Raw genomic sequence first — 352,373 nt, forward strand, 5'->3', positions numbered from 1 at the left:
CTGCTGCCGGTAGGCGGCCAGCCCCCGGTAGGGGCAGACGCCGCCCGCGGCCCGGTCGGGTGCGGCACCCTCCTCGTCGCCCGTGGCCGGCGCCGGGCGCTCACCGGTCGGGTCGGTCACCGCCCGCTCCCACAGCCGCTGCCACTGGGCCAGGTCGTACAGGCCCGCGGCGACCGGCTCGGGCCGCGCGCGCCGTGCCTGGGGGATGAGGACGTGCAGTACCGCGGCGAGGGCGGGGAACTGGGCGGGGACGTTCTTGGCCCGCCGCCAGTCGCTGATCCGCTGGGCGGAGACCCGTACGGGCCGCCCCCGTTCGTCGACGCGCTGGAGCCGGACGACCGCTTCGGAGACGCGTTTGAGAGGAGGGTTGCCGGCCTCCCGGTACAGCAGTGCGAGACGTTCGGCGAAGGCCGTGCGTGCCCCTGAGTCGAAACTCAAGGCCTCCACTCCTTACTTCCCCCGCACCTGGACGTCCGGACCGGAAAACTCACTCTATACGCCTGACCTGCGGCTACGTCAGTGTTATGACGCCGTGGCCTCCTCGCGGGCGACCGCAGCTGGCAGGATCGCGTCGCGGTGCCGAGTCGGCCGGCCGGCACCCGGACAGGTCAGCGGCCCGGTGTCCCCGAAAGCCGCCCCGTGAGGCCGCACGTTCTCGGTCAGCTTTCGACGACCCAGCCCTTCCCGTTCCGGTACGGCGCGTCCAGCACGCCGCCGGCATGGTTGGGCACCGGTCCCCACGAGGGGAGGGACCGGTGCCGAAGCATGCCGGTGGTGGCGGAGTCCCGGGGCGGCGGTCGGTCCTCGGCGGACGCCTCGTACCCGGTCCGCCGCCAAGTCATGGCGCAGCCCGGTTCCTGCTCCGCCCATCAGGTGGTTCCTGAGGTAGTGGTCAGCGCGCCGGGGGCGGATTCAGCGGGCCGGTCCGCGGGCAGGGACGTCGTGTTGGCCGCGACCGCCGGTCGCGCTTCCGACTGCCGCTGGAGGGCGTATGAGGATTTCCGTCGATCCCGAGCAGTGCTACGGCTCCGGCGACTGCGTCCACCGGGCCCCGTCCGTGTTCACGCGGGTGGACGGCCTGGGCGCCGTGATACCCGGGCGGGAGCACGCCCTGGACGTGCCACGGGTGCGGGAGGCGGTCGAGGGGTGCCCGGCCGCCGCGATCACCGTCACGCGGGAGCAGTGATCATCCGCGGCGGACCGGACGGCGTCGTCCCGCGGACGCTGGTCACCCTCGGCAGCCGCTACGTGCGCGGCGCCCCCGGCACGGTCGGGAAGGCGGCGCTCGCCGTGCGTCTGCTCGATCCGCACCTGCGCGAGCACCCGCGCCGCAGAGTCGTCCAGGTGCGTTCCGGCGACCGGTTCGCCGTGGACACGCGGGACCTGATCCAGCGGTACCTCTACCTCTTCGGTGTCTGGGAGCCGCACCTGACGGCCTGGCTGCGGCGCCGGCTGCGGCCCGGGGACGGCTTCGTCGACGTCGGGGCCAACATCGGCGTCTTCAGCGTCCTCGCGTCGCGGCTCGTCGGCGACACGGGCCGGGTCGTCGCGATCGAGGCCTCCCCCCGCTTCCACCGGCGGCTGGTGCAGCACGCCCGGCTGAACGCCTGCCAGAACCTCCGGGCGGTCAACGCCGCCGTCTCCGACGGCCACAAGACGCTCACCTTCGTCCTCGCCAGTTCGCGCAACATGGGCGCGAACAGCATCGTCCCGTACGACGGCCCGGCGGAGTCCACGTTCGAGACCGAGGCCCGCCCGCTGCCGGAGCTGCTCGATCCGGCGGAGATCGCGAGCGCCCGGGTGATCAAGATCGACGTCGAGGGAGCGGAGGGCGGTGTCGTGCGCGGGCTGGCGCCGATGCTGGGGGCCCTGCGGCCCGACGCGGAGATCAGTGTCGAGGTGGCCCCCGAGCGCATGGCCCGCCTCGGCGACTCCATCGGTGAACTGATGGCGGTGATGAGCGACGCCGGCTTCCACGCCTACCGGCTGGCCAACGACTACACGCCCGGGAGCTACCCCGCTGCGCGCGGCGACGCGCTGGGCGTCCCGGTGCGTCTGCGGGGGCCCGTGACCGAGGAGAGCGACCTGATCTTCTCCCGGGTCGACGCGGAGACGCTCCGCTGATTCAGGGCCGCCCCCCTGCCGCCCACGGGCGGTCGTCGGCCGGGGAACGCCACCCCAGGGACGCCAGTGCCCGCGCCCTGGCCTCGACCACCGCCATCCGGGCGTCCCGCTCGCCGGGGTCCACATGGGCCGCCTGGCCGGTGACCTGCCCCGGCCACTTGCGGTAGAGGAGCCCCACCTCCTGGGAGAACCACCCCCGGCTCACGCAGTTGAGGGCCAGCAGCAGGCCGGTGTCCTCGGAGGCCGGCAGGGCCATCCAGCCGCCGAGCGCGAGCAGCAGGTCCCGCCGCACCAGGAGCGTCGCCGGGTGGACCTGGGCGCGGTAGCCGTTCGCCTTCCAGAAGTCGAGCACCTGGCCGCGCTCGATCGGCCCGTGCGCCGGATCGCCCGGGAAGCCGGCCGTCGACCCGTCGGGCAGCAGGTCCAGCGCCCGCGACGTGGCCCACCCGAGCGCCGGGTCGGCCTCCAGGGCGGCCACGTCGCGGGCCAGGGCACCCGGCGGGAGCTGGTCGTCGGCGTCCAGGGTCTTCACGTACTCGCCGTCCGCGTGGGACAGGGCGAGGGTGCGGGTCACGCCGGGGCCGCCCTGCACGCCGGTCCTGCCCTGCCGGAAGACGACGCGCGGGTCGTCGGGCACGTGGGGGCGTACGTTGTCGGTCCGCCCGTCCTCCTGGATCACCCAGCGCCACTCCCACCCCTCGGGCAACTCCTGTGCGCACAGGGAACGGTGGGCCTCGGGCAGAAAGGGCGCCGAGGGCCCGTGGACGGCGGTGACGATGATGACGCGCCGGTCCACGGCGGCACTCACCACCTTTCCAGACGAGTGGTGAACAGCAGTTCCGCGCGGTCGCCGGGCAGGGGGGCGTCGGAGACGTCCACCACGCGGCCGCCGGTGTCGTACGAGGTCTTGTGGAGCGGGATCACCGAGCTGCCCGGCGGCAGGTCCGGGGCCGTGGCCTCAGGTGGAACGGGGCGGACTCGGCCGAGCGGCGCGTGCGGTAGCCGCACCGCAGCAGCACGGTGCCCTCGGGAACCCCGAAGGCCCCGGCCGGCTCGGCGCTCGCCGCGGCCTCCTGGTACTCCGCGTGGAAGACGAGGCCGCCGGGGTGCAGGGCGGTGGCGCGCTCGGTGGCGCCGGTGGCGGCCCGGTTGGCGCGGGGTGTGCGGGGGCGGCGCGCGAAGGTGCCGCGGCCGTGGTGCTTGTCGATCAGGCCCTCGTCGTTCAGCAGCCGCTGAGCGTTCTGCACGGTGGGCGCGCTGCGTCCGTGGTGCCGGGCGAGGTCCGCCGCCGACGGCGGGCGGTCGCCGGGTTCGCGCTCCCCCTCGAGGATGGAGCGGCGGAGGTCGTCCGCGATGACTTCGTACGCCTTGGGCACTGGCACTCACCGGTTCCGGGTGCGGGGTCGTGACGGTGTCCGTGATCCTGGTCGCGGTCCCGATGGGCACAGCGTACGACTCCTCAAGAGGTCTTGATGACCTGGTCCCCGGGGACGTGCGACATGGCGGCGGCCCGGCTGCTCTTTCGAGCGGCCGGGCCGTTTCTGGCGTGTGGTGCGGTACGCAGATCGCCGGTTGTGTCTGATGGGGTACGACGGGTCCGGCTCAGCGCTGCAGCGGCGCGGTGTGCTGGGCGGCCGGGTGCTGGGTCTGGGACTCGGCGGTGTCGTCGCACAGGAGGTCGGTGGCGGTGGCGACGGTTCCGGTGGCCGGGCGGTGCCGGCAGTTGGGGGCCTTGCCGTGGGCCTCGGCGCGGATGCGCTGTTTCATCGTGGGGGGCAGGGAGCCGGTGCGGGCCCGGGGCCGTGGGATCGCCACCGTGGGTGCCGTCTCGGGGGAGGCGCTCTCCGTGTTGCTGTGCGTGCCGCCCTGCGGTACGGCGGCCGAGGCGGTCGTCGTGATCAGTCCGAGCGCCGTGCACAGCGCGAGGAAGGCGGTGACGATGGTGGTCCACAGCGTCATGACCTTGTTCCGGGCCATAACCCCTCACTTTCGGGTTGGGCGATTTGCGTACTTTCCTCATGATGTGTATGAGCGTCGCGAAGTGGTGGACCGACGCCCGTGGCGCGGCGATGTTCAGATGAACACCACCCGGATGGACGCAAGTAGCCAGAAAACGTGCGGAGACGGGAGGGAACCGGGCGAAATGACGCACCGTGAGGGCGTGATCACCCTCCGGCCGGGCCGGCCCCGGCCTCTTCTACGAGGCTCCGACGCCCGGAAGTTGGCCGCCGACGCAGGTAACCGATCGGTATCGGCCGGTGTGTATAGTCGGGCGCCAGAAGTCCCCTACGTCAAGGAAAGACGAGGTCGCGCGGTGAAGAAGCTTCTCCTGGTCGCACTGGCCGCCATCGGCGGGCTCCTCGTGTACCGCCAGATCCAGGCGGATCGCGCCGAGCAGGATCTGTGGACGGAGGCGACTGACTCCGTGCCCACGGGTTCGTGAGTACGAGCGACATCCGGTTCTGAAACCCGGTTCCGAGCAGAGCCCGGCCGTCTTGCGGTCGGGGTTTTGTGTTGCCCGGATTCCCGGTGAATTCCCGCCGGGGGCGCGGGAGTACGGGTTCGCGCGGCAGGATGGGCCACGGTCCGGTCCGGAACGGCGGCGACAACGCCGGTGAGCGCGGGGGTGGCGGGTGAGGGGACGGCGATGCGGTGAACGGCGGCGCGCCGGGGCGGGACGTGCGCGGCCGGCGGGGCTGACCGCCGTACGTACCGCGACCGCCTCCCTCACCACGGCCGCCGCACTGGTCACGACTGCCGCACTGATCACGGTCGCCGCGCTCCCCGGCGGCGCGGCTCTCGCGGCCGGTGCGCCCGCCGGCTACGCCTTCGCCGACGACGCCCGGCGGATCGACGGCGCGACCAGCACCTCGGGCGCCGCACCGCTGGAACCCGGAGCCACCTACCGCAGCTCCCTCCCGAGGAACGGCACCCTCTACTACCGGCTGGAACTCGACGCCGCCTCCGACGCCCACGTCGCCGTCACCGCCGTACCCGGCGCGGCCGGCAAGGTCACCGCCGTCGACGGTGTCCGGGTCTCCGTGCAGGACGCCGACGGCGCCGCCTGCTCCTCGGACAGCGCGACCTTCGGCGCGGCCCGCAGCCCCCGGCCGGTCACCGCCTGGGGACTGCGCGAGATCGGCCCCGGCGGGTCCCGGTGCCAGGACCCGGGCACGTACTACGTCACGGTCGAGCGGACCCGGCCCGAGGACTCCCCGCCGGGCGCCTGGGACCTGGAACTCACGGCCGTCACCGAACCCCGCCCGGAGCAGACCGGCGAGACCACCGCACCCGAGTCCTGGGACTCGGCCTCACCCGAGCCCCCCACCGGCGCACCGGAGCGCCGTCCGGGCGGCAGCGGCTTCGCCCACGCCACCCCGGTCGGACAGGGAACCTGGCGCGACGACATCCGCCCCGGACAGACCCTCTTCTACAAGGTGCCCCTCGACTGGGGCCGCCAGGTGTACGCCACCGCCGAACTCGGCGGCTCCGGCGACCGCTCCGGCTACGCCACCAGCGCCCTGCGCCTGGCCCTGCACAACCCGGTGCGCGGTGAGGTCGACGACGCCGCCAAGGGCTACACCGGCCGGCAGACCACGGTCGGTCTGTCCCCCTTGCCGCCGGTCGACTACGCCAACCGGTACGACACCGACGGCCAGGTCGCCGCGATGCGATTCGCCGGCGACTACTACCTCGTGGTGCACCTGGCCGCCCAGGCCACCGGCGACTTCGGCGAGGGCCCCTTCGGACTGACGCTGCGCGTACGGCTCGGAGGAGCGTCGCAGGCCGGTCCCGACTACGCCGGGGAGTCCAGGCCGGAGGGCGTCTTCGAGGTCTCGGCGGCGGACCGGGCGGCCGTACCGGAGGCGTCCGGGGACACGGACGGCCTCGCCCTGAAGGCGGTCGCCGTGGGCGGCATCGGCACGGGCAGCGTGCTGCTCCTCGGCCTGGGCGTGTGGACGGCGGCGGCCCGCCGGTCCCGCGGAGCCTAGGCGGCCGGGTCAGAGCCGGGCCAGGGCCCAGAAGCCCACGGCATAGCAGACCAGCGCCAGCAGCACGACCGGAACCGCCACGCGGGCCGGCGGCCCGGGACGGCGCCGCCGCCGGGACACCCGCCGCCGCGACGGTGCGGGGACAGGGGCGGTCACCGGTGCGGCCAGCGGTGGTGGTGCCGCCGGCCCTGGTCCCTGCGGGCTCCGCGCGGTGTACGCGGCGGTGGCGGTGTCCGCGTCCTGCTGCCGCGCGGACGGGGACGGGGACGGGGACGGCAGGGGCCGGGCGGCGAGCGGCGGCCCGTAGTACGGGGACTGGCCCTCCGGGCTGCCCGAGTGGGCGCCGGGCGCGGACGCGGACGTGTCGGGCGGCTGCGGGGGCGGCAGACGGAAACTGCCCGTCTCCGACATGGCGGCCGGAGGATTCGCCTCAGTGCCCGGCGCCACGGCCGAAACGGGCGCCGACGGTGGGGGGTTGCCCGGATGCGACCGCGGACCGTTCGAGGACTCGGGCGCCCGGTCCGTGGACGGTGGGGTGGTGTCGGCAGGGGCCGGGGCACCGTTCGGGGCCGGGTGCGGGCCGGCGGGGAACGCCGGTACGGACGGGGGCGCCGGTGCGGGGCTCGCGGCGAGCCGGGTGCCCCGGCTGCCGGGAGGTGTCGGCGTGGGATCCAGGCCCGATGCCCGTTCGAGGGGACCGTCGGGCGTGAACCCCTCGGGCAGCGGGCCGACTTGGTCGAATATCTCGATCAGCTCGTCGTCGGGGCCGGGCTCCGGCAGCAGCTCCGTCGCCGCGGCCAGCGCCTTGCGCGCCCCCGTAGCCGTACGGAACCGCGCCGCCGGATCGGGCTGCACCAGCGCCGCCACGACCTGCCACAGCGGCTCGGGCACCCCCTGCGGCGCGGGCGGCGTTCCGTGCTCGGCGAAGTACCGCACCAGCGCCTTGGCGTCCGGCTTGGCCCCCTCCAGCAGATACAGCGCGACCAGGCCCACGGCGAACAGGTCCGCCGGGAAGTCCGGTTCCGCGCCCATCATCTGCTCCGGCGCGAGGTAACCCGGCGTCCCCACCACGAGGTTGGTCTCCGTCAGCCGCGGCTCGCCCAGCCGCATCGCGATGCCGAAGTCGGACAGCCGCAGCCGCGGCCGGCCCGTCCCGGTCGCCTCCATCAGCAGGTTGGCGGGCTTGATGTCCCGGTGCACCACGCCCTCCGCGTGCACCGCGGCCAGACCCGACAAGAGCTGGTCGAGCAGGGTGCACACATAGGCCGGTGGCAGGGGACCGTAGTCCCCGACCAGATGGACCAGCGAACCACCCGCCACCAGATCCATGGTGAACAGGACCTGGTCGTCGTCGGCGGCCCAGCTCGCGGGCGCGAGCACGTGGGGATGATCGATCCGCAGCGCCTGCTCGCGCACGAACCGCAGCAGCGCGTGCGCGTCCCGCTGCTGGAGCACCTTGGCGGCGACATAGCGCCGGCGCCGGTGGTCCCAGGCGCGCCAGACCGCGCCCACCCCGCCCCGGCCGACCGGATCGACCAGCTCGTAGCGCCCCGCGAAGACCTCACCCATGGCCGTGCGCCCGCTCCTCACCTGGACCTGTCGCGCCCCACCTCCCGCGGTCCGGCCGCCGCACCCCCCGGCGGCGGCCGGAGCGGGATCAGTTCTGGTGGGACTGGTAGTGCGCGACCGCGTCCGAGGTGCGGCCGGCGCCGTACACCCGCAGGAACTCCGCCAGCTCCGGGTGGGTCGGGGAAAGCGCGTCCGCCGCCTCGATGATGTCCCCGGCCGCCGACACCGAGCGCAGCAGCGACTGGATCTCCCGGACCACCCGCTTGACCGTCGGCGCCCCCGAACCGCTGGTCGTCTGCGTGGTGTTGCTGAGCACCGAGCCCCCCTGCGACTTCTTGATCTCGTCCATGCGCTCCGTCGCCTCGGCCGCGCTCACGCTGCCGTCCGCGACCTGCCCCGCCAGATCCTGCAGCAGCTGCACCCGCTGGACCACCGCCGGATTGCCGATCTTCGCCCGCTGGCCGCTCATCAGCTGCGACAGCATCGGCGCGGACAGTCCCAGCACCCCCGCGAGACGTGCCTGGTTGAGACCAAGATCGTCGATGAGCCTACGGAAGAGCGCCCCCAACGGCTCCCCGTACCAGTTCCGCTGCAGTTCCCGCGCTCTTGCGGTGGCTTCCTGCTGTGCGGCGTCCATTGCGTCTCCCCATCGCTTCCCCAAAAACCGCAGTTCGCTCCAGCGAACCACGCCGAGCATCTTACGGAGCGTGGTCGTTCCCCGGGAGTCCCAATCATTTGTGAGATACGGGGGACGACCCGGTACTCTTGTCCACGGCACCCGCCGGTACGCGATCCACCCGGCCAAGCCGCTTCAGGGGCCTTAGCTCAGTTGGTAGAGCGCTGTCTTTGCATGGCAGATGTCAGGGGTTCGACTCCCCTAGGCTCCACACGTGAGAGAGGCCCCCCGGCCTGCGAGAACGCCAGACCGGGGGGCCTCTTCGTATGCCACGGGACCCGGCGGCACCACGACCCGCCCCCCGCAGAACGCCGCCCGCGCCCTCACAACACCGGCCCACGAACGGCGCCAGACCCCCGACAGCAGGCCCGCCGAGCACAACGGCCGCGCTGTCTGCTCTTGATATCGTCACCCCACAGGGCACCAGCGCCACACCCCTGCGGGGCGGTGCCACGTGACTCATCGCCGTCGCAGCCGTCCGGTCGCTGCCGACGATGTGGAAGGGGTAGACCATGCGGGCGAAGGTACGGGCCGCTCTCGACGCGCTCTATATGAAGCGGCTGGTCAAAGAACTGGAGGGACGCCCACGCCCCCAGCACATCGGCATCATGCTCGACGGCAACCGCCGGTGGGCCAAGATGTCGGGCATCGACGACCCGCGAGAGGGCTACCGCGCCGGCGGCGCCAAGGTGCTGGACTTCCTGCGCTGGTGCGACTCCGCCAAGATCGAGCACGTCACCCTGTTCATGCTCTCCGACGACAACCTCCACCGGCCCGAGGAGCAGCTGACCCCGCTCATCGACATCATCGCCGAGGTCGTCGAACGGCTCGCCGCACCCGGCAACCCCTGGCCCGTCGAAGCGGTCGGCGCCCTCGACCTGCTGCCCGCCGAATCCGCCAGCCGCCTCAAGACCGCCACCGCCGCCACCCAGGGCCGCAAGGGCGGCACCAAGGTCGACGTCGCCGTCGGCTACGGAGGCCGCCGGGAGATCGTCGACGCCGTACGATCCGCACTGACCGAGCACAGCTCACAGGGCGGGGACATCGACGAGTTCATCGAGACCTTCACCATGGAGCACATCTCCAAGCACCTGTACTCCAAGACACGGTCCGAGTCCGACCTCATCATCCGCACCTCCGGCGAGCAGCGCCTGTCCGGCTTCCTGCTCTGGCAGTCCGCCTACGCCGAAGTCCACTTCTGCGAGACCTACTGGCCGGACTTCCGCGAGATCGACTTCCTGCGCGCCCTGCGCTCCTACTCCCTGCGCGAACGCCGCTACGGCCGCTGAGCCGCCGTTTCACGTGAAACACCGCCGCGGGGCGGGAGACCCAGAAGCCTCCCGCCCCGCGGCGATGCCGATCCAGCCCAGAACCGCCCGGCGAACGTCAGCGGGGCTCCTCGCCCTCCGCCGCATCGTCCTGCGCCTGCTTGGCCTGCACCTCGGGATCGAGAACCGCCCCACCGGTGCCGTCCACGGACGTCAGACGCCCGGACTCGGCCACCTCCGTCGCCTCCGGCGGCTCCACAAGCCAGTCCGGATTCGCCTGCTTGTCCCACCACTTCCACGCGGCGAAGGCCCCGCCGGCGACGACACCCGCCACCGCCAGCACCTTGGCGATACGCCCGGCCCGAGCCCGGCGCTGATGCCTGCGCGTCAGCTTCCGGATCTCCTTCGCCGTCACCTGACCCCGCAGCGCGGCCAACGCGGCAGCACCCCGCGCGGCGGCCTCCTCCCGCACGGGCACGGCCGCGGCCACCGCCTGATCGATCATGGGCTTGGAGTACTCGGCCGCCTGCCGGGCGGCCAGGCGTGTACGGACAGCGGCCTCCTGAGCGGCCGCGTCCACCTTCGGCGGCACATGCGTACGCGCCTGATCCAGCCGCGGCGCGACATGCACGCCGTACTGAAGACGCGCCTGGCACGCGGCCTGCGACACCTTGGGCGCCAGCCGTACGCGCGCCTCCTGTGCATAGTGAGCGGCCCTGTCCTTGGCCGTGTCGGCGTAGGGCGCCACCACTTCCGCGGCGTGCAGCACGCTGTCCTTCGCCGAACCGGTCGCGGCGCGCACGCTGTCGATGCGGGTCACGGGTTCCTCCTCCTCGGTGGCGTACGGTAATTCGACTTTCCACCCTTTTACGGATCATGCCTGCGGACGCACCGCCGGGCATGTGAGGGCGGGCATCCGGGTCACGGGCGGTGTCTTCGTGATGTCCGGGGCACGTGGTGAGGAAGTTGCCGACAAACGCCGATCAACCTCAATAACGGATGAATACCGGGCAACGAGAGCCCGCCGACGACAATGCCACGAATCGGCGCCCCGCGCTCGTGACCCAGGAGTTCCGATCGGAGTACCCGACCGGATTCCCGCAACCCCCATCGCCGAATCGGAGCAGGAAACCTCGGCCCGACGCCGTACCCACCCCCGACCGTGCAAGGATCGGCGGGCACCAGAACACGACGGAAGGCACATCGTGGCCGAGCAGCTCTACGCCACCCTGAAGACCAACCACGGCGACATCGAGATCCGGCTCCTGCCGAACCATGCCCCCAAGACGGTCCGGAACTTCGTCGAACTCGCCAAGGGTGAACGGGAGTGGACCCACCCCGAAACCGGCGAGAAGACCACGGCCAGGCTCTACGACGGCACGGTCTTCCACCGGGTCATCAGCGGCTTCATGATCCAGGGCGGCGACCCCCTCGGCAACGGCACCGGCGACCCGGGCTACCAGTTCGAGGACGAGTTCCACCCCGACCTCGCCTTCAACAAGCCCTACCTGCTGGCCATGGCCAACGCCGGCCCCGGCACCAACGGCTCGCAGTTCTTCGTCACCGTCGCCCCGACCACCTGGCTCAACCGCAAGCACACGATCTTCGGCGAGGTGACGGACCCGGCCGGCCAGAAGGTCGTCGACACCATCGCCGCCCTCCCGACCAACCCCCGTACCGACCGCCCCGTCAACGACGCCGTCATCGAGTCGGTCGTCGTCGAGACCCGCCAGGACTGACGCCGGCCACGCCGGGAAGGAACCTGACGCCCCGCTCATCCGTATAGATGGGCGGGGCGGTGCGTCGCAGAACACCGAGGGACACCGCCCGCAGGACGACTGAGGGGAAGCCATGGACCACGCGGCAGCCGGCCCACCGGACGCACAGAGCCTGCCGGGCTGCTACCGCCACCCGGACCGCGAGACCGGCATCCGCTGCACCCGCTGCGAACGCCCCATCTGCACCGACTGCATGGTCAACGCCTCCGTCGGCTTCCACTGCCCCGACTGCGCGAGCGGCCGCACCGGCGGCGGACCGGCCCCGGCCGCGTCCCGGCCGCGCACCCTCGCCGGAGGCACCGTCGCCGCCGACCCCCACCTCCTCACCAAGATCCTCATCGGGATCAACGTCGCGGTCTTCATCGCCGTACACGCCCTGTCGGAATCCCTCCTGGGCGGCATGGTCCTGGTCGGCCAATGGCCCCCCGCCCCGTACTACATCCCGAACGAGGGCGTCGCGGAGGGCGAGTGGTACCGCCTGGTGACGACCATGTTCACCCACGAGGAAATCTGGCACCTCGGCTTCAACATGCTCAGCCTCTGGTTCCTCGGCGGCCCCCTGGAAGCGGCCCTCGGCAGAGCCCGCTATCTCACCCTTTACCTCGTCTCCGGCCTGGCCGGCAGCGCCCTCACCTACCTCCTGGCCTCACCCACCCAGGCCACCCTCGGCGCCTCCGGCGCGATCTTCGGCCTCTTCGGCGCCACCGCCGCACTCGTACGCCGCCTCAACGCCGACATGCGGCCGATCGTCATCCTCCTGGTGATCAACCTGGTCTTCACCTTCACATGGGCCAACATCGCCTGGCAGGCCCACGTCGGCGGCCTCGTCGCCGGCGCCGCGATCGGCTACGCCATGCTCCACGCCCCGCGCGAGCGCCGGACGCTCGTGCAGTACGGCACTTGCGCGCTGGTCCTGGTGGCCGTCATAGGACTGACCCTGTTGAGAACCGCACAGCTCACCTGAGCGCAAGTTGTCCACAGACGGTGGCCGATCTTGTGCACAGTGTGCGGGAACAGGTGTGCCCCCTGTCGCTGACCCGTGTTCCCGCAGGTCAGGCAGGGGGCGAACGTGTTTTCGGTTGCCGGTACTTCCGTCACACCGGCGTCAATGCCCGGTGGGTTATCCACAGATCGTCTTTCTTTTTCCCCACCGTGTGGACAGGGCCTGTGGATAACTCAGTGGATAGCCCTGGGGAGAGCTGTTCCGCGGTGTTCCGCGGCCTGCCGCCGGGCTACTTCCACTGCGTCGAGACACCGAATCCGGCGGCGATGAAACCGAAGCCCACCACGATGTTCCAGTTGCCCAGGGAGTCAATGGGCAGTGAACCGTCGGTGACGTAGAAGACGACGATCCAGGCGAGACCGATGACGAACATGGCCAGCATGACCGGAGCCACCCAGCTGCGGCTCGTCAGCTTGATGCTGGCCGCCTGCTTCGACGGCGGCGGCGTGTAATCGGCCTTCTTGCGGATACGTGACTTCGGCACGAGGGTCTCTCCTGTCGATGCGCTGCGTGGCCGCGCAGGGAACGGGGTCGGGGACTTGGAGCGCTCCCCCGGGCGTCCGTTAGCGTAGTGCTTCCGTGGCGCCGAAGGAGATAAGGGTACGTTGAGCAATTCTGCCGACTCCCCCCAGGCGGGATCCAGCCCCGCCCGCGGTCGCCGTTTCCGGCCCGTGCGGGTCCTGACGGCGGCCGTCTTCGCGCTCGCGGGCCTCATTTTCTTCACCAGCTTCGACACCGCGAAGGGCACCAACATCCGTACGGATGCCTCTTTGCTCAAGTTGTCCGATCTCATCCACGAGCGCAGCCGGGACAACGGTGAGCTGGAGGAGTCCAACGCGGCCCTGCGCGAGGAGATCGAATCGCTCGCCGAGCGCGACGACGGGCGTACGGAGGCGGAGGACGAGAAGCTCGCGGCGCTCGAGGAGAAGGCGGGCACCCAGGAGCTGAAGGGCGAGGCGATATCCGTCACGCTCGACGACGCCCCGCCGGACGCCACCGCGAAGCTCCCCGGTTATCCGGAGCCGCAGCCCGACTACCTGGTGATCCACCAGCAGGACCTCCAGGCGGTCGTGAACGCGCTGTGGAAGGGCGGCGCGGAGGGGATCAAGGTCATGGACCAGCGGCTGATCTCCACCAGCGCGGTGCGCTGCGTGGGCAACACCCTGATTCTCCAGGGCCGTGTCTACTCGCCGCCGTACAAGATCCAGGCGGTCGGCGACCCGGAGAAGCTGAAGAAGGCGCTGGCGGCGTCCCCGGCGATCCAGAACTACATGGTGTACGTCAATGTCTACGGGCTCGGCTGGAAGGTCGAGGACGACGGGGCGGTGACGTTGCCGGGCTACTCGGGCGCGGCGGACCTGCACTATGCCCAGCCTGTGGATTGACGCCTTTCCGGAGGGCCCCGCGCCGTTAGTCTGGTGCGGTGCGGCGTGAGTGCGGCGCCGTGGTGCGACGGAAGGGACGGCATGTACGGCTGGATCTGGCGGCATCTGCCGGGGAACGCGTGGGTGAGGGCGCTGCTCTCGCTGGTGCTGGTCGTGGCCGTGGTCTACGTCCTCTTCCAGTACGTCTTCCCGTGGGCCGAACCGCTGCTTCCCTTCAACGATGTGACGGTGGACAACCAGTGAGCGCGCGCATCCTCGTCGTCGACAACTACGACAGCTTCGTCTTCAACCTGGTCCAGTACCTGTATCAGCTCGGTGCCGAGTGCGAGGTGCTGCGCAACGACGAGGTGTCGACGGCGCACGCCCAGGACGGTTTCGACGGTGTGCTGCTGTCCCCCGGTCCGGGCGCGCCCGAGCAGGCGGGGGTCTGCGTCGACATGGTCCGGCACTGCGCGGCGACCGGTGTCCCCGTCTTCGGGGTCTGTCTGGGCATGCAGTCGATGCAGGTGGCGTACGGCGGTGTGGTGGACCGGGCGCCGGAGCTGCTGCACGGCAAGACCTCGTCGGTCGAGCACGCGGGCAAGGGTGTGTTCGCCGGCCTGCCCTCGCCCTTCACGGCGACGCGGTACCACTCGCTGGCGGCGGAGCCGGACACGGTACCGGCGGAGCTGGAGGTGACGGCCCGTACGCAGGACGGGATCGTGATGGGTCTGCGTCACCGGGAGCTTCCCGTGGAGGGTGTGCAGTTCCATCCGGAGTCGGTGCTGACCGAGCACGGGCACCGGATGCTGGCCAACTGGCTGGCGGAGTGCGGGGACCAGGGCGCGGTGGCGAGGTCGGCGGGGCTCGCCCCGGTGGTGGGCAGGGCTACGGCGTGACCGCGCTGCGCCCCGAGCGCGACTCCGGCACGGCCGGTGACCAGGGATCCTCGTACGGGCGGCCGTACGGGGATTCCGGTGCGTTCGGGGGCGGCTGGGACGGGTGGCACGAGGATTTCGCTGCCGGGGAGAGGTCCGGGGCGCCTCTCGACGACGAGACGGTGGCGCTGCGGGTCCCGGACCCGCCGCCGGAGCGGTCGGCCACCGCCCCTCCCGCGGCGGGAGGGCGCGCGGCCCGCAGGAAGGCCGCGAAACGGCGACACGGGCGCCGTGGGGCCTCCCGGGGCCCTTCCCGGGCCCCCGGGGCGGACGAGGCACCGAAAGCCCCTCTGTCGCGCGTGGAGGCCCGTCGGCAGGCCCGCGCCCGCAAGCCGGGTGCGGCGGTGATCGCCAGCCGGGTGATGGGTGAGCTGTTCATCACGACGGGCGTGCTGATGCTGCTGTTCGTGACGTACCAGCTGTGGTGGACGAATGTCCGCGCCCAGGCGCAGGCGGACAAGGCGGCCAGCAATCTCCAGGAGGACTGGGCGAACGGCAAGCGCAACCCGGGTACCTTCGAGCCGGGTCAGGGCTTCGCGCTGCTGCACATCCCGAAGCTGGACGTCGTGGTGCCGATCGCGGAGGGCATCGACGACGAGAAGGTCCTGGACCGGGGGATGGTGGGGCACTATGCGGAGGGCGCGCTGAAGACGGCGATGCCGGACGCGAAGACGGGCAACTTCGGTCTGGCCGGGCACCGCAACACCCATGGTGAGCCTTTCCGGTACATCAACAAGCTGGAGCCGGGTGACCCGATCGTCGTGGAGACGCAGGACGAGTACTACGTCTACAAGATGGCGTCGATCCTGCCGGTGACGTCGCCGAGCAACGTCAGTGTGCTGGACCCGGTTCCGAAGCAGTCCGGTTTCAAGGAGCCCGGCCGTTACATCACCCTCACCACGTGCACGCCGGAGTTCACGAGCAAGTACCGGATGATCGTCTGGGGCAAGATGGTCGAGGAACGGCCGCGCAGCAAGGGCAAGCCGGATGCGCTCGTCAGTTAAGGGCGGATGACCAGTGGCAGCGACCACCGACACCGAGCACGAAGAGCAGTCCGGCACGGACGGCCGACCGGAGCCCGCGGCACGCCGCCGCGGCGGCGCCGGGCGGATCGTCGCCCGGACGGTGAGTGTCTTCGGTGAACTCCTCATCACGGCGGGCCTGGTGCTGGGCCTGTTCGTCGTCTACTCCCTGTGGTGGACGAACGTGGTCGCGGACCGCGCGGCGGACAAGCAGGCGGACAAGGTCCGTGACAACTGGGCGCAGGACCGGCTGGGCCCGGACGGCCCGGGGGCGCTGGACACCAAGGCGGGCATCGGCTTCCTGCACGTGCCGGCGATGGGCGACGGCGACATCCTGGTGGAGAAGGGCACGTCGATGAAGGTCCTCAACGACGGCGTGGCCGGCTACTACACCGACCCGGTGAAGTCCGCGCTCCCCACCTCCGGCGAGGAGGGCAACTTCTCGCTGGCGGCGCACCGGGACGGGCACGGGGCGAAGTTCCACAACATCGACAAGATCGAGAAGGGTGACCCGATCGTCTTCGAGACGAAGGACACCTGGTACGTGTACAAGACCTACGCGGTCCTGCCCGAGACCTCGAAGTACAACGTGAGGGTCCTCGACCCGGTCCCGAAGGAGTCCGGCAAGAAGAAGGCCGGCCACTACATCACGCTGACGACCTGCACGCCGGTGTACACGAGCCGGTACCGGTACGTGGTGTGGGGTGAGCTGGTGCGTACGGAGAAGGTGGACGGGGAGCGGACTCCGCCGGAGGAGCTGCGGTGACGTGACCCTAAAATGACGGAGGCCCGAAGCCGCAACTTCCTCTTGCGGCTTCGGGCCTTGCCGTTCACGTCATTGCAGGACGGTCAGTGGTGCCCCGGCACTCCATTCCTCCAGGAGTCCGCGGTGTACGACGGTGATGCCGCTTTCGGCGGCGATGTTCTGGGCGTCTCGTGTGAAGGGGCACGTCGCTACGAACAGGGCGACCTCGGAGCTGTGCAGGACTTTGGCGGCCCCCATGAATTTCCGGACCTCGGGGCTGGTGATGGAGAGGTGGGGCACGAACCTCTTGCACCGGACGGCGAGAGTCCGTCCGTCGGCTGTGTTCGCGGTGATGTCGATGCCCCGGTCCTTGCCGCGCCCGCGCACGATGACGTCGGTGCAGCCGTCGCGGCGGAGCAGTGTGGCGACGTGCTCCTCGAACTCACGGCCGTTCATGGCGTCCATGGAAGCCATGACGCCCGGGAGTGGACGGCCCTCCAGTGGGCTTTCCATCCGTTGCAGTCGGGCGTGGTGCTGGCGGAGGCGCTTCTCGATGCGCTGGACGCCTGTGCGGAGGGCGATGAGCTCTCGTTGGTGATCGCTCGACGTCTCGATCAGGGCGTTGAACATCGGCACGACGGTCTTGCCGAGGATGTGAGTGATGCGTTGGTCGATGCGGGCGTCGAGTGCAGCGGAGGTGGGAGCCGGGTTGTCCACAGGCTGTGTGCGGGCCAGGTGCTCCATGTCCAGGAGGTACGTGCGTACCTGGCGGGCGATGGGGCTGTCGCGCAGGAGCATGGCCATGTTGAGTACGGCTCGCCTGGAGTAGACGGTGAGGCTTCGGCGGGCCTGTGGATAACTTCCGAGCGAGAGTGACATGTTGTCACGCTCGAATTCTCGCAGGTCAGCGCCTCGGAGCACGATCATTCCGTTGGTCGCGAGTTCCGCACGGTGGCGCTTGGCCAGCTGCCGGATGGCTTCGGCGGCGACCTCGAAGTACGCCGCCACCATCGCCGTAGTCACATGCATGCCGTCCGGCAGCAGGGACAGCGCTTTGACGCGGTCGAGTACGTCGGTGCGTTCGAGGACGCTGCTGCGCAGGGCCGCTGATTCCAGCAGGGCCGTTTCGCTGATCATGGTCGTCCCTCTCTCGGATGTATGGTCACCCTGAGTAAACGAGTCATGACATATGAAGACACGACAGAGCCCCGGTCCCTCCGTCGAGGGGCCCGGGGCTCTTGCCGTTGGTGTTCTCGCGGGCGGGTCAGTCGTCGCCGCGGAGGCCGCCGATGATGCCGCCGTTGTCACCGCCGCCGTTGCCGTTGCCGCCGCCGTTGCCGCCGATGGTGGTGAGGACGACCGGCGTGGCGCCCGGGTCGTCGACCTCGCTGCCGGGCTGCGGGTTCATGGCGACGACCATCGCGTTGTCGTCACCGGGCGCGCCCGGCTGGACCTGGACGTTCGTGAAGCCGTTCTGCTGCAGGATCTGCCGCGCCTCGGCGAGGGTTTTGCCGCGGACCTCCGGCACCTTCGTCTTCTCGACGGCCTTGCCGACGAAGATCGTCACCTTGGAGCCCTTGTCGACCGGCTGGCCGCTCGACGGCGTGGTGGAGATGACCTTGCCGACCTGGTTCGGGTCGTTGGTCGGCTGGTCGGTGCACTCACCGTCCAGGTCGCTGTTCTCCATCTGGCTCTTGGCCTCGTCGCAGGTGCGGCCCACGACGTCCGGCACCGTCGCCTTCTCCACGGGCTTGGCGACCTCCAGGGTCACCGTGGAGCCCTTCTCGAGCTCCTTGCCCGGGTCGGGGTCCTGGCTGAGGACCGTGCCCTCGTCCTGGGAGGACTCGGTCTGCTTGGTGTCGACGATGAAGCCCTTGTCCTCGAGCTGCTGCTTGGCCTCGTCGATGTTCTTGTCGATGACGTTGGGCACGGCGATCTTCGGCGCGCCCGTCGAGACCACGAGTTCGACGCTGGACTTCTTCTTGACCTCGGTGCCCTGCTGCGGGTTCTGCGAGCAGACGTTGCCCTTGGGCTGGTCCTCGCAGGGCTGTTGCTTGAAGGTCAGTTCCAGGTCGGCGTTGGTCGCCAGTTGTTGGGCGTCTTCCTTGGTCGTGCCGACGAAGGCGGGGACGTCGACCTTGTCGTTGCCCGGTCCCGCGTCGTTGCCGAAGAGCTGCATGCCGATGAGGATCGCGCCGACCAGGACCAGGACGCCGGCCAGGACCAGGAAGATCGTGGAGGCGTTGGACTTGCGGGGCTGCTGGCGGCGCCGGTCGGGGCGCTCGTCGTAGCCGTAGCCGCCGTCGTCCGGGTTCATGGGCGGCAGCATGGTGGTGGCGCCCGCGCCGGCGTCGGAGCGCAGGGCGGTCGTCGGCTGGTCGTCGGGGTAGGCGCCGTAGCCGCCGGCGGCCATGGCGCCCATCGCGGCGGTGGCGCCGACGGGCTGGCCGTCGAGGCAGGCCTCGATGTCGGCGCGCATCTCGTCGGCCGACTGGTAGCGGTAGTCGGGGTCCTTGACCAGGGCCTTGAGGACGATCGCGTCCATCTCGGGCGTGATCTCGGGGTCGAAGACGCTGGGTGCCTGCGGTTCCTCGCGCACGTGCTGGTAGGCGACCGCGACCGGGGAGTCGCCGACGAAGGGCGGGCGGACCGTGAGCAGCTCGTAGAGGAGGCAGCCCGTGGAGTACAGGTCGGAGCGGGCGTCGACCTGCTCGCCCTTGGCCTGCTCCGGGGAGAGGTACTGGGCGGTGCCGATGACCGCGGCCGTCTGGGTCATGGTCATGCCAGAGTCGCCCATGGCGCGGGCGATGCCGAAGTCCATGACCTTGACCTGGCCGTTGCGCGTGAGCATCACGTTGGCCGGCTTGATGTCGCGGTGGACGATGCCGGCCCGGTGCGAGTACTCCAGTGCCTGGAGGATGCCGATGGTCATCTCCAGCGTCCGCTCCGGCAGCAGCTTGCGGCCGGAGTGGAGCAGCTCGCGGAGTGTGGAGCCGTCGACGTACTCCATGACGATGTACGGGATCGACACGTTGTCGATGTAGTCCTCGCCCGTGTCGTAGACCGCCACGATCGCGGGATGGTTGAGCGAGGCGGCCGACTGGGCCTCCCGGCGGAAGCGGGCCTGGAAGGACGGGTCGCGCGCGAGGTCGGCGCGCAGCGTCTTCACCGCCACGGTGCGGCCGAGCCGGGTGTCGTGCGCGAGGTATACCTCCGCCATGCCACCACGGCCGAGCACCTGGCCCAGCTCGTACCGGCCGCCGAGGCGACGCGGCTCTTCCATGGTTCCTACCAGCCCTCTCCGTCGGTCCCGACCGGCATGCTTGTACGGTCGGTGGCTGCCGTCCGGCCTACCGTACCCGGCGCGCTCCGGGTGACCTGGCCAAGCCCGATACCCGATACAGGACCGGTATCGCAACGTGCGCCTATGTGAAGGGAACGTGACGGGAGTCACGTCCTGTTCAGTGTGTGGTCACTTCTTGCTCTCCAGAACGGCCTCCATCACGTTTTTGGCGATCGGAGCCGCGAGGCCGCCGCCGGAGATGTCGTCGCGGTTGGCGTTCTCGTCCTCGACCACCACGGCGACGGCGACGGGCGAGCTGCCGTCCTCGGCCTTGGCGTAGGAGATGAACCAGGCGTAGGGGTTCTCGCTGTTGTCGACGCCGTGCTGTGCGGTGCCGGTCTTTCCGCCCACGGTGACGCCGTCGATCTTGGCGTTGGTTCCCGTGCCGTCCTCGACGACGGTCTCCATCATGGACTGGAGGATCTGGGCGTTGTCCGTGGACAGCGGCTCGCTCATCTCCTCGGGGTCGGTCTTCTCGATGGTGTCGAGGTTGGGCGCCTGGAGCTCGTCGGCCATGTACGGCTTCATCAGGGTGCCGTTGTTGGCGATGGCCGAGGTGACCATGGCCATCTGCAGCGGGGTCGCGGCGGTGTTGTACTGGCCGATGGCGGAGAGCGCGGTCTGCGACTTGTTCATGTCGTCGGAGAAGACGGAGGCGCTGGAGCGGACGGGGACGAACTGCTCCTTGTTGAAGCCGAACTTCTCGGCCGTCTCCAGCATCCGGTCGTTGCCGAGGTCGGCGCCGATCTTGCCGAAGACGGTGTTGCAGGAGACCCGCAGCGCTTCGCGGAGGGTGGCGTCCTCGCAGGGGAGGTCGCCCTCGTTGGGCAGTTCGGTGGTGGTGCCGGGCATGGCCCAGGGCAGCGGGGAGTCGGTCTTCTCGTCGGCGGAGTCGTACAGCCCGTTCTCCAGGGCGGCGGCCGCGGTGAGCACCTTGAAGGTGGAGCCGGGCGGGTAGACCTCGCGCAGGGCCCGGTTGAGCATCGGGTCGTCGGGGTTGTTCTTCTTCTGGAGCCTGTTCCAGGCCTCGCCGGCCGCCCCGTCGCTGCCCGCGATGGCGGTGGGGTCGTACGAGGGGTAGGAGGCCATCGAGAGGATCTTGCCGGTGGACGGTTCGATCGCGACGACGGCTCCCTTGCCGCCCTGTTTCTTCAGACCGTCGTAGGCGGCTTTCTGGGCGGCGCTGTTGAGGGTGGTGACGACGTTGCCGCCCTCGCGCTTCTTGCCGGTGATCATGTCGAGGGTGTTGCGGAAGAAGAGCCGGTCGTCGTTGCCGGTGAGGATGCCGTCGTTGATGGCCTCGAGCTGGGTGGCGCCGTAGGCCTGGGAGACGTATCCGGTGACGGGCGCCCACATGGCGCCGTCCTTGTAGGTGCGCTTGTACTTGAAGTCGCCCTCGGTGGTGGCGTGGCCGGTGATGGCCTTGCCGTCGACGATGATGTCGCCGCGGGGGCTGGCGTACCGCTCGATGGCGACGCGGCGGTTGTGCTCGTCCTCCTTGAGCTCGTCGGCCTGGACGTACTGGAGCCAGTTGTCGCGGATGAGCAGGGTGAGGACGAGGAGGCCGCAGAAGAGCGCGATGCGGCGCAGTGGCTTGTTCACGGGCGGACCACCTGGGTCATCTCGGCGTCAGGGTTCGCGGGTGCCGAGGGTGCGGGTCTGCGGGCCGTGTCGCTGATGCGCAGCAGGATGCCGATCAGGGCCCAGTTGGCGATGACGGAGGAACCTCCGTACGCCAGGAAGGGCATCGTCATGCCGGTGAGCGGGATGAGGCCCATGACGCCGCCGGCGACGACGAAGACCTGAAGCGCGAAGGCGCCGGAGAGGCCGATGGCGAGGAGCTTGCCGAAGGGGTCGCGGGCGGCGAGGGCGGTGCGCACGCCGCGCTCGACGATCAGTGCGTAGAGCAGGAGCAGCGCCATGAGGCCGGCCAGGCCGAGTTCCTCGCCGAAGGTGGCGAGAATGTAGTCGGAGTTGGCGGCGAACCGGATCAGTTCGGAGTGGCCCTGGCCCCAGCCGGTGCCGAGGGTGCCGCCGGAGCCGAACGCCCACAGGGCCTGCATGGCCTGCTCGGAGTGGCCTTCCTGGCCCGCCCGGGAGAGCATGTACTCCTTCATCGGGTCGAGCCAGGCGTCGACGCGCTGCTTGATGTGCGGTTCGAAGCTGGCGACGCCGACGGCGCCGGCGGCGGACATCAGCAGGCCGAAGACGATCCAGCTGGTGCGCTCGGTGGCGACGTACAGCATGATCACGAACATGCCGAAGAACAGCAGTGAGGTGCCGAGGTCGGTCTCGAAGACCAGGATGAGGATCGAGACCATCCAGACGACCAGGATCGGGCCGAGGTCGCGGCCGCGGGGCAGGTAGAGGCCCATGAAGCGGCGGCTGGCGAGGGCGAGCGCGTCGCGCTTCACCATCAGGTAGCCGGCGAAGAAGATCGCCAGGACGATCTTGGCGAACTCTCCGGGCTGGATGGAGAAGGAGCCGACCTGGATCCAGATCTTGGCGCCGTAGATGTTCTTGCCGAGGCCGGGGACCAGCGGCAGGAGCAGCAGGAACAGCGCGGTGACCATGGAGATGTAGGTGTAGCGCTGCAGGACGCGGTGGTCCTTGAGGAAGACCATCACGCCGACGAACAGGGCGATGCCCATGGCCGTGTACATCAGCTGGCGCGGCGCGGCGTTGCCTGCCTGGTGGATGTCCTGGAGGAGTTCGGACTGGTCCAGGCGCCAGATGGCGACGAGTCCGAGCCCGTTGAGGAGGGTGGCCAGGGGCAGCAGCAGCGGGTCCGCGTAGGGCGCGAACTTGCGTACGACGAGGTGGCCGACGCCGGCGAGGAGGCCGAGGCCGAGGCCGTAGCTCAGCAGTCCGGCGGGCACCTCGTCGTTGATGGCCAGTCCCACGTTGGCGTACGCGAAGACCGGGATGAGGACGGCGAACACGAGCAGCGCCAGCTCGGTGTTGCGCCGGCTCGGCGCGCCGATGGCGCCGATCGTGGACGTGTGGTGCGTCGGCGAGTTGGAAGTACTGCTCATCGGGTGACGGTGCCTCTCACGGCTTGCCTACTGCTTACCGCACAGCGAGACGACCTTCTGCTCTTCCTCCGAGAGGGTCGGGCCGGGGCCAGGAGTGGGTGCGGTCGTGGACGGGGGCTCGGACGATTCGGGTGCCTTCGGCGTTCCCGACGTGCTCGGGCTCGGTGTGGCCTTGGACGTGAAGGCGGCGGGAGTGGTTCCCGTGGTGCCTCCGGCCTGGCCCTCGCCCGTCTTCGCGTTCTGTTCGTTCTTCGCGTTCTGCTCGGTCTGCGCGGCGCGGCGCTCGGCCTGCTTCTTGCAGGCGGAGGCCTGGACCGCCAGTTCCTCGATCTTGGCCCGCGCGTCGGCGAGGTCGCCTTCGGGCATGGTGGCCTCGACCAGTTTCTGCTGGTAGGGCGGCAGGTACTTGAGTTCGATCTCGGGGTGGTCCTTCTGGACCTTGGAGAGCGAGACCCAGGCGAGGTCCTGGCTGATGCCCCGGTACAGCGCGAGGTGGTCGTCCTTGGTGCCGACGTAGTACTGGGTCTGTGTCCAGCGCCAGCCGCCGTACATGCCGCCGCCGATGACGGCGAGGGCGAGCACCGTGTAGAGCGATCTCTTGAGCCACTTGCGGTTCTTGCGGGGTTTGACGAAGTCGTCGGGGCCGTAGTCGTCGAAGTCGCCGGCGGGGATGTAGCCGGTGGTGTCGCCGCTGCCGGGCGGGCCGAACTCGCCGCCCCCGCCGTGCCGGCCGCCGCCCTGGCGGCCGAGGCCGGCGGCGCGGCCGGCCGGGGTCTGCATGATGCCGTTGTCGCCGAACTGGGCCTGGTTCTCGGCGACGGCGCCGACCACGACCGGGGTGTCGGACAGCTGTCCGGCGAGGGTGTCGCCGGTGTCGAGGTCGAGGACGTCGGCGACGATGACGGTGATGTTGTCGGGGCCGCCGCCGCGCAGGGCGAGCTGGATCAGCTCCTGCACGGTCTCCTGGGGGCCCTGGTAGCTGGCGAGGGTGTCCTCCATCGTCTGGTGGGAGACGACGCCGGACAGTCCGTCGGAGCAGATGAGGTAGCGGTCGCCGGCCCTCACCTCGCGGATGGACAGGTCGGGTTCGACGTGGTCGCCGCTGCCGAGCGCCCGCATGAGCAGGGAGCGCTGGGGGTGGGTGCCCGCCTCCTCCTCGGTGATGCGGCCCTCGTCGACCAGGCGCTGCACCCAGGTGTGGTCCTGCGTGATCTGGGTGAGGACGCCGTCGCGCAGCAGGTAGGCGCGGGAGTCGCCGACGTGGACGAGGCCGAGGCGCTGGCCGGTCCACAGCAGGGCGGTGAGGGTGGTGCCCATGCCCTCCAGGGCGGGGTCCTCCTCGACCATCTGCCGCAGCTGGTCGTTGGCGCGCTGGACGGCGTGGCCGAGGGAGGTGAGGAGGTCGGAGCCGGGCACGTCGTCGTCGAGGGCGACGATGGTGGAGATCACCTCGGAGGAGGCGACCTCGCCGGCGGCCTGGCCGCCCATGCCGTCGGCGATGGCGAGCAGGCGGGGGCCGGCGTAGCCGGAGTCCTCGTTGCCCTCCCGGATCATGCCCTTGTGGGAACCGGCGGCGAAGCGCAGTGACAGACTCATGCCCACCTCGCCCGTCGGCTGCTCCGGGTACAGCCGGTCGTGTCGAGCCACACTGCCCACCCTCCGGTCGGGAGCGCGCCGAGGCCCGGGGTGCAGGCCGCCGGTGCGTGCTCGCTCCGCTCGCGCTCAATCATTGGTGTAGCACTACTTCCGCAGCTCGATGACGGTCTTGCCGATGCGGATCGGCGCACCCGGGCCAATCGCTGTGGGGGTCGTCAGCCGGGACCGGTCCAGGTAGGTGCCGTTGGTGGAGCCCAGGTCCTCGACGATCCACTGGCCGTTCTGGTCCGGGTAGATCCTGGCATGGCGGCTGGAGGCGTAGTCGTCGTCCAGCACGATCGTCGAGTCGTGTGCCCGGCCGAGCGTGATGGTCTGGCCCTGGAGGGCAACGGTGGTGCCGGTGAGGGTGCCCTCCGTCACGACCAGTTTGGTGGGGGCGCCCCGGCGTCCCCGGCCGCCGCCCTGCTGCTGGCGCTGCGGCGGTGGCGCCTGGCCCTGGCGCGCGGCGGCCTGCTGCGGCCGGTCGGCGCCGCGCCGCGCTCCGCGCTGGGTGACCCGCGTGCCGAACAGGTCGCTGCGGATGACCTGCACGGCCACGATCACGAACAGCCACAGTACGGCCAGGAAACCCAGCCGCATGACCGTGAGGGTCAGCTCTGACATTGCCCCCGGATCACCCTTCGGCTTGCCTATAGATAACGGTGGTGCTGCCCACGACGATCCGCGAGCCGTCGCGGAGCGTAGCGCGGGTGGTGTGCTGCCCGTCCACCACGATGCCGTTGGTGGACCCGAGATCCTGGATCGTCGAGGGCGTTCCGGTCCGGATCTCGCAGTGCCGGCGGGAGACGCCGGGGTCGTCGATCCGCACGTCGGCCTCGGTACTGCGTCCGAGCACGAGGGTCGCGCGGGAGATCTGATGGCGGGTGCCGTTGATCTCGATCCAGTGGCGGGTGCGTCCGCCGGCCGCGGGTGCGGCCGGGGGCTGCTGGCCGCCCGCGGGCTGCGGGTAGCCGTATCCGCCGGGGCGGCCGCCGGGCGGCGGCGTGGACGGCATGGGCGGGGCGCCCGCGGGGGCGGCCGGCGGGTAGCCGTAGCCGCCGCCGGGGCCGCCGGGTCCGCCGGGGCGTCCGGCCGGGGCGGGGGGCGCGGCGGGGGCCGGGCCGCCCTGGTGGCTGCTGGAGGAGGCGAGCGTACGGCTGCGCACCCGGTACAGGCCGGTGTCGAGGTCGTCCGCCTTCTCCAGGTGGACCTTGATCGGTCCCATGAAGGTGTAGCGCTGCTGCTTGGCGTAGTCGCGGACCATTCCGGCCAGCTCGTCGCCGAGCTGGCCGGAGTAGGGGCTCAGGCGCTCGAAGTCGGGCGTGCTCAGCTCCACGATGAAGTCATTGGGTACGACGGTGCGGTCCCGGTTCCAGATGGTCGCGTTGTTGTCGCATTCGCGCTGGAGCGCTCCCGCGATCTCCACGGGCTGCACCTCGGACTTGAACACCTTCGCGAAGGTGCCGTTGACCAGACCTTCGAGACGCTGCTCGAACTTCTTCAGGACTCCCATGGGGCACCTCCTCCGTCGCTGCCGTCCTGTCCGCTGCCTTGCGTACTGCTGTTCCGCGTACTGCTTTCCTGCGTACTTCCCGCGTGCGTACCGCTCACGCGCGCACTGTCCACCTGGTACTGCTTACTGATCGTATCCACGCGCCGGTCGATCGGCTGGTTCCCCCTGTCGGCCCGGTCGACGGTGTCGACGCCTCCCGGTAGTCATGCCCAGGATCGTAGAGGCGGCCGCGGACCAGTGTCCCGCACCTGACCGTGGACCCCCACCGGCTCCTGGGAGGATGCGCCGGACCGGTACGAGGTTGATACGTGAACGGCCGGCGGCCGGGACGAGTGCCCGAAGGAGGGCGGGCGTCCCGGTTCCCCCGCTCTTCCCCGCGGGGAAAGGGATGTGAATCCACCCCGTACAGCGTGCTAATGTTCTCGTGTCGGAAGGCGCCGGACCGCAAGGAAAGGCCCGGAAGACACACCCAATGCGCGGGTGGCGGAATAGGCAGACGCGCTGGATTCAGGTTCCAGTGCCCGCAAGGGCGTGGGGGTTCAACTCCCCCCTCGCGCACCAGCCGGAAGCCCCCCAGGTCTCGGACCTGGGGGGCTTCCGCATGTTCGGACGCCGGGCCGCGGGGTGCCGGATGCTGTGAGGAAGGTCTCAGGGCTCGCGGCGCCACAGGGCGGGCACGTTGGGCGGCTCCCAGCCGGTCATCGAGGTGTGCGCCTGGAGACAGCGGTAGGCGCCCCCGCCGTACGCCACCCGGTCCCCGGCCGCGTAGGAACGGCCGGCCGCCCAGGTGCCGCCCGGGGGGTCGGTGGGCGGGTCGGTGGGGTCCGGGCCCGGGCCGCCGTCCACGTTCAGGACGAAGTCGAAGGTGGCCTCCTTGCCGCCGCCGGCGTCGCGGACGTTCATCAGCAGCGCCGGGTCGAAGATCGCGTCCGTGCTGTTGCGGGGCTCACCGGGGAAGTAGAGCTGGGTGGTCAGCACGGGCTGGCCGGGCGCCTGCGCCTTGACGTGGATGTGCCGGGTGCGGCCCGGGTAGAGGCCGGGGACGATCGTGCGCAGGGTGAACGCGCCGGAGGCGTCGGTGAACTGGTGGCCCCGGAAGCGGTACCCGGCCATGTCGTAGGCGCCCGCGTTGTCGGCCTGCCAGAAGTCCAGGAGCACGCCGGGCAGCGGGACGCAGTTGCGGCCGAAGACGTAACCACTGACGGTCAGCCGGGTGCCCGGGGTGCCGGATGTCACCAGGTCGGTGCGGAGCGGCGAGTTCGGTTTGAAGTAGGGGCCCTCCATCTGGTCGGGCGTCGGGTCGTCCCCGTCGTCGCAGTAGGGGGTCGGCGGCAGGGCCCGGCCGGTGGAGCCGCGGGCGGCGTCCCGGGCCAGCGCGATCGAGCCGGTGGCGAGCAGCGGGACGGCGGCGCCGGCGGCCACGGCCGCCCTGAGCAGCGTCTTGCGGCTGACACCGCGGTCGGCGACGGGGCCGGGACCGGGCTCGTCGGGGCCGGTGGGGGAGGTGGGGGCGTCGGGGGTCATGGCGGTTCCTCGGTCTCCTCGGTGGGGTGGTCCCTGGGGAAGCTGGGCGGGACGTGCGGCATCCGGGACGTCGGGGACAGGGAGCGCGCCCGCCGGCGCGGGGCAGGCTGCTGTCGTTGCTTCGACGGGCGCGCTCCATGGTGATCGCTGGCAACCGTAGGCGCGGCGGCTGGGGCCCGGGCACCTCCTGTTTCGCCCTCTGCCCGGTGTTATGCGGGGGTGGCGGGGCGCGTTCGCGGAGCGGGGCGGGAGGCGGCGTGTACGGACGGTTCGTGCGGCGGTACGGTCGTGGCGCGTTGACGCCGGGCCGATGAGGCCGGGTGCGGCCGGGACAGGGCGGGCTCGGGGGCCGCCGGGGTCCGGGGGTGGCTCCGGGCGGGGCGGCGGTCCGGGTTCGGGCGCGGCACCGGTTCGGATGTGGCTCCGGTCCGGGCGGCGGTTCGGCTTCAGGTGGCAGCCCCTTTCGGGCGCGGCACCGGGCCCGGCCCGGCTCGGGCGGTGGCTCAGGTGCCGGTGTGGCTCAGGCGGGCGGGACGGCTCAGGTACGAGGACGGGGAGGGCGGCCGGGATGGCCGAGGCGATGACGGGGACGCGCGGCGCGGTGGACGAGGCCGGTGCGGTTGACGTGGGGGATGTGGTGGACGTGACGGACACGGTGAACTCGGCGGTTTCGGCGGGCGGCGCTGAGGAGGGCGGCGGCCGGGTGCCGGACGTGCCCGGGTTCGCGCGGTGGCCCGCCGGGGGGTCGCCGAAGGCGGAGGGCAAGGCGTTGCGCACGCGCGTCCCGCGGTCCGCGCACGCCGCGCTCGCCCTGGACGGCTCCCGCCCGGACGCGGTGAGCGCGGTCGAGGAGTCCAACCGCGGCCGGATACCCGGGCTCACTCCCATACGCGCGGGCCGGATGGCGGCCACGCCTTTCGCCTTCCTGCGCGGGTCGGCGGGTCTGATGGCGTACGACCTGGCGCGCACCCCGGTGACCGGGATCGGCGCGCAGATCTGCGGCGACGCGCACGCCGCCAACTTCGGCCTCTACGGCGACGCCCGCGGCGGCCTCGTCATCGACCTGAACGACTTCGACGAGACCGTGCACGGCCCCTGGGAGTGGGACCTCAAGCGGCTCGCCACCTCGATCGTCCTCGCGGGCCGGGAGGCCGGCGCCGACGAGGACACCTGCCGCGAGGCCGCCCACGACGCGGCCGGCGCCTACCGGCGCACCATGCGGCTGCTGGCGAAGCTCCCCGCGCTGGACGCCTGGAACGCCATCGCGGACGAGGAACTGGTCTCCCACACCGACGCCCACGACCTGCTCGGCACCCTGGAAAGGGTCTCCGAGAAGGCCCGCGCCAACACCAGCGGACGCTTCGCCGCCAAGTCGACCGAGGCCACCGAGGACGGCGGGCGGCGCTTCGTGGACGCCCCGCCGGTGCTGCGGCGCGTCCCGGCCGCCGAGGCGGCGTCGGTCGCGGCGGCCCTGGAGCCGTACCTGGCGACCCTCTCCGAGGACCGGCTTCCGCTGCTGGCCCGGTACGCGGTGCACGACGTCGCCTTCCGGGTCGTCGGCACCGGCAGCGTCGGTACGCGGTCGTACGTCGTACTGCTCCTGGACCACCGCGGTGAACCGCTCGTGCTCCAGGTGAAGGAGGCCCGGCCCTCCGCGCTGCTGCCCCACCTGGCGACCGCCGGGTTCGACGCCCCCGAGGCCGGGCACGAGGGACGCCGGGTGGTCATGGGGCAGAAGCGGATGCAGGTGGTCAGCGACATCCTGCTGGGCTGGACCACGGTCGACGGGCGGCCCTTCCAGGTACGGCAGTTCCGCAACCGCAAGGGCAGCGTCGACGCCACCGCCCTGGCCGCCGACCAGATGGACGACTACGCCCGGATGACCGGCGCCCTGCTGGCCCGCGCCCACGCGCACAGCGCCGACCCGCGGCTGATCGCCGGCTACTGCGGCAGGAACGGCGAGCTGGACGAGGCGGTGGCCGCCTTCGCCGTGGCCTACGCCGACCGCACGGAGGCCGACCACGCCGTGCTGCTCGCCGGCGTGCGGACCGGACGGGTCGCGGCGGAGCTGGGGGTGTGAGGCGGGCGCCGGGGACCGCGCGGGCGGCCTCTCACCGGCCCGCGGCGTTGTCGTCGGCCGCCGGCACCCCCACGCGCGGCTTGGCTCGCGCGCGGGGGTGTCCCCATCGCGTCGACTCCCTCCCGCGCCTTGCAGCCGGACGCCCGGCCCCCGCTCACCCGCGCTGACGAGGCGCCGCACCCGTCCGGCGACCTGATCCGCCGGACAGGCCCTAGGCTGGTCGGGTGACGACGCCCGAAGCTGAGCCCGAGCAAGGGGGTGCGCCGCGTCCCGAGGAACGGCTGGAGAAGGCCGTACGGGCCGCCGAGCAGGCACTCATCGAGTACGAGATCGCGCTGGAGACCTTCCGCGTGGAGGTGGAGAACTTCTCCCGCCTGCACGAGCAGCGGCTCGGACCGGTGTACGCGCGCCTGGAGGAGCTGGAGGCGCAGATCCTGGAAGCCCGGGCCGCCCGAACCGGTGCCGCCGAGGACCGGCGCCGGGCCGACGAGGCGCGGGCCCGGCTGATGCCCATCCCCGGGGTCGAGGAGCTGCTGCACGGCTGGATGGACGGGGACGGGCTGTTCCCGGAGGCCACGGCGATGCTCACGGACCAGGCGGTACGCCCCCCGCAGCGGGTGCGGCCGAGCGAGGAGGCCCGCAAGCTCTACCGCGAGCTGGCCCGCAAGGCCCACCCCGACCTGGCGCAGGAGGAGGACGAGCGGGCCCGGCGCGAGGAGTTCATCACCCGGGTCAACGCCGCCTACGCCCGCGGTGACGAGGACGGGCTGCGGGAGCTGGCCGAGGAGTGGGCCGCGGGGCCGGTGCCCGAACGGCGCCCGAGCCGGGGCGAGGAGCTGTACGCCCGCCTCGAATGGCTCGACCGGCGCAAGGAGATGCTCACGCTGCTCGCCAAGGAGCTGGAGGAGAGCGCGATCGGCGGCATGCTCCGGCTGGCCCCGGACGATCCCGACCGGCTGCTGGAGGAGATCGCCGAACAGCTCGCGACCCAGGTGCGGGAGCGCGAGGCGGAGCTGGCCGCGGCGCTCGGGCAGGGCTGAGCCGGGCGGTGGCTCCGGTAGCGTCTGGGGCATGAGTTTCGGAGCTGGTGTGCCCACGGTCGAGGTCACGGACCTCAAGGACGGCGACTTCCTGCTGGACGTCCGCGAGGACGACGAGTGGCAGGCGGGTCACGCCGCCGGGGCGCTGCACATTCCCATCAGCGAGTTCGTCGCCCGGTACGGTGAGCTGACCGACGCCGTGCCGCAGGACGGCCGCGTCCACGTGATCTGCCGCTCCGGCGGCCGTTCGGCCCAGGTCACCATGTACCTGGTGCAGCAGGGCATCGACGCCGTGAACGTCGACGGCGGCATGCAGGTGTGGGCGGCGGCCGGGCGGCCCGTGGTGGACGGCGAGGGCGAGCCGGGGCACGTCGTCTAGGACAGGCCCTTACCCTTCCCGCCGGTGTGGTGTCGCCCACGGTGCGGTCGGTCCGCCGGGGGCTGTGCGGGCGGCCGGTCCTGAGTACCGTTCCCGTTCGAACGTCGCCGAGCAGCCGCACCAGTGGTGCGCGGACGCCTCGTGGTGGGGCGGGCGGGACGAGGACCAGGACCGGAACGGGGCGGAATGGACGCGTACGACACAGGCTCGGACGCCCGGCAGGGGCGGGACGACGATCAGGGAGTCCCGGCCGGACCGGGCGGCGACACCGGGGAGGCCGGGAGCACCGGGGAGGCCGCCGATCCCGCCGAGCCCCGCACCGGTGTAGCCGCGCTCTCCCCGCGCTACCAGGCCGGTGCCGTGATCGCCCTCGCGGTCGTCGCCGTCGCCGTCTGCGCCCACCTGGGGCTGGTCTTCCTGCACGTGGCCCCGTCGAACACCCTCACCAAGCAGCACGGCGCCGCGGTGGACGACTGGGTCTTCCCGGAGTTCGAACAGAACTGGAAGCTCTTCGCCCCCAATCCTCTCCAGCAGAACATCTCCGTGCAGGTCCGCGCCGAGGTGAGCACGGCGGACGGCGGTATACGCACCACCGGCTGGTACGACCTGTCCGCCGAGGACGGCCGGGCCATCGACGGCAACCCGGTGCCGAGCCACACCCAGCAGAACGAGCTCCGGCGTGCCTGGGACTTCTTCGTCGCCACCCACGACTCCGACGACCGCCCGGTGGGTCTGCGCGGCACGCTCTCCGAGTCCTACCTGCGGCGCATCGCGGTCCTGCGGCTGGAACGCAACGACGCCGCCGGACCGGGCGGCGTGGTCGAGCGCGTCCAGTACCGCTCCCGGACCACCACCGTGGAGCCGCCCCCGTGGAGCGGGGTGAAGGTCTCCGACCGGCCGACCGTTCGCCAGCTGCCCTGGTGGCCGGTGTCCGGCGAGGGTGAGAAGAAGGAGGGCGGCGCGTGAACCGCATCGTCGTCTCCGTCTCCCGAGGCATCGCCCGCGTCACCGGTGCCGCGCTCGGCCCGTACCAGACGGCCGTGATCCGTATCGGCTTCAGCGCCACCTGGCTGCTGTTCCTGCTGCGCGAGCTGCCCCACCGCCAGGAGCTGTACGGCCCCGACAGCCCCTGGGGCCACGACCTCGCCGAGCAGCTGATCGCGGACAACGGTGCCTTCACGGCGCTGATGTGGTCCGACGGGCGGGCCTGGTTCGAGATCGTCTACGCGCTGGCCGTCCTGAGCAGCGTGCTGCTCCTGCTGGGGTGGCGCACCCGGACCGTGTCCGTCCTCTTCATGGTCGGCGTGCTCTCCCTCCAGAACCGCAGCGTGTTCATGGGGGACGGCGGCGACAACGTCCTGCATCTGATGAGCATCTACCTGGTCCTCACCCGCTGCGGCCAGGTGTGGTCGCTGGACGCCCGCCGGGCGCGGCGCGCGGAGGGGGCACGGGCGCGCGGCGAGCGGGTGGCGGACCGGGTAGGGCCGGTGCTGTGGTGCGTGTTCGGGTTCGTGCTGCTCACGGTGACGCTGGCGGGCGGGCTGGAGGGCGACTGGTTCGTCCCGGCGCTGCTGTGGGCGGTGTGGGTGGCGCAGGGTCTGTGGTGGGCCGTGGGGCGCGGCGCGGGGAGCGGCCAGCCGCGCATCCTGCTCGACGTGGTCACCAACGTCGTGCACAACGGCGCCCTGGTCGTGATCATGGCCGAGGCCTGTCTGATCTACGCCACGGCTGGCTGGTACAAGATCCAGGGCTCGCGCTGGCAGGACGGCACCGCGGTCTTCTACCCGCTGCACCTGGACTACTTCTCGCCGTGGCCCGCGCTCTCCGACGCCCTGTCGTCCAGCGGCACGATGGTCATGCTCATCACCTACGGCACGGTCGCCGTGCAGGTCGCCTTCCCGTTCACGCTGTTCAACCGGCGGGTCAAGAACGTGTTGCTGGCCGCCATGATGACCGAGCACGCGGTGATCGCCGTGGTGCTGGGGCTGCCGTTCTTCTCGCTGGCGATGATCGCCGCCGACGCGGTCTTCCTGCCGACCTCGTTCCTGCGCCGGATGGGCGGCTGGGCGGTACGCGGGCGGGACCGGCTGCTGCTCCTGCTCCCGGGCTCGCCGGCGGGCGGGCTGCGGGCCGGGGGCGGGGACGGCGGCGGTACGGCGTCGGTGCCCGGGCCGCGAGCCCACCCCGGCGGGACCGGCGCGCGGGAGACCGGCGCGCAGGCGGCCGGTGTCCAGGGGACCGGTGCCGGGGACAAAGGGGGCCCCGATCACACGCACGTAGGCTTCGGGGCATGACCGACCTCGACCCGCTCGCCGACTGGCGCCGGTACGCCGGTGCCTGCGTGCTGCTCGACGGCTTCCACGCCCTCAAGCACGCGCTGCGCTTCGGCGCCGAGGTCCCCGTGGCCGTCACCGCCGACCGCACGGCGGCCCTGGCCCTCGCCGACGAGCTGGCACCCGACGTACGGCCCGCCCTGGACGGGCTGCTGACCGAGGTGGCGCGGGAGACGTATGCCTCCCTCGTGCCGCGCCCGCATCCGACCGCGGTGGCCGCCCTCGCCGTACGCCCCTCCCGCGAGGCCGGACTGCGGGCGCTGGCGCACACGCCCCGCCGGACGCCCGTGGTCGTCCTCGACCAGCCGCGCAACCTCGGCAACGCGGGGGCGGTGATCCGGCTGGCCGCCGGTTTCGGGGCGACCGGTGTCGTGACCACCGGCACCCTCGACCCGTGGCACCCCACGGTGGTGCGGGGCGGGGCGGGGCTGCACTTCGCGACCGCCGTGGAGCGGCTGGAGGTGGATCGGCTGCCGTCCGGGCCGCTGTTCGCGCTGGACCCGGAGGGCGAGGACATCCGCGGGCTGAAGCTGCCGGACGACGCGCTGCTCGCCTTCGGCTCCGAGCGCGGTGGCCTGTCGCGGGAGCTGCGCGCGCGGGCCGACCACCTGGTGGCGCTGCCGATGCGCCCCCAGGTCTCCAGCTACAACCTCGCGACCAGTGTGGCCATGACGCTTTACCACTGGAGCGCGGGCGGGGGCGCACCGCGGGTGGCCTGACCAGCCGTCCTAGGCGGGCCGGCGGACCTCCACCACCCGGAAGCGGTTGGCGACGAACGCGCCGTCGCACAGGGCCGCGTTGGCCGCCGGGTTGCCGCCCGAGCCGTGGAAGTCGGAGAAGGCGGCTGTCTGGTTGACGTACACCCCGCCGGTGAGGTTGAGGGAGAGCTGGGCGGCCTCCTCCAGGCAGGCCTCCTGCACGGACTGCTCGACCTCCGGGTCGGTCGTGTACGCGCCCACCGTCATCGCGCCCTTCTCGCGGACGCTGTGGCGCAGCAGCTGAACGGCGTGGTCGGCGGAGTCGACGGCGACGGCGAAGGAGACGGGGCCGAAGCACTCGCTGGTCCAGGCCGCCTCGTCGTCGGGCTTGGCACCGTCCAGCTTGACGATCACCGGGGTGCGCACGACCGCGTCCGGGTACTCCGGGTTGGCCACCTCGCGGGAGGCGAGGGCGACCTCGCCGAGTCCGGCGGCGGCATCCAGGCGGGCCTTGACGTCCGGGTTGACGATGGCGCCGAGCAGGGCGTTCGCGCGGGCGTCGTCGCCGAGGAGGCCCTCCACGGCCCGCGCGAGGTCGGCGGTCACCTCGTCGTAGGTCTTGGCGCCCTGGTCGGTGCGGATGCCGTCGCGGGGGATCAGCAGGTTCTGCGGGGTGGTGCACATCTGGCCGCTGTAGAGGGACAGCGAGAACGCCAGGTTGCCGAGCATGCCCTTGTAGTCGTCGGTCGACTCGACGATCACCGTGTTGACGCCGGCCTTCTCGGTGAAGACCTGGGCCTGGCGGGCGTTGGCCTCCAGCCAGTCGCCGAAGGAGGTGGAGCCGGTGTAGTCGATGATCCGGATCTCGGGCCGGGTGGCCAGGGCCTTGGCGATGCCCTCGCCGGGGCGCTCGGCGGCCAGCGCGACCAGGTTCGGGTCGAAGCCGGCCTCGGTGAGGACGTCGCGGGCGACCTGCACGGTCATCGCGAGCGGCAGCACCGCGCGGGGATGGGGCTTGACCAGGACCGCGTTGCCGGTGGCGAGGGAGGCGAACAGGCCCGGGTAGCCGTTCCACGTCGGGAAGGTGTTGCAGCCGATGACGAGGCCGATGCCGCGCGGGACCGGCGTGAACGCCTTGGTCAGCGCGAGCGGGTCGCGCTTGCCCTGCGGTTTGGTCCACTCGGCCGTCTCGGGCGTGCGGGACTGCTCCACGTACGCGTAAGCCACCGCCTCCATGCCGCGGTCCTGCGCGTGCGGGCCGCCCGCCTGGAAGGCCATCATGAAGGCCTGCCCGGAGGTGTGCATGACCGCCTGCGCGAACTCCATCGTGCGGTCCGCGATCCGCTTGAGGATCTCCAGGCAGACCATCGCCCGCAGCTCCGGGCCCGCGTCCCGCCACGCCCTCTGCCCCGCCTTCATGGCGGGCAGCAGCACGTCGAGGTCCGCGTGCGGGTACTCCACGCCCAGCTCGATCCCGTACGGGGAGACCTCGCCGCCGACCCAGTCGTCGGTGCCGGGCTGGCCGAGGTCGAGGCGGGTGCCGAGCAGGGCGTCGAAGGCGGCCTTGCCCGCGGCCGTGTCCAGGCTGCCGTTCTCCCCGTAGGCCTTGGGGTGCTCGGGGTGGGGGGACCAGTACGCGCGCGTGCGGATCGTCTCCAGCGCCTGGTCCAGGGTCGGCCGGTGCCGGTCGATCAGCTGGTGCGCGGTGAGTTCGGCGGCCATGCGGGACCAACTCCTCGTCTCTCCCGGACGCGCCGTCGACTCTTCGTCGAGTCTCTTCGCCGAGTCCGGGACCTGGGGGAAACCTGGGCAGGAATATCAAAAGGTGCGGCGCGCAGCGCCTCGGGCAGGGTGGTGGTGGGAGACGGGTGGGCGGACACGGCTAGAGTAACCGAACGATCGGTCGGGACAAGGGGGACCGCCGCATCTGTGGAAAACCCCGTGCGGGAGGATCGCGCACATGACAGCACTCGACCTCAGCAGCCCCGTAGCCGTCGTCGGCACCGGCACCATGGGGCAGGGCATCGCCCAGGTGGCGCTGGTCGCGGGCCACCCCGTGCGGCTGTACGACGCCGTCCCCGGCCGGGCCCGGGAAGCGGCAGACGCGATCGGCGCCCGGCTCGACCGGCTCGTCGAGAAGGAACGCCTCACCGGCGCCGAGCGGGACGCCGCCCGCGCCCGGCTCCGGCCCGCCGAGACCCTCGCCGAGCTGGCCGACTGCGCCCTGGTCGTCGAGGCGGTCCTGGAACGGCTGGACGTCAAGCAGGAACTGTTCCGCGCGCTGGAGGACGTCGTCGGCGACGACTGCCTGCTCGCCACCAACACCTCCTCCCTCTCCGTCACCGCCGTCGGCGGCGTGCTCCGCCACCCCGGCCGCTTCGTCGGCCTGCACTTCTTCAACCCCGCGCCGCTGCTGCCGCTGGTGGAGGTGGTCTCCGGGTTCGCCACCGACGCCGCGTCGGCCACGCGCGCGTACGAGACGGCCCGCGTCTGGGGCAAGACCCCGGTCGCCTGCGCCGACACCCCCGGCTTCATCGTCAACCGTGTCGCCCGCCCCTTCTACGCCGAGGCCTTCGCGGTGTACGAGGACCAGGGCGCCGACCCGGCCACCATCGACGCCGTGCTGCGCGAGTCGGGCGGCTTCCGCATGGGCGCCTTCGAGCTGACCGACCTCATCGGGCAGGACGTCAACGAGTCCGTCACGCACTCCGTGTGGCAGGCGTTCTTCCAGGACGCGCGCTTCACGCCGTCGCTCGCCCAGCGCCGCCTGGTCGAGTCCGGCAGGCTCGGCCGCAAGAGCGGGCAGGGCTGGTACGACTACCGCGACGGCGCCGAGCGCCCCGGGCCGCACACCGCCGAGCCGGCCGGCCCGCCCGCGTACGTCGTCGTGGCGGGTGACCTGGGGCCGGCCGCCGAGCTGGCCGCGCTGGTCCGCGAGGCGGGGATCGAGGTCCGGGAGGAGGGGAGCGGTAACGGGCGGTTCGTCCTGCCCGACGGCGGAACGCTGTGCCTCGCCGACGGCCTGACATCCGTGGAACACCAGGACGTCGTCCACTTCGATCTCGCCTTCGACTACCGCAGGGCCACCCGTATCGCCCTGTCCGCGTCCGAGGACGTCTCCCCGCGCACCCTCGCCCAGGCCACCGGCCTGTTCCAGGCGCTGGGCAAGAAGGTCAGTGTGATCGGCGACGTCCCGGGCATGATCGTCGCCCGGACGGTCGCGCGGATCATCGACCTGGGGGTCGACGCCGTGGCCAAGGGTGTGGCCACGCCCGGGGACATCGACACGGCCATGCGCCTGGGCGTGAACTATCCCCTCGGGCCCCTGGAGTGGAGCCGCCGGCTCGGTGACACCTGGGCCTGCTCCCTGTTGGAATGCCTGCACGGGCGCGACCGGTCCGGGCGCTACGCGCCGTCTCTCGCGCTGCACCGCCACGCCCGGGCTTCAGAGAAGCGGGGAGGCACTCCCTCATGACCATCGCCAAGCGCGACACGTACACGCCCGAGACACTGCTCTCCGTCGCCGTGCAGGTGTTCATCGAGCGCGGTTACGACGGCACCTCCATGGAGCACCTCTCCAAGGCGGCGGGCATCTCCAAGTCGTCGATCTACCACCACGTCACCGGCAAGGAGGAGCTCCTGCGCCGGGCCGTGAGCCGGGCCCTGGACGAGCTGTTCGGAATCCTCGACGAGGAGCACGCGCGCGTGGGCTCCGCCGCCGAGCGGCTGGAGTACGTCGTGCGGCGCATGGTCGAGGTGCTGATGGCCGAACTGCCGTACGTGACGCTGCTGCTGCGGGTGCGCGGCAACACGGACACCGAGCGCTGGGCGCTGGAACGGCGGCGCGAGTTCGACCACCGGGTGGCCGCCCTGCTGAAGGCGGCGGCCGCCGAGGGGGACGTGCGCGCGGACGTGGAGGTGCGGCTGGCGACCCGGCTGGTCTTCGGCATGATCAACTCGATCGTCGAGTGGTACCGCCCGGACGGGCCCGACGGCCGGGGCGGCGCGGGCGGCGCGGGCGAGCGCGAGGTGGTCGACGCGGTGGCGCGGCTGGTGTTCGGGGGGCTGCGCAAGGCGTCCTGAGCGGGCGCTCGCCGGTGGCCCCGGCGGTCAGCTCTGCGGCTCCAGGTCCTCGGTCTCGAAGACGAGCAGGGTGCGGGTGCTGAGCACCTCGGGGATGGCCTGGAGACGGGTGAGCACCAGCTCGCGCAGGGCCCGGTTGTCGGGGGTGTGCACCAGGAGCAGGACGTCGAAGTCGCCGCCCACCAGGGCGATGTGGGAGGCGCCGGGGAGCTGCCGCAGCTGGGCGCGGACGGTGCGCCAGGAGTTCTGGACGATCTTCAGGGTGATGTACGCCGACGTGCCGTGCCCCGCGCGTTCGTGGTCGACGCGGGCGCCGAAGCCGCGGATGACGCCGTCCTCGACGAGCCGGTTGATGCGGGCGTAGGCGTTGGCGCGGGAGACGTGGACCCGCTCGGCGACCGAGCGTATCGAGGCGCGGCCGTCCGCCTGGAGCATGCGCAGGATGTCCTGATCGATCGCGTCCAGCGGACGCGGGGGCGGCGGGGCTCCGGAGTCCTCGGGGCCGCCGTCGTCGTCCGGGCGTTCGGCCATTTGTTCAGATGCCATGTCCCCCCGCCTTCTTACGATGGACGTACTGCGTCCATCTCAGGCTGTGGAGAACCGTTTGTCCACAGCCTGGGGCCGCCTGTAGCCAAAATGTGCCGACGACCGAACAATCGGTAGGTGAGGCCCGTCACACCCGTGGCGAGCCCGAAGCCGCTCCCACGAGGAGGTGCCGTCATGACGGTCATGGAGCAGCGGGGCGCGTACCGGCCCACACCGCCGCCCGCCTGGCAGCCCCGTACCGACCCCGCGCCGCTGCTGCCCGACGCGGAGCCGTACCGCGTCCTCGGCACGAAGGCCGCCGGGCAGGCCGACCCCGACCTGCTGCGCACGCTGTACGCCCGGCTGGTCCACGGCCGCCGCTACAACGCGCAGGCCACGGCGCTGACCAAGCAGGGCCGGCTGGCCGTCTACCCCTCCAGCACCGGACAGGAGGCCTGCGAGGTCGCCGCCGCGCTGGCCCTCGAGGAGCGCGACTGGCTCTTCCCCAGCTACCGCGACACCCTCGCCGTCGTCGCCCGCGGCGTCGACCCCGTCGAGGCCCTCACCCTGCTGCGCGGCGACTGGCACACCGGCTACGACCCCTGTGAGCACCGGGTCGCCCCCCTGTCCACGCCGCTCGCCACCCAGCTCCCGCACGCGGTGGGCCTCGCGCACGCCGCCCGGCTCAAGGGGGACGACGTGGTCGCCCTTGCCATGGTCGGCGACGGCGGCACCAGCGAGGGCGACTTCCACGAGGCGCTGAACTTCGCCGCCGTCTGGCAGGCGCCGGTCGTCTTCCTCGTGCAGAACAACGGCTTCGCGATCTCCGTGCCGCTCGCCAAGCAGACCGCGGCCCCGTCGCTGGCCCACAAGGCCGTCGGCTACGGGATGCCCGGCCGCCTGGTCGACGGCAACGACGCCGCCGCCGTGCACGAGGTCCTGTCCGACGCCGTACGGCACGCCCGCGCGGGCGGCGGCCCCACGCTGGTCGAGGCGATCACCTACCGCGTGGAGGCCCACACCAACGCCGACGACGCGACGCGCTACCGGGGCGACGCCGAGGTCGAGACCTGGCGCCGGCACGACCCGGTCGCACTGCTGGAGCGGGAGCTGACCGAGCGCGGCCTGCTGGACGAGGACGGCGTCGCGGCCGTCCGCGAGGACGCCGAGACCATGGCCGCCGATCTGCGCGCCCGCATGAACCAGGACCCGGCGCTCGACCCGATGGACCTGTTCGCCCACGTCTACGCCGAGCCCACGCCGCAGCTGCGCGAGCAGCGGGACCTGCTGCGCGCCGAGCTGGCGGCGGAGGCCGAGGCGGAGACCGCGTCCGGCTCCGCGTCCGCGGCGACCGAAGGGGGCCGGCGATGACCACGGTCGCCGTCAAGCCGGCCACCATGGCGCAGGCCCTCACCCGCGCGTTGCGCGACGCCATGGCCGCCGACCCGAGCGTGCACGTCATGGGCGAGGACGTGGGCACCCTCGGCGGCGTCTTCCGGGTCACCGACGGGCTCGCGAAGGAGTTCGGCGAGGACCGCTGCACCGACACCCCGCTCGCCGAGGCCGGCATCCTCGGCACCGCCGTCGGCATGGCGATGTACGGGCTGCGCCCGGTCGTGGAGATGCAGTTCGACGCCTTCGCCTACCCGGCGTTCGAACAGGTCGTCAGCCACGTCACCAAGATGCGCAACCGTACGCGCGGGAAGATGCCCCTGCCGCTGACCATCCGCGTCCCCTACGGCGGCGGCATCGGCGGCGTCGAGCACCACAGCGACTCGTCCGAGGCTTACTACATGGCGACTCCGGGGCTCCATGTCGTCACGCCCGCGACCGTCGCCGACGCCTACGGGCTGCTGCGCCAGTCCATCGCCTCCGACGACCCGGTCGTCTTCCTCGAACCGAAGCGGCTGTACTGGTCGAAGGACGCCTGGAACCCCGAGGAGCCGTCGCCCGTTGAACCGACAGGCCGCGCGGTGGTGCGTCGCTCCGGCCGGAGCGCCACACTCATCACGTACGGGCCGTCGCTGGCCGTCTGCATGGAGGCGGCGGAGGCGGCCCGGGCCGAGGGCTGGGACCTCGAAGTCGTCGATCTGCGCTCCCTGGTGCCTTTCGACGACGAGACGGTGTGCGCTTCGGTGCGGCGGACGGGACGCGCGGTCGTCGTCCACGAGTCGGGTTCCTTCGGGGGGCCGGGCGGGGAGATCGCGGCCCGGGTCACGGAGCGCTGCTTCCACCACCTGGAGGCGCCGGTGCTGCGTGTGGCCGGGTTCGACATCCCGTACCCGCCGCCGATGCTGGAGCGGCACCACCTGCCCGGTGTGGACCGGATCCTGGACGCCGTGGGGCGCCTGCAGTGGGAGGCCGAAAGCTGATGGCACAGGTGCTGGAGTTCAAGCTCCCCGACCTCGGTGAGGGCCTCACCGAGGCGGAGATCGTGCGCTGGATGGTCGAGGTCGGCGACGTCGTCGCCGTCGACCAGCCGGTCGTCGAGGTCGAGACGGCGAAGGCGATGGTCGAGGTGCCCTGCCCGTACGGCGGCGTGGTCACCGCCCGCTTCGGCGAGGAGGGCGCGGAGCTGCCCGTCGGTGCGCCGCTGATCACGGTGGCGGTGGGCGAGGGGGCCGACGGCCACCGTCCGGCGGAGGACTCGGGCACCGGCGGCGGTGCCGCGCGGGCGCCGCGGGCCGAGGAGCCCGGCGCGGGGCGGGAGAAGTCCGGGGGCTCGGGCAACGTCCTGGTCGGGTACGGCACCTCGGAGGCTCCCGCCCGCCGGCGCCGGGTGCGGCCGCAGCGGCGGGTGTCCGGCGCAGCGACCGGCGCGGAGGCGACCGGCGCTGTGCCGTCCGGTGCGGAGGTGGTCGGGCGGGCCAACGGCCGGGCCCGGGCCGCCGAGCCGGTGGACGGGCCGGTCCCCGTCATCTCCCCGCTGGTGCGCCGGCTCGCCCGGCAGAACGACCTGGATCTGCGCGAGCTGACCGGCTCCGGACCGGACGGCCTGATCCTGCGGGCGGACGTGGAGTACGCCCTGCGGGCCGCCGCGGCCCAGGGCGGCGGCCGTGCGGCGACCCAGGAGACCGGCCCGCACGCGGCGGCGGAGACGGCCCGGGAACAGGCCACCACGGCTCCCGCGGCCACCGCGTCCCACGCCTCCTCCGCGGTGCCGCCGGTCGCCACCCGTACGCCGCTCAAGGGCGTCCGCGGCGCCGTCGCCGACAAGCTCTCCCGCAGCCGGCGCGAGATCCCGGACGCGACCTGCTGGGTGGACGCCGACGCGACCGAGCTGATGCGTGCGCGCACAGCGATGAACGCGGCGGGCGGACCGAAGATCTCCCTGGTCGCCCTGCTGGCCCGGATCTGCACGGCCGCCCTGGTCCGCTTCCCCGAGCTGAACTCCACGGTCGACACGGAGGCCAGGGAAGTCGTCCAGCTCGACCACGTCCACCTCGGTTTCGCCGCGCAGACGGACCGGGGGCTGGTCGTGCCGGTCGTCCGCGACGCGCACGCGCGGGACGCCGAAGGGCTCACCGCCGAGTTCGCCCGGCTCACCGAGACGGCCCGCGAGGGACGGCTGACGCCCGGTGAACTGACCGGCTCCACCTTCACGCTGAACAACTACGGAGTCTTCGGCGTCGACGGCTCCACGCCGATCATCAACCACCCCGAGGCCGCCATGCTCGGCGTCGGCCGCATCGTCCCCAAGCCGTGGGTGCACGAGGGCGAGCTGGCGGTGCGTCAGGTCGTGCAGCTGTCGCTGACCTTCGACCACCGGGTGTGCGACGGCGGCACGGCGGGCGGTTTCCTGCGGTACGTGGCGGACTGCGTGGAACAACCGGCGGTGCTGCTGCGGACGTTGTGACGGAGTGATTGATGGGACGGAGGCAACGAAAGCGACCGAGGTGACTCACGTGACGGCGCCGGTGCCGGTGCGCCGACTCTGACGCGCGGGCTCCCCCCACGTTCCCTGTGATCGCGCAGGGACGCATACTCGGGGGGTGACCGCGTACGAGCCCTTCGGTGCCCCCGGCGCCGGCGCCGATCCCGCGCCGGGCGCGGACCCCGTCGGGTACGACGCCGTCGTGCTCGCCGGCGGGGCCGCCCGGCGCCTCGGCGGTGCCGACAAGCCCGGCCTGCGCGTGGGCGGACGGGCGCTGCTGGACCGGGTGCTCGCCGCCTGCGCCGGAGCGCGGAGCACCGTCGTCGTGGCCGCCCCGCGGCCCACCCCGCGCCCGGTGACCTGGGCGCGCGAGGACCCGCCGGGCGGTGGACCCCTGGCCGCCCTCGCCGCCGGCCTCGGGCACACCACGGCCGAGCACGTCGTGGTCCTCTCCGCCGACCTGCCGTTCCTGTCCGGCTCCACCGTCGGACGCCTGCTGTCGGCCCTCGCCGCGAGCGAAGCCGACGGTGTCCTGCTCACCGACGCCGACGGCCGCGACCAGCCGCTCGTCGCCGCCTACCGCGCGTCCGCGCTGCGCCGCGAACTGGCCGCGCTCACCGGGAGCCAGGGAGGCGGGACGCGCCGGGCGGACCTCACCGGGCTGCCCCTGCGCCGGCTGACCGGCGCTCTCCACCTCACCCGTGTCCCCGACGCCGTCGCCTCCTTCGACTGCGACACCTGGGACGACCTCGCCACCGCAAGGGCACGCATCAGGGAGCATGGTCACGTGTTGGATGAATGGATCTCCGCAGCCAAGGACGAGTTGGGCATCGACCTCGACGTCGACACCGGCCTCCTGCTCGACCTCGCCCGGGACGCCGCCCACGGGGTGGCCAGGCCCGCAGCGCCGCTGACCACCTTCCTCGTCGGCTACGCGGCCGGGCGGGCCGGGGGCGGCCCCGAGGCCGTCGCCGAGACCGCCCGCAAGGCGGCCGCCCTCGCCCGGCGCTGGGCGGAGGAGGCCGCGGCCGCCGAGGAACCGCCCGCGTCGACCACGGCGGGCAAGCCCGACGTGGCCCCCGACGCCACCCCCGACACCCGCCCGGACGCCCGATGACCTCCCCCGGCACCCGGACCGGCGAGGAAGCCGACGACCTCGACGTCGAGGAGGCGCTCGCCCTCGTGAAGGAGAACCCCGGCCCTCCCGGCGGCACCCCCGACGGACCGGCCGTCCACCCGCACGCCTCGCACCACGGCGACCCGCACCGCCACGACGGTCCTCACCACCACGGCGACCGCCACCGCGCGACCCCCTGGCCCGAGGCCCGGACGAGCGCCGAACGCGCGGCCCGCTCCGCCGTCCGCGCCGCCCGCCGAGCCCCCGTCCCGGCGCCCCTCGACGCGGCCCTCGGTCTCACCCTGGCCTCCCCGCTCACCGCCCTCACCGACCTGCCCTCCTTCGACACCTCCGCGATGGACGGCTGGGCCGTCTCCGGCCCCGCGCCCTGGACGGTGCGTGACGAAGGCGTCCTGGCCGGACACGCGGAACCCGCGCCCCTGACCGACGGAGAAGCCGTCCGCATCGCCACCGGCGCCCGCGTCCCCGCGGACACCACCGCCGTCCTGCGCACCGAGCACGGCCGCACCGACGAACGGGGCCGCCTGCACCCCACCCGCGAGGTCGTCCACGGCCAGGACATCCGGCCGCGCGCCCAGGAGTGCCGCGGCGGCGACCAGCTGCTGCCCGTCGGCACCGTGGTCACCCCGGCCGTGCTGGGCCTCGCGGCGGCCGCCGGGTACGACACGCTCACCGCGGTCCCCCGCCCCCGCGTCGACGTCCTCGTCCTCGGCGACGAGCTGCTCACCGGGGGGCTGCCGCACGACGGCCTCATCCGGGACGCACTCGGCCCGATGCTGCCGCCCTGGCTGCGTGCCCTGGGCGCCGAGGTCCGCACGGTCTGCCGGATCGGCGACGACGCCGAGGCCCTGCACCGCGCCGTCACGGCCTCCGACGCCGACCTGATCGTCACGACCGGCGGTACCGCCGCGGGCCCCGTCGACCACGTGCACCCCGTCCTGACCCGCATCGGCGCCGAACTCATCGTGGACGGCGTCAAGGTGCGCCCCGGCCACCCCATGCTGCTGGCCCGCCTGGGGGACGACCAGCACCTCGTGGGCCTGCCCGGAAACCCCCTCGCCGCCGTCTCCGGACTGCTCACGCTCGCCGAGCCGCTGCTGCGCGTCCTCGCCGCCCGCCCGGCGCCCGAGCCCTACACGCTGCCTCTGCGGGACGCGGTGCACGGGCACCCGTACGACACCCGGCTGGTCCCCGTCGCCCTGCGCGGCGACCGTGCCGTGCCCCTGCACTACAACGGTCCGGCCATGTTGCGCGGCATCGCCGCCGCCGACGCCCTGGCCGTCGTACCGCCGGGCGGTGCGCTCAGTGGCCAGGAGGCCGAACTGCTCGACCTTCCCTGGGCCACCGGCGGAATCGGAGTGTGTTTCACGTGAAACTTCCGGGCCAGGACGCGATCGCCCGCCAGGCGGACGAACACCTCGTGACCCATCGGGTGAAACTTCCCAGGAAGCTGGTCGAGCATCCGATCCGCCAGGTCGGCAAGCGGCTGTCCCTGGCCCTGGTGGTCCTGCTGGTGACGGCCTTCATCGTCTACGCCGACGCCGACGGCTACAACGACAACTCCGACGGTTCCGTCGACCTCCTCGACGCCTTCTACTACGCCACCGTCACCCTTTCCACCACGGGCTACGGCGACATCACTCCCGTCAGCGACGCCGCCCGGCTGACCAACATCTTCGTCATCACGCCTCTGCGCGTGCTGTTCCTGATCATCCTGGTCGGCACCACGCTGGAAGCCCTCACCGAGCGCACTCGGGAGGAGTGGCGCCTGAACCGCTGGAGGACCACCTTGCGCGATCACACCGTCGTCGTCGGTTTCGGCACCAAGGGGCGGTCGGCGATCCAGACCGTCTGCGCGACCGGGCTGCGCAAGGAGCAGGTCGTCGTGGTCGACCCCAGCGGCAAGGCCATCGAGGCCGCCACGGCCCACGGCTACGCGGGCGTGATAGGCGACGCGACACGCAGCGATGTGCTCAACCGCGCCGAGCTGTTCCGGGCGAAGCAGATCATCATCGCCACCCAGCGCGACGACACGGCCGTACTGGTCACGCTCACCGCCCGGCAGCTCAACCGCGGCGCGAAGATCGTGGTCGCGGTCCGCGAGGAGGAGAACGCACCGCTGCTGAAGCAGTCCGGCGCCGACGCGGTGATCACCAGCGCCAGCGCCGCGGGCCGCCTGCTCGGCCTCTCGGTGCTCAGCCCCGCCGCCGGCATGGTCATGGAGGATCTGATCAGCCAGGGCAGCGGACTCGACCTCGTCGAGCGGCCGGTCATAAAGTCCGAGGTCGGCAGGGGCCCGCGGGAGGTGGACGACCTGGTGGTCAGCGTCCTGCGCGGGCACCGGGTGCTCGGCTACGACGATCCGGCCGTCGGTGAACTCCAGCTGACGGACCGCCTGATCACGATCGTGCGGGCGACTCCGGCCACGCATGTGGCCCCGGACGCCCGCCCGCTGCCCCGCGACTGACGGCGCCGACCGCAAGCGGTCGAGGCCCGGCGCCGTACCCGCCGGGTCACTTGCGGTTGTACAGCCGCATGGTGATCGGGCCGAAGACCAGCAGCAGCGCGCCGGCCCAGCCCAGCGTCCAGGCGATCTCCGTGCCGGGCCACTCGCCCGCCATCAGCCCGCGCACCGCGGACGCCAGGTGGGTGATCGGGCTGTTGTTGACGAACGCCTGCAGCCAGCCCGGCATCGTCTTCGGGTCGACGAAGACGTTGGACAGGAAGGTGAGGGGGAAGATCACCATCATGCTGACGCTCATCACCGACTTCTCGGTGCGCAGCATCAGCCCGAACATCGTCCAGATCCACGAGAACGCGAACGAGAACAGCAGCAGCAGCGCGATCCCGGCGACCACACCGCCGAACCCGCCGTCGGGCCGGTAGCCGAGGAGCAGGCCCACGACGAGCATGATCACCGACGCGATCGTGTAGCGCAGCGCGTCGCCGAGCAGATAGCCGACCATCGCCGAGGGCCGCCAGATGGGCAGCGAGCGGAACCGGTCGAAGACGCCCTTCTCGATGTCGATGTTGACCGAGACCCCGGTGTACATCGTGATCATCACGACCGACATCACGAGGATGCCCGGCAGCACGAACTGGATGTAGTCACTGGGCGAGCCCGCCAGCGCACCGCCGAAGAGGTACGTGAACATCAGCAGGTTCATGATCGGGAAGGCGGTGACGTCGAAGAGCTGCTCCGGCACGTGCTTGATCTTGAGGATCGCGCGCCAGCCGAAGGTCAGCGAGGTCGACAGGGCGCTGGGCCGCGGGGGCCGCTCCCTGGCGACCAGCAGGGCCGCCAGCGACTCGGTGCTGACCGCGGAGAGCTGCTTGCTCTCGGTGCTCGTGGCCGTGCTCATGCCGCCACCTCGTCCTTCGTGTCGGTGTCGGTGTCGGGGCCGGTACCGGGGGCACCGTCGCCTTGGCCGGTGTCGTGCCCGGTCAGCGCCAGGAAGACCTCGTCGAGGCTGGGCTGGCCCAGGGAGAAGTTGTCCACGGTGATACCGGCCCGCGTCAGTTCGCCGAGCGCCTTGGCGGCCTGGTCGGCGGCCGCGTCGCCGCCGGACACCGCGAGCCGCGCGGTCAGGGCCACCGGGTCGGGCTCCAGCTGCACCTCGGCGACCAGCAGGTCCCGCAGCAGCCGCTCGGCCTCCGGCCGCTGGTCCGCGTCCCGCAGCCGCAGGTGCACCGAACCGGCGCCGACCGACGCCTTCAGCTCGCCCTTGGTGCCCTCGGCGATCACCCGCCCCTTGTCGATGACGGCGATCCGGGAGGCCAGCTGGTCGGCCTCGTCCAGGTACTGCGTGGTCAGCAGGACGGTCGTGCCCTGGGCGACGACCGCGCGCACGATGTCCCACACCTGGTTGCGACTGCGCGGGTCGAGGCCGGTGGTCGGCTCGTCGAGGAAGAGCAGGTCGGGGGTGTTGAGGATGGAGGCGGCGATGTCGATGCGCCGCCGCATGCCACCCGAGTAGTGCTTGACCTGCTTGGCCGCCGCGTCCGTCAGCCCGAAGGCCTCCAGCAGCTGCTCGCCGCGCTGCCGCGCGGCCGCCTTGCCGTGCCCGAGGAGCCGGCCCAGCAGGACCAGGTTCTCGGTGCCGGTGAGGTCCTCGTCGACGGACGCGTACTGCCCGGTCAGGCTCACCCGGCTGCGCACCTCGTCCGCCTCGCGCACGACGTCGCGGCCGAAAACGTGGGCCTGGCCCCCGTCCGGCCGCAGCAGGGTGGCGAGCATCTTCACCGTGGTGGTCTTGCCGGCGCCGTTCGGCCCGAGGACGCCGTAGACCGTGCCGGCGGGCACGGCGAGGTCGACGCCGTCCACGGCCCGGGTCTCGCCGAACGTCTTCACCAGGCCCGCGGTCTCGATCGCGAGTCCGGACGTGTGCGTGCTCATCGATGGTCCTTCCGCGTTCTTGGACTACGCATGGGAAGACCTTTACCGTCGCGCAAACTCATCGGTCGCGCACAGGCTTTTTCCCACGGATGGTCCCAAAGTCGCAGGGCGCTCCGACCACGGACCCGGGCGCGGGGGCCCGGCCAGGGACGGAGGAGTAGCGTCGCCCCCATGCATGCGATCACGATTTCCGAACCCGGTGGCCCCGAGGCGCTGGCCTGGGCAGAGGTCCCCGACCCGGTGCCCGGCGAGGGCGAGGTCCTGGTCGAGGTGGTGGCCAGTGCCGTCAACCGCGCCGACATCATGCAGCGCCAGGGCTTCTACGACCCCCCGCCGGGATCCTCCCCCTACCCGGGCCTGGAGTGCTCCGGGCGTATCGCCGCGCTCGGCCCCGGCGTGTCCGGCTGGTCCGTCGGCGACGAGGTGTGCGCGCTGCTCGCGGGCGGCGGTTACGCCGAGAAGGTCGCCGTTCCGGCCGGCCAGCTGCTGCCGGTGCCGGAGGGCGTCGGCCTCAAGGAGGCGGCCGCGCTGCCCGAGGTGGTCTGCACCGTCTGGTCGAACGTCTTCATGGTGGCCCACCTCCGCCCCGGCGAGACGCTCCTCGTGCACGGCGGCTCCAGCGGCATCGGCACCATGGCGATCCAGCTGGCCAAGGCCGTCGGCGCGAAGGTCGCCGTGACGGCGGGCACCAAGGAGAAGCTGGAGCGCTGCGCCGAACTGGGCGCCGACATCCTGATCAACTACCGGGAGCAGGACTTCGTCGCCGAGGTGGAGGACGCCACCGGCGGCGCGGGCGCGGACGTCATCCTGGACAACATGGGCGCCAAGTACCTGGACCGCAACGTCCAGGCGCTCGCCGTCAACGGCCGCCTCGCGATCATCGGCATGCAGGGCGGCCGGAAGGGCGAGCTCAACATCGGCGCGCTCCTCGCCAAGCGCGCCGCCGTCAGCGCGACCTCGCTGCGCGCCCGGCCCCTGGAGGAGAAGGCGGCGATCGTGGCGGCCGTCCGCGAGCACGTCTGGCCGCTGCTGGCCGGGGGGCACGTCCGCCCGATCGTGGACCGTGAGCTCCCGATGAGCGACGCACCCGGCGCCCACCGGGTCGTGGAGGAGAGCGGGCACGTCGGCAAGGTGCTGCTGGTCACCTCGTAGCGGCGGCGGTTCAGCCGCGCCGCAGGCGGAGGCCGACGAAGGCGAGGGCCAGCCCCAGGCCGACCAGGACCAGGCCGGTGCCCAGCGGCAGGACCTGCGGTACCTCCCCGGCGGCCTGGTCGGCGTGCGTGCCGGCCCGCGGGACGGACGGGGACGCGGAGGGAGCCGGGGCGGTTTCCCGGGACGGCACGGCACCGGCCACGTCGTCGGCCGGACCCCCGCCCTCGTCCTCCGCCCGCAGGCCGCCGCCGTCGTCCGCGGCGTCCTGCTCCCGCCCGGGCCCCTCGGAACGCCCGGGGCGCTGCCGCCCCTCACCCGGACGGCTCCCCGCCCGGGAGGGCTCCGGGCCGGCCGTGGCGGCGGACGCCGAGGACGAGGGAGAGGACGAAGCGGTACCGCGTCCCGCGCCGCCCGAGGGACGGGAGGCCGGCCCGTCATCGGGCCGGGCCTCCTCGGCGTCGTCGGCGGCGGGACCGGCGCCCGGACCACCGGGGCCGTCGTGACCGTTCTGCCCCTGGGGGCGCTCGTCCCGCTCGAAGGAGCCGTCCCCCCTGGAGCCGTCCCCCTCGGACCCGCTCTCCCCGGACCCGTCCTCCCCGGGACCGCCGTCCTCGGAGCCGTCCGGCCCGGAAGACCTGCCCGGGGCGGCAGCCTTGCCCGGGGCGGCGGCCGGCGCCGAGGGGGAGGGCGCCACGGCGGCCCCCGTCCCCGCGAACCCGGTGCCGTACGCCGGTCCCGTCCCGCACGGCGACACCAGCGCACCCACTCCCAGTACCCCCGCCAGCCCTGTCGCTCGCAGCGTGCGCAGCCATGGATTCACGCCCGTGACCCCCTCCCGGTGATGAGATCGACGGAACAAGCCTCACACCGCGCAGCCTTTCCGGCATTCCGGACGCCCCCGAATGCGGGGGCACCGCCCTGTCGGGGCGTACGGGTGCGAGAGAATGGCGGCATGGAGATGCCGAGGAACGACAGGTCGCCGGAGAACCCTCAGATCCTGGTCGTCGGCCAGGACGGAATGGCGCTCAGCGGCGGCGGGGGAGACGACGACTCCCGGGAGATTCCGGTGACCGAGCAGGTGGAGCAGCCTGCCAAGGTGATGCGGATCGGCAGCATGATCAAGCAGCTGCTGGAGGAGGTGCGTGTCGCGCCCCTGGACGAGGCGAGCCGGGCCCGGCTCAAGGAGATCCACGCCAGTTCGGTGAAGGAGCTGGAGGACGGACTGGCGCCCGAACTGGTCGAGGAGCTGGAGCGGCTGTCCCTGCCGTTCACGGACGACGCGACCCCGACCGACGCGGAGCTGCGGATCGCCCAGGCGCAGCTGGTCGGCTGGCTGGAGGGCCTCTTCCACGGCATCCAGACCACGCTGTTCGCCCAGCAGATGGCCGCGCGGGCCCAGCTGGAGCAGATGCGCCGGGCGCTGCCGCCGGGCGTCGGGCAGGAGGGCGAGGAGCCGCACCCCGGCGGCCGTTCCGGCGGACCCTACCTGTAGGACCCGCGACTCCCCCCACGTCCCGAACGACAGGAAGGGCCCGGCGGCACCGGCCGCCGGGCCCTTCGTCGTCCGCGCGGGTGTCAGCGTCTGATCAGGCGGACGGCGGGTTGCCCGTCGACACCTTGAGCTGGATCGTCGGCATCTTGTCCGGGTCGACGTCCGTGCCGGCCACGGGGAACTGGTCGCGGACCGAGCCCTCGCCGTAGGTGTTCTCGTCGACCTCGACGACCTCCATCGACCAGCCGGCGGCCTGGAAGCACTCCTTGACCGAGCCGATGTACTTGAAGGTGAAGTCCGGCACCTTGATCTTGTCGGGGTCGTTGTACGACTCCTGAGGCTCCGTGCACTCGTCCTTCTCGATCGTCTTCGTCGTGTCCGGCCCGCGGTAGCCCGCCGCCCTCGACGGTGACGCGGACCCGCTGGCGGTGGTGTCCCCGCCCTTCGGGTCCTCCCCGCCGTCGTTCATGGTCAGCGCGCCGATCAGGCCGCCGACGACCAGGACGGCGACCGCGATCGCGCCGACGACCAACATCTTGTTGGTCTTGCGGCCGCCCCCGGAGCCGGAGGCCGGCGCGGAGGGCGTGAGGTTGTACGGCGGCGGGGTGTGCGCGCCCTGCGGGTGCTGCTGCTGCGCGTACGGTGACGCGGCCGGGGTCTGGTAGCCGCCCTGCTGCGGGTAGCCGTACGCCGGCGAGGGCGTGGGGGCAGGCGTGCCGTACGGGTTCGGCGTCGGCTGGTACGGCGTCTGGACCGGGCCCGTCGGGGCCGGGGTGCTCTGGTCGACCGGCGGGAACACCGCGGAGCCGACGCCCGCGCCGCTGGAGGTCTGCGCGCCGGGCACGATGTTCGGCGGGGCCGCCTGGAAGGAGGCCGCCACCCGCAGGCACTCGTCGCGCATGGCCTCGGCGCTGGGGAAGCGCTCGTTGGGGTTCTTCTTCAGCGCGCGGGCCACCAGGGCGTCCACGGCCGGGGGCAGCGCGCGGTTGACCGACGAAGGAGCGACCGGCTCCTCCTGCACGTGCGCGTACGCGATGGCCAGTGGCGAGTCCGCGTCGAACGGGAGGCGCCCGGTGACCAGCTGGAAGAGCATGATGCCGACCGAGTAGAGGTCGGAGCGGGCGTCCACGCCGCGGCCGAGGGCCTGTTCCGGCGAGAGGTACTGCGGTGTGCCGACGACCATGCCGGTCTGTGTCATCGACGTCACGCCGGACTGCATGGCGCGGGCGATGCCGAAGTCCATGACCTTGACCACGCCGCGCTTGGTCATCATCACGTTGCCCGGCTTGATGTCGCGGTGGACCAGGCCCATCTCGTGGCTGATCTCCAGCGCCGCCAGCACGTCCGCGGTGATCTTCAGCGCCTTGTCGGCGGGCATCGCGCCCTGCTGCCGGACGTCCTCGTCGAGCACCGAGCCGAGCGGTCGGCCCTCGACGTACTCCATGACGATGTACGGCGTCGCCATGCCGCCCAGGTCGTCCTCGCCGGTGTCGAAGACGGAGACGATGTTGGTGTGCGTGAGCTTGGCCACTGCCTGGGCCTCGCGGCGGAAGCGCTCGCGGAAGGCCTGCTCCCGGCCCAGCTCGGTGTGGAGTGTCTTGACCGCGACCTGCCGGTCCAGCACCGAGTCGTACGCCAGGTGCACCGAGGCCATGCCGCCCTCGCCGAGCAAGTCGCGCAGCTGGTAGCGGCCGCCGGCGAGCGCGCGCCCCGCGTACCGGCCCTGTCCGGCGTCCTGGCTCATGTGTCTGCGTCCCCCATAGGCGTCGGCGCCGTTGGCGGCGGCACGCACGCTCGTGATCGAAAGTGCTATTCCCGGCCAAGTCTGCCCGAGGGCACTGACACGTCAAGCGCGGTGCCCGTTCCGTGACCGTACGCGAAAGAAGCGTCGCGGAAGCGTTACAGCCGGCGTACCGCCGGTACACGGAATTTGCACGGCAGCGCGGGGCCAGGGTTTCATGACCGGTCCGTCTCGATGCCGGTCCCGGCAGCCCGTCTCGGACCAGAGGCTTGCGCGGAGGCTGTAGCGTGGCCGACGGAGACCGTAACAACACCGCGCGTACCGCGGGCAGAAACGACGGCGAGGACTGATGGCACAGCAGCAGCGCGCCCAGGGCCCGTCCGAACCCGAGGCATCTGGCGGCGGTATGTCTGACGCGCCGGAGAACTGGGGCAACGGCGGCCTGGTCGGCGACGGCCGGTACCGGCTGACCCGCAGACTCGGGCGGGGCGGCATGGCCGAGGTGTTCGCCGCCGAGGACGTCCGCCTCGGGCGCACCGTGGCGGTCAAGCTGCTGCGCGCCGACCTCGCCGAGGACCCGGTCTCCAAGGCCCGCTTCACGCGCGAGGCACAGTCGGTGGCCGGGCTCAACCACCACGCCATCGTGGCCGTCTACGACTCCGGCGAGGACTTCGTCGGCGGCCAGTCCGTGCCGTACATCGTGATGGAGATCGTCGAGGGCCGCACCATCCGCGACCTCCTCCTCAACGCCGAGGCGCCCGGCCCCGAGCAGGCGCTGATCATCGTCTCCGGCGTCCTGGAGGCGCTGGCCTACTCGCACCAGCACGGCATCGTGCACCGCGACATCAAGCCCGCCAACGTCATCATCACCAACAACGGCGCCGTGAAGGTGATGGACTTCGGCATCGCCCGCGCCCTGCACGGCGCGTCCACGACGATGACGCAGACCGGCATGGTCATGGGCACCCCGCAGTACCTCTCCCCGGAGCAGGCCCTCGGCAAGGCCGTCGACCACCGCTCCGACCTGTACGCGACGGGCTGCCTGCTCTACGAACTCCTCGCACTGCGCCCGCCCTTCACCGGCGAGACCCCGCTGTCGGTGGTCTACCAGCACGTCCAGGACATCCCGACGCCGCCGTCCGAGGCATCCGACGCCTGCCCGCCCGAGCTGGACGGCCTGGTGATGCGCTCGCTGGCCAAGGAGCCCGACGACCGCTTCCAGACCGCCGAGGAGATGCGCGGCCTGGTCCAGTACGGGCTGCAGATGCTGTACGAGCAGGGCGGTCACACCGGCACCTGGAACACCGGCCCGGTCGCCGCGCACGACGGCCGGCACACCCCGGCGGCCGGTCTCGCGGGCACGACGGTGCTGCCGCATCCCGACCACGGCGCCTCCGGCACCCAGCAGATCCCCCAGCAGATCCTGCCGAACGGCTACGGCGGGGGCGACGACGGCGGTTTCGAGGGCCACGGCAACAGGGGCAGCGGCCGGGGCAAGCTGTGGATCCTGGCCGTCCTGGCGGTGATCGCCATCGCCGCGGGCGTCGCGCTGGCCATGAACAACGGTGAGGGCGGCAAGGGCGGCACGGAGACGGACAAGAGCCCGACGGCGTCCACCTCGCAGAGCACCGGCAACGAGTCGTCCAGCCCCTCGCCGAGCGACGAGGAGACGCAGGAGAACACCGACCCGGAGACGGACCGGAACAACGGCGGCGGGGGCACCGGCGGGGGCTGGGGCGACCAGCCCTACACGCCGTCGTACACGCCGTCCGAGAGCGCGTCGGGGGAGCCGTCCGGGGAGCCGTCCGACGGTCAGACGGGCCCGTCCACGCCGGCGGACGGTGGCGAGCCGACGGACGGCGGTGGCGAGCCGACGGACGGTGGTGGTGAGCCGACCGGTGGGACCGGTGGTGAGCCGACGGGCGGCAGTGGTGGTGAGCCCACCGGCGGCGCCACCCCTCCGGGTGGCGACGGCGGCAACTGACCGAAACGATCCCCACGCGCGCGTGCGGCCCGATCAGGGCGCCACGCGCGCGTCGCGTTTCCCCGGCCGCCCCACCGGCCGTCACAGCACGCCGGCGGGTCCCTCCGTCACGTGCACCGAGCCGAACCGCGGTTCGATCCGCAGATAGACCGGCTCGAACGGCTCACCGTCCACCCGGCCCGGTGCCGGACCGAACCGGTCGATCTCGGCGGCGCTCGGTTCGTGGGTCTCGCACCGGCCCACGACCTGCACGGTCCACACGCTCTCACCGGGCGCGGCCGAACCGAGGTTGTCCGCGCCGTACGCCACGACGCTCCCGGCGCACACCTGGTGGTACCCGCAGCTCCTCGGCATGCGCAGCAGGACCCGGCCGTCGGTCACGATGTGCCGCGCGGTGGCGAGGAAGGGCAGGGCGCGCATGGTGGTGGCCGCCCGGCCGTAGGCGGTGCGGCCGAGCAGGCCGACGGCGAGCTGTGCGTCGGAGGGCATAGGTCCACTGTGCGCGGGCGGAGGAAAGGGAAACAGAGTCGCCCGCCCCGGCAGGAAGGGACGTAGGTCCCGAATAAAGGCCTGCCGCGGTGCTCAGCGGTTCTCGGCCTGCAGCCGGGCCACGAAAGCCGCCGCCTGGGAACGCCGCTGCATTCCGAGTTTGGCCAGCAGGCTCGACACGTAATTCTTGATCGTCTTTTCCGCGAGGTGCAGCCGCTCGCCGATCGCGCGGTTGGTCATCCCCTCGCCGATCAGGTCCAGGATGCGCCGCTCCTGCTCGGTGAGGCGGGCGAGCCGGTCGTCGGTCCGGGTGCCGCCGTCGCGCAGCCGCTCCAGCACCCGCGCGGTGGCCGCCGGGTCGAGCAGCGACTTGCCCGCGGCCACCTCCCGGACGGCACCCAGCAGCTCGGCGCCGCGGATGTCCTTGAGCACGTATCCGGAGGCGCCCGCCATGATCGCGTCGAAGAGGGCCTCGTCGTCCGCGAAGGAGGTCAGCATGAGGCACCTGACGGACTCGTCCCGGGAGCGGATCTCGCGGCAGACCTCCACGCCGCTGCCGTCGGGCAGCCGGACGTCCAGCACCGCGACGTCGGGCCGGGCGGCCGGGACCCGGGCCAGCGCGTCGGTCGCCGTACCGGCCTCCCCCACCACCTCGATGTCGGGCTCGCCCGAGAGCAGATCGTGCACCCCGCGGCGCACGACCTCGTGGTCGTCGAGGAGGAATACCCGGATTTTTCCGTCTTCGCGCACGCGGTCAGTCTCACACACCGACTCTTCCCGTGCCCGGGGTGGCCGGGATAACGTGCCGTTGTTCCGGCCCCCTGCGAGGCTGTGACCAGTAAAACTTCCGCACTTCGCCGATTTACTTGGAAATCCGAGTAAAAACGCAGGTCAGGAGGGGTTTCACAGAAATGTGGAGCACTGGGTAACGTGCTGTTCGCAGGGCGCTCGCCGGGGCACCTGTCACGCCTGTTCCCGAACGGGCCGCACCCACCCTTGTGCGTCCGCCGGGCCGCAGGTGAGCCGCACTGGCTTCCGGCGAACCCGGGGGCCGGACCGACGGAGGAGCACACGTGACCGAGAGCACTGCCGCGCGCAAGCCGCGACGCAGCGCCGGAAGCAAGGCGGCCGGTACGACCGGCGGCAAGGCCGGCACCACCGGCGCCAAGCGCACCACTCGCAAGACCAGCACCACTGCCGCGAAGGGCTCCGAGACGGAGCTGGTGCAGCTGCTGACGCCCGAGGGCGAACGGATCGAGACGGCCGACAACTCCGCGTACGCCGAGTACGCCCAGTACGTCGCCGACATCACCCCCGACGAGCTGCGCGGCCTGTACCGCGACATGGTGCTCACCCGGCGCTTCGACGCCGAGGCCACCGCCCTGCAGCGCCAGGGCGAGCTGGGCCTGTGGGCCTCCCTGCTGGGCCAGGAGGCCGCCCAGATCGGCTCCGGCCGGGCCACCCGGGACGACGACTACGTCTTCCCGACCTACCGCGAGCACGGTGTCGCCTGGTGCCGGGGCGTCGACCCGACCAACCTCCTCGGCATGTTCCGCGGCGTGAACAACGGCGGCTGGGACCCCAACAGCAACAACTTCCACCTCTACACCATCGTCATCGGCTCGCAGGCGCTGCACGCCACCGGCTACGCCATGGGCGTCGCCAAGGACGGCGCGGACTTCGGCGTGATCGCGTACTTCGGCGACGGCGCCTCCAGCCAGGGCGACGTCAGCGAGGCGTTCAACTTCGCCGCCGTCTACAACGCCCCCGTGGTGTTCTTCTGCCAGAACAACCAGTGGGCGATCTCCGAGTCCAACGAGAAGCAGACCCGGGTGCCGCTCTACCAGCGCGCCCAGGGCTTCGGCTTCCCCGGCGTCCGCGTCGACGGCAACGACGTCCTCGCCTCCCTCGCGGTCACCCGCTGGGCCCTGGACCGCGCCCGGCGCGGCGAGGGACCGGCGCTGATCGAGGCGTACACCTACCGCATGGGCGCCCACACCACCTCGGACGACCCTTCCCGCTACCGGCACGACGACGAGCGCGCCGCCTGGGAGGCCAAGGACCCGATCCTGCGCCTTCGCCGCTTCCTGGAGTCCGCAAACCACGCGGACGAGGGATTCTTCGGGGAACTGGAGGCGGAGAGCGAGGCGTTGGGCAAACGAGTGCGCGAGGTGGTCCGTGCCATGCCGGACCCGGACCGGTTCGCCATCTTCGAGAACGTGTACGCGGACGGGCACGCGCTCGTCGACGAGGAGCGGGCCCAGTTCGCCGCCTACCAGGCGTCGTTCGCAGAGGCCGAGGGGGTCTGACATGGCAGCCGAAAAGATGGCGCTGGCCAAGGCGATCAACGAGTCGCTGCGCCGCGCGCTGGAGTCGGACCCCAAGGTCCTGATCATGGGGGAGGACGTCGGCAAGCTCGGCGGCGTCTTCCGGGTCACCGACGGCCTGCAGAAGGACTTCGGCGAGGACCGGGTCATCGACACCCCGCTCGCCGAGTCCGGCATCGTCGGCACGGCCATCGGTCTGGCCCTGCGCGGGTACCGCCCGGTGGTGGAGATCCAGTTCGACGGCTTCGTCTTCCCGGCCTACGACCAGATCGTCACCCAGCTGGCCAAGATGCACGCCCGCTCGCTGGGCAAGGTCAAGCTGCCCGTCGTCATCCGCATCCCCTACGGGGGCGGCATCGGCGCGGTCGAGCACCACTCCGAGTCCCCGGAGGCGCTGTTCGCGCACGTCGCCGGCCTCAAGGTGGTCTCCCCGTCGAACGCGGCGGACGCCTACTGGATGATGCAGCAGGCCATCCAGAGCGACGACCCGGTGATCTACTTCGAGCCCAAGCGCCGGTACTGGGACAAGGCCGAGGTCGACGCCGAGGCGATCCCGGACCCGCTGCACGCCGCGCGGGTGGTGCGCGAGGGCACCGACCTCACGCTGGCCGCGTACGGCCCGATGGTGAAGCTCTGCCAGGAGGTCGCGGACGCGGCGGCCGAGGAGGGGCGGTCCCTGGAGGTCGTGGACCTGCGGTCCATCTCCCCGGTCGACTTCGACACGGTCCAGGCCTCGGTGGAGAAGACCCGCCGCCTGGTCGTGGTCCACGAGGCGCCGGTGTTCCTGGGCTCGGGCGCGGAGATCGCGGCCCGGATCACGGAGCGCTGCTTCTACCACCTGGAGGCCCCGGTCCTGAGGGTCGGCGGCTACCACGCGCCGTATCCGCCGGCGCGTCTGGAGGAGGAGTACCTGCCCGACCTGGACCGGGTGCTGGACGCCGTCGACCGCTCGCTGGCGTACTGAGGAGAGGGTCGTGACGACGATGACTGAAGGGTCCGTGCGCGAGTTCAAGATGCCCGACGTGGGCGAGGGACTCACCGAGGCGGAGATCCTCAAGTGGTACGTACAGCCCGGTGACACGGTCACCGACGGCCAGGTGGTGTGCGAGGTCGAGACGGCGAAGGCAGCCGTCGAGCTGCCCATTCCGTACGACGGTGTGGTGCGCGAGCTGCACTTCCCCGAGGGCACCACGGTCGACGTGGGGACGTCGATCATCGCGGTGGCGGTCGGCGGCGGAGCCGCGGCCCAACCGGCACAGGAGGCCGGCGAGGAGACGGCCGCCGCTCCGGCCGCGACGACCGGCGCCGAGGGGGAGAAGAAGCCCGAGGCCCGCCAGCCGGTCCTGGTCGGGTACGGAGTGTCCACCTCCTCGACCCGTCGCCGCCCCCGCAAGGGCGCCCAGGTCCCGGCCCAGGAGGCACCGGCGGCGTCCGCCGCCATCCAGGCCGAGATGAACGGCCACGGACCGGCCGCGCCGGCCACCCGCGAGCGCCCGCTCGCCAAGCCCCCGGTGCGCAAGCTGGCCAAGGATCTCGGCGTCGATCTGGCCACGGTCACCCCGACCGGCCCGGACGGCGTCATCACCCGCGAGGACGTGCACGCGGCGGTCGCCGCCACGCAGGCCGCCGAACCGCAGGCGGCCCCGGCCGACCGGGCCATCGCGCCCGCCCCCTCCGCGGCCGCCTCCCCGGCCCCGGCGGTGGTGTCGTACGACACGGCGCGCGAGACCCGTGTCCCGGTCAAGGGCGTGCGCAAGGCGACGGCGGCGGCGATGGTCGGCTCGGCGTTCACGGCGCCGCACGTCACCGAGTTCGTGACGGTCGACGTGACGCGCACGATGAAGCTGGTCGAGGAGCTGAAGCAGGACAGGGAGTTCGCGGGCCTGCGGGTGAACCCGCTCCTGCTCATCGCCAAGGCCCTGCTGGTGGCGATCCGGCGCAACCCGGACGTCAACGCCTCCTGGGACGAGGCGGCGCAGGAGATCGTGGTCAAGCACTACGTCAACCTGGGCATCGCGGCCGCGACCCCGCGCGGCCTGATCGTCCCGAACATCAAGGACGCCCACGCCAAGACGCTCCCGCAACTGGCCGAGTCCCTGGGCGAGCTGGTCTCGACGGCCCGGGAGGGCAAGACCTCCCCGGCCGCCATGCAGGGCGGCACGGTGACCATCACCAACGTCGGCGTCTTCGGCGTCGACACCGGCACGCCGATTCTCAACCCGGGCGAGTCCGCGATCCTCGCGGTCGGCGCCATCAAGCTCCAGCCGTGGGTGCACAAGGGCAAGGTGAAGCCGCGTCAGGTGACCACGCTGGCGCTGAGCTTCGACCACCGCCTGGTCGACGGCGAGCTGGGTTCCAAGGTGCTCGCCGACGTCGCGGCGATCCTGGAGCAGCCGAAGCGCCTGCTCACCTGGGCCTGACCCACCGGGACCACCCGAGAACACGAGAGACGGAGCCGCGTGTCCCGCCCGGGCGCGCGGCTCCGCCGCTCCCGGCCCTTCGATGACGTATGTCACTGGTCGCGGTGGCCCCGACGGCCGAAGCTGGGCCAAGGGGCCGGTCGGCTCCCCTCCACCCGCCGGTCAGGAGGTCGGAGAGCTGTGCCCGAGGTGACCTTGAAGCCGCCCGTGCGCCACCGGGCGCACATCCTGTACCGGTCCCTCCTCGCCGCCGTCACCCGCCGCCCGCCGGCCCGCGGTGAGCCGGGAACGACGACGATGCACCACTCCTCCGAACTGCGCGCCACGGTCCTGGCCCTGACGCTCACCGAGATCCCGGTGGCCTTCCTGCTGTCCGGCATCCTGCCGCCGACGGCCCGGCCGTTCCACGCGCTCCTGGAAGCCGCCCTCGTACTCACCGGCTTAGGCGTCCTGGCGGCCCTCGCCCGGCATCCGCACACGGTCACCGCGTCCCGGGTCGTCCTGCACACCGGCTTCATGGGCAGCCTCGACCTGCCGCGTACGGCGGTGCGCTCAGCGGCCCTCACCCTGCGGACGATCCCCGGCCGCGGCCTGCGCCGGGTGCCGGCCGAGCCGGCCGCCGTCGCCTGCTCACTCGGCGGCACGACCAGTGTCCGGCTGCACCTCGACCCGCCGGTGCCGATGGATCTCGGCACCGGTGACGCCGTCACCGTCGACACCGTCTACGTGTCCGCCGACCGGCCGGACGCGTTCGTGCGGGCGCTCAGGGAGCGGGCGGAGTCCCTGTGACCGGCCGGCCCGGCCCCGTCGTCCCGCGTCACCGGCTGACCGCCGGTCTCAGGAAGCCCGGCCCGCGCGCACCGCGTTGAGCAGGGCCGCGCCCCGCTCCGCGTCGTCGACGCTCACCGCGAAGTCCGTGCGGCGCCCCCGGGGCCGTATCACCAGGCACTCACCGGCGCGCAGCATCACCGTGGTGCCCAGACCGCTGACGCGGTAGCCCCAGCCGCCCACCTGGGCGGGAGAGCGGACCTCGGCGCGGGCCGCCTCGATGTCGCCGGGCGCCCAGCGCCGCGCGGGCCAGCCGAGCGGGCCGAAGGACACCTCCAGGCCCCGCTCCGAGACCCGCGCCTGCACCGAGGAGAACAGGGCGCAGGACAGGGACGCGACGGCGCAGCCGGCGAACGCCGCCCACAGACCGCCGGGGTCCGCGAGGCCGCCGACGACGCCGACGAGCACTCCCACGGCCACGAGGCCGGTCACGGCCGCCACCAGCCGGAGCCAGGGGTTGGCGGTCCGGGAGAACCAGGCCACCCGTCGGCCGCCGGGGATGTCCAGGGCCGGGACACCGGAGGCGTGCGCACCCGCGGCGCCGGTGTCCGCCGTGCGCCGGGTGGCGACGAACCAGGCGCCCACTCCCGCGACGACGGCCGCGACGAGGATCGCGACGATCCACGCGGTCGGCTGCCGGGCCTCGTGCCAGTGGGCGCGGTCCAGGTTGGCCCGGACGAGGGCGGCCTGAGAGCCGGCCAGCACGATGCCGGTGGGCAGCAGGGTCGCGGCGGTCCACGGGTGGTGCGGCGTGTTGCGGCCGCGCAGCAGCACGCCGAGCGTCACCCCCGCCATGAGCAGCCAGATCAGCGCCGGGAAGAGGGACGCCGCCCACAGGGGCATCGACCCGTCGGGCACGCCTCCGCCCAGCCCCCAGTGGGTCGCCAGCGGGTCGGGCAGCCGCCCCCGCACCGTGAGCGGCATCCCGGCCAGCACGGCCGTGACACCGACCGTCCAGACCACCGCCGTCGTCCGCACCGCCACCGTCGTGTCCCTCACGGCATCCCCCTGATCATGTCGATGAGATCGGTCCTGCTGTAGCCCAGCCGGGCCGCCTCGGCGACCAGCTCCCGCACGCGGATCTGCAGGCCCGAGTGCGGCCGGGCCCCCTCGGCGACGGTCACCCCCCGGCCCCGGCGGAACTCCAGCAGGCCCTCGTCCCGCAGTCCGCGCAGGGCGCGCAGCACGGTGTTGACGTTGACGTCCAGCGCGGCCGAGAGGTCGCGCGCGGAGGGCAGGCGGTCCCCGGGAGCGCACTCGCCCTCGGCGATGGCGCGCCGGACGGCGCCCGCGACCTGTTCGTGCAGCGGGCGGGTGTCGGTTGTGTCCAGACTCAGCAGCATGGTGCTAATGACACTATCACCATCAGCTCCAAACGGACAGGCGCGCCGGAACGGGAAAGGGGCCCGTCGCGGTCGCGGCGGGCCCCTCGTGCGGTCGGACCGGCTCAGCTCAGCCTGGCGAAGCCGTAGTCCATCAGCTTCGTGGCGTCCTTGGCGCGCTGTGCCGACGACGAGGAGGTCAGCACCGTGCCGATGACGGTCTTCCCCTTCCGGGTCGCGGCGAAGACCAGGCAGTACTTGGCCTCGGGCCCCGAGCCGGTCTTCACGCCGATCGCGCCGCTGTAACTGCCCAGCAGCGTGTTGGTGTTGACCCAGGGCGCCATCGTGCGGGTGCCGCCCTTCCTGGTGACCGTCCTGGCGGTGTACTTCTTCGTCTTCACGATCGTGCGGAAGGTGGAGTTCTTCAGTGCGCTGCTCGCCAGTTTCGTCAGGTCGCGCGGCGTGGAGTAGTTGCCGCCGTTGCCGATGCCGTCGAACGAGTCGAAGCGGGTGTTCTTCAGGCCCAGCTTCTTCGCCTCCGCGTTCATCTTGTTGATGAACGACTTCACGCGGGCCGCGCGCGTCTTCCCCGAGCCGAACCGGTCGGCGAGGGCGTACGCCGCGTCGCAGCCCGACGGCAGCATCAGCCCGTACAGCAGCTGCCGGACCGTCACCTTGTCGCCGACGATGAGGCGGGCGGAGGACGCGTTCTTCGAGACGATGTAGTCGCTGTACGCCATCTGGATCGTGACCTTGGCGTCCAGGTTCAGCCTGGGCTGCGCGAGCACCACCTTGGCGGTCATGATCTTGGTCGTGGAGCCGGTGGCGCGCTTGGTGTCCGCGGCCTTGGTGTAGAGCGCCCTGCCGCTCGCGTCGTTCATCACGAAGCCGCCCTTGGCGACGATCGACGGTGTGGCGGCGGCGGGCGCGAGCGGCGCCCGCGCGGACGTCTCCCGGACGGGTGCGGCCTGCGCGGGCGTGGTGGCGAGGGCGCCGGTCGCGAGCAGGGCGCCGCTGGTCAGGGCGACGGCCGTGGCTCTGCGCAGGCGAGCGCCCGGAATGACGTTTATCAAGTCGAGTACCCCGATTGTCATGAATGCTTGAACGCAATTCCCCTGGAGCGCCGCCGAGTTGTGGGCGGTACGGGTCCGGCCGCGCCCGTGTGACATGTGAATAGCACGGACGGCCGTGCCGCGGCAGGGCGTGGCCGCCGGGTCCCTCCTGCGGGTGGCCGGGCGTCCGCATGGTGGACGGGGTCCTTCTTGTGTCCCTGTTGTATCTATCCTGTCGGCATGACCACGGCAGTGAAGCAGCCCCCAGCGGCGGACCGCGTCTACACCCACGTCAAGCAGGGCGTCCTGGAGCGCCGCTACGAGGGCGGAACCCTGCTCACCGAGGGCGAGCTCGCCGAAGCGGTGGGCGTGTCCCGCACGCCGGTGCGCGAGGCGCTGCTGCGGCTGGAGGTCGAGGGGCTGATCCGGCTCTACCCGAAGAAGGGCGCGCTGGTGCTGCCCGTCTCCGCCCAGGAGATCGCCGACGTGGTGGAGACCCGGCTGCTGGTCGAGGAGCACGCGGCGCGCAAGGCCGTACCCGCCCCGCCCGGCCTGGTGGAGCGCCTGGAGGAACTGCTCGCCCGGCAGAAGGAGCAGGCCGCCGCCGGTGACTTCGCCGCCGCCTCCGTCACCGACCGCTGCTTCCACGCCGAGATCGTCCGCAGCGGCGGCAACGAGATCCTCTCCCGCCTCTACGACCAGCTCCGCGACCGCCAGCTGCGCATGGGCGTCGCCGTCATGCACTCCCATCCCGACCGGATCGCCAAGACCCTCGCCGAGCACGAGGAGATCCTCGACGCGCTGCGCTCCGGGGACGCGGACGCGGCGGTCGGCGTGGTCCACCGGCACGTGGGCTGGTTCTCGCACCTGGCCCGGGGGGAGGTCCGATGAGTTCGGCCACGTCGGCCGGCAAGGCCCTGCCCGGGGATCCTCCGGGCGGCCGGCGCGCGATCGCCGTCTGGGGCATCGGCGTCGCCGTCTACTTCGTCGCCGTCATCTTCCGCACGTCCCTGGGCGTGGCCGGCCTCGACGCCGCAGACCGCTTCCACGTCAACGCCTCGGCGCTGTCCACCTTCTCCATCCTCCAGCTGCTGGTCTACGCCGGCATGCAGATACCCGTCGGCCTGCTCGTCGACCGGCTGGGCACCAAGAAGGTGCTCGGCCTCGGCGTGGTGCTGTTCACGGTCGGGCAGCTGGGCTTCGCCTTCTCCCCGTCGTACGGGATGGCGCTCGCCTCGCGGGCGCTGCTGGGCTGCGGGGACGCGATGACCTTCATCAGCGTGCTGCGGCTGGGCAGCCGCTGGTTCCCGGCCCGGCGCGGGCCGATGGTCGCCCAGCTCGCCGGACTGGTCGGCATGGCGGGCAACCTGGTCTCCACCCTCGTCCTGGCCCGGCTGCTGCACGGCATCGGATGGACGGCCGCGTTCGCGGGCAGCGCGCTTGCCGGTGTCGTGGTACTGGTCCTGCTCCTGCTCTTCCTCAAGGACCACCCCGACGGGCACGAGCCGGAGCCTATGCCGCACCAGGGCGCCGCGTACGTACGACGCCAGATCGCCACGTCCTGGCGCGAACCCGGGACGCGGCTCGGGCTGTGGGTGCACTTCACCACCCAGTTCCCGGCGATGGTGTTCCTGCTGCTGTGGGGCATGCCCTTCCTGGTGGAGGCGCAGGGGCTGACGAGGGAAACGGCGAGCGGACTGCTCACCCTCGTCGTCCTGTCCAACATGGCGGTCGGCCTGGTCTACGGCCAGGTCATCGCCCGGCACCACGCGGCGCGGCTGCCGCTGGCGCTCGGCACGGTGGGCGCGACGGCGGCCCTGTGGGCGGCGACGCTCGCCTACCCGGCCGACCGGGCGCCGATGTGGCTGCTGGTCGTGCTGTGCACGGTGCTGGGGGCGTGCGGGCCGGCGTCGATGATCGGCTTCGACTTCGCCCGGCCGGCGAACCCGCCGGAGCGGCAGGGGACGGCGTCCGGGATCACGAACATGGGCGGCTTCGTGGCGTCGATGACGACGCTGTTCGCGGTGGGCGTGCTGCTGGACGCGACCGGGGACGACTACGCCGTCGCGTTCTCGTCGGTGTTCGTGCTGCAGGCGGTGGGCCTGTCGCAGATCCTGCGGTTGCGGAAGCGGGCGGCGCGCAGGGAGCGGGAGCGGCTGGTCGCGAGCCGGGTGGAGACGGTGCACGTTCCCGTGTAGGTGCCCGGGGTGGGTGCGGGCCGGGGGTGGGAGCTGGCTGCCGCCCCCGGGCCCCCGCTTCGGCCTGGACGGCCTCGTCCTCAAGCTCCCCCGGAGGGGGCGCCCCCGAGCGGGCCGGAATCACTCACCAGCGTCACGGCGTGACCGTGAAGTTCCGCAGGATCGCCGCCGTCAGATCGGGGTCGCCCTCCGTCTTGACGCGGTCCGCCGCCGCTTCCGGCGTCACGCGGCCGCAGGCCAGGCGGACGTACGTCTCCCAGTCGAGGGTGAGGCTCGCGGCGGGGCCGAGGGCGGGGGACGATTCCAGGGTGCCGCGGCCCTGGATGTCGACGCGGATGGTGCGCAGGAACTCGACCGGCCCGTGGACGTCGAAGACGACGGCGGAGCTGCGCGGCGCGTCCGCGCGCTCGGCGACGACGGCCGGCAGTTCGGCGAGCAGCACGTCACGGGTGACGTGCGCGCCCGGGGAGTCCAGGTTGCCGGGGCGGCCGAGGGCCGTACGCAGGTCCTGCTCGTGCACCCACACGTCGAAGGCGTGCCGGCGCATGGCCTCCTCGAGGGTCAGCTCGGTGCCGAGGGGGCCCCGCACCTTCGTGCCGGGGTCCCGCGACTCGTTCCGCAGCTGGCGGTTGCGCCGGATGATCATGTACTCGAGCTCGGACGTCATCTCCGGCGCCGTGTGGTGACGGCGGACGTCGACCTGCATCTCCATGTAGCGCTGGTGGTCGTTGGTGACGTGGAAGAGGTCGCGCGGGAGGGTGTGGATGGGGCGCGGGTCGCCCAGCATCTCGGAGTCCAGGCCCATCACGTGGGAGACGACATCGCGCACCGACCAGGCCGGGCAGGGCGTGCGACGGTTCCACTCTGCTTCCACAAGCGGCTGGACCAGCTCGGATATCGCCTCGATGGAGTGAGTCCAGGCGTCGGCGTAGGGCTGGAGGGTGGGATGCAGACTCACGGAACGGGACCCCTCGGCGGTCGGTACACGGGCAGGTGGTGGCGTCGGTGCCAGTGGGAGGTGGCTGCGGTCGGCGGGCGTCTTGAGACGCTAAGTTACGCTGCTGTGCGGCACCCCGGCAGTGCTTTCGTGTGACGATCGTAGGCCCGTGTGGACGGCTCGAATGCCAGGACGGTGGTAGTGTGCGCGCCTCTTTGATCCAAATCGCCGTGAACGAGGGCGAATCGGTGGAAGCGCGTCGACGGCGCGCGGCGTCTCTGGTACGGGATCGGGCGGGCGCCGCCGACCTGGTCGTGCTGCCGGAGCTGTGGACCACGGGGGCCTTCGCCTTCGAGGAGTTCGGCACGGCGGCCGAGCCGCTCCAGGGCCCGACGTACGAGGCGATGGCGAAGGCGGCGAGCGACGCGGGCGTGTGGCTGCACGCGGGCTCCGTGCCGGAACGGGACCCGGACGGGACGCTCTACAACACCTCCCTCGTCTTCTCCCCCGCCGGCGACCTGGCCGCCGCCTACCGCAAGATCCACCGCTTCGGCTTCGACAAGGGCGAGGCCGTGCTGATGGGGGCGGGGCGCGAGCTGGTGACGGTCCGTCTGCCGGAGACGACCCTCGGCGTGGCCACCTGCTACGACCTCCGTTTCCCCGAACTCTTCCGCGGCCTGGTCGACGCCGGTGCCGAGACCCTCGTCGTCCCGGCGGGCTGGCCGGAGCGCCGCCGGTCCCACTGGACGCTGCTGGCGCAGGCGCGCGCGGTGGAGAACCAGGCCTTCGTCCTCGCCTGCGGAACGGCCGGGGCGCACGCCGGGGTCCCGCAGGCCGGTCACTCGGTCGTGGTCGATCCCTGGGGCGAGGTGCTGGCGCGGGCCGGCGCGGAGGAGGAGGTCCTCACGGTGGAGTTCGACCCGGCGAAGGTGGCGCGGACCCGGGAGCAGTTCCCGGCGCTGAAGGACCGGGTGCTGGGGCTGGAGGCTCCGAGCCGTTAGCGGGCACCGAGCACGCTGGGGATAACGCACTGTGGCCGTGCGGTCACCCGTTCCGCCTAGAATGCCGCGCATGGCACCGACCTGTACCCCTGCCGTGCGCCGTGTCCGGGTGGACCCCGACGGCTTCCCCTTCGCGACGGCGTTCGAGCTCCCGGCCGCCGGACTGCCCCGGCTGACGCCGGAGGAGTGGGTGCGCGCCAGCTTCGAGGACGTCCCGGTGGCGCTGCGCGAGCTGTTCCGGACGGGCTGGGCGGGCGTGCTGGGTCTGCGGCTGGGACCGCGCTCCTCGGCGCGGCACGTGGTGGGGTGGCGCAGGGTGGAGGCCGGGCCGGACCGGATCGCCCTGGAGGCCCGCGCGCCCTCCCTGACCGTCCGCAACGTCGTCACCCTCGACGACACGCGGCTGCTCTGGGCGACGTACGCGCGCTACGAGCGCCGGGCCGGCCGGGCGCTGTGGTCCCTGGCCGCGCCTGTGCACCACCTGGCCGTGCCCCTGCTTCTCACCCGCGCCGTGCGCCGCCTGGGGTGAGCCCCCACCGGGCCGTCGCTCCGGGGGGCGCTCCACACTCCGGACCGTCAGTCCTCCTCCCGCTCCTTCTCCGCGAGGTGGATCACGCACACCGTCAGCGCGATCAGCAGCGCCGGGTCGGCGTCGTCCCGTACGACGTCCACACCGTAGGTGTCCCGGAGGGTGAGCCACCGCCGGGAGACGACGGCCAGCAGCTCACCGTCGTACTCGACGGCGAACTCCCGGTCGAGGATCTTGCCGCTGACGTCCAGCTCGTTGCCGTCGGCCAGGGAGACCCGGTAGTGGTTGCGCAGGAGCGACAGCCGTTTGCGCTTGATGCGCGCCAGCGGCTCGCCGTCCCGCTCGATCACCATCGTGTCCCGCAGGGCGAGCATCTTCTGGTGGATGTCGACGAGGACCCGCCCCTGGGCGTCCTTCAGCTCCCAGGTGTCCCGCAGCCGCATGGCCTTGCCGTCGACCAGGAACACCTTGTTGCCGCTGTCGTCCTCGATCCAGTAGTCGTCACCGAAGCCGAGGAGCCGGTCGTACACGAGGAATCTCATGGCGTGATCGCTTCCCCGCCGGGCGTCCGCGGACGCGGCCGATAGGCCGATAGGCCGACAGGACGACCCGGCGGCCCGGACACGCCCCCGGAAGGGCTCAGGCGCCGTAACCGTCGCTGTACCCGTCCCGCGTGTGGTGGTGGGGCCGGTCCTCGACGACCGGGGTCGTCGGCGGCATCACGACGCGGCGGCGTCGGGCGATGCTGCTGAACGTCGCTACCCCGATCAGGCCGACGGCCATGAGGATGACACCGACCAGGTCGAGGTTGACACCCTGCATGTCCCAGTCGGTCGCGAACGTGAGGATGGCTCCCACGGCGATGAGGATGATGCACCCGCCGAGGCCCATGAGTGTTGCCTCCCTGTCAGATCCGGTCGGTTCCGGGTTTCCGGTCGATCCGGTTCCGTTCGGGTACCCCGGGTCTCAACCACCATGCCGTGGGCCGTCGTTCCCCGTCGGACCTACGGCCTCAGGAACGCCACCAGCGCGTTGGCCAGCAGGTACGGGTCCTCGGCGCCGCACAACTCCCGTGCGCTGTGCATCGAGAGGATCGCCGCGCCGATGTCGACGGTGCTGATGCCGTGCCGGGCCGCGGTGATCGGGCCGATGGTGGTGCCGCAGGGCATGGCGTTGTTGGAGACGAAGGTCTGGAAGGGCACGTCCGCCTTCTCGCAGGCGGCGGCGAACACCGCGCGTCCCGAACCGTCGGTGGCGTAGCGGTTGTTGACGTTGACCTTGAGGATGGGGCCGCCGTTGACGCGCGGGTGGTGCGTCGGGTCGTGCCGTTCCGCGTAGTTGGGGTGGACGGCGTGGCCCGTGTCGGAGGACAGGCAGACCGTCCCGGCGAAGGCGCGGGCGCGGTCCTCGTACGTGCCGCCGCGCGCGAACACCGAGCGCTCCAGGACGCTGCCGAGCAGCGGGCCGTCGGCGCCCGTGTCCGACTGGGAGCCGGTCTCCTCGTGGTCGAAGGCGGCCAGCACGGGGATGTACGACAGATCCGCGCCGGAGGACGCGACCGCGGCCAGGGCGGCCGTACCGGCGTGCACGGACAGGAGGTTGTCCATGCGCGGGCCGGCCACCAGCTCCTTGTCACGGCCCAGGTACGCCGGGGGCTCCACGGAGTGGGTCATCAGGTCCCAGCCGGTGACCTCGCCGCGGGCGAGACCGGTCTCCTCCTCCAGGAAGGCGATCAGGTCGCCGTCGCCGACCGGGTCGCCGAGGCCCCAGACCGGCTGGAGGTGGCGCTGCTTGTCGAGCTTGAGTCCCTCCGCGGAGACGTTGCGGTCCATGTGGATGGCGAGTTGGGGGACGCGGAGCAGCGGGCGGTCGACGTTCACCAGGCGGGTCGAGCCGTCGCGCAGGGTGAGGCGGCCGGCCAGGCCCAGGTCGCGGTCGAGCCAGGAGTTCATCAGCGGTCCGCCGTAGATCTCCACGGCGACCTGGCGCCAGCCGTGCGCACCGGTGTCGGGGCGGGGCTTCACACGCAGGTTGGGGGAGTCGGTGTGGGCGCCGACGATGCGGAAGGGGGTGTGCGGCTCGGCGCCCTCGGGGACGTACCAGGCCACGATCGCGCCGCCGCGCAGCACGTACTTGCCGCCCGCGGTGCCCTCCCAGGCGTCCGTCTCCGCGACCTGCCGGAAGCCGGCCTTCTCCAGCCGCTCGGCGGCGTTCGCCACGGCGTGGTACGGCGTGGGGCTCGCCGCCAGGAAGGACATCAGGTCGTCGGTGTGGCCGCGGTCGAAGCGGGCTGCTGCGCTCATGGGTTCACCTTAACGACGTGTGAGGGCCCGCTTCCCGTGGAGCGGGAGCGGGCCCTCGTACCGGTGTGTGGAGTCCGTGGAGGGCGGGGCCTAGAACGCGGCCTCGTCCAGCTCCATCAGGTCCAGCTCGACGCCCTGGGCGACCTTGCGGGCCAGGGTGAGGCCGGGCAGCACGTTGGCCGCGAAGAACTTCGCCGCGGCGATCTTGCCGGTGTAGAAGGCCTTGTCCTTGGCGGACGCGGTCGGCAGCTTCTCGGCGGCGACGGCGGCGCCCTTGAGGAGCAGGTAGCCGACGATCACGTCACCGGAGGCCAGGAGGAGGCGCGTGGTGTTCAGCCCGACCTTGTAGATGTTCTTGACGTCCTGCTCGGTGGCCGCGAGGTCGGTCAGCATCAGGCCGACGATGGCCTCCAGCTCGACGGCGGCCTTGGCCAGGTGCTCACGGGCGCCGGACAGCTCCTCGCCGCCGGTGCCGAGGGCGAGGAACTTCTTGATGTCCTCGGCGAGCGAGTTCAGCGCGGCGCCCTGGTTGCGGACGATCTTCCGGAAGAAGTAGTCCTGGCCCTGGATCGCGGTCGTGCCCTCGTAGAGGGTGTCGATCTTGGCGTCGCGGATGTACTGCTCGATCGGGTACTCCTGGAGGAACCCGGAGCCGCCGAAGGTCTGCAGCGACTGGGCGAGCTGCTCGTAGGCCTTCTCCGAACCGTAGCCCTTGACGATCGGCAGGAGCAGGTCGTTGAGGGCGTGCTCGGTGGCGGCGTCCTCGCCGTTGGCCTCCTTGATCTGGATCTCGTCCTGGACCGAGGCGGTGTACATCACCAGCGCACGCATGCCCTCGGCGTACGCCTTCTGCGTCATGAGCGAGCGGCGGACGTCCGGGTGGTGCGTGATGGTGACCTTGGGGGCCGACTTGTCCATGAAGTTGGCCAGGTCGGGGCCCTGGACGCGCTCCTTGGCGTACTCCAGGGCGTTGAGGTAGCCCGTGGAGAGGGTGGAGATCGCCTTCGTGCCGACCATCATCCGGGCGAACTCGATGATGCGGAACATCTGGCGGATGCCGTCGTGCTTGTCGCCGATCAGCCAGCCCTTGGCGGGGTGGCGGTCGCCGAACGTCATCTCGCAGGTGTTGGAGGCCTTCAGGCCCATCTTGTGCTCGACGTTGGTGGCGTAGACGCCGTTGCGCTCGCCCAGCTCGCCGGTCTCGAAGTCGAACTCGTACTTCGGGACGAGGAAGAGCGACAGGCCCTTGGTGCCGGGACCGGCGCCCTCGGGGCGGGCGAGGACGTAGTGGAGGATGTTCTCCGACATGTCGTGCTCGCCGGACGTGATGAAGCGCTTCACGCCCTCGATGTGCCAGGAGCCGTCCTCCTGCTGGACCGCCTTGGTGCGGCCGGCGCCCACGTCCGAGCCGGCGTCCGGCTCGGTGAGGACCATGGTGGAGCCCCACTGCTTCTCGACGGCGATCGAGGCGATGTGCTTCTGGACCTCGTTGCCCTCCTCGAAGAGGATGCCGGCGAACGCCGGGCCGGAGGAGTACATCCACACGGCCGGGTTGGCGCCGAGGATCAGCTCCGCGTAGGCCCAGATGAGGGAGCGGGGCGAGGTGGTGCCGCCGATCTCCTCGGGCAGGCCCAGGCGCCAGTACTCGGAGTCCATGAAGGCCTGGTAGCTCTTCTTGAAGGACGCCGGGACCGGCGCGGTGTTCGTCTCGGGGTCGAAGACCGGCGGGTTGCGGTCGGCGTCGGCGAAGGACTCGGCCAGCTCGTTCTCCGAGAGGCGGGTCAGCTCCTCCAGGACGCTCTTGGCGGTGTCCGTGTCCATCTCCGCGAACGGGCCGCTGCCGTAGACCTTGTCGCGGCCGAGCACCTCGAAGAGGTTGAACTCGATGTCCCGGAGATTCGGCTTGTAGTGCCCCATGGCGACGGCTCCGTTGAGAGATCGGCGAGGCACTGAATCCTCGCATCTGTACACATACCGACTGCGCGTACCAAGCAGTGGCTACGATGATGCTACCCGTCGGTAATAAGAAGCAACCCCGAGCCGGTCATCTGTGACGCGGCACTCGCTACTCTTTGCGGCATGTACGGCTACGACCAGACCGCCGGCCAACAGCAGCAGTACGCCCCGCCGCAGCAGCCGATGTCCGGTGGCTACGGGCAGCAGCCGCCGCTGTACCCCGAGCCGTCCCCGCCCTCGCTCGCGGACGCGGTGCGCGCCTTCACCACCGGTCAGATGTCCGCCGAGGACTTCCAGCAGATCTTCGCCACCTCGAAGGTCTACTGCCCGCGCGGCGACAACCCCGGCTTCCTCGCGCTGCACAACACCCAGCAGCCGGTGATCCCGATGTTCACCGGCCTCAAGGAGCTGCGCCGGTACGCGGGCAAGGAGTCCAAGTACTTCGTGATCACGGGTGCCGAGGTGATCGACCTCCTGCCGACCGGCTACGGCTTCGTGCTGGACATGGAGGGCGAGCACCGGATGGTGTTCGACGCGAAGGCTGTGGAGCAGATGGTGGACTTCGCGATGCGCCGGATGTACGGCTAGGCGTCGTCAATGACGCTGTGCGAGCCCGGAGGGAATGCCCTCCGGGCTTTCTCGGTTCTGGGTGGCAAGAAGTTCAATGCTCAACTAAAGTGGGGCGCACGCCGCCCGAGGAGGTCGACATGCCTGCCGTGACCGTCGAGAACCCGTTGACGCTGCCCCGCGTAACCGCGTCCGCCGACGCCGTCGCGCGTCCCGTGCTCACCGTCACGACCGCGCCCAGCGGTTTCGAGGGCGAGGGCTTCCCGGTTCGCCGCGCGTTCGCCGGAATCAACTACCGCCACCTCGACCCGTTCATCATGATGGACCAGATGGGTGAGGTGGAGTACGCGCCCGGGGAGCCGAAGGGCACCCCCTGGCACCCGCACCGCGGCTTCGAGACCGTCACCTACATCATCGACGGCATCTTCGACCACCAGGACTCCAACGGCGGTGGCGGCACCATCACCAACGGCGACACCCAGTGGATGACGGCGGGCTCCGGCCTGCTGCACATCGAGGCGCCGCCGGAGCAGCTGGTCATGTCCGGCGGGCTCTTCCACGGGCTCCAGCTGTGGGTGAACCTGCCGGCCAAGGACAAGATGATGGCCCCCCGCTACCAGGACATCCGCAGCGGCAGCGTCCAGCTGCTCACCTCCCCCGACGGCGGCGCGCTGCTGCGGGTCATCGCCGGTGAGCTGGACGGCCACGAGGGCCCCGGCATCACGCACACCCCGATCACGATGGTCCACGCGACGCTCGCGCCGGGCGCCGAGGTCACCCTGCCGTGGCGGGAGGACTTCAACGGCCTCGCGTACGTGATGGCCGGGCGCGGGTCGGTGGGCGCCGAGCGGCGTCCGATCCACCTGGGGCAGACGGCGGTCTTCGGCTCCGGAGGCTCGCTGACCGTCCGCGCGGACGACAAGCAGGACTCGCACACGCCGGACCTGGAGGTCGTGCTGCTGGGCGGGCGTCCGATCCGGGAGCCCATGGCCCACTACGGCCCGTTCGTCATGAACACCAAGGACGAGCTGATGCAGGCCTTCGAGGACTTCCAGAAGGGCCGCCTCGGCACCGTCCCGGCCGTGCACGGCATGTCGGAGGCGGGCCCGGAGGCCTGACGCCGACCGAGGGGCAGGCTCCTACGGAGCCGGTGATCCGTCACCCGGGCGGGCCGTCCGCGCAGGACAGCCCGTCCGGTGCGTGATCGGCTGGGAGCGTGCACTCGCTTCCCGCCCCGGTGCGTCGATTCGCCGCCTGGTGCGCCGTCATCCTCCTCGCCAGCGGTGTCGTCTACGTCGCGATCCGGCTCTGCGTCGAGTTCCGCACCGCGGTGACGCCAGCGCTGCTCGCGCTGCTCGGCACCGCACTGCTCCGGCCGCTGCACCGGTGGCTGGTCAAGGCGCACGTGCAGCGGTCGCTGGCGGCCGGGCTCACCTGCGTCGCCGTCGTGGCCGTGGTCGGCGGGGCCGTGTACATCGTGGTGTCCGCGCTCATCGAGACCGGCGACCAGATCATCGCCTCGCTGCGGAACGCGGCGCGGGACATCGCCGACCACTTCGGGGCGGCCGGGACCTCGCTGGAGGACATGGCGTCCAACGCGCGCGAGCTGCTGGGTAAGTTCGGCGGCACCGCCGCCTCCGGGGTGGTCACCGGGATCAGCGTCGTCGGCGAGATGCTGGCCATGGCCGTGCTCGCCCTGCTGCTCGTCTTCTTCTTCCTGCGCGACTCCGACCGCGCCGTCTCCACGGTGCGCCACCTCGCCCCGCGCGCCGGGGCCGACATGGCCGAGGCGATGGCCCGGCGGGCCTTCGGGGCGGTCGAGGGCTTCATGCGCGGCACCACCCTCATCGCCCTGATCGACGCCTTCTGCATCACGGTGGGCCTGCTGATCCTGCGGGTGCCCGGCGCGGTCGGGCTCGGGGCGCTGGTCTTCGTCGGCGCCTACATCCCCTACCTGGGCGCCTTCATCTCCGGTGCGGTGGCGGTGCTGGTCGCGCTGGCCGACCGGGGATTCGCCATCGCGCTGTGGGCCCTCGGGGTGGTGCTGGCCGTGCAGGTGCTGGAGGGACACGTGCTCCAGCCGATGATCCAGAGCCGGACCGTGCAGATGCATCCGGCGATCGTGCTGCTGGCGCTCACGGCGGGGGCGTCGGTGGCGGGCATCCTGGGGATGCTGCTCGCCGTTCCCCTGACCGCGGCGGCGTTCGGGATCGTGCATGAGCTCCAGGGGCGTTACGCGGCGTCCGGGCCTCCGTCGGGGCCGCCGCCGCCGAGGCCGGCTTCCGGGGCCGTGGACTCGTAGACCTCGTACCAGATGCTCTTGCCGTCGCCGCGCGGGGCGACACCCCACTCGTCGGCGAGCATCTCGACCAGCATCAGGCCGCGCCCCGAGGAGGCCATCTCCCCCGGGCGGCGCTTGTGCGGCAGGTCGTCGCCGCTGTCGGTGACCTCGACCCGGATGCGGCGCTCGCCCGGCTCCCCGGTGACCTCTGCGACCAGCAGGGCGTCGGCGTCGGTGTGCACCAGGACGTTCGTCAGCATCTCGGAGAGCAGCAGCACCGAGGCGTCGAGCTGGTCCTCGCTGGGCCAGTCGTGCAGGAGGTCGCGCAGGTGCTCCCGGGCGGTGGCGATCCGCTCCGGCTCGGCCTGGGCGACCGTCAGCATCGTGCGGCGCACCGGCGTCCGGATGACCGGACTGTCGCCGCAGCCGCATCCCTTGCCCTGCCGGCACAGCAGGAGCAGGGCGATGTCGTCCTCCCGCCGGTCGGCGAGCGGGCCGGTGGTGTGGTGCGAGGAGGGCCCGTGCACGGCCTGGACCAGCGCGTCGGCCAGCTCCTCGAGGTCGCCGTCGTGCTGCTCCAGGATGACGCGGAGGCGGTCCCAGCCGGAGTGCAGGTCGTGGCCGCCGGTCTCGACCAGGCCGTCCGTGCACAGCATCAGGGTGTCCCCGGGCTCCAGGGCCAGCCGGGTGGTCGGATAGTCGGAGTCCGGGTCGATGCCCAGCGGCAGCCCACCCGCGGTGGCGCGGATCAGTGCCGTTCCGTCGGCCATCCGGACGACGGGGTCGAGATGGCCGGCGCGGGCGCTCTCCACGGTGCCGGTCGCCGGGTCGACCTCGGCGTAGTAGCAGGTCGCGAAGCGCGTGTCGCCGGGGTCCTCGTCGGACGAGGTGAGGCCGTGCAGGAAGTGGGAGGCGCGGGCGAGCACCGCGTCGGGACGGTGCCCCTCGGCGGCGTAGGCGCGCAGCGCGATCCGCAGTTGGCCCATGAGGCCGGCCGCGCGTACGTCGTGTCCCTGGACGTCGCCGATGACCAGGGCGAAGCGCCCCGCGGGCAGCGGGATCATGTCGTACCAGTCGCCGCCGACCTGGAGGCCGCCGCCGGTGGGGACGTAGCGGGCGGCGAGGCCCATGCCGGGGATCTCCGGGCCGAGCACGGGCAGCATGCTGCGCTGCAGTCCGTCGGTCAGTTCGCGCTGGGTCTCGGCGGCACTCGCCCGGGACAGGGCCTGCGCCAGCATCCGCGCCACGGTCGTCAGCACCGAGCGCTCGTCCGGCGTGAACGCCACCGGGTAGGCGAAGGCGGCCATCCACGCGCCCATCGGGCGGCCCGCCACCGTCAGCGGCAGGAAGGCCCAGGAGCGGCGGCCGTAGCGCTCGGCGAGCGGCCAGGTGAGGGGGTAGCGGGTCCGGTACTGCTCGGGCGAGGACAGGTAGACGGCACGGCCGGTGCGGACCACCTCGGCGGCCGGGTAGTCCGTGTCCAGCGGCATGTTCACGAACGGGTTCATGTCGTTCTGCGGCTGTCCGTGGTGGCCGATGACCGTCAGACGGTCGCCCGAGACGCCGAAGACCGCGAGGCCGTCCGGGGAGAACCCCGGCATCGACAGGCCCGCCGCGACCCGCAGTACCTCGGTGGTGGACCGGGCCTCGGCCAGTGCCCGGCCCGCGTCCAGCAGGAACGCCTCACGCGAGCGGCGCCACTCGCCGGTCACCGCGCTGCGTCCGGCGGGCGTGCCCGGTGTGGGCTCGGCGACCTCCTGGAGGGTGCCGGTCAGCTCGTACGTCTTGTGCACGGGGTCGAACGTCGGCTTGGAGCGGCTGCGCACGACCCGGACCATGTGGCCCTGCTCGTCCATGATCCTGATGCGGACCTCGGCGAGGGTGCCCTCGGCGACGGCGAGCTGGACCACTCCGGTGATCTCGTTCCAGTCCACGGGGTGCAGCCGGGACCGTACCTGGGCCTCGGTGAGCCGGGCGCGCTCGGCGGGCAGCCCGAGCAGCCGGGCCGCCTCCGCGTCGACCGTGACCTCGCCGGTGGCCGTGTTCCAGTGCCACAGACCGGTCGCGAGAGCGGCAAGGACGTCCCCCACCTCGGGCAGGGGCTCATCAGTGCGCATTGCCCCACTTTAAGAAGATGTGTTCGCACGCTGCCACCGCTCGCCCGGAGCCAATGGGGAGGATGGCAGGGGCGGCCGCCCGGTACGCTGGGGTTGTTTCAACGCTGGGGTCGTTTCACGTGAAACACCACTCCCGATCCGCGAAGGCTGGATGAACGACGATGCATCGGTACAGGTCCCACACCTGCGGCGAGCTCCGCTCCTCTGACGTCGGCACCGACGTCCGGCTGAGTGGCTGGCTGCACAATCGGCGCGACCTGGGCGGCATCCTCTTCATCGATCTGCGCGATCACTACGGCATCACGCAGCTGGTCGCCCGGCCGGGCACGGCGGCGTACGAGGCGCTCGACAAGCTGACCAAGGAGTCGACCGTTCGGGTCGACGGCAAGGTCGTCTCCCGCGGCGCCGACAACATCAACCCCGACCTGCCGACCGGCGAGGTCGAGGTCGAGGTGGGCGAGGTCGAGCTGCTCGGCGCCGCCCAGCCGCTGCCCTTCACCATCAACACCGAGGACGGGGTCAACGAGGAGCGGCGCCTGGAGTACCGCTTCCTGGACCTGCGCCGCGAGCGCATGCACCGCAACATCATGCTGCGCACGGCGGTCATCTCCGCCATCCGGCACAAGATGGTGACCCTGGGCTTCAACGAGATGGCGACGCCCATCCTCACCGCCACCTCCCCCGAGGGCGCCCGCGACTTCGTGGTCCCCTCCCGCCTGCACGCGGGCCGCTTCTACGCCCTGCCGCAGGCGCCGCAGCAGTTCAAGCAGCTGCTGATGATCTCCGGCTTCGACCGGTACTTCCAGATCGCGCCCTGCTTCCGCGACGAGGACGCCCGCGCCGACCGCTCGCCGGGCGAGTTCTACCAGCTCGACGTCGAGATGAGCTTCGTGGAGCAGGAGGACGTCTTCCGCCCGATCGAGCAGCTGATGACCGAGCTGTTCACGGAGTTCGGCGGCGGCCGTGAGGTCACCTCCCCCTTCCCGCGCATCCCGTTCCGCGAGGCGATGCTGAAGTACGGCTCCGACAAGCCGGACCTGCGCGCCAAGCTGGAGCTCGTCGACATCACCGACATCTTCGAGGGCTCGGAGTTCAAGGCCTTCGCCGGCAAGCACGTGCGCGCGCTGCCCGTGCCGGACGTCTCCTCCCAGCCCCGCAAGTTCTTCGACCAGCTCGGCGACTACGCCGTCTCGCAGGGCGCGAAGGGCCTGGCCTGGGTCCGCGTGGGCGAGGACGGCACGCTGTCCGGCCCGATCGCGAAGTTCCTGACGGAGGAGAACGTCGCGGAGCTGACCAAGCGGCTCTCCCTGGCCCCCGGCCACGCGGTGTTCTTCGGCGCGGGCGAGTTCGACGAGGTCTCGAAGATCATGGGCGCGGTGCGGGTCGAGGCCGCCCGGCGCGCCGGGCACTTCGAGGAGAACGTCTTCCGGTTCTGCTGGATCGTCGACTTCCCGATGTACGAGAAGGACGAGGAGACGGGGAAGATCGACTTCTCCCACAACCCCTTCTCGATGCCCCAGGGCGGCATGGACGCCCTGGAGAACCAGGACCCGCTGGACATCCTCGCCTGGCAGTACGACATCGTCTGCAACGGCGTCGAGCTGTCCTCCGGCGCCATCCGGAACCACGAGCCGGACATCATGCTCAAGGCCTTCGAGATCGCGGGCTACGACGCGGAAACCGTCGAGAGCGAGTTCGCCGGCATGCTGCGCGCGCTCCGCTTCGGCGCCCCGCCGCACGGTGGCATCGCCCCGGGCGTCGACCGCATCGTCATGCTGCTGGCCGACGAGCCCAACATCCGCGAGACCATCGCCTTCCCGCTCAACGGCAACGCCCAGGACCTGATGATGGGCGCACCGACCGAGCTGGACGAGTCCCGGCTGAGGGAACTGCACCTGACGGTGCGCAAGCCGCAGCCGAAGTAGTCCGCCCACGGCACGCGCAGGGGCCCGGCACCGGATCGATCTCCGGTGCCGGGCCCTTCGTCGAGGCCGGCCGAGAGCGTTCCCGGCTGTGCGGCCCTCCGAAGTCCTACCGCGCCACGAACTGGGTCAGGATCGCCTGGACCTCGTAGATGTCGACGCCCTTGGTGAAGGTCTTCTCGATCGGGGCCGGGGTGCCGGAGAGCCAGATCTTCAGCTCGGCGTCGAGGTCGAAGTGGCCGGCCGTCTCGACCGAGAAGTGCGTGATGCTGCGGTACGGGACGGAGTGGTACTCGGTCTTCTTGCCGGTGATGCCCTGCTTGTCGACCAGGATGAGGCGCCGGTCGGTGAACAGGATGGTGTCGCGGATCAGCAGGTAGGCGGCGTGGATCTGCTCGCCGTGGCCCAGGAGCCGGGCGTAGTCCTGCTGGGCCTTGGCCGGATTGACGGTGTGCGCGTTGCCGAAGAGTGCCATGGACGATCCCCCCACGTGTGCCGGTTCTGCGTCCGATCCTCGCAAACGCGGAAGGCCCGGGAGAAGCTCCGCCTCTCCCGGGCCCCGTGCTGTAGCGAGCGTGTTACGCGGTCGGCTTCTCCTCGAGACGGGGGAACAGCACCGCGCCCTTGGTGACCGTCGAGCCGGCCGGCAGCCGGCCCCAGTCCGCCGCGTCCTGGACCCGCTGCTCCGCGAGGGCGCCCAGGGAGGCCTCCGCACCGAGGGAGTCCCAGAGCTTCTGGGAGGTGTCGGGCATGATCGGGTTGAGGAGGACCGCCACCGCGCGGAGGGACTCCGCTGCCGTGTAGAGGATCGTCGCCAGGCGGGCCCTGCCCTCCGGCGAGTCCTCCTTGGCGACCTTCCAGGGCTCCTGCTCGGTGATGTAGCCGTTGACCTGCTTGACGAAGTCGAAGACCGCCAGGATGCCGCCCTGGAAGTCCAGCTCCTCGCCGATCTTGCGGTCGGCCTCCGTGACGGCCCTGGTCAGGCCGGAGTGGATGGCCTTCTCCGCGTCGCCGTCGGCCGCCGAGGCCGGCAGTTCGCCGCCGAAGTACTTGTTGACCATGGCCGCCACGCGGGAGGCGAGGTTGCCGTAGTCGTTGGCCAGCTCGCTGGTGTAGCGGGCGGAGAAGTCCTCCCAGGAGAAGCTGCCGTCCTGGCCGAAGGCGATCGCGCGCAGGAAGTACCAGCGGTACGCGTCCACGCCGAAGTGCGAGGTCAGGTCCTGCGGCTTGATGCCGGTCAGATTGGACTTGCTCATCTTCTCGCCGCCGACCATCAGCCACCCGTTCGCGGCGATCTTCCCCGGCAGCGGCAGGCCCTGGGCCATCAGCATCGCCGGCCAGATGATCGCGTGGAATCGGAGGATGTCCTTACCGACCAGGTGCACGTCGGCCGGGAACGTCGACTCGAACTTCTCCGGGTTCTCGTTGTAGCCGACCGCCGTGGCGTAGTTCAGCAGGGCGTCGATCCACACGTAGATGACGTGCTTGTCGTCCCAGGGGACCGGTACGCCCCAGTCGAAGGTCGAGCGGGAGATGGAGAGGTCCTGCAGGCCCTGGCGGACGAAGTTCACGACCTCGTTGCGCGCGGACTCCGGCTGGATGAAGCCCGGGTTGGCCTCGTAGTGCGCGAGCAGCTTCTCGCTGTACTCGCTGAGCTTGAAGAAGTAGTTCTCCTCGCTGAGGATCTCCACCGGCTTCTTGTGGATGGGGCACAGCTTCTGGCCCGCGTACTCGCCCTCGCCGTCGAGCAGCTCGCCGGGGAGCTTGTACTCCTCGCAGCCCACGCAGTACGGGCCCTCGTAGCCGCCCTTGTAGATCTCGCCCTTGTCGTACAGGTCCTGCACGAACTCCTGGACGCGGTCGGTGTGCCGCTTCTGCGTGGTGCGGATGAAGTCGTCGTTCGCGACGTCGAGGTGCTCCCACAGGGGCTTCCAGGCCTCGGTGACGAGCTTGTCGGCCCAGGCCTGCGGGGTGACCCCGTTCGCCTCGGCCGTGCGCATGATCTTCTGACCGTGCTCGTCCGTGCCGGTGAGGTACCACACCTTCTCGCCACGCTGGCGGTGCCAGCGGGTGAGCACGTCGCCTGCGACGGTCGTATAGGCGTGGCCCAGGTGAGGAGCGTCGTTCACGTAGTAGATGGGGGTCGAGACGTAGTACGCCTTCGCCCCCTGCTTCTCGGTTCCAGTGGCCGCCATGGGCGAAATCCTACTGGTCCGGTGGAGATCGGCTCACACGCGTTTCGGGGGGCGGACAGGGGGTGGCGGGGCGGGCCTCCCTGTCCGCCGTCTGCCCCTACGGGCGCCAGGTGGCCAGTACGCCCTCGTAGAGCTCCTTGTCGGTGAGCTCCTTGGGGGTCTCGCCGGCCAGGAAGTAGGAGGTGTTGCCCGTCTTGAGCTTGCGGAGGTAGTCGAAGGCCTTGTTCTCCGGGTCACCGAAGGCGACGAAGGCGAAGTGGACGTTCGGGTGGTTCGCGGCCGCGTCGGTGAGGGACTGGGTGGCGGGGGTCTTGGCGTCCGGGGCGCCGTCGGTCTGGAAGACCACCAGGGCCGGGGTGCCGGGGGCCTCCTCCTCGGCGTGGTGGGCGAGGACGGCCTCGACGGCGGCGTGGTAGCTGGTACGGCCCATGCGGCCGAGCGCCGCGTGCAGCTCGTCGATCTTGTTCTCGTGGCCGGTGAGGGTGAGGTCGCCGGTGCCGTCCACTTCCGTGGAGAAGAACGTGACGTGGACGGTGGCCTCGGGGTCGAGGTGGGCGGCGAGGGCGAGGGTCTGCTCGGCGAGGGCCTGGGCGGAGCCGTCCTTGTAGTACGGGCGCATGGAGGCGGAGCGGTCCAGGACGAGGTGGACCTTGGCTCGGGTGCCGGTGAGGTGGTGCTTCTTGAGGGTGGTGGCGGCGGCCTTGTAGGCGCTGGTGAGGCGGGGGGCGCGGCTGCGGATTCGCGCCGCGGGGGTTGCGGGTTTGGGGGCCTCGGCTGCGCCTTCGGCCCTCGTGTTCCCGACCGCACCGCCCGTGCTGCTTTCGTTGTCGGGTGCGGGTGACCCCTGCGGGGGCTGCTCGCCGTCGGCGGCTGCGGGCTCGGGGGCCGGGGTGGCTGCGGGGGCCGGTGCCGGTGCGGGTGCGGGTTCGGGCCCGGGTTCGGTGGCGGTGGCGACCTCCGGCTTGGCCTCGGCCTCCGATTCCGGCTTGGGTTCCGGCTCGGGCTCCCGCTTCCCTTCGGCTTCCGGCCTCGCCTTGGCTTCCGGGGCCGGCTCCGCTTCGGCTTCCGGCTCCGCCTTGGGCTCCTGCTTTGCCTCGGGCGCCGGATCGCTTTCGGGCTGCGCCTTGGTCTCCGGGGCGGTCGTCGGCGTGGTGTCCCGGGGCGCTTCCGGCGTCGCTTCCGGCTCCGGGGCCGGCTTTGCCCCGGCTTCCGGGGCCGGGGACGCGGTCGGACCCGGGTCCGGGGACTCCGTCGGTTTCGGGACCGCGATGTTGGCGAAGGCGGCCTTGACGAGTTCGTGCTCGTCGGCGGCGGCCGGTTCCGGGCGGGGCTCGGGGAGCTGGACGGTCTCCGGTGCAGCGGCCGGTTCCGCGGGCGCGGTGGGCTGGGACGGGAGCTGCGGCTCCGGCGCGGTGGCCGGCGGTGCCGTCTCCTGCACCGCACCCTCCGCCTGGGCGGCCCGTTCTTTGCGTGACCGGCCGAACGCGTTCCGCAGGAGAGTGAGAATGCCCATGTGCGCAACCCTTCGCGTGAGTTGATGCCCGTAGATCCCTGGCCAGGACGGACACGTAAGGTTAGCGGCCCCGGTTTGTGATCTTGTGCAGGGTCTGCCACGAAAGGGCGGGCGCGTCAAGGAGGGATCGAGACGCCGCGGCAATTCCTTCCCGGCTTCCACGGGTTCACCCGTCGTTCACCGCGGCGCCCGTCTCCCGCACGTATGTACCCCTACGGTCGCGCTGACACCAAGGGCATCCAAGGGCTTCTCAAGGGAGAACACGTGCGCAAGCTGCTGCCGTTGATCGGAACGCCGTCCGGTTCGCACCCTGGCGGCCGGTCCGCCATGACCTGCCGTTTCCGGTGTGGTGACGCCTGCTTCCACGAGGTGCCCAACACCAGTTCCAACGAGTATGCCGGCGACGTCATCGCCGGCGCCCTCAGCCGCCGTTCCATGATGCGCGCCGCCGCGGTCGTCACCGTCGCCGCGGCGGGTGCCGGCGCCGTGGGCGTGGCCGGGGCGCCGTCGGCGCAGGCCGCTGTGGCGGCCGGAAAGGGCCACGGGCACGGGAAACCGTCGAGGACGGACGGTGCGCGCGGGCTGCGGTTCGCGCCCGTCGCGCCCAACACCGACGACACCGTGACCGTCCCGGAGGGGTACCGGCAGGACGTCGTGATCCGCTGGGGCGAGCCGATCCTGCGCGGGGCGCCCGCCTTCGACCCGGAGAAGCAGAGCGCGAAGGCGCAGGCCGGGCAGTTCGGGTACAACAACGACTTCCTCGCGCTGCTGCCGCTGCGCGGTGAGCACGGCCGCCAGGTCCTCGTCGCCAACCACGAGTACACCGACGAGGTGCTCATGTTCCGCGACTACGACCCCGAGAACCCGACCCGCGAGCAGGTCGAGATCGCCTGGGCCGCGCACGGCCTGTCGGCCGTGGTCGTGGAGGAGGAGCGCCGGAGCGGGAAGCTGACGCCCGTCACGCGGCACCGGCTCAACCGGCGGGTCACCGCCACGACCGAGTTCCGGCTGACCGGCCCGGCCGCCGGGTCCGACCTGGTGAAGACCTCCGCCGACCGCACCGGCCGCAAGGTCCTCGGCACCCTCAACAACTGCTCCGGCGGCACCACCCCGTGGGGCACCACGCTGCACGGCGAGGAGAACTTCAACCAGTACTTCGCCAACGGCGGCAGTGCGACGGACAAGCGGTACGGGATCGGGACCGGGGCCACCGAGCGCAAGTGGGAGCGGTTCGACAAGCGGTTCGACGTCGCCCAGGAGCCCAACGAGCCGCACCGCTTCGGGTACGTCGTCGAGCTGGACCCGTACGACCCCGACTCCACCCCGCGCAAGCACACGCTGCTCGGCCGCTTCAAGCACGAGGCGGCGACCGTGCGGCTGACCTGGGACGGGCGTCCGGTCGTCTACACGGGCGACGACGAGCGGTTCGACTACTTCTACAAGTTCGTCGGCAGCAAGCGGATGCGGCAGGGGAGCTCCCGGTGGGCGCGCGAGCACAACCTCTCGCTGCTCGACGAGGGCACGCTGTACGTCGCCAAGCTCTCCGGTGACTCGCCGCAGATGGAGATCGACGGCACGGGGACGCTGCCGCGCGACGGTGAGTTCGACGGCAGCGGCACGTGGATCCCGCTGGTCACCGCCACCGAGGACGGTGCCGTCTCGCACGTCGAGGGGATGACCGCCGAAGAGGTGTGCGTCTTCACGCGGCTCGCCGGTGACAAGGTCGGGGCCACGAAGATGGACCGGCCCGAGGACATCGAGCCGTCGCCGAAGACCGGCAAGGTCTACGTCGCCCTGACCAACAACACCAACCGGGGCAAGACCGGTCACGCCGGCCCCGACGAGGCCAACCCGCGCAACGGCAACAAGCACGGCCACGTGCTGGAGCTGACCGAGCGCTGGAACCGGGCCGACGCCACCCGCTTCGCCTGGTCGCTGTTCCTCGTCGCCGGCGACCCGGAGGACCCGGCGACCTACTTCGCGGGCTTCCCCAAGGACCGGGTCAGCCCGATCTCCTGCCCCGACAACGTCGCCTTCGACGACCACGGCAACCTGTGGCTGTCCACCGACGGCAACGCGCTCGGCAGCCACGACGGCCTCTTCGGCGTGGCCACCAGGGGCGACCGGCGCGGTGAGCTGAAGCAGTTCCTGACCGTGCCGACCGGCGCCGAGACCTGCGGCCCGCTGATCCAGGACCGGCGCGTGCTGGTCGCCGTACAGCACCCGGGCGAGGTCGACGGAGCCTCCGTGGCGGAGCCGGCCAGCACCTGGCCCGACGGGCCCGGCACCTACGTGCGCCCGGCGGTCGTGGCCGTGTGGCGCGAGGACGGCCGCGACATCGGCGTCTGAGTCCGACCGGGCGCACGGGGCCGGTACGGGTCAGCCGGCCCCGTGCAGCGTCAGGTCGACGACCAGCGCCCGGTGGTCGGTGTCGGCCAGGTCCAGGAACCGGGCGCGGTGCGCGGCGAACTCCTCCGAGACCAGGACGTGGTCGATCTGCACGCCGAACGCCGGCGCGGTCCGGGCCGGCCAGGTGACCGTACGGTCGGCCCCGGCCAGCCGGGCCGCGTCGCTCAGCCCCGTGTCGAGGATGCGGCGGAAGGCGGCGTGGTCCTGGGAGGCGTTGAAGTCCCCGGCGAGGACGGTGGGGGTGCCGCCGTCCCCGGCGACGGCGTCGCGCAGCGCGTCCAGCTCCTCGCGCCACAGCCCGACCTGGTCCGGCAGCGGCGGCATCGGGTGGGCGAGCTGGAGCCGTACCGGGTGGCCGCGCACGTCGGCGACGGCGCCGGGCATGCCCATGGTGGCGGGGACGCCGGGCGTGGGCTCGAGCGGGAAGGCGCTCAGGATGACCGAGCCCTCGGAGCCGCCGCCCTGCACGGCCTGCCGGTGGGGGTAGTCGGCGGCGAGTTCGCGCCGTAGCGCCGCGTCGCACGTGTACTCGCACTCCTGGACGAACACGAGGTCGGGCTTCTCGCGCCGTACGGCGGAGATCAGCGCGTCGGTGCCCTGGCCGAACTCGACGTTGGAGGTCAGCACCCGCACCTCGGCGACCGGTGGCCCGGCGGGCTCGGCACTCTTGCCGTACGGCTCGATGAACCACGCCAGCAGCCCGAGCAGCGCCACTCCCCACACCGCGCCGGTCCACCACCGGGCGAGCAGCGTCAGCAGCAGTCCGGCGCCGGCCGGCACGAGCAGCCAGGGCAGGAAGGCGAGCAGCTGAGGTACGGGGGTGACGCCGTCGGTGTCGGCGACGCGACAGCCGACGATCACGCTCACGGCGGCGAACAGCAGCCCCGCGCACCAGGCCCCGAACCGCCGCCCCCCGGTGCGGCGGGCCGCCGGCCCCTCGCGTGCGTCCGTCCACTCGCCGGTCGCCGTGTCGGTGTCCAAGTCCCGGCCCTTCACTCGCGGGTGCGGTGCCTGCCCGTGCGCTTCGTGCGATGCCCGAATCCTCCCCCAAAGACGGGAACCGCGGGCGGGAAGTTGCGCACTCCGCGGTCTCAGAGCCGGGCGCGGGGCGGCCGGGTCGGTGCGGGATCGACGGGGGTGCCCGCGGGCGCGCGGTGGCGGCGCAGCAGGTGTCCGTACCGGCCGGTGAGCCAGGAGGCGAGGGCGACCGTCAGGCCGAGGCCGACCAGCAGCCAGGCGGCGGTGCGCAGGGTCTCGGTGAGGGCGTCGTAGATCACGCCCGCGGCCGGGCCGTCCACCGCGCCGGGCAGTCCGGCGAGGGTGACCCGGCGGCCGATCACGACGGCGAGGGCGAGCAGCGCACCGCCGAGCGCGGTGCCGATCCCGGCGGCCGTCACCGCGCGGCGGCGGCAGGCGGCGACGGCGATGCCGGTGAGCGCGAAGACGACGGCCGCCAGCGGCAGCCAGAAGGCTGCGACGTCGAGCACGTGGTAGCCCTTCCTGAGCCGGTCCGCCTCGTGGGCCGGGAGCACGGTGACCTCGGTGTGCCGGACCGGGATGCGCCGCGCGAAGGGCACGTTGTCCTCGGTGAGCCGGTCCTTGACGCGGGCGGTGACGGGGGCCAGGTCGACGGTGACCGGCCGTCCCGCCGTCCGGTCGTCCCGCAGGGCGCGCAGGACGGCCGCGTGCACGGTCCGGTTGGCCTCGTTCCAGCCCTCGCGGAAGGCGTCGGTCACCGTGAACGACCGTGCCGCGTCCTGCACGAAGTCCCGCACGGTGCCGTGCAGCGGTCCGGCCGCCGCGACCTGACCCGCGACGCCGTCCCCCACGGCGTCGGCGACCGCGTCCCGCACGTCCGGGTCACCGGCGAGCGGCGCCATGACGGCGACGTACCGCCCGGTGTCGGCCAGCCCGTACACCGCCCAGCCGGCCAGTGTGCCGCACGGTGCGAGCAGGCAGGCGAGGGCGATCAGGGCGGCCGACAGGAGGTTGCGAGGACGTGGGGACACCCTTCCAGGCAAGGCCCCGCGGGCGGCGGGGGCGACCGGCGTGACTGCATATGGCCCCGGCAGAACCCCGATCGGGGCCCTGCGCGCCCGGCCGGGCCTGCGGTAGGCCTCCGGCGGGGCTTCGATCGGTTCCGCATACGCTCGGGCGGTCCGGCCCCGTCACGCGATGCGATGGCCCTCCGCGTCCTCGCAGGTGTAGTAGCGGTAGAACAACGCGCCGGTGACCGCGGCCGCCACCAGCAGGGACACCAGGACGCAGGTGAACATGGCCACGCCGCTCCTGGAGTACAGGAACCCCACCGCGCTGCCCGCGAACGCGCCCCACAGCACCGCGTGACCCTCGCGGGGCAGCCGCTCGGCGAGGGCGCGGACCACGGCGTACAGGACGACGAACGCGAGCGCGGTCATGAAGCCGAACAGCAGATTCCAGCCCGTGATGGGGCCGCCGCGGCGGCTGATGGACGCGGCCCAGTAGCCGTAGACCAGCCCGGCCAGGACGGGCAGCGCCCACTTCGCCACCAGGTGGGTCCGCTCGCTGAAGACGTCGGGCAGGGCGTTGGGCGCACGGCCGCGTGCGCCCCTTCCGGTGGAGGTGCCGGTCGTCGGTACCGCGTGAGCCATGAGAGCACTCCTCTCGCTCGCCCCCGCCTACCAGGGCACACCTGTCCGCGCCGGCCGGCAAGTCAGGATGCGGGCCGCAGGGGGGCGTGCTTCGCTGGGGCCCGTGAGGGGTCGCGTCCGCAAGCCGGTGCGCGGCCGGTGGCGGCCGCTCGGCCGGCTCGTCCAGGCCGCCGGCCGGGGCGACGCCGTGTCGCGGCACGAGCTGCTCAGCGTGCGCGGTCACAGCGTGGCCTGGCTGATGCCGCTGCTGATGCTCGCCGCCATCACGCTGATCGACAACGCCACCGGCGCGTTCCACATCATCTCCTGGACCGTCCTCGTCCCCGGTGTCGCCGCGGCGATCTGCGGGGTGCGGGCCACGGCCTTGTTCGCCGTGGCCGCCGTCGCGGTCTACGTCCTCGCCGACACCACCTGGCAGCACCGCGACGAGACCGGGCTGCCCGGCCTGATCCTGGTCAGCCTCGGCGGGTCCATCGCCGTGCTGGCCGCCGCGCTCCGGGTCGGCGGCGAGCAGCGCATGCTGCACATGCGGGACATCGCGGAGACCACCCGCCGCACCGTGCTGCGCCCCATTCCGGCCGGTTTCGGCGGCCTCGACCACGCCGCCGTCTACCTCTCCGCGGACACCGAGGCCCGGGTCGGCGGCGACTTCTACGACGTCCAGCCCGGCCCGCACGGCACCCGGGTCCTCGTCGGCGACGTGCAGGGCAAGGGGCTGGGGGCGGTGGAGACGGCCGCCGCGCTGCTCGGCACGTTCCGTGAGGCCGCCTACCACGAACCGGACCTCGCCACGGTCGCCGAACGCCTGGAGATCCGCATGCGGCGCCACCGCGAGCACACCGCGGCCCTCGGCCGCTCCGACGGCGACCGCTTCGCCACCGCCGTGCTGGTGGGGTTCCGCCCGGACCTGCCGGACGCCGTGGAAGCCGTGGTCTTCGGCCACGAGTCGCCGCTGGCGGCCGGGCCGGGCGGCGTGCGGTACCTGCCGGCCGCCGGCGGGCTGCCGCTGGGCATGAGCGACCTCCTGCCCGGCCCGGTGGCGCCGCCGGTCTCCCGGCCGGACCTCGCCGTGGACGAGACGCTGCTGGTGGTCACCGACGGGGTGACCGAGGCACGCGACGCCGAGGGCTGCTTCTACCCGCACGCCGACCAGGTCTCCCGCGCCGTCGCCGCCGACCCCTCGAACGCCGCGCCGTCCCGGCTGGTGGCGCTCGTGCGGGACGGCACGCTGCGGCACTGCCGGGGGCGGCTGTCGGACGACACCACGGTCTTCGCGGTACGGCGGCGGGGCGGGCCGGCCCTCGACTGAGTGCCGCGCTTCGCAGCCGCAGCGGTTACCGTGCTGCCGTACGTGATCGACAGGGGGAGGGGACATGCCCGGAACCGTGCTGCTGCTCGCGGCGTCGCCCGTGGGCAAGGGGTGCCTGGTGGACGCCGCCTCCGTGCTTCCGGTACTTGCGGCCGTGGAGCCCGCCGTGCTCTCCGGCACCGACACCGCGAACGTCGTAGAGCTCGCCGACCCGCTGGAGCCGCAGGCCGTCCTGACCCGGCTGCGCGCCGCCGCGGCGGCCCCCGGACCGCTGACCGTCTACGTCGCCGGGCAGCTCCAGCTCGACCGGCGCCAGCGCCTGCCGCACCTCGCGCTGGCCCGCACCACCCCGGCGACCGTCCGCTACACCGCGCTGCCCTGGCACTGGATCAAGGAGGAGCTGCGGCTGCGGCCGAGCGGCGCGACGACGCTGCTGCTCGACCTGCACGCCGACCACGAGACCTGGCAGTGGCTGCGGACCAACCCGCTGGACTGCGGTCGCAACAACGCCGTGCACGGGCGCATCGCGCCGCCGCCCTCGCGTCGGACGGTGGCCGCCCCGGCGTACATGCGCGCGGTGGCGACGATCCTGCGCAGCGGGCACCGGCCGCCGGTCGACCAGCTGCACGAGCAGGCGCTGGCCCGCGTCGCGGCCGACGCCGCGGCGAGCGGCGCGCCGGCCGGGGCGGACCTGGTGCTGAGGGCGCCGGGGCCCGCCGCGGGCGACCCGCACGCCCTCATCGCCGCCGCCGTGGAGTCCGGGCGGCACGCGGACGCCGACGCGCTCGCCGCCCGCCACGAACTGGCCGCCGCCCAAGCGCGCGGCCCCGCCTCGGAGGACGCGCTGCACTGGGCGGAGGTCCGGGCCGACCTGGCGATGTTCGCGGGCGACCCGGCGCGCAGCTGCCGGGCCTGGCTGACGGTGGCCCAGACCCGCCTGGCCGCCGGCCAGCCGCCGGGGGCGCCCGCCGTGGAGGCGGCGGTCGACCGGGCCCACCACCAGTGGGGCCGGGTCCGCGACGCCGAGGCCGCCCGGGAACTGGGCACGGCACTGGCCGCGCTGCGGGGCCGGGTGCCGGGCCGGCGCGAGGGGGCACTGGATCATGTGCAGCGGGAGCTGAACCGGTTGCAGACCCAGAGCTGAGCGCGGCGGGCGGCCGCAGGCGGCGCCACGGGTGCCACGGGCCGGGACGTGGGCGGCGTCGGTGACCGCGGCGGTCGGTGCGGGCGGGGCCGACCGGGCTGGTGCGGGCCGTCGTCGCGGGGCGGGACCGGTGGCCGGCGCTCGGCGGTCCCGGGCGCCCTCCCGTTCGGCCCGTGCGCCCGCGTGCGCGTCACGAGAGCGGCGTACAGACCCTCCCCTACGCGCAACAGCGGTGCCATGATGTCGAGTTATGGCTGAGGGGGATGGAGTGGTGACGCGCGGTATCCGCATCCGGCTGGACGGGACCGCGAGCGAGAGTGACATCGGCGCGCTGCACAAATGGCTCGAACGGGAGAAACCGCTTGCCGATCTGGCCCGGACCGACCAGCTGCGGATCGACGAACGGAGCCGGACGGACGAGGCCGGAGCCCCGATGGGCATCGGCATGGACATCGTGGTGGCGGTGATCGGGGGCGCGGCGGGCGCGATGTTCCAGACGGTGGTGGACCAGGTCACCCGTTCCGTGGAGGCCTGGCGGGCCAACCGCCGCGCGGTGGAGGACGGCGAGCCTCCCGAGGCCAGCGTCGAGCCGGTGCGTCCCGACGACAGGTAGGCGGCCGGTGACCGGTCACGACTCGCGGGGGAAGGCGAACACCGGTTACGACCCGCGTGGAAAGGCGAACCGGGCCCTGCTGGTCGGGGTGTCCGAGTACGACAACACAGCGCCGCCGGACGGTGTGCCCGGCGACCTCCCCGCGGTCAAGCACAACCTGAACCGGCTGGCGGAGGCACTGCGGCACGGCAACGTGTTCGGCGAGCGGGAGATCACGGTGTGCCGCTCTCCCGACCAGGTCACCTTCGACCGGGAGCTGTGGACGGCCGCCAAGGAGGCGCAGGGCGTCCTGCTGCTGTACTTCGCCGGCCACGGGGCGATCCCCAACGCGGGCGACGAACTGTTCCTGCAACTGCGCAACGCCCGCGTGGTCGCCGGCGGGCACGCGGTCTTCCCGGGCGCGCAGATGTTCAGCACGGTGCAGGCGGTGCTGGCCTCCAGTCCCGCCCGCCGGATCGTGATCGTCCTCGACTGCTGCTTCGCGGGCAACGCCGCCTGGATCCGTCCCGACCCCCGGGACAAGCGGCGCGTGCTGCTGCTGATGAGCGTGCAGGCCAACCACCGCATCGACGCGGGCGACCCCGACACACCGACGCCGTTCACCGCCGAGCTCGCGGCGCTGCTGAAGGAGGGCGGCGACGTCTCGTTCCGCGACCTCGCGGACGGCCTGCGGGCGCGGATGGCCGCCGCCGGTCACCGGACGGTGCGGGGTGACGCATGGGAGCCGGAGAGCCGCGTCGAGCCGGGGGCGGACGTGCTCCTCGCCGCCCGGGCGGGGGCGTTCGGCGGTTCGCCCGGCGGCGGGGCCGGGCAGGTGCCTGGGCCTGGGCCCGGCCTTGGGGCGGGGGGCGGTCCCGGGGCCGGCCGTGAGTCCGGCCCTGGCCCTGGGGCTGGTTCTGCGTCTGGCCTCCGGGCCGGGCCTGGGGCTGAGGGCCTGCCCGGTTCCGGTCCCGGTCCCGGCCCCGGTCCGAGTGCCGCGCCCGGCCCCGGCCCCGGCCCCGGTCCGGTGCCCGGCCATGGGGCTGGTCCTGGTCCCGGCCATGCGCCTGGTCCTGTGCCCGGCCCTGTGGCCGGCGAGGGGGCTGTCCCCGGGGCGGATTCCGCGACCGGTCCGGTTCATGGTTCCGGTTCCGCACCTGGGCCTGTCCCCGGACCTGGTTTTGTCCCCGGACCTGGTTTTGTCCCCGGGACCGATCACGCGCACGGCCCCGGCCTCCGCCCCGATTCCGGCCGCGATCCCGATCCCGGCCGAAGCCCCGTTCCCGGCAGCCGCCGCCCTGTTCCCGGCCGCGATCCCGGCCCCGCGCCCGGCCCGGGGAGCGCCCGCCGGCTCCTGGCGCGCCTGGCCGCGCTGCTCGGTGCCGTCGGCGGGGCCGGACGGGTGCCGGTGCGCGGTGTCCTTCGTCCCGGTGACTCCTCGGCGCCCGGTCCGGGCCCGGGCCGACGGGCCCGGCGCCTGGTCGCCGGGGCCGCGGCGCTGCTCGTCCTGGCCGCCGGCGGCTTCGGCGTCCACCAGCTCACGGGCCGCGGCGACGGCCCGTCCTCCTGTGCCCCGCCCCTGGAGCTGCGCGTCCTGACCGACCCCGACCTGGAACCGACCGTACGGGCCGCCGCCGACGCCTACCTGACGTCCGCGGAGAACACCACCGGCGAGGACTGCCGGCTCAGCGGCATCACCGTCTACAGCGCGGGCGCCGCCGACGCGGTCACCGCCCTGCGCAAGCAGACCCGGGCCTGGCAGGAGCCCCCCGACGACGACACCAACCCGCAGCGCGACGTCGGCCCGCAGCCCGACGTGTGGATACCCGGCTCCCCCGCCGACGCCGCCCGGGTCACCGCGGGCCAGGACACCGACGCCGTGGCCGAACTGGACGCCGACGAGGATCCCTTCGCGTACTCGCCGGTCGTGCTCGCCGTCCCCCAGGAGCTCGCCGCCGACGCCCGCGACGAGCGCGCCGGCCCCCCGCTCACCCGCATGATCGACGCCCTGCGCGCCCGGCACCCGGCCGCCGCGGTGCGCCGCCCCGACCCCGAGCACACCGCCACGGGACTGCTCGCGACGATCGGCCTGTACCGCGGCACCGGCGAAGCGTCCGCCCCGGATCCGCGCCGCGCCGAGGACCGGGTCGCCCAGTCCGGCCCGCCCGCGCCGACCGCCGCCGAGCTGCTGTGCGCGCTGCCCGACGACGACGCGGTCGACAACCGCACCGCGGCCCTCGTCCCCGAGTTCCTGCTGAAGAGCGGCGTGGACTGCGACAGCGCCCGCCGCACCCCGCGGATGGCGCAGTACCCCGGCGACGTACCGGGGCTGGAGCCCCTGTTCGTCCGGGTCCGCTGGCAGGGCGCCGAGCGCGACGGGGCGGACCGGGACCGCGCGGCGGACGGTTTCCGGCGGTGGCTCGGCGGCGAAGGCGGCCGGGCGGCGTTCGCCCGGGACGGCTTCCGGGCGGCCGGCGGCGACCGCGCCCTGCTCGACACGGACGTGGTCGGGGACGGGGTGCTGCGCGCGCCGTCCCCGCTGACCGAGTCCGCCGGACGGGACGCGATGGAGGCGTCCCTGGAGGGCTACAAGAACGCCAACGGGCCCGGCCGGGTGCTGTTCCTGCTGGACGCCTCGGGGTCGATGGCCGGCCAGTGGGAGGGACCCAGCGGTGGCCCCGGCCTGCTGAAGCAGTCCCTGGGCGGCCTCGGCGACCGGGACGAGTACGCCGTGTGGGAGGTGGCGGACAGCGACGGCGACACGTACGACACCGTCCTGCCCTTCGGCCCGCACACCCGCGCGGAGGCGGAACGCGCCATCGACCGCAAGGTCCGCGTCCGGGACGCCGAGGCCGACCCGCTCGGCGCGCTGCGGTCCGCGCTCGACGCCATGGAGCAGCGGGGCGCCGGGGACGAGCGGCCGGGGCTGATCGTCTTCGTCACCGACGACGAGGACGTGGGCGCGCTGGGCGGCGACCGCTTCGGCGACCTGCTGGCCCTCGCCCGCGCGGTGGACGTGCCCGTCGCGATGGTCTCCCTCAAGGGCGGTGCCTGTGACGAGGGGAAGCCGGACGCCCGGGTCTCCGAGGCGAGCGGCGGCCGCTGCGTCGACGCCGACGACGACCTCGGCGCCGCCCTGCACGACGAGGTTGCACGCATCGGTACGGGGGAGGCCTGATGGTCCGGCGGCAGCGAGCGGAGCGACTCCGGCGGACACGGCGGCCACGGCGCCGGTGGCTCGCCGTGCTGCCGGCCGCGCTGCTCCCGGTCCTGCCGGTCGCGTGCAGCGGCGGCGGCGACGGTCACGGTGAGGGTCCCGCCGCCACCTCCTCCACCGGCGTCCCCGGTGACATCGTGGTCGCCAGCGGCCGGGACGTCACCGGCAAGAACGGCATTCGCCAGCGGCTCATCGACGCCTGGAACACCGAGCAGGAGAAGGCGGGCACCGGCTACCGCGCCCGGCTGGTCGAACTGCCCGGAAACGCCGACGAACAGCGCAGCCAGCTGCTCGGGGCGCTCCAGTCCGGCAGCGCCGCCTACGACGTGGTCAACCTCGACGTCACCTGGGTCCCGGAGTTCGCCGCCGCGGGCCTGATCAGGCCGCTGCCCGAGTCGCTGCTCGACGAGGACGTCATCCCGGCCGTCGCGAGCACGGCCCGCTGGGAGGGCGAGGTGTACGCCGCGCCGTTCAACAGCGACGTCGGCCTGCTCTACTACCGGCGCGACCACCTGCGGCAGGCGGGTGTCGAGCGCCCCGACCTGACGGGCGGCCTGGACTGGCCGCAGCTGAGGCGGCTGATCTCCACCCTCGACGACCACCGGCCCGAGGGCTACGAGGAGGGGTGGACGACCCAGCTCGCCGGCTACGAGGGACGCACGGTCAACGCCGTGGAGGCGTTCGCGTCCGCCGCGGGGGACGACTTCGCGCTCACCGACGAGGACGGCCACTACGTCGCCACCGTCGAGGAGCTGACGGAGGGCATCACGGAACTGCGCCGCCGCACCGAGGAAGGGGCCGTCCTGCCGGACGCGTTCATGTCCGACGAGGCGGCCTCCCTCGGTGACTTCGCGGCCGGCCGCACCACCTTCCTGCGCCACTGGCCGTACGTGTACCCCGCCCTGCACCAGTCGTTCCCCGGCGACGACCGGCTCGGTGTGGCCGCGCTGCCGGGCCGGGCCGTGCTCGGCGGCCAGAACCTGGCCGTGGCCGCCGGGTCGCCGCGGGGGACGAAGGCGGCCGAGCTGATCAGGTACCTGACCGGCAGGGAGAGCGAGCGGTGTCTGCTCGACGCCGGTTTCGCGGCGACGCGCACCTCCGCGTACACGGACGACGCGGTGACGTGCGCGGTGGCCGCCGCGACGCCCTCGGCGGCCCCGACCGGCGAGGGCGCCGACACCGTGCCGCGCGACGCCGCCGGGCGGCCGGAGTACGCCCGCGACGTCCTGCTGCCCGCCCTGAGGGACGCGGTCCACCGTCCGCGCACGCCGCTGTACGGCGCGTTCACCCAGACCTTCACCACCGAGCTGGGAGCCCTGTTCGCCGACGACCCGCCGGGCGACGCGGAACTGGCGCGGCGCCTGGACGAGGCGCTGCGGCGCGCCCTGCCGGACTGAACCGGCCGGCGGCCCACGGCGGCCGGGGATCAGCGGCCCACGGTGACCACCGAGTCGGTGACGGAGTCGGTGACCGGGGCGGTGTCCTGCTCGGTGGCGGGGACGGGGGCGTGCGCCGTGTCCGCCGGCCCGGCGTTCGCGGCCAGCAGCAGGCAGGCCACGGCGGTCACGGCGGCGGCGACGGCCCTGGCGTACCTTTCGGTGGTGCGTGTGCGTACGAGCACGGTGTCCTCTGCGGATCGTGTCAAGTGCTGTTAAGCGCGCTTAATCCGCGGTTTAACCTAGAGCCGCCGGGGCAGAACGGCAAGGGCCACAGGGGGAGTTGGCAGTGGGCGACCGCGACGACCGGGGGACCATCGGGCGCAGGGTGCAACGGCTGCGGGCGGAGCGCGGGATGACCCAGCGCCAGCTCGCGGAACCGGCGTACACCCCCGCGTACATATCCACCCTGGAGGCCGGCCGGGTCCGCCCCTCCGAGGAAGCGCTGCGCCACCTCGCCGAACGGCTCGGCGTCGGTTACGAGGAGCTGGCCACCGGGCGCCCGGCACGGCTCGCCACCGACCTGCGGCTGCGGCTCACCGAGGCGCAGCGCACGCTGGCCACCGGGGGCGCCGAGGAGGCGGCCGGGCAGTACGCCGCGCTGCTGGCCGAGGCCGAGGCCCACGAGCTGCCCGAGGAACGGGCCGCCGCGCTCCTCGGGCTCGGCGAGTGCGCCGTGGAGACCGGTGAACTCACCGGCGGACGCCAGTACTTCGAACAGGCCGAACAGTGCCTCACCGACGCCGGCGCCCCCCTGCCGGCCCGCGTCCCCGCCCTGCGCGGACGCGCCCTCGCCCACTACCTCGCCGGTGAGCTCCGCTACGCCGTCTACCTCCTCGAAACCACCCTCGACGAGCTGAACCGGGGCGGCCTGCACGACCCCGACGCGCTGCTGCTGCTCTACGCCAGCGCCATCGGCCCCTACATGGACATGGGAGCCCACGCCCGCGCCGCCCAGGCCGCCGAACTCGCCCTCTCCCTGGCCCCCAGCGCCGGGGACCCGGCCCTGGTCGCCCGCATGCACCGCTCCGTCGCCCGCACCCTGCTCGCCGAGGGCCGCCTCGCCGAGGCCGACGCGTCGCTGGCGAAGGCGGCCGAGCTGTACCGCACGCTGCAACTGCGGACGGAACTGGCCAACTGCCACTGGATGCGCGGCTACGTCTGCGCCCAGAACGGCGAGCTGCCGCGAGCCGAGGCGGAGATGCGGGAGGCCCTCGGGATGCTCTCCGCCAGCCGCGCCACCCTCTACAGCAGCCAGGTCGCCGTCGAGCTGGCCGACGTACTGCACCGGCGCGGCAAGTCCGCCGAGGCGGCCGAACTGCTGCACGGAGTACTGGACGACCTGTCCTCCGAGCGCGGTGCCGTGCACTCGGCGGGCGCGCACCGGCTGCTCGGCATCATCGCCGAGGACGCCCGGGACACCGAGGCGGCCGAGGAGCACTACGTCCGCGCGCTCAGCCTGCTGGAGCGGGCGGGCGCCGTCGGCGACCTGGCCGACCTGTGCCGGCTCCTCGGCGACCTGCTGCGCCGCACCGGCCGGGTGGAGGCGGCGCTGGACGCCTACCGCACCGGCCTCGGGCACCGTACGGCCCCGGGCACGACGACCCTGGGGCCGGCCCCCGCGCAGCCGCCGCTGTAGGCGGTCCCGCCACCGTGTTTCCGCCGTTCGGGCACGGGTAGTCGAGCCTGCGGCCGCGTCGGAGAAGGAGGCGGTGCGCGTGCGGCCCAGTGAGGATCCCGCGTGGCCCCCGTACGGGACACGCGCCGCCGAGGAGATCGCCGCCCAGGTGCGCGGCGCCCCGCCCGGCGAGGTGCCGGGCCGCCTGTGCCGGATGGCGGTGCGGCTGCTGCCGGTGACCGGCGCGAGCGCGTCGCTGCGCGGCGAGGGCGTTCCGGTACGGCTGTGCGCCAGCGGGGACCGGGCCTCGTACCTGGCGGAGATCCAGGCCACTCTGGGTGACGGCCCCTGTGTGAGCGCTGCCGAGGCGGGCGCCCCGGTGCTCGCCCGCGATCTGACGTCCGGCGCGGACGCCGGGCGGTGGCCCGTCTACGCGCAGCAGGCGACGGCGGTCGGCGTACGGGCGGTGTACGCGCTGCCGCTGGGCAGCGACGCGGTGTGCCTGGGCACCCTCGACCTCTACCGGGACACCCCCGGCCCGCTGACCGGCCCCCAGCTGAGCACGGCACGGCTCGTGGCCGGCGTGATGACGGTGGCGCTGATGGCGCTGCCGCGCGGGGAGGACGCCTGGCTGGACGAGCTGGCCGGCGACCACGACGAGGTGTACCGGGCCGTCGGCATGATCATGGCCCAACTGGGCGTCGGCGCCGACGAGGCCCTGGCCCGCCTGCGCGCCGACGCCTTCGCCCGCGGCCGCAGCGCCTACGCCGTGGCCCGCGACGTACTCGCCCTCCGCCAACGCTTCGACCGCGACGACTAGGGGGCCGGCCGAGCCTGGCACCGGCCCTACACCTGCACCCGCCCCTGCCGCCGTACCTCCGCCAGGCGTGCCGCCCCCGTCTCCACGGCCGTCCGGGTCGCGTCGTCGGCCGGTTCGGCGAGGGTGCCGTTGGTGAAGGAGATCGCGTCGTCGCCGAGGCGTACGGCGACCAGGGCCACCGTGAGGACGGTGTCCTCGGCGCGCACCGTCACCCGCAGGCCCTGCCGGGCGTCCCCCGCCTCGGGCAGGGCGACGTCGGTGACCCGGACCTGCCGGGCGGCGCCGCGCCCGCCGCGGGCCGTGAAGCTCCCGCAGGTGTCCGGCAGCGTGCCGAGCCAGGTCAGCGCGGTGTCGATGTCGGCGGCGCGGTGGGAGGTGATCCGGTAGTGGAGCTGGGCCCCGCCCGTCACCTCGTCCAGGGCGGTGGCGGCCCGCGGGGCGGTGGCGGCGCCGAAGAGGTCCTCGGTGTAGAGGACGTCCAGCAGCCGCCCGCAGTCGGGCCGCTCGGCGGTCGCCTTGAGCACCTGGTCCCGCCAGGTCGCGGCGCCCCGCGTCGGCTCCCACGTCCCCGCCAGGTCGGCCTCCGTGATCAGGGCCGCCCGCGCCTGCCCCCGGGTGAGCACGGGCGGCACGGCGGCCGACGGGAGCGCGGCCGGGGACTGAGCGGTCGCCGGCGCGGTGCCGGCCGGGCGGTCCGCCTCCCGTCCGCCGGCCGAGCAGGCGGCCACCGTCCACACCAGCAGCGCCGAGAGCGCGGCGGCGTGCAGGGGGCGGACGGCGGGCGCGGCGTACTGCATCGGGGTGCCTCCTGGGGGCCGGGGCGACCGGCACCGCTCAGGTCCGGTCGCACCCTCCACGGCACCACCGCCCCCGCCCCGCCACCAGCGTGCGGGGCCGTCCGGGTGAGGGGGCGGGGTGCCGGGCAGGGCTCCGTGGTCCTACAGCGCCAGCCACACCGTCGTGTCGGGGCCCAGACGGCCGTCCTCCAGCGGCGCGCTGCTCAGCAGCACCTCTCCGGCCGGCCGGTCCACCGCCCGGCCGGAGAGGTTGGTGACGCAGCGCCAGACGGGCGAGCGGTCGAACTGGAGGACCCCGTCCGGGACGTCGTCCGCCCAGGTCAGCGACTCCCCGTCGAGCAGCTTGCGGCGCAGGCGCAGGGCCGTGCGGTACAGCTCCAGGGTCGAGCCCGCCACCCCGTCCTGCGCCTCGACGGCGTACGCCCCGAAACCGGGCGGCTGCGGCAGCCACGCCGCACCCGCGCCGAAGCCGTACGACGGGCCGTCCGTCGTCCACGGCAGCGGCACCCGGCACCCGTCGCGGCCCTTGCGGACGTGCCCGGTCTGCTCCCAGATCGGGTCCTGGAGCACCTCGGTGGGCAGGTCGGCCACCTCGGGCAGCCCCAGTTCCTCGCCCTGGTACACGTACGCCGAGCCGGGCAGCGCCAGCATCAGCAGCGTCGCCGCGCGGGCCCGGCGCAGCCCGGCCGCCTCGTCGAGGGCCGGTGCCTTGCCCCCGGACAGCAGCCAGGCGTCGGTGTCGGTGCCCGGCGGCAGAATCAGGCGGGAGGCGTGGCGGACCACATCGTGGTTGGAGAGCACCCAGGTCGCCGAGGCCCCTGCGGCGCGGGCGTCGGCCAGCGAGCCGGTGATGATCTCGCGCAGCTCCGCGGCGTCCCAGCCGCCCTGGAGGTACTCGAAGTTGAACGCCTGGCCCAGTTCGTCCGGCCGGGCGTACAGGGCGCGCCGGGCTCCCGGCACCCAGGCCTCGGCGACCGCCATCCGGGGCGGGGTGTAGGTGTCGAAGATCTTCCGCCAGTCGCGGTAGACCTCGTGGACGTCGTCCCGGTCGTAGAAGGGGTGGGTGCCGGGGGCGAACTGCGTGAGGGCGGCCTCGCTGCTCAGCTCGGGGGCGCCGAGGTCGCGCAGCGGCTCGGTGAGGTCCTTGGCCAGCGCGTGCGCCACGTCGATGCGGAAGCCGTCGACGCCCCGGTCGCACCAGAACTTCAGCGTGGTGCGGAAGTCGGCGCGGACCTGCTCGTTCTCCCAGTTCAGGTCGGGCTGCTGGGGCGCGAAGAGGTGCAGGTACCACTGTCCGTCCGGCACCCGCTTCCAGGCGCTGCCGCCGAACACGGACTGCCAGTCGGTGGGCGGCAGTTCGCCCTGCTCACCGCGCCCGTCGCGGAAGACGTAGCGGTCGCGGGCGGCCGAGCCGGGGCCGGCCGCCAGGGCTTCGCGGAACCACGCGTGGCGGTGCGAGGTGTGGTTGGGGACCAGGTCGACGATCACCTTCAGGCCCAGGCGGTGGGCCTCGGCGGCCATGGCGTCGAAGTCGTCCAGGGTGCCGAGGCGCGGGTCGACGTCGCGGTAGTCCTCGACGTCGTAGCCGCCGTCGGCGAGTTCGGAGGGGTAGAACGGACTGAGCCACAGGGCGTCCACGCCCAGGGCGGCCAGGTGGGTCAGGCGCTGGGTGATGCCGCGCAGGTCACCGAGCCCGTCGCCGTCGGCGTCGGCGAAGCTGCGGGGGTAGACCTGGTAGATGACGGCCTGCCGCCACCAGTTGGGGTCCTTGGACGACAGGTCGGGCGTGCTGGTGGTGCTGCGTACGGACACGCGGTCTCCTTCGCGGTGCGTGCGGGCGACACGAATAGATCTGTCCACATCACCCGAAAAGCGAACCCGCGCGCCCGCGACGCGCCGAGGCTACGAACCCGTGCGCTCGACCGTGCTCAGGTACAGCTCCACGTACCGCGCCGCGTCCACGTCCACGCCGACGTCCACCAGCGGCTGTTCGCGCGTGTCCCCGTGGAGTTCGGCCTCGCCGACGCGGGCCCGGCGGTCGACGAGGGTCTGGCCGCGGGCCGGCCCGGGGGCGAGGCACACCTCGACGGGCAGCCGGTGCGTGGTCAGGCCCGCGGGGTCGATCACCGCGCAGACCGCGCCCGCGTCGCCGAGGCCGCCGCCGGGGTCGGTCTCGTCGGTGGCCGGGCCGCGGTGGGCGAGCAGCTCACCGGCGAGCCGGGTGCCGGGCTCGCGGCTCGCGCGCAGCCGGCGTACGTCCGCGCCCGGCACGATCACCCGCTGGAACACGTCCAGCCCGTACATCGTGACCGGCACCCCGGCGCCGAGCAGGATCGCGGCGGCCTCCGGGTCGTGCCAGACGTTGAACTCGGCGACCGGCGTCGCGTTGCCGGTGGCCACCGCGCCGCCCATGAAGACGATCCGCTCGATGTTGCGCGTGACCTCGGGGTGGGTGCGCAGCAGCAGCGCGATGTTGGTCGCCGGGGCGGTGGGGATCAGGGTGACCGGGCGCGGGGAGGCGAGGATCTCGCGGCGCAGCAGGGTCACGGCGTCCACGTCGACGGGGGTGCGGGAGGGCGCGGGCAGGCCCAGGTCGCCCATGCCGTCGTGGCCGTGCACGTGCCGGGCGGTGCGCACCGCCTCGATCAGCGGCCGCTCGGCGCCCCGGGCGACGGGGACGTCCGGGGCGCCGGCCTGCTCCAGCACGGTCAGGGTGTTGCGTACGACCCCCGCCACGTCGGTGTTGCCGGCCACGCAGGTGACCGCGCGCAGGTCGAGCCCCGGGTGGCGGACCGCCAGCAGCAGGGCCAGGGCGTCGTCGACGCCGGTGTCGCAGTCGATGATCACCGGGATGGGCTGCCGCGGTGCGGAGGGCGTCGTCACGGCGGGACTCCTAGGTGTGCGAGGGGGGGGCGCCGGTGGCGGTGACCCTACGCGGGCCGAGGGGCCCGGCCGCAATCCCCGGCCGGCCTTGTCCGCGATCCCGGCCCGCGCCACGGTGCCCGTCCGGCCGGGAGGACGAGGGCGCCGGTCAGACGGCTCCCCGAGCGGATTCCCACAGCTCCGGACCGCGCGCCCGGACCCGGTCCGCGATCCGCCGCAGCAGTTCGGTGCCGGACATCGCCCCGGGCCGGCGTCCGTCCCGCAGGCGTACGTCCGCCAGGTCGCCGCCCGCCGCCTCCCGGGCGCCGATCACCGCCCGGTACGGCACCTTCCGCGCCGCCCGGACCCGGGCGCCGAGGGTGCCGTGCTCCGGTCCGGCGACCTCGGCCCGCAGCCCCCGCCCGGCGGCCCGGCGCACCAGGCCGTCGGCCTGCTCCCGCTGCTCCTCCCCGACCGGGAGCACGACCAGCTGCACGGGCGCCAGCCACGCGGGGAACGCCCCGCCGTGCACCTCGGTCAGGTGCGCGACCACCCGCTCCACACTGCCGATGACGCTGCGGTGCACCATGACCGGGCGGTGTCCGGTGCCGTCCGGGCCGGTGTAGCGCAGGCCGAAGCGCTCGGGCTGGTGGAAGTCGATCTGGACGGTCGACAGGGTGGACTCGCGCCCGGCGGCGTCCGCGATCTGCACGTCGATCTTGGGGCCGTAGAAGGCGGCCTCGCCCTCCACCGCCTCGTACGGCAGTCCCTCCAGCGCCTCCCGGAGCAGTGCGGCGGCCCGCCGCCACAGCGCCGGGCCGACGACGTACTTGCCGCCGGCGCCGGGCAGGGAGAGGCGGTACCGGGCGGCCTCGATGCCGAGGTCGGCGTGGGCGCGGCGGATGAGACCGAGGGCGGCGCGGGCCTCGGCGGCGGCCTGGTCCGGGGCGCAGAAGACGTGTGCGTCGTTGAGGTGGATGGCCCGGACGCGGGTCAGGCCGCCGAGCACGCCGGACGGCTCGGAGCGGTACATGGCGCCCAGCTCGGCGATGCGCAGGGGCAGTTCGCGGTGGCTGCGGGCGCGGGAGCGGTAGACGAGCGCGTGGTGGGGGCACAGGCTCGGGCGGAGCACGACCTCCTGACCGCCGAGCTCCATCGGCGGGAACATGTCGTCGCGGTAGTGCTCCCAGTGGCCCGAGATCTCGTACAGCTCGCGTTTGCCGAGGACCGGCGAGTACACGTGCCGGTAGCCGGCCCGCAGCTCGGCCTCGCGGACGTACTCCTCCAGGGTGTGCCGCACGGTCGCCCCGTCGGGCAGCCAGTACGGCAGGCCCGCGCCGATCAGGGGGTCGGTGCCGAACAGGCCGAGCTCGCGGCCGAGCCGCCGGTGGTCGTGGTCGTGGTGCACGGTGGTCTCCTCGGGAACGGGGACGAGCACCACGCGAAGAAGCCCCGGGCGCTCGCCCCGGGGCTTCGGACTCTGGTCAGCAGTCAGCGCGCCGGGACACTTCCCGGCGTCGTCATCAGGAAAGGGCGGGCGCGCTTCATGCACGGGACGGTACCGGGGGCCCGGCGCGGGCGCGAGGGATTTCCGCCGGTCCGGCCGCGCGGTCAGGCCACGATCGCCAGATCGTGCGAGGCGGCGTTGAGCCGTCGGCCCCCGGCCTCGGTGCAGGTCACGACGTCCTCGATGCGGACGCCGAAGCGGCCCGGCAGGTAGATGCCGGGCTCGATGGAGAAGCACATGCCCGCCACGAGCCGCTGCTCCTCGCCCTCCACCAGGTAGGGCGGTTCGTGGGTGGTGACGCCGACGCCGTGGCCGGTGCGGTGGGCGAAGTGCTCGGCGTGGCCGGCCTCCTCGATCACGGCCCGGGCCGCCCGGTCGACGTCCTGGCAGGACACCCCGGGCCGCACCGCCTCGAAGGCCGCCTGCTGGGCGCCGCGGACGGCTTCGTGCACCCGGCGTTCCTCGTCGGTGGGGGCGCCGACGTGAACGGTGCGGGTGGTGTCGGAGCCGTAGCCGTTCCTCAGGCCGCCGAAGTCCAGGACGACCATGTCACCGTCTTCGATGATCCGGTCTCCGGCCCGGTGGTGCGGGTCGGCGCCGCGCGGTCCGGAGCCGACCACCGTGAAGTCGACCCGGTGGTGGCCGTGCTCGCGCAGCAGCCGGGCCAGGTCGGCGGCCAGGTCGCGTTCGCGCCGCCCGCCGAAGCGCAGCCCGAGGACCTCCTCGTACGCAGCGTCCGCCGCCGCGGCCGCGTCCGCCAGCCGGGCCACCTCCTGCTCGTCCTTGACCGCGCGCAGCATCGGCAGTACGGCGGACAGCGGCCGGTAGGTGGCCAGCGGCAACTGCTCCTGGAGGCAGAGCAGGTGCAGCGCCCAGGTCCCGTCGGACACGGCGTAGCGGCCGTGGGGGCGCAGCAGCCCGGCCGCCGCTGCGTGCGGGTTCTGGCCGTCCCACCACTCGAAGACCCGCACCGCGCCGGCGCCCGGTGCCGCCTCGGCCTGGGGGCGTTCCAGCCCGGGGACGAGCAGCCGGGGCTGGGAGCCGGCGGTGAGGACGAGGAGGGTGAGGCGTTCGGTGGGTTCGGTGGGCCGGTAGCCGCACAGCCACACCAGGTCGGGGCCCGGGGTGACCAGCACGCCGGCGAGCCCGAGGGTGGCGGCCTCGTACGCCGCCCGCTCCATGCGGGCCGCGTACTCCTGTTCCGTGAAGGCGGCGGCCGGTGTCGTGCCCTCCGTGGCCTCGCTCGGATCGCCCGGGGCGCCCATGGCGTCAGTAACGCACGGCCCGGGCCACCACCGCGCGCACCTCGCCCGACAGGTCGTGGCTGCTGCGTGCGGTGGCGCGGGCGGACTCGCCGGCGGGGACGTCGGGGACGGTGACGACGACCGTGTCGCGCAGGCTGCCGCCGGCGTCGGTGAGGTTCACCTGCACCGCGAAGGACTTGGCCGAGTCGGCGGTGTTGCGGACGGTGACCTCCACGGTGGTGCGCCCGTCGGCGTCCGTCTCCGGTTCGCCCAGCCGCACGTCCGCCTTGACGTCGGCGCCCTCCTGGATCTCCGCCAGCCACCGCCCGGCCTCCGCCGTCGCCGACGCCACCGCGTCCGCGCCCTCGGAGGCCAGCGAGGAGGCGGCCGACGCGGCCCGGCTGGCCGCCGCGCTGCCCGCGTCCGAGGGCGCGTCGCCGTCGGAGCCGCCGGAGCAGCCGGCCAGTACGGCGCCCGCCAGGACCACCGCGCCGACGGCGCCGAGCGCCCGGTGCCAACCGGCCATGTGTCGCCTCCAGTGACCTGGTGGGTACCCGCCCGCGCGAGCACGCGGGTCTCCTTCAGTGAAGGCCTGCGGACACCGCCGCGCACGCCGGCGCTGGGCCGGACGGGGGACGCCCGGCGCGTGCCCGCTCAGCGGTGTCAGACGTGGCCCGGCCCGCCGCCGCCGAAGGACCCGCTCGACCCCGGCAGCCAGCGGCGGCGGTTCTGGTCGGTGCCCCGGCGGCTGCCGGAGTGGTGGAGCTCGTACGGCATGAGCCGTGGGCTGCCGTCCGCCGCCAGCGGGATCTCGTCGGGCTCCCGCATCTCCCGCTCCTCGTGGACGGGTCCGGTGGCGGGGAGCTTGCCGTGCTCGTCGGCGTGGGGGCGATCGGATTCCCGTTCCATGACCCTCAGGCCCATGCGTACGGCCCAGATCAGCGCGCCGGCGATCACCAGCCCGCCGATGAAGGCGATGGTCACGTTGAGCGCGTGCGAGGACGCGGCCAGCAGTTCATACGTTGCCGTACTCATGTTCTGATTATGTACCCCCAAATGAGATAAAGCGCCAGGAATGTCCGGCTGGTGCCCCGGGGGTACTCCGGGTGCGCCCGCCGTGATTGAGGACCGCCCCCGGCTGGTACCCGGCCGACGGCGCGGCGGCGTCGGAGCCGGAGGCGCCGTGCCGCGCCGCCGGCGGAAGGAGCGCCCGTATGACCGCGCCATTGACGGCCGACGCCCACGAGTACGGCCTGGTCGGGGACGGTACCGCCGACGACCGGCCGGCACTGCAGAAACTGGTGGACGCGCTCGGCGACGCCACCGCAGCGGACGGGCTGCCGCGCACCGTCCGCGTGCCCGCCGGGCGGTACGTGATCCGGGACCGCCCGGTGCTCTGGCGCAGCGGCGTCTCGCTGATCGGCGCCGGACGCGGCGCCACCTGCTTCGCCCTCGCCAACCCGGGCGCCCCCACGCAGCCGGTGCCGCTGGCCTGGTTCACCACCGCCCAGCACGGTGCCGGGCCGGACAACCACATCGCCGACGTCACCTTCGCCCACTTCGAGATCGACGGCTGTGGGGTGGAGACCGAGGAGTACGAGGTGCTGGCCAAGGGGCTCGGCCTCCAGTACGTGCTGCGCGGGCGCTTCAGCGACCTGTACATCCACGACACGGCCGCCACCGGCTTCGGCTGCGACTTCCTCCAGGACACCGTCGTCGAGGGCGTGCTCGCCGAACGGTGCGGGCGGCAGGACCCCGGCGAGAAGATGGGCGGCGCGGGCATCGGCATCGGGGTGGGCGGCTGGGGGCCCGTCGAACGGCTGGCGGTGACCGACTGCACGGCCAACGGCAACGGCACCAACGGCATCTTCCTCGAACTCCAGCAGGACCACTGGACCCCGCCGCGCGGCATCCGCGTCACCGCCTGCCACACCGAGGGCAACCGCTACGGCATCTCCGACTGGGGCGCCGAGGGCCTCCTGGTCACCGGGTGCGCGATGCTCGGCAACCACGTCGCCGGGTTCGACGTGTCGGCGCAGGGCACCACCAGCGTCGGCGGGCGCGGCGGCATCGTCACCGGGTGCCTGATCGACCAGAACGTGCGGGACGGGATCGCGCTCGGCAACACGCCGGGGCCCTACGCCTTCCACGGCAACCGGATCGGCGCCAACGGGCGGTACGGCTACTGGCAGCACAACCTGGCCGGCGGCGACCAGGAGCCCGCCCGGGACATCGTCCTGGAGTCCAACGACATCCACGACAACGGCCTGGACGGCATCCGTCTCGACGCCCCGCTGCACGAACCGGCGCTCTTCGGCAACCGCGTCCGCGGCAACGGCCGGCGCGCCGCCCCGGCGACGGAGGGCGGCGGCGAGGGCGTGACCTGCGGCCCGCTGTCCCTGACCGACCCGCACGCCGACTGGCTCCCCGACGGCCACCGCGGCAAGACGCTGACGGTGGGTACCGGCGACGCGGAGGTCACCGCCGTGGTCACCGGCAACACCGCGACCGGGCTCACCCTCGCCCCGCGGCGCCCCGGAGCCCGGACCGCCTGGCCGTCCGGCGCCACCCCCGCTCCCGGCACCGCCTACCGCCTCCCGGACACCCCGTCGCCGCGCACCGGCCTCACCGCCGCCGCGGCCGTCACCCACCCGTACGTCCACGGCAACCGGTTCCGGGACGACGGGCACCCGCGCACCCAGACCCACGCCCTGTGGATCGCGTCCGAGGCCACCTGGACCGCCGGCCGGGTCTCCGGCAACGACTTCAGCGGCAACGCCTCGGCGGCCACCCGCTTCGACTCCGCCCCGAGCGGCGGGCGCTGGCGGGACAACGACGGCTGAGGGCCGCCCGGCGGCAGGGGAGCGCGGCCGTCCGGATCAGCAGAACGTGCCCCTGAGGGCGTCCAGGACCTGCGCACTCTGCTCCCAGGTCACCCGGAACCGCTGGGCCGCCGCCTCCCGCACCTCGTCCTCGGGGCGTCCCTGCCGGATGTCGACGCACAGCCACCGGGCGTTCTCGACGGCCGCGTCCTCGTCGGCGGCGACGGTCGGGTCGAGGGCCGCCAGGTCGCTCAGCAGCAGCTCCCGCTGACCGGCCTCGGGTGAGGGGATCACGTGCCGCTCCCCGCCGCCGACCGTCCGGGACTCCACGCTCTGAGCGCCGTCCCCGTCGCCCTCGCCGCCGTACACCGCGGCCGTGACCACCCCGGCCACCGCCACCAGCCCCGCCACGGCGACCGCCGCCCGCTTCCCCATGCCGTGCCCCTCCCCGTGGATCGCCCGCCGAGACTACGCCGTCCCGCCCTGCGCCTCACGGCGCCCGCAGCGCGTCCACCGCGATCCGCGCCGCCGTGCCGATCACCGCGTCCGCCGCCGGGAGGGTCGCCGCGGGGTTGGCGGTGCGGGTGAAGACGGCGACGGCGTAGCGGCCGCCGTCGGGGTATTCGACGACACCGACCTCGTTGCGCAGGGTCGGCAGGGTGCCGGTCTTGCCGGCCACGTGGACGTCGTCGAAGGGGAAGCCCGAGGCCAGGCGGTGCGGCCAGACCTGGAGGCCCATGAAGCGGCGCATGGCGGCGCCGTACTCCGGGGGGCACGCCTCGTCCCGCCACAGGGCGCCGAGCAGGCGGGTCATGTCCCGGGGGGTGCTGCGGTTGGTGCGGGCCGGGTCCAGGGCGCGCAGCCGGGTGATGACGTGCGGGTCGGTCAGCGCCCGGGTGCCGGCCGGCCCGGCGTCCTCGCGCATGGTGCCGAGCATCTCGCCGAAGCCGTACACCGCCCGCGTGCGGGTGAGGCCCAGCCGGGCCGTGGTGCGGTTGACGGCGTCCAGTCCGACCCGGCGCAGCAGCAGGTCGGCGGCGGTGTTGTCGCTGACGGACATCATCAGCAGCGCCGCGTCGCGCAGCGACAGCCGGACCGGGTCCAGCATCGCCGCGAGCCCCGTCGGTCCCGGGGTGCGCCCGGCCGGCGGGCACTCCACCTGCTCGGTCAGGTCGACCTCCCCGGCCGCCGCCAGCTCGTGCAGGGTCGCCAGGACGCACACCTTGTGGACACTGGCCGTGCACACCGGCTGGTCCGCCCCGGCCTCGACCTGCGCACCGGAGTCGATGTCCACGGCGTGCAGCCATCCGGTGACCCCGGCGTCGGCGAAGGCGGCCTGCAGCCGGGCGGCGGTGGTGTCGTTCATAGCCAGAACTCCGATGCCGGGCGAAGGTGCAGGGGCCGGGCGGGTGCCTCGGAGTGGGCGCCGGCCGTGGTCCGCAGGGCGTGGGTGGCCGCGTCCGCGAAAGCGCCGACGGCGGCGTCCCCGCGTCCCCTCGGCCAGGCGACGGAGTGCCGCCAGGCCAGCGGGGTCCCGGCCAGCGGACGCCAGACCAGTTCCTGGTCGCCGGGGGCCACCAGCCGGGTGTCGCGGGGGCCGAGGGTGACGGCCCCGGACGACAGGACCAGACCGCGGACGAAGCCGGCGCCTTGGCCGTGCCGTACGGCGGTGGGCGTGTAGCCGCCCCGGGCGCAGGCGGTGAGCAGGTCGTCGTAGACCGCCGGGGCGTCCGCGCGCGGGAAGAGGACCAGGTCGTAGCCGCCGAGGGCGGCGAGCGGCACCTCGTCCAGCTCCGTCTGGGGCGCGCCGCGCGGCAGCAGTACGCCGAGGTCGCGGCGGAGCACCGGGCCCAGCTCCAGGCCGGTGACGTCGCAGGGGTGGTGGATGAGGCCGACGTCCAGTTCACGGGCGGCGAAGGCGGCGAGCTGCTGGGCGGTGGTCAGCTCGTGCAGCTCCAGTTCGAGCCCCGCGTGCCGGCGCCGGAAGCCGGCCAGCAGCGCGGCGACGGTCTCACCGGAGATGTCGGGGGACAGGGCGGCGCGCAGCAGGCCGCTCTCGCCGTCCCGGATGCGGCGCGCGGCGGTCCGCAGGGACTCGGCGCGGGCGAGCAGTTCGCGGGCCTCGGCCAGCAGCAGCGTGCCCGCCTCGGTGATCGTCACCCGGCGGCTGGAGCGCTCGAAGAGCCGGACGCCCAGCTCCTTCTCCAGCCGTTGGATGCGCTGCGACAGGGGCGGCTGGGCCATGCCGAGACGGGCCGCGGCACGCCCGAAGTGTGACTCTTCTGCAACAGCCACGAAGCACTCCAGGTGCCGCACCAGGTCCACGACCAGTAATCATATCGGGGATTGATCGAACCGACATTGATATGAATCTTGGACAGAGGGCCTGCGGGGTTGCTCTCCTCGGGGCATGCGCTCCCTCCGTGACCTCTCGTCCCGCCCCCGCCGGTGGCCCGGCGCGCTCGCCCTCGCCCTCGTCCTCCCGCTGGCCGGCTGCGCCACCGAAGCGGAGCGACCGGACGCCTCACCGTCGGCGAGCGCCCCGGCCCGGACCGGCGGTACGGCCTCCGCGGCGCCGGACGGCCGCGCCGAGCTGCGCGTGGACGGCCGCACCCGCGAGTACCTCCTGCACCGGCCCGCCCCCGCCGACGGCCCCAGGCCTCTCGTCATCGCCTTCCACGGCCGCGGCTCCGACGCCGCCGAGCTGCGCGAACAGAGCCGGCTGGAGCGGGCCGCCGGGGCGCGCGGCATGCTCGTCGCCTACCCCGAGGGCATCGACAGCGGCTGGGGCGCCGGTACGCGGAAGACCCCGCAGCGCCCGGACCCGGGCCTCGACGTGCGGTTCACCGAGGCGCTGATCGAGCACCTGGTGCGCACCGAGCACGCCGACCCCGAGCGGGTCTACGTCGCCGGGTTCTCCAACGGCGGCTCCATGGCGCTGCGCATGGCCGCCGAGCGGCCCGGTCTGCTGGCGGGAGCGGCCTCGGTCGCCGGCCAGCTGCCCGCGGGAGCGGCGGCGGTGGAGCCCACCGGCGGCATCCCGGTCATGGTCGTCTACGGCGCCGACGACCCCGTGCGCCCGATCGGGGGCTGGCCGTCCCCGCCGCCGGACCCGAAGGAGCCGATCCTCCCGAGCCGGTCGGCCCGGGACACGGCGGAGGCGTTCGCCGAGGCGGGTGGCGCGGGGGAGCCGGTCACGGAGAAGGAGGAGGGGTACGACCGCACGGTCTGGCACCTGAAGGGCACGTCCGGTCGTGGCCCAGCCGCCGGCGACGTCCGGCTCCTCGTCGTCCACGGCGGTGGCCACACCTGGCCGGGCTCGTCCTTCGTCCCCGACGCGCGGCTCGGTCCCACCAGTGACGCCCTGGACGCCACCGGCACGATCCTCGGCTTCTTCGACGCCGGCTGACCGGTCCCGGCGGCCGGCCGGCCCGACCCGACCCGACCCACGGACAGGAAAAGACGCTGATGCAGGACATGCCTCACCTCGCACCTCCCTCCCGTCGCAGGCCCCGCAACGGCGTGCGAGCCGTCGCCGCCGTGGGGGTCGTGCTCGCGATCGCCGCGGGCGGCTCGTACGCCGCCGGGGTCGGCCCCTTCGCGCGCGGCGACGACGGTCCCGACCCCGCCGCGCTGAGACAGGCGCGCGCCTTCCTCGCCGACTGGTCCGCCGGGCGCCTGCCGAGCGCGGCCGGCCGCACCACCAGCCCCGGTACGGCCGAGGAGGTGCTGCAGAGCTTCACCGCGGGCCTCGACATCGACAAGCCCGGGCTGACGGCGGCCGAGGAGGCGAAGGAGGCCGAGGACGGCACCCTCACCGTCCCCTTCACCGCGAAGATGCCGATCACGGGCCTGGGCACCTGGACGTACGAGTCCGAACTGCCGCTGCGCGAGCAGAAGGACGGCGTCTGGAAGGTGGACTGGCGGCTGTCGCTGGTCCATCCGCGGCTGAGCGACGCCGAGAAGTTCCGCCTGGAGCGCGAGGAGACGGCCCCGCCGAAGGTCACCGACCGCCACGGCGTCTCCGTCGCGGACGGCTCGTACCCGTCCCTGACCCCGCTCCTGGGCAGGCTCGCCGGGAAGTCCGGCGGCGGACCGCGCGGCGCGGTGGAACTCGTCGACCGGGCCACCGGCGAGACCGTGCGCACCGAGGCGTCCTTCGGCGAGGAGCCCGACCCGGCGACCGCCGACGAGCCGGTGCGCACCACCCTGGACGCCACCTGGCAGGCGGCGGCCGAGGAGGCGCTGGCGGAGGCCGACGGCAAGAACGCCGCACTCGTCGCCCTGCGCGTCGACAACGGCGAGGTCCTCGCCCTCGCCAACTCCCCCTCCTCCGGTTTCAACCGGGCCGCCTCCGGCACCTACGCACCCGGCTCCACCTGGAAGATCGTCACCAGCAGCGCCCTGCTGCTCAAGGGCGCGGTGAAACCCGACGACGTCGTGGACTGCCCCAAGTACCTGACGGTCGGCAAGGAGTTCCACAACGTGGAGATGTCCGAGTTCCCCGGCGCCACCTTCCGCAAGGACTTCACGGAGTCCTGCAACACCGCCTTCATCAGCCTGCGCGGCAAGCTCGACGAGGGGGAGCTGGGCGAGGTCGCCCGCACCTACTTCGGGGTCGGCCAGGAGTGGCACATCGGCATCCCGACGTATGACGGGTCGGTGCCGGTGCCCAAGGACGAGACGGAGAAGGCGGCGTCGATGATCGGGCAGGGCCGCATCCAGGCCAACCCGCTGATCATGGCGTCGGTGACGGCCACGGCGGTCTCCGGCGAGTTCCACCAGCCGTCGGTCACCGCCGGGAACGAGGACGGGACCCGTACCGAGCCGCTGCCCGACGAGGTCGTCACCCGGCTGCGCGAGCTGATGCGGGCCACCGTCACCGACGGCACCGCGCACGTCCTGGCCGGCCTGCCCGGCGAGATCGGCGCCAAGACCGGCACCGCCGAGGTCTCCGACGACCAGGACAACAACGGCTGGATGGTCGCCCACCGCGGCAACGTGGCCGTCGCCGTGGTCGTCGAGGAGGGCGTCACCGGCGGCGGCTCGGCGGGGCCGATCGTGCACAGCCTGCTGTCCGCCGTGCCCGAGGACCCGTCGTCCTGAGCCTCCCGCCGGTGCGCGGGGGCGTGCGGTCAGCCCCGGGCGCCCCCGCCACCGGTGGTGCCGTCGCTCTCCCCGCGTTCGACCGTCTCGCCGCGGATCACGCGCGGCTCCCCGCGGTCCTCGGCCGGTGTCCGCTCCTCGTCCTTCATCGCACGGGCCTCGGCCTTGAGGATGCGCGCCGACTTGCCCGCCGAGCGGGTCAGCTCGGGGAGCTTCTTGGCGGCGAGGACGGCTATGACGACGATGAGAATGATCGCGAGTTCGCTCAGTCCGAACACGGCGCTCCCTGGTGGCGTACGGCGGTGCGGGCCCGTGGCAGGGCCCGCACGGAATCTACGGCATGGCGGGGCGCGGCGGGGTCGGTCCCGGGAAAAGTTTCTACATCCGTGTAGAAGTCGTCAGCCTTCCTCACCCTCGTCTTCATCCTCGTCGCCGCCCTCGAAGAAGTCCCCCACCTCGTCGACGACCTCGGCCGCCACCATGCCGCCGGCGGCCCCCACCGCGAGCCCGGCCGCGCCCGCCGCCACCGCGGCGCCGGTGCCCAGGGCGCCGCCCGCGAGCCCGGACTCGTGCCCGTACACGGCGTGGGAGCCGTACGACGCCCGGTGCTCCACCAGCTCCTGGACCCAGCCCTCGACGAGGGCGTTCCAGTCCTGCGGCCCGGCCGGCCCCTCGTGCGGGACGGTGAAGCGGCTGAGGGCGTCGTGGCCGTCGGCGAACGGGCCGCCGCGCTTGTCCGCCTCCAGCACCACCTCCAGGGCGCCGGGCACGGCCAGGAAGGTCAGCTCGATCTCGTTGACCTGGTGGGCGTACCGCTCGGGCGGGGTGAGCTCGATCTCCTGGTAGAAGGGCAGCTGCTGCCCGGTGCCGCCGATGCGGCCGTACTCCAGGTCGGCGGAGCGGAAGCCGAAGCCGAGCTGCCCGAAGGCCTTCAGCACCGCCTCCTGGGCGGGCAGCGGCGCCACGGTCAGCGGGTCCAGGTCGCCCTTGTCCCGGGCGCCGGCCACCGCCAGCTCGGTGCGCACCCCGAGCACGATGCCCAGCGGCTGCCCGTGCAGCTCGGTCACCGGGGTCTCCCAGGGCAGCGGCACCGAGAACGGCACCTCGTGCCGCGCGCCCGCGGCCGGCCGGAAGGGGCCGGCGACGGTGTGCCGGCCGAAGGCGACGACGCCCTCGCCCTCCCCGTGCTCGCCGTGCTCGGTCTCGACGCGGGCCACCAGCTCCAGCGCGATGTGCTCGACGTCGTGGTCGGCGGTGCCGCCGACGAGCACGACCCGGCCGGACAGCGCGCCCCCGGGCCGGGCGGCGCCCGGGTCGAGGACCGTGTCCACCGTGGGTCCGCCCACACCGAGGGAACCGGGCAGCCGCTTGAACACCATCGAGGCGTTCACTCCTAACGTTCGTGCGGGAAACGAGTCCGTGCAGGAAACAAGTCCGTGCGGGAACAGGACCGTACGGGAACAACCGGAACCGTCCGGCCGTTCTCTACAGGCGGGTAGAAGCATAGGGGCCGAAGGACTCCCCTCGTTTTTGCTCGTCCTTTACCATGAGGGTGACCCCTCGGGCGGCCGGCTGGCACCGGCCCCCACCGACCCCGTTAAGGAGTCCCGTTCCGTAATGGAGCCTCCCAGTACCGGCCGTGCCATGGCCGTCCCGCCAGTTCCCCCGTATGCGCGTGAGGGAAGCGGGGTGGCACGGTGACCGAGGTCCTGCTGCTTCTGCTGGCCCTCCTCCTCACCCTGGCCTGCGCCCTCTTCGTCGCGGCCGAGTTCTCCCTCACCACCGTCGAGCGCTCCGACCTGGAGCGTGCCGCCGAGTCCGGTGAGCGCGGAGCCGACGGTGCCCTGAAGGCCGTACGGTCCCTGACCCTCCAGCTCTCCGGCGCCCAGCTCGGCATCACCGTGACCTCCCTGGTCATCGGCATGCTGGCCGAGCCGTCGGTCGCCGTGCTGCTGCGCGGCCCGCTGACGGCGATCGGCCTGGGCGGTGCCGCCTCCACGGTGGCGACCGTGCTCGGCGTGGTCGTCTCCACCGTCGTCCTGATGGTCGTCGGCGAGCTGGTCCCCAAGAACTGGGCGATCTCCCGCCCGCTGGCCGTCGCCAAGGTCGTCGCCGCCCCGCAGCGCGGTTTCACCACCGCCTTCGGCCCCTTCATCCGGCACCTGAACAACACGGCCAACCGCTTCGTGCGCCGCTTCGGCCTGGAACCGGCCGAGGAGCTGGCGTCCGCCCGCAGCGCCGAGGAACTGGTCGCCCTCGCCCAGCACTCGGCCGCCGAGGGCGCCCTGGAGGCGGACTCGGCCGAGCTGTTCGTGCGCACCCTGCACCTGAGCGAGCTGACCGCGGAGAACGTCATGACCCCGCGCGTGGACGTCAAGGCCCTGGAGGCCCACGCCACCGCCGCCGACGCCGCGAACCTCTCGCACGCCACCGGCCTGTCCCGCTTCCCGGTCTACCGGGACAGCCTGGACGAGGTCATCGGCACCGTGCACATCCGCGACGTGCTGGCCCTGGAGCCGGACAGGCGCCGGGGCACCCCCGTCACCGAGCTGGCCACCGCGCCGCTGCTGGTGCCGGACAGCCTGCCCGCCGACCGGCTCCTGGAGCGCATGCGAGAGACCCGCACCATGGCCGTCGTCATCGACGAGTACGGCGGCACGGCGGGCGTGGCCACGGTCGAGGACATCGTGGAGGAGGTCGTCGGCGAGGTCCGCGACGAGCACGACCCGGTCGAGATACCGGATCTGCTCCCCGCCCCCGCCGAAACCGACGGCCGCGCCGCCTGGGAGGCCGACGGCTCGCTGCGCCTGGACCACCTGGAGCGCATCGGCCTGACCGCGCCGGAGGGACCGTACGAGACCCTGGCCGGCCTGGTCGCCACCCAGCTGGCCCGCATCCCCGCCAAGGGGGACGTCATCGACCTGGACGGCTGGCGCCTGGACGTCCTCGACGTCGACCACCACCGCGCCGACCGCCTGCGGATCACCGCGCCCGCGCCGCTCCCGTCGGCCGACCGGGAGCCGGAGGCCGCCCGATGACCGTCGTACAGCTCTTCATCGGCGCACTGACGCTGCTGACCAACGCCTTCTTCGTCGGCGCCGAGTTCGCCCTGATCTCGGTGCGCCGCAGCCAGATCGAGCCCCGCGCGAAGACGGGCGACAAGCGTGCCCGGATGACCCTGTGGGGCCTGGAACACATCTCCCAGATGATGGCCACCGCCCAGCTCGGCATCACGGTCTCCTCGCTGGTGCTCGGCGCCGTCGCGGAGCCGGCCATCGCCCACCTGATGGAGCCGGTGTTCGAGGCGGTCCACATGCCGCACGCGCTGGTCCACCCGGTCGCCTTCGCGATCGCCCTGGCCCTCGCCACGTATCTGCACATGCTGATCGGCGAGATGATCCCGAAGAACATCGCGCTGGCCGCCCCGGCGACCACCGCGCTGCTCCTCGGCCCGCCGCTGGTCGCCCTCACCCGGGCCCTGAAGCCGGTCGTCTTCGGCATCAACGCCTTCGCCAACACCCTGCTCAAGCTGCTGCGGGTGGAGCCGAAGGACGAGGTCGAGGCCGTCTTCACGGACGACCAGCTGGCCCGCATGGTGGTGGACGCCAGCGAGGCCGGACTGCTCACCCCGGCCGACGGCGAGCGCCTGCGCGACGCGCTGGAGCTGGGCACCCGCCCGGTCGGCGAGATCCTGGTCCCGGCCCAGAAGATGCGCACGGTCGGCCACACGGTCACCCCGGCGCAGCTGGAGCGCATGGCCGCCGAGGCGGGCTACTCCCGCTTCCCGGTCACCGGCCCCGGCGGCACGGTCCTCGGCTACCTGCACATCAAGGACACCCTGGGCCTGACCGAGCGCGACGCCCCCTTCCCGCGCTCGGCCCTGCACCGGGTGACCCGGGTCCGCATCGACACCCCGCTGGACGACACCCTCACCGCCCTGCGCACCGAGGACAGCCACCTGGCCGCCGTCACCGGCGAGACGGGCGCCGTCCTGGGCTTCGTGACGATGGAGGACGTCCTGACGGAACTGGTGGGACCGGCGCCGGTGTAGTGAAGCCGGGGGCAGCCTGTCCCGCGGCCCGCCCCGCCCGCGGGGCGGGCCGCGGCCACGGGGCCGGGACTGGGATCGGGGCCCTAGGTCTTTCGTGCCGGTCGGGTACCGGCCCGGGACCGATCCGCCGCGCCCGGCCCCGCGGATAGCGTCCTCGCCATGCGTATAGGACTCCTTGGTACGGGTAACGTCGGCCGGGCACTGGCCCGCGGCTGGAGCACGGCGGGTCACGACGTACTCCTCGGTTCCCGCCGCCCCGAAGAGCGAACGGATCTCGGCCTCCCCGTGGCCGGCCTGCGCGAGACGGCCGAGCACGCGGAGGTACTGGTCAACGCGACGCCCGGGAACGTCTCCGTGGAACTGCTGCGTTCCATCGGGGCACCGGCACTGTCCGGCCGCGTCGTGATCGACGTCGGAGTGGGCCTCACCGACGACTACACCGAGCTCTCCCACCCCAACAGCAGCCTGGCGGAGCAGATCCAGGCGGCCTTCCCCGCGACGCCCGTCGTCAAGACCCTGTGCACGATGGATTCCACCGCGATGACCGACCCGCAGGGCCTCGCCGGCCCCTCCACGGTCTTTCTCTCCGGCGACGACGCCGAGGCCAAACGGACCACCGGTCGCCTGCTCACCGACCTCGGCTGGCCCCCGTCCGCGCAGCTCGACATCGGCGGCATCACCACCGCGCGCGGGCAGGAGCACTTCGCCCTGCTCTTCATGGGCATCGCGGGTGGTCTGGGCTCCCACACCTTCAACATCAAGGTGGTCCCGCGAGCCGCCGCCTGAGGCCCGGCCGCCCCCTCACGCCGCCCGCAGCGCGTCCGCGGGCGGTGTGCGCAGGGCGTGCCGGGTCGGCAGCTCGACGGTGAGGAAGGACGTCAGGACCACCGTCGCCGCCACCGCCGGGAGCAGCCAGGCGGGACCCGCCGGCCAGGGGCGGCCCAAAAAACCCTGTCCCAGCAGGGCGAGCGGGAGGGCGGACAGCAGCAGGCCGCAGGCGAGGGCCGCGGCGGCGACCACGGCGGCCTCGCGGCGCATCATCGCGCGGATCTGCCGCGGCGTCGTGCCGACCAGGCGCAGCGCGGCGATCTCGGCGCGGCGCTGGGCGGTGGCGGCGACCAGCTTGTTGGCGATGCTCAGCAGCAGGTAGCCCAGCAGTACGACGATGGTCGCCAGGTTGACCCACACCTCCGGTGGCGTGTCCCCGCCCTCGGCGCCCGCGTCCGGGGCGGTGCTCGCGACGGTGAGGCCCGTGCGGTCGGCGGCCAGCGCGGTGAGGCCGCGCGCGGCCTCGTCGGTGCCGTCGGTGCGGACCAGGAGGCTCTGGTCGAGGGCCGTCGTGGTGTGCCCCGCGGCCAGCTGGCGGGAGAGGACGACCGGGCCGAAGCCCAGCCCCCGGTCGTACACGGCGACGACCCGGGCGTCGACCCGCGCCCCGTCGCCCAGCACCAGCCGCACCCGCTCCCCGAGACCCGCCCCGCGGCTCCGCGCGGCCTCGCCGCTGACCGCGACCGTGGCGCCGGTGAGCCGGTCGAGTCCGCCCTCTCTCACGCCGGGGTCGACGACGCCCCGGGAATCCGGGCCGAGGACCATCGCCGAGGCGGCCTCGGCCACGGGCTCGCCGAACTCCTCGTACTCCCACACCACCGTGGTCGTGCCGGCGGGCGCCGCCGCCCGCACGCCCGGCACCTGCCGCACGGCGGGCAGCGCGTCGGCGGGCAGCCCGCCCAGGGCCGGCGCGGTCACCTCGTACTGGGCGAGCGTGCCGGTGCGGGTGTCCTGCGCGGTGGCGGCGAGCACCGTCGTCTGCGCGAACGTGTACGTCAGCACGAAGACGACCGCCATGGCCAGCGGGCTGACCACGCCCGCCACGCGCAGCGCGTAACCGCGCACGTTGGCCAGCGCCAGCCACGTGGGGGCCGCGGCCGAGGGCCGCAGCCGCCGTACGACCGCCTCCCCCGCGCCCTTCACCAGCGCCGGGCCGGACAGGGCGAGGCCGATGGCGGCGAGGACGCCCGCGATGGAGGTGGCCGAGGCCCCGATGACCGTCCGGGACAGCAGCGGCGCCGCCGCGAGCACGCACGCGCCCAGCATCAGCAGCAGCCCGGCGCTGGTCCGCACCCGCGAGGGCCGGCGGGGCTCGCTGCGTGACTCGGCGACCGCCTCCGTGGCCGGCATGCGGGAGGTGCGCCAGGCCGCGCAGCGGGCGGAGAGCTGCACCGCGGCCGCCACCAGCAGCAGCGTGGCGAGCGCGGGCAGCGGACCGATCGTGAGCGGGAGTTCACCAGGCAGGACGCCCCGGTCGGCCAGCAGCTCCCGGAACCGGCCCGCCAGCAGGTAACCGGCCGCGACACCCGGCACCAGGGCCACCGCCGCGACGACCGAGGACTGCGCGGCGGCCAGTCGGCGGATCTGCTTCGGCGTCGCCCCGACGGCCCGCATCAGCGCCAGATCGCGGCGCTGCCCGGCGACCGCCACGCCCAGCGCCCCCGCGACGACGAACCCGGTGATCAGCAGCACGATCCCGGCGAGCGAACCGGCCAGCAGGACCAGCAGCGAGCGCGCCGAGCCCACACCGGGCTCCACGGCCTCGCCCCGGTCCGCGCCGGTGACCACCTCCAGCCCCATGCCCGCCACCCGCTCGCGCACCGCCGTGGCGACACGCTCCTCGGCGCCCGCTTCGACCCGCAGGCCGATCAGGTCGACGGTCCCGGCCCGCGGGGCGCCGCCCGGTCCTTCGCCATGGTCCGTGTCTGCGCCTGCGCTTGTGCCGTTGCCCTCGCCTCGGCCCGTGTTCGCACCTGCGCCCGTGTCCGCGTCTTCGTCCGCGCTTCCTCCGTCTTCCCCCGCGCGGTTTCCGTCCCGTCCGGCCAGCCGCAGCGCCGTGCCGTCCGCGAAGTAGATGCCGGCGCCCGGTGCGTCGACGACGGCGGTGACCCGGTAGGGGGCGGCGGGGCGGCCGTTCGCCACGACGCGGACCGGCTCGCCCACCGCGACGCCCGCCCCCGCCGGGACGGCGACCTCGCCCGCGCCCGACGGTGCCCGGCCCGCCACGCGCGGGTCGGCCAGCAGCTGCGTGGACGACCAGCCGTGGCCCGCCGTCCTCGGGTCGTCGGCGGAGGCGAGGAGCTGTCCGCGCGCGTCGGTCAGCGCGGCCGGGAAGCCGATGTCGCCGACCGCCGCGGTCACCCCGGGCAGGGCGGCCAGCCGGTCCACGAGCCGGTCCGGGACCGTGGCGCGCTCGGGCAGCGCGATCGGCAGGTCCCCGCTCGGGTGGAACTCCTGGTCGGCCGCGACCACGACGTCCGCGCCGCCGAGCCGGCCGGGCGGCAGCTGGGAGCGCAGCCCCGACTCCGCCAGCACGCCGGTGGTGGTGATCAGCGCCGCACCGCCGAGGACCGCGCACGCCACCGCGAGCAGTGCGGTGATCCGGTGAGTGGCCATGCGCCAGGCGAGGTGCAGCACGGCTACCGCTCCCCCAAGGCCACGAGGCGGTCGGCCAGTTGCGGAGCGCTCGGCCGCTCCAGCGCCTCGACCACCCGCCCGTCGGCCATCACCAGGGCCCGGTGCGCGCGGGCCGCGGCGGCCGGATCGTGGGTGACCATCACCACCGTCTGACCCAGGTCGTCGACGAGGCCGCGCAGCAGGTCCAGCACCTGGTGGGCGCTGCGCAGGTCCAGCGCGCCGGTCGGCTCGTCGGCGAAGACGACGGCGGGCTTGGCCGCCAGCGCCCGGACGACGGCGGCCCGTTGCTGCTGCCCGCCGGACAGCTCGGCCGGGCGGTGCGCGAGCCGGTCCGCCAGCCCCACCCGTTCGGTCAGCGTGCGCAGCCAGTCCCGGTCCGGGCGCCGGCCGGCCAGGCGCAGCGGCAGCGTGATGTTGTCCTCCACACTGAGGGAGGGGATCAGGTTGTACGCCTGGAAGACGAAGCCGACGCGTTCGCGGCGCAGTTCGGTGCGGCGGGTCTCGTCGAGCCCGAAGATCTCCTGCCCATCGATGCGGACACTGCCCGACGTGGGGGAGTCCAGCCCGGCGGCGCAGTGCATCAGCGTGCTCTTGCCGGACCCCGAGGGCCCCATCACGGCGAGGAACGTGCCGTGCTCCACGGTGAGCGACACGTCGTCCAGGGCCCGTACGTTCCCCGGGTAGGTCCGGGCCACGTGGGCCAGCGCGATGGCGGGGGCCCGGCGTGCGGTGGCGGTCCTGACCGCGGTGCTCATCGACGCCCCCGCAGGGCGCGCACGGCGAGGGTCCCGGCGGCGAGCACGGTGACCGCACCGCTGGCCAGGTGCACCCAGGTGGGGGCGCCGCCGAAGGAGGCGGTCATGTTGGCGACCGCGCTGACCACCACGAGCGCCCACAGCAGCGTACGGAGGACGTCCCCGCGGGAGACGGCGTCGGGGCCCTCGTGCGCGGCGCTCGCGGAGGTGCCCGCGGCCGGTGTGGTCAGACGGTACGGGTCCTGGTGCGTCATGGCGGCGTCCTCCGTGGGCTGCGCTCTCGGTCCGTCGCCGACGCTATGGATTCCGTCCCCCTCCGGCCGATCCCGTGGGCCGCCCGACCGGGGGTACAGCAGGCTGTACCTCCCCGGCTCCGCCCCCGCCCGCCGACGGCTTCGCCCTCTCGGCTTTGCCTTCTCTTTACAACCCCTCCCGCCCCCGCCTCGTCTCTCCGTCCGACCCGCACCCACGCGACACACGCGCCGACCGACGAGAGAGAGCGACCCGATGCGCCGCACCATCCTCAGTGCCGTGGCCCTGGCCTGCACCGCCGTACTGGCGGGCACCGCGCCCGCGTTCGCCGACGACCCCACTCCGGCCCCCTCCGCCCCGGCCACCGCCACCCCGGGCCCCACCAGCGCACCGTCCGAGGCGCCGACGCCCTCCGCCAGCGTCCCGGCCCCCGCGGCCGAGCCGTCCGAGGCGCCGGCCGACGGCCAGGTGTCCGTCGTGCCCGAGGGCGGGGCCGACACCGGGACGGCGGTCCCGTCGTCCTCCGGGAGCGACGCCGGGCTGATCGGCGCGGGCGCCGGTGCCGGGCTCCTCGCGGGCGGCACGGCCCTCTTCGTCGTGCGCCGCCGGCGGGCGGCGACCGGGGCATGACCCAGCGCCGCTCCGGGCGCGCCCTCGCCGCCGCCGTACTGGCCGTGGTCCTCGCGGGCTGCGGCGGACAGGGGAGTGACGCGGGCGGTCCGGGGCCCGGCGACGGGAACGACGCGACCGCCCGGTCCGCCATCACGACCCCTGCTCCGGCCGGGAAGCAGGTGCGGCCGCTGGCACGTTCGGTGCCGGTCGGCCTGCGCATCCCGGCCCTCGGCGTGGACACCCCGGTGATGCGGCTGGGGCTGGCGGCCGACGGCGCGGTGGAGGTCCCGCCGGTCACGGACGACGACGTCGCGGGCTGGTACCGGCACTCGCCGACCCCGGGCCAGGTCGGACCGTCCGTCGTCCTCGGCCATGTCACCGTCGGCACCCACGGGGACGGTGTCTTCCGCCGGCTCGGGCAACTGCGCCGGGGCGACCGGGTCGAGGCACGCCGGGCGGACGGCACGGCGGCTCAGTTCACGGTCACCGAGGTACGGACGGTGGCGAAGGCGGACTTCCCGACCGACGACGTCTACGGAGACGTCGACCGCCCGGAGCTGCGGCTCATCACCTGCGGCGGGCCGCGCAGCGGCGACGAGTACCGGGACAACGTCATCGTCTTCGCCGAGTTGAGCGCGACCACGAGTGGAGAGCGTTGAAACGGTCCCGTGACAGGGCGGCGTCCGAGCTGTTCGCCGCCCTGTACCCGCGCCTCGCCGGCTGGTGCCGCCGTCTCGTCGACGACGACGAGACGGCCCACGAGATCGCCTCGGAGGCGTTCACCCGGCTCTGGGCCCGCTGGACGTCCGTCGACGAACCCCGGGGCTTCCTCTACGTCACCGCCGCCAACCTCGTCCGCGACCACTGGCGCAAGCTGGAGCGCGAGCGCCGGGCGGTGCGCCGGGTCACGGCCGAGGTCGCCGTGCGCCCGCACCCGGAGCAGGCCGACCCCTCGGTGCGGCTGCTCGTACAGTCCTTGCCGGAGCGGCTGCGCGTGCCGATCCTGCTGCACTACTACGCCGACATGCCGATCCGGGAGGTGTCCGTGCTGACCGGGCGCAAGGAGGGGACCGTCAAGGCCGACCTGCACGCGGCCCGTGAACTGCTCCGCGTCCACCTGAGGAGAAGCGTTGACCACACGCCTTGAGGACGGGCCGGACGACCCGGGGTCCGAGCCGGACGGCGACGATCCGCTGCTGGTCGTGCTGCGCCCGGGAGCCGACTTCCTCGGCCCGCCGCCGGGCCGTTACGAGGCGATCCGCCGGGCGGCGTCCCGCCGGCGGCTGCTGCGCGCCGCGGCCGGCGCCGCGGCGACCGCTGCCGCCGCCGCGCTGATCGCGCTGCCGCTGAACTGGGCGGCCCCGGCACCCCCCGCCCGTCCGACGGCTCCGCTGGCCCCCGCTCCCGCGCCGTCCCAGGAGCCCTCGCCCGCTCCGACGGACACCCCCGGCCCCGAGGCGACCCGGACGCCGCCGTCGGCCGTACCGAGCGCGCCGCCCACGGGATTCCCGGTGCCGTCGAGCACGCCCGGAACGGAGCCGTCGGCCAGTCCGAGCACGGTGACCGTCCCGTCGGAGGACGGCGGACCGAGCGCCGCCCCCGTCCGCTGAACCGTCAGCGGCCGACCACCGAACCGCGAATGAGCGGCACCGGACGCCAGCCCGGAGTGTGACCCCGTCCGGGCGCCGGCCGCCGGGCGGAACCGCGCGTGCCAGGACCCCCGACGGCGCGCCCGTGTCCGCCGTGACCGGCACCGGCCGTCAGCCGCTCACTGTGACCGGACACGGAACCGCCGGCGGGAGACCGCGGCGGGTCACCGGCCGTCGGCGGGTCGCACCGTCCGGGCGCCGACCCGGCAGGGGCGGCCCCGCCTGTGCCAGGACGCCCCGCCGGGCCGTGTCCGCCCTTGCTCAGCCGTCCAGCGGCGTGGTGCCGCCGAGCAGCGCCGAGGCGGTCTCGACCGGCGTGGCGGTGGGCGCCGGCGCGGGCGTGGCACCGGGGGCGGCGTGGCAGGTGAAGCCCAGGCGGGTCATGGCCCGGGTGACCTCACCGGCGGAGAAGTCGCGGCGGTCCTGCCGGGTGACGACCTCACCCACCTGCTTGACGGGGTACCGGCGGCGGCCGACGGTCACCGACTCACCCGTGATGGGTTCCGGCGTGACGCCCTTCATCGACTCCACCACCCCGCCCTTGGTGAGGTCGAACGGGTACCGGGCGATGACACAGCGCATGATGCCTCCACGTAGGGGACGGGGCGGATGGGATTTGCCGGTCGTTGTCTCTAGGCCGACGCGCCACCGGAGGACCGGCGCCGCGGGCCGCGACGCGGGGCGTCACCGGCGGGCCGGCCCTGGGCGCCCGGGGCGCCACGCCGTCGACCGGGGCCTTCCTGACGGGTGCGGCCCTGACCGGCGTTCTCCTGGCGGGTACGGCTCTGCCCCGTGCCCGACTGGCCGGCGCCCGACTGGCCGGTGCGGCCCTGCCCGCCGCCGCCACCGCCGCCGCCTCGGCGCCGGCGGGAGGAGGAGCCCCCGCCGGCCGCCGCACGACGCGGGCGCTCCACGACGGGCGCGGTGATGACGACCGGTACCCCGGACGGCGTCTGCGCGCCGGTGATGCGGGTCAGCTCCGCCTCACCCGAACGCACCGGTGTGACCAGGGGGGTGATGCCGGCCAGGGACATGAGCCGGGTCATCTCGCGCCGCTGGTCCGGCGTCACCAGGGTGACGACGCTGCCGGACTCGCCGGCCCGGGCCGTACGGCCGCCGCGGTGCAGGTAGTCCTTGTGGTCGCCGGGCGGGTCGACGTTGACGACCAGGTCGAGGTTGTCGACGTGGATGCCGCGGGCCGCGACGTTGGTCGCCACCAGCGCGGTCACGTGTCCGTCCTTGAACTGGGCGAGGGTCCGGGTGCGCTGCGGCTGGGACTTGCCGCCGTGCAGGCCCGCCGCGCGGACGCCGCTCTTCAGCAGCTGCTTCACCAGCCGGTCCACCCGGTGCTTGGTGTCCAGGAACATGATCACCCGGCCGTCGCGCGCCGCGATCTCGACGGTCGCGCGCTGCTTGTCCTCCTCGTGCACGTGCAGCACGTGGTGCTCCATCGTGGTCACGGCACCGGCCGACGGGTCCACGGAGTGGACCACCGGGTCCGTCAGGTAGCGGCGGACCAGCCGGTCGACGTTGCGGTCCAGGGTGGCCGAGAACAGCATCCGCTGCCCGTCCGGCCGCACCTGGTCGAGCAGGGCGGTGACCTGCGGCATGAAGCCCATGTCGGTCATCTGGTCGGCCTCGTCGAGGACGGTGATCGTGACGTCGTCCAGCCGGCAGTCGCCCCGGTCGATGAGGTCCTTGAGCCGTCCGGGTGTCGCGACGACGACCTCCGCGCCGGCCCGCAGCGCGCCGGCCTGCCGGCCGATCGACATGCCGCCGACGACGGTCGCCGAGCGCAGGCCCACGGCACGGGCGTACGGCGCCAGCGCGTCGGTGACCTGCTGGGCGAGCTCCCGGGTGGGGACGAGGACGAGCGCGAGCGGCCGCTTGGACTCGGCGCGCCGGCCCGCCGTGCGGGCCAGCATGGCGAGGCCGAAGGCGAGCGTCTTGCCGGAACCCGTGCGGCCACGGCCCAGCACGTCACGCCCGGCCAGGGAGTTCGGCAGGGTCGCCGCCTGGATCGGGAAGGGCACGGTCACGCCCTCGTCGCCGAGCGCGGCCAGCAGCCGGGCAGGCATGTCGAGTTCGGCGAACGCCTCGACGGCGGGCAGTGCCGGGGTGACCGTCTTCGGCAGGGCGAACTCCCCCTGCGGGGCGGCCGGCCTGCGACCGGGGGCCTGGGAGCGGCGGGGACCGCCGCCGCCGGAGCGTCGGCGGTCATTGGTGCGTACACGGTTCATGGGGAACCTTCCTTGATACGGCACGTATCAAGGGAGTCCCGCAGCGAGGGAACCGCGCGGTGAATCGCAAGAACGAGCCGGCTCGGCCGCTGTCGGCGCATTGCTTTGCGCGGACGCGGACCGGGAAACGAAAGAAAGAGAATCGAAACGCAACGAATCGGAACGTGGCGAATCGGAATGCTACGAAGCGTAGCGAAACGAAGAGAAGTGAAACGAAACGCGAGCGAGGGCCCGCACCCCACGGTGCGGGCCCTGGCTGCGAAGTGATGCGAGCGCGTCAGGCGACGACGATGTTCTCGGCGGTCGGGCCCTTCTGGCCCTGCGCGATGTCGAACGTCACCTTCTGGCCCTCGAGCAGCTCACGGAAGCCCTGGGCGGCGATGTTCGAGTAGTGGGCGAAGACGTCGGGGCCGCCGCCGTCCTGCTCGATGAAGCCGAAGCCCTTTTCCGAGTTGAACCACTTAACGGTACCGGAAGCCATGTTTTTCTCCTTCGGGACGGTGCTCGGAGTCCGCCCTGTGCGAACTCCGGTCGCCGTGATGATCACCCCGTCGGAAAAAACCTTCAGGCAACCACAACTGCAACTTCCTACGACAGTAGCACGCCAGGTTCGCCGGAGGGCCGGAAAAAAACCGCTCCGACCGGGCCTGCCAGGGAATATTCGCACCCGCCCCCGGGCCGGCCTGCGGGGACGGCACGCTGCCTCCGGACCTGGACGGTGACGTCCTTCACGCCTTCGGGGCAAGGTCCGGCCGGTCGACGTGGCTCTCGTGCCGGGGGGACGCCCTTCGGCGGGGCCGGCGGGCCCGTCAGTTTTCGAGAAGCACCGGCCGCCCGGCCGCCCATACCGTCGACGACATGAACGCCATCGACTCCATCACCCTGGAAGTGGCCGACCCCGAGGCCGCCGCCCGCTTCTACTCCGCCGCCTTCGGCCTGGACTCGTCGCGGCTGCGCCTGCGCGCCTCCGAGGCCCCCACGACCGGCTTCCGCGGTTTCACCCTCTCCCTCGTGGTCTCCCAGCCGGGCAATGTCGACGCGCTCTTCACCGCCGCCGTCGACGCCGGCGCCACCGTCCTCAAGTCCGCCGCCAAGTCGCTGTGGGGCTACGGCGGCGTGGTGCAGGCGCCCGACGGCACGGTGTGGCAGCTCGCGACGTCCAAGAAGAAGGACACCGGCCCCGTCACCAGGGACTTCGACGAACTGGTGCTCCTGCTGGGCGTCGAGGACGTGAAGGCCAGCAAGCGGTTCTACGCCGAGCAGGGCCTCACCGTCGCCAAGAGCTTCGGCGGCAAGTACGTCGAGTTCGACACCGGCTCCGGCGCCGTCAAGCTGTCCCTGTACAAGCGCCGCGGCCTCGCCAAGGTCGCCGGTGTCGCTCCCGACGGCACCGGGTCGCACCGGCTCGTGCTGTGTGGCGCCTCCCGCCCGTTCAGCGACCCCGACGGGTTCGTCTGGGAGGCGGCCGAGCCCTCCAAGGCCTGACCCGCACCGGAATCCGCACCGGAACGCCGTCCGGAACCCGCGCCGGAACCCGTTCCGTCATCCCCCCGTCTTCTCCTGTCGACGGGCCCGTACATTTCCCTTCGACAGGAAGACGACCAGCCCCAGCTCACCGCCCGTCGTTTTCGCCGGATTCCTTGCTGTTGAGGCCATTTCGGGCTATCTCATAGCAAACAGAATAAAGATTGAGACACATGCCACCGCGGGTGTTTTCACGAATATGCCGCCAACCACGGGCGAGACTCTGGGCCGTGGCGGGTGTGGCGGCCCTCGCATTCCTCGTCGTGCTGGAGATCGCCGCGCGTCGCTACGGCGAGCGCGGTCCGCTCACCAATCAGGCGAGAGAGGCCGTATTCGCCCCCGCGTCGGGGCCGCTGCTGTACGCCGGCCTGGCGTTGACGATGGTGGTGCTCACCTGGCGGCAGCGGTTCGTAGCGGCCGGCGCCGCGGTCGGCATCGACCTCGTCTTCGCGCTGGTGCGGTGGGCGGCCGGGGCGACGGTGACCGAGGGGCACTCGTTCGGCAACGGCGCGCTGTGGGCGATCCTCGGCTGCGCGGCCGTCGCCGTCACGCGCCGCACCGGCCCGGACCGTGTCCTGCTGCTGAAGGGCGTCGGGCTGGGCCTGCTGCTGGTGGCCGGGCGCAAGACGGGCGACGCCTGGCTGCTGATCACCTCCAAGACCCGCCCGGACGTCCTCGACCAGTACGTGGCGACCGCCGACCGTGCGCTCGGCGACCCGTCGTGGGTGATGGGCCGCCTGGTCGAGGCCACCGAACCGGTCGGGCCGCACATCCTCGACTGGGTCTACGCCCAGCTCGCGGTGGCCGCGGCCGTGGCCGCGCTCTACCAGCTGCGCAACGTGGCCGCCGAGCGCCGCTTCCCCCGGCACCACCTGGTGCGCACCTTCCTGCTGATCGGTCTGCTCGGGCCGGCCGTCTACATGATCTTCCCGGTGGTCGGGCCGGTCTTCCTCTACGGCACGGGCGCCTTCGGCACCGGCGGCGAGGAATGGGCCGTAGCCAACATCTGGCCGGACGCCCTGCCCCCGCTCGCCCCGCCCCACCCGGTGACGTACGACGGGGTCACCCCACGCAACTGCATGCCCAGCCTGCACACGGCCTGGGCCGTCACGATCTTCATCCACACCCGCCGCAGCCCGCGCTTCCTGCGCTACGCAGGAACGTTTTGGCTGGTCGCCACGCTCACCGCCACCCTCGGCTTCGGCTACCACTACGGTATCGACCTCCTCGCCGGCGTGGTGTTCGCGGTCACGATCGAGGCGGCGCTGCGCTCGTACGACCGCGGCTGGGACCGGTCGGGGATCTGGCTGGTCGCTCACGGCACGGTGGTCTTCGCGGCGGTCCTGGCGTCGTCCCGCTACCTGTCCCTGGAAATGGCCCGCAACCCGTGGATGTTCGGACCGCTCCTCCTGCTCGCCACGGCCTCGGTGGTCCACGGCTACGTGCGGGCCTCCAGGAAGTGGGAGCCGCAGCCGGTGACCGTTCCCCGGCAGGCGGAAGCACAGCTCGAACCGGCCTGAGCCGGCTCGCTCAGCCGGCCGTGCGTGCGAAGTCGTACACGGACCATTCGGCGACCGGGCGGTAACCGAGGCGCTGGTACAGGGCGTTGCTGGTCGGGTTGGCCGCGTTCGTGTACAGCACGACCTCCCGGGCGCCGGCGGCCCGCGCTGCCCGGCTCACCTCGGCGGTCACGGCACCCGCGTAGCCGTGGCCGCGCAGGCGGGCCGGGGTGTGGACGGGGTCCACCTGGATCACCCCGGCGACCATCGGGTTGGCGCCGGCCATGGAGACGGGCGTGCCGTCCGGCCGCTCCCAGTAGGTGTAGCGCTTGTCGGCGAACCGGGTGCCGGCCCAGGAGCCGGCGTCGATCGTGACGGCCTCCCCCACGTCCGCCGCGAACTCGGCGCACCAGCGCATGAGGTGCTCCCGGTCCTCCTCGCCCACGGCCCGGCCCCGGCCCGCCGGGAGCGGGTCCGGCGGGGTGAGCGTGCCGAGGCGGTGCAGGCGGAGCCGTACGCGGGGCGTGGGCGTCGCCCCCGTGCGGCGCTGCCACGCCTCGACGAAGGCGGTGGCGGTGCGGTCCTCGGCGCTGACGTAGGGGAGTCGGTGACCGAGGTCCGCCAGGTGCGCGGCGAGGGCGTCGGCCTGGCCCGGGGTGAGGGGGGTCGGGGCCAGCCCGAGGGCCGGGAGGCGGTGGAAGGCGGCGCGGACCTCACCCCCTTCCACCAGCCGGCCGAAGAGGGTGCCCCGGGCCCGTACGCGGCCGCCCCGCGCGCCCGCAGCCGCGCGATCGCCGTCAGCGCCGCGATGTGCAGGCCGGGGCGCGAGCGCAGGAAGTCCCCGGCGCGGTCCATGAAGTCGTCGACGTCCTCGGTGAGCCGCCAGTCGTCCGATCGCATGCCGCATGATCCCCGGCGGACCCGGCCGCCGGGAAGGGCGCCTGCCCCCGCCGCCCGGACGCGCCGGCTACTTGCTGACCGCGAACCGCATCAGGGCGTGCTCGTCGCCCTGCTTGACCTTCCCCGTCTCGTTGACGACCTCCAGCTTCCAGGCGCCGTCCACCCGCACGGCCTTGGCCACGGCGCAGGCGTTGTCCTGGCTGAGCAGGCTGGGCCAGATGTCGGCGACCTGCTGGGTGCTGCCGCCGGTCGCGTCGTAGACCTTGAAGCTGATGTTGCGCGCCTTCTGGAAGGAGCTGCCCTTCTTGTAGGCGGCGGCGACGAACACGACGGAGGTGATGGGAGCGGGGAGGCGGGCGAACTCGACGGTCACCGTCTCGTCGTCACCGTCCCCGTGCCCGGTCTGGTTGTCGCCGCTGTGCAGGAGCGAGCCGTTGCCCATGGGGTCGAGGGAGTCGAGGCCGGCCAGGCGTACCGGGTCGCCGCCCTGCATGGCGACGGCGATCAGGTCGAGGTCGGTGCCGGTCTTGCGGCGGAGCTTGCCGAGCACTCCGCCGCTGCTGCCGGCGGTCGGGTCCCAGGAGACGCCGATGGACAGGTGGGTCACCCCGTCCAGGTCCGCGGGGCCGTCTTCCTTCGTCAGCGTGATCATGTGGCGTTCTTCCTTGGATGTCGTGTCAGACGTTGACGCCGAAGTCGGCGGCGATACCGGCCAGCCCGGAGGCGTACCCCTGCCCGACCGCCCGGAACTTCCACTCCGCGCCGTGCCGGTACAGCTCGCCGAAGACCATCGCGGTCTCGGTCGAGGCGTCCTCGGACAGGTCGTAGCGGGCGATCTCCCGGCCGTCGGCCTGGTTGACGACGCGGATGAAGGCGTTGCGGACCTGGCCGAAGCTCTGGCCGCGGTTGTTCGCGTCGTGGATGGAGACCGGGAAGACGATCCGGTCGACCTCGGCGGGTACGGCGGTCAGGTTCACCTTGACGGCCTCGTCGTCGCCCTCGCCCTCACCGGTGAGGTTGTCGCCGGTGTGCTCGACCGAACCGTCCGGGCTGGTGAGGTTGTTGTAGAAGACGAAGTGACCGTCCGACAGGACCTTGCCGGTGGCGTCGAGGAGCAGCGCCGAGGCGTCCAGGTCGTAGTCGGTACCGGTCGTGGTGCGCACGTCCCAGCCCAGGCCGACCAGTACGGCGGTCAGGCCCGGGGCCTCCTTGCTCAGCGAGACGTTGCCGCCCTTGGCCAGGGACACTCCCATTGCGTACTCCTTCTCGATGTCTGCGACGCGACGTGACAGAGGGCTCGGCGGACGGCCCGGTCAGCGCCGGGAGTTGCCGAACAGCAGGCGGTAGCCGACCAGCAGCACGAGGGCGCCGACGACGGCGGACCCCCATGTCGCGGCGTCGAAGAACTCCCGCTGCACCGGTCGGTCGAGGAACTCGGCCGACAGCCAGCCGCCGAGGAAGGCACCGGCGATGCCGATCACCGTCGTGCCGACGCAACCGCCGGGATCCCGTCCGGGCAGGATCGCCTTGGCGATCGCTCCGGCGAGCAGTCCCAGCACCAGCCAGGCGATGACACCCATCGTTCTGCGCTCCTTCCCACTGCTGTCCGGACAGCTTAGCTTCTACAAATATGTAGAAGTCTGGGTGGTGGCGGTGGCGGGCCGTCGGCACGGGGAGACTGCGGCCCATGAACACACCAGCACCTCACCCCGGAGCGCGGCGCTCCACCGGTTCCGCCGTCCGGATCGGCGCCCTCGTACCGCTGACCCGGCCCGGCTGGACCGAGGCGGGCCGGCACCTGCTGGCCGGACTCGAACTCGCCGTCACCGAGACCAACGGAACCGGCGGGATCGGCGGGCGGCCGCTCGAACTGGTGGTCCGGGACACCGCCGCCGATCCGCGGCGGGCGACCGCGGCCGTGGACGAGCTGGCCGGCCTCGGCGTGGCCGCCCTGGCCGGGGAGTACCACAGCGTCGTCGCCCGTGCCGCCGCCACCAGGGCCGACGCGACAGGCCTGCCGTTCCTCTGCTCGTCGGCCGTGCTCGACGCGCTCACCGACCGGCCGGCCGAATCGGTCGCGCGGCTCCCCCCGCCGCAGTCGCACGGCTGGCGGACCTACGCGGACTTCGTCCTCGGCGCGGGCCACACCCGTATCGCCGTGGCGGCCGAACCGAGCGCGTACTGGGAGTCGGGGACCCGCATCCTCCGCGAACACCTCGCGCCGCACGGCACCACCGTCACCCGGCTCGACGCCCGCGCGCTCACGCCCGCCGCCGTGTGCGACGAACTGGCCGCCGACGGCGCCACCGCCCTGCTCCTGCTGACCGGCTTCCCGGACCCGGCCGTGCCGCTCGTCAGGTCGGTCCGCCGCGACCGGCGCCTCGCCGGGCTCCTGATCGGCGCCCCGGCCGGGCAACCGGAGTTCACCGAGTGGGCGGCGCTGCTGGGCGACGACGGTGCCGGCGTCCCCTTCCTGCGGTACCTGCCCGAGCGGTTCGGGCCGCTGGGAGCACGCGTCGGGGCGGCCCTGCGGGAGCGGCTGGCCGAGCCGCCCTCCTTCGTCGCCTTCGAGGGCTACGACACCGTCACGGTCCTCGCCGCCATGCTGCGCGCCCACGGCCCGGACCGGGCGCGCCTCGCCGCGTCCTGGCCGCACACCGCGGTCGACGGCACCCGCGGCCGGATCCGGTTCAGCCGCACGCCCGGCACCGGTGTGTGGCAGTGGACCCGGCCCCCGGTCCAGGTCGTCGACCGGGACCCGGCGGCACCCGGCCGCTTCCGGGTGCTGCACGCGGCCGGCTGACCGGCCCCCCGTCCGCGAGGCCCTCCGGGCCGCGACGCCCATGGCGGCCGGTTTCGGCCGGCCGCCCGCGCAGCGGCTCACCGGTCGCCAGGATCTCGTCGATCAGCGCTCTGAGCGCACCGCCTTAGCAACGGGGAGCGCGTGACCTTCTGTTCGGCGTCGAAGACCCCGCTCACCACGCCTCCGTGTCGTCCGCCGTCCCCCGCGCGCGCCGGGAGGGGCGGCCCTCGCCCCCTCCCGCCCCGCCGGGCGCCGACCGGGCCCGCGCCCGCGCCGCCAGCAGCGGGAGGACGAGGACCGAGATCATCGCGGCGCCGACCAGGGCCGCCGCCCGGCCCGTGCCCAGCAGCTCCTGGTCCACGCCGATGGTCGTGATCGCCACGACGAGGGGAAGGCACGTCGAGGCGAACAGCGCCAGCGCCGTCCGGTCGGCGCGGTGCAGGTCCTTCGGGGCGAGGACGTACACGGGCCCGCCGCGCACCAGGACGAACAGCACCAGGAAGGCCGGCACCAGCAGCAGGGCGACCGGGTCGTGCAGCAGGGCGTCGAGGTCGAACTCGATCCCGGTGACCACGTAGAACAGCGGCACCAGGAACCCGAACCCCATCGCCTCCACCTTGCCGAGGACCTCCTCGCCGGCCTCCGGCACGGCCCGCCGCAGCACGAGCCGGGTCAGCACCCCGGCGGCGAAGGCGCCCAGCAGCACGTCCAGGCCGAACACCTCGGCGAGGCCCAGCATGCAGGCCAGCAGCAGCATGACGAACCGGACCGCGAACTGCCCGCTGCTGTGCAGGGTCCGCTCGGTCAGCTCGCCGAACCACCGGGGGCGCGGACGCAGTGCCCAGAACACGGCACCGGCGGTGACCACCCCGAACGCGAGGAGCAGGGCCGCCGACTCGGCCGGCCGGCGCCCGCTGAGCAGCAGCGCCATCGCCACGACGGGGCCGAACTCACCGACCGCGCCGAACGCCGACACCACCGTCCCGAAGCGGCCCCGCAGCTCCCCGCGGTCCCGCAGCATCGGCAGTACGGTCCCCAGCGCCGTGCTGGTCAGGGCGGTACCGACGACGAACGCCTCGAACACCTCGCCGCCGCTGAACAGGAAGCCCGCCCCGATACCGAGCACGAGCGAGACCGGCCACGCCCACAGCGCCCGGAGCAGGGTGTCGCCCCGGACCGCGGCGAACTCGATCTCGTAACCGGCCAGGAAGATCAGCATCGACAGCCCGAGGTCGGCGAGCGTGTCGACGACCTGGTCGGGACGCGCCCAGCCCAGCACCTGCGGGCCGATGACGATGCCGAGGGCGATCTCGAAGATGACCAGCGGGACCCGGACCCGGCGCCCCGTGAGGTGCACGAGCAGGGGAGCCAGTACGGCGGCCGCCATGATCAGGATCAGGGTGCCGGGGTGGGTCATCGGCGTCCTTCTGGCAGGCGGCGAGCGCGGGCCGTCGTCGTACCCGGCCGCTGCCACTCTCACCCGCCGGCCCGCGCCGGACCACCCGGGGTACGCCGGCGGTGCGAAGACCCTGTCTGCCCGGCGTTCCAGAAGGTACTTTGGAGGGGAAGGCCCCAAAAGGAGGGCGATTCGATGCCGTGGTTCGTGTGGCTGCTCGCCGCCGCGGCACTGGGTGCCGCGGAGTTCTTCACCCTGACGCTGGTCCTCGGTCTGCTGGCCGGTGCCGCACTGGTCGCCGCCGTGGTCGCCGGGGTGGGGATCGGCCTGCTCGGGCAGCTGGTGGCGCTCGCCGTGGCGGCGGCGGCAGGGCTGATCCTCGTCCGGCCCGTCGCGCTGCGGCACATGGCCCAGCAACCCCTCAGCCGCGAGGGCAGCGACGCGCTGATAGGCAAGCGGGCAGAGGTCGTGCAGGAGGTCACCGGGACCCACGGCCTGATCAAGCTCTCCGGCGAGGAATGGTCCGCCCGTGCCCTCGACGAGACCCTGGTGATCCCGGTGGGCGCGCTGGTGGACGTCATGGAGATCGAAGGCGCCACGGCCGTGGTCTACCCCCGTGAACTCCTGCCGTGAAGCCATGACCGTGGACGGCTGAACGCCGACACACAGCAAGCAATGGAGGCACTGTGGACCCAGTCGTCATCCCCATCCTCGTGGCGGCCCTCGTCGTCGTCTTCCTCGTGGCCTCCACGGTGCGGATCGTCCCGCAGGCGCGCCGCTACAACGTCGAGCGGTTCGGCCGCTACAGGCGGACGCTGCAGCCCGGCCTGAACCTGGTCGTGCCGGTGGCGGACCGCATCAACACCAAGCTCGACGTGCGCGAGCAGGTCTATTCGTCCGACCCCCGGCCGGTGATCACCGAGGACAACCTCGTGGTGAACATCGACACGGTGCTCTACTACCAGATCACCGACCCGCGCGCGGCGGCCTACGAGGTCGCCGACTACCTCCAGGCGATCGACCAGCTCACCGTCACGACACTGCGCAACGTCATCGGCAGCATGGACCTGGAGGAGACCCTGACCTCCCGCGAGGAGATCAACTCCCGGCTGCGCGCCGTCCTCGACGACGCCACCGGCAAGTGGGGCATCCGCGTCAACCGCGTCGAGATCAAGGCCATCGACCCGCCGCACACCATCAAGGAGGCGATGGAGAAGCAGATGCGGGCCGAACGCGACAAGCGCGCGGCCATCCTGCACGCCGAAGGCGAGCGGCAGGCCAAGATCCTCACCGCCGAGGGCACGAGGCAGAAGGACATCCTGGAGGCACAGGGCACGCAGCAGGCCATGATCCTGCGGGCGGACGGCGAGGCGAAGGCGGTGGAGCTGGTCTTCCAGGCCGTCCACCGCAACAACGCCGACCCGAAGGTGCTGGCCTACAAGTACCTGGAGACGCTCCCGCACCTGGCGAGCAGCGACAACAACACGTTCTGGGTGATCCCGGGCGAGCTGACCGAGGCGGTCCGGACCGTCACCCACGCCTTCGGCGACCAGTCGGCGGCGGGCCCCGCGAAGCCGGTGCCGGCCGAGGAGGAGGCCACCGCCGACGCCACCGACAGCGCCGGCACGGCGGCCGGAACGGGGACCCCCGAGCTCGGCGCGGCGGGCCGGTCGGTCTCCCTCGACGCCGCCACGGCCGCCGACGAGGCCGGGAAGCAGGCCGCCGCCGCGGTCAACGACGCCAGGGCGGAAGCGGAGGCGGCACAGTCGCCCCAGGCCCACCGGGGGCGGGCGTCCGGCGACTGAGCCGGCAGGGCCGCGTTCGGCGGCCCTGCCGGGCTAGCGGGCCGAGCCGCGACACCCCCGCGACCCGCGTCAGGCGGCGTCGGCCGCCGACGCCAGTACCCGGCGGAACCCAGTCTGCGGGCCCCAGTCCGTCGAGACTCGGTCCGTCGAGACTCAGTCCGAGACGACGTCGACCACGACCGAGCCGTAGGCGTACGCGTGCCGCGTGTCGCCGTAGTACTGGACGGTGTACTGGACCTGGCCCTTGGCCCTCGGCACGTCGGTGTAGCTGAACGTGCCGTCCGCGGCGACGTTCGCCGAGCCGATGAGCGTGCCCTCACCCGCCATGGGGTCGTCGATCCGCCAGATGTCGACGGTGTTGCCGGCGCCGAAGCCCACGGGAGCCTCCAGCTTTCCGGTCAGGGTGAGGTCCTGGTTGCGCGGCGACGAGGCCGGTGCCCGCACCGTGACGGTGGTGGCGACCTGCGGGTGGTCCAGGACGTGCAGCGACAGGGAGGAGGTACCGCTGGTCTCGGTGACCGCGAAGATCCGACTGCCGTCCGGCGCCCAGGCCAGACCGCCGGGCACGAGGGTGGTGTCGGCGTAGTCGGAGGGTTCCGGGAAGTCCCAGGCCGTGTAGGCCGTGGGGTTGCCCTGCGCGAACAGCCGCACGTCGGGCCCGGACGGCCCGTAGACGCCCGCCGCCGTGGTGCCGGAGGGGTCGACGGCCACCGCGGTCGGGGACCAACCGGTGGTGTAGGTACCGCTGTCCGCCAGGTCCGCCGTGCGCAGCACCTGGTGGTAGTGGGCCGCGGCGCACGCGATGACGACCTGTCGGCCGTCCGGGGTCAGGGCGGCGTCCTGGAGGCTCGCGCATCCGTCCGGCCCCGGATCGACGCGCGTCGCCCGGTTGTCGGCCCGGCCGTCGCCCACGTCGTACACCGCCACGGCGGCCGTGTTGCCGTCGGACTCGGCTGCCACCAGGGTGTTCGGCGCCTGCGGCGTGGCGGCCAGGCGGGGGGAGCCGCGGAAGGTGTCGAGGCCCTGGTCCCTCGTGACGACCGGCTGCGCGCCGCTCAGGTCCAGGGAGCCGAGGGCGCCCCTCCAGGTGTCGAGGCTGTAGCCGAACCAGATCCTGTCCCCGGCCAGCGCGAGCGAGGTCGGACCGGCGTAGGCGCCGGCACCGGTCCCGGTGTCGTACCGGGCGGTTTCCTGCAGGGTGACGGTGTCGATCGCGGCGATGGCGCCGGCGTCGCGGAGCGCCACGTACAGCGTCCTGGAGTCGCCGGACAGCGCGAATCCCCAGGCTCCGTCCGCACCGCCGATCTGCTTCACCACGCGGCCCGCGTAGTCCGTCACCAGCACGCTGTCACCGAACGGGTCGCTGAGGAAGACCTGTTGGTGAGCGGCGTCGACGGCGATGTCCCGGTACGAGCTGATCGGCAGGGGGTTGCTGGTGTCCGCGGCGGCCGTGCTCGTTCCGAGGCCGAGGAGGGAGAGGCTGAGAGCAGCAAAGAGCGCCGCTCCTCGTACGAACTGTCTTATGCGCACGTAGTCGTTCGCTTCCTTCGTCAAGGACGTCGTCCGGCGGTGAGCTCCGCCGGAGGCGCGGCGGGCACAACGGTCAGGCGTTGTGCCCGCCACTGCCACCGTCGTGATCAACAGGCGGCACTTACCCAGCGCAGACGCCCGCCCGGACGTCACCTGACGGCACCCGGGCGTGCGCCGGGTGCGCCCCGCCACGATCAGTGCGTACACCTCGTGGAGGGGCGGTGCGGCTGCTTCGGAGAGAGCGAAGGGCGCGATCAGTCCCCGCCGCCTCGTGGTCGACGCGCCTTCCCGGCCGGTCCTACGGGCGGATCAGCGCAGTCCGGCGAAGAGATCGTTCTCGGGCAGGGCCGCGCCGGTGGCGTCCTGGACACGTACGAAGGTCTCCATGCCCATCAACTCGCCGAACCTCTCCTTCCCCATCTTGAGGAAGAAGATGTTCTCGCCCTGACTGGCGTGCGCGGCCAACGCGTCGAACTTCTGACCGCTGAACGCGGTGGTGTCCACCCACGTGGTGATCTCGTCGTCAGGCAGGCCGATCTCGGCCATCGCGGCGGCCTCGGCGGGGTCCGGCTCCGGCATGTCCGGATGAAACTCGCGCATGATCTCGCCGAACCGCTGCATCCCCGAGCGGGGCATCGTGGTCCAGTACACCTTCGGAGTCAGCGCGGTCATCTCCAGCGCCGCCATCGTGATGCGGTGGGCCTGGATGTGGTCGGGGTGGCCGTAGAAGCCGTTCTCGTCGTAGGTGACGACCACATCAGGCCGGTAGTGCCGCATGAGTTCCGCGAGTCGGGCCGCGCCTTCCTCGACGGGGGTCTGCCAGAAGGATCCGGGTGCGTCGTTGCTCGGCCAGCCCGCCATCCCGGAATCGGGATAGTCCAGCATCTCCAGGTCGCTGACCTTCAGGACGCCACAGCTCGCTTCGAGTTCCTGCCGCCGCGACAGGGCCACCGCCGCCGGATCGTGCCCGGGCTCGCCCGGTTTGACACCCCCCGGTCCGTCACCGCAACCGCCGTCGGTACACGTCACGAGAACCGTGCGGATGCCTTCCGCCGCGTACCGCGCGAGGACACCTCCGGTTCCGGTGGCCTCGTCGTCGGGGTGGGCGTGTACCGCCATGAGCGTCAAGGGCCGGTCGGTCATGAAACAGTCCTCCTGCAGAGATACGTCCTGGTCCAAGTGGAGCGGTGGGCGCACCGCGATTCCGCGGCCCGGATCCCCGAGGCTGGACGGCTGTGGTCTCCACGTCCCCCCACGGGCGGCGCCGGCGCCTCGGTCGATGCAACAGCACCGGCCGGGCGGGCTGTTCCCGGCACGGCCGCTCGGCTCACACGTCGGCGTCCCAACGCCCACGAGGCACGGCCGCGGCCTGGTTGTCCGCTCTGAAAGGCACGCGGTGGGCACGGCACGGTATTGCGCCCCCGGGCTCTGCTCGCCCGAGGCGGCCTCGGTTGCCTTCGCAGCTCCGCAGGAGCCTGCCGGGTGCACCACCGCAGGCTGAGCAGCCCTTCTGGCTGCCCTGCGGGCGGTTCAGATCTGGCCGAGGTCGATCTCCGCTGCGAAGGGGGCGGTGATCTTCAGGGTGCCGGCGAACACGTCCCCTTCGCGGTACGTCCTCGTCGCGGGGTCGAGCAGGTACGTATACACCAGCGGCGTGCCCGTCGCGGCCTGCTCGATCCGCCAGTAGAAGCCGATGCCCGCCTTGGCGTACTGGTCGACCTTCACGATCCGGTCGGTGGTCTCCGAGCCCGGCGACACCACCTCGGCCACCAGCAGTACGTGCTCGGGCCGGGTGGGCGTGATGTCGATCGTGTCGGCGCGGTAGACGATGACGTCGGGGCGGCGGTTGGTCAGCGGGACGTCCTGTAGCCGGACGTCGAAGTCCGTGTCGGCGTTCCAGTCGGGGCCTGCGGCGGCGTCGAGGGCGTTCGCCAGTAGTCGGGCCAGCCGGTTGTGCCGCTTGGAGGCGCTAGGGCTCACGACGACCATTCCGTCCACGATCTCGATGCCGGCGCACTGCTCCTCGGACCACGACTCGTACTCCTCCGCCGTGATCTGCTCGTGCATCCACGCCGGGGCCACCATCTCGGCAGTCATGACACGCCTCCCGGACACTGTGCGGCGGGCCCGATCCCGCTGCACTCAGCGTACTGACTACCACGTGCCGGGGCGGCACGGAGACCTTGGTCGCCTTGATGCTGTGGGGGGGGCCACGGCACTGCGCACATCGCGCAGGTCCAGGTCGATGACCTGGGCCTTCTTCGTGGAGCGGGTGACGAGAATCGAACGCGCGCTCTCAGCGGGGGGAGCGACGGCGCTCGGGGCGGCCTACCAGTGCTGGCCTGCGCAGGCTTGTCGCGCGGCGATGGGCGTGTGCGCTGGGCGGTACCTCTGCCGTGTTCGATGCGTCGGCAGAGGGATTCGCGATCGCCCGGTGCGCGGCCGGTGCTGTCGGTCGGCGATCAGCGCTCGCCGGGGGCCCCGGGCGGGGGTCCGTCCGTGTGCTGTTGGTGGACATCGGGGATGCCGTCGGCGTCCTCGTCGCGGTTCTCCGCCTCCCAGAGCCTGCGGTAGACGCGGTCACGACGTTTGACCAGCAGCGACGCCACGCCCGCAGCGAGCACCGAGGCCAGCAGGACCGCGGCCTTGATCTGCCCGGCGGCTGCCGGGTCGGGGAAGGACACCTCGGTGATCAGGAGGGCGACCGTGAAGCCGATACCGGACAGCACCGCGAGGGCGAAGACGTCGGCCCAGGTCAGGTGAGGGTTGAGCCGGGCACGCGTGAACCGGGCGGCGAGGTAGGTTCCGATGAAGATCCCCACCGACTTGCCGACGACCAGCCCCAGCACCACGCCCAGTGGCTCCGGGCGGGTGAACGCCCCGCCCAGCACAGGGAGCGAGATGCTCACCCCGGCGGCGAACAGGGCGAACAGCGGCACGGCGAAGCCGGCGGACACCGGTCGCAAGAGGTACTCGGTGCGTTCCCCGGGCGAGGAGTCCTCCCCCGCTTCCCGGTCCCGGACGCAGCGCAGGACCAGGCCCATGGCTACCCCGGACACCGTGGCATGCACCCCGCCGTTGTAGGTCAGCGCCCAGATGGCCACGCCCAGCGGCACGTACCACCACCAGCCGCGCACCCGGAACCGCTGCAACAGGTAGAACACCACCAGCCCGGCGAAGGCCCCTGCGAGCGCGGCCGGTTGCAGACCACTGGAGAAGAACACCGCCACGACGAGGATCGCGCCCAGGTCGTCGACGACCGCGAGGGTCAGCAGGAAGGCCCGCAGAGCGGTGGGCAGGTGGGTACTGAGCACGGCGAGCACCGCCAGGGCGAAGGCGATGTCGGTGGCCATCGGCACCGCCCAGCCGCCCGCCCGCCCGCCGCCGGCCGTGACCGCGGCCAGGTAGATCGCCGCGGGTACCACCATGCCGCAGACCGCGGCGACGACCGGCAGGACCGCCATGGCCGGGGTACTCAGCCCGCCGGCCACGAGTTCGCGCTTGAGCTCGATCCCGGCGACCAGGAAGAAGAGGGTGAGCAGCCCGTCGGCGGTCCAGTGCTGCACCGAAAGATCCAGCCCCAGCGCGGGTACGCCGAAGTGGATGTCACGCAGCGACTCGTAGCTTCCGCTCCACGGAGTGTTCGCCCACACCAGCGCCACCACCGCGGCGCCCAGAAGCACCAGGCCGCCGACCGTCTCCGTCCGCAGCGCCCGGGCCACCTGCACCCGTTCGGACCAGGGCGGCAGCCCGAGGAAGACCGACCGCGTACGCGGGGCAGCGCACAAGGAGGAACCTCCGGGTATCACCACGTGACCATGAAGGAATGCCGCTTTTACCCACTTATACCGTCCCGTACCTCGGCGCGCCGTGGGGCCTGCGACCGTCGTCGGCCGGGGAGTACCGTGAAGCGAGGAGATTCTTCGTTTGTGCCGTCCCCGGTAGGCAGGCGAGTGCGATGTCCGACGCCGATTCCCCGCGGGTGACCAGGCTCCTGCCCGATGCCGTCCACCAGGCCGTTCCACGACCGGGAACCGCTGTGGTGCGGCTCGAGACGACCCATGACCGGCAGGGCGTGCTGGACGGGGCGTGGTGGCCCCGGTCCCGCGACCTCGCCGGTGAACTCCCCGGCCTCGTCTCCGCGCTGACCGAGTACCTCGGGCCCATCACTCGTGTGGGCCTGGACAGCGACGCCTGGGAGGAACTGCCGACGCGGATGACGGTCGACGGCCGTGTCGTCCACATCGACTCCTTCCCGGTCGGCGACGACACCGTCCTGATCACCCGGGGCGGCAACGACCTCTTCTCGCTCCTCGTGGTTCCACCGCACACCGTGCCCGACGCGGCGCGCGCCGCCATGGCCGCGGCCGTTCGCCCCGGCAGTCAGACGCGGGCGGAACAGATCCTCATCGACACCGGCGCGGAACGTGCCGGCCCGGGGCACTCGGCCTGATCACTGCCTCCGCCGCCGGACTGAGCCCACTGGGCGGGGTGCGGGCACCTCGCGCTGCTCCACGTCCACGCTGCTGTACGCCGCCGCGGCCATGAGCCGGGTGGCTGACGACGAGCTGGTCAGGGGCGGCACCACGAGGAGATCCCAATGGCCCGCGGTATAGGACTGCAGCAGGATCCGGTGCGGGTCGAGGGCCTCGGTGAAACGGTCGACCGTCACCTCGTGCTCGTTGACGACGACCACACCGCGCGGCGGGAGCCGCCAGTGGCGGGGATTGACGGCGACGTGGGTGAGCCGCCCCCACAACGGATCGATCACGTCGGCCAGCTCGCCGAGTTCGCGCCCCAGGTCGCGGGTCCGTGGCCACCAGGCGCCGTCGGGCCGGCCGAAACGGCTGGCGGATCCCAGGACGAGGCGCGCGGCACGTGGCCGGAAGGGTGCCGTGTGCGGGCGGAGCCGGGTGGTCTTCAAGGTCATGATGACAAGCCTGACTGTGGGCCTCCGCCGATCTGCGGACGGAGCGCCCTGTGGTGTCGCACCGAAGACGGGACCGGCGGCTGCGCAGGCCCGCGAAAGCCCTCGATACCCTCAGGCTACTCCTCGTTGCTCCCTGGCAAGAGGCACCGCCTCAGCGGCTGGCATCCAGCCACGACCGGGCCGGTTCCCCCACACGGGTCGTGTCCACCATGAGTTCGAGTCGGTGCCGCCTTCGCCGCCCGCGGGGAAGCTGCGCTGCTCCGTCGAGGCGAAGCTGTGGCGGAGGACCTCCGCCACCCGCCGGGCGACCTCGGGTGACGCTGCGAAGAGTAGGCTGGAGGAACCGGGGACACTCCGCGCACGGACATTCGCGCCTGTGCCGTCCCTCGGTGATCCAATACGCCGGGCCGGGCTCCGGCCCGCCCGGGGCAGGGTTCGCGACATGACTGCGACCGTCTTCCACCCGATGACATCCGAGGACCGGCGTCCCACGCCCCCCGTACGTCTCTCGCTCGCCCCCGCCGGTTCGGCACCGCTCCTGCTCGACGGAGCCTGGTGGCCGCGCTCGCGCGATCTCGCCGCCGAACTGCCCGCTCTGGCGTCCGTTCTGGATCCGCTGTGGGGACGGATCACCCGGGTCACGGTGAATCCCGCCCAGTGGCCGGCCGTCCCGCGCAAGGTGCCTGTCGCCGGTCATGTGGTGAAGACGGGCTGGTTCCGCTTCGAGCAGGACGAGCACGAGCTGCTGCTGCTCTCCTACCACGTGGGTCGCTGGAACCTGCTGGTCGTTCCCCCGCAGACGCCTCCGGCCGCGGCCGCCTGGCTGATGGCCGCCGCGAGCGATCCGCGCCGGGCGGCGACCGCGAGCAGCCTGTTGGCGGATGCCGCGCGTCTGACGGTGACCGCCGAGGCCGACCGCACCGGGGAAGCGGTGTGGGAGTCCGAAGGAGGACACGGAGCCGGTGCTTCCGTCACTTCTCGGTGGCATCGAGTGGCCATCGCCGCGCCGAAGGACCAGCCGGAGAGGGTGTGAGGGCGGTGGACATAGTCGTGACGGTGATCGTGCTGCTGGCCGTGGTCGCGGCAGGCGCGTTCCTCATCCGCCGGCTGAACGCTCAGCACGGGGACAGGAGCGCCGCCTTCCACTACGGCCGCGGCGGTGTGGTCGCACCGGACCGGAAGACCACCGACGGGCCGACCGCACGCCGCCGGGCCGCCGGGGCGGACGAAGCCGGCGAGCGCCGGGACCACCGTGACGGCGGACGCGGACGGCTGCGCACTCCACGCCGCCCCCACAAGAAGTCCGCCGGCAAGAAGCCCGCCTAGGCCCGGACGCGGGCCCGCCGGAGCGGTGCGCCGGCGTCGTGGAGGCTGGAGAGCGCCAGCCGGTACGAGGCGACCAGCCCGGTCTCCGCGTAGTCCACGTCCAGTTCCCGGCAGTACCGCCGGACGATGGCGCGGGCCTTGCGCAGGTTGGGGCTGGGCATGCTCGGGAACAAGTGGTGCTCGATCTGGTGGTTCAGGCCGCCTAGCGCCAGGTCGGTGAACCAGCCGCCGTTGACGTTGCGCGAGGTGAGCACCTGGCGGCGGAGGAAGTCGGGGCGGTCGTCGGCCGAGAGGATCGGCATGCCCTTGTGGTTGGGGGCGAAGGCGGAACCGAGGTAGACGCCGAACAGGCACTGGTGGACGGCGAGGAAGGCGATCGCCATGCCGGGCGGCAGGACCCAGAACAGGGCGGTCAGGTAGACGGCGCAGTGCGCGAACAGCAGGGAGCCGTCGAGCTTCCGGTGCCTCAGCCGGCGATTGGCCACCGCCCTGCCGCTCGACACGTGCAGGTTGAAGCCCTCGAGCGTGAGCAGCGGAAAGAACAGGAACGCCTGCCAGCGGCCGAGCAGACGGGGCAGTCCGGTGGCGGCGCGAGCTTGGTCCGGGGACCAGACGAGCAGGTCGGGACCGATGTCGGGGTCGAGGTCCTCGGTGTTCGGATTGGCGTGGTGACGGGTGTGCTTGTCCTGCCACCAGCCGTAACTCATGCCGATCGACGCGCCGGCGATCCGCCCGGACAGCTCACTGGCCCGGCGGCGGCGGAAGGCCTGCCGGTGGGCCATGTCATGTGCGACCAGGGCGACTTGCCCGTACATGACGGCCATGAAGGCGGCGATCGCCAGTGTCCACCACGAGGGGCCGACGAGGACGAAGGCGGCCCATCCGGTGGCGTAGAGCCCGGTCACCGCGGTGATCCGTAACGTGTAGTAGCCGGGGCGGCGCCCCAGCAGTCCGGCATCCGCGATCCTCTTCGACAGCCGGGCGAAGTCGCTGCCCGGAGTGCCGGAACGCGCGGCGGAGGTGGTGGCCGTGGTCATGAGGTCGAAACTCCCTGAAAAGCGGTCGGATGACACGGAGCGTCAGTGCGAGACGGGCGCAGGGACCGGGCACGTGCATGGAGGTGCCTGCGGCGCGTCCAGCGTGGTGGCCATGAGGAGAGCGGCGGCTTCCTCCGTGGCGTCCGGCGGGACCACCAGCAGGTCCCAACGGCCGAGCCCGCCGGAGAGCAGGACGACCCGGTCCTGGGCGTGAGACGAGGCGGGGGTCTTGTGCAGGCGTACGACCTGGTTGGCGACGAACATGCGCCCCGGTGCCGCCGACCAGGCCGCGGCGTCCACGGTGACGCCGGCGATGTCGCCCCACGCGCTCGGCAGCGCGGCGAGCATCTTCGGAAGCTGCGTCAGAAGGTCGAGGGAGTGCGGCCACCATGCTCCGTCGAACCGGCGCGGCGTCGCGCCGCGTGGCGCGAGACGCAGGCGGACGAGAGGAAGGGGCAAGGTGGAGGATACGGGTGGAGCTGTGCTGATCACGTGAGTTCTCTCTGACGAGATGGGTTGGCGGACAGCGCCGGACGTGGCCAGCGGGGGCTGGGTTCTGGACGTCGTGCCTGAGCGCTCTTGCCGGAGGAAAGCGCCGACGACCACCGCGAGTTCGGGGAAAGGGAGTCGGCGGGCGGACGCGGAGTGAAGGGGAGTCCCTCCCGCTCGACGAACGCCGGTGGATACCAGGGTGGAGCCGGTCCGCCACCGGCGCGCCTGATGCCCTCGGTCTCCTCAGCCTACTCCTCAGTCCGTAAAGGCGGCGTGACGGACCGTCATCGGTGCCGTAGAAGCGGTGGGAGGCCGCCACCGCCGTCTCACGGCGGCGGCACGCGCAGGGCGAGCAGGGCCACGTCGTCGGTGCTGCCGGGCGGCAGGTGGGCGAGTATGTCTCCGCACAACGTGTCCAGCGGTTCGTGGGCGAGCGCGAGGGCGTGCCGACGCAGCCGCTCCAGGCCCGTGTCGAGGTCGCTGCCCGGCGTCTCGACGAGCCCGTCGGTGTACAGCAGCAGGGTGGAGCCTGGCTCCAGGGGATGTGTGGCGTCGGGCCGGCCCGCGCCGGTGACCGGGCCGGTGCCGAGGAGCAGTCCTTGGCCGGCTTCCAGGTAGCACGCGGTGCCGTCCGGCGAGAGGAGCAGTGGAGGCGGGTGTCCCGCACTGGTCCAGCGGAGTCTCCACGGCCCCGTGCCGGGGTCGCCCTCGACGCGGGCGAGGATCAGGGTGGCCAGCGGGACGGTGGTGATGACCGGCATGGCGGCGTCGAGGCGGTCGACGACGGCACCGGGCGGTCCGGTGTGGTCCCAGGCCAGTGAACGCAGGATGCCGTGCAGTTGGGCCATGCCGGCCGCCGCGGTCAGGTCGTGGCCCACGACGTCACCGATGACCAGGGCGAGCGCGCCGTCCTTCAGCGTGAAGGCGTCGTACCAGTCTCCGCCGACCTGCGAGCCCGCCGGTGCGGGCTGGTAGCGGGCGGCCAGCCGGAGGCGTCCGGGCCGGGGCAGCGGGGCGAGCAGGTTGCGCTGCATGGCCTCGGCGATGGCGCGCTGACGCCCGTAGCGGCGGGTGTTGTCGATGACCACGCCGACCCGGCGGCCGACGTCACCCACCGCCTTCAGGTCGCCTTCGTCGAAGGGATGTGCCGGGTCGGTGCGCACCACCGTCAGCGCCCCGGTGATCCGGCCCTCGGTGCCCAGCGGCACCGTGACGGCGGAGCTCGCGCCCACCGCTGCCAGGAAGCCCCTGTGGAGGGCGGCCAGAGGAGAGTGTGCGGCGGCCGGGGTGACGGCTCCCACCCGCTCCTGGAGTACGGATTCACCACCGGTCAGCGCCCGGCCCAGCGGGGAGTGCTCCACCTCACCGGCCTCCTCGGCAACGGGTGCGCGCCGGCCCTGGAATCCGGCGTCCCGTCCTCCGGGGCCGGTCACCGCCACCCGGTGGACCTCGCCGGAACCGGTCCGGAGGTCCACCGCCGCCCAGTCGGCGAGGCGGGGCACCAGCAGGCGCACCAGGCGGGCCAGTGCCTCGTCGGTCTCCAGGGTCTGCCCCAGGACGTCCGTGATCTCGGCGACCAGGGACAGTCGCTCGTTGAGGTCCTCCAGCGCGCGCGTGCGTGCCGTTCGCTCCCGGTGGACGCGGCGGTCCCCGGTGGCATCCGTGAACAGCAGCGCCATGCCCCGGACGGAGCCGTCCTCCGTCAAGGGGGACGCGGACCAGGAGACCGCCAGCAGGCGACCGTCGCCCCGCAGATATGTGCCCCCCTCCCCGCGCGCCCCCTTCCCCTCGGCCAGCGCGTGGAGGAGTGGGCACCGGTCGCGCGGCACCTTGTTGCCGTCCGCGTCCCGGTGCAGCAGATCGTGCGCGTCGGCGCCCCGCATCGCCGCGGTGGTGCGACCCAGCAGCCGCTCGGCCGCCGGGTTCGCGGCGACCGCCCGTCCGGCTGTGTCCAGCACCAGCAGCGCCGTGCCCAGCCGCTCGACGACCTGCCGCCAGAAATCCGGCTCGCCCGCCGGCCACCGCCCCACGTCATCACCCAGCGCATCCTGCACGGACCCTCCAGAGGCTGCCTTCCCGTCGATGGTGCTCCGCTGCGGTACTGCTCGCAGGGTGGACGAGGCACTCGGCGCACACCGCGGGCACGGCCCGTAGCACCGACCGAGCCCGACGAGCTCAGGCGGTCGTGTCGGACCGGGCAACAAGAAACCCCCGGGCCGATGCCTGGGGGTTCACATGGAGCGGGTGACGAGAATCGAACTCGCGCTCTCAGCTTGGGAAGCTGATGTTCTACCATTAAACTACACCCGCGTAAGACGCCGACCGAGGTCGGTGCCTGGACGCTCCGTCACTCTACCTCATCGCTGGCCCCCGGTGCTCGTGCCGTGGGGCCAGTGGTCGTTCCGGTGCGGTGATGCGGCTGCGGGGGTGCGGAGTTGGGGCGTACCGTTGGGGCCCCGCAGAGGGTGTGCGTGGGGCCCGGAGTGCCGCCTGGAGAGTCGTCTCTTTGATCCCGTACTGTGGCTTTTGTCGTCAGGGTAGTAGCAAGCCAGACGCGGCTCTTGGGGAAGGGACTTGAAGGACTTGATGGATCGCACCGTCCTCCGCTGTGCCGATGGGCACGTGTTCACCGCCGCCTCGTTCCCGATGCAGCAGGCCGAGCGGCTCGGCCCCGGCCGGCTCGTCCGATGTCCGCGCTGTGCGCGGCTGCGGAGTGCCGTGCCCGTGGGTTCGCAGAAGCGGTAGCAGCGGTAGCAGCGGTAGCCGCAGCAGTAACAAGCAGTAGTAGCGGTAGCACAGACGCAGAGTGGGTTCGGGCGCGCGGCGCGGCGGCGGTTGTCGCTGCTCCGCGCGCCTTGCGTATCCTCGGTGCGTGCTTCTCTCAGACAAGGACATCCGGGCCGAGATCGACGCCGGGCGGGTCCGCATCGAACCCTTCGACGACTCCATGGTGCAGCCGTCGAGTATCGACGTGCGCCTCGACCGCTACTTCCGGGTGTTCGAGAATCACCGGTACCCGCACATCGACCCCTCCGTCGAGCAGGTGGATCTGACCCGGCTCGTGGAGCCGGAGGGGGACGAGCCGTTCATCCTGCACCCCGGCGAGTTCGTGCTGGCCAGTACGTACGAGGTCGTCACGTTGCCCGACGACCTCGCCTCGCGGCTGGAGGGGAAGAGCTCGCTCGGGCGGCTCGGGCTCGTCACGCACTCCACCGCCGGGTTCATCGACCCGGGTTTCTCCGGACACGTGACGCTCGAACTCAGCAACCTCGCGACACTGCCCATCAAGCTGTGGCCGGGGATGAAGATCGGGCAGCTGTGCATGTTCCGGCTCACCTCGCCCGCCGAGCACCCCTACGGGAGCGAGCGGTACGGGTCCCGTTACCAGGGACAGCGGGGGCCGACCGCCTCCCGGTCCTTCCTCAACTTCCATCGGACCCAGGTATGAGCAGGACGCGCGCATGAGTGATGTTCGGGAGAATCTGACCTACGAGCAGTTCGGGGTCGCCGTGCGCGAGCTCGCGCAGGCCGTCGCCGACGACGGGTACGAGCCGGACATAGTGCTGTCCATCGCGCGCGGCGGGGTCTTCGTGGCGGGCGGGCTGGCGTACGCGCTGGACTGCAAGAACATCCACCTCGTGAACGTGGAGTTCTACACCGGCGTCGGCACCACGCTCGAGATGCCGGTCATGCTCGCGCCCGTGCCCAACGTCATCGACTTCTCCGAGAAGAAGGTCCTCATCACCGACGACGTCGCCGACACCGGCAAGACGCTCAAGCTGGTGCGGGACTTCTGCCTCGACACGGTCGCCGAGGTCCGCAGCGCCGTGATCTATGAGAAGTCCCACTCGCTCGTCCAGTGCGAGTACGTGTGGAAGCGGACCGATCAGTGGATCAACTTCCCGTGGTCCGTGCAGGAGCCCGTCGTGCGGCGGGCCGGGCAGGTGCTCGACGCCTGAGCGTCTAGAAGGACACATGGTGTGTGAAGGGCCCCCGGCGCGACGCCGGGGGCCCTTCACACACCATGTGTCCCCGTCAGAACGTACCGAGCTTCACGATCGACAGCAGCGCGATCAGCTGGATCGCGGACGCGCCGAGCGCCTTCGGCCAGGGCAGGTCGTGGGAGCGGCTGACCATGAGGGTCAGCAGGGCGCCCCCAGCGATCCAGGTGGCCCAGCCGAGGATCTGGACGAAGGGCGCGTCACCGCCGGCGAACATCGCGACGACCAGGCGCGGGGCGTCGGTGAGCGACATGATCAGCATCGAGAGGCCGACCGTCGGCTGCCACGCGCCGTCGCCGCCGAGCTGGCGGGCCAGGGTGTGGGTGACCACGCCCAGCACGAAGGCGCTCAGCACCATCGCGACGGCCGTCGTCAGCACGATCGGGATCGCGTTCGAGAGGGTGGCGTTGATCGCCTCCTCGCGGGCGTTGTCGAAGCCGAAGACGGCCAGCAGCCCGTAGAGGAACGTCACGATGAGCGCGGGCGCCCACATCGCGTAGTCCCGCATCTGGAGGTAGGTCTGGTTGGGGGCGAGGATCACGCCCTTCAGCAGGGCCTTCCAGTGCAGGCGCGGGCCGACCGGGCCGGGCGGCGGGGCGGAGCCGGCGCGGTAGGTCTCGCCCTGGTTGTACGGGTCGTCGCCGACCGTGAACGCCTGGGTGTGGCCCGGGTTGTTGGCCGCGTAGGGGTCGTGCGGGGCAGGGCCGCCGTGCGGGCCGCCCTGGCCGTAGCCGCCGTCGCCGAAGTACTCCGGTTCGCCATGACCGCCGCCATGACCGCCGCCGTGGCCGCCTCCGTGCCCGCCGTGGTGCGGCTGTGGCCACGGTGAGCCGCCGGGGCCGGGGGCGCCACCTCCGTACGGCTGCTGCGGGTACGGCGGCTGAGGCGTCGCGGGACCGCCGTACGACGGTCCCTGGGGCGCCTGCTGTCCGTACGGTGGGTTTTGCGGTCGCGCGTGCGGAGCGCCGTTGTCCCGGCCGCGTCCGATCCTGAATCCAGCCACGCCTTCGAACGTACCTGGTCCCGCAGAGTGACGTGCGGGGCCCGGCCGTTCGGGGGGTCCTTTGCGGCCGACCTGTGACATCCCCTACGGGAGGTCCCGGAGGTCCCGGAGGTTCCTGAGGGCTCCCTCATACGGCGGCACCCCCAGGTCCGGGCGGGACCTGGGGGTGCCGGGTGTCGGTGGCGGACCGAGGGGCGCGGTTACTTCACCGGCTCCGGAGTCGGCTCGTTCTCGGTCTCCTCCTCGCCGGCCGGGTCGGCCCGGGTCTTCACGGAGTCCAGCAGGAGCTGGGCGACGTCGACGACCTGGATGGATTCCTTGGCCTTGCCGTCGTTCTTCTTGCCGTTGACCGAGTCGGTGAGCATGACGAGGCAGAAGGGGCAGGCCGTCGAGACGATGTCGGGGTTGACCGACAGGGCCTCGTCCACGCGCTCGTTGTTGATGCGCTTGCCGATCCGCTCCTCCATCCACATCCGCGCGCCGCCGGCGCCGCAGCAGAAGCCGCGCTCCTTGTGGCGGTGCATCTCCTCGTTGCGGACGCCGGGGACGGAGGCGATGATCTCGCGCGGGGGCGTGTAGATCTTGTTGTGGCGGCCCAGGTAGCACGGGTCGTGGTACGTGATGATGCCCTCGACCGGGGTGACCGGGGTGAGCCTGCCCTCGTCCACCAGGTGCTGGAGCAGCTGGGTGTGGTGGATGACCTCGTAGTCGCCGCCGAGCTGTGGGTACTCGTTGCCGAGGGTGTTGAGGCAGTGCGGGCAGGTGGCGACGATCTTCTTCGCCGACCTGGGCTTCGCCGACTCGGGCAGGACCTTGCCGTCGTCGTCCATCTCCTCGCCGAAGGCGGCGTTGAGGGACATGACGTTCTCCATGCCGAGCTCCTGGAACAGGGGCTCGTTGCCGAGGCGGCGGGCGGAGTCACCGGTGCACTTCTCGTCGCCGCCCATGATGGCGAACTTGACGCCCGCCATGTGCAGGAGCTCCGCGAAGGCCTTGGTGGTCTTCTTGGCGCGGTCCTCCAGGGCGCCGGCGCAGCCGACCCAGTACAGGTACTCGACCTCGGTGAGGTCCTCGATGTCCTTGCCGACGACCGGGACCTCGAAGTCGACCTCCTTGAGCCACTCCAGGCGCTGCTTCTTCGCCAGGCCCCAGGGGTTGCCCTTCTTCTCCAGGTTCTTGAGCATCGTGCCCGCCTCGGACGGGAACGCCGACTCGATCATGACCTGGTAGCGGCGCATGTCGACGATGTGGTCGACGTGCTCGATGTCGACGGGGCACTGCTCGACGCAGGCGCCGCAGGTGGTGCAGGACCACAGGACGTCCGGGTCGATGACGCCGTTCTCCTCGGCGGTGCCGATCAGCGGGCGCTCGGCCTCCGCGAGGGCGGCCGCGGGGACGTTCTTCAGCTGCTCCTCGGACGCCTTCTCCTCGCCCTCCATGGTCTTGCCGCCGCCGGCCAGCAGGTAGGGGGCCTTGGCGTGCGCGTGGTCGCGCAGGGACATGATCAGGAGCTTGGGGGAGAGCGGCTTGCCGGTGTTCCACGCGGGGCACTGCGACTGGCAGCGGCCGCACTCGGTGCAGGTGGAGAAGTCGAGCAGGCCCTTCCAGGAGAAGTGCTCGACCTGCGAGACGCCGAAGACGTCGTCCTCGCCGGGGTCGGTGAAGTCGATCGGCTTGCCGCCCGACGTCATCGGCAGCAGCGCGCCGAGGGAGACGTCGCCGTCGGCGTTGCGCTTGAACCAGATGTTCGGGAAGGCCAGGAAGCGGTGCCAGGCCACGCCCATGTCGGTCTTCAGGGCGACCGTGATCATCCAGATGAAGGAGGTCGCGATCTTCAGGCCGGCGAAGAAGTAGACCAGGTTCTGGAGGGTCGACAGGTCCAGGTCCTGGAGGGCGGAGACGACCGGGTACGAGATGAAGAACGAAGCCTCGTAGCCGTCCACGTGGTGCAGCGCGCCTTCGAGGGCGTGCAGCATGAAGATGCAGACGCCGACGATGAGGATGACGGCCTCGACGAAGTACGCCTGGCCGAAGTTGGAGCCCCCGAAGCGGGACTTGCGGCCCGGCTTGCGCGGGTGGCTGAGCTGCCGGATGACGATCAGCGCGAGGATGCCGAGCACCGTCATCGTGCCGATGAACTCGACGAAGACGTTGTACGGCGCCCAGTCGCCGATGACCGGCAGGATCCAGTCGGCCTGGAAGAGCTGGCCGACGGCGTTGACGATCGTCAGCAGCAGGGAGAAGAAGCCCACCGCCACGAACCAGTGCGCCACCCCGACGACGCCCCAGCGGTTCATCCGGGTGTGGCCGAGGAACTCCCGGACCACGGTGAGGGTGCGCTGCACGGGTTCGTCGGTCCGCGTTCCGGCCGGTACGGGCTGGCCCAGCCGCATGGAGTTGTAGATCTGCAGGACGGCGCGGCCGAACAGTGCCACGCCGACCACGATCAGGACCAGCGACACAATGATCGCGGCGAGTTGCATTTGGGGGCTCCTCGGGCCTGCGAGGTTGCGAAGGGGCGGTATTGCGCTCAGTACCGCTCGGTATCGGTATTACTAAGCGGTAACTTAATCAGTCTGTCTGAGACTACCCCCATCCTCCGCCGCACTGTAGTCGGACGTGCGGTGATCTGCGTCGCTGAGGCAACCCTGACCGGCCCGGTCGCGTCCGGGGCGACGGGCTCGCCGTCCGTGCGGGTCGGGCCGGTCGTCCGCGCCGGCCGTCCGGGCGCCACGCCGGTCCCGGGTGCCATTCATAGCAATTCGTGATATTCGGCATAGTTTATTCCCCGTGCTCTACGGGATCGCCGCCGCCACCGCCTCCTTCCTCCTCGCCGCCCTGCTCGCGGGGCTGCTGAGGGCGCCCGCCCTGCGCCTCGCCCTCGTCGACCGGCGCCGCCGACGGCCCGTCCCCCTGCTCGGCGGGGCGGCCGTCGTCCTCGTGACCGGGCTGGTCGCGTGGACGGGGGAGTGGACCGGCGTCGTGCCGCTCGGCCCGGCGGTCGGCCGGCTGCTGACGGCGGCCGTCGCCGTCGGCGCGCTCGGCCTCGCCGCCGACGTGTGGCGGCTGCGGCGGCGGTGGGTGGTCGCCGGCAGCGCCGTGGCGGCGGCGTGCGTGGTGCCGTACGCCGTGACCGGGCCGGTGGCCGGAGGGCTCGCCGTGGCCTGGATCGCGCTGGTCGCCGCCGCCTTCCAGGGGCTCGACCACGCCGACGGGGTGGTCGGCACGGTGGGGGTCGTGACGGCCTTCGGGGTCGCCGCCTGTGCCGCCGCCGAGGTGATGGACGCGCTCGCGGTGCTGCTGAGCGTGCTGGCCGCCGCGCTGACCGGGTTCCTGCTGCACAACTGGCACCCCGCGCGGGTGGCGCTCGGGGCGTGCGGTTCGCTCTTCGCGGGCTTCCTGCTGGCGGGGGCGGCCGTCTTCACCCGTGCGGGGCACGAGCCCGGTACGGGCGCGGGGGTGCTGTTCGCGCTGACCGCGGTGGCGGGCGCCGACGCCGTCCTCGTGCTCCTCTCCCGCCGGCTGGCCGGGCGGCCCCTGCTGCGGGGCGGGCCCGACCATCTCGCCCACCGGCTGCGCCGGCTCGGGCTGACCCCGCAGGGCGCGGTGGCCGTACTCGGCGTGGCCTCGTTCTCGGGGGTACTCGTGGGCGTGCTCGTGCACACCGGATGGGCCGGCCGGGTGGCGGTGCTGTGGGTGGCGGGCGGTGCGGTCGTCGCGGTGGCGGCGCTGTCGCGCGTACGGGTGTACGGGCCGGTGCGCCGGGCGCGTGCCGTTTCCCGGGGCCCGGCAGGGGCAACCGCGGTGCCGTGCGTCGCGTCCCCTCAGAGAGCCCCGCAGCGGTCGATTTTTCCGGTTCGTCAGACCCGAGGTGCCGAAAAACCGCAGGTCAGTGCGCCATTGCGTGTAAGCAATGGATAAGAGTTGAGTCCAGCTGACTCACCTCTGTTGACCCAGCCAGCGGGGTCGTGCACACTTGAGCCTGTTCCACTCAAGTCAGCTGGAGGTTATTCACCATGGCACGTGCGGTCGGCATCGACCTGGGCACGACTAACTCCGTCGTCAGCGTTCTGGAGGGCGGCGAGCCCACCGTCATCACCAACGCCGAGGGCGCCAGGACCACGCCGTCCGTCGTCGCCTTCGCCAAGAACGGCGAGGTGCTGGTCGGCGAGGTGGCCAAGCGCCAGGCGGTCACGAACGTCGACAGGACCATCCGGTCGGTCAAGCGCCACATGGGCACCGACTGGAAGATCAACCTGGACGGCAAGGACTTCAACCCGCAGCAGATCAGCGCCTTCGTGCTGCAGAAGCTGAAGCGGGACGCCGAGTCCTACCTGGGCGAGAAGGTGACCGACGCGGTCATCACCGTCCCGGCGTACTTCAACGACGCCGAGCGCCAGGCCACCAAGGAGGCCGGCGAGATCGCGGGCCTGAACGTCCTGCGCATCGTCAACGAGCCGACCGCCGCCGCGCTGGCGTACGGCCTCGACAAGGACGAGCAGATCATCCTCGTCTTCGACCTCGGTGGCGGTACCTTCGACGTCTCGCTGCTGGAGATCGGCGACGGCGTCGTCGAGGTGAAGGCCACCAACGGTGACAACCACCTCGGTGGCGACGACTGGGACCAGCGCGTCGTCGACTACCTGGTCAAGCAGTTCCAGTCCGGCCACGGCGTGGACCTCTCCAAGGACAAGATGGCGCTCCAGCGCCTGCGCGAGGCCGCCGAGAAGGCGAAGATCGAGCTGTCCTCGTCCACCGAGACCTCGATCAACCTGCCCTACATCACGGCCTCCGCCGAGGGCCCGCTGCACCTGGACGAGAAGCTCACCCGCGCCCAGTTCCAGCAGCTGACCGCCGACCTGCTGGAGCGCTGCAAGACGCCGTTCCACAACGTCATCAAGGACGCCGGCATCCAGCTGTCCGAGATCGACCACGTCGTCCTCGTCGGCGGCTCCACCCGCATGCCCGCCGTCGCGGAGCTCGTCAAGGAGCTGACCGGCGGCAAGGACGCCAACAAGGGCGTCAACCCGGACGAGGTCGTCGCCATCGGCGCCGCCCTGCAGGCCGGTGTCCTCAAGGGCGAGGTCAAGGACGTCCTGCTCCTCGACGTCACCCCGCTGTCCCTCGGCATCGAGACCAAGGGCGGCATCATGACCAAGCTGATCGAGCGGAACACGACGATCCCGACGAAGCGTTCGGAGATCTTCACCACCGCCGAGGACAACCAGCCCTCCGTGCAGATCCAGGTCTACCAGGGCGAGCGCGAGATCGCGGCGTACAACAAGAAGCTCGGCATGTTCGAGCTGACCGGTCTGCCGCCGGCGCCGCGCGGCGTCCCGCAGATCGAGGTCGCCTTCGACATCGACGCCAACGGCATCATGCACGTCACGGCGAAGGACCTGGGCACCGGCAAGGAGCAGAAGATGACCGTCACCGGCGGCTCCTCGCTGCCGAAGGACGAGGTCGACCGGATGCGCCAGGAGGCCGAGAAGTACGCGGAGGAGGACCACGCCCGCCGCGAGGCCGCCGAGTCCCGCAACCAGGGCGAGCAGCTCGTCTACCAGACGGAGAAGTTCCTCAAGGACAACGAGGAAAAGGTCCCCGGTGAGGTGAAGACCGAGGTCGAGTCCGCCGTCGCCGAGCTGAAGGAGAAGCTCAAGGGCGAGGACACGGCCGAGATCCGCACCGCCACCGAGAAGGTCGCCGCCGTCTCGCAGAAGCTGGGCCAGGCGATGTACGCCGACGCCCAGGGCGCGCAGGCCGCCGGCGGCGAGGCCCCCGGCGCGGGCGCCCAGGCCGGTGACAAGGGTGCCGACGACGACGTCGTCGACGCCGAGATCGTGGACGACGAGCGCAAGGACGGTGCCGCGTGACGGAGGAGACCCCGGGTTTCGACGAGAAGCCCGACGTCCCCTCCGGCGCCGCCCCTGAAGACGCCGAGCCGCAGGCCGCCTCCGAAGAGGGGGCGGCCCCGGCCGGGGACGCGAGCGAGAACGCGGGCCTGGTGGCCCAGCTGGACCAGACGCGCACGGCGCTCAACGAGCGCACGGCCGACCTCCAGCGCCTCCAGGCCGAGTACCAGAACTACCGCCGCCGGGTGGAGCGGGACCGCGTCGCGGTCAAGGAGATCGCCGTGGCGAACCTCCTGTCCGAGCTGCTTCCCGTGCTCGACGACATCGGCCGCGCCCGGGAGCACGGCGAGGTCGTCGGCGGCTTCAAGTCGGTCGCGGAGTCGCTGGAGTCGGTCATCGCCAAGATGGGCCTCCAGCAGTTCGGCAAGGAGGGCGAGCCCTTCGACCCGACGATCCACGAGGCCCTGATGCACTCCTACGCACCGGACGTCACGGAGACGACCTGCGTGGCGATCCTGCAGCCCGGGTACCGGATCGGCGAGCGCACCATCCGCCCCGCACGGGTGGCGGTGGCGGAGCCGCAGCCCGGCGCCCAGACGGTCAAGCCGGCCGAGGAGGGCACCGAGGCCAAGGACGGCTCCGGCTCCGCGGAGAACACCGGTGACCCCGGGGCCAAGGAGAGCGGTGGCCCGGACGAGGGCTGAGCTCGAAGTGACGGATAAGGCCCGAGAGGAGGGACGTCGGGGATGAGTACCAAGGACTTCATCGAGAAGGACTACTACAAGGTTCTCGGCGTCCCCAAGGACGCCACCGAGGCCGAGATCAAGAAGGCGTACCGGAAGCTCGCCCGCGAGAACCACCCGGACGCCAACAAGGGAAACGTCAAGGCGGAGGAGCGCTTCAAGGAGATCTCCGAGGCCAACGACATCCTCGGTGATCCCAAGAAGCGCAAGGAGTACGACGAGGCCCGCGCCCTCTTCGGCAACGGCGGTTTCCGCCCGGGGCCGGGCGCGGGCGGCGGCACCTTCAACTTCGACCTGGGCGACCTCTTCGGAGGCGGCGCCCAGGGCGGAGGCGGCCAGGGCGGCGCCGGCGGCTTCGGCGGCGGCCTCGGGGACGTCTTCGGCGGCCTGTTCAACCGCACCGGCGGCGGACCCGGCACCGGCACGCGCACCCAGCCGCGCCGGGGCCAGGACATCGAGTCCGAGGTCACCCTCAGCTTCACCGAGGCCATCGAGGGCGCCACGGTCCCGCTCAGGATGTCCTCGCAGGCCCCCTGCAAGGCCTGTTCGGGCACCGGCGACAAGAACGGCACGCCGCGCGTGTGCCCGACCTGCGTCGGCACCGGGCAGGTCGCCCGGGGTTCGGGCGGCGGCTTCTCGCTCACCGACCCGTGCCCCGACTGCAAGGGCCGCGGCCTGATCGCCGAGGACCCCTGCGACGTCTGCAAGGGCTCCGGACGCGCCAAGTCCTCCCGGACGATGCAGGTCCGCATCCCGGCCGGGGTGTCGGACGGGCAGCGCATCCGGCTGCGCGGCAAGGGCACGCCGGGCGAGCGGGGCGGCCCGGCGGGCGACCTGTACGTGGTCGTGCACGTCAAGGAGCACCCCGTCTTCGGACGCCGGGGCGACAACCTCACGGTCACCGTCCCGGTGACGTACGCGGAGGCGGCCCTCGGCGGCGAGGTCCGGGTCCCGACCCTCGGCGGCCCGCCGGTCACGCTGAAGCTGCCGGCGGGCACGCCCAACGGCCGCACCATGCGCGCCCGGGGCAAGGGCGCGGTCCGCAAGGACGGCACCCGCGGCGACCTTCTGGTCACCGTCGAGGTGAGTGTTCCGAAGGACCTGACGGGGAAGGCTCGTGACGCGCTCGAGGCGTATCGCGAGGCGACCGCGGACGAGGATCCGCGGGCGGAGCTGTTCCAGGCCGCGAAGGGAGCTTGACGGGAATGGACGGTCGTCGACGCAACCCGTACGAACTGACCGAGGACACCCCGGTCTACGTCATCTCGGTGGCTGCCCAGCTCTCCGGTCTGCACCCGCAGACCCTGCGCCAGTACGACCGCCTCGGCCTGGTCTCCCCGGACCGCACGGCCGGGCGCGGCCGGCGCTACTCGGCCCGCGACATCGAACTGCTCCGCCAGGTGCAGCAGTTGTCGCAGGACGAGGGCATCAACCTGGCCGGAATCAAGCGCATCATCGAACTGGAGAACCAGGTCGCCGCCCTTCAGGCGCGCCTGGCCGAGATGCAGGACGCCCTCGACGGCGCCGCCACGGCGATGCGCCAGCGCGAGGCGGCGGTGCACGCCTCGTACCGCCGGGACCTGGTCCCGTACCAGGAGGTCCAGCAGACCAGCGCGCTGGTGGTGTGGCGTCCCAAGCGGCAGCAGTCGGACTGACGGCGACTCGTCGGCGGGGCCCGGGAGTCCTTACGGGACTCCCGGGCCCCGCGCGTGCGCGGACCCGGCTGACAGCAAGTGCCCCGCCGCCTGCAGCATCCTGACAGCGAGCCGTCTTCAGGGGGCGTCCGTGCGCTGGCAGAGTCGGGGGCATGGACGACAGGGGGAGAACACGGATGGGCAAGATCTTCGGTACCGGGTTCACGGCGCTCGTGCTGGCGCTGCTCGTGGCACTGCCGCTGGGCGCGGCGGTGGGCGCGGGCGGCGGACCGTCGGTCAAAGCCTCGGTCAACGGCTGGCAGTGAGACGGAAGAGATGACGGAGACGGAGTTCCAGGACCTGGTGCTGGTGTGCGGGCAGCCGGGCACCGCGCCCGCCGCGACCGCCGTGGTCAGACTCCTGGGCAAGTTGCCCGGGGAGTGGGAGCGTTCCTGGCGACTCGACGAGACGGGGGGCCGGATCCAGTTGCGGATCCGGCCCCCCGCCGGTTCACCCGTCGCCGCCGTACGGGCGTGGCTGGCCGGTGCCCTGGAGGACCCGGCGCTGCGCGCCTGGCGGCCCGAGGCCGGGGAGGAGGCCGGGTGACGTGACGGTCACACCCAGCCCCGCTCCCGGGCCAGCAGCGCCGCGTGCGGGCGGTTGCTGGCGTCCAGGACGCGCAGGACGTCGGCCACGTGCCGGCGGTAGGTGCGCAGGGAGACGCCCAGCTCGCGCGCGCCGATCTCGTCCTTGGCGACGCGGCACATGGACCTGAGGACGTCCAGTTCCACCGGCGAGAGGCTGACGTCGTCCGCGGGCGGGTCCCCGAGCACCCGGTCCAGGTCCGTGGCCTGGTCCCAGATCTTCTCGAAGAGGGACAACAGCCCGGCGACCAGCCCCGGTTCCTGGGCGATCAGGGCACCGCGCGAGGTGTCCCCGGGGTCGGTCGGCACCAGGGCGGTGTGCCGGTCGTAGACGAGGACGCGTTCGGCTATGTCCGGCGCGACCCGTATCTCCGCGCCGAGCGAGCCGAGTTCGCGCAGGTACGCCGCCGTCCCGGGGTCGTCGAGCGCCTCTCGCAGGACCACGTTGCGTATGCGCACCCCCCGGCGCAGACAGCGGGCGTCCAGGGGACGCGCGTGCTCGATGTTCTCGGGGGTGAGCGCCTGGTACGGCTCGACCGAGAGGATCTCGCGGCGGGCGAAGAAGGCGAGGTCGTCGATCCGGTGCCGGATCTGCGCCAGGTCCGTCATCCGTTCCACGCCGCCGCCCGCGGGCGGGTGCGCGCCCTGTTCCGCGCGCAGTTCGGCGACCAGGTGGCGGGGTCTGGTCACCTGCTGCAACTCGTGGTGCAGCTCGCTCAGCCGGCGGTCGGTGAGCAGGCCGACCGCGATCTCGGGGTCCGCCGCCGTCAGGGTGTCCTCCCGCGCGCCGGGCCTCAGGAGGCCGAGTCCGGCCAGGCGGTCCAGTACGGCGCGCACGTCCTGCTGCGGTGCGTCGAAGAGCAGGTGAATGTCCTCGGCCGTGGTCCCCGGGTACCTCAGGAAGTGGCGATAGACCCGCTCCTCCATGGCGTTGAGCCCCAGCAGGCCCATGCTGCCCTCATTCTTCATCCTTCCCCCGTGATCGTCGCGTACCGGCCGGTCCGGTGGAGGCGTCGCCGGGTGCGGATGGTCAGGCCCGCGGCGAAGCGGAATCCACCGAAATGATCGCCACCCAGGGTAATGCGTTGGTCAAGACCCGGTGCCGGGGTCGGCAGGATGGTGTCGCGCCGGTGCAGCAAGCTGCTGTGTCCGGGGCGTGCCCAGGACCCCGCCTCTTGGCAGGCTGAGAGCCGTCGGACACCAACCGACGTACGCCGGTCAAGAGCCGACGGAATGCGACACGTCCGAACACAACCAGGGGGAACGACATGGCTGTTGCCGTACAGGACAAGGCGCACGACATCTCCACGAGCGGAACCTCCGCCCGCCCCGCCGCGCCCGACCTCTCCGGGCTGGACTTCTCCGCGCTCACCGGGCGGGAGCTGGAGGTACTCCTGCTGCTCGCCACGGGGGAGCAGAACCGCCGGCTGGCCCGGCGGCTGGGGATCGCGGAGCGCACGGTGCGGGCCCACACCGCGAGCATCGTGCGCAAGCTGGGCCTCACCACGCGGTTCGAGGCGGCGATCGTGGCGCACCTGTACGCGGACGACATTCGCCAGGTACGCGGCTGACCTCCGCGACCACGACGAAGCGGAGCCCCTCCGGCAGGAAACCGGAGGGGCTCCGCGCGGTGCGGTGGGGCCGGTGTCAGCCGGGGATCATGTCGCCGACCGCCTCCATGGCCAGCATCCACATCGGCTGGGCGCCGGTGCCGAACGCGGCGGCCAGCGCGTAGCCGAGGGCCGCGTCCAGCGCCTCGGGTTCGGCGTCCTCGCGCCACTCGGCCAGCACCCGGCCGTCACCGTCGGAGGAGAAGTCCCCGAGGTGGTCCTGACCGCGCAGCAGGCGGCTGCCGGGGATCGAGTCGGGCACCAGGCGCCAGGTGCGGCCCGCGTGGCGCACGTCCACGGCGAACGAACGCCGGGTCAGGCGCCCCTTGGCGGGGCTGATCACGGCGGGCTCCCCGCCGACGGTCAGCGTCAGCCGGTCCCCGTCCCGGGTGCCGACGGGGGTGTGGTCGTCGGTCTCCGTCCCCTCCTCGCGGTACAGCTCGACGCGGGGCACCGCGTCCCCTTCGACGGTGACCTCGCCACGCCCGGTGTCCAGGCGGACGGTTATGGTCCCGAAGCGGTCGTCCTCGGCGACGGTCTCCAGGACGGGCTTGTCCTCCGTGTCCTCGCCGTCCTCGCCGTCCCCGCCGTCGTAGATGTCGTGGTCGTCGTACGCGGATGCCGGGTCCTGCCCCATGCGGTCTTCCTTTGCTGTGCGGTTCTGACGGTTGGTCAGTACGTCAGTACGGGGTCCTCTCAGGCGCCCGCGGCCGTCAGTTGGGTGGCCGCGAGGTCCCGGTACAGCTCGTCCCTGCCCAGGAGTTCCCCGTGCCGTCCATGGTCGCGCACCCGGCCGCCGGCGAGCAGCACCATGTGGTCGGCGGAGGTCACCGTGGACAGGCGGTGGGCGATGAGGAGCACCGTGCAGTGCTCGGCGGCCCGTTCGACGGTGTGGCGCAGCGCGGTCTCGCTCAGGCCGTCCAGGTGTGCGGTCGCCTCGTCGAGCAGCAGCACCTGCGGGCGGCGCAGCAGTGCGCGGGCGATCGCCAGGCGCTGGCGTTCCCCGCCGGACAGGGCGAGGCCGCGGGCGCCGACGTGGGTGTCCAGGCCCTGGGGGAGCCGGGCGGCGAGCGAGTCCAGCAGGGTGTCCCGCAGTACCCGTTCGACCTCCTCGTCGCTCGCGTCGGGCGCGGCGTACAGGAGGTTCTCCCGCAGGGTGCCCGCCAGCATGGGGGTGTCCTGTTCCACGTAGGCGATCCGGCGGCGCACCTCGGCACGGCTGAGGGTGGAGACGTCGGTGTCGTCGAGCAGGACGCGGCCGGAGCCGACGTCGTAGAACCGCTGGAGGAGGGAGAAGACGGTGGTCTTGCCGCTGCCGGACGGGCCGACCAGTGCGGTGACGCGGCCGGCCGGGGCGGTCAGGCTGACGTCGTCCAGGGTGGTGGCGCGGTCCGGGTAGGCGAAGGTGACGTTCTCCAGGGTGACCCGGGGCGGCGGGCCGGCGGGGCGGGCGGGGGTCTCGTCGACGTCGTTCTCGATCTCCATCCGCTCGACCTCCTCGATCCGGGTGAGCGCGCCCAGGCCCTGCTGGAGGGAGGTCGTGCCGCCGACCAGGGAGAGCACCGGGCCGCCGAGGTTGAACAGGTAGAGCAGGAAGGCGATGAGCGCCGCCAGGTCCAGGGCGCCGGTGGCGACCAGGGCGCCGCCGAAACCGATGACGGCCAGGAAGGACGCCTGCACCACCAGCGCGGAGAGCACCGCGATGGTGGCGTGGTAGCGGGCGCCGGCCAGGCCCGCCCGGTAGGCGTCCTCGGCGGCGGCCACCGCCCGCGCGGTCTCCGTCGCCTCGCCCCCGTTCGCCTTCACGGTGCGCGCGGCGCCGAGCGAGCGGTCCAGGGCGGCGCCGATCTCGCCGACCGAGGTCTGCGCCCGCGTGGTGACCTTGCGGATGCGCGGCATCACCACGCCCATCGCGACGCCGACCGTCACCAGGACGCCCGAGGTGATGCCGAGCAGCGGCAGGCTCGTGATGCCCATCATCACGATGGTGGCCAGCAGGTGGATCGCGCCGTCGACGAGCTGGATGACACCGCTGGTGGCAGCGTGCTGCACCAGCGTGCTGTCCGAGGTCACCCGGGTGGTCAGTCCGCCGGGCTCGGTCTTGTCCAGTTCGCCGGTGCGCAGCCGGATCAGACGGTGGATCAGTCCCCGGCGCACGTCCAGGACGACCTTCTCGGCGGTGCGCTCGCTGACCAGGGCCTGGGACCAGGTGAGCAGGATCGAGCCGGCCAGCAGGGCCAGCATCAGCAGGATCTCGTCGCGCAGGCCCGTGCCGGTCATGAGCGCGGTGAGCGCCGACTCGACGACCATCGGCTGGGCCAGCCCCGCCGCGCTGCCCGCGAGGGTCAGCACCAGGACCAGCAGGAGAACGCGCCGGTGCGGGCGCGCGTGGGCGAGCAGGGCCCGCAGCGGCGGCCGGGGCGCGGGCCGCGGGGCCTGGGTGGTTGATGAGTCAGGTGTCTTCACCCTGTTCTTTCTACGCGGGCGGACGGGCCCGCGGTATTGACGCTTGCGGCAACGCCGGAATGGCAATGCCGGTCGCGGGCATGCCGGATTCGGTCATGCCGGAGTCGGTCATGCCGAAACTGCCAATGGCGGGCGCCTTTTCCGGTGCGCCATATTTCTCTCGTCCGCAGCGAACGCCGACGGACAACACCTTTCACAAGGGAGAGAGAAATGCAGACCACGCAGAACGAGAAGGACCTGTTCGAGGGTTACACCGCCTACACCTCCGCCGAGGAGCTGGGCCTGTACGACGGCAAGGACGCCGCTCCGGCGTTCAGCCCGACCATCCCGTGGGCGATCCGCGCGACCATCATCACGGCCCGCTCCTCGCAGCAGTGCGCCGCGGCCCTGGGCTCGCTGACCGCCAAGACCATCGAGAAGAAGTGCTGACCGGACACCCCGTTCAGTGACCCGCGGGGAGGGGCCGGTGCCGGTCACCGGTCCCTCCCCGGGCAGCACACCATTCCATTCCCCTTGCTTCCAGGAGGACAGTGTCATGGAGGTCCCGGACCCCACGGGCGTCGCGGACCCCGGATTCCGGCGGGTTCTGCTCGTCGGTACCGGAGCGCTCGGCGTGGCATTCCTGCCCTTCTGGACCAACTGGCTGGGAAACACCTTTCCGGAAATGGAGAAGCGGGTCGTGCTGACCCGCTCAGCCCGTCGCTTCGTCTCGGCGGACGCGATATCCGCGCTGTGCGGGAAGGACGTTCTCACCGACGACTGGAACGAGGCCGGCCCCGGTGCCGCCCCGCACGTGGAACTGGCCCGCTGGCCCGACCTCGTTCTCGTCCACCCGGCCACCATGCACTTCGTCGCCCGTTACGCGCTGGGTCTGACCGACACCCCGCTGCTGTGCGCCCTGCAGTCCACCTCCGCGCTGGTCGGCGTGGCCCCCTCGCTGCCGCCCGGCGCCCAGCTCAGCCCCGTGGTCCAGGGGCACCTGGAGACCCTGCGGGCCCGCCCCGGCGTGGTCGTCGCGCCGACCGTGCCCGCGGTCAGCGCCAGCACGGGCGAGACCGAGGACGGGGGCGCGGCCCCGCTGTCCGAACTGATGGGCCTGTGCGTGGGGGCGTACGCGCGGGCGCGGCGGGACGAGGAGGAGGAGTGACGGCGGCCCCCGTGAGTCCGGTCGAGGAGTTCGCGACCGGGCTGCGCACCACGCGCGTACGGCGGACCCCCGAAGGGCGTCACGAGTGGTGGCACGGGCCGGGCACGGACCAGGCCGGTCCGCCGGCCGCGCCGCTCGCGAAGGCCGTTCCCGCGCGCACCGCGGGCGCCCGCCTGGTGGTGCCGCGCGCCTCGGAGGGCGGCCTCTCGTACCTCGCCGACGGCCCGTACTCCGCCGCCGCCTGGCTGCGCGACCCCCGACCCGCCGTCCGGCTGCTGCTGGCGCACGCGCTGGCCGGCGCGGGGCGGGCGCTGCGCGACCTGCACGCGGGCGCCGTACCGGACGGAGCGGACGTGCCCCCGGCCCTCGCCCGGCTGCGGGCGTTCCTCGACCGGTCGGCCGAGGGCGCCGCGGACGGTCCGCGGACGCCCGCCACGGCCCGCAACGCGCCCGCCACGGCCCCGCACCCGCCCGCTGTCGCCCGGCTGCGCGAGCACGCCGTACGTGCCTGGGGAGCGGCCCGCCTCGGCCGGCTGCGCTCCTGGTGCGCCGAGCTGACGGAACCCGGCGGCGCGGTCCTCGTCCACGGCTTCGCCTCCCTCGGCGCGCTGGTCCCGCCCCTGCGGCGGGGCCCGGTGGCGCTGCTGACCGGCGAGGACCTGGGGGCCGCCCGGCCCGAGCTGGACCTGGGCTGGCTGCTGGGGGACCTGGCCGAACTGGACTGGGCGCTGCCGGTGCCGGCGCACCCGGACGGACCGGAGCTGCCGCGGGTGCTGCTCGACGCCTACGGCGCCGGTGCCGACCGGGAACTGACCGGCCGGGCGGCCGTCGTGCGCGTCGCCGCGCACATGCGGGACTTCGCCGCGTACTGCGGCTGGAGCGACGAACTCGCCGACTACACCGCCTTCATCGCTGACCTGATCGACGAGGAGGGCCGCCGCGCGGTCCTCGGGGGAGCCACACCATGACCACCACCACGGCCGAACGGCCGCGCACGCGGCAGCGCTACCGGCCCACCGAACTGGACACCGTCCCGGCCGTGAACGCCCTGCTGGAGCGGCTCCGCCTCGGCCGGCTCGACGCGGGGGCGGTCACCGCGTTCGGCGGGCGCAACGACAACTGGGCGGGACCCACCACCACCGGCGAGCAGGTCTTCGTCAAGACGGTCGCCCCGCTGCCGGAAGGCACCGGCTGCCCCGAACTCGACCGGTCGCTGAGCTTCGAGGAACTGGCCGCGCGCCTGCCCCCCGCCTCGCCGCTGCGCTCACCCGGGCTGCTCGGCGCCGATGCGGAGGCCGGCGTGATGGTCCACCGGCTGGTGCCGGGCGCCCGCTCGGGGGCCGAGCTGGCGCTGGACGGCGACTTCGACGAGGACCTGTGCCGGAGCGCCGGCCGGGCCGTCGGCACCCTGCACGGCCTGGGGCCGGTCGACGGCCTCGACACCGGCGAGGCGCCGCTGCCGCCGCTGTCCTGGCTGAAGGCCCTGCCGTGGAGCGCCGTCCAGGAGCGGAGCATGGCCCAGATCGCGGCGTGGCAGCTCGTCCAGGACGACACCGAGGTGGTCGACGCCCTGCACCGGCTGCGCGACCTGGAGCGGACCGTGCCGCTCGCCCCGGCCCACTGCGACCTGCGCTTCGACCAGTTCATCCGGGCCGAGGAGGGCGCCGGGGAGCTGTACCTGGTCGACTGGGAGGAGTTCCGGCTCGCCGATCCGGCGCGGGACGTGGGCGCCTTCGCCGGGGAGTGGCTCTTCCACGCCACGTACTCGGTCTTCGCGCCGACGGAGGCGGACCCCGGCCGGCCCGCGGAGAGCGCCGCCGGGTTCGGTCTGACACACGAGGAGATCGTCGCGCGCGGCTCGGCGAGCCTGCGCCGCCACCTGCCCCGGATCGCCGCGTTCTGGCAGGGCTACCTGGAATGCCGCCCGCAGGCGACCGCCCTCGACGCCGGGCTGCCCGAGCGGGCCGCCGCGTACGCCGGGTGGCACATGTACGACCGGCTGATCGCCACCGCCGAGTCGCACGCCACCCTCAACCCGGTCGCCCGCGCCGCCGCCGGCATCGGCCGCACCGTCCTGCTCGGCCCGTCCGCCGCCGCGCGCACGCTCGGCCTGGCCGTGGACCCACTGCACACTCCGTACGTCCCGCACGCCTCGAACGGGAGCGACCTCCGATGACCACCCCCCTGCTGAACCCCCGGGTGCCGGGCGCGTCCCCCACCGCCTCGCACCGGGGACTCGCCCCACGCCTGGCCGCCGCCCTCGACGCGGTCTCCGTCGCGCCGGGCGCCCGCCGGGCCGTGGTGGCCGGCCGTACGGTCACCGCCGACAGCCCGCGCGACCTGCGCGGCCGTCTCACCAACGCGCTGTACGAGGAGCTCCACGCGGGCCGCCACCGCGGCGGTGCCGTCCCCGACGGCCCGCCGCCCCGCCGCACCCTGCGCGACCCGGACCTGGAACGCCGGCTCTCGGCCGCCGTACCGCACACCACCACCCCCACCCGGGGACGCCTCGTCGAAGTGCTCCGGCGCCCCGACGGCGACCAGCTCGTCGTCCGCCTCCCGGAGGTCACCGCCCGCGTCCCCGCCGACCGCCTGCTGAGCCCGGCCTCCCCGCCCGTGCCCGGCGAGCCGGTCGAAGTCGCCCTGGAGGCCGCCCGGCCCGCGCTGTCGCCCGGCTTCTTCTACGTCATGGGCTCGCGCCCGCTGCCCCGCCCCGCCGGCGCCGTACGCCGGATCTTCCTGCACGCGCGGGACGCCGACGCGGCGGTCGTGCTGTGGGGCGCGACGCTCGGCGCGCTGGAGGAGGCGGCGGCCCTCTACCACGCCAAGGTGCTCTCCGACCCGCAGGACTTCCCGCGCCGGGACGCCGTCGTCGTCTACCTGCACGGCGACCACCGCCCGGGCGAACGCGCCGTCACCGAGGCGGTGTCCCGGTACGCGGGGACGCTCACCGGACCCGACACCTCGGTGTTCACGGAGGAGCTCGCGCCGGGCGTCGCCGCCGCCTGGGACCCGCAGGACCCGCGTCCCGGGCAGAGCGGCATGAGCTTCGGCCAGCACCGCGCGTTCGCGCTGGCGTCCGGACTGATCGGCCGCGCCCTGGCCGACGACCCCGGCATCCCCGACGCCCCTGACGGACGCGGGCGTGAGGAGCACGTCGTACGGGCCCTCCGCGAGGCGGGCATCGACCCGCTGCATCCCCAGAACAACCTCGACACCAGCCCGGGAGGAGCACGATGACGACCACGGCCCCCGCCACCGAGACCACCACCACCGAGACGCCCGCCACCGAGACCACCGAGGCCCCGGCAGGCGGCCTCGGCACCGCGCTGACCACCGCCTACAGCGACGCGCTCGCCGAGGTGTACGACGAGATCTACCCCGCCACCCCGGACCTCGAGGACGTCGCCGACTTCCTGCTCACCCTCACCGCGTCCGGCGCGAGCGTGCTCGAACTGGGGGTCGGCACCGGCCGGGTGGCGCTGCCGCTCGCCGACAAGGGGTTCCGCGTGCACGGCGTCGACTCCTCCGAGGGCATGCTCGCCCGCCTCGCGGAGAAGGACCCCGAGGGCCGGATCACCCCCGTGCACGCCGACTTCGCCGCCCTGGACCTCGGCCGCACCTTCGACGTGGTCCTCGCGCCCTTCAACTCCCTGTGCTGCGCGGTCGCCCCGGACGAGCAGATCGCCCTGATGCACGCGGTGGCCCGGCACACGGCCCCCGACGGCCACGTCGTCGTCGAGACCTTCGACCCCAGCGACTATCACGTCCAGAAGAAGAACGAGATCAGCACCTACCCCGTGCCGGGGCGCGGAGCCATGATCGAGTCCATCGGCGTGCTGCCCGCCTCGCAGAACATGATGGTCCACAACACCCTGTTCCTGGACGGGGAGCCGCCGAGGTCCGCGACCACGGTGATGCGGTACCTGTGGCCCAGCGAACTCGACCTGCTCGCCGGCATCGCCCGCCTGGAGCTGTCCGCCCGCTACTCCGGCTGGCGCGAGCAGCCCTTCGACGGCGGCGACAGCCGCAAGATGTGCGTCTCCGTGTACCGGCCGCTGTCGTGACCGTCCCGCTGACCGTCGAGGAGGTGCCCGGACGGGGGCTCGTGGCCGTGGCCCTCACGGTGCGGGCGGGCGGCGACGACGATCCGCCGGGCCGGCACGGGACGGCCCACCTCGTGGAGCACCTGATGTTCCCGCGGGGCGCCGGGGACGACTCGGGCCACGTCGCCCTGGTCGAGGAGGCGGGCGGCATGTGCAACGCGGAGACCCACCGCGACCACACGGTCTTCCACACCGTCGCCCCCGCCGACGCGCTCCCCGGGATCCTGGCCCTGGAGGCCCGGCGGCTGCGCCGGTTCGCCCCGGCGCCCGCGACCGTACGCTCCGAGAACGCGGTCGTCGCCGAGGAGATCCGCGCCGCGGACGCCGGGACCCGGCTGTGGGACACCGTCCTCGCCGCCGTCCACCCCGGTGCCCGCGACGCCTACGGCACGGTGGCGGAGCTGCGCGAGGTGACGGCGGCGCAGGCGGCGGCGTTCTTCCGGCGCCACTACCGGCCCGAGCGGGCGGTCCTGACGGTGGTCGGGGACGTGGACGCGGGGCGGACGGCGGAACTGGTGGCGCGGGAGTTCGACGGCTGGGCGCCGCCGCCCGACGCGGCACCGGACCCGGCCGGGCACCCGGCCCCGGTCCCGTCCGCCCGGGGTGACGGCGCGACGGCCCGGCCCGAGGCACCCGTGCCCTACCACCGCGACGGTGTGGCCATCGGGCACGCCCTCGCCGACCCCCGCCGCGACCAGGGCACGTACTTCGCCCAGGCCGTCCTCTGCGAGGTCCTGCGCCGCTCCCGGCTCCCCGGGCTGCTCACCCGGTCGGCGGGAGTGGACGCGGCGACCGTGCGCTGCGGCTACCAGGGCCAGTGGCTCGCCTCCGCCGCCCCCGACCTCGCGCTCGTCCTGCTCGGCCGGGCGCCGGGCACCGGCACCGACGAGGCGGTCGCCCTGTGGCGGGACACCCTCGGCGAACTGGCCGCCGCCCCGCCCGCGGAAGAGGAGCTGCGTCCCGCGGTGGCCGTGCTCCGGGCCGCCTGCCACCGTCAGGCCGACTCGCTCGCCGCCCGCGCCGTCACCCACGGCCGCGGCGCCCTGCTCTTCCCGGGCGTGGACGGCACCGGCCCCGACACGATCCCCGGGCGCCTGGCCGCCGTGACCGCCACCGAGGTGTCGGCCGCCGCGCGCGCCCTGCTCACCGCACCCAGCACCGTCCGGACCCTGGAGAGGGCCACGGAGCGGGCCACGGAGAGTGCCACAGAGAGGGCCACCCCATGAAGGCCACGTCCGCCCCGCGCCGCCCGGCCCCGACCGGCCGGGAGACCCTGCGCACCGTCCTCCCGAACGGCCTGGACACCGTCGTCGTCACCGTGCCGGACGCCCCCCTGGCCGAGCTGCGCCTGGTCCTGCCCTACGCCCGCACCGAACCCGGCCTCGCCGTCGCCCAGGAGCTGCTCGCGGCCGGTCTCGGCACCGCCACGACGACCCGGGACCGGCGGTCCGTGGCCGGTCTGGCGGCCGGGCTCGGCGCCGAGTTCAGCACGGTGGTGACCGCCGAGCAGCTGGTCCTGTCGGCCAGCGTGCTCTCGGAAGGGCTGCCGACCGCGCTGGACCTCCTGGCCGACCTGCTGCTGCACCCGGCGTACGACCCGCCCGCCGCCTCCGGCACCCGGCTGCCCCCGCCCCCGCCCGGCCCCGGCACCCGGCTGCGCCGGGCCCAGCTCCGCCACGCCTTCGGCGGCCCCCACCCGCTGTCCGACGACCCGCCCGGCGGCACCGTCCCCGCCGCCGCCGACCTGCTCGCCCTCCACCGCCGGGCGGTCGTCCCGCACGGTGCCGTACTGCTGCTGATGACGGGTGAGGAGCCGGACCGCGTCCTGGAGCGCGTACGCACCCGATTGGCACCCTGGACGGGCGGTCCCTCCGGCCTGTCCCTGCCCCCCTTCCCCCGCGGTACCCCCACCCCCGGACGCCTCGCCCTGCACGACCCCGCGGCCGGACAGGCGCTGCTGCTCACCGCGGGCCCCGCCGTCCCCGCCCCGGGCCCCGGCCACCCCGCGCTGCACCTGGCCCAGCTGGTGGTGGGCGGCCACGCCTCCTCCCGGCTCACCCGGCGGATCAGGGAGCGCCACGGACTGGCGTACACCGTGGACGCCCGCATCCGGCAGAACCGCGCCGGCTGCTGGCTGGAGGTCGACTGCGCCGGCGCCCCCGGCACCGGCGACCGGCTGGCCGAGGAGGTCACCGCCTGCCTCGCGGAACTGGCCGCCACCGGCCCCACCCCCGAGGAGACCCGGCGGGTCCGGCGCTACGCCGCCGGCTTCACCCGCTTCGCCCTCGCCACGCGCGCGGAGGAGGCGAGCGCGCTGGCCGGCTTCGCGGCGGCCGGACTGGATCCGCACTGGCTGGCCGAGTACCCGCACGCCCTCGCCGAGGTGACGCACCGGCAGGTCACCGAGGCCGCCGCCCGGTTCCTGGACCCGGACCGCGTCCTCGTGGCGACCCTGGACCGCGCCGGCCCCGCACCCACAGGAGCCCGACCGTGACCGCACCCGCCCACGAGCAGCCGCCCGGCACCGACCTGCCGGCGGTCCTCTACCCCCTCCAGCCCGACCACCCCGGACTCGTCGCCCCGTTCGCCGCGCTGGTGGCCCGCACCGGCGCCCGGCGACTGTGGCTGTGCCAGTCCTTCCGGGCGGAACCGCACCAGGTGCTGGCCCACCTGGCGGGCATGGGCCACACCGTCCCCGTGGGCACGGCGGTCACCCTCCTCCCGCTGCGCCACCCGTACGAGGCGGCGCTCCAGGCCCGTTCCCTCGCCCTGCTCACCGACCGGCCGGTGGTCGCCGGGTACGGCATCGGCACACCCGAGTTCGCCGAAGGGCTCGCACCCGAGCCCTACCGGAGCCCCCGCACGGCGGTCGGGGAGTACGTCACGTCGGTACGCGCCCTGCTGGACGGCCGAAGCGTCGCGCACGACGGCGCGTACCACCGGTTGCACGCCGCGCTGCCACCGGTCGGACCGCACGCGCCGGTGGAGGTCGGTGCCGGGGTGCTGCGGCCGGGCATGGCCCGCACGGCCGGCGCGACCGCGGACGTCGCCATCACCTGGATGACCCCGCCGCCCTACGTACGCGACGTCCTCGTCCCGCGACTGGCCGCGGGCGCCGCCGAGGCGGGCCGCGCCGTGCGCCCGCGCGTCGCGACGGCCGTCCACGTGGCGGTGCGCCGACCCGGCCGCGACCCGCGCCGCCTGGCCGAGACCGCCGCGGTCACCCACCTGCGCGTGCCGCACTACGCGGACATGCTGCGCCGCGCGGGCGTGGACCCCGACGCCGCCGACCCGGCGGCCGAACTGCTGCGCGCCGACGTCGTCGTCACCGGCACGCCCGACGAGATCGCCGCCGCCCTCGCCCGCTACCGCTCGGCGGGCGTCGACGAGATCCTCCTCAACCCGACCGCGACCCTCCTGACCGAGGGGGTGCACGCGGCGGTCGACGACCTGGAGGAGATCCTGGCGGCCGTCCGCTCGCTCGCCGGCTGACGGGCCATCACGTCCGTGACCGATCCGTGTGCACGCCTCCGCGAGATCTCCGCAGCAGCTCCGTAGTACTTTCGCGGCACTCTCGCACTGCTCCGGCGGTGCTTCCGCACGGTGGGCGGAGCGTACTGTTCCCATCTCGTTAAGTGGTTTCCCTTGACGCCGATGGTGGGGGAAGCGTTGGCTTTTCAGTCACATGGGCCGCACTGCTGTGCCCACGTCCCGATTCGCACATGAAGTGAGCCCTCGCATGCGTCGTCGTACCGCCATATCCGTGGCCGCCGCCTCCATGTCCCTGATGCTCGCCGGCTGCGGCACGCTCGGTGCCTCGGAGAGCAGTGACGAGGCGAGCCCGACCAAGGGCAACGACATCACGGTGGGCCTCCTCCTCCCGGAGAAGGCGAACACCCGCTACGAGCAGTTCGACTACCCCTTCTTCAAGGCGAAGGTCGCCGACCTCACGCGGGACCAGGGCAACGTCAAGTACGCCAACGCCGAGGCGAGCTCGTCCAAGCAGGCGGACCAGATGCAGCAGATGATCGACGACAAGGTCGACGTCATCGTCCTGGACGCGGTCGACGCCAAGTCCATCGGGGACAGCGTGCAGAAGGCCAAGGACGCCGGCATCCCGGTCATCGCCTACGACCGGCTGGCCGAGGGCCCGATCGACGCCTACATCTCCTTCGACAACGAACTGGTCGGCGAGGTCCAGGGCCGCTCCCTCCTCGAGGCGCTCGGTGAGGACGCCGACAGCTCCGACAAGATCGTCATGATGAACGGCTCGCCCACGGACCCCAACGCCAAGCAGTTCAAGGCCGGCGCGATGTCCGAGCTGAACGGCAAGGTGACGATCGCCCAGTCCTTCGACACCGAGGACTGGAAGCCGCAGAACGCCGAGGCGAACATGGCCGAGGCGATCGAGAAGATCGGCAAGAACAACATCGCGGGCGTCTACTCCGCCAACGACGGCATGGCCGGCGGGATCATCGACGCCCTGGAGGACGCGGGCGTCACCGACCTGCCGCCCATCACCGGCCAGGACGCGGAACTGTCGGCGGTGCAGCGGATCGTCACCGGCGAGCAGTACATGAGCGTGTACAAGTCCTACCCGCAGGAGGCGGAGCACGCCGCGGAGATGGCCGTGGCCCGCGTCCAGGGCCGGGACATCCAGTTCGACGCCCTCGCCCGCGAGAGGGTCGACAGCCCCACCCACAAGGGCATCCCCGCCCAGCTGGTCCCCGTCGTCGCCCTGACCCAGGACAACATCAAGGAGACGGTCATCGCGGACGGCTTCTACAAGGTCTCCGACATCTGCACGGCCAAGTTCGAGGCGGCGTGCGCGGAGATCGGGCTGAAGTAGCCCCGGTCCGAGTCCGAGTCGAAGTCCGGACCCACCCTCGGTGTACCGGCCGTAACAGGCGTTTCCGGCCGCCGACCCGCCCCGAGCCGTGTTGCGGACCCGGTCCCGGCCGCGCATAGTTGCGCTGCGGAAGAGCCGAAACCGGGGGTGGGATGGGCGATGGCCGGGCACGGGGCTCAGGAGCATCCACACGGTGCCGACCGGCTGTGCGCGGCCGGGGACCGGGTGTACTCCAGAGCCGTACGACGCGGCCGGGTGCCGCGCCGGGACGCCGAACCGGTCCCCTGCCTCCTCGAACTGGCCCTGCTGCACCCGGACCCCGACGACATGGACTGGCTGGTGCCGACCGCTCCGCAGGAGGTCATGACCAGGCTGCTGCGCGGGCTCTACGACGAGGTCAGCGCGAGCCAGCGGCGGGTGGGTTCGGCGGTGGAGGCCTTCGAGTGGTACGCGGGCCTGGACGGGCGGACCCGGCCCGCCGCCGGCACGGAGGGTACGGCGATCCGGGTCCTCGACGGCCTGTCCCGCATCCAGGCGGCGATGGACGAGGCGACGCAGGCCTGCACGACGGAGGTCCTGACCGTGCAGCCCGGCGGCATCCGGCGCGAGGCGGAGCTCTCCGAAGGGCTGCACCGGGCTCTCGCACTGCGCGGTCGCGGAGTACGGATGCGGGACCTGTACACGCACGTCGCGCGGCACGGCCAAGGCCTGCTCAACTACCTGGAGCTGATGGGCGACGCGGTCGAGGCCCGCACGCTGGACGAGGTGATCGACCGCCTCATCCTCTTCGACCGCACCGTCGCCTTCATCCCCGCCAACACCGACCGCACGATGGCCCTGGAACTGCGCCACCCCGCCCTGATCGCCTACCTGGTCACGGTCTTCGAACGCCTGTGGCGCCTGGCGATCCCGCTGACCGCCCCCCTCCCCGACACCGGCATCGAGGGCATCTCCCACCGCGAGCAGTCCATCGCGGCGCTGCTGGCGGAGGGCCACCAGGACGCGGTCATCGCGGAACGCCTCGGCATAAGCGTCCGCACGGCCCGCGCGCACATCGCCCGCCTCTCGGAGACCCTGGGCGCGGCGAGCCGGACGCAGCTGGGCGTACGCATCGCCCAGGCGGGCCTGGACGGCGCACCCCGCGCGGTGACCTCCCCCGTCACCCTTCCGAGTCAAGAATCCCCGACTGCCCGATGAGGTAGCCGAGCTGGGCGCGGCTTTCGCTGCCGAGGGTGGCGGCGAGTTTGGCGATGTGGACGCGGGCGGTGCGGACGTTCATGCCGAGGCGTTCGGCTATGTCGGCGTCGGTGTGGCCTTCGATGAGGAGGGCGGCTATGGCTCGTTGGCGGGGGGTGATGCCGTTGAGGGTGGGTGGCTGGACGGCTTGGGGGTGCATGGGGGTGGCGAGGTGCCAGAAGCGGTCGAAGGTGTTGACGAAGTAGGCGACCAGGGCGGGGTGGCGGACTTCGAGGGCGAGGGAGCGGTCGGCGCTGGCGGGGATGAAGGCGACGGTGCGGTCGACGATGATGAGGCGCTCGGTGACTTCGTCGAGGGTCCGGGCCTCCACGTCGCCGGTCAGTTGCTCGTAGCGGGCGCGTGAATACGCGGCGTGGCGTGCTGTGTGCTGGTAGAGCGCGCGGATGCGAGCGCCACGGTCGAGGAAGGCCTGGTCCCGCAGGATGGCCCCTTCGAGGATGTCAGGGCGTTTGGTGACCTTCGAGTCGTGGGGCTGGATCGCCAGCAACTCGTGCCTGGCTTCAGCCATGGCTTCCTCGATGGCCTGCCCGGTCCGCTCCTTGCCACTGAGGATTCTGAGGGCCGGAGTGTCCTCGCTCGCCGCAGCACGCGTGCCGAGGCGCATGAGAGGTTCGAAGGCATCCGCAAGGCGTTCACCACGCCGCCGTTCGCGGGCTATGCGGACCTCCGACGCGCGCAGCAGCCGTTGCAGGGCGACGGTCGGTGCGGTCGGCTCCAGCCGGTCGAGGTCGTCGATGGCCGGATGCAGGAGGCCGTTGTCGATCAGGCAAGGCGCCGTCGTGACCGCGGCGCTGTCCAGGTGGCCCTCGCGCAGAGCACGGGAGTAGAGAGTGAGCCCCGCCTCGCACAGTTCCTCCGTTCCGTGGGGGTGCGGCTCGGCAGTCACGACTGGGTCTCCCCTCCCAGGCTCCCGCGGTTCTGTTCAAGGATCCCGGACTGGGCGATGAGATAGCCGAGTTGTGCGCGGCTTCCACTGCCCAGGGCGGATGCCAGCTTGGCTATGTGCGCGCGGCAGGTGCGCACGTTCATGCCCAGGCGCCGGGCGATGGCCTCGTCGACGTGTCCCTCGACCAAGAGCTTGGCGATGGAGTGCTGGATATCGGTGATGCCGCCGGGGGCAGGCTCGTACGGGGCGCCGGCACTCAACGGCACGGACCGGCTCCACATGAACTCGAAGACCTTGATCAGGTACCGGACCAGCCCGGGGTTGCGCAGTTCCAGCGCGACTTGTTGGTCATCCCGGGTGGGAATGAACGCGACGGTCTCGTCGCAGACGATGAGGCGTTCCACGACCTCGTCGATCGTGCGGTACTCGGCCTTGCCCACGGCCAATTGGGCGACGTAGGCGAGCTTCTGGGGACTGTACCGGGCGGTGTGTTGGTAGAGCGTTCGGATGCGTACGCCGCGTTCCAGCAGCGGTTTGTCCCTCTCCAGTCCCTGGGTGAGGCTGCGCTCGGAAAAGCGGTCGTCACTCGGTTGTATGGTGAGCATCTCCGAGCGGCACTGGGCTGTGGCCAGGTTGAGAGCCGTGTTGATGCGGTCGCTCCCCTCCAGCACCGTGATCGAGTGCTCGCTCGTCACTGCCTGGGTGCCGAGGGTCATGAACGGATCGAAGGCATCCGCCAGTGCGACGGAGAGCCGACGCCGTTCCGCGATATCCCGTTCGATGGGTTGCAGACGCTGGGCCAGGGCGACGGAAGGCTGAACCGGTCGCAACCAGTCGACGTCGTCCGGGTCGGGGTGCAGAAGGGCGAACTCCATCAGGCATGGTGCGGACTCCACGTGCGCTCGGGCGATCCTGCCCATGCGCAGGGCGTCCGCATAAAGGCGGGTGCCTTCGTCGCACAGTTCGGTCACCCCATGGGGATGCGTCTCATTAGACCGGTTTGCCACGGAATCTCCACCCCCCAGGGTCCTGAACATGCAGGAACATGATGCACCGATTGTGTGGCCATGACGTGTTGGAATGAGCCATCGTCTTATCTGACGGGGGAAGAGGAGACTTACGAGTGAGGACGAAGCCGACCATGCGCAAGAGACTGGTTCGCTCGGTGCTTGCTGCCGCCCTCTCCGCCGTCGCGGTCTTTGGAGCGCTGAGTGGTTACTCGGACGCGAAGAGCGACGTCCGGGCGGACAGTCACTGGCCGTCGATCGTTGTGAACTCGGAGGGTTGATGTGACCACTCCACCGGACGACCGCTCCTTCCGCCGCGAAATGGCCACCGCCTACCGCTCCGGCTGGCACTTCATCGACCTGGTCACCGCGATCCCCCACCCCGGTGACTCCCTGATGGTGACCGTCTTCGGTGAGCCGGTCGTCGTCACTCTGGACGAGGACGGTGACGTGCGGGCGTACCGGTGTCTGCGGCGGCCTCGGGGGGCGCCGCAGCCCGTGCGGTGTGCCATCCGTTACGGAATGATCTTTGTGAACCTGGACCAGAGGGACCACCGGCTCGCGCAGCCGGAGGACCCCGGAGTGAGGACCATCTCGGCCACCCCCCGCAGCGCCTGACGCGATTCCCCCGTCGTAACAAATCGCTCAGGTGCTTCCCCCCGGCAGCGGCGTCACCGTGACCTGAACACGGTGACGCCGCTGTCGTATGCGGCGACATTTCGGGGTACCGACCCGTATCGCCTTCTTGCCGACGTGGCCGAAAAGGCCCTCGCCTGACGGTGTTCGCCGCGCGAGGAGGTCGGCGGACCAGGAACCTGGTGCCACCCGGAGACTCATTGCGCCTCCCTTGAGTGGAATAGGCTCAACTTTGTGTACGTTGGATGAGTCAGCACTGGGAGACACGGCCGCCCGCCACGGCCGACGCTAGGAGGAGAGCCAGAACGTGGACGCCGAGCTGACCAACCGGAGCCGGGACGCGATCAACGCGGCCAGCAACCGCGCCGTGACCGAGGGGCATGCCGACCTCACCCCCGCCCACCTGCTCCTGGCCCTGCTCCAGGGGCAGGACAACGAGAACATCACCGACCTGCTCGCCGCCGTCGAGGCCGACCTCGCCGCCGTGCGTTCCGGCGCCGAGCGGATCCTCGCCGGGCTGCCCAGCGTCACCGGTGCCACGGTCGCACCCCCGCAGCCCAACCGTGAGATGCTCGCCGTGGTCGCCGACGCCCAGGCCCGCGCCAAGGAACTCGGGGACGAGTACCTCTCCACCGAGCACCTGCTCCTCGGCATCGCCGCGAAGGGCGGCGCGGCCGGTGAGGTACTGGAGGGGCAGGGAGCCAGTGCGAAGAAGCTGCAGGAGGCCTTCCGCAAGGCGAGGGGAGGGCGCCGCGTGACCACCGCGGACCCCGAGGGCCAGTACAAGGCGCTGGAGAAGTTCGGCACCGACCTCACCGCCTCCGCCCGGGAGGGCAGGCTCGACCCGGTCATCGGGCGGGACCAGGAGATCCGGCGGGTCGTGCAGGTGCTGAGCCGGCGTACCAAGAACAATCCCGTCCTCATCGGTGAGCCGGGTGTCGGCAAGACCGCCGTCGTGGAAGGGCTCGCCCAGCGGATCGTCAAGGGGGACGTGCCCGAGTCGCTCAAGAACAAGCGGCTGGTGGCGCTGGACCTGGGGGCGATGGTCGCGGGGGCCAAGTACCGGGGTGAGTTCGAGGAGCGGCTGAAGACCGTCCTCGCCGAGATCAAGGACTCCGACGGGCAGATCATCACCTTCATCGACGAGCTGCACACCGTGGTGGGGGCAGGTGCCGGCGGGGACTCCGCCATGGACGCCGGGAACATGCTGAAGCCCATGCTCGCCCGTGGTGAGCTGCGCATGGTGGGCGCGACCACGCTGGACGAGTACCGGGAGCGGATCGAGAAGGACCCGGCGCTGGAGCGGCGCTTCCAGCAGGTGCTGGTCGCCGAGCCGACCGTCGAGGACTCGATCGCCATTCTGCGCGGGCTCAAGGGGCGCTACGAGGCACACCACAAGGTGCAGATCGCGGACAGCGCGCTGGTGGCCGCCGCCGGTCTGTCCGACCGGTACATCACCTCCCGGTTCCTGCCCGACAAGGCCATCGACCTCGTCGACGAGGCCGCGTCCCGGCTGCGCATGGAGATCGACTCCTCGCCCGTCGAGATCGACGAGCTGCAGCGTGCCGTCGACCGGCTGAAGATGGAGGAGCTGGCGATCGGGAAGGAGACCGACGCCGCCTCCCTCGAACGCCTGGAGCGGCTGCGGCGCGACCTCGCGGACAAGGAGGAGGAACTGCGCGGCCTCACCGCCCGCTGGGAGAAGGAGAAGCAGTCCCTCAACCGGGTCGGTGAGCTGAAGGAGAAGCTCGACGAACTGCGCGGCCAGGCCGAGCGCGCTCAGCGCGACGGCGACTTCGACACCGCCAGCAAGCTGCTGTACGGGGAGATCCCGGCCCTGGAGCGGGACCTGGAGGCCGCCTCCGAGGCCGAGGAGGAGGTGGCCAGGGACACCATGGTCAAGGAGGAGGTCGGCGCCGACGACATCGCCGACGTCGTCGCCTCCTGGACCGGCATCCCCGCCGGGCGGCTGATGGAGGGCGAGACGCAGAAGCTGCTGCGGATGGAGGACGAGCTCGGCAGGCGGCTGATCGGGCAGACCGAGGCCGTGCGGGCCGTGTCCGACGCCGTACGGCGGAGCCGGGCCGGGATCGCCGATCCCGATCGGCCGACCGGGTCGTTCCTCTTCCTCGGGCCGACCGGTGTCGGCAAGACCGAGCTGGCCAAGGCGCTCGCCGACTTCCTCTTCGACGACGAGCGGGCGATGGTCCGCATCGACATGAGTGAGTACAGCGAGAAGCACAGCGTCGCCCGGCTGGTCGGCGCCCCGCCCGGGTACGTGGGATACGAGGAGGGCGGTCAGCTCACCGAGGCGGTGCGGCGGCGGCCGTACAGCGTCGTGCTGCTGGACGAGGTGGAGAAGGCGCACCCCGAGGTCTTCGACATCCTGCTCCAGGTGCTGGACGACGGGCGGCTGACCGACGGGCAGGGCCGCACGGTCGACTTCCGCAACACCATCCTGGTCCTGACCTCCAACCTCGGCAGCCAGTACCTGGTCGACCCGGTGACCACCGAGGCCGAGAAGAAGGAGCAGGTCCTGGAGGTGGTCCGGGCATCGTTCAAGCCGGAGTTCCTCAACCGGCTCGACGACCTCGTGGTCTTCTCGGCGCTGAGCAAGGAGGAGCTGAGCCGGATCGCGCGGCTCCAGATCGACGCGCTCGCCCGGCGGCTCGCCGAGCGCCGCCTCACCCTGGAGGTCACCGACGACGCCCTGGCCTGGCTGGCCGACGAGGGCAACGATCCGGCCTACGGCGCCCGGCCGCTGCGCCGCCTGGTGCAGACCGCCATCGGCGACCGGCTCGCCCGGGAGATCCTCTCCGGCGAGATCAAGGACGGCGACACGGTCCGCGTGGACCGCTTCGGCGACGACCTGATCGTGGGCCCGGCGGGCGGCAAGACGCTGTAGCCCCGGACGCGCGGCCCCTCACACCCGGGGGCCGCGCGCACGTCACAGGGTGAACGCGGAGAACCGCACCAAGGCGGTGCCGGCGTCCAGGTACTCGACGCTCACCTGGACGGCGTGGGCGTCCACACCGTCCGGCAGGCCCTGCGCGTAGCCCAGATCCAGACACAGGTCCACGGCGGCGCCCCCGCAGTACTCCGTCTCGGGCGCGGGGGCGTCCGGGTAGGTGTGCGCGAGCCACTCGGCGACCCCGGCGCGCGGCACCGGAAGACCGCGCTGTAGTGGATGTCCTGCCATCCCTGCCTCGTGCAGGCCCCCGCCGGCTGGGCGCCGTCCGGCAGCGCCGCCCCGCCGAAGCCCAGCGCCTCCGGGCAAGGGCGCTGCTCGGGGCCGCCGCCGAGCGGATACTCGGAATCGGACGCCACGAGGCCCACGACGGCCACGAGGACGGTGAGGACGGGGAGCAGCACCAGCGCGGCCAGGGCCACGAGGGCCGCGGCCGGCCACCACCTGGTCCGCCCGCGCGGCATCTCCTCGCCGCCGTCCGCGTTCCCCGCCACCCCGCCCCGTGCCCGTCTCATGGCCCCGCCTCCGTCCGCCGCACGTCCCACCCGTCCACCCGACCGGCCGGATCATGTCAGCCGACGGCTGACAGGCCCCCGGCGGGCTTGCCACCCCCCTCCCCGCATGGGGGAGGATGGCCAGATCCGTACGAAGGGAAAATCACGGTGAGCATCGACCCGTCCTCGATTCCGAACTTCGGGGGCAAGCAGCCCGAGCCGCAGCCCCAAGGACCGGCGGGCCCCGTCGTCCCGGATCAGGATCTTGTGAAGCAGCTCCTCGAACAGATGGAGCTCAAGTACGTCGTCGACGACGAGGGCGACCTCGCGGCGCCGTGGGAGCAGTTCCGTACGTACTTCATGTTCCGCGGCGAGGGTGACCAGCAGGTCTTCTCGGTGCGGACGTTCTACGACCGGCCCCACCAGATCGACGAGAAGCCGCAGCTGCTCGAGTCGATCGACGACTGGAACCGGCGCACCCTGTGGCCGAAGGTGTACTCCCACACCCACGACGACGGCACCGTCCGCCTGATCGGCGAGGCGCAGATGCTGATCGGCATGGGCGTCAGCCTGGAGCACTTCGTCTCCTCGACGGTCAGCTGGGTGCGCGCCGCCATCGAGTTCGACCGGTGGCTCGTGGAGCAGCTCGGCCTGGAGCAGGAGGTCAACGAGGCGGAGAAGCCCAAGGAGGAGGGCGAGGAGTAGTCTCCCTCCCCCGCCGGCAGGGGAGCCCGGTCCGGACGGTGACGTCCGGGCCGGGCTCCTCCCCGTTCCGGGACGTTCAGGTCTTCCGGTCCGCCGCCCCCAGCGCCTTCAGGCGGCCGACCGCCTCCTCCAGCACCCGGGTCCGCTTGCAGAACGCGAACCGGACGAAGGGGGCGCCCGCCTCCCGGTGGTCGTAGAAGACCGCGTTGGGTACGGCGACGACGCCCGCGCGCTCGGGCAGGGCGCGGCAGAAGGAGAAACCGTCCTCCTCGCCGAGGGGGCGGATGTCGGTGGTGACGAAGTACGTGCCGGAGGGGCGGTAGACGCCGAAACCCGCCTCCTGAAGCCCCGTCGCCAGCAGGTCCCGCTTGGCGCGCATGTCCTCCCGGTAGGCCGTGAAGTACGACTCGGGAAGGGCGAGGGCCTCGGCGACCGCGTACTGGAAGGGTCCGGCCGACACGTACGTCAGGTACTGCTTCGCCGCGCGGACCGCCGTGAGCAGGGCGGGCGCGGCGGTGATCCAGCCGACCTTCCAGCCGGTGAAGGAGAACGTCTTGCCGGCCGATCCGATCGTCACCGTGCGCTCGCGCATGCCCGGGAAGGAGGCGAGCGGGATGTGCTCGGCCTCGTCGAAGACCAGGTGCTCGTAGACCTCGTCGGTCACCACCAGCAGGTCCCGTTCGACGGCCAGCTCGGCGATCGCCGCCAGTTCGGCGCGGGTCAGGACCGTGCCCGTCGGGTTGTGCGGGGTGTTCAGCAGCAGCAGGCGGGTGCGGTCGGTGACCGCGTCGCGCAGCTCGTCGAGGTCCAGGCGGAAGGCGCCCTCGTGCGGACGCAGGGTCACCGGTACGCGGGTGCCGCCCGCCATGGCGACGCAGGCCGCGTAGGAGTCGTAGTACGGCTCCAGCGCGATGACCTCGTCGCCGGGTTCCAGCAGGGCCAGCAGGGAGGCGGCGATGGCCTCCGTGGCGCCCGCGGTGACCAGGACCTCGGTGTCGGGGTCGTAGGACAGGCCGTAGCGGCGGTGCTGGTGGGCGGTGACGGCGCCGCGCAGCTCGGGTACGCCCGGGCCGGGCGGGTACTGGTTGCCGCGTCCGTCGCGCAGCGCCCGTACGGCGGCCTCCCGGACCTCCTCGGGGCCGTCGGTGTCGGGGAAGCCCTGGCCCAGGTTGATCGCGCCGGTCCGCACGGCCAGGGCGGACATCTCGGCGAAGATCGTCGTCCCGAACTCGGCGAGCCGGCGATTGAGGAAGGGGCGGGCGCTGGAGCCCACGGGCGGCGTGGAGGTCATGGCGGCCATCCTGCGCCGAAGCTCTGAGCTTCCTCAACTCTGCTTTGGGGCGTGGCGGCGAGGGGCATCTCCCGAGCACGCGACGAGAGCTTCACGCCGAGGACGTCGAGACGCCGAGCGCACGGCGCACGCCGGCCACGTCCGCGGCGCAGACAGCGAGGCACCCACGGGGGGTTGCTTCGGGGGACCTTCCGGGCACGGGCCCGGACAGCGGAAGGAGGGTGACGCCATGGTCATCGGCCTCATCCTGATCGTGTTCGCCGCCCTGCTGCTCGCCGGGCTCACGGCCGGGGCGCGCAGCGGCTCGTCCGCCGGACGCGCCCGGCGACGGAGCACGGGGTCGTCCGGCGGGGGCGGCGGCAGCTGGTGGGCCGGGGACGGCGGATCGTCCCCGGGCGGACACGACTCGAGCCACTCCTGCGGTGGCGGCTCGTCCTGCGGAGGCGGGTCGTCCTGCGGGGGCGGGGGAGGGGGCGGCGGCGGATGCGGTGGAGGCAGCGGCTGACACGGGGCAGCCGAGCTCCAGCAGGGGGAGCCGCATCCGCGCCTCGGGGCCCGCGCCTGGGACCGGGCCCCGCCCCCACCACAGCGCCCGCCGGGACTCGCACCCGGCGGGCGCTCCCACGCACCGGCGCGCGCCGCGCGGGCGGGGTGTACGCCCTGGTTGAACAGTTGAGCTGAGGAGCCCCCTGAGGGATGGAAAGCCCACGAAGTTGGGTAAAAACGCTGTGGCGGCGCCACAGTTCATGATTCGCTCTCCCTCACCAACGCAGCTCCTCGGACGACCTGTTGACCCCCCTCCTGACCGGCCGACTGGGCTGAGCGGGCCGCATCTTCGGCGACGACCGGGGTGCGCAGGCCCCACACCTTCCCTTCCTTGTGTGCTTGCGGAGCCGATCCATGCTCACGACCCTGACAACCGCCTACACCGACACGCGCGCCGCCGACCTGGCCTGGGCCCTGGGGCGCGAGCCGCTGCCCGCGCTCGCCAGCCTCGATGTCGAACTGACGGGAGCGAAACTGCAGTTGAGGCTCCTGGGGGCCTCCCACCAAGTGCTGCTCGAGGAGGAGCGGGGCACCTGCTCGGAGACGGTGGCGTGCATCCCGGGCAGCAGCACCCCCCTGCCCCTCGGCGTCGCCAAGCGGGTGGGCGACTGGGAGTACGAGTTCGCCGCCCGCGTGGAACGGCTGACGCCGGGCTCCTTCGCGGGGCGGGCGCAGGAGCTGCTGGCCCTGGTCTCCGACCACCCGCACGGCCTGGCCGGTGTCTTTCCCGGCAGCCCGCACGCCTTCACGGCGCTGCTGGCCCAGCGGTGCGAGGGGCAGGTGCACTGGCGGACCTGGCACGCCTATCCGCAGGACGGCCAACTGGTGGCGACCCGGACCCGGGTGGGCGTGCGGGTGCCGGCGCCGCGGCTCGCCCCGGCCGTGGGGTGAGCCGCCGCGGTCCGGTGGGACGGCGGGATAAACCTGCGGTGCCCAACGGAACGCCGGTTTCACACGTGTGGGTGACGAAGCGGAGTGAGGGAGTGACGTAACGTCACCCCGTGATCGAACCGCACGCGCCCGCCCCACCCGGCTCTCCGCCGTCCTGGGGCGGCTCCGGCGGCTCCGGCACGCCGCCCCTGCCGCCCGCCCGGGGCGCGCCGGCGCGGCTGCCCGTCCGGCCGGCCACCGGGCGGTTCCTGGTACTGGCGGGTGTGTTCGTCTGCGCGGCCTGCGGGCTCGTGTACGAACTCGAACTCGTCGCCCTCGCCTCGTACCTGATCGGCGACTCGGTCACCCAGGCGTCCGTCGTGCTGTCCGTCATGGTCTTCGCCATGGGCCTCGGTTCGCTCGCCGCCAAGCGGCTGCGCCGGTTCGCGGCGGCGGGCTTCGGCGCGGTCGAGGCCGTCCTCGCCCTCGTCGGCGGCTCCAGCGCGATGGTGCTCTACGCCGTCTTCGCCTGGACCGGCGGCTGGGGCGGACTGTGGGCCGACGGCCCGCGCTTCCTCCTGGTCGGCTTCTCGCTCGTCATCGGCGTGCTGATCGGCGCCGAGGTGCCGTTGCTGATGGAGCTGATCCAGCGGGTGCGCCGCCAGGACGCGGGCGGTGCCGTCGCCGACCTGTTCGCCGCGGACTACGTCGGCGCGCTCGTCGGCGGCCTCGCCTTCCCCTTCGTACTGCTGCCGTTCCTCGGCCAGCTGACCGGCGCGCTGCTCACCGGAACCGTCAACGCGGTCGTCGGTGCCGCCCTGGTCCTCGGCCTGTTCCGCCGGGACATGTCCCGCAGGGCCCGCTGGCTGCTGCTGACCGCCAACGCCGTCGTCCTCGCCCTCCTCGCCACCGCGACCGTCCTCGCCGACGACTTCGAGCGCGCCGCCCGGCACGCCGTCTACGGCCAGGACGTCCGCGTGGCCCTCCGGACCGACGTGCAGGAGGTGGTCCTCACCGGCGACACCGACGGCCGGCCCCTCGCCCTGTTCCTGGACGGCCGGCTGCGGTTCGGCGCCGACGACGAGCGGCGCTACCACGAGGCGCTGGTGCACCCCGCCATGAGCGGCGCGCACGCCAGCGTGCTGGTCCTGGGCGGCGACGGCCTCGCAGTGCGGGAGGTGCTGCGCCACCGCGACGTGCGCCGCGTGGACGTCATCGAGTCCGACCCCGAGCTGACCCGGCTGGCCCGCCACGACCCCGGTCTGTCCGCGCTGAACGAGCACGCCTACGGCGACGCCCGGGTCCGCGTCGTCGCGGCCGACGCCTTCCGCCGGCTGCGCACGACACCCACCGGGACCTACGACGTGGTGATCTCGGACCTGCCCGACCCGGGCATCACGGCGGGGACCAAGCTGTACTCGCAGGAGTTCTACGGCCTGCTGCGCCGGGTGCTCACCCCCGACGGGCGGCTCGCCGTGCACGCCGGCCCCCTGACCGATCGTCCCCGGACCTTCTGGACGGTGGACGCGACCCTGCGGGCGGCCGGCCTGCGGACCGCCCCCTACCGCGTCGACGCCACGGGCACCGGCGACGCGTCCGGCCCGGACCGCACGACCGCCGCCGGCGGGCACGCCCCTCGCGACTGGGGCTTCCTCCTGGCCGCCCGCACACCCCCCGGGCCGCGCCTCGACCCGGCGGCTCCCCGCCCGCGCACCCTCACGGCCGAGTCCCTGGCCCGGGGCGCCCACGCCGCCTCCCGCACCCGGATCGCGGACCTGCCGCCGTCGACGCTGGTGCACCCCCGCTACTGACCCCGCCCCCGTTCCGGTGCGAACACCGCTCGTGCGACGGCCCGTCCCTCCCCCGGGCACGGGACGGACCGCCACACCCCCCTGCGGATCGTTCGCACCGAGAACCTACGGCCGCCCCGTCCGTCCCCGAATCCCGCAGGGGGTGGACATGGGGGTCGTTCCAGCGCGGTAGGCCGCCGGTTCCTGCAACTCCCGCGGTACGGCGGAAGGATGACGCCGCCGCCGGGCCGGCGGACCTACGCTGCGGCAATGCGCCTGCACCCCCTGGCGGCCGACGGCCTGATCGCCGCGGCGCTCACGACCGTGGCCGTACTGCTCGGCACCGAGGCCGTCGCCCAGGGGTGGCCCGCGCTCGACCCGCTCGCCTGGACCCTCGCCGCCCTGGTCACCCTTCCGCTCGCCCTGCGCACCCGCGCCCCCGTCACCGTCTGCCTCGCCGCGCACGCCTGCTGGGCGGTCTACGTCACCCTCGGCTACTGGCCCGTGGTCGGCTCCTTCGGCCCCATGCTCGCCGTCTACACCGTCGCCTCCCTCCGCCCCACCCGCACCGCGGCCGCCTGCGCCGTGCTCCTCGCCGGCGTCTGGGTCTATGCCGGGGTGGTCAGCGACGCCGAGGCGATGGCGTCGGTCGTGGGGCAGGCCGTGGGCTTCCCGCTGGTGCTGTGGCGGTTCGGGTACGTCGCCCGGCGCACCGCCGAACTCACCCGGCAGCTGCGGGCCGAACAGTCCGACCGGGCCCGGCGCGAGGTGGCCGGGGAACGCGTGCGCATCGCCCGGGAACTGCACGACGTGGTCGCCCACCACATCGCCGTCATCAACGTCCAGGCCGGCCTCGCCCGCTTCGTCTTCCACACCGACGCCCGCACCGCCCGCGACGCCCTCGACACCATCGAGGGGGCCAGCGGCGAGGCCCTCGCCGAACTGCGCCGCATGCTGGGCCTGTTGCGGGCCGACGGCGTCCAGGGCGCGGACGGCGCCCCCGCTCCCGGCCTCGACCAGCTCGACGAGATGGTCACCCGGGTGCGCACCGGCGGCGTCGGCGTCGACCTGCGCGTCACGGGCACCCCGCGACCCCTGCCGCCCGGCGTCCAGCTGTGCGTCTACCGGGTGGTGCAGGAGGCCCTCACCAATGTGCTCAAGCACGCGCCCGGCGCGCACGCCGCCGTCGAACTCGCCTACCGCGCGGGCGAGGTGGCGGTGTCGGTGACCGACGACGGGCATGCCGGGGCGGGCCGGGAGGGGGTGGATTCGGACACAATCCCCGAGCGCGGCGGCCACGGCTTGATCGGGATGCGGGAGCGGGCCAAGCTCTACGGCGGGACGATCGCCGTCGGCCCGCGCAGTGAGGGGGGATTCGGCGTGCGCCTGACCCTGCCGACGCCGGTACAGACCGCACGCCGGGGAGACGCCGTCCACGAATGACCGAACCGGACTCCGCCGCCGACCGCGCGACAGCCACGCCGGGCCGGCCGGTCAGGCTGCTCGTCGTCGACGACCAGTTCCTCGTCCGCAGCGGACTCGCCGCGCTGCTGCGCGCGGCCCCCGGCATGGAGGTCGTCGGCGAGGCCTGCGACGGGGCCGAGGCGGTGGCGCTGGCCGCGCGGACCCGGCCGGACGTCGTCCTCATGGACATCCGCATGCCCGGTATGACCGGCATCCAGGCCACCGAGCGCATCCTCGCCGAGGCGGTGGACCCCGCCCCCCGTGTCCTGGTCCTGACCACCTTCGACCTCGACGAGTACGTGTACGGTGCCCTGCGCGCCGGTGCCTCCGGCTTCCTGCTCAAGGACGCCGGCCCCGAACGGCTGCTCGCGGCCGTCACCGCGGTGCACGGCGGTGACGCGCTGTTCGCGCCCGCGGTCACCCGGCGCCTGGTGGAGGCGTTCACGCGGATGTCGGACACCGGACCGCGGGGTGCGCCGGACGCCGGACCGCCCCCCGGGCTGGCGGCGCTGACCGGCCGCGAGGCCGAGGTCCTGAAGCTGGTCGCCCGCGGCATGAGCAACGCCGAGGCCGCCGACCGGCTCTTCATCAGCGAGGCCACGGTGAAGACCCACCTCAACCGCACGATGACCAAGCTCGGCCTGACCAGCAGGGCCCAGGCGGTGGTGGTGGCGTACGAGACGGGACTGGTGACGCCCGGGGGTACGGGAGGTACGTGAGGCGGCGGACGACTTCGTGCCGACGGGGGGTGCGCCGGGCGCCCGCTGGGTAGGGTGGCGTGACATGGAGCATGAGGTGTTCGTTCCGGTTCCGGCCGAGCGGCTCGGGGACGTGCTGGCCGACCCCGCCCGGGTGGCGCGGGCCCTTCCGGGGCTCCAGCAGGACGCCGGCGCCGAGCCCGTCACGGGACGGCTGAAGGTGCGCGTCGGCAGCCACTCCATCACCTACCGGGGCGCGCTGCGCCTGACCGCCCGGGGCGACGGCACGTACGCCGTCGAGGGCGACGCCACCGAGTCGCGCGGCACCGGCACGGTCGCGCTCGCCCTCACGCTCCGGGTGGCGGACGCCGACGGCGGGTGCACCCTGGTGATCGCCGGGACGGCCACGGCGGACGGTCGGGTCACGGAGCTCCCGGCGGACGCGGTGACGTCGGCGACGACCCGGCTGCTGACCCGCTTCGCGGAGAACCTGGGCAGGGCGGCGGAGCAGGAGGCGAGGCCCGGGCAGGAGCCCGAGCCCGAGTCCAAGCCCGAGCCCGAGCCCGACCTCGAGCCCGAGTCCAAGCCCGAGCCCGAGTCCCGGCCGGGGCAGGAGTCCGAACCCGAGCACGTCTCCGTCTTCGACACCGAGGTCCCTCCGCCCTCCCTCGCGGACGAGGCCGACGGCGGGACCGAGGCCGCCGCCGGCGCCGTGGGCGGGCCGCAGGCGCCCGACACCCCGGGCGCACCCGAGCCGCCCCCCGCCGAGGCCGCGCACGCGCGCCGCACGATGATCGGCCGCAGCGCCGAGGAGGTGGACCACGCCCCGCCGCGCGGCCGGTACGCGCCCGTCCCCGCGCCCCAGGCGGGCATGGCCGGCACTTCCCTGCGCTGGGCCGCACCGGCGGCGGCGCTGGTGGTGGCGTCGGCGATCGTGGTGGGCCGCGCGCTGCGCAGGCGCCGCTGAACGGGCGCCGACCGGGTGGGGCGCCCTTGATCGCCCCAGTAGGGTCGTGGCGTGAGCAACGAACCCATCACGCTGACCGCGGGTGACGCGGAGGCGACCGTGCTGCCGGGCAACGGCGGCCGGATCGGCGGGCTGCGCGTCGGCGGCACGGAGCTGCTCCGCCAGGGCGAGCGCTACGGCTGCTTCCCGATGGTCCCCTGGTGCGGCCGCATCCGCGAGGGCCGTTTCCGGGACGGCGCCGTCGTCCACCAGATGCCGCTGAACTCTCCGCCGCACGCCATCCACGGCACCGCCCGCGACGCCGCCTGGCGCACCGCCCGCGTCACCGCCGGCGAGGCGGTCCTCACGTACGACCTCACCGACCCCTGGCCCTACCCCGGCCGCGTCACCCAGGTGATCGCCCTCACCGGGGACGCGCTGACGCTGACGATGTCGGTCGAGACCTACGAGTCGTCCTTCCCGGCGCAGCTCGGCTGGCACCCCTGGTTCAACCGCACCCTCGACGGCGCGGACGTGGCGATCGCCTTCGACCCCGCCTGGCAGGAGGAGCGCGGCGACGACCACCTGCCCACCGGCAACCGGGTCGACCCGAAGCCGGGCCCCTGGGACGACTGCTTCGGCATGCCCGAGGGAGTCGACGTCACCCTCACCTGGCCGGAGCGCCTGACGCTGAAGGTGACCAGCCCCGAGCAGTGGGCCGTGGTCTACGACGAGCAGGAGGCCGCCGTCTGCGTGGAGCCGCAGACCGGCCCGCCCAACGGCCTGAACACCCTCCCGCGCCTGGTCACGCCCCTGGAGCCGCTGGAGGCCACCACGACCTGGAGCTGGACCCGGCTCTAAGCTGGTGGGCATGACGGACGTACGCGCGGCGCTGCTGCAGCAGATCAAGGACAAGGCCGTGGTGCACGGCAGGGTGACCCTCTCCTCGGGTCTCGAGGCCGACTACTACGTCGACCTGCGCCGCATCACCCTGGACGGCGAGGCCGCGCCGCTGGTCGGGCAGGTGCTGCTGGACCTGACGGCCGACCTGGACTTCGACGCGGTCGGCGGGCTGACCATGGGCGCCGACCCGGTCGCCGCGAGCATGCTGCACGCCGCCGCCGCGCGGGGCCGCAAGCTGGACGCCTTCGTGGTCCGCAAGGCCGCCAAGGCGCACGGCCTGCAGCGCCGCGTCGAGGGCCCGGACATCAAGGGCCGCCGCGTCCTGGTCGTCGAGGACACCTCCACCACCGGCGGCTCCCCGCTCACCGCCGTCGAGGCCGTGCGCGAGGCCGGTGCCGAGGTGGTCGCCGTCGCGACGATCGTCGACCGGGCGACGGGCGCCGCCGAGAAGATCGAGCAGGGCGCCTCGGTGCCGTACCGGTACGCGTACGACAAGGACGAGCTGGGCCTGGACTGACGCTCCCCCCGGACCGGGGACGGTCCGGGGGACGGACGTCCACTCGGAGTATCCCGGTTCGTCTGGAAGGATGGGGCCGACGATGACGTCGCCCCCCATGGTCTAGGTCAGGGCCGAAGCACGTATCACGCCCACCCGCACATACAAGGAGCGGACAGATGCCCATCGCAACTCCCGAGGTCTACAACGAGATGCTGGACCGGGCGAAGGCAGGAAAGTTCGCCTACCCGGCCATCAACGTGACCTCCTCCCAGACGCTGCACGCGGCCCTGCGCGGTTTCGCGGAGGCGGAGAGCGACGGCATCGTCCAGATCTCCACCGGCGGCGCCGAGTTCCTGGGCGGCCAGCACAACAAGGACATGGTGACCGGCGCCGTCGCCCTCGCCGAGTTCGCGCACATCGTCGCCGAGAAGTACGACGTCACCGTCGCCCTGCACACCGACCACTGCCCGAAGGACAAGCTCGACGGGTACGTGCGTCCGCTGCTCGCGGTCTCCGAGGAGCGCGTCAAGGCCGGCCGCGACCCGCTCTTCCAGTCGCACATGTGGGACGGCTCCGCCGAGACCCTGTCCGACAACCTCTCCATCGCCCAGGAGCTCCTGGAGCGCGCCCGCGCCGCCAGGATCATCCTCGAGGTCGAGATCACCCCGACCGGCGGTGAGGAGGACGGCGTCTCGCACGAGATCAACGACTCCCTCTACACCACGGTCGACGACGCGGTCCGCACCGTCGAGGCCCTGGGCCTGGGCGAGAAGGGCCGCTACCTGCTCGCCGCGTCGTTCGGCAACGTGCACGGCGTGTACAAGCCGGGCAACGTCGTGCTCCGCCCCGAGCTGCTCAAGGAGCTGAACGAGGGCATCGCGTCGAAGTACGGTCAGCCGGCCGGCAGCAAGCCGTTCAACTTCGTCTTCCACGGCGGCTCCGGCTCCACCGCCGAGGAGATCGCGACCGCCCTGGAGAACGGCGTGGTCAAGATGAACATCGACACGGACACCCAGTACGCCTTCACGCGTCCGGTCGCCGACCACATGTTCCGCAACTACGACGGCGTCCTGAAGGTCGACGGCGAGGTCGGCAACAAGAAGACCTACGACCCGCGCACCTGGGGCAAGCTGGCCGAGGCCGGCATGGCCGCGCGCGTCGTCGAGGCCTGCGGGCACCTGCGCTCGGCGGGCCAGAGGATCAAGTAGCGGGCCGGGAGACCGAGCAGCGGTCTCCCACCGGCCGCGTCCGGGCGCCCGGCCGTACCCCTGGTACGTCCGGGTGCCCGCGCGTTTGGGGATACTGGTTCCCATGGCCATTCACGAGAACCTCCTCGGGGGACCGCCCCCGACCTACCTCCCCGACGACCCCGGGCCGCGCGAGCTGCTGGCCGGCAAAACCTCCGCCGCCGACGTCGCCGCGAAGTACCCGACGTCCTCGCTGGCCTGGGCCCGGCTGGCCGACGAGGCGTACGAGCGGGGCGGCGTGGTGGAGTCGTACGCGTACGCCCGTACGGGCTACCACCGCGGCCTGGACGCCCTGCGCCGCAACGGCTGGAAGGGCCACGGACCGGTGCCCTGGAGCCACGAGCCGAACCGCGGCTTCCTGCGCGCCCTGCACGCCCTCGCCCGCGCCGCCCAGGCGATCGGCGAGAAGGAGGAGTACGAGCGCTGCAGCCAGTTCCTGAAGGACTCCTCGCCGGAGGCGGCCGAGGTCCTGGGCTGAACCGCGCCCGTGCCGCAAGGCCTGCCCGCCGTGCGGGGGCGGGCCTTGCGGTTTCCTGCGACGATTGCGGAGGATGCCGTGTGGGGACCGGGGCCCCGTGCCGGTAACGGCAGGGCGGACCGCTACCCGTAGTGCCATCAGGAGACAGAAATGTCCCACGACGCCCCGAATCTCGACTTCGAGGGCAGCACGCCGTACGAGGACTACGTCAAGGCGGACGTGCTCACCCACCTCCAGCACACCCTCTCCGACGATCCCGGAGAGATGGTCTTCCTGGTCACGACCCAGGTCATGGAGCTGTGGTTCACCGTCATCGTCCACGAGTGGGAGACCGCGGCCCGCGCCCTGCGCGAGGACCGGACCGACGTGGCGAGGGACGCGCTCAAGCGTTCGGTGCGGGAGCTGGAGGCGCTGAACGCCTCCTGGACGCCGCTCGCGGGCCTCACGCCCGCCCAGTTCAACTCCTACCGCGGCGCCCTCGGCGAGGGCTCCGGCTTCCAGTCGGCCATGTACCGCCGCCTGGAGTTCCTGCTCGGTGACAAGTCCGCGTCCATGCTCGTCCCGCACCGCGGCGCCCCGCGCGTCCACGCCGAGCTGGAGAAGGCGCTGCACGAGCCGAGCCTGTACGACGAGGTGGTCCGGCTGCTCGCCCGGCGCGGCTACGACATCCCGGACGCCGTGCTCCAGCGCGACGTCACCAAGAAGTACGAGCCGGCGCCCGAGGTGGAGGCCGCCTGGACGGCCGTCTACTCCGGTGACCAGAACGGTGAGCTGGCCCGCCTCGGCGAGGCCCTCACCGACGTCGCCGAGCTGGTGTGGCGCTGGCGCAACGACCACCTGGTCGCCACCCGCCGCGCGATGGGCTCGAAGACGGGCACGGGCGGCTCCGCCGGGGTGGCCTGGCTGGAGAAGCGGGCCCGCGGCAACGTGTTCCCCGAGCTGTGGACGGCGCGGTCCTATGTCTGAACCGCTTGGTCTCACCGGCGAGGCCGGGAAGCTGGACGCCGCCGACGGGCTGGCCGCGGTGCGTGAGCGGTTCGTCCTCGACGACGTCGTGTACCTGGACGGGAACTCGCTGGGCGCCCTCCCGGCGCACGTCCCCGACCGCGTGGCGGACGTCGTGCGCCGCCAGTGGGGCGAGCTGCGCATCCGGTCCTGGGAGGAGAGCGGCTGGTGGACCGCGCCCGAGCGGATCGGCGACCGCATCGCCCCGCTGGTGGGGGCGGCGGCCGGGCAGGTCGTGGTGGGCGACTCGACGAGCGTCAACGTGTTCAAGGCGCTCGTGGCCGCGGTGCGGATGGCGGCGCAGGACGGTCCCGGGCGGGACGAGATCCTGGTGGACGCCACCACCTTCCCCACGGACGGCTACATCGCCGAGTCGGCGGCCCGGATGACGGGGTGCGCCCTGCGCCCGGTCTCCCCGGCCGAGGTGCCGTCGGCCCTCGGGGACCGTACGGCCGCCGTGCTCCTCAACCACGTCGACTACCGCACCGGCCGGCTGCACGACCTGCCCGCGCTCACGGCCGCCGTGCACGCGGCGGGAGCGTACGCCGTCTGGGACCTGTGCCACAGCGCGGGCGCGCTGCCGGTCGGGCTCGACGAGCACGGCGTGGACCTCGCGGTCGGCTGCACCTACAAGTACCTCAACGGCGGCCCCGGCTCGCCCGCCTACCTGTACGTGCGCCGGGACCTCCAGGCCCGCTTCGACTCCCCCCTGCCGGGCTGGAACTCGCACGCCGAGCCCTTCGGCATGCGGCCGGGGTACGAGCCGGCCTCCGGCGCCCTGCGCGGCCGGGTCGGCACACCGGACATCCTCTCCCTGCTCGCCCTGGAGGCGGCGCTGGACGTGTGGGACGAGGACGCGGTGTCGGTGGCGGCGGTGCGGGCCAAGTCGCTGGCGCTGACGGACTTCTTCCTGCGCTGCGTCGGGGAGTACGTGCCGGACGGCCGGGTGGAGTCCGTGACGCCCGCGGCGCACGCCGAGCGGGGCAGCCAGGTCGCGCTGCGCTGCGAGGACGCCGGTGACGTGATGAAGCGGCTGATCGAACGGGGAGTGGTCGGGGACTTCCGGGCCCCGGACGTCCTGCGCTTCGGCTTCACCCCGCTGTACGTCGGGTTCGCGGACGTGGAGCGGGCGGCGCGGGTGCTGGCCCGGACGCTGGACGCGACGGGCTGAGGAACCGGTGGCCGGCTCCGGCGCGTGAACGCGGGTATGGACGATGTGGATCACCGGACCCGAGGCTGCGCCGGATGCCTGGCCGCCGGCGTGCTCGGCGCCTCGACGGCACTGCTCGCCTGGGCACCGGACGCGCGCGTCAGTGTGACCGGCGGCTTCGAGCAGCAGCACCGCGACCTCAGTGTGCTCTACGTCGACCTGCCGCTGATGGCGCTCGGGGGCGCGCTGGTGCCGGCCGTCGCGTGGACGCTGGGACTGCGCCTGCTGGGCGGCCGGGCGTGGGCGGCGGCGCTCGTGGCGGTGGCCGCGCTCGGTCTGGGGGTGTGGGGGCTGACGGCCTGGTGGACGCCGTACGAGCAGCCCGAGTTCGCGGGGTAGGGCGTCCGCTGGGCCGCTCGCTCCCGCCCATTGCCCTCACCCTGTGTGACATCCCCGTGTTCGCGCACGTCACCGGCCTGATACCGTCCCGCCAACGGCCGAATCCCCACCCCCGGTCCGCCAACACCGTGTCGTCGCTGAGAGGTTGCAGCATGCCGGACGCCGCCGCAGAACCGGGCACCTCGGCCGGGCGGGCCGCCGCGGAGGAGAAGTCGGCCCTGTCCCGTCCGGCGGTCGGCCCGGACAGCGCCGCGGGATACGGCGACCATCCCGACCAGGTGATCGACTTCTACCTGCCGCGCGGAGCCGGAGGGCCGGGTGGTCCCTCGCCCGTCGTGGTGGTGCTGCACGGAGGCTCGTGGCGGGCGCCGTACGACCGCCGCCATGTCAGCCCGTTCGCGGACTTCCTGGCCCACAGGGGATTCGCCGTGGCCAGTGTGGAGTACCGGCGCGGTGCGGAGGGGGAAGCCGGGGGCGGAGGCGTGGGCGGTCCGGTCGCCGGGCGTTGGCCCGACACCTTCGACGACGTGGCCGCCGCGCTCGACGCGCTGCCCGCGCTGGTACGGCAGCACCTCCCCGGGGCCGATCCGGGCCGCACGGTGCTCACCGGCCACTCCGCCGGCGGCCACCTCGCGCTGTGGGCGGCGGCCCGGCACCTGCTGCCCGCCGACGCGCCCTGGCGCCTGGACCGTCCGGCGCCCCTGCGAGGTGTCGTCGCCCTCGCGCCGATCGCCGACTTCGGGGTCGCCGGGAAGATGGACGTGTGCGGGGGCGCTGCCCTTCAACTCCTCGGCGGGGAACGGTTCTTCGAGGAGCGGCGGCCTTATGCCGACCCCTCCCTGCTGCTGCCCACCGGTATCGCGACGGCCCTCGTGCAGGGGCGTGCCGACGTGGACGTACCGCAGGCGGTCGCGGAGGCGTACGCCGACGCGGCGGCGAAGGCGGGGGAGGTGGTGGGCTTGACGCTGCTGGAGGACGTCGGCCACTTCCCGCTGATCGATCCGGCGGCGGACGCGTGCGCGGTGGTCGCGGAGGAGATCGCGCAGCTGGCTTGGTGAGCTCGGGGCCCGGTGCTCTGGGCTCTGGGCTCTGGGGCATACCCGTAGTACCTGAGAGCTACTCGGCGAGTGAGCTCCCGAGCGGGACGCAGGTTACCCGGCTCGGTCCATAACTTCCCTTTCAGACAAGCCCGATGGGCGGGCGAGCCGGAAGGGAGAGGCCATGGCGCCCGGGACGACGGTACGTTGGCGGCGGCGCGTGAGCAGAGGGCGCCGTACCGTCCTCGCCGCGCTCATCTGTGGCGCCGTGGTCCTCCCGCTCTCCGGCGCCGCGCAACCCGAGGTCCCCGCCCCGCCGCCCGCCGCGCACGCGGCCCCGACGGCCGGCACGCTGGAGGAGGCGTACGCCGCCAACCGGGCCAACGCCGCCGAGGCCTCCCGGATGGCCGCCGACCACGGCGACCGTCACCGCGCGGCGGCGGACCGTGCGATGGCCGACCCGTCCCGGCGGCTGCTCGCCTTCGACGGCCGGGGCGCCGGACTGGCCACGGAGGTTCTCGGCGACCTCGCTCACGCCGACCGCGTCGCCGTCCTCGTCCCGGGCTCCGACACCAGCCTCGACACCTACGGCCGGTTCCGCGCCGCCGCCCTCGCCCTGCACCGGCAGCTCGCCGCGACAGCTCCCGAAGGCACCGGTACGGCGGTCGTGGCCTGGCTGGGCTACGAGACACCGGGCACCGTCAGCACCGCGGTCGCCACCACCGACCGCGCCGACCGGGCCGCCCCGGAACTGCGCGCCCTCGTCGACGACCTGCGCGACATCACCGGCCCGGGCACTTCCCTCGCCCTCCTCTGCCACTCCTACGGCTCGGTCGTCTGCGCCCGGGCCGCGGACGGCCTGGACGTCACCGACATCGCCCTGCTCGGCAGCCCCGGCACCGGCGCCGACTCGGCCGCCGGGCTGCACACGAGGGCCAGGGTCTGGGCGGCGCGGGGCGCCGACGACTGGGTGGAGCACGTCCCGCACCTCAGCGCCGACCTCTTCGGCACCACCGTCGGCTTCGGCACCGACCCGGTCTCCCCGGACTTCGGCGCCCGGGTCTTCGCGGCCGGCGACGGCGGCCACAGCGACTACTTCGCCCCCGGCTCCCTCTCCCTGAGGTGCTCGCCCTGATCGCCCAGGGGCTGTCGAACGCGGAGATCGCCCAGCGGCTGGTGGTCGCGGAGCAGACGGTGAAGACCCACGTGGGCAGGATCCTGGTGAAGCTCGGCCTCAGGGACCGCACCCAGGCGGCGGTCTTCGCGTACGAGACGGGCCTGGTACGCCCCTCCGGGTACTGAGGAGTGAGGCGTCGTGGCCCTCGTAGTACCTGAGGCGGACACCGAAGGACCCCTCTCACTGGTGACGACCGCCCTCACCCGGTCGGCCTACGGTGTGAGCGTGACCGAGACGACTCACCCGCAGCACGGGGACGGGGCGACCCGCAGCCCGGAGTACCGGCTGTTCCGGAATGCCCTGCGGGGACTGCGCCAAGACCTGTTCCACGACCCCTTCGCCTACCGGCCGCTGCCGCCCCGGCGCACGGACGGCCCGTTCGTCCGCCGGCTGCCCGGCCGGCTGCCGCAGTACGCGCAGCACCTCCCGCACGCCGTGGTGGGGGCGACCGCGCTGCTGGCCCTGGCCGTCGGCTCGGTCTCGGGCGGCCTGCCCGGCGGTGACGTACCGGCCCTGCTGTCCGGCATCCTGTGCGCCCTGCCGGTGCTCGCGACGCTGGTCCGGCCCATCGGCGCGTTCTGGCTGTCCCTGGCGGTGACCCCGCTGGTCGCGCTCATCAACGGCGACGGTCTGGACTGGCCGTGGATGCCCGGCGCGTTCGTCTGCCACCTCGCGGTGCTGATCGTCGTGGCGCTGCGCACCCGTCCCCGCACCGCTGTCTGGATGTGGGCCCTGACCTGTGTGTACGGCTTCCTCTCGGACGTCGCCTTCGGCGGGTCGTACTACTACACCAACAGCGGGCCCATGATGGTGACGTCCGCGTTCGCCCTGCTCGTGGTCTGTCTCTGGCACGTCCGGCAGACCGCCCGGCAGCAGGTGACCGCCCAGCAGACGGTCACCGCGCACGAGCGGTCCCGGCGCACCCTGCTGGAGGAGCGCACCAACATCGCGCGCGAGTTGCACGACGTGGTCGCCCACCACATGTCGGTGGTCGCCATCCAGGCCGAGGCCGCGCCCTACCGGGTGGAGAATCCGCCGCCGGAGCTGGAGCGCGCCTTCGCCACCATCCGGGAGAACGCGGTCGCGGCCCTGACCGAGCTGCGCCGCGTCCTGGGCGTCGTCCGCGCCGAGGACTACGAGGCCCCGGACGCCCCGCAGCCCACGCTCGCCGACCTCGACGCCCTGCTCGGCAACGTCCGGGACGCGGGTCTGAGCGTGGACAAGGCGGTGACCGGCGCGGTGCGCGAGCTGCCGCCGGGCGTGGAGCTGTCGGCGTACCGGATCGTGCAGGAGGCGCTGAGCAACAGCCTGCGGCACGCGCCCGGCGCCACCGCCCGCGTGGAGATCTCCTACGTGCTGGGCGGTCTCGGCCTGAGAATCGTCAACGGGCCGATGCCGGAACCGTCCCTGGTCAAGCCCTCGCCGGGCGCCGGGCACGGCATCACCGGCATGCGGGAGCGGGTGACGATGCTGAACGGCGAGATGACGGCCGGCCCCACCGACGACGGGGGCTACGAGGTGGCGGTGTTCCTGCCGGTCACCGCGCCGAACGAGGGTGACGCATGACCGGGAGCACGATCCGCGTACTGATCGCCGACGACCAGATGATGGTCCGCGAGGGCTTCTCGGTCCTGCTCAACGCGATGCCGGACATCGAGGTCGTCGGCGAGGCGGTCAACGGGCGGGAGGCGGTCGCGAAGGTGCGCGAGTTCGCCCCCGACGTGGTCCTGATGGACATCCGCATGCCGGAGCTGAACGGCATCGAGGCGACGCGCGAGATCATCGCCGCCGACGGGACCGCGAAGGTGCTCGTCCTGACCACCTTCGACCTCGACGAGTACGTGTACCAGGCGCTGCGCGCGGGCGCCTCCGGCTTCCTCCTCAAGGACGCCTCGGCCCGCCAGCTCGCCGACGGCGTCCGGGTGGTGGCAGCCGGTGAGGCCCTGCTCGCCCCCTCGATCACCAAGCGCCTGATCACCGAGTTCTCGAAGCTGTCCGACGGCCCGCGCCTGATGCCCCAGGCGCAGGCGGCCTACGGCGACCTGACCGAGCGGGAGACGGAGGTGCTGGTGCTGATCGCGCAGGGCCTGTCGAACGGGGAGATCGCCGAGCGCCTGGTGGTCGCCGAGTCGACGATCAAGACGCACGTCAGCCGCGTCCTGGTGAAGCTGGGCCTGCGGGACCGCACGCAGGCGGCGGTGTTCGCGTACGAGGCGCGGCTGGTGACGCCGGGCTGAAGGGGAAGGGGGCGGAGCGGGCCGTCACCCAGCCCCCTGTTCAGCCTGGGCGCCACCGGCTAGCGTCCGTCCATGGCCGCCTTCGACCGCGACAGCTTCGACCCGTGGGACCCGTCGTTCGTCGCCGACCCCTACCCGGGCTACGCCGAGCTGCGGGAGCGGGGCCGCGTCCACTACCACGAGCCGACCGACCAGTGGCTGGTCCCGCACCACGCGGACGTCTCGGCGCTCCTGCGCGACCGCCGCCTCGGCCGGACCTACACGCACCGGTACACGCACGAGGACTTCGGCCGGACCCCGCCGCCCCCGGAGCACGAGCCCTTCCGCACCCTCAACGACCACGGGATGCTCGACCTGGAGCCGCCGGACCACACCCGCATCCGGCGCCTGGTGTCGAAGGCCTTCACGCCCCGGACGGTGGAGCGGCTGAAGCCGTACGTCCGCTCCCTCGCCGACGAGCTGGTCGGCCGTCTCGTCGAGGCCGGTGGCGGCGATCTGCTGACCGACCTCGCCGAACCGCTCCCGGTCGCCGTGATCGCCGAGATGCTGGGCATCCCGGAGTCGGACCGCGCCCCGCTGCGCCCCTGGTCGGCGGAGATCTGCGGGATGTACGAGCTCAACCCGTCCGAGGAGACGGCGACCAGGGCGGTGCGCGCGTCGCTCGAGTTCTCGGAGTACCTGCGCGCCCTCATCGCGGCCCGCCGCGAGAAGCCCGGCGACGACCTGGTCTCCGGACTGATCGCCGCCCACGACGAGGACGACGACCGCCTCACCGAGCAGGAGATGGTCTCCACCTGTGCCCTTCTCCTGAACGCCGGCCACGAGGCGACGGTGAACGCCACGGTCAACGGCTGGTGGGCGCTCTTCCGCAACCCGGCCCAGCTCGCCGCCCTCCGCGCGGACCACTCCCTGGTGCCGACCGCCGTGGAGGAGCTGATGCGCTACGACACCCCGCTCCAGCTCTTCGAACGCTGGGTACTGGACGAGATCGAGATCGACGGGACGGCGATCCCGAGGGGCGCGGAGGTGGCGATGCTCTTCGGCTCCGCCAACCACGACCCGGCGGTCTTCACGGCCCCGGACCGCCTGGACCTCACCCGCCGCGACAACCCGCACATCTCCTTCAGCGCCGGCATCCACTACTGCATCGGCGCGCCGCTGGCCCGTATCGAGCTGTCCGCCTCCGTGACCGCCCTGCTGGAGCACGCGCCGGCGCTCCGGCTCGCCGCCGAGCCGGAGCGCAAACCCAACTTCGTCATCCGGGGCCTGAAGGGGCTGGCCGTCGAGGTGTGAACCCGGAGACCGGCCCCCGCCCGTCTACTTCGTCTCCAGGTCCCGGCGCCGGAAGCCCACCAGTGCCAGCCACGCCAGTCCGGCCGCGACGAGGGTCAGCACCAGCAGTGGCGTCCAGTCCATGTCCCCGGCGGGGAGCCGGGGGATGTGGCCGAAGGGGGAGAGGTCGTTCATCCAGCCGGGGAACTGGAGGATCTGGCCGAGGTAGCCGACCAGGAAGGCGTACACCGGCACGATCCACGCCGCCGCGCTCGCCTTCGGGAACCAGCCGAACAGCACCGCCGCCACCCCGACCGTGACCCACAGGGCGGGCGCGTAGGCGAGGGCCGCGCCCACCAGCCTCGGCACCAGGATGCCGTCGCCGGTGGAGGCGGCGCCCGCGACGCCGAAGCCGAGGCCGGCCAGGAGCAGCACGAGCGTGCCGCCGACCGCCGCCACCGCCAGGTGACTGCCGGCCCAGCGGCCCCGCGACAGTCCGGTGGCGAGCAGCGGCTCGGCGCGTCCCGCGCTCTCCTCGGCGCGGGTCCGCAGCGCGGCCATCACGGCGTAGACCGCGGCGACCACCGCGACGACCACCATCACCATCGACGCGAAGGCCTCCGCCATCCCGGAGCCGCCGATGCGGTCCAGGGCCTCCTGGAGCTGGTCGATGTCCTTCAGCATGTCCTCGGCCTGACCGAGGATCGACCCGTACATCGCGCCCATCAGGAACAGGCCCGCGCCGAAGCCGGCGAGCATGCCGCGGTGCAGGCGCAACGCGAAGCCGAGCGGGGTGCCGAGCGCGCCGGAGGCGACCGGCCGGCCCAGCTTCTCCGGCCGGATGCCCGCGCCCACGTCCCGCCGGGCGGAGAGCACGAAGCCCGTCGCCGCGCACACCGCCGCCAGGGCGAGGCAGAGCAGCAGCGGCCACCAGTCGTCGTCGACGTAGACGTAGGTGCGCTGCACCCAGCCGATCGGGGAGAGCCAGGACAGGGCGCCGTTCTCGCCGCTGTCACCGGCCGCGCGCAGCACGTAGGCGGCGCCGATGGCCGCGAGGGCCATACCGCCGGCGCCGCGCGCGTGCGCGGTGAGCTGGACGGTGATCGCGGCGACGGCGGCGAAGACGAGACCGGCGGCGGCGTGGCAGGCGCCGTACAGCAGCGACCCGCCCGCGTCGATGCCCTCGACGCCGAGGCCGGCCAGTGCGAGCGCCAGCAGCGCGGCGAGGACGAGGTTGGCCAGGGCCGCGACCCAGAGGGCGGCGGCGAGGTGGGCGTGCCGGCCGACGACCGTGGAGCGCAGCAGCTCGGCCCGGCCGGTCTCCTCCTCGGCGCGGGTGTGCCGGGTGACGGTCAGGACGCTCATGAGGCCGACGAGGACGGCCATGAAGCCGAGCATCTGGTGGCCGAGCATGGCGCCGGAGGTGTAGGCGTCGAGGTAGTGGCGCGGGCCCGACATGGCGAGACCGGCCGGGCTGCCCATGGTCTCGACGGCGTTCGCCCGGTCCTCGGGCGTGCCGTACAGCTCGGCGTAGCTGTTCGCGGTCGACAGGGTGCCCAGCAGCAGCGCCAGGATCCACACGGGGAGCCGGACGCGGTCGCGGCGCAGGGCGAAGCGGATGAGCGTGCCGGTGCCGGCCAGCGTCCCCGAGCGGCCGGCGGAAGGCCCGGGGCGCGCCGTGGTCCTGGCGGTGGAGGCGGCGGTCGTGGAGCTCATCGCGCGGCTCCGGTCCCGGGAGCGCCGTCCGAGCCCTGCCGGTCGGCGGCGGGCAGGGCGTCGTCGTAGTGGCGGAGCATGAGCTCCTCCAGGGTCGGTGGGTGGCTGACCAGGCTGCGGATGCCGAACTCGGTGAGCTTGCGGACCGCGCCGTCGACCTCGCCGCCGTCTACGGCGAAGCGGACGCGGCCGTCGTCGGCCCGCAGGTCGTGGACGCCGGGCAGCGCGTCCAGGCCGGATGCGGGGCGCTCGGTCTCCGCCTCGATGGTGGTGCGGGTCAGGTGCCGCAGTTCGCCGAGGGTGCCGGACTGGACGATCCGGCCGAGCCGGATGATGCTGACCCGGTCGGCGAGCTTCTCCACCTGGGCCAGGATGTGGCTGGAGAGCAGGACGGTCTTGCCCGCGGCCTTGGCCTCGGTGATGACGTCCTGGAAGACGACCTCCATGAGCGGGTCCAGGCCGGCGGTCGGCTCGTCAAGGAGCAGCAGCTCGGCGTCGGAGGCGAGCGCGGCGACGATGGCGACCTTCTGCCGGTTGCCCTTGGAGTAGGCCCGGCCCTTCTTGGTCGGATCCAGCCCGAACCGCTCGACCAGCTCGTCCCTGCGCCGTCGGTCCAGACCGCCCCGCAGCCGCGCCAGCAGGTCGATGGCCTCGCCGCCGGTCAGGTTCGGCCACAGCTCGACGTCGCCGGGGACGTAGGCGAGGCGGCGGTGCAGCTCGACCGCCTGCGCCCACGGGTCCATGCCCAGGACCTGGGCGGCGCCGGAATCGGCCCGCAGCAGGCCGAGCAGGACGCGGATGGTGGTGGACTTGCCGGCGCCGTTGGGGCCGAGGAAACCGTGGACCTCGCCGGCCTCGACGGCCAGGTCGAGGCCGTCCAGCGCGCGCGTCCGGCCGAACGACTTGTGGAGTCCGGAGACGCTGATTGCCTTGGTCATAATTTGGAACGTACGCTAACTTCACAAATTTGTGAAGTTAAGAAAGCGTCAGGATGTGAGGGATGATCGAAGCATGAGGGAAGCCGCGGAGCCGACGGAGCGGGAGCGCGATCCGCAGGCGGTGTCGCAGTTCGTGGAGGGCTTCGCCGCCCAGCTCGTCGAGGCCGGGATGCAGCGCATGCCCGCCCGGGTCTTCGCCGCGCTGCTGTCCTCCGACTCGGGCGCGCTGACCTCGGCCGAGCTCGGCACCCGGCTCCAGGTCAGCCCCGCCGCGGTGTCCGGCGCCGTGCGCTACCTCGCCCAGCAGCACATGGTCTCGCGCGAGCGGGAACCGGGTTCACGCCGCGAGCGGTACCGGGTGCACAGCGACCAGTGGTACGAGGCACTGACCAACCGCGAGGCCATCCTCAAGCGCTGGGAGGGCGCCCTGCGCGAGGGCGTGGCCAGCCTCGGCGCGGACACCCCGGCGGGCCGCCGCATGGCCGAGACGCTGGCCTTCTTCGAGTTCATCGACGGGGAGATCGCCGAGATGATGGAGCGCTGGCGGGTGCACCGGGAGGAACGGTTCGGGCGGGCGTGACCGGTCCGCCACGCCGAGGAACACCGGATCAGCTCCGGTCCCTTCCGGTACGTCTTTCCGGGGGTGGAGCGCGCTTACGGACCCGACATCCACGTGTCGCGCCGGAGCGTCAGCCGAAGCACCAGCTCCCACATGGACGGAGAAGCCCTCGCCTTCGTCTTCGTCGCCGAATTGACCTCCTCGTCCACCCGCGACGATGACCTGACCGACAAGGACGAGACGTACGGACGCCCCGGCGTCCCCGTCCACCTGCTCCTCGACGTGCAGGAGGAGCAGGCCACCGTCCTGTGGACGCCGTCCGCCAAGGGGTACGAGTCGCGCATCACCCGGCCGTTCGGCGAGAAGCCCCCCATCCCCGCTCCGCTCGACTGCCTGCTGGTCACCGCCGGTTTCCAGGCCCCCTGACCCGCGGCCCTACCCCGCCGGCAGCGTCAGCCCCCAGGCTCCCTCCCGCACCACCCACGTCCGCGTCCGCACCGGCCCCGACACCACCGCGTCGGCCCGGTACCGGAAGTGCGCCCCCGACACGGTCACCGTCCGCCCCCGTGCCGTCAGCGGCGACGCCTGCGCGCCCCACGCCGGCGGCCGCACCTCCACCTCGGCCATTCCGCCGGCACCCGGCACCACCGAGACCCCCTCGACCGGCTGGTCCAGATCCACCAGCGTCACGCCGTCGACCTCCACCCGCAGCCGGGAGGGACCGGCCGCCCCCGGAGCCGCCGCCCGCACCGGCCGTGCGGACGCCAGCGTCCGGACGAGGGACTGGCAGGTCCGCAGCCAGGGCCGCGCCGGCGCGGCCGCCGGGCGCGGCCCGTCCGGCGCTTCGTCGTCGTCCGGGTCCACGAACGCCCCCTCGTCCTGGTGCTCCGCGACCGGCGGAATCCCCACCGCTCCCAGCACCACCCCGTCGCTGTCGTCGACGAGCAGGTCCAGGCGCCGTTCCGCTCCGTCCAGCACCGCCCGTGCCGCCGCCACCGCGCCCGACGGCAGCCCCAGCGACCGGGTGAGGCCCAGCACCGGTCCCACCGGCACCACGGACAGGCCGCACGCCGCCAGCTCCCGGTGCCGGTGCAGCAGGGCCACGGCACGCAGCAGCGCCCGGTCGTCGCCGACCACCACCGGCCGCCGCGAGCCCCGCCGCCGCAGGGCCCGCGCGAACTCCTCCGGGCCGTCCGGCAGACACACCTTCGTGCTCGACGCACCCGCGCTGAGCACGTCTTTGGCGATCCGGACGGACTCCCCGTCCGCCCGTCGGGCGACCGGATCGACGACCACCAGAAGCTGATCGGACCTCGCGGAAGAGTTCGCGGAAGAGCTCGCGGAAGTCGCCACCTCGGCCATGCCTCGCTTCCTCGGGTAGCATCTTTGTGCAAGAGCCCCTTGCGCTATTGCGCCAGGGGCTTCGTCTATTCCGGGGCATCCGGTCCGACGGTTGGCGGCCAACGACGGTCGCGGTGCACGCGGTGGATCCCCTCCGCGTACGCCCTCGACCATGGACATGCCCCGCCCGGAAGGGGTGTACGCGCGTGCCCGCACTTGTGCTGCTCGGTGCTCAGTGGGGTGACGAAGGCAAGGGAAAGGCGACGGACCTGCTCGGTGGCTCCGTCGACTATGTGGTGCGCTACCAGGGCGGCAACAACGCCGGCCACACGGTAGTCGTGGGCGATCAGAAGTACGCCCTCCACCTGCTCCCTTCCGGGATTCTCTCCCCCGGCTGCACGCCGGTCATCGGTAACGGCGTCGTCGTCGACCCGTCGGTCCTGTTCTCCGAGCTGAGCGGGCTGAACGAGCGAGGCGTCGACACGTCCAAGCTCCTGATCAGTGGAAACGCGCACATCATCACGCCGTACAACGTGACCGTCGACAAGGTGACGGAACGCTTCCTCGGCAAGCGCAAGATCGGAACCACCGGTCGCGGCATCGGCCCGACCTACGCCGACAAGATCAACCGCGTCGGCATCCGCGTCCAGGACCTCTACGACGAGTCGATCCTCACCCAGAAGGTCGAAGCGGCGCTGGACGTCAAGAACCAGATGCTCACCAAGCTCTACAACCGCCGCGCCATCGCCACCGGCCAGGTCGTCGAGGAGCTGCTGGGCTACGCGGACAAGCTCGCGCCGTACGTCGCCGACACCGTCCTGGTCCTCAACCGGGCCCTCGACGACGACAAGGTGGTCCTCTTCGAGGGCGGCCAGGGCACGCTGCTCGACATCGACCACGGCACGTACCCCTTCGTCACCTCGTCGAACCCGACCGCGGGCGGCGCCTGCACCGGCGCCGGCGTGGGCCCGACGAAGATCAGCCGGGTCATCGGCATCCTCAAGGCGTACACGACCCGCGTCGGCGCCGGCCCGTTCCCGACCGAACTCTTCGACGAGGACGGCGAGGCCCTGCGCCGCATCGGCGGCGAGCGCGGCGTCACCACCGGCCGCGACCGGCGCTGCGGCTGGTTCGACGCGGTGATCGCCCGCTACGCCACCCGCGTCAACGGCCTCACCGACTTCTTCCTCACCAAGCTCGACGTCCTCACCGGCTGGGAGCAGATCCCGGTCTGCGTCGCCTACGAGATCGACGGCAAGCGCGTCGAGGAGCTGCCGTACTCGCAGTCCGACTTCCACCACGCGAAGCCGGTCTACGAGATGCTCCCCGGCTGGTCGGAGGACATCAGCAAGGCGAAGTCCTTCTCCGAGCTGCCGAAGAACGCCCAGGCGTACGTCAAGGCGCTGGAGGAGATGTCCGGCGCCCCGATCTCCGCGATCGGCGTCGGTCCGGGCCGGGACGAGACGATCGAGATCAACTCGTTCCTGTAGGGGACCGAGGAGGCAGGCCGGTGGCCGGGGACCCGCTCGGGGCCCCGGCCGCCGGCGTACGGGCGCCCGATACGCTGGCCGGTGTCAGCGGCGGACATACAGCGCGGAGCGGATCGGAACATGCGCAAGCCCACCACCCGGATGTGGATCTGGCTGACCGTCGCGGTCGTCGCCGTCACCGGCGGGCTCCTCTACGTCGACGGCCACCGCGTCTCCGCCGCCCCGCACGCGGACGACGCCAAGTGCGGCAAGGTGGTCGACCGCCTCCCCGACGACATACCCGGCGCCTCGCACGACTGGGCCCTCGGCGACGGCGTCGCCTCCTGGGGCGGCCAGAAGGCGGTGTTCCGCTGCGGCGCCGAGGAACTGCCGCCCAACATCAACCTCTGCGTCACGGCCGACGGCGTCGACTGGGTGCTGGACGAGAAGCGGCTCAAGAGCGACGGCGTGAGCGTGCTGCGGACCTACGGCCGCTCCCCGGCCGTCGAGCTCACCTACACCGGACCGCGCGAGGAGGTGGGCGGCGTCCTCGCCGCGCTGGACCCCGCCGTGAAGTGGATACCGCAGGAGCGCAAGTGCGTCGGCCTCCAGGACGCCGAGATCGCCCCGTAGGCAGGGGCTCTCCCACCGTTCGGCCCCCTCCGCCGGGCGCCGGCGCGGGGTGTGGTGTCGGATCGTGGGCATGACCGACCGTGTCCACGCCGCTTCCTGCCAGGGCCCGTACGGCGGCGAGGGTGACCCGGGTGTCCCGGACGGCTGCGGCGACCCGGCCCGCTTCGAGGTCGCCCGGCACCTCAGGACGCCGCTGCGGGTGTGTCCCGTACACCTGGGACCGTCGCTGCTGCTGGCGGACGGGGTGCTGTGGCCGCCGGGGATCTGTCTGATCCGCTGAGGGCGCCGGGGGTCCGGTGATTCACTGGGGTGACGACCCGAGGACCCCGAGAACGCGGAGGGAAGCCGTACGGTGCCCGGACGACCCGACGTGATGGCGCTCCACTTCGAGCGGGACCGCCCCCGGCTGCGCGCCGTCGCGTACCGCATCCTCGGCTCCCTCGGCGAGGCCGACGACGCCCTCCAGGACGCGTGGCTGCGCGCCGAACGCGCGGACACCTCGCAGGTGGAGAACCTCTCCGGCTGGCTCACGACCGTCGTCGCCCGCGTCTGCCTCAACATGCTGCGCGCCCGCGACACCCGCCGTGAGGAGCCGTTGGAGGACGGGTCGCGGACGGGAACGACCGGACCCGACCCCGCCGAGGAGGCCCAGCTCGCCGACGAGGTCGGCATCGCGCTGCTGATCGTGCTGGACACCCTGGGCCCCGCCGAACGGCTCGCTTTCGTCCTGCACGACATGTTCGACGTCCCCTTCGACGACATCGCCGCGATGCTCGGCAAGACCCCCGCCGCCACCCGCCAGCTGGCCAGCCGCGCCCGCCGCCGGGTCCGGGGCGTCCCCGCGCCCGACGCCGACCCGCCCCGCCGGCGCCGCGCGGTCGACGCGTACCTGGCGGCCACCCGGGGCGGTGACTTCGACGCGCTGGTCTCCCTGCTCCACCCGGACGTGGTCCTGCGCGCCGACGCGGCGGTCGTCCCGACCCCCGAGCCCTTCGCCGTCTCCGGCGTCGAGCAGGTCGCGCGGGGTGCGATGGCCTCGATGGCGCGGGCGCGGTTCACCGGCGTGGTCCTGGTGGACGGCCGGACCGGCCTGGCGATGGCCGAGCACGGCAGGCTGCGCGTGGTGCTCCGCTTCACCTTCGCGGACGACGACCGCATCACCGGAATCGACGTGGTCGCGGAACCGGACCGGCTGCGCGAACTGCACATCTCAGGCATGGGTGCATAGGCTGAGGGTGTACACGCCGCGTCGGCAGAAGAAGGTGAGTGCGATGCGCGTGCTGCTCAAGGCGACGCTGGACACCGAGAAGTCCAACGAGGTGATCCGCAGCGGCAGGATGGCGGACCTGATCAAGGAGACCGTCGACCACGTCAAGCCGGAGGCCGCCTACTTCGGCACCCTCGACGGACGGCGGACCGCCCTGCTGGTCTTCGACATGCAGGACAGCTCGCAGCTGCCGCCGATCGGAGAACCGTTCCTCATGGAGCTGAACGCCGAGGTCGACGTCTGCCCGATCATGAACGGCGACGACCTGGCGAAGGGACTCTCCCAGCTCCGCTGACCGCCCGTCGGCGGATCAGCTGAACACGATCATCGAGCCCTGCGCCAGGCTCCGGGTGGCCGCCGCGTGCAGCCCCAGCCACACGTGCCGCTCACGGGCGAAGGGGCCGGCGTCGTACGGCGCGGGAACGGCCGGCTCCTCCAGCTCCGTCGGGGCGAGCGGCGGCGCGGGCGGTGCCGGGGGGTTGGCCGGATCGATGCCGAGGGCCGGGGCGACGGTCTCCAGCTCCCGCAGCAGGGTGTGCGAGGAGCCCAGGGGGCCGCCGCCCGCGAGGAGTTCGTCGCTGGCGAGCGGGTGCGGGAAGTCGACGGGGACGTAGGCGCCCGCGTGGTCGTAGTGCCAGACCAGGTGCGACTGCTGGGCCGTCGCCTCGAACATCTCCAGCAACTGCTCGTAGTCACCGCCGAGTTCGTCCACCGGCGTCACCGGCAGCCCGCACACCTGGAGCAGGTACGCCCGGCGCAGGAAGTGCAGGGCGTCATAGTCGAAACCGGCCACCGGCGCGACCTCGCCGGACAGCCCCGGCATGTACTGGTACACCGGCACCGGCGGCAGCCCGGCCTCGGCCAGCACCTTGTCGTATTGCGCGAGTTCCTCGGCGAACGGGTTGTCCGGCGTGTGGCACAGGACGTCGACGAGCGGTACCAGCCACAGGTCACAGGCCAAAAGAGAGCTCCTCACACAGCACGGTGGTCAGGGCAGCGTAGTCGGTCCATGGGGCGCGGTCGTGTGGTGCGTGCAGGTCACATACCCATCTGGGGCCCGGCCACGACACCTCGGGCGTTGGTCATCGCGGTCATCGCCGGGCGAGGCGCTCGATCAGGGCGAGCGAGTGGGCGTTGTACGCGTCGATCAGCGCACGGGCGGCCGGTGCGTCGCGGCGGGCGAGGGCGTCGACCAGTTCGGTGTGCCCCGACCAGAGGGTGCCGCGCAGGTCGCTGAGCCGGCGCAGGTGCTGCACCGTGCACACCCAGCTCTGCACGCGCAGCCGGTGCAGGAAGTCGGAGAGGTAGGGGTTGCCGAAGAGCACGGCCAACTCGCGCCAGTAGCGCAGGTCGTAGCCGATGAGGACGGTCAGGTCCCCGGCCGCGGCGGCCCGCTGGGCCTCCTCGCCGCGCCGGCGGACCCCGGAGAGGGCGGCGGCGACCCGCGGGTCGTCCGGGTCCGGCCCGCCCCGCCGGGCGCCCTCCAGCGCGAGGAACATCCCGCCGATGACGAGACTGCGCGCCTCGACCATCCCCCGGAAGTCGTCGACCGAGTACTCGTGCACCCGGAACCCGCGGTGGTGGTCGGCGTCGAGCAGCCCCTGCGCGGACAGGTCGACCAGCGCCTCGCGCACGGGCGTCGCGGACACCCCGTACTGCTCGGCGATCTCCTTGACCGTGAACTCCTGCCCCGGCTGGAGCCGCCCGGACAGCACCTCGTCGCGGAGCGCGTCGGCGATCTGCTGCCGCAGGGTGCTGCGCGTGACGGCACCGGTGCGGCTGGGGCCGGGCATGGTCGGGCGGTCTCCTCGGTCGCGTACGGGGCGCACTCGTGCGTCCGCGTACGCGTGGGTGTACTCGTACACACGTCTGTGGCGTGCTCGTACACCTGTCCGCGGTGTACGAGCACGCCACCTTACGCGCTCGGGTCGCTTTCCTGCCCGTAAGCGGGCAGGCCCTTACTCGGTGTACTCGTCCGCCACGGACAGTGCCGTGTCCAGGGCCGCCAGACCCTCCTTCAGCTCGGCCTCGGAGACGTTGCAGGGCGGGACGACGTGGGTCCGGTTCATGTTCACGAACGGCCACACACCGTGGGCCTTGGCCGAGGCGGCGAACGCGGACATCGGGGTGGCCGCCTGCCCGGTCGCGTTGTACGGCACCAGCGGCTCCCGGGTCTCCCGGTTCCTCACCAGCTCCAGCGCCCAGAACATGCCGGTCCCGCGCACGTCGCCGACGCTCGGGTGCCGCTCGGCCAGCTCCCGCAGCGCGGGCTCGACGACCTCGGCACCGAGCCGCGCCGCGTGCTCGACGATGCCCTCCTCCTCCATCACCTCGATGGTGGCGACCGCGGCGGCGCAGGCCAGCGGGTGACCGGAGTACGTCAGGCCGCCCGGGTAGGGCCGCTCGGCGAACGTCGCGGCGATCTCGGCACAGATCGCGACGCCGCCCAGCGGGACGTAGCCCGAGTTCACGCCCTTGGCGAAGGTCATCAGGTCGGGCACGACGTCGTACAGGTCGGCGGCGAACCACGTACCGGTCCGCCCGAACCCGGCCATGACCTCGTCCAGCACGAACACGATCCCGTACTTGTCGCAGATCTCCCGCACCCCGGCCAGATAGCCGGGCGGCGGCATCATGATCCCCGCCGTGCCCGGGATCGTCTCCAGGATGATCGCGGCGACGGTCCCGGGGCCCTCGAAGGCGATCGTCGTCTCCAGGTGCTCCAGGGCCCGCGCGCACTCCTGCTCCTCGGTCTCGGCGTAGAAGCGCGAGCGGTACAGGAAGGGCGCCCAGAAGTGCACGGCACCGGCGGTGCCGCTGTCCGAGGCCCAGCGGCGCGGGTCGCCGGTGAGGTTGATCGCCTGCTGGGTGCCGCCGTGGTACGAGCGGTACGCCGACAGCACCTTCGGCCGGCCGGTGTGCAGCCGCGCCATGCGCACGGCGTGCTCGACGGCGTCCGCCCCGCCATTGGTGAAGAAGATCTTGTCCAGGTCGCCGGGCGTCCGCTCGGCGATCAGCCGAGCCGCCTCGGAGCGCGCCTCGACGGCGAACGCGGGCGCGAAGGTCGTCATCCGCGCCGCCTGCTCCTGGATCGCGGCGACGACCTTGGGGTGCTGGTAGCCGATGTTGGTGTAGACGAGACCGCTGGCGAGGTCGAGGTAGCGCTTCCCTTCGTAGTCCCAGAAGTACGACCCCTCGGCGCCGGCGACGGCGAGCGGATCGATGAGCTCCTGCGCGGACCAGGAGTGGAAGACGTGCGAGCGGTCCGCCGCCTTCACGGCGGCGCCGGCCTGGGGATCGGGCTGAGGGGTCATGCGGCCGAGCGTAGATGTCCGCGATGCGGAAACGGAATCGGCGTCCTGTCTGTGGACGGGGGCTTTCCGCGACAGGTTGTCGACGCGGTGCCGGACCGGGTCGCCCGCCCCGTTACGGAACCGTAGAGGCGGACCGGCTCCTCGTGGGCCCGCCCCGCACTATCCTCGGTCTGTCGCTCACGTTCGGGGGGAAGGCGGCGCAGCATGCAGAAGCTCGGGGACGGGGACCCGCGGCACATCGGGGCCTACCGGCTGCTGGGGAGGCTCGGCGCGGGAGGCATGGGCCACGTCTATCTGGCCCGCTCGGACCGCGGACGCACGGTCGCCGTGAAGCTGGTGCGCGAGGAACTGGCCGCGCAGGAGGAGTTCCGGGAGCGGTTCCGCAAGGAGGTCGAGTCCGCGCGGCGGGTCGGCGGCCACTGGACCGCGCCCGTACTGGACGCCGACACCGAGGCCGCCGTGCCCTGGGTCGCCACCGGGTACGTCGCGGGGCCCAGCCTCCAGCAGGTCGTGGGGCACGACCACGGCGCGCTGCCGGAACGCTCGGTGCGGACCCTGGCCGCCGGGCTCGCCCACGCCCTCCAGGACATCCACGAGGCCGGGATCGTCCACCGCGACCTCAAGCCGTCCAACGTGCTCGTCACCATCGACGGCCCCCGGGTCATCGACTTCGGCATCGCGCGGGCCCTGCAGACGGTGACCGACGGCGGCCTCACCCGGACCGGCGCGCTGGTCGGCTCGCCCGGCTTCATGGCGCCCGAGCAGGTGCGCGGCGACCGCGTCACGCCCGCCTGCGACGTCTTCTGCCTCGGTTCCGTCGTCGCCTACGCCGCCACCGGCCGGCTGCCCTTCGGCACCGCCAACAGCGGCGTGCACGCGCTGATGTTCCGCATCGCGCAGGAGGAGCCCGACCTCGACCGGGTGCCCGAGGGCATCGCCGACCTCGTGCGCGACTGCCTGAAGAAGGACCCCGCCGCCCGCCCGGGCCTCGCCGAGGTGCTGGCCCGCACCGGTGCCCAGGACACGGTCGCCGACGGCCGCTCCCACGACCCGTGGCTGCCCGGCGCGCTGGTCGCCCAGCTCGGCCGGCACGCGGTACGGCTGCTGGACACGGAGGACCCGCAGTCACCGGCGGCGGTCCCGCAGCACGACGGCCCGGACCGGCCCCCGGCTCCCGAAGGCGGACCGGCCGGTCCGCCGCCGCCCCGCGAACCGGGCAGTGGCGCCGGTGCCGGAGCCCCGCTGAACCACCTCCCCACCCTCGTCGCGGGCCAGAACCCCCCGGCACCCCCGCCCGCCGCCCCCCGCGGCCACGCCGCCGCCCCGGTCTTCGGTGCGCCGCCGCAGGGCCACCACCCGTACGGCGGCCTCGGCTCGACCCCGCCCTACGGGCCGCCGCCGCACGGCACCCCGCCCTACGGGCCGCCGCCGTACGGCCCGCCCCACGAGCGGTCCGGGAGAGGCCGTTCCACCGCGCTCCTGGCCGTGGTCGCCCTGGTGGTGGCGCTGGGGGCCGGAGGCTCGGTCTACGCGCTGATGAGCGGCAAGGACGGCGGCGGCCGGGCCGGCGGCGACCCCACGACCACCGCGACGGCCACCACGTCCCAGGGCCAGGGAGAGAACCAGGACCCGACCCCGGACGGCTCGTCCCCGACGACGGAAGCCGACCGGCCCACCACCCCGGCGCCCCGGGAGGGCGCGATCCCGACGGCGTACCTGGGCACGTGGACCACGACCATCGACAACGCCTCCGGCGTCCACACCCGCCGGCTGACCATCCAGCAGGGCGAGGTGGGCGACACGGTGCTCTCCCTCGTCGCCGACGGCCCGGCGGGCGGCGGCACCTACCACTGCGTCTTCGAGGCCGACCTGTCCACCGCCCCGGACTCCGACGGCCCCCTGAGCATCGACCCCTCGACGGTGAGGGTGGGCCCCGCCACGTCCTGCGCCCCGGGTGAGCCCACCACGGTCACCCTGCTGCCGGACGGCAGCCTGCGGCGGGTGAACAACGACAGCGGGGAGAGCCTGACGTACACCCGGCGGTAAACCCCTCAGCTGCGGTCGGTCGTGCCTCCCCCAGTGCCTGAACGGACTGGGAGGTACCCCCAGGGCGATGGAGGCCTCTCCCGCACCCGCGCCGGGCACCACGAAACGCCGGACCAGTCACCGCCGCTCACACGCTCACCGCAGACACACGCTCATCGAGGCTCCGGCGGCCGCTGCCGGGGCATGTTCGGCCGAGCCCCGTTCGGCGCCACGGAGAACCGCCCCGGCCCAGAACCCCCCGCCTCGGACCGCCCCACGCCCCCGCCGGCCGCCCCCCACTGCAACCCCAGCGGAGCGGCCCCGCTGCGGAAATCCACCATCCAGTCCGCCGTCTCCGCCCGCACCAGCTCCGTGACGTCCTCGGAGAACCGCCGCAGCACCCCGAGGCACCGCTCGGCCGCCTCGCTGGCCGTCCCGTCCGCCGGGCCCAGCACCTCCCGCACGCTCTCCGACGCCCAGTCGAACTGGAACACCTGCAGCCGCCGCTGCACCGCCTGCGCCGTGGCCACGTCCCGCATCCACCCGGACGTCACCCCGAAATACCGGTCCCCCGCCACGCACGCCACCGCGCACAGCAGCGCCAGGTACCCCCAGGGCGCGGCCCCGCCCACCGCCCCGGACATGTCCAGCAGCGGCAGCACCGCCCCGGCCAGCGCCCCCACCGCGGCCCCGCACCGCAGCGCCACGGCCGTCCGCCGCTTCCACACGCGGTCCGCGAGATACCAGGCCGCCGTGTCCAGCGCGCCCCGCTCCACCCACCGGTACAGCTCGTCCAGCCGCTCCGCGGGCAGCGCCCAGTCCCCGAGCGGAAACGCCCGGCCGGTCAGGTCGCCCGGCCGGACCCCGGCCGCCCCCTCACCGCCCCGCCCGTCGTGCGGCGGCCTCTCGGGCTGCATCTCCGGCTGACCCACCCGGCACTCCCTACTGCTCACCGTCCGTGACGACCTGAAGACTGAAGAGACCCGCGGACCTCGTACGCCGGAACCTTCCTACCGCCCAATGGGTGGCCCGGCCCCGCGTTCCGTCGCTTTTCCGCCCGGAAGAGGTCGTTGATCAGGTATAGGGCTCCCGTGCCGTCACCCGAAAGAGTGCTGGAGCGAGGGCCGCACGGACCACGTAGGCTCGTGCCGAACGGCAAAACCCGCGGTGACCCCGCGGCGACAGCGGCGACAGGAGCTGAACGTGATCCCCGGTGGTGGCCAGCCCAACATGCAGCAGCTGCTCCAGCAGGCCCAGAAGATGCAGCAGGACCTGGCGAAGGCCCAGGAGGAACTGGCGCAGACGGAGGTCGACGGCCAGTCCGGCGGCGGCCTGGTGAAGGCCACCGTCACCGGTTCCGGCGAGCTGCGCGGCCTGGTGATCGATCCGAAGGCGGTGGACCCGGAGGACACCGAGACCCTCGCCGACCTGGTCGTGGCGGCCGTCCAGGCGGCCAACGAGAACGCGCAGAACCTCCAGCAGCAGAAGCTCGGCCCGCTCGCCCAGGGGCTGGGCGGCGGCGGTGTCCCCGGCCTGCCTTTCTGAGTTCGCCTTTCTCAGACCGGCCGGAGCCATCTACCGTACGTAGTGCAGGAATCCCAGGAAGGACGGCAGTCCGTTGTACGAAGGCGTGGTCCAGGACCTCATCGACGAACTCGGGCGGCTGCCCGGCGTCGGTCCCAAGAGCGCGCAGCGGATCGCCTTCCACGTCCTCCAGGCGGAACCGACCGACGTACGGCGGCTCGCCCAGGCCCTCATGGAAGTGAAGGCCAAGGTCCGCTTCTGCGCGACGTGCGGGAACGTCGCGCAGGAGGAGCAGTGCAACATCTGCCGGGACACCCGGCGCGACCCCTCCGTCATCTGCGTCGTGGAGGAGCCGAAGGACGTCGTCGCCATCGAGCGCACCCGTGAGTTCCGCGGGCGCTACCACGTGCTCGGTGGCGCGATCAGCCCGATCGACGGAGTCGGCCCCGACGACCTCCGCATCCGTGAACTGCTCGCCCGCCTCGCGGACGGCACGGTCACGGAACTCATTCTGGCCACGGACCCGAATCTGGAGGGCGAGGCCACGGCCACGTACCTCGCCCGCATGATCAAGCCCATGGGCCTCAAGGTCACCCGCCTGGCCAGCGGCCTCCCGGTGGGCGGCGACCTGGAATACGCGGACGAGGTGACCCTCGGCCGCGCCTTCGAGGGGAGACGACTCCTAGATGTCTGACGCCACGCTGCACGCGACGAACCAGAACCCGGACGACTTCGCCGTCCAGATCGCCGACCAGATCGAGAGCTTCCTGGTCGCCGTCACCGAGGTCGCCAAGGGCGACGAGCCGGACTCGGCCGTCCCCTTCCTCCTCCTGGAGGTCTCCCAGCTCATGCTGGCCGGCGGCCGTCTGGGCGCCCACGAGGACATCGTCCCCGACGAGCGCTACGAGCCCGACCCGGGCCCCGAGCTGGACGTGGACGAACTCCGCGAGAACCTCGCCCGCCTCCTCGACCCCATCGACGTCTACTCCGAGGTCTTCGACCCCTACGAGCCGCGCAAGGCGCCCGTCCCGGCCCGTATCTCCGACGACCTCACCGACGTCATCACCGACCTCCGCCACGGCATGGCCCACTACAAGGCGGGCCGCACCACCGAGGCCCTGTGGTGGTGGCAGTTCTCCTACTTCTCCAACTGGGGCTCCACCGCCTCCGCGACCCTGCGCGCCCTCCAGTCGGTCGTCGCCCACGTCCGCCTGAACCAGCCCCTGGAGGAGCTGGACGGCCTGGACACCGACCAGGGCCTGGGCGACGACACCCTGGAGACGGAGGCGGGCCGGGTGATGGTGGAGGAGATCGCGGGACCGCTGGGGCTGCGGCCGGTCAAGTGACGGCGGGCGCCCGGTCGGCGCTGCCGTTGGGACCGCGGCGGAATGACGTCTCTTACTTGTGAACGTGTGACACACGGCACTTTCCCGAGTGACCCGCGTCGCGTTGGGCATGAGCCAGCCTGAGCGAGTACCCGGGTCTCACCATGCGATACCGCAGGGGTGAAACCTGGACGCTCGGTAAAATGAGCCGACCGCAGTACATGTACGTACGTGCGGAAAGAGACGGATTGAGCGAGGAGCGCACGTGGGCCTTGTCGTGCAGAAGTACGGAGGCTCCTCCGTAGCCGATGCCGAGGGCATCAAGCGCGTCGCCAAGCGGATCGTGGAAGCGAAGAAGAACGGCAACCAGGTGGTCGCCGTCGTTTCCGCGATGGGCGACACGACGGACGAGCTGATCGATCTCGCCGAGCAGGTTTCCCCGATCCCTGCAGGGCGCGAACTCGACATGCTGCTGACCGCCGGGGAGCGTATCTCCATGGCGCTGCTGGCCATGGCGATCAAAAACCTGGGTCACGAGGCCCAGTCGTTCACCGGCAGCCAGGCCGGAGTCATCACCGACTCGGTCCACAACAAGGCCCGGATCATCGACGTGACGCCGGGACGCATCAAGACCTCGGTGGACGAGGGCAACGTCGCCATCGTGGCCGGCTTCCAGGGCGTGAGCCAGGACAGCAAGGACATCACCACGCTGGGGCGCGGCGGGTCCGACACGACGGCCGTCGCTCTCGCCGCCGCGCTCGACGCGGACGTCTGTGAGATCTACACCGACGTGGACGGGGTCTTCACGGCCGATCCGCGTGTGGTGAAGAAGGCGAAGAAGATCGACTGGATCTCCTTCGAGGACATGCTGGAGCTCGCGGCCTCCGGTTCCAAGGTGCTGCTCCACCGCTGTGTGGAGTACGCCCGCCGGTACAACATCCCGATCCACGTCCGGTCCAGCTTCAGCGGACTGCAGGGCACGTGGGTGAGCAGCGAGCCGATCAAGCAAGGGGAAAAGCACGTGGAGCAGGCCATGATCTCCGGTGTCGCGCACGACACCTCCGAGGCCAAGGTCACCGTCGTCGGTGTCCCGGACAAGCCGGGCGAGGCCGCCGCGATCTTCCGGGCGATCGCCGACGCCCAGGTCAACATCGACATGGTCGTGCAGAACGTGTCCGCGGCCTCCACCGGCCTCACGGACATCTCCTTCACCCTGCCGAAGACCGAGGGCCGCAAGGCCATCGACGCGCTGGAGAAGAACCGCGCGGGCATCGGCTTCGACTCGCTGCGCTACGACGACCAGATCGGCAAGATCTCCCTGGTCGGCGCGGGAATGAAGAGCAACCCGGGCGTCACCGCCGACTTCTTCACCGCGCTTTCCGAGGCCGGGGTGAACATCGAGCTGATCTCGACCTCCGAGATCCGCATCTCGGTCGTCACCCGCAAGGACGACGTGAACGAGGCCGTCCGCGCCGTGCACACGGCCTTCGGGCTGGACTCCGACAGCGACGAGGCCGTGGTCTACGGAGGCACCGGGCGCTGATGGTCGACATCGCGGGTGCCGGGCGCACCGGGCGGCCGACCCTGGCCGTCGTGGGAGCGACCGGCGCCGTCGGTGCGGTCATGCTCCAGATCCTGTCCCAGCACGCGGACGTCTGGGGCGACATCCGTCTGATCGCCTCCCCGCGCTCGGCCGGCCGCAAGCTGGCCGTGCGCGGGGAGGAGGTCGAGGTCGTCGCGCTGAGCGAAGAGGCCTTCGACGGGGTCGACGTCGCCATGTTCGACGTGCCCGACGAGGTCTCCGCGCAGTGGGCGCCGGTCGCCGCCGCCAAGGGGGTGGTGGTGATCGACAACTCGGGCGCCTTCCGGATGGACCCGGACGTGCCGCTCGTCGTGCCCGAGGTCAATCCGCACGCGGTGCGGATGCGGCCGCGCGGGATCGTGGCCAACCCCAACTGCACGACGCTGTCCATGATCGTGGCGCTGGGCGCGCTGCACGCCGAGTTCGGCCTGCGCGAGCTGGTGGTCTCGTCGTACCAGGCGGTGAGCGGGGCCGGGCGGGACGGTGTTCAGACGCTGCGCCGGCAGCTCTCGCTGGTTGCCGGGACCGAGCTGGGGACCCACCCCGGTGACGTGCGGCGGGCCGTCGGCGACGACACCGGGCCGTTCTCGGAGCCGGTCGCGCTGAACGTCGTGCCGTGGGCCGGGTCGCCGCGCGAGGACGGCTGGTCCTCGGAGGAGATGAAGGTCCGGGACGAGTCCCGCAAGATCCTCGGGCTGCCGAACCTTCCGGTGGCGGTGACGTGCGTGCGGGTGCCGGTCGTCACCACGCACTCGCTGACCGTGCACGCCCGCTTCGAGGGCGAGGTGACGGTCGACAAGGCCCGGGAGATCCTGGCCACCGCACCCGGTGTCGTCCTGTTCGACAACCCGGCCGCGGGGGAGTTCCCGACCCCCGCCGACGTCGTCGGCACCGATCCGACGTGGGTCGGGCGGGTGCGGCGGGCCCTGGACGACCCGACGGCGCTGGAACTCTTCGTCTGCGGGGACAACCTGCGCAAGGGGGCCGCGCTGAACACGGCGCAGATCGCGGAGCTGGTCGCCGCCGAGTTCGCCTGAGAGCCGAGTTCGACTGAGATGTGATCCGGAAGTTGGTCCGGACTACTTGTACCGGACACCTGTGGCATCAGAGGATTTCCACCCCGCCCTCCGCAACCGTGCGGAGGGCGGCAAGCGTCATTGCGGTCACCCATCAGGGCGCGAAGGCGCGTGGTCGGCGTGGGGACGTCGAGGACGGGCGTGGGGACGCTCGTGCACATGGGACATAGGGGAAGAGCGGGGACAATGAGGGCCTATGACGCACCGTCAGCCGGGCTGGCTCCCGGCGGGCGCGGGAACGTGACGCCCGGCACGTACAACCCTCACGGGGGCGGGCGTGTCCAACTGGCGTGGCAGAGGTACTCGATTTCCCCGCGGCGGCGCGTGGCCCCGCCGTGCGGCCGCCCGTCCGGCCCATCCGTCCCCGAGTGGCCGGTCCGGCCGGTGGCATGCCGGTGATCGCGCCGATGCCCGCAGCGCGGCCGGCCCGCATATCGAACCAGCGCGACGGCGCGGAGGACGCGGCGGCGGGTACCACCGTCGACCACCTCACCGAGACGTACCGGACGCACTACCGGTCGCTGCTCGGCCTCGCCGCCCTCCTCCTCGACGACACCGCCTCCTGTGAGGACGTCGTCCAGGAGGCCTTCATCCGTGTCCACTCGGCGCGCAAACGCGTCCGCGATCCGGAGAAGACCCTCGCCTACCTGCGCCAGACGGTCGTCAATCTCTCGCGCTCGGCGCTGCGCCGCCGCATCCTCGGCCTGAAGCTGCTCTCCAAGCCCATGCCGGACATGGCGAGCGCGGAGGAGGGCGCCTACGACCAGCTGGAGCGGGACTCCCTGATCAAGGCGATGAAGGGGCTGCAGCGCCGCCAGCGCGAGGTGCTGGTGCTGCGCTACTTCGCCGACATGACCGAGGCGCAGACCGCCGAGGCGCTCGGCATATCCCTCGGCTCGGTCAAGGCATACGGCTCGCGCGGCATCGCGGCGCTCAGGGTGGCCATGGAGGCACCGGCATGAGCGACGGCCACGACGCACGGCGCGGGGACCGCGACGAGCACAAGCACACATACGCTGGGAACGGAACTGTGAATCACGGCCCCGACGGGCACGGCCCCGATGGCCAGGGGCTCGACGGCCAGGAACCGGGCGGTCGAAGTCCCGGACCTCGGGAAGCGGGGACCCCCCGGGAGCCCGGCGGACTCGACCCCGACGAGCTGGTCCTGCGCAGAATGCTGCACCAGGCGGTCCGGAACGTGGAGCCGAGTGACGGCACCCTGGAGCACCTGCGCCGCGCGGTACCCGCCCGCAGGGCCCGCAAGCGCCAGGTCGCCGTCGGCGTGGCGGCCGCCGCCCTCTTCATCGGCACGGCGGTCCCGGCCCTCGTGCACGTCTCCCAGACCACCGGGCCGGGGGCCGACCCCTCCGTCGCCGGACACGCCTCGCAGGCGCAGGGCGGCGCCTCCCAGGGCAAGGACCCGGCCGGCGGCCAGAGCGGCATCGCCGGCTCCGAGGGGCCGGGCAAGGACAAGGAGCGGGGGGACTCGAAGGAGCGGCCCGAGAGCAAGGAGAGCGGTGCCGCGACGGGCACGGCCCCGGGCACCGACCCCTCCACGAGCACCGCCGCCGAGCCGCCCCTGTGTTCGGCCAAACAGCTCGGCCCGGCCGTCGCGAGCAGCGCGGGACCGGACTCGACGGGTGTGGTCTACGGCTCCTTCCGGGTCACCAACGTCTCCTCGGACGGCTGCACCGTCGTCGGTCCCGGCACTCTGGTCACCACTCCGCAGGGTGCGGCGGACGCCACGAAGATCGGCACCGCACGGCACGTGGCCGGGGACGCGGCGGCCGGACTGCCCGACCCGTCCCTGGAGACCACCTCGCTGACCCTGGCGCCCGCCTCCGCCTACGAGGTGCAGTTCGCCTGGGTGCCCTCGGAGACCTGCCCCACCACCGGCGGCACCACGGGCGGCGGCACCGGCGGACCCTCGCCCGACCCCTCGCCCAGCGGTGACACGACCGCCGCGGGCGGCACCGCCACGGGCGGCGCCTCCGCGGGCGGCGGCGCGGGGGCCGACTCCGGCACCACGACCCAGCTGCTCACCGCGGACGGCAAGGCCGACGGGAGCGTGTCGGTGACGTACACCCCCGAGGGCGGCTCGGGCTCGGCGACGGCGACGGTGGCCGACGCCTGCGCGGGAACCGTGTACTGGACGGGCGTGCTGGCCGCGTCCTGACCCTGGGGGCTGCCCCGGTGCCCGTCCGCGGACCGTCCGGCGTCAGACGCCGGACGGGCTGGGCTGCGGCTGCGGCTCGTCGTCCGCTTCCTCGTCCTCCGGGACCAGCCCCAGCTCCGCGTCCCTGGCGAGCTCGACCTCGCGGCGCAGCAGCCGGAACCACATGAAGATCACGAAGCCCACGAAGGCGAACCACTCGGCCGTGTAGCCGAGGTTCTGGAAGGCCTTCAGGTCCAGGCCCGTGCCCTGCGGCGCGCTCACGGGCACGGCCCGCATCCCGGAGTCGCCCTCGTTGAGCGTCACCCACGCGTCGTAGACGTCGTACGGCACCAGGTTCAGCAGCGTCGCGGCACTGATCGCGCCGGTCTGTCCCTCCGGCCAGCCGGAGCGGCCGCTGACGCCGTTGCTGCCGACCGACTCGGCTGCCTGGAGCGCTCCGGTGACGGTCACCCGGCCGGTGGGCGGGGCCGGGACCTTCGCCGTGTCGGGGTCGCCGGGCAGCCAGCCGCGCACGACCGGCAGTGCCTTGCCGTCGTCGGTGCGCAGCAGCGTCAGGACGTAGAAGCCCTCGCGGTCGTCCAGCTTCCGCTCCGGGACCAGCAGCTGGTCGGCGTAGCGGCCGCTCACCGTCGTCTGGTCGCCTACCGTCGCCTTGTCCACGGGCAGCAGCTCCGCCAGCGGGCGGGCCGCCTCCCGGTGTGCCGGATCCTGTGGGGCGGTGGCGGCCTCATGGTCCTGGACCCGGTCCTCGAACCGGCCCAGCTGCCACGAACCCATGAAGATGCAGAAGGGGATGGCCAGGACGACGAAGACGTTGATCCCCCACCAGCGGGGCGTCAGCAGAAACCGGTACACGCCCTCCACGGTACGGGGCGCGCCCCGGCGACCCGGCCGCGGGGCTGTGGAAAACGGGTGGACGGACGGGCGGCCGGACGAGGTTGTCCACAGGCTGGGGATGTGGTCTGCGCGTTGTCGCCCGGTCGGGGCAGTATGGGGCCATGACTGAGAGCAACGGGTCCGTTCCGTCGGACATGGGCGTGGACGAGCGGCAGACGCAGGGCGAGCAGATGCCCGACTGGGAGAAGCGGTTCCGGGCGCCGAGGGTGTCGCTGCCCGACTGGGCCGAGGACGCGCCGGACCGCTCCCTGTTCGTGTCGAACGCGACGGGGACCTACGAGCTGTACGCCTGGGACCGCTCCACCGGTGAGCAGCGCCAGGTCACCGACCGGCCCAACGGCACGACGGACGGTGTGCTCTCGCCCGACGGCGACTGGATCTGGTGGTTCGACGACAAGGACGGCGACGAGTTCGGTGTCTGGCGGCGCCAGCCCTTCGCGGGCGGTGAGGACGAGCTCGCGGTGCCCGGTCTGGACGCGTCCTACCCGGCGGGCCTCGCCCTCTCCCGGGACGGGCGCACGGCGGTGATCGGCCGCTCCACCGACGAGGACGGTACGACGATCCACCTCGCGCGCGCGGACGGCGCCCCGGCGGAGATCTACCGGCACCGTGAGTCCGCGGGCGTCGGCGACCTCTCCCACGACGGCACGCTGATCGCGATCGAGCACACCGAGCACGGTGACGCGATGCACTCGGCGCTGCGCGTGGTGCGCCCCGACGGCACGACGGTCGCCGAGCTGGACGACACCCGGGGCGGCGAGGAGGAGCTGGGCCTGGAGGTCCTCGGCTTCGCGCCGGTCGACGGCGACACCCGCCTGCTCGTCGGGCACCAGCGCCGGGGCCGCTGGGAGCCCCTGGTGTGGGACGTGGCGACCGGTGAGCAGACCGACCTCGCCCTGGAGCTGCCCGGCGACGTCAGCGCCGAGTGGTATCCGGACGGCAGCGGCCTGCTGATCGTGCACGGCTTCGAAGCCCGCAGCGAGCTGTTCCGCTACGACTTCGCCGAGCGCGAGCTGGTGGAGATCGACACCCCCGCCGGCACGGTCTCCGGGGCGACGGCCCGCCCCGACGGCACCGTCGAGTACCTGTGGTCCTCGGCCGCGGAGCCGTCGACGGTCCGCTCGACGGACGGCCGGGTCGTCCTGGACCCGCCCGGCATGAAGTCGCCGCGCTCGGTACCGGTGGAGGACGTGTGGGTGGAGGGCCCGGGCGGCCGCATCCACGCCCTGGTCCAGAAGCCGGCCGGCACCAGCGGCCCGCTCCCGACGGTCTTCGACATCCACGGCGGCCCCACCTGGCACGACAGCGACGCCTTCGCCGCGGGCCCGGCCGCCTGGGTCGACCACGGCTACGCGGTGGTCCGGGTCAACTACCGGGGCTCCACCGGCTACGGCCGCGCCTGGACCGACGCCCTCAAGCACCGGGTCGGCCTCATCGAGCTGGAGGACATCGCGGCGGTACGCGAGTGGGCGGTCACCTCGGGCCTCGCCGACCCGGAGCGCCTGATCCTCACCGGCGGCTCGTGGGGCGGCTACCTCACGCTCCTCGGCCTCGGCACCCAGCCCGAGGCCTGGACGCTGGGCATCGCCGCCGTCCCGGTGGCCGACTACGTCACCGCGTACCACGACGAGATGGAGGGCCTGAAGGCCCTCGACCGCACCCTCCTGGGCGGCACCCCCGAAGAGGTGCCCGACCGCTTCGAGGCGTCCTCCCCGCTGACCTACGTCGACCGGGTCAAGGCCCCGGTCTACATCTCGGCCGGCGTCAACGACCCGCGCTGCCCCATCCGCCAGGTCGAGAACTACGTCGAGCGCCTGGAGGAGAGGGGAGCCGTCCACGAGGTGTACCGCTACGACGCGGGGCACGGCTCCCTGGTGGTGGACGAACGCATCAAGCAGATCCGACTGGAACTGGACTTCGCGGCAAGGCACCTGCCGCGCGGCTAGCCGCGCGCCGCGGGGTTGTAGGGGCGGCGCCCCTACAACCCCGTCCCCCGCCGCGTCCGCCGCCCCAGCAACTCCGCCAACCCCCGCCGAGTCGCCGCCAGCACCACCCGGTCCTCACCCCGCAGGACATACGTGTCGGGCAGCTCCCACACCAGCCTGGACCCCTGCGCCACCTCGCCGTCGGAGGTGTGGCCGGGGACCTCCAAGGCCAGCACCCGCCACGCCCCCGCCCGGAACGCCTCCCCGACCGTCCGCCCCTCCAGCTGCGGATGCCCCGCCACCCGCACCGCCGCGAACAGCAGCACCCGCCGTTCGACGGGGATCGCCCCCAGGACCTGGCGGCCCATCATCGCCCCCGCGAAGGCCGGCGCGGACAGATGCGTCACGCTGCGGCTCCGGGTCAGCGCCTCCGGGTGTGCCGCGCGCAGTGTCCGGTACACGGCGGTCGCGAAGTCGTCGTCGTACAGCCGCAGCACCACCCGCAGCCGCGCCCGCACGGAGCGGGCGTACAGCACCGCCTCCAGATTCGTGGTGTCGACACTCGTCAGCGCGAGCAGCGAGTGCGCCCGGTGGATCTTGGCGGCCTCCAGGACGCCCTCCTGCGTGACGTCCCCCAGCACCACCGGCACCCGCAGCCGCCGGGCCGTCGCCATGCCGCGCGCCTCGGGATCGGCCTCGACGCACACCACGGGGATGTCCATCTCCCGCAGCCGGGTCAGCACGCGCGTGCCGATCTTGCCGAGACCGAGCAGGACGACGTGCCCGCCCAGCCCGCGCGGCGGCTTCCGCAGCGCCGTCGCGCTGCGGAAGGTCCCCAGGGCCTCCAGTACGGCGGCGAGCAGTACCGGCAGCAGCAGCAACCCGACGAAACCGGACAGCAGTTGCAGCACCTGCCGTCCGGTGTCCGCGTTGTGGGCGGGCTCGTTGATGGCGAACAGGTCGAGGAGGGTCACGTACGTCGCGTGCAGCGGATGGTCCCCGGTGACCACCATCAGCGCCACGGCGAGCGCCACCACACACGCCCCCAGGCCCGCCAGCGACCACCGCAGCCGCCGCGAGAACAGCTCGCCGAACGGCGGGACACCGGCCCGGGCGGCGGGCAGCGGCGGACCGGAGTACGACACCTGCTCCAGGGCGACCGTGGCCCGTCCGGTGGCCGCCTCCACCGCCGCCGCGTCGGGCAGCAGTTGCGGACCCTGGTCGCCGCTGCCCTCCGAACCGTCCGCCCCGGCCGGGTCGTTGCTCGTCGCGGACAGCAGCGCCAGCGTGCACAGGCCGGGGTCGGCGACCTCGCCCGGGCGCGGCGGCTGCCGTTCCACCGCGCGCAGCAGCAGCCCGTCCGTCTCGACGACCTTGCTGGTGCCGACCAGCGCGGTCGCCGCCAGCGCGGGCGCCGCCGTGTCCGCGTCGGACAGCACGGTCGTGGACGTCCCGGCGCCGTCCAGCCCGGCGTCCCGCGAGTCGCCGGTGGCCAGCGCGGCGCTCTGGTCGAGCAGTTCCTCGATGTGCCGGCCGAGTCGCCGGTTGTACAGGCGCAGGACCAGGCGCAGCCGGGGGTTGAGCCGGCGGGCGGCCAGGGCGGCGCGGATGTTGGTCTCGTCGTCGTCGTACACGAGGGCCAGGGCCGCCGCCCGGTCCACGCCGGCCTGTGCGAGCACCTCGTCGGTCGGCTCGGCGGCCTCCAGTTCACGGCCGGCACCGCTCGGGACACCCGCCGCGGAGTCGCCGTTTCCCGAGCGGCCGACGGCCGCGCTGACCCTGTCCAGCAGTGCCGCGGAGGCCGCGCGGGCCCGCCCGACCACGGGCTGGCGCACCCGGCTCCCGGAGGGCGGGACGACGAGTGTGACCTGTTCGCGGTAGACGCCGCGCAGTTCGGCGGCCAGGCGGTGCGCCAGCCCGTCGTCGCCGCACACCACCATGTGCGCGTACGCGTCGCCCTGCCCGGCCTGGTTCGGAACGCTCCCCGTTGAAGTCCCCATTTGAGGAAGGACAGTACCGGCGCGAGCCGCGGTTCCAGGAGCGGCCGAGGAGATCCAGGAGAGCCGGAGGACGGCATCAAAGACGCGTTAAGACTGCCGGAAAGCGGCAATGACGTGGTGCGGGGCCGGGGGTGAACATAGGACTCACCGAAGCTCAGCGACGGGCGGGAGGGGGACGGCACGATGGCCTGGTTTCTCGGGCTGGGTATCACGGGGGTCGTGCTGCTCGCCCTGTCGCTGGTCTTCGACGGAGTGCTGGAAGGCGCGTTCGGGGGAGCGCTGGACGGCTTCCTGGAGGGGTGGCTGTCGCTGCCGGTCATCGCCGGGTTCACGGCGATGACCGGCTTCGCCGGCGCCATCGCCCTCGGCACCGGCTGGACCGGTCCCGCGGGTGCCGCCGGGGCCGGCGCGGTCGCGGGAGTGGGGGCCGGCTGGCTGACGTACCGCTTCAGCCGTGCGCTGATGCGCGACCAGACCGCCGCCACACCCAGCACGGACGACCTGCTCGGTACGTCCGGCAAGGTCGTGACCGCCATTCCCGCCGACGGGTTCGGCGAGGTGCTGCTCCGGCTCGCCGGCCAGCCGCTGAAGTGCGCGGCGCGCAGCGCGGAGCCGGTGGCGCGGGGCACCGAGGTGTGGGTCGAGGCGGTGCCGACCGGGACGTCGGTCGTGGTCCGCCCGGTGGACCGCTGAGTGAGCCCGGCGGCTCTTCTGTTCGTCCGTTCGTCCGTTCGTCTGTACTGCTCGTGATTCGGGGGCGTTGCCATGAGTCCTGTCGTCATCGCGGTGCTGGGGGTCGTCGTACTCCTGGTGCTGCTCGCGCTGGTGGTGGTCAGCCGCTACAAGGTGGCCGGCCCGAGCGAGGCGTTCATCGTCACGGGGCGGCGCGGCAAGAAGTCCACCGATCCGGAGACCGGCCGCGTCTTCACCGACAACAGCGGCCAGAAGGTCGTGGTCGGCGGCGGCGTGTTCGTCGTGCCGTTCGTGCAGCAGCGGTTCACGCTCGACCTCTCCTCCCGGCACATCCCGGTGGCCGTGCGCGGCGCGGTGACGCTGCGCGGAGTGAAGGCCAACCTCGAAGGCGTCGCCATCGTCAAGGTCGGCGGCACGGAGGACGCGATCCGCGCGGCGGCGCAGCGGTTCCTGATGCAGCAGGACGGCATCGTCGGCTTCACCCAGGAGGTGCTGTCCGGCGCGCTGCGCGCGATCGTCGGCCGGATGTCCGTGGAGGACGTCATCCGGGACCGGGCCGCGTTCGCCGGGCAGGTCGCCGAGGAGGCGGAGGCGAGCCTGTCCGGGCAGGGACTGGTGCTCGACGCCTTCCAGATCCAGGACATCACCACCGAGGGCTCCTACCTGGAGGACCTCGGCCGTCCCGAGGCGGCGCGGGCCAAGCAGGAGGCCGACATCGCCGAGGCCGTGGCCCGGCGGGCGGCCGAGCAGGCGCGGCTGAAGGCCGAGGAGGAGATCGCGGTCGCGCAGCGGACCCTCTACCTGAAGCAGGCCGAGATCAAGGCCGAGACCGACCAGGCCGCGGCCCGCGCCAACGCCGCCGGTCCGCTCGCCGAGGCGGCCCGGCAGCAGGACATCCTCGCCGAGCAGGAGAAGGTCGCCGAGCGGCAGGCGGCGCTGAAGGACCGCCAGCTCGACACCGAGGTGCGCAAGCCGGCCGACGCCAAGCGGTACGAGGCCGAGCAGGAGGCGGAGGCCCGCCGGGTGGCGCGGGTCAAGCAGGCGGAGGCCGACCGGGAGGCCGAGATCGCGGGCGCCCAGGCCGAGGCCGAGCGGGCCCGGCTCACCGGTGAGGGCGAGAAGCAGCGGCGCGGCGCGCTCGCCGAGGCGGAGGCCATCGAGGGTCTCAAGCAGGGTGAGGCGGAGCGGTCGCGGCGTGCGGCGATCGCCGAGGCCGTACGGCTGGAGGGCGAGGCGGAGGCCGCCGCGATCGGCGCCAAGGGCGCGGCCGAGGCCGAGGCGATGCACAAGAAGGCCGACGCCTTCGAGCGGTACGGCGACGCGGCCGTGCTCCAGATGCTGGTCGAGGTGCTGCCGCAGGTGGTCGCCAAGGCCTCCGAGCCGCTGTCTGCCGTGGACAAGATGACGGTCATCTCGACGGACGGCGCGAGCCGCCTGTCCCGCACGGTCGCCGACAACGTGGCGCAGGGCATGGAACTGCTGGGCTCCACCACGGGCGTCGACCTGGCGGCCCTGCTGAAGAACCTCACGGCGAAGGGCGCCGAGGAGCCGCCGCCCGCTCCCGACCAGCGCAACGGCAAGGTCGAGATCACCGGCTGACCCGGGGCGGAGGCGACCCGGCCGGCCCGCTCAGATCTCCTGGGCGGGCCAGCCCAGCAGCCGGGCGCCGATCACCGCGGTCTGCAGGGTGTAGCGGTGCACCGGGTCGGCGGGGTTGGCGCCGGTCAGCTGGTGGATGCGGTCCAGCCGGTAGGTGAGGGCCCGCACGCTGAGCGTCAGGCGCCGGGCGGCCTCGGCCGCGGTGCAGCCGGCGTCGAAATACACCTCCAGGGTCCGCAGCAGCGGCTCGGCCCCGCCGCGGGCGCCGCGCAGCGGACCCAGCACGCTCAGTACGAGGTCGGCCATGGCCTGCCGGTCGCGGGTGAGCACCGGGTAGACGAGCAGGTCGGCGGCGCGCAGCACGGGCTCGTCCAGCTCCAGCCGCTCGGCGAGTTCGAGGGTGCTCAGCGCCTCCTCGTAGCTGTGCACGACGCCGCCCGCGCCGGTCTGCGGGCGCCCGATGGCGACCCGGCTTCCGTCGGTGGCGGCGTACGCCTGCTTGGCGAAGAAGCTGAGGACGTCGTCCTGGTCGCCGGGCGCGATGCAGATGAGCTGCCCGTTCTTGGTGGTGATCAGGATGCGGCGGTCGCCGAAGCGGGAGATGAGCGCGGTCTCCACGAGCCGGGTGACCGGCGCGGTGTCGTCGTACGTCGCGGGGCCCTCGGCCACCGCGACGGCGTGGGCGCGGGAGAGGACGAGCCCGAAGCGCTCGGCCCGCTCGGCGAGCCGGCCGAGGTCGCTGCGCCCGTAGAGCAGGTCGTCGATGAACTCCCGCCGCGCGGCCTCCTCCTGCCGTACGGCGAGACGCTGGGCGCGTTCGTAGCCCTCCGCGAAGGCGTCGACGGCCTGGGTGACGGCGGCGAGGACACGGTCGGCGGTTCCGGAGGCGGTGGTGCCGCCGGGCCAGGCGGTGCGGGTGGCGTCCAGGTGCAGCCGTACGAGGCTGCGCAGGCTGTGGCCGGCCTCCGCGGCCCGTTCCCCGAGGAGCCGCCGTTCCTCCAGCTCGTCGCGGGTCAGCCGGCGGCCGGTGCCGGCGGCCCCGGCGAGTATCCCGGCGTACCCGCCCAGGTACGTCTCCTGCAGTTCCGGCCGATTCCCCGACCGCTGCTCCGACTGCTGTCCCGTCTGCTGCTCGGCCTGCTGGTCCGTCACCCCGCGCCTCCCCTGCCGGTCACGCCCCGTGCGCGGTCCCGGCAACGTGAGGGTAGTCAGGGCTGCCGGGACCCGGCAACGCGGGGGAGCGGTACGCCGGTTCGGCGGCGCGGGCCCTGGCTCAGGGCCGCTGGTAGGGGTGCTGCGGCGACTGCCCGTACGGCTGCGCGCCGGAGCTTCCCGGGCCGCCGCTCACGGCCTGCCTCTGCATCTGGTCCGCCTGCTCCTTGCTCACCTGCTGCTCGGCGCCGCAGAAGGTGCACTGGGTCAGGTACTTCGTGGAGAACGGGAACAGCGGCACGAAGAACAGCGTGAACTTGTTGACGCGCTTCCTGAGGGTGTGTGCGGAGGGATTGCCGCAGCGGCCGCACACCAGCGTCAGTATCGCGAGCTGGTAGAGGTATCCCTTGGTGCCGAAGATGATCACGAGCGGGTCCTTCCGGGTCGGCGCCCGCGGGCGCGCGTGCACGCAGATCTTCTCCCAGACTGCGCCCGGAAGGGGTCGCGGAGCCACTCGCGCCCGACGCCGGCCCGGCGTCACTCCTCGTCGCGCTCGCCCCCGTGCTTGTCCCCGGCCTCGTGGCGCAGCAGGTCACCGGGCTGGCACTCGAGTACGGCGCAGAGCGCGGCGAGCGTCGTGAAGCGGACCGCCTTGGCGCGGCCGTTCTTGAGCACCGCCAGGTTGGCGGGGGTGATGCCGACGCGCTCCGCCAGCTCGCCCACGGACATCTTGCGCTTGGCCAGCATCACGTCGATGTCCACGACGATCGGCATCAGATCACCTCTGCCAGCTCGGCCCGCATCCGCGCCGCCTCGATGTCACGCGCCACGGCCTGGGCGAGCAGCATCCGCAGGACGAGCACGACCAGCGCGACGCCCAGGACCGCCACGACGACCCCGCCCAGCATGAGGACGATGCCCGGGGCGACGGCCTCGCCCGGAGCGAGGAGGACCGCAAGGGCGAGCACCAGGAGTGCGGCCGCGACGAAGGCGCCGATCACGATGTGCACGTACCGGAAGGCCCCGAGCGAGAACACGGTGCCCCGCCGCACCATCGTCACCAGCCGCCACACGCAGACCAGCACCACCTCGGCCGCCGCGGCCCCCAGGACGACGATCAGGAAGACCGGCGTGCGCACGTCCGCCAGGGCGGCGTCGGGATCACCGGTGCCGGCCGCCAGCAGCCGGATCAGCACCCCCTGGACGAACGCCGCCCCGGCGAGCAGCACCACCAGCACACCGCGCAGCGCAAGCGTCATCAGTTGCCCCATCACCCCTCCTCCGAAGGAACCCATCGAATCCGTCAAACCAGCGAAGCGATCGAACAACGATGAAAACCTATCGAGAAACGATAGCGTCGGCAAGCCTCCTGGGAAACGTCGGTGTCGCCGGCCCGGTTCGGGGCACCGAATACGTCACGGAGCCGTGTCGAGCGAGAGCGGTCAGTCATGGCGGTGGCGCAGGAACCCGGTGTCGGTGTCACGGAGGCGGCGGAAGCCGCCGTCTCGCCGGTCGGGTCCCACAACGAGTGGGACCCGCTGGAGGAAGTCGTCGTCGGACGGCTGGAGGGCGCGACGATCCCCTCCGACCATCCGGTCGTGTCCTGCAACGTTCCCCCGTGGGCGGCCCGCCTGCAGGGACTGGCCGCCGGGTTCCGCTACCCGCGCGTCCTGATCGAGCGGGCCCAGCAGGAGCTCGACGGGTTCATCACCCTCCTGGAGTCCCTCGGCGTCACGGTCACCCGCCCCGAGGCGGTCGACCACCGGCAGCGCTTCAGCACTCCGGACTGGTCGTCCCGCGGCTTCTGCAACACCTGCCCGCGCGACTGCCTCCTGGTGATCGGCGACGAGATCATCGAGACCCCGATGGCCTGGCCGTGCCGCTACTTCGAGACCCACTCCTACCGTCCCCTGCTCAAGGACTACTTCCGCCGCGGAGCGCGCTGGACCGCCGCCCCCAAGCCCCAGCTCACCGACGAGCTCTTCGACCCGGACTTCCGCATCCCCGAGCCGGGCGAGCCGATGCGGCACATCCTCACCGAGTTCGAGCCGGTCTTCGACGCGGCGGACTTCGTCCGCGCCGGACGCGACCTCTTCGTCACCCGCAGCAACGTCACCAACCGCATGGGCATCGAGTGGCTCCGCCGCCACCTCGGCCCCGGCTATCGCATCCACGAGATCGAGAGCCGCTGCCGCACGCCCATGCACATCGACACGACGTTCATGCCGCTGGCGCCCGGCAAGGTGCTGATCAACCCGGAGTACGTCGACCCCGACCGCCTGCCCGAGGCCCTCGCCTCCTGGGACGTCCTGACCGCCCCCGAGCCCGACCCGATCCCCGACCGCATGCTCAAGGTCACCTCGATGTGCGGGAAGTGGCTCAGCATGAACGTCCTCGTGATCGACGGCGAGCGGGTCGTCGCCGACCGGCACCACACCGGTATGCTGCGCGCCCTGGAACGCTGGGGCTTCGAGCCCGTCCCCTGCGACCTCCTCCACTACGCGCCGTTCGGCGGCTCGTTCCACTGCGCGACCCTCGACGTACGGCGCCGCGGCACGCTGGAGTCCTACGTCGACTGACGCGCCACCGCGCCGGCCGGACGTCCTCCTACAGGTCTCGTACGCCCGCTTCTGGGCTCCGTACCGGATGGTGCCCACCGGGGCGGACGGAGATCCTGGAGCCGAGCCACTCCCCCCGGGCCGGCGCGGACCGGCCACGTATACGCGGCGGCGCCCCCTCGTCCTGGTGTGATCGTGGCGTACCCACCCGCAAGGAGAGCAGATGGCCCGCCCGACCGACCGCGTCGCCCTCACCGGGCCCCGCGCCGGGAGGAGGACACCGTGCCCGGACCCGACGACCAGCGACTCAGCGAGATCGAGTACCACCTGCACCGCGAGGACCCCCACTTCGCCGACGCCCTGGACGCGGGGCGTCCCCGCCGCCCGCGCGAGTACCGTCCCCTGCGCGCCTGGCTGCTCCTCGTCACCGCGCTGGTGGTCCTGGGCTCCGGCCTGTTCCTCGCCCACGGCCTGCTCATCGCCACCGGCCTGGTCATGGCCGGCGTCGCCGCGGAACTCCTCGACCCACACCGCCGCGGACGCCCGAACCGCCACCCACCACCCCGCTCCTGGCCCCGCTGACCGGCGGCCCCCGGCTCCTGCTCCGGCCTCGCGGGCTCCGGTCGGCGGGCGCCCTGTCCCTGCTCCGGGCGCCGCCCGCCGTCCCGCGCCGGGGCCGGCCACCAGGTGCCGTCCCGCTCCGCGGCCAACCGCCACCCACCACCCCGCCCCTGCCCCCGCTGACCGCCGCCCCGTCCTGCCCCTCCTGCCCGTCCCGCACCTCCCGGGCCCCGGCCGATGACCCTGGCCGACCTCTATCTCACCCTCCTCGTCGGCGGCACGGTGCTGCTGGCCAGCATCGCCGCCGCCCGTGCCGCGCACCGCCTCGGGCTGCCCAGCCTGCTTCTCTTCCTCGCGGTCGGCGTGATCGCGGGGGAGGACGGACTGGGGCTGGAGTTCGACGACACCCAGCTGGCGCAGGCGCTGGGCACCGCCGCGCTGGCGGTCATCCTGGTCGAGGGCGGACTGACGACCCGGTGGAGCGACGTCAGACGCCTGCTAGCCCCGGCCGGCGTGCTGGCCACCGCCGGGGTGGCCGTCTCCGTCCTGGTGACCGCCGCCGGCGCGCACTGGCTCCTCGGCATGGACTGGCACCTGGCCCTGCTGCTGGGCGCCATCGTCTCCTCGACCGACGCCGCCGCCGTCTTCGCCGTACTGCGCTCACTGCCGCTGCCGCAGAAGGTGACCGGCCTGGTGGAGGCGGAGTCCGGCTTCAACGACGCCCCCACCATCATCCTGGTCCTGATCTTCTCCACCACCACCGCGGGCGACCTGCCCGGCCCCGCCCCGGTCCTGGGCAACCTGCTCTACCAACTCGTGGTCGGCGGCACCCTCGGCGTACTGATCGGGCGCCTGGGCGCCACCGCCCTGCGCCACATCGCCCTCCCCGCCACCGGCCTCTACCCGCTCGCCACGGTCGGCTTCGGGATCACCGCCTTCGCCGCCGCCGGTGCCGCGAACGCGAGCGGCATCATCGCCGCCTACCTGTCCGGCCTCGTCCTGGGCAACGCCAAGCTCCCCCACCGCGCCGCCACCCGCTCCTTCGCGGAGGGCGCCGGCTGGCTGGCCCAGATCGGCCTGTTCGTGATGCTGGGCCTGCTCGTCGACCCCAGCGAACTGCCCTCCGCGATCCTCCCCGCCCTCGCCGTCGGCCTGGTCCTCCTCCTGGCCGCCCGCCCGGTCTCCGTCGTCCTCTGCCTCCTCCCCTTCCGCGTCCCCTGGCGCGAACAGGCGTTCATCTCCTGGGCGGGCCTGCGCGGAGCGGTCCCCATCGTCCTGGCCACCTTCCCGATCGTCGAAGGAGTGGACGGCGCCGTCGACGTACTGAACATCGTCTTCGTCCTCGTCGTCCTCTTCACCCTCATCCAGGGCCCCGCCCTCCCCGCCGTCGCCCGTCACCTGGGCCTGACCCGCCCGGACACCCTCCGCGAGATCCAGGTGGAGACGGCCCCGCTCGACGTCCTGGACGCCGACCTGCTCACCGTCTCCATCCCCCCGGGCTCCCGCCTGCACGGCGTCACCGTCGCCGAACTCCGCCTGCCACGCCCGACCGTCCTGACCCTGATCGTCCGTGACGGCATCACCCTCGTCCCCGACCGCGACACGGCCCTGCGCACCGGCGACGAACTCCTCCTCATCACCACGCCCGCGGTCCGCGAGGCCACGGAACGCCGCCTGCGCGCCGTCGGCCGCCGCGGCAAACTGGCGCGGTGGCTGGGCGAACAGGGGGCGCCGGAGGGCGGGGCGAGAGCGGGCTGACGCCCACGGCGACGCGTCAGGGCTGCGTACCGGCGACCTTGACCCCGAACCCGATCAGTACGACCCCGGTCACCCGGGCCATGGCCCGGCGCACGGGGGGACGCTCGAAGCAGGCGCGGGCCTTGGCCGGCAGCAGCACGTGGCTCCCGAGCCACACCACGGTGAGTACCGCGTGCAGCAGGACCAGGAGCGCCGTGCCCGCGTGGGGTGACGGACCGGCCGGTGCGAGCGTCGGCAGGAGGCCCGTGCAGAAGACGGCCCGTGCGCCGGGGGTTCCCGGCCGCATCCGGCGCGGCCGGCGCCCGGGGCCCACAACGCCCGCGCCGGCTCTGGAGCAGCGACTGCACCCCCGGGGGAGACCAGGTACTCGGCCCCGGCCAGCTTCACCACCGTGTGCGCGGTGGCGGACGCGGCCGGCACGGCCGGCCCCCGTCGAATCAGGCATCAAGAAGGCGTCAGGATTGCCGTAACACGGCAATGCGGAGTAGGGCGTGGCTCGGTCAGTATGAGGGCGGCAGCAACAGGGGGACGGCCCCGATGCCAGGGCCCGGCAACGGGCGTCGGCGTCGGGGCCCGGGGGACCGCATCGGGGGGTGAGGACGTGGCGCGGATCGACGACGTCTCCGCACGGACCCTCGGTCCCCTCGGCGGCACGTCCCGGCGGCCGGTCCCCCCTACGACGCCGCCGCCAGCAGCCCCGTACGACCCCGGCAGTAGCCGCCGCCGCGGCTGAGCCGTGGACGACGCGCGTCGCACCGGACGCTTCCGCCCGTAACCGAACGGGCCGCTCAGCCTCTTCGCGGAGGCGCCAAGTCTTCGCCTACTTCGCTTGCTCCACTCTCTCCACTCTCTCCGCTCACTCCGCTGACTTCGCAGACTCAGAGGACTCCCTATGGATTACACCCTGGGCATCGGCGTGCTCGTTTGCCTCCTGCTCGCCGCCGCCGCGCTGTTCGTCGTGGCCCGGCTCTTCCGCAAGGTGGAGCAGGGCAAGGCCCTGATCGTCTCCAAGATGCGCAAGGTCGACGTGACCTTCACCGGGCAGGTCGTGCTGCCGGTGCTGCACAAGGCCGAGGTGATGGACATCTCGGTGAAGACGATCGAGATCACCCGGGCCGGCAAGGAAGGGCTGATCTGCCGGGACAACATCCGCGCGGACATCCGCATCTCGTTCTTCGTCAAGGTGAACAAGACCGCCGAGGACGTCGTCAAGGTCGCTCAGGCCGTCGGCACCGCACGGGCCAGTGACCGCAACACGCTCCAGGAGCTGTTCCACGCGAAGTTCTCCGAGGCGCTGAAGACCGTCGGCAAGCAGATGGACTTCACCGACCTCTACACCAAGCGCGAGGAGCTGCGGTACCGGATCATCGAGGTCATCGGCGTCGACCTCAGCGGGTACCACCTGGAGGACGCGGCGATCGACTACCTGGAGCAGACGCCGCTCACCCAGCTCGACCCGGCCAACGTCCTGGACGCGCAGGGCATCCGGAAGATCACCGAGCTGACGGCCGTGGAGCATGTGCGGACCAACGAGGCACAGCGCACCGAGGAGAAGGAGATCACCCGGCAGAACGTCGACGCCCGGGAGGCGATCCTGGAGCTGGAGCGCCGGCAGGTCGACGCCGAGAGCAAGCAGAAGCGGGAGATCGAGACCGTCCGGGCGAGGGAAGAGGCCGAGACGGCACGGGTGGTGGAGGAGGAGCGGCTGCGGGCGCAGTCGGCCTTCCTCAAGACCGAGGAACAGCTCGGCATCCAGCGCGAGAACCAGGGACGCGAGGTCGCGGTCGCGCAGAAGAACCGTGAGCGGGTCATCGCCGTGGAGAGCGAGCGGATCGAGAAGGACCGCCTCCTTGAGGTCATCGCCCGGGAGCGGGAGACGCAGCTCACGCGGATCGCCGCAGAGAAGGAGATCGAGGCGGAGAGGCGGGAGATCGCCGACGTCATCCGCGAGCGGGTGGCGGTGGACCGCACGGTCGCCGAGCAGGAGGAGGCCATCAAGAGGCTGCGTGCCGTGGAGGAGGCGGAGCGGCAGCGCCAGGCCGTCGTCATCGCCGCCGAGGCCGAGGCGCAGGAGCGGCTCGTCAAGGACATCAAGGCCGCCGAGGCCGCCGAACAGGCCGCCACGCACCGTGCCGCCGAGGAACTCACGCTCGCCGAGGCCCGCCTCAAGAGCGCCGACCTCGACGCGCGGGCCAAGCTGCGGCTCGCCGAGGGCGTCCAGGCGGAGAGCGCGGCCCCGGGGCTGGCCGAGGTCCAGGTCCGCGACAAGGAGGCCGAGGTCCTCGAGAAGGCCGGCCGTGCCGAGGCCGGGGCCACCGAGGCCCGGCTGCGGGCGGAGGCCGAGGGCGCCAAGGCCAAGGCCCTGGCGGAGGCCGCCGCCGTCGGCGAGAAGCTGAAGGCGGAGGCGGCCGGCCTCACCGAGAAGGCGGCGGCGATGGCGGCGCTGGACGAGGCGTCCCGCGGCCACGAGGAGTACCGGCTGCGGCTGGAGGCCGAGAAGGAGATCCGGCTGGCCGGGCTGGACGTCCAGCGGCAGGTGGCCGAGGCGCAGGCGACGGTCCTCGCGACCGGGCTGGAGAACGCCGACATCGACATCGTCGGCGGCGAGTCGGTCTTCTTCGACCGGCTGGTCGGGGCGATCGCCCTCGGCAAGGGGGTCGACGGCTTCGTGCAGCACTCCGAGACCGCCCAGGCGCTGGCGAAGCCCTGGCTGGACGGGACGTCGAGCTTCACCGACGACCTCGGCCGGGTCCTCGGCTCGGTCTCCACGGCCGACGTGCAGAACCTGACCGTGTCCACCCTGCTGATGAAGCTCATGAAGTCGGGCGGCGCCGACTCGGCGGCCCTGGAGCAGCTGCTCGGCAAGGCCGGTGAGCTGGGCCTGGCCGACACCCGTCTGACGGCCGCCGTGAACGGCAGCGCCAAGGGCTGACCGACCGCGGTCGTGGAGCCGCCGCGCGGGGGGCGGCGGCTCCACGACCGCTCTTTCCGACTTCCTGAGCAGGCCTTCCCGAGTAGGCCTCCTGAGAGGGACTTCCTGAGAGGGACTTCATGACCACCGCCCTGGACACGGGTACGTACGAGGTGCTGCGCGACCGCCTCACCGCGCAGGCGGCCGAACTCGCCCGCCGCGCCGAGGCGCTGAACGCCCGCCGCGTCGAGGAGTTCGGCTCCCTGCGCCTGGAACTGGCCGGCACCGAGCAACTGCGCACCGGGCCGGCGTGCGTGCCGCGCGACCTCGTGTCCGTCGGCGACGTCCTGCTCTTCGGCTACAACACCGTCCCCGGCCGGGGCCCCGACACCGCCGTCGGCGACGTCCTCGCCCTGCACGACCGGACCCTGGACCGGCTGCCCGAGGACGCCGTCCCCGGCCTGCTGGACGACCCGGCCTTCGTCCGCGAGTTCGCCGCCCTGCACCGCTACTTCCACCAGGCCCGGCTCCTCCGTCTCCGCCGTGTCGAGGACAAGCTGCTCGCCGTCTTCCGGACCGGCGAGAAGGCGGACGACATCCGGGTCCTGCGCTGGGCGCTGACCGACGACGGCCAGGCGTCCTTCCTGGACGCGCGCGGCGACCGCGACCACGTCCTCGCGCCCGCCCACGACTTCACCTGGACGGCGACGACCCGCGAGGACCACGTCCTGGGCCGCCACCCGCACGTCTCCGTCGAGGGCGAGGTGTTCGTCGAGACGCTGAACGGCACCCTGACCGTCAAGGCCGAGGACGACACGGAGACGGGCGAGGGCGTCTACGCCGAGCCGGTCGACGAGCCGCTCCAGTCGCTCGCCGACGCGCACATCGCGTACGCGCGCGTGGGCGCCCTGATCCTCGTCGATGTCCTGCCCTACAAGGAGGACACCCACCGCTACCTGGTGTTCAACACCCTCACCCGGAGCGTCGTCCGCCTCGACGGCATCGGGCGGGCCTGTCGCCGGCTGCCCGAGGACCAGGGCATCGTCTTCGCGGGCGGCTACTGCCTGGCCACCGGCACCCACCGGACGTTCGACGGCGTCGACACCGAGGGCATGGAGTTCGAGCGGACGGTCCGCTCACCGAACGGCGAGGACGTCCTGTACGCCTTCCACGCCCGCGCGGCGGGCCGCCACCTGCTCCTGCCCTACAACGTGATCCGCAAGGAGGTCGCCGCCCCGCTGACCTGCCACGGCTGGGCGCTGTCCGACGACGGCACCCTCCTCGCCCTGCGCACGGCCGGCGCCGAGCCGCAGCGCGTGCACCCCGTCCAGCGGTGGGCCTCCCCGTACGTCTCCGACACCCACGCCGCCGCCCGCCCGGCCGGCACCGGCCCGCTCGCCCGGGTCGGCAACGCCGACCTGGTGCGCGGCATCTCCGACTGCCTGTCCGTCACCCGCGCCGTCACCGAGACCACCCCGACCGGCGAGGTGTACGAAGCGCTGGTCGCGGCCTGCGTGCGGACCGCCGACACCCACCACTGGCTGTCCGAACCGGACCTCGGCGCCCTGCACGAGCCGCTCACGCAGGTGCGGACCACCGCCGAGCAGGTGCTGGCCGAGTTCGAGACGGTCCAGGCACTCACCCGGCAGGCGGGCGACGCGCTCACCGCGGCGACGGCCCGCGTCACCGCCGTCGTACGACGCCTGCGCGGTGAGGCCCCGCGCGGCGCCGCGGCATGGGTGTCCGGGCTCACCGAGCTGCGACAGGCCCAGGGGCAACTGCTCACCCTCAAGGACATGCGGTACGCGGACACCGAACGCGTCGACGAACTGGCCGCGGACGTCGAACGCGACCTCGCCTCCTTCGCGCAGCGGGCCGTGACCCACCTGGCGCACGAGGACGCCTTCGCCGACCACCGGGCCGACGTCGAGCGGCTCGTCGCCGACGCCGAGGCGATCACCACCGTCGCCGAGGCGGAGCCCGTCGCGGCCCGCCTCGACGAGCACGCCGAGAGCCTGCGCACGGTCACCGACGTCGTCTCCGGCCTCGACATCGGCGACGCCACCGTCCGCACGTCCGTCCTGGAGCGGATCGCCGAGGTCCTCGGGGGCGTCAACCGCGCTCGCGCCACGCTGGACGGCCGCCGCCGCGCGCTCGGGGACCGCGAGGGCCGGGCCGAGTTCGCCGCCGAGTTCGCCCTGCTCGGCCAGGCGGTCACCGCCGCCCTCGCGGCGGCCGGCACCCCCGAGGAGTGCGACGAGCAACTGGCCCGCCTGCTCGTGCGGGTGGAGAACCTGGAGTCCCGGTTCGCCGAGTCCGACGACTTCCTCGCCGAACTCGCGGACAAGCGCGACGAGGTCCACGAGGCGCTCTCCGCCCGCAAGCAGACCCTCGCCGACGCCCGCGCCCGCCGCGCCGAGCGCCTGGCCGAGTCCGCCGACCGGGTGCTGACCACGATCGTCCGCCGGGCCTCCGCACTCGCCGACGCGGACGCCGTCACCACGTACTTCACCTCCGACCCGATGCCCGCCAAGGTCCGCCGCACCGCCGACGAACTGCGCGGACTCGGCGACGAGATCAGGGCGGAGGAGCTGGACGGCCGCCTGAAGTCCGCCCGGCAGCAGGCCCTGCGCGCACTGCGCGACCGCACCGACCTGTACGCCGACGGCGGCCGCACCGTCCGCCTGGGCGGCCACCGCTTCGCGGTCGGCACCCAGCCCCTCGACCTCACCCTCGTCCCCCAGGGCGACGGCCTCGCCTTCGCCCTGACCGGCACGGACTACCGCGCCCCGGTCACCGACCCCGACTTCGCCGCGACGCGCCCCTACTGGGACCGCCCGCTGCCCTCGGAGTCGCCGGAGGTCTACCGCGCCGAGCACCTCGCCGCCCGACTGCTCGACGAGCACGGCCCGGCCGCCCTGGCCACGGCAGACGACCTGCCCGCCCTGGTCCGGCAGGCGGCCCAGGAGGCCTACGACGAGGGCTACGAGCGCGGAGTGCACGACCACGACGCGGCCCTGATCCTCGCCACCCTCCTGCGCCTGCACGAGGACGCCGGGCTCCTGCGCCACGAGCCGTCCGCCCGCGCCGCCGCCCAGCTCTACTGGGCGCACGGCACGACGGCCGGGGAGCGCGACGCCTGGACCCGCCGCGCCGTCTCCCTGGCCCGCGCCCGCGACACCTTCGGGCTCGCACCCGCCATCGCCGACCTGGAGGAGGAACTGGCCACGGCGATCGGCACCCGGGCGGCGGCCGCCTACCTCTTCGAGGAACTGACGTCCGCCCCGGACGGGTTCGTCATCAGCGCGGGCACCCGGAACCTGCTCGACAAGTTCCGCCGTACGGCGGGTGACTCGGCCTACGACGACGACCTGGCCGCCCTCACCGACCCGGCCGCCCGCAGGCAACTCGTCGAGGCGTGGCTGACGTCGTACGCCACCGCGACCGGCACCGACCTCGCCCCGGGCGACCTGGCCGAGGCGGTGGCCGCCGAGCTGTGCCCCGAACTGCCCCGCTACGAGTCGGACGCACCCCTCACCGAGACCGTCACCGGCCTGCTCGGCACCCACCCCCGCATCCACGACGACCGGACCCTGACCGTCCGGATCGACGAACTCCTCTCCCGCACCCGCGACTTCCGACTCCGCGAGGTCCCGGCCCACCGCGCCTACCAGCGCCGCCGCGCGGCACTGGTCGCCGGCGAGCGCCGCCGTCTCCGGCTGGACGAGCACCGGCCGCGGGTGATGTCGGCGTTCGTGCGCAGCAGGCTCATCGACGAGGTCTACCTCCCGCTGATCGGCGACAGCCTCGCCAAGCAGCTCGGCACCACGGGCGACGCCAAGCGCACCGACACCGGCGGCCTGCTGCTGCTCATCTCCCCGCCGGGCTACGGCAAGACGACCCTCGTGGAGTACGTCGCCGACCGGCTCGGCCTGCTGCTGGTGAAGGTCAACGGCCCCGCGCTGGGCCGCACGGTGACCTCCCTCGACCCGGCCGAGGCCCCGAACGCCACGGCCCGACAGGAGGTAGAGAAGATCAACTTCGCTCTCCAGGCGGGCAACAACACCCTCCTCTACCTGGACGACATCCAGCACACCTCACCCGAACTCCTCCAGAAGTTCATTCCGCTCTGCGACGCCACCCGCCGTGTCGAGGGCGTGCGCGACGGCGAGCCGCACACCTACGACCTGCGCGGCAAGCGGTTCGCGGTGTGCATGGCGGGCAACCCGTACACCGAGTCCGGCAGCCGCTTCCAGGTGCCCGACATGCTCGCCAACCGCGCCGACGTGTGGAACCTGGGCGACGTCCTGACCGGCAAGCGGGACGCGTTCGCCGCCAGCTTCGTCGAGAACGCCCTGACCGCCAACCCGGTCCTCGCCCCGCTCGCCGGCCGCGACCGCGCGGACCTGGAGCTGCTGCTCCGCCTGGCCTCGGGCGACCCCGCCGCGCGTGCCGACCGGCTGACCCACCCGTACGAGCCCGCCGAGCTGGACCGGATCACGGCCGTCCTGCGCCATCTGCTCACGGCCCGCGAGACCGTGCTGGCGGTCAACGCCGCGTACATCGCCTCGGCCGCCCAGTCGGACGCCACGCGGACCGAGCCGCCCTTCCGGCTCCAGGGCTCCTACCGCAACATGAACAAGATCGCCCAGCGCATCCAGCCGGTCATGAACGACACCGAGCTGTCCGCCCTGCTCGACGACCACTACGCGGCCGAGGCCCAGACCCTGACCACCGGCGCCGAGGCCAACCTGCTGAAGCTCGCCGAGCTGCGGGGCACGCTGACCGCCGGCCAGGCCGCCCGCTGGGCCGAGCTGAAGGCGGCGTACGTCCGCACCCGGACCCTCGGCGGCCCCGAGAGCGACCCCCTGAGCCGTGCCGTGGCCGCCCTCGGCCTGCTCGCCGACCGGGTGGCGGCCGTCGAGTCGGCGATCAACCGGGCCGTCGACCCGCGCCGCCTCGTCGCCAATCCGTCCGCCCGCCACGCGGCCCGTCCGGTCGGGGACCCCGCAGGAGCCTGACGAGGCGACCACCGGGAACGGGCGAACGGCCCAGTGCTCACCAAGGCGCGAGGTGAGCACTGGGCCGTTCCGGAGCCGGGCCGCGTGAGGCGGTCAGACGGTGGTCTTCGCCGACTCCTGGTCATCGTCGCCGTCCCCGGGGCTCCCACCGGACTTCCGGGCGCGGACGTACTCCAGGAAGCTGTTGAGCTCCCGCTTGACGACGGGGGCGAGGAGGTACAGACCGATGATGTTGATGACGGCGAGCGAGAAGAGGAAGGCGTCCGCCAGGTCGATCAGGGTCTGCAGCGTCAGCAGCGAACCCGCGATGGCGAAGAGGGTGTAGACGACCTTGTACGTGATCTCGCTGGCCCGGCTGCGGCCGAAGAGGTACGTCCAGGACTTGAGACCGTAGTAGCCCCAGGTCAGCACCGTGGAGATCGCGAACAGCAGCACCGCGAGGGTGAGGATGTACGGGAACCAGGGCAGGACCGTCTCGAAGGCGTCGGAGGTGATCGTGACGCCGCCGATGTCCTCGCCCGCGCGGGCCTCGCCCCAGCTGTCGGGGTTGGCGATGACGATGGTCAGCGCGGTCATGGTGCAGACGACGACGGTGTCGATGAACGGCTCCAGCAGCGCGACCAGGCCCTCACTGGCGGGGTGCTTGGTCTTGACCGCGGAGTGCGCGATGGGGGCGGAGCCGAGACCGGCCTCGTTGGAGAAGGCGGCCCGCTTGAAGCCGATGATCAGCGCGCCCAGCACACCACCGACGACGCCCTGGGGGTTGAACGCGCCCTCGACGATGCGGACGACGGCGTCCGGCACGGCGGTGATGTTGACCAGGATCACGGTCAGGCAGGCCAGGATGTAGATGCCGGCCATGGCGGGCACGAGCCTGCTGGTGACGCTGGCGATGGAGCGGATGCCGCCGAGGAGCACGATGCCGACGACCGCGGCGACCAGGATGCCGAAGAACAGGGCGCCGGCGGAGGAACCCAGCGCGCCGTCCTCGCCGCCGGCGACCGAGACCAGCTGCGCGTAGGACTGGTTGACCTGGAAGAGGTTGCCGCCGAAGAGGCCGAAGAACAGGATCAGGAAGGAGGCGAGAACCGCGAGGACCTTGCCGAGGGTCTTGCCGTTCTTGCCGAAGCGCTCGGCCAGCCCCTTGGGAAGGTAGTGCATCGGGCCGCCGGAGACGGTGCCGTCGGCGTGCACCTCGCGGTACTTCACACCGAGGGTGACCTCGACGAACTTGGTGGCCATGCCGAGCAGGCCGCACAGCACCATCCAGAACGTGGCGCCGGCACCGCCGATGGAGACGGCGACGGCCACACCGGCGATGTTGCCGAGGCCGACGGTGCCGGAGACGGCGGCGGTCAGCGCCTGGAAGTGGTTGACCTCACCGGCCGACCCCTTCTCGTCGTACTTGCCCCTCACCACGTCGACGGCGAGTTTGAACTTGCGGAGCTGGATGAATCCGAACCAGCTGGTGAAGACCAGGCCGGCCACGACGAGCCAGGCGACGATGAGGGGCAGGTCGGCATCGCCGACGGGGACGGTGTAGAAGACCACCTCCCCCAGCCACTCGGCTATGGGCTCGAAGAATCCGCTGACTGCTTCGTCCACGGACTGGGTGACGGAGTCGAGTGACACTTGGCTACCTCGATGACGCGGGGGTGGCGGGCTGGGGGTTCTCGCCGGATGAGCGGTCTCTGAGCGAACTTCGTTGTCCGTTGAGCGAACCGGTACGTACGGCCCGGCTTCGGACCGTGATCGTCCCGGGCTGTGGTGCGCGTGCAGGCCGACCTTCCGCAGTACGACGTCCAGCCGATTCACCTGCGGGGTTGCGCAGTTCTACCACGTCTTTGCCGAACGTTTAGTGGCCTATCTCACATCACGGCCCGTGACCAGCGGAAGTCCCAGCCAGTGAGATCGGACCGTTATCCGAGGCGCGAGATGGGTGCCGGGGGCACGTACATACCGATCGAGCCGGCCCGGCCGTTTGCGGCGCGCGGCCCGGTGATACCCGGCAGGCAACGACCGGCCCGAACGCGAGGAGAGCCGCCATGACCACCACCGTCAACGACATGCTCCGCACCTATCCCGCCGACCTGGGCGGGGTGGACCGGGAAGCCATGGCCAGGTGCATCGAGGAATGCGTCGCCTGCGCACAGGCGTGCACCGCCTGCGCGGACGCCTGCCTGTCGGAGGGCATGGTCGGCGACCTCACCAAGTGCATCCGCACGGACATGGACTGCGCCGACGTCTGCAACGCCACCGCGTCCGTCCTGTCCCGCCACACGGGCTACGACGCCAACATCACGCGAGCCGTGCTGCGGGCGTGCGCCACCGTCTGCAAGGCCTGCGCCGACGAGTGCGCCACCCACGCCGACATGCACGAGCACTGCCGGGTGTGCGCGGAAGCGTGCCGACGCTGCGAGCAGGCGTGCGACGAACTGCTCGCGAGCCTCGGCTGAGACAGAGCGAGGGCCCGGTCCATCCGCCGGGTGGGTTCGTCGAGGTACCCGTACCTCGGGTTCGATCCGGCACCGGGAGATCTGGAGGCCGTGAAGCTGACGGCATCGGCGATGGGCCGGGTGACCCGCGACGGCGGCACGGCGCAGAGCCGCTTGAGCAGGACAGGAGCGTCGGACGGCATCTGGGCCGGCAAGTCCGCGCAGGTCTTCACGGAATCCGTGGACAAGATTCCGCCCCACCTCAAGAAGGCGTCGAATCCCTGAGTTCCGCCCACCGGGCCCTGTCGGGCGCGTACGTCACGATCGCAACGCCCTCGGCCCACCTTCTGGACTCCTGCAGCGAGCGCCTCGCACACATCGGGCGGACCTTTGTCTTCGGTACACAGACCGCGGTCACGGAGGCGGCCAACGGACACCGGACCGCTCAAGCAGCCGCTCGTGCGCCGCACGGCGACAGCGCGTGAAGCCCCGGGAAGCGGCCAGCGCGATGAGCAGTGCCGCGGCCAAGCCGACTGCGACACGCAGTCCCGTCGCGTGCAGCTCGCCGTTCACCAGCAGGAAGAGCAGGAACAGGGCGGGAACACCGATGAGCCACGGGCGCACGGGCTGCCGCCCCAGCGCACCGTAGTAGTCGACGGCGATCCGGGCATGCAGCAGCCTCACCTCGCTCCGTGCCGTCGGTAGCGTCAGCACGGGGACAGGCCATGCGCGCATACGCGGCAACCGACCACCTCCCAGGGCGCCGGGAAACCGCTCCCTCGTACGAGCGGCATGCTCGCGCGCGTCCGGCAAGCGCCGGAAGACGAAGAACGGCGAGCCTGAATCCCGCAGTTCCGGGTCCAGGCCGGAGTAGCGGTAGCCGTACTGCTCAGCGATGTACGCGAACTGCGCGAACTTCCGCAGCGACGGCCACGGCACCTCTGTCGTGAACGGCACTCCGGCTTCACCCGAGGCGATCGGTGCGCGAGGGGGACCCGCTGGGCCGACCTTCCTCTCCGGTCTTGGTCGAGTTTGGTGAACTCTGCAGCGGCCTTGTTGGCGAACTACGACAACGACACACCCTCGGTGGGCGAAGTCGTCACGTGCGGATGCCAGGCCTTTGTGGCCTACCTCTTTCGTGCCGGCATCCTTCATCGCCTTCGAGACGCCGAACGGGCTCGCCTTGGTTTCCCGCCCTGCCACCCGTCGCCGCTCGGACGCCGGAGGTGCCGACGGCGATCACCTGCTGACGTGAGCGGTACTGCCATCGAGAAAGGGTCCTGCGCTCGCGTCACCGTCCGGCATGGACAGGTCCCCGGCGTCCTGGATTCGCGGGCGCGTACCGTCACGATCACTGGTGCGAGTCACGGCACGCGACTGCGCGTCCGCCTCGCCGGGAGAAGCTGACCAAGATCTTCTCCGGGACCACTTCTCTCGAACGATCCCCAGAAACCACTCAAGGGCCCGACCCGCACTGCGGATCAGGCCCCTGATCTGGTACTTCACTGTCGGGGTGGCGGGATTTGAACCCACGACCTCTTCGTCCCGAATGAGGTTCGGGCGTGATCGACACCGGGTGGTTTGCTGTTTTGCCTGGTCAGGGCGTTGGGCTGAGATGGTCTCGGCTGGTCTCGAAGGGGCTTGGGGAGCGGGTTGGCTCCCAGATGGCTCCCAGCCGATGGCAGCTGAGGCCGCTTGTCCCACCGTCTCGGCTTTCGCGGAATCGTTGGCGCGCGACGCTCGACCGGCGGGCTCAGATCACCGTTGAGGGTGCGTGCTTACTCAGGTAGCTCTTGAAGGTCTTCCTGATCTCCGCCTGGAGATAGCCTGCCTGCGGTGAGTTGGGCACCACGTCCGGCTCGAAGCCTCTCTTACGGGCATCGAGGTACCGCACGATGCTCGATGATCTGGTGTTGGCGACGAAGAGTTCGTCCTGGGTGCGTATGTCGGCGCGCAGTCCCTCGAAGTTCCGCGCGAGGCCGATGCCGAGGTTGGAGACGTAGTACTTGCACTCGATGATGAGGATGCTCTGACTGCCTCGTGGTGCGATGCCCTGTGCTCGGCTCAGGGCGGCTTCCTCGGCCGGCAGCACCAGCACGTCGCACTCGTGCAGGACGCCCGATGAGCCGGTCACGTAGACGCCGAGGTGGACTTCAAGGGCGGGAGCGCCGTCGAACTCGATCACGGCGTGGGTGAAGGGCTGGCTGTTGCTGTACAGGTGCCCGGGCCCCGTCCGGAAGACAAGGTTGCTGGCCTTCGCCCCGTAGACGTCTTCGTAGATGACAGTGGCACCGTGCCGACTCGCAGTGGCGACGATCAGGGAGAAGATGAAGCCCTCGTAGACGTCGGACGGCTTCGAAGCGGAGTCGTACGACACCGCCCCCGCAGCCAGAAGGCTCTTGATCTCGTTGACCAGGTGATCGACCGTGCTCAACTGACAACCTCCCTCGTCACGTCGGCCAGCAGTTGACTGACGCGGATACGTTGCTCAGCTGGTATCCGATCTCCTCGGAACTCCGTTCGGCTACGGCGCGATCGAGCATTTTCGTCCGGCTCGAACACGACCGCCTCAGCCATGCTCCGGCTGCCGGCGTCGCCCTCGGGCTCGGTGCGGAGCGTCTTCAGCACCTCCAGTTCCATTTCAGGCAGGTCGACGAGCACGCGCCTTACCGCGTCCAGGAGGAGCTGTACACGCTCTGCGTCTGTCATGGCTCGCGTGGCGATGACCAGCGTCCCTCCCTTGCGAGATGACTCGTACTCGCCGAGGCCAAGCATGCTGCGGTCCACGACCTCGTATCGAGCCGCTGCCGCGGCCGGACTCGTGGCAGGGGAGTCATCGCCGCGGCGCTGCTGGCGTCGGCGGAGGATCTTCTCCTCAGGCACTCCTGCGGTGATTGCCGCGTCGACATCGTCGAGCACCCAACTTAGGGAGGTGTCTTGCAGTGATTCGCGGAGCTGCTGCTCTACGTTGCGCAGTTCGAGTCGATTCATGTTCCCCTCGTATCGGGAGTCTCAATTTGAGGTAGCTGATCGGTCTGTGGTGCGTCTGGTGCCTTGCGCTCGAGGCACCCCACGGGCGCCGGAGCGCCTCCAGCGCAGGAGAGCTTTTGTAACGGCGGCTCTGTTCGGAGGAGACGGCGGCATCAGGGCCGGGACGTGGCGCTGGGCCAGCGGCCCTCAGGCTGAGCCGGGTTGCCGACGCCGCGTCAGGCGTTCACCGCCGTCGGCGGTGCGGCGGCCCGCGCCCGCCGCGCTGGGCAGGTCTCCGGTGCGCAGCCGTGACCGACGCGCGCGGTGTCGTCGTCGAGGCGGAGGAGGACGGCGAGTACGCAGCCGTGTACGACCTCGAGTTCGAGCGCGTGGAGGCGGAGGCTGGACAGCTGGGCGCTGCTGGTGCGGCGGCGGACGATGAGGGGCGGATGTTCGCCGGCCGTCGTGAACGTGCGGCTCGTGGGAGCCTGGCGGAGCCCGAGTCGCCAGGTCAGCCAGGTGTTTACGTTGATGCCGCTGCCGCGTAGGACGTCTTGGGTGACGGGGATCCGCGCCCCTAGGACGTCGCCCTCGATGGCCATCGAGTTGGGTTGAGCCGGTTCCCCCTCCTCGATAGGGCGGGCGCCGCGGGAGACAAGGTCGATGAGGCCGTCGGGAGTCTCGCCCAGCTGGTCGCTGATCAGACACTGCGTCAGACGCCACGGAGTGACCGGGTACAGCTCCGTCACCCGGGCGAAGAGCTGTGCGCGGGAGAGGGGGCCCGACTCGGTGACCACTGCGACCATCGCCTCCACCGCCGTGGCGTACGGGGAAGCACGCAGGTGCGTCCACTCGGTGAGGGCCCAGGTGCCCTCGGGGCGGTTCTGCCGAAACCGGTCGTCACGACGCAGCGCCTCCCGCACGGCAGCGACGGTCGTCGTGGCCATCGGGGCGAGCAACTCATCGGGCTGGCAAGGACGCCCGGCCTCCAGCAGCCACAGGTACGCGGCGTCGCGCCCCCGCGCCTTGCGGCGGACCCAGTGCCCGTCGGGGCTCAGATCGAGCCGCGACTCGGAGTGGCTCAGGAGCCAGGCCAAGGGGAGACCTGCGGGCAGTCCGGCCTCGGAGGCCGCCCGGCCAAGGTCGTCGCTGCGGAAGGGAGCGGTGTCGACAAGACGGCGCAGCGCGCCGCCCAGCGCGCCGGGGTCGGCACTCCACCAGCCGCGCAGGGGCCCCGCCCAAGTCCGCGGCGCGTCCAGCCCCGCTGCGGCCAGCAGCTCCTCCAGCGCCACGTGATCGACGACCCCGAGCGCGGCGGCGAAGGCTTCTCGCGGGGCGGCCGGGCCCGCTCCTGCGGCGCGGACCGTCTCCCGCCAGCCGTTCTGGACGACGTCCGCCATGTCCGCGAGCCGCTTCCGCGCCCTGTTCCGGATCTGGCGCACACGCTCGCGGCTCAGTCCAAGCGTCACTCCGACCTCGTCCAGCGTCCGACCCTCGGCCCGGCCTGTGACGACGGCCTGTTCACGCTCGTCGAAGACCCCGGTCTCCCACGCCCTCACCAGCCACTCGCCCATCGACCACTCGTCCCCCATCGGTTCCCCCTACATCTCGTTGAAATAGACGACCCGCACGCCAAGGAACTCGGCCATGCGCCGGTGTTCCTCCTTCTTCTCGGGCGACACGGGGGCGCGGAACGGATCGACGACGCAGATCATCCAGGGCCAGGTCTCCCCGGTGGACCGATCGAGGATGGCCGGCCACATGAGGTGCTTGAGGTTCGCCGCCGTGCCGGCCACGAAGTGCCGCTCCTCGTCCTCCATCCCGACCTCGCGGATCCTCGCGCGCATCGGCTTCTGCTGGGTGGTCCCCGGAATGACTTCCCAGTCGGAGCCGAGGGTCGCCGCCACCATCTGCTCGAGCGTCGCGGCCGGCCGCGTCACGTACTTGGCGTACTTGCCTTCCCCTCGCCGCGCCCGCTCGTACTCCTTCATAGGACAGTCCTTCAGCCACGGGCGGATGTTCGCCCGCTGCCCCACGAAGTCGAGTAGGCGACCGCCGATCTCCGGGTCCTCCGTCCACTCCCGGTAGAGGCGGGTGCGGTCCGCGTCCTGGAGGTGCGGCCACCGGGCCTCGTCTGCCTGGGTGTAGATCCGTGTGACCACGGCCTTCTCGACGGCGGGCGGGATCTTGTAGTCGGTCACAGGATTCCTTTCGGCAGGGGGAACTGGAGACGGACTTCGTCCGCGGCGGTCTCGAGGTCGGCGGCGTCCTGGATCCACATGTCCATCAGGGAGCCGACCGTCTCGTCCTGGAACTCGATCCGGGAGGCATGCGGTAGTTCCAGATGCTCGGTCTCCTCGGCTTCCAGCGTCCGACGCAGGTTCAGCACCGCCGCGGCGCGGCGGATGTCGGTCACGAAGTCGAGGACCTTCAAAGCCTTCTTGCCGGGGCTCAGGCGCAACCCCCGGCCGAGCTGCTGCACGAAGATCCTTCGGCTGTGGGTGACGCGCAGGAAGGCGATCAGATTCACATCGGGCACGTCGACGCCTTCGTTGAACACGTCAACGCAGGTGATCACCGGGACGCGGCCGAGACGGAACTCGTTGAGCAGGACGTCACGGTGACGCTTCGGCAGACCGCTGTGCAGGTGGGAGGCGTTGGCCCATGCCGGATCCGCGACGGCGAGGAGGTCCGCCATGTGCTCGGCGTGCTCAATGGTCTGACAGAAGACGATGGCGCGGGGCTCGGCGGTCTCCCGCCAGGCCGTCCGCAGGTGCTCGACGATCTCCTCATCCCGCTGGGGGAGGAACAGGCGCCGGTTCAGATCCTTGATGGAGTAGCCGTGACGGCTGATGTCCTGTACGGCATCCCAGTCGACACCGTCCGCGTACAGCTTGTAGTCGACGGCCGATAGATAGCCCGCTGCCATGCCCTCGGCGATGCCCATTTTGAAGCTGGGGTGGCCGAAGCGGGCGGTGATGTCGAACTTGTCGCCACGCCAAGGGGTGGCGGTGACTCCGAATCGTCCCGCAGTCCCGCACAGATCGAGGAGTTCCGCAAACCTGCCGGTCTCGGCCACGTGATGAGTCTCGTCGATCATGATGAGGTCGGGTTCGTAACCCGCGCGCACGGCGGACAGCGCCGACTCGACGGTCGCGACGACGACGCCGTCGAGGGCCCGGGGCTTGCTCTCGCCGGTGAGGAGGCGGGTGGGAACGCTCTTCGGGAGGTGCCGCCACAGCGCCTTCTCCAGCTGACCGACCAGGTCGCGCATGTGCGCGACGACCAGGACGCGCGCGTCCGGACGCGAGACGAGGAGATTGCCGATGACCTCGCCGCCGACGACCGTCTTACCCAGCCCCGTCGCCAGCACCAGCAGCGCTGTGCCTTCGGCGTCGAGGTCCCGCTCGATCGCGGCCACGGCCTGCTCCTGGTACGGCCGCAGGGCGTAGGGGGCGGGTACGTGGTCAGGCATCCTCTGGCCGATGGCGTCCAGGGTGGCTCCGTGCCACAGGGTGATGTCGACGCCGATCCCCGCCAGCGCCCGGCGTCGTGCCTCGGCCGGCGCGGTGATGTTCGTGTTGGTCACCAGGACGGCCTTGTCGGCGCGGTAGTGGGTGCGAGCGCGTTCGAGGTCGTCGACGCCCGCGTGGTCTGCCGTGCCGTGCGCCTTCCATTTGCTCTGGAACACCCACTGCTCGCGGTCGCGGACCGCGAGCAGGTCGGCGCCATGGTCGTGGGCGCCGTCTATGACGCGGACGTCGTGGAATCCCAGGTGCCACAGAGTCCGTTCGAGCGCCTTGGTCAGTCCCTCCGGGCCGCCATCGCGAAGTTCGGCGGCCGTCAGGAACGCGGCACTCACTCCTCACCCGCCAGTTCGTCGCGCAGGAGGGCGATGCTCAGGCGGGCACGCCGCAACTGCGGCGCGGTGGCCTCCCCTGCGAAGGTGCCGAGCGTCGCGACGTCCGCGAGGCAGCCCGTGACCCGGGCCAGGCTCAAAGCCTTCCCGGACGGGGAGGACACCCCGGCGTACGGGCCACGGAAGACGGCTCCGTCCATGAATGAGGCCGGCATCGCCTCGACGAGCCGGACCAGGGCCAGCGCGGGGACGTGGTGGACGAACCCGGAGTCCCGGCCGAGACGGCCGACGAGGCCGACACGTCCGGCGGCGATCATCGCCTCCTCGGTCGCGATCTTTTCCTCGTCGGAGAGGTGACCGTAAGCAGTTGTGTAGTCACCGCTCCGGTCGAGGACATCGGCCACACGCTCGCGAATCTCCGCCAGGAGGTCGCGGGCCTCCGCGCCGACGGTGGTGCCGTCGAGCGCGCTGTCCTGCAGGGACTCGGCGCGGATCGCGGCGACGAGTTGGGAAGGGCTCCAGTCAGAGCGCGCCCGAACCTTCAGGACGGCGGCCAGTTCGACCAGGAGGAGGTCAGCGTAGTCCGCGCCGAACCGCTGGAACGCGGCGTGCTCGGGGTCGACGAGGGCGGTTAGCTCGTTGCCGGATCGCTGATCGAGGAGGACCGGGACGCGTAGGCCGTTGTCGTCGAGGAGCCGCTCGCCCGGCTTCAGTAGCAGGGTCCGCACCTTCACATAGCCGAGCTCGGGATGCCCGAATGACCGACTCAGGTAGGTGTGCGGCGACGCCGCGCTCTCGTACCGGCCCAGGCGCTCGCTGCGGGTCTCCGTCTTCTCCTTGACCGCCACGGCGGTCTGGGCGGGCACGGTGGAGACAGCCTTGGAACCGGTCTCAGGCCGAACGGCGCCGGAGGCGGGGATGTCGGCGGGAAGGCCGAGAGCGCCTAGGACGGCCTGTTCGTCGGGCTGGGTCGGCACACTGGCCGCCGTCTTGGCTTCCTTGCCCCGCTTCTTGATCTCCTCGTGCCGCAGGACCGCCTGCCACCAGTGCTCGTCTGTCTGGAACTCAGAGACACCCGCCCGGAACTTCCGACCCCAGTCCCGAGTATCCGCGTGGATCGGCTTGTTGCCGTCGCCGGGGACGAGGCAGCGCAGGCCCGCGTCGTTGCGGCGGAAGCCCTTGAACAGCAGGGCCAACGGGCTCTCGTTCTCCGGGTAGCCGAGCTTGCTGGCGCGCTGGGGCTGGAGCGGCGCCACACCGCGCAGCAATTCCACGGCGGTGAGCCAGCTGCGGTCCCCGTACTCGAAGGCGTCCTTCTGGTAGGTGACGGGGACGTGGTCGAGATGGATCTCACCGATGAGGCGGCCGCCCTGGTGAGCGAGCTCGACCGGGTACTCAGGCTCTTCGTTCCCCGCGACGCCGTCGGGATTGTTCCAGGTGAAGAGCTGCTTGTCCCAGCGCAAGATCTTCCGGCCGTTGCGCAGGAAGTCGATCCCGTACTCGGTCTTGTCGAGGTAGCGCTGGACACCGAGCCAGCCGTGGATCCGGCGCTCGCGCACGGCCAGGTTGCCGCTGCCGCAGACCGAGCAGATCTCACCCGAACCGATCTGCCACTCCCCACAGTCCCGGCAGGCGATTCCGTCCTGGAGTTTCTCGTTGATCGGGATATAGGCGGGGACCCGCTCCTTGCCGTTGTAGAGCACGTAACGGTCGTCGCCCCAACGGCAGTGGCGGACCGGCTTGACCTGGGTCCCGCCGACGTAGAGCTCGAAGGGATGCTCAGTCAGGATCCACGAGTACACCGAACCCAGGGTGTTGCGGAGCGAGGCGCCGTTGCGGCGCAGCCACTCGGCGCGCGCCGGCTGCAGGCGGTCGACGATGATCCTCGTGCCGTGGTGGGACGGGTTGTCCTTCGGCTCGGTGATGTCCTTCGCTTCGAAGTCGTCCTTGATCTGGTCGAGGTCGATCTCGACGCCGATCCACTCCGTGTCGCCGGCGCGGGTAGTCAGGACACGGGTGCGCCTGCCGAGGCGGGCGGTCGAGATGTTGAAGCCCATGCCGAACAGACCGAGCTTGTCGTGCATGTCGTTCCCGGACCAGCCGGCCCGCACCGCGCGCGCCAGCCGGTCGTACGACATGCCCCGCCCGGTGTCGCGGACCTCCAGGACTCCCTTCGGGGACGACGGCAGGGTCACGCTGACCGTGAAGCCGTCGGCCCACTCCACCCCCGAGCGGAGGACGTCGAGAAAGTCGTCGAAGGGGTTGTCGACGAGTTCGGCCACACACTGCCACTCGTCGAAATCGATCTCGCCCAGCATGCTGAGCACGCGGGCGGAAGGGGTGATCTTCACTCCGGCGGAACCCTCCTGACGGGTGGGGACGCTGTTATGACGGCCGCGGCGTGCGTGGGCACGGCGAAGCCGCCCGACTCTGATGAGTTGAGCGTTCGAACCCGAGGGTAGAGGCGACCACTGACAATCCGGCCGGAGTTTGCGAACTCCGGCGAATCGTGTGGCTACCGGGACAGGGATGAAAGTATTGAATCATCGTGAACAGGGGTGATCCGGTCACGGATGGCGGGGGAGCGGGTGGCCGTCGCGGCCGCGGTCCTCTCACGCACCAGGTTTGCGACGCGTTCCGCGGCGGCTCCAGGATCTTCGTGTTCCCGAGGACGATGACGCCCAGCCACCTGCACCCGCGTCGGCTCAGACCACACGGCAAGCTGTCTCACTCGCCGCAGTGCTCCTTTGGCTCGATCCCACCTCCACCACTCGTGAAAGACTGGGATGGTGATTCGAAGCCCATCCGAAGTCACCGTCGGCGCCGACGGCACGGTTGCCCTGCCTATGAGCATCTTGGCTGAGGCTGGTATCAACCCCGGTGAGACATTGCTGGCTCACAGCGATGGGGACGGCAGGATCGTCCTGCGCCGTTTGGATGACGCTGTCAGTGACCTGATCAGTGGTCGCCCGCTGTAGCGACGAGGTGCGCTGAGCCGCGCTTTCGCCGGACAGTGTTCTCGATTCGAGTCGCTGCCTGGTTGAGGTCGTCGTGCTCCCAAACGCGGATGACTGTCCAGCCGGCCGCGGCCAGCGTCTCGTTGGTCTCCGTATCCCGCGCCTTGTTGCCGTTGATCTTGTCCCGCCAGAAGTCGGCGTTCTTCGTGGCAGGCCGGTAGTGGTCCGGGCAGCCATGCCAGAAGCAGCCGTCTACGAATACCGCGACGCGGTCGCCGGGGAAGACAAGGTCGGCTCTCCGCCGGACGTCGGCGATTGGCCGGGTATCGACCCTATAGCGCATGCCGCGACCATGGAGCAGGCTGCGGAGCAGCAGCTCTGGTCTGGTGTTCTTACTGCGGTTTCCGCGCATCGAGGCCCGCACCTCGAGCGACGACGCGGTTGACTCGGGCGGCAGTGTTTCTTCCGCCAGAAGCCCCTTTGCTCGTGCTTGTCGCCACGCCTCAGCCAGGTTCTGTTTGCGCGAGTCGAACTCGACCTCGCAGACATACCTCTCCTCGGTCTTGCCGTCCTGTGACCAGCGAAGATAGGCGCGAATGCGCCGTGTGCTCCGGTACAAGCGGAGCGTGATCGAGGCGCGTGCGAGGCGCCCGTCACCTAGGTCGACGTTGCGTCGGTTGCGGCCGCCGGAGGCGTGGTCTTGCTCGACTGCTGGCGCGGCCGCACCGGCTCGACGCTTATACGCGCGCTCCGGGGGCAACCTGTCCTTCCAGCGCCCCCCGCCCCCTGTCTGCGGCATGACTCTAGTGTCCCGCCGCAGACAGGGCATCGGCGACGGCCTTGGCGAAGAACTCACCGAGGACGACCGGAACAGCGTTGCCCAACTGCCGCATTTGCTCGCCTCGGGGGCCTGAGCCGTGCCATTCGTCCGGGAACGTCATTACCCGGGCGGTCTCGCGCACGGTCATGTAGCGGTACAAGCCGTCGGTGCCGGGCACCCGCTCGTCCAGTCGCATCACGGACTCGCCACCCGGTACGCCGTGAACGCCGGCCTTGACGGTCTTCGCGGGACGGTCGAGTTCGTTCGGGGTGTGCCCCTTGTAGATGCGGGCTCCAGGCCATCCAATGTGACCGACGACGTCGATCTCCCGGCCGAAGTCGAACTTCTCGTGGAGGCGTTCCAGGTCGACAGAGGGCAGCGCGGGGAGCTTCACGTCCGTGCCGTAGCCCTGGATGGCGTCACGCAACGTGCGCCATGGCTGGCAGTCGTCTTCCTTGATCACCTTCGGGAGGTGCTTTCGCACTCGGTCGCGAACGTGGTCCTCTACGTCTGGGTGGCGCTGCCAGTAGGGGCCGTCCTCGTCGCGCATGGATCGGTGCAGGGCGGCCTCCGAGAACCTCTCCGTCGTGACGTACTTTTCGAAGGCGTCGACGTCCACGCCGAGGTCGGCCCGAAATGCCACGATCACGACGCGGTTGCGTACCTGCGGGACTCCATAATTGGCGGCGTTGACCCGCACCATCACGACCTTGTAGTGATCCGGGTCACTATCATTATCGGACAGTTGGTCGAGAATGCGCGTCAGGTGGGCGTTATGGTCCTGCCACCTGACGCGATCGACGCGCTCCTCAAACGGAAGACGCAGCTCGTTCTGGATGTATTGGAAGTACTCGGCGAACGACGGTCGCAGCAGTCCGCGGACGTTTTCGCAGATAACTGCCTTCGGGCGCATTTCTCGCACGGCCTTGAACATGGCAGGGAACATATTGCGCTTGTCTTCGTCGCCCTTGGCGGCCCCGCCAGCGCTGAACGGCTGGCACGGAGGGCCTCCGGCGAGGACGTCGACCTCGCCCTGGAGGGCGCTCAGGTCCAGGTCACGCACGTCCCCCGGATAGAGGGGGGCGGGCTGCCCCGGCTGTGGTGGCTTGGGATTCTTCTCCTCGGTGCGCTCCAGGCCGTCGACGCCGAGAGTCTTCCGCGCGCTCGCGATGAGCGTCTCGCAGGCCCGGTTGTTGAACTCGTTGAACAGGAGTGGGCGGAAGCCCGCTTGGTGGACCGCCATGGCAAGGCCGCCCCCGCCCGCGAACAGTTCAACGCTGGTCCGCGGCTTCTTTGCTTCTTCAGGCAGGTCAACCATGGGGAAACCATACCGCGGAGTTTGCGATCATGGCGGGTTTCCACTCGAACGGGTCGCCTATAAGTGAGCAAGACCATAGGGTCCGTGGTGATCAACGCGGCAGAAGGGGCCCAAGAGAATGACGCAGGCGGCCAGGTCAGACGGCCGTGGCACCTACCACGACGACTTCCGACTGAGCATCACCAAGGCCCTTGGCGATCAACTGGCCCAGGCGCTGACGCACCTCGGTCGCGCTCCGCTCGCCCAGCAGTACCTCACCAGCCTCGACGAGCGGCCCGGCGTCTACCAGCTATACCTTCACGGTGAGTTCGTCTACGTAGGCAAGGCTGATAAGTCCCTGCCCAGTCGACTGGGCAACCATCTGCGGAAGCTCTCGGGTCGACGCAACATCGACCTCCGCGATGTTTCTTTCTCCTGCCTGTACGTCGATGAAGACTTCTCCGCCCTGGCTCCCGAGCAGCTACTCATAAGCCACCACAAGGAAATGGGAAACATACCGTGGAACAACAACGGGTTCGGCAATAAGGACCCGGGGCGTCAGCGTGACAGTACGGTTCTAAAGAAGAACCACTTCGACATCGTCTACCCGATCGACCTGGATCGCCCCGTCGAGGGCCTTGAGCCTGGGAAGATTGCGCTGAGCGCCTTTCTCAAGGTGCTCAAGAACGGACTGCCCTACAACTTCCGATACACCGAGCCGCCACGCTCGAAGGCGACCTTCTTGACTGTGCCGCAGGCTGGTCTGTCCGCCGACGAGGCGTTCTATTTGGTATCCGAGGCACTTCCAGGGGCGTGGCAGATCGCTGCCCTCATGGGGTACGTGATCATGTACGCGGACTCCCCGAACGAGTACAAGAGCGCCTGGCGGTACTACCGGTCTGGCAGAGTGGTCGAGACCGAGCCCGAGGCGTCGCCCGAGGAGATCACTCAGGACGATCTCTTTCGCGCCGGCGAGTGACCAGAAAACGCAGAAGTCGAACATAGCCGTACAAGCGGAACCTCCCCCGCAGACACTCAATCACCGATCAGGAAGCCATGCCCGCCGAGTACACCCCCGCGTCGTTCGACCCTCTGTCGACCGCGCAGATCGCGAACACCATCTGTGAGACCTTCGAGCGGCAACCCCTGGTCTCCATGACTCACGAGATCCCGAGGTTCGAGGGTTCCGGGCTCTACGCCCTCTACTACCGTGGTGCGAGCGTAGACCTGTACCTCCCGCTCGCCAGCCTTCAGATCCCCGTCTACGCGGGGCAGGCCCTTTCCAGTAACACCGCCACCGGGGAGAGGGTGCGGGAGCGGTATCCCCTCCATAGCAGGCTCAAGCAACACCGTTTGTCGATCATGGAAGGTGGCCTCCCGATCGCCGACTTCCGGTTCCGGGCCCTCCTGCTGCCTGACGTACACGCCGATCTGGGAGAGAACGCGCTCCGCGTCGGATACACGCCGGTCTGGAACAGCAAGCTCAAGGGCTTCGGCAGCAAAGAGCAGGGGGCGACGACCCGCCAGAGCAAGAAGAGTAAGTGGGACACGGTGCATGATGGGCGTCGGCGCACTCACGGTGGCGTCGTACATGACGTCGAGAAGGTGGTCGCAGAGGCCGAGGCCCACATTGCGCGGCAAGTGACCGACTACGACGAGTTGCCATGGCCTCACCCCGCCACCGATAGCTACCTTGACCTTGACATCCCGTGAGCTCGGTTGTCACCCACGTTCGTTGCGCTGTGGTCGGCGACATGAGGAAGTGGCCCCGAGAACTCCTCGAAGTGGGCATCCCGTCGCAGCCACGACGAGGGTCTACAATGTGGCCGCTGGCGACTCAGCGCGCGCACCCTCAGGAAAGGGCTACCCGGCTTCCAACAGCGCCACGCTCAACCCCAACGCTCGCTGATTGACCTGCGGGTGATCCCGCTGATCAGCGCGCGCATCGCCGCTTTCGAGAAGAACAACGGCCCCCGGCTGATGTCCTTGGAATCGCGGACTGCGGCGCGGTCGACCAGTATGGCAACTTCCACACAGTCGTTCGCACCCCCGCTGTACGAACTCTTCCGCCACCACGCGTGCGCGAAATCGACATCGTGCGGAGCTGTCGTGACATCGTGCGGGGCGACCATGTCGGGCGTGCTCACTCTTCGAGCTCCTTGCTGATGCGTGCAATGTAGGTGCGAGTCTCTGACGGGTCGAGTGCGCTTCCTCTCAACTCGTCAGAGATGTTCGTGTAGTTGTCCACGTCCTCTGGGGCCTCGAGATACACGGAGTTCTTGGGGTTCTCCAACCACACGAGGTCCGGCGTGGGGCGCGGGAAGGTCAGGATGACGAACGGACCGTACAGCCCGGGATGCGCCCCGAGCGAGAACGGCAGCAGCTGCACGGTGACGTTCGGCTGCTCGCTCGCCTCCACCAGCTTCCGCATCTGGTCGCGCATCACGTCGACGGACCCGACCGTCCTGCGCAGCACGGCTTCGTCGAGGATCGCCCAGAGCCGGGCGGGGGCCTCACCGCCCAGGCGGCTGTTCTGCCGCTCCATGCGGACCCTGACCAATGATTCGATCTGCGGCGGGGACAGATCTTTCCGCATTTGAGAGATCACGGCGCGGGCGTAGTCTTCAGTCTGGAGCAGTCCCGGCACGAGCATCGGCTGGTAGCTGGCGAGATGCGTCGCGCCGGCCTCCAGCGCGAGGTAGCCGTCGTAGCGGGTCGGGGTGAGCACCGTCGAGTACTTCCGCCACCAGGGCTTCTGCTGCTCCTTGTCCGCCCGTACGAGGTCGAGCACGTCGGCCCGCCGGTGCTCGTCGTCGACGCCGTACAGGTCCAGCAGGGCCCGAACGAGGACCGGTGTCGTGCCGCGTTCGCCGTTCTCGATCCGGCTCAGTGACCCCTGGTTGACCTCCAGCCGATCGGCGACCTCGGTGAGGGTGAGTCCGGTCGCGTCGCGCAGCTCCTTCAGTCGTGCCGCGAGCTGTCGCCGGTACACGGACTGCGGGACCAGGCTTCTCTTCAAGGCCATGCCGGAAGTCTCTCCGTACCAGCGACGCCTCTACAACCCATATGGGTCAACGTTTCAAGACATATTGCCTAGTTGATGGTTGCGTCGGCATGCTGTCAGGAGTCACGGCGCGCGTTCGTACGGGCGTGCGCCGCAGCCGACCGATGGGCGACGCATCGCCACGACCCCGCTACCGGCACGCGCCTCCGCGTCGGTCCCGCACGCCGCACCAGGAGGGTGGGCCATGCCACGGACAACGTTGCTCCGGCAGCTGCTCCAGCAACGGCACCTGACAACGCACGAGGCTTTCGCTGCCCAGTACGAGCGGGCCGCCGCACGGCTGGCAGAACTTGACCGTGACCCTCGCCTGGCGTCCCTCCAGGTCTCTTCCCGCCAGTTCGACCGCTGGTACGGCGGGGAGCTATTGACTCTGCCCCGCCCTGACGCCTGCCGGGTGCTGGAGCACATGCTGGGCAGACCAGTGTCCGAACTGTTCTCCACGGCGTACGACGGCGACTTCGCGCACGACCACGACGATGAGTCGAGCACGCGCCGGCAGGCGACGAGTGCCCCTCCGCCACGCGAGGACGACGAGAACCCACTGGACATCGTCACCCGGGCCCGGCAGCTCATGGCCAGCAACGCCGACGACGCGACGCTCGCCTTCCTCGACTCCTCTTTGCAGGGCGTCGCCAGCCGGTACGAACAGGACGGGCCGTACGTCCTCCGCCCCCAGGCCCGCCAGGTACGGCAGCTCGCCCACACTCTCCTCGACGGCCGCCAGCCCCCACGCGCGCGCCGGGAGCTTTTCCGCCTCGCCGCCCGCGCCTCCGGCCTGCTCGGCTACATGGCGGTGAACACGGGCGACTTCGCGCTCTCGGAGGCGTACTGCACCGAAGCCCGGGGTCTCAGCCGTGAGATCGGCGACCTGGACACCGACCTCTGGGCGTGCGGCACCCTCTCCTTCAGCCTCTACTACGCCGGCCGGTACGACGAGGCGGACGCCTGCGCGGCCGCGGCCGTCGAGCGAGCCCCGCGCCACGCCCAGTCCATCCGCCTGCTCGCCAACGGCCGGGCCCGGGCCCTCGGCAAGGCCGGCGACCGACGTGCCGTCGAGCAGGCCACCGGACAGGCACTCCGCCTCTCCGACCTCCACGAGGTACCCGTCGGGCTGACCTCCTGCATCTCCTTCGAGCCGTACGGACGGGCCCGGACGCTGGCCAACGCCGTCACGTCACACGTGGCGCTGCGCAACACGGCGCAGGTACTGCGCGACGCCGAGCACATCGACGATCTGGTGGAGCACTCGGCCTCCTCCTGGAGCCGTTCGCTCGTACGCCTCGACGTCGCCACCGCGCTGCTGCAGCAGCGCACGCCCGACATCGACCACGCGATGGCACTGGGCCGTGAGGCCCTGCGATTGTGCGGAGACACACCGATCAGCTCCGTCTACCAACGCTCCCGTGACCTGCACGAGCAGGCCGGGCCGTGGCGTGATCACTCGGCGGTACGCGATTATGGCGAGGAGTTCCGGACCTGGAGCTCGCAGCCAGCCGTCCTGGCCATGGCGTCATCCGCGTCGTAGGCGCTGTCGATGTCGTCGTGCTCCGGGGCAGTGTAAAGCCGAAGGAGTCCGACGGGTGCCCCTGCTCAGCGCCGATCCCGCCGCGTTCCCCGCCGAGCCCCCCGCCGACACGCACGATCCGGCGGCTACCGCGGCCCACGACTGGGCGGCGTTCAGCGCACTCGACGAGATGACCGACCACTGGGCACGCCCCGGTTGGGCGGACGGCAGTCGGGCGTACTACTGGATGCTGACCTTCCCGGACCACCAGCGGCTCCAGGCTCTCGCCGGGCACTGCCAAGAGGAGCTGGCGCCCCTCGGCCTCGACCCGGTACCGACGGACGGACTGCACATCACCCTCGCCCGCGTGGGAAACCCGGACTCCGCCACGTCCGGACGGCTGGACGGCTTGGCGCGGGACGTCAGGGCACTGCTGCCCTCGGCCTTCTCCCTGCGCGCCATGCCGCTGGCCGGATCCCGCGGTGCCGTCCGTCTGTCCCTCGGCCCCTGGGAGCCCCTGCTGCGGCTGCACCACGCGCTGGCCAAGGCGGGGAGCAGCGTCGGTCTGGCTCCGAAGAAGCCGACGTCCGCCTTCCGACCGCACCTGAGCCTGGCCTACAACAACCGTCAGCGCCCCGCCGCACCCGTTGTCGCAGCGGTCTCACGGCTTCGCGCGCTCGCGGCCGTCGAACTTCTCGTGCCCGCCTTCCAGTTGGTGGAGCTCCGGCGTGAGGGGCGGATGTACCGCTGGGATGTGCGCAACGACGTCCCGCTCGGGTAGCCCACCGGCGCCCAGGGCAAGAGCCACGACCACCTCCTTGCCGACAGCGGTCGGACGGACCGACCACCCAGAGGCCAACTCCCCGACGAGCAGCAGACCAAGACCGCTGCCCGTCAACTCACCCGATGACACCTCCGCGGACCGTGCCCGGACCCTGGAGACATCCCGTCCCGCGTCATGGACCCGTAGCGCCGCCACGTTCCGGTAGACCTCCACGCACATGCAGTCCGGTCCGCCGGCCGTGTGCCTGACCGCGTTGCCCACGAGCTCCGAGACGACCAGAACGGCGTCGTCGACCCGCTCCGGCAGGGCAAGTCCGTCGAGGGCCTCGCGAACACGCCTGCGCGCGAGGCTTGAAGGCTCGGCGCAGTCGGCCAGCTTCACCCAGTGACGCCGTAGTGGTGTCTGCCTGCAGAGATTCTCTTCGCCCACCGCGTCCATCGCCGCATCTCGTTTCCGGTAGGCACTGGACGGATCAGCCTCGCCATGCATGAGCCGCGGCGGTACGCCGCACCTCCGCCTTTCCGCGCGCCGTCGGACGGCGGACGAACGGCGTGCTGACGGCGTACCGCCGCCGAACGCCCCCGGCGAGGCTCTACGTCGAGGCGCCGGTCGCTGGCGTCTCGGCCCACCCGGCTGGAGGTAACGCGGAATGAGCAGCAGTGCAAGGCAGGCCGCACCACACAGGACGTGCGGGATCGTCACCCCGCTGCTCGTGATGCCGGCCCACCGGGAGGAGGACCGGACGAACCTCGCCGCCTGGCAGGCCCGGACCGGTGCGCTGACCACGACGCCGTGGGCGGTCGTCGACGCTGCCGGCTCCATGGCCTTACGGAGGCCGGCGGCGTGATGACCACCGCGCGGCAACGGTCGCTCCGGCAGCTGCTGGACCAGGTCGGATGGGTGCTGCGGCATCCGGTGGCGTACGCCCGTCGGTTCGGGTTCGGCGCTTTCCAGGTGCTGTTTCTGCCCGTCCTGGTGACCGGCACCACGTTGACCACGTTCTACGCGGGCCAGTTCCGGTAGCACTGGCCCGCGTTCCAGGCCCCCCTCTCCGGATGCTCCGAATCCATCTCCCCCACGGAATCCGATCAGCCGGAGAGGGGCCGCACCGCAGGGTGCGAACGCACGACCCCGGCCGCGCGGCGGTGCCGCGCACGAGCCGGGCAGCACGACGAACCGTTCGGCACCTTCCGACAGGAGAGGAAGCGCGATGACCGCGACCATGCTCACCCCGATCCCGCCGACCACCACCGAGGCGTCCGTCGCGACGGTCGTCCCCGACGTGTCCGCGGACCCGTTCGACGTCGACCTGACCATTGTCACGGAGGTCGACGCCGACCTGCTTCCCAAGGCGTGCGGCACCGGTGACGGATGCAAGTCGACCTGTGCCTCGTCCTGCACGAGCGCCGTCTGACGGCAGGCTCGTGCACGGGGTCGGGGGCGCTGCCGCCCCCGACCCCGCCCGTTCACAGCACTGATGGCGGAGGCACTGGGTGGGAAGCCACGAAAAGTACTACCGGCACACGGGCACGGCCCTGCTCCGTGCCGCCGCGATGCCGTTGACGGGTCTGCCGGGATGGTGGCCCGATCCGTCCGACACGGACGCGTGCGGCAGATGGCTACGGCAGGTGTGGACCGACGCGCGGTTCACCGACGCCGTTCGGCAGGCGAGCGGCGATCTCGCCACGCGGGTCGACGTGATCTGCACCGGGCAGCCGGTCCGCCCCAAGCAGGTCCGGCGCGTCGCCATGGCCACCGTGCGCTATGTGCTGCGCGCGACCGGGCGGCCGACGCCGTTCGGTCTGTTCGCGGGGGTGGCCCCGGTCAGCGTGGGTTCCGTGCCGTACATGAGGTGGGGCGAGGAGCACCGGGCCGTGGCGCGGGTGGACACCGAGTGGCTGGACGACGTCATCGCCCGGCTGGAGGCGTGTCCTGCGCTGCTGGAGCGCCTGGACGTGGTCCTCAGCAATCTCGCGGCGCGCCGCGGCGAGCGCCTGCACGTCCCGCATGGCGGACCGATGGGAGCCACTGTCCGGCGCACTGGTGCGGTCCGCATGATCGAGAACCTGGCACGCGGGCCGGTGCGCTTCGCCGCCCTCGCCGAGCAGCTGACGGCCTCCTTTCCCCGGACCGAGCCGCAGAACGTCAGCAGGCTGCTCGGCTCGCTGGTGCGCGAGAAGTTCCTGGTCACCAGCCTGCGTGCACCGATGACCGAAACCGACCCGCTGTCCCACCTGGTCGAGAGGCTGTACGACGCGGACGCGAGCGCGGTGCCGGAGGCCGCGCGGGTTCTACGCGAACTGGAATCGGTGCGACGTGCCGTGCACAAGCACAACCGGTGCCCTGCGAACGGGCAGGGGCGGGTTCGGGAGGAACTCACCGGTCGGCTGCGTCGGCTCTCCGACGCGGGCCGGAGCCCCCTGGCCGTCGACCTGAGCCTGGACGCCGAGGTGCGGATCCCCGAGAGCGTCGCGTTCGAGATGGAGAAGGCTGCCGACGCCTTGCTGCGGCTCACGCGTCGGCCGTCGGGTCAGGGCGTGTGGAAGGAGTACCAGGTCGCGTTCTGGGAGCGGTACGGCACCGGAACGCTGGTGCCGGTGAAGGAGGTCGTCGACCCGGCGTCCGGGCTCGGCTACCCGGCCGAGTATCCCGGCAGCCGTATGACCGCGCCGCCCCCGGAGGTCTCCGAGCGTGACGAGCGGCTGCTGGCGCTGGCCTGGCGGGCGCTGGCCGACGGGAGCAGGGAGATCGTCCTCACCGGCGACCTGATCGACCACGTGGCCGGCGGGGAGCCGACCGGAGGGGAGGCACCGCCCCACGTGGAGATGTGCGCGCGCCTGCACGCCGACAGTCTGGCCGCTCTGGAGTGCGGGGACTTCACGCTCACCGTCACACCGGCCCGCGCCGCGGGAACGCTCACGTCGCGGTTCACCCCGGTCGCCACTGGAACGGGGCTCGACGAGGTCTACCGCCAGGTCCCGGCGGGCGTCGAGAACGCACTGACCGCGCAGCTGTCCTTCCCGCCGCTGTACCCGCACACCGAGAACGTCGCCCGCGTCCCCGCGTATCTCCCGCACGTGATCCCGTTGGGCGAGCACCGCGGCCCCGACGACACCGCGCCGACACTCGTCGACGTCGACGACCTCGCGGTCACCGCGACGCACAGCCGCCTGTACCTCGTCAGCATCTCCCGCCGCCGCGTGGTGGACCCGCAGGTCTTCCACGCCGTGGCCCTGGACAAGCAACCCCCGCCCCTGGCCCGGTTCCTGGCGCACCTGACCCGCGCCTTCGGCCCCGCCTGGACCGGCTTCGACTGGGGGCCACACGGCGCACGGCTGCCGTTCCTGCCCCGCGTCCGTCACGGGCGCGTGATCCTCTCTCCCAGCCGCTGGAACCTGACCGCCGACGCGCTTCCAGGCCACGGCGCGGACACGCAGGAGTGGACGGACGCCCTCGGTCGGTGGCGGAAGCGGTGGCACTGCCACGGCGCCGTCGAGCTGAGGGAGGACGACCGGACACGGCGGCTCCAACTCGACGTACCGGCACACACCGCGGTCCTGCGCGCCCACCTGGATCGGGAAGGCCAGGCCGTGCTCACCGAGGCGCCGCCCGAGGAGAGCTATGGCTGGACCGGCGGCCACGTCCACGAGATCGCCCTGCCGATGACCAGCACCCGCCCGCCGACCCCCGACCCGCTCTCCGGCTTCCTCCCCACGCTGACCAACGGCACCCTCGGAACCGTACCCGGAGCGGTGCGGGCACCCTGGCTCAACGCGAAGATCTACACCCACCCCGACCAGTTCAAGGAACTGATCGGCACCCACCTCACACGGCTTGCCGCCAGGCTCCCGGGCACACCCGAGTGGTGGTTCGTCCGGTACCGCACCCCGCACGACTTCGATCACCTGCGCCTGCGTATCCGCACCCGCAGCCCCGGGCAGTACGCCGCCTACACCGAACTGGTCGCCGGCTGGGCCGCCGAACTGCGCCGCGACGGGCTCAGCAGCAGGCTCGTGTTCGACACGTACACCCCGGAGACCGGCCGCTACGGCCCCGGCGCCGCCATGCGCAGGGCCGAGGCCGTGTTCACGGCCGACTCGGCCTACGCCCTCGCAGCCCTCCAAGGCCGGGGAGCCGGCGGCATCGGCGGGAGCGCGCTGGCAGCGGTCGGCATGGTGGACATCGTCTGCGGCCTGCTGGGCCCCGAAAAGGGCATGCGGTGGCTGGCCGACCGACCCGCTCCAACCGCTCGCGTCGAGCGAGGCGTCAGCGACCAGGCCATCGAACTCGTTCGCCGCACCACGCCCCGGGCCCGCGGCTGGGGCGAAACGCTCGCCCACGCCTGGCACCACCGCGCCGCCGCCCTGGCGCTGTACCGCGAGAGCCTCGCGGCCGGCATGGACCTCGACTCCGTTCTGGAGTCCCTGCTGCACATGCACCACAACCGCCTGCGCGGTCCGGACCGGGAGGAGGAGGCGATCTGCCGCCGCCTGGCCCGTCAGTCCGCCATCGCATGGGCCGCCTGGCCGGGGGAGAGCCACTGATGAACCACGACACGCCGCCCACAGCCACCAGGCCCGGATGGGGTCAGTCGCTGTACTTCGGCGCGGCGGGAGTCGCCCTGCTGCACGCCGTCCGGGCCCACACTGGCGAGGACGACGACAGGGACGCGCTCCGCCCCTGGGCCGCCGCCATGGTCAAGGGCCCGATCCAGGCCGCTCCCGAAGCGTGCGGCCTCTACGAGGGTGCCCCGGCAGTCGCGTACGTCCTCAGCTTCACGCACACGAGCACCGCCACCCGCGCCCTGGCGACCCTGGACACCCACCTCGCCGACGTCACCCGCCACCGTCTCAGGCGGGCACACGCCCGCATCGACCGGGGCACGCTGCCCACCCTGGGCGAGTACGACCTCATCAGCGGACTGACCGGACTGGGCGCCTACCACCTGCACCGCGGCCACAAGGCAGAACTTCAGGACGTTCTCGCCTACCTGGTGCGGCTGACCGAACCGATCACCACCGACGCGCACCCCCTGCCCGGCTGGTGGACAGGCGACAGCCCCGAGCTGCGGCCGTCGCCGCGATGGCCCGGCGGACACGGCAATCTCGGCCTGGCCCACGGCATCGCCGGACCGCTGGCGCTGCTGGCCACGGCACTGCGCCACGGCCATGCGGTGTCAGGACAGTCGGAAGCGGTCATCCGGATCTGTGACTGGTTCGACCGCTGGCGCACCGGCTCCGGCCCGTGTGCCTGGTGGCCGGACCTGATCACGCGAGCCGAACACAGCTGCGGCGAGCTCCGACACCCAGGCCCGACACGCCCGTCCTGGTGCTACGGCATCCCCGGCATCGCCCGCGCCCAACAACTCGCCGGCCTCGCCCTCGGCGACCACGACCGGCAACGCCAGGCCGAACACGCCCTGGTCGGCTGCGTGACCGACGACGCGCAGCTCGCCCAGCTCACCGACGCATCCCTCTGCCACGGCTGGGCGGGCCTCACACAGACCGTCTTCCGTGCCGCAGCCGACGCCGTCGACGACGAACTCGCGTCACGGATTCCCCACCTGACCGCCCGGCTCGACGACCACTTGGCCCAGCGCGGACTGCCGCACGACGCCGGTCTGATGGAAGGCACGGCAGGCATCCACCTGACCCGCCTCACCGACCCGGCCGACACGGCGATCACCACCCCCTGGGACCGCTGCCTGCTCCTGACGGGGTGACACCCGCGAACCCACCGCATACCAGAACACATGAGTACGATCTACCCCTGCCGCACGCACGGCCGGGCACCTTCCGGAAGGACGCGATGAACACCACCACCGGCGCATCCCCCGAGGACCTGCGCAACCGCCTGGTCGACGCCATCGTGAAGGAGGACACGATCGGCGTCCGCGACGCACGCGTCGACACCGCCATGCGGACCGTACCGCGCCACACCTTCCTCCCCGACGTGCCCCTCGAGGAGGCGTACGCCAACAAGAGTGTGACGATCAAGGAGAACCCCGACGTCGACGCACTCCCGCTGAGCTGCGCCTCCCAGCCCGACGTCGTGCACTTCATGCTGGTCCAGCTCGCGGTTTGTGAAGGTGACAACGTCTTCGAGATCGGGGCGGGCACCGGCTACAACGCCGCCCTGCTCAAGTACCTCACCGGGCCGTCGGGACATGTCACCACCTGCGACATCGACCCCGACGTGACCGCCTACGCCCGCCGGATGCTGGACGCGAACGGATACGGGGACGTACGCGTGGTCACGAGGGACGGCGCCCTCGGCGCCCCGGAGTCCAGCCCCTACGACCGCGTGATCGCCGCCGTCGGCATGTGGGACCTCCCCGGTACCTGGTGGGACCAACTCGCCGTCGGCGGACGCCTCGTGGTCCCGCTGCGATGGCGCGGACTGTCCAGGTCCGTGGCCTTCCGCCGCGAGGATACGCGGATGCGGTCCGACTCCGTGAAGATGTGTGGCTTCCTCCCGGTGATCGGCCAGGACGGAGAGCGAAACAACTACATCGACGACAACCGACTCGTCAGGCTCTACTGGGACCAGGACCAGGACCAGGACATCGCCCCGGAACTCCTGCGGGACAGCCTCAGCCGATCGAAATCGGTCGTCTGGACCGATGCGACGGTCGGCCCCGTCGAGTCGTTCGACGGCGTCTGGCTGCGCCTGAGCGCCACCGAGCGGCCGACCTGTCGCATCACCGTGAACCCCGCGGCGATGGAGGCCGGTCTTCACCGCCCCGCCTCACCCGCCCTCAGCCCCGCCCTCGTCGAGGGCGACTCCATCGCGTACCTCACCCTGGAACGGACCACCGAAAACCCGGACGGCGAAACCCGGTTCCGCCTGGGAGCCGTCGGCTACGGCCCGGCCGGCACCGATCTCGCCGAGCGGCTCTGCACGCAGATCCACGCCTGGAGCCCGGCCCGCACCGCCGAACCCGTGCTCACCGCCTACCCCGCGGACACACCGGACAGCGACCTCACCGAAGGAGCCGTGATCGACCGTCCTTCCGTACGGCTCGTCATCACCTACTGAGGCGGGGACGGGTGTGGCCGCCGGGATGGGCGGCCGCACCGTCGGGGTGAGGGCGGAGCGGCACCCGCAGTGTGTGGTCAGCCCCGAGAGAGGTTCGCCAGGCAGGTGGTGCACCGCCGCACGGCCTGCCGCCCGGGATTGCCCGCCGTGGCGGTCGCGGGAAACGTGGTGCTCAACCGGTCCCAGAGCCCGGGTGGCGGATTCGGGATCCATCCCCAGCCCGGCGGTCTTACGTCGTCCTCGGTCATGTGGTCGCACCAGCCGGGCCTGTGCGCGTACTGCGCCGGGGAGATCAGGATCGTGTCCTCCGGGTGGGAACGCCACTCCTGCCTCACGAACGTACTTACCTGACGCGGGGGTGCCGACGCGGACGAACCCGGCCGGCACTCGCATCCCAGCCCGATGACGACCCTGCTGCCGCACTCCTCGCAGCGCTGTTCTTCCACTGGTCTCGTACCCGTCCTCACTCGGTGCCGGAGTCGACCCGGTATCGGTCCCGGCCACGAACTGGTCAATCGGCTCGGGGCCTAATCGGCATCGCAGGTCGCGAACTCGGATCCAGTCGGTTCGGTAGACCTCGTGCCAGTACTCTCGCCCTCACCGCCCGCTTCGATGGGGGCGTGACGCCGCCGTTGAAGCGCATCGCGTTCACCGTCCGGGATCGTCATCGACTCGGCAAGCACGGCGGCGAGCCCGTCCACTTGAGCGTTGCCGATGTCAGCGGGGAAGAGCCACCGGATGTTCTCGTCGCGCGTGATGAGGTCGATCGCCAAGCGCCCGCCTCTGTCCTGTGCGGTCGCTGCTCGAACGTATCGCACCTGGTCGATCGAAATATCCTGACGGATCTCGGCTTGCTCGAGGAAGGCATTTGTCTTGGCCGTGATGATGCGGCGATCCGTGACGGCGACCAGTGTCTTTGCCGCGGCCCTGTCCCTCGCTGCCGCCAACTTCTCCTTCGCTCCGCCGACGATCGCAGAAATCGGACCGAGGGCATCGAGCTGGTCGGGGAAGCCGAGGGCACGCAGGGTCTCACCGTCCTCGAGGAGCCATCGCAGGATGCGAAGGTACGGCTCGAGATCCAGCGATTCGGGTACGCAGACGACGCCCGGCGCCTCGAGCGGAGGGGCCGGCGGATGGAGAGCATCGGCAAGAGGCTCGATCGCCTTTAGAAGACGGGCGGAGGCTTCGCGGGCTGCCTTCATGTCCTTCCGCTTCCCCGGCAGCGGCCATGCGTCGGGTCCGGGGAGCTCGGCGATGATCCGCAGCTCCCGCGTCAGCGCGTCGACGAGGCTCGTCGTCTCGGCGAGAGCGGAGTCGAACTCCGCGCGGGTGTCGCGCGCGATGACCTCGGCGTACTGCGCCTCGGCGGCGTCTTCGCGGCCGGCGGCTCTCGCCCTTGCGGCGCGGAGCGCGTGATACCCGGTCCATGCCTTGACGGAGGACAGGAGGGCGTAGGCGTCGAAGACGATCGCCTCGGCGTTCGTTTGCAGATACTCACGGTGGCTGCGTGCGTCGGACCGACCGATCTGCCTGACGTGGTCGCGGACGTTCCCTTGGTAGAGCTCAAGCTGTTTCTGCAGCAGCGCTCCACTGCCCGCGACGTCCTCCCACAGGGACGTCGGGACGGATTCGATCTCTCGCGCCTGGTCGACCGCGCGATCGATGGCGGCGACGAGCCCCGTCAGTTCGGCCCACTGATCCTTGCGGATGGTGGTGAGGACCTGGCTTGTCAGCGCGAGGTTGGTCCTGACGAGGCCCGTGACCTCGCTCAGCGTCATCTGAAGGGCGACCATGGCCAGTGCCGGCCCGATCGAGGCCGCGGTCTGCGCCTTGCTCACCGCGGTCACGGGGATGAAGCGGGCCTGAGCGATGAAGCGGCCAGGAACCATCACTGTTCCGAGGTTCGCGCCGTCCTTGACGGCGAGCGTCGCGCCGCTCCTCAGCAGGGCCTGTGTCGCGTCGCTGATCCTGTAGAGCCCCTGCACGCCGGCGAACGCGTTTCCGAGATTGCCGGCCACGGTCGTCGCGTTCCCGATCGAGGCGAGGATCGCTGAGATCTGCTTACGGTCGGCAGCCGGCACGATCCCGAAGTCGATCAGATCGGGCTTGAGCTCCGGCGGGACCTCACCGGCGACGAGAGCCACCCCTGGGAGTACCTCCACCAGGACCGTCGATGCCGTCGTCGAGTCGATGTCCGAGTCGGACGTCGGATCGTCCACAACAGGTGAGTCGGCGGTATTGCTCCGGCCGTTCTCCTCAGGCTCGGCTCTCTCCGTCGAGTCCGAAGGGTCCTGCATGCGATCTCCTCCCCGCGGGCGCGCGCAACGGCCGGACGTCGTCGGCGTTCCCTGGCGAAGTCTAGGGCTCGACGCCCTGCGGTTCAGCCCGAATGCACCGGGCTGATTCCGGACTGGTCGGTGCCAGTCATGGGGGCGCCCGGCGGCGCAGAACCGCTCCCGGCGGCGCTTGTCGGTCACTCCAAGCAGGGCTACCAGCAGCCGAAATGCCTTTTCTCACTCACCTTGCGGCATATTAATGATCTTTATCAGCTGTGCGGGCAGCTGTCCGCGTGTGATCAGGACCGTCGGAGTATGCGTCGGCCGGATGCCGGCCAGACGCACGCTCAGGCACGGCCGCCAGGAATCGCTGGTGACGGAGTAGGCGAACTCAGCGACGGACAGGCCGTGGCCCTCGGCGAGGACGACGTGCCCTCGTGAACCTCGACACCTCGGACAGAGACGGCAAATGACGCAGAACTTAGGGGGTTGCGCGTCTAACCCCCCGCTCCTACAGAGTCGGCGCGGCCCGTCGGAGAAGCGGGCCGTACCGACTCTCTGGAGGTCATCCGTGTTTCCCGCCCGCGACGCCGTCCACTCCGCCCGCACCTCGGAGTGAGGCCCGTATCCATGTCGCAGTTCATCGATGTGCCCGGTCTGGTCAGCTCACTCGTCGGCGCCGGAGTACTCGCGGGTGTCACCGCCACGTGGCAGCGGATGCGCGTCCGAGAATCCGGAGAGAGCAAAAACAGCATCTCGGTAGGAGGAGCCCGCACGCTCCGCCGTTACACCCTGCTGCGCACCGCCGGTGCTCACGGCAGCCCGGAGCAGTACGAGACGACCTGGCCCACCGGCACCGTCATCACCCACCGCTTGGACGGAGGGCACCCGCAGCGCTTCGAGCTGACCGATGCTCCGTTCGGCGACGGCACTTACGCCGCCGAACCGCTCGACTACCTGTAGGACGACCAATGCATGGTCTGTGGCCGCGAGCGCCCCCGACCGGGTCGGATGTCGGTTTCGGGCATACGGGTGCTCCTGTACGGGAGTCGGGTGGGTGCAGGCATCAATGGTCCGGAGGGCCGCCGGTTTGCTCAACCGGCGACCGTCGTCTACGTTTCGCTCTTTTCCGCCGGTCAGCGCCAGCGGCTGGAGTCGTTCACCGCACTGGCCACCGCTGGTGTGGTGGGGGCTGGGGACGGTGTGCGCCGGTTGCGTCGGGCGAGTGCGTCGTGGGGGCTTTCGGGTAGTGCGGGCAGGTGGGCACTGCGACGCAGACGCCACACGAGGACGTCGCTGATGGAGCTGGCGCTGTCGAGCTCGCGCCGTCGGGCGGCTTCGCTCAGCAGGGCGGCCGGGTCGTGGCCGGCTCTCCGGGCGTCGTCGAGGGTGGCGGCCAGGGCAGGCCAGCCGCCCTCGGCCAGGACCTGTTCGGCCAGCTCCGGCAGCACCTGCTGGAGAAGGTCGGCCTGCCGCTGCCGAAGACGCGGGGGCAGACGATGGCCGCGCTGGCGGAGGACGGTCATGGACTCGGCCGCAGCGGCCTGGTAGGCGGCGCGAAGGTGTTCGGCAGCTTGCTGAGCGGCGGCGGCTTGCTGGCTGTGGTGTTTCTTGGCGTGCCAGTTCGCCGCTGCGCTGGCGAGGAAGAAGGCCATGTCGATGAGCATGGCGGTCGTGGCGCCGTCTTCGCCGCGACCGAGGGCGGGCCCGCTGTGAACGAGATCGCGGGCGGCCTGGCGCAGAGCGCGATCGTGCCCCCGTACGGCCCTAATGTGGGAGCGACTGGCCCGCTCGAACGCGAAGGCCGCCTCACGGAGTTCAGCGCGGGTGTGGGCGGCGGAGGTCTTGGCGAGCGCGTCCAGGATCTCCCCTGCGGCCGCGATCTGGGCTGCCGCTGTGCCGTCATCGCCATGATCGATGAGCAGCAGGGTCTGCCACGCGGCGGCGGTAGCCCTGCGCCGCGCGAACGCGGGACCTGTCACCGACGGCAGGGCGGGCTCCTCCGGCCCAGAGCTGTCTGCCAAGGCGACAGCCTCCGCGGGAAGGGCCCAGCGTTCGCGGATGCGGGGCAGGGACAGGTCGGGTGCGAGTGTGGAACCGGCGTAGAAGACCGGCTCACTGTCCTTGTTGCGATCCTCGGGGAGGGCGACCTTGTAGCCGAGCAGGTCACCGGAGGGCGCGACGCGCTGCCGGATCAGCACACCGGCGGCGGCCAGCCGGTCGAAGAACTCCTCCTCGCCGGTCGCGCCGGCCACCGCACGACGTACGGACTCGCGCAGTTCCTCGCGCGCCGTGCGCTCGCGACCCTGGCGCTCGGCCTTGTGGCGCTCCGCACTGGTGGCCCGCTTGGCGGCGGTGCCGTCCCCAGGGGCGACCTGATGCAGACCGAGTTCCTTTTCGATCAAGCGGCACTCGGCCTGGGCGCGCTTGCCGGAGCGGTGGTGGTCGGGGCGGCGGCCGTCCTCCCGGACGAGGGTGGCGATGATGTGGATGTGGTCGTCGGCGTGCCGGACGGCGGCCCAGCGGCAGCCGGCCCCGTCGCCGGGGTCGATGCCGGTGGCGGCGACCATGCGGCGGGCGATCTCGGCCCACTGCTCGTCGGACAGGACCGGGTCGTCGGGGGCGGCGCGCACGGAACAGTGCCAGACATGCTTGTCCGGGCGCTGCCCGGAGCCGAGGAGGGACAGGGGCTGGTCGAGGAGGTGCTGCAGGTTCTTCTTCGTCACCGAGGAGTCGCGGCCGGGGTCGGGGGCCATGTTGTCGAAGGAGGCGACCAGGTGCGGGTCGACGTGCTCCTCGTGGGTGCCCTTGCCGTACAGGTAGTGCAGGAGGCCGAGGGTGTTGCTGCCCTGCTGGTGGATCCGGGGGATCAAGCCGCCTCGTCCTCCCGCCGGCTGGTGATCCTGTCGGCCGCCCGCTGGACGGCCTGCGCGGCGCGTCGCAGACCGTCGAGAGTGGCGGCGAAGTGCGGCGCGTCGGCTCCGGAGTTGAGGGCCTTGGCGATCTGGTTGACGTTGCTGCCGGCCCAGCCGAGCTGGCGGCGTACGCCGAACAGCGCGGTCAGGACATCGCGCTCGGTGGCGATGGCGGCCGCGGTGCGGGACTGGTCGCGGGCGGCGGCCAGGGCGGAGTAGGCCAGGAACCCGGCCACGCTCATGCCGACGTGCTCGGCGCCGGATCGGATGATGGCGAGTTCGTGCTCGTTGAGGCGGACGCTGTGGGCGGGGCGCTGCTTCTTGTCGCGCGGACGCGACTTCCCCTTCCTGGCCTTGCCCTTCGGACGGGCCCTGCCCGGCTGCGGTCCGCCCTCGGCCGCAGCCTTCCCGCCCGGCGCCCCCTGGTGCCGGACGGGCCCCGCCACCCCCGGGGCGGGGTCGGGTTCGGGCGCACCCCCTGCGGGGGAGTGTCCGGACCTCCAACTTGCTCCGCCTGGGGCCAGGGCGGTGGTCTTCGGGCGCGTGTCGTCGGCGGTTTCGTGCTGTGCCTGGTGCATGGACTCTCTCTGGGCGGGTGGTTTGGGCCGTGTCTCGTGCTGCGGTCGGCGGGACTCGCATGGAGGGAAGACTGGGGTGCGGGACGGTGCGGGGTGGTCCCGTGCGCCGGATCGGGCTCAGGGCGGGGACCGGTCCCCGGTTCCTGTGGCTCATCACGTTCGGGGACCGCGTGCTGTCGATCGCCGGTTTGCCGGTCCTGGAAAAGGCGGGGGCACGTGGCCCCGGTCCCCGGTAATCGACTTACGGCCGCATCGCAGGACCGCTTTCCGCGGCCTTGTAGGGCGGTGACCTGCTGCTTTGCAGGGGACCGGTTCCCGTATCCGATAGGTCCGTTGGGGACCGGTCCCCGGATCGAACGGGGACCGTTCGCTGTTTGGTGGGAACCGGTCCCCGGCTGGGACGTCCGGTCCCCGCGTGGTCGCTGTGTCGGTCCCGGGTGGTCCCCATGCTGTTGGGGACCGGTCCCCGGTCCCCTGGCTCGGTCCCCGATGGTGACGAGGCCGGTCCCCGTTTCCGGACGGCTGCGCACTGCGGGTCTGGCCGTGCGGCGGCCGGACCTCGTGGAAGGTCAGGCCGGGTGGCGGCGTCGGTCGGGGCCGGTGAGGATGACGCGTTCGGTCATCTCGGCGAGGCGGGAGGCGACGCGGTCGCCGAGGGCGGTGCGCAGCTCGGCGGTGGGGAGGTTGGTGGTGATGAGGGTGGGGAGAAGGTGCTCGTACCGGTGGTTGATCAGCCGGTAGGTCAGCTCCTCGGTCCACTCGCTGGTCTTGGCCGCGCCGAGGTCGTCCAGGAGCAGCAGCGGACTCCGGGCCAGGCTTTGCAGATCGCGTTCGGTGTCGTGGCCGGCGCGGGGGCGCAGGCGGGCGTGGAGGTCGGCGGTGGTGGTCGCCTCCCAGCGCAAGCGGACGCCGCGGGCGAGGAGGCCGCGGACGGCGCCGTATGCCTGGTGGGTCTTGCCGGTGCCGGTGGGGCCGGCGATCAGCAGCGACGGGCCTTTGGCGATGCCGGGTCCGCCGGGGCCGGGGCGGCCGACGCGGGTGATCTCGTCGGCCCAGGCGGTGACCTGCGGGTGGTCGGCCAGGGTGCGGCGGTAGCGGGCGGGGATCCGGGCGTCGGCGAGCTCCAGCGCGGTGACGGGCTCGGCGTGCGCCTCCTCGGCGGTTGCGGTGGAGGGGTCGATGCCGCGGCTGGCGAGGATGCCGTTGAGCCGGTCGGCGAGCGGGCCGACCCGGTGGGGCTCTCGGGTGAGGGTGGCGGTCAGAGTTCACCTCCGAAGGCGGCTTCGACGTCGGTGGGGTTTGTCCACGCCCTGTAGACAACCGGCGCGGCGGGGGTCGTGTTCATGGCCTCGTGCACGAGGCTGGGCAGGGTGCTGGGGTGCAGGCCCTTGGCGCGGTGCCGTTCGAGTCCGGCCCGGATGTGGGCGGGAGCGATGCCCTCGTCGAGCAGCTTGCGCGCCTCCCGGCCGAGATGGCCCAGGACGTCCTTGGGCGGACGGTGGGCGCAGGCGGCGGCGTACTCGGCGATGAGCTGCTGGGTCGAGACGGTGGCGGATGCGGGGGCGCTCGCGCCCCCCGAAGGGGTATCTCCTAGATCCATGATCCTAGGTCCTAGATCCAGACCGTGAGGCGTCACCGCTCCCGCACCGGGCCCTCTCTGCTCCCTCACGGAGGGCTCCGTGAAATCGCCCTGACCTGCACTTTCGCCATCGGCGGCGGGATCCACCGCAGACTCGCGCACCTGCCCAGAGCCTTCACGGAGGGTTCCGTGAGGCTGCGGTGCGGGCTCCGTGATGCCGGCCCCCGCAGCCGGCGCGGCGACTCCTGGCGTCGTGCCGGCCGGTGTGTCGTGGTGCGGGCAGGCGGGGAGGCGGCTCACGCTGGGCCGGTTGATCTTCTGATGCTGCCGCCAGGTGACGATGTGCAGGTAGCGCTTGTCGTCCGGGCCCTTGTAGCGGCAGATCAGGCCGGCGTCGGCGAGCTGGGCGAGGTCCTTCTCGACGTCGGCGGGCGTGTGCTCCGGGCGCAGGACCCACAGCTGTCCGGCGATGATCGCGGCGTGGTCGCGGTGGCGGCCCTGGTCGTCGGCCTGGGTGAGCAGACCGAAGAAGGTGCGCTCGGCGGGCAGGGTGACGGCGGCCAGGGACTCGGAGACGAAGGCTTCGGGCTTGATGGTGCGGATTCGTGCCAAGAGGGGCGGTCCTCACTCGGTGGCTTGTGGGCGGACCCCACGGCTCACCGTCGGTCGGGGCGGGATTCGAACGGCGGGGTCGGGCAGTTGGCGCGGGGCGCGCCAAGAGCCGACTGCGTTTTCCGGGGGTGTCGTCAACATAGCCACACCCAGGCCACGCAAGTCCAGCCCGATCCGGCGCAATTTCTGACGGCAGAAAGGACGAGGGAATCAGGCTGGATGACGAGCGGCACTAAAACGCTAGGCCACGATCGTCGGTTGGCCAAATAGTTGCTCTTCCGGACGAGCCGGAAGCATCACATCGAGAAGCCGTTGACGTGCTTCCGAGGGGGAAGCTACAACACAACACCCCACGTCAGAAGCACATCTAGGTACATGAGCTGAGGCCGCGCCCTGGACGTGAAGGATAGGAGTAGTGCCCTGCTCGCCGTCGGAGCGGGCGCAACATAGCCGACGATCGCCGGTTCACCAAACCGGCGAATGCAAGCTACAACTTGGAGCCATGGCAGCACGTTCTCTGAAAATAGGTCCGGCAGGAATAAGGGCCGCCCGCACTATCGAAATCCTCCGCACCGAACGCGGTCTCGCCCAGCATCAGTTGGCTGACCGCGTGACTGCCCTTGGGCATCCGATGTCCAACACGATGCTGTCCCGAATCGAACGCGTTCAGCGGCGTTGCGTCGTCGACGACCTCGTCGTCATCGCCGAGGCCCTGCACGTTTCGCCCTTGGCCATCCTCCAGGGGCCTGGCGCCGTCTGATCCGGTCGACCAGCTCCCCCACCGCTTCACTGCCGCTCTGCGACTAGGAGCCACCAACCCTTGCACCGGTACTCGCCCTCGTCCGTGAGCGCGCCTCTTCCGCACGATTCGGCCGAAACCCCTCTGCCCCGTCTCTACCGCCCTGAGGAGATCGCCGACGCGCTCGGCTGCTCAGCATGGTGGGTCAAGGACCGGGCCCGGCGAAGTCTCATTCCGCACACCCGTGTCGGCCGCGCCTACCGCTTCACCGCCGGCCATCTCGCGGAGATCGTCCGCCTGTACGAGGAGCGGCCGGCCCGCCCCGCGCAGCCAGTCGATGGAGCGGCTGCTCCGCCCCCCGCGCCTGCTTCGCAGGGCTCCGTGCAGTCGCGCCGCCCGCCGGTCGCTCCGGCGACTCGCCTGCAAGCCCGGCCGCCGCGTCGGAAGCAGTACGGGGCCGTTGCGTAGCCGTACCGCAGCGGAAGCAAGCAGAAGCAACAGGAGGGCAGCGGAACTTGGGCTTCGCGGAGAAGCGCGGAAACTACTGGCGCGGTCGGTACAAGATCGCACCCGGCAAGCACCTCACGGTCGTCGATGACAGCGGCAAGGCGATCAAGTTCGCCGCCAAGGGCGAGGCCCAGCGCGCCGCGAGTGAGGCCGAGAACAAATACCGGCGAGGCGACTGGCACGATCCGGCGCTCGGGCAGGAGACGTTCGGCGAGTACGCGAACCGCTGGTACGACGCCCAGGACCTGGCCGCGTCGACCATGCAGAACTACAAGCGCCATATCGAGGAGCACCTGCTCCCAGAGTTCGGTGACAAGGCGCTCGCCGGCGTCCTGCGCAGGGACGTCGAGGCGTGGGAGAAGAAGGAGAAGGCCCTGTACGCGGCCTCCAGCGTCAAGACCTGGCGCTCGACGCTCCACCTGATTTTCGAGGACGCGATCGACGAGGGCCTGATCACGTCGAATCCGGCGGCCAGGCGCCGCGGGCGCGGCAAGCGCGCCGGCCGCTCCCGCGACCGCGGCCCGGAGAAGGTTGTCACCGACCCGCTCGGCATCCTGCTGACGGCCGAGCGTGCCGCCCTGCTGTCCGGCCGCGACGACGAGTTCGTGGCCGTGGTCCTCAAGGGATACACCGGCATGCGCTGGGGCGAAATCGTGGGCCTGGAAACCGCGTACGCGCGCCCCGGGGCCGTCCGCGTCGAGTGGCAGCTGTACGAGCTCGACTCAGGGGAACTGGTGCGTTGCCCGCCGAAGGACGACAGCTATCGCACCATCGACTCCATGGACTGGCTGTCGGCCCTAGTCGCCAACCATGTCGCCCGTACGAAGCCAACGCCCTGCTCGTGCCACGGCAGGACCTACGTCTTCCGGGGACAGGGCCCGGCCCGTACGGGCGGCCACCAGGGTGCGAAGCTCGTCGACGTCGCGCGCCTCGCCGGTGTTTCCACAGGGACGGTGTCCAACGTCCTGAACCGTCCGGACCGAGTTGCCGAACCCACGCGAGTGCGGGTCGAGAAGGCCGTCGCGGACCTCGGGTTCGTGCGAGGCGGCGTGGTGGCGGAGCACGCGGCCCACTGGCGCAGGAACGGCTTTGCGACATGGCTGTTCACCCCCGCTGTCTCCGGCTGGTACCCGAAGAAGGCACCGCAGGAGGCACGGCCCGTACCGGTGCTCGGCGAGCCGTGGCCCGGCATCCCGGCACGCGGACGTGGCGCCAGTACGCGCGCCGACGCCTGCTGGCTCCCGATTGCCAGGGGCCTCACGCCGCATGGCCTCCGCCACACCCACCGGACCGTGATGGAGGACCTCGGCACGGAGAAGGTCCTCATGGACGAGCGCATGGGGCACATCGACGGCTCGGTCTCGGCGCGCTACGCCCACGTTACGCCCGGCATGCGCAAACGCCTCATGCTTGGGCTGACCGAACAGTGGGAGATGGCGCTCGACGCACGTCTATCGATGAGCCCTACGTCACCGGTTCGCATGCTTGATGGACTGCTCCGAGCGCGTCAAGCAACTCAATAATGCTGCAAGTTTGATCTAATCGGGGTCGCTCATTCCCGCTAGCATTTCCGGGACCGCTCGCAGCCTTCCCATCGTCCTGGTGATGGCGAGGGTGAACTCATCAGCCCGTTGCTGCGTGAGGGCGTGCTCGAGTCCAGCCTCCTGCGCGCTCTCCGCCAGCTGCCTTAGCGAAGAGCTGAGGTTCCGCGCCCCCTCAGTGAGATCGCGAATGCAGGCGTCCACGCTCTGGACCAATCGATCTACGGTCTGGGTTGGAGTTTCTTCGACAGGCTGCGCCTCGACGTCCTCAGGGACTGCTTCTGGACGCACACGCTGATAACTTCGGTTTCCGGTCTCCTTCGGGAAGGCGCGATTGAACCAGGCTCGGCTCGCTACCTTTTCGTCCGGCTTCCCTGTCTCCAGAATGCGGCGGGGCTCGCGGTCTCCCTCATCCATGGCGGCGGCGAGCTCCCGCAGCAATCCAACGGCCACGGTCCGGTTCTTCCGCAAAGCGTTGAGGCTGTTTTTGACACTGCGCCGCACTCTATCGGCTTTGACGCCGTCATCGTCGTCGATCTTTTGTCCTGACAGGGAGCCGCGGTCAGCATCGATGAGGTCGAAGGCGGCTAGCCAGTGCGGGGCTCGGAACGCGATGAGCTCTTCAAAGGCATTGTCATCGGCGTCAGCCGTTTCGAGTAGTTCATTCAGGAGGCGCCCAGAGTATGTGAACCCATTACGAGCATCACGTTGGAAGACCTCAGCGACCCGCGGGTTCCAAGGATTCGGGTAACTCTGCGAGGTCAAAGCTGACCAGGCGCGTGCGCGGCGGTTGATGTCAGCCAACCTCAGATCAGACGGTGCGACCTCGCTGAGCGCACGTCGGACCAGTTTGCGTTTGGCCTCATCCGCTGGGAATAGCTCGGCGAGCAGCCGCATCGAGCGGGCGTCCCGCATTGTAGAGATGCTCGCGCCCTCGGGAACACCGGGCAACTCGTTGATAGGCGCTGTGCCAGCGAGCACGTCCGCGACTTTCTCGTCGAGTGCACCTGCGGCTACATAGGCACTCAAGACATTGCGTCCCAGCGCGCGGGCCCGGTCGTTGGGGGCGAACTCAAGCGGTGGATGGACATGGTCGCGCCGGTTGCTGCTCTGGGTAATGTTGAACAGCCGGTGCGGTGTCGGGCTGCCGATTACCAGGTGAGCGGTTACTTCTGCGACTTGGCGGGCCCGGAGTGCACGGACCAACAGGTTCTTGCCATTCCGGGCCTCGGCGTACTCCCTATTGAGCTGACTTGACAGGGCGCGCAGCCAGTAATTGGGGTTGACTGCAATACCATCCCGGTGGTCTTGTCCTAGCTTCTTGAACGGAACTCCGGTGAGTACCTCAGCCGAAGTGATCTCGAAGAGCTCCTGACGCCGCTTGTTACGATTGTTCCCACGTACCGCCATCCATCCCCAATATCCAGCTGGGAGGCCAGGGCTGTCCCCCTCCTCCTCGGGCGGTGGGTCTTCGAGCCGGTAGTGCTGGGGCACATACATGCCAGGTTCCTGCTGGCCGTTAAGGGCCAGATCTTCCAACAGGGTGTACGAGCGTAGTCCGTCGCGGATCTCTAGCATGTTGCTGGCCAGCTCGGTGTTGGCGACGAGTTGCTCACGGTTTGGCACGGTGCTCTCTAGTGCGGCGAAGATCCGCTCGTCACCGTCCTCGGTGAGCCGTGCCCAGGGGCGCACCCGAGGCAGAGTGCGCCCTGTGATGCCTGCCGGGTCGGCGGCGGAGTGCCAGGCCGAGCTGATCCTCTCGTTGTGTTCCCAGACCACGCCGCCGACGCCGTGCATGCGGACAACGGCGATGAGCATGTCCCCCGCATCAGTGCTGACCCAGCGGCACCGCTCCTGCCTGAGTCGCCGGATTCCGTCTCCACCAGGTCCACTCACCATCTCCTTGGGACGGACGATGAACGGGGCGATGTTCTCCAGGGCGGCACGTGGGACGTTGACCCCATCGGTTGACAGGACGGCGTCCACCCACCGTTTCTGCCACTCGGGCGTCGAAGGAAGGGGGTAGGGAGCCTCGGATGTGGTGGGCACGGACATGGGGGACACCTCGCGTTCGGGAGCTCTCAGACGGTGATCAACGGCATCAGCGTGATAGCAAGAGTGAGAAGCGCCACAAAGATGCGCACCACCATGCGCTCCCTCTCGGTGGAGCGAAGGTGTTCTTCCGCGGAGCGCAACCGCTGTTTAAGCTCCTCGTTGGCGGCCTTGAGTGCCGCGATCTCCGTTTCGTGCACCACGCCCTGCTGCTCCAGATTGCGGAGCCGGTCGTAGACATTGTTCATGGAGATGTGCACGCCCGACGCGCGGGCAGCATCGGGGGAGGAGGAACGAGCCATTCGGCACCTCGTTGTTCGCGGCCGACTCTGCCGGCCTGGGCCACTGGCACCCCATCGGTGCCCTAGTGGACGGGTGGGCCGAGACAGCCTGCGTTATGAGGTGTCAGTCGCCGTCACACCCTGCAGGTCCCCTTGATTGGGGCAGCTGCGGATACGACCGCCTTCGAGCCGCCTACCGAGCCCGCGGCGCGTGAGTCTTCGGCGGTACGGCAACGACTCGGCACATAGTGCGGAACGCGATCCTTCAGGTACCGATGCATCCTTCGGTAGCCCGTACGGATCGTCGGAAGAACGCCCCGACATGGGCGCACAACATCCGAGTACACCCTTGCATCTCAGGTGCCGTTGAAGTGCCTCATGTTGCTTCTTAGTCGGATTTTGATCGAAATGCGCCCTGGGGCTTGCGGGGAAGTGCATGCAATGCGCAGGACGATCACCCTTTGTCCCCGCTTCGTGCCTTGATCGACATTGAGAGCTGGTGCGGGCTGGTACCTCAGTGGCAGGTTGCAGCACGGGAGCCGTCTCCAGAACTCGGCTCCCAAATGGCTCCCAAGATGTCTCAGAAACCACTCAGGGGCCCGATCCGCGCTGCGGATCAGGCCCCTGACCTGGTACTTCTCTGTCGGGGTGGCGGGATTTGAACCCACGACCTCTTCGTCCCGAACGAAGCGCGCTACCAAGCTGCGCCACACCCCGATCGTCGCCGCTCTCGCGGCGACGTCGTTTACTTTAGCCCACCCGGAGCCGGAGACGAAATCCGGTTTACCAGCGGCGGCGCAGGGGGTTCGGGCGGATGTGGTCCAGGGCCACGAGGAGGACGCCCAGGGCGTAGAGGGAGAGGCCCAGCAGGAGGGCGTTGCCGAGGACGCCCTTGTAGCCGTGCTGGTCGACGTCGAGGAAGGGGTAGAGGTAGCGGTCCTCGGTGCCGGGGAGGAGGAGCTCGCCGCGGGCCAGGGAGAAGGTCAGGTAGGCCAGGGGGTAGAGGAGCCACGCGGCGGCCTGGCGCAGGTGGAGGCGGCCGGGGGTGGTGAGGAGGAGCCAGTCCAGGGCCGCGGCGGCGGGGACGGCCGTGTTGAGGATGTGGGTCGCGGTTGCCTGCCAGCCGTTCCCCGCGGCCACCGCTTCGGTCGCGAAGGGGCTCGACGCGTTGGTCAGGAGCAGGTGGTGCACGAGGCCGGCGGCGACGACGTAGAGCAGGGCCGCGCCGGTCAGGGCGCCCGGCAGGGGGCGGCGGGCGGACCAGGCGCGGCGGGCGGAGGCGAGCATGACCAGGGTCAGCAGGACGCTGCTCTGGAGCGTGAAGTGGCTGACCGTCCGCGTGGCCGGGCCGCCCGTCGCCAGTTCGAGCGTCACGCCCGTCAGGGCCAGCAGCGCCGTGAGGAGCCGGTAGGCGGCGACCAGGGGGCGGCGTACCGGGGTGATCACGGCGGTCGCCGGGACGGGGGAGGGAAGCAGGGTGGGCGGGCCCGGGATCGCGGGGAGGTCCGGGATGTCCCTGGGTATCGGGGCTGTCATGGGCTCAAGCTAGACAGACCAGACATGTCGGGCTACGTGGGTGAGCCGTGCGGGTTACCCGTTGCCGTTACCCGGTACCCGTTGCCTGCCCCCCCGCCCTGGCCCGCCCGGAGTCAGTCCCGCCCCACCAGCGTCAGCAGCGTCGCCTCGGGCGGGCAGGCGAAGCGGACCGGGGTGTAGCGGTTGGTGCCGCAGCCCGCCGAGACGTGGAGGTAGGCGGTGCGGCCCTCGGCCGTGTGGGTGGACAGGCCCTTCACGCGGTCCGTGTCCAGGTCGCAGTTGGTGACCAGGGCGCCGTAGAAGGGGACGCAGAGCTGGCCGCCGTGGGTGTGGCCGGCCAGGACCAGGGGGTAGCCGTCCGCCGTGTAGGAGTCCAGGACGCGCAGGTACGGGGCGTGGACGACGCCCATCGAGAAGTCGGCCGTGCCGGACGGGCCGCCGGCCACCTCCGCGTACCGGTCGCGCTTGATGTGCGGGTCGTCCAGTCCCGTCAGCTCGACGGAGACGCCCTCGACCTTGAGCGTGCCGCGCGTGTTCGTGAGGTTCTGCCAGCCGGCGGCGTCGAAACCGTCGCGCAGGTCCTCCCACGGGTTGTGGACGGCTCCCACGGCGGGCGCGTTGCCGTTCAGGCCGTGGCGGCCCTGGACCTTCTCGATCAGGTACCGGGCGGGATTGCGCAGCTTGGGGCCGTAGTAGTCGTTGGAGCCGAAGACGTAGGCGCCCGGGAACTCCATCAGCGGGCCCAGGGCGTCAAGGACCTCCGGGACGCCGTCCGGGTCGGACAGGTTGTCGCCGGTGTTGATCACGAAGTCGGGGCGCAGGCCGGCCAGGGAGCGCAGCCAGCGCTGCTTCTTGCGCTGGCCGCCGACCATGTGGATGTCGGAGACCTGGAGCACGCGCAGCGGGCGCATCCCGGACGGCAGGACGGGGATCGTCACCCGTCGCAGGCGGAAGGAACGGGCCTCGAAGCCCGCCGCGTAGACCAGACCGGCGGCGCCAACCGCCGTGATTCCCAGGGGTACTCCGTATCGCGCGCGCATGTGTCCATCGTGTCAGAAGCGGGTGCGGGAGCCGACCGTGCGCCTGCCCGCCGGGGCCACCCTTTAATCGGCAGGCGGCCTTTCCCCGGTACCTGCGACAATCATCACCATGACCACGCTCAAGTCGAAGCTGCAGGACGACCTCAACGCCGCGATCAAGGAGCGCGACGAGCTCCGCTCCTCGACGCTCCGGCTGACGCTCGCCGCGATCACCAAGGAGGAGGTCGCGGGGAAGGAGAAGCGGGAGCTCTCCGACGACGAGGTACAGAAGGTGATCACCCGCGAGGCGAAGAAGCGCCGTGAGGCCGCCGAGGCCTTCGCCCAGGGCGGTCGCGCCGAGAGCGCCGAGCGGGAGAAGGCGGAGGGCGAGGTGCTCGCCGCCTACCTGCCCAAGCAGCTGTCCGACGACGAGCTGAACGCGATCGTCGCGCAGGCCGTCGAGGAGGCCAGGGCGGCGGGCGCCGAGGGACCGCGGGCCATGGGTGCCGTCATGAAGATCGTGAACCCGAAGGTGGCCGGGCAGGCCGAGGGCGGCCGGGTCGCCGCCGCCGTCAAGAAGCTGCTGGCGGGCTGATCGCCGCACTTGGCCGCACGTCGCCAGGAGAAGGCCGGTGGCCCCCACCGAAAGATGGGGGCCACCGGCCTTCTCGCGTACGGGGGCGACCTCAGTCGCGCCGTCCGCCGATGCCGTTGCCGCCGTTGCCCTGGCCCTGGATGAAGTTGCCCCAGCCGCCGTCGTTGCCGCCGTTGCCCGTGCCCCCGTCGACCAGGCCGCCGATGACGCCGCCGGGGTCGCCGGCACCGGGGTCGTCGTCGCCGTTGCCTCCGTCGTCCCGGCCGCCGTCGTCGTTCCCGCGGCCCTTGTCCTTTTCCTTGTCGGCCGCGTCCGGGATGTGGACGATGTTGAACTCGTCCGCGGGCTTGCCCTCCAGGGCGCCCGACATCATGTCCCGCCAGATGGGTCCGGGGACCGCGCCGCCGAAGACCTTGGCGTGCGGGACACCGCCGATGGTGATGTCGATCATCTTCCGCTCGTGCTTCGGGTCACCGACCCACACGGCGCCGGCCAGGTTCGGCGTGTAGCCCACGAACCATGCCGCGAAGCGCTCGTCGGTCGTACCGGTCTTGCCCGCGCTGTCGCGGCTGTCGAGGCCGGCCTGGGTGCCCGTACCGTCCTCGACGACGCCCTGCAGGAGGGTGTTGATGGTGTCGGCCGTGGTCTCCGACATGGCCCGCGAGCAGGTGGACTTCGGGACCTCGAGGGACTTGCTCTTGTTGCCGATCCGCTGGGTGATCGATTCGATGGCGACCGGCGTGCAGTGCATGCCGCGCGAGGCGAAGGTCGCGTACGCGCTCGCCATGGTCAGCGGGGAGACCTCGGTGACGCCGAGGGCGATGGACGGGGTCTGCTCCAGCTTGTTGCCGTTGGCGCGCTCGACGCCCATCTTGCCCGCCATCTGCGTCACCGGGCAGATGCCGATGTCGCTGATCAGCTGTACGTAGTAGGTGTTGACCGAGAGAGCGGTCGCCTCCTTCATGTCGTACGGGCCGACCTCGGTCTCGTTCTCGTTGGCGAGCTTCGAGCCCTTGCTGTTCACCCAGTTCTTGCCGCCGCAGACCGGGACCGGGCTCGGGTACTCCATCTCGTACGGCGACGAGTACGACTGCGTCGCCGGGGTGCCGCCCTCGAGCGCGGCGGCGGCCACGATCGGCTTGAACGTCGAACCGGGCTGGTAGCCGGCGCCGCCGCCCATGTCGTTGTTGACCGACAGGTTGAGGGTCGTCTCGCCCTTCTTGATGTCGACGCCGTACGGGCGCGACTGGCCCATCGCCACGATCTTGCCGGTGCCGGGCTCGACGATGGTGGCCGCGGTCGCCACGTCGTCGCTCGTGTAGACGTGGTCCTTGATCGACTGCTGCACCGACTCCTGGGCCCGCGGGTCGAGGGTGGTGCGGATCGTCAGGCCGCCCTGGTTCCAGATCTTGGCCCGGTCCTCCTTGGTCTTGCCGAAGACCGGGTCGCTCAGGAACACCTCGCGCACGTAGTCGCAGAAGAAGCCCGCGCCCTTGACGGCCGTGATGCAGCCGTTCTTCGGCCGGCTGACCTTCAGCCCGAGCGGTGCCTCCTGCGCCTTGTCGGCCTCCGCCTGGGAGATGTCGCCGACCTGGGCCATGCGCTCCAGTACGACGTTGCGCCGCTTGGTGGCCTCCGCCTCGTCGTTGACCGGGTCGTACCGGCTGGGCGACTGGACGATGCCGGCGAGGAGGGCGGCCTCCTGGAGGTTGAGGTCCTTGGCGGACTTGGAGAAGTAGCGCTGGGAGGCGGCCTCGACGCCGTAGGCCTGCTGGCCGAAGAACGTGATGTTCAGGTAGTTCTCGAGGATCTTCTTCTTGCCCAGCTCCTCCTCGACCTGGATGGCGAGCTTCAGCTCGCGGATCTTGCGGCCGATGGTCTGCTGGGTGGCCTGGGCGACCTTCGTCGGGTCGTCGCCGGCCTCCTCCACGAAGACGTTCTTGACGTACTGCTGGGTGAGCGTGGACGCGCCCTCGGAGACCTCGCCGCTGCGCGCGTTCTTGTTGAGCGCGCGCAGGACGCCCTTCAGGTCGACCGCGCCGTGCTCGTAGAAGCGCGAGTCCTCGATCGCGACGATCGCCTTCTGCATGTACGGCGAGATCTCCTTGAGGGGGACCACCGTGCGGTCGCGCGAGTAGACCGTGGCGATGGTGCCGCCCTCGGCGTCGAGGATCGAGGTGCGCTGGCTGAGCGGGGGAGTCTTCAGGTTGGCCGGGAGAGCGTCGAAGCTCTCCACCGACCCCTTGGCCGCCAGCCCCAGCGCGCCCACGGCGGGCAACGCGATGCCGGCCAGCACTGCTCCCGCGAGCACACTGACACCGAGGAACTTGGCGGCCTGCTGCGTTGGTGACAGACCACCGCCCGAGCGCTTCTTTGGCATGGAGGCAGCCTACGTTCTCATTCGCCGGACACGCGTATATGCCTTGGCCTAAGCTGCACCCAACTGTCACAGCAGTGAGGCCACGTATCAATACGTCCGGCGACCCCGAATCGTTCCGGATCTGCTCGAATTTTTTCCGAGAGGCCCCGCTGGGGGGCGCGTTGGTGTGTACCGGCGTGCGTCACGGCGTGGGGGATGCGTGTCCGAATCCGCCTTGTGTGTCAATCGGTGTCCGTTGTGGCGCAACAAGAATGACCCGTATGCCGGGATAATCACGCATGTCGCCAGCTCACTCCCCCGGGTGATCTGCCGCTTACCCATAGTCCGTTCGGGCCATTCAAGATTGGGCCCGAAGGGGGTGTTGCGCTGTGCCCGCCTTCCGTAACGTCCTCAACTGGCGGCGGTGAATATGCCGCTGCCGCCGTGGGGGAGCCTCGATTCGGGAGAGGACGGCGCCGGTATGGGCTGGGTAACCGACTGGAGTGCGCAGGCCGCCTGCCGCACTACCGATCCGGACGAACTGTTCGTTCAAGGAGCAGCGCAGAACAGGGCCAAGGCGGTGTGCACCGGATGCCCGGTGCGGACCGAGTGCCTGGCCGACGCGCTCGACAACCGCGTCGAGTTCGGCGTGTGGGGAGGCATGACGGAACGGGAGCGCCGCGCACTGCTGCGCCGGCGGCCCACCGTGACCTCCTGGCGCCGGCTCCTGGAGACGGCGCGGACGGAGTACGAGCGAGGGGCCGGCATCGTGCCCCTCGACGACGAAGAGGTCTACGAGAACTACGCGGCCGTGGGCTGAGCGGGCCGGACGCGCCCCCCGGCCACGGACCCCGGGCCGGATCAGGCGCCCGGCTCGGGCAGCTCCGGTCGGCCCGTCGCGAGACGGGCCCCGATGTCCCGCAGCCCCGCGAGGTCGTGCACGTCGCCGGGGAGTGCGGCCACTTCCGTGACCGCCACCTCCGGGTGACGCGCGGTGAAGCGGTCACGCGTGCGCTGCTCGCGGGCGAGCAGGTGCATGCGCTCCGCGTGCAGCCGCAGCAGGGCCGCGGTGAGCTGGTCGACGGAGCGCTCCGGTGTGTCCTCCACAGGGTCGGCGGCTTCGGGAGCCTCGGGTTCCTCAGCAGCGGGCTCGGGAGTGTCTGAACTGTCTTGCGGGTCGGGGGAGTTACGAACTCCAGCTTTCCCGTCGTCCTGATCCACAATGCGGGGATCCTCAAGATTTTCCGCGGCGGCGAGCGCCCGCTCGGCCGACAGCCGGTCGGCGCCGCTGCCGTGGACACGGTTGAGCACCAGACCCGCGAGCGGCATGTCCTCGGCGGCCAGCCGTTCCACGAAGTACGCGGCCTCGCGCAGTGCGTCCCGCTCCGGGGCCGCGACCACCAGGAACGCCGTCCCGGGCGCCTGAAGCAGCTTGTACGTCGCGTCCGCGCGGGTGCGGAAGCCGCCGAACATCGAGTCCATCGCGGCCACGAAGGTCTGCACGTCCTTCAGGAACTGGCCGCCCAGCACCTTCCCCAGGACGCCGGTCATCATCGACATCCCGACGTTCAGGAACTTCATGCCGGCCCGGCCGCCGACCTTCGCCGGGGCCAGCAGGACGCGGATCAGCTTGCCGTCCAGGAAGGAACCGAGGCGCTTGGGGGCGTCCAGGAAGTCCAGCGCCGAGCGGGACGGCGGGGTGTCCACGACGATGAGGTCCCAGTCGTCCCGGGCCCGCAGCTGCCCCAGCTTCTCCATCGCCATGTACTCCTGCGTGCCCGCGAAGCCCGCCGAGAGCGACTGGTAGAAGGGATTGCCCAGGATCGCCGCCGCCCGGTCGGGATCCGCGTGCGCCTCGACGATCTCGTCGAAGGTCCGCTTCATGTCCAGCATCATGGCGTGCAGCTCGCCGCCCGCCGCGTCGTCGACGCCCTTCACCCGGCGCGGGGTGTTGTCCAGCGAGTCGATGCCCATGGACTGGGCGAGCCGCCGGGCCGGGTCGATGGTGAGGACGACCACCTTGCGGCCGCGCTCGGCCGCGCGCAGGCCCAGGGCCGCCGCGGTGGTCGTCTTGCCGACCCCGCCCGAGCCGCAGCACACCACGATGCGGGTCTCCGGGTCCTCCAGCAGCGGGTCGACGTCGAGCACCCGCGCGGGAGACAGGTGCCGGGCGCCCTCCTGGTGCCGGGCGCCTTCCTGGTGGCGGCCGGCCGGGTCCGGACTCATGCGATCCCCTGCTTCCGCAGCTCGGTGGCCAGTTCGTACAGGCCCGCCAGGTCCATGCCCTCGGCGAGCAGCGGCAGTTCGTGCAGCGGAAGGTCCAGCCCGGTCAGGACGGCCCGCTGCTCCTCCTCCAGGGCGTACCGCTCGGCGTACTCCTCGGCCTGCGCCAGCAGCGGGTCCACCAGCCGCTCGGCGTGCCCGCCGCGCCGCGCCCCGCCGAGCCCGGCGGCGGACAGGGAGCGGGCGAGCGCCGTACGCGGTGTGCCCCGTACGAGGTCCAGCTCGGCGGCGTCCAGCACCGCGGGCCGGACCATGTTGACGATGGCCCGCCCCACCGGCAGCCGTGCCGCCCGCAGCTCGGCGATGCCGTCCGCGGTCTCCTGGACCGGCATCTCCTCCAGCAGGGTCACCAGGTGCACGGCGGTCTCGTGCGACTTCAGCACCCGCATCACCGCCTGGGCCTGATTGTGTATCGGGCCGACCCTCGCGAGACCGGCCACCTCGTCGTTGACGTTGAGGAAGCGTGTGATGCGGCCGGTCGGCGGGGCGTCCATGACGACGTAGTCGTACGCGAACCGGCCGCGCTTGTCCTTGCGCCGCACCGCCTCGCACGCCTTGCCGGTCAGCAGGACGTCCCTGACCCCGGGGGCGATGGTGGTCGCGAAGTCGATCGCCCCGAGCTTCTTCAGCGCCCGTCCGGCGCTGCCCAGTTTGTAGAACATCTGGAGGTAGTCCAGGAGCGCCAGTTCGGGGTCGATGGCCAGGGCGTACACCTCCCCGCCCCCGGGAGCGACGGCGATCTTCCGCTCCTCATAAGGCAGCGCCTCCGTTTCGAAGAGCTGCGCGATGCCCTGGCGGCCCTCGACCTCGACGAGAAGCGCGCGCTTCCCCTCGGTGGCCAGGGCCAGCGCGAGGGCCGCGGCCACCGTGGTCTTGCCGGTTCCGCCCTTGCCGCTGACGACCTGGAGCCTGCTCACGTATTCGAGCGTAACCAGTCCGCCCGCCGAGTACGCCGGAGGCTGTGGACAACGTCGTCCCGGCCGACCGCCGGAGGGGTGCCGGGCAACGGCTAGAGTCGGCCACATGACCAAGTGGGAATACGCAACCGTGCCGCTGCTCGTCCATGCCACGAAGCAGATTCTGGACACCTGGGGCGAGGACGGCTGGGAGCTCGTCCAGGTGGTGCCCGGGCCGAACAACCCCGAGCAGCTCGTGGCCTACCTGAAGCGGGAGAAGCAGGCGTGAGCGCCGTCGAGGCCAAGCTGGCCGAGCTCGGTCTGACGCTGCCCGATGTCGTCCCGCCGCTGGCCGCCTACCAGCCGGCCGTGCAGTCCGGCCCCTACGTGTACACCTCCGGCCAGCTGCCCATGCTGGACGGCAAGCTCCCGGTCACCGGCAAAGTGGGCGCCGAGGTCACGCCGGACGAGGCCAAGGAGCTGGCGCGCACCTGCGCGCTGAACGCCCTGGCCGCCGTGAAGTCCGTCGCCGGTGACCTCGACCGTGTCGCGCGCGTCGTGAAGGTCGTCGGCTTCGTCGCGTCCGCGGCCGACTTCACCGGCCAGCCGGGCGTGATCAACGGCGCCAGCGAGCTCCTCGGCGAGGTGCTGGGCGACAAGGGCGTCCACGCCCGCAGCGCGGTCGGCGTGGCGGTCCTGCCGCTGGACGCGCCGGTCGAGGTCGAGGTGCAGGTGGAGCTGACGCAGGCGTAACGCGTCACCCGCGCGTGAGGCAGGCGTAACGGCCACCGCGCGGGCGTGCGGCTTTGGGTGTGCCGCGCGGGGCGCGCCGTTCCTGTGGCGCGTCTCCCGCGTCGGGTGGTGGCCGGGAGCGCGGGCGTGCGTTGCCGGTCCGGCAACAAAGCTCGCCTCCCCGGGCGCGCCCCCGCAGGATCGCTTCCGGTGTCCCCGCGCGCAGCGGTGCCGGCACCGGACCGACCGCACGTGCCAGGAGGAGCCATGCCGCAGCCGCCCGCGACCGACCGACACCGTCCCGTCCACCGCCTGGTGCCCTCCCCGGCCGGGCGGATCCACCTGGTGGAGCAGGGCAGCGGGCCGCTGGTCCTGCTCGTGCACGGCTTCCCGGAGTCCTGGTATTCCTGGCGCCGCCAGCTGCCCGCGCTCGCCGCCGCCGGCCACCGCGCGGTCGCCGTCGACGTACGCGGCTACGGACGCTCCTCACGGCCGGAGGCGGTCGAGGCGTACCGGATGCTCGACCTGGTGGCGGACCAGGTCGCCGTGGTGGAGGCCCTCGGGGAGCGGTCCGCGGTGATCGTCGGCCACGACTGGGGCGCGACCGTCGCCGCGCACTGCGCGCTGCTGCGGCCCGACGTGTTCCGCGCGGTCGGCCTGCTGAGCGTGCCGTACACCCCGCCGGGCGGCCCCAGGCCGAGCGAGGTCTTCGCCGGCATGAGCGACCCCGCCGGGCCGTTCGCCGGGCAGGAGTTCTACGTCTCGTACTTCCAGGAGCCCGGCCGCGCCGAGGCGGAGATCGAGCCGGACGTACGCGGCTGGCTGGCCGGCTTCTACGCCGCCCTGTCCGCCGACACCATGCCGGCGCCCGAAGCCCCCGACCCGCACTTCGTCGCCCCCGGCGGCAGGCTCCGCGACCGTTTCCCGGCCCACGGACGGCTGCCCTCCTGGCTGAGCGAGGAGGAGCTGGACGTCTACGCGGGGGAGTTCGAGCGCACCGGCCTGACCGGGGCTCTCAACCGCTACCGCAACATGGACCGCGACTGGGCCGACCTGGCCGCTCACCGAGGAGCCCCGATCACCCAGCCGTCCCTCTTCCTGGGCGGCGGCCTCGACGCCTCCACCACCTGGCTGACCGACGCGATCGAGGCGTACCCGGACACGCTGCCCGGCCTGACCGCCTCGCACCTGATCGACGGCTGCGGGCACTGGCTCCAGCAGGAGCGCCCCGAGGAGACGAACCGGCTGCTCACCGAGTGGCTGGCCGCCCTCCCCGGCTGACCCGCGCCCGCCCCGGCCGACGCGCGCCTCGCCCCCCTGGGGCCACTCGAACATCCGCCCGTCACCGGATAGCCTCCGGCCATGGCGAACGGTCACGCGAACGAGCAGGCGAACGGCCAGTGGTACCCACCCGAGTGGCCGGACCGCATCCGCGCGCTGGCGGCCGGCACCCTCACGCCGGTCACCCCCAAGCGCGCGGCCACCGTCATGCTCCTGAAGGACACCGCCACCGGTCCGGCCGTACACATGCTGCGCCGCCGCGCCTCCATGGCGTTCGCGGGGGGCGCGTACGCCTATCCGGGTGGCGGCGTTGACCCGCGCGACGACGACCGCGACATCGGCTGGGCGGGCCCCACGCGCGCGTGGTGGGCGGACCGGCTCGGCGTCGACGAGTCGGGCGCCCAGGCGATCGTCTGCGCGGCCGTGCGGGAGACCTTCGAGGAAGCCGGGGTGCTGCTGGCCGGCCCGACCGGCGACACGGTGGTCGGCGACACGACGGGCGCCGGCTGGGAGGCCGACCGGACCGCTCTGGTCGACCGTGAGCTGTCCTTCGCGGAGTTCCTGGACCGCCGGGGCCTCGTCCTGCGTTCCGACCTCCTGGGCGCCTGGGCGCGCTGGATCACCCCGGAGTTCGAGTCCCGCCGCTACGACACGTGGTTCTTCGTGGCCGCCCTGCCCGAGGGCCAGCGCACCCGCAACGCCTCCACGGAGGCCGACCGCACGGTGTGGATCACCCCGGCCGAAGCCGCGGCCGGGTACGACAAGGGCGAACTGCTGATGATGCCGCCGACCATCGCGACCCTGCGCGGTCTGGCGGAGTGCGCTACGGCGGCCGGGGCACTCGCGTCGGCCCCGGGCCGTGACATGACGCCGGTACTGGCGCGGGCACGACTGGTCGGCGGGGAGATCGTGCTCTCCTGGCCGGGACACGACGAGTTCACCAAGCACGTACCGGGCACCGCACCGGACAAGGCGCCGGCGACACCTTCCGACCCGACCCCGGGAGCCCCCGCATGACGAACGCGGCAGCACTGCCCGGCCAGCCGAGGGGCGGTGTCCTCTCCGGGCCCGCCACCGCGCGCGCGGTGAACGTCCTCGCGCCCAACGCCTCCGCGATGACCCTGGACGGCACGAACACCTGGATCCTCGCCGAGCCCGGCTCCGACCTGGCCGTCGTCGTCGATCCGGGCCCGCTGGACGACACCCACCTGCGGCACGTCGTCGACACGGCCGAGCGGGCGGGCAGGCGCGTCGCCCTCACCCTGCTGACGCACGGTCACCCGGACCACGCGGAGGGCGCCGCGCGCTTCGCCGAGCTGACCCGGACGAACGTGCGAGCGCTGGACCCCGCGCTGCGGCTGGGCGACGAGGGGCTGGCCGCCGGGGACGTGATCGGGGTCGGCGGCCTGGAGCTGAGGGTCGTACCGACCCCCGGGCACACGGCGGACTCCCTGTGCTTCCATCTCCCGGCGGACCGAGCCGTCCTGACGGGCGACACCGTCCTGGGGCGCGGTACGACCGTGGTGGCCCACCCCGACGGGCGGCTCGGCGACTACCTGGACTCCCTGCGCCGCCTCCGGTCGCTCACGGCCGACGACGGGGTGCACACGGTGCTCCCGGGGCACGGGCCGGTCCTGGACGACGCCCAGGGCGCCGTCGAGTACTACCTCGCCCATCGCGCCCACCGACTGGCCCAGGTCGAGACGGCGGTGGAGGACGGTTACCGGACTCCGGCGGAGGTCGTCGCCCACGTGTACGCGGACGTCGACCGTTCACTGTGGCCGGCGGCGGAGCTGTCGGTGCGGGCGCAGCTGGAGTACCTGGGCGAGCACGGGATCGTCCAGCTGCCCGAGTAGGGGCGGCCGGTCAGCGGGAGCGCTTGGCCAGCCGCTCCACGTCCAGCAGGATCACCGCGCGGGCCTCCAGGCGGAGCCAGCCGCGCTGGGCGAAGTCCGCCAGCGCCTTGTTGACCGTCTCGCGGGACGCGCCGACCAGCTGGGCCAGCTCCTCCTGCGTCAGGTCGTGCACGACGTGGATGCCCTCCTCGGACTGCACGCCGAAGCGGCGGGACAGGTCCAGCAGGGCGCGGGCGACACGGCCGGGGACGTCCGAGAAGACCAGGTCCGACATGGCGTCGTTGGTCTTGCGCAGGCGGCGCGCGACGGCGCGCAGCAGGGCGGTGGCCACCTCCGGACGCACGTTCAGCCAGGGCTGGAGGTCGGGGTGGCCGAGGGCGAGCAGCTTCACCTCGGTCAGCGCGGTGGCGGTCGCCGTGCGCGGGCCCGGGTCGAAGAGCGACAGCTCGCCGATCAGCTCGCTGGGTCCGACGACGGCCAGCATGTTCTCGCGGCCGTCGGGGGACGTGCGGTGGAGCTTGACCTTGCCTTCCGTGACCACGTAGAGGCGGTCTCCGGGGTCGCCCTCGTGGAACAGCGAGTCACCCCGGGCGAGGGTCACCTCACTCATGGAGGCGCGGAGCTCCGCGGATTGCTCGTCGTCGAGCGCCGCGAAGAGCGGGTTGCGCCGCAGAACGTCGTCCACGAGTTCTCTCCTTGTCGACCGGCTCAGAGGATCTTGTTCCCCCGGTGTACCAGGGGTCCGTGGTGCCCATTTTGCCGGACAGTCCAAACAGTGTGATCTGTCACAAGGATGCCGCACTGGTGTCCCGGGGTACGCGGCAGGGGTCCAATTGGGCGCCGGTCTTCGAGGTCCGGGGCGGATGTCGGTGCCGGGCCGTAGGCTGGCCGGGTGTCCAAATCGCCGGTGAGAGCACAGGCAGAGGGGGCTGCACGGGTGGGTGTACGTCGCGATTCCGCCGTGGGCGAACAGGGCCCCGATGGCGGTAGGGAAACGGCGAAAGCGACAAAAAGGGCGGCACCTGCCAAGAGGGTGACCGCGGAGAAGGGTGCCGTGAAGAAGTCCGCCGAGAAGAGCGCCAAGAAGCAGGCGCCCGCCAAGAAGCCCGCCGTCGTCCCGGAGAAGGCCGCCGCCGCCGTCAAGGGCGTCGCACCGGCGAAGACCGTCGCCGCGAAGCCGCCGCGCGAGGAGTCCCGCACCGCGCTGGTCCGCCGCGCCCGCCGCATCAACCGCGAGCTGGCCGAGGTCTACCCGTACGCCCATCCGGAGCTGGACTTCGCGAACCCCTTCCAGCTGGTCGTCGCCACCGTGCTGTCCGCCCAGACCACCGACCTGCGCGTCAACCAGACGACGCCCGCGCTCTTCGCGAAGTACCCGACCCCCGAGGACCTGGCCGCCGCCAACCCCGAGGAGGTCGAGGAGATCCTCCGCCCCACCGGCTTCTTCCGGGCCAAGACCAAGTCGGTCATAGGGCTGTCGAAGGCCCTGGCGGAGGACTTCGGCGGCGAGGTCCCCGGCCGCCTCGAAGACCTCGTCAAGCTGCCCGGAGTGGGCCGCAAGACCGCCTTCGTCGTGCTGGGCAACGCCTTCGGCCGCCCCGGCATCACCGTGGACACCCACTTCCAGCGCCTGGTGCGCCGCTGGCAGTGGACCGCCGAGACCGACCCGGACAAGATCGAGGCCGCCGTCGGCGCGCTCTTCCCGAAGCGCGACTGGACCGACCTCTCCCACCACGTCATCTGGCACGGCCGCCGGATCTGCCACGCCCGCAAGCCCGCCTGCGGCGCCTGCCCCATCGCCCCGCTCTGCCCGGCCTACGGCGAGGGCGAGACGGATCCCGAGAAGGCCAGGAAGCTCCTGAAGTACGAGAAGGGCGGTCTCCCCGGCCAGCGGCTGAACCCGCCGCAGGCGTATCTGGACGCGGGCGGGAAGCCGGCGCCGCCGCTGGGGGCCGGGTGACGGAACGATCTCGGGGGCGTCGGGCGTTGGAATCGGCAGGACGGGGGTGGAGATGACACGGGCGAGTGACACGCAGGGCGACACACGCCGCGCCATGCTCAGCACGGAGGGCCTGCCGGGCTGGCTGGACCCGGTGGTGCGGGCCGTCGCGACGGTGCGGCCCACCCAGCTGAGCCGCTTCCTGCCCCCCGAGGACGGCGCCGGACGCCAGTCCGCCGTGCTGATCCTGTTCGGCGAGGGTGGGGGCGGCCGGGGCCCGGAGCTGCTGCTGATGGAGCGGGCCGGCACCCTGCGCTCGCACGCCGGGCAGCCGGCCTTCCCGGGCGGTGCCCTCGACCCCGAGGACGGCGACCCGCAGGGCGAGGGCCCGTTGCGGGCCGCGCTGCGCGAGGCCGAGGAGGAGACCGGCCTCGACCCGTCCGGCGTGCAGCTCTTCGGCGTCCTGCCCAAGCTCTACATCCCGGTCAGCGAGTTCGTCGTCACCCCCGTCCTCGCGTGGTGGCGCGAGCCCACCCCCGTCGGCGTGGTCGATCCGAACGAGACCGCGCGGGTCTTCACCGTCCCCGTGGCCGATCTCACGGACCCCGCCAACCGGGTCACCACCCTCCACCCCAGCGGCCACAAGGGCCCCGCGTTCCTGGTCGAATCGGCGCTCGTCTGGGGCTTCACGGCCGGCATCATCGACCGGCTGCTGCACTTCGCGGGCTGGGAGCGGCCCTGGGACAGGGAGAAGCAGGTCCCGTTGGACTGGCGGTCATGACAGGGTGACCGGTGTGAGCGTAGAACGACGAGGCGGGGCCTGAATCGGTGAACGTGCTGGACATCCTCTTGCTGCTGGCCGCCGTCTGGTTCGCGATCGTCGGCTTCCGCCAGGGCTTCGTCGTCGGCATCCTGTCCGTGGTCGGCTTCCTCGGCGGCGGTCTCGTAGCCGTCTATCTGCTGCCGGTGATCTGGGACGCGCTGACGGACAACGCGGAGGTGAGCACGACCGCCGCCGTCGTCGCGGTCGTCGTCGTCATCGTCTGCGCCTCCGTCGGCCAGGCCCTGACCACGCATCTGGGCAACAAGCTGCGCCGCTACATCACCTGGTCCCCGGCCCGCGCCCTGGACGCCACCGGCGGCGCGCTGGTCAACGTGGTGGCGATGCTGCTGGTCGCCTGGCTGATCGGTGCCGCCCTCGCCCAGACGACCATGCCGACGATAGGCAAGGAGGTCCGGCAGTCCCACGTGCTGTCGGGCGTGCAGGAGGTGCTGCCGGACCAGGCCGACACCTGGTTCAACAGCTTCAGCTCCGTCCTCGCCCGCAACGGCTTCCCACAGGTCTTCAGCCCGTTCGCCAACGAGCCGATCACCGAGGTCCAGCCGCCCGACCCCGCGCTGGCGAACAGCCCGGTCGCCGTCCGCGCCAAGCGCTCCATCGTCAAGGTCATGGGCACCGCCCCCGACTGCGGCAAGGTCCTGGAGGGCACCGGCTTCGTCTTCGCCGAGCGCCGTGTCATGACCAACGCCCACGTGGTGGGCGGCGTCGACGAGCCCACGGTGCAGATAGGCGGCGAGGGCAGGAAGTACGACGCGACGGTCGTCCTCTACGACTGGCGGCGCGACATCGCCGTACTGGACGTGCCGGAACTGGACGCGCCCGCGCTGCGGTTCAGCGAGGAGGACGCGGCCCGCGACGACGGCGCGATCGTGGCCGGCTTCCCGGAGAACGGTGCGTACGACGTCCGCGCCGCGCGCGTGCGAGGGCGCATCACGGCCAACGGCCCGGACATCTACCACCGCGACACCGTCGGCCGCGACGTCTACTCGCTGTACGCGACCGTCCGTCAGGGCAACTCCGGCGGCCCGCTGCTGACGCCCGAGGGGGAGGTCTACGGCGTGGTCTTCGCCAAGTCTCTGGACGACCCCCAGACCGGCTACGCGCTCACCGCGGACGAGATCCGGGAGGACATCGCCGAGGGCCGCGCCGCCAACCAGCAGGTGGACAGCGACAGCTGCGCGCTCTAGGCGTCGGGTTCCGGGACGGTTCCCGGTTCCGGGAATGCCTCGGCCGGCGCGCGGGTGTCAGCTGACGCCGCGTGGATGGCGCAGGCGTACGGAGACCCAGCGGGCCCGGCGGCGCAGGATGCGCGGAATGCCCACCCGGAGGTCCGCCGCCGCGAGTTGCGGGGCGCCACCTCGGCGGTGGGTGCTGCTCACGCCGCTCGTGGAGCGGCCGTCGCGTGCTACGTCACTGTAGTCGTGCGTCCAGCCCATACCCCGACGTGTGCCCCCGCCCGAAGGTCGATAACCGTTCCGGGAGCGTCCAATTGGCCTATGCGCCGGGCAAGTGGCCGTTCATAGGACAAGCGTTCCGGTTCGAGTACCGGGCGCGTCCGTACGGTCACCGATCGGGTTCGGGATCCTTCAGCCAATTGATCAGTTCGGTGGAAAACGCGACCGGGTCCTCTTCGTGCGGGAAGTGTCCGAGCCCGTCGAACAGCCGCCAGCGATAGGGCGCTTCGACGTACTGCCCGGAACCGGCCGCGCTCCGGGTCCGCAGCACCGGGTCCAGGGAGCCGTGCAGGTGCAGCGTCGGCACCCGCACCGGCCGCTTCATGCGGCGGTAGAACTGGATGCCGTCCGGACGGGCGAGCGAGCGCACCAGCCAGCGGTACGGCTCGACGGAGCAGTGCGCCGTGGAGGGGATGCACATGGCCCGGCGGTAGGCCGTCACCGCCTCCTCGTCCAGCGGCCGGGGGCCCGACCAGTCGTCGATCAGCCGCCCGACCAGCGCGCCGTCGTCCGCCGTCAGTTGGCGCTCCGGGATCCAGGGGCGCTGGAAGCCCCAGATGTAGGAGCCCACGCGGGTCTGGCGGACGTCCCCGAGCATGGCCGAGCGCCAGCGGCGCGGGTGCGGCATCGAGGAGACCGCGAGCCGCCGTACGAGCTTGGGCCGCATCGCGGCGGCCGTCCAGGCCAGGTAGCCGCCCAGGTCGTGGCCGACCAGCGCGGCGTCCGGCTCGCCGAGGGAGCGGATCACGCCGGTGATGTCGAGGGCGAGACCGGCGGGGTCGTAGCCGCGCGGGGTGCGGTCGCTGCCGCCGACGCCGCGCAGGTCCATGGCAACGGCGCGGAAACCGGCGTCCGCGAGCGCCGTCAGCTGATGCCGCCAGGTCCACCAGAACTGCGGAAAGCCGTGCAGCAGCAGTACCAGCGGCCCGTCACCCACCTCCGCGATGTGAAAGCGGGCGCCGTTGGCGGCGACGTCCCGGTGGGTGACCTCGTGCCCGCCGGGGATGTCGAGGCGTACGACCGAGGCGGGGTTGTGCGCCGACGGGGGTTGCCCCATCGGGGTGGCGGGATCCGTCATGAGGACGAGCGTGCCACAGCCTCGATGGCTTCGGGGGACCGGTCCGCGGGCAGCCCGGGACGCGGGTGCGGCTTGGCGTTCTGCAGCACGCCCGCCGACTGCTTCACCGAGGCGGCGACCTTCTGCGGGCCCTTGCCCTTCTTGGCCTTCTTCGCGAAGACGACGCCGATCAGCGCGAGCAGGCCCGCGACGAGGACGTTCGCCGCGAAGGACAGCAGGAAGCAGACCGCGAGGTTCCAGCCGCTCCAGGTCCGGATGCCGTAGGCCAGCGCGAAGCTCAGCATCGGCAGCGAGAACACCAGCAGCAGGCCCGCCAGCGAGAACGCGCCGCCGCTCGTCGCCCCGCGCTTGACGTCCTGCCTCAGCTGGGCCTTGGCCAGGGCGATCTCGTCGTGCACGAGCGCCGACAATTCGGTGGTCGCCGAGGCGAACAGCTGGCCGATGCTGCGTTCGGTGCCGACCGGGCTGCCGTCGGGTGCGCTCATCGCGTCTCTCCCTCTTCCGCTGGCTGATCTGCGTACGGTTCCGTGGCTGCCGGACGCCGCCTGACTACCGCGTCCGACCGCGTGCGGTCCGTCTTTTGTACCGTCTCGTCAGATCATGCCGGACCGTCGCCCTGATCGCCTGCCCCGCCCGGCACTTCGGCAAGCCGCGCCGCCTCCATCTCCTCGGCGATCCGGCGGTGCTCGGCGGCCTTCTTCTCATAGATGGCGGCCACCCGCAGGTGGTACGCCGGGTCGTCCTCCTCGTAGACGTCCGGCACGCCGCTGAGGTCCTCGTCGCGCTCCTCCGCCTCGGTCAGGCGGCGGTACTTCGCGTTCCGTACCTTCAGCAGCACGGTGGCCAGGAGCGCCGCGACGAGCGAACCGGTCAGGACGGCGGCCTTGACCTCGTCGGTCATCGCCGCGTCGCCCTCGAAGGCCAGCTCCCCGATGAGCAGCGACACGGTGAAGCCGATGCCGGCCAGCGTGGCCACCGCGAACACGTCGGCCCACTGGAGGTCGTCGCTGAGCGAGGCCCGGGTGAACCGTGCCGTCAGCCAGGTGCCGCCGAAGATGCCGAACGTCTTGCCGATCACGAGCCCGAGGACCACGCCCAGGGTCTCCGGCTTGGTGAACACGTCGGCCAGTGCCCCGCCCGAGACCGACACACCGGCGCTGAACAGCGCGAACAGCGGTACGGCCAGACCTGCCGACAGGGGGCGGACCAGGTGCTCGATGTGCTCGCCGGGGGAGTGCTGCTCGCCCTCCCGGGTGTGGCAGCGCAGCATCAGGCCCATCGCGACGCCGGCGATGGTGGCGTGGACGCCGCTGTTGTACATCAGCCCCCAGATCACCAGGGCGAGCGGCACGTACACGTACCAGCCGCGCACCCCCTTGCGCAGCAGCAGCCAGAAGGCGGCGAGGCCGACGACGGCGCCGCCGAGCGCGGCGAAGTTCAGGCTGTCGGTGAAGAAGACCGCGATGATCATGATCGCGAAGAGGTCGTCGACGACGGCGAGCGTCAGCAGGAAGGCGCGCAGGGCGCTCGGCAGGGAGGTGCCGATGACGGCGAGCACCGCGAGGGCGAAGGCGATGTCGGTGGCGGTGGGCACGGCCCAGCCGGCCAGCGAGCCGCCGCCGGAGGTGGCGGTGACGGTGTACACGAGGGCCGGTACGGCCATGCCGCACAGCGCCGCGACCACCGGGAGCGCGGCGGCCTTCGGGTCCTTCAGGTCTCCGGCGACCAGCTCGCGCTTGAGCTCGATGCCGGCGACGAAGAAGAAGATCGCCAGCAGTCCGTCGGCGGCCCAGTGCGCGACCGACAGGTCCAGGCCGATGGACTCGATCCCGAAGTGGAAGTGGCTGACGCTCTCGTAGCTGTCGCCGAACGCCGGTATGTTCGCCCACGCCAGTGCGGCGATCGCGGCGAGGAGCAGCAGCACACCGCCGACGGTCTCGGCGCGCAGCGCTTCGGCGACGTAGTTCCGCTCGGGGAGGGACAGCCGTCCGAAGGCTTTGCGGGGGGTGTGGGGCGCGGTCACGGGGAAGACCTCCGGTCATTGGGCAGCACTGACACGCTTGCCGACCAGACTTCCCGGCACACCATGAGGATCTTGTTGAGTCTCTTACGCGTTCCTTAGCCTACCTAAACTGCCGTGGTGCTGCCGGGTGACCTTCGTGACGTACGTAACGGGACGCAGCGCGCGAAAAGGGCACCCGGCGGGTCTCGCGCCGGGTGCCCTTCACCTGGGCGTCTCAGTCCTCGCTGGGTGCCGCGGGCAGCTTCGACTGGATGAGGTCCATGACCGTGGAGTCCGCCAGCGTCGTGACGTCACCGACCTGCCGGTTCTCCGCCACGTCGCGCAGCAGGCGACGCATGATCTTGCCGGAGCGGGTCTTGGGCAGCTCGGCCACCGGCAGGATCCGCTTGGGCTTGGCGATCGGGCCGAGCGTGGCGCCGACGTGGTTGCGCAGCTCGCTGACCAGGTCCTCGGACTCCGCCGCCGCACCGCGCAGGATCACGAAGGCCACGATGGCCTGCCCGGTCGTCTCGTCGGCCGCGCCGACCACGGCCGCCTCGGCGACCGACGGGTGGGAGACGAGGGCCGACTCGACCTCGGTCGTGGAGATGTTGTGGCCGGAGACCAGCATCACGTCGTCGACGCGGCCCAGCAGCCAGATGTCACCGTCCTGGTCCTTCTTGGCCCCGTCGCCGGCGAAGTACTTGCCCTCGAAGCGCGACCAGTACGTGTCGATGAAGCGCTGGTCGTCGCCCCAGATGGTGCGCAGCATCGACGGCCACGGCTCGGTGAGGACCAGGTAGCCGCCCCCGCCGTTCGGCACCTCGTTGGCCTCGTCGTCCACGACGGTGGCGGAGATGCCGGGCAGGGGGCGCTGGGCGGAACCGGGCTTGGCGTGGGTGACGCCCGGCAGCGGCGTGATCATCATCGCGCCGGTCTCGGTCTGCCACCAGGTGTCCACGACCGGGGTGGCGTCCGCGCCGATGTTCTTGCGGTACCAGATCCACGCCTCGGGGTTGATCGGCTCGCCGACCGAGCCGAGGACGCGCAGCGAGGACAGGTCGAACTTCGCGGGGATGTCGTCGCCCCACTTCATGAACGTCCGGATCGCGGTGGGCGCGGTGTAGAGGATCGAGACCTTGTACTTCTGCACGATCTCCCAGAACCGGCCCTGGTGCGGGGTGTCCGGGGTGCCCTCGTACATGACCTGCGTCGCGCCGTTGGCGAGCGGGCCGTAGACGATGTACGAGTGGCCGGTGACCCAGCCGACGTCGGCGGTGCACCAGTAGACGTCGGTCTCCGGCTTGAGGTCGAAGACGGCCCAGTGCGTGTACGCGGTCTGCGTGAGGTAGCCGCCGGAGGTGTGCAGGATGCCCTTCGGCTTGCCCGTCGTACCGGACGTGTACAGGATGAACAGCGGGTGCTCGGCGTCGAACGCCTCCGGCGTGTGCTCGGCGGACTGCCGGTCGACGGTCTCGTGCCACCACTTGTCGCGGGAGTCGTCCCACGCCACTTCCTGGCCGGTGCGGCGCACGACGAGGACGTGCTCCACGGTGCCGGCGCGCTCGACCGCCTCGTCGACGGCGGGCTTGAGGGCGGAGGGCTTGCCGCGCCGGTAGCCGCCGTCGGAGGTGATGACGACCTTGGCGTCGGCGTCCTGGATGCGGGTCGCGAGCGCGTCCGAGGAGAAGCCGCCGAAGACCACCGAGTGGGCGGCGCCGATCCGGGCGCAGGCCAGCATCGCGATCGCCGTCTCCGGGATCATCGGCATGTAGACGGCGACCCGGTCGCCCTTCTGCACGCCGAGCTCCAGCAGGGCGTTGGCGGCCTTGGAGACCTCGTCCTTGAGCTGGGCGTAGGTGATGGCGCGGCTGTCGCCGGGCTCGCCCTCGAAGTGGATGGCGACGCGGTCGCCGTTGCCGGCCTCGACGTGGCGGTCGACGCAGTTGTGGGCGACGTTGAGCTTGCCGTCCTTGAACCACTTGGCGAACGGCGGGTTCGACCAGTCGAGGGTCTCGGTCGGCTCCTCGGCCCACGTCAGCCGGCGGGCCTGCTCGGCCCAGAAGCCGAGTCGGTCGGCCTTGGCCTGTTCGTACGCCTCCGCCGTGACGTTGGCGTTCGCGGCCAGGTCGGCGGGGGGCGCGAACCTGCGCTCTTCCTTGAGCAGGTTGGCCAAGGATTCGTTGCTCACGACATCTCCCATTCTCAGGGTTGTCCGTTGTGTCCCAGGCCACAGCTCATCAGACCCGGGGGGCCGATGACAAGGGTCGACGGGCAACTGGTTTAGACCTGTGTGGCGGTCCGCTGTCCTCGTGGCCAGTGGTCATCAGTACCCACGGACGCCGAAGGCGCGGGGTTCAGCGTCTGTAACGACGCTCACACTCCCCGCGCCTCGGCCTCTGTGCCGCTCAGGCGGTCAGGTCGGTCTCCAGGACCAGCTCGAACACACCGTCCCCGGCATCGCCCGGGTCCGGGGAGAGCAGGTACGCCTGGGCCTCGCCCACGTGGAAGTACATGCCGTGCAGCTCCAGGTCCCCGGTTCTCAGGGCCCGGGCCACCGCGTCGTGGGCGCGCAGGTGCTCCAGCTGCTGGACCACGTTGGCCAGGCAGAGCCGCTCGGCCGCGTCGGTGGGCGGACGTCCGGCCAGCCGGGGCTGGGACTCGGCGCCCACCGGCTCTCCCCGGAGTCGCTCCAGGCTCGGCAGCCCGTGCCGCAGCCACCGCTTGAGAGGCGTCTGCGCGCCGCCGGGATCGGCGCTGAGCAGTGCCTGCACGGCCCCGCAGCCGGAGTGCCCGCACACGGTGATGGACCGCACCTTCAGCACGTCCACCGCGTACTCGATCGCGGCGGCAACGGAGTCGTCGCCGCTCTCCTCGCCGGGCAGCGGCACGAGGTTGCCCACATTGCGCACGACGAAGAGGTCGCCGGGCCCGCTGGAGGTGATCATCGAGGTGACCACCCGGGAGTCGGCGCAGGTCAGAAAGAGCTGGGAGGGCTGCTGTCCCTCACGGGCCAGCCGGGCCAGCTCGCCGCGCACCAAGGGCGCGGTGTTGCGCTGGAACGCGCTGATGCCACGCGCCAGCTCCCGTCCGCTGAGCCCGCCGGGGGGGCCCGCGACGACCGGACCGGTGTGTTCGCCCGGTGCGACGGTCCCTTCGGGTCCGGGCCCGTCCGCCCCGCTCTCCCCGCCCTGTCCGCGCGGTCCGCCGGGAGCGGGCGCGGTGTCCGCTTCCGTACCGGTCCCGTCCTGCCGGTCGGTGCCGGGCGGGGGCGCCGGCTGCGGGGGCTCGCACTGGTGGTTGCGCCAGGGAGTCCAGGGGCGGCAGCGGCAGCCGTCCGTGTCGGCCGGCTCGGAGATGCGGGTGCCCGGGCGGCGGCCGGTGATCTCGACGCGGCCTCCCTGCGCGGTGTGCGTCTTCTGCCAGTCCTGCAACGTCTCGTACGCCGCGTGGTCCATGAACGACCCGTCCAGTTCCACTACGGTGTCCGAACCCTGGGGCACCTGGTGCAGGACCCGGCTGAGCCGCGGCACCGCGAGGAAGGTCAACTGGCCTCTCACGTGCACGTGGTGGACCCCTGCCGTCTCCTCGTGCCTGATCCGGGTACGGGTCAGGCGGTGCAGGGCGACGCCGACGGCCACGGCGATGCCCAGCGCGACGCCCTCCAGAACACCGAAGAACACCACGCCTCCGGTGGTGACGGCGTAGACCAGCACCTCGCGGTGGCGGGTCACCGTGCGGATGTGGTTCAGCGACACCATCTTCAGGCCGACGGCCATGACCAGGGCGGCGAGCGAGGCGAGCGGGATCAGCTCCAGGGCCGGGACCAGCAGCAGCGTGGCGATCAGTACGAGAAGGCCGTGCAGCATCGTGGAGTTCCGGCTGACGGCGCCGGCGGACACGTTGGCGGTGCTGCGTACGGCCACACCGGCGATGGGCAGTCCACCGAGCGCGCCGGAGACGATGTTGCCGGCGCCCTGGCCGAGCAGCTCGCGGTCGAGGTCGGAGCGCTTGACCCGGCCGGTCAGGCCCGGCCGGGCGGAGACCAGTTTGTCCACGGCGACCGCGCCGAGCAGCGACTGCACACTGCACACCAGCGTGGTGGTGAGCACGGCGGCGACGAGGCCGAGCACCGGGCCGTCGGGCAGCGTCGCCAGGGCGTGGCTGCTCCAGGAGGGCAGGTCCACCTTGGGCAGGCGGAGCCCGGCGAGGGCCGCGACCGCGGTGGCGCCGGCGACGGCGATGAGGGCGGCGGGGAGCTTGCCCAGCAGCCGCCCGGCCCGGCCGGGGACGCGCGGCCAGAGCAGCAGCAGGGTCAGCGTCAGCACGCTCGCCGCCAGGTCGGCGGGGCGCAGGTTCGCCAACTGGGCCGGCAGCGCGAGCAGGTTGTCCGGCACGGAGCTCTGCGGGGTGCCGCCGAGGACGATGTGCAACTGGGCGACGGCGATGGTGACGCCGATGCCGGCGAGCATGCCGTGCACGATGGCGGGGCTCACGGCGAGCGCGGAGCGTGCCACGCGCAGGCAGCCGAGGCCGAGTTGAGCGATGCCGGCGCACACGGTGATGGCGCAGGTCGTACGCCATCCGTACTGCTGGATGAGGTCGGCGGTGACCACGGTGAGCCCGGCGGCGGGTCCGCTCACCTGGAGGGGGCAGCCGCCGAGCCGTCCGACGACGATCCCGCCCACCGCGGCGGCGACGAGGCCGGCCTGGAGGGGGGCGCCGGTGGCGAGGGCGATGCCCAGGGAGAGAGGGAGGGCGATCAGGAAGACCGCGATCGAGGCCGACACGTCGGCACCCGCGACGCGGAAGCGCCGGGGGCCGCCGGGCGGCGGGCTGTGGGGTGGGTGGATGTGCTCGGTCCGGGCCGAATCGGCGCGGGCGGGGACGCAGGACGACATGTTTCCCGTCTCCTACAGCGGCGGGATACCGAGCGCCCGGCGGACGCTCGGTGCGTACGGGGATGAGCGCTGGTGAACGCGCTGGCGGTTGCGCTCAGTAAATAGATCGTAATTCAGAGTAAAGACGAGGCATAGACTTTTCGCGCAAATGGAGTAATGCGCTGCTCAAGTGAGTGAATCGATGTATTTCATCGGCTTGTCGTACTAATTCCCTCTCGCGTTCGTGCCACCTTGACGGCGCTGACGCCACGGCCCGGCTCAGCACCTGACATCGCCGTCGTCGGCGTTGGCCCGAGAGAAGGAAGAAGGTGGGCGGAACATGGCCGCCACCCACAGGATCGCCGCGCGCACCGTGGTCGCCGCCGCGGTCTGCGCCGCGTCGCTCGCCGGTTGCGCGATCGGCAGCGGTACCGGTTCCGGTGAAGGGACGCAGGGTCCGCAGAAGGAGAAGGGGAAAGCGGCGCCGGCGCCCAAGAACGCGGTCCGCCTGATCGGCGACGGTTCCACCGCGTACACCGGGGCCCAGCCGCACCTGCCCCGGCCCGAGCGTCTGGGGCCCGGCCAGAAGCCGCCGCAGTTCGTGGTGTTCTCCTGGGACGGCGCGGGCGAGGACAGTCAGAAGCTGTTCTCCCACTTCCGCGAAGTGGCCAAGGAGAACGACGCGACGATGACGTACTTCCTGAGCGGCGTGTACATGCTGCCGAAGGAGAAGCGGGACCTGTACCGGCCGCCGCAGCACTCCCCGGGCCGCTCGGACATCGGCTTCAACGACGAGCAGGGCATCGCCGACACCGTCAGGCAACTGCGGCTGGCCTGGCTGGAGGGCAACGAGATCGGCACCCACTTCAACGGCCACTTCTGCGGCCCCGGCGGCGGGGTCGGCGAGTGGTCCGTCGAGGAGTGGAAGGAGGAGATCAGGCAGGCCAAGCAGTTCGTGAAGACCTGGAAGACCAACACCGGGATGAAGAACGCGGCGCCGCTGCCCTTCGACTACGACAAGGAGCTGATCGGCGCCCGCACCCCCTGCCTGGAGGGCCAGGAGAACTTCGTGAAGGCCGCCAGTGACATGGGCTTCCGCTACGACAGCAGCGGCGTGAACAACCAGGTCTGGCCGGAGAAGAAGCAGGGCCTGTGGGACCTGTCGATGCAGCTCGTGCCCTTCCCCGGGCACACCTTCGAGCAGCTCACCATGGACTACAACTTCATGGTCAACCAGTCGGGCACCACCACCCAGGGCGACCCGGCCAAGCACGAGTTCTGGGGCGACCAGATGCGCGACGGTCTGCTCCAGGGCTTCCAGCGGGCCTACGACGGCAACCGCGCCCCGCTGATCATCGGCAACCACTTCGAGTCCTGGAACGGCGGCACCTACATGCGCGCCATCGAGGAGGTCATCGAGACGGTGTGCACCAAGGACGAGGTGCGCTGCGTCTCCTTCCGGCAGCTCGTGGACTGGCTGGACGCCCAGGACCCGAAGGTGCTGAAGAAGCTGCGCACCCTGGGCGTCGGCGAGGCGCCGAAGAAGGGCTGGGCGTCCTTGCTGTCGGCCCAGCCCGCGCCGGCGCCGAAGGGCGTGCCGGGAGCCCCGGCCGCCAAGCAGTAGCCGTCGGGCGGGCGCGGACGTACGCCCGGCTCAAGCGCCGGCACCGCCGGGTGCCGGCGTCACGCCGGGGTGGCGACCGTCTCGCCGAGCACGAAACCGGGGTCGACCTGCGCCGCCAGGTCGGCCCCGGTGCGCTCATTGCCCCAGCTGCGGGCGTTCTTCAGGTGGAAGTGGACCATCTGGCGCGTGTAGCGCTCCCAGTCCCGCGACTCGTAGGTCGCGTCGGTGGCCGCGCGCAGCGTGTGCAGCGCGCGGTGGTTGGCCTCCTCCAGGAGCTCGAAGCGGGGCGGCCGGCCCTTCTCCATGGCGCGCACCCAGTCCGAGTGGCCGACGGTCGTCAGGAGGTCGTCCCCGACCTCTTCGCGGAGGAAGCCGAGGTCGTCCGGTCCCTGCACCTTGTTGCCCACGACCTTCAGGGTGACGCCGAAGTCGCGGGCGTACTCCTTGTACTGGCGGTAGACGGAGACCCCCTTCCGGGTCGGCTCGGCGACGAGGAACGTGATGTCGAAGCGGGTGAACATGCCGGAGGCGAACGAGTCCGAGCCCGCGGTCATGTCGACGACGACGTACTCGTCACGGCCGTCGACCAGATGGTTCAGGCACAGCTCCACCGCTCCCGTCTTGGAGTGGTAGCAGGCGACTCCGAGGTCGGCCTCCGTGAAAGGCCCGGTGACCATCAAGCGGACGGCCCCGGCGTCGAGTTCCACCGGCCGGGCGCAGGCGTCGTAGACCGGATTGTCCTCGCACACCCGCAGCAGGCGTGAACCCTCCCCGGGCGGGGTGGTCTTGATCATCGTCTCCGTGGAGGCGATCCGCGGGTTGGTACCGCGCAGATGCTCCTTGATCAGCGGCAGGTGCTCACCCATCGCGGGCAGCTCGGCGGCCTCCGCCTCGTCGAGGCCCAGCGCGGCCCCCAGGTGCTGGTTGATGTCGGCGTCGACGGCGACGACGGGCGCACCGGTGGCGGCGAGATGGCGGATGAACAGGGAGGACAGGGTGGTCTTGCCGCTGCCGCCCTTCCCGACGAAAGCAATTTTCATGTTCACCAAGAGTAGTGCCGCCCTGGCTGTGCGTGACGCGGTGGTCCGGGTGTACGTGAAGAAGACCACTCATTCGTGGGGTGGGGCCGAGGGGTGCGTAATGTCGTACTCATGAGTACGACAGGCGCGACCGCCGACCCGCTCGCGGCCCTGGGCGAACTGCCCGGCGTGGCCGAGTCCGTGGAGTCCGTCCGCAAGGCCGTGGACCGGGTCTACGGCCACCGGATCATGCGGCGCCGCAGCAACGAGATCACCTCGGAGGCGGCCCTGCGCGGCGCCCGGGGCTCGGCGGCGCTGTCCGGGGCGGACTGGGCCCTGGAGGAGGTGCGCCGACGCAGTGACTTCAGCGTCGACGACGAGGCGCGTGCCGTGGGTGCGGCCCTGCGGCTGACCGCCGAGGCGGGGCAGCTGCTGTCCATCTGGCGCCAGTCGCCGCTGCGGGTGCTGGCCCGGCTGCATCTGGTGGCGGCGGCGGACAAGGCCGACCAGGTGGGACGGCCCCGCCAGGAGGGCGAGCCGGTGGACGAACCCCTCGTCGGGCTGCCGCTGCCGGGCGCCCAGGAGGCGCACGGCCGGCTGGAGGGCCTGGCCGGGCTGGTCATGGCGGGCGGTGCCGCGCCGGCGCTGGTGACGGCGGCCGTCGTGCACGGTGAGCTGCTGGCGCTGCGGCCCTTCACCTCGCACAACGGCCTGGTGGCGCGCGCGGCCGAGCGCATCGTCCTGGTCGGCAGCGGTCTCGACCCGAAGTCGGTCTGTGCCGCCGAGGTCGGCCACGCCGAGCTGGGCCGCGCGGCCTACCTGGCGGCGCTCGACGGTTACGTGTCCGGGACGCCGGAGGGCATGGCCGCCTGGATCGCGCACTGCGGCCGGGCGGTCGAGCTGGGCGCGCGCGAGTCCACGGCGGTGTGCGAGGCGCTGCAGCGCGGGGCGGCGTGAAGGCGCGGCGGTACGAGAATGCGGCGGGATGACAATGCGGCGGTACGAGAATTCGTACCGCCGCTGGCATGACCACCGGGTTACCAAGCGTCCTCGATATGTTGCCCATCAGGTCGGGAGCTTTGCCCGTCACCTGGTGCGGCTGGCCCGTAATCGACGGGTCGACGTCGCGTGGGTGCTCGATGTCCATGCTCGGTCCGTGGGGCCAAATGCGTTCTTAAGGTGATCCTTTCGGATGTCCTTGGTCTCGCGGGCCGTTGAGTCCTTTGTACTCCTGCGCCGGAGCAAGCGGAAGTGCCGGCCGCACTTCTTTACTTTTGCACTCATACGCGGGTGAAAGGGCGGATCGGCGAATTCCGTCGGGAGCGGGAGGGGCGGTGCTCAGGCGGCCGGCGCGGACCGGCGTCGGCTCGCGTACCAGACGAGGCCCGCGGTGGCCGCCGCGGCACCTATCGCGGCGGCGGCGACGAGCGCCGGGCGCGGCGGTACGGAGAGCCCCCGGATGCGCTGCTTCAGCCGTACCGGACGGTGGAAGTCGAGGATCGGCCACTCACGCGCGAGAGCCTCCCGGCGCAGCGCCCGGTCCGGGTTCACCGCGTGGGGGTGGCCGACGGACTCGAGCATCGGCAGGTCGGTCACCGAGTCGCTGTAGGCGTAGCAGCGGCTCAGGTCGTACCCCTCGGACTCGGCCAGCTCCCGGATCGCCTCCGCCTTGGTGGGGCCGTACGCGTAGTACTCCACCTCCCCGGTGAAGCGGCCGTCGTCGCCGACGACCATGCGGGTCGCCACCACCCGGTCCGCGCCGAGGAGCTCACCGATGGGTTCGACGACCTCGGCGCCCGACGTGGAGACGATCACGACGTCGCGGCCGGCGGTGTGGTGCTCCTCGATCAGCGAGGCGGCCTCGTCGTAGATGATCGGGTCGATCAGGTCGTGCAGGGTCTCGGCGACGAGCTCCTTGACGAGCCGGACGTCCCAGCCCCGGCAGAGGGCGGAGAGGTACTTGCGCATCCGCTCCATCTGATCGTGGTCGGCTCCGCCCGCGAGGAAGACGAACTGGGCGTACGCGGTACGCAGCACGGCCCTGCGGTTGATCAGCCCGCCTTGGTAGAACGACTTGCTGAACGTCAGTGTGCTGGACTTCGCGATGACCGTCTTGTCCAGGTCGAAGAAGGCCGCCGTGCGGGGCAAGGAGTGCGCCATGGAGTGGGGCGAGGAGTGGTTTTCCACGACCCCGAGCATAGGCGCAGCCCATTCGGCGTAAGGTGGGGCGCGTGGGTTTGCCTGAGAGGCCTCTCGGGTACACCATGGAAGTCACGGATCGTTCGCGACCGTGCTAACCCGGTCCGACTCCTCCCCCCCCGAGTCGGCCGTGGAGACGACCCCCGCTCTCCCCCCCGGCGGGGGTCGTCGCATGTCCGGATGGGTTTTTCTCCCTCCGGCCGACCTGGAGTCCATGCCGTTTCGCTGTCGGCGAGGGCAGATTGTCATGGGCATGAGATGTGACGGAGTGTAGTCGTCGGGCTGCTCTGCGGGCGTCGCACACGGGGTGGAGCGAAGCGGGGCGGGCTCACCGGTTTGAGTGACGGCGATATTCACATCCATCGAGTCGTCCACAGTTTTTGACCAAGATCCACACGATTTCCCGGATCGCTGCACCGTGATTGCCACGCGTCCGGGCCGCGCCGAGTTCCATGGCCGGTTCCCTTTGCCGGACGTGTATGGCCGGCCGGTTCTCCATCGGTTCTCAACCGGTTCTTCGGTCGGCCGGAAACGCGGGGCCGCAGGGGCCGCGCGAGTTACGGACACCGGCCGCGACCCGGAAGTCGCGGCGAAGGGGGACGCAGACCATGACCGGGATCACCACCCATGACCCGCCTCCCTCCGCCGGAGGGAGGCCGGGCGGGCCGCTGATCGTCACCGAGGACACCGATCTCCTCGACGATCTGCTGCGCCTGTGCGCGGCGGCCGGCGCGACACCGGAAGTGCACCACTCGGTGCCCGCGCCGCCCGCGCCGTCCTCGGGAGCCTCTGGGGCGTTGGGGGCCTCGGGGCCTTCCGGGGCCCGGTGGCCGGGCGGCTGGGAGGCCGCGCCACTCGTCCTCGTCGGTGACGACGCCGCGCGGCGCGTGCGCGGGGCCGTGAGGAGACGGGGAGTGGTCCTGGTGAGCCGTGATCAGGACGATCCCGGAGTGTGGCAGCGGGCCGTCGAGATCGGCGCCGACCACGTCCTGGTGCTCCCCGACGGCGAACAGTGGCTCGTCGACCGCATCGCGGACGTCGCCGAGGGGGTCGGCCGGCCCGCCCTCACCGTAGGTGTCATCGGTGGCCGGGGTGGGGCCGGGGCGTCCACGCTGGCCTGCGCGCTCGCCGTCACCTCCGCGCGAGAGGGGCTGCGCAGCCTCCTGGTGGACGCGGATCCACTGGGCGGCGGCCTCGACGTCCTCCTCGGCGGCGAGACGGCCGAGGGGTTGAGGTGGCCCGCGTTCGCGGCCTCGCGCGGACGGGTCGGCGGCGGCGCCCTGGAGGAGTCGCTGCCCGAGCTGCATTCGCTTCGGGTGCTCAGCTGGGACCGCGGTGACTGCGTCGCGGTGCCGTCCCAGGCCGTACGTGCCGTGCTCGCCGCGGCCCGGCGCAGGGGCGGCACGGTCGTCGTGGACCTGCCGCGCCGGATCGACGACGGCGTCGCCGAGGTCCTTGCCCAGCTCGACGTCGGGCTTCTCGTGGTCCCGGCCGAGCTGCGGGCCGTCGCGGCGGCCGGCCGGGTGGCGGCCGCGGTCGGCATGGTGCTGCGCGATCTGCGCGTCGTGACCCGGGGGCCGTACGACTCGGGCCTCGACGACCGCGAGGTGGCCAGGCTCCTCGGACTGCCGCTGGCCGGCGAGGTGCCCGTCGAGTCCGGCCTCCTGCGCGCCACCGACGGCAAGCGCCCTCCCGGCGCCTCCGCCCGTGGACCGCTGGCGCGCTTCTGCCGGGCCTTCTGGGAGCGGACGTTGGTGGAGACGGGGGGTGGAACGGCGTGAAGGCGTCAGTGGGGCTCAAGAGGGCGGCGCGGCGGCCGACCGCGGGGGGTGGCGTCCCGGGCTGGGCCGTTCGGGCGGCCCCTGGGGCGGTGCCGGTGTCCGGGGCGGCTGCGGGGACGGCCGGCGCAGGGGGCGGGACGGAGGCGGCCGCGGGCCGGACCCCCGGGCTGGGTTCGGGGCGGCGCCAGGGGCTGGTTTCGGGGTCCGTCGCGGGACGATCTCGGGAGACGCTCTCAGCACTCGATCCAGGAGGGGGAGTGGTTCCGGGACCGGCGTCGGGGCTTGCTTTCGGCCTGCGCGCAGGACGGTCCCCGGGGACCGCCGCCGACGGGGCGCCGGCAGCCGCGGCCCTCGTGGGCCCTCGTCCCGGCCCGGCGCCCGCGATGCTCGACGGGGTGCGGCGGTGGCTCGCCGAGAGGGGGGCGGAGCCCACGCCCGCGCGTGTGGCGCAGGCCCTGCGGGAGCAGGGGCGGGTGCTCGGCGACGCCGAGATCCTCGCAGCCGCCGGAAAGCTGCGCTCGGAGCTCGTCGGCAGTGGCCCACTGGAGCCGCTGCTCGCCGACCCGTCGGTGACCGACGTCCTGGTGTCCGCCCCGGACCGGGTCTGGGTGGACCGGGGCGGCGGCCTGGAGCTGACGTCGGTCTCCTTCCCGGACGCCGGTGCGGTGCGGCGGCTCGCGCAGCGCCTCGCCACGGTCGCCGGGCGCAGGCTGGACGACGCCCGGCCCTGGGTGGACGCCCGGCTGCCGGACGGCACCCGGCTGCACGCGGTGCTGCCCCCGGTCGCCGTCGGCTGCACCTGCCTGTCGCTCCGGGTGGTACGGCCGCGTGCGTTCACGCTCGACGAACTGGCGGCCGCCGGTACCGTGCCGCCCGGCGGTGACCGCGTGCTGCGCGCGCTGCTGCGGGCACGGCTGTCGTTCCTCGTCAGCGGCGGCACCGGCAGTGGCAAGACGACGCTGCTGAGCGCGCTGCTGGGCCTGGTCCGGCCGGACGAGCGCATCGTGCTGGCCGAGGACTCGGCGGAGCTGCGGCCCGACCACCCGCACGTCGTCCACCTGGAGACCAGACCCGCCAACCAGGAGGCCGCGGGCCTGGTCACCCTGGAGGACCTGGTGCGGCAGGCGCTGCGCATGCGACCCGACCGACTGGTCGTCGGCGAGGTACGAGGCCCCGAGGTGGCCCATCTCCTGGCGGCGCTGAACACCGGTCACAGCGGCTGCGGGACGGTGCACGCCAACGCCGCCGCCGACGTACCGGCCCGGCTCGAAGCCCTCGGCACGGCCGCCGGGCTGGACCGCGCGGCACTGCACAGCCAGTTGGCGGCGGCTCTCTCGGTCGTCCTCCACCTGGCCCGGGACCGGGCGGGACGGCGCCGGATCGCCGAGGTGCACGTGCTGGAGCGCGATCCGTCCGGGCTGGTGCGGACGGTGCCGGCGTTGCGGTGGGAGGCGGAGGCCTTCGCGGCCGAGCGCGGTTGGGAGCGGTTGCGGGAGTTGCTGCGCACAGACGGGCTCGGGCGCGAGCACCTGGATCGGAGGAGTACGGGTGACGGTGACGGGTGAGCTGTCGACGGGCGTCGCCCTGGTGTGCCTCGGGGCGGCGGCATGGCTCGCGGGGAGCGGGTGGCACGCCGGAGCGCGGCGCGCGCGGCTGGTGCTCGCCGGCGGCGCGACGGCCGGCACCGGGCCGCCGCCACCGGGGCGTCGGCTGACGGACGTGGTGCTGCGTGTCCGTGGCGGGCTGAGGCCAGAGTGGTGGGCGCCGGCGGCCGGGCTGGTGCTGGCCGTGCTGGGCGACTCGGTGCTGCCGGTCGTCGCGGGGGCGGCCGGAGTGCCGTTGCTGCGGCGCACGCGCCTCGCCGGCCGGGCGAGTCGGGCCCGGGAGCACGCGCAGGACGCGGTGATCGCCCTGTGCGGGGCCCTCGCCGGGGAGGTGCGGGCGGGACGGCAGCCGGGCGAGGCGCTGCTGTGCGCCGCGCACGACTCCGGAGGGCTCGGGGACGGACAGGCCGCCGTGCTGGCGGCGGCGCGCTTCGGCGGGGACGTGCCGGGGGCCCTCACGGCGGCGGCGCGGCGGCCGGGGGCGGAGGGGTTACGAGGCCTCGCGGCGTGCTGGCGGGTCGCCGCCGACCAGGGCGCCGGACTGGCGGCCGGTCTCGACCGGCTCGAGGGCGCCCTGCGTGCCGAACGGGACCAGCGTGCCGACCTGCGGGCCCAGCTGGCGGGCGCGCGAGCCACCGCCGTGATGCTCGCCGGCCTGCCGGTCTTCGGCCTCCTGCTCGGCGCCGCCCTCGGCTCCGACCCGCTGCACGTCCTGCTGCACACCGGAGCCGGGCTGGGCTGCCTGCTGGCCGGTGGGGTCCTGGAGGGCCTGGGCGTGTGGTGGGTGACGCGGATCGTGCGGAAGGCGGAGGCGGCGTCGTGACCGGGGACGTTGTCCACAGGCTGGGGGCGGTGATGGGGGCGGTGCTGATCGCAGGCTGGCTGGCACACGGATGCGCGGCCTTCCGGAGGGCTCGGACCGCGCGCAGACGGCTCGCCGGGCTGCTGGCCCCGCCGGCGGTGAGTGCAGGTCCAGGACACGTCCAGGTGCTGGGCACAGTGCGTGACCGGCTGCCGTTGGTGGTCGCGGTGGGGGCCGGCTGGGCCCTGGTCGGGGGCGTCGCCGGTGTGGTGGCGGGCTCGGCGGGCGCGGTGGTGCTGTGGCGCCTGCGCGCTCGGCGGGCGGCCGCCGGCACGGCCGCGGAAGAGACCCGTGCCGCCGAGGCCGTTCGCCAACTGCCGCTGGCGGCCGACCTGCTGGCGGCGTGCGTCGCGGCCGGTGCCGGACCGGTCACCGCGGCCCACGCGGTGGGTGAGGCCCTCGGTGGGCCGGTGGGGGACGCGCTGGGCCGTGGCGCGGCGGAGGTGCGGCTCGGCGGTGAGCCGGGCATTGCCTGGCGGTCACTCGCCGCGCTCCCGGGCGCCGCTCCCCTGGCGCGGCTGCTGGAACGGGCGGATGTGTCCGGGCTTCCCGCGGCCGGCCCCGTCGCCCGGCTGGCCACCCAGGCCCGTACCGACTGGGCCCGCACCGCGACGGCACGGGCCCGCCGGGCGGCCGTCATGGTCACCGCGCCGGTGGGGCTGTGCTTCCTGCCCGCGTTCATCGCGGTGGGCGTACTGCCGGTGGTGATCGGGCTCGCGGGCGGGGTGCTGGGAGACGGGGGAGGTGGTGGCTGACGGGAGGGGCGGGCCGGCGTGGGGCCGGCGCATGACGGAGCGGTGAACCAGTAAGCGCACAACGGCAAAGAACCTCACGGGGGTTGTGATGAATCAGGTGGTACGGGCGCGGCTGAGTGCCCTGACACGTGCGATGTGGTCGGCACGGAGCCGGTGGACCGCGAAGCGGGACGCGGGAATGGTGACGTCCGAGTACGCGATGGGGATCGTCGCGGCGGTGGCCTTCGCCGTGGTCCTCTACAAGGTGGTGACGAGCGGGGCGGTCAGCGCGGAGCTGCAGGGCATCGTGAAGCAGGCACTCGATGCGCGGATGTGAACGGCGCCCGGGGGCACGGTCCCGCGACTCGGACCGGGGTTTCGTGACGGCGGAGACCGCCGTGGTGCTCCCCGTGCTGGCCGGGTTCGCGATGGCGCTGGCGTGGGGGCTGCTCGTGGTGGCCACGCAGATCCAGTGTGTGGACGCGGCCCGGACGGGCGCCCGCGCGGCGGCCCGCCAGGATCCGGCCGACGCGGTTGCCGAGATCACCCGAGAGGCGGCACCTCGCGGGGCGCGGGTCACGGTCAGCCGGGAGGGGGACCGGGTCCGGGTGGCCGTGGTGGCCGAGCCACCGGCGCTGCGGGGGCTGCCCTTCGAGGTACGGGAGGAGGCCGTGGCGTCGGTGGAGCGGACGGCGGGAGGCGGGCCGTGAGGATCCGGGCCGGGAACGCCGACCAGGGCTCCGCCACCGTCTGGAGCGTCGGTGCCGTCGCCGTTCTGTGCCTGGTGTTCGGTGTCGTGCTGGCCCTGGGGCAGGCGGTGGTGGCCCGGCACCGTGCGGCCGGTGGCGCCGATCTGGCGGCGCTCGCGGCGGCGGACCACTGGGACCGGGGCGGTACGGCGGCGTGTGCCCGGGCGGCGCGGACCGCGGCGGCCCAGGGGGCGCGGTTGGTGAGCTGTGTGCTCACCGGGCAGGTCTCGGACGTGACGGTGGCATCGGGCCGGGGCCCGTTCACGGCGGAGGTCCGGGCGCGGGCGGGCCCGGCGGTGGAGGTTCCCCCGGCGGGGATCGCGGCACCGGCGGACCGGTCGGTGGGGGCTACGGCGACGGAAGTCCCGTCGGGTGGGCCACCCCCGTGAGGGTGGCCGCTGGAGGCTACCGGTGGGCGTCACGGGCCGGGTTGCCCGCGTCCGCCTCCGCCTGCCTCGCCTCGGGCGGGCCCACTTCCCCTCCCGCCGCAAGGTCCGCGCCCCCGTCCGCAGCTCCGTCAGCGGCTCCCCGCAGGAGCACCGACAGGAGCCGTACGGCCCCCCGCTTGTGCAGTGGGTCGTTGCCGTTGCCGCACTTGGGGGACTGGATGCAGGACGGGCAGCCGGCGTCGCACTCGCAGGAGGCGATGGCCTCCCGGGTGGCGGCGAGCCAGTCGCGGGCCGTGTGGAAGGCCCGCTCGGCGAAGCCCGCCCCACCCGGGTGGCCGTCGTACACGAAGACCGTCGGGAGCAGCGTGTCCGGGTGCAGGGGGACGGACACGCCGCCGATGTCCCAGCGGTCGCAGGTCGCGAAGAGGGGCAGCATGCCGATCGAGGCGTGCTCGGCGGCGTGCAGGGCGCCGCCGAGGATCTCCGGGTTGATCCGGGCGGCGTCCAGCTGGTCCTCGGTGACCGTCCACCACACCGCCCGGGTACGCAGCGTCCGGGGAGGCAGGTCGAGCTTCGTCTCGCCCAGGACTTCGCCGGTGATGAGACGGCGGCGCAGGAAGGAGACCACCTGGTTGGTGACCTCGACGGAGCCGTAGCACAGGCGCCCGTCGCCCCAGGGCACCTCGGTGTCGGTCTCCAGGACGGAGATCGCCGTCGTGTCGCGGGCCACCGTCGAGTACGCGGGCGTGGCCTGCTCGACCAGCGCGACGGAGTCCTCCAGGTCCAGGGACCGGACGAGATAGGTGCGGCCCTGGTGGAGGTGGACGGCGCCCTCGTGGACCGTCGTGTGGGCGGCTCCGGCGTCCACCGTGCCCAGCAGGCGGCCCGTGCCGGCCTCGACGACCTGGACCGGCCGTCCGCCCTCGCCGCGGATGTCGGTGAGGTCGGCGGCCCGCTCCCGGCGCGTCCAGTGCCAGGCCCTGGTCCGGCGGCGCAGCAGCTTCGCCGCCTCCAGCTGGGGAAGCAGCTCCTCGCAGGCGGGGCCGAACAGCGCCAGGTCCTCATCGGTCAGGGGCAGCTCGGCCGCCGCCGCGCACAGGTGCGGGGCGAGGACGTACGGGTTGTCCGGGTCGAGCACCGTGGACTCCACGGGCTGGTCGAACAGGGCCTCGGGATGGTGGACGAGGAAGGTGTCCAGCGGGTCGTCCCGGGCGACCAGCACTGCCAGCGCCCCCTGCCCGGCCCGCCCCGCCCGGCCCGCCTGCTGCCACAGCGACGCACGGGTGCCCGGATAACCGGCGATCACCACGGCGTCCAGGCCGGAGATGTCGAGCCCGAGTTCGAGGGCGTTGGTCGCGGCGAGGCCGAGGAGCTCACCCGAGTGCAGGGCGCGTTCCAGCGCGCGGCGCTCCTCGGGGAGGTAGCCGCCGCGGTAGGCGGCCACGCGCCCGGCCAGCGAGCGGTCGACCTCGGCCAGACGCTCCTGGGCGATCACCGAGATCAGCTCGGCGCCGCGCCGGGACCGCACGAAGGTGATCGAGCGCCTGCCCTGCACGGTGAGGTCGGTGAGCAGGTCGGCGGCCTCGGCGGTGGCGGTGCGGCGGACCGGCGCGCCCTTCTCGCCCTCCAGCTCGGTCAGGGGCGGTTCCCAGAGGGCGAACACCAGTTCACCGCGCGGTGAGGCGTCGTCGGCGACCTCGACGACCGGCAGTCCGGTGAGCCGGCGGGCCGCCATGGAGGGTTCGGCGGCGGTGGCGGAGGCGAGCAGGAAGACCGGCGACGCGCCGTACCGGGCACACAGCCGGCGCAATCTTCGCAGCACCTGGGCGACATGGGAGCCGAAGACGCCCCGGTAGGTGTGGCACTCGTCGACGACGACGTACTTCAGCGCCTTCAGGAAGGAGGACCAGCGGGGGTGGGACGGCAGGATGCCGCGGTGCAGCATGTCCGGGTTGGTCAGCACGTAGGTGCCGTACTGGCGGATCCACTCGCGTTCCTCGAACGGCGTGTCGCCGTCGTACACCGCGGCTCGAACGGACGTGCCCAGCGGTCGTGCGAGTTCCTTCACGGACCGGCACTGGTCGGCGGCGAGCGCCTTCGTCGGCGCCAGGTACAGCGCGGTGGCGCCCCGCCCGTTCGGCGCGTCGGAGCCGTCCAGCAGGGTCGACAGCACCGGCACCAGGTACGCCAGGGACTTGCCGGACGCGGTGCCCGTGGCGACGACCACCGAGTCGCCGTCGAGGGCGTGCTCGGCGGCGCGTGCCTGGTGGGCCCAGGGGTGTTCGATTCCGGCCGCGCGCACGGCCGCGACGACCTCCGGGCGAATCCGGTCCGGCCAGACGGCATGACGACCCGCGCGAGGGGGCAGGTGCTCCGTATGAGTGATGCGCGCAGCCCGGCTCGGTCCCGCGGCGAGCCGGTCCAGGAGCATGCCCGGTTCCGGCCGGGAGCCGGGCTCCGCCGGGGGTCGATCGGGTCGGTGATTCTTGGCCATCGGCACCGAGTCTGTCACTGGCGTGACGGACAATGGGACCAAGGCGTCGTGCACGCCTGCCGGTAAGTGATTGAATGCCATCGCGGCTGGCGAACCGTCCTGGGGGCTTCAAGCCGAGGTGTCCCGAGGGACGACCGCTCGATAGCAAGGTGCTGGAGGATCCGTGGACCTGTCCCTGTCGACCCGTACCGTCGGCGATCGTACGGTCGTCGAGGTCGGTGGCGAAATTGACGTATACACCGCGCCCAAGCTGCGTGAGCAGCTGGTCGAGCTCGTGAACGACGGGAGTTTCCACCTCGTCGTCGACATGGAGGGCGTGGACTTCCTCGACTCCACCGGGCTCGGCGTACTGGTCGGCGGACTGAAGCGGGTGCGCGCCCATGAGGGCTCGCTGCGCCTGGTCTGCAACCAGGAGCGTATTCTCAAGATCTTCCGTATCACCGGCCTGACCAAGGTGTTTCCCATTCACACCTCGGTCGAGGAAGCGGTGGCGGCCACCGACTGACGACCGGCCCCGGCCGGCCCTCGGGCCGCCCGGGGCCGCAGTAGAACGACGGAGGTCCGGGCTGTCGGCGGCCCGGACCCCCGACAGCACGCCCGTAGTTCCGAGGGGGATGCATGGCCACCGTCGAACTCCGCTTCAGCGCGCTGCCCGAGCATGTCCGTACCGCCCGTCTGGTGGCGGCCGCGGTGGCACGCCGGGCCGGAGTGGACGAGGCCGTCCTCGACGAGGTCAGGCTCGCCGTCGGCGAGGCCTGCACCCGGGCTGTGGGCCTGCATCAGCACGTCGGCATCACGGCGCCGGTCAAGGTGTCGCTGATCGAGGAGGAGAAGCAGTTCTCCATCGAGGTCGGTGACGAGGCGCCGCACGCCGTGGCCGGGGCGTCGGCCCCGGGTTCGGCCGCCGACGAGGCGGAGGCCGAGGAGGACGAGATGGGCCTCGCGGTCATCAGCGGACTCGTCGACGACGTGGAGGTCACGGCGGGCGAGGACGGCGGACTGATCCGCATGACCTGGCCGACCGCGCCGGCGGTAATGCCGCCGGTCTGACCCACCCTCGCATCACCCGAAGGGCCCCACCCGGTGGGGCCCTTCGCCGTGTGCGCACTTACATTGGGATCGTGCGGACGTTAAGTGAATTCATTCACGATCAATCGCGCTGGAATTGATCACAAGAAGGATCACGGAATTAATGCCGGAGGGGCGTTACTACTTGCCTCGTCCTTCCGGTTGACAGGTTAATTCCATTTGTCGTGCACTGTTTTGATCAGGTTCCGGTACCTACAATCCCGTCCACATCTTGAGCTCAGCCCAAGCGTCAAGGAGGACGAATGGCGGAGCTTTCCACCCCTCATCAGTTGGGCGATCCCTCCCCCCTCGCGGCCGCCGTGCTGACCGACGGAAACCGTGTCCTGGTCGCGGTCATCGCGGTCGTCGCACTGGCAGCGCTGGTGCTCGCGGGCGTCCTGGTGCGCCAGGTGCTCGCGGCGGGCGAGGGAACCGACAGCATGAAGAAGATCGCGGCGGCCGTCCAGGAAGGCGCGAACGCCTATCTGGCCAGGCAGCTTCGCACGCTCGGCGTATTCGCCGTCGTCGTGTTCTTCCTGCTCATGCTGCTGCCCGCGGACGACTGGAATCAACGTGCCGGGCGATCGATCTTCTTCCTGATCGGCGCGGCGTTCTCGGCGGCCACCGGCTATATCGGCATGTGGCTCGCCGTACGCAGTAATGTGCGCGTCGCCGCGGCGGCGCGGGAAGCGACACCGGCCCCCGGTGAACCGGAAAAGGATCTCACCGTCGTCTCGCACAAAGCGACCAAGATCGCTTTCCGTACGGGCGGCGTCGTCGGCATGTTCACGGTGGGGCTCGGCCTGCTGGGCGCCTGCTGCGTGGTGCTGGTCTACGCGGCCGACGCGCCGAAGGTCCTGGAGGGCTTCGGCCTCGGTGCCGCGCTGATCGCGATGTTCATGCGCGTCGGCGGCGGCATCTTCACCAAGGCCGCCGACGTCGGCGCCGACCTGGTCGGCAAGGTCGAGCAGGGCATCCCGGAGGACGACCCGCGCAACGCCGCGACCATCGCCGACAACGTGGGCGACAACGTCGGTGACTGCGCGGGCATGGCGGCCGACCTCTTCGAGTCGTACGCGGTGACCCTGGTGGCCGCGCTGATCCTCGGCAAGGTGGCCTTCGGCGACTCGGGACTGGCGTTCCCGCTGCTGGTGCCGGCGATCGGCGTGCTCACCGCCATGATCGGCATCTTCGCGGTGGCGCCGAGGCGGTCCGACCGCAGCGGCATGAGCGCGATCAACCGGGGGTTCTTCATCTCCGCCGTGATCTCGCTGGTGCTGGTGGCGGTGGCCGTCTTCGTCTACCTGCCCGGGAAGTACTCCGAGCTGGACGGCGTCACCGACGCGGCGATCGCCGCCAAGGACGGCGACCCGCGGATCCTCGCGCTCGTCGCGGTGGCGATCGGCATCGTGCTCGCCGCCCTCATCCAGCAGCTCACCGGCTACTTCACCGAGACCGCCCGACGCCCCGTCAAGGACGTCGGCAAGAGCTCCCTCACGGGGCCCGCCACCGTCGTCCTGGCCGGGATCTCCCTCGGCCTCGAATCCGCCGTCTACACCGCCCTGTTGATCGGTCTCGGCGTCTACGGGGCGTTCCTGCTCGGCGGCACGTCCATCATGCTGGCGCTGTTCGCCGTGGCGCTGGCCGGCACCGGCCTGCTGACCACGGTCGGCGTCATCGTCGCCATGGACACCTTCGGCCCGGTCTCCGACAACGCGCAGGGCATCGCCGAGATGTCCGGCGACGTCGAGGGCGCCGGCGCCCAGGTCCTCACCGACCTGGACGCGGTCGGCAACACCACCAAGGCCATCACCAAGGGCATCGCCATCGCCACCGCCGTCCTCGCGGCGGCGGCCCTCTTCGGGTCGTACCGCGACGCCATCACCACCGGCGCGGCGGACGTCGGCGAGAAACTCAGCGGCGAAGGTGCGCCGATGAGCCTGATGATGGACATCTCGCAGCCCAACAACCTCGTCGGCCTCATCGCGGGCGCCGCGGTCGTCTTCCTCTTCTCGGGGCTGGCGATCAACGCGGTGTCGCGGTCGGCGGGCGCGGTGGTCTACGAGGTGCGGCGGCAGTTCCGGGAACGGCCCGGAATCATGGACTACAGCGAGAAACCCGAGTACGGCAAGGTCGTCGACATTTGCACCAGGGACGCCCTGCGGGAGCTCGCCACGCCCGGACTGCTCGCCGTGATGGCACCCATCTTCATCGGCTTCACGCTCGGCGTCGGCGCGCTCGGCGCCTTCCTGGCGGGCGCGATCGGCGCGGGCACCCTGATGGCGGTGTTCCTCGCCAACTCCGGTGGTGCCTGGGACAACGCCAAGAAACTCGTCGAGGACGGCCACCACGGCGGCAAGGGCAGCGAGGCCCACGCCGCCACCGTCATCGGCGACACGGTCGGCGACCCGTTCAAGGACACCGCCGGCCCGGCGATCAACCCGCTGCTGAAGGTCATGAACCTGGTGGCGCTGCTCATCGCGCCGGCGGTCATCAAGTTCTCCTACGGCGCCGACGAGAGCATCGCCGTACGGGTGCTGATCGCCGTCGTCGCGTTCCTCGTCATCGCCGTGGCGGTCTACCTCTCCAAACGGCGTGGCATCGCGATGGGCGACGAGGACGAGGGCGACCGGGACCCCAAGTCGGCCGATCCGGCGGTGGTTTCGTAGACCTCCACACCGAGCCTCACCGGAGGGGCTGCTGAAAGGCCGGGCGGACGGCGCGCGTTGACGCGTCGTCCGCCCGCTTCGTGCCTGCGCGCGCCGTCCACCGTGAGCCTTCTCTCTCTTGGTGCAAATGGCTTCAATACGGTCTTAACGGATGTTCGTCCTGCGGATGTCCTCCATCCGGCGTGTATGTTCCGGGGCCGAGAGCCATGGAAGGGACCAATCCGGTGAACAAGAAGCTCGCGGCCGCACTGTCCGGCGGTGCGGTACTGGTACTGGCGCTGACGGGATGCAGCAGCAGCGACGACAACGAGAAGCTGGACGCCTGGGCGAAGGAGGTCTGCGACGCGGTGCAGCCGCAGGCCAAGAAGATCGAGGCCGCCAACTCCGCGATCCAGAAGGAGACCTCGGACAACAGCACGCCCGCCGAGGTCCAGAAGACCGACGCGCAGGCGTTCCAGGACATGTCCGACGCCTACAAGGCGATGGGCGGCGCCGTCCAGAAGGCCGGGGCCCCGGACGTCGAGGACGGTGAGAAGAAGCAGAAGGACGCCGTCACCGAGCTCAACAGCCTCTCCTCGTCGTACGCCTCCCTGAAGAAGCAGGTGGAGGGACTCGACACCAAGGACCAGGCGAAGTTCGCCGACGGCCTCAAGGACATCGCCACCGAGCTCAACAAGCTCAGCAAGAGCGGCAGCGACGCGCTGAAGACCCTGGAGGAGGGCGACGTCGGCCAGGCGATGGCCAAGCAGGCCAGCTGCAAGTCCGCCTCGGTGACGCCGTCGGCCACCACCGGCTGACGTCCGCTCCGGAGGCAGGGGGCGCGAGGCGGGCCACAATGGGGGTGTGAGTAACGCCAGCCTGTCCCCCCTGCCCTCCGCCGACCGGCCCGACGTCTCCGCCCGGCTGCGGGACGCCCTGCTCGGGGCGTCCTTCACCGCCGACGGACTGCTGGAGCTGCTCGGCGCCCCCGCCTACGCGGCGCTGTCCCGCAGCGAGACCGTGCCCGCCCTGCGGGCCACCCGCGGCGACACGCCGCTCGAACGGCTCGTCAGGCTGTTCCTGCTCCAGCAACCCGTGCCCCACGCGCGCGTGGCGGACGTCCTGCCCGTCGACGCCTGCCTGGAGAGCGGCTGGCTCGTCCGCGCGGGCGACGACGAGGTGGCCGCCACCGTGGACGTTCGGCCGTACGGCGGGCCCGGCGGCGAGGACTGGTTCATCGTCTCCGACCTCGGCTGCGCGGTCGGCGGCGCGGGCGGAATCGGTCACCGCGCGGAGGGCGTCGTCCTCGGCGTCGGCGGCGCCTCCATGACGCTGGCCGGCCTCACCGTCCGTACGCCCGTCTCCGCGGCCCTCGACCTCGGCACCGGATCCGGCATCCAGGCCCTGCACGCCTCCCGCCACGCCACGCGCGTGACCGCGACCGACGTGAACCCGCGCGCGCTGCACATCACCGCGCTCACCCTCGCCCTCTCCGGCGCCCAGGCCGCCGACCTGCGCGAGGGCTCCCTGTACGAGCCCGTCCGCGACGACGAGACGTACGACCTGATCGTCTCCAACCCGCCGTTCGTGATCTCGCCCGGCGCCCGCCTCACCTACCGGGACGGCGGGATGGGCGGGGACGATCTGTGCCGGTCGCTCGTTCAGGAGACGGGGGAGAAGCTGAACGAGGGCGGGTTCGCGCACTTCCTCGCCAACTGGCAGCACGTGGAGGGGGAGGACTGGACGGACCGGCTGCGCTCCTGGGTGCCGCGCGGCTGTGACGCCTGGATCGTGCAGCGCGAGGTGCAGGACGTCACCCAGTACGCCGAGCTGTGGCTCAGGGACGCGGGCGACCACCGCGCCGACCCGGCCGAGTACCAGGCGCGGTACGACGCGTGGCTGGACGAGTTCGAGGCGCGCAAGGTCAAGGCCGTCGGCTTCGGCTGGATCACCCTGCGCCGCACCGGGGCCGCCGAGCCCTCGGTCACCGTCGAGGAGTGGCCGCACCCCGTCGAGCAGCCTCTCGGCGAGACGGTGCGCGAGCACTTCGACCGCGTCGACTACCTGCGCGCCCATGACGACGCGGCCCTCCTGGAGGCCCGTTTCACGCTGGCCGGCGAGGTCGTCCAGGAACAGGTCGGCCTGCCCGGCGCCGAGGACCCCGAGCACGTCGTACTGCGCCAGAACCGCGGCATGCGCCGCGCCACCCGCGTCGACACGGTCGGCGCGGGCTTCGCGGGCGTCTGCGACGGCACCATGAGCGCCGGCCGCATCCTGGACGCCATCGCCCAGCTGGTGGGCGAGGACCCGGTGGCGCTGCGCGACCGCACGCCCGCGCAGATCCGGCTGCTGGTGGAGCAGGGCTTCATCGAACCGGCGTAGCGGGACGCCGCCGGGCCCCGGCCGCTTCCCGTTCCGCGAGGGTGAGGGCCAGGGCGAGGGAAACGAGCCATGGGCGAAAGCCGTCGGCTCCCCGTTCACCTCGGGTTCGTCTCCCCGCCGCCCGCGCGTGACAGCCTCCCCGAGGCTGGACACGCGCGGGCTGGAGAAAAGGGGCACGGGGCCATGGAGAGCGGACCGGCGATCTTCGCGGGGATGGTGTTCGCCCTGTTCGGGGCCGGTCTGCTGGTGTGGACCGCGACACGGGTGCGGCACGGCCGCCCGGTCGCGCTCGGTGTGAGCCCCGTCGCATCGGCGGCCGTGGCGAGCCTCACCGGAGTCGTCGCGCTGGCCGTCGGGGTCTGGTGCCTGACCCGCGTGTGAGGGGCCGGATCCGGACCCCGGCCGCACCTCCGCCCGGGTAACCGGCGGGTCGCGCTCCGGATACCCGCGTCAGGGCCGGTCAGCACTCCGGGCGGCAGGAACAGGGTTCGTCGGGTTACCGTTCGAGTGGCCGTTGCGGGCTTTTCCCGTTTGACACGGGGGCGGGAGGTACCGTCACACTCCGCAGCGTCACGACCGAAACGCAGCACGACCCGACCCCGGGAGCACTGCCTGGGGAGGCCCCAGCGTCGACCGGAGAGAAGAGCGAAGTTGTCCCCGACCAGCGAGACCGCGAACGGCGGCCGCCGACTCGTCATCGTCGAGTCGCCTGCCAAGGCGAAGACGATCAAGGGCTATCTCGGCCCTGGTTACGTCGTCGAGGCGAGCGTCGGGCACATCCGCGACCTTCCCAGCGGCGCGGCGGAGGTGCCGGAGAAGTACACCGGCGAGGTCCGCCGCCTCGGTGTGGACGTCGAACACGACTTCCAGCCCATCTATGTGGTCAACGCCGACAAGAAGGCGCAGGTCAAGAAGCTCAAGGATCTGCTGAAGGACTCCGACGAACTCTTCCTCGCCACCGATGAGGACCGCGAGGGCGAGGCCATCGCCTGGCACCTCCAGGAAGTCCTCAAGCCGAAGATCCCGGTCAAGCGCATGGTGTTCCACGAGATCACCAAGGACGCGATCCGGGCCGCAGTCGCCAACCCGCGCCAGCTCAACCAGAAGCTCGTCGACGCCCAGGAGACCCGCCGCATCCTCGACCGCCTCTACGGCTACGAGGTCTCGCCGGTTCTGTGGAAGAAGGTCATGCCGCGCCTGTCGGCCGGCCGCGTCCAGTCCGTCGCGACCCGGCTCGTGGTCGAGCGGGAGCGCGAGCGCATGGCGTTCCGCTCCGCCGAGTACTGGGACCTCACCGGTACCTTCGCCACCGGCCGCGCCGGCGACGCCTCCGACCCGTCCTCGCTGGTCGCCCGCCTCCAGACGGTCGACGGACGCCGGGTCGCGCAGGGCCGCGACTTCGACTCCCTGGGACAGCTGAAGAGCGCGAACACCCTCCACCTCGACGAGGCGAACGCCCGCGCGCTCGCCGCCGCGCTGGAGGACACGCGCTTCGCGGTCCGCTCCGTCGAGTCCAAGCCGTACCGCCGCTCGCCGTACGCCCCGTTCCGTACGACGACCCTCCAGCAGGAGGCCTCGCGCAAGCTCGGCTTCGGCGCCAAGGCGACGATGCAGATCGCGCAGAAGCTGTACGAGAACGGCTACATCACCTACATGCGTACGGACTCGACGACGCTGAGCGACACGGCGGTCGCCGCCGCCCGCGCCCAGGTCACGCAGCTGTACGGCGCCGACTACCTGCCCGCGCAGCCGCGGACGTACGCCGGCAAGGTCAAGAACGCGCAGGAGGCGCACGAGGCGATCCGCCCCTCCGGCGACCGCTTCCGCACGCCCGCCGAGACCGGACTGACCGGCGACCAGTTCAAGCTGTACGAGCTGATCTGGAAGCGGACGGTCGCCTCCCAGATGAAGGACGCGACCGGCAACAGCGTCACCGTGAAGATCGGCGGCTCCGCCTCCGACGGCCGGGACGTCGAGTTCAGCGCGTCCGGCAAGACGATCACCTTCCACGGCTTCCTCAAGGCCTACGTCGAAGGCGCCGACGACCCGAACGCCGAGCTGGACGACCGCGAGCGCCGGCTGCCGCAGGTCGCCGAGGGCGACGCGCTGACGGCCGACGAGATCACGGTCGACGGCCACGCCACCAAGCCCCCGGCCCGCTACACCGAGGCGTCGCTGGTCAAGGAGCTGGAAGAGCGCGAGATCGGCCGCCCCTCGACGTACGCGTCGATCATTGGCACCATCCTGGACCGCGGCTACGTCTTCAAGAAGGGCACGGCACTCGTCCCGTCCTTCCTCTCCTTCGCCGTGGTCAACCTCCTGGAGAAGCACTTCGGCCGGCTCGTCGACTACGACTTCACCGCCAAGATGGAGGACGACCTCGACGCCATCGCCCGCGGCGAGGCCCAGGCGGTGCCGTGGCTGCGGCGCTTCTACTTCGGCGAGGGCGACGGCGCGGGAGGCGGCGGCGCCGCCGACGCCGGCAACGGCGACGGGGACCACCTCGGCGGTCTCAAGGAGCTGGTGACCGACCTCGGCGCCATCGACGCGCGCGAGGTGTCCTCCTTCCCCGTCGGCAACGACATCGTGCTGCGCGTCGGCCGCTACGGCCCGTACGTCGAGCGCGGCGAGAAGGACTCCGAGAACCACCAGCGCGCCGACGTCCCCGAGGACCTGGCGCCCGACGAGCTGTCCGTCGAGCTGGCGGAGGAGCTGCTCGCCAAGCCGAGCGGCGACTTCGAGCTGGGCACCGACCCGGCCACCGGCCACGCCATCGTCGCCAAGGACGGCCGCTACGGCCCGTACGTCACCGAGGTGCTGCCCGAAGGCACCCCGAAGACCGGCAAGAACGCCGTGAAGCCGCGTACGGCCTCGCTGTTCAAGTCGATGTCCCTGGACACGGTGACCCTCGACGACGCCCTGAAGCTCATGTCGCTGCCGCGCGTGGTCGGCACCGACGCCGAGGGCGTCGAGATCACCGCGCAGAACGGCCGCTACGGCCCGTACCTGAAGAAGGGCACGGACTCGCGGTCCCTCACCTCCGAGGAGCAGCTCTTCACGATCACGCTGGAGGAGGCGCTGGCGATCTACGCCCAGCCCAAGCAGCGTGGCCGGGCCGCGGCCAAACCGCCGCTGAAGGAGCTGGGCACCGACCCGGTCAGTGAGAAGCCCGTCGTGGTCAAGGACGGCCGCTTCGGCCCGTACGTCACCGACGGCGAGACCAACGCGACCCTGCGCTCCGGCGACAGCGTGGAGGACATCACGCCGGAGCGCGGCTACGAGCTGCTGGCCGAGAAGCGCGCCAAGGGCCCCGCCAAGAAGACGGCGAAGAAGGCCACGAAGAAGACGGCCGCCAAGAAGGCCCCCGCCAAGAAGACCGCCGCCAAGAAGACGGCGGCGGCCAAGACGACGGCCGCCAAGAAGACCACGGCCAAGACGGCGGCGAAGAAGACGGCCACCAAGACAGCCGGCAAGACGGCCGCCAAGAAGGCGACCGCCGCCCAGGGCCCGGAGGACTGAGCCCGCCTCAGCATCCCGCACCGGCGGTCTTCGTCGTTCGCTGAGCGAACGCCCCGGCACCCTTGCGGTGCCGGGGCGTGCGTGCGTTCGGCCGGGAACGCCGGACTGTCCGCGCCGACCGATAGGCTGAACGCATGACGCGAGCCGAGCAGCCAACGGCCCCTCACCCCGCCCCGGACGACGCCCTCGTCGCGGACTCCCGCGAGCGTGCCGTCCGCGCCCTGCTGCGCCGACCGCAGTTGAGGCGGTTGTGGAGCGCACAGCTCGTGGGGGGTGTCGGCGACATCCTCGCCCTCCTGGTGCTGGTCCTCCTCGCCGTGCAGGCCGCGATCGGCGCGGGCTCCTTCGGCGGTGGGTACCGGGGCGTGGCGTTCGCAGTGGCGACCGTTTTCGGCGTGCGCATCCTCGCGACGCTGCTCTTCGGTGCCGTACTGCTCGGCCCGCTCACCTCGCTCACCTCACCCGACGGTCCGCTCGACCGCCGCTGGACCATGGTCGGCGCCGACGGGCTGCGGGCCGCGCTGCTGATCGTGGCGCCGCTGTGGATCGACTGGACGCCGGACGACGCGCTGGCCTACCTCCTGGTGACCGCCTTCGTCACCGGGGTCGCCGAGCGCTTCTGGACGGTGTGCCGGGAGAGCGCGGCGCCCGCGCTGCTGCCCGCGCCGCCCCCGGAGGGCGCGACGGTGCGCCCGCTGCCGGACCACATGGACGCGCTGCGCCGCCTGTCGCTGCGCACGGGCTTCGTGGCGGTCCCGCTCGCCGGCGCCGCCCTGGTCGTCGCGGGCCTGCTGAACAACCTGCTGGGCGCCGGCGTCGACTGGTTCGCCGGGCACCAGGCGGCCCTCGCCTCGTACGTGGCGGCCGGGCTGTTCGCCGCGTCCCTGTCCGTGGTGACCTTCCTGGAGCTGCCCTCGGTGCGCACACCGCGCGCGCGGTCGCCGCTGGAGGGCATGCGCCGCCCGAAGAGCGGCACGGGCGTCGACAAGGGCCGCACCGGCGCCCTGCCCCTGCTGGTCCTCGCCTGTGCCGCGGTCGCCGCCGTGGTGGCCGCCGCGGTCGCCGTGGCGGTGCTGCACGCCAAGGACCTCGGCGGCGGCCCGGTGCTGTACGGGCTGATGGTCGGCGCGCTGACCGGCGGCGTCGTCGTCGGCATCCGCACGGCGCCGGCCCTGCTGCCGTCCCTGTCGCGCCGGCGGCTGCTGGCGCTGGCGATCGCCTTCGCCGGTGTCGCCCTGCTGGCCGCCGGGCTGGTGCCGGACGACACCACCGTCCTGCTGCTCCTGGCGCTGACCGGCGCCGCCGCGGGCGTGGCCGCGAACACCGGGCACACCCTGCTCGACCAGGAGACCGAGGACCACCGTCGGGCGCGGACCACCGAGCACCTGCACGCGGTCGTCCGGGTGTACGTGGCGCTCGGCGCGGTCGTCGCCCCCGTGGTGGCGGCGTCGATCGGGCCGCACCGGCTGGAGAACGGCAAGTTCGTCTTCGCGCACGGCGGGGCCGCGTTCGTGCTGATGCTGGCCGGCGCGCTGCTGCTGCCGCTGGCCGCGCTGGTGCTGGCCAAGGTCGACGACCGCTCCGGGGTGCCGCTGCGGCACGACCTGCGCGACGCGCTGCTCGGCGGCGACGACCCGGCGCCCACACCCGCGGCGAACGGATTCTTCATCGCCCTGGAGGGCGGCGACGGCGCCGGCAAGTCCACCCAGGCCGAGGCCCTCGCCGAGTGGATCAGGGGCAAGGGCCACGAGGTCGTGCTGACGCGCGAGCCCGGGGCGACCCCCGTCGGCAAGCGTCTGCGCTCCATCCTGCTCGACGTGTCGAGCGCCGGTCTGTCGCACCGCGCGGAGGCGCTGCTGTACGCCGCCGACCGCGCGGAGCACGTCGACACCGTGGTCCGGCCCGCCCTGGAGCGCGGCGCCGTGGTCATCTCCGACCGGTACATCGACTCCTCGGTGGCCTACCAGGGCGCCGGGCGCGACCTGTCGCCGACCGAGATCGCCCGCATCAACCGCTGGGCGACCAACGGGCTCGTGCCGCACCTGACCGTCCTGCTGGACGTCTCGCCGGAAGCCGCGCGCGAGCGGTTCACCGAGGCGCCGGACCGGCTGGAGTCGGAGCCCGCCGAGTTCCACGCGCGCGTGCGCTCCGGCTTCCTCGCCCTGGCCGCCGCCGACCCCGGCCGCTACCTCGTCGTGGACGCCGGCCAGGAGCCCGAGGCCGTCACCACCGTCGTGCGCCACCGGCTCGACCAGGTGCTGCCGCTGTCGGAGGCCGAGGTCAAGGCCCAGGAGGAGGCACGGCGCAAGGCCGAGGAGGAGGCGCGCCGCAAGGCCGAGGAAGAGGCCGCGCGCAAGGCCGAGGAGGAGCGCCTGGAGCGCGAGCGCCTCGAACAGCTGGAGCGGCTGCGCGCCGAGGAGGAGGAGCGCAAGCGGCGCGAGTTGGAGGAGGCGCAGCGGCGCGAGGCCGAGCGGCAGGCGGAGGAGGCCCGGCGGCGGGCCGAGGAAGCGCGCCGCAAGGCCGAGGAGGAGCGGGCCCGGCTCCTCGCCGAGGAGAAGGCGCGGGCCGAGGAGGAGGCACGTCGCCGCGCCGAGGAGGAGCGGCGGCGCAAGCAGGCCGAGGAGGAGGAGCGGCTGCGGGCCGAGGCCGAGGCCCGGCGCCTGGAGAAGCAGCGCAAGGCCGAGGAGGCCCTGATGCGTGCCGAGGAGGCACGCCGGGCGGCGGAGCAGGCGGCGGCGGCCGCCGCGACCGGCCCGAAGCCGACGGTTCCGCCCGCGGCCGGGGCACCCCGCCCCGCACCGGCCGCTCCGCACCACTCGGACGCGGCCACCGTGCCGACCCCGATCGTGACTCCGACGAACGCGTCCGGCGGTCCGGTGGAGGACACGGCGGTACTGCGGCCGGTGCGGGAGCCGGAGGACTCGCACGGCGACGCGGCTGAGGACGGCGCCCGTGACGGCGGGGCGTCCGGGGAGTCCGAGTCCGAGGTGACGACCGAGCTGCCCAAACCGCCCGCTCCGGCGGGCGCGGCGGACGAGACGGCGGTCCTGCCGGCGGTGGAGCCGCGGGCCGAGGACGAGACGGCGGTACTGCCGTCCGTCACGCCGTCGGCCGCCGAGGAGACGGCCGTGCTGCCGCCCGTACGCGCGGACGACCCCGCCGACCGGGTGCCGTCGGACTACTTCCGCAAGGAGGACCCGGCCGCCGGTCCCGACCGGTCCCCCGAGCCCCAGGACCGCACCCGCGAACTGCCCCGCGTCGACCCCGACCAGGCACCGCCGCGCAGGCGGCGCTCCGACTGGGCCGAGGAGACCCCGCTGGACGACCTGCCGACGCTGGCGGACGAGCTGCTCGGCCCGCGCGACGGGGACGATCCCCAGGTGGACGATCGCGGCGACGGAGGCCGCCGCGGCAAGGGCGGCCGGGGACGGCGCTGAGCCGCCGGCACCCCCGCGCGCCCCGGCCCCGGCGCCCGTTGTCAGTGCCGCCCCGCACAATGGAGGGCGCGACGCGGAGTGCGGGGCGCGGCGCGGTACGACGGCGGAGTGTGACGGAAGGACGGCGTGACCCGTGAGCGTGTGGGACGACCTCGTCGGGCAGGAGCAGGTGAGCGAGCAGCTCGCCGCCGCCGCCCGGGACGCCGACGCCTTCGTCACGGCCGCCGCGGCCGACGGTCCGCTGCCCGAGGCGTCGAGCATGACCCATGCCTGGCTGTTCACCGGGCCGCCCGGCTCCGGGGTGACGCAGACGGCGCGCTCCTTCGCCGCCGCGCTCCAGTGCGTGAGCCCCGACCGGGCGCTCGGCGGAGTCCCCGGCTGCGGCTTCTGCGACGGCTGCCACACCGCCCTCGTCGGCACCCACGCCGACGTCAGCACGGTCACCGCCGTGGGCGCGGAGATCCGCGTCGCCGACATGCGGGACACCGTCCGCAAGTCCTTCACCTCGCCGGCGACCGGCCGCTGGCAGATCATCCTCGTCGAGGACGCCGAGCGGCTGAACGAGAAGTCCGCCAACGCAGTCCTCAAGGCCGTCGAGGAGCCCGCCCCGCGGACGGTGTGGCTGCTGTGCGCCCCGTCCATCGAGGACGTCCTGCCCACCATCCGCTCCCGCTGCCGCCACCTGAATCTGCGCACCCCCTCGGTGGAGGCCGTGGCCGACATGCTCGTACGTCGCGAAGGCATCGAGCCGGACGTGGCCGCCGCGGCGGCCCGCGCCACCCAGGGCCACGTCGACCGCGCCCGGCGCCTGGCCACCGACCCCACCGCCCGCGAGCGCCGGGCCGCCGTACTGAAGCTGCCGCTGCGGGTCGAGGACGTCGGCGGCGCGCTCAAGGCGGCCCAGGAGCTGGTGGACGCGGCGGCCGCGGACGCCAAGCAGCTCGCCGAGGTGATGGACACCAAGGAGACCGAGGAACTGAAGGCGGCCCTCGGCGCGTCCCAGGGCGGCCGGCTGCCCCGCGGCACGGCGGGCGTGGTCAAGGACCTGGAGGACAACCAGAAGCGCCGCCGCACCCGCACCCAGCGAGACAGCCTCGACCTCGCCCTGACCGACCTCACCGCCTTCTACCGCGACGTGCTCGCCCTCCAGCTCGGCTCGCGCGTGGCGATCGCCAACGCCGACGCCGAGGACGCCCTGGAGCGCGTCGCCCGCGGCAGCACCCCGGAGGCCACCCTCCGCCGCATCGAGGCCATCGCCGCCTGCGGGGAGGCCCTCGACCGCAATGTGCCGCCGCTGCTCGCGGTGGAGGCGATGACGATGGCCCTGAGAGCGGGCTGACCGAGCCGCCCCGGCAGGGACCGCGCCGCCCGGTTGACCGCGTAACTCGTACGAGGCACGTCGAGCACGCTGAGCGTCGAGACGATCGCTCAGAGTTACGCTCGCTGAATGCACACAAGGCGCACCCACCGCAGGACCCGCATCGGCAGGACCCGTACCGCGGCCACACTGCTCGCCGCAGCGCTGCTCGCCACCGCCTGCTCCGCCCAGGGCGCCTCGACGTCCGCCGGGCCGGCGGCGGCCGAGGCGCCGGGATCGACGGAGCCGGCCAAGACCTCGCTGGCCGCGCTGCCGCAGGCCACCCCCTCCGAGCTGGCGCCGTACTACGAGCAGAAGCTCGGCTGGCGCGACTGCGGCGTCCCCGGCTTCCAGTGCGCCACCATGAAGGCCCCGCTCGACTACGCGAAGCCGACCGAGGGCGAGGTCCGGCTCGCGGTGGCCCGCAAGAAGGCCACCGGCCCGGGGAAGCGCCTCGGCTCGCTGCTGGTGAACCCGGGCGGCCCGGGCGGCTCGGCGATCGGCTACCTCCAGCAGTACGCGGGCATCGGCTACCCGGAGGAGGTCCGCGCCCAGTACGACATGGTGGCGGTGGACCCCCGGGGCGTGGCCCGCAGTGAGCCCATCGAGTGCCTCGACGGCCGCGAGATGGACGCGTACACGCAGACGGACGTCACCCCGGACGACGCGGGCGAGACGGACGAGCTGGTCGACGCGTACAAGGAGTTCGCCGAGGGCTGCGGGGCGGACGCGCCGAAGCTGCTGCGGCACGTGTCGACCGTCGAGGCGGCCCGCGACATGGACATCCTGCGGGCGGTCCTCGGCGACGAGAAGCTGACCTACGTCGGCGCCTCGTACGGCACGTTCCTCGGGGCGACGTACGCCGGCCTGTTCCCGGACCGGGCGGGCCGCCTGGTCCTGGACGGCGCGATGGACCCGTCCCTGCCCGCGCGCCGCCTGAACCTGGAGCAGACGGCCGGCTTCGAGACGGCGTTCCAGTCCTTCGCGAAGGACTGCGTGACGCAGCGCGACTGCCCCCTCGGCGACAAGAACACCACCCCCGGCCAGGTCGGCAAGAACCTCAAGGCCTTCTTCGACGACCTCGACGCCAAGCCGATCCCCACGGGCGACGCCGACGGCCGCAAGCTCACCGAATCCCTCGCCACCACCGGCGTGATCGCCGCGATGTACGACGAGGGCGCCTGGCAGCAGCTGCGCGAGTCCCTGACCTCGGCGATGAAGGAGAACGACGGCGCGGGCCTGCTGGTCCTCTCCGACAGCTACTACGAGCGCGAGGCCGACGGCAGCTACAGCAACCTGATGTTCGCCAACGCCAGCGTGAACTGCCTCGACCTCCCCGCCGCCTTCTCCTCCCCCGACCAGGTGCGCGCCGCGCTCCCCGACTTCGAGAAGGCGTCCCCGGTCTTCGGCGAGGGCCTCGCCTGGTCCTCCCTGAACTGCGCGTACTGGCCGGTCGAGCCCACGGGCGAGCCGCACCGCATCGAGGCCGCCGGCGCCACCCCGATCGTCGTGGTCGGCACCACCCGCGACCCGGCCACCCCCTACCGCTGGGCCGAGGCCCTGGCCGGCCAGCTCTCCTCCGGCCGCCTCCTCACCTACGAGGGCGACGGCCACACCGCCTACGGCCGCGGCAGCGCCTGCATCGACTCCGCGATCAACACCTACCTCCTGCGCGGCACCGCGCCGGAAGACGGCAAGCGCTGCTCGTAGCCGCCCCGGACGCCCGTCCCGCCCGCCCCGGAGCCCAGGCCTCCGGGGCGGGTGCGAAGCACCCTCGGAAACTGTGTAGACTTACCGACGTTGCTGATCGCACCATGGGTGCACAGCGCGCCGCCTTAGCTCAGATGGCCAGAGCAACGCACTCGTAATGCGTAGGTCTCGGGTTCGAATCCCGAAGGCGGCTCCATCGAAACCCCGAGTCGGAATCGCTTCCGGCCGGGGTTTTTCTTCTGCTCCGTGTGCCGGTGACCGCCGCCAGTGCGGCGAACCGCGGACCCACCGACGGGCGTACGCCGTGAATCGTGGTCGTGAACGGTTAGCATCGCGCACACGCTGTCGGCCGGAACGAGGTGAGGCATGGGCGAGGACACGGGCCGGGATGTCGGGGCGCCGAGGATCGCCGTCGCCGTGGTCACCATGGGGAACCGGCCCGCCGAGGTCGACGCCCTGCTGGAGTCCGTGGCCAAGCAGGACGTGCCGCCCGCCCGGATCGTGATCGTCGGCAACGGCTGCCCGCTGCCCGAGTTCGCCGCACGGCTGTCGCTGCCCGGCGAGGTCACGGCGATCGAGGTCGACGAGAACCTCGGCTGTCCCGGCGGACGGAACGTGGCGCTCGCGCGGTTGCGGGAGTTCGGTGACACCGACGTCGTCGTGGAACTGGACGACGACGGGCTCCTCGTGGACGCCGACGTACTGCGCCGCGTCGGGGAGCTGTTCGCCGCCGACGAGCGGCTCGGCATCGTGGGCTTCCGGATCGCCGACGAGCACGGCGAGACGCAGCAGCGGCACGTCCCCCGGGTCGGGGCCTCCGACCCCATGCGGGGCGGATACGTCACCGGCTTCCTGGGCGGCGGGCACGCGCTGCGGTCGGCGATGCTCGACGAGGTCGGCGACTGGCCCGCCGAGTTCTTCTTCGCGCACGAGGAGACCGACCTCGCCTGGCGTGCCGCCGACGCGGGCTGGCGCATCCTCTACGCGCCCGAGCTGCTGCTCCAGCATCCGAAGACCTCGCCCGCGCGGCACGCCATCTACTTCCGGGTCAACGCCCGCAACCGCGTCTGGCTGGCCCGGCGCCGGCTGCCGCTGCCGCTCATCCCCGTCCACCTCGGCGTGTGGATGCTGCTCACGGTGGCGCGCAACCGGTCGCTCGGCGGGCTGCGGGCCTGGTTCGGCGGGTTCGTGGAAGGCATGCGCAGGCCCGCGGGGGAGCGGCGGCCGATGCGGTGGCGGACCGTGGGGCGGCTCACCCGGCTCGGACGGCCGCCCATCATCTGACGGCGGGCCGGGTGCCCGCGCGTCGCTCACTTCGCGTCCGCGTAGCACTCCACCACCGCCGTGGTGAACGGAAACCGCACCGGCGTCGGGCCGAACGTCAGCCGCCCCGCCAGCTCCGCCGACTCCCGTATCGCCGCGACGACGGCGCCGGCCTCCTGCCTCGGACAGTGCACGATCACCTCGTCGTGCTGGAAGAAGACCAGCTCCGCCGCCTTCTCCGCGCAGGCCTGCCGCAGCGCGGCGAGCAGCAGCAGGGCCCAGTCGGCGGCGCTGCCCTGGACCACGAAGTTGCGGGCGAAGCGGCCCCGGGCGCGGGCGTTGGTGGAGGCGTAGCCGGGCACCCACTCCTGCGGGCCGGGGACGTCCGGCGGCCGCTCCTCCTGCGGGATGCCGGCCTCCTCGGACGCGTCGTCGGAGGAACCGGCGGCCGGCGGGCAGGTGCGTCCCAGCCAGGTCCGCACGAGCCGCCCCTCCTCTCCCGCACGGGCCGCGTCGTCGACGTACGCCACCGCCCGGGGGAAGCGGCGTCTGAGCGCGGCGAGGTTCTTCAGGCCGTCGCCGGAGGTCTGGCCGTAGACCGCGCCGAGCACGGCGAGCTTGGCCTGGTCGCGGTCGCCGGAGAAGGCGCGGTCGGAGACGGACTGGTAGAGGTCGGTCTCCCGGCCGGCCACCTCCATCAGGCCGGGGTCCCGGGAGATCGCCGCCAGCACCCGCGGCTCCATCTGGTCGGCGTCGGCGACGACCAGGACCCAGCCCGGGTCGGCGACGACGGCCCGCCGGATCACCTTGGGGATCTGGAGCCCGCCCCCGCCGTTGGTCACCCAGCGTCCGGTGACGGTGCCGCCGGCCAGGAACTCGGGCCGGAAGCGTCCCTCGCGCACCCAGTCCTGGAGCCAGGACCAGCCGTGGGCGACCCAGATCCGGTACAGCTTCTTGTACTCGATCAGCGGCTTCACGGCCGGGTGGTCGACGGACTCGATCTCCCACCGGCGGGTGGAGCCGACCTTGATCCCGGCCTGCGCGAACGCCTTGACCACGTCCGCGGGCAGGTCGGGCCGCACCCGGCGGCCGAAGGCGGCGGACACCTCCTCGGCCAGCTCCGCCAGGCGGCGCGGCTCGCCGCCGCCCGCGTACCGCTCGCCGAGCAGGTCGTGCAGGACCTCGCGGTGCACGTCGGCCCGCCAGGGCAGCCCCGCGCGGTTCATCTCGGCGGCCACCAGCGTCCCGGCCGACTCGGCGGCCGTCAGCAGCCGCAGCCGGTCGGGGTGCGCGGACCGGTCGTGCCGGCGCTGCTGCTCGGCGTAGACGGCGAGCAGGTCGACCAGGTGGAGGTGGGCGCCCTGGGGTTCGAAGAGCGAGGACTGCGCGCCGGGCTCGGCGGAGCGCTGCGGCGGGTCGGGCGGTACGGGGCCGCCGTGCAGCCGGGCCAGGGCGGCGGCGGCCGAGCGCGGCTGTCCGTACTGCCCCTCGTGGCCCAGCAGGAGGGTCTCGGCGGCCTCCACGTCGTAGCACCGATCGACCCGTACCCCCTCGGTGAGCAGGCGCGGGTAGATCTCGGAGGTGGACCGCCACACCCAGCGCGAGACGTCCGGCCGGGCGCGCACCGCCTCGGCCGGGCTCCGCTCCCGCCGCACCGGTCCCGCGGGCAGCCCGCCGGGGCCGAGGGGGGCGACCTCCACGCCACCGTCCTCGGCCACGGCGAGCGCCCACCGGTCGGCCATGTCGCGAGTGTCGCAGGAGGGACTGACAACGGCCCCCCGCCGTGGCCGGGGCGCCGGCTCTCAGCCCTCCTGCTGCCCGGCCTCCGTCCCCTCCGTCCCCTCGGTCATCCCGATGAACTGGGCCAGCGCCTCGGTGACGTACCGCTCGGTGGCCTCCTTGCCGAGACCGAGTCCGCTGAGCACGCCCTCGCCGTGCTCGTGCTCCAGCAGGGCGAGCAGGATGTGCTCGGTGCCGATGTAGTTGTGGCCGAGGCGCAGGGCTTCGCGGAAGGTGAGTTCGAGGACCTTCTTGGCGGCGGGGCCGTAGGGCACCAGCTCCGGTACCTCCGCCGCCGCGGGCGGGAGCGCCGCGGTCGCCGCCTCCCGCACCGCGTCCGGCGTCACGCCCTGTGCGGCGATCGCCTTGGCGGAGAGGCTCTCGTTCTCCGTGAGCAGGCCGAGGACCAGGTGCTCGGGCAGGCCCTCGGTGTTTCCGGCGGTCTTGGCCGCGTTGTGGGCGGCCATCACGGCGTTGCGGGCGCGGGGCGTGTAGCGGCTGAAGCCCTGGCTCGCGTCCAGGCCGGCGGATTCCTTGGGCACGAACCGCTTCTGCGCGGCCTGCCGGGTGACGCCCATGCTCTTGCCGATGTCCGTCCAGGACGCGCCCGAACGCCGGGCCTGGTCCACGAAGTGGCCGATGAGGTGGTCGGCCACCTCGCCGAGGTGCTCGCCGGCGATGACGGCGTCCTGGAGCTGTTCGAGGGGCTCCGCGTGCACCTTCTTGATCGCCGTGATGAGTTCGTCGAGGCGTACGGATGACGTGATGCTCGGATTCGTCGTCATGTGTCAACCGTAGGTTGCGCCCTGCCGAGTGTCAACCGCTGGTTGACAGCTCGGTTGCCGGTGGGCTTCCGGTGGGGTTTCGGTGGGCGTGGCACCATCGCCGGGTGAGTACGCCCCGCACCGTCGACCGTGCCTTCGAGACCGCCCTGTACGACACCGGCGACAGCGCCCTCGACAGCGCCGCCTCGCTGCTGGCCGCCGACCCGGCGGCGGACGCGGAACTGGCCCGGCGGGGCGAGGAGTTCGTGGCGACCGCCTGGCGGCGCGGCTGGCAGCCCGCCGACCTCGTACGGATCGTCCGGCGCGAGCTGGACGACACGCACGTGCGGCTGGTGGCGGCACTGATCCGCGCCCAGGCGCCGCACGACCGCCCGCGCGGGCCCCGCTGGACCGCCCAGCTCGACGCCGTGCCGGAGCAGGCACCGCCCCGCACCGACCGCTTCTCGCACGCCACCGCCGTACTGGAGCTGTACCGCCTGCTGCTGCGGCTGCCCGTGCTCGAACCGCTGGAAGCGCCGAAGGCGCCGGGCGCGCCTCGCGGCGAGGCGCGCCCGGAGTCCCGCGCCCTCGCGCGTATCCGCGCGCTGCTCGCCAAGGCGGAGGCGACCGGGTTCCCGGAGGAGGCGGAGGCGCTGAGCGCCAAGGCGCAGGAGCTGATGGCCCGGCACAGCGTCGACGAGGCGCTGCTGGCGGTCGGCGCCCCCTCGCCCGACGCGCCGGGTGCCTGCCGGATCGGGGTGGAGCCGCCGTACGAACAGGCCAAGGCGGTGCTGCTGGACGCGGTGGCCGACGCCAACCACTGTCGCGCGGTGTGGAACGAGTCCCTCGGCTTCTCCACCGTCGTCGGCTTCGAGGGCGACCTGGAGTCGGTCGAACTCCTCTACACCTCGCTGCTGGTGCAGGCCGAAGCCGCGATGGCGAAGGCGGAGGCGGCGCAGCGCGCCGGCGGGCGCAAGCGGACCAAGACCTTCCGGCAGTCGTTCCTCGCCGCGTACGCGCACCGCGCGGGCACCCGGCTCCGGGCGGCGGCCGAGGCGGCCACCGCCGAGGGCGGTGCGGCGGCGGGCGTGGACCTCCTGCCGGTCCTGGCCTCCCGCGACGTCGCGGTCACCGACCGGCTGGAGCGCCTGTTCCCGGAGACGACCACAACCCGCCTGCGCGGTGTCTCCGACGCGGCGGGCTGGACGGAGGGCACCCGCGCGGCCGACGACGCGCAAGTCGAGCGCCGACGGCCGCTGCGGTAGCGCACCGCGCGGTGGCGGCCCGGCTCAGGAACCGAGGCCCTCGGTCGGCAGGCCGGGCGGCAGCGAACCGCCCTCGGACCTGGTGTACGTCTCCTCGCCGACGCCGCCCTCCCACGTCACCAAGAGCGAGGTGTCGTCGACCGACTCGACCGTGCCCCTCGCCCGGTCGTCGCTGCCGGCGGTGCACTTCAGGCGGATCGTCCGGGTGCCGGACTCCTCGCCGGCGGTACCGCTGCACACGGTCCCGCCGGTGGCGAAGAGGGCGGCCTTGTCGCCGGTGACCATCAGCGCGACCGCCTGGCCGTCGGCGGTGGTGAGCCAGCTGCCCTCCAACTCTCCGGCCGCGGAGGGCGACCCGCCCGTGCCGCCACCGGTCTGCGAGCTCGCGCTCGCGGAGGCGCTGGGCGACGCCGAGGACGTGTCACCGCCGGAGCCGTTTCCGGAACCGCCGCCCGAGCCGCCGTCGTCGGAGCCGCCGCTGTCGGTGCACGCGGTCAGCGTCAGGGCGCCCATCAGCCCGACGGCCACGGCCGCGGCCCGCACGGACCGCCGGGCCGACCGGGCCGACCGCCCGCGCGGGCCCCCGGTGCTTTCCGGCGCACCCACAGCCGCAGCCACGGACGTACTCCCAGCCGTACTCACGGCCGCGCCCACAGACGTACTCCCAGCCGTGCCAGTCGCGTTCGCCGTGCCAGTCGCGTTCGCCGTGCCGGCCGTGCTCGCCGTGCTGCCCACCGTCACCCATGTCACCGGAAGCTCCAAGCTGTTGCCGGACGGCCGTTCGGCCCCATGACAGCCGCAAGCTACCAGGAGGCCTTGCGCACCCCGGGAAGATGCCCGGCGTGCGCCTGCTCACGCAGGTTCACCCTGGACAGTCCGAAGGTGCGCAGATAACCGCGCGGGCGCCCGTCGACCTGGTCGCGGTTGCGCACCCGGGTGGGGCTCGCGTCGCGGGGCTGGCCGCGCAGTTCCCGCTGGGCGGCGAGCCGTTCGGCCTCCGTGGAGGACGGCCGGCGGACGATCTCCTTCAGTTCGGCCCGGCGCGCCGCGTACCGCGCGACGATCCGCTGCCGCTGCTCGTTCTTCGCGATCTTGCTCTTCTTCGCCATCAGATCCTCACTCCCCGGGCACGGATGCGCGCCACCGCCGCCTCGACGCCGATCGCGTCGACGGTCTTGATCCCCTTCGCGCTCAGCTTCAGCCGGACGTGCCGGTTCTCACTCGGCAGCCAGTAGCGCTTGGTCTGGACGTTGGGGTCGAAGCGGCGGGAGGTCCGCCGGTGGGAGTGCGAGATGCGGTTGCCGAAGCCGGGCCTGGCCCCGGTGAGCATGCAGTGGGCGGACACGGTGACGTACCTCTCCTTCGGGTCGGACGACCCCTAGCTGTTAATGGAATTCATTTTCAGTAAGATAGCAGTCATGGCACGCAACGAACTCCGCCCGGTCATCAAACTCCGGTCCACCGCCGGGACCGGTTTCACCTACGTCACCCGCAAGAACCGCCGCAACGACCCGGACCGGCTGGTCCTGCGCAAGTACGACCCGGTCGCCGGCCGCCACGTCGACTTCCGAGAGGAGCGCTGATCCGCCGTGCGCAAGGGAATCCACCCCGAGTACCGTCCGGTCGTCTTCCGCGACCGCGCCGCGGACTACGCCTTCCTCACCCGCTCGACCATGACGAGCGAGCGCACCATCGAGTGGGAGGACGGCAACACCTACCCGGTCGTCGACGTCGAGATCTCGAACGTCAGCCACCCCTTCTACACCGGCACCGCCCGCGTCCTGGACACCGCCGGCCGCGTCGAGCGCTTCGAGCGCCGGTACGGGAAGCGGGGTGGGGCATGAGCGGGCCGGAGCGCCCGGCCCTGCCCGTGGTGATCGTCGGCGGACTGCACGCCGACGCCCGCAGGGCGGCCGTGGCCCGGCTGCTCGCCGACATGCCCGGCAGCGTCGTACTCCACCACGACCTCGCCACGGCCACCGCGGGCACGGTCGTACGGACGGTGCGGGACGCCACCGGCATCCGCTCCGCCGGCGAGGCGCCGCTCGTCAACGACTGCGCCTGCTGCGCCCTGCGCGAGGACCTCGTCCCCGAGCTGGAACGGCTCGCGGACGCCGGAGGCACCCCGCTGGCGGTCGTCGAGCTGTGGGACTCCGTGGAGCCCAAGGCGATGGCGGAGGTGGTGACGGCCGGCGGCTTCACCGTCACCGGCGTGATCACCGCCGTCGATCCCGCGCTGGTGCTGCCGTACCTCGGCAACGGCGACGACCTCGCCGAGGGCGGCCTCGCCGCCGCGGCCACCGACCAGCGCACCGTCGCCGACACCTTCGCGCGCCAGCTGGAGTACGCCCCCGTCCTCGCCCTCGCCGACTCCCCGGAGGCCGACGACGAGGACCGCGAGCTGCTGGCCCAGCTCCACCCGACGGCCCGCCGGGTCCCGATCGGGCAGGCCGGCCCGGCGGGCGGCCACGGAGACCGGAACGGCCCCTCCTCCCCACTGGCCCGTGCCGCGCGGGCCGGATTCGACGTCGAGGCCGCGGCCGCCGCCCAGCACCCGGCCTGCGCCCTGCTGCCCGCCGAGGCCGACGCGCACGGCGTCTCCACCCTGGTGTGGCACAGCCGCCGGCCCTTCCACCCGGAGCGGCTCTACGCGGCGCTGGAGGACCTGACCTGCGCCGCGGCCCGCAGCCGGGGCCGGTTCTGGCTGGCCGACAAGGCGGACACGCTGCTGCACTGGGACGCCGCGGGCGGGGCGCTGTGCGTGGAGAGCGCGGGGCCCTGGCTCGCCTCGCTGCCCGACGCGGCGTGGGAGATGGTCCCGCCCGTGCGCCGCGCCGCCGCCGCGCTGGACTGGCACCCCGAGCACGGCGACCGCTGCCAGCACCTGGTCTTCACGTCCCCCGGCCTCGACCGCGACGGCCTCGAACGGCTCCTGGAGTCCTGCCTGCTGACCGACGCCGAGTACGCCGCCGGGCAGGCCGCCTGGGAGCGCCTGCCGTCCGCCTTCGACACCCTCCTGGAGGTCTGAGACCCCATGCCCCGCAAGAGCGACCGCAAGCCCGTCAAGCAGCGGCCCAATCCGCTGGACCAGGCGGGAGTGACGTACATCGACTACAAGGACACCGATCTGCTGCGGAAGTTCATCTCCGACCGCGGCAAGATCCGCAGTCGCCGCGTCACCCGTGTGACGTCCCAGCAGCAGCGGCAGCTGGCCAGGGCGATCAAGAACGCGCGGGAGATGGCGCTGCTGCCGTACTCCGTGCGCTGACCTGCGCCGTCGGCCGTCCACCGGCGCCGGGACCCGGGGGCCCGCTCGACCGAGCGGGCCCCCGGTGTTGTTGCAAGTTGTTGCATGTTCTCCGAATTCGGGGGCATACGGGGGAACGAGTTCGTCGGAGCGGGCGTCAAAGAGTTCAGAACTCGGTAAAGCGGTCGTCAAAGCTGTAACTGCGGGAACACCCCGCGTGCACGTGCATTTGCTCATGCATCCGCACGTGAACAGGGTTATGATCCGGATCAGTTGACCACTGCATCAATGGCCACACCAGCCAGTGCACCACCGGGGAGCGACCTGTGGACCACGACGTGTACGACGTGTACGCCGCTGACGACGCGTCCGGCGTGTACAACGGCATGGCCGCCACGCAGTTGCACGACGTGGCCTGGCAGAAGAGCCGGCACAGCAACTCGCAGGGGTCCTGCGTGGAGTTCGCGCGGCTGCCCGACGGCGCCGTGGCGGTGCGCAACTCCCGCTTCCCCGACGGGCCCGCGCTCGTCTACACGCGCGCCGAGATCGAGGCCATGCTGCTGGGCGTCAAGGACGGCGAGTTCGACCACCTGGTCACGAGCTGACGCGCGGACGGCCGCGGCGCGGAGAGGCGCCGCGGCGCCGACGGGTGCCGCGGCGGATCACGCGTCGGACTGCGGGAGCCGGAACAGCGCCCAGACCACCTTGCCGTCGAGGGTCCCGGCGAGCGGGTGCCAGCCCCAGCTGTCGCTGAAGGAGTCGACGAGGAACAGGCCCCGGCCCGACTCGGCCGAGAAGTCGTCCGTCTCGCGGGCCACCGGGCTGTCGTGGCTGGGATCGCGCACCGCGCAGACCAGCCGCTCGGGCCAGCGCATCAGGTGCAGCCGGACGGGGCCGCCCCGCTCGGCGTCGCGCGGGGTGTCGGCGGGCAGCGCGTGGCGCAGAGCGTTGGTGACGAGTTCGGAGACCACGAGGCAGACGTCGTCGAAACGGTCGCCCATGCCCCAGCCGTCGAGTGTCCTGCGGGTGAATCCCCGGGCCTCGCGCACCGCTTCGAATCTCGGTGGCAGGGCGCAGGAGGCGGCGTTGGAGACGGCCGAGGGGTCGAGTGGCGGAAGGCCCTGCCGTAACGGCTCGAGCATGGTCGATCCATTCGTCCCCATGCGAGGCACTCCCGAAATTCGCGGTCCGTGGCGATGCGGCGCGGTGGTGCGGGACCATGGTTTCGGATGCGTACCTCAGATGCAAGGGCAGATGCACGTGCACGTGACCGAAATGGACCTGCACGTACCGCTTGTTGGTCAATTTTTCCGTCATCTTCGCCCGCCCTTCACCTCCGTCCGCGGCCGGTTCCGGGCCGTTCCGTGCATGATCCTGCGCGTTTCCTTTGGCTCGATTCCGTTTCCGTAACCGGACGAGTACTGCTCGGAGTGTTTTAGTGGCAGACTTCGGCCCCTGAAGACGGTTGGGGAGGCTGGCGAAGGTGAGCGCGGGAGAGCCCGGATCGGTGGTGCGGCGCATGCTGCTCGGATCACAACTCAGGCGACTGCGTGAGACGCGGGGGATCACGCGGGAGGCGGCGGGCTACTCGATCCGCGCCTCCGAATCGAAGATCAGCCGGATGGAACTGGGCCGGGTGAGCTTCAAGACGAGGGACGTCGAGGACCTGCTGACGCTGTACGGCATCACGGACGAGCAGGAGCGCAACTCCCTGCTCTCCCTCGCCAGGGAGGCCAACGTCGCGGGCTGGTGGCACAGCTACTCCGACGTTCTGCCCAGCTGGTTCCCCACCTATGTGGGCCTGGAGGGCGCCGCCTCGCTGATCCGTGTCTACGAGGTGCAGTTCGTGCACGGCCTGCTGCAGACCGAGGAGTACGCCCGCGCGGTCGTCCGGCGCGGTATGAAGGGCGCCGGCGACGCGGACGTCGAGCGGCGGGTGACGCTGCGCCTGGAGCGGCAGAAGCACCTCGTCGCCGAGAACGCGCCCGAGTTCCACATCGTCCTGGACGAGGCCGCGCTGCGCCGCCCGTACGGCGACCGCGCGGTGATGCGCGGCCAGCTCCAGCACCTCATCGAGATGTCGGAGCGACCCAACATCCGGCTCCAGGTCATGCCGTTCGGCTTCGGCGGCCACTCCGGCGAGAGTGGCGCGTTCACGATCCTCAGCTTCCCCGAGTCCGACCTCTCGGACGTCGTGTACCTGGAGCAGCTGACCAGCGCCCTGTACCTCGACAAGCGCGAGGACGTCACCCAGTACGAGACCGCGCTGAAGGAACTCCAGCAGGACAGCCCGGGGCCGGACGAGAGCCGGGACCTTCTGCGAGGCCTTCTCCAACTCTCCTGAAACATAAGTACGATGACGCTCAATCAGGCCGTCTTCCCTCCCTGCGGGCGTGGCGGCCGGCGGCAGCTATGGGGATTGAGGGATCACATGTCGTCGTACTTCACCGACCTCGCCCAGCAGTACATCGACGGTGAGTGGCGCCCGGGCACCGGCTCCTGGGACATCATCGACTTCAACCCGTACGACAACGAGAAGCTGGCCTCGGTCACCATAGCCACCGTCGACGAGGTCGACGCCGCCTACCGGGCCGCCGAGCGCGCGCAGAAGCAGTGGGCGGCGACCAACCCGTACGCCCGCCGCGCGGTGTTCGAGAAGGTGCTGCGCCTGGTCGAGGAGCGCGAGGGCGAGATCGGCGAGGCGATCACCGCCGAGCTCGGCGGCACCCGCCTGAAGGCCGCCTTCGAGCTGCACCTCGCCAAGGAGTTCCTGCGCGAGGCGGTGCACCTGTCGCTGGCGCCCGAGGGGCGGATCATCCCGTCCCCGGTCGACGGCAAGGAGAACCGCGTCTACCGGGTGCCGGTCGGTGTCGTGGGCGTCATCAGCCCCTTCAACTTCCCCTTCCTGCTCTCCCTCAAGTCGGTCGCCCCGGCCCTCGCCCTCGGCAACGGCGTCGTCCTCAAGCCGCACCAGAACACGCCGATCGTGGGCGGCACCCTGGTCGCCAAGCTCTTCGAGGACGCCGGTCTGCCGGGCGGCCTGCTGAACGTCGTCGTCACCGACATCGCGGAGATCGGCGACGCCTTCCTGGAGCACCCCGTCCCCAAGGTCATCTCCTTCACCGGCTCGGACAAGGTCGGCCGCCACGTGGCCACCGTCTGCGCCGCGCACTTCAAGCGCTCGGTCCTCGAACTGGGCGGCAACAGCGCGCTGGTGGTCCTCGACGACGCGGACGTCGACTACGCGGTCGACGCCGCCGTCTTCAGCCGGTTCGTCCACCAGGGCCAGGTCTGCATGGCCGCCAACCGCGTCCTGGTCGACCGCGCGGTCGCCGACGAGTTCACCGAGAAGTTCGTCGCCAAGGTCGCCGGCCTCAAGGCGGGGGACCCCCGCGACCCGTCGACGGTCATCGGGCCGGTGATCAACTCCTCGCAGGCGGACGCCCTCTCGGGGGTCGTCGAGCAGGCGCTGGCCGAGGGCGCCACCGCCCTGGTGCGCGGCACGGTCACGGACAACCTGGTCGAGCCGTCGGTCCTGACCGGCCTGCCCGCCGACTCCGCCCTGCTGAAGCAGGAGGTCTTCGGGCCGGTCGCCTTCCTCGTCCCCTTCGACGGCGAGGAGGAGGCCGTACGCCTGGTCAACGACACCCCGTACGGCCTGAGCGGCGCCGTGCACACGGGGAACGTCGAGCGCGGCGTCAACTTCGCCAAGCGGATCGACACCGGCATGTTCCACGTGAACGACGGCACCGTGCACGACGAGCCGATCGTGCCGTTCGGCGGCGAGAAGCACTCCGGCATCGGCCGCCTGAACGGCGACACCATGCTGGACGCCTTCACCACCCAGAAGTGGATCTCGGTACAGCACGGGCGCAGCGGGTTCCCGTTCTAGTCCGGAACCCGGGTCGGCCTAGGCTGGACCCATGTCAGTGATCCGTCTCCTGGTGCTCGGCGCGGTCCGCCAGCACGGGCGGGCCCACGGCTACCAGGTGCGCAACGACCTGGAGTACTGGGGCGCGCACGAGTGGTCCAACGCCAAGCCCGGCTCGATCTACCACGCGCTGAAGCAGATGGCCAAGCAGGGCCTGCTGCACGCGCACGAGATCGCCCCGTCGACCGCCGGCGGCCCGCCGCGCACCGAGTACGAGATCACCGAGCGGGGCACGGAGGAGTACTTCACCCTGCTGAGGGAGTCCCTCACCGCCTACGACCAGAAGCCGGACGTGCTCTCCGCCGGGCTCGGCCTCATGGTCGACCTCGGACGCGAGGAGGTCCTCGGCCTCCTGGAGGAGCGGATCCGCGCCATCCAGAAGTGGCGCAGGTCCGTCACCGAGTACTACACGCCCGAGGAGGGGCCCGGGCAGCTGGGCCACATCGGCGAGATCATGAACTTCTGGGTGCATTCCGCCGACACCGGCGCCGAGTGGACCCGCGCGCTGATCGAGCGCATCCGGGGCGGTGCCTACACCTTCGCCGGAGAGGGCGAGCCGTTCGTCGGCGTCCTGGGCGAAGGCGAGGAGAACCCGTACGGGGCGGGGGAGCCGCATCCCGGAGACCGCGGCTGACGAGTCCGTCGACTAATCAAGTTTGACTAACGGCCCGGACGGGCATACGCTCTCCGCGAGCATGTAGTCAAGTTTGACTAATCGACCTCCGAGGAGAGTCAGTGACCGACGCGGCGATCACCGTCGAAGGGGCACGCAAGAAGTACGGCGACAAGAACGCGCTGGACGGTCTCGACCTCGCGGTCACGCGGGGCACGGTGCACGGAGTGCTGGGCCCGAACGGCGCGGGCAAGACCACCCTGGTCCGCATCCTGTCCACCCTGCTCCGCCCGGACGCCGGCCGCGTCGAGGTGGCCGGCCACGACGTCGTCACCCAGGCGTACGCAGTACGGCTGCGCATCGGCCTGCTCGGCCAGCACGCCGCGCTCGACGAGGAGCTCGGCGGCCGGCAGAACCTGGAGCTGTTCGGCCGCCTGCACCACCTCGGTGCCCGGCGGGCACGCGCGCGTGCCGACGAACTCCTGGCCCGCTTCGACCTCACCGACACCGGACGCAAACCGGTCAGCGCCTACAGCGGCGGCATGCGGCGCCGCCTGGACCTGGCCGCGTCCCTCATCACCGAACCGGAGGTGCTCTACCTGGACGAACCGACCACCGGCCTCGACCCGCGCGGCCGGGCGGAGGTGTGGGACTCGGTCCGCTCCCTGGTCGGGGGCGGTACGACGGTCCTGCTCACCACCCAGTACCTGGAGGAGGCCGACCAGCTCGCCGACCGCATCTCGGTCGTCGACGCCGGCCGGGTCGTCGCCGACGGCACGGCCGACGAGCTCAAGGCCGCCACCGGCGGCGACCGCGTCGACGTCGTGCTGCGCGATGCCGGACAGCTCGGCGCCGCCCTCGCCCTGCTGCCGCTCACCGACGCCCGCGTCGACCCCGACCGCCGACTGATCAGCGCACCCGTCACCGACCGGATGGCGGCGCTCTCCGGCGTCGTACGGGCGCTGGAGGAAGCCGGCCTGGAGGCCGAGGACGTGGCCCTGCGCCGCCCGACCCTGGACGAGGTCTTCCTGCACCTCACCGACCGCACCAAGGAGGCCGTGTGACCACCTACGCCCTGACCGACTCCTGGACCATGACCCGCCGTGAGCTGGCCCGCTGGGCGCGGCAGCCGGTCGCGGTGGCCGTCAACCTGGTCTTCCCGGTGATGATGCTGCTGATGTTCGGCTACCTGGTCGGGGGCGGCCGGGGCGTGAGCGGCGACTACGTCGACTACCTCGTTCCCGGGATGCTCGCCCTCACCATGGCCTTCGGCCTGGAGGGCACCATGGTCGCCGTCACCCGCGACCTGGAGAAGGGCGTCGTGGACCGTTTCCGCTCCCTGCCCATGACCAACGGCGCGGTACTGGTGGGCCGCTCGGCCGCCGACATGCTCCAGTCGGTGGTCGGCCTCGCGGTCCTGCTCGCCGTCGCGTACGCGCTCGGCTGGCGGGCGCACGGGGGCGCCGGCGCCTTCGTGGGCGCGGTGGGCCTGCTCCTGCTCTTCCGGTTCGCGATGCTGTGGACCGGCATCCACCTGGCGCTGGTCGCCGGGAAGCCGGAGCTGGTGACGGCGGTGCAGATACTGGTCTGGCCGGTCGGCTTCCTCTCCAACGCCTTCGCCAGCCCGGACGCCATGCCCGGCTGGCTGGGCACGGTCGTCCAGTGGAACCCGATGTCCCACACCGCCGGCGCTGTGCGCGACCTGTTCGGCGGCCCCGGCGGTGAAGGCGGCCACGTGTGGGCGGCGGTGGTGTGGCCGCTGGCCATCCTGGCGGTGTTCTTCCCACTGGCGGTGCGCCGTTTCTCCCGCCTGAGCCGGTGACCGCTGTCTCAGTGATGGAAACCGGTGGCCGCACCCCTGTCCCGGGTCAGCGGGTGCGGCTGCCGGCGCAGCTCCGGAAGCAACCGCTCCAGGTCCTCCACCAGCAGGTCGGCCATGTCGGCGGAGAAGCCGTTGCGGCACACCACGCGCAGCACGGACAGGTCCTCGCGGTGCGGCGGGAAGGTGTACGCGGGCACCAGCCAGCCGCCCTCCCGCAACCGCCGGGAGACGTCGAACACGTCGTACGCCGTCACGCCACCGGCCGTGGTGAAGGCGAAGACCGGCAGCTGGTCGCCGCGCGTCAGCAGCCGGAAGTCGCCGAGCGCCGCCACCCGGTCGGCGAGCCCCCGCGCGATGTCCCGCGACGCCTGCTGCACCGCCCGGTAGCCCTCCCGTCCCAGGCGCAGGAAGGTGTAGTACTGCGCGACCACCTGCGCGCCGGGCCGGGAGAAGTTCAACGCGAAGGTAGGCATGTCGCCACCCAGGTAGTTGACCCGGAAGACGAGTTCCTCGGGCAGCGCGTCCGCGTTCCGCCACAGCGCCCAGCCCACGCCCGGGTAGACGAGCCCGTACTTGTGCCCCGAGGTGTTGATCGACGCGACCCTCGGCAGCCGGAAGTCCCACACCAGGTCCTCGTCCAGGAAGGGGGCGACCATGCCGCCGGAGGCGCCGTCCACGTGCACCGGGACGTCGAGGCCGGTGTGCTCCTGGAGGGTGTCCAGGGCGGCGCACAGGTCGGCGACCGGCTCGTAGGACCCGTCGAAGGTGGAGCCGAGGATGCCGACGACCCCGATCGTGTTCTCGTCGCACAGCTCGGCGGCGGCCTGCGGGTCGAGGTGGAAACGGTCGCCCTCCATGGGGACCTGCCGGGCCTCCACCTCCCAGAAGGTGCAGAACTTCTCCCAGCAGACCTGGACGTTCACGCCCATCACCAGATTGGGCCGGGCGTCCTTGGCCGGGTACCGGTCGGCGTTGCGCAGCGCCCAGCGCCGCTTCAGCGCCATCCCGGCCAGCATGCAGGCCTCGCTCGATCCGGTCGTCGAGCAGCCCACGGCCGCCGTCGGGTCCGGCGCGTGCCACAGGTCGGCGAGCATCGCCACGCAGCGCCGCTCCAGCTCGGCGGTGCGCGGGTACTCGTCCTTGTCGATCATGTTCTTGTCGCGGCACTCGGCCATCAGCACCCCGGCCTGCGGCTCCATCCAGGTGGTGACGAAGGTGGCCAGGTTCAGGCGCGCGTTGCCGTCCAGCATCAGCTCGTCGTGGACCAGCCGGTACGCGGTCTGCGGCGGCAGCGGGGAGTCGGGGAGGCGGTGCGTGGGCGGGGCCTCGGTCATGCCGCCGAGGGGGTTCGCCTGGCCGTGGAAGGGGTTGACGGCGAGCCGGCGCCGGGCGCGCTCTGCGTCCTGCGGCGGGAGGGGCCCGTGATGCAGTGGCATGCGACCGACGGTAGGTCCGGGATCCGGGCCGCGCACCCGGGCTTGCACCTCACGTCGCGTGAGGCGGCAGCGTGGAGGGCGCCAGAGAAGGGAGCGGAAGTGAGCTACTCCGTGGGACAGGTGGCCGGCTTCGCCGGAGTGACGGTGCGCACCCTGCACCACTACGACGACATCGGCCTGCTCGTACCCAGCGAGCGCAGCCACGCGGGCCACCGGCGCTACAACGACGCCGACCTCGACCGGCTGCAGCAGATCCTGTTCTACCGGGAGCTGGGCTTCCCCCTCGACGAGGTCGCCGTCCTGCTCGACGACCCGGACGCGGACCCGCGTGCGCACCTGCGCCGCCAGCACGAGCTGCTGACCGCCCGGATCGAGAAGCTGGAGAAGATGGCGGCGGCCGTGGAGCACGCCATGGAGGCACGCAGCATGGGCATCAACCTCACGCCCGAGGAGAAGTTCGAGGTCTTCGGCGACTTCGACCCCGACCAGTACCAGGAGGAGGTCCAGGAACGCTGGGGCGACACCGACGCCTACCGCCAGTCGCAGCAGAAGACCGCCTCGTACACCAAGGAGGACTGGCAGCGCATCCAGAACGAGGCCGACGAGCTCACCCGGCGCTTCGTCGCCCTGATGGAGGCCGGTGAGCCCGCCGACTCCGAGGCCGCCATGGACGCCGCCGAGGACCACCGGCGGGGGATCGCCCGCAACCACTACGACTGCGGGTACGAGATGCACACCTGCCTGGGCGAGATGTACGTCTCGGACGAACGTTTCACGCGAAACATCGACGCCGCCAAGCCGGGGCTCGCCGCCTACATGCGCGACGCGATCCTCGCCAACGCCGTCCGGCACACCCCCTGAGCGGTGGTCGTGGCCCGGGTCTCACTCCCGGGCCAGGCAC

Annotated in this window: 324 protein-coding genes, 5 tRNA genes and 5 pseudogenes (1 of these 334 only partly in view); 195 read left to right on the forward strand and 139 right to left on the reverse strand. The window is 72.3% G+C overall.

Annotated features, from left to right (window positions below; all coding sequences use genetic code 11):
* Window positions 1-447, reverse strand: the 5' end (the start) of a protein-coding gene (locus ACFW47_RS09830; protein ID WP_386305424.1) for a hypothetical protein. The gene continues 3,801 nt to the left of window position 1, outside the view; 447 of the gene's 4,248 nt are visible here — the first part of the coding sequence; the start codon lies at window positions 445-447; its stop codon lies off the left edge, out of view.
* Between the two features lie 544 nt (window positions 448-991).
* Here ACFW47_RS09830 and ACFW47_RS09835 point away from each other — a divergent pair.
* Both ACFW47_RS09835 and ACFW47_RS09840 read left to right on the forward strand, forming a co-directional pair.
* On the forward strand, window positions 992-1,186 hold the full coding sequence (locus tag ACFW47_RS09835; RefSeq protein WP_386280106.1) for a ferredoxin: 195 nt from the start codon (window positions 992-994) through the stop codon (window positions 1,184-1,186).
* A 62-nt stretch (window positions 1,187-1,248) separates the two neighbouring features.
* A complete protein-coding gene (locus ACFW47_RS09840; protein ID WP_386305661.1) occupies window positions 1,249-2,124 on the forward strand; it encodes an FkbM family methyltransferase in 876 nt (291 codons plus the stop codon).
* Between the two features lies 1 nt (window position 2,125).
* On the opposite strand, the gene ACFW47_RS09845 is transcribed toward ACFW47_RS09840, so the two are convergent.
* The 3 genes and pseudogenes from ACFW47_RS09845 to ACFW47_RS09855 form a co-directional block, all read right to left on the reverse strand.
* Window positions 2,126-2,920 carry a glycosyltransferase family 2 protein gene (locus tag ACFW47_RS09845; RefSeq protein ID WP_386305663.1) on the reverse strand — a complete coding sequence of 265 codons (795 nt, stop codon included), beginning with the start codon at window positions 2,918-2,920 and terminating at the stop codon, window positions 2,126-2,128.
* An 8-nt stretch (window positions 2,921-2,928) separates the two neighbouring features.
* Window positions 2,929-3,500 (reverse strand): annotated as a pseudogene (locus tag ACFW47_RS09850) (GntR family transcriptional regulator).
* Window positions 3,501-3,726: 226 nt separating this feature from the next.
* Window positions 3,727-4,101, reverse strand: coding sequence for a DUF6344 domain-containing protein (locus tag ACFW47_RS09855; RefSeq protein ID WP_386305426.1), 375 nt, complete (start codon window positions 4,099-4,101; stop codon window positions 3,727-3,729).
* Window positions 4,102-4,438: 337 nt separating this feature from the next.
* Here ACFW47_RS09855 and ACFW47_RS09860 point away from each other — a divergent pair, with 337 nt between their 5' ends.
* Together ACFW47_RS09860 and ACFW47_RS09865 are read left to right on the forward strand one after the other, a co-directional pair.
* A complete protein-coding gene (locus tag ACFW47_RS09860) occupies window positions 4,439-4,567 on the forward strand; it encodes a DLW-39 family protein (protein WP_003999697.1) in 129 nt (42 codons plus the stop codon).
* Between the two features lie 190 nt (window positions 4,568-4,757).
* Window positions 4,758-6,116 carry a hypothetical protein gene (locus ACFW47_RS09865; protein ID WP_386305427.1) on the forward strand — a complete coding sequence of 453 codons (1,359 nt, stop codon included), beginning with the start codon at window positions 4,758-4,760 and terminating at the stop codon, window positions 6,114-6,116.
* A 9-nt stretch (window positions 6,117-6,125) separates the two neighbouring features.
* Here the strand turns inward: ACFW47_RS09865 and ACFW47_RS09870 are convergent, their stop codons facing one another.
* Both ACFW47_RS09870 and ACFW47_RS09875 read right to left on the reverse strand, forming a co-directional pair.
* Window positions 6,126-7,685 (reverse strand): protein kinase, encoded by a 1,560-nt coding sequence (locus ACFW47_RS09870; protein ID WP_386305429.1) that lies wholly within the window; start codon window positions 7,683-7,685, stop codon window positions 6,126-6,128.
* Window positions 7,686-7,773: 88 nt separating this feature from the next.
* The gene (locus tag ACFW47_RS09875; RefSeq protein ID WP_386280099.1) at window positions 7,774-8,322 is read right to left on the reverse strand and encodes a helix-turn-helix domain-containing protein; all 549 of its coding nucleotides are present in this window, start codon (window positions 8,320-8,322) and stop codon (window positions 7,774-7,776) included.
* A gap of 177 nt (window positions 8,323-8,499) precedes the next feature.
* On the opposite strand from ACFW47_RS09875, the gene ACFW47_RS09880 reads away from it, so the two are divergent.
* Both ACFW47_RS09880 and ACFW47_RS09885 read left to right on the forward strand, forming a co-directional pair.
* Window positions 8,500-8,572, forward strand: a tRNA-Ala gene (locus tag ACFW47_RS09880).
* A gap of 301 nt (window positions 8,573-8,873) precedes the next feature.
* Entirely contained in the window at window positions 8,874-9,650 is a 777-nt protein-coding gene (locus ACFW47_RS09885; protein ID WP_100048609.1) for an isoprenyl transferase, read from the forward strand.
* 97 nt (window positions 9,651-9,747) lie between these two features.
* On the opposite strand, the gene ACFW47_RS09890 is transcribed toward ACFW47_RS09885, so the two are convergent.
* Window positions 9,748-10,449: a DUF5324 family protein gene (locus ACFW47_RS09890; protein WP_386305430.1), complete on the reverse strand. Its 702-nt coding sequence runs from the start codon at window positions 10,447-10,449 to the stop codon at window positions 9,748-9,750.
* Between the two features lie 385 nt (window positions 10,450-10,834).
* Between ACFW47_RS09890 and ACFW47_RS09895 the strand changes: the two genes are divergently transcribed.
* Together ACFW47_RS09895 and ACFW47_RS09900 are read left to right on the forward strand one after the other, a co-directional pair.
* Complete coding sequence (locus tag ACFW47_RS09895; RefSeq protein ID WP_386280095.1) at window positions 10,835-11,368, forward strand: peptidylprolyl isomerase; 534 nt, start codon at window positions 10,835-10,837, stop codon at window positions 11,366-11,368.
* Window positions 11,369-11,480: 112 nt separating this feature from the next.
* Complete coding sequence (locus tag ACFW47_RS09900) at window positions 11,481-12,371, forward strand: rhomboid family intramembrane serine protease (protein WP_386305432.1); 891 nt, start codon at window positions 11,481-11,483, stop codon at window positions 12,369-12,371.
* Between the two features lie 268 nt (window positions 12,372-12,639).
* Here ACFW47_RS09900 and crgA read toward each other — a convergent pair whose 3' ends face one another.
* The gene (gene crgA, locus ACFW47_RS09905; RefSeq protein WP_073726149.1) at window positions 12,640-12,894 is read right to left on the reverse strand and encodes a cell division protein CrgA; all 255 of its coding nucleotides are present in this window, start codon (window positions 12,892-12,894) and stop codon (window positions 12,640-12,642) included.
* Between the two features lie 121 nt (window positions 12,895-13,015).
* Here crgA and ACFW47_RS09910 point away from each other — a divergent pair, with 121 nt between their 5' ends.
* The 5 genes from ACFW47_RS09910 to ACFW47_RS09930 are packed head-to-tail and all read left to right on the forward strand — an operon-like array spanning window position 13,016 to window position 16,500.
* On the forward strand, window positions 13,016-13,795 hold the full coding sequence (locus ACFW47_RS09910; RefSeq protein WP_386280091.1) for a DUF881 domain-containing protein: 780 nt from the start codon (window positions 13,016-13,018) through the stop codon (window positions 13,793-13,795).
* 45 nt (window positions 13,796-13,840) lie between these two features.
* Window positions 13,841-14,038: a hypothetical protein gene (locus tag ACFW47_RS09915; protein ID WP_383278101.1), complete on the forward strand. Its 198-nt coding sequence runs from the start codon at window positions 13,841-13,843 to the stop codon at window positions 14,036-14,038.
* Window positions 14,035-14,673: an aminodeoxychorismate/anthranilate synthase component II gene (locus ACFW47_RS09920; RefSeq protein WP_386280089.1), complete on the forward strand. Its 639-nt coding sequence runs from the start codon at window positions 14,035-14,037 to the stop codon at window positions 14,671-14,673. Before ACFW47_RS09915 ends, ACFW47_RS09920 begins: the two co-directional genes overlap by 4 nt.
* Window positions 14,670-15,716 carry a class E sortase gene (locus tag ACFW47_RS09925; protein WP_386280086.1) on the forward strand — a complete coding sequence of 349 codons (1,047 nt, stop codon included), beginning with the start codon at window positions 14,670-14,672 and terminating at the stop codon, window positions 15,714-15,716. The genes ACFW47_RS09920 and ACFW47_RS09925 overlap by 4 nt, the downstream gene beginning before the upstream one ends.
* Before the next feature lie 13 nt (window positions 15,717-15,729).
* Complete coding sequence (locus ACFW47_RS09930) at window positions 15,730-16,500, forward strand: class E sortase (RefSeq protein ID WP_386305433.1); 771 nt, start codon at window positions 15,730-15,732, stop codon at window positions 16,498-16,500.
* A 69-nt stretch (window positions 16,501-16,569) separates the two neighbouring features.
* On the opposite strand, the gene ACFW47_RS09935 is transcribed toward ACFW47_RS09930, so the two are convergent.
* From ACFW47_RS09935 to fhaA, 7 genes are all read right to left on the reverse strand, one after another.
* Window positions 16,570-17,616: a restriction endonuclease gene (locus ACFW47_RS09935; protein WP_386280081.1), complete on the reverse strand. Its 1,047-nt coding sequence runs from the start codon at window positions 17,614-17,616 to the stop codon at window positions 16,570-16,572.
* Window positions 17,617-17,743: 127 nt separating this feature from the next.
* A complete protein-coding gene (gene pknB, locus ACFW47_RS09940; RefSeq protein WP_386280078.1) occupies window positions 17,744-19,762 on the reverse strand; it encodes a Stk1 family PASTA domain-containing Ser/Thr kinase in 2,019 nt (672 codons plus the stop codon).
* Window positions 19,763-19,951: 189 nt separating this feature from the next.
* Window positions 19,952-21,424, reverse strand: a complete 1,473-nt coding sequence (locus tag ACFW47_RS09945) for a peptidoglycan D,D-transpeptidase FtsI family protein (protein WP_386305435.1) — start codon at window positions 21,422-21,424, stop codon at window positions 19,952-19,954.
* Window positions 21,421-22,857, reverse strand: coding sequence for an FtsW/RodA/SpoVE family cell cycle protein (locus ACFW47_RS09950; RefSeq protein ID WP_386280073.1), 1,437 nt, complete (start codon window positions 22,855-22,857; stop codon window positions 21,421-21,423). The genes ACFW47_RS09945 and ACFW47_RS09950 overlap by 4 nt, the downstream gene beginning before the upstream one ends.
* Window positions 22,858-22,884: 27 nt before the next feature.
* A complete protein-coding gene (locus ACFW47_RS09955) occupies window positions 22,885-24,453 on the reverse strand; it encodes a Stp1/IreP family PP2C-type Ser/Thr phosphatase (protein ID WP_386280323.1) in 1,569 nt (522 codons plus the stop codon).
* Between the two features lie 144 nt (window positions 24,454-24,597).
* Window positions 24,598-25,116, reverse strand: coding sequence for an antibiotic biosynthesis regulator FhaB (fhaB, locus tag ACFW47_RS09960; protein ID WP_386280071.1), 519 nt, complete (start codon window positions 25,114-25,116; stop codon window positions 24,598-24,600).
* Window positions 25,117-25,126: 10 nt separating this feature from the next.
* Window positions 25,127-26,005: an antibiotic biosynthesis regulator FhaA gene (gene fhaA / locus ACFW47_RS09965; RefSeq protein ID WP_386305437.1), complete on the reverse strand. Its 879-nt coding sequence runs from the start codon at window positions 26,003-26,005 to the stop codon at window positions 25,127-25,129.
* A gap of 474 nt (window positions 26,006-26,479) precedes the next feature.
* Between fhaA and ACFW47_RS09970 the strand changes: the two genes are divergently transcribed.
* Window positions 26,480-26,566 (forward strand) — tRNA-Leu (locus tag ACFW47_RS09970).
* An 87-nt stretch (window positions 26,567-26,653) separates the two neighbouring features.
* On the opposite strand, the gene ACFW47_RS09975 is transcribed toward ACFW47_RS09970, so the two are convergent.
* Window positions 26,654-27,529: a carbohydrate-binding protein gene (locus tag ACFW47_RS09975; protein WP_386280067.1), complete on the reverse strand. Its 876-nt coding sequence runs from the start codon at window positions 27,527-27,529 to the stop codon at window positions 26,654-26,656.
* Window positions 27,530-28,097: 568 nt separating this feature from the next.
* Here ACFW47_RS09975 and ACFW47_RS09980 point away from each other — a divergent pair.
* From ACFW47_RS09980 to ACFW47_RS10005, 6 genes are all read left to right on the forward strand, one after another.
* Window positions 28,098-29,609, forward strand: a complete 1,512-nt coding sequence (locus ACFW47_RS09980) for a DUF2252 domain-containing protein (protein ID WP_386280065.1) — start codon at window positions 28,098-28,100, stop codon at window positions 29,607-29,609.
* 224 nt (window positions 29,610-29,833) lie between these two features.
* Window positions 29,834-30,649 (forward strand): hypothetical protein, encoded by an 816-nt coding sequence (locus tag ACFW47_RS09985; protein ID WP_386280063.1) that lies wholly within the window; start codon window positions 29,834-29,836, stop codon window positions 30,647-30,649.
* A 49-nt stretch (window positions 30,650-30,698) separates the two neighbouring features.
* Window positions 30,699-31,028 (forward strand): rhodanese-like domain-containing protein, encoded by a 330-nt coding sequence (locus ACFW47_RS09990; RefSeq protein ID WP_386280321.1) that lies wholly within the window; start codon window positions 30,699-30,701, stop codon window positions 31,026-31,028.
* Between the two features lie 186 nt (window positions 31,029-31,214).
* On the forward strand, window positions 31,215-31,994 hold the full coding sequence (locus ACFW47_RS09995; protein ID WP_386280062.1) for a DUF5819 family protein: 780 nt from the start codon (window positions 31,215-31,217) through the stop codon (window positions 31,992-31,994).
* On the forward strand, window positions 31,991-33,322 hold the full coding sequence (locus tag ACFW47_RS10000) for an HTTM domain-containing protein (protein ID WP_386305438.1): 1,332 nt from the start codon (window positions 31,991-31,993) through the stop codon (window positions 33,320-33,322). The genes ACFW47_RS09995 and ACFW47_RS10000 overlap by 4 nt, the downstream gene beginning before the upstream one ends.
* A complete protein-coding gene (locus tag ACFW47_RS10005) occupies window positions 33,319-34,080 on the forward strand; it encodes a TrmH family RNA methyltransferase (RefSeq protein ID WP_386280057.1) in 762 nt (253 codons plus the stop codon). Before ACFW47_RS10000 ends, ACFW47_RS10005 begins: the two co-directional genes overlap by 4 nt.
* 9 nt (window positions 34,081-34,089) lie before the next feature.
* Here the strand turns inward: ACFW47_RS10005 and paaN are convergent, their stop codons facing one another.
* Entirely contained in the window at window positions 34,090-35,781 is a 1,692-nt protein-coding gene (paaN, locus tag ACFW47_RS10010; RefSeq protein ID WP_386280055.1) for a phenylacetic acid degradation protein PaaN, read from the reverse strand.
* Between the two features lie 238 nt (window positions 35,782-36,019).
* Between paaN and ACFW47_RS10015 the strand changes: the two genes are divergently transcribed.
* Window positions 36,020-37,534 carry a 3-hydroxyacyl-CoA dehydrogenase gene (locus tag ACFW47_RS10015; protein ID WP_386305440.1) on the forward strand — a complete coding sequence of 505 codons (1,515 nt, stop codon included), beginning with the start codon at window positions 36,020-36,022 and terminating at the stop codon, window positions 37,532-37,534.
* Window positions 37,531-38,142: a TetR/AcrR family transcriptional regulator gene (locus tag ACFW47_RS10020; RefSeq protein ID WP_386280051.1), complete on the forward strand. Its 612-nt coding sequence runs from the start codon at window positions 37,531-37,533 to the stop codon at window positions 38,140-38,142. Before ACFW47_RS10015 ends, ACFW47_RS10020 begins: the two co-directional genes overlap by 4 nt.
* A gap of 27 nt (window positions 38,143-38,169) precedes the next feature.
* On the opposite strand, the gene ACFW47_RS10025 is transcribed toward ACFW47_RS10020, so the two are convergent.
* Window positions 38,170-38,688, reverse strand: a complete 519-nt coding sequence (locus tag ACFW47_RS10025; protein ID WP_386280049.1) for an Lrp/AsnC family transcriptional regulator — start codon at window positions 38,686-38,688, stop codon at window positions 38,170-38,172.
* 174 nt (window positions 38,689-38,862) lie between these two features.
* Between ACFW47_RS10025 and pdhA (ACFW47_RS10030) the strand changes: the two genes are divergently transcribed.
* The 6 genes from pdhA (ACFW47_RS10030) to ACFW47_RS10055 all read left to right on the forward strand — a co-directional run bounded on the left by pdhA (ACFW47_RS10030) (window position 38,863) and on the right by ACFW47_RS10055 (window position 46,146).
* Entirely contained in the window at window positions 38,863-40,038 is a 1,176-nt protein-coding gene (gene pdhA / locus ACFW47_RS10030) for a pyruvate dehydrogenase (acetyl-transferring) E1 component subunit alpha (protein WP_386280046.1), read from the forward strand.
* Window positions 40,035-41,039, forward strand: a complete 1,005-nt coding sequence (locus ACFW47_RS10035) for an alpha-ketoacid dehydrogenase subunit beta (RefSeq protein WP_386280044.1) — start codon at window positions 40,035-40,037, stop codon at window positions 41,037-41,039. Before pdhA (ACFW47_RS10030) ends, ACFW47_RS10035 begins: the two co-directional genes overlap by 4 nt.
* Window positions 41,039-42,523 (forward strand): dihydrolipoamide acetyltransferase family protein, encoded by a 1,485-nt coding sequence (locus ACFW47_RS10040; protein ID WP_386305441.1) that lies wholly within the window; start codon window positions 41,039-41,041, stop codon window positions 42,521-42,523. The genes ACFW47_RS10035 and ACFW47_RS10040 overlap by 1 nt, the downstream gene beginning before the upstream one ends.
* Window positions 42,524-42,659: 136 nt before the next feature.
* Entirely contained in the window at window positions 42,660-43,658 is a 999-nt protein-coding gene (locus ACFW47_RS10045; protein WP_386280041.1) for an NTP transferase domain-containing protein, read from the forward strand.
* A complete protein-coding gene (locus tag ACFW47_RS10050; protein WP_386305443.1) occupies window positions 43,655-45,052 on the forward strand; it encodes a molybdopterin molybdotransferase MoeA in 1,398 nt (465 codons plus the stop codon). Before ACFW47_RS10045 ends, ACFW47_RS10050 begins: the two co-directional genes overlap by 4 nt.
* Window positions 45,049-46,146 carry a potassium channel family protein gene (locus ACFW47_RS10055; protein WP_386280037.1) on the forward strand — a complete coding sequence of 366 codons (1,098 nt, stop codon included), beginning with the start codon at window positions 45,049-45,051 and terminating at the stop codon, window positions 46,144-46,146. The genes ACFW47_RS10050 and ACFW47_RS10055 overlap by 4 nt, the downstream gene beginning before the upstream one ends.
* Window positions 46,147-46,192: 46 nt before the next feature.
* Here ACFW47_RS10055 and ACFW47_RS10060 read toward each other — a convergent pair whose 3' ends face one another.
* Window positions 46,193-47,041 carry an ABC transporter permease gene (locus tag ACFW47_RS10060; protein ID WP_386280035.1) on the reverse strand — a complete coding sequence of 283 codons (849 nt, stop codon included), beginning with the start codon at window positions 47,039-47,041 and terminating at the stop codon, window positions 46,193-46,195.
* Window positions 47,038-48,075 (reverse strand): ATP-binding cassette domain-containing protein, encoded by a 1,038-nt coding sequence (locus tag ACFW47_RS10065; protein WP_386280033.1) that lies wholly within the window; start codon window positions 48,073-48,075, stop codon window positions 47,038-47,040. Before ACFW47_RS10065 ends, ACFW47_RS10060 begins: the two co-directional genes overlap by 4 nt.
* 171 nt (window positions 48,076-48,246) lie before the next feature.
* On the opposite strand from ACFW47_RS10065, the gene ACFW47_RS10070 reads away from it, so the two are divergent.
* Window positions 48,247-49,227 carry an NAD(P)H-quinone oxidoreductase gene (locus tag ACFW47_RS10070; RefSeq protein ID WP_386280031.1) on the forward strand — a complete coding sequence of 327 codons (981 nt, stop codon included), beginning with the start codon at window positions 48,247-48,249 and terminating at the stop codon, window positions 49,225-49,227.
* Window positions 49,228-49,237: 10 nt separating this feature from the next.
* On the opposite strand, the gene ACFW47_RS10075 is transcribed toward ACFW47_RS10070, so the two are convergent.
* Complete coding sequence (locus ACFW47_RS10075) at window positions 49,238-50,047, reverse strand: hypothetical protein (protein WP_386305444.1); 810 nt, start codon at window positions 50,045-50,047, stop codon at window positions 49,238-49,240.
* A gap of 132 nt (window positions 50,048-50,179) precedes the next feature.
* On the opposite strand from ACFW47_RS10075, the gene ACFW47_RS10080 reads away from it, so the two are divergent.
* On the forward strand, window positions 50,180-50,719 hold the full coding sequence (locus ACFW47_RS10080) for a bacterial proteasome activator family protein (protein WP_100047474.1): 540 nt from the start codon (window positions 50,180-50,182) through the stop codon (window positions 50,717-50,719).
* A gap of 94 nt (window positions 50,720-50,813) precedes the next feature.
* Here the strand turns inward: ACFW47_RS10080 and ACFW47_RS10085 are convergent, their stop codons facing one another.
* A complete protein-coding gene (locus tag ACFW47_RS10085; RefSeq protein WP_386305446.1) occupies window positions 50,814-52,463 on the reverse strand; it encodes a protein kinase in 1,650 nt (549 codons plus the stop codon).
* Between the two features lie 346 nt (window positions 52,464-52,809).
* Between ACFW47_RS10085 and ACFW47_RS10090 the strand changes: the two genes are divergently transcribed.
* Window positions 52,810-54,444, forward strand: coding sequence for a protein kinase (locus tag ACFW47_RS10090; protein WP_386305447.1), 1,635 nt, complete (start codon window positions 52,810-52,812; stop codon window positions 54,442-54,444).
* Between the two features lie 81 nt (window positions 54,445-54,525).
* Here the strand turns inward: ACFW47_RS10090 and ACFW47_RS10095 are convergent, their stop codons facing one another.
* Both ACFW47_RS10095 and ACFW47_RS10100 read right to left on the reverse strand, forming a co-directional pair.
* Entirely contained in the window at window positions 54,526-54,933 is a 408-nt protein-coding gene (locus ACFW47_RS10095) for a pyridoxamine 5'-phosphate oxidase family protein (protein ID WP_386280023.1), read from the reverse strand.
* 93 nt (window positions 54,934-55,026) lie between these two features.
* Window positions 55,027-55,683 (reverse strand): response regulator, encoded by a 657-nt coding sequence (locus tag ACFW47_RS10100; protein ID WP_386280021.1) that lies wholly within the window; start codon window positions 55,681-55,683, stop codon window positions 55,027-55,029.
* A 323-nt stretch (window positions 55,684-56,006) separates the two neighbouring features.
* Here ACFW47_RS10100 and pdhA (ACFW47_RS10105) point away from each other — a divergent pair, with 323 nt between their 5' ends.
* The 4 genes from pdhA (ACFW47_RS10105) (at window position 56,007) to ACFW47_RS10120 (ending at window position 60,469) form a co-directional block, all read left to right on the forward strand.
* Window positions 56,007-57,242: a pyruvate dehydrogenase (acetyl-transferring) E1 component subunit alpha gene (pdhA, locus tag ACFW47_RS10105; protein ID WP_386305448.1), complete on the forward strand. Its 1,236-nt coding sequence runs from the start codon at window positions 56,007-56,009 to the stop codon at window positions 57,240-57,242.
* Window position 57,243: 1 nt separating this feature from the next.
* Window positions 57,244-58,224, forward strand: coding sequence for an alpha-ketoacid dehydrogenase subunit beta (locus ACFW47_RS10110; RefSeq protein ID WP_386280017.1), 981 nt, complete (start codon window positions 57,244-57,246; stop codon window positions 58,222-58,224).
* A gap of 10 nt (window positions 58,225-58,234) precedes the next feature.
* Complete coding sequence (locus tag ACFW47_RS10115) at window positions 58,235-59,680, forward strand: dihydrolipoamide acetyltransferase family protein (RefSeq protein WP_386305450.1); 1,446 nt, start codon at window positions 58,235-58,237, stop codon at window positions 59,678-59,680.
* 180 nt (window positions 59,681-59,860) lie between these two features.
* Entirely contained in the window at window positions 59,861-60,469 is a 609-nt protein-coding gene (locus ACFW47_RS10120) for a hypothetical protein (RefSeq protein ID WP_386305451.1), read from the forward strand.
* Window positions 60,470-60,517: 48 nt separating this feature from the next.
* On the opposite strand, the gene ACFW47_RS10125 is transcribed toward ACFW47_RS10120, so the two are convergent.
* The 3 genes from ACFW47_RS10125 to ACFW47_RS10135 form a co-directional block, all read right to left on the reverse strand.
* Window positions 60,518-61,507: a DUF1648 domain-containing protein gene (locus tag ACFW47_RS10125; RefSeq protein ID WP_386305452.1), complete on the reverse strand. Its 990-nt coding sequence runs from the start codon at window positions 61,505-61,507 to the stop codon at window positions 60,518-60,520.
* A complete protein-coding gene (locus tag ACFW47_RS10130) occupies window positions 61,504-61,851 on the reverse strand; it encodes a GntR family transcriptional regulator (protein ID WP_100048851.1) in 348 nt (115 codons plus the stop codon). The genes ACFW47_RS10125 and ACFW47_RS10130 overlap by 4 nt, the downstream gene beginning before the upstream one ends.
* 104 nt (window positions 61,852-61,955) lie before the next feature.
* The gene (locus ACFW47_RS10135; protein ID WP_386280010.1) at window positions 61,956-62,924 is read right to left on the reverse strand and encodes a D-alanyl-D-alanine carboxypeptidase family protein; all 969 of its coding nucleotides are present in this window, start codon (window positions 62,922-62,924) and stop codon (window positions 61,956-61,958) included.
* A gap of 198 nt (window positions 62,925-63,122) precedes the next feature.
* Here ACFW47_RS10135 and ACFW47_RS10140 point away from each other — a divergent pair, with 198 nt between their 5' ends.
* A complete protein-coding gene (locus ACFW47_RS10140) occupies window positions 63,123-63,773 on the forward strand; it encodes a GntR family transcriptional regulator (protein ID WP_100048850.1) in 651 nt (216 codons plus the stop codon).
* On the forward strand, window positions 63,770-65,080 hold the full coding sequence (locus tag ACFW47_RS10145; RefSeq protein WP_386280007.1) for a nitrate/nitrite transporter: 1,311 nt from the start codon (window positions 63,770-63,772) through the stop codon (window positions 65,078-65,080). Before ACFW47_RS10140 ends, ACFW47_RS10145 begins: the two co-directional genes overlap by 4 nt.
* A gap of 133 nt (window positions 65,081-65,213) precedes the next feature.
* On the opposite strand, the gene ACFW47_RS10150 is transcribed toward ACFW47_RS10145, so the two are convergent.
* Entirely contained in the window at window positions 65,214-66,038 is an 825-nt protein-coding gene (locus ACFW47_RS10150) for a maleylpyruvate isomerase family mycothiol-dependent enzyme (protein ID WP_386305454.1), read from the reverse strand.
* Window positions 66,039-66,220: 182 nt separating this feature from the next.
* On the opposite strand from ACFW47_RS10150, the gene ACFW47_RS10155 reads away from it, so the two are divergent.
* Entirely contained in the window at window positions 66,221-67,018 is a 798-nt protein-coding gene (locus ACFW47_RS10155) for a carbon-nitrogen family hydrolase (RefSeq protein WP_386305455.1), read from the forward strand.
* Window positions 67,019-67,088: 70 nt separating this feature from the next.
* The gene (locus ACFW47_RS10160; protein ID WP_386280001.1) at window positions 67,089-67,547 is read left to right on the forward strand and encodes a hypothetical protein; all 459 of its coding nucleotides are present in this window, start codon (window positions 67,089-67,091) and stop codon (window positions 67,545-67,547) included.
* Window positions 67,548-67,594: 47 nt separating this feature from the next.
* Here the strand turns inward: ACFW47_RS10160 and ACFW47_RS10165 are convergent, their stop codons facing one another.
* The 4 genes from ACFW47_RS10165 to ACFW47_RS10180 all read right to left on the reverse strand — a co-directional run bounded on the left by ACFW47_RS10165 (window position 67,595) and on the right by ACFW47_RS10180 (window position 71,767).
* A complete protein-coding gene (locus tag ACFW47_RS10165; RefSeq protein ID WP_386279999.1) occupies window positions 67,595-68,089 on the reverse strand; it encodes an LURP-one-related/scramblase family protein in 495 nt (164 codons plus the stop codon).
* A gap of 97 nt (window positions 68,090-68,186) precedes the next feature.
* Window positions 68,187-68,438, reverse strand: coding sequence for a DUF6458 family protein (locus ACFW47_RS10170; protein ID WP_272586588.1), 252 nt, complete (start codon window positions 68,436-68,438; stop codon window positions 68,187-68,189).
* Between the two features lie 113 nt (window positions 68,439-68,551).
* On the reverse strand, window positions 68,552-69,850 hold the full coding sequence (locus ACFW47_RS10175; RefSeq protein ID WP_386279996.1) for a M18 family aminopeptidase: 1,299 nt from the start codon (window positions 69,848-69,850) through the stop codon (window positions 68,552-68,554).
* 90 nt (window positions 69,851-69,940) lie between these two features.
* Window positions 69,941-71,767, reverse strand: coding sequence for an acyl-CoA dehydrogenase (locus ACFW47_RS10180; protein WP_386279994.1), 1,827 nt, complete (start codon window positions 71,765-71,767; stop codon window positions 69,941-69,943).
* A gap of 162 nt (window positions 71,768-71,929) precedes the next feature.
* Here ACFW47_RS10180 and ACFW47_RS10185 point away from each other — a divergent pair, with 162 nt between their 5' ends.
* The 3 genes from ACFW47_RS10185 to ACFW47_RS10195 all read left to right on the forward strand — a co-directional run bounded on the left by ACFW47_RS10185 (window position 71,930) and on the right by ACFW47_RS10195 (window position 74,675).
* Window positions 71,930-72,394 (forward strand): SseB family protein, encoded by a 465-nt coding sequence (locus ACFW47_RS10185; RefSeq protein ID WP_386279992.1) that lies wholly within the window; start codon window positions 71,930-71,932, stop codon window positions 72,392-72,394.
* A 119-nt stretch (window positions 72,395-72,513) separates the two neighbouring features.
* Window positions 72,514-73,491 (forward strand): pirin family protein, encoded by a 978-nt coding sequence (locus ACFW47_RS10190; protein WP_386279989.1) that lies wholly within the window; start codon window positions 72,514-72,516, stop codon window positions 73,489-73,491.
* Between the two features lie 98 nt (window positions 73,492-73,589).
* The gene (locus ACFW47_RS10195; protein ID WP_386305456.1) at window positions 73,590-74,675 is read left to right on the forward strand and encodes an AI-2E family transporter; all 1,086 of its coding nucleotides are present in this window, start codon (window positions 73,590-73,592) and stop codon (window positions 74,673-74,675) included.
* Here ACFW47_RS10195 and ACFW47_RS10200 read toward each other — a convergent pair.
* A complete protein-coding gene (locus tag ACFW47_RS10200) occupies window positions 74,606-76,771 on the reverse strand; it encodes a SpoIIE family protein phosphatase (RefSeq protein ID WP_386305458.1) in 2,166 nt (721 codons plus the stop codon). The genes ACFW47_RS10195 and ACFW47_RS10200 overlap by 70 nt on opposite strands.
* A gap of 161 nt (window positions 76,772-76,932) precedes the next feature.
* On the opposite strand from ACFW47_RS10200, the gene aspS reads away from it, so the two are divergent.
* On the forward strand, window positions 76,933-78,696 hold the full coding sequence (aspS, locus tag ACFW47_RS10205; protein ID WP_386279982.1) for an aspartate--tRNA ligase: 1,764 nt from the start codon (window positions 76,933-76,935) through the stop codon (window positions 78,694-78,696).
* A 106-nt stretch (window positions 78,697-78,802) separates the two neighbouring features.
* On the opposite strand, the gene ACFW47_RS10210 is transcribed toward aspS, so the two are convergent.
* From ACFW47_RS10210 to ACFW47_RS10220, 3 genes are all read right to left on the reverse strand, one after another.
* Window positions 78,803-79,168, reverse strand: a complete 366-nt coding sequence (locus ACFW47_RS10210; protein WP_386279980.1) for a PH domain-containing protein — start codon at window positions 79,166-79,168, stop codon at window positions 78,803-78,805.
* Between the two features lie 103 nt (window positions 79,169-79,271).
* Window positions 79,272-80,888 (reverse strand): methionine--tRNA ligase, encoded by a 1,617-nt coding sequence (gene metG / locus ACFW47_RS10215; protein WP_386279978.1) that lies wholly within the window; start codon window positions 80,886-80,888, stop codon window positions 79,272-79,274.
* A gap of 97 nt (window positions 80,889-80,985) precedes the next feature.
* A complete protein-coding gene (locus tag ACFW47_RS10220) occupies window positions 80,986-82,401 on the reverse strand; it encodes a VWA domain-containing protein (RefSeq protein ID WP_386279976.1) in 1,416 nt (471 codons plus the stop codon).
* Window positions 82,402-82,665: 264 nt separating this feature from the next.
* On the opposite strand from ACFW47_RS10220, the gene ACFW47_RS10225 reads away from it, so the two are divergent.
* Complete coding sequence (locus ACFW47_RS10225; protein ID WP_386279974.1) at window positions 82,666-84,750, forward strand: PhoX family protein; 2,085 nt, start codon at window positions 82,666-82,668, stop codon at window positions 84,748-84,750.
* 30 nt (window positions 84,751-84,780) lie between these two features.
* Here the strand turns inward: ACFW47_RS10225 and ACFW47_RS10230 are convergent, their stop codons facing one another.
* From ACFW47_RS10230 to ACFW47_RS10240, 3 genes are all read right to left on the reverse strand, one after another.
* The gene (locus tag ACFW47_RS10230) at window positions 84,781-85,791 is read right to left on the reverse strand and encodes an endonuclease/exonuclease/phosphatase family protein (protein ID WP_386305459.1); all 1,011 of its coding nucleotides are present in this window, start codon (window positions 85,789-85,791) and stop codon (window positions 84,781-84,783) included.
* A gap of 110 nt (window positions 85,792-85,901) precedes the next feature.
* The gene (locus tag ACFW47_RS10235; protein WP_386305461.1) at window positions 85,902-86,819 is read right to left on the reverse strand and encodes a hypothetical protein; all 918 of its coding nucleotides are present in this window, start codon (window positions 86,817-86,819) and stop codon (window positions 85,902-85,904) included.
* A 159-nt stretch (window positions 86,820-86,978) separates the two neighbouring features.
* Entirely contained in the window at window positions 86,979-87,440 is a 462-nt protein-coding gene (locus ACFW47_RS10240; RefSeq protein WP_386279966.1) for a hypothetical protein, read from the reverse strand.
* Between the two features lie 67 nt (window positions 87,441-87,507).
* Here ACFW47_RS10240 and ACFW47_RS10245 point away from each other — a divergent pair, with 67 nt between their 5' ends.
* The 5 genes from ACFW47_RS10245 (at window position 87,508) to ACFW47_RS10265 (ending at window position 95,099) form a co-directional block, all read left to right on the forward strand.
* Window positions 87,508-88,749, forward strand: coding sequence for a PP2C family protein-serine/threonine phosphatase (locus tag ACFW47_RS10245; protein WP_386280317.1), 1,242 nt, complete (start codon window positions 87,508-87,510; stop codon window positions 88,747-88,749).
* A gap of 64 nt (window positions 88,750-88,813) precedes the next feature.
* Window positions 88,814-89,893, forward strand: coding sequence for a hypothetical protein (locus ACFW47_RS10250; RefSeq protein WP_386305463.1), 1,080 nt, complete (start codon window positions 88,814-88,816; stop codon window positions 89,891-89,893).
* 250 nt (window positions 89,894-90,143) lie between these two features.
* Complete coding sequence (locus ACFW47_RS10255; protein WP_217244745.1) at window positions 90,144-90,506, forward strand: hypothetical protein; 363 nt, start codon at window positions 90,144-90,146, stop codon at window positions 90,504-90,506.
* 7 nt (window positions 90,507-90,513) lie between these two features.
* Window positions 90,514-93,663 carry a substrate-binding domain-containing protein gene (locus tag ACFW47_RS10260; protein WP_386305465.1) on the forward strand — a complete coding sequence of 1,050 codons (3,150 nt, stop codon included), beginning with the start codon at window positions 90,514-90,516 and terminating at the stop codon, window positions 93,661-93,663.
* Between the two features lie 65 nt (window positions 93,664-93,728).
* On the forward strand, window positions 93,729-95,099 hold the full coding sequence (locus tag ACFW47_RS10265; RefSeq protein ID WP_386279958.1) for an extracellular solute-binding protein: 1,371 nt from the start codon (window positions 93,729-93,731) through the stop codon (window positions 95,097-95,099).
* 29 nt (window positions 95,100-95,128) lie between these two features.
* Here ACFW47_RS10265 and ACFW47_RS10270 read toward each other — a convergent pair whose 3' ends face one another.
* Window positions 95,129-95,323, reverse strand: a complete 195-nt coding sequence (locus ACFW47_RS10270) for a hypothetical protein (protein ID WP_386305467.1) — start codon at window positions 95,321-95,323, stop codon at window positions 95,129-95,131.
* A 104-nt stretch (window positions 95,324-95,427) separates the two neighbouring features.
* Between ACFW47_RS10270 and ACFW47_RS10275 the strand changes: the two genes are divergently transcribed.
* Complete coding sequence (locus tag ACFW47_RS10275) at window positions 95,428-96,777, forward strand: helix-turn-helix domain-containing protein (protein ID WP_386279954.1); 1,350 nt, start codon at window positions 95,428-95,430, stop codon at window positions 96,775-96,777.
* A gap of 79 nt (window positions 96,778-96,856) precedes the next feature.
* Window positions 96,857-97,576, forward strand: a complete 720-nt coding sequence (locus ACFW47_RS10280) for a GAF and ANTAR domain-containing protein (RefSeq protein WP_386279953.1) — start codon at window positions 96,857-96,859, stop codon at window positions 97,574-97,576.
* 26 nt (window positions 97,577-97,602) lie between these two features.
* Here the strand turns inward: ACFW47_RS10280 and ACFW47_RS10285 are convergent, their stop codons facing one another.
* From ACFW47_RS10285 to ACFW47_RS10315, 7 genes are all read right to left on the reverse strand, one after another.
* Window positions 97,603-98,373 (reverse strand): hypothetical protein, encoded by a 771-nt coding sequence (locus tag ACFW47_RS10285; protein WP_386305469.1) that lies wholly within the window; start codon window positions 98,371-98,373, stop codon window positions 97,603-97,605.
* A 141-nt stretch (window positions 98,374-98,514) separates the two neighbouring features.
* The gene (locus tag ACFW47_RS10290; protein ID WP_386279948.1) at window positions 98,515-100,185 is read right to left on the reverse strand and encodes a glycoside hydrolase family 13 protein; all 1,671 of its coding nucleotides are present in this window, start codon (window positions 100,183-100,185) and stop codon (window positions 98,515-98,517) included.
* Window positions 100,186-100,275: 90 nt separating this feature from the next.
* Window positions 100,276-101,256, reverse strand: coding sequence for a nucleoside hydrolase (locus ACFW47_RS10295; RefSeq protein ID WP_386305471.1), 981 nt, complete (start codon window positions 101,254-101,256; stop codon window positions 100,276-100,278).
* Window positions 101,257-101,404: 148 nt separating this feature from the next.
* Window positions 101,405-102,643: a threonine--tRNA ligase gene (gene thrS / locus ACFW47_RS10300; RefSeq protein WP_386305473.1), complete on the reverse strand. Its 1,239-nt coding sequence runs from the start codon at window positions 102,641-102,643 to the stop codon at window positions 101,405-101,407.
* A gap of 203 nt (window positions 102,644-102,846) precedes the next feature.
* Window positions 102,847-104,007: a M24 family metallopeptidase gene (locus tag ACFW47_RS10305; protein ID WP_386279939.1), complete on the reverse strand. Its 1,161-nt coding sequence runs from the start codon at window positions 104,005-104,007 to the stop codon at window positions 102,847-102,849.
* 4 nt (window positions 104,008-104,011) lie between these two features.
* Window positions 104,012-104,512, reverse strand: coding sequence for an FxLYD domain-containing protein (locus tag ACFW47_RS10310; RefSeq protein WP_386305475.1), 501 nt, complete (start codon window positions 104,510-104,512; stop codon window positions 104,012-104,014).
* Between the two features lie 137 nt (window positions 104,513-104,649).
* The gene (locus ACFW47_RS10315) at window positions 104,650-105,021 is read right to left on the reverse strand and encodes a DUF6479 family protein (protein WP_386279934.1); all 372 of its coding nucleotides are present in this window, start codon (window positions 105,019-105,021) and stop codon (window positions 104,650-104,652) included.
* A 179-nt stretch (window positions 105,022-105,200) separates the two neighbouring features.
* On the opposite strand from ACFW47_RS10315, the gene ACFW47_RS10320 reads away from it, so the two are divergent.
* Window positions 105,201-106,829, forward strand: coding sequence for a right-handed parallel beta-helix repeat-containing protein (locus ACFW47_RS10320; protein ID WP_386305477.1), 1,629 nt, complete (start codon window positions 105,201-105,203; stop codon window positions 106,827-106,829).
* Between the two features lie 36 nt (window positions 106,830-106,865).
* Here ACFW47_RS10320 and ACFW47_RS10325 read toward each other — a convergent pair whose 3' ends face one another.
* From ACFW47_RS10325 to ACFW47_RS10335, 3 genes are read right to left on the reverse strand one after another with little or no spacing between them, the layout of a single operon-like run.
* Window positions 106,866-107,243 (reverse strand): hypothetical protein, encoded by a 378-nt coding sequence (locus ACFW47_RS10325; protein ID WP_386305478.1) that lies wholly within the window; start codon window positions 107,241-107,243, stop codon window positions 106,866-106,868.
* Between the two features lie 55 nt (window positions 107,244-107,298).
* Complete coding sequence (locus ACFW47_RS10330; protein WP_386305479.1) at window positions 107,299-108,174, reverse strand: serine hydrolase; 876 nt, start codon at window positions 108,172-108,174, stop codon at window positions 107,299-107,301.
* On the reverse strand, window positions 108,171-109,103 hold the full coding sequence (locus tag ACFW47_RS10335) for a LysR family transcriptional regulator (protein ID WP_386279925.1): 933 nt from the start codon (window positions 109,101-109,103) through the stop codon (window positions 108,171-108,173). The genes ACFW47_RS10330 and ACFW47_RS10335 overlap by 4 nt, the downstream gene beginning before the upstream one ends.
* Before the next feature lie 115 nt (window positions 109,104-109,218).
* Here ACFW47_RS10335 and ACFW47_RS10340 point away from each other — a divergent pair, with 115 nt between their 5' ends.
* Window positions 109,219-110,217 (forward strand): alpha/beta hydrolase family esterase, encoded by a 999-nt coding sequence (locus ACFW47_RS10340; RefSeq protein WP_386305481.1) that lies wholly within the window; start codon window positions 109,219-109,221, stop codon window positions 110,215-110,217.
* Between the two features lie 59 nt (window positions 110,218-110,276).
* Window positions 110,277-111,914: a penicillin-binding transpeptidase domain-containing protein gene (locus tag ACFW47_RS10345; RefSeq protein ID WP_386279921.1), complete on the forward strand. Its 1,638-nt coding sequence runs from the start codon at window positions 110,277-110,279 to the stop codon at window positions 111,912-111,914.
* 29 nt (window positions 111,915-111,943) lie between these two features.
* Here the strand turns inward: ACFW47_RS10345 and ACFW47_RS10350 are convergent, their stop codons facing one another.
* The gene (locus ACFW47_RS10350) at window positions 111,944-112,192 is read right to left on the reverse strand and encodes a twin-arginine translocase TatA/TatE family subunit (protein WP_386279919.1); all 249 of its coding nucleotides are present in this window, start codon (window positions 112,190-112,192) and stop codon (window positions 111,944-111,946) included.
* A gap of 120 nt (window positions 112,193-112,312) precedes the next feature.
* Window positions 112,313-113,293 (reverse strand): sporulation protein, encoded by a 981-nt coding sequence (locus ACFW47_RS10355; RefSeq protein ID WP_386305482.1) that lies wholly within the window; start codon window positions 113,291-113,293, stop codon window positions 112,313-112,315.
* A gap of 318 nt (window positions 113,294-113,611) precedes the next feature.
* Between ACFW47_RS10355 and ACFW47_RS10360 the strand changes: the two genes are divergently transcribed.
* The 3 genes and pseudogenes from ACFW47_RS10360 to ACFW47_RS10370 form a co-directional block, all read left to right on the forward strand.
* A complete protein-coding gene (locus tag ACFW47_RS10360; RefSeq protein WP_386279915.1) occupies window positions 113,612-114,952 on the forward strand; it encodes a hemolysin family protein in 1,341 nt (446 codons plus the stop codon).
* Window positions 114,949-115,965 carry a hemolysin family protein gene (locus ACFW47_RS10365; RefSeq protein WP_386279913.1) on the forward strand — a complete coding sequence of 339 codons (1,017 nt, stop codon included), beginning with the start codon at window positions 114,949-114,951 and terminating at the stop codon, window positions 115,963-115,965. The genes ACFW47_RS10360 and ACFW47_RS10365 overlap by 4 nt, the downstream gene beginning before the upstream one ends.
* 156 nt (window positions 115,966-116,121) lie before the next feature.
* Window positions 116,122-116,751, forward strand: a pseudogene (locus ACFW47_RS10370) (NADPH-dependent F420 reductase); the annotation flags it as partial.
* A gap of 15 nt (window positions 116,752-116,766) precedes the next feature.
* On the opposite strand, the gene ACFW47_RS10375 reads toward ACFW47_RS10370, so the two are convergent.
* The 3 genes from ACFW47_RS10375 to ACFW47_RS10385 are packed head-to-tail and all read right to left on the reverse strand — an operon-like array spanning window position 116,767 to window position 120,439.
* A complete protein-coding gene (locus ACFW47_RS10375; protein WP_386305483.1) occupies window positions 116,767-119,430 on the reverse strand; it encodes an FtsX-like permease family protein in 2,664 nt (887 codons plus the stop codon).
* A 2-nt stretch (window positions 119,431-119,432) separates the two neighbouring features.
* The gene (locus ACFW47_RS10380; RefSeq protein ID WP_386305485.1) at window positions 119,433-120,185 is read right to left on the reverse strand and encodes an ABC transporter ATP-binding protein; all 753 of its coding nucleotides are present in this window, start codon (window positions 120,183-120,185) and stop codon (window positions 119,433-119,435) included.
* Window positions 120,182-120,439, reverse strand: a complete 258-nt coding sequence (locus tag ACFW47_RS10385) for a hypothetical protein (RefSeq protein WP_386279905.1) — start codon at window positions 120,437-120,439, stop codon at window positions 120,182-120,184. Before ACFW47_RS10385 ends, ACFW47_RS10380 begins: the two co-directional genes overlap by 4 nt.
* A gap of 253 nt (window positions 120,440-120,692) precedes the next feature.
* Between ACFW47_RS10385 and ACFW47_RS10390 the strand changes: the two genes are divergently transcribed.
* From ACFW47_RS10390 to ACFW47_RS10405, 4 genes are read left to right on the forward strand one after another with little or no spacing between them, the layout of a single operon-like run.
* A complete protein-coding gene (locus ACFW47_RS10390; RefSeq protein ID WP_386305487.1) occupies window positions 120,693-121,067 on the forward strand; it encodes a sortase-dependent protein in 375 nt (124 codons plus the stop codon).
* A complete protein-coding gene (locus ACFW47_RS10395) occupies window positions 121,064-121,708 on the forward strand; it encodes a class F sortase (protein WP_386305488.1) in 645 nt (214 codons plus the stop codon). Before ACFW47_RS10390 ends, ACFW47_RS10395 begins: the two co-directional genes overlap by 4 nt.
* Window positions 121,705-122,196, forward strand: coding sequence for an RNA polymerase sigma factor (locus tag ACFW47_RS10400; RefSeq protein WP_043371515.1), 492 nt, complete (start codon window positions 121,705-121,707; stop codon window positions 122,194-122,196). Before ACFW47_RS10395 ends, ACFW47_RS10400 begins: the two co-directional genes overlap by 4 nt.
* The gene (locus ACFW47_RS10405) at window positions 122,180-122,659 is read left to right on the forward strand and encodes a hypothetical protein (protein WP_386279898.1); all 480 of its coding nucleotides are present in this window, start codon (window positions 122,180-122,182) and stop codon (window positions 122,657-122,659) included. Before ACFW47_RS10400 ends, ACFW47_RS10405 begins: the two co-directional genes overlap by 17 nt.
* 300 nt (window positions 122,660-122,959) lie before the next feature.
* Here the strand turns inward: ACFW47_RS10405 and ACFW47_RS10410 are convergent, their stop codons facing one another.
* From ACFW47_RS10410 to ACFW47_RS10420, 3 genes are all read right to left on the reverse strand, one after another.
* Window positions 122,960-123,280, reverse strand: a complete 321-nt coding sequence (locus ACFW47_RS10410; RefSeq protein WP_386305489.1) for an SCO5918 family protein — start codon at window positions 123,278-123,280, stop codon at window positions 122,960-122,962.
* 50 nt (window positions 123,281-123,330) lie between these two features.
* The gene (locus ACFW47_RS10415; RefSeq protein ID WP_386279894.1) at window positions 123,331-124,938 is read right to left on the reverse strand and encodes a DEAD/DEAH box helicase; all 1,608 of its coding nucleotides are present in this window, start codon (window positions 124,936-124,938) and stop codon (window positions 123,331-123,333) included.
* Between the two features lie 277 nt (window positions 124,939-125,215).
* Complete coding sequence (locus tag ACFW47_RS10420; protein ID WP_019324834.1) at window positions 125,216-125,419, reverse strand: cold-shock protein; 204 nt, start codon at window positions 125,417-125,419, stop codon at window positions 125,216-125,218.
* Window positions 125,420-125,796: 377 nt separating this feature from the next.
* Between ACFW47_RS10420 and ACFW47_RS10425 the strand changes: the two genes are divergently transcribed.
* Window positions 125,797-126,423: a VOC family protein gene (locus ACFW47_RS10425; RefSeq protein WP_386279890.1), complete on the forward strand. Its 627-nt coding sequence runs from the start codon at window positions 125,797-125,799 to the stop codon at window positions 126,421-126,423.
* Between the two features lie 269 nt (window positions 126,424-126,692).
* A complete protein-coding gene (locus ACFW47_RS10430) occupies window positions 126,693-127,982 on the forward strand; it encodes a phosphatase PAP2 family protein (RefSeq protein WP_386305491.1) in 1,290 nt (429 codons plus the stop codon).
* Window positions 127,983-127,992: 10 nt separating this feature from the next.
* On the opposite strand, the pseudogene ACFW47_RS10435 reads toward ACFW47_RS10430, so the two are convergent.
* The 4 genes and pseudogenes from ACFW47_RS10435 to ACFW47_RS10450 all read right to left on the reverse strand — a co-directional run bounded on the left by ACFW47_RS10435 (window position 127,993) and on the right by ACFW47_RS10450 (window position 130,441).
* Window positions 127,993-128,861: pseudogene (locus ACFW47_RS10435) on the reverse strand (GNAT family N-acetyltransferase).
* Between the two features lie 67 nt (window positions 128,862-128,928).
* A complete protein-coding gene (locus tag ACFW47_RS10440; protein WP_386305493.1) occupies window positions 128,929-129,513 on the reverse strand; it encodes a TerD family protein in 585 nt (194 codons plus the stop codon).
* Between the two features lie 25 nt (window positions 129,514-129,538).
* The gene (locus ACFW47_RS10445) at window positions 129,539-130,114 is read right to left on the reverse strand and encodes a TerD family protein (protein WP_386279882.1); all 576 of its coding nucleotides are present in this window, start codon (window positions 130,112-130,114) and stop codon (window positions 129,539-129,541) included.
* Window positions 130,115-130,174: 60 nt separating this feature from the next.
* Window positions 130,175-130,441: a GlsB/YeaQ/YmgE family stress response membrane protein gene (locus ACFW47_RS10450; RefSeq protein ID WP_386279880.1), complete on the reverse strand. Its 267-nt coding sequence runs from the start codon at window positions 130,439-130,441 to the stop codon at window positions 130,175-130,177.
* 107 nt (window positions 130,442-130,548) lie between these two features.
* Between ACFW47_RS10450 and ACFW47_RS10455 the strand changes: the two genes are divergently transcribed.
* Window positions 130,549-131,664: an ABC transporter substrate-binding protein gene (locus tag ACFW47_RS10455; protein WP_386279878.1), complete on the forward strand. Its 1,116-nt coding sequence runs from the start codon at window positions 130,549-130,551 to the stop codon at window positions 131,662-131,664.
* Between the two features lie 172 nt (window positions 131,665-131,836).
* Here ACFW47_RS10455 and ACFW47_RS10460 read toward each other — a convergent pair whose 3' ends face one another.
* On the reverse strand, window positions 131,837-133,081 hold the full coding sequence (locus ACFW47_RS10460; protein ID WP_386305494.1) for a cation:proton antiporter: 1,245 nt from the start codon (window positions 133,079-133,081) through the stop codon (window positions 131,837-131,839).
* 174 nt (window positions 133,082-133,255) lie between these two features.
* Between ACFW47_RS10460 and ACFW47_RS10465 the strand changes: the two genes are divergently transcribed.
* Together ACFW47_RS10465 and ACFW47_RS10470 are read left to right on the forward strand one after the other, a co-directional pair.
* Window positions 133,256-133,693, forward strand: a complete 438-nt coding sequence (locus ACFW47_RS10465) for an NfeD family protein (protein WP_386279874.1) — start codon at window positions 133,256-133,258, stop codon at window positions 133,691-133,693.
* A gap of 53 nt (window positions 133,694-133,746) precedes the next feature.
* On the forward strand, window positions 133,747-134,865 hold the full coding sequence (locus tag ACFW47_RS10470) for an SPFH domain-containing protein (RefSeq protein WP_386279872.1): 1,119 nt from the start codon (window positions 133,747-133,749) through the stop codon (window positions 134,863-134,865).
* A gap of 153 nt (window positions 134,866-135,018) precedes the next feature.
* On the opposite strand, the gene ACFW47_RS10475 is transcribed toward ACFW47_RS10470, so the two are convergent.
* From ACFW47_RS10475 to nhaA (ACFW47_RS10490), 4 genes are all read right to left on the reverse strand, one after another.
* On the reverse strand, window positions 135,019-136,419 hold the full coding sequence (locus ACFW47_RS10475) for a YncE family protein (RefSeq protein WP_386279870.1): 1,401 nt from the start codon (window positions 136,417-136,419) through the stop codon (window positions 135,019-135,021).
* Between the two features lie 285 nt (window positions 136,420-136,704).
* On the reverse strand, window positions 136,705-137,538 hold the full coding sequence (locus tag ACFW47_RS10480; RefSeq protein WP_386279868.1) for a PIG-L family deacetylase: 834 nt from the start codon (window positions 137,536-137,538) through the stop codon (window positions 136,705-136,707).
* 387 nt (window positions 137,539-137,925) lie between these two features.
* The gene (locus tag ACFW47_RS10485) at window positions 137,926-138,492 is read right to left on the reverse strand and encodes a Uma2 family endonuclease (protein WP_386279865.1); all 567 of its coding nucleotides are present in this window, start codon (window positions 138,490-138,492) and stop codon (window positions 137,926-137,928) included.
* Window positions 138,493-138,857: 365 nt separating this feature from the next.
* Window positions 138,858-140,183: a Na+/H+ antiporter NhaA gene (gene nhaA / locus ACFW47_RS10490; protein WP_386279862.1), complete on the reverse strand. Its 1,326-nt coding sequence runs from the start codon at window positions 140,181-140,183 to the stop codon at window positions 138,858-138,860.
* A gap of 170 nt (window positions 140,184-140,353) precedes the next feature.
* Here nhaA (ACFW47_RS10490) and ACFW47_RS10495 point away from each other — a divergent pair, with 170 nt between their 5' ends.
* A complete protein-coding gene (locus ACFW47_RS10495) occupies window positions 140,354-140,848 on the forward strand; it encodes a DUF5994 family protein (RefSeq protein ID WP_386279859.1) in 495 nt (164 codons plus the stop codon).
* On the opposite strand, the gene ACFW47_RS10500 is transcribed toward ACFW47_RS10495, so the two are convergent.
* Window positions 140,849-141,325, reverse strand: coding sequence for a DUF5994 family protein (locus ACFW47_RS10500; RefSeq protein WP_386279856.1), 477 nt, complete (start codon window positions 141,323-141,325; stop codon window positions 140,849-140,851). It lies immediately after the preceding gene.
* A 442-nt stretch (window positions 141,326-141,767) separates the two neighbouring features.
* Here ACFW47_RS10500 and ACFW47_RS10505 point away from each other — a divergent pair, with 442 nt between their 5' ends.
* Both ACFW47_RS10505 and ACFW47_RS10510 read left to right on the forward strand, forming a co-directional pair.
* Window positions 141,768-142,358 carry a DUF5994 family protein gene (locus ACFW47_RS10505; protein WP_386279854.1) on the forward strand — a complete coding sequence of 197 codons (591 nt, stop codon included), beginning with the start codon at window positions 141,768-141,770 and terminating at the stop codon, window positions 142,356-142,358.
* A gap of 5 nt (window positions 142,359-142,363) precedes the next feature.
* Window positions 142,364-142,651, forward strand: a complete 288-nt coding sequence (locus tag ACFW47_RS10510) for a hypothetical protein (protein ID WP_386279853.1) — start codon at window positions 142,364-142,366, stop codon at window positions 142,649-142,651.
* Here the strand turns inward: ACFW47_RS10510 and ACFW47_RS10515 are convergent.
* From ACFW47_RS10515 to ACFW47_RS10530, 4 genes are all read right to left on the reverse strand, one after another.
* Entirely contained in the window at window positions 142,648-143,688 is a 1,041-nt protein-coding gene (locus ACFW47_RS10515) for a fatty acid desaturase family protein (protein ID WP_386279851.1), read from the reverse strand. The two genes, ACFW47_RS10510 and ACFW47_RS10515, sit on opposite strands and share 4 nt — an antisense overlap.
* 42 nt (window positions 143,689-143,730) lie before the next feature.
* Window positions 143,731-144,294, reverse strand: coding sequence for a DUF5994 family protein (locus ACFW47_RS10520; RefSeq protein ID WP_386305495.1), 564 nt, complete (start codon window positions 144,292-144,294; stop codon window positions 143,731-143,733).
* 212 nt (window positions 144,295-144,506) lie between these two features.
* Window positions 144,507-146,234: a SpoIIE family protein phosphatase gene (locus ACFW47_RS10525; RefSeq protein WP_386305497.1), complete on the reverse strand. Its 1,728-nt coding sequence runs from the start codon at window positions 146,232-146,234 to the stop codon at window positions 144,507-144,509.
* A 182-nt stretch (window positions 146,235-146,416) separates the two neighbouring features.
* A tRNA-Gly gene (locus ACFW47_RS10530) sits at window positions 146,417-146,490 on the reverse strand.
* Between the two features lie 562 nt (window positions 146,491-147,052).
* Between ACFW47_RS10530 and dcd the strand changes: the two genes are divergently transcribed.
* On the forward strand, window positions 147,053-147,628 hold the full coding sequence (gene dcd / locus ACFW47_RS10535; RefSeq protein WP_382718911.1) for a dCTP deaminase: 576 nt from the start codon (window positions 147,053-147,055) through the stop codon (window positions 147,626-147,628).
* 13 nt (window positions 147,629-147,641) lie between these two features.
* Window positions 147,642-148,139: a phosphoribosyltransferase gene (locus tag ACFW47_RS10540; protein ID WP_043371585.1), complete on the forward strand. Its 498-nt coding sequence runs from the start codon at window positions 147,642-147,644 to the stop codon at window positions 148,137-148,139.
* Window positions 148,140-148,215: 76 nt separating this feature from the next.
* On the opposite strand, the gene ACFW47_RS10545 is transcribed toward ACFW47_RS10540, so the two are convergent.
* Both ACFW47_RS10545 and ACFW47_RS10550 read right to left on the reverse strand, forming a co-directional pair.
* Entirely contained in the window at window positions 148,216-149,265 is a 1,050-nt protein-coding gene (locus tag ACFW47_RS10545; protein WP_386305498.1) for a Yip1 family protein, read from the reverse strand.
* 119 nt (window positions 149,266-149,384) lie between these two features.
* Window positions 149,385-151,667, reverse strand: coding sequence for a (Fe-S)-binding protein (locus tag ACFW47_RS10550; protein WP_386305499.1), 2,283 nt, complete (start codon window positions 151,665-151,667; stop codon window positions 149,385-149,387).
* A gap of 307 nt (window positions 151,668-151,974) precedes the next feature.
* Between ACFW47_RS10550 and ACFW47_RS10555 the strand changes: the two genes are divergently transcribed.
* The 7 genes from ACFW47_RS10555 (at window position 151,975) to ACFW47_RS10585 (ending at window position 158,019) form a co-directional block, all read left to right on the forward strand.
* Window positions 151,975-153,105, forward strand: a complete 1,131-nt coding sequence (locus ACFW47_RS10555) for an MraY family glycosyltransferase (RefSeq protein ID WP_386279825.1) — start codon at window positions 151,975-151,977, stop codon at window positions 153,103-153,105.
* A 95-nt stretch (window positions 153,106-153,200) separates the two neighbouring features.
* Window positions 153,201-155,057, forward strand: coding sequence for a molecular chaperone DnaK (dnaK, locus tag ACFW47_RS10560; RefSeq protein ID WP_386279823.1), 1,857 nt, complete (start codon window positions 153,201-153,203; stop codon window positions 155,055-155,057).
* On the forward strand, window positions 155,054-155,740 hold the full coding sequence (gene grpE, locus ACFW47_RS10565; RefSeq protein ID WP_386279821.1) for a nucleotide exchange factor GrpE: 687 nt from the start codon (window positions 155,054-155,056) through the stop codon (window positions 155,738-155,740). The genes dnaK and grpE overlap by 4 nt, the downstream gene beginning before the upstream one ends.
* A 42-nt stretch (window positions 155,741-155,782) precedes the next feature.
* Window positions 155,783-156,979, forward strand: coding sequence for a molecular chaperone DnaJ (dnaJ, locus tag ACFW47_RS10570; RefSeq protein WP_272586665.1), 1,197 nt, complete (start codon window positions 155,783-155,785; stop codon window positions 156,977-156,979).
* A gap of 5 nt (window positions 156,980-156,984) precedes the next feature.
* Window positions 156,985-157,434 carry a heat shock protein transcriptional repressor HspR gene (locus tag ACFW47_RS10575; RefSeq protein ID WP_361212019.1) on the forward strand — a complete coding sequence of 150 codons (450 nt, stop codon included), beginning with the start codon at window positions 156,985-156,987 and terminating at the stop codon, window positions 157,432-157,434.
* Window positions 157,435-157,610: 176 nt separating this feature from the next.
* Window positions 157,611-157,739: a hypothetical protein gene (locus ACFW47_RS10580; protein ID WP_386305501.1), complete on the forward strand. Its 129-nt coding sequence runs from the start codon at window positions 157,611-157,613 to the stop codon at window positions 157,737-157,739.
* 10 nt (window positions 157,740-157,749) lie between these two features.
* Window positions 157,750-158,019, forward strand: coding sequence for a hypothetical protein (locus ACFW47_RS10585; RefSeq protein WP_386279816.1), 270 nt, complete (start codon window positions 157,750-157,752; stop codon window positions 158,017-158,019).
* A gap of 8 nt (window positions 158,020-158,027) precedes the next feature.
* On the opposite strand, the gene ACFW47_RS10590 is transcribed toward ACFW47_RS10585, so the two are convergent.
* A complete protein-coding gene (locus ACFW47_RS10590) occupies window positions 158,028-159,008 on the reverse strand; it encodes a helix-turn-helix transcriptional regulator (protein ID WP_386280314.1) in 981 nt (326 codons plus the stop codon).
* Window positions 159,009-159,325: 317 nt separating this feature from the next.
* Here ACFW47_RS10590 and ACFW47_RS10595 point away from each other — a divergent pair, with 317 nt between their 5' ends.
* Window positions 159,326-159,628, forward strand: a complete 303-nt coding sequence (locus ACFW47_RS10595) for a response regulator transcription factor (RefSeq protein WP_386279814.1) — start codon at window positions 159,326-159,328, stop codon at window positions 159,626-159,628.
* Between the two features lie 76 nt (window positions 159,629-159,704).
* Here the strand turns inward: ACFW47_RS10595 and ACFW47_RS10600 are convergent, their stop codons facing one another.
* Together ACFW47_RS10600 and ACFW47_RS10605 are read right to left on the reverse strand one after the other, a co-directional pair.
* Entirely contained in the window at window positions 159,705-160,304 is a 600-nt protein-coding gene (locus ACFW47_RS10600; protein WP_386279812.1) for a hypothetical protein, read from the reverse strand.
* A gap of 59 nt (window positions 160,305-160,363) precedes the next feature.
* The gene (locus ACFW47_RS10605) at window positions 160,364-162,133 is read right to left on the reverse strand and encodes an ABC transporter ATP-binding protein (RefSeq protein ID WP_386305502.1); all 1,770 of its coding nucleotides are present in this window, start codon (window positions 162,131-162,133) and stop codon (window positions 160,364-160,366) included.
* A 210-nt stretch (window positions 162,134-162,343) separates the two neighbouring features.
* Between ACFW47_RS10605 and lxmA the strand changes: the two genes are divergently transcribed.
* The 11 genes from lxmA to ACFW47_RS10660 all read left to right on the forward strand — a co-directional run bounded on the left by lxmA (window position 162,344) and on the right by ACFW47_RS10660 (window position 173,432).
* Window positions 162,344-162,562 carry a lexapeptide family class V lantibiotic gene (lxmA, locus tag ACFW47_RS10610; RefSeq protein ID WP_019324892.1) on the forward strand — a complete coding sequence of 73 codons (219 nt, stop codon included), beginning with the start codon at window positions 162,344-162,346 and terminating at the stop codon, window positions 162,560-162,562.
* A 106-nt stretch (window positions 162,563-162,668) separates the two neighbouring features.
* Entirely contained in the window at window positions 162,669-163,280 is a 612-nt protein-coding gene (gene lxmD / locus ACFW47_RS10615) for a peptide terminal cysteine decarboxylase LxmD (RefSeq protein WP_386279806.1), read from the forward strand.
* Complete coding sequence (locus ACFW47_RS10620) at window positions 163,277-164,248, forward strand: hypothetical protein (protein WP_386305503.1); 972 nt, start codon at window positions 163,277-163,279, stop codon at window positions 164,246-164,248. Before lxmD ends, ACFW47_RS10620 begins: the two co-directional genes overlap by 4 nt.
* Window positions 164,245-165,456, forward strand: coding sequence for a class V lanthionine synthetase subunit LxmK (gene lxmK, locus ACFW47_RS10625; RefSeq protein ID WP_386279801.1), 1,212 nt, complete (start codon window positions 164,245-164,247; stop codon window positions 165,454-165,456). Before ACFW47_RS10620 ends, lxmK begins: the two co-directional genes overlap by 4 nt.
* Window positions 165,453-166,520 carry a T3SS effector HopA1 family protein gene (locus ACFW47_RS10630; protein WP_386279798.1) on the forward strand — a complete coding sequence of 356 codons (1,068 nt, stop codon included), beginning with the start codon at window positions 165,453-165,455 and terminating at the stop codon, window positions 166,518-166,520. The genes lxmK and ACFW47_RS10630 overlap by 4 nt, the downstream gene beginning before the upstream one ends.
* Window positions 166,517-167,347, forward strand: a complete 831-nt coding sequence (locus ACFW47_RS10635; RefSeq protein WP_386279796.1) for a class I SAM-dependent methyltransferase — start codon at window positions 166,517-166,519, stop codon at window positions 167,345-167,347. Before ACFW47_RS10630 ends, ACFW47_RS10635 begins: the two co-directional genes overlap by 4 nt.
* Window positions 167,344-168,612: a M16 family metallopeptidase gene (locus ACFW47_RS10640; RefSeq protein WP_386279794.1), complete on the forward strand. Its 1,269-nt coding sequence runs from the start codon at window positions 167,344-167,346 to the stop codon at window positions 168,610-168,612. The genes ACFW47_RS10635 and ACFW47_RS10640 overlap by 4 nt, the downstream gene beginning before the upstream one ends.
* On the forward strand, window positions 168,609-169,880 hold the full coding sequence (locus tag ACFW47_RS10645) for a M16 family metallopeptidase (protein WP_386305505.1): 1,272 nt from the start codon (window positions 168,609-168,611) through the stop codon (window positions 169,878-169,880). The genes ACFW47_RS10640 and ACFW47_RS10645 overlap by 4 nt, the downstream gene beginning before the upstream one ends.
* Complete coding sequence (gene lxmJ / locus ACFW47_RS10650) at window positions 169,877-170,878, forward strand: F420-dependent peptide dehydroalanine reductase LxmJ (protein ID WP_386279788.1); 1,002 nt, start codon at window positions 169,877-169,879, stop codon at window positions 170,876-170,878. The genes ACFW47_RS10645 and lxmJ overlap by 4 nt, the downstream gene beginning before the upstream one ends.
* A 247-nt stretch (window positions 170,879-171,125) precedes the next feature.
* Entirely contained in the window at window positions 171,126-172,235 is a 1,110-nt protein-coding gene (locus ACFW47_RS10655) for a substrate-binding domain-containing protein (protein ID WP_386279784.1), read from the forward strand.
* A gap of 159 nt (window positions 172,236-172,394) precedes the next feature.
* Window positions 172,395-173,432, forward strand: coding sequence for a LuxR C-terminal-related transcriptional regulator (locus tag ACFW47_RS10660; protein ID WP_386305507.1), 1,038 nt, complete (start codon window positions 172,395-172,397; stop codon window positions 173,430-173,432).
* Here ACFW47_RS10660 and ACFW47_RS10665 read toward each other — a convergent pair.
* Both ACFW47_RS10665 and ACFW47_RS10670 read right to left on the reverse strand, forming a co-directional pair.
* Complete coding sequence (locus ACFW47_RS10665; RefSeq protein ID WP_386305509.1) at window positions 173,395-174,378, reverse strand: LuxR C-terminal-related transcriptional regulator; 984 nt, start codon at window positions 174,376-174,378, stop codon at window positions 173,395-173,397. The genes ACFW47_RS10660 and ACFW47_RS10665 overlap by 38 nt on opposite strands.
* The gene (locus tag ACFW47_RS10670; protein ID WP_386279777.1) at window positions 174,375-175,415 is read right to left on the reverse strand and encodes a helix-turn-helix transcriptional regulator; all 1,041 of its coding nucleotides are present in this window, start codon (window positions 175,413-175,415) and stop codon (window positions 174,375-174,377) included. The genes ACFW47_RS10665 and ACFW47_RS10670 overlap by 4 nt, the downstream gene beginning before the upstream one ends.
* Window positions 175,416-175,667: 252 nt before the next feature.
* Between ACFW47_RS10670 and ACFW47_RS10675 the strand changes: the two genes are divergently transcribed.
* Both ACFW47_RS10675 and clpB read left to right on the forward strand, forming a co-directional pair.
* Window positions 175,668-176,003 carry a hypothetical protein gene (locus ACFW47_RS10675; protein WP_031017290.1) on the forward strand — a complete coding sequence of 112 codons (336 nt, stop codon included), beginning with the start codon at window positions 175,668-175,670 and terminating at the stop codon, window positions 176,001-176,003.
* Window positions 176,004-176,328: 325 nt separating this feature from the next.
* Window positions 176,329-178,926, forward strand: a complete 2,598-nt coding sequence (gene clpB / locus ACFW47_RS10680; protein WP_386279775.1) for an ATP-dependent chaperone ClpB — start codon at window positions 176,329-176,331, stop codon at window positions 178,924-178,926.
* A 42-nt stretch (window positions 178,927-178,968) separates the two neighbouring features.
* On the opposite strand, the gene ACFW47_RS10685 is transcribed toward clpB, so the two are convergent.
* A complete protein-coding gene (locus ACFW47_RS10685; protein ID WP_386305510.1) occupies window positions 178,969-179,220 on the reverse strand; it encodes a hypothetical protein in 252 nt (83 codons plus the stop codon).
* 431 nt (window positions 179,221-179,651) lie between these two features.
* On the opposite strand from ACFW47_RS10685, the gene ACFW47_RS10690 reads away from it, so the two are divergent.
* Window positions 179,652-180,188, forward strand: a complete 537-nt coding sequence (locus ACFW47_RS10690; protein ID WP_073726403.1) for a YbjN domain-containing protein — start codon at window positions 179,652-179,654, stop codon at window positions 180,186-180,188.
* A 76-nt stretch (window positions 180,189-180,264) separates the two neighbouring features.
* On the opposite strand, the gene ACFW47_RS10695 is transcribed toward ACFW47_RS10690, so the two are convergent.
* On the reverse strand, window positions 180,265-181,488 hold the full coding sequence (locus ACFW47_RS10695; protein ID WP_386305511.1) for a pyridoxal phosphate-dependent aminotransferase: 1,224 nt from the start codon (window positions 181,486-181,488) through the stop codon (window positions 180,265-180,267).
* 220 nt (window positions 181,489-181,708) lie between these two features.
* On the opposite strand from ACFW47_RS10695, the gene ACFW47_RS10700 reads away from it, so the two are divergent.
* From ACFW47_RS10700 to ACFW47_RS10790, 19 genes and pseudogenes are all read left to right on the forward strand, one after another.
* Entirely contained in the window at window positions 181,709-181,984 is a 276-nt protein-coding gene (locus tag ACFW47_RS10700) for a hypothetical protein (RefSeq protein WP_386279767.1), read from the forward strand.
* Window positions 181,985-182,379: 395 nt separating this feature from the next.
* Window positions 182,380-182,916: a DUF2617 family protein gene (locus tag ACFW47_RS10705; RefSeq protein ID WP_386279764.1), complete on the forward strand. Its 537-nt coding sequence runs from the start codon at window positions 182,380-182,382 to the stop codon at window positions 182,914-182,916.
* A gap of 110 nt (window positions 182,917-183,026) precedes the next feature.
* The gene (locus tag ACFW47_RS10710; protein WP_386279761.1) at window positions 183,027-184,706 is read left to right on the forward strand and encodes a polyamine aminopropyltransferase; all 1,680 of its coding nucleotides are present in this window, start codon (window positions 183,027-183,029) and stop codon (window positions 184,704-184,706) included.
* A gap of 249 nt (window positions 184,707-184,955) precedes the next feature.
* Window positions 184,956-186,128 (forward strand): sensor histidine kinase, encoded by a 1,173-nt coding sequence (locus tag ACFW47_RS10715; RefSeq protein WP_386305513.1) that lies wholly within the window; start codon window positions 184,956-184,958, stop codon window positions 186,126-186,128.
* Window positions 186,125-186,868 (forward strand): response regulator, encoded by a 744-nt coding sequence (locus ACFW47_RS10720; RefSeq protein WP_386279756.1) that lies wholly within the window; start codon window positions 186,125-186,127, stop codon window positions 186,866-186,868. The genes ACFW47_RS10715 and ACFW47_RS10720 overlap by 4 nt, the downstream gene beginning before the upstream one ends.
* A gap of 64 nt (window positions 186,869-186,932) precedes the next feature.
* Window positions 186,933-187,814, forward strand: a complete 882-nt coding sequence (locus tag ACFW47_RS10725; protein ID WP_386305514.1) for an SRPBCC family protein — start codon at window positions 186,933-186,935, stop codon at window positions 187,812-187,814.
* Between the two features lie 51 nt (window positions 187,815-187,865).
* Window positions 187,866-188,654 (forward strand): aldose 1-epimerase, encoded by a 789-nt coding sequence (locus ACFW47_RS10730; RefSeq protein WP_386279752.1) that lies wholly within the window; start codon window positions 187,866-187,868, stop codon window positions 188,652-188,654.
* A gap of 10 nt (window positions 188,655-188,664) precedes the next feature.
* Complete coding sequence (pyrE, locus tag ACFW47_RS10735) at window positions 188,665-189,213, forward strand: orotate phosphoribosyltransferase (protein WP_386279750.1); 549 nt, start codon at window positions 188,665-188,667, stop codon at window positions 189,211-189,213.
* 158 nt (window positions 189,214-189,371) lie between these two features.
* Window positions 189,372-190,403, forward strand: a complete 1,032-nt coding sequence (gene fbaA, locus ACFW47_RS10740) for a class II fructose-bisphosphate aldolase (RefSeq protein WP_386279748.1) — start codon at window positions 189,372-189,374, stop codon at window positions 190,401-190,403.
* 103 nt (window positions 190,404-190,506) lie between these two features.
* The gene (locus tag ACFW47_RS10745) at window positions 190,507-190,920 is read left to right on the forward strand and encodes a DUF3151 domain-containing protein (RefSeq protein WP_386305515.1); all 414 of its coding nucleotides are present in this window, start codon (window positions 190,507-190,509) and stop codon (window positions 190,918-190,920) included.
* Window positions 190,921-191,070: 150 nt separating this feature from the next.
* Window positions 191,071-191,886: a tryptophan 2,3-dioxygenase gene (locus tag ACFW47_RS10750; protein WP_386279744.1), complete on the forward strand. Its 816-nt coding sequence runs from the start codon at window positions 191,071-191,073 to the stop codon at window positions 191,884-191,886.
* The gene (gene kynU, locus ACFW47_RS10755; protein ID WP_386279742.1) at window positions 191,879-193,096 is read left to right on the forward strand and encodes a kynureninase; all 1,218 of its coding nucleotides are present in this window, start codon (window positions 191,879-191,881) and stop codon (window positions 193,094-193,096) included. Before ACFW47_RS10750 ends, kynU begins: the two co-directional genes overlap by 8 nt.
* Before the next feature lie 36 nt (window positions 193,097-193,132).
* Entirely contained in the window at window positions 193,133-193,474 is a 342-nt protein-coding gene (locus ACFW47_RS10760; RefSeq protein WP_386305517.1) for a hypothetical protein, read from the forward strand.
* Window positions 193,475-193,626: 152 nt separating this feature from the next.
* Entirely contained in the window at window positions 193,627-194,532 is a 906-nt protein-coding gene (locus ACFW47_RS10765) for an alpha/beta hydrolase (RefSeq protein WP_386279736.1), read from the forward strand.
* A 163-nt stretch (window positions 194,533-194,695) separates the two neighbouring features.
* The gene (locus tag ACFW47_RS10770; protein WP_386279734.1) at window positions 194,696-195,646 is read left to right on the forward strand and encodes an alpha/beta hydrolase; all 951 of its coding nucleotides are present in this window, start codon (window positions 194,696-194,698) and stop codon (window positions 195,644-195,646) included.
* Window positions 195,628-195,813 (forward strand): annotated as a pseudogene (locus ACFW47_RS10775) (response regulator transcription factor); the annotation flags it as partial. The gene ACFW47_RS10770 and the pseudogene ACFW47_RS10775, both read left to right, overlap by 19 nt.
* A 13-nt stretch (window positions 195,814-195,826) precedes the next feature.
* Window positions 195,827-197,254 (forward strand): sensor histidine kinase, encoded by a 1,428-nt coding sequence (locus tag ACFW47_RS10780; RefSeq protein WP_386279732.1) that lies wholly within the window; start codon window positions 195,827-195,829, stop codon window positions 197,252-197,254.
* A complete protein-coding gene (locus tag ACFW47_RS10785) occupies window positions 197,251-197,925 on the forward strand; it encodes a response regulator (protein ID WP_386279729.1) in 675 nt (224 codons plus the stop codon). Before ACFW47_RS10780 ends, ACFW47_RS10785 begins: the two co-directional genes overlap by 4 nt.
* Window positions 197,926-197,997: 72 nt before the next feature.
* Window positions 197,998-199,218: a cytochrome P450 gene (locus ACFW47_RS10790; protein ID WP_386305518.1), complete on the forward strand. Its 1,221-nt coding sequence runs from the start codon at window positions 197,998-198,000 to the stop codon at window positions 199,216-199,218.
* Window positions 199,219-199,242: 24 nt separating this feature from the next.
* Here ACFW47_RS10790 and ACFW47_RS10795 read toward each other — a convergent pair whose 3' ends face one another.
* Together ACFW47_RS10795 and ACFW47_RS10800 are read right to left on the reverse strand one after the other, a co-directional pair.
* Window positions 199,243-200,913 (reverse strand): ABC transporter permease, encoded by a 1,671-nt coding sequence (locus ACFW47_RS10795; RefSeq protein WP_386305520.1) that lies wholly within the window; start codon window positions 200,911-200,913, stop codon window positions 199,243-199,245.
* A complete protein-coding gene (locus ACFW47_RS10800) occupies window positions 200,910-201,851 on the reverse strand; it encodes an ATP-binding cassette domain-containing protein (RefSeq protein ID WP_386305522.1) in 942 nt (313 codons plus the stop codon). Before ACFW47_RS10800 ends, ACFW47_RS10795 begins: the two co-directional genes overlap by 4 nt.
* Before the next feature lie 73 nt (window positions 201,852-201,924).
* Here ACFW47_RS10800 and ACFW47_RS10805 point away from each other — a divergent pair, with 73 nt between their 5' ends.
* Complete coding sequence (locus ACFW47_RS10805) at window positions 201,925-202,431, forward strand: GbsR/MarR family transcriptional regulator (protein WP_386279721.1); 507 nt, start codon at window positions 201,925-201,927, stop codon at window positions 202,429-202,431.
* A 27-nt stretch (window positions 202,432-202,458) separates the two neighbouring features.
* Complete coding sequence (locus ACFW47_RS10810) at window positions 202,459-202,836, forward strand: Uma2 family endonuclease (protein ID WP_386305664.1); 378 nt, start codon at window positions 202,459-202,461, stop codon at window positions 202,834-202,836.
* A 9-nt stretch (window positions 202,837-202,845) separates the two neighbouring features.
* Here ACFW47_RS10810 and ACFW47_RS10815 read toward each other — a convergent pair whose 3' ends face one another.
* Window positions 202,846-203,772, reverse strand: a complete 927-nt coding sequence (locus ACFW47_RS10815) for a diacylglycerol kinase (protein ID WP_386305523.1) — start codon at window positions 203,770-203,772, stop codon at window positions 202,846-202,848.
* A gap of 185 nt (window positions 203,773-203,957) precedes the next feature.
* Between ACFW47_RS10815 and ACFW47_RS10820 the strand changes: the two genes are divergently transcribed.
* The 5 genes from ACFW47_RS10820 to ACFW47_RS10840 all read left to right on the forward strand — a co-directional run bounded on the left by ACFW47_RS10820 (window position 203,958) and on the right by ACFW47_RS10840 (window position 207,415).
* A complete protein-coding gene (locus tag ACFW47_RS10820) occupies window positions 203,958-205,241 on the forward strand; it encodes an adenylosuccinate synthase (RefSeq protein ID WP_386279717.1) in 1,284 nt (427 codons plus the stop codon).
* A 120-nt stretch (window positions 205,242-205,361) separates the two neighbouring features.
* Window positions 205,362-205,853 carry a DUF3515 family protein gene (locus tag ACFW47_RS10825; RefSeq protein WP_386305525.1) on the forward strand — a complete coding sequence of 164 codons (492 nt, stop codon included), beginning with the start codon at window positions 205,362-205,364 and terminating at the stop codon, window positions 205,851-205,853.
* Between the two features lie 70 nt (window positions 205,854-205,923).
* On the forward strand, window positions 205,924-206,133 hold the full coding sequence (locus ACFW47_RS10830) for a hypothetical protein (protein WP_386279711.1): 210 nt from the start codon (window positions 205,924-205,926) through the stop codon (window positions 206,131-206,133).
* 93 nt (window positions 206,134-206,226) lie between these two features.
* Window positions 206,227-207,081 carry a sigma-70 family RNA polymerase sigma factor gene (locus ACFW47_RS10835; RefSeq protein WP_386305666.1) on the forward strand — a complete coding sequence of 285 codons (855 nt, stop codon included), beginning with the start codon at window positions 206,227-206,229 and terminating at the stop codon, window positions 207,079-207,081.
* Window positions 207,082-207,124: 43 nt separating this feature from the next.
* Window positions 207,125-207,415, forward strand: a complete 291-nt coding sequence (locus tag ACFW47_RS10840) for a hypothetical protein (RefSeq protein ID WP_386279708.1) — start codon at window positions 207,125-207,127, stop codon at window positions 207,413-207,415.
* A 15-nt stretch (window positions 207,416-207,430) separates the two neighbouring features.
* Here ACFW47_RS10840 and ACFW47_RS10845 read toward each other — a convergent pair whose 3' ends face one another.
* The 3 genes from ACFW47_RS10845 to ACFW47_RS10855 all read right to left on the reverse strand — a co-directional run bounded on the left by ACFW47_RS10845 (window position 207,431) and on the right by ACFW47_RS10855 (window position 210,434).
* The gene (locus tag ACFW47_RS10845; RefSeq protein ID WP_386279705.1) at window positions 207,431-208,081 is read right to left on the reverse strand and encodes a hypothetical protein; all 651 of its coding nucleotides are present in this window, start codon (window positions 208,079-208,081) and stop codon (window positions 207,431-207,433) included.
* Window positions 208,082-208,211: 130 nt separating this feature from the next.
* Window positions 208,212-208,913: a GntR family transcriptional regulator gene (locus ACFW47_RS10850; protein ID WP_386279703.1), complete on the reverse strand. Its 702-nt coding sequence runs from the start codon at window positions 208,911-208,913 to the stop codon at window positions 208,212-208,214.
* A gap of 165 nt (window positions 208,914-209,078) precedes the next feature.
* On the reverse strand, window positions 209,079-210,434 hold the full coding sequence (locus tag ACFW47_RS10855; protein ID WP_386279701.1) for an aspartate aminotransferase family protein: 1,356 nt from the start codon (window positions 210,432-210,434) through the stop codon (window positions 209,079-209,081).
* Window positions 210,435-210,638: 204 nt separating this feature from the next.
* Between ACFW47_RS10855 and ACFW47_RS10860 the strand changes: the two genes are divergently transcribed.
* Window positions 210,639-212,480 carry a serine/threonine-protein kinase gene (locus ACFW47_RS10860; RefSeq protein WP_386305527.1) on the forward strand — a complete coding sequence of 614 codons (1,842 nt, stop codon included), beginning with the start codon at window positions 210,639-210,641 and terminating at the stop codon, window positions 212,478-212,480.
* Between the two features lie 152 nt (window positions 212,481-212,632).
* Here ACFW47_RS10860 and ACFW47_RS10865 read toward each other — a convergent pair whose 3' ends face one another.
* Window positions 212,633-213,391, reverse strand: a complete 759-nt coding sequence (locus tag ACFW47_RS10865) for an SLATT domain-containing protein (protein WP_386305528.1) — start codon at window positions 213,389-213,391, stop codon at window positions 212,633-212,635.
* A 271-nt stretch (window positions 213,392-213,662) separates the two neighbouring features.
* Between ACFW47_RS10865 and ACFW47_RS10870 the strand changes: the two genes are divergently transcribed.
* The 7 genes from ACFW47_RS10870 to ACFW47_RS10900 all read left to right on the forward strand — a co-directional run bounded on the left by ACFW47_RS10870 (window position 213,663) and on the right by ACFW47_RS10900 (window position 220,142).
* Window positions 213,663-214,004: a YbaB/EbfC family nucleoid-associated protein gene (locus ACFW47_RS10870; RefSeq protein WP_386305530.1), complete on the forward strand. Its 342-nt coding sequence runs from the start codon at window positions 213,663-213,665 to the stop codon at window positions 214,002-214,004.
* A 73-nt stretch (window positions 214,005-214,077) separates the two neighbouring features.
* Entirely contained in the window at window positions 214,078-214,677 is a 600-nt protein-coding gene (recR, locus tag ACFW47_RS10875; RefSeq protein WP_031042987.1) for a recombination mediator RecR, read from the forward strand.
* Complete coding sequence (locus tag ACFW47_RS10880; protein WP_073726475.1) at window positions 214,670-215,329, forward strand: DUF5063 domain-containing protein; 660 nt, start codon at window positions 214,670-214,672, stop codon at window positions 215,327-215,329. Before recR ends, ACFW47_RS10880 begins: the two co-directional genes overlap by 8 nt.
* Window positions 215,330-215,573: 244 nt before the next feature.
* A complete protein-coding gene (locus tag ACFW47_RS10885) occupies window positions 215,574-216,851 on the forward strand; it encodes an aspartate kinase (RefSeq protein WP_361211868.1) in 1,278 nt (425 codons plus the stop codon).
* Window positions 216,851-217,927 carry an aspartate-semialdehyde dehydrogenase gene (locus ACFW47_RS10890; RefSeq protein WP_386279693.1) on the forward strand — a complete coding sequence of 359 codons (1,077 nt, stop codon included), beginning with the start codon at window positions 216,851-216,853 and terminating at the stop codon, window positions 217,925-217,927. The genes ACFW47_RS10885 and ACFW47_RS10890 overlap by 1 nt, the downstream gene beginning before the upstream one ends.
* 428 nt (window positions 217,928-218,355) lie before the next feature.
* Window positions 218,356-218,928: a SigE family RNA polymerase sigma factor gene (locus ACFW47_RS10895; RefSeq protein ID WP_073726487.1), complete on the forward strand. Its 573-nt coding sequence runs from the start codon at window positions 218,356-218,358 to the stop codon at window positions 218,926-218,928.
* Between the two features lie 212 nt (window positions 218,929-219,140).
* Window positions 219,141-220,142: a hypothetical protein gene (locus tag ACFW47_RS10900; RefSeq protein WP_386305532.1), complete on the forward strand. Its 1,002-nt coding sequence runs from the start codon at window positions 219,141-219,143 to the stop codon at window positions 220,140-220,142.
* Window positions 220,143-220,184: 42 nt separating this feature from the next.
* On the opposite strand, the gene ACFW47_RS10905 is transcribed toward ACFW47_RS10900, so the two are convergent.
* On the reverse strand, window positions 220,185-220,997 hold the full coding sequence (locus ACFW47_RS10905) for an SURF1 family protein (RefSeq protein WP_386279686.1): 813 nt from the start codon (window positions 220,995-220,997) through the stop codon (window positions 220,185-220,187).
* Between the two features lie 143 nt (window positions 220,998-221,140).
* Here ACFW47_RS10905 and ACFW47_RS10910 point away from each other — a divergent pair, with 143 nt between their 5' ends.
* Window positions 221,141-222,985 carry a S9 family peptidase gene (locus tag ACFW47_RS10910; protein WP_386305533.1) on the forward strand — a complete coding sequence of 615 codons (1,845 nt, stop codon included), beginning with the start codon at window positions 221,141-221,143 and terminating at the stop codon, window positions 222,983-222,985.
* A gap of 32 nt (window positions 222,986-223,017) precedes the next feature.
* Here the strand turns inward: ACFW47_RS10910 and ACFW47_RS10915 are convergent, their stop codons facing one another.
* The gene (locus ACFW47_RS10915; RefSeq protein WP_386305667.1) at window positions 223,018-224,904 is read right to left on the reverse strand and encodes an NAD-binding protein; all 1,887 of its coding nucleotides are present in this window, start codon (window positions 224,902-224,904) and stop codon (window positions 223,018-223,020) included.
* Window positions 224,905-225,147: 243 nt separating this feature from the next.
* On the opposite strand from ACFW47_RS10915, the gene ACFW47_RS10920 reads away from it, so the two are divergent.
* Both ACFW47_RS10920 and ACFW47_RS10925 read left to right on the forward strand, forming a co-directional pair.
* A complete protein-coding gene (locus ACFW47_RS10920) occupies window positions 225,148-225,657 on the forward strand; it encodes a hypothetical protein (RefSeq protein WP_386279681.1) in 510 nt (169 codons plus the stop codon).
* A 72-nt stretch (window positions 225,658-225,729) separates the two neighbouring features.
* Window positions 225,730-227,256 carry a flotillin family protein gene (locus ACFW47_RS10925; protein WP_386279679.1) on the forward strand — a complete coding sequence of 509 codons (1,527 nt, stop codon included), beginning with the start codon at window positions 225,730-225,732 and terminating at the stop codon, window positions 227,254-227,256.
* A gap of 30 nt (window positions 227,257-227,286) precedes the next feature.
* Here the strand turns inward: ACFW47_RS10925 and ACFW47_RS10930 are convergent, their stop codons facing one another.
* The 4 genes from ACFW47_RS10930 to ACFW47_RS10945 all read right to left on the reverse strand — a co-directional run bounded on the left by ACFW47_RS10930 (window position 227,287) and on the right by ACFW47_RS10945 (window position 229,679).
* Window positions 227,287-228,339: a PucR family transcriptional regulator gene (locus ACFW47_RS10930; protein WP_386280305.1), complete on the reverse strand. Its 1,053-nt coding sequence runs from the start codon at window positions 228,337-228,339 to the stop codon at window positions 227,287-227,289.
* A 190-nt stretch (window positions 228,340-228,529) separates the two neighbouring features.
* Window positions 228,530-228,835 carry a zinc-ribbon domain-containing protein gene (locus tag ACFW47_RS10935; protein ID WP_019324964.1) on the reverse strand — a complete coding sequence of 102 codons (306 nt, stop codon included), beginning with the start codon at window positions 228,833-228,835 and terminating at the stop codon, window positions 228,530-228,532.
* A 110-nt stretch (window positions 228,836-228,945) separates the two neighbouring features.
* Window positions 228,946-229,182 (reverse strand): helix-turn-helix domain-containing protein, encoded by a 237-nt coding sequence (locus tag ACFW47_RS10940; RefSeq protein ID WP_386279677.1) that lies wholly within the window; start codon window positions 229,180-229,182, stop codon window positions 228,946-228,948.
* Window positions 229,182-229,679: a DUF2975 domain-containing protein gene (locus tag ACFW47_RS10945; RefSeq protein WP_386279675.1), complete on the reverse strand. Its 498-nt coding sequence runs from the start codon at window positions 229,677-229,679 to the stop codon at window positions 229,182-229,184. The genes ACFW47_RS10940 and ACFW47_RS10945 overlap by 1 nt, the downstream gene beginning before the upstream one ends.
* Before the next feature lie 177 nt (window positions 229,680-229,856).
* Here ACFW47_RS10945 and ACFW47_RS10950 point away from each other — a divergent pair, with 177 nt between their 5' ends.
* From ACFW47_RS10950 to ACFW47_RS10960, 3 genes are all read left to right on the forward strand, one after another.
* Window positions 229,857-230,987 carry an amidinotransferase gene (locus ACFW47_RS10950; protein ID WP_386279673.1) on the forward strand — a complete coding sequence of 377 codons (1,131 nt, stop codon included), beginning with the start codon at window positions 229,857-229,859 and terminating at the stop codon, window positions 230,985-230,987.
* A gap of 261 nt (window positions 230,988-231,248) precedes the next feature.
* Window positions 231,249-231,548 (forward strand): DUF3040 domain-containing protein, encoded by a 300-nt coding sequence (locus tag ACFW47_RS10955; RefSeq protein WP_386279671.1) that lies wholly within the window; start codon window positions 231,249-231,251, stop codon window positions 231,546-231,548.
* A 216-nt stretch (window positions 231,549-231,764) separates the two neighbouring features.
* On the forward strand, window positions 231,765-233,285 hold the full coding sequence (locus ACFW47_RS10960; RefSeq protein WP_386279668.1) for a potassium/proton antiporter: 1,521 nt from the start codon (window positions 231,765-231,767) through the stop codon (window positions 233,283-233,285).
* A gap of 16 nt (window positions 233,286-233,301) precedes the next feature.
* On the opposite strand, the gene ACFW47_RS10965 is transcribed toward ACFW47_RS10960, so the two are convergent.
* Window positions 233,302-233,571: a LysE family transporter gene (locus ACFW47_RS10965; RefSeq protein WP_386279666.1), complete on the reverse strand. Its 270-nt coding sequence runs from the start codon at window positions 233,569-233,571 to the stop codon at window positions 233,302-233,304.
* A gap of 606 nt (window positions 233,572-234,177) precedes the next feature.
* Here ACFW47_RS10965 and ACFW47_RS10970 point away from each other — a divergent pair.
* Both ACFW47_RS10970 and ACFW47_RS10975 read left to right on the forward strand, forming a co-directional pair.
* Window positions 234,178-236,217 carry an SPFH domain-containing protein gene (locus ACFW47_RS10970; protein WP_386279663.1) on the forward strand — a complete coding sequence of 680 codons (2,040 nt, stop codon included), beginning with the start codon at window positions 234,178-234,180 and terminating at the stop codon, window positions 236,215-236,217.
* Between the two features lie 119 nt (window positions 236,218-236,336).
* Complete coding sequence (locus ACFW47_RS10975) at window positions 236,337-241,217, forward strand: DNA repair ATPase (RefSeq protein WP_386305535.1); 4,881 nt, start codon at window positions 236,337-236,339, stop codon at window positions 241,215-241,217.
* 93 nt (window positions 241,218-241,310) lie between these two features.
* Here the strand turns inward: ACFW47_RS10975 and ACFW47_RS10980 are convergent, their stop codons facing one another.
* The gene (locus ACFW47_RS10980) at window positions 241,311-242,849 is read right to left on the reverse strand and encodes an alanine/glycine:cation symporter family protein (RefSeq protein ID WP_386305536.1); all 1,539 of its coding nucleotides are present in this window, start codon (window positions 242,847-242,849) and stop codon (window positions 241,311-241,313) included.
* A gap of 413 nt (window positions 242,850-243,262) precedes the next feature.
* On the opposite strand from ACFW47_RS10980, the gene ACFW47_RS10985 reads away from it, so the two are divergent.
* Window positions 243,263-243,673, forward strand: a complete 411-nt coding sequence (locus ACFW47_RS10985) for a four-helix bundle copper-binding protein (protein ID WP_386279655.1) — start codon at window positions 243,263-243,265, stop codon at window positions 243,671-243,673.
* Window positions 243,674-243,763: 90 nt separating this feature from the next.
* Window positions 243,764-243,937 carry a hypothetical protein gene (locus ACFW47_RS10990; protein ID WP_386305538.1) on the forward strand — a complete coding sequence of 58 codons (174 nt, stop codon included), beginning with the start codon at window positions 243,764-243,766 and terminating at the stop codon, window positions 243,935-243,937.
* Window positions 243,938-244,066: 129 nt separating this feature from the next.
* Here ACFW47_RS10990 and ACFW47_RS10995 read toward each other — a convergent pair whose 3' ends face one another.
* The 7 genes from ACFW47_RS10995 to ACFW47_RS11025 form a co-directional block, all read right to left on the reverse strand.
* The gene (locus tag ACFW47_RS10995) at window positions 244,067-244,609 is read right to left on the reverse strand and encodes a hypothetical protein (RefSeq protein ID WP_386305539.1); all 543 of its coding nucleotides are present in this window, start codon (window positions 244,607-244,609) and stop codon (window positions 244,067-244,069) included.
* A 796-nt stretch (window positions 244,610-245,405) separates the two neighbouring features.
* The gene (locus ACFW47_RS11000) at window positions 245,406-246,086 is read right to left on the reverse strand and encodes a hypothetical protein (protein WP_386305540.1); all 681 of its coding nucleotides are present in this window, start codon (window positions 246,084-246,086) and stop codon (window positions 245,406-245,408) included.
* On the reverse strand, window positions 246,083-246,643 hold the full coding sequence (locus ACFW47_RS11005; RefSeq protein WP_386305541.1) for a hypothetical protein: 561 nt from the start codon (window positions 246,641-246,643) through the stop codon (window positions 246,083-246,085). Before ACFW47_RS11005 ends, ACFW47_RS11000 begins: the two co-directional genes overlap by 4 nt.
* A gap of 215 nt (window positions 246,644-246,858) precedes the next feature.
* Window positions 246,859-248,214, reverse strand: coding sequence for a sigma factor-like helix-turn-helix DNA-binding protein (locus ACFW47_RS11010; protein WP_386305542.1), 1,356 nt, complete (start codon window positions 248,212-248,214; stop codon window positions 246,859-246,861).
* Window positions 248,215-248,223: 9 nt separating this feature from the next.
* A complete protein-coding gene (locus ACFW47_RS11015) occupies window positions 248,224-248,823 on the reverse strand; it encodes a hypothetical protein (protein ID WP_386305543.1) in 600 nt (199 codons plus the stop codon).
* Entirely contained in the window at window positions 248,820-250,484 is a 1,665-nt protein-coding gene (locus ACFW47_RS11020; RefSeq protein ID WP_386305545.1) for a DEAD/DEAH box helicase family protein, read from the reverse strand. The genes ACFW47_RS11015 and ACFW47_RS11020 overlap by 4 nt, the downstream gene beginning before the upstream one ends.
* Entirely contained in the window at window positions 250,481-252,832 is a 2,352-nt protein-coding gene (locus tag ACFW47_RS11025) for an ATP-binding protein (RefSeq protein WP_386305546.1), read from the reverse strand. The genes ACFW47_RS11020 and ACFW47_RS11025 overlap by 4 nt, the downstream gene beginning before the upstream one ends.
* A 435-nt stretch (window positions 252,833-253,267) precedes the next feature.
* On the opposite strand from ACFW47_RS11025, the gene ACFW47_RS11030 reads away from it, so the two are divergent.
* Window positions 253,268-253,459 (forward strand): AbrB/MazE/SpoVT family DNA-binding domain-containing protein, encoded by a 192-nt coding sequence (locus ACFW47_RS11030; RefSeq protein WP_386305548.1) that lies wholly within the window; start codon window positions 253,268-253,270, stop codon window positions 253,457-253,459.
* On the opposite strand, the gene ACFW47_RS11035 is transcribed toward ACFW47_RS11030, so the two are convergent.
* Both ACFW47_RS11035 and ACFW47_RS11040 read right to left on the reverse strand, forming a co-directional pair.
* Window positions 253,440-254,237 (reverse strand): very short patch repair endonuclease, encoded by a 798-nt coding sequence (locus tag ACFW47_RS11035; protein WP_386305549.1) that lies wholly within the window; start codon window positions 254,235-254,237, stop codon window positions 253,440-253,442. The two genes, ACFW47_RS11030 and ACFW47_RS11035, sit on opposite strands and share 20 nt — an antisense overlap.
* 4 nt (window positions 254,238-254,241) lie before the next feature.
* The gene (locus ACFW47_RS11040; protein WP_386305550.1) at window positions 254,242-255,576 is read right to left on the reverse strand and encodes a DNA cytosine methyltransferase; all 1,335 of its coding nucleotides are present in this window, start codon (window positions 255,574-255,576) and stop codon (window positions 254,242-254,244) included.
* Window positions 255,577-255,694: 118 nt separating this feature from the next.
* On the opposite strand from ACFW47_RS11040, the gene ACFW47_RS11045 reads away from it, so the two are divergent.
* Window positions 255,695-256,534 (forward strand): Eco29kI family restriction endonuclease, encoded by an 840-nt coding sequence (locus tag ACFW47_RS11045; RefSeq protein ID WP_386305552.1) that lies wholly within the window; start codon window positions 255,695-255,697, stop codon window positions 256,532-256,534.
* Between the two features lie 77 nt (window positions 256,535-256,611).
* Window positions 256,612-257,268: an Eco29kI family restriction endonuclease gene (locus ACFW47_RS11050; protein WP_386305553.1), complete on the forward strand. Its 657-nt coding sequence runs from the start codon at window positions 256,612-256,614 to the stop codon at window positions 257,266-257,268.
* Window positions 257,269-257,444: 176 nt separating this feature from the next.
* Here the strand turns inward: ACFW47_RS11050 and ACFW47_RS11055 are convergent, their stop codons facing one another.
* The gene (locus tag ACFW47_RS11055; protein WP_386305555.1) at window positions 257,445-257,702 is read right to left on the reverse strand and encodes a DUF397 domain-containing protein; all 258 of its coding nucleotides are present in this window, start codon (window positions 257,700-257,702) and stop codon (window positions 257,445-257,447) included.
* Window positions 257,699-258,580, reverse strand: coding sequence for a helix-turn-helix domain-containing protein (locus tag ACFW47_RS11060; RefSeq protein WP_386305556.1), 882 nt, complete (start codon window positions 258,578-258,580; stop codon window positions 257,699-257,701). The genes ACFW47_RS11055 and ACFW47_RS11060 overlap by 4 nt, the downstream gene beginning before the upstream one ends.
* Before the next feature lie 223 nt (window positions 258,581-258,803).
* Between ACFW47_RS11060 and ACFW47_RS11065 the strand changes: the two genes are divergently transcribed.
* Both ACFW47_RS11065 and ACFW47_RS11070 read left to right on the forward strand, forming a co-directional pair.
* On the forward strand, window positions 258,804-260,144 hold the full coding sequence (locus ACFW47_RS11065) for a hypothetical protein (protein ID WP_386305558.1): 1,341 nt from the start codon (window positions 258,804-258,806) through the stop codon (window positions 260,142-260,144).
* Between the two features lie 55 nt (window positions 260,145-260,199).
* Window positions 260,200-260,904, forward strand: a complete 705-nt coding sequence (locus ACFW47_RS11070; RefSeq protein WP_386305559.1) for a 2'-5' RNA ligase family protein — start codon at window positions 260,200-260,202, stop codon at window positions 260,902-260,904.
* Here the strand turns inward: ACFW47_RS11070 and ACFW47_RS11075 are convergent.
* Window positions 260,785-261,396, reverse strand: coding sequence for an ATP-binding protein (locus tag ACFW47_RS11075; RefSeq protein ID WP_386305561.1), 612 nt, complete (start codon window positions 261,394-261,396; stop codon window positions 260,785-260,787). The genes ACFW47_RS11070 and ACFW47_RS11075 overlap by 120 nt on opposite strands.
* 160 nt (window positions 261,397-261,556) lie before the next feature.
* On the opposite strand from ACFW47_RS11075, the gene ACFW47_RS11080 reads away from it, so the two are divergent.
* From ACFW47_RS11080 to fxlM, 6 genes are all read left to right on the forward strand, one after another.
* Complete coding sequence (locus tag ACFW47_RS11080; RefSeq protein ID WP_386305562.1) at window positions 261,557-261,754, forward strand: hypothetical protein; 198 nt, start codon at window positions 261,557-261,559, stop codon at window positions 261,752-261,754.
* On the forward strand, window positions 261,751-261,930 hold the full coding sequence (locus tag ACFW47_RS11085) for a hypothetical protein (RefSeq protein ID WP_386305678.1): 180 nt from the start codon (window positions 261,751-261,753) through the stop codon (window positions 261,928-261,930). Before ACFW47_RS11080 ends, ACFW47_RS11085 begins: the two co-directional genes overlap by 4 nt.
* A 187-nt stretch (window positions 261,931-262,117) precedes the next feature.
* Window positions 262,118-262,321, forward strand: coding sequence for an FxLD family lanthipeptide (locus ACFW47_RS11090; RefSeq protein WP_386305564.1), 204 nt, complete (start codon window positions 262,118-262,120; stop codon window positions 262,319-262,321).
* A gap of 79 nt (window positions 262,322-262,400) precedes the next feature.
* Window positions 262,401-265,451 carry a lantibiotic dehydratase gene (locus ACFW47_RS11095; RefSeq protein ID WP_386305565.1) on the forward strand — a complete coding sequence of 1,017 codons (3,051 nt, stop codon included), beginning with the start codon at window positions 262,401-262,403 and terminating at the stop codon, window positions 265,449-265,451.
* Window positions 265,451-266,629 carry a lanthionine synthetase C family protein gene (locus ACFW47_RS11100; RefSeq protein ID WP_386305567.1) on the forward strand — a complete coding sequence of 393 codons (1,179 nt, stop codon included), beginning with the start codon at window positions 265,451-265,453 and terminating at the stop codon, window positions 266,627-266,629. Before ACFW47_RS11095 ends, ACFW47_RS11100 begins: the two co-directional genes overlap by 1 nt.
* Window positions 266,630-266,715: 86 nt before the next feature.
* Window positions 266,716-267,945 carry a methyltransferase, FxLD system gene (gene fxlM / locus ACFW47_RS11105; RefSeq protein ID WP_386305569.1) on the forward strand — a complete coding sequence of 410 codons (1,230 nt, stop codon included), beginning with the start codon at window positions 266,716-266,718 and terminating at the stop codon, window positions 267,943-267,945.
* A gap of 527 nt (window positions 267,946-268,472) precedes the next feature.
* On the opposite strand, the gene ACFW47_RS11110 is transcribed toward fxlM, so the two are convergent.
* Together ACFW47_RS11110 and ACFW47_RS11115 are read right to left on the reverse strand one after the other, a co-directional pair.
* Entirely contained in the window at window positions 268,473-270,242 is a 1,770-nt protein-coding gene (locus ACFW47_RS11110) for a hypothetical protein (RefSeq protein WP_386305668.1), read from the reverse strand.
* 129 nt (window positions 270,243-270,371) lie between these two features.
* Window positions 270,372-270,830, reverse strand: a pseudogene (locus tag ACFW47_RS11115) (DUF5958 family protein); the annotation flags it as partial.
* A 21-nt stretch (window positions 270,831-270,851) separates the two neighbouring features.
* Here ACFW47_RS11115 and ACFW47_RS11120 point away from each other — a divergent pair.
* Window positions 270,852-271,184: a hypothetical protein gene (locus ACFW47_RS11120; protein WP_386305570.1), complete on the forward strand. Its 333-nt coding sequence runs from the start codon at window positions 270,852-270,854 to the stop codon at window positions 271,182-271,184.
* A 173-nt stretch (window positions 271,185-271,357) separates the two neighbouring features.
* Here the strand turns inward: ACFW47_RS11120 and ACFW47_RS11125 are convergent, their stop codons facing one another.
* The 4 genes from ACFW47_RS11125 to ACFW47_RS11140 form a co-directional block, all read right to left on the reverse strand.
* Entirely contained in the window at window positions 271,358-273,094 is a 1,737-nt protein-coding gene (locus ACFW47_RS11125; protein WP_386305572.1) for a relaxase/mobilization nuclease domain-containing protein, read from the reverse strand.
* Window positions 273,091-273,582, reverse strand: coding sequence for a mobilization protein (locus ACFW47_RS11130; RefSeq protein ID WP_386305574.1), 492 nt, complete (start codon window positions 273,580-273,582; stop codon window positions 273,091-273,093). The genes ACFW47_RS11125 and ACFW47_RS11130 overlap by 4 nt, the downstream gene beginning before the upstream one ends.
* 701 nt (window positions 273,583-274,283) lie before the next feature.
* Window positions 274,284-274,976, reverse strand: a complete 693-nt coding sequence (locus ACFW47_RS11135) for an ATP-binding protein (RefSeq protein WP_386305670.1) — start codon at window positions 274,974-274,976, stop codon at window positions 274,284-274,286.
* On the reverse strand, window positions 274,973-275,905 hold the full coding sequence (locus ACFW47_RS11140; RefSeq protein ID WP_386305575.1) for a hypothetical protein: 933 nt from the start codon (window positions 275,903-275,905) through the stop codon (window positions 274,973-274,975). Before ACFW47_RS11140 ends, ACFW47_RS11135 begins: the two co-directional genes overlap by 4 nt.
* Window positions 275,906-276,407: 502 nt before the next feature.
* On the opposite strand from ACFW47_RS11140, the gene ACFW47_RS11145 reads away from it, so the two are divergent.
* The 3 genes from ACFW47_RS11145 (at window position 276,408) to ACFW47_RS11155 (ending at window position 278,674) form a co-directional block, all read left to right on the forward strand.
* Window positions 276,408-276,665 (forward strand): helix-turn-helix domain-containing protein, encoded by a 258-nt coding sequence (locus ACFW47_RS11145; RefSeq protein WP_386305577.1) that lies wholly within the window; start codon window positions 276,408-276,410, stop codon window positions 276,663-276,665.
* A gap of 84 nt (window positions 276,666-276,749) precedes the next feature.
* Window positions 276,750-277,112: a DNA-binding protein gene (locus ACFW47_RS11150; protein WP_386305579.1), complete on the forward strand. Its 363-nt coding sequence runs from the start codon at window positions 276,750-276,752 to the stop codon at window positions 277,110-277,112.
* Window positions 277,113-277,159: 47 nt separating this feature from the next.
* Window positions 277,160-278,674 (forward strand): tyrosine-type recombinase/integrase, encoded by a 1,515-nt coding sequence (locus tag ACFW47_RS11155; RefSeq protein WP_386305581.1) that lies wholly within the window; start codon window positions 277,160-277,162, stop codon window positions 278,672-278,674.
* A gap of 15 nt (window positions 278,675-278,689) precedes the next feature.
* Here ACFW47_RS11155 and ACFW47_RS11160 read toward each other — a convergent pair whose 3' ends face one another.
* The 5 genes from ACFW47_RS11160 to ACFW47_RS11180 form a co-directional block, all read right to left on the reverse strand.
* A complete protein-coding gene (locus ACFW47_RS11160; protein WP_386305583.1) occupies window positions 278,690-280,747 on the reverse strand; it encodes a hypothetical protein in 2,058 nt (685 codons plus the stop codon).
* Window positions 280,748-280,773: 26 nt separating this feature from the next.
* The gene (locus tag ACFW47_RS11165) at window positions 280,774-281,046 is read right to left on the reverse strand and encodes a hypothetical protein (protein ID WP_386305584.1); all 273 of its coding nucleotides are present in this window, start codon (window positions 281,044-281,046) and stop codon (window positions 280,774-280,776) included.
* A 622-nt stretch (window positions 281,047-281,668) separates the two neighbouring features.
* Window positions 281,669-281,742 (reverse strand) — tRNA-Pro (locus ACFW47_RS11170).
* Window positions 281,743-281,808: 66 nt separating this feature from the next.
* Window positions 281,809-282,561, reverse strand: a complete 753-nt coding sequence (locus tag ACFW47_RS11175; RefSeq protein ID WP_386305585.1) for a Pr6Pr family membrane protein — start codon at window positions 282,559-282,561, stop codon at window positions 281,809-281,811.
* A 113-nt stretch (window positions 282,562-282,674) separates the two neighbouring features.
* Entirely contained in the window at window positions 282,675-283,601 is a 927-nt protein-coding gene (locus ACFW47_RS11180) for a metallophosphoesterase (protein ID WP_386279615.1), read from the reverse strand.
* A gap of 109 nt (window positions 283,602-283,710) precedes the next feature.
* Here ACFW47_RS11180 and ACFW47_RS11185 point away from each other — a divergent pair, with 109 nt between their 5' ends.
* A complete protein-coding gene (locus tag ACFW47_RS11185; RefSeq protein WP_386279613.1) occupies window positions 283,711-284,175 on the forward strand; it encodes a GatB/YqeY domain-containing protein in 465 nt (154 codons plus the stop codon).
* Window positions 284,176-284,266: 91 nt separating this feature from the next.
* On the opposite strand, the gene ACFW47_RS11190 is transcribed toward ACFW47_RS11185, so the two are convergent.
* Window positions 284,267-286,555: a transglycosylase domain-containing protein gene (locus ACFW47_RS11190; RefSeq protein WP_386305587.1), complete on the reverse strand. Its 2,289-nt coding sequence runs from the start codon at window positions 286,553-286,555 to the stop codon at window positions 284,267-284,269.
* A 460-nt stretch (window positions 286,556-287,015) separates the two neighbouring features.
* Here ACFW47_RS11190 and wblA point away from each other — a divergent pair, with 460 nt between their 5' ends.
* On the forward strand, window positions 287,016-287,354 hold the full coding sequence (gene wblA / locus ACFW47_RS11195) for a transcriptional regulator WblA (RefSeq protein ID WP_019329806.1): 339 nt from the start codon (window positions 287,016-287,018) through the stop codon (window positions 287,352-287,354).
* A gap of 41 nt (window positions 287,355-287,395) precedes the next feature.
* Here wblA and ACFW47_RS11200 read toward each other — a convergent pair whose 3' ends face one another.
* Entirely contained in the window at window positions 287,396-288,760 is a 1,365-nt protein-coding gene (locus tag ACFW47_RS11200; RefSeq protein WP_386279608.1) for an ArsA family ATPase, read from the reverse strand.
* A complete protein-coding gene (locus ACFW47_RS11205; RefSeq protein ID WP_386279606.1) occupies window positions 288,757-289,734 on the reverse strand; it encodes an ArsA-related P-loop ATPase in 978 nt (325 codons plus the stop codon). Before ACFW47_RS11205 ends, ACFW47_RS11200 begins: the two co-directional genes overlap by 4 nt.
* A 106-nt stretch (window positions 289,735-289,840) precedes the next feature.
* Here ACFW47_RS11205 and ACFW47_RS11210 point away from each other — a divergent pair, with 106 nt between their 5' ends.
* The 5 genes from ACFW47_RS11210 (at window position 289,841) to ACFW47_RS11230 (ending at window position 293,582) form a co-directional block, all read left to right on the forward strand.
* On the forward strand, window positions 289,841-290,002 hold the full coding sequence (locus ACFW47_RS11210) for a DUF4177 domain-containing protein (protein ID WP_003975360.1): 162 nt from the start codon (window positions 289,841-289,843) through the stop codon (window positions 290,000-290,002).
* Entirely contained in the window at window positions 289,999-290,466 is a 468-nt protein-coding gene (locus ACFW47_RS11215; RefSeq protein ID WP_386279604.1) for a RidA family protein, read from the forward strand. Before ACFW47_RS11210 ends, ACFW47_RS11215 begins: the two co-directional genes overlap by 4 nt.
* Before the next feature lie 246 nt (window positions 290,467-290,712).
* Window positions 290,713-291,726, forward strand: coding sequence for an alpha/beta fold hydrolase (locus ACFW47_RS11220; protein WP_386279602.1), 1,014 nt, complete (start codon window positions 290,713-290,715; stop codon window positions 291,724-291,726).
* An 81-nt stretch (window positions 291,727-291,807) separates the two neighbouring features.
* Window positions 291,808-292,743 (forward strand): NUDIX hydrolase, encoded by a 936-nt coding sequence (locus tag ACFW47_RS11225; RefSeq protein WP_386279600.1) that lies wholly within the window; start codon window positions 291,808-291,810, stop codon window positions 292,741-292,743.
* Complete coding sequence (locus ACFW47_RS11230; RefSeq protein ID WP_386279598.1) at window positions 292,740-293,582, forward strand: MBL fold metallo-hydrolase; 843 nt, start codon at window positions 292,740-292,742, stop codon at window positions 293,580-293,582. The genes ACFW47_RS11225 and ACFW47_RS11230 overlap by 4 nt, the downstream gene beginning before the upstream one ends.
* Window positions 293,583-293,592: 10 nt before the next feature.
* Here ACFW47_RS11230 and ACFW47_RS11235 read toward each other — a convergent pair whose 3' ends face one another.
* Window positions 293,593-294,267, reverse strand: a complete 675-nt coding sequence (locus ACFW47_RS11235) for a Crp/Fnr family transcriptional regulator (protein WP_073726592.1) — start codon at window positions 294,265-294,267, stop codon at window positions 293,593-293,595.
* Window positions 294,268-294,474: 207 nt separating this feature from the next.
* Between ACFW47_RS11235 and nth the strand changes: the two genes are divergently transcribed.
* From nth to ACFW47_RS11250, 3 genes are read left to right on the forward strand one after another with little or no spacing between them, the layout of a single operon-like run.
* Complete coding sequence (nth, locus tag ACFW47_RS11240) at window positions 294,475-295,542, forward strand: endonuclease III (protein ID WP_386305589.1); 1,068 nt, start codon at window positions 294,475-294,477, stop codon at window positions 295,540-295,542.
* Between the two features lie 52 nt (window positions 295,543-295,594).
* Entirely contained in the window at window positions 295,595-296,302 is a 708-nt protein-coding gene (locus ACFW47_RS11245) for an NUDIX hydrolase (protein ID WP_386305591.1), read from the forward strand.
* A gap of 47 nt (window positions 296,303-296,349) precedes the next feature.
* Complete coding sequence (locus ACFW47_RS11250; protein WP_386279591.1) at window positions 296,350-297,549, forward strand: MarP family serine protease; 1,200 nt, start codon at window positions 296,350-296,352, stop codon at window positions 297,547-297,549.
* A gap of 57 nt (window positions 297,550-297,606) precedes the next feature.
* On the opposite strand, the gene ACFW47_RS11255 is transcribed toward ACFW47_RS11250, so the two are convergent.
* The 6 genes from ACFW47_RS11255 to ACFW47_RS11280 form a co-directional block, all read right to left on the reverse strand.
* Complete coding sequence (locus tag ACFW47_RS11255) at window positions 297,607-297,798, reverse strand: hypothetical protein (RefSeq protein ID WP_386279589.1); 192 nt, start codon at window positions 297,796-297,798, stop codon at window positions 297,607-297,609.
* Window positions 297,799-297,925: 127 nt separating this feature from the next.
* Window positions 297,926-298,894, reverse strand: coding sequence for an alpha/beta fold hydrolase (locus ACFW47_RS11260; protein WP_386305592.1), 969 nt, complete (start codon window positions 298,892-298,894; stop codon window positions 297,926-297,928).
* Window positions 298,891-299,379, reverse strand: a complete 489-nt coding sequence (locus ACFW47_RS11265; protein ID WP_386305593.1) for a phage holin family protein — start codon at window positions 299,377-299,379, stop codon at window positions 298,891-298,893. Before ACFW47_RS11265 ends, ACFW47_RS11260 begins: the two co-directional genes overlap by 4 nt.
* 113 nt (window positions 299,380-299,492) lie before the next feature.
* Complete coding sequence (gene nhaA, locus ACFW47_RS11270; protein WP_386279583.1) at window positions 299,493-300,917, reverse strand: Na+/H+ antiporter NhaA; 1,425 nt, start codon at window positions 300,915-300,917, stop codon at window positions 299,493-299,495.
* Window positions 300,918-301,131: 214 nt separating this feature from the next.
* The gene (gene acs, locus ACFW47_RS11275) at window positions 301,132-303,087 is read right to left on the reverse strand and encodes an acetate--CoA ligase (protein ID WP_386279581.1); all 1,956 of its coding nucleotides are present in this window, start codon (window positions 303,085-303,087) and stop codon (window positions 301,132-301,134) included.
* Window positions 303,088-303,304: 217 nt separating this feature from the next.
* Complete coding sequence (locus ACFW47_RS11280) at window positions 303,305-305,797, reverse strand: SulP family inorganic anion transporter (protein WP_386305595.1); 2,493 nt, start codon at window positions 305,795-305,797, stop codon at window positions 303,305-303,307.
* A 319-nt stretch (window positions 305,798-306,116) separates the two neighbouring features.
* On the opposite strand from ACFW47_RS11280, the gene ACFW47_RS11285 reads away from it, so the two are divergent.
* The gene (locus tag ACFW47_RS11285) at window positions 306,117-307,400 is read left to right on the forward strand and encodes a hypothetical protein (RefSeq protein ID WP_386279577.1); all 1,284 of its coding nucleotides are present in this window, start codon (window positions 306,117-306,119) and stop codon (window positions 307,398-307,400) included.
* A 59-nt stretch (window positions 307,401-307,459) separates the two neighbouring features.
* Here the strand turns inward: ACFW47_RS11285 and ACFW47_RS11290 are convergent, their stop codons facing one another.
* Entirely contained in the window at window positions 307,460-308,440 is a 981-nt protein-coding gene (locus ACFW47_RS11290) for an ATP-binding protein (RefSeq protein ID WP_386305596.1), read from the reverse strand.
* A gap of 111 nt (window positions 308,441-308,551) precedes the next feature.
* Between ACFW47_RS11290 and ACFW47_RS11295 the strand changes: the two genes are divergently transcribed.
* A complete protein-coding gene (locus ACFW47_RS11295) occupies window positions 308,552-309,376 on the forward strand; it encodes an oxidoreductase (RefSeq protein WP_386279573.1) in 825 nt (274 codons plus the stop codon).
* Between the two features lie 381 nt (window positions 309,377-309,757).
* Here ACFW47_RS11295 and ACFW47_RS11300 read toward each other — a convergent pair whose 3' ends face one another.
* Complete coding sequence (locus ACFW47_RS11300) at window positions 309,758-310,618, reverse strand: HAD family hydrolase (RefSeq protein ID WP_386279571.1); 861 nt, start codon at window positions 310,616-310,618, stop codon at window positions 309,758-309,760.
* Between the two features lie 608 nt (window positions 310,619-311,226).
* Here ACFW47_RS11300 and ssd point away from each other — a divergent pair.
* From ssd to ACFW47_RS11335, 7 genes are all read left to right on the forward strand, one after another.
* Window positions 311,227-312,399: a septum site-determining protein Ssd gene (gene ssd, locus ACFW47_RS11305; protein ID WP_386305598.1), complete on the forward strand. Its 1,173-nt coding sequence runs from the start codon at window positions 311,227-311,229 to the stop codon at window positions 312,397-312,399.
* A 383-nt stretch (window positions 312,400-312,782) separates the two neighbouring features.
* Window positions 312,783-313,964: a TadA family conjugal transfer-associated ATPase gene (locus tag ACFW47_RS11310; RefSeq protein ID WP_386305599.1), complete on the forward strand. Its 1,182-nt coding sequence runs from the start codon at window positions 312,783-312,785 to the stop codon at window positions 313,962-313,964.
* Window positions 313,948-314,826, forward strand: a complete 879-nt coding sequence (locus tag ACFW47_RS11315) for a type II secretion system F family protein (RefSeq protein ID WP_386305601.1) — start codon at window positions 313,948-313,950, stop codon at window positions 314,824-314,826. Before ACFW47_RS11310 ends, ACFW47_RS11315 begins: the two co-directional genes overlap by 17 nt.
* On the forward strand, window positions 314,823-315,620 hold the full coding sequence (locus ACFW47_RS11320; protein ID WP_386305602.1) for a type II secretion system F family protein: 798 nt from the start codon (window positions 314,823-314,825) through the stop codon (window positions 315,618-315,620). The genes ACFW47_RS11315 and ACFW47_RS11320 overlap by 4 nt, the downstream gene beginning before the upstream one ends.
* A gap of 88 nt (window positions 315,621-315,708) precedes the next feature.
* On the forward strand, window positions 315,709-315,936 hold the full coding sequence (locus ACFW47_RS11325) for a DUF4244 domain-containing protein (protein ID WP_386279563.1): 228 nt from the start codon (window positions 315,709-315,711) through the stop codon (window positions 315,934-315,936).
* On the forward strand, window positions 315,923-316,309 hold the full coding sequence (locus tag ACFW47_RS11330; RefSeq protein WP_386279561.1) for a TadE family type IV pilus minor pilin: 387 nt from the start codon (window positions 315,923-315,925) through the stop codon (window positions 316,307-316,309). Before ACFW47_RS11325 ends, ACFW47_RS11330 begins: the two co-directional genes overlap by 14 nt.
* Window positions 316,306-316,737 carry an Rv3654c family TadE-like protein gene (locus tag ACFW47_RS11335; RefSeq protein ID WP_386305603.1) on the forward strand — a complete coding sequence of 144 codons (432 nt, stop codon included), beginning with the start codon at window positions 316,306-316,308 and terminating at the stop codon, window positions 316,735-316,737. The genes ACFW47_RS11330 and ACFW47_RS11335 overlap by 4 nt, the downstream gene beginning before the upstream one ends.
* A gap of 16 nt (window positions 316,738-316,753) precedes the next feature.
* On the opposite strand, the gene ACFW47_RS11340 is transcribed toward ACFW47_RS11335, so the two are convergent.
* On the reverse strand, window positions 316,754-319,312 hold the full coding sequence (locus ACFW47_RS11340; RefSeq protein WP_386305605.1) for a DEAD/DEAH box helicase: 2,559 nt from the start codon (window positions 319,310-319,312) through the stop codon (window positions 316,754-316,756).
* An 82-nt stretch (window positions 319,313-319,394) separates the two neighbouring features.
* Here ACFW47_RS11340 and bldG point away from each other — a divergent pair, with 82 nt between their 5' ends.
* The 12 genes from bldG (at window position 319,395) to ACFW47_RS11400 (ending at window position 336,636) form a co-directional block, all read left to right on the forward strand.
* Complete coding sequence (gene bldG, locus ACFW47_RS11345; protein WP_003975386.1) at window positions 319,395-319,736, forward strand: anti-sigma factor antagonist BldG; 342 nt, start codon at window positions 319,395-319,397, stop codon at window positions 319,734-319,736.
* Between the two features lie 113 nt (window positions 319,737-319,849).
* Window positions 319,850-320,281: an ATP-binding protein gene (locus ACFW47_RS11350; RefSeq protein ID WP_386279555.1), complete on the forward strand. Its 432-nt coding sequence runs from the start codon at window positions 319,850-319,852 to the stop codon at window positions 320,279-320,281.
* Between the two features lie 281 nt (window positions 320,282-320,562).
* Window positions 320,563-322,968: a sodium-translocating pyrophosphatase gene (locus ACFW47_RS11355; RefSeq protein ID WP_386279553.1), complete on the forward strand. Its 2,406-nt coding sequence runs from the start codon at window positions 320,563-320,565 to the stop codon at window positions 322,966-322,968.
* 206 nt (window positions 322,969-323,174) lie between these two features.
* On the forward strand, window positions 323,175-323,765 hold the full coding sequence (locus ACFW47_RS11360) for a small secreted protein (protein WP_386279551.1): 591 nt from the start codon (window positions 323,175-323,177) through the stop codon (window positions 323,763-323,765).
* Window positions 323,766-323,811: 46 nt separating this feature from the next.
* Complete coding sequence (locus ACFW47_RS11365; RefSeq protein ID WP_386279549.1) at window positions 323,812-325,329, forward strand: methyltransferase; 1,518 nt, start codon at window positions 323,812-323,814, stop codon at window positions 325,327-325,329.
* A gap of 183 nt (window positions 325,330-325,512) precedes the next feature.
* Window positions 325,513-325,710 (forward strand): hypothetical protein, encoded by a 198-nt coding sequence (locus tag ACFW47_RS11370; RefSeq protein WP_386279547.1) that lies wholly within the window; start codon window positions 325,513-325,515, stop codon window positions 325,708-325,710.
* Between the two features lie 270 nt (window positions 325,711-325,980).
* Complete coding sequence (gene topA / locus ACFW47_RS11375) at window positions 325,981-328,848, forward strand: type I DNA topoisomerase (protein ID WP_386279545.1); 2,868 nt, start codon at window positions 325,981-325,983, stop codon at window positions 328,846-328,848.
* Between the two features lie 134 nt (window positions 328,849-328,982).
* Window positions 328,983-332,285: a dTMP kinase gene (tmk, locus tag ACFW47_RS11380; RefSeq protein ID WP_386305606.1), complete on the forward strand. Its 3,303-nt coding sequence runs from the start codon at window positions 328,983-328,985 to the stop codon at window positions 332,283-332,285.
* A gap of 133 nt (window positions 332,286-332,418) precedes the next feature.
* Window positions 332,419-333,624, forward strand: a complete 1,206-nt coding sequence (locus ACFW47_RS11385) for a DNA polymerase III subunit delta' (RefSeq protein WP_386279540.1) — start codon at window positions 332,419-332,421, stop codon at window positions 333,622-333,624.
* 108 nt (window positions 333,625-333,732) lie between these two features.
* On the forward strand, window positions 333,733-335,352 hold the full coding sequence (locus tag ACFW47_RS11390; protein ID WP_386279538.1) for an alpha/beta hydrolase: 1,620 nt from the start codon (window positions 333,733-333,735) through the stop codon (window positions 335,350-335,352).
* 119 nt (window positions 335,353-335,471) lie between these two features.
* Window positions 335,472-335,548: transfer RNA gene (locus ACFW47_RS11395), tRNA-Thr, on the forward strand.
* A gap of 170 nt (window positions 335,549-335,718) precedes the next feature.
* Entirely contained in the window at window positions 335,719-336,636 is a 918-nt protein-coding gene (locus tag ACFW47_RS11400; protein WP_386305608.1) for a glycosyltransferase family 2 protein, read from the forward strand.
* Between the two features lie 26 nt (window positions 336,637-336,662).
* Here ACFW47_RS11400 and ACFW47_RS11405 read toward each other — a convergent pair whose 3' ends face one another.
* Window positions 336,663-338,357, reverse strand: a complete 1,695-nt coding sequence (locus ACFW47_RS11405; RefSeq protein ID WP_386305610.1) for a bifunctional 3'-5' exonuclease/DNA polymerase — start codon at window positions 338,355-338,357, stop codon at window positions 336,663-336,665.
* A gap of 60 nt (window positions 338,358-338,417) precedes the next feature.
* Window positions 338,418-339,179 carry a Clp protease N-terminal domain-containing protein gene (locus ACFW47_RS11410; protein ID WP_386279532.1) on the reverse strand — a complete coding sequence of 254 codons (762 nt, stop codon included), beginning with the start codon at window positions 339,177-339,179 and terminating at the stop codon, window positions 338,418-338,420.
* 104 nt (window positions 339,180-339,283) lie between these two features.
* On the opposite strand from ACFW47_RS11410, the gene ACFW47_RS11415 reads away from it, so the two are divergent.
* Window positions 339,284-340,423: a DUF2786 domain-containing protein gene (locus ACFW47_RS11415; protein ID WP_386279530.1), complete on the forward strand. Its 1,140-nt coding sequence runs from the start codon at window positions 339,284-339,286 to the stop codon at window positions 340,421-340,423.
* A 24-nt stretch (window positions 340,424-340,447) separates the two neighbouring features.
* On the opposite strand, the gene ACFW47_RS11420 is transcribed toward ACFW47_RS11415, so the two are convergent.
* The 3 genes from ACFW47_RS11420 to rpmB all read right to left on the reverse strand — a co-directional run bounded on the left by ACFW47_RS11420 (window position 340,448) and on the right by rpmB (window position 341,768).
* The gene (locus tag ACFW47_RS11420) at window positions 340,448-340,936 is read right to left on the reverse strand and encodes a hypothetical protein (protein ID WP_386305671.1); all 489 of its coding nucleotides are present in this window, start codon (window positions 340,934-340,936) and stop codon (window positions 340,448-340,450) included.
* Window positions 340,937-341,226: 290 nt separating this feature from the next.
* Window positions 341,227-341,532, reverse strand: coding sequence for a 30S ribosomal protein S14 (gene rpsN, locus ACFW47_RS11425; protein ID WP_386279527.1), 306 nt, complete (start codon window positions 341,530-341,532; stop codon window positions 341,227-341,229).
* A complete protein-coding gene (gene rpmB, locus ACFW47_RS11430; protein WP_386279525.1) occupies window positions 341,532-341,768 on the reverse strand; it encodes a 50S ribosomal protein L28 in 237 nt (78 codons plus the stop codon). Before rpmB ends, rpsN begins: the two co-directional genes overlap by 1 nt.
* A gap of 73 nt (window positions 341,769-341,841) precedes the next feature.
* On the opposite strand from rpmB, the gene rpmG reads away from it, so the two are divergent.
* The 5 genes from rpmG to ACFW47_RS11455 all read left to right on the forward strand — a co-directional run bounded on the left by rpmG (window position 341,842) and on the right by ACFW47_RS11455 (window position 344,275).
* Entirely contained in the window at window positions 341,842-342,006 is a 165-nt protein-coding gene (gene rpmG, locus ACFW47_RS11435; RefSeq protein WP_019329852.1) for a 50S ribosomal protein L33, read from the forward strand.
* A 6-nt stretch (window positions 342,007-342,012) separates the two neighbouring features.
* The gene (locus ACFW47_RS11440) at window positions 342,013-342,267 is read left to right on the forward strand and encodes a type B 50S ribosomal protein L31 (RefSeq protein WP_100046021.1); all 255 of its coding nucleotides are present in this window, start codon (window positions 342,013-342,015) and stop codon (window positions 342,265-342,267) included.
* The gene (locus tag ACFW47_RS11445; RefSeq protein ID WP_386279522.1) at window positions 342,264-343,451 is read left to right on the forward strand and encodes a CobW family GTP-binding protein; all 1,188 of its coding nucleotides are present in this window, start codon (window positions 342,264-342,266) and stop codon (window positions 343,449-343,451) included. The genes ACFW47_RS11440 and ACFW47_RS11445 overlap by 4 nt, the downstream gene beginning before the upstream one ends.
* A 6-nt stretch (window positions 343,452-343,457) precedes the next feature.
* Window positions 343,458-343,691, forward strand: coding sequence for a 30S ribosomal protein S18 (gene rpsR, locus ACFW47_RS11450; RefSeq protein ID WP_386279520.1), 234 nt, complete (start codon window positions 343,458-343,460; stop codon window positions 343,689-343,691).
* A gap of 305 nt (window positions 343,692-343,996) precedes the next feature.
* Window positions 343,997-344,275, forward strand: coding sequence for a DUF397 domain-containing protein (locus ACFW47_RS11455; RefSeq protein ID WP_217247727.1), 279 nt, complete (start codon window positions 343,997-343,999; stop codon window positions 344,273-344,275).
* A gap of 57 nt (window positions 344,276-344,332) precedes the next feature.
* Here the strand turns inward: ACFW47_RS11455 and ACFW47_RS11460 are convergent, their stop codons facing one another.
* Entirely contained in the window at window positions 344,333-344,812 is a 480-nt protein-coding gene (locus tag ACFW47_RS11460) for an ATP-binding protein (RefSeq protein WP_386305611.1), read from the reverse strand.
* A gap of 377 nt (window positions 344,813-345,189) precedes the next feature.
* Between ACFW47_RS11460 and ACFW47_RS11465 the strand changes: the two genes are divergently transcribed.
* The 5 genes from ACFW47_RS11465 to ACFW47_RS11485 all read left to right on the forward strand — a co-directional run bounded on the left by ACFW47_RS11465 (window position 345,190) and on the right by ACFW47_RS11485 (window position 350,036).
* Window positions 345,190-346,014 carry a helix-turn-helix domain-containing protein gene (locus ACFW47_RS11465; protein WP_386280290.1) on the forward strand — a complete coding sequence of 275 codons (825 nt, stop codon included), beginning with the start codon at window positions 345,190-345,192 and terminating at the stop codon, window positions 346,012-346,014.
* 87 nt (window positions 346,015-346,101) lie between these two features.
* Complete coding sequence (locus tag ACFW47_RS11470) at window positions 346,102-347,562, forward strand: aldehyde dehydrogenase family protein (protein ID WP_386279515.1); 1,461 nt, start codon at window positions 346,102-346,104, stop codon at window positions 347,560-347,562.
* A gap of 31 nt (window positions 347,563-347,593) precedes the next feature.
* The gene (locus ACFW47_RS11475) at window positions 347,594-348,235 is read left to right on the forward strand and encodes a PadR family transcriptional regulator (protein WP_386279513.1); all 642 of its coding nucleotides are present in this window, start codon (window positions 347,594-347,596) and stop codon (window positions 348,233-348,235) included.
* A gap of 101 nt (window positions 348,236-348,336) precedes the next feature.
* The gene (locus ACFW47_RS11480) at window positions 348,337-349,278 is read left to right on the forward strand and encodes an ATP-binding cassette domain-containing protein (protein WP_386305613.1); all 942 of its coding nucleotides are present in this window, start codon (window positions 348,337-348,339) and stop codon (window positions 349,276-349,278) included.
* Window positions 349,275-350,036, forward strand: coding sequence for an ABC transporter permease (locus ACFW47_RS11485; protein WP_386279509.1), 762 nt, complete (start codon window positions 349,275-349,277; stop codon window positions 350,034-350,036). The genes ACFW47_RS11480 and ACFW47_RS11485 overlap by 4 nt, the downstream gene beginning before the upstream one ends.
* Before the next feature lie 8 nt (window positions 350,037-350,044).
* Here the strand turns inward: ACFW47_RS11485 and ACFW47_RS11490 are convergent, their stop codons facing one another.
* Window positions 350,045-351,472, reverse strand: a complete 1,428-nt coding sequence (locus tag ACFW47_RS11490) for a glutamate decarboxylase (protein ID WP_386305615.1) — start codon at window positions 351,470-351,472, stop codon at window positions 350,045-350,047.
* Window positions 351,473-351,571: 99 nt separating this feature from the next.
* Here ACFW47_RS11490 and ACFW47_RS11495 point away from each other — a divergent pair, with 99 nt between their 5' ends.
* Window positions 351,572-352,333 carry a MerR family transcriptional regulator gene (locus ACFW47_RS11495; protein WP_386279505.1) on the forward strand — a complete coding sequence of 254 codons (762 nt, stop codon included), beginning with the start codon at window positions 351,572-351,574 and terminating at the stop codon, window positions 352,331-352,333.
* The last annotated feature ends 40 nt before the right edge of the window (window positions 352,334-352,373 follow it).

It is taken from the genome of Streptomyces sp. NPDC058796 (assembly GCF_042745235.1).
GTDB lineage: Bacteria > Actinomycetota > Actinomycetes > Streptomycetales > Streptomycetaceae > Streptomyces.

Excerpts from the sequence above, each read along its gene's own strand:
- ACFW47_RS09835 (WP_386280106.1), top strand. The coding sequence starts at position 992 with ATGAGGATTTCCGTCGATCCCGAGCAGTGCTACGGCTCCGGCGACTGC.
- ACFW47_RS09855 (WP_386305426.1), bottom strand. The coding sequence starts at position 4,101 with ATGGCCCGGAACAAGGTCATGACGCTGTGGACCACCATCGTCACCGCC.
- ACFW47_RS09870 (WP_386305429.1), bottom strand. The coding sequence starts at position 7,685 with ATGGGTGAGGTCTTCGCGGGGCGCTACGAGCTGGTCGATCCGGTCGGC.
- ACFW47_RS09875 (WP_386280099.1), bottom strand. The coding sequence starts at position 8,322 with ATGGACGCCGCACAGCAGGAAGCCACCGCAAGAGCGCGGGAACTGCAG.
- ACFW47_RS09885 (WP_100048609.1), top strand. The coding sequence starts at position 8,874 with ATGCGGGCGAAGGTACGGGCCGCTCTCGACGCGCTCTATATGAAGCGG.
- ACFW47_RS09900 (WP_386305432.1), top strand. The coding sequence starts at position 11,481 with ATGGACCACGCGGCAGCCGGCCCACCGGACGCACAGAGCCTGCCGGGC.
- ACFW47_RS09935 (WP_386280081.1), bottom strand. The coding sequence starts at position 17,616 with ATGATCAGCGAAACGGCCCTGCTGGAATCAGCGGCCCTGCGCAGCAGC.
- pknB (WP_386280078.1), bottom strand. The coding sequence starts at position 19,762 with ATGGAAGAGCCGCGTCGCCTCGGCGGCCGGTACGAGCTGGGCCAGGTG.
- ACFW47_RS09950 (WP_386280073.1), bottom strand. The coding sequence starts at position 22,857 with ATGAGCAGTACTTCCAACTCGCCGACGCACCACACGTCCACGATCGGC.
- ACFW47_RS09955 (WP_386280323.1), bottom strand. The coding sequence starts at position 24,453 with ATGAGTCTGTCACTGCGCTTCGCCGCCGGTTCCCACAAGGGCATGATC.
- fhaB (WP_386280071.1), bottom strand. The coding sequence starts at position 25,116 with ATGTCAGAGCTGACCCTCACGGTCATGCGGCTGGGTTTCCTGGCCGTA.
- fhaA (WP_386305437.1), bottom strand. The coding sequence starts at position 26,005 with ATGGGAGTCCTGAAGAAGTTCGAGCAGCGTCTCGAAGGTCTGGTCAAC.
- ACFW47_RS09975 (WP_386280067.1), bottom strand. The coding sequence starts at position 27,529 with ATGACCCCCGACGCCCCCACCTCCCCCACCGGCCCCGACGAGCCCGGT.
- ACFW47_RS09980 (WP_386280065.1), top strand. The coding sequence starts at position 28,098 with ATGGCCGAGGCGATGACGGGGACGCGCGGCGCGGTGGACGAGGCCGGT.
- ACFW47_RS09995 (WP_386280062.1), top strand. The coding sequence starts at position 31,215 with ATGGACGCGTACGACACAGGCTCGGACGCCCGGCAGGGGCGGGACGAC.
- ACFW47_RS10005 (WP_386280057.1), top strand. The coding sequence starts at position 33,319 with ATGACCGACCTCGACCCGCTCGCCGACTGGCGCCGGTACGCCGGTGCC.
- paaN (WP_386280055.1), bottom strand. The coding sequence starts at position 35,781 with ATGGCCGCCGAACTCACCGCGCACCAGCTGATCGACCGGCACCGGCCG.
- ACFW47_RS10015 (WP_386305440.1), top strand. The coding sequence starts at position 36,020 with ATGACAGCACTCGACCTCAGCAGCCCCGTAGCCGTCGTCGGCACCGGC.
- ACFW47_RS10020 (WP_386280051.1), top strand. The coding sequence starts at position 37,531 with ATGACCATCGCCAAGCGCGACACGTACACGCCCGAGACACTGCTCTCC.
- ACFW47_RS10025 (WP_386280049.1), bottom strand. The coding sequence starts at position 38,688 with ATGGCATCTGAACAAATGGCCGAACGCCCGGACGACGACGGCGGCCCC.
- pdhA (WP_386280046.1), top strand. The coding sequence starts at position 38,863 with ATGACGGTCATGGAGCAGCGGGGCGCGTACCGGCCCACACCGCCGCCC.
- ACFW47_RS10035 (WP_386280044.1), top strand. The coding sequence starts at position 40,035 with ATGACCACGGTCGCCGTCAAGCCGGCCACCATGGCGCAGGCCCTCACC.
- ACFW47_RS10040 (WP_386305441.1), top strand. The coding sequence starts at position 41,039 with ATGGCACAGGTGCTGGAGTTCAAGCTCCCCGACCTCGGTGAGGGCCTC.
- ACFW47_RS10050 (WP_386305443.1), top strand. The coding sequence starts at position 43,655 with ATGACCTCCCCCGGCACCCGGACCGGCGAGGAAGCCGACGACCTCGAC.
- ACFW47_RS10060 (WP_386280035.1), bottom strand. The coding sequence starts at position 47,041 with ATGAGCACGGCCACGAGCACCGAGAGCAAGCAGCTCTCCGCGGTCAGC.
- ACFW47_RS10065 (WP_386280033.1), bottom strand. The coding sequence starts at position 48,075 with ATGAGCACGCACACGTCCGGACTCGCGATCGAGACCGCGGGCCTGGTG.
- ACFW47_RS10070 (WP_386280031.1), top strand. The coding sequence starts at position 48,247 with ATGCATGCGATCACGATTTCCGAACCCGGTGGCCCCGAGGCGCTGGCC.
- ACFW47_RS10080 (WP_100047474.1), top strand. The coding sequence starts at position 50,180 with ATGGAGATGCCGAGGAACGACAGGTCGCCGGAGAACCCTCAGATCCTG.
- ACFW47_RS10085 (WP_386305446.1), bottom strand. The coding sequence starts at position 52,463 with ATGAGCCAGGACGCCGGACAGGGCCGGTACGCGGGGCGCGCGCTCGCC.
- ACFW47_RS10090 (WP_386305447.1), top strand. The coding sequence starts at position 52,810 with ATGGCACAGCAGCAGCGCGCCCAGGGCCCGTCCGAACCCGAGGCATCT.
- ACFW47_RS10095 (WP_386280023.1), bottom strand. The coding sequence starts at position 54,933 with ATGCCCTCCGACGCACAGCTCGCCGTCGGCCTGCTCGGCCGCACCGCC.
- ACFW47_RS10110 (WP_386280017.1), top strand. The coding sequence starts at position 57,244 with ATGGCAGCCGAAAAGATGGCGCTGGCCAAGGCGATCAACGAGTCGCTG.
- ACFW47_RS10130 (WP_100048851.1), bottom strand. The coding sequence starts at position 61,851 with ATGCTGCTGAGTCTGGACACAACCGACACCCGCCCGCTGCACGAACAG.
- ACFW47_RS10135 (WP_386280010.1), bottom strand. The coding sequence starts at position 62,924 with ATGACAATCGGGGTACTCGACTTGATAAACGTCATTCCGGGCGCTCGC.
- ACFW47_RS10140 (WP_100048850.1), top strand. The coding sequence starts at position 63,123 with ATGACCACGGCAGTGAAGCAGCCCCCAGCGGCGGACCGCGTCTACACC.
- ACFW47_RS10145 (WP_386280007.1), top strand. The coding sequence starts at position 63,770 with ATGAGTTCGGCCACGTCGGCCGGCAAGGCCCTGCCCGGGGATCCTCCG.
- ACFW47_RS10160 (WP_386280001.1), top strand. The coding sequence starts at position 67,089 with ATGGCACCGACCTGTACCCCTGCCGTGCGCCGTGTCCGGGTGGACCCC.
- ACFW47_RS10165 (WP_386279999.1), bottom strand. The coding sequence starts at position 68,089 with ATGAGATTCCTCGTGTACGACCGGCTCCTCGGCTTCGGTGACGACTAC.
- ACFW47_RS10170 (WP_272586588.1), bottom strand. The coding sequence starts at position 68,438 with ATGGGCCTCGGCGGGTGCATCATCCTCATCGCCGTGGGAGCCATCCTC.
- ACFW47_RS10175 (WP_386279996.1), bottom strand. The coding sequence starts at position 69,850 with ATGAGCGCAGCAGCCCGCTTCGACCGCGGCCACACCGACGACCTGATG.
- ACFW47_RS10180 (WP_386279994.1), bottom strand. The coding sequence starts at position 71,767 with ATGGGGCACTACAAGCCGAATCTCCGGGACATCGAGTTCAACCTCTTC.
- ACFW47_RS10185 (WP_386279992.1), top strand. The coding sequence starts at position 71,930 with ATGTACGGCTACGACCAGACCGCCGGCCAACAGCAGCAGTACGCCCCG.
- ACFW47_RS10190 (WP_386279989.1), top strand. The coding sequence starts at position 72,514 with ATGCCTGCCGTGACCGTCGAGAACCCGTTGACGCTGCCCCGCGTAACC.
- ACFW47_RS10200 (WP_386305458.1), bottom strand. The coding sequence starts at position 76,771 with ATGCGCACTGATGAGCCCCTGCCCGAGGTGGGGGACGTCCTTGCCGCT.
- aspS (WP_386279982.1), top strand. The coding sequence starts at position 76,933 with ATGCATCGGTACAGGTCCCACACCTGCGGCGAGCTCCGCTCCTCTGAC.
- ACFW47_RS10210 (WP_386279980.1), bottom strand. The coding sequence starts at position 79,168 with ATGGCACTCTTCGGCAACGCGCACACCGTCAATCCGGCCAAGGCCCAG.
- metG (WP_386279978.1), bottom strand. The coding sequence starts at position 80,888 with ATGGCGGCCACTGGAACCGAGAAGCAGGGGGCGAAGGCGTACTACGTC.
- ACFW47_RS10220 (WP_386279976.1), bottom strand. The coding sequence starts at position 82,401 with ATGGGCATTCTCACTCTCCTGCGGAACGCGTTCGGCCGGTCACGCAAA.
- ACFW47_RS10240 (WP_386279966.1), bottom strand. The coding sequence starts at position 87,440 with ATGGCTCACGCGGTACCGACGACCGGCACCTCCACCGGAAGGGGCGCA.
- ACFW47_RS10245 (WP_386280317.1), top strand. The coding sequence starts at position 87,508 with ATGCGGGCCGCAGGGGGGCGTGCTTCGCTGGGGCCCGTGAGGGGTCGC.
- ACFW47_RS10250 (WP_386305463.1), top strand. The coding sequence starts at position 88,814 with ATGCCCGGAACCGTGCTGCTGCTCGCGGCGTCGCCCGTGGGCAAGGGG.
- ACFW47_RS10255 (WP_217244745.1), top strand. The coding sequence starts at position 90,144 with ATGGCTGAGGGGGATGGAGTGGTGACGCGCGGTATCCGCATCCGGCTG.
- ACFW47_RS10285 (WP_386305469.1), bottom strand. The coding sequence starts at position 98,373 with ATGCAGTACGCCGCGCCCGCCGTCCGCCCCCTGCACGCCGCCGCGCTC.
- ACFW47_RS10305 (WP_386279939.1), bottom strand. The coding sequence starts at position 104,007 with ATGGGCGCCCCGGGCGATCCGAGCGAGGCCACGGAGGGCACGACACCG.
- ACFW47_RS10310 (WP_386305475.1), bottom strand. The coding sequence starts at position 104,512 with ATGGCCGGTTGGCACCGGGCGCTCGGCGCCGTCGGCGCGGTGGTCCTG.
- ACFW47_RS10315 (WP_386279934.1), bottom strand. The coding sequence starts at position 105,021 with ATGAGTACGGCAACGTATGAACTGCTGGCCGCGTCCTCGCACGCGCTC.
- ACFW47_RS10320 (WP_386305477.1), top strand. The coding sequence starts at position 105,201 with ATGACCGCGCCATTGACGGCCGACGCCCACGAGTACGGCCTGGTCGGG.
- ACFW47_RS10325 (WP_386305478.1), bottom strand. The coding sequence starts at position 107,243 with ATGGGGAAGCGGGCGGCGGTCGCCGTGGCGGGGCTGGTGGCGGTGGCC.
- ACFW47_RS10330 (WP_386305479.1), bottom strand. The coding sequence starts at position 108,174 with ATGAACGACACCACCGCCGCCCGGCTGCAGGCCGCCTTCGCCGACGCC.
- ACFW47_RS10340 (WP_386305481.1), top strand. The coding sequence starts at position 109,219 with ATGCGCTCCCTCCGTGACCTCTCGTCCCGCCCCCGCCGGTGGCCCGGC.
- ACFW47_RS10345 (WP_386279921.1), top strand. The coding sequence starts at position 110,277 with ATGCAGGACATGCCTCACCTCGCACCTCCCTCCCGTCGCAGGCCCCGC.
- ACFW47_RS10355 (WP_386305482.1), bottom strand. The coding sequence starts at position 113,293 with ATGGTGTTCAAGCGGCTGCCCGGTTCCCTCGGTGTGGGCGGACCCACG.
- ACFW47_RS10365 (WP_386279913.1), top strand. The coding sequence starts at position 114,949 with ATGACCGTCGTACAGCTCTTCATCGGCGCACTGACGCTGCTGACCAAC.
- ACFW47_RS10380 (WP_386305485.1), bottom strand. The coding sequence starts at position 120,185 with ATGAGCACCGCGGTCAGGACCGCCACCGCACGCCGGGCCCCCGCCATC.
- ACFW47_RS10385 (WP_386279905.1), bottom strand. The coding sequence starts at position 120,439 with ATGACGCACCAGGACCCGTACCGTCTGACCACACCGGCCGCGGGCACC.
- ACFW47_RS10390 (WP_386305487.1), top strand. The coding sequence starts at position 120,693 with ATGCGCCGCACCATCCTCAGTGCCGTGGCCCTGGCCTGCACCGCCGTA.
- ACFW47_RS10395 (WP_386305488.1), top strand. The coding sequence starts at position 121,064 with ATGACCCAGCGCCGCTCCGGGCGCGCCCTCGCCGCCGCCGTACTGGCC.
- ACFW47_RS10410 (WP_386305489.1), bottom strand. The coding sequence starts at position 123,280 with ATGCGCTGTGTCATCGCCCGGTACCCGTTCGACCTCACCAAGGGCGGG.
- ACFW47_RS10415 (WP_386279894.1), bottom strand. The coding sequence starts at position 124,938 with ATGAACCGTGTACGCACCAATGACCGCCGACGCTCCGGCGGCGGCGGT.
- ACFW47_RS10420 (WP_019324834.1), bottom strand. The coding sequence starts at position 125,419 with ATGGCTTCCGGTACCGTTAAGTGGTTCAACTCGGAAAAGGGCTTCGGC.
- ACFW47_RS10425 (WP_386279890.1), top strand. The coding sequence starts at position 125,797 with ATGAACGCCATCGACTCCATCACCCTGGAAGTGGCCGACCCCGAGGCC.
- ACFW47_RS10440 (WP_386305493.1), bottom strand. The coding sequence starts at position 129,513 with ATGATCACGCTGACGAAGGAAGACGGCCCCGCGGACCTGGACGGGGTG.
- ACFW47_RS10445 (WP_386279882.1), bottom strand. The coding sequence starts at position 130,114 with ATGGGAGTGTCCCTGGCCAAGGGCGGCAACGTCTCGCTGAGCAAGGAG.
- ACFW47_RS10450 (WP_386279880.1), bottom strand. The coding sequence starts at position 130,441 with ATGGGTGTCATCGCCTGGCTGGTGCTGGGACTGCTCGCCGGAGCGATC.
- ACFW47_RS10455 (WP_386279878.1), top strand. The coding sequence starts at position 130,549 with ATGAACACACCAGCACCTCACCCCGGAGCGCGGCGCTCCACCGGTTCC.
- ACFW47_RS10460 (WP_386305494.1), bottom strand. The coding sequence starts at position 133,081 with ATGACCCACCCCGGCACCCTGATCCTGATCATGGCGGCCGCCGTACTG.
- ACFW47_RS10465 (WP_386279874.1), top strand. The coding sequence starts at position 133,256 with ATGCCGTGGTTCGTGTGGCTGCTCGCCGCCGCGGCACTGGGTGCCGCG.
- ACFW47_RS10480 (WP_386279868.1), bottom strand. The coding sequence starts at position 137,538 with ATGACCGACCGGCCCTTGACGCTCATGGCGGTACACGCCCACCCCGAC.
- ACFW47_RS10485 (WP_386279865.1), bottom strand. The coding sequence starts at position 138,492 with ATGACTGCCGAGATGGTGGCCCCGGCGTGGATGCACGAGCAGATCACG.
- ACFW47_RS10495 (WP_386279859.1), top strand. The coding sequence starts at position 140,354 with ATGTCCGACGCCGATTCCCCGCGGGTGACCAGGCTCCTGCCCGATGCC.
- ACFW47_RS10500 (WP_386279856.1), bottom strand. The coding sequence starts at position 141,325 with ATGACCTTGAAGACCACCCGGCTCCGCCCGCACACGGCACCCTTCCGG.
- ACFW47_RS10505 (WP_386279854.1), top strand. The coding sequence starts at position 141,768 with ATGACTGCGACCGTCTTCCACCCGATGACATCCGAGGACCGGCGTCCC.
- ACFW47_RS10515 (WP_386279851.1), bottom strand. The coding sequence starts at position 143,688 with ATGACCACGGCCACCACCTCCGCCGCGCGTTCCGGCACTCCGGGCAGC.
- ACFW47_RS10540 (WP_043371585.1), top strand. The coding sequence starts at position 147,642 with ATGAGTGATGTTCGGGAGAATCTGACCTACGAGCAGTTCGGGGTCGCC.
- ACFW47_RS10545 (WP_386305498.1), bottom strand. The coding sequence starts at position 149,265 with ATGTCACAGGTCGGCCGCAAAGGACCCCCCGAACGGCCGGGCCCCGCA.
- ACFW47_RS10550 (WP_386305499.1), bottom strand. The coding sequence starts at position 151,667 with ATGCAACTCGCCGCGATCATTGTGTCGCTGGTCCTGATCGTGGTCGGC.
- dnaK (WP_386279823.1), top strand. The coding sequence starts at position 153,201 with ATGGCACGTGCGGTCGGCATCGACCTGGGCACGACTAACTCCGTCGTC.
- dnaJ (WP_272586665.1), top strand. The coding sequence starts at position 155,783 with ATGAGTACCAAGGACTTCATCGAGAAGGACTACTACAAGGTTCTCGGC.
- ACFW47_RS10575 (WP_361212019.1), top strand. The coding sequence starts at position 156,985 with ATGGACGGTCGTCGACGCAACCCGTACGAACTGACCGAGGACACCCCG.
- ACFW47_RS10580 (WP_386305501.1), top strand. The coding sequence starts at position 157,611 with ATGGGCAAGATCTTCGGTACCGGGTTCACGGCGCTCGTGCTGGCGCTG.
- ACFW47_RS10585 (WP_386279816.1), top strand. The coding sequence starts at position 157,750 with ATGACGGAGACGGAGTTCCAGGACCTGGTGCTGGTGTGCGGGCAGCCG.
- ACFW47_RS10590 (WP_386280314.1), bottom strand. The coding sequence starts at position 159,008 with ATGGGCCTGCTGGGGCTCAACGCCATGGAGGAGCGGGTCTATCGCCAC.
- ACFW47_RS10595 (WP_386279814.1), top strand. The coding sequence starts at position 159,326 with ATGGCTGTTGCCGTACAGGACAAGGCGCACGACATCTCCACGAGCGGA.
- ACFW47_RS10600 (WP_386279812.1), bottom strand. The coding sequence starts at position 160,304 with ATGGGGCAGGACCCGGCATCCGCGTACGACGACCACGACATCTACGAC.
- lxmA (WP_019324892.1), top strand. The coding sequence starts at position 162,344 with ATGCAGACCACGCAGAACGAGAAGGACCTGTTCGAGGGTTACACCGCC.
- lxmD (WP_386279806.1), top strand. The coding sequence starts at position 162,669 with ATGGAGGTCCCGGACCCCACGGGCGTCGCGGACCCCGGATTCCGGCGG.
- lxmK (WP_386279801.1), top strand. The coding sequence starts at position 164,245 with ATGACCACCACCACGGCCGAACGGCCGCGCACGCGGCAGCGCTACCGG.
- ACFW47_RS10630 (WP_386279798.1), top strand. The coding sequence starts at position 165,453 with ATGACCACCCCCCTGCTGAACCCCCGGGTGCCGGGCGCGTCCCCCACC.
- ACFW47_RS10635 (WP_386279796.1), top strand. The coding sequence starts at position 166,517 with ATGACGACCACGGCCCCCGCCACCGAGACCACCACCACCGAGACGCCC.
- ACFW47_RS10645 (WP_386305505.1), top strand. The coding sequence starts at position 168,609 with ATGAAGGCCACGTCCGCCCCGCGCCGCCCGGCCCCGACCGGCCGGGAG.
- ACFW47_RS10655 (WP_386279784.1), top strand. The coding sequence starts at position 171,126 with ATGCGTCGTCGTACCGCCATATCCGTGGCCGCCGCCTCCATGTCCCTG.
- ACFW47_RS10660 (WP_386305507.1), top strand. The coding sequence starts at position 172,395 with ATGGCCGGGCACGGGGCTCAGGAGCATCCACACGGTGCCGACCGGCTG.
- ACFW47_RS10670 (WP_386279777.1), bottom strand. The coding sequence starts at position 175,415 with ATGTTCAGGACCCTGGGGGGTGGAGATTCCGTGGCAAACCGGTCTAAT.
- ACFW47_RS10685 (WP_386305510.1), bottom strand. The coding sequence starts at position 179,220 with ATGGCAGGACATCCACTACAGCGCGGTCTTCCGGTGCCGCGCGCCGGG.
- ACFW47_RS10695 (WP_386305511.1), bottom strand. The coding sequence starts at position 181,488 with ATGGCCGCCATGACCTCCACGCCGCCCGTGGGCTCCAGCGCCCGCCCC.
- ACFW47_RS10700 (WP_386279767.1), top strand. The coding sequence starts at position 181,709 with ATGGTCATCGGCCTCATCCTGATCGTGTTCGCCGCCCTGCTGCTCGCC.
- ACFW47_RS10705 (WP_386279764.1), top strand. The coding sequence starts at position 182,380 with ATGCTCACGACCCTGACAACCGCCTACACCGACACGCGCGCCGCCGAC.
- ACFW47_RS10715 (WP_386305513.1), top strand. The coding sequence starts at position 184,956 with ATGCGCCTGCACCCCCTGGCGGCCGACGGCCTGATCGCCGCGGCGCTC.
- ACFW47_RS10720 (WP_386279756.1), top strand. The coding sequence starts at position 186,125 with ATGACCGAACCGGACTCCGCCGCCGACCGCGCGACAGCCACGCCGGGC.
- ACFW47_RS10725 (WP_386305514.1), top strand. The coding sequence starts at position 186,933 with ATGGAGCATGAGGTGTTCGTTCCGGTTCCGGCCGAGCGGCTCGGGGAC.
- pyrE (WP_386279750.1), top strand. The coding sequence starts at position 188,665 with ATGACGGACGTACGCGCGGCGCTGCTGCAGCAGATCAAGGACAAGGCC.
- fbaA (WP_386279748.1), top strand. The coding sequence starts at position 189,372 with ATGCCCATCGCAACTCCCGAGGTCTACAACGAGATGCTGGACCGGGCG.
- ACFW47_RS10745 (WP_386305515.1), top strand. The coding sequence starts at position 190,507 with ATGGCCATTCACGAGAACCTCCTCGGGGGACCGCCCCCGACCTACCTC.
- ACFW47_RS10750 (WP_386279744.1), top strand. The coding sequence starts at position 191,071 with ATGTCCCACGACGCCCCGAATCTCGACTTCGAGGGCAGCACGCCGTAC.
- kynU (WP_386279742.1), top strand. The coding sequence starts at position 191,879 with ATGTCTGAACCGCTTGGTCTCACCGGCGAGGCCGGGAAGCTGGACGCC.
- ACFW47_RS10760 (WP_386305517.1), top strand. The coding sequence starts at position 193,133 with ATGGACGATGTGGATCACCGGACCCGAGGCTGCGCCGGATGCCTGGCC.
- ACFW47_RS10765 (WP_386279736.1), top strand. The coding sequence starts at position 193,627 with ATGCCGGACGCCGCCGCAGAACCGGGCACCTCGGCCGGGCGGGCCGCC.
- ACFW47_RS10770 (WP_386279734.1), top strand. The coding sequence starts at position 194,696 with ATGGCGCCCGGGACGACGGTACGTTGGCGGCGGCGCGTGAGCAGAGGG.
- ACFW47_RS10785 (WP_386279729.1), top strand. The coding sequence starts at position 197,251 with ATGACCGGGAGCACGATCCGCGTACTGATCGCCGACGACCAGATGATG.
- ACFW47_RS10790 (WP_386305518.1), top strand. The coding sequence starts at position 197,998 with ATGGCCGCCTTCGACCGCGACAGCTTCGACCCGTGGGACCCGTCGTTC.
- ACFW47_RS10795 (WP_386305520.1), bottom strand. The coding sequence starts at position 200,913 with ATGAGCTCCACGACCGCCGCCTCCACCGCCAGGACCACGGCGCGCCCC.
- ACFW47_RS10800 (WP_386305522.1), bottom strand. The coding sequence starts at position 201,851 with ATGACCAAGGCAATCAGCGTCTCCGGACTCCACAAGTCGTTCGGCCGG.
- ACFW47_RS10805 (WP_386279721.1), top strand. The coding sequence starts at position 201,925 with ATGAGGGAAGCCGCGGAGCCGACGGAGCGGGAGCGCGATCCGCAGGCG.
- ACFW47_RS10815 (WP_386305523.1), bottom strand. The coding sequence starts at position 203,772 with ATGGCCGAGGTGGCGACTTCCGCGAGCTCTTCCGCGAACTCTTCCGCG.
- ACFW47_RS10825 (WP_386305525.1), top strand. The coding sequence starts at position 205,362 with ATGCGCAAGCCCACCACCCGGATGTGGATCTGGCTGACCGTCGCGGTC.
- ACFW47_RS10830 (WP_386279711.1), top strand. The coding sequence starts at position 205,924 with ATGACCGACCGTGTCCACGCCGCTTCCTGCCAGGGCCCGTACGGCGGC.
- ACFW47_RS10835 (WP_386305666.1), top strand. The coding sequence starts at position 206,227 with ATGGCGCTCCACTTCGAGCGGGACCGCCCCCGGCTGCGCGCCGTCGCG.
- ACFW47_RS10840 (WP_386279708.1), top strand. The coding sequence starts at position 207,125 with ATGCGCGTGCTGCTCAAGGCGACGCTGGACACCGAGAAGTCCAACGAG.
- ACFW47_RS10850 (WP_386279703.1), bottom strand. The coding sequence starts at position 208,913 with ATGCCCGGCCCCAGCCGCACCGGTGCCGTCACGCGCAGCACCCTGCGG.
- ACFW47_RS10855 (WP_386279701.1), bottom strand. The coding sequence starts at position 210,434 with ATGACCCCTCAGCCCGATCCCCAGGCCGGCGCCGCCGTGAAGGCGGCG.
- ACFW47_RS10860 (WP_386305527.1), top strand. The coding sequence starts at position 210,639 with ATGCAGAAGCTCGGGGACGGGGACCCGCGGCACATCGGGGCCTACCGG.
- ACFW47_RS10880 (WP_073726475.1), top strand. The coding sequence starts at position 214,670 with ATGTCTGACGCCACGCTGCACGCGACGAACCAGAACCCGGACGACTTC.
- ACFW47_RS10890 (WP_386279693.1), top strand. The coding sequence starts at position 216,851 with ATGGTCGACATCGCGGGTGCCGGGCGCACCGGGCGGCCGACCCTGGCC.
- ACFW47_RS10895 (WP_073726487.1), top strand. The coding sequence starts at position 218,356 with ATGCCGGTGATCGCGCCGATGCCCGCAGCGCGGCCGGCCCGCATATCG.
- ACFW47_RS10900 (WP_386305532.1), top strand. The coding sequence starts at position 219,141 with ATGCTGCACCAGGCGGTCCGGAACGTGGAGCCGAGTGACGGCACCCTG.
- ACFW47_RS10910 (WP_386305533.1), top strand. The coding sequence starts at position 221,141 with ATGACTGAGAGCAACGGGTCCGTTCCGTCGGACATGGGCGTGGACGAG.
- ACFW47_RS10915 (WP_386305667.1), bottom strand. The coding sequence starts at position 224,904 with ATGGTGGTGTGCGGCGACGACGGGCTGGCGCACCGCCTGGCCGCCGAA.
- ACFW47_RS10920 (WP_386279681.1), top strand. The coding sequence starts at position 225,148 with ATGGCCTGGTTTCTCGGGCTGGGTATCACGGGGGTCGTGCTGCTCGCC.
- ACFW47_RS10925 (WP_386279679.1), top strand. The coding sequence starts at position 225,730 with ATGAGTCCTGTCGTCATCGCGGTGCTGGGGGTCGTCGTACTCCTGGTG.
- ACFW47_RS10940 (WP_386279677.1), bottom strand. The coding sequence starts at position 229,182 with ATGCCGATCGTCGTGGACATCGACGTGATGCTGGCCAAGCGCAAGATG.
- ACFW47_RS10945 (WP_386279675.1), bottom strand. The coding sequence starts at position 229,679 with ATGGGGCAACTGATGACGCTTGCGCTGCGCGGTGTGCTGGTGGTGCTG.
- ACFW47_RS10950 (WP_386279673.1), top strand. The coding sequence starts at position 229,857 with ATGGCGGTGGCGCAGGAACCCGGTGTCGGTGTCACGGAGGCGGCGGAA.
- ACFW47_RS10960 (WP_386279668.1), top strand. The coding sequence starts at position 231,765 with ATGACCCTGGCCGACCTCTATCTCACCCTCCTCGTCGGCGGCACGGTG.
- ACFW47_RS10965 (WP_386279666.1), bottom strand. The coding sequence starts at position 233,571 with ATGCGGCCGGGAACCCCCGGCGCACGGGCCGTCTTCTGCACGGGCCTC.
- ACFW47_RS10970 (WP_386279663.1), top strand. The coding sequence starts at position 234,178 with ATGGATTACACCCTGGGCATCGGCGTGCTCGTTTGCCTCCTGCTCGCC.
- ACFW47_RS10975 (WP_386305535.1), top strand. The coding sequence starts at position 236,337 with ATGACCACCGCCCTGGACACGGGTACGTACGAGGTGCTGCGCGACCGC.
- ACFW47_RS10985 (WP_386279655.1), top strand. The coding sequence starts at position 243,263 with ATGACCACCACCGTCAACGACATGCTCCGCACCTATCCCGCCGACCTG.
- ACFW47_RS11005 (WP_386305541.1), bottom strand. The coding sequence starts at position 246,643 with ATGAATCGACTCGAACTGCGCAACGTAGAGCAGCAGCTCCGCGAATCA.
- ACFW47_RS11010 (WP_386305542.1), bottom strand. The coding sequence starts at position 248,214 with ATGGGGGACGAGTGGTCGATGGGCGAGTGGCTGGTGAGGGCGTGGGAG.
- ACFW47_RS11030 (WP_386305548.1), top strand. The coding sequence starts at position 253,268 with ATGGTGATTCGAAGCCCATCCGAAGTCACCGTCGGCGCCGACGGCACG.
- ACFW47_RS11035 (WP_386305549.1), bottom strand. The coding sequence starts at position 254,237 with ATGCCGCAGACAGGGGGCGGGGGGCGCTGGAAGGACAGGTTGCCCCCG.
- ACFW47_RS11040 (WP_386305550.1), bottom strand. The coding sequence starts at position 255,576 with ATGGTTGACCTGCCTGAAGAAGCAAAGAAGCCGCGGACCAGCGTTGAA.
- ACFW47_RS11045 (WP_386305552.1), top strand. The coding sequence starts at position 255,695 with ATGACGCAGGCGGCCAGGTCAGACGGCCGTGGCACCTACCACGACGAC.
- ACFW47_RS11050 (WP_386305553.1), top strand. The coding sequence starts at position 256,612 with ATGCCCGCCGAGTACACCCCCGCGTCGTTCGACCCTCTGTCGACCGCG.
- ACFW47_RS11060 (WP_386305556.1), bottom strand. The coding sequence starts at position 258,580 with ATGGCCTTGAAGAGAAGCCTGGTCCCGCAGTCCGTGTACCGGCGACAG.
- ACFW47_RS11065 (WP_386305558.1), top strand. The coding sequence starts at position 258,804 with ATGCCACGGACAACGTTGCTCCGGCAGCTGCTCCAGCAACGGCACCTG.
- ACFW47_RS11075 (WP_386305561.1), bottom strand. The coding sequence starts at position 261,396 with ATGCATGGCGAGGCTGATCCGTCCAGTGCCTACCGGAAACGAGATGCG.
- ACFW47_RS11080 (WP_386305562.1), top strand. The coding sequence starts at position 261,557 with ATGAGCAGCAGTGCAAGGCAGGCCGCACCACACAGGACGTGCGGGATC.
- ACFW47_RS11090 (WP_386305564.1), top strand. The coding sequence starts at position 262,118 with ATGACCGCGACCATGCTCACCCCGATCCCGCCGACCACCACCGAGGCG.
- ACFW47_RS11100 (WP_386305567.1), top strand. The coding sequence starts at position 265,451 with ATGAACCACGACACGCCGCCCACAGCCACCAGGCCCGGATGGGGTCAG.
- fxlM (WP_386305569.1), top strand. The coding sequence starts at position 266,716 with ATGAACACCACCACCGGCGCATCCCCCGAGGACCTGCGCAACCGCCTG.
- ACFW47_RS11110 (WP_386305668.1), bottom strand. The coding sequence starts at position 270,242 with ATGCAGGACCCTTCGGACTCGACGGAGAGAGCCGAGCCTGAGGAGAAC.
- ACFW47_RS11120 (WP_386305570.1), top strand. The coding sequence starts at position 270,852 with ATGTCGCAGTTCATCGATGTGCCCGGTCTGGTCAGCTCACTCGTCGGC.
- ACFW47_RS11145 (WP_386305577.1), top strand. The coding sequence starts at position 276,408 with ATGGCAGCACGTTCTCTGAAAATAGGTCCGGCAGGAATAAGGGCCGCC.
- ACFW47_RS11160 (WP_386305583.1), bottom strand. The coding sequence starts at position 280,747 with ATGTCCGTGCCCACCACATCCGAGGCTCCCTACCCCCTTCCTTCGACG.
- ACFW47_RS11165 (WP_386305584.1), bottom strand. The coding sequence starts at position 281,046 with ATGGCTCGTTCCTCCTCCCCCGATGCTGCCCGCGCGTCGGGCGTGCAC.
- ACFW47_RS11175 (WP_386305585.1), bottom strand. The coding sequence starts at position 282,561 with ATGACAGCCCCGATACCCAGGGACATCCCGGACCTCCCCGCGATCCCG.
- ACFW47_RS11180 (WP_386279615.1), bottom strand. The coding sequence starts at position 283,601 with ATGCGCGCGCGATACGGAGTACCCCTGGGAATCACGGCGGTTGGCGCC.
- ACFW47_RS11185 (WP_386279613.1), top strand. The coding sequence starts at position 283,711 with ATGACCACGCTCAAGTCGAAGCTGCAGGACGACCTCAACGCCGCGATC.
- ACFW47_RS11190 (WP_386305587.1), bottom strand. The coding sequence starts at position 286,555 with ATGCCAAAGAAGCGCTCGGGCGGTGGTCTGTCACCAACGCAGCAGGCC.
- wblA (WP_019329806.1), top strand. The coding sequence starts at position 287,016 with ATGGGCTGGGTAACCGACTGGAGTGCGCAGGCCGCCTGCCGCACTACC.
- ACFW47_RS11200 (WP_386279608.1), bottom strand. The coding sequence starts at position 288,760 with ATGAGTCCGGACCCGGCCGGCCGCCACCAGGAAGGCGCCCGGCACCAG.
- ACFW47_RS11210 (WP_003975360.1), top strand. The coding sequence starts at position 289,841 with ATGACCAAGTGGGAATACGCAACCGTGCCGCTGCTCGTCCATGCCACG.
- ACFW47_RS11220 (WP_386279602.1), top strand. The coding sequence starts at position 290,713 with ATGCCGCAGCCGCCCGCGACCGACCGACACCGTCCCGTCCACCGCCTG.
- ACFW47_RS11225 (WP_386279600.1), top strand. The coding sequence starts at position 291,808 with ATGGCGAACGGTCACGCGAACGAGCAGGCGAACGGCCAGTGGTACCCA.
- ACFW47_RS11230 (WP_386279598.1), top strand. The coding sequence starts at position 292,740 with ATGACGAACGCGGCAGCACTGCCCGGCCAGCCGAGGGGCGGTGTCCTC.
- ACFW47_RS11245 (WP_386305591.1), top strand. The coding sequence starts at position 295,595 with ATGACACGGGCGAGTGACACGCAGGGCGACACACGCCGCGCCATGCTC.
- ACFW47_RS11255 (WP_386279589.1), bottom strand. The coding sequence starts at position 297,798 with ATGGGCTGGACGCACGACTACAGTGACGTAGCACGCGACGGCCGCTCC.
- ACFW47_RS11260 (WP_386305592.1), bottom strand. The coding sequence starts at position 298,894 with ATGACGGATCCCGCCACCCCGATGGGGCAACCCCCGTCGGCGCACAAC.
- ACFW47_RS11265 (WP_386305593.1), bottom strand. The coding sequence starts at position 299,379 with ATGAGCGCACCCGACGGCAGCCCGGTCGGCACCGAACGCAGCATCGGC.
- ACFW47_RS11280 (WP_386305595.1), bottom strand. The coding sequence starts at position 305,797 with ATGTCGTCCTGCGTCCCCGCCCGCGCCGATTCGGCCCGGACCGAGCAC.
- ACFW47_RS11285 (WP_386279577.1), top strand. The coding sequence starts at position 306,117 with ATGGCCGCCACCCACAGGATCGCCGCGCGCACCGTGGTCGCCGCCGCG.
- ACFW47_RS11290 (WP_386305596.1), bottom strand. The coding sequence starts at position 308,440 with ATGAAAATTGCTTTCGTCGGGAAGGGCGGCAGCGGCAAGACCACCCTG.
- ACFW47_RS11295 (WP_386279573.1), top strand. The coding sequence starts at position 308,552 with ATGAGTACGACAGGCGCGACCGCCGACCCGCTCGCGGCCCTGGGCGAA.
- ACFW47_RS11300 (WP_386279571.1), bottom strand. The coding sequence starts at position 310,618 with ATGCTCGGGGTCGTGGAAAACCACTCCTCGCCCCACTCCATGGCGCAC.
- ssd (WP_386305598.1), top strand. The coding sequence starts at position 311,227 with ATGACCGGGATCACCACCCATGACCCGCCTCCCTCCGCCGGAGGGAGG.
- ACFW47_RS11310 (WP_386305599.1), top strand. The coding sequence starts at position 312,783 with ATGCTCGACGGGGTGCGGCGGTGGCTCGCCGAGAGGGGGGCGGAGCCC.
- ACFW47_RS11325 (WP_386279563.1), top strand. The coding sequence starts at position 315,709 with ATGAATCAGGTGGTACGGGCGCGGCTGAGTGCCCTGACACGTGCGATG.
- ACFW47_RS11330 (WP_386279561.1), top strand. The coding sequence starts at position 315,923 with ATGCGCGGATGTGAACGGCGCCCGGGGGCACGGTCCCGCGACTCGGAC.
- ACFW47_RS11340 (WP_386305605.1), bottom strand. The coding sequence starts at position 319,312 with ATGGCATTCAATCACTTACCGGCAGGCGTGCACGACGCCTTGGTCCCA.
- ACFW47_RS11350 (WP_386279555.1), top strand. The coding sequence starts at position 319,850 with ATGGCCACCGTCGAACTCCGCTTCAGCGCGCTGCCCGAGCATGTCCGT.
- ACFW47_RS11355 (WP_386279553.1), top strand. The coding sequence starts at position 320,563 with ATGGCGGAGCTTTCCACCCCTCATCAGTTGGGCGATCCCTCCCCCCTC.
- ACFW47_RS11360 (WP_386279551.1), top strand. The coding sequence starts at position 323,175 with ATGGAAGGGACCAATCCGGTGAACAAGAAGCTCGCGGCCGCACTGTCC.
- ACFW47_RS11370 (WP_386279547.1), top strand. The coding sequence starts at position 325,513 with ATGGAGAGCGGACCGGCGATCTTCGCGGGGATGGTGTTCGCCCTGTTC.
- tmk (WP_386305606.1), top strand. The coding sequence starts at position 328,983 with ATGACGCGAGCCGAGCAGCCAACGGCCCCTCACCCCGCCCCGGACGAC.
- ACFW47_RS11390 (WP_386279538.1), top strand. The coding sequence starts at position 333,733 with ATGCACACAAGGCGCACCCACCGCAGGACCCGCATCGGCAGGACCCGT.
- ACFW47_RS11400 (WP_386305608.1), top strand. The coding sequence starts at position 335,719 with ATGGGCGAGGACACGGGCCGGGATGTCGGGGCGCCGAGGATCGCCGTC.
- ACFW47_RS11405 (WP_386305610.1), bottom strand. The coding sequence starts at position 338,357 with ATGGCCGACCGGTGGGCGCTCGCCGTGGCCGAGGACGGTGGCGTGGAG.
- ACFW47_RS11410 (WP_386279532.1), bottom strand. The coding sequence starts at position 339,179 with ATGACGACGAATCCGAGCATCACGTCATCCGTACGCCTCGACGAACTC.
- ACFW47_RS11420 (WP_386305671.1), bottom strand. The coding sequence starts at position 340,936 with ATGGGCGCCCTGACGCTGACCGCGTGCACCGACAGCGGCGGCTCCGAC.
- rpsN (WP_386279527.1), bottom strand. The coding sequence starts at position 341,532 with ATGGCGAAGAAGAGCAAGATCGCGAAGAACGAGCAGCGGCAGCGGATC.
- rpmG (WP_019329852.1), top strand. The coding sequence starts at position 341,842 with ATGGCACGCAACGAACTCCGCCCGGTCATCAAACTCCGGTCCACCGCC.
- ACFW47_RS11445 (WP_386279522.1), top strand. The coding sequence starts at position 342,264 with ATGAGCGGGCCGGAGCGCCCGGCCCTGCCCGTGGTGATCGTCGGCGGA.
- rpsR (WP_386279520.1), top strand. The coding sequence starts at position 343,458 with ATGCCCCGCAAGAGCGACCGCAAGCCCGTCAAGCAGCGGCCCAATCCG.
- ACFW47_RS11460 (WP_386305611.1), bottom strand. The coding sequence starts at position 344,812 with ATGCTCGAGCCGTTACGGCAGGGCCTTCCGCCACTCGACCCCTCGGCC.
- ACFW47_RS11465 (WP_386280290.1), top strand. The coding sequence starts at position 345,190 with ATGCTGCTCGGATCACAACTCAGGCGACTGCGTGAGACGCGGGGGATC.
- ACFW47_RS11470 (WP_386279515.1), top strand. The coding sequence starts at position 346,102 with ATGTCGTCGTACTTCACCGACCTCGCCCAGCAGTACATCGACGGTGAG.
- ACFW47_RS11475 (WP_386279513.1), top strand. The coding sequence starts at position 347,594 with ATGTCAGTGATCCGTCTCCTGGTGCTCGGCGCGGTCCGCCAGCACGGG.
- ACFW47_RS11490 (WP_386305615.1), bottom strand. The coding sequence starts at position 351,472 with ATGCCACTGCATCACGGGCCCCTCCCGCCGCAGGACGCAGAGCGCGCC.